Annotated in this window: 406 protein-coding genes, 2 tRNA genes, 2 other RNA genes, 12 pseudogenes and 1 riboswitch (2 of these 423 running past the window's edge); of the genes and pseudogenes, 249 read left to right on the top strand and 173 right to left on the bottom strand. The window is 65.2% G+C overall.

The features are described from left to right. Positions 1–449, top strand: partial view of a hypothetical protein gene (locus ACVMB1_RS23875; RefSeq protein ID WP_076830771.1) — the 3' portion only. 88 nt of this gene lie to the left of the window's left edge; 449 of the gene's 537 nt are visible here — the last part of the coding sequence; its start codon lies beyond the left edge, outside the window; the stop codon is at positions 447–449. Between the two features lie 425 nt (positions 450–874). On the opposite strand, the gene ACVMB1_RS23870 is transcribed toward ACVMB1_RS23875, so the two are convergent. After that, positions 875–1,111 carry a hypothetical protein gene (locus ACVMB1_RS23870; protein WP_244558911.1) on the bottom strand — a complete coding sequence of 79 codons (237 nt, stop codon included), beginning with the start codon at positions 1,109–1,111 and terminating at the stop codon, positions 875–877. Between the two features lie 171 nt (positions 1,112–1,282). On the opposite strand from ACVMB1_RS23870, the gene ACVMB1_RS23865 reads away from it, so the two are divergent. Continuing rightward, positions 1,283–1,423, top strand: coding sequence for a hypothetical protein (locus ACVMB1_RS23865; RefSeq protein ID WP_168858519.1), 141 nt, complete (start codon positions 1,283–1,285; stop codon positions 1,421–1,423). Between the two features lie 70 nt (positions 1,424–1,493). Here ACVMB1_RS23865 and ACVMB1_RS23860 read toward each other — a convergent pair whose 3' ends face one another. Next, positions 1,494–1,865, bottom strand: a complete 372-nt coding sequence (locus tag ACVMB1_RS23860) for a DUF4118 domain-containing protein (RefSeq protein ID WP_057019306.1) — start codon at positions 1,863–1,865, stop codon at positions 1,494–1,496. A gap of 177 nt (positions 1,866–2,042) precedes the next feature. Between ACVMB1_RS23860 and ACVMB1_RS23855 the strand changes: the two genes are divergently transcribed. After that, positions 2,043–2,348, top strand: coding sequence for a hypothetical protein (locus tag ACVMB1_RS23855; protein ID WP_057019307.1), 306 nt, complete (start codon positions 2,043–2,045; stop codon positions 2,346–2,348). Between the two features lie 215 nt (positions 2,349–2,563). On the opposite strand, the gene ACVMB1_RS23850 is transcribed toward ACVMB1_RS23855, so the two are convergent. The 3 genes from ACVMB1_RS23850 to ACVMB1_RS23840 form a co-directional block, all read right to left on the bottom strand. Further along, a tRNA-Val gene (locus ACVMB1_RS23850) sits at positions 2,564–2,638 on the bottom strand. A 113-nt stretch (positions 2,639–2,751) separates the two neighbouring features. After that, positions 2,752–4,035: a hypothetical protein gene (locus tag ACVMB1_RS23845; RefSeq protein WP_456849276.1), complete on the bottom strand. Its 1,284-nt coding sequence runs from the start codon at positions 4,033–4,035 to the stop codon at positions 2,752–2,754. Positions 4,036–4,272: 237 nt separating this feature from the next. Then, the gene (locus ACVMB1_RS23840) at positions 4,273–4,878 is read right to left on the bottom strand and encodes a DUF1134 domain-containing protein (RefSeq protein ID WP_076830782.1); all 606 of its coding nucleotides are present in this window, start codon (positions 4,876–4,878) and stop codon (positions 4,273–4,275) included. A 153-nt stretch (positions 4,879–5,031) separates the two neighbouring features. Here ACVMB1_RS23840 and ACVMB1_RS23835 point away from each other — a divergent pair, with 153 nt between their 5' ends. After that, positions 5,032–5,496: a YHS domain-containing (seleno)protein gene (locus ACVMB1_RS23835; RefSeq protein ID WP_076830784.1), complete on the top strand. Its 465-nt coding sequence runs from the start codon at positions 5,032–5,034 to the stop codon at positions 5,494–5,496. Here ACVMB1_RS23835 and cysQ read toward each other — a convergent pair whose 3' ends face one another. Further along, positions 5,497–6,324: a 3'(2'),5'-bisphosphate nucleotidase CysQ gene (cysQ, locus tag ACVMB1_RS23830; RefSeq protein ID WP_076830787.1), complete on the bottom strand. Its 828-nt coding sequence runs from the start codon at positions 6,322–6,324 to the stop codon at positions 5,497–5,499. A gap of 256 nt (positions 6,325–6,580) precedes the next feature. Here cysQ and chpT point away from each other — a divergent pair, with 256 nt between their 5' ends. The 6 genes and pseudogenes from chpT to ACVMB1_RS23800 all read left to right on the top strand — a co-directional run bounded on the left by chpT (position 6,581) and on the right by ACVMB1_RS23800 (position 13,234). Beyond that, a complete protein-coding gene (gene chpT, locus ACVMB1_RS23825; protein WP_057019328.1) occupies positions 6,581–7,228 on the top strand; it encodes a histidine phosphotransferase ChpT in 648 nt (215 codons plus the stop codon). A 202-nt stretch (positions 7,229–7,430) separates the two neighbouring features. Beyond that, positions 7,431–10,146: pseudogene (locus ACVMB1_RS23820) on the top strand (hybrid sensor histidine kinase/response regulator). Positions 10,147–10,168: 22 nt separating this feature from the next. Continuing rightward, complete coding sequence (locus tag ACVMB1_RS23815; RefSeq protein WP_076824388.1) at positions 10,169–10,639, top strand: chemotaxis protein CheW; 471 nt, start codon at positions 10,169–10,171, stop codon at positions 10,637–10,639. A gap of 63 nt (positions 10,640–10,702) precedes the next feature. Continuing rightward, complete coding sequence (locus ACVMB1_RS23810; RefSeq protein WP_018273268.1) at positions 10,703–11,068, top strand: response regulator; 366 nt, start codon at positions 10,703–10,705, stop codon at positions 11,066–11,068. A gap of 130 nt (positions 11,069–11,198) precedes the next feature. Continuing rightward, positions 11,199–12,365 (top strand): protein-glutamate methylesterase/protein-glutamine glutaminase, encoded by a 1,167-nt coding sequence (locus ACVMB1_RS23805; protein ID WP_057015193.1) that lies wholly within the window; start codon positions 11,199–11,201, stop codon positions 12,363–12,365. Beyond that, on the top strand, positions 12,362–13,234 hold the full coding sequence (locus ACVMB1_RS23800) for a CheR family methyltransferase (protein WP_076824386.1): 873 nt from the start codon (positions 12,362–12,364) through the stop codon (positions 13,232–13,234). The genes ACVMB1_RS23805 and ACVMB1_RS23800 overlap by 4 nt, the downstream gene beginning before the upstream one ends. A gap of 159 nt (positions 13,235–13,393) precedes the next feature. On the opposite strand, the gene ACVMB1_RS23795 is transcribed toward ACVMB1_RS23800, so the two are convergent. The 5 genes from ACVMB1_RS23795 to ctrA all read right to left on the bottom strand — a co-directional run bounded on the left by ACVMB1_RS23795 (position 13,394) and on the right by ctrA (position 16,636). Beyond that, the gene (locus ACVMB1_RS23795) at positions 13,394–14,551 is read right to left on the bottom strand and encodes a glutathionylspermidine synthase family protein (RefSeq protein WP_076824384.1); all 1,158 of its coding nucleotides are present in this window, start codon (positions 14,549–14,551) and stop codon (positions 13,394–13,396) included. A gap of 33 nt (positions 14,552–14,584) precedes the next feature. Further along, positions 14,585–14,839, bottom strand: a complete 255-nt coding sequence (locus tag ACVMB1_RS23790) for a hypothetical protein (protein WP_141342805.1) — start codon at positions 14,837–14,839, stop codon at positions 14,585–14,587. 73 nt (positions 14,840–14,912) lie between these two features. Beyond that, a complete protein-coding gene (locus tag ACVMB1_RS23785; protein ID WP_076824380.1) occupies positions 14,913–15,347 on the bottom strand; it encodes a hypothetical protein in 435 nt (144 codons plus the stop codon). A gap of 16 nt (positions 15,348–15,363) precedes the next feature. Continuing rightward, entirely contained in the window at positions 15,364–15,768 is a 405-nt protein-coding gene (locus tag ACVMB1_RS23780) for a DUF350 domain-containing protein (RefSeq protein WP_057015189.1), read from the bottom strand. A 166-nt stretch (positions 15,769–15,934) separates the two neighbouring features. Continuing rightward, positions 15,935–16,636, bottom strand: coding sequence for a response regulator transcription factor CtrA (gene ctrA, locus ACVMB1_RS23775; RefSeq protein WP_016848562.1), 702 nt, complete (start codon positions 16,634–16,636; stop codon positions 15,935–15,937). A gap of 367 nt (positions 16,637–17,003) precedes the next feature. Here ctrA and fliI point away from each other — a divergent pair, with 367 nt between their 5' ends. The 4 genes from fliI to ACVMB1_RS23755 all read left to right on the top strand — a co-directional run bounded on the left by fliI (position 17,004) and on the right by ACVMB1_RS23755 (position 20,586). Further along, positions 17,004–18,329: a flagellar protein export ATPase FliI gene (gene fliI, locus ACVMB1_RS23770; protein WP_028335735.1), complete on the top strand. Its 1,326-nt coding sequence runs from the start codon at positions 17,004–17,006 to the stop codon at positions 18,327–18,329. A 108-nt stretch (positions 18,330–18,437) separates the two neighbouring features. Further along, positions 18,438–18,857, top strand: coding sequence for a flagellar export protein FliJ (gene fliJ, locus ACVMB1_RS23765; RefSeq protein ID WP_016848565.1), 420 nt, complete (start codon positions 18,438–18,440; stop codon positions 18,855–18,857). 211 nt (positions 18,858–19,068) lie between these two features. Further along, positions 19,069–19,614, top strand: coding sequence for a sigma-70 family RNA polymerase sigma factor (locus ACVMB1_RS23760; protein WP_028335734.1), 546 nt, complete (start codon positions 19,069–19,071; stop codon positions 19,612–19,614). 3 nt (positions 19,615–19,617) lie between these two features. Further along, positions 19,618–20,586, top strand: a complete 969-nt coding sequence (locus tag ACVMB1_RS23755) for an anti-sigma factor (RefSeq protein WP_076824378.1) — start codon at positions 19,618–19,620, stop codon at positions 20,584–20,586. A 280-nt stretch (positions 20,587–20,866) separates the two neighbouring features. On the opposite strand, the gene ACVMB1_RS23750 is transcribed toward ACVMB1_RS23755, so the two are convergent. The 5 genes from ACVMB1_RS23750 to ACVMB1_RS23730 form a co-directional block, all read right to left on the bottom strand. After that, entirely contained in the window at positions 20,867–21,067 is a 201-nt protein-coding gene (locus tag ACVMB1_RS23750; RefSeq protein ID WP_016848568.1) for a hypothetical protein, read from the bottom strand. A gap of 385 nt (positions 21,068–21,452) precedes the next feature. After that, entirely contained in the window at positions 21,453–23,588 is a 2,136-nt protein-coding gene (flhA, locus tag ACVMB1_RS23745) for a flagellar biosynthesis protein FlhA (RefSeq protein ID WP_456849274.1), read from the bottom strand. 402 nt (positions 23,589–23,990) lie between these two features. After that, positions 23,991–24,287, bottom strand: coding sequence for a hypothetical protein (locus ACVMB1_RS23740; RefSeq protein WP_028341258.1), 297 nt, complete (start codon positions 24,285–24,287; stop codon positions 23,991–23,993). Between the two features lie 657 nt (positions 24,288–24,944). After that, positions 24,945–25,718: a DUF2182 domain-containing protein gene (locus ACVMB1_RS23735; RefSeq protein WP_076824374.1), complete on the bottom strand. Its 774-nt coding sequence runs from the start codon at positions 25,716–25,718 to the stop codon at positions 24,945–24,947. Positions 25,719–25,762: 44 nt separating this feature from the next. Further along, entirely contained in the window at positions 25,763–26,392 is a 630-nt protein-coding gene (locus ACVMB1_RS23730) for a DUF1326 domain-containing protein (RefSeq protein WP_057015186.1), read from the bottom strand. A gap of 265 nt (positions 26,393–26,657) precedes the next feature. On the opposite strand from ACVMB1_RS23730, the gene ACVMB1_RS23725 reads away from it, so the two are divergent. After that, positions 26,658–27,125 carry a hypothetical protein gene (locus ACVMB1_RS23725; protein WP_244558650.1) on the top strand — a complete coding sequence of 156 codons (468 nt, stop codon included), beginning with the start codon at positions 26,658–26,660 and terminating at the stop codon, positions 27,123–27,125. A gap of 134 nt (positions 27,126–27,259) precedes the next feature. Beyond that, positions 27,260–28,495, top strand: a complete 1,236-nt coding sequence (locus ACVMB1_RS23720; RefSeq protein WP_076824390.1) for an MFS transporter — start codon at positions 27,260–27,262, stop codon at positions 28,493–28,495. 7 nt (positions 28,496–28,502) lie between these two features. On the opposite strand, the gene ACVMB1_RS23715 is transcribed toward ACVMB1_RS23720, so the two are convergent. Further along, complete coding sequence (locus ACVMB1_RS23715) at positions 28,503–28,907, bottom strand: DUF4864 domain-containing protein (protein ID WP_076824372.1); 405 nt, start codon at positions 28,905–28,907, stop codon at positions 28,503–28,505. Positions 28,908–29,025: 118 nt separating this feature from the next. Then, complete coding sequence (locus ACVMB1_RS23710; RefSeq protein WP_141342804.1) at positions 29,026–29,409, bottom strand: hypothetical protein; 384 nt, start codon at positions 29,407–29,409, stop codon at positions 29,026–29,028. Positions 29,410–29,596: 187 nt separating this feature from the next. On the opposite strand from ACVMB1_RS23710, the gene ACVMB1_RS23705 reads away from it, so the two are divergent. Further along, positions 29,597–30,349 (top strand): Crp/Fnr family transcriptional regulator, encoded by a 753-nt coding sequence (locus ACVMB1_RS23705; RefSeq protein WP_057015183.1) that lies wholly within the window; start codon positions 29,597–29,599, stop codon positions 30,347–30,349. A gap of 301 nt (positions 30,350–30,650) precedes the next feature. Here the strand turns inward: ACVMB1_RS23705 and ACVMB1_RS23700 are convergent, their stop codons facing one another. Further along, entirely contained in the window at positions 30,651–32,183 is a 1,533-nt protein-coding gene (locus ACVMB1_RS23700) for a lysozyme inhibitor LprI family protein (protein ID WP_083714866.1), read from the bottom strand. Between the two features lie 67 nt (positions 32,184–32,250). Then, positions 32,251–32,799: a cupin domain-containing protein gene (locus ACVMB1_RS23695; RefSeq protein WP_018273259.1), complete on the bottom strand. Its 549-nt coding sequence runs from the start codon at positions 32,797–32,799 to the stop codon at positions 32,251–32,253. Positions 32,800–32,959: 160 nt separating this feature from the next. On the opposite strand from ACVMB1_RS23695, the gene ACVMB1_RS23690 reads away from it, so the two are divergent. Both ACVMB1_RS23690 and ACVMB1_RS23685 read left to right on the top strand, forming a co-directional pair. Then, positions 32,960–34,288, top strand: coding sequence for an aspartate aminotransferase family protein (locus ACVMB1_RS23690; protein ID WP_035631725.1), 1,329 nt, complete (start codon positions 32,960–32,962; stop codon positions 34,286–34,288). Between the two features lie 106 nt (positions 34,289–34,394). Next, on the top strand, positions 34,395–35,660 hold the full coding sequence (locus tag ACVMB1_RS23685; protein ID WP_076824368.1) for a D-amino acid dehydrogenase: 1,266 nt from the start codon (positions 34,395–34,397) through the stop codon (positions 35,658–35,660). 107 nt (positions 35,661–35,767) lie between these two features. Here the strand turns inward: ACVMB1_RS23685 and ACVMB1_RS23680 are convergent, their stop codons facing one another. The 3 genes and pseudogenes from ACVMB1_RS23680 to ACVMB1_RS23670 all read right to left on the bottom strand — a co-directional run bounded on the left by ACVMB1_RS23680 (position 35,768) and on the right by ACVMB1_RS23670 (position 40,911). Continuing rightward, on the bottom strand, positions 35,768–36,931 hold the full coding sequence (locus tag ACVMB1_RS23680) for an IS4 family transposase (RefSeq protein ID WP_057015126.1): 1,164 nt from the start codon (positions 36,929–36,931) through the stop codon (positions 35,768–35,770). 281 nt (positions 36,932–37,212) lie between these two features. Next, positions 37,213–40,333: pseudogene (locus tag ACVMB1_RS23675) on the bottom strand (efflux RND transporter permease subunit). A 374-nt stretch (positions 40,334–40,707) separates the two neighbouring features. Continuing rightward, positions 40,708–40,911 (bottom strand): hypothetical protein, encoded by a 204-nt coding sequence (locus ACVMB1_RS23670; RefSeq protein ID WP_016844551.1) that lies wholly within the window; start codon positions 40,909–40,911, stop codon positions 40,708–40,710. A gap of 146 nt (positions 40,912–41,057) precedes the next feature. Here ACVMB1_RS23670 and ACVMB1_RS23665 point away from each other — a divergent pair, with 146 nt between their 5' ends. From ACVMB1_RS23665 to ACVMB1_RS23650, 4 genes are all read left to right on the top strand, one after another. Next, the gene (locus ACVMB1_RS23665; protein WP_076824366.1) at positions 41,058–41,396 is read left to right on the top strand and encodes a hypothetical protein; all 339 of its coding nucleotides are present in this window, start codon (positions 41,058–41,060) and stop codon (positions 41,394–41,396) included. 373 nt (positions 41,397–41,769) lie between these two features. After that, entirely contained in the window at positions 41,770–42,213 is a 444-nt protein-coding gene (locus ACVMB1_RS23660) for a hypothetical protein (RefSeq protein ID WP_076824364.1), read from the top strand. 36 nt (positions 42,214–42,249) lie between these two features. Then, on the top strand, positions 42,250–42,438 hold the full coding sequence (locus ACVMB1_RS23655) for a hypothetical protein (protein WP_057015177.1): 189 nt from the start codon (positions 42,250–42,252) through the stop codon (positions 42,436–42,438). 263 nt (positions 42,439–42,701) lie between these two features. Continuing rightward, positions 42,702–43,091: a hypothetical protein gene (locus tag ACVMB1_RS23650; protein WP_057015176.1), complete on the top strand. Its 390-nt coding sequence runs from the start codon at positions 42,702–42,704 to the stop codon at positions 43,089–43,091. 119 nt (positions 43,092–43,210) lie between these two features. Here the strand turns inward: ACVMB1_RS23650 and ACVMB1_RS23645 are convergent, their stop codons facing one another. Then, positions 43,211–43,843 (bottom strand): TetR/AcrR family transcriptional regulator, encoded by a 633-nt coding sequence (locus ACVMB1_RS23645; protein ID WP_076824361.1) that lies wholly within the window; start codon positions 43,841–43,843, stop codon positions 43,211–43,213. A 152-nt stretch (positions 43,844–43,995) separates the two neighbouring features. Between ACVMB1_RS23645 and ACVMB1_RS23640 the strand changes: the two genes are divergently transcribed. From ACVMB1_RS23640 to ACVMB1_RS23630, 3 genes are read left to right on the top strand one after another with little or no spacing between them, the layout of a single operon-like run. Next, entirely contained in the window at positions 43,996–44,493 is a 498-nt protein-coding gene (locus ACVMB1_RS23640; RefSeq protein WP_076824359.1) for a (2Fe-2S)-binding protein, read from the top strand. Then, positions 44,490–45,551 carry an FAD binding domain-containing protein gene (locus tag ACVMB1_RS23635; RefSeq protein WP_456849272.1) on the top strand — a complete coding sequence of 354 codons (1,062 nt, stop codon included), beginning with the start codon at positions 44,490–44,492 and terminating at the stop codon, positions 45,549–45,551. Before ACVMB1_RS23640 ends, ACVMB1_RS23635 begins: the two co-directional genes overlap by 4 nt. Further along, entirely contained in the window at positions 45,541–47,808 is a 2,268-nt protein-coding gene (locus tag ACVMB1_RS23630) for a xanthine dehydrogenase family protein molybdopterin-binding subunit (protein WP_076824355.1), read from the top strand. Before ACVMB1_RS23635 ends, ACVMB1_RS23630 begins: the two co-directional genes overlap by 11 nt. Positions 47,809–47,862: 54 nt before the next feature. Here ACVMB1_RS23630 and ACVMB1_RS23625 read toward each other — a convergent pair. Both ACVMB1_RS23625 and ACVMB1_RS23620 read right to left on the bottom strand, forming a co-directional pair. Then, positions 47,863–48,847, bottom strand: a pseudogene (locus tag ACVMB1_RS23625) (IS30 family transposase); the annotation flags it as partial. A 212-nt stretch (positions 48,848–49,059) separates the two neighbouring features. After that, positions 49,060–49,719, bottom strand: a complete 660-nt coding sequence (locus tag ACVMB1_RS23620) for a cupin domain-containing protein (RefSeq protein WP_057015194.1) — start codon at positions 49,717–49,719, stop codon at positions 49,060–49,062. Positions 49,720–49,901: 182 nt separating this feature from the next. Between ACVMB1_RS23620 and ACVMB1_RS23615 the strand changes: the two genes are divergently transcribed. From ACVMB1_RS23615 to ACVMB1_RS23580, 8 genes and pseudogenes are all read left to right on the top strand, one after another. Further along, the gene (locus ACVMB1_RS23615) at positions 49,902–50,669 is read left to right on the top strand and encodes an ABC transporter substrate-binding protein (RefSeq protein WP_057015171.1); all 768 of its coding nucleotides are present in this window, start codon (positions 49,902–49,904) and stop codon (positions 50,667–50,669) included. 171 nt (positions 50,670–50,840) lie between these two features. Further along, complete coding sequence (locus ACVMB1_RS23610) at positions 50,841–51,494, top strand: amino acid ABC transporter permease (RefSeq protein ID WP_057015170.1); 654 nt, start codon at positions 50,841–50,843, stop codon at positions 51,492–51,494. Beyond that, entirely contained in the window at positions 51,491–52,222 is a 732-nt protein-coding gene (locus tag ACVMB1_RS23605; RefSeq protein ID WP_076823713.1) for an amino acid ABC transporter ATP-binding protein, read from the top strand. The genes ACVMB1_RS23610 and ACVMB1_RS23605 overlap by 4 nt, the downstream gene beginning before the upstream one ends. Before the next feature lie 14 nt (positions 52,223–52,236). After that, positions 52,237–53,529 carry an NAD(P)/FAD-dependent oxidoreductase gene (locus tag ACVMB1_RS23600; protein ID WP_076823716.1) on the top strand — a complete coding sequence of 431 codons (1,293 nt, stop codon included), beginning with the start codon at positions 52,237–52,239 and terminating at the stop codon, positions 53,527–53,529. An 80-nt stretch (positions 53,530–53,609) separates the two neighbouring features. After that, positions 53,610–54,266, top strand: a pseudogene (locus tag ACVMB1_RS23595) (adenylate/guanylate cyclase domain-containing protein); the annotation flags it as partial. A gap of 187 nt (positions 54,267–54,453) precedes the next feature. Beyond that, a complete protein-coding gene (locus ACVMB1_RS23590) occupies positions 54,454–56,838 on the top strand; it encodes an ATP-binding protein (RefSeq protein WP_456849270.1) in 2,385 nt (794 codons plus the stop codon). A 47-nt stretch (positions 56,839–56,885) separates the two neighbouring features. Further along, positions 56,886–57,380, top strand: a complete 495-nt coding sequence (locus ACVMB1_RS23585; protein WP_057015167.1) for a hypothetical protein — start codon at positions 56,886–56,888, stop codon at positions 57,378–57,380. Positions 57,381–57,387: 7 nt separating this feature from the next. Then, positions 57,388–58,083, top strand: a complete 696-nt coding sequence (locus ACVMB1_RS23580; protein ID WP_083714852.1) for a class I SAM-dependent methyltransferase — start codon at positions 57,388–57,390, stop codon at positions 58,081–58,083. A 12-nt stretch (positions 58,084–58,095) separates the two neighbouring features. On the opposite strand, the gene ACVMB1_RS23575 is transcribed toward ACVMB1_RS23580, so the two are convergent. Together ACVMB1_RS23575 and ACVMB1_RS23570 are read right to left on the bottom strand one after the other, a co-directional pair. Then, a complete protein-coding gene (locus tag ACVMB1_RS23575) occupies positions 58,096–58,497 on the bottom strand; it encodes a PaaI family thioesterase (protein ID WP_244558637.1) in 402 nt (133 codons plus the stop codon). A 308-nt stretch (positions 58,498–58,805) separates the two neighbouring features. Further along, the gene (locus ACVMB1_RS23570; protein ID WP_076823724.1) at positions 58,806–60,395 is read right to left on the bottom strand and encodes a gamma-glutamyltransferase; all 1,590 of its coding nucleotides are present in this window, start codon (positions 60,393–60,395) and stop codon (positions 58,806–58,808) included. 104 nt (positions 60,396–60,499) lie between these two features. Between ACVMB1_RS23570 and ACVMB1_RS23565 the strand changes: the two genes are divergently transcribed. Beyond that, positions 60,500–61,273 (top strand): enoyl-CoA hydratase-related protein, encoded by a 774-nt coding sequence (locus ACVMB1_RS23565; protein WP_026193208.1) that lies wholly within the window; start codon positions 60,500–60,502, stop codon positions 61,271–61,273. Positions 61,274–61,522: 249 nt separating this feature from the next. Here the strand turns inward: ACVMB1_RS23565 and ACVMB1_RS23560 are convergent, their stop codons facing one another. Then, positions 61,523–62,536 (bottom strand): zinc-dependent alcohol dehydrogenase family protein, encoded by a 1,014-nt coding sequence (locus ACVMB1_RS23560; RefSeq protein ID WP_057021064.1) that lies wholly within the window; start codon positions 62,534–62,536, stop codon positions 61,523–61,525. Between the two features lie 204 nt (positions 62,537–62,740). Here ACVMB1_RS23560 and ACVMB1_RS23555 point away from each other — a divergent pair, with 204 nt between their 5' ends. Next, positions 62,741–63,607 (top strand): DUF2066 domain-containing protein, encoded by an 867-nt coding sequence (locus tag ACVMB1_RS23555; RefSeq protein ID WP_076823726.1) that lies wholly within the window; start codon positions 62,741–62,743, stop codon positions 63,605–63,607. Between the two features lie 44 nt (positions 63,608–63,651). On the opposite strand, the pseudogene ACVMB1_RS23550 reads toward ACVMB1_RS23555, so the two are convergent. Then, positions 63,652–64,412: pseudogene (locus ACVMB1_RS23550) on the bottom strand (IS5 family transposase). A gap of 174 nt (positions 64,413–64,586) precedes the next feature. Beyond that, the gene (locus ACVMB1_RS23545) at positions 64,587–65,540 is read right to left on the bottom strand and encodes an AraC family transcriptional regulator (RefSeq protein WP_076823731.1); all 954 of its coding nucleotides are present in this window, start codon (positions 65,538–65,540) and stop codon (positions 64,587–64,589) included. 744 nt (positions 65,541–66,284) lie between these two features. Here ACVMB1_RS23545 and ACVMB1_RS23540 point away from each other — a divergent pair. The 19 genes and pseudogenes from ACVMB1_RS23540 (at position 66,285) to ACVMB1_RS23450 (ending at position 87,631) form a co-directional block, all read left to right on the top strand. Then, positions 66,285–66,539 carry a hypothetical protein gene (locus ACVMB1_RS23540; RefSeq protein ID WP_456822351.1) on the top strand — a complete coding sequence of 85 codons (255 nt, stop codon included), beginning with the start codon at positions 66,285–66,287 and terminating at the stop codon, positions 66,537–66,539. A 21-nt stretch (positions 66,540–66,560) separates the two neighbouring features. Further along, positions 66,561–67,580, top strand: coding sequence for a formylglycine-generating enzyme family protein (locus tag ACVMB1_RS23535; protein ID WP_141339642.1), 1,020 nt, complete (start codon positions 66,561–66,563; stop codon positions 67,578–67,580). Positions 67,581–67,582: 2 nt separating this feature from the next. Then, positions 67,583–69,226 (top strand): arylsulfatase, encoded by a 1,644-nt coding sequence (locus ACVMB1_RS23530; protein ID WP_141339640.1) that lies wholly within the window; start codon positions 67,583–67,585, stop codon positions 69,224–69,226. Between the two features lie 68 nt (positions 69,227–69,294). Beyond that, positions 69,295–71,829, top strand: a complete 2,535-nt coding sequence (locus tag ACVMB1_RS23525) for a fused MFS/spermidine synthase (protein WP_141339638.1) — start codon at positions 69,295–69,297, stop codon at positions 71,827–71,829. 4 nt (positions 71,830–71,833) lie between these two features. Continuing rightward, positions 71,834–72,868, top strand: coding sequence for an AAA family ATPase (locus ACVMB1_RS23520; RefSeq protein ID WP_244558639.1), 1,035 nt, complete (start codon positions 71,834–71,836; stop codon positions 72,866–72,868). Positions 72,869–72,875: 7 nt separating this feature from the next. Beyond that, on the top strand, positions 72,876–73,862 hold the full coding sequence (locus ACVMB1_RS23515; RefSeq protein WP_057021076.1) for a DUF58 domain-containing protein: 987 nt from the start codon (positions 72,876–72,878) through the stop codon (positions 73,860–73,862). Next, positions 73,855–74,346, top strand: coding sequence for a DUF4381 domain-containing protein (locus tag ACVMB1_RS23510; protein WP_076823744.1), 492 nt, complete (start codon positions 73,855–73,857; stop codon positions 74,344–74,346). Before ACVMB1_RS23515 ends, ACVMB1_RS23510 begins: the two co-directional genes overlap by 8 nt. After that, on the top strand, positions 74,339–75,337 hold the full coding sequence (locus ACVMB1_RS23505; protein WP_076823747.1) for a vWA domain-containing protein: 999 nt from the start codon (positions 74,339–74,341) through the stop codon (positions 75,335–75,337). The genes ACVMB1_RS23510 and ACVMB1_RS23505 overlap by 8 nt, the downstream gene beginning before the upstream one ends. Further along, complete coding sequence (locus ACVMB1_RS23500) at positions 75,330–76,850, top strand: VWA domain-containing protein (protein ID WP_076823749.1); 1,521 nt, start codon at positions 75,330–75,332, stop codon at positions 76,848–76,850. The genes ACVMB1_RS23505 and ACVMB1_RS23500 overlap by 8 nt, the downstream gene beginning before the upstream one ends. Beyond that, positions 76,847–78,241 carry a BatD family protein gene (locus ACVMB1_RS23495; RefSeq protein ID WP_076823752.1) on the top strand — a complete coding sequence of 465 codons (1,395 nt, stop codon included), beginning with the start codon at positions 76,847–76,849 and terminating at the stop codon, positions 78,239–78,241. Before ACVMB1_RS23500 ends, ACVMB1_RS23495 begins: the two co-directional genes overlap by 4 nt. Further along, a complete protein-coding gene (locus tag ACVMB1_RS23490; protein ID WP_076823754.1) occupies positions 78,238–79,296 on the top strand; it encodes an HAD family hydrolase in 1,059 nt (352 codons plus the stop codon). Before ACVMB1_RS23495 ends, ACVMB1_RS23490 begins: the two co-directional genes overlap by 4 nt. Further along, the gene (locus ACVMB1_RS23485) at positions 79,293–79,535 is read left to right on the top strand and encodes a DUF3302 domain-containing protein (protein WP_057021056.1); all 243 of its coding nucleotides are present in this window, start codon (positions 79,293–79,295) and stop codon (positions 79,533–79,535) included. Before ACVMB1_RS23490 ends, ACVMB1_RS23485 begins: the two co-directional genes overlap by 4 nt. Beyond that, positions 79,535–80,476 (top strand): HlyD family secretion protein, encoded by a 942-nt coding sequence (locus ACVMB1_RS23480; protein WP_253589457.1) that lies wholly within the window; start codon positions 79,535–79,537, stop codon positions 80,474–80,476. The genes ACVMB1_RS23485 and ACVMB1_RS23480 overlap by 1 nt, the downstream gene beginning before the upstream one ends. A gap of 15 nt (positions 80,477–80,491) precedes the next feature. Then, positions 80,492–81,925, top strand: coding sequence for a DUF1254 domain-containing protein (locus tag ACVMB1_RS23475; RefSeq protein ID WP_076824205.1), 1,434 nt, complete (start codon positions 80,492–80,494; stop codon positions 81,923–81,925). Further along, positions 81,922–82,458 (top strand): annotated as a pseudogene (locus tag ACVMB1_RS23470) (DUF1254 domain-containing protein); the annotation flags it as partial. The gene ACVMB1_RS23475 and the pseudogene ACVMB1_RS23470, both read left to right, overlap by 4 nt. A gap of 52 nt (positions 82,459–82,510) precedes the next feature. Continuing rightward, a complete protein-coding gene (locus ACVMB1_RS23465; protein WP_456849268.1) occupies positions 82,511–83,431 on the top strand; it encodes a DUF1214 domain-containing protein in 921 nt (306 codons plus the stop codon). Next, entirely contained in the window at positions 83,428–84,447 is a 1,020-nt protein-coding gene (locus ACVMB1_RS23460; protein ID WP_143270681.1) for a DUF1254 domain-containing protein, read from the top strand. Before ACVMB1_RS23465 ends, ACVMB1_RS23460 begins: the two co-directional genes overlap by 4 nt. A gap of 49 nt (positions 84,448–84,496) precedes the next feature. After that, positions 84,497–85,522, top strand: a complete 1,026-nt coding sequence (locus ACVMB1_RS23455) for a SphA family protein (protein WP_141339636.1) — start codon at positions 84,497–84,499, stop codon at positions 85,520–85,522. 21 nt (positions 85,523–85,543) lie between these two features. Then, positions 85,544–87,631 carry an adenylate/guanylate cyclase domain-containing protein gene (locus tag ACVMB1_RS23450; protein ID WP_456849266.1) on the top strand — a complete coding sequence of 696 codons (2,088 nt, stop codon included), beginning with the start codon at positions 85,544–85,546 and terminating at the stop codon, positions 87,629–87,631. Between the two features lie 144 nt (positions 87,632–87,775). On the opposite strand, the gene ACVMB1_RS23445 is transcribed toward ACVMB1_RS23450, so the two are convergent. The 8 genes from ACVMB1_RS23445 to ACVMB1_RS23410 all read right to left on the bottom strand — a co-directional run bounded on the left by ACVMB1_RS23445 (position 87,776) and on the right by ACVMB1_RS23410 (position 93,458). Continuing rightward, a complete protein-coding gene (locus tag ACVMB1_RS23445; protein WP_057021052.1) occupies positions 87,776–88,057 on the bottom strand; it encodes a hypothetical protein in 282 nt (93 codons plus the stop codon). A 95-nt stretch (positions 88,058–88,152) separates the two neighbouring features. Further along, positions 88,153–88,665, bottom strand: a complete 513-nt coding sequence (locus tag ACVMB1_RS23440; protein ID WP_076823768.1) for a MarR family winged helix-turn-helix transcriptional regulator — start codon at positions 88,663–88,665, stop codon at positions 88,153–88,155. Positions 88,666–88,742: 77 nt separating this feature from the next. Beyond that, on the bottom strand, positions 88,743–89,732 hold the full coding sequence (locus ACVMB1_RS23435) for an MFS transporter (RefSeq protein ID WP_083714856.1): 990 nt from the start codon (positions 89,730–89,732) through the stop codon (positions 88,743–88,745). Further along, positions 89,726–90,055, bottom strand: a complete 330-nt coding sequence (locus ACVMB1_RS23430) for an MFS transporter (protein ID WP_083714857.1) — start codon at positions 90,053–90,055, stop codon at positions 89,726–89,728. Before ACVMB1_RS23430 ends, ACVMB1_RS23435 begins: the two co-directional genes overlap by 7 nt. A gap of 37 nt (positions 90,056–90,092) precedes the next feature. Next, positions 90,093–90,413: a non-heme iron oxygenase ferredoxin subunit gene (locus tag ACVMB1_RS23425; RefSeq protein WP_456849926.1), complete on the bottom strand. Its 321-nt coding sequence runs from the start codon at positions 90,411–90,413 to the stop codon at positions 90,093–90,095. A gap of 18 nt (positions 90,414–90,431) precedes the next feature. Continuing rightward, on the bottom strand, positions 90,432–90,947 hold the full coding sequence (locus ACVMB1_RS23420; protein WP_076823774.1) for an aromatic-ring-hydroxylating dioxygenase subunit beta: 516 nt from the start codon (positions 90,945–90,947) through the stop codon (positions 90,432–90,434). Then, positions 90,947–92,320 carry an aromatic ring-hydroxylating oxygenase subunit alpha gene (locus tag ACVMB1_RS23415; protein WP_076823778.1) on the bottom strand — a complete coding sequence of 458 codons (1,374 nt, stop codon included), beginning with the start codon at positions 92,318–92,320 and terminating at the stop codon, positions 90,947–90,949. Before ACVMB1_RS23415 ends, ACVMB1_RS23420 begins: the two co-directional genes overlap by 1 nt. Positions 92,321–92,561: 241 nt before the next feature. Continuing rightward, complete coding sequence (locus ACVMB1_RS23410; RefSeq protein ID WP_076823781.1) at positions 92,562–93,458, bottom strand: LysR family transcriptional regulator; 897 nt, start codon at positions 93,456–93,458, stop codon at positions 92,562–92,564. 111 nt (positions 93,459–93,569) lie between these two features. Between ACVMB1_RS23410 and ACVMB1_RS23405 the strand changes: the two genes are divergently transcribed. The 5 genes from ACVMB1_RS23405 to ilvA all read left to right on the top strand — a co-directional run bounded on the left by ACVMB1_RS23405 (position 93,570) and on the right by ilvA (position 100,516). Then, on the top strand, positions 93,570–95,189 hold the full coding sequence (locus tag ACVMB1_RS23405; protein WP_076823783.1) for an FAD-dependent monooxygenase: 1,620 nt from the start codon (positions 93,570–93,572) through the stop codon (positions 95,187–95,189). A gap of 11 nt (positions 95,190–95,200) precedes the next feature. Then, positions 95,201–95,992, top strand: a complete 792-nt coding sequence (locus tag ACVMB1_RS23400) for an alpha/beta fold hydrolase (protein WP_076823786.1) — start codon at positions 95,201–95,203, stop codon at positions 95,990–95,992. 18 nt (positions 95,993–96,010) lie between these two features. Next, positions 96,011–97,429 carry an MFS transporter gene (locus ACVMB1_RS23395; protein WP_076823789.1) on the top strand — a complete coding sequence of 473 codons (1,419 nt, stop codon included), beginning with the start codon at positions 96,011–96,013 and terminating at the stop codon, positions 97,427–97,429. A gap of 18 nt (positions 97,430–97,447) precedes the next feature. Then, positions 97,448–98,638: a M24 family metallopeptidase gene (locus ACVMB1_RS23390; RefSeq protein WP_076823791.1), complete on the top strand. Its 1,191-nt coding sequence runs from the start codon at positions 97,448–97,450 to the stop codon at positions 98,636–98,638. A 330-nt stretch (positions 98,639–98,968) separates the two neighbouring features. Further along, entirely contained in the window at positions 98,969–100,516 is a 1,548-nt protein-coding gene (gene ilvA, locus ACVMB1_RS23385) for a threonine ammonia-lyase, biosynthetic (protein WP_057021042.1), read from the top strand. A gap of 21 nt (positions 100,517–100,537) precedes the next feature. Here the strand turns inward: ilvA and ACVMB1_RS23380 are convergent, their stop codons facing one another. The 3 genes from ACVMB1_RS23380 to ACVMB1_RS23370 are packed head-to-tail and all read right to left on the bottom strand — an operon-like array spanning position 100,538 to position 103,724. Continuing rightward, entirely contained in the window at positions 100,538–101,566 is a 1,029-nt protein-coding gene (locus tag ACVMB1_RS23380) for a class II aldolase/adducin family protein (protein WP_076823795.1), read from the bottom strand. 11 nt (positions 101,567–101,577) lie between these two features. Next, positions 101,578–102,447 (bottom strand): TIGR01459 family HAD-type hydrolase, encoded by an 870-nt coding sequence (locus ACVMB1_RS23375; protein ID WP_076823799.1) that lies wholly within the window; start codon positions 102,445–102,447, stop codon positions 101,578–101,580. Next, a complete protein-coding gene (locus tag ACVMB1_RS23370; RefSeq protein ID WP_057021039.1) occupies positions 102,444–103,724 on the bottom strand; it encodes an FGGY-family carbohydrate kinase in 1,281 nt (426 codons plus the stop codon). The genes ACVMB1_RS23375 and ACVMB1_RS23370 overlap by 4 nt, the downstream gene beginning before the upstream one ends. A gap of 134 nt (positions 103,725–103,858) precedes the next feature. Between ACVMB1_RS23370 and ACVMB1_RS23365 the strand changes: the two genes are divergently transcribed. From ACVMB1_RS23365 to ACVMB1_RS23320, 10 genes are all read left to right on the top strand, one after another. Then, complete coding sequence (locus ACVMB1_RS23365; RefSeq protein ID WP_076823802.1) at positions 103,859–104,875, top strand: sugar-binding transcriptional regulator; 1,017 nt, start codon at positions 103,859–103,861, stop codon at positions 104,873–104,875. Between the two features lie 29 nt (positions 104,876–104,904). Further along, a complete protein-coding gene (locus tag ACVMB1_RS23360; RefSeq protein ID WP_057021038.1) occupies positions 104,905–106,344 on the top strand; it encodes an extracellular solute-binding protein in 1,440 nt (479 codons plus the stop codon). Positions 106,345–106,461: 117 nt separating this feature from the next. Next, entirely contained in the window at positions 106,462–107,391 is a 930-nt protein-coding gene (locus ACVMB1_RS23355; RefSeq protein WP_194295301.1) for a carbohydrate ABC transporter permease, read from the top strand. 14 nt (positions 107,392–107,405) lie between these two features. After that, complete coding sequence (locus tag ACVMB1_RS23350) at positions 107,406–108,263, top strand: carbohydrate ABC transporter permease (protein WP_018273209.1); 858 nt, start codon at positions 107,406–107,408, stop codon at positions 108,261–108,263. 4 nt (positions 108,264–108,267) lie between these two features. Then, positions 108,268–109,371 (top strand): ABC transporter ATP-binding protein, encoded by a 1,104-nt coding sequence (locus tag ACVMB1_RS23345; RefSeq protein ID WP_076823807.1) that lies wholly within the window; start codon positions 108,268–108,270, stop codon positions 109,369–109,371. 12 nt (positions 109,372–109,383) lie between these two features. Further along, a complete protein-coding gene (locus ACVMB1_RS23340) occupies positions 109,384–110,499 on the top strand; it encodes an ABC transporter ATP-binding protein (RefSeq protein WP_371852070.1) in 1,116 nt (371 codons plus the stop codon). Between the two features lie 2 nt (positions 110,500–110,501). Further along, complete coding sequence (locus ACVMB1_RS23335) at positions 110,502–112,082, top strand: FGGY-family carbohydrate kinase (RefSeq protein WP_076823813.1); 1,581 nt, start codon at positions 110,502–110,504, stop codon at positions 112,080–112,082. Next, positions 112,075–113,115 (top strand): 2-hydroxyacid dehydrogenase, encoded by a 1,041-nt coding sequence (locus tag ACVMB1_RS23330; protein WP_456849263.1) that lies wholly within the window; start codon positions 112,075–112,077, stop codon positions 113,113–113,115. The genes ACVMB1_RS23335 and ACVMB1_RS23330 overlap by 8 nt, the downstream gene beginning before the upstream one ends. 17 nt (positions 113,116–113,132) lie before the next feature. After that, positions 113,133–113,861 (top strand): class II aldolase/adducin family protein, encoded by a 729-nt coding sequence (locus ACVMB1_RS23325; protein ID WP_076823820.1) that lies wholly within the window; start codon positions 113,133–113,135, stop codon positions 113,859–113,861. Further along, the gene (locus tag ACVMB1_RS23320) at positions 113,858–115,366 is read left to right on the top strand and encodes a glycerol-3-phosphate dehydrogenase (protein WP_076823824.1); all 1,509 of its coding nucleotides are present in this window, start codon (positions 113,858–113,860) and stop codon (positions 115,364–115,366) included. The genes ACVMB1_RS23325 and ACVMB1_RS23320 overlap by 4 nt, the downstream gene beginning before the upstream one ends. A gap of 23 nt (positions 115,367–115,389) precedes the next feature. Here the strand turns inward: ACVMB1_RS23320 and ACVMB1_RS23315 are convergent, their stop codons facing one another. From ACVMB1_RS23315 to ACVMB1_RS23305, 3 genes are read right to left on the bottom strand one after another with little or no spacing between them, the layout of a single operon-like run. Then, a complete protein-coding gene (locus ACVMB1_RS23315) occupies positions 115,390–116,385 on the bottom strand; it encodes an ABC transporter substrate-binding protein (RefSeq protein WP_057021030.1) in 996 nt (331 codons plus the stop codon). A 21-nt stretch (positions 116,386–116,406) separates the two neighbouring features. Continuing rightward, positions 116,407–117,216 (bottom strand): ABC transporter ATP-binding protein, encoded by an 810-nt coding sequence (locus ACVMB1_RS23310; RefSeq protein ID WP_076823827.1) that lies wholly within the window; start codon positions 117,214–117,216, stop codon positions 116,407–116,409. Continuing rightward, entirely contained in the window at positions 117,213–117,968 is a 756-nt protein-coding gene (locus ACVMB1_RS23305) for an ABC transporter permease (protein WP_225163506.1), read from the bottom strand. The genes ACVMB1_RS23310 and ACVMB1_RS23305 overlap by 4 nt, the downstream gene beginning before the upstream one ends. 120 nt (positions 117,969–118,088) lie before the next feature. Here ACVMB1_RS23305 and ACVMB1_RS23300 point away from each other — a divergent pair, with 120 nt between their 5' ends. The 3 genes from ACVMB1_RS23300 to ACVMB1_RS23290 are packed head-to-tail and all read left to right on the top strand — an operon-like array spanning position 118,089 to position 121,562. Continuing rightward, a complete protein-coding gene (locus tag ACVMB1_RS23300) occupies positions 118,089–119,216 on the top strand; it encodes a mandelate racemase/muconate lactonizing enzyme family protein (protein ID WP_076823831.1) in 1,128 nt (375 codons plus the stop codon). Continuing rightward, positions 119,216–120,811 (top strand): GMC family oxidoreductase, encoded by a 1,596-nt coding sequence (locus ACVMB1_RS23295; RefSeq protein WP_076823838.1) that lies wholly within the window; start codon positions 119,216–119,218, stop codon positions 120,809–120,811. Before ACVMB1_RS23300 ends, ACVMB1_RS23295 begins: the two co-directional genes overlap by 1 nt. A 28-nt stretch (positions 120,812–120,839) precedes the next feature. Further along, entirely contained in the window at positions 120,840–121,562 is a 723-nt protein-coding gene (locus ACVMB1_RS23290) for a GntR family transcriptional regulator (protein ID WP_028335658.1), read from the top strand. A gap of 10 nt (positions 121,563–121,572) precedes the next feature. On the opposite strand, the gene ACVMB1_RS23285 is transcribed toward ACVMB1_RS23290, so the two are convergent. The 4 genes from ACVMB1_RS23285 to ACVMB1_RS23270 are packed head-to-tail and all read right to left on the bottom strand — an operon-like array spanning position 121,573 to position 125,406. Next, positions 121,573–123,363: a chloride channel protein gene (locus tag ACVMB1_RS23285; protein ID WP_076823840.1), complete on the bottom strand. Its 1,791-nt coding sequence runs from the start codon at positions 123,361–123,363 to the stop codon at positions 121,573–121,575. A gap of 1 nt (position 123,364) precedes the next feature. Next, entirely contained in the window at positions 123,365–123,625 is a 261-nt protein-coding gene (locus tag ACVMB1_RS23280; RefSeq protein WP_057021025.1) for an SUMF1/EgtB/PvdO family nonheme iron enzyme, read from the bottom strand. Beyond that, positions 123,622–124,356 carry an SDR family NAD(P)-dependent oxidoreductase gene (locus tag ACVMB1_RS23275; protein ID WP_057021024.1) on the bottom strand — a complete coding sequence of 245 codons (735 nt, stop codon included), beginning with the start codon at positions 124,354–124,356 and terminating at the stop codon, positions 123,622–123,624. Before ACVMB1_RS23275 ends, ACVMB1_RS23280 begins: the two co-directional genes overlap by 4 nt. 15 nt (positions 124,357–124,371) lie before the next feature. Beyond that, the gene (locus ACVMB1_RS23270) at positions 124,372–125,406 is read right to left on the bottom strand and encodes a LacI family DNA-binding transcriptional regulator (protein WP_057021071.1); all 1,035 of its coding nucleotides are present in this window, start codon (positions 125,404–125,406) and stop codon (positions 124,372–124,374) included. A gap of 180 nt (positions 125,407–125,586) precedes the next feature. Here ACVMB1_RS23270 and ACVMB1_RS23265 point away from each other — a divergent pair, with 180 nt between their 5' ends. The 20 genes from ACVMB1_RS23265 to ACVMB1_RS23170 all read left to right on the top strand — a co-directional run bounded on the left by ACVMB1_RS23265 (position 125,587) and on the right by ACVMB1_RS23170 (position 144,070). Further along, the gene (locus tag ACVMB1_RS23265) at positions 125,587–126,888 is read left to right on the top strand and encodes an ABC transporter substrate-binding protein (protein ID WP_076823843.1); all 1,302 of its coding nucleotides are present in this window, start codon (positions 125,587–125,589) and stop codon (positions 126,886–126,888) included. A gap of 58 nt (positions 126,889–126,946) precedes the next feature. Next, positions 126,947–127,834, top strand: a complete 888-nt coding sequence (locus tag ACVMB1_RS23260; RefSeq protein ID WP_076823847.1) for a carbohydrate ABC transporter permease — start codon at positions 126,947–126,949, stop codon at positions 127,832–127,834. A 4-nt stretch (positions 127,835–127,838) separates the two neighbouring features. Further along, positions 127,839–128,666 (top strand): carbohydrate ABC transporter permease, encoded by an 828-nt coding sequence (locus tag ACVMB1_RS23255; RefSeq protein WP_076823849.1) that lies wholly within the window; start codon positions 127,839–127,841, stop codon positions 128,664–128,666. Positions 128,667–128,673: 7 nt separating this feature from the next. Beyond that, a complete protein-coding gene (locus ACVMB1_RS23250; protein WP_076823852.1) occupies positions 128,674–129,678 on the top strand; it encodes a zinc-dependent alcohol dehydrogenase family protein in 1,005 nt (334 codons plus the stop codon). Between the two features lie 6 nt (positions 129,679–129,684). Beyond that, positions 129,685–130,758, top strand: coding sequence for an ABC transporter ATP-binding protein (locus ACVMB1_RS23245; RefSeq protein WP_141339628.1), 1,074 nt, complete (start codon positions 129,685–129,687; stop codon positions 130,756–130,758). A gap of 41 nt (positions 130,759–130,799) precedes the next feature. Continuing rightward, on the top strand, positions 130,800–131,708 hold the full coding sequence (locus tag ACVMB1_RS23240; RefSeq protein WP_456849261.1) for a sugar kinase: 909 nt from the start codon (positions 130,800–130,802) through the stop codon (positions 131,706–131,708). Then, positions 131,705–132,742 (top strand): tagatose 1,6-diphosphate aldolase, encoded by a 1,038-nt coding sequence (locus ACVMB1_RS23235; RefSeq protein ID WP_076823861.1) that lies wholly within the window; start codon positions 131,705–131,707, stop codon positions 132,740–132,742. The genes ACVMB1_RS23240 and ACVMB1_RS23235 overlap by 4 nt, the downstream gene beginning before the upstream one ends. Before the next feature lie 674 nt (positions 132,743–133,416). After that, positions 133,417–134,775 (top strand): ABC transporter substrate-binding protein, encoded by a 1,359-nt coding sequence (locus ACVMB1_RS23230; protein ID WP_028335636.1) that lies wholly within the window; start codon positions 133,417–133,419, stop codon positions 134,773–134,775. A gap of 66 nt (positions 134,776–134,841) precedes the next feature. Then, entirely contained in the window at positions 134,842–135,816 is a 975-nt protein-coding gene (locus ACVMB1_RS23225) for a carbohydrate ABC transporter permease (RefSeq protein WP_141339626.1), read from the top strand. Further along, positions 135,813–136,790: a carbohydrate ABC transporter permease gene (locus ACVMB1_RS23220; protein WP_016843403.1), complete on the top strand. Its 978-nt coding sequence runs from the start codon at positions 135,813–135,815 to the stop codon at positions 136,788–136,790. The genes ACVMB1_RS23225 and ACVMB1_RS23220 overlap by 4 nt, the downstream gene beginning before the upstream one ends. Then, positions 136,787–137,005, top strand: coding sequence for a hypothetical protein (locus tag ACVMB1_RS23215; protein ID WP_057021016.1), 219 nt, complete (start codon positions 136,787–136,789; stop codon positions 137,003–137,005). The genes ACVMB1_RS23220 and ACVMB1_RS23215 overlap by 4 nt, the downstream gene beginning before the upstream one ends. Before the next feature lie 4 nt (positions 137,006–137,009). Continuing rightward, entirely contained in the window at positions 137,010–138,107 is a 1,098-nt protein-coding gene (locus ACVMB1_RS23210) for an ABC transporter ATP-binding protein (protein ID WP_057021015.1), read from the top strand. Further along, positions 138,100–139,125, top strand: coding sequence for an ABC transporter ATP-binding protein (locus ACVMB1_RS23205; protein ID WP_076823867.1), 1,026 nt, complete (start codon positions 138,100–138,102; stop codon positions 139,123–139,125). Before ACVMB1_RS23210 ends, ACVMB1_RS23205 begins: the two co-directional genes overlap by 8 nt. 21 nt (positions 139,126–139,146) lie before the next feature. After that, the gene (gene dhaL, locus ACVMB1_RS23200; RefSeq protein WP_057021013.1) at positions 139,147–139,770 is read left to right on the top strand and encodes a dihydroxyacetone kinase subunit DhaL; all 624 of its coding nucleotides are present in this window, start codon (positions 139,147–139,149) and stop codon (positions 139,768–139,770) included. Beyond that, a complete protein-coding gene (dhaM, locus tag ACVMB1_RS23195; protein WP_028163196.1) occupies positions 139,767–140,159 on the top strand; it encodes a dihydroxyacetone kinase phosphoryl donor subunit DhaM in 393 nt (130 codons plus the stop codon). The genes dhaL and dhaM overlap by 4 nt, the downstream gene beginning before the upstream one ends. Positions 140,160–140,190: 31 nt before the next feature. Then, the gene (locus ACVMB1_RS23190) at positions 140,191–140,493 is read left to right on the top strand and encodes an HPr family phosphocarrier protein (protein WP_233475452.1); all 303 of its coding nucleotides are present in this window, start codon (positions 140,191–140,193) and stop codon (positions 140,491–140,493) included. Position 140,494: 1 nt separating this feature from the next. Next, entirely contained in the window at positions 140,495–142,114 is a 1,620-nt protein-coding gene (gene ptsP / locus ACVMB1_RS23185; RefSeq protein WP_076823870.1) for a phosphoenolpyruvate--protein phosphotransferase, read from the top strand. Then, the gene (locus tag ACVMB1_RS23180) at positions 142,107–142,529 is read left to right on the top strand and encodes a hypothetical protein (RefSeq protein WP_057021010.1); all 423 of its coding nucleotides are present in this window, start codon (positions 142,107–142,109) and stop codon (positions 142,527–142,529) included. The genes ptsP and ACVMB1_RS23180 overlap by 8 nt, the downstream gene beginning before the upstream one ends. 37 nt (positions 142,530–142,566) lie before the next feature. Next, on the top strand, positions 142,567–143,550 hold the full coding sequence (gene dhaK, locus ACVMB1_RS23175; protein ID WP_076823874.1) for a dihydroxyacetone kinase subunit DhaK: 984 nt from the start codon (positions 142,567–142,569) through the stop codon (positions 143,548–143,550). A 334-nt stretch (positions 143,551–143,884) separates the two neighbouring features. Continuing rightward, positions 143,885–144,070 (top strand): hypothetical protein, encoded by a 186-nt coding sequence (locus ACVMB1_RS23170; protein ID WP_158074156.1) that lies wholly within the window; start codon positions 143,885–143,887, stop codon positions 144,068–144,070. A gap of 115 nt (positions 144,071–144,185) precedes the next feature. On the opposite strand, the gene ACVMB1_RS23165 is transcribed toward ACVMB1_RS23170, so the two are convergent. Both ACVMB1_RS23165 and ACVMB1_RS23160 read right to left on the bottom strand, forming a co-directional pair. Then, the gene (locus tag ACVMB1_RS23165) at positions 144,186–144,356 is read right to left on the bottom strand and encodes a hypothetical protein (RefSeq protein WP_244558641.1); all 171 of its coding nucleotides are present in this window, start codon (positions 144,354–144,356) and stop codon (positions 144,186–144,188) included. 246 nt (positions 144,357–144,602) lie between these two features. Then, on the bottom strand, positions 144,603–144,794 hold the full coding sequence (locus ACVMB1_RS23160) for a hypothetical protein (protein ID WP_076823877.1): 192 nt from the start codon (positions 144,792–144,794) through the stop codon (positions 144,603–144,605). 161 nt (positions 144,795–144,955) lie between these two features. On the opposite strand from ACVMB1_RS23160, the gene ACVMB1_RS23155 reads away from it, so the two are divergent. After that, positions 144,956–145,753, top strand: a complete 798-nt coding sequence (locus tag ACVMB1_RS23155) for a helix-turn-helix transcriptional regulator (RefSeq protein WP_057021007.1) — start codon at positions 144,956–144,958, stop codon at positions 145,751–145,753. A gap of 20 nt (positions 145,754–145,773) precedes the next feature. On the opposite strand, the gene ACVMB1_RS23150 is transcribed toward ACVMB1_RS23155, so the two are convergent. Further along, a tRNA-Ile gene (locus ACVMB1_RS23150) sits at positions 145,774–145,849 on the bottom strand. A 191-nt stretch (positions 145,850–146,040) separates the two neighbouring features. Next, positions 146,041–147,009, bottom strand: a complete 969-nt coding sequence (locus ACVMB1_RS23145) for a Bug family tripartite tricarboxylate transporter substrate binding protein (protein ID WP_057015085.1) — start codon at positions 147,007–147,009, stop codon at positions 146,041–146,043. A 119-nt stretch (positions 147,010–147,128) separates the two neighbouring features. Between ACVMB1_RS23145 and ACVMB1_RS23140 the strand changes: the two genes are divergently transcribed. Beyond that, positions 147,129–148,097 (top strand): TAXI family TRAP transporter solute-binding subunit, encoded by a 969-nt coding sequence (locus ACVMB1_RS23140; RefSeq protein WP_057014857.1) that lies wholly within the window; start codon positions 147,129–147,131, stop codon positions 148,095–148,097. 126 nt (positions 148,098–148,223) lie between these two features. Here ACVMB1_RS23140 and ACVMB1_RS23135 read toward each other — a convergent pair whose 3' ends face one another. Then, on the bottom strand, positions 148,224–149,435 hold the full coding sequence (locus tag ACVMB1_RS23135; RefSeq protein WP_076823879.1) for an ABC transporter substrate-binding protein: 1,212 nt from the start codon (positions 149,433–149,435) through the stop codon (positions 148,224–148,226). A gap of 186 nt (positions 149,436–149,621) precedes the next feature. Between ACVMB1_RS23135 and ACVMB1_RS23130 the strand changes: the two genes are divergently transcribed. Both ACVMB1_RS23130 and ACVMB1_RS23125 read left to right on the top strand, forming a co-directional pair. Continuing rightward, a complete protein-coding gene (locus ACVMB1_RS23130; protein ID WP_076823882.1) occupies positions 149,622–150,743 on the top strand; it encodes a molybdopterin-binding protein in 1,122 nt (373 codons plus the stop codon). 9 nt (positions 150,744–150,752) lie between these two features. Next, a complete protein-coding gene (locus ACVMB1_RS23125) occupies positions 150,753–152,702 on the top strand; it encodes a molybdopterin biosynthesis protein (RefSeq protein WP_076823884.1) in 1,950 nt (649 codons plus the stop codon). Between the two features lie 256 nt (positions 152,703–152,958). Here ACVMB1_RS23125 and ACVMB1_RS23120 read toward each other — a convergent pair whose 3' ends face one another. Next, positions 152,959–155,490 (bottom strand): fused MFS/spermidine synthase, encoded by a 2,532-nt coding sequence (locus tag ACVMB1_RS23120; protein WP_076823888.1) that lies wholly within the window; start codon positions 155,488–155,490, stop codon positions 152,959–152,961. A 215-nt stretch (positions 155,491–155,705) separates the two neighbouring features. Then, positions 155,706–155,963: a hypothetical protein gene (locus tag ACVMB1_RS23115; protein WP_311988559.1), complete on the bottom strand. Its 258-nt coding sequence runs from the start codon at positions 155,961–155,963 to the stop codon at positions 155,706–155,708. A 527-nt stretch (positions 155,964–156,490) separates the two neighbouring features. On the opposite strand from ACVMB1_RS23115, the gene ACVMB1_RS23110 reads away from it, so the two are divergent. The 5 genes from ACVMB1_RS23110 (at position 156,491) to ACVMB1_RS23090 (ending at position 160,200) form a co-directional block, all read left to right on the top strand. Next, the gene (locus tag ACVMB1_RS23110) at positions 156,491–156,790 is read left to right on the top strand and encodes a hypothetical protein (RefSeq protein ID WP_210262749.1); all 300 of its coding nucleotides are present in this window, start codon (positions 156,491–156,493) and stop codon (positions 156,788–156,790) included. 159 nt (positions 156,791–156,949) lie between these two features. Beyond that, on the top strand, positions 156,950–157,495 hold the full coding sequence (gene mobB / locus ACVMB1_RS23105) for a molybdopterin-guanine dinucleotide biosynthesis protein B (RefSeq protein ID WP_141339621.1): 546 nt from the start codon (positions 156,950–156,952) through the stop codon (positions 157,493–157,495). Between the two features lie 54 nt (positions 157,496–157,549). Continuing rightward, positions 157,550–157,819: a sulfurtransferase TusA family protein gene (locus ACVMB1_RS23100; protein ID WP_057014863.1), complete on the top strand. Its 270-nt coding sequence runs from the start codon at positions 157,550–157,552 to the stop codon at positions 157,817–157,819. A 325-nt stretch (positions 157,820–158,144) separates the two neighbouring features. Next, on the top strand, positions 158,145–159,800 hold the full coding sequence (locus ACVMB1_RS23095) for an OFA family MFS transporter (protein ID WP_076823893.1): 1,656 nt from the start codon (positions 158,145–158,147) through the stop codon (positions 159,798–159,800). Positions 159,801–159,951: 151 nt separating this feature from the next. Next, positions 159,952–160,200 carry a hypothetical protein gene (locus ACVMB1_RS23090; RefSeq protein ID WP_028342462.1) on the top strand — a complete coding sequence of 83 codons (249 nt, stop codon included), beginning with the start codon at positions 159,952–159,954 and terminating at the stop codon, positions 160,198–160,200. A gap of 81 nt (positions 160,201–160,281) precedes the next feature. Here ACVMB1_RS23090 and lon read toward each other — a convergent pair whose 3' ends face one another. After that, positions 160,282–162,660, bottom strand: coding sequence for an endopeptidase La (lon, locus tag ACVMB1_RS23085; protein ID WP_076823896.1), 2,379 nt, complete (start codon positions 162,658–162,660; stop codon positions 160,282–160,284). 11 nt (positions 162,661–162,671) lie between these two features. Next, positions 162,672–163,079, bottom strand: coding sequence for an Hsp20/alpha crystallin family protein (locus ACVMB1_RS23080; RefSeq protein WP_028332710.1), 408 nt, complete (start codon positions 163,077–163,079; stop codon positions 162,672–162,674). A gap of 263 nt (positions 163,080–163,342) precedes the next feature. Here ACVMB1_RS23080 and ACVMB1_RS23075 point away from each other — a divergent pair, with 263 nt between their 5' ends. Next, entirely contained in the window at positions 163,343–163,618 is a 276-nt protein-coding gene (locus tag ACVMB1_RS23075; protein ID WP_076823899.1) for a hypothetical protein, read from the top strand. A 1-nt stretch (position 163,619) separates the two neighbouring features. Next, a complete protein-coding gene (locus ACVMB1_RS23070) occupies positions 163,620–163,784 on the top strand; it encodes a hypothetical protein (protein WP_158074157.1) in 165 nt (54 codons plus the stop codon). A gap of 218 nt (positions 163,785–164,002) precedes the next feature. Here ACVMB1_RS23070 and ACVMB1_RS23065 read toward each other — a convergent pair whose 3' ends face one another. The 6 genes from ACVMB1_RS23065 to ACVMB1_RS23040 all read right to left on the bottom strand — a co-directional run bounded on the left by ACVMB1_RS23065 (position 164,003) and on the right by ACVMB1_RS23040 (position 168,418). Continuing rightward, positions 164,003–164,764, bottom strand: coding sequence for a slipin family protein (locus tag ACVMB1_RS23065; RefSeq protein WP_028332707.1), 762 nt, complete (start codon positions 164,762–164,764; stop codon positions 164,003–164,005). Continuing rightward, positions 164,761–166,170 (bottom strand): NfeD family protein, encoded by a 1,410-nt coding sequence (locus tag ACVMB1_RS23060; RefSeq protein ID WP_076823902.1) that lies wholly within the window; start codon positions 166,168–166,170, stop codon positions 164,761–164,763. Before ACVMB1_RS23060 ends, ACVMB1_RS23065 begins: the two co-directional genes overlap by 4 nt. Before the next feature lie 114 nt (positions 166,171–166,284). Continuing rightward, the gene (gene dapA / locus ACVMB1_RS23055; protein ID WP_076823904.1) at positions 166,285–167,214 is read right to left on the bottom strand and encodes a 4-hydroxy-tetrahydrodipicolinate synthase; all 930 of its coding nucleotides are present in this window, start codon (positions 167,212–167,214) and stop codon (positions 166,285–166,287) included. A gap of 21 nt (positions 167,215–167,235) precedes the next feature. Continuing rightward, positions 167,236–167,490 carry a hypothetical protein gene (locus ACVMB1_RS23050; RefSeq protein ID WP_057015086.1) on the bottom strand — a complete coding sequence of 85 codons (255 nt, stop codon included), beginning with the start codon at positions 167,488–167,490 and terminating at the stop codon, positions 167,236–167,238. 174 nt (positions 167,491–167,664) lie between these two features. Further along, positions 167,665–167,940 carry a hypothetical protein gene (locus ACVMB1_RS23045; protein WP_028332704.1) on the bottom strand — a complete coding sequence of 92 codons (276 nt, stop codon included), beginning with the start codon at positions 167,938–167,940 and terminating at the stop codon, positions 167,665–167,667. 13 nt (positions 167,941–167,953) lie between these two features. Continuing rightward, positions 167,954–168,418, bottom strand: a complete 465-nt coding sequence (locus ACVMB1_RS23040) for a hypothetical protein (protein ID WP_057014870.1) — start codon at positions 168,416–168,418, stop codon at positions 167,954–167,956. A gap of 492 nt (positions 168,419–168,910) precedes the next feature. Between ACVMB1_RS23040 and ACVMB1_RS23035 the strand changes: the two genes are divergently transcribed. The 7 genes from ACVMB1_RS23035 (at position 168,911) to ACVMB1_RS23005 (ending at position 177,505) form a co-directional block, all read left to right on the top strand. Continuing rightward, a complete protein-coding gene (locus ACVMB1_RS23035) occupies positions 168,911–169,000 on the top strand; it encodes a K(+)-transporting ATPase subunit F (RefSeq protein ID WP_016846764.1) in 90 nt (29 codons plus the stop codon). A gap of 119 nt (positions 169,001–169,119) precedes the next feature. Beyond that, the gene (kdpA, locus tag ACVMB1_RS23030; protein WP_076823907.1) at positions 169,120–170,823 is read left to right on the top strand and encodes a potassium-transporting ATPase subunit KdpA; all 1,704 of its coding nucleotides are present in this window, start codon (positions 169,120–169,122) and stop codon (positions 170,821–170,823) included. Positions 170,824–170,846: 23 nt separating this feature from the next. After that, on the top strand, positions 170,847–172,958 hold the full coding sequence (gene kdpB, locus ACVMB1_RS23025) for a potassium-transporting ATPase subunit KdpB (protein ID WP_076823911.1): 2,112 nt from the start codon (positions 170,847–170,849) through the stop codon (positions 172,956–172,958). Between the two features lie 113 nt (positions 172,959–173,071). After that, positions 173,072–173,677: a K(+)-transporting ATPase subunit C gene (locus ACVMB1_RS23020; protein ID WP_057014873.1), complete on the top strand. Its 606-nt coding sequence runs from the start codon at positions 173,072–173,074 to the stop codon at positions 173,675–173,677. Positions 173,678–173,716: 39 nt separating this feature from the next. After that, positions 173,717–176,428 (top strand): sensor histidine kinase, encoded by a 2,712-nt coding sequence (locus ACVMB1_RS23015; protein ID WP_076823914.1) that lies wholly within the window; start codon positions 173,717–173,719, stop codon positions 176,426–176,428. Continuing rightward, positions 176,425–177,114 carry a response regulator gene (locus ACVMB1_RS23010; protein ID WP_057014875.1) on the top strand — a complete coding sequence of 230 codons (690 nt, stop codon included), beginning with the start codon at positions 176,425–176,427 and terminating at the stop codon, positions 177,112–177,114. The genes ACVMB1_RS23015 and ACVMB1_RS23010 overlap by 4 nt, the downstream gene beginning before the upstream one ends. Positions 177,115–177,262: 148 nt before the next feature. Beyond that, entirely contained in the window at positions 177,263–177,505 is a 243-nt protein-coding gene (locus tag ACVMB1_RS23005) for a DUF6496 domain-containing protein (protein WP_076823917.1), read from the top strand. A 112-nt stretch (positions 177,506–177,617) separates the two neighbouring features. Here the strand turns inward: ACVMB1_RS23005 and ku are convergent, their stop codons facing one another. Next, entirely contained in the window at positions 177,618–178,505 is an 888-nt protein-coding gene (ku, locus tag ACVMB1_RS23000) for a non-homologous end joining protein Ku (protein ID WP_057015087.1), read from the bottom strand. Between the two features lie 116 nt (positions 178,506–178,621). Here ku and ligD point away from each other — a divergent pair, with 116 nt between their 5' ends. Then, entirely contained in the window at positions 178,622–181,264 is a 2,643-nt protein-coding gene (gene ligD, locus ACVMB1_RS22995; RefSeq protein WP_076824211.1) for a DNA ligase D, read from the top strand. A gap of 79 nt (positions 181,265–181,343) precedes the next feature. On the opposite strand, the gene ACVMB1_RS22990 is transcribed toward ligD, so the two are convergent. Next, complete coding sequence (locus ACVMB1_RS22990; RefSeq protein ID WP_076823921.1) at positions 181,344–181,508, bottom strand: DUF3309 family protein; 165 nt, start codon at positions 181,506–181,508, stop codon at positions 181,344–181,346. Positions 181,509–181,676: 168 nt separating this feature from the next. Between ACVMB1_RS22990 and ACVMB1_RS22985 the strand changes: the two genes are divergently transcribed. Next, positions 181,677–181,985 (top strand): polyhydroxyalkanoic acid system family protein, encoded by a 309-nt coding sequence (locus tag ACVMB1_RS22985; RefSeq protein WP_038382949.1) that lies wholly within the window; start codon positions 181,677–181,679, stop codon positions 181,983–181,985. Positions 181,986–181,994: 9 nt separating this feature from the next. Here the strand turns inward: ACVMB1_RS22985 and treY are convergent. From treY to ACVMB1_RS22955, 6 genes and pseudogenes are all read right to left on the bottom strand, one after another. Next, positions 181,995–184,776: pseudogene (gene treY / locus ACVMB1_RS22980) on the bottom strand (malto-oligosyltrehalose synthase). Positions 184,777–184,780: 4 nt separating this feature from the next. After that, entirely contained in the window at positions 184,781–186,532 is a 1,752-nt protein-coding gene (gene treZ / locus ACVMB1_RS22975) for a malto-oligosyltrehalose trehalohydrolase (protein WP_076823927.1), read from the bottom strand. Next, positions 186,529–188,601, bottom strand: coding sequence for a glycogen debranching protein GlgX (gene glgX, locus ACVMB1_RS22970; RefSeq protein ID WP_076823929.1), 2,073 nt, complete (start codon positions 188,599–188,601; stop codon positions 186,529–186,531). Before glgX ends, treZ begins: the two co-directional genes overlap by 4 nt. 3 nt (positions 188,602–188,604) lie before the next feature. Then, positions 188,605–190,752, bottom strand: a complete 2,148-nt coding sequence (gene glgB / locus ACVMB1_RS22965; protein WP_076823932.1) for a 1,4-alpha-glucan branching protein GlgB — start codon at positions 190,750–190,752, stop codon at positions 188,605–188,607. Next, positions 190,749–194,054 (bottom strand): maltose alpha-D-glucosyltransferase, encoded by a 3,306-nt coding sequence (treS, locus tag ACVMB1_RS22960; protein WP_076823934.1) that lies wholly within the window; start codon positions 194,052–194,054, stop codon positions 190,749–190,751. The genes glgB and treS overlap by 4 nt, the downstream gene beginning before the upstream one ends. 10 nt (positions 194,055–194,064) lie before the next feature. Further along, positions 194,065–196,014, bottom strand: coding sequence for an alpha-1,4-glucan--maltose-1-phosphate maltosyltransferase (locus tag ACVMB1_RS22955; protein WP_076823936.1), 1,950 nt, complete (start codon positions 196,012–196,014; stop codon positions 194,065–194,067). A gap of 203 nt (positions 196,015–196,217) precedes the next feature. Here ACVMB1_RS22955 and malQ point away from each other — a divergent pair, with 203 nt between their 5' ends. Both malQ and ACVMB1_RS22945 read left to right on the top strand, forming a co-directional pair. Continuing rightward, entirely contained in the window at positions 196,218–198,167 is a 1,950-nt protein-coding gene (gene malQ / locus ACVMB1_RS22950) for a 4-alpha-glucanotransferase (RefSeq protein ID WP_076823938.1), read from the top strand. 15 nt (positions 198,168–198,182) lie between these two features. Continuing rightward, complete coding sequence (locus ACVMB1_RS22945) at positions 198,183–199,991, top strand: glycoside hydrolase family 15 protein (protein WP_076823940.1); 1,809 nt, start codon at positions 198,183–198,185, stop codon at positions 199,989–199,991. 234 nt (positions 199,992–200,225) lie between these two features. Here the strand turns inward: ACVMB1_RS22945 and ACVMB1_RS22940 are convergent, their stop codons facing one another. The 8 genes and pseudogenes from ACVMB1_RS22940 to ACVMB1_RS22905 form a co-directional block, all read right to left on the bottom strand. After that, the gene (locus tag ACVMB1_RS22940) at positions 200,226–201,029 is read right to left on the bottom strand and encodes a Cof-type HAD-IIB family hydrolase (RefSeq protein ID WP_076823943.1); all 804 of its coding nucleotides are present in this window, start codon (positions 201,027–201,029) and stop codon (positions 200,226–200,228) included. Beyond that, positions 201,026–201,514 carry a gluconokinase gene (locus tag ACVMB1_RS22935; protein ID WP_076823945.1) on the bottom strand — a complete coding sequence of 163 codons (489 nt, stop codon included), beginning with the start codon at positions 201,512–201,514 and terminating at the stop codon, positions 201,026–201,028. The genes ACVMB1_RS22940 and ACVMB1_RS22935 overlap by 4 nt, the downstream gene beginning before the upstream one ends. A 28-nt stretch (positions 201,515–201,542) precedes the next feature. Then, on the bottom strand, positions 201,543–202,295 hold the full coding sequence (pgl, locus tag ACVMB1_RS22930) for a 6-phosphogluconolactonase (RefSeq protein ID WP_076823948.1): 753 nt from the start codon (positions 202,293–202,295) through the stop codon (positions 201,543–201,545). A gap of 1 nt (position 202,296) precedes the next feature. After that, positions 202,297–203,790 carry a glucose-6-phosphate dehydrogenase gene (zwf, locus tag ACVMB1_RS22925; RefSeq protein ID WP_076823950.1) on the bottom strand — a complete coding sequence of 498 codons (1,494 nt, stop codon included), beginning with the start codon at positions 203,788–203,790 and terminating at the stop codon, positions 202,297–202,299. A gap of 20 nt (positions 203,791–203,810) precedes the next feature. Then, the gene (gene gnd / locus ACVMB1_RS22920; protein ID WP_057014889.1) at positions 203,811–204,794 is read right to left on the bottom strand and encodes a phosphogluconate dehydrogenase (NAD(+)-dependent, decarboxylating); all 984 of its coding nucleotides are present in this window, start codon (positions 204,792–204,794) and stop codon (positions 203,811–203,813) included. A gap of 12 nt (positions 204,795–204,806) precedes the next feature. Continuing rightward, a complete protein-coding gene (locus tag ACVMB1_RS22915) occupies positions 204,807–207,653 on the bottom strand; it encodes a bifunctional transaldolase/phosoglucose isomerase (RefSeq protein WP_076823955.1) in 2,847 nt (948 codons plus the stop codon). Between the two features lie 217 nt (positions 207,654–207,870). Beyond that, positions 207,871–208,318 (bottom strand): annotated as a pseudogene (locus tag ACVMB1_RS22910) (DsrE family protein). Between the two features lie 54 nt (positions 208,319–208,372). After that, positions 208,373–208,963 carry a hypothetical protein gene (locus ACVMB1_RS22905; RefSeq protein WP_076824213.1) on the bottom strand — a complete coding sequence of 197 codons (591 nt, stop codon included), beginning with the start codon at positions 208,961–208,963 and terminating at the stop codon, positions 208,373–208,375. Between the two features lie 496 nt (positions 208,964–209,459). On the opposite strand from ACVMB1_RS22905, the gene ACVMB1_RS22900 reads away from it, so the two are divergent. The 4 genes from ACVMB1_RS22900 (at position 209,460) to ACVMB1_RS22885 (ending at position 215,778) form a co-directional block, all read left to right on the top strand. Further along, positions 209,460–211,403, top strand: coding sequence for a PrkA family serine protein kinase (locus ACVMB1_RS22900; protein WP_038382967.1), 1,944 nt, complete (start codon positions 209,460–209,462; stop codon positions 211,401–211,403). Positions 211,404–211,511: 108 nt separating this feature from the next. After that, positions 211,512–212,780, top strand: a complete 1,269-nt coding sequence (locus ACVMB1_RS22895) for a YeaH/YhbH family protein (RefSeq protein WP_456849924.1) — start codon at positions 211,512–211,514, stop codon at positions 212,778–212,780. Between the two features lie 4 nt (positions 212,781–212,784). Next, positions 212,785–214,329 carry a SpoVR family protein gene (locus ACVMB1_RS22890; RefSeq protein WP_057014891.1) on the top strand — a complete coding sequence of 515 codons (1,545 nt, stop codon included), beginning with the start codon at positions 212,785–212,787 and terminating at the stop codon, positions 214,327–214,329. 258 nt (positions 214,330–214,587) lie between these two features. After that, entirely contained in the window at positions 214,588–215,778 is a 1,191-nt protein-coding gene (locus ACVMB1_RS22885) for an ABC transporter substrate-binding protein (protein WP_076824215.1), read from the top strand. A gap of 82 nt (positions 215,779–215,860) precedes the next feature. On the opposite strand, the gene ACVMB1_RS22880 is transcribed toward ACVMB1_RS22885, so the two are convergent. The 4 genes from ACVMB1_RS22880 to ACVMB1_RS22865 form a co-directional block, all read right to left on the bottom strand. Beyond that, positions 215,861–216,916, bottom strand: a complete 1,056-nt coding sequence (locus tag ACVMB1_RS22880; RefSeq protein ID WP_057014892.1) for a 2-oxoacid:ferredoxin oxidoreductase subunit beta — start codon at positions 216,914–216,916, stop codon at positions 215,861–215,863. Beyond that, positions 216,913–218,760 (bottom strand): 2-oxoacid:acceptor oxidoreductase subunit alpha, encoded by a 1,848-nt coding sequence (locus ACVMB1_RS22875; protein ID WP_018273082.1) that lies wholly within the window; start codon positions 218,758–218,760, stop codon positions 216,913–216,915. The genes ACVMB1_RS22880 and ACVMB1_RS22875 overlap by 4 nt, the downstream gene beginning before the upstream one ends. Then, the gene (locus ACVMB1_RS22870) at positions 218,730–220,529 is read right to left on the bottom strand and encodes an FAD-dependent oxidoreductase (RefSeq protein WP_076823960.1); all 1,800 of its coding nucleotides are present in this window, start codon (positions 220,527–220,529) and stop codon (positions 218,730–218,732) included. Before ACVMB1_RS22870 ends, ACVMB1_RS22875 begins: the two co-directional genes overlap by 31 nt. A gap of 289 nt (positions 220,530–220,818) precedes the next feature. Beyond that, entirely contained in the window at positions 220,819–221,490 is a 672-nt protein-coding gene (locus tag ACVMB1_RS22865; protein ID WP_076823962.1) for a DUF4286 family protein, read from the bottom strand. A 184-nt stretch (positions 221,491–221,674) separates the two neighbouring features. Between ACVMB1_RS22865 and ACVMB1_RS22860 the strand changes: the two genes are divergently transcribed. After that, on the top strand, positions 221,675–224,056 hold the full coding sequence (locus tag ACVMB1_RS22860) for a caspase family protein (protein ID WP_253589601.1): 2,382 nt from the start codon (positions 221,675–221,677) through the stop codon (positions 224,054–224,056). A 66-nt stretch (positions 224,057–224,122) separates the two neighbouring features. Here the strand turns inward: ACVMB1_RS22860 and pip are convergent, their stop codons facing one another. The 6 genes from pip to pqqA all read right to left on the bottom strand — a co-directional run bounded on the left by pip (position 224,123) and on the right by pqqA (position 228,644). Beyond that, the gene (gene pip, locus ACVMB1_RS22855; RefSeq protein WP_076823966.1) at positions 224,123–225,094 is read right to left on the bottom strand and encodes a prolyl aminopeptidase; all 972 of its coding nucleotides are present in this window, start codon (positions 225,092–225,094) and stop codon (positions 224,123–224,125) included. Then, positions 225,084–226,328, bottom strand: a complete 1,245-nt coding sequence (gene pqqE / locus ACVMB1_RS22850; RefSeq protein ID WP_076823968.1) for a pyrroloquinoline quinone biosynthesis protein PqqE — start codon at positions 226,326–226,328, stop codon at positions 225,084–225,086. The genes pip and pqqE overlap by 11 nt, the downstream gene beginning before the upstream one ends. Then, entirely contained in the window at positions 226,325–226,633 is a 309-nt protein-coding gene (pqqD, locus tag ACVMB1_RS22845; protein ID WP_057014898.1) for a pyrroloquinoline quinone biosynthesis peptide chaperone PqqD, read from the bottom strand. The genes pqqE and pqqD overlap by 4 nt, the downstream gene beginning before the upstream one ends. A gap of 66 nt (positions 226,634–226,699) precedes the next feature. Next, on the bottom strand, positions 226,700–227,455 hold the full coding sequence (gene pqqC, locus ACVMB1_RS22840; protein WP_076824217.1) for a pyrroloquinoline-quinone synthase PqqC: 756 nt from the start codon (positions 227,453–227,455) through the stop codon (positions 226,700–226,702). Between the two features lie 20 nt (positions 227,456–227,475). After that, positions 227,476–228,405, bottom strand: a complete 930-nt coding sequence (pqqB, locus tag ACVMB1_RS22835; RefSeq protein WP_076823970.1) for a pyrroloquinoline quinone biosynthesis protein PqqB — start codon at positions 228,403–228,405, stop codon at positions 227,476–227,478. A 158-nt stretch (positions 228,406–228,563) separates the two neighbouring features. After that, positions 228,564–228,644 (bottom strand): pyrroloquinoline quinone precursor peptide PqqA, encoded by an 81-nt coding sequence (gene pqqA / locus ACVMB1_RS22830; protein ID WP_035635412.1) that lies wholly within the window; start codon positions 228,642–228,644, stop codon positions 228,564–228,566. Positions 228,645–228,970: 326 nt separating this feature from the next. Between pqqA and ACVMB1_RS22825 the strand changes: the two genes are divergently transcribed. The 9 genes from ACVMB1_RS22825 to ACVMB1_RS22785 all read left to right on the top strand — a co-directional run bounded on the left by ACVMB1_RS22825 (position 228,971) and on the right by ACVMB1_RS22785 (position 238,759). Continuing rightward, positions 228,971–229,228, top strand: coding sequence for a DUF6894 family protein (locus ACVMB1_RS22825; RefSeq protein ID WP_028332662.1), 258 nt, complete (start codon positions 228,971–228,973; stop codon positions 229,226–229,228). 161 nt (positions 229,229–229,389) lie between these two features. Then, positions 229,390–230,661: a PQQ-dependent sugar dehydrogenase gene (locus ACVMB1_RS22820; RefSeq protein WP_141342802.1), complete on the top strand. Its 1,272-nt coding sequence runs from the start codon at positions 229,390–229,392 to the stop codon at positions 230,659–230,661. Between the two features lie 111 nt (positions 230,662–230,772). Then, complete coding sequence (locus ACVMB1_RS22815) at positions 230,773–231,339, top strand: c-type cytochrome (protein WP_076823972.1); 567 nt, start codon at positions 230,773–230,775, stop codon at positions 231,337–231,339. A gap of 71 nt (positions 231,340–231,410) precedes the next feature. Continuing rightward, entirely contained in the window at positions 231,411–232,802 is a 1,392-nt protein-coding gene (locus tag ACVMB1_RS22810) for an amidase family protein (RefSeq protein ID WP_141342801.1), read from the top strand. Position 232,803: 1 nt separating this feature from the next. After that, positions 232,804–233,280, top strand: a complete 477-nt coding sequence (locus ACVMB1_RS22805) for a glutathione peroxidase (protein WP_028332658.1) — start codon at positions 232,804–232,806, stop codon at positions 233,278–233,280. Continuing rightward, positions 233,277–233,543, top strand: a complete 267-nt coding sequence (locus ACVMB1_RS22800; RefSeq protein ID WP_016848389.1) for a DUF3297 family protein — start codon at positions 233,277–233,279, stop codon at positions 233,541–233,543. The genes ACVMB1_RS22805 and ACVMB1_RS22800 overlap by 4 nt, the downstream gene beginning before the upstream one ends. 135 nt (positions 233,544–233,678) lie before the next feature. Next, entirely contained in the window at positions 233,679–234,848 is a 1,170-nt protein-coding gene (locus ACVMB1_RS22795; protein ID WP_076823976.1) for a mandelate racemase/muconate lactonizing enzyme family protein, read from the top strand. Between the two features lie 185 nt (positions 234,849–235,033). Beyond that, the gene (locus ACVMB1_RS22790; protein WP_076823978.1) at positions 235,034–236,095 is read left to right on the top strand and encodes a hypothetical protein; all 1,062 of its coding nucleotides are present in this window, start codon (positions 235,034–235,036) and stop codon (positions 236,093–236,095) included. A 300-nt stretch (positions 236,096–236,395) separates the two neighbouring features. Further along, complete coding sequence (locus ACVMB1_RS22785; protein WP_141342800.1) at positions 236,396–238,759, top strand: TonB-dependent receptor; 2,364 nt, start codon at positions 236,396–236,398, stop codon at positions 238,757–238,759. Between the two features lie 86 nt (positions 238,760–238,845). On the opposite strand, the gene ACVMB1_RS22780 is transcribed toward ACVMB1_RS22785, so the two are convergent. From ACVMB1_RS22780 to ACVMB1_RS22770, 3 genes are all read right to left on the bottom strand, one after another. Beyond that, complete coding sequence (locus ACVMB1_RS22780; protein WP_057015551.1) at positions 238,846–240,021, bottom strand: IS481 family transposase; 1,176 nt, start codon at positions 240,019–240,021, stop codon at positions 238,846–238,848. Between the two features lie 154 nt (positions 240,022–240,175). Then, positions 240,176–241,528 (bottom strand): malonyl-CoA decarboxylase, encoded by a 1,353-nt coding sequence (locus tag ACVMB1_RS22775; protein ID WP_076823983.1) that lies wholly within the window; start codon positions 241,526–241,528, stop codon positions 240,176–240,178. A 158-nt stretch (positions 241,529–241,686) separates the two neighbouring features. Further along, positions 241,687–242,499 (bottom strand): AraC family transcriptional regulator, encoded by an 813-nt coding sequence (locus ACVMB1_RS22770; protein ID WP_076824223.1) that lies wholly within the window; start codon positions 242,497–242,499, stop codon positions 241,687–241,689. 74 nt (positions 242,500–242,573) lie between these two features. On the opposite strand from ACVMB1_RS22770, the gene ACVMB1_RS22765 reads away from it, so the two are divergent. The 6 genes from ACVMB1_RS22765 (at position 242,574) to ACVMB1_RS22740 (ending at position 249,920) form a co-directional block, all read left to right on the top strand. Continuing rightward, entirely contained in the window at positions 242,574–243,764 is a 1,191-nt protein-coding gene (locus ACVMB1_RS22765) for an MFS transporter (RefSeq protein WP_076823985.1), read from the top strand. 199 nt (positions 243,765–243,963) lie between these two features. Continuing rightward, complete coding sequence (locus ACVMB1_RS22760) at positions 243,964–245,508, top strand: SUMF1/EgtB/PvdO family nonheme iron enzyme (RefSeq protein ID WP_076823988.1); 1,545 nt, start codon at positions 243,964–243,966, stop codon at positions 245,506–245,508. Between the two features lie 37 nt (positions 245,509–245,545). After that, positions 245,546–245,971 (top strand): DUF4399 domain-containing protein, encoded by a 426-nt coding sequence (locus tag ACVMB1_RS22755; protein WP_028342408.1) that lies wholly within the window; start codon positions 245,546–245,548, stop codon positions 245,969–245,971. Positions 245,972–246,128: 157 nt separating this feature from the next. Further along, the gene (locus ACVMB1_RS22750) at positions 246,129–246,875 is read left to right on the top strand and encodes a transporter substrate-binding domain-containing protein (RefSeq protein ID WP_083714860.1); all 747 of its coding nucleotides are present in this window, start codon (positions 246,129–246,131) and stop codon (positions 246,873–246,875) included. A gap of 429 nt (positions 246,876–247,304) precedes the next feature. After that, on the top strand, positions 247,305–248,123 hold the full coding sequence (locus tag ACVMB1_RS22745) for a formate/nitrite transporter family protein (protein ID WP_057014910.1): 819 nt from the start codon (positions 247,305–247,307) through the stop codon (positions 248,121–248,123). A gap of 60 nt (positions 248,124–248,183) precedes the next feature. Further along, positions 248,184–249,920 (top strand): bifunctional protein-serine/threonine kinase/phosphatase, encoded by a 1,737-nt coding sequence (locus ACVMB1_RS22740; RefSeq protein ID WP_076823993.1) that lies wholly within the window; start codon positions 248,184–248,186, stop codon positions 249,918–249,920. Positions 249,921–250,086: 166 nt separating this feature from the next. Here ACVMB1_RS22740 and ACVMB1_RS22735 read toward each other — a convergent pair whose 3' ends face one another. Then, on the bottom strand, positions 250,087–250,881 hold the full coding sequence (locus ACVMB1_RS22735) for a substrate-binding domain-containing protein (protein ID WP_057014912.1): 795 nt from the start codon (positions 250,879–250,881) through the stop codon (positions 250,087–250,089). A 295-nt stretch (positions 250,882–251,176) separates the two neighbouring features. On the opposite strand from ACVMB1_RS22735, the gene ACVMB1_RS22730 reads away from it, so the two are divergent. Beyond that, the gene (locus ACVMB1_RS22730) at positions 251,177–252,205 is read left to right on the top strand and encodes an IS110 family RNA-guided transposase (RefSeq protein WP_057016162.1); all 1,029 of its coding nucleotides are present in this window, start codon (positions 251,177–251,179) and stop codon (positions 252,203–252,205) included. 348 nt (positions 252,206–252,553) lie between these two features. Here ACVMB1_RS22730 and ACVMB1_RS22725 read toward each other — a convergent pair whose 3' ends face one another. Beyond that, complete coding sequence (locus tag ACVMB1_RS22725; protein WP_141342657.1) at positions 252,554–253,777, bottom strand: polyhydroxyalkanoate depolymerase; 1,224 nt, start codon at positions 253,775–253,777, stop codon at positions 252,554–252,556. A gap of 173 nt (positions 253,778–253,950) precedes the next feature. Between ACVMB1_RS22725 and ACVMB1_RS22720 the strand changes: the two genes are divergently transcribed. The 3 genes from ACVMB1_RS22720 to ACVMB1_RS22710 all read left to right on the top strand — a co-directional run bounded on the left by ACVMB1_RS22720 (position 253,951) and on the right by ACVMB1_RS22710 (position 255,530). After that, on the top strand, positions 253,951–254,607 hold the full coding sequence (locus ACVMB1_RS22720) for a glutathione S-transferase (RefSeq protein ID WP_057014913.1): 657 nt from the start codon (positions 253,951–253,953) through the stop codon (positions 254,605–254,607). 319 nt (positions 254,608–254,926) lie between these two features. Then, positions 254,927–255,361, top strand: a complete 435-nt coding sequence (locus tag ACVMB1_RS22715) for a cupin domain-containing protein (protein WP_057014914.1) — start codon at positions 254,927–254,929, stop codon at positions 255,359–255,361. Between the two features lie 31 nt (positions 255,362–255,392). Then, positions 255,393–255,530, top strand: coding sequence for a hypothetical protein (locus ACVMB1_RS22710; protein WP_168857487.1), 138 nt, complete (start codon positions 255,393–255,395; stop codon positions 255,528–255,530). 90 nt (positions 255,531–255,620) lie between these two features. Here ACVMB1_RS22710 and ACVMB1_RS22705 read toward each other — a convergent pair whose 3' ends face one another. Continuing rightward, the gene (locus ACVMB1_RS22705) at positions 255,621–255,845 is read right to left on the bottom strand and encodes a hypothetical protein (RefSeq protein WP_057014915.1); all 225 of its coding nucleotides are present in this window, start codon (positions 255,843–255,845) and stop codon (positions 255,621–255,623) included. A 194-nt stretch (positions 255,846–256,039) separates the two neighbouring features. Between ACVMB1_RS22705 and ACVMB1_RS22700 the strand changes: the two genes are divergently transcribed. Beyond that, on the top strand, positions 256,040–256,411 hold the full coding sequence (locus ACVMB1_RS22700) for a hypothetical protein (RefSeq protein ID WP_057014916.1): 372 nt from the start codon (positions 256,040–256,042) through the stop codon (positions 256,409–256,411). Positions 256,412–256,588: 177 nt separating this feature from the next. On the opposite strand, the gene ACVMB1_RS22695 is transcribed toward ACVMB1_RS22700, so the two are convergent. Both ACVMB1_RS22695 and ACVMB1_RS22690 read right to left on the bottom strand, forming a co-directional pair. Further along, complete coding sequence (locus tag ACVMB1_RS22695; protein WP_076823995.1) at positions 256,589–257,692, bottom strand: mandelate racemase/muconate lactonizing enzyme family protein; 1,104 nt, start codon at positions 257,690–257,692, stop codon at positions 256,589–256,591. A gap of 223 nt (positions 257,693–257,915) precedes the next feature. After that, entirely contained in the window at positions 257,916–259,157 is a 1,242-nt protein-coding gene (locus tag ACVMB1_RS22690; protein WP_076823997.1) for an ABC transporter substrate-binding protein, read from the bottom strand. A gap of 238 nt (positions 259,158–259,395) precedes the next feature. On the opposite strand from ACVMB1_RS22690, the gene ACVMB1_RS22685 reads away from it, so the two are divergent. Beyond that, on the top strand, positions 259,396–260,235 hold the full coding sequence (locus ACVMB1_RS22685; RefSeq protein ID WP_057014919.1) for an AraC family transcriptional regulator: 840 nt from the start codon (positions 259,396–259,398) through the stop codon (positions 260,233–260,235). A gap of 177 nt (positions 260,236–260,412) precedes the next feature. Here ACVMB1_RS22685 and ACVMB1_RS22680 read toward each other — a convergent pair whose 3' ends face one another. Further along, positions 260,413–261,423, bottom strand: a complete 1,011-nt coding sequence (locus ACVMB1_RS22680) for a polyprenyl synthetase family protein (RefSeq protein WP_057015096.1) — start codon at positions 261,421–261,423, stop codon at positions 260,413–260,415. A 135-nt stretch (positions 261,424–261,558) separates the two neighbouring features. On the opposite strand from ACVMB1_RS22680, the gene ACVMB1_RS22675 reads away from it, so the two are divergent. The 9 genes from ACVMB1_RS22675 to ACVMB1_RS22635 all read left to right on the top strand — a co-directional run bounded on the left by ACVMB1_RS22675 (position 261,559) and on the right by ACVMB1_RS22635 (position 269,606). Next, positions 261,559–261,786 carry a putative signal transducing protein gene (locus ACVMB1_RS22675; protein ID WP_026193157.1) on the top strand — a complete coding sequence of 76 codons (228 nt, stop codon included), beginning with the start codon at positions 261,559–261,561 and terminating at the stop codon, positions 261,784–261,786. Between the two features lie 16 nt (positions 261,787–261,802). Then, entirely contained in the window at positions 261,803–262,606 is an 804-nt protein-coding gene (locus ACVMB1_RS22670; RefSeq protein WP_076824000.1) for a tRNA1(Val) (adenine(37)-N6)-methyltransferase, read from the top strand. Positions 262,607–262,902: 296 nt separating this feature from the next. Beyond that, on the top strand, positions 262,903–263,814 hold the full coding sequence (locus ACVMB1_RS22665) for a S49 family peptidase (RefSeq protein ID WP_076824002.1): 912 nt from the start codon (positions 262,903–262,905) through the stop codon (positions 263,812–263,814). 116 nt (positions 263,815–263,930) lie between these two features. Then, complete coding sequence (locus ACVMB1_RS22660; protein WP_026193154.1) at positions 263,931–264,122, top strand: hypothetical protein; 192 nt, start codon at positions 263,931–263,933, stop codon at positions 264,120–264,122. A gap of 244 nt (positions 264,123–264,366) precedes the next feature. After that, positions 264,367–265,302 (top strand): glycine--tRNA ligase subunit alpha, encoded by a 936-nt coding sequence (locus ACVMB1_RS22655; RefSeq protein WP_057014922.1) that lies wholly within the window; start codon positions 264,367–264,369, stop codon positions 265,300–265,302. Beyond that, positions 265,302–267,398 carry a glycine--tRNA ligase subunit beta gene (gene glyS / locus ACVMB1_RS22650; protein WP_057014923.1) on the top strand — a complete coding sequence of 699 codons (2,097 nt, stop codon included), beginning with the start codon at positions 265,302–265,304 and terminating at the stop codon, positions 267,396–267,398. Before ACVMB1_RS22655 ends, glyS begins: the two co-directional genes overlap by 1 nt. A 3-nt stretch (positions 267,399–267,401) precedes the next feature. After that, a complete protein-coding gene (locus tag ACVMB1_RS22645) occupies positions 267,402–267,998 on the top strand; it encodes a class I SAM-dependent methyltransferase (protein WP_076824004.1) in 597 nt (198 codons plus the stop codon). Further along, positions 267,995–268,429, top strand: coding sequence for a GFA family protein (locus ACVMB1_RS22640; protein WP_349629120.1), 435 nt, complete (start codon positions 267,995–267,997; stop codon positions 268,427–268,429). Before ACVMB1_RS22645 ends, ACVMB1_RS22640 begins: the two co-directional genes overlap by 4 nt. Before the next feature lie 76 nt (positions 268,430–268,505). Next, entirely contained in the window at positions 268,506–269,606 is a 1,101-nt protein-coding gene (locus tag ACVMB1_RS22635; RefSeq protein WP_076824007.1) for a hypothetical protein, read from the top strand. Between the two features lie 135 nt (positions 269,607–269,741). Here ACVMB1_RS22635 and ACVMB1_RS22630 read toward each other — a convergent pair whose 3' ends face one another. Next, a complete protein-coding gene (locus tag ACVMB1_RS22630) occupies positions 269,742–270,101 on the bottom strand; it encodes a DUF1236 domain-containing protein (protein ID WP_076824009.1) in 360 nt (119 codons plus the stop codon). A 234-nt stretch (positions 270,102–270,335) separates the two neighbouring features. Here ACVMB1_RS22630 and ACVMB1_RS22625 point away from each other — a divergent pair, with 234 nt between their 5' ends. The 8 genes from ACVMB1_RS22625 (at position 270,336) to ACVMB1_RS22590 (ending at position 279,070) form a co-directional block, all read left to right on the top strand. Next, positions 270,336–270,491, top strand: coding sequence for a DUF3096 domain-containing protein (locus ACVMB1_RS22625; RefSeq protein WP_016844375.1), 156 nt, complete (start codon positions 270,336–270,338; stop codon positions 270,489–270,491). 91 nt (positions 270,492–270,582) lie between these two features. After that, positions 270,583–273,504 carry a pyruvate, phosphate dikinase gene (gene ppdK / locus ACVMB1_RS22620; protein ID WP_076824012.1) on the top strand — a complete coding sequence of 974 codons (2,922 nt, stop codon included), beginning with the start codon at positions 270,583–270,585 and terminating at the stop codon, positions 273,502–273,504. Positions 273,505–273,648: 144 nt separating this feature from the next. Beyond that, a complete protein-coding gene (locus tag ACVMB1_RS22615; protein WP_141342656.1) occupies positions 273,649–273,861 on the top strand; it encodes a hypothetical protein in 213 nt (70 codons plus the stop codon). A 123-nt stretch (positions 273,862–273,984) separates the two neighbouring features. Further along, positions 273,985–275,463, top strand: coding sequence for a cell wall hydrolase (locus ACVMB1_RS22610; protein ID WP_057014930.1), 1,479 nt, complete (start codon positions 273,985–273,987; stop codon positions 275,461–275,463). A gap of 190 nt (positions 275,464–275,653) precedes the next feature. Continuing rightward, positions 275,654–276,898 (top strand): MFS transporter, encoded by a 1,245-nt coding sequence (locus ACVMB1_RS22605; protein WP_076824017.1) that lies wholly within the window; start codon positions 275,654–275,656, stop codon positions 276,896–276,898. Positions 276,899–276,945: 47 nt separating this feature from the next. Further along, positions 276,946–277,932, top strand: coding sequence for an acrylyl-CoA reductase (NADPH) (acuI, locus tag ACVMB1_RS22600; RefSeq protein WP_076824227.1), 987 nt, complete (start codon positions 276,946–276,948; stop codon positions 277,930–277,932). A 186-nt stretch (positions 277,933–278,118) separates the two neighbouring features. Then, positions 278,119–278,697 (top strand): hypothetical protein, encoded by a 579-nt coding sequence (locus ACVMB1_RS22595; RefSeq protein ID WP_028332627.1) that lies wholly within the window; start codon positions 278,119–278,121, stop codon positions 278,695–278,697. 139 nt (positions 278,698–278,836) lie between these two features. After that, positions 278,837–279,070 (top strand): DUF6894 family protein, encoded by a 234-nt coding sequence (locus ACVMB1_RS22590; RefSeq protein ID WP_016844381.1) that lies wholly within the window; start codon positions 278,837–278,839, stop codon positions 279,068–279,070. A gap of 24 nt (positions 279,071–279,094) precedes the next feature. On the opposite strand, the gene ACVMB1_RS22585 is transcribed toward ACVMB1_RS22590, so the two are convergent. The 5 genes from ACVMB1_RS22585 to ygfZ form a co-directional block, all read right to left on the bottom strand. Further along, positions 279,095–281,800 carry a DUF2339 domain-containing protein gene (locus tag ACVMB1_RS22585; RefSeq protein WP_076824019.1) on the bottom strand — a complete coding sequence of 902 codons (2,706 nt, stop codon included), beginning with the start codon at positions 281,798–281,800 and terminating at the stop codon, positions 279,095–279,097. A gap of 110 nt (positions 281,801–281,910) precedes the next feature. Next, on the bottom strand, positions 281,911–282,417 hold the full coding sequence (locus tag ACVMB1_RS22580) for a tyrosine phosphatase family protein (RefSeq protein ID WP_028332625.1): 507 nt from the start codon (positions 282,415–282,417) through the stop codon (positions 281,911–281,913). A 119-nt stretch (positions 282,418–282,536) separates the two neighbouring features. Beyond that, positions 282,537–283,148, bottom strand: coding sequence for a YfbR-like 5'-deoxynucleotidase (locus tag ACVMB1_RS22575; protein WP_076824022.1), 612 nt, complete (start codon positions 283,146–283,148; stop codon positions 282,537–282,539). Next, positions 283,145–283,771, bottom strand: a complete 627-nt coding sequence (locus ACVMB1_RS22570; RefSeq protein ID WP_057014934.1) for a DNA-3-methyladenine glycosylase I — start codon at positions 283,769–283,771, stop codon at positions 283,145–283,147. Before ACVMB1_RS22570 ends, ACVMB1_RS22575 begins: the two co-directional genes overlap by 4 nt. Then, positions 283,768–284,751: a CAF17-like 4Fe-4S cluster assembly/insertion protein YgfZ gene (ygfZ, locus tag ACVMB1_RS22565; protein WP_283805953.1), complete on the bottom strand. Its 984-nt coding sequence runs from the start codon at positions 284,749–284,751 to the stop codon at positions 283,768–283,770. The genes ACVMB1_RS22570 and ygfZ overlap by 4 nt, the downstream gene beginning before the upstream one ends. 23 nt (positions 284,752–284,774) lie before the next feature. Between ygfZ and ACVMB1_RS22560 the strand changes: the two genes are divergently transcribed. After that, positions 284,775–286,109 carry a dihydroorotase gene (locus ACVMB1_RS22560; RefSeq protein ID WP_076824027.1) on the top strand — a complete coding sequence of 445 codons (1,335 nt, stop codon included), beginning with the start codon at positions 284,775–284,777 and terminating at the stop codon, positions 286,107–286,109. Between the two features lie 65 nt (positions 286,110–286,174). On the opposite strand, the gene ACVMB1_RS22555 is transcribed toward ACVMB1_RS22560, so the two are convergent. From ACVMB1_RS22555 to ACVMB1_RS22535, 5 genes are all read right to left on the bottom strand, one after another. Beyond that, the gene (locus ACVMB1_RS22555; protein WP_028332620.1) at positions 286,175–286,441 is read right to left on the bottom strand and encodes a hypothetical protein; all 267 of its coding nucleotides are present in this window, start codon (positions 286,439–286,441) and stop codon (positions 286,175–286,177) included. Positions 286,442–286,596: 155 nt separating this feature from the next. Beyond that, positions 286,597–287,253: an HAD family hydrolase gene (locus tag ACVMB1_RS22550; RefSeq protein ID WP_076824029.1), complete on the bottom strand. Its 657-nt coding sequence runs from the start codon at positions 287,251–287,253 to the stop codon at positions 286,597–286,599. Then, complete coding sequence (locus tag ACVMB1_RS22545; protein ID WP_076824032.1) at positions 287,243–287,620, bottom strand: TIGR02301 family protein; 378 nt, start codon at positions 287,618–287,620, stop codon at positions 287,243–287,245. Before ACVMB1_RS22545 ends, ACVMB1_RS22550 begins: the two co-directional genes overlap by 11 nt. 84 nt (positions 287,621–287,704) lie before the next feature. Further along, positions 287,705–288,124, bottom strand: coding sequence for an NUDIX hydrolase (locus ACVMB1_RS22540; RefSeq protein ID WP_057014939.1), 420 nt, complete (start codon positions 288,122–288,124; stop codon positions 287,705–287,707). 42 nt (positions 288,125–288,166) lie between these two features. After that, positions 288,167–288,667, bottom strand: a complete 501-nt coding sequence (locus ACVMB1_RS22535; protein ID WP_057014940.1) for a hypothetical protein — start codon at positions 288,665–288,667, stop codon at positions 288,167–288,169. Between the two features lie 62 nt (positions 288,668–288,729). On the opposite strand from ACVMB1_RS22535, the gene ACVMB1_RS22530 reads away from it, so the two are divergent. Beyond that, positions 288,730–289,491: an SOS response-associated peptidase gene (locus ACVMB1_RS22530; protein WP_076824034.1), complete on the top strand. Its 762-nt coding sequence runs from the start codon at positions 288,730–288,732 to the stop codon at positions 289,489–289,491. A gap of 169 nt (positions 289,492–289,660) precedes the next feature. Here ACVMB1_RS22530 and ACVMB1_RS22525 read toward each other — a convergent pair whose 3' ends face one another. From ACVMB1_RS22525 to ACVMB1_RS22515, 3 genes are all read right to left on the bottom strand, one after another. Further along, positions 289,661–290,056, bottom strand: coding sequence for a RidA family protein (locus ACVMB1_RS22525; RefSeq protein ID WP_076824036.1), 396 nt, complete (start codon positions 290,054–290,056; stop codon positions 289,661–289,663). 4 nt (positions 290,057–290,060) lie between these two features. After that, a complete protein-coding gene (locus ACVMB1_RS22520; RefSeq protein WP_076824039.1) occupies positions 290,061–290,540 on the bottom strand; it encodes a DUF6691 family protein in 480 nt (159 codons plus the stop codon). A gap of 67 nt (positions 290,541–290,607) precedes the next feature. Beyond that, complete coding sequence (locus tag ACVMB1_RS22515) at positions 290,608–291,057, bottom strand: YeeE/YedE family protein (RefSeq protein ID WP_076824041.1); 450 nt, start codon at positions 291,055–291,057, stop codon at positions 290,608–290,610. Positions 291,058–291,264: 207 nt separating this feature from the next. On the opposite strand from ACVMB1_RS22515, the gene ACVMB1_RS22510 reads away from it, so the two are divergent. Next, a complete protein-coding gene (locus ACVMB1_RS22510) occupies positions 291,265–291,699 on the top strand; it encodes a hypothetical protein (protein ID WP_076824043.1) in 435 nt (144 codons plus the stop codon). Positions 291,700–291,842: 143 nt separating this feature from the next. On the opposite strand, the gene ACVMB1_RS22505 is transcribed toward ACVMB1_RS22510, so the two are convergent. Both ACVMB1_RS22505 and ACVMB1_RS22500 read right to left on the bottom strand, forming a co-directional pair. Beyond that, complete coding sequence (locus ACVMB1_RS22505) at positions 291,843–292,358, bottom strand: mismatch-specific DNA-glycosylase (RefSeq protein WP_057014945.1); 516 nt, start codon at positions 292,356–292,358, stop codon at positions 291,843–291,845. Between the two features lie 475 nt (positions 292,359–292,833). Beyond that, positions 292,834–293,229: a hypothetical protein gene (locus ACVMB1_RS22500; protein WP_057014946.1), complete on the bottom strand. Its 396-nt coding sequence runs from the start codon at positions 293,227–293,229 to the stop codon at positions 292,834–292,836. A gap of 153 nt (positions 293,230–293,382) precedes the next feature. Between ACVMB1_RS22500 and ACVMB1_RS22495 the strand changes: the two genes are divergently transcribed. After that, positions 293,383–295,050 carry a flavin-containing monooxygenase gene (locus ACVMB1_RS22495; protein WP_076824045.1) on the top strand — a complete coding sequence of 556 codons (1,668 nt, stop codon included), beginning with the start codon at positions 293,383–293,385 and terminating at the stop codon, positions 295,048–295,050. 112 nt (positions 295,051–295,162) lie between these two features. On the opposite strand, the gene ACVMB1_RS22490 is transcribed toward ACVMB1_RS22495, so the two are convergent. The 7 genes from ACVMB1_RS22490 to ACVMB1_RS22460 form a co-directional block, all read right to left on the bottom strand. Continuing rightward, positions 295,163–295,558 (bottom strand): hypothetical protein, encoded by a 396-nt coding sequence (locus tag ACVMB1_RS22490; RefSeq protein ID WP_057014948.1) that lies wholly within the window; start codon positions 295,556–295,558, stop codon positions 295,163–295,165. Positions 295,559–295,879: 321 nt separating this feature from the next. Beyond that, positions 295,880–297,745: a phosphomethylpyrimidine synthase ThiC gene (gene thiC, locus ACVMB1_RS22485; protein WP_076824048.1), complete on the bottom strand. Its 1,866-nt coding sequence runs from the start codon at positions 297,743–297,745 to the stop codon at positions 295,880–295,882. Between the two features lie 133 nt (positions 297,746–297,878). After that, complete coding sequence (gene thiE, locus ACVMB1_RS22480) at positions 297,879–298,487, bottom strand: thiamine phosphate synthase (RefSeq protein WP_076824050.1); 609 nt, start codon at positions 298,485–298,487, stop codon at positions 297,879–297,881. After that, positions 298,474–299,256 carry a thiazole synthase gene (locus ACVMB1_RS22475; protein WP_076824053.1) on the bottom strand — a complete coding sequence of 261 codons (783 nt, stop codon included), beginning with the start codon at positions 299,254–299,256 and terminating at the stop codon, positions 298,474–298,476. Before ACVMB1_RS22475 ends, thiE begins: the two co-directional genes overlap by 14 nt. Positions 299,257–299,424: 168 nt before the next feature. Next, the gene (gene thiS / locus ACVMB1_RS22470; RefSeq protein ID WP_076824056.1) at positions 299,425–299,622 is read right to left on the bottom strand and encodes a sulfur carrier protein ThiS; all 198 of its coding nucleotides are present in this window, start codon (positions 299,620–299,622) and stop codon (positions 299,425–299,427) included. After that, a complete protein-coding gene (locus ACVMB1_RS22465) occupies positions 299,613–300,626 on the bottom strand; it encodes an FAD-dependent oxidoreductase (RefSeq protein WP_076824058.1) in 1,014 nt (337 codons plus the stop codon). The genes thiS and ACVMB1_RS22465 overlap by 10 nt, the downstream gene beginning before the upstream one ends. Next, positions 300,614–300,755, bottom strand: a riboswitch (TPP riboswitch). (Overlaps the previous gene by 13 nt.) A 109-nt stretch (positions 300,756–300,864) precedes the next feature. Then, on the bottom strand, positions 300,865–301,389 hold the full coding sequence (locus ACVMB1_RS22460) for a lytic transglycosylase domain-containing protein (RefSeq protein ID WP_057014952.1): 525 nt from the start codon (positions 301,387–301,389) through the stop codon (positions 300,865–300,867). Between the two features lie 372 nt (positions 301,390–301,761). Here ACVMB1_RS22460 and ACVMB1_RS22455 point away from each other — a divergent pair, with 372 nt between their 5' ends. After that, positions 301,762–301,959 carry a hypothetical protein gene (locus ACVMB1_RS22455; RefSeq protein ID WP_028332600.1) on the top strand — a complete coding sequence of 66 codons (198 nt, stop codon included), beginning with the start codon at positions 301,762–301,764 and terminating at the stop codon, positions 301,957–301,959. Between the two features lie 7 nt (positions 301,960–301,966). Here ACVMB1_RS22455 and ACVMB1_RS22450 read toward each other — a convergent pair whose 3' ends face one another. Both ACVMB1_RS22450 and ACVMB1_RS22445 read right to left on the bottom strand, forming a co-directional pair. After that, the gene (locus ACVMB1_RS22450) at positions 301,967–303,346 is read right to left on the bottom strand and encodes an ATP-binding protein (protein ID WP_456849258.1); all 1,380 of its coding nucleotides are present in this window, start codon (positions 303,344–303,346) and stop codon (positions 301,967–301,969) included. A gap of 2 nt (positions 303,347–303,348) precedes the next feature. Continuing rightward, positions 303,349–304,086, bottom strand: a complete 738-nt coding sequence (locus ACVMB1_RS22445) for a response regulator (protein ID WP_018273044.1) — start codon at positions 304,084–304,086, stop codon at positions 303,349–303,351. 288 nt (positions 304,087–304,374) lie between these two features. On the opposite strand from ACVMB1_RS22445, the gene ACVMB1_RS22440 reads away from it, so the two are divergent. From ACVMB1_RS22440 to ACVMB1_RS22430, 3 genes are all read left to right on the top strand, one after another. Further along, entirely contained in the window at positions 304,375–304,752 is a 378-nt protein-coding gene (locus ACVMB1_RS22440; RefSeq protein WP_076824062.1) for a PRC-barrel domain-containing protein, read from the top strand. 337 nt (positions 304,753–305,089) lie between these two features. Continuing rightward, complete coding sequence (locus ACVMB1_RS22435; protein WP_057014954.1) at positions 305,090–305,608, top strand: PRC-barrel domain-containing protein; 519 nt, start codon at positions 305,090–305,092, stop codon at positions 305,606–305,608. A 181-nt stretch (positions 305,609–305,789) separates the two neighbouring features. After that, positions 305,790–308,858 carry an alpha-mannosidase gene (locus ACVMB1_RS22430; protein ID WP_076824064.1) on the top strand — a complete coding sequence of 1,023 codons (3,069 nt, stop codon included), beginning with the start codon at positions 305,790–305,792 and terminating at the stop codon, positions 308,856–308,858. 119 nt (positions 308,859–308,977) lie between these two features. On the opposite strand, the gene ACVMB1_RS22425 is transcribed toward ACVMB1_RS22430, so the two are convergent. The 3 genes from ACVMB1_RS22425 to ACVMB1_RS22415 all read right to left on the bottom strand — a co-directional run bounded on the left by ACVMB1_RS22425 (position 308,978) and on the right by ACVMB1_RS22415 (position 312,926). Then, entirely contained in the window at positions 308,978–310,192 is a 1,215-nt protein-coding gene (locus ACVMB1_RS22425) for an ABC transporter substrate-binding protein (protein ID WP_076824067.1), read from the bottom strand. A gap of 284 nt (positions 310,193–310,476) precedes the next feature. Next, entirely contained in the window at positions 310,477–312,045 is a 1,569-nt protein-coding gene (locus ACVMB1_RS22420; protein WP_076824229.1) for a DUF4403 family protein, read from the bottom strand. A gap of 191 nt (positions 312,046–312,236) precedes the next feature. After that, entirely contained in the window at positions 312,237–312,926 is a 690-nt protein-coding gene (locus ACVMB1_RS22415; RefSeq protein WP_076824069.1) for a L,D-transpeptidase, read from the bottom strand. 253 nt (positions 312,927–313,179) lie between these two features. Between ACVMB1_RS22415 and ACVMB1_RS22410 the strand changes: the two genes are divergently transcribed. Continuing rightward, positions 313,180–314,400 carry an acyltransferase family protein gene (locus ACVMB1_RS22410; RefSeq protein WP_456834841.1) on the top strand — a complete coding sequence of 407 codons (1,221 nt, stop codon included), beginning with the start codon at positions 313,180–313,182 and terminating at the stop codon, positions 314,398–314,400. Between the two features lie 25 nt (positions 314,401–314,425). On the opposite strand, the gene ACVMB1_RS22405 is transcribed toward ACVMB1_RS22410, so the two are convergent. Both ACVMB1_RS22405 and ACVMB1_RS22400 read right to left on the bottom strand, forming a co-directional pair. Beyond that, a complete protein-coding gene (locus ACVMB1_RS22405) occupies positions 314,426–315,208 on the bottom strand; it encodes a sulfite exporter TauE/SafE family protein (protein WP_076824231.1) in 783 nt (260 codons plus the stop codon). A 116-nt stretch (positions 315,209–315,324) separates the two neighbouring features. Continuing rightward, positions 315,325–316,707 carry a TAXI family TRAP transporter solute-binding subunit gene (locus ACVMB1_RS22400; protein WP_076824073.1) on the bottom strand — a complete coding sequence of 461 codons (1,383 nt, stop codon included), beginning with the start codon at positions 316,705–316,707 and terminating at the stop codon, positions 315,325–315,327. A 138-nt stretch (positions 316,708–316,845) separates the two neighbouring features. Here ACVMB1_RS22400 and ACVMB1_RS22395 point away from each other — a divergent pair, with 138 nt between their 5' ends. From ACVMB1_RS22395 to ACVMB1_RS22385, 3 genes are all read left to right on the top strand, one after another. Beyond that, the gene (locus ACVMB1_RS22395) at positions 316,846–317,901 is read left to right on the top strand and encodes a glycosyltransferase family 4 protein (protein WP_076824075.1); all 1,056 of its coding nucleotides are present in this window, start codon (positions 316,846–316,848) and stop codon (positions 317,899–317,901) included. A gap of 33 nt (positions 317,902–317,934) precedes the next feature. Beyond that, a complete protein-coding gene (locus ACVMB1_RS22390) occupies positions 317,935–318,624 on the top strand; it encodes a class I SAM-dependent methyltransferase (RefSeq protein ID WP_057014960.1) in 690 nt (229 codons plus the stop codon). Positions 318,625–318,866: 242 nt separating this feature from the next. Continuing rightward, positions 318,867–319,484, top strand: a complete 618-nt coding sequence (locus ACVMB1_RS22385; RefSeq protein WP_076824078.1) for a hypothetical protein — start codon at positions 318,867–318,869, stop codon at positions 319,482–319,484. 399 nt (positions 319,485–319,883) lie between these two features. Here the strand turns inward: ACVMB1_RS22385 and ACVMB1_RS22380 are convergent, their stop codons facing one another. Beyond that, positions 319,884–321,548 carry an aminotransferase class III-fold pyridoxal phosphate-dependent enzyme gene (locus ACVMB1_RS22380; protein WP_076824080.1) on the bottom strand — a complete coding sequence of 555 codons (1,665 nt, stop codon included), beginning with the start codon at positions 321,546–321,548 and terminating at the stop codon, positions 319,884–319,886. 34 nt (positions 321,549–321,582) lie between these two features. Here ACVMB1_RS22380 and asd point away from each other — a divergent pair, with 34 nt between their 5' ends. Then, positions 321,583–322,449: an archaetidylserine decarboxylase gene (gene asd / locus ACVMB1_RS22375; RefSeq protein ID WP_057014963.1), complete on the top strand. Its 867-nt coding sequence runs from the start codon at positions 321,583–321,585 to the stop codon at positions 322,447–322,449. 121 nt (positions 322,450–322,570) lie between these two features. Further along, complete coding sequence (locus tag ACVMB1_RS22370) at positions 322,571–323,371, top strand: NUDIX hydrolase (RefSeq protein ID WP_076824082.1); 801 nt, start codon at positions 322,571–322,573, stop codon at positions 323,369–323,371. Here the strand turns inward: ACVMB1_RS22370 and ACVMB1_RS22365 are convergent, their stop codons facing one another. Beyond that, the gene (locus ACVMB1_RS22365) at positions 323,372–325,177 is read right to left on the bottom strand and encodes a winged helix-turn-helix domain-containing protein (protein ID WP_076824084.1); all 1,806 of its coding nucleotides are present in this window, start codon (positions 325,175–325,177) and stop codon (positions 323,372–323,374) included. A gap of 163 nt (positions 325,178–325,340) precedes the next feature. On the opposite strand from ACVMB1_RS22365, the gene ACVMB1_RS22360 reads away from it, so the two are divergent. The 3 genes from ACVMB1_RS22360 (at position 325,341) to ACVMB1_RS22350 (ending at position 327,079) form a co-directional block, all read left to right on the top strand. Then, positions 325,341–325,646: a nickel-binding protein gene (locus ACVMB1_RS22360; protein WP_057014965.1), complete on the top strand. Its 306-nt coding sequence runs from the start codon at positions 325,341–325,343 to the stop codon at positions 325,644–325,646. Between the two features lie 78 nt (positions 325,647–325,724). After that, a complete protein-coding gene (locus ACVMB1_RS22355) occupies positions 325,725–326,132 on the top strand; it encodes a hypothetical protein (protein ID WP_141341958.1) in 408 nt (135 codons plus the stop codon). A 119-nt stretch (positions 326,133–326,251) separates the two neighbouring features. After that, a complete protein-coding gene (locus tag ACVMB1_RS22350; protein WP_076824088.1) occupies positions 326,252–327,079 on the top strand; it encodes a class I SAM-dependent methyltransferase in 828 nt (275 codons plus the stop codon). Between the two features lie 91 nt (positions 327,080–327,170). On the opposite strand, the gene ACVMB1_RS22345 is transcribed toward ACVMB1_RS22350, so the two are convergent. From ACVMB1_RS22345 to ACVMB1_RS22330, 4 genes are all read right to left on the bottom strand, one after another. Beyond that, complete coding sequence (locus ACVMB1_RS22345) at positions 327,171–328,745, bottom strand: FecR family protein (protein WP_076824090.1); 1,575 nt, start codon at positions 328,743–328,745, stop codon at positions 327,171–327,173. A gap of 154 nt (positions 328,746–328,899) precedes the next feature. Beyond that, a complete protein-coding gene (locus ACVMB1_RS22340) occupies positions 328,900–329,154 on the bottom strand; it encodes a hypothetical protein (RefSeq protein ID WP_456815273.1) in 255 nt (84 codons plus the stop codon). A 212-nt stretch (positions 329,155–329,366) separates the two neighbouring features. Further along, the gene (locus ACVMB1_RS22335) at positions 329,367–329,981 is read right to left on the bottom strand and encodes an inner membrane-spanning protein YciB (protein ID WP_057014969.1); all 615 of its coding nucleotides are present in this window, start codon (positions 329,979–329,981) and stop codon (positions 329,367–329,369) included. Positions 329,982–330,718: 737 nt separating this feature from the next. After that, positions 330,719–331,531 (bottom strand): hypothetical protein, encoded by an 813-nt coding sequence (locus tag ACVMB1_RS22330; protein WP_141341409.1) that lies wholly within the window; start codon positions 331,529–331,531, stop codon positions 330,719–330,721. A 110-nt stretch (positions 331,532–331,641) separates the two neighbouring features. Here ACVMB1_RS22330 and ACVMB1_RS22325 point away from each other — a divergent pair. The 4 genes and pseudogenes from ACVMB1_RS22325 to ACVMB1_RS22310 form a co-directional block, all read left to right on the top strand. Beyond that, positions 331,642–332,079, top strand: a pseudogene (locus tag ACVMB1_RS22325) (autotransporter outer membrane beta-barrel domain-containing protein); the annotation flags it as partial. A 124-nt stretch (positions 332,080–332,203) separates the two neighbouring features. After that, the gene (locus ACVMB1_RS22320; RefSeq protein WP_076824094.1) at positions 332,204–333,439 is read left to right on the top strand and encodes an extensin-like domain-containing protein; all 1,236 of its coding nucleotides are present in this window, start codon (positions 332,204–332,206) and stop codon (positions 333,437–333,439) included. Positions 333,440–333,552: 113 nt separating this feature from the next. Next, a complete protein-coding gene (locus ACVMB1_RS22315) occupies positions 333,553–333,936 on the top strand; it encodes a response regulator (RefSeq protein WP_050425581.1) in 384 nt (127 codons plus the stop codon). Positions 333,937–333,995: 59 nt separating this feature from the next. Next, positions 333,996–334,694 carry an ABC transporter permease gene (locus ACVMB1_RS22310; RefSeq protein ID WP_016845814.1) on the top strand — a complete coding sequence of 233 codons (699 nt, stop codon included), beginning with the start codon at positions 333,996–333,998 and terminating at the stop codon, positions 334,692–334,694. Here ACVMB1_RS22310 and ACVMB1_RS22305 read toward each other — a convergent pair. Continuing rightward, a complete protein-coding gene (locus tag ACVMB1_RS22305; RefSeq protein WP_076824096.1) occupies positions 334,668–335,486 on the bottom strand; it encodes a substrate-binding domain-containing protein in 819 nt (272 codons plus the stop codon). The two genes, ACVMB1_RS22310 and ACVMB1_RS22305, sit on opposite strands and share 27 nt — an antisense overlap. A 140-nt stretch (positions 335,487–335,626) precedes the next feature. Between ACVMB1_RS22305 and ACVMB1_RS22300 the strand changes: the two genes are divergently transcribed. Continuing rightward, entirely contained in the window at positions 335,627–336,331 is a 705-nt protein-coding gene (locus ACVMB1_RS22300) for an SDR family oxidoreductase (protein ID WP_057014974.1), read from the top strand. A gap of 401 nt (positions 336,332–336,732) precedes the next feature. Next, positions 336,733–339,405, top strand: coding sequence for a flavin-containing monooxygenase (locus ACVMB1_RS22295; RefSeq protein WP_076824099.1), 2,673 nt, complete (start codon positions 336,733–336,735; stop codon positions 339,403–339,405). A 182-nt stretch (positions 339,406–339,587) separates the two neighbouring features. Here ACVMB1_RS22295 and ACVMB1_RS22290 read toward each other — a convergent pair whose 3' ends face one another. Then, positions 339,588–340,430 (bottom strand): GNAT family N-acetyltransferase, encoded by an 843-nt coding sequence (locus ACVMB1_RS22290; RefSeq protein ID WP_076824101.1) that lies wholly within the window; start codon positions 340,428–340,430, stop codon positions 339,588–339,590. Between the two features lie 266 nt (positions 340,431–340,696). Continuing rightward, positions 340,697–341,339 (bottom strand): annotated as a pseudogene (locus tag ACVMB1_RS22285) (TetR/AcrR family transcriptional regulator). A gap of 188 nt (positions 341,340–341,527) precedes the next feature. Here ACVMB1_RS22285 and ACVMB1_RS22280 point away from each other — a divergent pair. From ACVMB1_RS22280 to ACVMB1_RS22270, 3 genes are all read left to right on the top strand, one after another. Then, positions 341,528–342,814, top strand: coding sequence for an HlyD family secretion protein (locus tag ACVMB1_RS22280; protein ID WP_076824105.1), 1,287 nt, complete (start codon positions 341,528–341,530; stop codon positions 342,812–342,814). Positions 342,815–342,861: 47 nt separating this feature from the next. After that, a complete protein-coding gene (locus ACVMB1_RS22275) occupies positions 342,862–344,451 on the top strand; it encodes a DHA2 family efflux MFS transporter permease subunit (RefSeq protein WP_076824108.1) in 1,590 nt (529 codons plus the stop codon). Positions 344,452–344,953: 502 nt separating this feature from the next. Then, positions 344,954–346,753 (top strand): ABC transporter ATP-binding protein, encoded by a 1,800-nt coding sequence (locus tag ACVMB1_RS22270; RefSeq protein ID WP_076824110.1) that lies wholly within the window; start codon positions 344,954–344,956, stop codon positions 346,751–346,753. 62 nt (positions 346,754–346,815) lie between these two features. Here ACVMB1_RS22270 and ACVMB1_RS22265 read toward each other — a convergent pair whose 3' ends face one another. After that, positions 346,816–347,559, bottom strand: a complete 744-nt coding sequence (locus tag ACVMB1_RS22265; protein ID WP_057014980.1) for a sulfite exporter TauE/SafE family protein — start codon at positions 347,557–347,559, stop codon at positions 346,816–346,818. 206 nt (positions 347,560–347,765) lie between these two features. Here ACVMB1_RS22265 and ACVMB1_RS22260 point away from each other — a divergent pair, with 206 nt between their 5' ends. Next, positions 347,766–348,494 (top strand): alpha/beta fold hydrolase, encoded by a 729-nt coding sequence (locus ACVMB1_RS22260; protein WP_057014981.1) that lies wholly within the window; start codon positions 347,766–347,768, stop codon positions 348,492–348,494. On the opposite strand, the gene ACVMB1_RS22255 is transcribed toward ACVMB1_RS22260, so the two are convergent. The 3 genes from ACVMB1_RS22255 to ACVMB1_RS22245 form a co-directional block, all read right to left on the bottom strand. Continuing rightward, entirely contained in the window at positions 348,475–348,696 is a 222-nt protein-coding gene (locus ACVMB1_RS22255; protein ID WP_141341411.1) for a DUF2721 domain-containing protein, read from the bottom strand. The two genes, ACVMB1_RS22260 and ACVMB1_RS22255, sit on opposite strands and share 20 nt — an antisense overlap. 323 nt (positions 348,697–349,019) lie before the next feature. Further along, positions 349,020–349,547, bottom strand: coding sequence for a hypothetical protein (locus tag ACVMB1_RS22250; RefSeq protein ID WP_076824112.1), 528 nt, complete (start codon positions 349,545–349,547; stop codon positions 349,020–349,022). Positions 349,548–349,718: 171 nt separating this feature from the next. Further along, positions 349,719–349,898, bottom strand: a complete 180-nt coding sequence (locus ACVMB1_RS22245; RefSeq protein WP_076824115.1) for a hypothetical protein — start codon at positions 349,896–349,898, stop codon at positions 349,719–349,721. A gap of 223 nt (positions 349,899–350,121) precedes the next feature. On the opposite strand from ACVMB1_RS22245, the gene ACVMB1_RS22240 reads away from it, so the two are divergent. Then, positions 350,122–351,141 (top strand): patatin-like phospholipase family protein, encoded by a 1,020-nt coding sequence (locus ACVMB1_RS22240; protein WP_057014984.1) that lies wholly within the window; start codon positions 350,122–350,124, stop codon positions 351,139–351,141. A 4-nt stretch (positions 351,142–351,145) separates the two neighbouring features. Then, a complete protein-coding gene (locus ACVMB1_RS22235; protein WP_057014985.1) occupies positions 351,146–352,597 on the top strand; it encodes a GntP family permease in 1,452 nt (483 codons plus the stop codon). A 169-nt stretch (positions 352,598–352,766) separates the two neighbouring features. On the opposite strand, the gene rnpB is transcribed toward ACVMB1_RS22235, so the two are convergent. Next, positions 352,767–353,181: RNase P RNA component class A (gene rnpB, locus ACVMB1_RS22230), an RNA gene on the bottom strand. A gap of 146 nt (positions 353,182–353,327) precedes the next feature. Between rnpB and ACVMB1_RS22225 the strand changes: the two genes are divergently transcribed. Continuing rightward, a complete protein-coding gene (locus tag ACVMB1_RS22225) occupies positions 353,328–354,227 on the top strand; it encodes a LysR family transcriptional regulator (RefSeq protein WP_076824117.1) in 900 nt (299 codons plus the stop codon). A 105-nt stretch (positions 354,228–354,332) separates the two neighbouring features. Then, the gene (locus ACVMB1_RS22220; RefSeq protein ID WP_057014986.1) at positions 354,333–354,767 is read left to right on the top strand and encodes a PAS domain S-box protein; all 435 of its coding nucleotides are present in this window, start codon (positions 354,333–354,335) and stop codon (positions 354,765–354,767) included. 236 nt (positions 354,768–355,003) lie between these two features. Here ACVMB1_RS22220 and ACVMB1_RS22215 read toward each other — a convergent pair whose 3' ends face one another. Beyond that, positions 355,004–355,204 carry a hypothetical protein gene (locus ACVMB1_RS22215; protein WP_057014987.1) on the bottom strand — a complete coding sequence of 67 codons (201 nt, stop codon included), beginning with the start codon at positions 355,202–355,204 and terminating at the stop codon, positions 355,004–355,006. A gap of 7 nt (positions 355,205–355,211) precedes the next feature. Beyond that, positions 355,212–355,367 carry a hypothetical protein gene (locus tag ACVMB1_RS22210; protein WP_176937094.1) on the bottom strand — a complete coding sequence of 52 codons (156 nt, stop codon included), beginning with the start codon at positions 355,365–355,367 and terminating at the stop codon, positions 355,212–355,214. A 229-nt stretch (positions 355,368–355,596) separates the two neighbouring features. Here ACVMB1_RS22210 and ACVMB1_RS22205 point away from each other — a divergent pair, with 229 nt between their 5' ends. Together ACVMB1_RS22205 and ACVMB1_RS22200 are read left to right on the top strand one after the other, a co-directional pair. Then, positions 355,597–355,950, top strand: coding sequence for a YciI family protein (locus ACVMB1_RS22205; protein WP_057014988.1), 354 nt, complete (start codon positions 355,597–355,599; stop codon positions 355,948–355,950). Between the two features lie 94 nt (positions 355,951–356,044). Beyond that, on the top strand, positions 356,045–357,280 hold the full coding sequence (locus tag ACVMB1_RS22200) for an RNA polymerase sigma factor (protein WP_076824119.1): 1,236 nt from the start codon (positions 356,045–356,047) through the stop codon (positions 357,278–357,280). A gap of 80 nt (positions 357,281–357,360) precedes the next feature. On the opposite strand, the gene ACVMB1_RS22195 is transcribed toward ACVMB1_RS22200, so the two are convergent. Together ACVMB1_RS22195 and ACVMB1_RS22190 are read right to left on the bottom strand one after the other, a co-directional pair. Beyond that, entirely contained in the window at positions 357,361–357,588 is a 228-nt protein-coding gene (locus ACVMB1_RS22195; protein WP_016840052.1) for a hypothetical protein, read from the bottom strand. A gap of 120 nt (positions 357,589–357,708) precedes the next feature. Continuing rightward, positions 357,709–358,575 carry an N-acetylmuramoyl-L-alanine amidase gene (locus ACVMB1_RS22190; protein WP_076824121.1) on the bottom strand — a complete coding sequence of 289 codons (867 nt, stop codon included), beginning with the start codon at positions 358,573–358,575 and terminating at the stop codon, positions 357,709–357,711. A 580-nt stretch (positions 358,576–359,155) separates the two neighbouring features. Between ACVMB1_RS22190 and rsmH the strand changes: the two genes are divergently transcribed. From rsmH to recN, 19 genes and pseudogenes are all read left to right on the top strand, one after another. Beyond that, positions 359,156–360,151 (top strand): 16S rRNA (cytosine(1402)-N(4))-methyltransferase RsmH, encoded by a 996-nt coding sequence (rsmH, locus tag ACVMB1_RS22185; RefSeq protein ID WP_076824123.1) that lies wholly within the window; start codon positions 359,156–359,158, stop codon positions 360,149–360,151. A 2-nt stretch (positions 360,152–360,153) separates the two neighbouring features. Continuing rightward, positions 360,154–360,603 (top strand): cell division protein FtsL, encoded by a 450-nt coding sequence (ftsL, locus tag ACVMB1_RS22180; RefSeq protein WP_057014992.1) that lies wholly within the window; start codon positions 360,154–360,156, stop codon positions 360,601–360,603. Between the two features lie 11 nt (positions 360,604–360,614). Further along, positions 360,615–362,372: a peptidoglycan D,D-transpeptidase FtsI family protein gene (locus tag ACVMB1_RS22175; RefSeq protein ID WP_050385389.1), complete on the top strand. Its 1,758-nt coding sequence runs from the start codon at positions 360,615–360,617 to the stop codon at positions 362,370–362,372. A 49-nt stretch (positions 362,373–362,421) separates the two neighbouring features. Further along, on the top strand, positions 362,422–363,879 hold the full coding sequence (locus ACVMB1_RS22170; RefSeq protein ID WP_076824125.1) for a UDP-N-acetylmuramoyl-L-alanyl-D-glutamate--2,6-diaminopimelate ligase: 1,458 nt from the start codon (positions 362,422–362,424) through the stop codon (positions 363,877–363,879). Next, positions 363,876–365,310 (top strand): annotated as a pseudogene (locus tag ACVMB1_RS22165) (UDP-N-acetylmuramoylalanyl-D-glutamyl-2,6-diaminopimelate--D-alanyl-D-alanine ligase). Before ACVMB1_RS22170 ends, ACVMB1_RS22165 begins: the two are co-directional and overlap by 4 nt. 10 nt (positions 365,311–365,320) lie before the next feature. Next, positions 365,321–366,427 (top strand): phospho-N-acetylmuramoyl-pentapeptide-transferase, encoded by a 1,107-nt coding sequence (gene mraY / locus ACVMB1_RS22160; RefSeq protein ID WP_016846578.1) that lies wholly within the window; start codon positions 365,321–365,323, stop codon positions 366,425–366,427. A 109-nt stretch (positions 366,428–366,536) separates the two neighbouring features. Next, positions 366,537–367,937 (top strand): UDP-N-acetylmuramoyl-L-alanine--D-glutamate ligase, encoded by a 1,401-nt coding sequence (gene murD / locus ACVMB1_RS22155; protein ID WP_076824127.1) that lies wholly within the window; start codon positions 366,537–366,539, stop codon positions 367,935–367,937. Between the two features lie 247 nt (positions 367,938–368,184). After that, positions 368,185–369,336, top strand: coding sequence for a putative lipid II flippase FtsW (ftsW, locus tag ACVMB1_RS22150; protein WP_076824129.1), 1,152 nt, complete (start codon positions 368,185–368,187; stop codon positions 369,334–369,336). Between the two features lie 35 nt (positions 369,337–369,371). Continuing rightward, a complete protein-coding gene (gene murG, locus ACVMB1_RS22145) occupies positions 369,372–370,472 on the top strand; it encodes an undecaprenyldiphospho-muramoylpentapeptide beta-N-acetylglucosaminyltransferase (protein ID WP_076824131.1) in 1,101 nt (366 codons plus the stop codon). Positions 370,473–370,592: 120 nt separating this feature from the next. Further along, positions 370,593–371,996: a UDP-N-acetylmuramate--L-alanine ligase gene (gene murC / locus ACVMB1_RS22140; RefSeq protein ID WP_076824133.1), complete on the top strand. Its 1,404-nt coding sequence runs from the start codon at positions 370,593–370,595 to the stop codon at positions 371,994–371,996. A 2-nt stretch (positions 371,997–371,998) separates the two neighbouring features. Next, positions 371,999–372,919, top strand: coding sequence for a UDP-N-acetylmuramate dehydrogenase (murB, locus tag ACVMB1_RS22135; protein WP_076824233.1), 921 nt, complete (start codon positions 371,999–372,001; stop codon positions 372,917–372,919). 107 nt (positions 372,920–373,026) lie between these two features. Next, complete coding sequence (locus ACVMB1_RS22130; RefSeq protein WP_057015000.1) at positions 373,027–374,013, top strand: D-alanine--D-alanine ligase family protein; 987 nt, start codon at positions 373,027–373,029, stop codon at positions 374,011–374,013. A gap of 98 nt (positions 374,014–374,111) precedes the next feature. Next, a pseudogene (locus tag ACVMB1_RS22125) lies at positions 374,112–374,406 on the top strand (D-alanine--D-alanine ligase); the annotation flags it as partial. Then, the gene (locus ACVMB1_RS22120; RefSeq protein WP_057015001.1) at positions 374,346–375,356 is read left to right on the top strand and encodes a cell division protein FtsQ/DivIB; all 1,011 of its coding nucleotides are present in this window, start codon (positions 374,346–374,348) and stop codon (positions 375,354–375,356) included. The pseudogene ACVMB1_RS22125 and the gene ACVMB1_RS22120, both read left to right, overlap by 61 nt. Next, positions 375,353–376,669, top strand: a complete 1,317-nt coding sequence (gene ftsA, locus ACVMB1_RS22115) for a cell division protein FtsA (RefSeq protein ID WP_028332543.1) — start codon at positions 375,353–375,355, stop codon at positions 376,667–376,669. Before ACVMB1_RS22120 ends, ftsA begins: the two co-directional genes overlap by 4 nt. Before the next feature lie 89 nt (positions 376,670–376,758). Beyond that, a complete protein-coding gene (ftsZ, locus tag ACVMB1_RS22110) occupies positions 376,759–378,549 on the top strand; it encodes a cell division protein FtsZ (RefSeq protein ID WP_057015002.1) in 1,791 nt (596 codons plus the stop codon). A 350-nt stretch (positions 378,550–378,899) separates the two neighbouring features. Beyond that, entirely contained in the window at positions 378,900–379,862 is a 963-nt protein-coding gene (gene lpxC, locus ACVMB1_RS22105) for a UDP-3-O-acyl-N-acetylglucosamine deacetylase (protein ID WP_076824136.1), read from the top strand. Positions 379,863–380,120: 258 nt separating this feature from the next. Further along, positions 380,121–381,029: an outer membrane protein assembly factor BamD gene (locus ACVMB1_RS22100; protein WP_028332540.1), complete on the top strand. Its 909-nt coding sequence runs from the start codon at positions 380,121–380,123 to the stop codon at positions 381,027–381,029. A gap of 13 nt (positions 381,030–381,042) precedes the next feature. Next, positions 381,043–382,716 (top strand): DNA repair protein RecN, encoded by a 1,674-nt coding sequence (gene recN / locus ACVMB1_RS22095; RefSeq protein WP_076824138.1) that lies wholly within the window; start codon positions 381,043–381,045, stop codon positions 382,714–382,716. Between the two features lie 95 nt (positions 382,717–382,811). Here the strand turns inward: recN and ACVMB1_RS22090 are convergent, their stop codons facing one another. Then, positions 382,812–383,099 (bottom strand): GIY-YIG nuclease family protein, encoded by a 288-nt coding sequence (locus ACVMB1_RS22090; protein WP_057015104.1) that lies wholly within the window; start codon positions 383,097–383,099, stop codon positions 382,812–382,814. Positions 383,100–383,223: 124 nt separating this feature from the next. On the opposite strand from ACVMB1_RS22090, the gene ligA reads away from it, so the two are divergent. Continuing rightward, entirely contained in the window at positions 383,224–385,374 is a 2,151-nt protein-coding gene (gene ligA, locus ACVMB1_RS22085; RefSeq protein ID WP_076824140.1) for an NAD-dependent DNA ligase LigA, read from the top strand. A 95-nt stretch (positions 385,375–385,469) separates the two neighbouring features. On the opposite strand, the gene ACVMB1_RS22080 is transcribed toward ligA, so the two are convergent. Continuing rightward, positions 385,470–386,747: a multidrug effflux MFS transporter gene (locus ACVMB1_RS22080; protein ID WP_076824142.1), complete on the bottom strand. Its 1,278-nt coding sequence runs from the start codon at positions 386,745–386,747 to the stop codon at positions 385,470–385,472. A 320-nt stretch (positions 386,748–387,067) separates the two neighbouring features. Further along, entirely contained in the window at positions 387,068–388,897 is a 1,830-nt protein-coding gene (locus ACVMB1_RS22075) for an aminopeptidase P family protein (protein ID WP_076824144.1), read from the bottom strand. A 190-nt stretch (positions 388,898–389,087) separates the two neighbouring features. On the opposite strand from ACVMB1_RS22075, the gene ACVMB1_RS22070 reads away from it, so the two are divergent. Then, complete coding sequence (locus ACVMB1_RS22070; RefSeq protein ID WP_057015008.1) at positions 389,088–389,273, top strand: hypothetical protein; 186 nt, start codon at positions 389,088–389,090, stop codon at positions 389,271–389,273. An 18-nt stretch (positions 389,274–389,291) separates the two neighbouring features. On the opposite strand, the gene ACVMB1_RS22065 is transcribed toward ACVMB1_RS22070, so the two are convergent. Both ACVMB1_RS22065 and ACVMB1_RS22060 read right to left on the bottom strand, forming a co-directional pair. Further along, positions 389,292–389,798, bottom strand: a complete 507-nt coding sequence (locus ACVMB1_RS22065) for a hypothetical protein (protein WP_076824235.1) — start codon at positions 389,796–389,798, stop codon at positions 389,292–389,294. Further along, positions 389,795–390,679, bottom strand: coding sequence for a 50S ribosomal protein L11 methyltransferase (locus ACVMB1_RS22060; protein WP_076824146.1), 885 nt, complete (start codon positions 390,677–390,679; stop codon positions 389,795–389,797). Before ACVMB1_RS22060 ends, ACVMB1_RS22065 begins: the two co-directional genes overlap by 4 nt. 170 nt (positions 390,680–390,849) lie before the next feature. Here ACVMB1_RS22060 and ACVMB1_RS22055 point away from each other — a divergent pair, with 170 nt between their 5' ends. Continuing rightward, positions 390,850–391,014, top strand: coding sequence for a Flp family type IVb pilin (locus ACVMB1_RS22055; RefSeq protein WP_016841571.1), 165 nt, complete (start codon positions 390,850–390,852; stop codon positions 391,012–391,014). Positions 391,015–391,276: 262 nt separating this feature from the next. Here the strand turns inward: ACVMB1_RS22055 and ACVMB1_RS22050 are convergent, their stop codons facing one another. Further along, complete coding sequence (locus ACVMB1_RS22050; RefSeq protein WP_076824148.1) at positions 391,277–392,878, bottom strand: phytoene desaturase family protein; 1,602 nt, start codon at positions 392,876–392,878, stop codon at positions 391,277–391,279. 179 nt (positions 392,879–393,057) lie between these two features. On the opposite strand from ACVMB1_RS22050, the gene ACVMB1_RS22045 reads away from it, so the two are divergent. Beyond that, the gene (locus tag ACVMB1_RS22045) at positions 393,058–395,322 is read left to right on the top strand and encodes a spermidine synthase (RefSeq protein WP_076824150.1); all 2,265 of its coding nucleotides are present in this window, start codon (positions 393,058–393,060) and stop codon (positions 395,320–395,322) included. 46 nt (positions 395,323–395,368) lie between these two features. Here the strand turns inward: ACVMB1_RS22045 and ACVMB1_RS22040 are convergent, their stop codons facing one another. Continuing rightward, positions 395,369–395,956, bottom strand: a complete 588-nt coding sequence (locus ACVMB1_RS22040) for a TetR/AcrR family transcriptional regulator (protein WP_141341106.1) — start codon at positions 395,954–395,956, stop codon at positions 395,369–395,371. A 134-nt stretch (positions 395,957–396,090) separates the two neighbouring features. On the opposite strand from ACVMB1_RS22040, the gene ACVMB1_RS22035 reads away from it, so the two are divergent. Continuing rightward, the gene (locus tag ACVMB1_RS22035; RefSeq protein WP_076824153.1) at positions 396,091–396,648 is read left to right on the top strand and encodes a DUF308 domain-containing protein; all 558 of its coding nucleotides are present in this window, start codon (positions 396,091–396,093) and stop codon (positions 396,646–396,648) included. 92 nt (positions 396,649–396,740) lie between these two features. Here ACVMB1_RS22035 and ACVMB1_RS22030 read toward each other — a convergent pair whose 3' ends face one another. Both ACVMB1_RS22030 and ACVMB1_RS22025 read right to left on the bottom strand, forming a co-directional pair. After that, complete coding sequence (locus ACVMB1_RS22030) at positions 396,741–397,589, bottom strand: alpha/beta hydrolase (protein WP_244558643.1); 849 nt, start codon at positions 397,587–397,589, stop codon at positions 396,741–396,743. Positions 397,590–397,906: 317 nt separating this feature from the next. Continuing rightward, a complete protein-coding gene (locus ACVMB1_RS22025; RefSeq protein ID WP_076824155.1) occupies positions 397,907–398,701 on the bottom strand; it encodes a L,D-transpeptidase in 795 nt (264 codons plus the stop codon). 303 nt (positions 398,702–399,004) lie between these two features. On the opposite strand from ACVMB1_RS22025, the gene ACVMB1_RS22020 reads away from it, so the two are divergent. Next, positions 399,005–399,334, top strand: a complete 330-nt coding sequence (locus ACVMB1_RS22020) for a hypothetical protein (protein WP_076824157.1) — start codon at positions 399,005–399,007, stop codon at positions 399,332–399,334. 282 nt (positions 399,335–399,616) lie between these two features. Here ACVMB1_RS22020 and ACVMB1_RS22015 read toward each other — a convergent pair whose 3' ends face one another. The 5 genes from ACVMB1_RS22015 to ACVMB1_RS21995 all read right to left on the bottom strand — a co-directional run bounded on the left by ACVMB1_RS22015 (position 399,617) and on the right by ACVMB1_RS21995 (position 405,530). Further along, a complete protein-coding gene (locus ACVMB1_RS22015) occupies positions 399,617–400,378 on the bottom strand; it encodes an ABC transporter permease (protein ID WP_076824160.1) in 762 nt (253 codons plus the stop codon). Next, a complete protein-coding gene (locus ACVMB1_RS22010; protein ID WP_076824162.1) occupies positions 400,375–401,298 on the bottom strand; it encodes an ABC transporter ATP-binding protein in 924 nt (307 codons plus the stop codon). The genes ACVMB1_RS22015 and ACVMB1_RS22010 overlap by 4 nt, the downstream gene beginning before the upstream one ends. A 447-nt stretch (positions 401,299–401,745) precedes the next feature. Then, positions 401,746–402,438, bottom strand: a complete 693-nt coding sequence (locus ACVMB1_RS22005; RefSeq protein ID WP_076824165.1) for an OmpA family protein — start codon at positions 402,436–402,438, stop codon at positions 401,746–401,748. Continuing rightward, a complete protein-coding gene (locus tag ACVMB1_RS22000) occupies positions 402,435–402,848 on the bottom strand; it encodes a hypothetical protein (RefSeq protein WP_057015016.1) in 414 nt (137 codons plus the stop codon). The genes ACVMB1_RS22005 and ACVMB1_RS22000 overlap by 4 nt, the downstream gene beginning before the upstream one ends. 90 nt (positions 402,849–402,938) lie before the next feature. After that, positions 402,939–405,530 carry an ATP-dependent helicase gene (locus tag ACVMB1_RS21995; RefSeq protein ID WP_076824168.1) on the bottom strand — a complete coding sequence of 864 codons (2,592 nt, stop codon included), beginning with the start codon at positions 405,528–405,530 and terminating at the stop codon, positions 402,939–402,941. Positions 405,531–405,822: 292 nt separating this feature from the next. Here ACVMB1_RS21995 and ACVMB1_RS21990 point away from each other — a divergent pair, with 292 nt between their 5' ends. Then, positions 405,823–405,996, top strand: a complete 174-nt coding sequence (locus tag ACVMB1_RS21990) for a DUF1328 domain-containing protein (RefSeq protein WP_016846258.1) — start codon at positions 405,823–405,825, stop codon at positions 405,994–405,996. Between the two features lie 42 nt (positions 405,997–406,038). On the opposite strand, the gene ACVMB1_RS21985 is transcribed toward ACVMB1_RS21990, so the two are convergent. After that, positions 406,039–406,527 (bottom strand): thioesterase family protein, encoded by a 489-nt coding sequence (locus ACVMB1_RS21985; protein WP_028332516.1) that lies wholly within the window; start codon positions 406,525–406,527, stop codon positions 406,039–406,041. A 160-nt stretch (positions 406,528–406,687) separates the two neighbouring features. Here ACVMB1_RS21985 and ACVMB1_RS21980 point away from each other — a divergent pair, with 160 nt between their 5' ends. The 3 genes from ACVMB1_RS21980 (at position 406,688) to ACVMB1_RS21970 (ending at position 410,245) form a co-directional block, all read left to right on the top strand. Next, positions 406,688–408,112, top strand: coding sequence for an FAD-binding oxidoreductase (locus tag ACVMB1_RS21980; RefSeq protein ID WP_076824170.1), 1,425 nt, complete (start codon positions 406,688–406,690; stop codon positions 408,110–408,112). A gap of 124 nt (positions 408,113–408,236) precedes the next feature. Then, the gene (locus ACVMB1_RS21975) at positions 408,237–409,616 is read left to right on the top strand and encodes a Spy/CpxP family protein refolding chaperone (protein WP_076824172.1); all 1,380 of its coding nucleotides are present in this window, start codon (positions 408,237–408,239) and stop codon (positions 409,614–409,616) included. A 236-nt stretch (positions 409,617–409,852) separates the two neighbouring features. Then, the gene (locus ACVMB1_RS21970) at positions 409,853–410,245 is read left to right on the top strand and encodes a hypothetical protein (protein WP_057015020.1); all 393 of its coding nucleotides are present in this window, start codon (positions 409,853–409,855) and stop codon (positions 410,243–410,245) included. Positions 410,246–410,540: 295 nt separating this feature from the next. Here the strand turns inward: ACVMB1_RS21970 and ACVMB1_RS21965 are convergent, their stop codons facing one another. The 3 genes from ACVMB1_RS21965 to ACVMB1_RS21955 all read right to left on the bottom strand — a co-directional run bounded on the left by ACVMB1_RS21965 (position 410,541) and on the right by ACVMB1_RS21955 (position 414,238). Next, positions 410,541–412,229, bottom strand: a complete 1,689-nt coding sequence (locus tag ACVMB1_RS21965; protein WP_076824174.1) for a SulP family inorganic anion transporter — start codon at positions 412,227–412,229, stop codon at positions 410,541–410,543. A 91-nt stretch (positions 412,230–412,320) separates the two neighbouring features. Then, the gene (locus tag ACVMB1_RS21960) at positions 412,321–413,052 is read right to left on the bottom strand and encodes a cytochrome c biogenesis CcdA family protein (RefSeq protein WP_016846251.1); all 732 of its coding nucleotides are present in this window, start codon (positions 413,050–413,052) and stop codon (positions 412,321–412,323) included. Between the two features lie 445 nt (positions 413,053–413,497). Next, entirely contained in the window at positions 413,498–414,238 is a 741-nt protein-coding gene (locus tag ACVMB1_RS21955) for a FadR/GntR family transcriptional regulator (RefSeq protein ID WP_076824242.1), read from the bottom strand. A 159-nt stretch (positions 414,239–414,397) separates the two neighbouring features. Here ACVMB1_RS21955 and ACVMB1_RS21950 point away from each other — a divergent pair, with 159 nt between their 5' ends. From ACVMB1_RS21950 to ACVMB1_RS21900, 11 genes are all read left to right on the top strand, one after another. Next, positions 414,398–415,429 carry a TRAP transporter substrate-binding protein gene (locus ACVMB1_RS21950; protein ID WP_456849256.1) on the top strand — a complete coding sequence of 344 codons (1,032 nt, stop codon included), beginning with the start codon at positions 414,398–414,400 and terminating at the stop codon, positions 415,427–415,429. Positions 415,430–415,438: 9 nt separating this feature from the next. Continuing rightward, on the top strand, positions 415,439–417,295 hold the full coding sequence (locus ACVMB1_RS21945) for a TRAP transporter large permease (RefSeq protein ID WP_310885646.1): 1,857 nt from the start codon (positions 415,439–415,441) through the stop codon (positions 417,293–417,295). Positions 417,296–417,307: 12 nt separating this feature from the next. Next, the gene (locus ACVMB1_RS21940; protein WP_141341107.1) at positions 417,308–418,291 is read left to right on the top strand and encodes an NAD(P)-dependent oxidoreductase; all 984 of its coding nucleotides are present in this window, start codon (positions 417,308–417,310) and stop codon (positions 418,289–418,291) included. Positions 418,292–418,452: 161 nt separating this feature from the next. Further along, positions 418,453–419,649: an ABC transporter substrate-binding protein gene (locus tag ACVMB1_RS21935; protein ID WP_244558644.1), complete on the top strand. Its 1,197-nt coding sequence runs from the start codon at positions 418,453–418,455 to the stop codon at positions 419,647–419,649. A 19-nt stretch (positions 419,650–419,668) separates the two neighbouring features. Next, positions 419,669–420,526: a branched-chain amino acid ABC transporter permease gene (locus tag ACVMB1_RS21930; RefSeq protein WP_076824184.1), complete on the top strand. Its 858-nt coding sequence runs from the start codon at positions 419,669–419,671 to the stop codon at positions 420,524–420,526. Then, positions 420,526–422,325 carry a branched-chain amino acid ABC transporter ATP-binding protein/permease gene (locus tag ACVMB1_RS21925; protein WP_076824186.1) on the top strand — a complete coding sequence of 600 codons (1,800 nt, stop codon included), beginning with the start codon at positions 420,526–420,528 and terminating at the stop codon, positions 422,323–422,325. Before ACVMB1_RS21930 ends, ACVMB1_RS21925 begins: the two co-directional genes overlap by 1 nt. Next, positions 422,306–423,052 (top strand): ABC transporter ATP-binding protein, encoded by a 747-nt coding sequence (locus ACVMB1_RS21920; protein ID WP_141341108.1) that lies wholly within the window; start codon positions 422,306–422,308, stop codon positions 423,050–423,052. The genes ACVMB1_RS21925 and ACVMB1_RS21920 overlap by 20 nt, the downstream gene beginning before the upstream one ends. Positions 423,053–423,275: 223 nt before the next feature. Next, complete coding sequence (locus ACVMB1_RS21915; RefSeq protein ID WP_076824188.1) at positions 423,276–426,515, top strand: adenylate/guanylate cyclase domain-containing protein; 3,240 nt, start codon at positions 423,276–423,278, stop codon at positions 426,513–426,515. 40 nt (positions 426,516–426,555) lie between these two features. Beyond that, entirely contained in the window at positions 426,556–427,197 is a 642-nt protein-coding gene (locus ACVMB1_RS21910) for a hypothetical protein (RefSeq protein WP_076824191.1), read from the top strand. After that, positions 427,157–427,795 carry a hypothetical protein gene (locus tag ACVMB1_RS21905; protein WP_076824193.1) on the top strand — a complete coding sequence of 213 codons (639 nt, stop codon included), beginning with the start codon at positions 427,157–427,159 and terminating at the stop codon, positions 427,793–427,795. Before ACVMB1_RS21910 ends, ACVMB1_RS21905 begins: the two co-directional genes overlap by 41 nt. Before the next feature lie 170 nt (positions 427,796–427,965). Then, positions 427,966–429,258, top strand: coding sequence for an MFS transporter (locus ACVMB1_RS21900; RefSeq protein ID WP_141341109.1), 1,293 nt, complete (start codon positions 427,966–427,968; stop codon positions 429,256–429,258). Positions 429,259–429,262: 4 nt separating this feature from the next. Here ACVMB1_RS21900 and ACVMB1_RS21895 read toward each other — a convergent pair whose 3' ends face one another. Further along, positions 429,263–429,874, bottom strand: a complete 612-nt coding sequence (locus tag ACVMB1_RS21895) for a TetR/AcrR family transcriptional regulator (protein WP_057015033.1) — start codon at positions 429,872–429,874, stop codon at positions 429,263–429,265. A 157-nt stretch (positions 429,875–430,031) separates the two neighbouring features. On the opposite strand from ACVMB1_RS21895, the gene ACVMB1_RS21890 reads away from it, so the two are divergent. Further along, positions 430,032–431,264 carry a cytochrome P450 gene (locus ACVMB1_RS21890; RefSeq protein WP_028332498.1) on the top strand — a complete coding sequence of 411 codons (1,233 nt, stop codon included), beginning with the start codon at positions 430,032–430,034 and terminating at the stop codon, positions 431,262–431,264. A 200-nt stretch (positions 431,265–431,464) separates the two neighbouring features. Then, positions 431,465–435,172: an AsmA family protein gene (locus tag ACVMB1_RS21885; RefSeq protein ID WP_253589638.1), complete on the top strand. Its 3,708-nt coding sequence runs from the start codon at positions 431,465–431,467 to the stop codon at positions 435,170–435,172. A 64-nt stretch (positions 435,173–435,236) separates the two neighbouring features. On the opposite strand, the gene ACVMB1_RS21880 is transcribed toward ACVMB1_RS21885, so the two are convergent. From ACVMB1_RS21880 to ssrA, 6 genes are all read right to left on the bottom strand, one after another. After that, positions 435,237–435,590, bottom strand: coding sequence for a VOC family protein (locus tag ACVMB1_RS21880; RefSeq protein WP_076824248.1), 354 nt, complete (start codon positions 435,588–435,590; stop codon positions 435,237–435,239). Positions 435,591–435,646: 56 nt separating this feature from the next. After that, positions 435,647–435,922 carry a ribbon-helix-helix domain-containing protein gene (locus ACVMB1_RS21875; protein WP_024580116.1) on the bottom strand — a complete coding sequence of 92 codons (276 nt, stop codon included), beginning with the start codon at positions 435,920–435,922 and terminating at the stop codon, positions 435,647–435,649. Beyond that, positions 435,919–436,107 (bottom strand): DUF4169 family protein, encoded by a 189-nt coding sequence (locus tag ACVMB1_RS21870; RefSeq protein WP_016841076.1) that lies wholly within the window; start codon positions 436,105–436,107, stop codon positions 435,919–435,921. Before ACVMB1_RS21870 ends, ACVMB1_RS21875 begins: the two co-directional genes overlap by 4 nt. A gap of 274 nt (positions 436,108–436,381) precedes the next feature. Then, entirely contained in the window at positions 436,382–437,800 is a 1,419-nt protein-coding gene (fumC, locus tag ACVMB1_RS21865; protein WP_194295303.1) for a class II fumarate hydratase, read from the bottom strand. A gap of 167 nt (positions 437,801–437,967) precedes the next feature. After that, a complete protein-coding gene (locus ACVMB1_RS21860) occupies positions 437,968–438,489 on the bottom strand; it encodes an SspB family protein (RefSeq protein ID WP_057015035.1) in 522 nt (173 codons plus the stop codon). A gap of 147 nt (positions 438,490–438,636) precedes the next feature. Continuing rightward, positions 438,637–438,992: a transfer-messenger RNA gene (gene ssrA / locus ACVMB1_RS21855) on the bottom strand. Between the two features lie 89 nt (positions 438,993–439,081). Here ssrA and ACVMB1_RS21850 point away from each other — a divergent pair. The 12 genes from ACVMB1_RS21850 (at position 439,082) to ACVMB1_RS21795 (ending at position 449,678) form a co-directional block, all read left to right on the top strand. Continuing rightward, positions 439,082–439,693, top strand: coding sequence for a chromate transporter (locus ACVMB1_RS21850; protein ID WP_076824252.1), 612 nt, complete (start codon positions 439,082–439,084; stop codon positions 439,691–439,693). Beyond that, complete coding sequence (locus ACVMB1_RS21845; protein WP_076824254.1) at positions 439,690–440,223, top strand: chromate transporter; 534 nt, start codon at positions 439,690–439,692, stop codon at positions 440,221–440,223. The genes ACVMB1_RS21850 and ACVMB1_RS21845 overlap by 4 nt, the downstream gene beginning before the upstream one ends. A 93-nt stretch (positions 440,224–440,316) precedes the next feature. After that, positions 440,317–440,817: a tripartite tricarboxylate transporter TctB family protein gene (locus ACVMB1_RS21840; protein WP_057015038.1), complete on the top strand. Its 501-nt coding sequence runs from the start codon at positions 440,317–440,319 to the stop codon at positions 440,815–440,817. A gap of 7 nt (positions 440,818–440,824) precedes the next feature. Further along, positions 440,825–442,339 (top strand): tripartite tricarboxylate transporter permease, encoded by a 1,515-nt coding sequence (locus tag ACVMB1_RS21835; protein ID WP_018272999.1) that lies wholly within the window; start codon positions 440,825–440,827, stop codon positions 442,337–442,339. A gap of 132 nt (positions 442,340–442,471) precedes the next feature. Further along, on the top strand, positions 442,472–443,452 hold the full coding sequence (locus ACVMB1_RS21830) for a tripartite tricarboxylate transporter substrate binding protein BugD (protein ID WP_076824255.1): 981 nt from the start codon (positions 442,472–442,474) through the stop codon (positions 443,450–443,452). A gap of 174 nt (positions 443,453–443,626) precedes the next feature. Beyond that, positions 443,627–444,421 carry a thymidylate synthase gene (locus ACVMB1_RS21825; protein WP_028332488.1) on the top strand — a complete coding sequence of 265 codons (795 nt, stop codon included), beginning with the start codon at positions 443,627–443,629 and terminating at the stop codon, positions 444,419–444,421. Between the two features lie 20 nt (positions 444,422–444,441). After that, complete coding sequence (locus ACVMB1_RS21820) at positions 444,442–444,927, top strand: GNAT family N-acetyltransferase (protein WP_076824256.1); 486 nt, start codon at positions 444,442–444,444, stop codon at positions 444,925–444,927. Next, complete coding sequence (locus ACVMB1_RS21815) at positions 444,927–445,439, top strand: dihydrofolate reductase (RefSeq protein ID WP_076824257.1); 513 nt, start codon at positions 444,927–444,929, stop codon at positions 445,437–445,439. Before ACVMB1_RS21820 ends, ACVMB1_RS21815 begins: the two co-directional genes overlap by 1 nt. Before the next feature lie 144 nt (positions 445,440–445,583). Further along, positions 445,584–446,723, top strand: a complete 1,140-nt coding sequence (gene hflK / locus ACVMB1_RS21810) for an FtsH protease activity modulator HflK (protein WP_028342342.1) — start codon at positions 445,584–445,586, stop codon at positions 446,721–446,723. Beyond that, positions 446,720–447,619 (top strand): protease modulator HflC, encoded by a 900-nt coding sequence (hflC, locus tag ACVMB1_RS21805; protein WP_076824258.1) that lies wholly within the window; start codon positions 446,720–446,722, stop codon positions 447,617–447,619. The genes hflK and hflC overlap by 4 nt, the downstream gene beginning before the upstream one ends. 94 nt (positions 447,620–447,713) lie before the next feature. Next, the gene (locus ACVMB1_RS21800) at positions 447,714–447,914 is read left to right on the top strand and encodes a DUF2065 domain-containing protein (protein ID WP_028332483.1); all 201 of its coding nucleotides are present in this window, start codon (positions 447,714–447,716) and stop codon (positions 447,912–447,914) included. 267 nt (positions 447,915–448,181) lie between these two features. After that, entirely contained in the window at positions 448,182–449,678 is a 1,497-nt protein-coding gene (locus ACVMB1_RS21795; protein WP_076824260.1) for a Do family serine endopeptidase, read from the top strand. A gap of 57 nt (positions 449,679–449,735) precedes the next feature. Here the strand turns inward: ACVMB1_RS21795 and serB are convergent, their stop codons facing one another. Then, the gene (gene serB / locus ACVMB1_RS21790) at positions 449,736–450,641 is read right to left on the bottom strand and encodes a phosphoserine phosphatase SerB (protein ID WP_076824262.1); all 906 of its coding nucleotides are present in this window, start codon (positions 450,639–450,641) and stop codon (positions 449,736–449,738) included. On the opposite strand from serB, the gene miaA reads away from it, so the two are divergent. The 4 genes from miaA to ilvN form a co-directional block, all read left to right on the top strand. Next, a complete protein-coding gene (miaA, locus tag ACVMB1_RS21785) occupies positions 450,640–451,569 on the top strand; it encodes a tRNA (adenosine(37)-N6)-dimethylallyltransferase MiaA (protein WP_076824264.1) in 930 nt (309 codons plus the stop codon). The two genes, serB and miaA, sit on opposite strands and share 2 nt — an antisense overlap. Positions 451,570–452,011: 442 nt before the next feature. After that, positions 452,012–453,787 (top strand): acetolactate synthase 3 large subunit, encoded by a 1,776-nt coding sequence (locus ACVMB1_RS21780; protein ID WP_016841059.1) that lies wholly within the window; start codon positions 452,012–452,014, stop codon positions 453,785–453,787. A 207-nt stretch (positions 453,788–453,994) separates the two neighbouring features. Beyond that, a complete protein-coding gene (locus ACVMB1_RS21775) occupies positions 453,995–454,981 on the top strand; it encodes a threonine dehydratase (RefSeq protein ID WP_076824266.1) in 987 nt (328 codons plus the stop codon). A gap of 21 nt (positions 454,982–455,002) precedes the next feature. Continuing rightward, on the top strand, positions 455,003–455,414 hold the 5' portion of the coding sequence (gene ilvN / locus ACVMB1_RS21770) for an acetolactate synthase small subunit (RefSeq protein WP_016841057.1). Its footprint extends 131 nt past the window's final position; 412 of the gene's 543 nt are visible here — the first part of the coding sequence; it begins with the start codon at positions 455,003–455,005; its stop codon lies off the right edge, out of view.

The following is a 455,414-nucleotide window of genomic DNA, read 5'->3' as shown; positions in this document are numbered from 1 at the left end:
GAACGCTCACTCACCGGCTGGCGGTCTATGTCGAGCGGCAATTTTCCGGCTGGCAGGTCGATTGCAACTACGACCGGCTCGGCGAACGCACGCTGCGGCTGCCGCGCGGCTCAGGGAGCTCGACCGACGACCATCTCGGCAAGTCGATCTATCCCGATATCGTCGTGCATCAGCGCGACATCCCGAACAATCTCCTGGCCATCGAACTGCGCAAGGACAGCAATCACCAGCCGATCGAGCACGATCAGCGCAAGCTGCAGGCGCTGACCGACCCGAATGTCTGGTTTGCCTATGCGATGGGCGTGCTGGTGATCGTCGGACAAGGCGGGGTGAGCTTTACCGAGGTCTATGCCGGCGGAGCCATCGATAGCGCGACATCGCTCTGGTTTGCCGAGCGGCTACGCGAGAGCGGGCTCGCGAACAGGCGCGACAATGGCGCTCCGCATTAAGTCTATCGATGAATCTTTCCTCGCGTTTGCAGTGATAGCCCGTTTGGATCATGCGTCGCCCCTGCACGCGCGGCACAACAGAAGGTGCGGGAGGTGGAGCAATTCCTGGAGCTGGTGGTCAATTTTCAGAACGATCCGATGGCGGTGCGGATTATCAGCTCCGCAACTCTTTCGCTCCCCCTCCCGCACCTGAATTCGCTGGTCCAACGCTCGCTGGTCCAGCCTGCACTGATCCAACTTCCACTGCCCCAACTTTCCACTGCCCGAGGTGGTCGGCGCACTCGATTGCGACGCGACGGGCCGAGGCAACATCCGCACCGAGACAGTAAAAAGGCCGCCTTCGGGCGGCCTTTTCCGTGCTCGACAAGTCCGTGCTCGGCAAGTCCGTGGTCGCCAGTTGGATCACCGAGCGCGATTGTTTCTGTTTATTGCTTGGTGGCATCGCTGCCGGTCGGGGCAGCGCCGGTGGCGGCGGCACCGGTCTTGGCGCTCGATTTCTTGGCGATCTTCTTCGCTTTCTTCGGCGCCTTGGCCGCCTCGCCCTTGGTCGCGGTGTCGCCGCTCTGCGCGGCGGGGGCCGGGCTGCCGCCCGCCTTGTCCTGCGCGAGCGCGGTGGACGAGACGAAGGCAAGGGCGGTGGCGGCGAGGATCAGTGTTCGCATCGGATGTTCTCCCAAGTTGGTTTCCGGCGAGCCTCAACGGGACAGAATGTCGCAGGGTTCCGCGGCACCGATCAGCAATCCGTGAGCTCTGCGTGATCGGCATGGCCGCCGCGGAACCGGGAACCGGGCGCCGCGTTATCTGGCCGGGCAGGAGTTCCGAGGAGAGACGCCATGCGCTGGCGGTCAATGACGGAAACCACCAATACGGTGCTCGACACCGCCCCCGAGGACACCTTCTACGCGGCGGGCTGGACCATCAGCGGCGTGGCAACGCTGGCCACCATCGTCGCGATCTGGATGTTCGGGATCTGAGAGCGAACGATCCACGACAAGGCAACCGGTGCGCTATCGCCGGCGGCCGGGCCACGGCCTGGGTCGTCCGCTACTTCCGCAGAATTGCCAGCGCTTCCCGATAGAGCTGCGAGAAACAGACCAAGAGCGCGCTCGACAGCAGGAACATCGCCAGGCTGTCATAGTCGCCGGCCGTCGGCCAGCCGAACTCGAAATAGGGCGGCATGAACGCCCACCAGACGATCGGTACCGTGATGATGGTCGCAAACGCGCCGGCGGGCGCGCCGCCCATCAGGCCGGCGATCAGGATCGCCGGCACGAAGCCCGCGAAATAGAACTGCATGCCGAAGCTCGAGAACATCTCCTGGGTCGCGGTGGCCAGCACCACCGCAAGCAGGGCGACGACGAATGTCGACAACGACCAAGGCCGCAGCTTCAAAATGTAGTCGTTGCCCTTGCGCATCCAGACTCCGGCCCCCGCGAGTTCCGGGAAGGTAGCCGAGGAGGCCTGCAAACAAAACCCCGTACGATTCCGAGGGGCAGGGTTGTGCTCGATACAGTGAAAAGGAACCGGCCCGGTCAAGCCGCCGCCGCATTGTCGCGCATATTGCATTGCGGCACGGTGATTGGGGGCAACACGATGCTTGAGCTTCTGATTGTCGCTCTCGTCGCCGGGATCGGTTTCATCTCGGGGTACGGCGCACGCGAGCTGATCTCGCGCCGGCGGCGGGGATCCGCCTCGCGCGCTCACGTTCGTGCGCCGCAGGTTCGCGCCGCGAATGACGACAGCTCCGCCTCCGGCTGGTATCGGCGGGCCGGCACGCAGCACGCCGATCACGCCATCCCGCCACCCGACGAACTCGACGGCGCCGTTCGCGACCTGCTCGGCGAGCTCAGCCGGCGCAACGCCAAGCCGTCATCCGCACCGCAGCGCCGCCGGCAGTGAGCCGGAATGCCGGGCCGCATCGCCGAGATCGGCGCCGCTGGCCTGCCGGTGTTTTGCGCGACGAGTTAATCAAAATTCGGAAATGGCGTAACCCGTTGATCCGGCTCGCCTCGGCTACTTTGCATGGGGTTGTTTTCGACATTTTTGTGAGGCGGTCCCGGAGGACAGCAGAATGTCGACAATCGTTCGCACCTGGCAGAGTTCAGGAGGCAGGATGGTGGACGCACAAGGGATCGAACCTTGGACCTCTCCCGTGTGAAGGGAACGCTCTCCCGCTGAGCTATGCGTCCGGGATGTGACGTGCCAAAGGCCGCTGGTCGGCGGCCGGTCGATTAAGGCGCTTCGTCAGAGCGTGCGATTTACGAAGTGCCGGGTAGGGGTGTCAAGCCAAACCCTGCGGGAATCAGGCGCCTTGCTGGCGGGCGCGGGAGGCGTGTGACTGCAGCGCCCGGATGCGCTCGGCGAGCGTGCCGCCGCCCTCGGGTAACCCGCTGCCCGGCGAGACGCCGTTGGCGGGCTTGGCAGCCGCCTTGGCCGGCACCGTCGGCTCCGCCGCCAGCATGGCCTCGATCGCCGAATTCGGGCCCTCGAGTTGGATCGCGAGCTTGGCCACCTCGGCGGCAATGTCGTTGATGCGCTCGCGCAGCAGCGCATTCTCCATCCGCTCGGTCGCCCAGGAGCTCTCAACCTGCTGCTGGATCGCGTTGATGTCGCGCTGCAGCTTGCCGCGCTCGTCGCTGACGGTGCGCAGCTGCTCCTCGACTTGAGCCTTCTCCTGCCGCAGCTTGTCGAGCGCAGAGGATTTGCCGCCGCCCACTGCTGCGATCTCCTCGCGCAGCTCCTGCACGGTCCGCTCGGCGGCGGCGTTGGCCTGCTTCAACTGGCCGTTCTCGAATTCGCGCTCGGCAAGCAGCTTGCCCTGGGTCGCAAGCCGCGTCTCAAGGTCGTTGACCCGGTTGCCGAGCATCTCGGCTTCCTTGACCTGGGCGACGAGCTGGCGGTCGAGATCGGTGACGCGCTGGCTCAGATTTTCGACCCGGCCGCGCGCGTCGGTGAGGTCGCGCGTCGCGGTTTCCGACTGGCTGCGCTCCTGGGCGAGGCGGGCTTCGGTTGCCGCGAATTCCCTGGCGGCATCGCCGACCCGGTTCTTCAGCTCCTCGACCTGGGTCCGCACCGCGACCAGTTCGATCTGGCGGCTGTCGGCGGTCATCGCGCGGTCGTTGAGCTCGGCGTTGATCTTGCCGAGCTCGCCCTGCTTGTCGGTCAGCGCCTGCTCGGCGTTGCGCAACAGCTCGGTCTTGGCCGAGAACTCTTCCTCGGTGGCGCGAAGCTGATCCTTCATCGCCTTTTCGCGCGCTTCCAGCGCGAAGATCGCGGCGTTCTTCTCGCCGAGCTCGATCTTCATGCGGTTGATCGCATCGGTCTTCTTGCCGAGCTCGGCGAGTTGGCTCGTGGTCTTGCTCTTGAGCTGGTCGACGCTCATCTCGAGCCGGCGGGCCGACATCGCGAATTCGGCGCGGAGCTGGTCCTTGTCGGCCTGGATCTCGGCCATCGACAGCGGGGTGGCCGCCTCCATGCGGCGCGTGGTCAGCCGCACCGCCCGGTTGTGCACCAGCGGAACGATCATCAGGCCGCACAGCATCGAGATCAGGAAACCGATCGCCGCGTACATGATCGGCTCGATCATGAAGGGTCACTCCAAGAAAAGAAGGAATTTGTTAATCACAATGCCACGGCGGACCGGCCAAAGGCCAGCCCGATTGCCGCGTTAACCTGAATTGCTAACCGTGCCGGAGCGCCGGCCTCATCGCCCGATCAGGGCTGCGACCTCGCGCTTCGTTCCGATTGAATCGGATCGAGGCTCCAGATTCTGTCCTGACGCGTCTTCTTGATGCGAACCGGCGTCCGCTCGGCTGGAAACGCCCTAGAACGGGTTCCAGGTCGCGCGCGGGGTGAATTTGAGATAGCCGACGCTGGCGCCGAGCCGCAAGCCGATGCCCGAGCGAATCGGGACCAGCACGATGTTGTTGGCGGTCAGCGCCGTCATGCCGAAGCCGCCGACGATATAGGCCGAGCCGTCGATGCCGACGAAGCGCTGATAGATCGCCTGGGTCGAAGGCAGGTTGTAGACCAGCGTCATGGTCCTCGCGCCGTCGCCGCCCCAGTCGAAGCCGACCGAGGGACCCTGCCAGTAGACCCTGAGGTCGCCAGCGTTCTTGGTGTAGAGCGTGCCTTCGCCATAGCGCAGCCCGGCCACGAAGGCGCCAGAGCCTTCCTCGCCGAGCACATAACCATTGGGCAGGCCCCACTGGCTGACGGCGCGCTCGATGACCGAGGCGAGTCCGCGCGAGACATTGCCGAAGAACTTGTGTCCGGCATTGACCAATTCGTCGGGCCCGTAAGTATACGGGGTCGGCTCACGCTGTGGCGGCGGATATTGCAGTGGCGGGCCCTGCTGCGCGGACGCCCCTGCGCTCCAGCACATCAGCGCGGCAAACGCGACCGCGGCAAGGCGTGATGCGAAAGTCATTAAGAACCCCTGCTATCGAAATCCGGGCGCTGCCCTTTAACCTGATGCCAACAGGCACGGCTCTAGGTTGCGCCCGGTGTCCCCTCGACTCGGATGTTATCGGTATCAACTATGACGGCACAACGGCAGGAAAGATATGGATCGTGCCGGGGGATGGCGTTTTTCGGCCTGTTGGCGGGCATTTTGGCGGCCATCTGGCCCTCCTTGCCTGTTCAGGCCACCACAACCGAGCGCGTGGTGACGAACCGCTACTCCGGATTGGCGATCGAGGGATTCGATCCCGTCGCCTATTTCACCGACGCCGCCGCCACCCAGGGGCGGCCGGAATTCGAGGCCGCGGAGAACGGCGTGGTCTGGCGTTTCCGCAACGAGGGCAACCGCGCTTCGTTCGTGGCGCATCCCGAAATCTATGGCCCGCAATTCGGCGGTTACGATCCGACCGATCTGGTGCGGGGCGTCACCTGCGCGGGCAATCCGCGATTCTGGGCCGTCGTCGGGAACAGGCTTTACCTGTTCAACCGGGAACGCAGCCGTGACGCGTTCGCCGCCGATCCCGCGCGCTTTTTGAAGGAAGCCGCGGCGCGTTGGCCGGAGCTGGAAGACAATCTCGCGCAGTGATCACGGCGCCGCGGCCGGGTCGCCCCAGGCGATGAATTCCGGCACCAGGAAGTCTTCGCGGCCGAGCCCGAAATGCAATGGGCTTCCCTTCGAATCGGTGACCTTGCCGCCGGCCGCTACGACGACCGCGTGACCTGCCGCAACATCCCACTCCGATGTCGGCGACAGGCGGGGATAGATATCGACTTCGCCCTCGGCGACACGGCCGAATTTGACCGCCGAGCCCAGCACGGCGCGGACCGCGTTGCCGCGCGCGTCGATGAAGGCTTCGGTGCGCGCATCGCCATGCGAGCGGCTCACTGCCACCGTCCATGGCGCGCCGCGCGGCGGGCAGGGACGGGTCTTGATCGGCACCGCCTGCGAAACCGCGCCGCCCTGCAGCGTCAACCGCTCCGCGCCCTTGCCGACGATGCCGCGCCAGATCAGCCCGAGCGCCGGTGCGCCGACGATGCCGAGCAGCGGCACGCCTTGCGTGACCAGCGCCACATTGACGGTGAATTCATTGCGGCCGGCAACGAACTCCTTGGTGCCGTCGAGCGGATCGATCAGGAAGAAACTGTCTTTATAGGGCGGCGTCGCCAGATGGACGCGCTCCTCGGACAGCAGCGACACCTGCGGCGCGAGCCGCGTCAGCCCTTCGACGATGATGTGGTCGGCGGCGAGATCGGCCTCGGTGACCGGCGACCCATCGTCCTTGCCGGCAACATTCATCGTCGAACGATTGACCGCAAGAATCGCGTCGCCGGCGCGGATCACCAGTTCGGTCAGTGATTCGAGCAGCGTCGCGGCGGCCTCGCAGCCGATCAGGGACGGCTTTGCCTTATTCATGTGCGGGTCTCATGTCAGCGGGTCGCATATCCTGTTTGTGTTCCCTGAGATCATGATGCGATGACGGAGCATCGCATCATGATCTCATCTCCTTGTTTGAGCATGATCTTTTCGGAAAACCGGTTTCCACTTTTTCGGATCATGCTTTATCAGTCCCGCCGCAAGCTGGCAGCATCCGTCTGCGCGGTGTATCAAGCCGACAGGCATGCGTGATTCGCACTCCTCGGTCGGCGTGCGGCTTTCCAGGAAACAATAGATGTCTGGCACTTCGTCTCCCGGTCCCGCTCCCGATGCGCTCGAACTCGCGGCGCTCTTGTGCTCGCGGGTCTGTCACGATCTCATCAGTCCGGTCGGCGCGATCGTCAATGGGCTTGAGGTCCTTGACGACAATCCCAAGCCCGAAGACCGCGACTTCGCGCTCGATCTGATTCGCAAGAGCGCCAAGACCGCTTCGGCGCGGTTGCAGTTCTGCCGGCTGGCGTTCGGCGCGGCCGGTTCCTCCGGCGCGCAGATCGATCTCGGCGATGCCCAGAACATGGCGAAGGGGCATATCGAGGACGGCAAGGTGACGCTGACCTGGAATTTGCCGCGGCTGCTCCTGCCCAAGAACCGGGTCAAGCTGCTCTTGAACATGCTGGTCATCGCGCAGCAGACGATCCCGCGTGGCGGCACGCTCACGATCGATCCGGTCGGCGAAGGCGAGGCGATGAGCTTCCGCATCACGGCTGCGGGCTTCAATGCGCGCGTGCCGCAGAACATCGTCGATCTCCTGAATGCGACCTCGCCGAACACGGTCGATGCGCATGCGGTGCAACCGCACTACACCCGCCTGCTGGCGGAAGCCTGCGGGCTGAAGGTGACGCTCGCGCTCGACGGCGACAAGGTTATCATTGCCGCGTCCTGACCGCGGCCGCGCCGATATCATTAATCAAAGGTTACGACCGGCCGCGCGATTCGATCGCGCGGCCTTATCTCTTTGTTGATCCCGTTCCTTTCCATTTGCTCAACCAAACTTAAACGCTTTGCGGAGAAGCTGACCTGAGTTCCGTCAGGCGCGTCGATGTTGCGCGCCGCTGCGTTTTCGGCGTTTTTCGAAGGTTGGTTTCATGGACGATCTGTTGCGCGAGTTCCTGACGGAGAGCAGCGAGAGCCTGGATACGGTCGACAACCAGCTGGTGCAGTTCGAGCAGGATCCGAACAACGCGAAGATCCTGGATAACATCTTCCGGCTGGTGCACACCATCAAGGGCACCTGCGGCTTCCTCGGGCTGCCGCGGCTCGAGGCGCTGGCGCATGCCGGCGAGACCTTGATGGGCAAATTCCGCGACGGCATGCCGGTGAAGGCGGAAGCCGTGACGCTGATCCTGTCCTCGATCGACCGCATCAAGGAGATCCTTGCAGGGCTCGAGGCGACCGAGGCCGAGCCCGAAGGCAATGACCGCGATCTGATCGATCAGCTGGAGGCGATGGTCGAGCACGGCATGGCGGCGATGGCGGTTGCCGCTGAAGAGGACGTGCCTGTCGTCGAAGCTCCGTCCGTGCAGGCTAACATGACCGAAGGCACGCTGGTGGTGCAGACGCTGGAGCGTCCGCTGCGTCCGGGCGAGGTCTCGCTCGACGAGCTCGAGCGCGCCTTCCGCGAGACCGAGACCGAAGTCGCCGCACCGGCGCCGGCCGCGAAGCCCTGCCGCTGCGGCTCCCGCCACCGAGCCGGCCGAGGCTGTGAAGAAGCCGGCCCGCAAGGCGGCCGCTGAGGACGTCCAGGAAGGCGACAAGATCGCCAACCAGTCGATCCGGGTCAATGTCGACACCCTCGAACACCTCATGACCATGGTCTCCGAGCTGGTGCTGACCCGCAACCAGCTGCTGGAGATCTCTCGCCGCAACGAGGACACCGAGTTCAAGGTGCCCTTGCAGCGGCTCTCCAACGTCACCGCCGAGCTGCAGGAAGGCGTCATGAAGACGCGCATGCAGCCGATCGGCAATGCCTGGCAGAAGCTGCCGCGCATCGTCCGCGATCTCTCCGGCGAGCTCGGCAAGCAGATCGAGCTCGAGATGCACGGTGCCGACACCGAGCTCGACCGCCAGGTGCTCGACCTGATCAAGGATCCGCTGACGCACATGGTGCGCAACTCCGCCGATCACGGGCTCGAGACCACCGCCGAGCGGGTCGCCGCCGGCAAGCCGGAGCAGGGCACCATTCGCCTCTCCGCCTATCACGAGGGCGGCCACATCATCATCTGCATCGCCGACAATGGCCGCGGGCTCAACACCGAGCGGATCAAGGCCAAGGCGCTCCAAAACGGTCTCGTCACCGAGGCCGAGCTCGAGAAGATGACCGAGGCCCAGATCCACAAGTTCATCTTCGCGCCGGGCTTCTCGACCGCGGCCCAAGTCACCTCGGTGTCCGGCCGCGGCGTCGGCATGGACGTGGTGCGCACCAATATCGACCAGATCGGCGGCACCATCGACATCAAGAGCGTGGCCGGCGAGGGCGCCTCGGTCACCATCAAGATCCCGCTGACCTTGGCGATCGTCTCCGCCCTGATCGTGGAAGCCGGCGGCGACCGCTTTGCGATTCCTCAATTGTCCGTGGTCGAGCTGGTGCGGGCCCGCGCCAACTCCGAGCACCGCATCGAGCGCATCAAGGACACCGCAGTGCTGCGCCTGCGCAACAAGCTGCTGCCGCTGATCCACCTCAAGAAGCTCTTGAAGATCGACGACGGCGCGACGACCACCGATGCCGAGAACGGCTTCATCGTGGTCACGCAGGTCGGCAGCCAGACCTTCGGCATCGTGGTCGACGGCGTGTTCCACACCGAGGAGATCGTGGTCAAGCCGATGTCCACAAAACTGCGGCACATCGACATGTTCTCCGGCAACACCATTTTGGGCGATGGCGCCGTCATCATGATCATCGACCCCAACGGGATTGCAAAAGCCCTCGGCGCGTCCGGCTCCTCGGCCCATGACCTCGCCGACGACAATGCGAACGCCCACGCGGCAAGCGGCGAGCAGCTGACCTCGCTGTTGGTGTTCCGCGCCGGCTCCTCGCAGCCCAAGGCGGTGCCGCTCGGCCTCGTCACCCGGCTGGAGGAGATCGCAACCGACAAGATCGAGCTCTCGAACGGCCGCTACATGGTGCAGTACCGCGAGCAGCTGATGCCGCTGGTGCAGATGGCCGGGGTCGAGGTGCAGTCGCAGGGCTCGCAGCCGATCCTGGTGTTCGCCGACGACGGACGCTCGATGGGGCTCGTGGTCGACGAGATCATCGACATCGTCGAGGAGCGGCTCAACATCGAGGTTGCGGGTTCGCAGGACGGCATTTTGGGTTCGGCCGTGATCAAGGGCCAGGCCACCGAGGTGATCGACGTCGGCCACTTCCTGCCGATGGCGTTCGCCGACTGGTTCTCGCGCAAGGAGATGCGGCCGTCGGCCTCGGCGCAGTCGGTGCTGCTGGTCGATGACTCAGCCTTCTTCCGCAACATGCTGGCGCCGGTCTTGAAGGCCGCCGGCTACAAGGTCAGGACCGCGGGCGGCGCGCAGGAAGGGCTCGCCGCGCTGCGTTCGGGACAGAGCTTCGACGTCGTGCTGACCGACATCGAGATGCCCGAGATGAACGGCTTTGAGTTCGCCGAGAACATCCGAAGCGACCACAATCTGATCGGGCTGCCGATCATCGCGCTGTCGGCGATGGTGTCGCCGGCGGCGATCGAGCGCGGCCGGCAGGCCGGCTTCCACGACTATGTCGCCAAGTTTGATCGTCCCGGGCTGATCGCGGCGCTGAAAGAGCAGACCGCCGAACTGCGCCGCGCGGCCTGACACGGGATAAGGACAGGGATCGATGACCAGCAAGACCGAGACCAGCGAAGGCGCGATGGCCGAATACGTCACCGCCGTGATCGGCGGGCAGCTGTTCGGCCTGCCGATCTCGCGGGTGCAGGACGTGTTCATGCCGGAGCGGCTGACGCGGGTGCCGCTGGCCTCCAGCGAGATCGCCGGCGTGCTCAATCTGCGCGGACGTATCGTCACCGTGGTCGACATGCGCGCCCGGCTCGGGCTGCCGAAGGCCGACGACGGTAAGCCTCCGATGGCGGTCGGCGTCGACCAGCGCGGCGAATCCTATGGCCTGCTGATCGACCAGATCGGCGAAGTGCTGCGGCTCTCCGAAAACAGCCGCGAGGACAATCCGGTCAACCTCGATCCCCGCATGGCCAAGCTCGCCGGCGGCGTCCACCGCCTCGACGGCCAGCTCATGGTCGTCCTCGATATCGATCGCGTGCTCGAACTGGTGCCCGACGCCAAAGCGGCGTGAACAGGGCCGCCCGAACTGAAGAACTGAAACATCCCACCGGGGATGAGGAAGTAGAGGTCGCAGATGAGAACCTGTCTTGTTGTCGATGACTCAAGCGTCATTCGCAAGGTCGCCCGCCGCATTCTGGAAGGGCTCGATTTCCAGATCGTCGAGGCCGAGGACGGCGCCAAGGCGCTCGAGGCCTGCAAGCGCGCGATGCCGGAAGCGGTGCTGCTCGACTGGAACATGCCGGTCATGGACGGCTACGAGTTTCTCGGCAATCTCCGCCGCATGCCCGGCGGCGATCAGCCCAAGGTCGTGTTCTGCACCACCGAGAATGACGTCGCGCATATCGCACGCGCGCTGCATGCCGGTGCCAACGAATACATCATGAAGCCGTTCGACCGGGACATCGTCACCGCGAAGTTCCAGGAAGTCGGACTCATTTAGAGCATGATCCGGAAAAATGGGAACCGGTTTTCCGAGAAGATCATGCTGACTTAGATTCTTCGTTCGATCCGGCGGCAGAAGCCTTCGGCTCAACGGTTGTTGTGCGTCGTGTTGCGTCGCTGGTGAAGTCATGAGTGTTGCGTTGACAAGTACTGCGGTCCCGACATCGACCCGTTCCGACAAGGTGCGGGTGATGGTGGTCGACGATTCCGTGGTGATCCGCGGGATGATCTCGCGCTGGATCGGCGCCGAGCCCGACATGGAAGTCGTCGCCTCGCTGCGCACCGGCCTCGACGCCGTCAACCAGCTCGAACGCATCAACCCCGATGTCGCGGTGCTCGATATCGAGATGCCCGACCTCGACGGCATCTCGGCGCTGCCGCAGCTGCTGGCGAAGAAGCGCGATCTCGTCGTCATCATGGCCTCCACGCTGACCCGCCGCAACGCGGAGATCAGCCTGAAGGCTCTCTCGCTCGGTGCGTCCGACTACATTCCGAAACCGGAAAGCACGCGCGAGGCCACCGCCGCGGAAACCTTCCGCCACGACCTGATCCAGAAGATCCGTCATCTCGGCGCCAAGGCGCGGCGCAACCCGCTGCACTCGATGGCAAGCCCGCCGCTTGCGCCCGGTCATGACAGGCCGCGTCCGCTGGCGCCCGCTGCTGCGCACACAGCGCCGGCCCAGGCCACGCGCCGTTCGTTCGGCCTGCTGCCGCCCAAGGTGCTGCTGATCGGCTCGTCGACCGGCGGCCCGCAGGCGCTGATGACGCTGGTCGCCGAGATCGGCCCGGTGATCGATCGCTTCCCGGTGCTGATCACCCAGCACATGCCGCCGACCTTCACGACCATTCTCGCCGAGCATCTGGCGCGCACCAGCAAGCGGCCGGCGCATGAGGGGATCGACGGCGAGAGCATCAAGCCGGGCCAGATCTATCTGGCGCCCGGCGGGCGCCACATGCGCGTCGCCCGCCACGGCGTCGATGCCACGATCGCGCTCGACGACGGGCCGCCGGTCAATTTCTGCAAGCCCGCGGTGGATCCGATGTTCACCTCCGCGATCGATGTCTGGCAGGGCAGCATCATGTCGGTGATCCTGACCGGCATGGGCTCCGACGGCATGCGCGGCGGCAAGGACATCGTCGCCGCCGGCGGCAGCGTGATCGCCCAGGACGAAGCGACCAGCGTGGTGTGGGGCATGCCCGGTGCTGCGGTCAATGCCGGCATCTGCGCCGCGGTGCTGCCGCTCAATCAGATCGCACCGAAGCTTGTTCGGGTATTTGCGGGAGACCGTTCGTGACGCCGCTGGACTACGAGTATCTGCGTAAGCTGCTGAAAGACCGTTCCGGCCTCGATCTCTCCGCCGACAAGCAATATCTCGTCGAGAGCCGCCTGTTGCCCTTGGCGCGCCGGTCGAACCTCGCCGGGATTCCCGAGCTGGTGCAGCGGATGAAGGGTGGCGCGGAGCTGCTGACATCCGAGGTGGTCGAAGCGATGACCACCAACGAGACCTTCTTCTTTCGCGACAAGATCCCGTTCGACCATCTGAAGGAAGCGGTGCTGCCCGCGCTCGCGCAGACGCGCGCGGCGCGCCGCAGCTTGCGCATCTGGTGCGCGGCGTCGTCGACCGGGCAGGAGCCGTATTCGATCGCGATGCTGCTGAAGGAGATGACTGCGCTGTTTGCCGGCTGGCGGATCGAGATCATCGCCACCGACCTGTCGCAGGCGGTGCTCGAAAAGGCGAAGGCCGGCTTGTTCAGCCAGTTCGAGGTGCAGCGCGGCCTGCCGATCCAGCTGCTGGTCAAGTATTTCGTGCAGAAGGGCGAGCTCTGGCAGCTCAACGCCGATATCCGCGGCATGGTGCAGCACCGCCAGCTCAATCTGTTGCAGGACCTGTCGCATCTCGGCACCTTCGACGTGATCTTCTGCCGCAATGTGCTGATCTATTTCGATCAGCAGACCAAGGCCGGTATCTTCGGCAAGGTGTCCCGGATGCTCGAGCCCGACGGCGTGCTGGCGCTTGGCGCGGCGGAATCCGTGGTCGGCATCACCAACCTGTTCAGGCCATATCCCGACCGGCGCGGGCTCTATCAGCCAAACACTGCGCCAGTCGCGCGCGCCGGCGCCGCGCTGCATGTGCTGAAGGCGGTTGCGTCCGCTGCGCGGTGAGACGAGACATCTCGCTTTAACCCCGTCACCCTGAGGAGCCGCGAAGCGGCGTCTCGAAGGGTCGACGGCCACCAGCGGGGCCGTGCATCCTTCGAGGCTCGCAAGCGCTCGCACCTCAGGATGACGGCGACAGAGCCGCGTTCTTTCAACGTTCATGAACTACAAAATCGCGTGCGGCAGGAAGCGCGAGGTGTTGCCGGTGATCGGATTCTCGTCTTCCCGAATCGAGAGTCCGCAGGGCGTGCCGTCCACCAGCCAGCTGCCGAGCACCGGATACTGCCCGGAAAAATTCGGCAGCGGCGCCAGCGCCTGGCGGATGAAACCTTCGGCGCCGTAGGGGCCTTGCTCGGCGACCAGCGTGACGCCGGCGCTGACCAGCTCGACATTGGCGCCCTCGCGTGAATAGATCGGCTTGCGCACGAACGACGTGCCGAGCTGGGCGGCCTGCGGGTCGTCCTCGAAATAGGCCGGCAGCAGATTGGGGTGGTTCGGGAACATCTCCCAGAGCAGCGGCAGGATGCCCTTGTTGGAGAGGATCGCCTTCCATGGCGGCTCGATCCACTGCGTCGGCGCGGTCGCGAGGTTCTTGCCGAACGCGTCGTGGAACATCCACTCCCACGGATAGAGCTTGAACGCGAGCGCGATCGGGCGTTCGTCGAGGTCGACGAACTGACCGTCGTCGCGCAGTCCGATCTCCTCGATGTCGAGCAGCGTGGTCTTCAGCCCGGCCTGCGCCGCGGTGTCCTCGAGATAGGCGAGCGTGCCGGCGTCCTCGGGATTTCCGGTCAGTCCGGTGAGATGCAGCGGGTGGGTCGCGCCGATCCTCTTCCAGGCCTCGATCAGCCGGTCGTGGATCGAGTTGAACTGGTCGGCGCGCTTCGGGATGATGTTGCGTTGGATCGCCTGTTCGAGCCAGGTCCATTGAAACACCGCGGCCTCGAAGATCGAGGTCGGCGTATCGGCATTGTATTCGAGCAGCCTGGCCGGGCCGCGGCCGTCGAAGGTGAGATCGAGCCGGCCGTACAGGCTCGGATTCCTGCGGCGCCAGCTTGCCGCGATCAGATCCCAGTACGCCTCCGGTATCTTCAGCCGGCGCAGATAGCGTTCATCCCTGACCGCGCGTCCGGCGAGCTCGAGACACATCGCGTCGATCTCGCCGGTCGGCGCCTCGATCGCGCGCTCGATCTCGTCCAGCGTGAAGGCGTAATAGGCGCGCTCGTCCCAGTACCGTTCGCCGTCGATGGTGTGGAAGGTGAAGCCGGCGTTCTCGGCAGTCGTCCGCCAATCGTCGCGTTCGGGAAATGCGATGCGTTGCATGAGGGGAAACCGCGTTCGCTCGTCAGCCTGGTGTCAGCTTCCGCCATGCGACGGATCGTCGTCGCCGTAGCGGGCGATGGTGCGCGGCGCGCCGCCGAAGCCGCCGGAGGGCAACCGTTCCGCCGATTTTCCCTTCGTTCCGTGTCCTGCATGGTGGTGGCTGCGGGCATGGCTTGGCGTCAGGCCGATCGACGCCGCGCCGATCGCGATACTTCCCATCAATTTCAGCCATACCCGGCGCGAGCGTTTCATGAACGCCAATCCCTGCCTTGCCGTCTGCGGAGCCATGGCGAGTTTCCATCAGCTGCGTTCGCCGGGCAAGCGAAAGCGCGATGACACGGCGATGACACGGCAACATGCATCAGCTGCCGCTGAAGCCGAAAGCATGCGCGAACGAACCGAAGCCGCCGCGGCTCACCGACGAGCTAGACGACGAGCTCGAGGAAGAGGAGGTGCCGCTCGACGACGGGCTGCCGCTGTAGAAGCTGCTGCGCGACGAGCCGCTGCTGCCGCCCGATCCGGACGATGAGCTGCGCGTTGTGCAGTCGACGCCTGGTTGTGGCGGGACCGGTGTGACGACGCCCGGTGCGGTGACGCCCGGCGGTGTCGGCGGCACCGGCTGGCAATTCGGCCGCGGCATCAGCGCGTAGGCGCTGCCGCCGACCGCGAGCGTTCCCATCAAGAGCAGCGCGACGTGGTTGGTGCGCTTGGATGGCGCATCCGGCCGCGGCGGCGTCGGCACCGCCGGCACGACCGGTCGCCGTTTGCCGAAGTCCGGGTTCGGTTTGCGCGCCATGGTTTGGTTCAACGGCTCAGTAGATCATGCAGGCCGCGTTCAGCGCGCCTGCGGCCAGCGAGGACAGCCCGAGCCAGATCGCCGGCGCCATTTCGCCGGAGGCGATCCGCCCCGACAGGTTCGGCACCGGGATCTTCACGATGTAATAGACGATGATCTGCACGATCAGCGCGATGATGCTCCAGATCAGGCAGTCCACCACATTGGCGGAGTGGGCGATCGCGCTGACCACCGGCAGCACGAAGCCGAGCAGGCTTAAGCCCAGCGCAATCGCCGCCGCCGGATCGTTGTCGCGGATCAGCTGGAATTCGTCATGCGGTGTGACGCGTGTGTAGACGAAGAGGTAGGCGACCACGGCGATCAGCGCCGTGCAGAAATAGACCAGGAACGCCGGCAGGCCGGCGAGGGATTGCAGGATCATGTCGGGGCGGTCCGGGAGTTCGTCGGAATTCGCGCGAGGCAGGATTGCACGTTCCCTTGGTCGGCGCATGCCGAGAGCCGGTTCAATCCAAACAAAAACCCCGCCATTTGCGGCGGGGTTCAGGTCGAAAGGAGCGAACCTTGCGGTTCTCTGCGGGCCCGGAAGGTCAGGCGGGAATGCGCTCGTCGGCCTCGTGCGGCTCGCGCAGCACGTAGCCGCGGCCCCACACGGTCTCGATGAAGTTGCGGCCTTCGGAGGCATTGGCGAGCTTCTTGCGGAGCTTGCAGATGAAGACGTCGATGATCTTCAGCTCCGGCTCGTCCATGCCGCCGTAGAGATGGTTGAGGAACATTTCCTTGGTGAGGGTGGTGCCCTTGCGGAGCGAGAGCAGCTCCAGCATCTGGTATTCCTTGCCGGTCAGGTGCACGCGCTGGCCGCCGACCTCGACCGTCTTGGTGTCGAGATTGACCACGAGATCGCCGGTCTGGATGACCGACTGGGCGTGACCCTTGGAGCGGCGCACGATCGCGTGGATGCGGGCGACCAGCTCGTCCTTGTGGAAGGGCTTGGTCATGTAGTCGTCGGCGCCGACGCCGAGACCCTTGACCTTATCCTCGATGCCGGCGAGGCCGGAGAGGATCAGAATGGGAGTTTTGATCTTCGACACCCGCAGCTGCTTGAGCACGTCGTAGCCGGACATGTCGGGCAGGTTGAGGTCGAGAAGGATGATGTCGTAGTCGTAAAGCTTGCCGAGATCGACGCCCTCTTCGCCGAGGTCCGTCGTGTAGACGTTGAAACTCTCGGACTTGAGCATCAATTCGATCGACTGCGCGACGGCGCTGTCATCTTCAATCAGCAAAACGCGCATGCCAGTCCCCTATAGTCGCCGCTCCGGGCGTCAGGTCGGCCGCACTTGCGGCACTCACAAAACGCCTTTGAACAACTGATTCGGATCCTGACGAGATATGGTTAACAAAAACTGATTCCTCCGCGCAAGCTCTAACCGTGCAATTTTTGTCGAATCGCCCTAAGATATTGCGTAGAAGAAGCTTTTCCTAACCGCGTCCGTTCAGTTTCCACATTAAGAGACGGGCCTAACCGACTCTCGCGACTCGCCCTTCTTCTGATGGGCAAGCGACCTCAGTCACCAAAGACAGTGACGCAATGATTAATGATGCGGGTAAACACGAAGTTAAGCGGCCGGAGCAAAAAAGCGGAAACTTAAGGTTTTCGCAATGAAGGCGCTCGCGGAGCAGATCGGCGACATCGACGGCGTCAATATTTATGGCCGCGTGGTCGGCGTCCGCGGGCTGATGGTCGAGATCGCGGGCCCCATTCACGCGATGTCGGTCGGCGCCCGCATCGTGATCGACGTCGGCGCGGGCCGCTTCATCCCCGCCGAGGTGATCGGCTTCTCCGGCGAGAACGCGGTGGTGATGCCGTTCGGCGGGCTCGATGGCGTGAGGCGCGGTTGCCGCGCGGTGATCGCCAATGCGGCGAGCCAGGTGCGGCCGTCGCCGGCCTGGCTCGGCCGCGTCGTCAACGCGATGGGCGAGCCGATCGACGGCAAGGGCCCGCTGGTGCAGGGCGCCTCGCCGATGTCCTACCGCAACTCGCCGCCGCCGGCGCATTCGCGCAAGCGGGTCGGCCCGCCGCTCGATCTCGGCGTGCGCGGTCTCAATACGTTCCTGACCTGCTGCCGCGGCCAGCGGCTCGGCATCTTCGCCGGCTCCGGCGTCGGCAAGTCGGTGCTGCTGTCGATGCTGGCGCGCAACGTCGATGCCGCGATCTCGGTGATCGGGCTGATCGGCGAACGCGGCCGCGAGGTGCAGGAATTCCTCCAGGAGGATCTCGGCGAGGAGGGGCTGGCGCGCTCGGTCGTGGTGGTCGCGACCTCGGACGAGCCGGCGCTGATGCGGCGCCAGGCGGCGTATCTGACGCTCGCCATCGCGGAATATTTCCGCGACGAGGACCAGGATGTGCTGTGCCTGATGGATTCGGTGACGCGCTTTGCGATGGCGCAGCGCGAGATCGGCCTCTCGGCGGGCGAGCCGCCGACCGCCAAGGGCTACACGCCGACCGTGTTCACCGAATTGCCGAAGCTGCTCGAGCGGGCAGGGCCGGGCACCGGCGACGGCACCATCACCGCGATTTTCACGGTGCTGGTCGACGGCGACGATCACAATGAGCCGATCGCGGACGCGGTGCGCGGCATCCTCGACGGCCATATCGTGATGCAGCGGGCGATCGCCGAGCGCGGCCGCTATCCCGCGGTCAATATCCTCAAGTCGGTGTCGCGCACCATGCCGCGGTCGGCCGACCCCAACTTCCTGCCTTACATCAACAAGGCGCGGCAGGTGATGGCGACCTATGCCGACATGGAGGAATTGATCCGGCTCGGGGCCTACCGGCCGGGTTCCAGCGCGGAGGTCGACGAGGCGATCCGGCTGCATGAGCCACTCGAGGCCTACCTGCGCCAGGCCAAGGACGAGTCCACCAGCCTTCCCGACGGCTACCGGCAACTGGCTCAAATCCTGTCGGGTTTGGAAACGGAACGCTAACTTTGTCAGGCCATCATCGCCGGCACACCATAGCTATGCCGGCGGGGCCCAGCGGGGAGCCGGCTCTGTCCCGCGTTCAGATTTGGGACTTCTGGGGAGTATGAGTCGATGAAGTCACGTGAAACGCTGATCCGTCTGAAGAAATTTCAGGTTGACGAGAAGCGCCGTCGGGTTACCCAGATCGAAGGCATGATCGCCGACTTCCAGCGCATGTCGGTCGAGCTCGAGCGCGAGATCCAGACCGAGCAGGAGCGCGCCGGGATCAACGACCCCACGCACTTCGCCTATCCGACCTATGCCAAGGCCGCGATCCAGCGCCGCGAGAACCTGACCCGTTCGGCCGACGAACTGCGCGCCCAGCTGGACGACGCCAAGGCGCTGCTGTCGGAGGCATTCGAGGAATTGAAGAAGGTCGAGCTGCTCGACGAGCGCGACCAGGCGCGCGAACGCGCGGAGGAGAGCGCTCGCGAACAAGCCGACATGGATTCGATCGGCCTGATGCGGGCCCGTCTCGGCGTCATCGCCTGAACCCTCGCTCCCTCCGCTGACCAGATTGAGAGCCCGGGCCGATCGCCCGGGCTTTTTGCTGGGCGCTGTCCACAAGCCGCCGACTTGCCGGCCACTTGTTAGCCCCTTGGCGGATCGTGGTGTCCCAAAATATGCTACCACCGGTCAGGACGGATGATCGGCAGCACGGTGGCAATGACGCGATGGGGGATCGGGGCTTGGAGGGCGCAAGATGCTGACGCCGGCTGAGCTGGTCTGGCTGATCGCCGCCGTCGCCAAGGGGGATGAGGCCGCCTTCGAGCGGCTGTACGCCGCGACCCGCGCGAAACTCTTCGGCGTCGTGCTCCGTATCTTGCGGCGACAGGACCTCGCCGAGGAGGTCATTCAGGAGGCTTACGTCAAGATCTGGAACAGCGCCGGGCAGTTCAACCCAGCCCTGTCGTCCCCGATCACGTGGATGACGTCGATCGCGCGCAACCGCGCCATCGACGTGGTGCGCAAGCGCGGCGAGGCCTCGCTGGAGGAAGAGCCGGCGGCGATGGAGGTCGCAGCCGACCAGCCCGATCCGCTGGCGCGACGGGAGATGACGGAAGAGTTGAAGCGATTGCTGGAGTGCGTCGGTCGTCTGGAGCCGGATCGTCAGAAGCTCGTGCTGCTCGCCTATTACAACGGCTGGAGCCGCGAGCAACTCGCCGCAAAGTTCGAGACGCCGGTGAACACGGTGAAGACCTGGCTGCGCCGCAGCCTGATGGATATCCGGGAGTGTCTTGGACTCTGATTGATGGCCTATAGCGAAGACCATATCGCGCTCGCCGCGGAATATGCGCTCGGTACGCTCGATGCCGAGGAGCGCGCGCAGGTCGAGACCATGATGGCCGTCGACAGCGAGTTCGCAGCGCTGGTGCAGGCCTGGCAGTTCAGGCTCGGGCCGCTGAATCAGATGGTCGGCCTGGTCGAGCCGCGTCCGGTGGTCTGGGACAACATCAAGGCGGCGATCGGCCCCACGAGCGCGCCGCAGGCGCCGCTGGTGCTGCCCGAGACGCCGGCCACGACGATGACGCCGCCGCCTTCGCCAGTCACAGACGATCCCGAATTCGGCTCGGCGTTCGATCCGGAGCCTGCGCAGTCGCCCGAGCCCCGGAGGCTGCCCGAGGCCCGACCGCCGCGGGTCATCTTCGACGAACGCAACGTGACCGCGCTGACGGGCCGCGTGAAACGCTGGCGCGGCATCGCGTCGGCCGCGACCGCGATCGCGGCCGCGCTGCTGGTGACGCTCGGCCTGCAGATCTACAAGCCCGACGCCTTGCCGAATGCGATCCGGCCGAAGCCGCGCATCCAGACCGTCGAAGTGAAGACGCCGGCGCCGGCGTTGACGCCGTCGGCGCAATATGTCGCGCTGCTGCAGGGGCCGAATGGCGGGCCGGCCTTCATCATGACCATCGACGGCGCCACCAAGAACTTCACCGTCCGCAAGGTCGGCGCCCCGTCGGAGCCCGGCAAGAGCTTTGAGCTCTGGCTGATCTCCGACAAGCTGCCGCAGCCGCGCTCGCTCGGCGTGATCGGCGCCGATGATTTCACCGCGCGCCCGGTGCTGTCGGGCTACGATCCCGACGTGATCAACGGCGCCACCTACGCGGTGACGGTGGAACAGGCCGGCGGTTCGCCGAACGGCCAGCCGACCTCGGCGCCGATCTTCACCGGCAAGCTGATCGAGACCGTGCCGGGCGCGTCGGCTTCGCCGCCGCGATAGGCCGGCCGCCCATCGTCAGAGGTTGCCGATGGTGGCCGTCCGTCATTGCGAGCGCAGCGAAGCAATCCATCCTTCCGCACGAGCGGTGACAGTGGATTGCTTCGCTGCGCTCGCAATGACGTGGATAAGATGTCGCGTCGACCACCCGCAAAAAAGAAAACGCCCGTGGGGAGCGGGCGTTTTCGATAGTCAACTTGGGGGTAGTTGGGGGTCTTAAATATCCACGCAGCGACTTTGGGGGGCTGTAAAGAACACTACGTGAATTCGTGAAACTCTCCTGTTAGCGGACCAGCGAGTTGCTGGAGCTGGTGATCGCGACGGGCTTGCCGGCCTTCATGACCCGCGCCGTCTGCGTGTATCCCTCATCCGACGAATTATGTGCCGCGATGCCGAAACCCGCGACCAGGATACCGGCGAACAACGCCACGACCACAATCTTCAGGTGCGTCATACGATCGGCGCTGTAGATCGAGTGGTTCATGGAAGTCTCCTGCCGCCTTCCTGCTCTCAGTAAATCTGTCGGTTCGGTCTGTTGTCCGGTTCAACGTCTCGTGCCCCGCTAACGTAGGATTTGCCGATTCCGTTCCCTAGAGGCCATCACAAGGCCGTGATGAGACGTGATCGGGCGCGATCAAAAATGACCCTTTGGTAATCCAAAGCGCATTAAAGCTATTTAATATCAGTGTCTTGGGATTGTGCTGGGATGCTGCATCCCAGATAGGGCCGTTCCGGACCTGTCTGCATAAATCAGTTGCCTGTGGCGAGAAAGCACAGACGAAAACCCAAGTGATTTGCGGCCGCTAGCGCGTTTTCGCGCGAGCTGGACGCCCGTCCCGCGTGCAGAAAACGCTCCGGAACAACAGGCTCTAGACGCTGCCGACCGTCTTCAGCCGGGCCCTGGGATGGATCTCGGCTTGCGACAGGACGGTGGTCTGCGAGCGGAACCGTTCCACCAGTGAGCGAACGAACGGCCGGATCGCGGCCGACGTCACCAGGACCGGCGCCTCGCCCTCGCGCGCCGCCTGCTCGAAGGCGTTGCGCACGGCGGTCATGAACTCCGACAGTTTCGAGGGCTGCATCGCCAGGCTGCGGTCGTCGCCGGTGCCTACGATCGACTCCGCAAACGCCTGCTCCCAGCGCGCCGACAGCGCGATCAGCGGCAAATAGCCGTTCGGCGAGGTGTTTTGCGCGCAGATCTGGCGGGCCAGCCGGGCACGGACGTGCTCGACCATGGTGGCCGGATTGCGCGAGAACGCCAGCGCATCGGCGATGCCTTCGAGGATGGTCGAGAGATCGCGGATCGAGATGCGCTCGGCGAGCAGCAATTGCAGCACGCGCTGGATGCCCGACACCGTGACCTGGCCCGGCACGATGTCCTTGATCAGCTCGCCTTGCTCCTTCGGCAGGTCCTTCAAGAGCTTCTGCACCTCGCCGTAGGACAACAGGTCCGCCATGTTGGTCTTGAGCAGCTCGGTCAGATGCGTCGACAGCACCGTGGCGGCGTCGACCACGGTGTAGCCCTTCAGCGCGGCCTCTTCCTTCAGGCCGGCGTCGACCCAGGTCGCCGGCAGGCCGAAGGTCGGCTCGATGGTGTGGATGCCGGGCAGTTGCACCTGGTTGCCGGCCGGGTCCATGACCATGAACTGGCTCGGCCAGATCTTGCCGGTGCCGGCGTCGACTTCCTTGATCTTGATGACGTAGCTGTTGGCTTCGAGCTGGACGTTGTCGAGGATGCGCACCGCCGGCATCACGAAACCCATCTCGATGGCCAGTGAGCGGCGCAGCGCCTTGATCTGCTCGGTCAGGCGGTCGGTGCCGTCGGGGCCGTTGACCAGCGGCAGCAGCGCGTAGCCGAGCTCGATCTTGAGGTCGTCGATCTTGAGCGCGGCGGCGATCGGCTCCTCCGCGGCCGCAGCGGCGGCGGCGGCCGCGGCTGCAGCAGGGGCGGCGGCTGCTGCCGTTTCGGCCGCCTTCGCAGCCCGCTTCTGCTTGCGTGCGTTCCAGGCTAGCACCGCGGCGCCGGAGCCCAGCGCCAGGAACGGCAGCGTCGGAATGCCCGGCAGCAGCGCCAGCACCAGCATCACGCCGGCCGACATGCCGAGCGCCTGCGGATAGCCGGAGAGCTGGCGCATCAGCGCCTTGTCGGCGGCGCCGGTGATGCCGGCCTTGGAGACCAGGAGGCCGGCGGCGGTCGACACGATCAGCGCGGGCACCTGGGTGACGAGGCCGTCGCCGACCGTCAGCACGGTGTAGGTGCGGGCGGCTTCGCTGAAGGAGAGGCCCTGCTGGGCGACGCCGATGATGATGCCGCCGACGATGTTGATGCCGACGATCAAAAGACCGGCGATGGCATCGCCGCGGACGAATTTCGAGGCACCGTCCATGGCGCCGAAGAAACCGCTCTCGTCTTCCAGCGCCTTGCGGCGCTCCTTGGCGGCCTTCTCGTCGATCAGGCCGGCGGAGAGGTCGGCGTCGATCGCCATCTGCTTGCCGGGCATCGAGTCCAGCTGGAAGCGTGCGGCGACTTCGGCGATGCGGCCCGAACCTTTGGTGATGACCACGAAGTTCACGATCACCAGGATCGCGAACACGATGATGCCGATCACGAAGTTGCCGCCCATCACGAAGTTGCCGAACGCCTCGATGACGTGGCCGGCGGCCGCCGTGCCCTCATGGCCGTGGCTCAGGATCAGCCGGGTCGAGGCCATGTTCAGCGACAGCCGCAGCATGGTCGAGATCAGCAGGATGGTCGGAAACGACGAGAATTCCAGCGGCGCCTGGATGAACAGCGAGGTCATCAGGATCAGGATCGAGACCGTGATCGAGACCGCCAGGAAAAGGTCGAGCACGATCGAGGGCAGCGGCAGGATCAGCACCACCAGGATGGTGAGGACGCCGATCGCCAGCGCGATATCGCCGCGCTTCAGGATGTCGCCGATCTCGCCGAGGCTCGGCAATCCGCTCTTGCCTGCCGTGCCCTGACCCGCCGTGACGTCGACCATGGTAGCCGCTCTCCCCCGCGACTGGCGGCTGCGGCCGCCAAGCGTCTGCGCGACGGCCGCAGGGCCGCCGTTCCGAAAGTGAGGCACCGCGCTGGCGTTCACGGGGATCTCCACCCGTTAGACGCGTTCGACGACACTCGACTTCACTCGGCAATTCTTGCCGGGTGTATGGTTAGCAAAGGGTTAATAAGGGCTTTCGCGCGACCGCACGGGTCGTCGCAGGCGCCGGCAGGGGGATTCGCGGCCGGGGTGAGAGGGCCTCGTGGTCAAGATGCGCCGCCCTCACCATGAGGGTCCAGACCAGGATTTTGCCCCGCAACAACGCGTCATCCTGATGAGGAGCCCGCCAAAGGCGGGCGTCTCGAAGGATGGCCACGGATGAGGCCGCAGGCCTTGCGGCCTCTATCTGAGCGCACCGAGCACGACGCCCGATGCGGCGATGATGCCGAGCGTGATGACACTGGCGCGCCACAAGAACTGCTGCCGGGCGGCGCGCCGGTCATGAAAGGCCAGCCAGTCGTGGACAAAGCCCGCGGGGATGTCGAACACCACCGCCGACTTGTTGCGACGGTGCGTTTCATGCTCGCAGTACATCGTCCGGACCGTCGGCACGCCCAGCCGCTCGAGCTCGCAGTGCCACTCCCAGGCATGCTTGCCGTTGGTCCAGCGATTTTCAAAGGGGATCACGTGTGATTCCATGACGAGCCTCCTGGCCCACCCTTGAACCTCACGCGACAAGTCTAGCCGATTTCATGGGCTGGCGCGAGATTGACGCCGCACCGGGGCTCGTGCCCGTGCGGCGCGATGGCGGTAACTCGTCCGGGCGCCATGGAGCGTCCCCGGCGGCCCTGCGCCGGGTCCGCCCGGCGGTGCAGAGGCCCGCTTTAGGCGGGCTCAGTCCAACTGCGCCAATGCGTCGGTTGAACATGGACGTGGTCATTTGAACCAACGACCCAGTCGGCGCCGTCCTTGTGGCAGGGGAACACGAGCGCATGGACCATTCCATCATAGTCCAGGACACAGACTTCGAGATCCCGGTCTGCTGGCGCAGTTGAAACGGGTAGCCATTCTGCGGGCAAGGTATGCATGATGTACCTCCGATGAAATGCATGCGGTTCTCTCGGTGCGACGGCCGGGGGCGTGGGGCATCTGGCTTGACGCCAGCACGCGAGCGTCTGTCGCTCGTCAGTTCCGTCACAAGCAGCGCTGCCGGCCTGCGACGCACAATCCACCGTCCGAACGATCTTGGCACGGATGACGATTGGCAAGTGTGAACCAGCTCGCACTGCTTTCAATCTTCTTCGACAGGATGATCGCCGTCGCGCGATCGATATTCCTACACGTCCGGACACTTTCTCAAGTCGTATGCACGAGCACGATCAGTCCCGCCACAATCAACGCGGCGCCGGCGGCATAGCTGAGGCGGTGGCCGACCGGGAGCAGCTTCTCGCAGGCGACGTAGACGGTGATGCCGACGATCCAGAGCAGGTTCATCACGCCGCCGACGAACAGCAATGCCATCAGGAACCAGCAGCAGCCGAGGCAATAAAGGCCGTGCCGCAGCCCCATGCGCAGCGCACCGGCCGTGCCCGGTCGCCAGTGCCGGCTCAGGAACAGCACCGGGCTCTGGCAGTAGCGCAGGCAGGCGCGCTTGAGCGGCGTGAACTGGTAGAGCCCGGCCAGCAGCAGGACGCCGCTGGCGAGCGTCGCGCTGGTAGCAGCCATCGCCATCGACAAGAGGCCGGCGAGGTCGAGTTGCCATTGCGCCAGCGTCGCGGCGAGGCTAAAGCCGGCCCAGATCGCGAGATAGCCGCACAGGAAGATCCAGGCCTCAGCGAAGGGAGAGGGCGTTGCCGATTGCTTGCGCTTCAGGGCGGCGAACAGCAGCACCATCGGCGCGACGCTCGAGATCATCATGGCGACCATCATCGTCAACCACATGACGAACACCAGCACGGCATAGGAAGGCGTCCATGGCGTCGGATCCATCGGCATATCAGCCATGCTCATGTCGATGCCGGCGCCGGCCAGGAGATAGGCCCAGGCCAGCGCCATCACCGCGGCGATGCCGCCTGCAAAGATCAGGCGGTCATGCCGCAGGACGTTTTCGAGCGCCGATGTCTCGCTCATGTTGGGATCCCAGCAGCCGAACGGCCGAACCGCGCCCGGCTGTGTCAGGCCGCGACGCCGTCCGGCGTCTGCACGACGTTGGCGAGCGAACTGTGCGAGCCCTTGGTCTCGTACTTGATCGCCCCCGTCGAGCGGATGTTGGAGGAGGCCACCTCGGCCCCCCTGTGCTCGAACCCCTCCGGCATCACGACCTGGATGCGATGCGGCGTGCCGGTGACAGGATTCTTGATCGGCTCGACCTCGGTCTCCAGCACGCCCTTGGCGACGAGCTTGGCGACGCGCCCGTTCTTGTCGAAGGAGAACTCGATCGGCACGAACACCGGATCATGGATCTTGGTCACGATCAGGCTGAAGATCTGGAACAGCGTGCCTTCGGCCGAATTCTTGCCGGACAGGATGTTGAACAGCGCTTCGCGCTGTTCCGCCGTGGCGCGCTCGTCGATGATCGGCTGCATCTGCCCGTTGCCCTCGTGAAGCGCGCCGGGAAAGTCGACGGTTGCCGCGAACACCAGGCCGTCGAGCTTGGTGCTGCCGAAATGCCCCTTGGTGATCCGCATGCCGACCATGCCTTTGCAGGAACCATGCGTCGGCAGCGCATTGAAATCGCAGGGGCAGCCAAACGCACAATTGCAGTTCTTGATCCATTCGCCTTCGAGACGCCAGTCAGAAGCCATGGCAAACCTCCATATGACTGTCGGTGATCAATGCAGGCGCTTCAGAATGCCTTCCGCTTCAAAAAAACCGGATCAGTTCAAGTAGGCCGGGATCATAGCAGCAACCGGTCCGGCGGTACAGGAAGCGCTGACGCCCGATCGCCCAAACATCGCCGCGGCGGCGCACGGAGGCGCCGATCGGGGAGGGAGGACGGACCGGGATTGAACGTCCCAGCCTCGACGTCAGACGAAATACCGAGCAAGTCGCTTCGTGTCGGGGGATTCCATGACAAGCCAAGGAGACCGTGCGGCGGCGACGACCGGCAAACCCTGGATTGGTGGTTTCGGGGCTGTCGCGGCTGTCACCCTTTCCGTCGCGACGGGTGCTGCCGCAAAGCCTCCGGGCCAGGACGCCGCCATGATGCGCATGCTGGCGTGCGACGGCGAAGGCGTCAGGATGGAGGTCTATCTACCGCTATCGGTTGCATTGGCAGGCCAAGGCCTGCGCGCCGGCCAGACGGTGATCGGCTACTACGCGCTCGACCTGACCGAGGCCAACAAGGGCAAGCCGCTTGAGCCGGTTCGCGTCACGATGAGCGCGGACAAGAAGATGGTGACCGTCGACCAGTACACAAGGGGACTGCCGCCGACACAGATTCCGGTGGGCGGGGGCACGGTCGATTTCGATCAGCGGTTTGCGAAACGCGCCGAATGCGGCCCGTTCCAGTCGCAGGACCCGAACTTCGGGAATTGATGCGACGCTAGCCGCGCGCGAATCCGCCGCGGAGCGTGCCGTTTCAAGGGGCGGCGTCCCCTTGCTGGCGCATGCCTAATCTCTCGGCAATGTGGCTTGACCCGGAGGCAAATGCCGACGAAGTTCCGCCTGCCGTGGTAATTTCTTCTGAATTTTCCCCTGAAGTCGCTACGTTCATTCCCGACTCGCGCCGGGCGTGGCTGCGCCTTGTCGTGGCCGTGGTGATCGGCTCGCTCGGCAGCGTCGGCATGTGGTCGGTCGTGGTGGCGCTGCCGGCGGTGCAGACCGACTTCGGCGCGACCCGCGGAACGGCCTCGCTCGCCTTCACCATGGTGATGCTCGGCTTCGGCCTCGGCCAGGTCGTGACCGGCAAGATCAGCGACCGCTACGGCATCGTCGCGGCGATCGGCGCCGGGATCGGCATCCTCGGCCTCGGCTATGTCGGCGCCGGCTACGCGCCGTCGATCTGGGCCTTCATCCTACTGCATTTTGCCATCGGTCTGTCGTCGGCGGCGACCTTCGGCCCGTTGATGGCGGAGGCGTCGCACTGGTTCGAGCGCTACCGCGGCCTCGCGGTCGCGATCGCCGCGAGCGGCAATTACGTCGGCGGTACGGTGTGGCCGCCGCTGGTCAATTTCGGCATGCAGAGTGTCGGCTGGCGCACCACCCATATTGCAATCGGCATCTTCACCGCGATCTCGATGCTGCTCGCACTCATGGTGCTGCGCGTGTTGATGGGCGCAGCGACCAGGCGCAGCCATGGCAACGCGGCACCACCGCGGGTCGACCTCAAGCTTTCCACCAACGCGCTGACCGCGATCCTGTCGCTGGCGTCGATTTCCTGCTGCGTGGCGATGTCGATGCCGCAGGTCCATATCGTCGCCTATTGCGGCGATCTCGGCTACGGCGTGGCGCGCGGCGCCGAGATGCTGTCGCTGATGCTCGGCTTCGGCATCATCAGCCGGATCGGCTCCGGCTTCCTCGCCGACCGGATCGGCGGCATCCGCACCCTGCTGATCGGCTCGATCGCGCAAGGCGCGGCGCTGTTGTTCTATCTGTTCTTCGACAGCCTGACCTCGCTCTACATCATCTCGGCGATGTTCGGCCTGTTCCAGGGCGGCATCGTGCCGAGCTACGCGATCATCGTGCGCGAGGCGATGCCGGCGTCGGAGGCCGCGACGCGGATCGGCATCGTGATCTTCGCCTCGGTGTTCGGTATGTCCTTTGGCGGCTGGATTTCGGGCGTGATCTTCGACGCCACCGGCTCCTATGCCGCCGCCTTCGCCAACGGCCTCGCCTGGAACCTGCTCAATGTCAGCATCATTCTGCTGCTCATGATGCGCTCGCGGCAGCGGGTGGCGCTGGCGTAATTCTCGATCACACCGCCTGGCCGGCCCTGAGCAATGAGCAGCCGGTGATCTTCAGGCTGCCGTCGGCCTGCCGCTCCAGCGTGTAGAGCGCCTCCCACGCCTCGCCATTGGCGTCGACGATATGGACGCGCTGTGCGATCCGGCCGCCGTCGCTGCGCGCCTCGCCGAACTCGAAGCTCCTGTGCCGATAGACCGGCGCGTATTGGTTCTGCACCATCGACATGAAGATGTCGGCTTGCGGAAAGATCTGCCGGATCGCCGGCGCGGCATGCGAATAGGCCGCCGCGGCGTCGTCGCGGCCGAACGCCTGCTCCTGCGCGCGGATCACGGCCTGCGCGGCGCCGACGTCGTCGGCCGCTGCGGGAGCGAGCGAGCCGAGCAGAATAGCGACGAACATCAGGATGATGCGCATGCGGTGGCACCGTCGACAGTCGACCTTCCAGCCGCCGCAAGGCTACTCCCGCACGACCACGGCGGCAACGGAGCAGGCGCATTCGGCGGCTGGCTCCGAACGGCCACGCAGCGCGATGTCAGTTGACGCGCCGATGGTGCCGCAGCGCCTCGGCAGTCGGGCATCCGGCGTGCCGCGCATGACGCGTTGCGAATGGCTGCTCGATGGTGACGATCTGGCAACCGTATTGCGCCGAAACCTCGGCGATGACGTTCGACACCGCGTCGTCGATGCGCGAGCCGGGCAGATGCGCGACGATCAGGTCGCCGATGCTGAGCCGCTTGCGGACGCGCAGGTCGTTGTCGATGCGGTAACTGAACAGGGCATGGATCACGCCGCGGCGATCGCGAATCGCGATCAGCCCGGTCTCGGGCGAGCTGCCGCGGCAGCGCCGGCGCACGAACCGCAGCCACTGATCTGTGGTAATACTGGCATCATGCATGAACACCAGCGGATAGGCCACGATCGCATGCTGATGGTCGATCGGAAGTGCCTGGAATTGCTCGTTCATCGCCGGATTCCCCGATGATGGCGAAACTGCTGGGGAAAGCGCGGCGCAGCATTGATCTGCATCAATGCCGCCGGCGGTTGATCCAGATCAAATCGGGGTTGATAGTGCCACGCACCTAACCAAGCGGACACCCGAAGCCATGAGCATTGCCGAGCCACTGCAGGATTCCTGTGCAGGCGCGACGCGTTCCGACTGCAGGCACGGCCGCGCCACGAATGGTTGCGAGGACTGCAAGGTCAGGCTGTTCAGCGTCTGCGCTGCGCTGGAGCCGTCCGAACTCGAGGAGCTCGACCGGATCAGCCAGGCAAAGCAGGTTCCGGCACGAACGACGCTGTTCGAGCAGAGTGCGCTGGCGGGCAGCGTGTTCAATGTCACCGACGGGGTCGTGCGGCTCTACAAATCATTGCCCGACGGCCGCCGCCAGATCGTGGGTTTCGCGCTGCCGGGCGACTTCCTCGGACTTGCGCTTCAGGACCGCTACGGCGTCACCGCGGAGGCGGTCAACGACGTCGCGGTTTGCCGTTTCGTGCGATCGGCGTTCCTCGCCTATGTCGACGGCAAGCCGCATCTGTTGCGCCGCCTGCATGAGTTCGCGGGGCACGAGTTGAGCCTGGCGCAGGACCAGATGTTGCTGCTCGGACGGCGCAGTGCCGAGGAAAAGATCGCTGCATTCTTGCTCCACATGCAGACGCGATACGCCCGGATCGGAAGCGTGTCCGTTACCGTGCCGCTGCCGATGAGCCGGCAGGACATCGCCGACTATCTCGGTCTCACCATCGAGACGGTGAGCCGCACGCTGACCCGCCTTGCGCGCGAGAAGGTGGTGTTGATCGTGCCCGATGGCGTGCGGCTGCTCGACCTCGAACGGCTCAAGCTGAGCGGCGCGAGCTGACGCTGCGGCGTCGGCTTTTGATCCAGCACAAGGCGATGCGCGCGCAGGCGCGCTAGGTCTCTCCATCACATGCAGGAGACGACCCATGCCTCTCGACACCATCCTCGTCATGATCGCGGTCACCGCGATGTTCGCCACCATTGCCGCCGTTATTGCGTGGGGCGACCGGCAGACGCGCGATCTGTGATACTGTCGTGTGATCAGAGCCATTCCGGTCCGATTGAATCGGAACGGGTCTCTGGATCGTTGTCTTGACGCGTTTTCGTCACGCGAACCGGTATCCACTTCGCCTGAAGACGCTCTATCTGATCGAGCCCTTGAAATTATCGATGTCCGGCGAGGGACGGGCGGGAAACAGCCGCGCGGTCGAGGAATTGTCAAGCCGGCGCTTGCACTTCGCTTCGTCGGCGTCCTTGTTCTCGGTGCCATCTTTGTTCGAGTAGCGCTTCTTCGCGAACAGATCGTCCTGCCGGTTGACGATCAGCATGGCGTGGTCGCGCTCGAGCGTGTCCGGGTTCTTGCGCTGCTCGTCGGAGCGGAACGTGCCGCCGACGATCTTGCCCGTCATCTCGTAGTCGCAGCCGGCCTTCCAGTCGCCCTGGTCCCACTTCCATCCCGTCGCCTTCAAGGTACCGTTGCTCTCGGTGGTGATCTTGATGATGGCGTTATGGGCGAGCCAGATGCCCGCAAGTCCGCTGCGCTTGTCGTCAAAGCCTTCGAGCAGCGCCAGGCGTTCGCGCTGCAATTCGTCGACGTGGTCGCGGGCATCGACGGTGAAGTGAACCTGGGAGCTCTGCTTGTTCCAGGCCGGGTGCAGGAATTCGGGATATTGCTGCGCCTGGCTCTTCACCCAGTTGCGCTGGTCGTCGATCAGCGCGCGCCGCGTCGCTTCGTCGAGGTGCGGCTGCAACGCCTTCCAGGCGCGGTTCAGCCGCCGGTCGTTGTCGGCCAGATCAGGGTCGGCGCAGATTTCCTCGTCGGTCGCCGTCTCCGGCCTGGTGCAGTCGAAGGTCGGGACGACGAAGGCGGTGTCCGCCCGGTCGGATGCCGTATCCTTGCCGGCGGCAAAATAGCTGCCGGTGACCTGCCACATCGACGAGCAGTCGACGAAGCCGTCCCACTCCTCGTCGTCGATGCTGCCGACGATCCGCAAGGTCTCGCCCTGGCGGCGGAGTTTGACTGACGGCGGCCTGGCGGGAGCGGCCGCAGCGTCGGCTTTCGGCTTGTCGGCCGCCGTGTCCGTATTGATCGCCACGGTGCCGGCGAGCCAGCCACTCCCCGCAGGCTTCAGGTCGGCGGTGAGCTTGCAGCTTCGCCTGCGGTCGCCGCCATAGTCGCCGCGCAGATCGGCGGCGAGGCGATAGGCGCCGCCGCCGGCAGGCGTCAGCGTGATGTTGCCGAAAGCGTTGACCCAGTTGCCGGCGAAGCCGGGACGGCCGGATGCCATTCCCTCAAGCGCGGCGGCGCGGCGGCGCAGGGCTTGCGCAAAGCTCTCCTTCAATTCGTCCGCGTCGCTATCGGCCAGCACCTCGGCGGCGTCGATGATCATCTCGTTGAACCAGGCCTGGTCGCGCTTCAAGAGCGGCTTGATGTTCGCAGGTATCTTGCCGAGCGCCACGTCGAACGCCCGGTCGATCTGCGTCACCAGCCTTTCGGTGCCGGCCTTCCTGCAGTCCGCGATCTTGATCGTGCCGTCGCCGCCATCGCCGCACAGCCTGATCGCGGTCGGCCCGCTGCTTGATGCCCGCAGATCATCGTCCAACGCAACGGACGGGCCGGATGCAAGGACCGCGATGGCCGCGACGGCGGCCGCAAACCGTGGAGAGCAAGGCATCGACGTCACCCGCACGGCCGCGCCATGCGGCCCCTGCGGCTTGGGTCGCCCGCCGCGCGCGCCGGGTTCAAAATGTCGGCGGCGTGCAGGCCGAAATCACCTCGCATGGCTTGGCGCCGATGCAGCGGAAGCGGTGCGGGCGGCGGCTTTCGAAGTAATAGGCGTCGCCGGCGTTGAGCACCCGCCGCTCGTCGTCGACCGTGACCTCGAGCCGGCCCGAGACCACGATGCCGCCTTCCTCGCCCTCATGCACCAGCGGCACCCGGCCGGTGTCGCTGCCGGGCTCGTAGCGCTCTTTCAGGATTTGCAACGCCCGGCCGAACAGGCTGTCGCCGATTTGCAGATAGGAGATCGGCTTCTTGCCGATCTCGGTCAGCTCGTCGGCGCGATAGAACGCCTTGCGCGGCCGCTCCGGCTCGATCGCGAAGAATTCGGCAAGCCCCATCGGGATCCCGTCGAGGATGCGCTTCAGGGCGCCGACCGACGGGTTCATCTGGTTGGATTCGATCAGCGAAATCGTCGAATTGGTCACGCCGGAGCGCTTGGCGAGTTCGCGCTGCGACAGCTTGTGCCGCGCGCGGATGAATCGAAGCCGACCGCCGATGTCGACGCTCATGGCAGTCCCCTTGGCAAATCTTTGTTGCAGGTGTTGCGGATCGAACAAATCTTGGCAGACCGCCTCAACAAGATCAATGGCTTGCGCTGCGGCAGAAAAGGACTTGTTGAGTGCCTGGAAGAGTGGTCCGACTAGCATCAGTCAGCAATGGAGCGCCGCCGTGACCGTTCATCAGATTCCGAACACCATCAAGACCGACTCGTTTTGGATGCCGTTCACGGCCAACCGGCAGTTCAAGAAGGCGCCGCGGCTGTTCTCCTCCGCCAAGGGCATGTACTACACCTCGGTCGACGGCCGGCAGGTGATCGACGGCTCAGCCGGCCTGTGGTGCGTCAACGCCGGCCACGGCCGCCCGCAGATCGCGGCCGCGGTCGAGCGGCAGTTGTCGACGCTGGATTTCGCGCCCTCGTTCAACATGGGCCACCCGCTGGCGTTCGATTTCGCCGAGCGGCTCGCCGAGATCGCCCCGAAGGGGCTGGATCGCGTCTTCTTCACCAATTCGGGCTCTGAATCGGTCGATACCGCGCTGAAGATCGCGCTGGCCTATCACCGTGCCGCCGGCCAGCCGAGCCGCACCCGCTTGATCGGCCGCGAGCGCGGCTATCACGGCGTCGGCTTTGGCGGCATGTCGGTCGGCGGCATGGTCGCCAACCGCCGCCAGTTCGCGACCCATCTGCCCGGCGTCGACCACATCCGTCATACCCACGATCTCGCCCGCAACGCCTTCGCCAAGGATCAGCCGGAGCACGGCGCCGAGCTCGCCGACGATGTCGAGCGGATGGTGGCGCTGCATGGCGCCGACACCATCGCGGCGGTGATCGTCGAGCCGGTGCCGGGTTCGACCGCGGTGCTGCCGGCGCCGAAGGGCTATCTGCAGCGCCTGCGCGAGCTCTGCACCAAGCACGGCATCCTGCTGATCTTCGACGAGGTCATCACCGGCTTCGGCCGCCTCGGCACCCCGTTCGCCGCCAACTTCTACGGCGTGACGCCCGACATGATGACGACCGCGAAGGGTATCACCAACGGCACCGTGCCGTGCGGCGCGGTGTTCACCAGCCGTCAGATCCACGACGGGCTGATGGTCGGCCCGGACAACGCCATGGAGCTGTTCCACGGCTACACCTATTCGGCGCATCCGGTGGCCTGCGCGGCGGGTCTTGCCACGCTCGACATCTACAAGGACGAAGCTCTGCTGACCCGCGGCGCCTCGCTCGCCGACTACTGGCGCGATGCCCTGCATTCGCTGAAGGGCCTGCCGAACGTGGTCGACATCCGCAACCAGGGCCTGATGGGTGCGGTCGAAGTCGCGCCGCGCGATGGTGTCGTCGGCGCGCGCGGCTACGACATCATGGTCGATTGCTTCAACCGCGGCCTCTACTTCCGCATGAGCGGCGACTCGCTGGCGTTGTCGCCGCCTTTGATCGTTGAGAAGTCGCACATCGACGACATCGTCTCGATCCTCGGCGACTCCATCAAGCGCGTGGCCTGATAATTGCTAGCTAGATATTAGCTGGCTCTACAAATTGCTGTCGCCGTTGCGAAGCAGAGTGGTTTCGCAGCGGCGATTGCGTTTTCGCTGCAGGATGTGAGGAAAAGTGAAGGTCCTTGTTCTCGGCAGTGGCGTGATCGGCGTCACCTCTGCCTATTACCTTGCACGCGCAGGCCACGAGGTGACGGTGATCGACCGTCGGCCGAAGCCCGCGCTGGAAACCTCCTTTGCCAATGCCGGCGAAGTGTCGCCCGGATACTCATCGCCGTGGGCCGGCCCCGGCGTGCCGGTCAAGGCGGTGAAGTGGCTGTTGATGAAGCACGGCCCGCTGGTGATCCGCCCCAAGCTCGATCCCGTGATGTGGCTCTGGCTCTTGAAGATGCTGCGCAACTGCACGACTGCGCGCTACGCGGTGAACAAGAGCCGGATGATCCCGATCGCGGAATACAGCCGCGACTGCCTGCAGGCGCTGCGCAGCGAGATCGGCATCCGCTATGACGAGCGTGCGCGCGGCACGCTGCAGCTGTTTCGCGAGCAGGCCCAGCTCGATCACACCGGCGACGATATCGCGGTGCTGAAGCAGTACGGCGTGCCGTTCGAGGTGCTCGGCCGCGAGGGCTGCATCGCCGCCGAGCCCGCGCTGGCCGGCGTGAAGGAAAAGTTCGCCGGCGGGCTGCGGCTGCCGCATGATGAGACCGGCGACTGCCACATGTTCACGCAGGCCCTGGCGCTGGAAGCCGAGAAGCTCGGCGTTCGCTTCAACTTCAATGTCGGCATCGACGGACTGAATGCGGACGCGACCCGGATCACCGGCGTCGCGACCAGCGCCGGGATGATGACGGCGGACGCCTATGTGCTGGCGCTCGGCAGCTATTCGCCGATCCTGCTGCGGCCGCTCGGCATCTCGCTGCCGGTCTATCCGGTCAAGGGCTACTCGATCACCGTGCCGATCAGGGACGCGTCCGGCGCGCCTGAATCGACCGTGATGGACGAGAGCTACAAGGTCGCGATCACCCGGCTCGGCGATCGCATCCGGGTCGGCGGCACCGCCGAGATCTCGGGCTATTCGACCAAGCTCTACGCCGCGCGGCGCGCGACGCTGGATCATTCGCTGACCGACCTGTTTCCGCGCGGCGGCGACCTTCCCAGGGCCACCTTCTGGTGCGGGCTGCGCCCGATGACGCCGGACGGCCCGCCGGTGATCGGCGCCACGCGCTTTGCCAATCTGCACCTCAACACCGGTCATGGCACGCTCGGCTGGACCATGGCCTGCGGCTCGGGCCGGGTGCTGGCGGACATGCTCTCGGGGAAGAAGCCCGAGATCGGCACCAAGGAGCTGTCGATCAAGCGCTACGATGTCAGGTTCGGGTAGGCCGCATCGCTGTACGCGAGCTGCTGGCGCAAGATGAGTTTATTTTGAGTCGAGCAACGGGCTCCGCTTCACCTCGCCCCGCTTGCGGCAGGGGTGTCCGGGGAAATTCAGGCATAGCGGAGCTCCATCTGGTCAGGTGAGATGGTTGATTTCCGACGGCTGGGGTTGATGGGCGGAGGTTTGTCGATGGCAGCGAGGGATCGACGCGTGAGCAGGAGCTGGCCGACGAGTTCGGCGAACCTGAGCGGGAGCATTTTGATGCAGTTGGTGTGAGCGGCGATGCGCAGCAGCAGGTAGGCAATCATCGCAGCGAGCACCTGAAGGCGGATCGCGTTGTCGTTGGCGCCGAGGAACTTGCGAATATCGAGATGCTGCTTGATCCAGCGGAACAGCAGCTCGATTTGCCATCGGCTCTTGTAGAGGGCGGCGATCTCGACGGCGCTACGGGCAAGGTCGTTGGTCAGGAGTGTGATCTTGCCGCCTTTCTCGCGTCTGATCTTGATGCGGCGGAGCGGGATTGGAAGGCGCGAATCGCCCTTGCTGGTGAGCTTCACCTCGTCATCGGCAAGGATTTCGAAGCCATCCCCGTTACGCTTGCGGATGGCGCGATGCCTGAGCGAGCGAAGACGGATGCTCGTCTTCGCCCGGGTAACGAAGAAAGCCTTGCTATCATTGATCTTCTGCCACCAGTCGAAACGGCAATAGCCCTTGTCAAACACATAGGTGGTGGCGGGCTGGATTGGGGTCTGTCGGCCGATCTCGATGTCATTGACGTTCGCGGCCGTCATCTCGACGCAGGTCGGGACATCGCTCCTTGGGTCGTAGACGACATGCAGCTTCATGCCGCGGATGCGGCCGTTCCACGTCGCCCAACTGCAGACCTTGCCGAGCGGGATCGGACTGGCGTCGATCAGACGCACCATCTCCATGCCTTCACTCCGCAGCTGGCGACGCGCCATCGCCGACAGCGCCGCAAAGGTTTGCGCGAAAATGCCGATCGGACGGCGGGCATTGGCATCGGACAACGTCGAGCGCGACAGCTTGCCGGTTCCCAAGTGATAGTGATGCTGCGAATTGGCGTTGAAGCCAGTCACCACCCCGCGCAGACTGCTGTTGCCGCTAAGCTGGGCATAGATCAGCGCCACCAGATGATCCCAGCTCCTGAACGACTTGTCGTAGGCATCCCCGTCCAGACGATCCACAACCGTCTGAAACTGCCGTCGATTGATCGGTTCAAGCAGCCTTCCAAAAATGCTACCGCGATATCGCATGCTCGGCCCTCTGTGTCTCGACAACCAGAAAAGACCGATTTGCCTCGGTCCTGCCGAGCATGCACCGCGACACAGTGAATCATTCCCCGGACACCCCTGCGCGCGCGGGGAGAGGTCGGAACGCATCGTCAGATGCGTTCCGGGTGAGGGGGAATCTCCGCAAACGCGGCTGTCGCCGAATACGCTGAGAAGGCCCCTCACCCCAACCCTCTCCCCGTAAGAACGGGGAGAGGGAGCGCAGCACCGTCGCGGCTGCGATTTTGCCCCAATCTCGTCACGCACTATTCGGCGGCGTTCTTCACGGGCGGTTCGACATCGTCGTCGCGCTTCGTTGCCGTCCAGCTCGACAGCGCATTCGAGAACCGGTCGAGATAGAGATACACGACCGGCGTCGTGAACAGCGTGAGCGCCTGGCTCACGATCAGGCCGCCGACCATCGCATAGCCGAGCGGTTGGCGGATTTCCGATCCCGTTCCGGTGCCCAGCATCAGCGCGACGCCGCCGAGCAGCGCCGCCATCGTCGTCATCATGATCGGGCGGAAGCGCAGCAGGGCCGCTTTCCGGATCGATTCACGCGGCGACCGATGCTCCTCGCGTTCGGCGGCGATCGCGAAGTCGACCATCATGATGCCGTTCTTCTGCACGATCCCGATCAGGAGGATGATGCCGATCAGCGCGATCAGGCTGAAATCGAACCCGAACGCCATCAGGATCGCCAGCGCGCCGACCCCGGCCGATGGCAGCGTGGACAGGATCGTGAGCGGATGGATGTAGCTCTCATAGAGCACGCCGAGGATCAGGTAGACCACGACCAGCGCGGCCAGGATCAGCAGCGGCACCGAGCTCAGTGACTGCTGGAAGGCCTGCGCGGTGCCCTGGAAACTCGAGCTGAGCGTGGCTGGAGCACCGAGATCGGCGACGGCGTTCTGGATCGCATCGGTGGCCTGGCCGAGCGCCACCCCTTGCGCGAGGTTGAAGCTGATCGTGGTCGCAGGAAACTGTCCCTGGTGCGCGATCGCGAGCGGGCGCACCGGAATAGTGGTCCACTTGCAGAACACGGAGAGCGGCACCTCGTCCCCCGTGGTCGGCGACTTGATGTAGAGCTTGTTGAGCGTGTCGAGCTTGCCCTGCAATTCGGGGAGGATCTCCAGGATGACGTGATAGCTGTTGAGCTGGGTGAAGTATTGGGTCACCTGGCGCTGGCCGAACGCGTCGTACAGCGTGTCGTCGATCAATTGCGGCTGGATACCGAAGCGCGACGCGGTGTCGCGATCGATGGTCAGCGTCAGCGTCGTTCCCTCGGTCTGCTGGTCGGTGGCGACGTCGCGCAGTTCCGGTAGCGTCTTCATCCTGGCCAGAATCTTCGGCGCCCATTCGTTCAGCTCGTCGAGCTTTGCATCCTGCAGCGTGTATTCGAACTGCGTCCGCGTGGCGCGGCCGCCCAGCCGGACGTCCTGGGACGCCTGCATGTAGAGACGTGCTCCCTCGACCGCCTCGAGCTTCGGCCGCAGCCGCGCGATGATCTGCTGCGCATTCGCGTCGCGCTCCTCGCGCGGCTTCAGCGTGATGTACATGCGACCCGAATTCAGCGCGGTGCCGCCGCCGCCGATGAACTCGGCCATGCTCTCCACCGCGGGATCGGCCCGAACGATCCTGCTGAGTTCTTCCTGGTGCCGCTCCATGTCGGCGAAAGAGATATCCTGGGCCATCTCCGCGTTCAGGAAGCCATTGTCCTGTTGCGGGAAGAATCCCTTCGGAATGATCAGGAACAGATAGACCGACAGTGCGACCGTCGCGAAGAAGATGCAGAGCGTGGTCCGGCTCCAGCTCAGCGCCCGATCAAGCCCTCGCTCATAGGCATGCAGCATCCTGTCGAATGCCGCCTCGCTCCATTGGTAGAGCCGGCCGTGCCTCGTCTCGCCATGCGCGCGCAGGAAGCGCGATGCCATCATCGGTGTCAGCGTCAGCGACACCACCAGGGAGACGAAGATCGCCATCGCCAGGGTCACCGCGAATTCGCGGAACAGTCGGCCGATCACGCCACCCATCAGCAGCAGCCCGATCAGCACCGCGATCAACGAGATACTGATGGACAGGATGGTAAACCCGATCTCGCCGGCGCCCTGCAATGCCGCGGCGAGCGGCCGCGCGCCCTGCTCGACGTATCGCGCTTTTCCAGCATCACGATGGCGTCGTCGACCACGAAGCCGACCGCAATCGTCAGGGACATCAGCGAAAGGTTGTCGAGCGTATAGCCGAACACTCACGTCAGCGCGCAGGCGCCGAGCAGCGCGAGCGGTACCGTGACGGCCGGAATCACCGTGGCCCAGAAGCTGCGCAGGAACAGGAAGATTACCATCACGACCAGAACGATGGTGATGAGCAGCGTGATCTGAACGTCCTCGACGGCGGCGCGGATGGTCAATGTCCGGTCGCTGATGATCTTGATCTGATGGCGGGCGGAATCGCGGCGACGAGCCTTGGAAGCTGCTCCGTGATCCTGTCGACCGTTCCGATGACGTTGGCGCCGGGTTGCTTGAAGATGACTAGGAACACGCCGCGTTTGCCGTCCGCCCAGGCGACCCGCTTCATGTCCTCCGACCCGGCGACGGCCTGGCCGATGTCGCGAATCCGCAACGGGCCGCCGTTGCGGTAGGCGATGATCACGTCATTCCAGTCCTTGGCATCCAGCAACTGATCGTTGGCGTAGATCGTGTAGGCACGGCTCGTGCCGTCGATGTTGCCCTTCGGACTGTCGACCGTCGTGATCGCGATCTGGCCGCGGATATCTTCCAGCGAGCGCCCCTTGGCGACCAGCTTGGCGGGATCGATCTGCACGCGGATCGAAGGCTTCTGCTGCCCGCCGATGAACACCTGGGTGACGCCCGAGATCTGACTGATCTGCTGCCCGAGCTGGGCGTCGACCGCGTCGCTCACGGTGATGAGGGGCAGGGTGTCCGAGGTCGCCGACAGCAGCAGGATCGGCGAGTCCGCCGGGTTGACCTTGCGATAGGTCGGCGGCGTCGGCAGGTTCTTGGGCAACTGGCCACCTGCGGCATTGATCGCCGCCTGGATGTCATTGGCGGCGCCGTCGATGCTGCGGTTCAGATCGAACTGAATGGTGACTGCGGTCGACCCGAGCGAACTCGTCGAGGTCATCTGGGCAATGCCCGGAATCTGCGCGAATTGCCGCTCCAGCGGCTGCGCAACCGAGGAGGCCATGGTCTCCGGGCTGGCGCCGGGCAGACTTGCGGAGATCTGGATGGTCGGAAAGTCGACTTGCGGCAGCGGCGCGACCGGCAACAGGGGATAGGCGACCATTCCGACGAACAGAATGCCGGCCATCAGCAGCGAGGTGCCGATCGGGTAGCGGATAAACCGAGATGAGATGCTCTCGTTCATTTCTGCGATCCAAATGAACGGCAGGCGCATCTTTTACCGAAGGTCGGGAGTCGTCCTCGAAAGCTCGAGCGCGAACGCGCGTTTTCCTCGCCATGGCCAATCGGCAGATCGCGGAGCTGTCTACCTGTTTTTGGCCAGCATAATCATTCCGGGGCATGCCGCGAATGGAAACGTCGGATCGCACATTCGACGTTCGTTCAATGGCCGGAATTCGCGTGCCGTTATCGCCGTTTGGGAAGCGTCAAAAATGTCGCTGGCGCAGAATATATCGTGGGACGACATATTATTGCGCGCGCGGTTGGCTCGACGCCACGAGGGGGCGTTATGATTGTTCAGCCGCGGCTTGTCCAATGCAACTTGCTCGTGCAGCGGTCCTAGGCGATGTCGAACTCGTCCTGCATCCTGGTCACGATGTCGCGAAGTTCTTTTTCCTTCGCCTCGTCCAGGGCGGTCTCGCGGGTGCCGCCGAGATCCCAGCTCGGCGTATAGCCCTTGAGCCGGATCAGCTTCAGGCCAGTGACACCGGATCGTCTTTCCAGCTCGGCCGTGATCTCGTGCTGCATTTGAAGCGTCTTCATCGCGCACCTCCGGGAACGCTATTCCGCTCAACAGGACAGCCAGCATCATGTTCCTCGCGAGCCCGCGCCGGATGTGTGTCCCGCCGTGCAGGAACGTGCGCCTTGCGGTCCACGTTGCTTCCGGTCGAACCAGGAAAGGACCTCACATGAAGAAACTGGCAACGATCGGATTGGCTGCGGCCGTGATGCTGTCGACATCGCTCGCCTTCGCGCAGGGTGGCGGCGCCGGTGGCGGATCGGCCGGCGGTGCAAGTGCAGGCGCGGGGACCGGAAGCTCCGGCACAGGAACCGGCACCGGCGGCACCACCGGGATGGGAACCGGCTCGGGAATGAGCAATCCGCCCGGCAGCACGACCGGGAACATGAACAACCCAGGCACCTCGACGCCGAACTACTGGACCGACCCAAACAACAATTCCGCGACCGGGACCGGGACTTCAAACCTTCCCGGCAACAACAGCGGAACGCGGACCAATCCGCGGTGATCGCGAAAGCCTCGCCTCAGCGCGGGGTTTTTCATTACGGTCGCGTTCGGCGACGAAAGAGCCCGGCGCGATGGCCGGGCTGGATCGCGAATATGAACAGATATGTATGTACCAGGCTTGGCAATGCGACGATCTAACCGAATGCCAACCTGATCGTCTGTGCACTTTAGCACACTTGCGCGGCCACCGTGCTCAGCGACCGCAGCCATCGCATCCGGCGCGGGCTTATGCGGCTCATATGCCGTAGAGCCCGCGGCGCTCTCGAATTCATATCCCGCCCTGAAGATATTGAGCCCGACGCAGACGCTCTCGCGTGCAGGCCAGACCGTTGAGGTTCGGCCGCGAGCGCGGCAGCGAACCGAAAGGTGATGTCATGTCTTCGCTTCAGATTGCTATCGGCGACCGGATCATCGAGCCGATGATCGCGCTTGCCGGCTGCACGACGCAACAGCACATCGTCGTGGCCGGCACGAGGAGCATGGAATTGATGTTCGAGCTGCAGCGGCGCGGCTACGCGCGCGCGGCGGCGTCGGGCAATTGCGGCTGCCCCGCCGGTCAGTACGACGTTGCGCTGGTCGATTGGCGGCGGCGCACGCTTCTCTCGCTCGAGCCGGCGCTGGACTGGTTGACGAATGTCCTTAGCGCCCGTGCGGTGCTGGTGGTGTGGGTCGATGCCCAGAAGCCCTCGGCCAACCAAAGCCTGCGGGCGTCGCTGGAGCGGCGCGGCTTCGTCGTCGAGCAGGGCATCGTGCATCAGTACGGCTGCGCGCTGTCGGCACGGAGGTCGCAAGCCCATCCGCTGCAGCTTGCGGCCTGACGCGCTGAACGCGGCTTATCGCGAGGGGAAATCACCATGTCCAAGGTGCGACGCGCCGTGATCCGCGAATGGATGTTGCTGGCGCGCGAGAAACGGCAATCCAGCGAGCAGGCGGCCGCCTTTGCAACGGCGTCGCTGCAGCGGCACGACCTGCCGCGCAGCAGCCGTCGAACACCGCATGAAATCATCATGCGGTGGCTGCGGCCACGCACCGGACGTCCTTGAGCGGTGGCCGCCGCCATCGTGGGGCGGGCGGCAATCAACAGCAGAGCGATCGATGCGTGCCCATGAGTTTGAGCTGCCCCCGCATGCGCCTCGCGGCGCGGAGGATCTTGTTGCCGAAATCGCGAGGTCAACGTCCGACGCTGCGGCCCGCAGCGCCGCGGCGCTCGCGCTGGTGTATTGCGACATCATCGCGGGCGAGGGACCCACGGTGGCCGGCCGGGCGCATTTCTCGCGAACGATCGACGCCGCCGACGCCGCGCTATGTGCGCGCATCCTCTGTGCCGCCGGTCGCGCCGGACATTCGGTCAGTCGCGCCGAAGCCGACGCGGGTTTTTGCGATCGATGCGGTCGGGAGCGAACGGGTCGATGACGGACGTTTCGACGACCTGCTTGCCAAGGCGGTGCTGCATCATCTGATGGGCGCCGCCGGCACAACCATTCCCGGCCGCGAGCAGGCGCTGGCCCGCGACAATCCGCTGGATGACTGGGGGGCGGCGATCGTGCTGGCTGCGGAACCGCGATCCTGGCTCGCCGGTCATCTTGACTGGATGAAGCCGTCATCCCCGGCCGCGCGCACCATCGATGCGGTGCTTCATGTCAATCCGGCAGGACCCCGGCTGCCGCTCGGCATCCTCTTCAACATGGAGGCCTGAACAAGCATAGCCCGTTGAGCCAACGGGTCGCGCGATGGCCCGCCGATGACAGGCTCCGCGACATCCGGGGCAGTCGGTCCCGCATGTCGCTGCGCGCATGCGGGCTACGATGGGTAAGGTCAGCGCGACGGCTTTGGGTTGGCTTTCTTCGCAGGCTTTGCCGTTGTGCCGACCGGCTGCACCCGCAAGCCGTCCACGAATACGTCCAACAGCCGGAGCGCAGTGGTCTGCCAGCCGGGCTGGTCGTGCATGTAGCACATGCCGATCAGCGCCCGCAGCACGTCCTCGGCGCTGATGTCGCCACGGATCGCACCGGCCGCGACCGCGCGCGCGAGCAGGGTGCCGATCGCCTTGGTCAGGCGGTCGAACGAATAGGCGTGCAGCTCGGTCGAGCCGTGAGCGACCAGCGCCAGTGCTGCGACCATGCCCTTCTTGGTGGCGACGAATTCCACGTTAGCGCGCAGCCAGCGCCGCAGCGCCTCGACCGGCTCGGGCGCGCATTGCAGTTGCTCGGCCAGATCGCCGAGCTGCTCGACCTCGCGGCGGTAGACCGCCTCATAGAGCGCTTCGCGCGTCGGGAAGTGGCGATAGAGCGTGCCGATGCCGACGCCGGCATGGCGCGCCACCGCCTCGAGACTCGCCTCGCTGCCGCCGGCCGAGAACACGGCCTTGGCCGCTTCCAGCACGCGCTCGCGATTGCGCACGGCGTCGGCGCGGGGCTTGCGTGCAATTTCTGGTGATCGAGCGGCCATCGCTTTTTCTTTTCACCCTCCCTTGTAAACGGAGGATGCCTCCGTATATGGCGACCAGCACCGGGCCTGACAAGGCGCGCCGATCCTGCATCGGCGGCCACGGGCTTCCGTTGCCTCGATTCAAACCGACCATACACGGATCGGAGCCCTGCATGAATCTCCCACTCAGCCTCACTATCAACGGTGTCCGCCGGGAAATTGCCGTCGACGACCCCCGCGTAACCCTGCTCGACCTGTTGCGCGAGCGGCTCGACCTCACCGGTACCAAGAAGGGATGCGACCGCGGCCAGTGCGGCGCGTGCACCGTCCTGGTCGACGGCCGCCGCATCAATTCCTGCCTCGCGCTTGCCGTCAGCCATGACGGCGCCGAGATCACAACCATCGAAGGCGTCGCGCGCGGCGACCAGCTGCATCCGGTGCAGGCCGCCTTCATCGCCCATGACGGCTTCCAGTGCGGCTTCTGTACGCCGGGCCAGATCATGAGCGGCATCGGCCTGATCCAGGAAGGCCAGGCCGGCGACGATCCGGAGCGCGTGCGCGAATGCATGAGCGGCAATCTGTGCCGCTGCGGGGCCTATCAAGGAATCACCGAGGCCGTGCTCGAGGCGCAGGCCGACATCAACGCGACCAAGCAGAGGCGCTCCGCATGATGAACTTCGATTATGTCAGGCCGGCCAGCGTCGCGGACGCGATCGCGGCGGCATCCGAGAAGGGCGCGAGCTATCTCGCCTCCGGCACCAATCTGCTCGACCTGATGAAGGGCGGCGTCAGCCGGCCGAGCCTTCTCGTCGACGTCACGCGTCTGCCGGGGCTCGACCGCATCGAGCATCTGGCCGACGGCGGCTTGCGGATCGGCGCGCTGGTGCGCAATGCCGATCTCGCGCATGACGCGGAGTTTGCGCGCGACTATCCGGCGGTCGCCGAGGCGTTGCTGTCGGGCGCGTCGGCCCAGCTGCGCAATGCCGCGACCGTCGGCGGCAACCTGATGCAGCGGACACGCTGCGCCTATTTCTACGACGCCGGCAGCGCCTGCAACCGGCGCTGGCCGGGCGCCGGCTGCGACGCGCTGAAGGGCGAGAACCGCCTGCACGCGGTGCTCGGCTGGAGCGAGGGCTGCATCGCAACCCATCCGTCGGATTTCTGCGTGCCGCTGGTCGCGTTCGACGCCGTCGTCGAGATCGAGGGCAAGACCGGCCGGCGCGAGCTGCCGCTCGAGGCGCTGCACCGTCTGCCGGCCGAGACGCCGGAGCGCGAGACCGCGCTGGAGCGCGGCGACCTGATCGTCGCGCTGCGGCTACCGGCCGAAGCGCAAGGCTTCTCCGGGCATGCCCGCTACATCAAGGTGCGCGAGCGCACGTCCTACGCGTTCGCGGTGGTCTCGGCCGCGGCCGGCTTGCGCATCGAGGATGGAAAGATCCGCGAGGCGCGGCTGGCGCTCGGCGGCGTCGCGGCAAAGCCGTGGCGAGCGCGCGAGGCCGAGCAGGTGCTCGCGGGCGCCGCGCCGGATGCGGCGACCTATCGCGAGGCGGCGCGCGCCGCGCTCGCGGGCGCAAAACCGTCCGGCGACAACGCCTTCAAGATCGAGCTCGCGCAGCGCATCGTCGTGCGCGCGCTCACCCTTGCTGCTGCAGGCACCCCGGATCGCATTCCCGCGCTGCCGGGCTCTCCCCTTCTCATCCGTTGCAGGAGCGTAACGCATGACGGCTGAACTCAATCTGACCCGCGACCCCGCCCATCTCAGGCACGGCTCGAATATCGGCCAGCCGCTGACCCGCACCGACGGCACGCTGAAGGTGACCGGCAAGGCCCGCTATGCCGCCGACAATCATCCGCCCGGCATGGTCTATGCCGTGATCGCGACCAGCTGCATCGCGCGCGGCCGCGTCACCGCGCTCGACGTCGCCGCCGCCAAGCGCCACCCCGGCGTCATCGACGTGATGACGCCGGCGCACAAGCCGGAGCTCGCCGAAGACCCCGACGCCAAGGGCAATCCGTTCGCCTTCCGCATGGAGCTCTTGCAGAGCGACGAGGTGCGCTACGCCAACCAGGCGATCGCGGTCGTGATCGCCGAGACGCTGGAGGCCGCCACCGAAGGCGCCGCGCTGCTGTCGCCGCGCTATCAGGTCGAGATCGCGCGTGTCGGTCTCGACGCCGGCGAAGCCTACGCGCCGCCGGTGGTCGGCATCGGTAATCCCGCCGAAGTCCGGCACGGCGATATCGATGCTGGCCTTGCCGCGGCGTCGAAGCGGATCGACGCAACTTACGAGACGCCCGCGCAGTACCACAACGCGATGGAGCCGCACGCGGTCGTCGCGGTGTGGGACGGCGACCGCCTGTTCCTCGACACGCCGAGCCAGGGCATGGCGATGGCGCAGATGCGGATCGGCGGCCTGTTCGGCGTTCCGCCCGGCAACATCCACATCAACAGCCCGTTCCTGGGCGGCGGCTTCGGCTCCAAGGGCCTGGTCTCCGGGCCGCAGGTGCTTGGCATCATGGCGGCGAAGCTTGTCGGGCGTCCGGTTAAGCTGGTGCTGCGGCGGAGCCAGATGTACGGCCCGGTCGGCCATCGTCCGCAGACCCGCCAGCGCATCCGGATCGGCACCGGTGACGACGGCCTGCTGACCGCGCTCGATCACGAGGCGCGCGTCACGACGTCGAGCTTCGACGATTTCTATGAGCCGGCGGCGGACGCCTCGCACACGCTCTATGCCAGCCCGGCGATCCGCACCGCGCATGAGGCGGTGCGCGTCGACACCGGCACGCCGCTGTTCATGCGCGCGCCGGGCGAGGCTACCGGATCGATCGCGCTGGAAAGCGCGATCGACGAGGCGGCGTTCGCCTGCGGCATCGATCCCCTGGAATTCCGGCTGAAGAATTATGCCGAGGTCGAGCCGACCACCGGCAAGCCGTTTTCCTCCAAGGCGCTGCGGCAGTGCTACGCCAAGGCCGCCGAACGTTTCGGCTGGGCGCGGCGTCCGCTGCAGCCGCGGCAGATGCGCGACGAGAACGGCTTTCTGGTCGGCTGGGGCATGGGCACCGCGACCTTCCCGGCGCTGATGTTCCAGGGCAATGCCCGCGCCGTAATCCGCGCCGACGGACGCGGCGTGATGGAGAGCGGCGCGCATGACATGGGGCAGGGCGCCTGGACCGCGCTCACGCAAATCTCGGCCGATGCGCTCGCGCTCGATCTCGGGCAGATCTCGTTCCTGTCGGGCACGTCGGACCTGCCGGATGCCGGCATCGCCGGCGGCTCCGCGCACACCGCAACGGTCGGTGCCGCGATCCACAATGCCGGTGCGGCGGTGATCGCAAAACTCGCCGAGCTTGCGACCTCCGATGAGCGCTCGCCGCTGTTCGGCGCCGGCAATGCCGGCGTGGTGGCGCGGGCCGGGCGGCTCCATCGCCGCGACGATGACGCGCGCAACGAAAGCTACGCCGAGATCTTGGCGCGCGCTGGCGTTGCCGAGGTCGAGGCCTCCGGCACGGGTGCGGCCGATCCGGCGGCGCAATCGCAATATGCGATGCACGCGCATGGCGCTGTCTTTGCTGAGGTGAAGGTCGATCCGGAGCTCGGCCAGATCCGCGCCACGCGGCTGGTCGGCGCGTTCGCCGCAGGGCGCATCATCAATCCGTTGATGGTGCAGAGCCAGCTGCGCGGCGGCATGATCTGGGGCCTCTCGTTCGCGCTGCACGAGGAGGCGGTGATGGACAAGCGGTCCGGCCGCATCCTGAATGCGAACCTTGCCGAGTATCATGTGCCCGTGAATGCCGACGTGCCGCCGATGGAGGTGATCACGGTCGACGAGCACGATCCCCATGTGAACCCGCTCGGCATCAAGGGCGTCGGCGAGATCGGCATCACCGGCAGCGCCGGCGCCGTCGCTAACGCCGTCTTCCACGCCACCGGCATCCGCGTGCGGAATTTCCCGATCAAGATCGAGGAAGTGGTGATGGGGTTGAAGTGATGCGGCTTGACGTGAGGGCTGTAATAACAGGTGTCGTCCCGGCGAAAGCCGGGAGGTGGATTCACATTCGAAGTGCAACACTTGAGCAAAGGACTCGGCAGGCGTGCGGTAGTCAAGGCATTTGCGCGGGGTTGTTGTAGGCGGCGATGAACTGGCGGAATCTGGCGGTCGAGAGGGTTACGAGATCCGTCTTGCGGGGAATAAAGCGGCGCATCCTGCCGATGGCGTTCTCGATGCCACCCTTCTGCCAGGGGGCATGGGGATCGCAGAAGAAGGTCGCGATCGAGAGGCGGTGCAGCGCCAGGTGACCGGCGAACTCGGTGCCGTTGTCGAAGGTAACGCTCTGGCGCAGCTCTTGTGGAAGGGGCGCGAAGAAGCCCACGAGATGGCGGGCGACACCGCGCGCGACCTTGCTGGCAAGGCGGATGCCGAGCAGCAGCCGCGAGGTGCGCTCATGCACGGTCAGCACGGCCTGACCGTATTTCGAGAACATCATCAGGTCGGCCTCCCAGTGTCCGGGCACGCTGCGGTCGGCCGCTTCGAGCGGCCGATTTGCCAGGGATACACGGCCTTCGATGAAGCTTGCGGGGCTGCCGCCCCGCTTGCCGCGGCAGCCGCGCTTGCTCTTGGCGCGCGGCAGATAGCGCCGCCAGTTGAAGTCCGTGGTGCGCCTGAGTTGGCGATAGATGAAGCGGTAGATGGTCTCGTGGGAGATCACCTTGCGCCCGTACTCGCGGGCCAGCCGGCCAGCGACCTGCTCGGGCGACCAGCCGCGGCGAAGGCGTTGCAACACCGCGCGGCGCAGGCCGGGCTCCCGTTCGAGGCGTCCGCCCGTCCAGCGCCGCGCTCGCATCTGGTGCTGGGCATAGCTCGGCTTGTAGCCGACCTGGCTCCCCCGATTGCGCCTCAGTTCCCGAGAGATCGTTGATGGCGAGCGATCCAGAGCTGCCGCGATTTGCCGGACCGAGCTGCCATTGGCCGATAGGCAGGCAATCTCGCATCGGTCGTCCAGAGAGAGCTGCTTGTAAGTCCGCCCCATGGCAACACCTCCTCAAGGAAGTGTTGCACTTCGTTTGTGAACTCAGGGGACCCATAACCACGAATGTGAGTTATGGCAGGACGCTGGGGCCGCTTCCCCTTCGACAATCAAGATTGGTGGTAATGGGTCCCGGCCCCCGTGCGCAATTGCGCACTAGGTCGGGACGACGCTGGATGGTTTTCGCCGGGACGACGGCGGAGAGAGTGGGGCCGTCACCCCGCCGCCGTCACGCAGTTCACCCACAGCACCACGGCCTTCGCATCGCGCGCGGGATTGGAGAACCGGTGCGGCCTCCGGCTCGCGAATCTGAAGCTGTCGCCTTGCTTCAGAGTCCAGGTCTCCGTGTCCACCGTCAGCGTCATCTCGCCCTGGAGCACGAGGCCGGCCTCTTCGCCGTCATGGGTATAGAACTCGTCGCCGGTGTTGCCGCCGGGCTCGAGATGCACCAGGAACAGGTTGAGCCGGCTCTCGCTGCCGGCCGGGCTCAGCAGCTGCTTTGAAATTCCCGTGCGCCACAGCTTCAGCTCGGCGCGCTGCACCTCGCGGGTCACGATGCCGCCGGCGCCGTCATCCCTGGGCGTCGCGCCGAACAGCGCGGCGATGCCGACGCCGAGTACGTCGGCCAATGTCGCCAGCACGCGCAGCGAGGGCGACGACAGGCCGCGCTCGATCTGGCTGATGAAGCCGATCGACAAATCGGTGCGCGCGGCGACCACCTCCAGCGACATTTCCTTGCTGCGGCGCAGGTCGCGGATGCGGCGTCCGACCGCGAGATCCATCGCCGGCTCCGCCGGCTTGCCGGCCGGTTTCCTGGCCGGTTTCTTGGCCGCGCGGCGTGCCGTTGCGGGCTTCGCTGCCGCGCCTTTACGCATTCTCTTGCCGCCGCTCACGTCAGTCCGCTTCCTTCATGTGCATGAAAACCGCTTGCATTGGCCGCGGTTTCGTGACCACAATTTCATATTGGTGAAAATAGGCCGGAACGGCGTCGACCGCAACCAAAAGCCCGAAACGCGCGGGCGATGCGGCGCCAAGGCCAGCTTCGGGAGGTGTTGCGATGTCGTTTCAGCGTCTCGTCCAGGCCGCGGTGGCGGCGCTTGCCCTTGCCTTGATCGCGCCGTCAGGGGCGCAGCAGGTGCTGAAGGTCGGCTCGACCCCGACCGGCATTCCCTTCACCTTCCTCGACACCAAGTCCAACTCGATCCAGGGCATCATGGTCGATCTCGCCACCGAGATCGGCAAGGACGCCGGCTTTACCGTGCAGATCGAGCCGATGCAGTTCTCGGCGCTGATTCCCTCGCTGACCGCGAACAAGATCGACATCATTGCGGCCGCGATGTTCGCCACCGCCGCGCGCAAGGAGGTGATCGACTTCTCCGAGCCGGTCTACACCTACGGTGAAGGTTTGGTGGTGCCGAAGGCCGACACCAAGGCCTATGCCTCGCAGGAGGATCTGAAGGGCACCGTGGTCGGCGCCCAGGTCGGTACTGCCTTTGTCGACGCGCTGAAGAAGACCGGGCTGTTCAGCGAGGTCAAGGTCTACGACACCATTCCCGACATCCTGCGCGACGTGAATGCGGGCCGTCTCAAGGCCGGCTTCGCCGATTATCCGATCCTCGCCTACAATCTGCAGCAGGGCAATTTCGCCGACGTTCGGCTGGTCGACGGCTACAAGCCGGTCACCGTCGGCACCGTCGCGATCGGTGTCCGCAAGAGCGACACGGAGCTGCTCGCGAAGATCAATGCCTCGCTCGCCAAGCTGAAGGCGAACGGCACGATCGCCAAGATCTTAGAAAAGTGGGGCCAGAAGGCCAACGCATCGTGAGTATTCATGTCCCGAAGTGATCCGTCATCCTGAGGTGCGAGCGAAGCGAGCCTCGAAGGGTCGACGGCCACCAGCCGGGCCGTACATCCTTCGAGACGCGGCGAAGACGCCGCTCCTCAGGATGACGGAGGTAACGTTCGAATAGTGTCGGGACTGGATACGTTTGAGCCGATGCAAAAATTCTTTCATGACGCCGTCGAGTTCGTGCCGATCCTGCTGCAGGGTGTCTGGCTGACCATCGTCGTCACCGTCGGCTCGCTCGTCCTTTCGACCGTGCTCGGGCTGGTGTGGGCCTTGATGCGGGTGTCCGGCATCGGCGTCCTGGTCGGGCTCAGCGCCTCGTTGATCAACGTGATCCGCGGCATCCCGATCATCGTGCTGCTGTTCTACATCTACTTCGTGATGCCAGATTTCGGCATCGCGCTGTCGGCGCTGCAGGCCGCGATCATCGGGCTCGGCATCGCCTATTCGGCCTATCAGGCGGAAAATTTCCGCGCCGGCATCGAGGCGATCGACAAGGGGCAGATCGAGGCGGCGCAGACCATCGGGATGGGCTGGTGGCTCACCATGCGCCGCGTGGTGCTGCCGCAGGCGGTCAGGATCATTTTGCCGCCCTACGGCAACATCATGATCATGATGCTGAAGGATTCCTCGCAGGCGTCCACCATCACGGTGGCCGAGCTGGCGCTGCAGGGCAAGCTGATCGCCTCCTCGACCTTCAAGAACACCAGCGTGTTCACACTGGTGGCGCTGATGTACCTCACCATGAGCATTCCGCTCATCCTGCTGGTTCGGCACTTCGAGAACAAGGCGAACCGCAAATGATCGAGCTCCGCGACGTCCACAAGAGTTTTGGCAAGGTCGAGGTGCTGAAGGGCATCACCGCCTCCGTCGCCAGGAGCGAGGTGGTCTGCATCATCGGCCCGTCCGGCTCCGGCAAGTCGACCATCCTGCGCTGCATCAACGGGCTCGAGAGCTACGATCGCGGCGAAATCAGCGTCGAAGGTGCGCGCGTCGACAGCAATGACCGCTCGATCGTGGCGATCCGCACCCAGGTCTCGATGGTATTCCAGCGCTTCAACCTGTTCCCACATCGCACCGCGCTCGAGAACGTCATCGAGGGGCCGCTTTATGTGAAGAAGGAGCCGCGTGAGCAGGCGATCGCCCGCGGCCGCGCGCTGCTCGCGCAGGTCGGGCTCGCCGACAAGGCGGAGGTGCATCCGCCAAAACTCTCCGGCGGTCAGCAGCAGCGCGTCGCGATCGCGCGGGCGCTGGCGATGCAGCCGAAGGCGATCCTGTTCGACGAGCCGACCTCCGCGCTCGATCCGGAACTGGTCGGCGAGGTGCTGTCGGTGATGCGCAAGCTCGCCGACGACGGCATGACCATGGTCGTCGTCACCCATGAAATGGGCTTTGCCCGCGACGTCGCCGACCGCGTGCTGTTCATCGACGGCGGCGTCATCGTCGAGCAGGGCGCCGCCAAATCCGTCCTCAACCAACCCGAGCACCCGCGCACCCAGGATTTCCTGCGCCGCGTGCTGCATCCGCTGTGAGCAGGTCACCTGTAATGAACGCGCCTATTCGCCTGCCGCTGCCACCGAGCCTCTATGCCGACACCGCGGTGCAGGCGACGCCGACGCCTCAGCTCACAGCGGACAAGAGCGTACCGGTCGCGATCATCGGCGGCGGCTTCACCGGCCTGTCGACCGCGCTGCACCTCGCCGAGCAGGGCGTGCTGGCGACCGTGCTGGAAGCGCAGGAGCCGGGCTGGGGCGCCTCCGGCAACAATGGCGGGCAGACCAATCCGGGACTGAAGCACGACCCCGACCAGATCGAGCAGGATTTCGGCACCGATCTCGGCCGCCGCATGATCGAGTTCTCCTACGGCACCACCAACTTCACGCATGACTTGATCCGCCGCTACCAGATCCCCTGCGAGGCCAGGCAGAACGGCACGCTGCGCGCCGCCTACAACGAGGCCAGCGCAGCGGCGATCGCGACCACGGCGAAGCAATGCATCCGGCGCGGCATGCCGGCGAAGCTGCTCGACGCCGCCGAGATGCGCCAGATGACCGGCAGCGACCGTTACCTCTGCGCCATGCTGGATGCGCGCGGCGGCGACCTGCATCCGCTGAGCTATGCGCGGGGTCTTGCGCGCGCCGCGATCGGGGCTGGCGCCGCCGTCCATGGCGAGACCCCGGCGCTGCGGCTGCGCCGCGACGGCGGCCGCTGGCGGATCGAGACGCCGCGCGCGGTCGTGCTCGCCGACAAGGTGCTGCTCGCGACCAACGGCTTTACCGATGATCTCTGGCCGGCGCTTCGCCGCAGCATCGTGCCGGTGTTCTCGTCGATCGCGGCGACGGCACCGCTGTCCGAGGCGATCGCGCGCGCGATCATGCCGACCCGGCCGGTGCTCTACGAAAGCGGCCACATCACGGTCTATTACCGCATCGACCAGCAAAATCGGCTCTTGATGGGCGGCCGCGGCCCGATGCGCTGGATCAGCAAGCCGACCGACGTCGCTTATCTGATCCGTTACGCCGAGCGGCTATGGCCGCAGCTCAAGGGCGTCAGCTGGACCCACGGCTGGAACAGCCGCCTTGCCATCACCGCCGATCACTACCCGCATGTCCATGAGCCCGCGGAGAATTTGCTGATCTCGCTCGGCTGCAACGGCCGCGGCGTCGCGCTCTCGACCGCGATGGGCGCACAGCTGGCGCGCCGGCTGATCGGCGGCCCCAAGGCCGAGATCGACATGCCCGTGACCGGCATCAAGCCGATCCCGATGCACGCCTTCTGGCGGGTCGGCGTCATCACGGCCGTGCTGACCGGCCGGGTGCGGGACCGCCTTGGTGTGTGAGGCATTTAACACAATTACAGAATGTGCTGGGCTAATCTCGCGCGTCGGATATATTCGCAGTCTTTACTGAAAGGCTGTTCATGCAGTGCGAGCGATGCGGCCGCGCAAACCGGGCTGGCAACGATTATTGTGAAGATTGCGGTGCGCCATTAGGCCTCAAATGTGACTCCTGTCAGCATGTGAACGGGCCCTCCAGCCGCTTCTGCGGCCGCTGCGGCACCGCGCTCGCCGCGGGCAGCGTCCGTCCCGACGCGCCCTCGCAGCGGCTGCTGCGTTCGCTGAGCACCAAGGGCGGCGAACGCAAGAACCTCACTCTGCTGTTTGCCGATATCCGCAACTCGACCAATCTGATCGACAGCCTCGGCGATCCCGAACTCGGGATGCGGCGGCTGGAGCCGGTGCTCGACCTGATGAAGGAAGCGGTCCACCGCTACGACGGCATCGTCAACAAGATCCAGGGTGACGGCGTCATGGCGCTGTTCGGCGCGCCGCCGCGCCCGCATGAAGATCATGCGGTCCGCGGCTGTCTCGCCGCGCTCGCCATGCAGGATTCGGTGGCCAGGCTCGCCGATCCCGGCATGCAGATCCGGGTCGGGCTGCACACCGGCGAAGTCGTCGTTCAAACGGTGGAAAACACAATCTATCAGACCTACGACGCCGCCGGCGCCAACGTCCATATCGCCAACCGGATGGAGCAGATGGCCGATGAGGGGGCGATCCTCATCACGCGGGACACCTATCTCGGCGCCAGGCAATTCGTCGAGGTCATGCCGCTCGGCATGCAGACCATTCGCGGCATCTCCATGCCGGTGGAGGTCTTTCGGCTGACCGGGCTGCTCAGCGCGCCCGCCAGCGACGTTTTCCGCAGCGGCCGCCGCCTGACCTCGATGGTCAACCGGACCGAGCAGATGGCGGCGTTGGAGCATGAGCTGTCGCGTGCAGTTGGCGGCGACGGCCGGGTCGTCGGCATGGTCGGCGACGCCGCGCATCGGCAAGAGCCGGCTCTGCTTCGAGTTCGCCGAAAACTGCCGCCGCAAGGGCATTCGCGTCTACGAGGCCCGCGTGCTGGCGCATGGCCGCGCAACACCGTTCCAGCCCGTGCTCGAGCTGTTGCGCGACATCTTCGGCATCCGCGCCAAGGAGCCGATCGAGACATCCCGGCGTCGCGTCATCGACCGCTTCGCCGAGATGGCCGCATCGGAGCAGGAACTGCTGGTGCTGCTCGAATTCCTCGGATTGGCTGATCCGGCGTATCCGGCCCCGAAGCTCGATCCGCGCGCGCTGCGGCTGCAACTGCTCGATCTCGTTCGAACCTTGGTGCATGCGCGCCCCGGCGACACGCCGGCGGTCGTCATGATCGAGGACCTGCACTGGATCGATGCCGCGAGCGAAGAGTTCGTCGAGACGCTGGTCGATGCCATCGTCGGCACCGCGACGTTGCTGGTGGTCAATTTCAGGCCGGGCTTCACGGCACCTTTCATGCAGCGTTCGCACTACCGTCAGATCGCAATACCGCCGCTGCCGTGGTCCGATTCGAACGAGCTGCTCCGCGAGCATTTCGGCAGGCATCCCTCGCTGGCCTCGCTGAGCAGCAACGTCATCGAACGCGCGCAGGGCAATCCGTTCTTCATCGAGGAGCTTGCCAACACCGTCGTGGAGCGCGGCAATGTCGAGGGCGAACGCGGCAACTACCGGCTCAAGCATGGCGTCGATGCGGTGCCGCTGCCCGCAACGGTGCAGGCTGTCGTGGCCGCCCGCATCGATCACCTCGAGGATATCGCCAAGCAGGTGCTGGAGACGGCGGCGGTGATCGGCCGGCTGGTCGCGATGTCGGTGCTGCGTCCGGTCGCGGCGTTGCCGAACGACGATTTGCAGAACGCCATCGCGCAGCTGCGCCAGGCCGAACTGCTGTACGACCTGCCGCCCTACGACAAGGGACTGCTGGCGTTTCGCCATCCATTGATCCAGGAGGTCGCCTACGCAACCCAGTTGCGGTCGCGGCTGACCACGCTGCATGCGACTGTCGCCAAGGCCATCGAGGGCTTCGACTGGGGCAAGCTCGACGAGTTTGCCGGGCTGCTCGCCTATCACTACGAGGCCGCGGGCCAGCCGCTGGAGGCGGTCACCCATTTGCAGCGTGCGGCGCGCTGGATCGGCAAGACCAACTCCGCCGAGGCAATGAAAAGCTGGAAAAAGGTTCGCGCCCTGCTGCAGGACCAGCCCCCGTCCGAATATGTCGATCGGCTGCGAGCGATGTCGAGCGGCCAGATCCTCAACTTCGGCTGGCGTGAGGGCATGTCCGCCGAAGAGGTCAAGCCCTACGCCGAAGAGGCGATCAAATACGCACGCGCGGCGGACCCGGTGCACGAGCCGATCCTGCTCGGCGCCTACGGCAGAATCCTGGCCGCGACCGCGGCGGCCGACGACTATGTCAATCTCGTGCAGGACGCCTTGAAGCTCACCTCCGGCACCGGGGACGTCGGACGGTTTGCGACGGTCAACGCCATGCTGAGCCAGGCGTTCTTCCTGTCGGGTCGTCTTGCCGAGGCGCTCGACGCCGGGCAGGTGGCGGTTGCCGCGATTGCCGAGCAGGGCGGTTTTCACAACAACGTCACACTCGGCCTCAACCCGAACCAGATTCTCGGCTTCGACGTCGAGCACTGGATCAGGTGTCTCGGCACCAGAATTCTGGTGCGGCTCGGCCGGTTCGACGAAGCCGAACGGCGGATCGCCGAGGTGCTGCGGGCCGAGCCGGAGCGCTTCGCCGCCGTCGTGCAGTTCATTCCGCATTTTGCGATGGTGGAGATGGGCTGGAGCCGCGGCCGGCCGGAACTCGCCAAGCCGCATGCGGCGAGGATCGCCGAACTGGCCGAGCAGTCCGGCACGCCCTATCTGCGGGTCGCGGCGCTCGCCAGCGCCGGCCTCGCCAGCGGCGCCGCGGGCGATTTCAAGGTTGCCGCCGCCCAGCTTCAGGAAGCGATCGACTTTGCGCGCTCTGCGCGAGCCGGCCTCGAATTCGAGGCGCGCATGCTGGCGGATCTGGCCGAGGCGCTCTATCGCGCCGCCGACCACCATGCGGCCCTGCAAGCGGTGGACGAGGCGCTGATGGTCGCGCGGCGAAGGACCGATCGCGTCGCCGAGTTGCACGCGACCGTGCTGCGCGGCCTGATCATTTGCGCCTTGGGCAGCACGTCACATGAGGAGCTTGACGAGATTGTCGGCGGCGCTCAGAATCTGCTCGATGTCTCGGGGGCAGTCTATTTCACACCACAACTCGATCAGCTTCGATTGCATCTTGAGCGACGCTAGACGCGACGATTTTTCATTTCTGGAAACAAGGTACTGAGGGGGTTTTAATGGGACGGATGATTCAAGACGATACGACGCGCGATGTCCTTGATCTGCTGAACAAGCGGTTTGGTCCCGGCGGGATCATGGAGATGGTGGAGCTGCAAAAGGAGTTCGACATCTTCTCTCCCAATCATCCCCTCGAACAGTCGTTCCGGCTGATCGGGATCGAGCCGGCCGACCGGGTCGAGCGGAAGCGCTGGTATACTTTCCTCGGCACGCTGAAGGACTATCCTTCCGATCAGCCCAATGTGAGCGGATACAAGCGGGTGGTCCAGGCGTTCCGGCAGGCGCTCACGCAGGGTCCGTATCTGCCGGTGCTCGTTAGCGTTCACGCCATGAAGGAAAATCCGAAGGTGACGTTTGCAGCCGATGGCCATACGCCGCTGATCTACTCGACCCAGTCGTATCGGGTTCTGTCGATCCCGACCAAGCCAAGCCAGGTCGCCCGCAAGGAGCTTGCTGCGATGGCGAAGCAGCGGCGGGCCAAAGCCAAGAAATGAGCAAGACGTGAGCATCGCAGCGGAGACCGCAGGTGTCGGCGCCGAAGGCGACCGGGCGCGGTTCTCCGACCTCTATGCCGATGTCGAATCCTACTACAGCGCGCGGGTCGCCAAATACGGCGCCACCCCGCGCGGAGTGGACTGGTCCTGCCAGGCCACCCAGGACCTGCGCTTCGTCCAGTTGCTGAAGCTCTGCGACTTCTCCGCACCGTTCAGCCTGAACGACATCGGCTGCGGATACGGCGCGCTGTGCGCCTATCTCGCAAGGCGCCATCCGCAAGCGGAGATCGACTATCTCGGGATCGACCTGTCGCTCGCCATGATCAGCCGCGCGCGCCGCCGTTTCTCGGCGCCGGGGCGCCGCTTCAAGGTCGGCAAGGGCGGCCTGCGTCGCGCGACCTATTCGGTCGCGAGCGGCATCATGAATGTCGATGTCGGCGGCTGCCGCCGATCCTGGGAGGCATTTGTCGCCGGGATGCTGGCCGACCTGCGCCGCGCCAGCCTGCGCGGCTTCAGCGTCAACTTCGTTACCGGCGGGACGGAAGGCACGGCGGCCGCCGATGCGTCGCCGGTGCAGCTCTATTGCACCAGCCCCGAGGCGTGGATCGATTATTGCGAACGCGAGCTTGGCTGCACCGTCGAGACCGTCGACGGCTACGGACTGAACGAAGTCACCCTGCTGGCGCGATGTAGGGATTGCTGATCGGGCTGCGGACTATCGCTTGTCCAGAATCCGCAACTCGGCCGTGGCGCTGGCGACCGTTACATCGCTGGCGTCGATCAGATCGGCTTCGACGATCATGTCGCGGTCGGTCTGCGAGATGACCTTCGCCTTGGCCGTGATCGGGCCGACGCGCGCCGGTTTGAGAAACCGCGTGGTGAGGGTCCTCGTCACGACGGTCCGCGTTGCGGGCAGCGCTGCGAGGGCGCCGAGACCGGTGGCTGAATCCAGCATCGCGGCAAGGAAACCGCCCTGGATCGTTCCATGGCGGTTGGTGAACAAGGGTTGCGCCTCGAAACGGACTGTGGCGATTTCACCGTCGAAGCCCAGCCACTCGCGCCCAAGAAGTTGCGCGCCGGGCGGCACGTCTGCGCTTGCTTCACTCAAGCCGGTCACCGCAATTGTTGTCGGTCCAAAAGTATCAGAGCGTCTGGCTCATGCAATGTCCGCGGGCGCGGGTGGCGAAAGGCGGCAAATCACTGAGTGGCGCGACCTTTTGCAGATCGTGTCGCGAGAATGCGAGCGTGTGACTCACAGGTCGTGCAACACATTCACTGTCGTCCCGGCGAAGGCCGGGACCCATAACCACCGATGGTCGTTGTTTCGCGATGCTGGAACGACGAGCGCGATCCACAATTCTCGCTGCGGCGTATGGGTCCCGGCCTGCGCCGGGACGACGGTGGAGAAGGAGTCGTGCGTATAACTCACCCCTCCGCGACCGCGTCGCCCCAGGGCTGGAACGGCTCGGTGACGCCGCTGTTGGTGGCGCCGTCGCGCAGCACGACGCTCGGGCAGGCGAACTTCATCGGCAGGGTCTGGATGCGGGCTTCCTCGAAGTCGAAGCGGCCGCGCAGCGCCTCGCGCACGCTCGCGGGCAGGCGCTTGTCGCCGATCACCACGGCGCCTTCGCTGGCGTCGATCCGGGGCTGGTGGATTGCGGCGTCGAGATCCATGCCGAAATCCATCACGAAGGAGAGCAGTTGCGACACGGCCGGCAGGATGCGGCGGCCGCCCGATGCGCCGGCGGCAAGCGTGCGGCCGTCGGCGGCCTGCGCCACGACCGGCGTGTAGTTGGTCAGGCAGCGCTTGCCGGGCGCGAGCGAGTTCGGATTGCCTTGCGTCGGATCGAACCACATGATGCCGTTGTTCATGGTCAGCCCGGTGTTCGGCGTCACGAATTTGGAGCCGAAGGTCGACAGCAGCGTCTGCGTCACCGCGGCCATGTTGCCGTCGCGGTCGACCGCGGAGAAATGCGTGGTGCAGCTTGGCGCGATTGCTTCGGCGCCGAGCGCGCGGCGGCCGTCGACGTCGCCCATGTCCTTCAGCCGCTCGCGATAGGCGGCTTGCAGCGCCTCGGCATAGGCTGCGTAGGCCGCCGCATCCGGACCGCCCTGCGCGGGCGCCAGCGCCTTTTGCAAAAGGCCGAGCGTGCGCGCCATGGTCGGACCCGCGGTCAGCTCCGGCGTCGCATAGACCGTGCCGCCGCGATAGGGAATTTTCAACGGCTCGCGCAGATGGGCACGGAAGGCGGCGAGGTCGCGCACCGACAGCGTGCCGCCGGCGGCCTGGATGTCGTCGGCGATGCTGCGCGCCAGATCGCCCTCGTAGAAATCGCGCGGGCCGGCCGCGGCGAGCTGCGCCATCGTGGCCTTCAGCCTGTCCTGCGGCATGCGGACCACCGACCTGATGCCCCATTGCGCATTCGGCGGCAGGCCATCCTGCAGATACGCCACCGCGCTGGCGGGATAGCGCCGCAGATCGGCGGCGGAGCTTGCGATCATCGCGGTGGTCCACCAATCGACCAGAAGGCCCTCGCCGGCGAGCTTGACGCTCGGCGCCAGCAGGTCCTTCCACGGCATTTTGGCGTGGCGACGATGCGCTTCCTCCATGCCGGCAACGACTCCGGGCACAGCGATCGAGCCGGGGCCGTGCAGGTTGCGGTCGTCCTTGACCCGCGCCCAGGGGAACAGGTCGGAGGCCGCGCCGCCGGTCAGCGGATAATCCTCGATGCGCAGGCCGTCGGGCGCGCGCATGCCGTAGTCGATCACCTCGACGCGGTTCTCCTTGGCGCGATAGAGCACCATCGCGCCGCCGCCGCCGGCGCCGCTCATCCAGGGCTCAACGACGCCAAGCGCGAAGGTGGTTGCGATCACGGCGTCGACGCAATCGCCGCCCGCAGCCAATACCTCCGCGCCGACCTCGGCCGCCCGGCGCGACTGTGCGGCGACGATGCCGCCCTTGGCGCTGACGGCCGGCTTGCGGATCACTTGCGAGTTGGAGAACTGGTCGGACATGGCGTTGCTTTCGCTGTTCTTGTTGCGGGTGGGACACGTTGGCGTAGCATGCCAAGCATGGCACTGTCAGTGCAACAACAAGAACCAATTTCAGGGAGCGGAAAATGACTGGTGTGAAGCGTGAACGGGACGGCAAGGTCGGCATCCTGACGCTCAACGATCCCGCGAGCCTGAACGCCATGACGCCGGAACTGCTCGGCGATCTCGCGCGCGCCGTCGGCGAGATGAGCCTCGATCCGGACATCCGCGCGCTGGTCCTGACCGGGGAGGGACGCGGCTTCTGCTCCGGGCAGAACCTCAAGGCGTTCCAGTCGCTCGGCGACAACATCTACACCGGCGTGATGAGGCATTATTGGCCGGCGATGCAGGCCTTGCGCGAATGCCGCGTGCCGGTGGTGGTCGCGGTCAACGGCGTCGCGGCCGGCGGTGGCTTCAGCCTCGCGATGTCCGGCGACATCATCCTGGCGGCGCGCTCGGCGAGCTTCATCCAGGTGTTCAGCCGGATCGGCCTGGTGCCGGATCTCGGCTCGACCTGGCTGTTGCCGCGCCTGATCGGCCGCCAGCGCGCGCTCGACCTGATGCTGCTGAACGAGCCGCTGCCGGCCGAGCGGGCCAAGGAGTGGGGGTTGGTGCGCGACGTGGTCGACGATGCCAAACTGCTCGACGAGGCGAAGGCGCTCGCCGGTCGTCTCGCGGACGGACCGACGCGCGCGCTGGTCGCGACGCGGCAGCTCCTCGAGGAGAGCGAGCACGCCAGCTACGCCGATCAGTTTCGGCGTGAGATCGAGCTCCAGCAGGTGATCCGCGAGAGCGCCGACGCGAAGGAAGGCCGCCAGGCCTTCGTCGAGAAACGCAAGGCTCAGTTCACGGGACGCTAGAGCGGGATGAGCTTACCTAAATCGAGCGGCGAGCTCCGCTTCACCTCGCCCCGCGTGCGGGGAGAGGTCGGAACGCATCGTTCGATGCGTTCCGGGTGAGGGGGAGTCTCCGCGAATACAGCTATCACCAGACATATGCGGAGGCAGCCCCTCACCCAACCCTCTCCCCGTAAGAACGGGGCGAGGGAGCGCAGCGCCGTCGCTGTTCGGCGCAATCTCAGGATGCTCCAGGCCTTGATCGTGGGCGTGCTAGCCGATCGCAATCGCGATCTTGCCGAAATGCGCGCCACTCGCCATGTGGGCGAACGCTGCCTTGGCCTGGTCGAACGCGAACACTTTGTCGATGACAGGCTTGACGCCGTGCAGGCTGATGCCGTCGCACAGCGCCTGCAGATCCTCGATTGAGCCGACGGTGACGCCTTGCAGCCGCTGCTGCTGCATCACCATCAGCGGCAGCCGCGTGTCGGACGCGGCGGGACCTGCGAGCACGCCGATGAAGGCGATGGTGCCGCCGATCCTGGTGGCGCGGATCGACTCGTTCAGCGTGCCGACGCCGCCGACCTCGACGACGAGATCGACACCGCGTCCGGTGAGTTCGCGCGCCTTCTTGCCCCAATCGGGCGTGGACTTGTAGTTAAGCGTGACATCGGCGCCGAGCTGCTTCAGCCGCGCGATTTTGGCGTCGCTGGAGGATGTCGCGATGACGCGGGCGCCGCACATCTTGGCGAATTGCAGCGCGAACAGCGAGACGCCGCCGGTGCCCTGGGTCAGCACCGTCTGCCCCGGCTTGAGGTCGCCGAGCTTGACCACCGCGCTCCACGCCGTGAGGCCGGCGCATGGCAGTGCCGCGGCCTCGATATCATTCAGATGATCCGGCGTGCGCACCAGCGCATGCGCGGGGAAGACCCGGTACTCGGTCAGCACACCGTCGACGCTGCCGCCGAGCGCCGCGCGCATCCGCGCCTCGCTCGGCTCGCCGGCGAGCCAGCTTTCGAAGAAGCTGCCGATCACGCGATCGCCGGGTGCGAAGGTCCTGACGCCGGCGCCGACCGCCTCGACCACGCCGGCGCCGTCGGAGACCGGCACCAGCGGAAATTTCTGGCGCGAGCCGTAACCGCCCTTGACCGTGAGCAGGTCGCGATAGTTCAGCGTCGCCGCCTTCAGCCGCACCAGGACCTCGCCCGGGCCGGCTTGCGGAACCGGCTTGTCGACCAGCGCCAGCGCGTCGACGCCGCCGGGGCCTTGCAACTCATAGCATTTCACGGAACGTCTCCTGCTCGGTGCTCTTGTCTTGGGCTGCGCTCGCGGCGCTGCCACGCATGCGCTGAGCATATGTCAGGCCTGCCGCGCGTGGCCATAGCGCGCAGTGGGATTGATGGAATGGCGCCCATGCCCGAACGCGCTGGCGCGCGACCGGGAAATACCGCCAATCTGAGCCGTCAATGAAGTGACCGAGCGGAGGTGACCATGGCTGCCTTGCTTGAGACGAAGCGCGATCTGCTCGCCACGCTCGCACGCGGCGCGGTTCGCGTGCTGCTTGCCGCTGCATGGATCGCTTGCGGTGGTGCGATGGCCGCAGCAGACGACAGCCTCTACCGCGCGCAAACCGTCGTCACCGGCCAGGGCGAGCCGAACCGCATCGTAGGCTTCGGGGCGTGTCTGGAGGACGTCCTGATCAAGGTTTCCGGTCAGCCAATGCTGGCAGGCGACCACCGGCTTGCCGCGTACAAATCGAAGGCCAAGGCGTTCGTCAGCAGTTTCGACTATCACGATCAATATGCCGGCAAGCCGCATCATGACGAGCAGGGCACCCGCGACCGGCCCTACGACCTGACGGTGAATTTCGACGAGAAGAAGATCGACGGCATTCTCGCCAGGCTCGGTCTCAAGCCGTGGCGGTCGCAGCGACCGGTGCTCGGCGTCTTCGCCGAGATGCAGCACGGCCCGAAGGACTACGTCGTCACATCCGACGGGACGCAGTCCGACCTGCAACGCGACGCGCTTGCGGCTGCGGCCGGAAAACGCGGCATGCGCTTCGTGCTGCCCGATACAGCGGCATTGACGAGCGCCAACCTCACCGCCGCCGAACTGTTGAAGACGCCGCCGGCGAAGCTGAGTTCGATCGTCGCGGCGCAAGGCGAGGCCACCCTGCTCGGTCGGCTGGTCTGGGACGACAAGGATCTCGGCTGGGCCACGCAATGGCGGATGGCCTGGCACGGCAAGGATTACAAATGGCAGTTTCGCGGCGTCACCTTCGATGAAGCCTTCCTCCGCGGCATCGGCGGCGCCGCGCAGGTGCTGTCGGGCAATGGCGATCCGGGGCGATCGAAATGAGCTTGCGCGCGCAGCGGCTGGATCGCGCTAGGACCGATCGACATTCATTGCATCCAGATCATTGCGGCAGCGAGATGGATGAAGCCGGTAAAGTTGTCAGATCGCCTGTCATAACGGGTTGCCAAGCGTCGGAAGTGTTTGAGCTGGCCAAAGCAGCGCTCGATGCGGTTGCGCTGTTTGTATGCGTCGGCGTCGTGCGGAATGATGATCCTGCGGGTGCGGTTTGACGGGATCACCGCCGTTGCGCCGATTTCCGCGATGATCGCACGCAGGGCGTTGCTGTCATAGGCCTTGTCGGCGAGCACGGCATCGCCGCTTTGGCCGTGGAGCAGTGCCGGCGCCTGGGTGATGTCATTAACTTGCCCAGCCGTGACGATGAAGCGGAGCGGACGGCCGAGCGCATCAGCCAGCATGTGGATCTTGGTGGTCAGTCCACCTCGGGAACGCCCCAGCGCCTGATCTTTGGCCCCCCTTTTCCGCTCGTCGCCTGCTGGTGGGCGCGAACGATGGTGCTGTCGATCATCAGATACTGGTTGTCGCGATCGGCGGTCAGAGCAGCGAACACGCACTCCCAGACGCCGGCATGGCACCAGCGGCTGAAGCGCTGATGCACCGTTTTCCACTTGCCGTACCGTTCCGGCAGGTCGCTCCAGTGTGCGCCCGATCGCAAAACCCACAAACATCCGTTGACGAACAGTCGATTGTCCGCAGCCGTACGTCCCGGGTCGCCAGCTTTCCCCGGCAGCAGTGGCGCAATCCTCGCCCATTGCGCCTCCGTCAGCTCATATCGTTTCGCCGCCACCATCTGCTCCGTGTCTCGAATCACGGAACTCTATGAATCAGCGATCAAACCGCTTGGGAATCCTGAATGTCGATCGGTCCTAGAGCCCCGTTCCGATTGAATCGGAACGGGGCTCTAGATTCTCATTTTGACGCGTTTTCTTCACGCGAACCGGTATCCACTTCGCTCGAAAACGCTCTACCCGGCGTAGCCAAGCGTCTGCGACGGATACTCCCCGAACATCGCGCGGTAATATTGCGAGAAGCGCCCGAGTTCGATGAAGCCCTGTTCGATCGCAACCTTGGAGACGGTGGTCTGGTCCGGGGTGCTTTCGCGCAGGATCGAACGGATCATGCAGAGCCGCTTGTAGCGCAGGAAAGTCACCGGGCCGACCCCGAACACCTCGTGGAAGGCGCGGTGCAGGCTGCGTCGCGACAGCCGAAGCTCGGTGCAGATTTCCGAGACGTGGACCGGGCGCGTGCCCGCGGCGTGCAGATAGTCCTCGACATGGCGCACCAAGCGCATCGCCGACGGCAGATAGCTCGTTCCGTCGGGCGGCAGCGATGTCACGACCGTTGCGGTCACGCAGTCGACGATCGCGCGCCTCCAGAAGTCGGCCGACGCGTCCGTCAAGGCGTCCGGATAGCGCGCGAGGTGCGCGACGATCCGCGGCAGTTTGTCCGCCGCGCCCATGCCGATCGTGGGGTCGGCGCGAAAGTGGTTCTTCGCCTGCCAGGTTTCGGCGTCGGCGAGCCGCGGCTCGCCGCCGAATATGTCGGGCAGATCGGAGAGGTCGAAGCGGATGGCCGCGTAGGACGAAGCGCTGTGAAAGACCCCGTCATGCTCGACCGACGGCGGAATCACCAGCACATCGGCCGGCTGCATGTCGAACGCCCAATGCGTGACACGGTCGGTCGCGTTCAGCAGCATCCCGATGATCAGCTTGGGATCGGTCGAGATGCGCTGGGTGCGGACCCCGACATTGAATGCGCCGATGCTGAGCGAAAAATCACCGATCCCGACGTGAGACAATGTGCCGCGCAACTTGCCGCGCTCAAGCTGCATGACATCGACATGCGAGCCTTTGACGGCATCGTAAAGACCCTCGAAGCCGTCAAGCTCGCCGGTGCTAACCGTCAGGTGTTGGCCCATATCCACGTTCACAACTGCAGCGCGATTAATCTACTAAAACCAAATGCTTGAAGTCGGTGCAAGTCGGTACAAAAAGTGTGCCCCGCGACAATGTGCCTAAATTGGTTTGATTCGCATGGCGAGATCGTGATGCGGATTTGCAAACGTGCGGATTTTCGCTTGTTTTTCCGAGAAAGCAATAAGGCCGACCGGATCGGATTGATCGAATTGGAGCATCTTTCGTTAAGCCTGCACGCCTCGGGGTTGAGATTGGCACAAAGTGCACATCACTTGTATAGTGCGTTTCGCTATCGTTTGAACTGACAGCAGAATTCGCTCGTGACAACGTCCAGTGGAACGAGGCACGATGGAGAGCACTGTGCATGCAAGTGTGCACATGGATTGGCAACGGAGGAGAAAGGGAAGAAGACCTGACGGATCAACGCTGCCGAAAAGTGCAGCACAGAAAAATGGAAGGGCGCGACAATGCACTCAGGCACGATGCAATCATGCACGACGTTCGGTCACCGAGATCATAAGGCTCCGATCTTCAACAGGATTTTCCGTCTGGCGCTCGTTGGAGCAGCCGCGATTGTCGCGCAAGCAGGCCCGGCGTCGGCGGTCAGCATCGGCTCTTCCGCTTCACTGCCGATCATCACACAGCAGGAAGGCAGCGGTAACGTTGTGCAGGTGCGCGCTGTCGCGCGCCGGGGCGGCGTTGCCGTCGGACCACGCGGCGGTGCGGTAGCTTACCGGAGCCGGATGGTGGTGGGGCCGGGCGTTCGCCCCGGCTGGCACGGCGGCGGCACGCGCTGGGTCGGACCGCGGCCGGGAGGTTGGGCGCGGCCCGGCTGGTACGGCTGGCCGGTCGGGGGCGCGGTCGCGGCCGGCGCAGCGATCGGGTTCGTCAGCGCGGCGAGCGCAGCCGCCTGGGCGGGACCGGCACCGGCAGCGGGCATGTGCTGGTACTACACCGACCCGTCTCGAACACAGGGCTTCTGGGACTACTGCTCGCGGTAATGCCCAAAGAGGTGCATCGCCATGTCCCGGGTAGAGATCGCCTCCGCTGAACGAGAGCGTGACGACCGCGTCCAGACCGACGACATGGTCTGGATTCCCGGCGGCACGTTCCGCATGGGCTCCGACCATCACTATCCCGAGGAGGCGCCGGCGCATCGCGCCTCGGTCGACGGCTTCTGGATCGACCGCACCCCGGTGACCAACGCTCAATTCCGCGAATTCGTGCGGGAGACCGGGCACATCACGGTCGCCGAGCGACCGCCGGATCCTGCGCAATATCCGGGTGCGCTGCCGCATATGCTCTACGCCGGCTCGCTGGTGTTTCAGCCGCCGCGCCGCGTCACCACCCTGCGCGACTGGAGCCAATGGTGGACCTTGATGAAGGGCGCGAACTGGCGCCGCCCCTACGGCCCGCGCAGCAACATCAACGTGCTCGGCAGCCATCCGGTGGTCCACGTCGCCTATGCCGATGCGCTCGCCTACGCCAAATGGGCCAGCAAGGAGCTTCCGACCGAAGCCGAGTGGGAGTTCGCGGCGCGCGGCGGGCTCGAGGCCGAGGAGTTCGCCTGGGGCAACGCCTTGACGCCCGGCGGCAAGCACATGGCCAATACCTGGCAGGGCAATTTCCCGATTCAGAACCTCTGCGAGGACGGCTTCGACCGGACCTCGCCGGTGACCGCGTTTCCGCCCAATGGCTACGGCGTCCACGACATGATCGGCAATGTCTGGGAGTGGACCGCCGACTGGTGGTCCGCCCGTCATGAGGCCGACGCCGCGAAGCCCTGCTGCATCCCGCAGAATCCGCGCGGCGGCCGCGAGGAGGCGAGCTACGACCCCGCCCAGCCCGCGATCAAGATCCCGCGCAAGGTTCTCAAGGGCGGCTCGCATCTGTGCGCACCGAATTACTGTCGCCGGTATCGCCCTGCCGCCCGCCATGCCGAGCCGGTCGACACCTCGACCAGCCATGTCGGCTTTCGCTGCGTGGTGCGCCGACCCGATTCTCAATCGTCACAAAAACCGTTCGACAAGCAAGGAGCGTAAGAATGAGCGATGAGAGCAATATCGTTGCCAGGCAGTCCGGTAGTCGCGGAGGGCTGCTTCGTGGCTTGTTCGCGGCGGCGTTGGTCGCGACAAGCCTGGCGCCATTTGCCGGGTCTCCCGCGTCAGCGCAGCAGCCGAACGCGGCCAAGCCGAATATTCTCGTGATCTTCGGCGACGATGTCGGCCAGTCCAACATCAGCGCCTATACCCGCGGGCTGGTCGGTTACAAAACACCGAACATTGACCGCATTGCCAATGAAGGCATGATCTTCACCGACTATTATGCCGAGAATAGCTGCACCGCCGGCCGCTCCACCTTCATCACCGGACAGGTCTGCCTGCGGACCGGCCTCTGCAAAGTCGGTATTCCGGGAGCACCGGTCGGCTTGCAGAAGGGCGACATAACTATCGCGCAGGCCCTGAAGCCTCTCGGCTACGCCACAGGTCAGTTCGGCAAGAACCATCTCGGCGATCGTGATGAATACCTGCCGACCAATCACGGCTTCGATGAGTTTTTCGGCAATCTTTATCATCTTAACGCCGAAGAAGAGCCCGAGCGGCCATACTGGCCGAAGGACGACGCAGCTTTCGTCAAAGCCTATTCGCCGCGTGGCGTCCTCAAAGCTTCCGCCGACGGCAAGATCGAGGATACCGGCCCGCTTACCAGGAAGCGGATGGAGACAGTCGATGACGAGACTACAGGTGCTGCGATCGATTTCGTCACGCGACAGGCAAAGGCCAACAGGCCGTTCTTTACCTGGATGAACTTCACTCGCATGCACATCTTTACCCACGTTCGTGCCTCGATGCGCGGGCAAAGCGGCATGCCGGGCAATGAATACGCTGACGGCATGGTCGAGATGGACATGAACGTCGGAAAGCTGCTCAAGACGCTCGATGACCTGAAGATCGCAGACAACACGATCGTCGTCTTCAGCACGGACAACGGCCCGAACGCGTTCACCTGGCCGGATGCAGCGACGACGCCCTTCCGGTCGGAGAAGGACACCAATTGGGAAGGCGCGTTCCGTGTGCCGGCGATGATCCGTTGGCCCGGCCACGTCAAGGCAGGCGAGGTTGCCAACGGAATCGTGTCAGGTCTCGACTGGTTCCCGACGCTCCTTGCCGCCGCCGGCGATCCCGGGGTGAAGGATCGCCTGCTCACCGGCTGGCAGCCGCAAGGCGGCTCGACCACCTTCCGCAATCACCTCGACGGGTTCAACCAGCTCGACTACATCACGGGCAAGGCCGACAAGAGCGCACGCAACGAGTTCTACTACTTCAACGACGACGGTGATCTCGTTGCGATGCGAAACGGCGATTGGAAACATACCTTTGAACGGCAGGATCAGCCCGGCCAGTTCGACGTCTGGGCCCACCCGTTCACGCCTTTGCGCGTGCCAAAGATATTCAATCTGCGCATGGATCCGTACGAACACGCGGAGATATCGGGCAGCATGTACGATCAATGGCGGGTAGAGAACGCGTACATGATCGCTCAGGCACAAATCAAGGCGGCAGCGTTCCTGCAGACCCTTGTTGAATATCCGCCAAGCCAGCGGATTGCGAGCTTCAGCATCGACCAGATTCGTCGTGCGGTCGACAAGAAGGTCGATGAATCGTTCAAGAAGCGTGGTCTCGAATAGTCGCGAGGCCCTGCGAGACAGGCCAGTGGTATCGGCCTGTCTCGCACTGTATCCAAGGGGATTAGCGGATGGATGCTCGATCGAGCATAGGGTCTGCATCGACCGCGACCCGAGCACACCGAAAGAATCTGGACGCCGGCGCGAGCCGGAGGCTTGTCGCAGCGGCGCTGGCATTCGTCTCGGGTGCCGCCGGCCTGATCTACCAGGTGATCTGGATCAAGCAGCTCTCGCTCGTGGTCGGCGCTGATGTCTACGCCATCACGACCGCCGTGAGCGCCTTCTTTACCGGCCTGGCGTTGGGCGGCCTGATCTTTGGTGGAAGGGCTGACCGCGCCAGCCAGCCGGCGAAACTCTACATCGCGATCGAGATCGGCATCGGCATAACCGGCGTCGCCACCACCTTGATCCTGGCGAATATCGCGCCGGTCTTCGTGGCGATCGAGAGCGCGAGCGGCTTGCTCGCATGGGCCATGGTGTTCGTTCTGGTCGGCATCGCCCCGCTTCTGATGGGTGGGACGCTGCCGGTCCTTGTGCGTGCGGTGCTGCAGAATTCCGGCGATGCCGGCCGCGTCGGCGGCCGGCTATACGCCGCCAACACGGCCGGCGCGATTCTTGGCGCTCTGCTGCCGATGTTTGTCCTCATTCCGCTGTTCGGGGTGCAAGGGACCTCGATCGCGGCGGCGACCCTCAATGCCCTCGCGGCGGCGGGGGCAACGGTGCTTGGCCGGATTCCCTTGGCGTCGGCGAGGATCAAGCCTGCCGGCCGCGCGGCGGCGCATCAACCGCGCCGGGTCGGCTTGGCCGTTGCCCTCTATGCCGCCGCCGGCGCAATTGCCCTCGGCTATGAGGTTGTCTGGTCCCAGTCCATCGTTCAGTTCATGAGTACGCGCAGTTTCGCGTTTTCCGTGGTGCTTGCGACGTACCTCGCGGGACTTGCGGCGGGTGCCGCGATCGTTGCGCGGGTAATCGACCGGATCCGCGATCCCTGGAGTGTCTTTGGCCTTCTGATCGCCGCCGCCGGTTTCCTGGCTTTGATCGAGATCGCGGCACTTGGCCATTGGCTCGTGGTCGCGCAGACGGCGACCGAGGCGTTCGTGCTCCGCCTTACCGAAAGCCAGTTCGCCGGCATGTGCGCCCGCTTCGCGGTGGCAGCGTTCTGCATCGTATTCCTGCCGACCTTGCTGCTCGGGGCGGCCTTTCCGGTGGCGCTGCGTCTGGTGGTGCGGGATGCGCATATCGGGCAGGACGTTGGTGCCGTCGTGGCGGTCAATACGCTGGGCGGTGTGGGCGGCGCGCTTCTCACCGGCTTCGTGCTTCTGCCCTGGCTCGGGCTGGTCCACACACTTGCATTGCTCGCAATCGGTGCCGGCCTGCTGGGTGTCTTGGCCTGCTGGGGCGGTCGCTCGAGCCGCACCGGTCTTGGACTGGCATTCGCGGTCGGCGCAGCCTGCATCGTCGCTGCGGTCGCCACGCCGTCCGACCGATTGGCCCAATTGCTGCCGGCAGCGCGGTCGGGAAAAATCATGTTCTATGAAGAGAGCCCGGGTGGGACCGTTGCGGTGGTCAACACCGGCCGCTTCCGCCGGCTCTATATCCAGGGCGTATCCAATTCCGGCGACGCCATGCCGTCGCTGCGCTACATGCGGCTGCAAGCGCTCCTGCCTCTCATCATTCACAATGGCGAGCCGAAATCAGCCCTGGTGATCGGCTACGGCACGGGCATCACGGCCGGTGCTCTCTCGCAATTCCCTGCTCTCGACAGGAGGGTGGTGGGTGAGCTGCTCCCGGCGGTCCTTCGTGCGGCTCCGATGTTCGACGGCACCTTCAACGCCGCGTCCGACCCGGGATTGGAGAAGCGCTTGGGCGACGGCCGTCGCCTCCTGCAGCGCGAGAGCCAGACCTACGACCTGATCACGCTGGAGCCACCGCCGCCATCGGCGGTGGGCGTCGTCAATCTCTATTCTCGCGATTTTTATCGTCTGGCTTCGTCGCGACTGAACGACGACGGGATTGTCGCGCAGTGGTTGCCGCTGCCAACGCAGAACGACGAGGACACGCGCGCACTGGTTCGCAGCTTCATCGATGTGTTTCCGTACGCGTCTCTGTGGACATCGGAGCTGCATGAAATGTTGCTTGTCGGGTCGCGTCGTCCGATTCAGTTGGATGCGGAGCGCATCAGCGCGAGATTCAATCAGCCCGAGACGTCTGCGGCGCTTTCCGCGGTCGGCGTCAACTCGGTCGCGGCGCTGATCGCAACCTGGATCACCGACCGCGACGGGCTCGTGCGCTACGCGGCGGACGCGCCGGCGGTGACGGACGACAGGCCGCGGATCGAATACGCGACATGGGTTCGTCCGGACGAGTTCAGCCGGACGATTTCGCACATCTGGCAGTACCGTAGCGAACCGCCGCTCAAGGGAGCGGACGAGCAATTCACCGCCTCGCTGCTGAGCGAAAGGCGAGATCTTGATGCGTTCTATCGTGCCGGCCTCAGCGCCTATGCGGGCAACAGGCAGGCTTACGCGCGCGAGATGGCGAGCCTGAGCCAAGCGGCGAGGCGAAACCCCTATTACCGGTGGTTTACGGGGTCCAAGGAGCCGTAGTGCAATGTCAGACCATGCCGCAACACAGTTAGCGGCCGCCCCGGCGCGGCGAACCGCCAAGGACTCCGCGGCGCGCGACGCCGTGCTCGATCTCAAGGCGCGCATCGGCAAGTCGGTGCTCGGGCAGGATCATCTGGTCGAGAGCATGCTGATCGGGTTGCTGGCCAACGGCAACCTCCTGATCGAAAGCCTGCCGGGGCTTGCCAAGACGCGGGCGGTGAAGACGCTGGCGAAGAATCTTGCCGCGGACCTGTCGCGCGTGCAGTTCACGCCGGACCTGCTGCCGTCGGACGTGACCGGCGCGGAGATCTACCTGCAGACCGAGAAGGGCGGCCAGTTCCAGTTCCAGAAGGGGCCGATCTTCGCCAACCTCGTGCTCGCGGACGAGATCAACCGCGCGCCGGCCAAGGTGCAGTCGGCGCTGCTGGAAGCGATGGAAGAACGTCAGGTCACCGTTGCCGGCAAGACCTACAAGATGCCAGACCTGTTCATGGTGCTCGCGACCGAGAACCCGATCGAGCAGGAGGGCACCTATCCGCTTCCCGAGGCGCAGCTCGACCGCTTCCTGATGCATGTCGTGATCACCTATCCCGACGAGGCGACCGAAGGAGAGATCATCAAGCTCAATCGCGCCGAGAATGCGCGGAAGCCGGAAGCCGGAGCTGCCGAGCCGCCGCCGGTGCCGCAGCAGGCGATCCTCGATGCGCGCGGCGAGCTCGATGGCATTTTCGTCTCCGACCTCGCACAGAAATATATCGTCGACCTGATCTATGCGACGCGGTTTCCCGGCCGCTACGGCGAACCCCTGAGTAAATGGATCCAGATCGGCGCCAGCCCGCGCGGCAGCCTTGCCATCGACCGCAGCGCGCGGGCGCGGGCATGGCTCGACGGGCAGGATTTCGTCACGCCCGACCACATCCGCGCCGTCATCCACGACTGCCTGCGGCACCGGCTGATCCTGAGCTACGAGGCCGTATCGCAGGGCATCAGCCCCGACCAGGTGATCGACAAAATCACCGAGCTTGTCGCTGCAGCGTGAGGCCGTGATGACGGAGACATCAGCCAGAACGCCCGGTGTCTACGTCGGTCTCGACGATCTGATCGCGCTCGAATTCCGGGATCGCAGGGTTTCGTTCCTGCCGCGCCAGCCGGTGCATAGTCTGCTGTCGGGCCGGTTCGCCTCGCGCATGCGCGGCCGCGGGCTGAACTTCGAGGAGATCAGGGACTATCGCCCGGGTGACGATGTCCGCGAGATCGACTGGAAGGTCACGGCGCGGCTGCAGAAGCCGCATGTGCGCGTCTTCAACGAGGAGCGCGACCGTCAGGCTCTGCTCGTGGTCGATCAGCGGCTGTCGATGTTCTTCGGCAGCCGGCGCGCCATGAAGTCGGTCACCGCGGCCGAGACCGCCGCGATCGGCGCCTGGCGTGTGCTCGGCGTCGGCGACCGGATTGGCGCGATCGTGTTCAATGACAGCGATGTCGTCGAGCTGGCGGCGCGGCGCAGTCGCGCGACGGTGTTGCAGATATTGTCCACCATCGTCGCGCAGAACCAGGCGCTCGGCGTCGGCCGAGGCATCGTTCCGGCGTCAGGCATGCTCAACCGGGCGCTCGAACATGCCGAGCGGCGGACGATGCATGACGCAACCGTGATCCTGATCAGCGATTTCGATGGCGCCGATAGCGCGACGCGCCGGATGATCGGGGCGATCGCCCGGCATAACAACGTGGTCGCGGTGCTGGTCCACGATCCCTTGCAAAGCGATTTGCCGGCCTCGAGCCGGATGACCGTCACCGATGGCGAGCTGCAGATTCAGCTCGAAGTTGGTCGCGAGAGCGTCCGCAAGAGTATCGCGCAGGCGTCGCAGGAGCGGCTGCGCGGCGTATTCGCGTGGACGCGCGAGCTTGGCATTCCGGTGCTGCCGCTGAGCACAGCCGAGGAAACGGCGCCGCAAATCCGGCGTCTCCTGGGCGGGCTGCCGGCCCGGCACGGACGCGGTGGCGGTCACGCCCGAGCGGAGGCGGCTCTTGGCTGATCCCCAACCCGTCATTGTGGATCCCGTCGCGGGCCTGATCGATATCCCGCTGCCCCCGTCGGTGAGCCTGCTTCCGGCGACATGGGCGTCGCGGATCGTGATCGTGCTGGTTGCCGCAGGGGTCGCCGTCGCGGCGTGGCGCCTGCTGCGACATTTCCGCGCCAACCGCTATCGGCGCGCGGCGCTCGCGGAGCTTGACCGGCTGCTGCAGACACAAGGCGGCGTCCCGGAGGGAATGGCCGCGAGCCTCGCGCTGCTGGTGCGGCAGACCGCGCTCGATGCCTTTCCGCGCGAAACCATCGCGCCACTTGCCGGCGCGGGCTGGCTTGCGTTCCTCGACCGCAGCTATGGCGGGGACGAATTCTCGCAAGGCGCCGGACGGCTGGTCGCGACCGCGCCGTACGGGCGGACGACGGCGGATGCCGGCGATCTAACGGCGCTGCAGGATCTGGTGCGGCGCTGGATCAGGGGGCACCATGTTTGAGTTCACATGGCCCTGGATGCTCGCGCTCCTGCCGCTGCCGATCCTGGTGTGGTGGCTGTTGCCGCCGTATCGCGCGCGGCAGGCCTCGGTGATGGTGCCGTTCTTCGACCGCCTTGCGGCGGCAACCGGACAGACCCCGCAGCGCGGCGCCGTCGTGCTGCAACGGCGGCGCATCCAGATGGTGACGGCCGTATTGATCTGGGCGCTCGTCGTCGCGGCGCTGGCGCGGCCGCAATGGGTCGGTGATCCCGTCACGCGCGAGGTTTCGGCGCGCGATCTGATGCTCGCGATCGATATCTCCGGCTCGATGGACCAGCGCGACTTCCGCGGCAGCGATGGCGCGACGTTGACGCGGCTCGACGGCGTCAAGCGCGTGGTCGCGGATTTCATCGCGCATCGGCACGGCGACCGCGTCGCGCTGGTGCTGTTCGGCACCAGGCCCTATGTGCAAGTACCGTTCACGCAGGATCTGCAGACCGCGACCGCGCTGTTGGCGCAGACCGAGGTCGGCATGGCCGGACAGCAGACTGCGATCGGCGACACCATCGGGCTTGCGATCAAGACCTTCGAGGCCAGCAAGGCGCGCGAGAAGCTTCTCGTCCTGCTCACGGATGGCAACGACACGGCGAGCCGCGTCCCTCCGGAGCATGCCGCCGACATCGCGCACCAGAACGGCGTCGTGATCGACACGATCGGCGTCGGCGATCCGGCCGCGACCGGCGAGAACCGCGTCGATCTCGGCGTCCTGCGGTCGGTCGCCGCCACGACCGGCGGCCATTTCTACCGTGCCGAGGACGGTGCGCAGTTGCAGGCGATCTACGCGGACATCGACCGTCTCGCGCCGGCCAAGCTCGATACGCTGTCATGGCGGCCGAAGCAGCCGCTGTTCCAGTGGCCGCTCGGCGCCGCCGTGGTGCTGTCGCTGCTGCTGTGGCTCGGCCTGTCGCTGGAAAGCGGGCTGGGACGAAGGGGAGCGATCGGCCATGCATGACGCGGCCGCGATTCCCTTCCATCTGCTGCGGCCGCTGTGGCTGCTCGCGCTGATTCCCGTTGCTGCCGTCTTCGCATGGGTGCGGTGGCGGCAGAGCCCGCAGGCGCAATGGGGCGGGGTGATCGCGCCGCATCTGCTCAACCATCTCATCGTGCAGCCGGGGACGGGGCGTGGCGTCAGCCCGCTTTATCTGGTCGCCGCCGCGCTGTCGCTTGGCATCGTCGCGTTGTCGGGCCCGACCTGGCGGCGTGAGCTGCCGCCCTTCGTCGAGGACAAGGCGCCGCTGATGATCGCGCTGTCGCTCGACGCAACGATGGGGCAGAGCGACGTCGCGCCGACGCGGCTCGAACGCGCCAAGCAGAAGATCAGGGATCTGCTTGCGGCGCGCGCCGGCGCGCGCACGGGGCTGATCGCCTATGCGGGCACCGCGCATCTGGTGATGCCGCTGACCGACGATCGCGCCGTCATCGAACCCTTCCTCGCCGCGCTTGCCCCGGGCCTGATGCCGTCGCCCGGGAAGAACGCGGTCGCGGCGGTGGCGCTCGCCGCGGAGGCGCTCGCGACCGAAACAGTGCCCGGCACGATCCTGCTTGTCGCCGACGACGGCGGTGACGAGGAGGGAGCGGTTCGTCAGGCTGCCGGACGGAACGGCCTGGTCAAGCTGAGCGTCACGCCGAACAAGGGCGAAAGGTTCGGGCTCGGTTCGGACGTCGTCCAGGTCAGCATCGACGACGCCGACATCGCGGCGCTCGAGCGCCGGATCGAAACCCGCTATCAGGCCGCGCAGGGTGACGCGTTCGGTACGCAATGGCGCGATGAGGGCTTTTGGCTGCTGCTGCCGATTGCACTGCTCAGCCTGCTCTGGTTCCGGCGCGGCACGACGGTGGCCTGGGTTGTCGCCTTCGTCTGTCTGTCGCACGTGTCGTCCGCGAGGGCGGAGGAGTCGCGCCGTTTTGCCGACCTGTGGTTGACGCCGGATCAGCAAGGACGCATCGCCTTCGATCGCGGCGACTATACGACCGCGGCCAAGCGCTTCTCCGATCCGATGTGGCGCGGCATCGTCGCCTATCGGGCGTTCGACTTCCTGACGGCTGCGCAGGAATTCGCGCATGTCGAGACGCTCGAGGGACGCTTTGCGCTGGCTAACGCCCAGGCGCAGAACCACGCCTATGAGAAGGCGATCGCCGCCTATGACGAGGTTCTGAAGGTCGCGCCCGGCCATGTCGCCGCGAAGACCAACCGTGCCATCGTGGTGGCGGCGCTGAAGGCGAAAGAGGAGAAGCGGAAGAAGCAGGAGCAGGACGACAGTGCGCCGCCGGACGAGAAGGCCGACGAGATGCGGGTCGACCCGACCCAGAAGGGCGGCAAGCGGATCGAGGTGAAGCCGACGGATCTCACCACGGCCGGCGCCGCCGAAGCCTGGATGCGTCAGGTCCAGACCACGCCGGCTGACTTCCTCAAGCTGAAATTTGCGATCCAGGACGCGACGCGGCCGGCGGGGACGAAGCCATGAGGCACCCGCTCGCCGCCGTAGCCCTGATGATCGGACTGCTGATACCCTGCGCGGCGCTCGCCCAGCAAACCGCGCCGGAGCCGATCCTGCGGGTGACGATCGATCCGCCGCGCGTCGTGGTGGGGCAGGCGGCCACGCTGCGGATCGACGTGCTGGCGCCGAACTACATGACGGCGCCACCCGAGCTGCCCGACTTCCAGGTCCGCAATGCCGTGACCCGTCAGTTGCGGAGCATCAATGAAAACGAGCAGCGGGACGGCCTCACCTATGCCGGCGTCCGGTTCGAATTCGCCATCCATCCGCAGGAGCCGGGCAGCTACGCGATCGCCGGCCAGGCGATTACCATCAAATACGCCGCCGAGCCGCCGGCGACGCGCGAGGCCACACTCGCGCTGCCGCCGATCGCATTTGAGGCCTTCATCCCGGACGCGGCCTCCGCCCTGCAGCCGTTCCTGGCCGCGCGCAATCTGTCGATCGAGCAGACCGTCAACCGTTCGTCGGATCAGCTCAAGACCGGGGACGCCGTGACGCGGACCGTCACCGTCAAGGCCGAAGGCATTCCCGCGATGCTGCTGCCGCCGGTGAAGTTCACCGCGTTCGACGGACTCAAGCTCTATCCTGCGCAGCCGTCGCTCCAGGACAAGACCGACGGGCGCACCGATGTGCTGTCCTCGGCGCGCACCGACAGCGGCGTCTACATGCTCGAGAAGGCCGGCGACTATGTGCTGCCGCCGATCGACCTGCGCTGGTGGAACACCGGCGCGCAAAGCATCGATGTGGCGCATCTCGACCCGGTGACGCTGCACGTGGAGGCGAACCCCGCAGCCGGCGCTGCGTCCTCCGTCGGCACCTCCGGCCCGCGCCGGTCATGGGGCGCGCTGCGCGATGTCGTCGCCGACCACTGGCTGTCGATCGCGCTCGTGCTCCTGGCGCTTGCCGGGCTCGGCTGGCTGATGCCGCGGATGGTGCGGGCGATCGCGGCGCGTCTTCGCCGGCGTCGCGAGGCCTATCTCCGCTCGGAAGCGTTCGCCTTCAGCGAGCTGCGGCGCGCCGCGCGCCGTGGCGATGCCAAGGCGGTCTACTTCGCGCTGCTCGACTGGCTGCAGCGGTTCGAGCCGGTCGCGCCGCAGCATACGGTCGAGGCGTTCAAGGCCGTCGCCCATGATGCCGCGCTCGATGACGAGATCGGCGCGGTCGAGCGCGAGCTGTTCGCGCCGTCTGCCGGCGCGGTGCGCTGGTCACCGCACCGGCTGCTGCGCCACATCGGCGGTGCCCGGCGCAGCATACGACACGAGACGGCGCGCGCCGCAAGGCACAGGGCGCCGGGACAACTCAATCCGGTTGACGATCGTGTGCTGTCGCTCAACCGGCAGAGGAGGCCTGCGAGATGAGCCGCGATGTTGGTGCCTTTGCCGTCTCGAAGAGATTGCTGCTGATCGCGTTGATCGCCCTGCCGCTCAGCGCGCTGGCGCCGGCGCGCGCGCTGAGCCAGGTCGATCCCTTACCGTCCTGGAAAGACGGCGCGGCGAAATCGGCGATCGTCGATTTCGTCGCGCGCGTCACGACACAGGGCGGGCGAGACTTCGTGCCGCCGGCTGAGCGGATCGCGACGTTCGACAATGACGGCACGCTGTGGACCGAGCAGCCGTTCTACTTCCAGCTCGCCTTCGCGTTCGACCGCGTCAAGGCAATGGCGCCGGAGCATCCGGACTGGAAGACGCGGCAACCCTTCAAGGCGCTTATCGAGAAGGACAGCAAGGCGCTGGCCGCGAGCGGCGAGAAGGGCCTCCTGCAGATCGTGATGGCGACGCATGCCGGCATGACCACCGATGCGTTCGCAAGCTCGGTGCGCGACTGGCTCGCGACCGCCAGGCATCCGCGCTTCAACCGGCCGTATGACAGCCTGGTCTACCAGCCGATGCTGGAGCTGCTGGCCTATCTCAGGGCCAACGGCTTCAAGACCTTTGTCGTATCCGGCGGCGGCGTCGAATTCATGCGGCCGTGGATGGAGCGGGTCTACGGCATCCCGCCGGAGCAGGTGGTCGGCTCGTCCGGCGTGGTGAAATTCCAGATCGGCGCCGACGGCAAGCCCGTGCTGATGAAAGAAGCCAAGGTCGAGTTCATCGATGACGGCCCGGGCAAGCCGGTCGGCATCAACCGGTTCATCGGCCGCCGCCCGATCTTTGCGTTCGGCAACTCGGATGGCGACCTGCAAATGCTGCAATGGACCGTGGCGGGGTCGGGCGCGCGCTTCGCCGGCATCGTGCACCACACGGATGCGGTTCGTGAATATGCCTACGACCGGCAATCCAGGATCGGCAAGCTCGACAAGGCGCTGGATGCCGCCAGCGCGGGTGGCTGGACCGTGGTCGACATGAAGCAGGACTGGAAGGAGGTCTTTCCGCCCCTGACCGCGGCCGGCGCCGCGACGGAGGCGAAGCCATGAGCGGCTACGACATCTTCGCCTGGATCGTGCTCGTCATCCTGGTCGCGAGCGCGATCGGCGTGTTCTGCATCGCCGGCTGGCTGCCCGGGCACATCGCGAAATCGCGCAATCACCCCTATGCGCAGGCCGTGATGGTCGCCGGCTGGATCACCTTGATCTGCGGCTTTGCGCTGTGGCCGATCGCGTTCATCTGGGCCTATGTCGATGTGCCGGCGCCGCGCCGGGCGGGAGATGCGTGATGGGTGTCGCGATCTTCAACGTCTATCTGGTGCTGCTGTTCCTCTTGGTGCATTTCAAGATCGTGCGCTTCAACCTGTTCTGGAAGGCGTCTCCCTTCATCGTGCTGGTGTTGCTGCTGTTCGGCCTGCTGGTGCCGATGGGCTGGGGCGCGCCGCAGGGCTCGGCGCTGGTCGTGCGCAACGCAGTGTCGATCGTGCCTGACGTCGCGGGCGAGGTGACCGAGGTGCCCGTCGTCGCCAACGTGCCGCTGAAGGCCGGCGACGTCCTCTTCAAGATCGATCCGACGCCCTATGACGCGCAGGTCAAGGCGATCACGGCGCAGCTCAAGCTGTCGAAGACGCGGCTTGCGCAGATGACGACGCTTTACGAACGCGACGCCGGGCGCGGCTTCGACGTCGAGCAGCGGCAGTCCGAGGTCGATCAGCTCAGTGGCCAGCTCGAGGCCGCGCAGTGGAACAGCGACAAGACGGTGGTCCGCGCGCCGGCCGACGGCTACGTCACCAACCTCGCGCTGCGCAAGGGCGCGCGGGTCGCGAACCTGCCGCTGTCGCCGGTGATGGCGTTCATCGACACCTCGAACACAATCATCGGCGTCGAGATCAATCAGATCGATGCGCGCTACGTTGCGCCCGGGCAGGAGGTCGAGGTCACCTTCAAGTTTGCGCCCGGGCAGATCTACACGGGCAAGGTCGAAAGCGTGCTGCAGGCGGTCGCGACCGGCCAGGCCACGACTTCGGGCACCGCCGTTGCGCCGAAGGCGATCGAGGCGGTGCCGTTCGTCGTGCGCGTCAAGCTCGATGATGCCGCGTTCGCCAACCGTCTGCCGGCCGGCTCGACCGGAACGGCGGCGATCTACACCGACCATCTGAAGCCGACCCACGTCGTGCGCCGCGTGATCCTGCGGCAGCTCGCGATCGTCAATTATGTGAATCCGTTTTGAGTGATGGAGATTGTCATGAAGCCATTGATCGCCGGAGGACTTGCGCTGATGATGGCGACCGTATTGGCATATGCCCAAACGCCGTCCAGCGATGATCTGAATCGCCGCCTGATCGAACGCCGCGCTGTCGAGGCCGTGATCTGGGGCATTCCCGCGGTCAACACCGACCTGATGCGGCAGGAGATGCTGACCAGGACGCCGGGCAAGGTGGGGCAGGTGATCTATTGGGGGCGTCCGCTTGATTGGCACAACCAGACGCTGACGCCGAATCCGGACGCGCTGTACTTCATGACGTTCTTCGACACGCGGAATGGTCCGATCGTGCTCGATCTCCCGCCTAACGATACGAACGGATCGTTCAACGGCAATATCGTCACGGTCTGGCAGATGCCGCTCGAGGATGCCGGCCTGCTCGGCGTCGACAAGGGTGCCGGCGGCAAGTTCCTGATTCTGCCGCCGGGTTACAACGGCCCGAAGCCCGACGGCTACATCGCGCTGCAGTCCGACACGTTCGGCGGCTACATGCTTCTGCGCTCCAACCTCAAGAGCCACGGCGATGCCGACGTCCAGGCCGCGATCGCCTACGGCAAGCGCATGAAGGTCTATTCCCTGGCGCAGGCGGCCAGCCCGCCGGCGACGGTGTTCAGCGACGTGAAGGACACCGATTTCGATTCCACCATTCGCTACGACGCGGCTTTCTTCGAGCACCTGAATCGGATCATACAGGACGAGCCGTGGATCGACCGGGATCGGGTGATGATCGATAGCCTCAAGTCGATCGGCATCGAGAAGGGAAGGCCGTTCGCTCCGTCCGAGGCGATGAAGACGGTGCTTGCTTCGGCGGCGAAGGAGGCGGGTGCCTGGTTGGCGGCGAAATACGACGCCGGCCTGCCGCCGTTCTTCTCCGAGACCAGCCGCTGGACGTTCCCGGCGCCGCCGGACGTCGTCAAGGCCTACTCCGACGGGTTCGCCGATCCGAACGCATACCCGACCGACAGCCGCGCTCTCGCTTACAGCTACGCCTATATCGGCATCAAGCGCCTGGGCGCCGGTCAGTTCTATGCGATCTCGATCCGCGACAAGGCGGGCGATGCCTTCGACGGCAGCAAGACCTATCGCCTCAACGTTCCGGCCAATGTTCCGGTCGCACAATACTGGTCGGTGACCGCCTACGATCGCGCGACCCATGCGTTGATCAAGAACGTCGCTCGGGCCAGCCGGTCCTCGCAAATCCCCGACCTGAAGAAGAACCCGGATGGCTCAGTCGACATCTATATCGGGCCGGCGGCTCCGACCGGACAGGAGACGAACTGGCTGCCGACCGACCCCGCGCGCAAGTTCGAACTGATGGCGCGCTTCTACGCGCCAAAGAAGGAATTTTTCGACAAGGTGTGGAAGCTGCCCGACGTCGAGCGGATCGCCATCACAACAGGCGGTTCAACGAAATGAAGCGCCGGAAATCAGTTATCGGTACAACAGGGAGTTGCGTGATGAAGGTCCGTCTCTTGCGCGCCACCGCCGCCATTGGGCTCGTTTGCGTTATCCCGGCGTCGGCGCAAACCCAAGCGCCTTACGCGTTCGAGCGCGGCTATCCGACGGCGGATACGACCAGGCGCGCACGCGATGACGCCGACTTCCAGCGGGCGATCACCGCCTATCGGTTCTGGTATCCGACCGTGTCGGTCGAAGGCATCTTCAACGGCAACCGTGAGGTCGGCATCAAGGACGGCGAGAAGATCGGCATCGCCGCCGCGGGCCCTCGTCAGGTCGGTTTCACGCTGAACTCTGATACGCCCTATGGCTCCGGCGTGATCGACGTGAGCAAGGGGCCGGTCGTCATCGAGATTCCGCCCGGACCTTATATCGGCCTCGTCAACGACCACAACCAGGGCTGGGTGCTTGATATGGGGTTGCCCGGGCCCGATGCCGGCAAGGGCGGCAAGCATCTTGTGCTGGCGCCGGACTACAAGGGTGCGGTGCCGGCCGGCTATCACGTGGCGCGCTCGAAATCCTACAAGAACCTGCTGGCGATCCGTGCGCTGCCGGTGGGGCGGCGACGTCAACAAGGCGATGGATGCGTTGCGTGCGCTAAAAGTCCATCCGCTCGGCAGCAACCGCAATCTCGCAGTCGTCGATACGACCAAGGAGAAGCTGGACAGCTCCTCGTTGCGCTGGGAAGACAACGGTCAGTTCTGGCAGGTGCTCAAGCGGATTGTCGACGAGGAGCCGATCGTTCCGTCGTTCCTGCCGATGTATGGGCTGCTGTCCGAACTTGGCATCGAGAAGGGCAAGCCGTTCGCGCCCGACGCGCGCATGACCGACATCCTCGCGCGTGCGGCCAAGGCTGGGCGCGACCAGATGCTGGTGTCGGCCTTCGACAGCGCACGGCCCGATCGTATCAACTGGCCGGATCGCAAATGGGAGTGGGTCGGCCTGACGCCGGGCAGCGCGCAATTCGAGACGCCGGCCGGCATGGATCTCGAGGCGCGCGACCGCTGGTTCGCGCAGGCGATCGTCACCTCGCCGGCGATGTTCCGCCGGACCGCCGGCGCTGGCTCGCTCTACTGGATGAGCGTGCGCGACGCTACCGGCGCCTTCCTCGACGGCGGCAAGAACTACACATTGTCGTTGCCGCAGCCGGTGCCCGGCAAACTGTTCTGGTCGGTCACCGTCTATGACACGGCGACGCGATCGCAGGTGCAGACCGATCAGGATCGTGGCGCGCTGCGCTCGATGTTCGAGCTGAAGGACATCAAGGGCAGCGCACCGGCGCAGCTCTATTTCGGCCCTGACGCGCCCACAGGCCACGAGGCGCACTGGATCAAGACACAACCCGGCAAGGGTTGGTTCGCCTATATTCGCATCTATGGGCCGGAAGCAGCGGCCTTCGACAAGAGCTGGAAGCCGGGCGACTTCACCGAGGTGAAGGCTGCCACGGTCGGGAGCATGAAATGATGCTGCGGAATTTCCTCTTTGGTGGTGTCCTTTGCCTCGTGGGCCAAAGTGCATCGCTCGCGCAATCGCCGGTACCTGTCACGGTCGACAATTTTGCCCGCGCCGAGTCCGATCTCTATCTGGGCAATCTCGCCAAGGGGGTCGGCCTCGGAAAGCTCAACCATCGCCGCGAGCCGGCCAGCATCGACAACCAGACCGTCATCCGGCTCAACCGCGATACGCTCTATACATCAGGGGTGTTCGACCTCGACGCCGGGCCGGTGACGATCACGATGCCGGACCCTGGCAAGCGCTATATGGCACTGCAGGTGATCAGCGAGGATCATTATGTGCCCGCGGTCTATTACGGTGCCGGCAAGCGCACGCTGACGCGCGACAACGTCGGCACGCGCTACGCGGTGGTCGGAATTCGGACGCTCGTCAATCCAAACGATCCGAAGGATCTCGAACAGGTCCACGCGCTGCAGGATGCCATCAAGGTTAGCCAGAAAGGCACCGGCAAGCTCGAACTTCCGAACTGGGACCCCGCCAGCCAGAAAGCCATTCGCGAAGCGCTGCTTGCGCTCAATGATTACACCGGAGGCTTTGCGCATGCTTTCGGACCCAAGGGGCACGTCGATCCTGTCAGGCATCTGATCGGCACGGCCGCCGGCTGGGGCGGCAATCCCGACAAGGACGCCACCTATCTGAGCATCACGCCTACGAAGAATGATGGCACGACGGTCTACAAGCTGACCGTCCGCGACGTCCCGGTCGACGGCTTCTGGTCGATCAGCGTCTACAACGCCAAGGGATATTTCGAGAAGAATTCCTACGACGCCTACACGCTGAACAATATCACCGGCGCGAAGGGCCCCGACGGCTCCGTCGCGGTCCAATTCGGCGGCTGCGACGGCAAGATCCCGAACTGCCTGCCGACCATGAAGGGCTGGAATTACACGGTCCGGCTCTACCGGCCGCGGGCGGAAATCCTGAACGGCAAATGGAAGTTCCCGGAGGCGCAGGCGGTCAACTGAAGCGCGCGCGAATCCGCTACGATGGCCTGAACGAAGTGGGGAGATCAGGATGAGGATGGTCAAGAATCACAGGTGCGCCGCACTGGGCATAGCTGGCGCACTCGCACTGTCGGCAGCGCCGCGCGCGGCGTTGGCCGATTCCGGCGGGGTCAGCTTCTGGCTGCCCGGCGCGTTCGCAAGCCTGACCGCCGCACCGGCCATGCCCGGCTGGGCGTATGAGACGATCTACATTCACCTCGACCAAAGCGCCAACGCGGGCAAGAATTTCGTGATCGGCAACCGGGTGCCCGGATCGGTCGTCGCTGGTCTCAACGCGCATGCAGACGTTCTCGTGGAAGGATTTACCTACACCTGGGCTCAGTCCGTGCTCGGGGGCCAGGCCGCCGTAACCTTCCTTGCCGCGCCGGGAAATGTCGGCGTCGGTGTCGACGCGACACTGACGGGGCCGCGGGGCAATACGGTCTCGGGCGTCGCAACCGACAACCGCAACACGGTCTCCGATGTCTTCTACCAGGGCACGCTGAAATGGAATCAGGGTGTCAACAACGAGATGGTCTACATCTTCGGCAACATCCCGAGCGGGACCTATGACAGCAGTCGCCTCGCCAATCTCAGCTTCGGATTCACTGCGATCGATGTCGGCGGCGCCTATACCTATCTCAATCCTGAATCCGGCCAGGAGTTCTCGGTGCTGGCGGGCGTCACCTACAATGGAATGAACAAGGATCTGCAGTACCAGAACGGCATCGACTTCCACGTCGACTGGGGACTTTCGAAGTTCGTCGCCAAGAATGTGCATGTCGGTGTCGCCGGCTACTATTTCCAGCAACTCACCGGCGACAGCGGTGCCGGCGCGAAGCTCGGTGATTTCAAGGGACGCGTCGCGGGCATCGGCCCGCAGGTCGGATTCATCTTTCCGGTGGCCGACGGCTATCAGGGCTATCTGAACCTTCGTGGCTACAAGGATTTCGCCGCAGAGAACCGGCCGGAAGGGTGGACGGCGTGGGTGACGTTCCAGCTCTCGCCGGCCGCGCCGGCTACTACACCGACGAAGCCGATCGTGCGCAAATATTAGCGGAGGCGAACGACGAGCTCGATGAGTGATGCGCGCGAGACCGGCCGGGGGCCGGTTCGTATCGGCTTCCGCACCTCGATCATCACGGTGGTCATCGCCGCGGTGCTGGTGGTCGGACTGACGCTGGTCTATCTCAGTTTCAGGCGGGTCTCGTCGATCACGCAGATGGCCGCGAGCACCTTCATCGACAAGGTGGGGCAAATCGGCGCCGATCGCATCGACGCGCAGTTCAAGAATGTGCGCGACAACCTCGAGATCCTGGCAGGAATTCCGGCCATCCAGGAGGCCGACGTCGCCGACAATGTCAGGCTCTACGCCCTGCTGGCCTCGATGCTGCGCAACAATCCGCAGATCTTCAACCTCTATGTCGGGTACGAAGACGGCTCCTTTCTTGAGATGGACGTCATCGATCGCGCCAAGCCGCAATTCCGCACGGCGCTGAATGTCGCCGCCGACGCCGTCTACCGCGTCGTCGTCATTGCCCGCTCCGGCGCGGCCGCCGCGGCGCCGGTGACGCTGTTCCTGTCCGAAAACCTGACCAAGGTCGCCGAGGTGGCGGGGCCGCATAGCTACGACCCGCGGCGGCGTCCCTGGTATGTCGATGCCTTAAAGGATCGCAAGACGCTGCTCACCGGGCCTTATGTGTTCTACGCGACCGGGGAGCCCGGCTACACGCTGCGCACGCCGCTCAGGGAGGGCCGCCGCGGGGTGGTGGCCGCCGACCTGCTGCTCAATCGCCTCGAGGAGATGCTGAGCCGGCAAAAGCTCGGAAAATCCGGGCTGGCCTTCCTGTTCAACGACGCCGACCGCATCGTCGGCCATCCCGAGATGCGCGAGCTGATGACGGAACGCAGCGACGCACTGCCCCGGATCGACGTCCTCAAGCTTCCCGGCCTGTCCGCGGCGATCCAGTCCTGGCGCAGCGACGGGCTCGCCCAGCAGTTCTTCACCGACGCCGACGGACGGACCCTTGTCGCGGCCTTTCACCGCATCGAGACGGCCGGTGCGGCCAACATCCACCTCGCGGTGGTCGCCCCGCTCGACGAGTTTTTCGCCAAGATCATCTCGGAGCGGCGCGCGCTGTTCGCCATCGCGCTCGGCTTTGTGATCGCGATGCTCCCTTTCGCGTTCTGGCTCGGCTCGCTGCTCGCCCGGTCGCTGCGTGAGCTGGCGCGGCAGACCGACGAGATCCAGCGCTTTCAGCTCGCCGACCGGCCGCGGATGCAATCGGCCATCGACGAGATCGATGAACTGGGCCGCTCGGTGTTTACGATGCGCACCGTCGTACGCAACTTCTCAAGCTTCATTCCTCAGCCGATCGTCCGTCAGCTGATGCAGTCCGGAGCCTCGCTGCAGCTCGGCGGTATCAGGCGCGAGGTCACGGTTCTCTTCACTGACGTCGCCGACTTCACCGCGAAGACCGAGAAGGCGGACCCCTCGCAAGTCATGATCTTCACCTCGCGTTATTTCGCCGCGATGTCGGAGGCGATCATGAAACACCATGGCACCATCGACAAGTTCATCGGCGACGCCGTCATGGCACTGTGGAACGCGCCGGACGAGGATCCCGATCACGTCGTTCATGCCTGCGAGGCCGTGCTGGACTGCGTTCACCGCAATGCCGAGCTCAACCGGGCTTTCCGCAGCGAAGGCTGGCCGGCCTATGGCACGCGGTTCGGCCTGCATCTCGGCGATGCCGTGGTCGGCAATGTCGGCTCCGCCGCCCGCATGAGCTACACCGCGCTCGGCGCCACCATCAATCTGGCCTCGCGTCTCGAAGGCCTCAACAAGAACTACGGCACGCAGGTCCTGGTGAGTGCAGCCGTGAAGGCGCGTGCCGAACACAGATTCGCGTTCCGCAGCGTCGACCAGATCCGGCCGAAGGGCTTTGCCGACGCGATCACGGTCTACGAGCTGTGCGGCGAACGCGGCGATTCGGAGCTGACGTTCTGCGCGCGCTGGGAAGCCGTCTACAGTTCGATCCGGTACGCGGAGCCCGCCGCGGGCGGCGCTGCGCATTGCCGATTTCCTGGTCGAGTACCCCTGGGATTGTGTCGCGCAGTACCATGCCGAACGGCTGCGCAACGCGGTTCAGCAACCGTTGTTTGATCTACCGGTGCCCTGAGATGCAGGGAGAGGAATTAGATCCGACCCTCGATCTTCCAGGGCCGCTTCGGTCGTCGATCGAGATTGCGCGATCGCCGATGCGATCGTTTCGGCCGCCCCCGCAACAGGGGCGCGTAACGCCGGTGGCTAGGCGGCCATCAGTTGCTGAAGCGCAACAGCCTGCTCACGGGTCTGGAATGCGATGGCGGTGTGGGTAAAGCCCGACGATGCCTGGGTCTGCGCGATGTGATTGAGGACCTCGTTGCCCTTGACCACGTGAAGATCCATTCCCTGGCCGGCCGGGAAAATCCCCAGAACGACGTCGTAGGCCTCGATGATGGCCTTCAAGGCGCCACCCTTGTCTTCCGACGCGTCGATAAAGATACGAACATCCGCGGCGATACTACGAAGTTCGTCAAAGTCGATCACTGGAAGTCTCCCATACGCAACTCACTGATCGATCCTAGCTACAACTTGCTTACTGAAACATAAATTACGCGGGGTTCCTCACCGGACAAGTGTCGCTAGGCGCCGGTCGGCGGCCTCCGTTTCGCAATGCGTTTGACCGGCGCATGGGCCGGCACGGCGTTCGAGGTCTGGTCGGCCATGTGGGGGATGCGGTGCTCGATATGCGCCACGACCCGGAAGAAGCTCTCCAGCGCCTTGGCGTCGAGACCGGCCGTGAGGTTGCTGTGCCGGCGCAGGATTTCATCCAGACTGCGGTCGAGCAGCGCCACGCCCTGCGATGTCAGCCGGATCTCGGTCCGGTTCCGGGCGCTGCCTCGCACCGGCGTCAGCTCGATCAGGCCCTTTTTCTTCAGCGAGGCCGTCTCGCGGCTGACGACGGCCTTGTCCAGTTGCGCATTGGTCCAGATGTCGTAGGCGCTTGCCGGTTCATGCTCCCTGAGAAAGGACAGCACCCGCCATTCCGCGAGCGATACGCCGTAGGCTTGCGGGAAGAAGGCATTGGCATTGGCGCGCAACTTCGCGACCAGGCTGGACAGCACCGTGGGCACGTAACGTTCGAAATCGATCACCAGCTCCGAGCCCGTGTTCCCTTGCGCGGCGCGGCGCGGGTCAGGGGCTCTGTTGCGGTTTGCGCCAGTCCGGCTCTTCATTCTTTCACGAGTTGAGTGCGCGCGATCAGGACCAACGCCGCCGCGACCAGGAGAACGCCTGTTACCACGAGGAATCCGGTGGTGAAACTGCCCGAGGCGTCCTTGGCGCGTCCGATCACGATCGGGATGGTGGCGCCTCCGATGCTGCCGATGGTGCTGACCAGGCCGATCGCGCCCGGCGCGCTCTGCCGCGACATGTAGGACTGGGGAATAGTCCAGAACACGGCCTGCGTACCATAGACACCGACATTGGCAACCATGAATCCGATGATGATCCAGACCGGCGATGTTGAAAAGGCCGCCATCGCGAAGCCGGCCGCTGCGATCACGAAGGTCATGGCCGCATAATAGAAGCGCTCACCGACATGGTCGGAGTGCCGCGACAACGCGATCATGCCGATCAGGCCGGCGACGGGCGGGATCGCGGTCACGAAACCGACCTGTGAATTCGGCAGCCCGAACGACTTGATGATTTGCGGCAGCCAGGGAAACAGCGAAGCCAGGCCGCAGAACAGGCCGAAATTGCACAGGCCGAACAGCAGCACCATCGGCTTGGTGATGGTCCTGAGCACGCCTTCGGCATGCACCACCCCGGTCGCCTTGGCGTCGCGCTCCAGCGCGCTGGTCAGCCAGTTGCGCTGCGCCGTCGACAGCCAGCTCGCCTGCTGCGGGCGGTCGGTCAGATAGAAGATGCCGACGATCCCGAGAATGACGGGCGGCAGGCCTTCGAGGATGAACAGCCATTTCCAACCCGAGATGCCGAACACCCCGTTCAGCTCGAGGATCGCGCCGGAGATCAGCGAGGCGAAGATATAGGAGATCGGCACCGCATAGTTGAACATCGCGTTGTAGCGGGCGCGGTAGCTGAATGGAAACCAGAGGCTCAGCAGCAGCATCACCCCGGGAAACAGGCCGGACTCGGCAAATCCGAGGAAGCCGCGGAATGCATAGAGGCTGAGCGGGCCCTGCGTGAATGCCATCAGCATCGGGCGATGCCCCACAGGATCGCGATCCGCGTCAGCGTGACGCGCGCGCCGTATTTGCTGAGGATGAGATTGCTCGGGATCTCGAAGATGGAATAGGTGAAGTACATGATGCCGACCGCGATGCCGAACTTCTCGGCATTGAGCCCGAGCTCCTTGTTCATCTGCAGCGCGGCAAAGGAGATGTTTCCGCGGTCGAGAATGGCGAGGAAATACATCGCCATGACGAACCACATCAGGCGCAGCGCGACCTTGCGGATTGTGGTGCGTTCGATCTGCGGATCGGCGGTCGTCATCGCCGCCTTGTCCATCACGACTTCGGTCATCCCTGTTTCCCCCGATTCTTGATTTTTGATGGTCGTCTTATGCGGGCAGGCAGACTTCGAGCCTGTCGCCCGCCACGCGGACCGGATAGGTCCGGATGTCGATCTCGACCGGGCTGGTCAGCGCCTCGCCGGTCCTGATGTCGAAGCGGCCCATATGCAGCGGGCATTCGATCTCGCAGCCGTCCAGAATGCCGTCGGACAGCAGCGCCTCCGCATGCGTGCAGATGTTGCTCGTGGCGTAGTACTCATTGCCGACGCGATAGAGCGCGATGTGGTGGCGGCCGATTTCGATGCCGTACGGCTCGCCTTCGTTCAGCGCGCTGAGTGCGGCCGCTTCGTGCCAGGTTGGTTCCCTGATCGTCCGTCATGTGCCCTCTCAAATGCTGTAGAAATCGAGCACGGTCGGGACGCGGTCGTTGACCAGCGTGATGACCTTGCGCGCGATCTTCCAGGTCTCGCCGTCACGCCGCAGCGTGTGCTCGTAGCGCCCGTGCCGCAGATGTTCCTTGGCCATGCGCGGGTCGTAGACGTGGACCGAGAACACCGAATGGCAGGTGATCTGATCGGCGCCGGTTTCCCACGCTTCCAGGTTCGAGATCTGGTGCACGGTGCGCGGCAGCGGCAGCGCGGTGATCGATTTGCGCGACTCGATGCGCGCGATCCGCTCTTCCAGTCCGCGCCGCGCATCGTGGTAGAGCAACGAGACCTGCGTGTCGGGATCATTGGTGGTGGTGTACTCGTCGAGCCAGGCCGGCACCCAATAGACGGCATCCTCGCTGTACATCGCGACCCAGTCGGCCCATTCGCCGGTGTCGAGCAGGCGGGCCTCGCGAAAGATGACCGCGGCTGCGACCGCGCGGGCATCGGTTTGCTTGATTGCGTCGGCCGCCATCACGCCGTCTCCCCGGCAGCGTGCTGCAGCAGCCTGCGCCACTCGCGATACCCGGGATGGAAATTCGTCTCGCCGCCGAAGCTGGTGGGGCCGAACGACCATTCGGAAGGGGTGATGCCGAGCTCGCGCGTGTGCGCGCTCTCGCCGTGGCCGACCTCCGCGATGCCGCGCAGATAACCTTGCGTGGGCGCGGCGGTCGTCGCGTCATAGCCGGTCTGGCAGAATTCGTACATGACGTTGTCGTCCGAGCTTGCCAGCCCGGAGGCATTGAAGAAGTCTTCGTAGTTGCGAATGCGAAGCGTGCGCGCCGCGGCACTTTCGCCGACCGGAGCAAGGCAATGCGACACCATCTCGGTCTTGTCGGGTGCCAGCGGCCGCCAGGTTCGCACCTGCGCCGACAGGATGTCGATGACCTGCAGGTTCGGAAAAATCGTGAGGTTGCGCTGGCGCAGCATCCATTTGGCGCGGGTGCTGCCGACGCGCTGCCGCACCGCGTCGAGACGCGCCGGATCCATGCCGAGCGGCCGGCCATAGAGCTGCGTGCGCTTGATCGACCAGTTGACGGCGTGACCGTAATCGAAGCTGAAGCTGCCTTGCCCTTCCTGCTCGCCTTCCGGCTCCGCGGTGAATCCGGCATCCGGTCCGGCGCTTGCATTGCGCTTCTTCAGGATATCGACGTAGGAGCTGTGTGTGGTCGCGAAGTGATAGTAGTCGAGACCGTTCTCGAACTGCAGCTTCCAGTTTCCATCGAACGTGTAGGTGCTGGCGCCCGGCACGAATTCGACCTCACCGCTGTCGCTCTGATCGATGATGAGGTCGAGGAACGCGCGGGTGTCGCCGAGAAATTCCTCCAGCGGCGGAACGTCGGCGGAGAGGCTCGCGAACAGGAATCCGCGATACGAGCCCAGCCGCGCGACCGGAAGAAGGTCGTGATTGCTGTTCGAGAAGGACGGCGGATACTGCCCGCTCGCTTCCTCCGTCACGGAGATGTTGCGTCCGCCCGAGTCGTAGGCCCAGCCGTGATAGCGGCAGACATGGAATTTCTGCCGGCCCTGCTTGAACGGGCAGACGATCGTTCCGCGATGCCGGCAGGTGTTGAGGAAGGCGCCGACTTTGCCCTCAGTGCTCCGCATCACCAGAATGGGATGCCGGCCGATATGGGTGGTGACGAAATCGTTGGGACGAGCGACCTGGGATTCCAGGCCGATGAAATTCCACGTGGCTTCGAAGATATATCGCAGCTCGGCGTCGAACACGTCCGGATCGGTGAAGATCCGGCGATCGACTTCAAAGATGCGTTCGCCGGGGCGGTCGTCGATGAGCCGGGAAATCTCGCTCAGCCTTGCCGCATGGGTCTGCGAAGCAGCGTTCATAACGTCCTCCCTTCGACTAACCGCCGGCCGCGAAAAGTCGCCCGCAGAGCCGCTCACGGCTCGCGTCTTTTCACGGCGGGAACAGCCGGCTTGATCGCCAATCTTGGAATGACTCTATAGTTGTCATGACAACCATGGTCAAGACGGATTGGTCGATCGGAAGCTGCAGCCGGACGCAACGGATACGGCCCGTGCGTCGGGCAGCGATGAATGAGCAGACCGCTTGCGTGGAGCGGCGGGTTTAGCTCTTGCGCGCCGGCGCGGTCAGGATAATTCCCGCGTCGATCAGGGCGCGGCAGATTTTCTTCAGCGCCGCAATCGCTTCACGCGTGGCCCGGCTCACGGGTCGTCCGCGCGGCAGCGCCAGCACGCGTTCGGCGCGCATCCACGGCAACAGCGCCGCCGACAGCACGCCGGCAACCACCTCCTGGTGAATGCCGGAGAAGGGCAGCAGCGCGTAGCCGAGGCCAGATGCCACCATGCGTTTCATCGGTGTGCTGTTATCGACCCGCACCGCGCAGAGCATGGTCGACGGGAATGGGTTGCGGCTGAGCGGGGCCACCGCGGACGGCAAGGCGTCGAATTCCTTGCGGGTCAGCCGGCCGCGCTTCAGCAGCGGATCGCGAGACGGTCCGATCAGGAACACCTGCTCGACGACCAGCGTTTCATAGTCGAGATGGTCGTTGGGCGACGGCGTCGTCACGATCGCCAGATCGAGCTCACCGCGCAGCAGGCGTTCGGACGCGTTTTCGGTCAGGCCCTCGCTCAGTTCGAGTCGCACGCGTGGAAACTGCGTCACGAAGGCCTGGGCCAGCGGCGGGTAGAGGATATCGCCGAGGCTCGGCGGCGCGCCGATCCGCACCGTACCGCTGGGCTCGCGGTTTTCCGTGCGCACCTCGGCCTTGATGTCGTCGATTGTGCCGAGCAGCCAGCGCCCCCGCGCGAGCAGCACCTTGCCGGATTCCGTGACCGAGACACCGCGCGCGCCGCGTTCGAGCAAGGCGCCGCCCAATTCGTCCTCGAGTTCCTTGACGTGGCGGCTGAGTGCCGACTGGGCGACGTTCAGCGTGCTCGCTGCGGCGGCAAAGCCGCCACGCTCGGCGACGGCGACGAAATAGCGGATCTGCCGCAGGTCCATGACTGGCACTCCATCTCAAATCGAGATGGATACCATATCAAACATATTCTTGTGAGATACCAAAAAAATGGAGCAGTCTTCTCGCAACGATCAAACGGAGGAGAGACGAGGATGGGCATCGCCACCGATGAGGCACGCCAGACGTCTGTATTCATTGCCGGCGGCGGGCCGGTCGGCCTTGCGATGTCGCTGCTGCTCGATCGCTTCGGCATCGACTGCGTGGTGGTCGAGAAGAGCCCGACGACGACGGATCATCCCAAGTCGCGCGGCTGCTGGGTCCGCACCATGGAGATCTTCCGGCAATGGGGAATCGAGCAGGCGATCCGCGACCGCGGCCTGCAGGACAATTCCGACATGTTCGTGTTCCTCGACAGCATCGCGGGACACGAGTTCGGCCGCACCCGGCCCGAACCGAATGTCGGCCATACGCCCGCCTGGAAGAGCCTGGTCGCCCAGGACGCCGTCGAGGAGGAAATCCTGCGGGTGGTCGAAAAGTCCAAACACGCCACGGTGCTGTTCAACACGTCCTGTGAATCGTTCGAGGAGACCAACAGCGGCGTCAACGTCACGACACGTTGCGAAAAGACCGGCGAGGTGACGCGATGGATGGCGACTTACCTGATCGCCGCCGATGGCGCGGGCAGCCAGACGCGGCGCAGCGCCGGGATCGAGATGGTCGGGCCCTCGACGCTTGCGGTGATGTCGAACGAGTATTGGCGTGCCGATCTGTCGCGGCTGCCGATCGCGCGCGAGGCCGCCGGCTTCATCATCGTCCCGGACAAGCCCGACCTGCCGCGCGCCGGCATCCTGAACACCAATGGCCGGGATCGCTGGCTGACCGTGACGCAAATCGGCCTGACCAAGGACGATCGCGAGCGGCCTTGGACCGACCAGGAGTTCATCGAGATCGCGCGCGGCCATGTCGGCATTCCCGATCTCGATGTCACGCTTTTGAACTGCTCGATCTGGCGGGTCAGCATGCAGGTGGCCGAGACCTTTCGAAAGGGCCGGGTGTTTCTGGTCGGCGACTGCGCACACCGCTTTCCGCCGACCGGCGGTTTCGGCCTGAACTCCGGCGTTCAGGACGCGCATAACCTCGCGTGGAAACTGGCCTTCGTGCTGAAGGGCTTTGCGAACGAAAAGCTGCTCGACAGCTATTCCAGCGAGCGACGTCCGATCGCGCAATCCAATGCCAATTTCAGCTACGGCAATCGGCTGAGATTCGGGCTGACCGACGACGCCGTGCGATCGCGCGATCCGGACCGGATCAGGTTCTGGATCAACGACATGGACAATCACCTGCACAGCATCGGGCAGAACCTCGGCCACAATTACGAGGAGGGCGCGGTGATCCCCGATGGCACCGTCGCGAAGGCCTTGAACTCCCGCTACTACACGCCGACGGATCGTCCCGGCGCGCGATTTCCGCATATGTGGCTCGAACCTTCGCGCAAGAAATCGACGCTCGACTGGTTCGACAAGCAGTTCACCGTCGTCACGGGGCCGCTCGGCGGCGAGTGGCTGGAGGCGGGGAAGCAGGTGTCGGAGAAGACCGCCTTGCCGCTGTCGCTGAAACAGTTGCCGTCGGCCGATCCGGCGGACGGATTCCAACTGGGCATGCGCGGCGCCGTGCTGGTGCGCCCCGATGGCCACGTGGCCTGGCGAATGCCGTGGCTGCCGTCGGATCCGGCGAAGGAATTGGCCGGCGCGCTTTCAACGCTGCTGCATTAGCGGGGACCCCGATGCAATCGTTCGAGTCCAACGGCATCGTCACGGCGTTTGAGAAAACCGGGCGCGGCGAGCCGATCGTGCTGCTGCATGGCGGCGAGGCCGATCATGCAATGTTCGACGGCCTTGCGCCTGTCCTTGCGGCGAACTTCACGGTGATCGCCTATGACCAGCGCGACTCCGGTGCCACCCGAAACCCTCCGTCGTCCTATTCGCTGGCCGATTTGGCCGACGACGCCGCGGCCTTGGTCGGAGGGCTCGGTTACGATCGTGCCCATGTCTTCGGAACCTCGCTGGGTGGGCAGATCGCGCAGGTGCTGGCGGCCCGTCATCCCGATCGCATCGACCGCCTGATCCTGAGCAGCACCTGGAAGGTCAACAGAAGTCCACTCGACGTCAATGCGGATGTGTTCCGCAAGCTCGCTTCCTGGCGCGCGGATACCATCGCCAATGCGTCGAAGATTTCCGAATTCTTCTTTCCGCCGGCATACCTGCGCACGAGGCCCGAGCTGATCGAGATCTTCCGCGGCTCGAGCCGCGACGAGGGACAGAAGGCGCGCCGCGCCGCCTTGCTTGCGCAGCCTGTCGCCGCCGATCTGACCGGCTTCGATCGCCCGACGCTCTTGCTGGCGGGCGGTGATGACCGGCTGATCCCGAATGTCGAAACATTTGCGCTCGCCCGCGATCTTGCGCGCGTCGAGACGAGGACCATCGCAGGCGTCGGCCATGTCGCGTCGATCCAGGCCCCCGAGCGGGTGGCGGAGGCGGTGACGGCATTTCTGAATTCAAACAAGAAGGCGGCTTGACAACAACAGGGGGAGACCATGGCGGAGCAAACGAGCGCAGTGCCGTTCGACGAAGCGCCGGTAACGACGCGCTATTGGCTATCGATCATCATCTTCGCCGTCACCGGCGTGGTCGATTTCTTCGATTTCTTTGTGGTCGGATTTCTGGTCTCGGTGCTGGCGCCGAAATGGCACCTGACGTTCGGGCAGACCTCGATCATGCTGATGAGCGCCGGCATGGGGGCGATGCTGGGGGCGTTCGTCGCGGGCGTCCTCGCGGATCGTTTCGGGCGCAAGCCGCTGGCGATATCCGGCGTTCTGCTCTGCGGCCTGACCTCGGGTGCGATCGCGTTCATTCCGGAAGACGGCTGGGTTGCGTTTGCGATCCTGCGCTTCTTCGTCGGCTTCGGCCTTGCCGCCGGCGCGGCGGCGGCGGTTCCTGCCATCGTCGAATTCGCACCGACCCGCCATCGCACGCTGGTCACGAGTCTCGTGGTCGTCCCGGTCGCCTTTGGCGTGCTGTCGGCATCGGTGACGGCGAGCTTCCTGCTGCCGCTGGTCGGCTGGCGCGGATTGGCGGCGGTCGGCTTCCTGCCGATCCTCCTCGGAATTCTGACCATGATCATCATGCCGGAATCGCCGCGCTGGCTCATCAGCAAGGGCCGCGTGCGCGAGGCGCAGGCGAGCATCCGGAAACTCTACCGGGTCGGTGGCGAGTCCTTCGTGCTGCCTGCGCTGCCGCCGGCGAGCCCGGCGACATTTGCCGATCTCTTTGCCGAGCAGCGGCGCTTCTGGCTGACGGTCCTGATCTGGTTCGGCGCCAGCACGGCGAATTACGGTGTGTTCCTGTGGGGGCCGACGATCGTGGCGCTTCTGCTCGGCGTCGCGCCCCAGGATGCGGCAAAGATGTTCATCTATGTCAGCCTCGCCGGCGTGCTCGGCCGAACCGGCTTCGCCTTCCTCGCCCATCGGATCGGCCGCAAGCCCTGTGGTCAGTTGATGGGCTACGGCACCGCGGCGTCGCTGGCGCTCGCCGCCTATTTTCACAACGACTTTGCCGGCTCGGTACCGTTGTTCCTGGTCTTCCTGATCGTCGGCGCCGTGTTCTTCGATGGCGGATTTTCGAACATCGGACCCTATCCGGCGGAAATCTTCCCGGTTCAGCTCTCGGGACGCGCAGTCGGCCTTGCCCAGCTCTCGAATGGGATCGGCAAGATCGTAGGTCCCCTGTGTCTCGCCTTGATCGCCGGCGCGGATAATCTCGTGCATCCAAGTGCGACCGCCGCGGCGGTGACGCCGGCGTTCTGCTTTCTTGCCGGCGCGGGCCTCCTGATCGGCCTTGCCTTTACGTTCCTCGGCGTCGAGCCGCACGGGCGCCCGGTGGTTCTGTTTGGCGAAAACGCGAGCGCGAGCGCCGCACCGAAATCGCTGGCCGCAAAACCGGCCGCGGGACAGTGAAAGACGAAAGGTCATACCATGGACAACGCTTTCGACACGATCGCAACGGCGGCGCCGTTCGATACTGCAAAGCTCGATCGGCTGATGGATGAAGCGGGGCTCGACGTCCTGATCGTCACCTCGCGTCACAATGTGCAGTATCTGCTCGGTGGATATCGCTTCTTCTTCTTCGACGTCATGGAGGCAATCGGCACCAGCCGCTATCTGCCGGTGTTCGTCTATCAGAAAGGACACCCGGAAAATTCCGCCTACATCGGCAACCGCATGGAAAAGTTCGAGCACGCGCTCGGACGGATATGGACGCCGATTGTCAAGGCGGAGGCGTGGGGAACGATCGATGCGATCGGCCTCGTCATCGATCATGTGAGGAAGCTCGCTGGCTCCGCCAGGCGCATCGGCATCGAGGCAGGCTTCCTGCCGGCCGATGCCAGGGATCATCTGCATGCCGGCCTTGGCGACGTCGAGTTCCGCGAGGTCCATTTCACGCTGGAACGTCTGCGTGCCGTAAAGTCTCCCGCCGAACTGGACCTCATCAGAGAGGCTTCCGAACGGGTCGTCGACGCGATGATGGCCACGTTCAGTGGCTGCGCACCGGGCATGACCAAGCACGACGTCGTCGCCCATCTGCGCCGCGAGGAGCAGGAGCGCGATCTGGTCTTCGAATATTGCCTGATTGCCGCGGGCAAGAGCCATAACCGCGCGCCTTCCAGCCAGCGTCTCGTGCAAGGCGACGTGATCTCGATCGATTCCGGCGGAAACTACCGGGGCTACATCGGTGACCTCAGCCGCATGGGCATCCTGGGTGAACCTGACAGCGAGCTGCGCGAGTTGCTACAGGAAATCGAGGACGTCCAGCAGTTGGCCCGGCGCGCGATCCGGCCGGGCGCCATGGGTGGCGACATCATCGCGGCGGGCGAGGCGGCCGTCAAAGCCTCGCCGCATCGCGCCGTGCTCGACTTCACCGCACACGGCATTGGGCTCGTCAGTCACGAAGCGCCGCGCCTGACCGCGAACGGCCCGGTTCCTTACGCGCCGTACGACGCCGACCGGCCGCTCGAACGCGGAATGGTGATCTCGATCGAGACCGCACTGCTGCATCCAACGCGCGGCTACATCAAGCTCGAGGACACGCTGATCGTCTCCGAATCGGGCTGGGAAGCGCCCGGTGACCATGGCAGGGGGTGGAATTCGGCCCGTCCCATGGCCTGAAGCGGTCAGTGCAGGGCGGTATTTTGGCTAAGCCACGGATTCAGCCGCAGCGCTGGAGGCGTTTGGCAATATTCGGAATACTAGAAATGTACCCCTGAGTTGCCCGACGTGTCAAGTGGCTCGGTCGAGTCTGGCCGCCGCCGGCTACTGTGCATGGGGTTGTTTTCGATATTTTGGCAGCGGCGGTCTTTGCTTCACGCCAGCCTCCCCTCATGCGATGCTTCGAACTGGATGCAGCGGCGGCTCCGTGCCGTCCGCTCGCCGGGTCGGCGCCGACGATGGTAAGGTGCAACCGATATCGATTGCCTCCCCATCGACAGAAGCGACCCGATGACCGCTGCCGCCGACGCACTTCGTGACTACGCCCAAAGCATCCTGACCGCCCGTGTCTACGACGTGGCGGTCGAGACGCCGCTCGATCCCATGCCGCGGCTTTCGGAGCGATTGTCGCGTAACGTGTTGCTGAAGCGGGAAGACTTCCAGCCGATCTTCTCGTTCAAGCTTCGCGGCGCCTACAACAAGATCGTCAGGTTGCCGGACGCGCAGCGAAGACAGGGCGTGATCTGCGCGTCGGCCGGCAATCATGCGCAGGGCGTGGCGCTGTCGGCGCGCAAGCTCGGCATTCCGGCGACGATCGTGATGCCGAGGACGACGCCCGCTATCAAGGTCGAGGCCGTCCGGCGCTTGGGCGGTGACGTTGTCCTGCATGGCGATACGTTCGACGACGCGCAAACCAAGGCCAGGGAGATCGAGGCTGCGCGTGGCTTGACCTTTGTGCATCCGTTCGACGATCCCGATGTGATCGCCGGCCAGGGAACGGTCGGGATGGAGATCCTGCGCCAGCATCCCGATCCGATCGAGGCGATCTTCGTGCCGATCGGCGGAGGCGGACTGGCGGCCGGCGTGGCCGCCTTCGTGAAATTCCTCAACCCCTCGATCAAGGTCGTCGGCGTCGAGCCGGCGGACGCTGCGTCGATGGCGGCCGCGCTCGCCAAGGGCAACGTCGTCGCGCTGGATCAGGTCGGACTATTCGCCGACGGCGTCGCCGTCCGCAAGGTGGGAACCGAGACCTTCCGGCTCTGCCGCGACCTGCTCGACGAGGTCGTCACGGTGGACACCGATGCCATGTGCGCCGCCATCAAGGATATCTTCGACGACGTGCGATCGGTTGCCGAACCGTCCGGCGCATTGGCGCTCGCCGGCCTCAAGGCCTACGCCGAGCGCGGCGCACTCAGCGACGGAAGCCTGATTGCCGTCAACAGCGGGGCCAATCTGAATTTCGACCGGCTGCGCACCATTGCCGACCGCGCCGAGGTCGGCGAACATCGCGAGGCGCTGCTTGCCGTGACCGTGCCGGAGAAGCCGGGCAGCTATCGGCACTTCATCCGCATCCTCGGCTCGCGCGCGATCACGGAATTCAACTACCGCTTTGCCGAGACCACCGCGCCGGCGCAACTGTTTGTCGGCATCGCGCTGAGCCGCGGCGAGGCCGAGAAGCGGGAGGTCATGGAGCTGCTTCGGCGCGAAGGCTATCCGATCCTCGATTTGAGCGAGAACGAGATGGCCAAGGACCATGTGCGCTACATGGTGGGCGGTCGCGCTCCGCTGCTCAAGGACGAGGTCATCTACCGCTTCGAGTTTCCGGAGCGTCCGGGCGCGCTGCTGAAATTCCTCGAGAGCCTGGCGCCCGACTGGAATATTTCGCTGTTCCACTATCGCAATCACGGCGCCGACTATGGGCGCATCCTGGCGGGGATCGAGGTCAAGCCTCACGAGCGCGCTCGGTTCGTTCAGGCGCTGGATGCGCTCGGCTATCCCTACTGGAACGAGAGCGAAAATCCGGCCTATCGCCTGTTTCTTTCCGCCGAGAAGGGATGAAGCGACGAACGTCTCTGTCGATCAGCGATCGGCCGTCAGTTGCTGGCGATAGCGCTCGGCGTCCCAATTCAGCAGCGCATGCTCGTTCTCTGCGGTCAGATAATTGACCCGTGCGGTCAGGGGCAGGCGGCAGGTGACCAATGCGAGACAGCTCAGCATGGCTTCCGCGCCGTCGCTCGCATCCTCGCGAATAAGGCTGCCGAGGTCGGGGACGAGAAGCGCAACCGGCGGCGGCAGTCCGTTCGCGGTGGTCTGCGCGATCATGGCGCTCAGCTTCTCGCGATGCTCCAGGACCGGCAGGCCCGGGCCGAGGAAGACGACGTGATCAGGATACAACGAGCCGCTGGTCGCGATCGCGCGGCTGTAGCGGTCGGTGGCAATGTCGTGGCCGCGAGGATCCCGCGGCAGGCGATAATTGGTGCCGGCGCAGATCGTGCGGATCGCGTCATGATCTGCCGCCGGCGCGCTGCGCTGCTCGAGGGTGAGACGTTGCTCGACGTCGGCGACCAATGCCTCCGCCGCGTCGCAGCTGGCTGCACCGACCACCAGGCCGTGATTGCCGAGGATCAGGACGTCCACCGTATCATCGGCGATCGCGTCGCTGACGGCGCGTGCGAGCGGCAGCCCCGGGTGGCGATAGTCGAGGTAACGCCAGGCCAGTCCGTCCAGGCGCCGGGCAAATTCGTCGCGGGCGTCGGTGCGCACCGCCCATGCGATGGTGTTGACGGAATGGACGTGCAGCACGATCCGCTGCGGCATCAGCGCATGCAGCGAAGTCTCGATTGAGGCGCGCAGCGTCGTCCCGGCGCTCGGCGCCAGCGGCACGCGTTCGTCGCCATGCAGCAGCGCCGCGCGCGCGGCCGACAAGGCGACCGGCACGAAAATCTCCTTGTCCTCGGCATCGGCGAGCCAGGTACCCGACGCCTTCACCCACAGCACGTCGCCATCCTTGACCGACGAATTGCCGCCGGCGCCTTGCACCAGCAGGATATTCCTGCCGACGCGTGCCGACATGCGGCGCAGTTCATCCAGCATTTGAGGCGGTCGCATCGGGGCTGCTCTCACCAGGTCAGATAGTCCATCGTCCAGTGCGGCATCCGCGCCGCTGTGCCGGCCACGGTCTGGATCGCTCGCGGCAGATCGCTCGCCTGCGCAAGCGTCGCGCGGTGGGCGCCGGAGCCGATCAGCAGGGTCAGCATGCCGGCGGTGCGTCCACCGGCGATATCGTGATCGAGGGAGTCGCCGATGACGAGGATCCGGTCCGGCGGCGGCCGTCCCAATTGATCGCGCGCGGCGGCAAACATCGGCGGATGCGGCTTGCCGACGAACAGCACGGTGCCGCCGAGCGAATGGTAGAATGCGGCGAGCGCGCCCGGCGCGGGGATCAGGCCCGCGACGCCGAACATCACGAGATCGGGATTGGCGCACAGCATCGGCAGTTGGCGTGCGGCAGCGGTTGCCAGCGGCTCACGCCATCGCTCGGGCTCGGCCGCATCATCGTCGAGACCGCCGAGCAGGATGAAATCGGCCTCGCGCATGTTCGAGACCACCACAAGGTCGGTGCCGTCGACGATCGAGCGGTCACCGTCGCGCGAGATCAGGAAGCAGGCCCGTCCGAGCTCGGCAAAGGGAGCCTGCTCGCGCGCATGCAGGCCGCGCCAGGTGACCTCGCCCGAGGACAACACGCCGTCATAGGCATCGGGCGGCAGGCCGAGCGTCGCGAGCCGCCGCTGGTTGCTGCCGGCGCGCTTGCCGGAATTGGACAGGATCAGGATCCGTTTGCCGGCTTCGCGCAGCCGCGCCACGCACTCCAGCGCCGCGGGGAACACCGCCAGCCCCTCATGCAGCGTGCCCCACTGGTCGAGCAGCACATGATCGAAGCGGTCGGCGATGGCGTGAAGGCCGGCGATCGCGGTCGCGTCGGCCTTCATGACGGGCCTCCGTTCAGCGCGAGCAGCGCGGCGCCGTAGCTTGCTTCGGTCTGCTCGGCGACCGAGACGGGAACGCCGAGAACGCGGTGCCGGATGCTGGTCCAGGCGTCGTTCTTCGCGCCGCCGCCGATGGCGATGACGCGGCGCAGGCGCGGCGCACCGAGCCGCGCCAACTGGCGGTAGGCGAGGGCTTCCACCGACGCGATGCCCTCGAGCAGACCCTGGAAGAAGCGGCAATCTTCCGCAGGACGCGGCGTGACCCGCGCGGCCAACGCTGGATCGGCGATCGGAAAGCGTTCGCCGGGCTTTGGCAGCGGATAGTAGTCGAGCCCGGTCGGCTGGTCCGGCGTCAGCTGCGGTGTCAGCCGCTCCATCTCGGCGGCGGTGAAATGCACCAGCAACGCCGCGCCGCCGGAGTTCGAGGCACCGCCGGCAAGCCAGCGCTCGCCGAGCCGGTGCGAATAGACGCCTTGGTCGGCCGCGAAGATCGGCTGGGTCGCAAGCTGCTTCACCACCAGCGTCGTGCCGAGCGAGGTGACGGCATCGCCCGGCTGGTCGGCGCGCGTCGCGATGAAGGCCGCAACGCCATCGGTGGTGCCGGCGGAGACCTGCGCCGTGAGCGGCAGTCCTAGCGACCGCGCGATCTGCGGATCCATCTCGGAAAATGGCGTGCCCGGCACCAGCACTTCGGGGAGCAGATCGTCGCGCACGCCGAGCTGTTCGAGCCAGGATGGCCAGGCGCGCGCGACCGGGTCGTAGCCGAGCTTCAGCGCGTTGTTCTCGTCGCTGATGCCGTGATGGTTCGCGAGCCGGCCGGCGATCCAGTCCGCCTGGTGAACGGCGTGGCGCGCATCGCCGACATAGCCGTCATTCTGCAGATAGAGCAGCTTGGCGAGCGCGCTGCTCGCGCCATGCGCGCCGCTCTCGCGCGGGGCGACCGCCGCGACGCGCGTCGCCTCACGCGTGGCGCGGGCATCATTGTACATCAGCCCCGGCGAGCAGGGGCGGCCGGTGGCGTCGACCAGCAACAGCGTGCCCGACGTGCCGTCGACGACGATGCGCGTGACGTCGCCGAGAGCGACGGTCTCGCCGAGCTTGCGGATGGCCGCCGTCGCGGCCTGCCACCACAGCTCTGGTGTCTGGTCGATGGCGTTGCCGTCGACGCGCGGTGCAGCCAGCGCGACGGACGCAAAGCCGCGGATGGCGGCCTGCGCATCGATTGCACAAGCGCGCACGCCGCCGGTTCCGACGTCGATGCCGAGATACAGACCTCCCATGCGACCTCATCGCTCTCTGGTGCGCGCGCGACGACGTTGGTTGCGCTGCAGCACGTTTGGGGGATTGACGCCCCGTTCGGCCTCTGCAATTTTTTGCAGTACGTGAAGAAATTTGCAAGCGGACTTTTCCTGATATGGCACCCCCGCCCGACAGGCTGCCGGTGATCGACGGCGAGGCGTCGCTCGCGACGCGCGCAGCGTGGCTGTATTTCGCGGCGGGGCTCACCCAGTCCGAGGTCGCCGACCGCCTCAACATCCAGAGCACCAAGGCGCATCGCCTGATCGCACGCGCCAGCCGCGAGGGCATGATCCGCGTGTTCGTCGAGGGGCCGGTCGCCGAATGCGTCGCGCTCGAGAACGATCTCGCGCAGCGCTTCGGCCTCTCGTTCTGCCGCGTCGCGCCTGATCTCGGCGAGGGCGATCTGCCGCTGAAGGCGCTGGCGCTGGAAGGCGCGAGCTTCCTGCGCCAGATCCTGGAGCGCGGCCAGGACAAGGTGATCGGCTTCGGCCATGGCCGCACGCTCGCGGCGGTCGTGGAGCAGATGCCGCAGACGCCGGCGCGCGACGCGCAATTCGTGTCGCTGCTCGGCGGACTGACGCGGAAATTTGCCGCCAATCCGTTCGATGTGATTCACAAGCTCGCCGAGCGCACCGGCGCGGAAGCCTATCTGCTGCCGGTGCCGGTGTTCGCCAATTCGGTCGCCGACCGCGCCGTGCTGATGCAGCAATTCGGCATCGCCGACGTTTTCGCGCTGGCGCGCAAGGCCTCGCTGCTGTTCGTCGGCATCGGCCAGGTCAGCCGTGACGGCTTCCTGGTGTCGAGCGGCATGATCAAGCCCGACGAGGTCGTCGAGCTGAAGCGTGTCGGCGCCTGCGCGGACCTGCTCGGGCATTTCTTCAGCGCCGACGGAACGGTGCTGGACACCGATCTGTCGGCCCGCGCTACCTCCATGAGCATGCCCGACCTCAGGAAGCACCGGATCGTCGCCATCGCCGGCGGGCCGGCCAAGGTGACCGCGCTGCGCGGCGTGCTGCGCAGCGGCGTTCTGCACGGCCTCATCATCGACGAAGCGACCGCAAAGGCGCTCGCCACCGACAAGCCGGAGACCACATCCGGCAAGACAAGAAGCAAGACCCGGAAGGACACATAAAACAAAGCGTCAACAAGGAGAGGAAATACATGTTCGATCGCGAGAAGAATCTGTTCGACTCCTACGCTGCCAAACGCATCAGCCGCCGCGATCTCCTGGACGGCGCCGCCAAGCTCGGCATCGCGGGGATCGCCGCCAACGCCGCTTTCGCCTCCTCCATGTCGAAGGCGATGGCCGCCGACTTCAACTGGAAGGCCCAGAGCGGCAAGAGCGTCAAGCTGCTGCTCAACAAGCACCCCTATGTCGACGCGATGATCGGCGACATCGAGGCGTTCAAGACGCTCACCGGCATGAACGTCACCTACGACATCTTCCCGGAGGACGTCTATTTCGACAAGGTGACGGCGGCGCTGTCGTCGAAGTCGGACCAGTACGATGCCTTCATGACCGGCGCCTACATGACCTGGACCTATGGTCCGGCGGGCTGGATCGAAGACCTCAACACCTACATCAAGGACCCCGCCAAGACCAATCCGGCCTTCGCCTGGGACGACGTGCTTCCGGGCCTGCGCGCCTCGACCGCGTGGGACGGCGTCGCCGGCTCCGAGCTCGGCACGGGCAAGGCCAAGCAGTGGTGCATCCCCTGGGGCTATGAGCTCAACAACATCACCTACAACCGCAACGTCTTCGACAAGGTCGGCGTCAAGCCGCCGAAGAACCTCGACGAGATGCTGGAGGTCGCGGCCAAGATCACCAAGGACGCCGGCGGTCCCTACGGCGTCGGCGTGCGCGGCTCGCGCTCCTGGGCGACCATCCATCCCGGTTTCCTGTCTGCCTATTCGAACTTCGGCCAGAAGGATTTCGTGATGGAGGGCGGCAAGCTGAAGGCCGCGATGAACACCAAGGCCTCGAAGGATTTCCACGACAAATGGGTCAAGATGATCCAGACCTCGGGCCCGAAAAACTGGTCGACCTACACTTGGTACCAGGTCGGCACCGATCTCGGCGCCGGCGCCTCGGGCATGATCTTCGACGCCGACATCCTCGGCTACTTCATGAACGGCGGCGACAACAAGGAGAAGGGGCATCTTGGCTATGCGCCGTTCGCGGCCAATCCGGCCGCCAAGGCGCCGACCCCGAACGTCTGGATCTGGTCGCTCGCGATGTCGAGCTTCTCCAAGCAGAAGGAGGCGGCCTGGCTGTTCATGCAGTGGGCGGCATCCGTCGAGCACGATCTGTTCGGCGCGCGCAAGATGGACTTCGTCAATCCGGTGCGTGCATCGGTGTGGAAGGACAGCGAATTCCGCGACCGCATCGCGAAATCCTATCCCGGCTATCTCGAGCAGCACGACATGTCGTCGCCCGGCGCCAAGATCTACTTCACGGCGCAGCCGCTGTTCTTCGACCTGACGACGGAATGGGCCGCTTCGCTGCAGAAGATGGTGGCCAAGGAGGTCAGCGTCGACGAAGGGCTCGACAAGCTCGCCGACAGCATCAACCGCCAGCTCAAGCAGGCCGGTCTCGGCTGACGGATCAACTGTGCGGTGCCTGATCCCCCGCACCGCACCCATCCGCCGGCTCGGACCCTTGTCCCATCCGAGCCGGCGGCGTTTGCCAGCCGAACGCGATCTCTTATCATCATGAGCATGGTCCAACTCCTCCAGACGAACGCGCAGGCAGCGCCGGCCAAACCAAGGCCGCGCGTGCGCCTCTTGCCCTATCTGCTCAGCCTGCCGGCGCTGCTCGTCTGCGTGGCGATCCTGGTTCCGTTCGTGACCGCGGCGGTCTACTCGCTGCAGCGCTACCGGCTGAACCTGCCTCATCTGCGCGGCTTCATCGGCGTCGGAAACTACATCGACTTCCTGTCCGACCCGGCGTTCTGGAATACGTTCCGCGTCTCGATCACCTATACTGTGGTCACGGTCGTGCTCGAGCTGCTGCTCGGTCTTGGCATCGCGCTGCTGCTGCGCCGGCCGACCCGCTTCCACAACGCAGTGTCGATCATGCTGCTGCTGCCGCTGATGACGGCGCCGGCGATCGCCGCGCTGATGTGGAAGCTGATGACCAATCCGAGCTTCGGCATCCTGTCCTATCTGGTCGGCCTGTTCGGCGTCACCGATTTCAAATGGGCCTCCGATCCATCGAGTGCGCTGTTCACGGTCGTGCTGGTCGATGTCTGGGTCTACACGCCCTTCATCATGATCCTGCTGCTGGCGGGGCTGCGCTCGCTGCCGCGGCAGCCGTTCGAAGCCGCTGCACTCGACGGCGTGCCGGCGAGCTTCGTGTTCTTCCGCATCACGCTGCCGATGCTGGCGCCCTACATCATCACGGCGTCGCTGTTCCGGCTGCTCGATTCGATCCAGCAGTTCGACATCATCTATGCGATGACGCAGGGCGGGCCGGGTGACCGGCTGATGGTATTCCAGGTGCAGGCCTATCTGGAATTCTTCCAGTACACCAATGTCGGCAGATCGGCGGCGCTGTTGATGATCCTCTGGCTGATCACCAACATCCTGTCGAATATCTTCATCAAGAACTGGTTGCGGTTGCGCGAGCGTGCGCACGGCCACGCGTGACGGGGAGGGGCGCGATGGAACATTCCAGCCTTGCCGGTCGCATCTTCCGCGGCGTGGCGCTCACGCTGATCCTGATTTTCTTCATGTTTCCGATCGTCTGGATCTTCCTGATGTCGTTCCAGACCAACGAGCAGATCCTGCGGATCCCGCCGCGGATCCTGTTCGAGCCGACGCTTGCCAATTACGAGGCGCTGATCTCCGGCCAGCTGCGCACCGCGGCCGGCAATCTGCAGATCTCCTTCATGCGCAACCTCTTCAACAGCGTCGTGCTGTCGAGCGCGGCGGTGCTGCTGGCGCTGCTGCTCGGCGTGCCGGCGGCCTACGCCTTTGCGCGCTTCAAATTCCGCCTCGGCGAGAGCATCGCCTTCACGCTGCTGTCGTTCCGCTTTGCGCCGCCGCTGCTCGTGCTGCTGCCGCTGTCGCTGTACTACCAGGAGCTCGGACTGAACGACACCTATTTCGGGATCGTCTGGGTCTATCAGTTGATCGCGCTGCCGCTGATCCTGTGGATCGTGCGCGGCTATTTCGAGGATATCAGCCCTGATATCGAGCATGCCTACCGACTGGCCGGGCATTCCTGGCGCGAGGCCTTCACCAGGATCGCGGTGCCGCTGGCGGGGCCGGGGATCGCCGCGGCGGGGCTGCTGTCGTTCATCTTCTGCTGGAACAATTTCGTCTTCGCGCTGATCCTGGCCTCCGCCGACAAGCAGCCGGTGACGGTCGGCGCGCTCGCCTTCGTCACCGCGTCAGGTATTCAGTACGGCCAGATCGCGGCGGCGATCGTGCTGTCGGTGACGCCGACCCTGTTGCTCGCGCTCTATGCACAGCGCTACCTGGTCGAGGGTCTCTCGCTCGGCGCGGTGAAAGGCTGATCCAATGGCGCGTCTCGAGATCAACTCGGTGAGCAAAGCATTCGGTGCGGCACGGCCCGCCGACGGATTGTCGCTGGCGGTCGAGCCAGGCGAGATCGTGGCGGTGTTCGGACCGTCCGGCAGCGGCAAGACCGTGCTGCTGCGCATGATCGCGGGCATGTTCGAGCCCGACGACGGCGACATCCTGGTCGGCGGCCGCTCGGTCGTCGGTGCTCCGCCCGAGCGGCGCGGGATCGGCATGGCATTCCAGAACTTTGCCTTGTTCCCGCACATGACCGCCCGCGACAATATCGCAAGCGGCCTGCGCGCCAGGGCCGGCGGCGGCGATGTCGCCGTCCGCGTTGCCGCGATCAGCAGGCTGCTCAAGATCGAGCACGTGCTCGGTCACGCGCCGCGCGAATTGTCGAACGGACAGAAGCAGCGCACGGCGCTGGCGCGGGCGCTGATCGGCAATCCGGATGTGCTGCTGCTGGATGATCCGCTGCGCAATGTCGACGCCAAGCTGCGCTACGAGATGCGGCTCGAGCTCCCGAACCTGCTGCGGCGTGGCACCGCCGCCGTGCTCTACGTCACCCAGGACTATCGCGAGGCGATGGCGATCGCCGACCGCATCGCGGTCTTGATCGACGGCCGGCTCGCGCAGGTCGCGACGCCTGCCGATATCTATGCCCAACCCGCATCGGTCGCGGTCGCGCGCCTGTTCGGCGATCCGACCGTCAACCTCGCGGAAGTCTCGCCAGTAGCGGAGCACGGCATGCTGTCGGCTGACATCGCCGGCGCCAGGATCCGGCTCGGCGCGGCCGATGGCGCAGCACCTGCCGGTGCATGTTGGCTGGGCGTCCGGCCTGAGGATCTCGTGGTCTCGTCTGCATCCACCGACGACGCCATCCCGGCGCGCATTCTCGCGATCACGCCGATGCACGAGAAGGCGGTGCTGCTGCTCCGTCTTGCCGACGGCACGGAGTGGCTGGCGGCGCTACCGCCGGATGCGCCGCAAGGCGCGGCTGACGATGCTATTTTCGTTCGCTTTGCGCCCGACGCCGCGATGCTGTTCGATCGCGCCACCGGGCTGCGGATCGGGGCGTCGCACCGGCTCAAGGCGGCATAGGAGCGAATGGTCATGGACATGCTCGAGCTTCGGGGCATCGACAAGGTCTATCGCAGCCGCGGCAAGGAGCCGGTGCACGCGGTGCGCGCGCTCGACATGGCGGTCGAAAAAGGCGAGATCGTCGCACTGCTGGGATCGTCGGGCTGCGGCAAGACCTCGACATTGCGCATGATCGCAGGCTTCGAGGACGTCTCCGCCGGATCGATCGCGCTCGGCGGGCGGCGGATCCACGAGCTGCCGCCGGCGCGGCGCAAGGTCGCGATGGCGTTCGAGGGCTACTCGCTCTATCCGCCGCTCACGGTCCGCGAGAACATCGCGTTCGCGCTGAAATCTGCCCAGTTGCCGCGAGCCGAGGTGACGCGTCGCGTCGGCGAGATCGCCCGTCTGGTCGAGATCGAGGACATCCTCGACAGCTATCCGCGCGCGATCTCAGGCGGCCAGCAGCAGCGCGTGTCGCTGGCGCGGGCGCTGGTGCGCGACGCCGATCTCTATCTGCTCGATGAGCCAATGGGGCAGCTCGAACCGCAGCTGCGCGCGGTGCTGCGCGGCCGGATCAAGAGCCTGCTTGCCGAGCGCGGCATGACCGCGATCTTCGTCACCCACGACCAGACCGAAGCGAGTGCGCTGGCCGACCGCATCGCTGTCATGGAAGGCGGCCTGCTGCAGCAGTTCGCCAGCGAGAAGGAGCTGAAGGGCCGACCGGCCAATCTGTTCGTTGCAAGCTTCATCGGCGAGCCGCCGATGAACCTGCTCGACGCCGAGGTGACGCGGTCCGATGGTGGCTTCCGTCTGTCGGTCGGAACCGACATGGGTTTCGATATCGCCGGCGCCGGACTCGACGTTGAGGCGGCGAAGACGCTCGCGGCCACGCCGCAGGTGCGGATCGGCATTCGTCCGCAGAAGATCGTGGTCGGGACCGGTGACGTCAGGGTCAAGGTCGTCTCCAACCAGTGGCTCGGCGATCAATCGCATGTCGCCGGCGATTGCGGTGGCCGCATGCTGATCGCGGTCATACCGGGCCGTGTCGCCGCGCGGCCGGGAGAGATCATCTCGTTTGCGCTGGAGCCGCGTCACCTGCACATCTTTGGCAGCGACGGAACCTACATTCGCCATGCGGAGGGAGCGTGACGATGACCGCTTCGGCCAGCCGCGACGTTATCATCGGCATTGACGCCGGCACCTCCCTGATCAAGGCGGTGGCGTTCACGCTGACCGGCGAGCAACTCGCAGATGTCTCGCGGCCGAATGCGTACAGCAGCCTGGCCGGCGGCCATGTCGAGCAGGACATGGCGCAGACCTGGAGCGATACGGTCGCGGTCATTCGTGCGCTGGCGAAGTCCGTGCCTGACCTGTCGGCGCGGATCGCGGCCGTCGCGGTGACCGGGCAGGGCGACGGCACCTGGCTGATCGATGACGACGGCCGGCCGGTCGCGCCGGCGCTGCTGTGGCTCGACTCGCGCGCCGGGCGGCTGGTCGAGGCGATTCGCGGCGGCGAGCACAACGCGATCCTTTACCGTCGAACCGGCTCCGGGCTCAATGCCTGCCAGCAAGGGCCGCAACTGGCGTGGCTGCAGGCCCACATGCCCGACACGATCGCCGGCGCGACCACGGCCTTCCACTGCAAGGACTGGCTTTATTTCCTGCTCACCGGTGAACGCGCAACCGATCCGTCGGAAGCCACGTTCTCCTGCGGCGATTTCCGCAAGCGAGCATTCGACGCAGAGACCGCGCGGTTGATCGGTATCGCCGACCTGACGCGCCTGTTCCCGCCGGTCGTTGACGGCGCGGTCATGACGCATCCGCTGACCGCGGCCGCCGCCATCGAGATCGGCCTGCCGGAAGGTGTGCCGGTCTGCCTCGGCTATGTGGACGTGATCTGCAATGCGCTCGGCGCCGGGCTCTACGATCCGTCACCCGATGTCGGCTGCACCATCATCGGGTCGACCGGCATGCATATGCGGCTGGTACCGAGCGCCGACGCGGTGACACTGAATCGGGAGGCAACCGGCTATACCATGCCGTTCCCCGTGCCCGGTCATTATGCCCAAATGCAGTCCAACATGGCGGCGACGCTGAACATTGACTGGATGCTCGATCTCGCCTGCGACATGCTGGCGGCGGAAGGCGTGACGCGCACGCGCGCCGAACTGATCCGCCGGCTCGACGATCAGGTGCTGCGGGCGAGGCCCGGCGAGGTGCTGTTCCACCCGTTCATCTCCGATGCCGGCGAGCGTGGTCCGTTCGTCGCGCATGAGGCCAGCGCGCAATTCTTCGGCTTGCGGTCGCGCCACCGCTATGGCGACCTGATGCGCGGCGTGATGGAGGGCCTGGCCTTCGCCGCACGGGATTGTTACACGGCGATGGGGTCGCTGCCGCGCGATGTCAGGATCACAGGCGGCGCGGCGAAGAGCCGTGCGCTTGGCGCCATCCTCGGGGCCGCGCTGGATTGCGACGTCCGGATCTGCAGCCGCGCCGAGGCCGGCGCCGCGGGCGCTGCGATGATCGCGGCGGTCGCGATCGATGCCTATCCCGACATGCGCGCCTGCGCCGAGCAGTGGGTCGCGCCGCATCTAAGTGCGCCGCAATCGCCGGACGCTGCGCTGGCGAAGCGCTATGCCAGCATCTTCCCGACCTATCTCGAGGCAAGGCTGGCGTCGCGGCCGGTCTGGAAGCAACTCGCTGCGCTGCGCGCCGGAGGCGATCATGTCTAGGTCCATCGCCATTGTCGGCGACCGCTTCATGCTGCCCTCGGTGTTCGCCGAGCACATCCGGTCAGCCTGCGGCGATGGCCTCGACATTCGCACCCTGGAGCAGCCCTGGCCGGACGAGCCGATGGAACACGGTTACGCCGGCTCGAAGCTCGATGGCTTGAAGGAATTCATGGGGCAGCCCGACGAGATCATCGGCTTCATCGGCGATGCCGAACTGCTCGTCACCCATCTGGCGCCGATCTCGCGGTCGATGCTGGAGCGGCTGCCGAAGCTGAAGTTCATCGCGGTGTCGCGGGGCGGCCCGGTCAACATCGACATGCAGGCGGCGCGCGACCACAACGTGCTGGTGGTCAATACGCCCGGCCGCAATGCGGGTGCGGTCGCGGAGTTCACGATCGGCGCCATTCTGGCCGAGACACGCCTGATCCGCAGTGGTCACGAGGCGCTGCGAGGCGGGGAATGGCGCGGCGATCTCTATCGCGCCGATCGCACCGGGCGCGAGCTCGGCGAGATGACGGTCGGCATTGTCGGCTACGGCGCGATCGGCAGCCGCGTGGTCAAGCTGCTGAAGGCATTCGGCTGCAAGATCCTGGTCGCCGACCCCTATGTCCAGCTCAGCGCGCAGGACCGCAATGACGGCGTCGAGCATGTCGCGCTCGGCGAATTGCTCGGCCGCGCCGACGTCGTCACGCTGCACGCCCGGGTGACGCCGGAGACCACCCGTTTCATCGGGCGCGAGGCGCTGGCACGGATCAAGCCGGGCGCGTTCCTGATCAACACCGCGCGCGGTCCGCTGGTCGACTACGAAGCGCTGCATGATGCGCTGGCATCGGGGCATCTCGGCGGCGCCATGCTCGACACCTTCGCGGTCGAGCCGGTTCCGGCGGACTGGCCGCTGCTGCGACTTCCCAACGTCACGCTGACGCCGCACATCGCCGGCGCCTCCGTGCGTACCGTCACCGTGGCCGCCGGACAGGCGGCCGAAGAGGTTCGTCGCTTCCTGGCCGGCGAGCCGCCACGCAATCCGTGCTGAAGAGAAAGGCAGTTCGTATGACCCGTGAGGAACGACAGTTGCGCGAGGCGATCATCGCCAAGTGCCGGTGGATGAATGCGTCGGGTCTCAACCAGGGGACATCGGGCAACATCTCCGCCCGCTACAAGGACCGGATGCTGATCACGCCGTCGGCGACGCCCTACGATTCGATGAAGCCGGAGATGATCGCCTCGATGCTGCTCGAGGGCGACTATGGTGCGTGGGAGGGGCCGCTGCAGCCGTCCACCGAATGGCGCTTCCATCTCGACATCACGCGCGCCCGGCCCGATGTCGGCGCCATCGTCCATACCCACTCGACCTACGCGACCGTGCTCGCGATCGCGCGCAAGCCGATCCCGGCCTGCCATTACATGATGGCGGCGTTCGGCGGCACCGAAATCCGCTGCGCCGGCTATGCGCGCTACGGCACCAAGGAATTGTCCGATCATGCGATTGCGGCGCTCGAAGGCCGCAATGGCTGCCTGCTCGCCAATCACGGCATGATCGCGCTCGGCGCCAATCTCGACAAGGCGATGTGGCTCGCGGTCGAGCTCGAGACCATCGCGCGTCAGTACTACCTCTCGCTGGCGCTCGATTCGCGCGTCATCCTGACCGACGAGGAGATTGCCGACACCGCGAAGGGGTTCTCCACTTACGGTCTGCAGGCGCCGAAGCCGAACAAGGCCCGCGCGACCGCAAAGGCGGCGCCGCGCCGCGCCGAGAAAAGGCGCAGCAGCAAGCGATGACGGGCACTGCGCCGGTCGCAGGTACGGATCACGGGCTGGTCGATATCGCCATCATCGGTGGCGGCATCAACGGTGCCGGCATCGCCCGCGACGCCGCCGGCCGCGGACTGAAAGTGCTGCTCTGCGAGAAGGATGATTTCGCCGAGGGCACCTCGTCGCGCTCGGGCAAGCTGATCCATGGCGGACTGCGCTATCTCGAATATTACGAGTTCCGCCTGGTGCGCGAGGCGCTGATCGAGCGCGAGGTGCTGCTCGCGTCGGCGCCGCATATCATCTGGCCGATGCGCTTCGTGCTGCCGCATTCGCCGGAGCAGCGGCCGGCGTGGCTGGTCCGCACCGGGCTGTTGCTCTACGACCATCTCGGTGGCCGCAAGCAGTTGCCGGCGAGCCGCAGCCTGGATCTGTCCCACGCTCCGGAGGGCGCGCCGCTGCGTCAGGAGTTCCGGCGAGGCTTCGAATATTCGGACTGCTGGGTCGATGACAGCAGGCTGGTGATCCTCAATTTGATCGATGCCGCACAGAACGGCGCCTGCATCCTGCCGCGCACGCGGGCGGTGCGCGCGCGCCGCGACGGCGAGACCTGGCTGCTCGAAATGCACGGCGACGACGGCACAACGCAGGTCGTGCGGTCGCGCGCGCTGGTCAACGCCGCCGGGCCGTGGGTTCAGGATGTCATCCAGGGCGTGGCGGGCCTGAACTCGGCCCAGAGCGTACGGCTGGTCAAGGGCAGCCATATCGTGGTGCCGAAATTCTGGAGCGGGCCGCAGGCCTATCTGCTGCAGAACAGCGATCGCCGGGTGATCTTCGTCAATCCCTATGAGGACGATCTCGCCTTGATCGGCACCACAGACATTCCCTATCACGGCCGCGCCGAGGACGTCGCGATCGGAGAGGACGAGACCGATTACCTGTTGCAGGTCTTGCGCCGCTATTTCCGAACGCCGCCGCAAGCGGGCGAGATCGTGCACGCGTTCTCCGGGGTCCGCCCGCTCTACGACGACAACGCCGACAATCCGTCGGCCGTGACGCGCGACTATGTGTTCGAGGTTCACGGCGCGCAGGATGTGCCGCCGCTGCTGTCGATCTTCGGCGGCAAGATCACGACCTACCGCCGGCTGGCGGAGCAGGCGCTGCAGCGCCTCGCGCCGTGGTTTCCGAAGCTGTCGTCGGCCTGGACCGCGGATCGGCCGCTGCCGGGTGGCGACATCGGCGGCAGTTTCGATGAATTCGCGAATCGGCTGGCACGCGACTATCCCGATTTGCCGCGAACGCTCATCCATCACTATGCCCGTCTTTATGGGACGCGCGCGCGCCAGCTGCTGGGTCCGGTCCGCAGCGCCGCAGACCTGGGCCGTCATTTCGGCGGCGAGTTCTATGAATGCGAAGCGGCGTATCTCCGCGAGAATGAGTGGGCAAGGCAGCCTGCCGACTTCCTGGACCGGCGCACCAAGCACGGCCTGCACTTGACGCCCGCGCAGCGGGTCGCGTTCGAGAGCTACCTCTAGGACGCGATTTGCGTCCAGGTGCGTCACGCAATCGTTTTCAAATACAGGCTCGGATCGAAATATTTGCTTGCCGGGGTAAAGTCCTTGATGCCGGCATTGGCCATGAAGAAGTCGGTCGATTGCTGCAGCCAGTTGGTGACCGTGCCGTCGGAATACATCCGCTTCCAGTCCCGCGACGAGAACATCTTCTGCGCCTTGAACGATTCGTCGATGTCGGCCATCGGCGTCTGGCTGTAATGGCCCTTCTGCAGCTTTTCCATCGCTTCGGTGCTGTTCGCGATGATGTAGTCATTGGCATCGGCCCAGCCACGGATCAGCTTCGCCAGCGTTTCCTTGTTGGGCTCGTAATAGTCATTGGCCGCGGCCCAGCCGCCGATGATCGCGGCCTTTGGATAATAGGCTGAGGCGTCGGCGAGCTTGACCGCGCCCGGCACCTTGTCGCGAACCGTCACGTTGAAAGGCACCCAGAGCGCGACGGCGGGCACCGCGCCTGAAATGAAGGCGGTTACGGCGGCCGGCATGGTCTGGTTGACGAGTTCGACCGCTTTGGGATCGACCTTGTTCGCGCGCAGCGCGGTGTCCAGGAACACATGCGCGGTGGTGCCGGTCGCGGTTGCGATCCGCTTGCCCTTCAGGTCCTCGAATGACTTGATGCCCTGATCGCCGCGCACCCAGAGCTGTGCGGTCGCGACCTCGATGTCGTTGATGAGGAAGACCTTGCCCTGGCCCCGGGCGGGGAAGTTCGAGAGCACAGCGCCCGTCGCCAGCACGTCGAGGCTGCCGCCGATCAGCGCCTGGAAGATTTCGAGGCCGGTATTGAACTGCCGCAGCTCGAGATCCAGTCCCTGCTTTTCGAAGGAACCGCGGTCCATGCCGGTCCAGATCTGGCCGTCGACGGCAACGGTGTGCAGATAGCCGACACGAACTTTTGTTTTTGCCTGAGCAATCGCAGGGGCTGCGGCGGTGAAGGACCCCAGGGCAAGCCCGGCCGTCGTGGTCAGAAATTGTCGCCGATCCATAGGTCGTCCTCCGCTGTGTTGTTATTCCGAGAATGAGACCGGACGCATCTGCGCCTGCTGGGCGCGATACTCGTCCATCACCAGATGCTTGATATAGCTTCGCAGCTCGCCGAATTCGGGCCGTTCCTGGATCGATTCATCGCGTGGATAGGCGAACGGCACGTCGATGATCTGCCTGATCCGCGCCGGCCGCGCGGTCACGACCACGATGCGGGACGCGAGATAGATCGCCTCCTCCACGGAGTGGGTGATCAGCATGACCGTCTTGCCTTCGGTCTGGAGCACCTTGAGCAGCAGGTTCTGCATGTTGGAACGGGTCTGGGCGTCGAGCGCACCGAACGGCTCGTCCATCAGCAGGAACTGCGGCTTGACCGCGTAAGCCCGCGCGATCGCGAGCCGCTGACGCATGCCGCCGGACAAATGCTTCGGATAGGAGTTGGCGAAGTCGGACAGCCCCATCAGGCCGAGATAGTGATCGCAGATCGAATCGCGCTCACCGGCCGCGACGTGATTGGCTCGGAGCGTCAGGCCGAAAGCGATGTTCTGTTTCACCGTCAGCCACGGGAAGACGCCATATTCCTGGAAGATGACGCCGCGCTCGGGACCGGGACCCGTGACGGGCTGCCCGTCGAACAGCACGCTTCCGGTCGTCGGCTTCTGGAAGCCCGCGAGCATGCTCATCATCGTGGTCTTGCCGCAGCCTGAAGGGCCGATCACCGCGATGAAATCGCCATCGTTGATATCGTAGCTGACATTCTCGACGACGTTGAGGCGTCCCTTCGGGGTCTCGAAGGCAAGCGAAACCTTGTCGAACTGTGCACGCGTGGTCATGCGATGGCCCGATCCTGCCAGACCAGCAACCGGGCGGTGATCTTGCGCAGGATCATGTCCATGATCAGCGCGATCAGGCCGATGCAGATGATGCCGACATAGATGACGTCGAGCAGGAAGTAGGTCGATGCATTCTGGATCATGGCGCCAAGCCCACGCTGGGCCGCGATCAGTTCGGATGCCACCAGCGTCGCCCAGGCCACGCCAAGCGCGACCCGCAGCGCGGTGAGGATGTGCGGAACGGTGAGGGGAATGATCACCTTGCGAAAGATTTCCGCCTGATTGGCGCCGAGCGTCTGCGCCACGCGGATATAGAGCGGGGTGATCTGCGAGACCCCCTCATACATGACGATCACGCCGGAGAAGAACGAGGCGTAGAACAGGATGACGAGCTTTGCGAGCTCGTCGACGCCGAAATAGACGATGACGAGCGGGATCAGCGCGATCGGCGGCAGCGCGCGGAAGAAGTTGATCATAGGGTCGGCGAAGGTGCGGGCCGGGCGATACCATCCGAGCAGAAAGCCGACCGGCACCGCGACCAGAATTCCAAGCGAGACGCCGAAAAAGACGCGCCTGGTCGAGGCGAAGATGTCGATCAGGAGGCCTTCCTTGGTGAGAAGCTCGACGAACTTCGCGGCGACCTGGTGCGGGGCGGGGATCAGCGATGCGTTGACGAAGCCGCTCCAGCGCACGGCATACCAGAGCAGGATCGCACCGACCCACGGTATCAACCCGAGACCAAAGCGTCTCACGCCAGCTCCGTCCATTCGACGCGTCCACCCAGATTGCAGTTGATGTTTGCCCAAGTCATATTATAAATAGGATGACCATACAAGCGCCGCTTTGGTCATAGGCGCCGCAGGTTTCCGCGCATGACACCGCCGCCTTTCACCATCCGGAGCGTCCAGGCCTTTGGCTTTCGCTATCCTCTGACGACACCGGTCATCACCTCGTTCGGGCGGATGGGGGACCGGCCTGCCGTGTTCGTTCGGGTCGAGGACACGGACGGTTACGTGGGCTGGGGCGAGGTCTGGTGCAACTTTCCCGCGCCGGGCGCCGAGCATCGTGTTCGGCTGGTCAATGAGGTCCTGGCACCGGCGCTTGTCGGATTCAGGGCAAGCGAACCTGGTGCCGCATTCGAGCGGCTGACGCAGGGAACTTCGGTGCTCGCGTTGCAATCCGGCGAAGCGGGCCCATTCGCGCAGTCGATCGCCGGCATCGATCTCGCCGTCTGGGATCTCCATGCGCGCCGCCGGAACGTAGCGTTGTGGAAACTGCTCGGCGGATCGCGGAAGCGGATAAAAGTCTACGCCAGCGGCATCAATCCGGTCGGATCGGAGCGAGCGGCGGAAGCAGCGCTCGGCCGCGGCTATCGCGCCTTGAAGCTGAAGATCGGCTTCGATCCGGCAGGCGACCAGGCCAATCTCGCCGCGCTGCGCCGCGTCGTCGGCGATGGCATGCTTGCGGCCGACGTCAACCAGGGTTGGACCATCGCGCAGGCGCTCGAGCACGCGCCGCAGCTGGAGCCGTTCGGCCTTGCCTGGCTCGAGGAGCCGATCCGCGCGGACCGTCCGCGGCAGGAATGGAAGCAGCTGCACGAGACGATCCGTTTTCCGCTCGCGGCCGGTGAGAACATCGCGAGCTACGCCGGCTTTGCCGAGGTGCTGAGCGAGCCGGTTCTCGGTGTCGTCCAGCCTGACATCGCCAAGTGGGGCGGGCTTTCGGCTTGCGCCGGCATCGCCCGCGACATCCTGACGTCAGGCAAGATGTTCTGTCCGCACTATCTCGGCGCCGGCATCGGCCTGTTGGCGTCGGCGCATCTGCTGGCGGGCGTCGGCGGCGAGGGATTGCTGGAGGTCGACAGCAACGAGAACCCGCTGCGGGATCAATTCTGCGGCCCCGTGCTTCACGTCAGCGATGGAATGATCGAGCTCGGCGACGAGGCGGGTCTCGGCATTGCGCCCGATCTTGCCTCGATCGAACAATACCGGACCGCGTGATGTCGGGGCTTGGCTACGATTACATCATCGTCGGTGCGGGGGCGGCCGGCTGTGTGGTCGCAAACAGACTGTCGGCCGATCCTGCCTGCCGCGTGTTGTTGCTCGAAGCCGGCGGATCGGACCGGAATTTCTGGCTCAAGCTGCCGGTCGGGTATTACCGGACCATCTACGACGAGCGCTTCTCGCGCCTGTTCAAGACCGAGCCGTCGGAAGGAAGCGGCGGCCGCGCCATCGTCTGGCCGCGTGGCCGCGTGCTCGGCGGATCGTCGTCGATCAACGGCCTGATCTTCATCCGCGGCCAGCACGAGGATTTTGACGACTGGGAACGTCTCGGCGCCGACGGCTGGAACTATCGCGACGTCCTGCCCTATTTCCGGCGCTACGAGCGCTATCGCGGCGGCGAGAGCCAGTATCACGGCGGCCTCGGTGAGTTCGAGGTCTCCGACCTCCGGAACGACAATCCGGCGTCGAGGGCCTGGGTGGAGGCGGGCGTGCAGTTCGGGCTGCCGCGCAATCCCGACTTCAACGGCGCGACGACGCTCGGAGTCGGTTCCTATCAGCTTGGCATCGGGCGGCATTGGCGGACCAGCTCGGCATCCGCCTTTCTTCGACCGATTACCGACCGGCGCAACCTCACCATCATGACGCATGCGCAGGTGAGCAAATTCACTTTCAACGGCCGCGTCGCGACCGGCGTCGAGTGGATCAGCAAAGGGCAGGTTCATCGCGCGACAGCCGATCGCGAGGTGATCCTGTCGGGCGGCGCGCTGCAATCGCCGCAGATCCTCCAGCTTTCCGGGATCGGTCCGGCCGACCTGCTTCGCAAGCACGGCATTGCCGTCGTCACCGACTCGCCCGAAGTCGGCTCCAATCTGCAGGACCACTACCAGGCGCGGCTGATCGTGCGCCTGAAGGAGCGGATCTCGCTCAATGACCAGGTCCGCCATCCTGTCGAACTCGCGAAGATGGGGTTGCAATGGATGCTGGCCGGGCGAGGGCCGTTGACGGTGGGGGCGGGACAGGTGGGCGGAGCGGCCTGTACCGAATATGCGGTCGGCGGCCGTCCCGACGTGCAGTTCAACGTGATGCCGCTCTCCGTCGACAAGCCCGGCGAACCCCTCCACAGCTATTCCGGCTTCACGGCCTCGGTCTGGCAATGCCACGGCCGGTCGCGCGGACAGCTCGCGATCCGCTCGGCCGATCCGTTCGAGCAGCCGCTGATCGCGCCCAATTATTTCGCCGAGGAGATCGACCGCAAGACCATTGTTGCCGGCCTGAAGATCTTGCGCGAGATCTATCAGCAAAAGGCGTTCCGCCCGCTCTGGGACGTCGAAATGGTGCCGGGCGAGGCCGCAAGTAACGATGCCGGGCTGTGGGAGTTTGCGCGCAACACCGGCGGCACGGTGTTTCACTGCGTGGGCACCTGCCGCATGGGCAGCGACGAGCGGGCAGTACTCGATCCGCAGCTGCGGGTGCGCGGCGTCGAGCGGCTGCGCGTGATCGACGCCTCGGTGATGCCGCAGATCACCTCGGCCAACACCAATGCGACCAGCCTGATGATCGGGGAACGCGGTGCAGCCCTTGTCATGCCGTGATTGGGCCGCTTGATTTCCGGAGGGCGAGATGGAATTGAGTTCCGACAGTCACGTCCCCAAATACGCGCAGATTGCCGATATCTTTCGCCAGCGGATTGCGCGCGGTGTCTGGAGTCAAGGTTTTCGCCTGCCGGCCAACGAGGATCTGGCGGCCGAGTTCGGCGTCTCGCGCGTTACCATCAGGCAGGCCGTCGAACTGCTCGCCCGCGACGGTGTCATCGAGGCGCAGCAGGGCCGCGGCACCTTCGTCACCGGGACTGTGCGACAGGACCGCTGGCTCAAGGTCGAGACCACACTGTCCGATCTCGCGGACATGTACCGCGACACCTCGCCGGAGATCATCAACATCTCGGAAAGCCGGAGCGACGCGCCGTTGCTTCCCGAAGACGGCAAGCCGGCCGAGAAATATGTCTTCATGCGCCGTCTGCACTCGCGCCAGAAGCAGCCTTATTGCGTCATTTCCATCTATCTCGATGAGAAGATCTTTCGCAGGTCTCCCAAGCGCTTTCGCAACGAGACGGTGATCCCGATCCTCAACGATCTCAGGGATCCGGCGATCGCCAGCGCCCGCCAGACATTGACCATCGGAACCGCGGACATCGAGGCGGCGCGGCTGCTGCGCGTGCCTTTGAATTCGCCGGTCGCCGAAGTCCGCCGTGTCTTCACGGCGAGCGATCGCACCGTGATCTATCTCGGTGAAGTCACCTATCGCGGCGATTTTGTGCGGATCGATATGGATCTAAGGCCATAGCGCGCAAGCATCACCGCGAAAACAGCTCCTGGTTCCGGCGTTCGAGCTCTTCCCCATAGGTGCGCAGCACATGGGATTCGCTTAAGGTGCCAATCGTGACGCGATGGTCGGCACGGTCGATGACCGCGAGGACGTCGGCTTCGCTCCGTTCAAAGGCCTTCAGGATCTCGCGAACCGACGTGCTCGGAAGCAGGTATTCATCCTGCTGCTGGGCCAGCGACCCGAGCGGATCGTCGTCCCGATTGGTGACGGAATGCAGCGTCGCCGCCGCGACGATGCCGGCATAGCTGCCGTTCGGATCGCGCAGCACGACCTGTCGGACCTGCGCCGGCGAGAACAGCTTCTGCGCCTCGCCGATCGGCATGGTCGTCAGCGCATTCTCGAAGTCGGCGCGCATCAGGGAGGCCGCGCTCATCTGACGGACCCAGCCGATGTCCTGCGGACCGCGGATCACCTCGCCGCGCAGGTGGAAGCGCCATGTCGCAAAACTGTAGCCGAACAACTCGCGGACGATGAGCGCGCAGACCGATGATGCGACCACCGCCCCGACGGTCACGGAGAAATCGCCAGTGATTTCGAGCGCGAGACAAACCATGCTGAACGGTGCGCCCAGTACGCCGGTTCCGAGTGCGGCGAGAGCCGCGATGGCGGCGGTGCCGGGCTGAAGCGCGAGCGTGGGGAAGGGGCCGGTCAGCACGACGCTGTAGAGCTGCCCGATCAGCGCGCCGAGCAGCAGCGAGGCGAAGAACAGTCCGCCGCGAAAGCCGGAGCCGAGCGAGACGGCCGATGCCAGGATCTTGAGCACGATGGTCGTCGTGAGCAGGAGCCAGCTCGGATTGCTGACCAGCAGGATTTGCATTGCGCCGTGGCCGGCGCCGAGCACGGTCGGCGTCAGCAGGGCGAGGCCGCCGAGCAGCAGGCCGCCGAGGATCGGGCGCACGAAGCCGCTGAAAAGCGTGACCCGCTGAAAGCAACGTTCGGAAAATGCGACCGCGAGCATGACGAGGATGCTGACGAATGCGCAAATGATGCCGATCAGCACGGTCTGTCCGATCATCTCGACGGACACGGGCGATGGGAAGCCCGGCACCATCAGAAAGGACTGATGCGTCAACCCCCGCGCCACCAGCCAGGCCGTGACGGCGCTGGCGATGACGGGCACGAGGGCGGCCGAGGTGTAGGCTCCCAGCACGACCTCGAAGGCATAGAAGGCGCCGGCCAGTGGAGCCGAAAAGGCTGCGCTGATCGCCCCCGCCGCGCCGCAGGCCACCAACAGCCGCATGTCGTTGCGGCGGGCGGCGAGGCGCTGGCCGACATGGGAGCCAAACATCGAGCAGATCTGCGTGTATCCCGCTTCCAGTCCGACCGATCCGCCGAACCCGTTGGACAGCAGAGTCTGGATCGAGATCAGCAGGCTGCCGCGGAACGACACCCGGCCGCCATAGAGCGCGTTGGCTTCGATCGCGTCAGCGAGCTGCTGTCCCTTGACGCGCCGCGCGAAGTACAGCCCGATCAGCGCCAGGACCAGGCCGCCAACTGCCGGGATCAGCAGCGTGCGCTGCCAGGAAATCACGCCGGTGGCGCTCAGATGTGCGTCGAGGGGAATGTCGAACAGCAGCGCGTGCGAAGCCTGGCTGAGGCCCGAGATCGCGGCAACGAGGACGCCGCTCAGCAACCCGACGACAATGCCGACCAGCACGAGGCCGGTCTCGCGATTGCGCACGAAATTGCGCAAGAACTGCGGCAACAGACGGGTGCCGGGAGCAGGGGCCGGCTTCGCGGCATTTGTCGCCAGCGTCATCCTATGCCGAATCCCGCAGCTGCCCGGTGCGCACGACACGGAAGCCGGTCGTGCCCGACGAGCCGACCGGCGCGTTCGGGTTTCGCGCTGCGAAGCGGTGGCGGCTGCCGTGGGACTCGAGGCAGGATTCACCGCGCGTCGAGCGGTTCGGTGCAGGCTCGCGATTCAAGGGGACTCCCGACGGTGCGAGGCGGTCCTCGTACCATTCCCAAACATTTCCGGCGACATTATGCAGGCCGTATCCGTTGGTTTCCTGGCTCATCCGGCAAGAAACCCGCCATCCACCGCGACGACGGTGCCGGTCGCATATTGTGATGCCGGCATGCAGAGGAATGCGACGGCTCCCGCAATGTCCTCCGGCTGACCCCAGCGCTTGAACGCGGTGCGGTCGGCGATGCGCTGATAGTGCGCGCGATCGGTGCGGCCGGCCGCATTGATCGCCGTTTCGATATAGCCGGGCGCAACCGCATTGACCCGGATGCCTTGCTCGGCCCATGCCAACGCGAGCGCCTTGGTCAGCATCACGACACCGCCCTTGCTGGCGCAATAAGCCGGGATTCGCGGCAGCGCCAAGGTCGCGTTCATCGAGGCAAGATTGACGATCGAGCCCTTGCTCTCGGTGAGAAGCGGGCGGAACGCCATGCAGGTTCGAAAAGTGCCCGTGAGATTGACGTCGAGCACCTTCATGAAGGTCTCGATCTCGTATTCCTTGTCGCGGGCGAGGATTCCCGCGCAGTTGACCAGCGCATCGACGCGCTTTTGCTGTCGGGCAAAAGAAGCGACAGCGTCGTCGTTCGTGACGTCGAGCGTCGCGAGTGTGAGGCCGGCGCGCGATTTCAGCAAAGTGCGCGCCAGATCGGTCTCGTTGGCCGCCGTTGCGGTCACTGTCGCGCCGAGGTCGCAAAACTGATTGCTGATTGCGGCGCCAATGTCGCCGGCGCCGCCGATCACCACGGCATGGAAGTCGGACGCAAGAGAGAAGTTTGAGCGCATTGGAGGGGTCTCGCTTCAGGATTTGAGAGGGGGAGCCGTCGATTCACGGACCACCAGGGAGAAGTCGATCTCGCGATGCATGATGGTCTGCTCGCCGGCGAGGCTGCGCACCAGATATTCCCCGGCGCGCTGCCAGGTTTCTCCGGTCGGTACGTGGATCGTGGTCAGGCTCGGCCGCAAGTGGCGGCTCCAGTCGAGATCGTCGAAGCCGACCACCGACAGGTCACGCGGCACCGAAAATCCATCGCGCTCCGCCTCGAGCAACACGCCGTAGGCGATCACATCGTTGCCGCAGACGACGGCGGTCGGACGATCCTTCAGGTTGAGGAGATAGCGGGCCGCTTCGCGCGCGTCATCCAGCGTGTAGGGCACCTCGACATGCCATTGCGGCGGAAGCTCCAGGCCGTTCTCGGTGAGCGCGCGGCGAAAGCCGGCGACGCGAGCGCTGGCGCGGTCGTTGTTGCGCTGGAGCGCCGAGACGATCCCGATGCGGCGGTGGCCAAGCTCGATGACATGCGCAGCGGCGCGATGGGCGGCCGCTTCGTTGTTGGTTCCGACGCACGGGTGGGGTCGATCAGGCTGGTAGATGCCGACATTGATGAAGGGAACCGCGTTGTCCGCAAGCAACTTGCGCAGTCCCTCGTGATGGCAATCACCGCGCAGCACAAGTCCATCGACGCCGCGGCTGATCAAATTGCGCGCTTGCTGCAATTCGACGTCGAGATCGTAGCCGCTCGTGGTGAGAAACAGCATGTATCCGACCGAGGAGAGATACTGCTGCAGCGAGGCGATGCCGCGCGCGAACATCGTGTTGTCGATGGTCGGAACGATCGCGCCAAGCGTGCGCGAGCGCCGTGACGACAGGATGCGCGCCGGCGCATGCGGAATGTAGCCGAGCGCGTCGATGGCCTGTTCGATGCGCGCCCGCAGGGAAGGGCTCACCGCATCGGGATTGTTGAGCGCGCGCGACACCGAGGCCGTTGAGACGCCGGCACGGGCTGCGACGGCGCGGATGCCCTGTTTCACGGATTTGGCGTTGGTCAATCGTATCAATGTAACGTTACATTCGATGAGGCAAACCGCGTGGTAGCGGTAATCTCGTAAATTTGCCGCAGAATATCCGGTTTGTCCATTGCTTGACACAACCGATGTGAGGTCTAGATTGTAACCGTTTTCAAGCCTCGTTCAAAATGGCCCCAGCTTAAGGCGGCCAGCCGGGAGGAGAGTTCGATGAAGGTCAGGATGCTCGCGACGCACGTCGCGTTGCCCGTTCTCGCGCTTGTCGCCGTCAGCGCGCAGGCTGATGCGGCCGATTTCGACTGGATGAAGTTCAAGGGCAGGACCGTCACCTTTCTCGCCAATAACAATCCGGTCGCGCAGGCACTGCTGACCTACAAGGCCGATTTCGAGAAGCTGACCGGCATGACCCTGAAGGTCGACGGCTATCAGGAACAACAGATGCGCCAGCGTCTGGTCACCGTCATGAATGCGAACAGCGACGAGGTCGACGTGTTCATGACGCTGCCTTCGCGCGAGGGCGAGCAGTTCGCCGCGGCCGGCTGGTACGGCGATCTCACTGCGATGGCCAAGAACGAGGTGGCCAAGGAATACGACCCGGCCGGGTTGAGCCAGGCCCTGCTCAAGGCCGCGACCTTCGGCGGCAAGCTGACCAGCATGCCGATGAACATCGAAGGTCCGATCTTCTATTACCGCACCGACATCTTCAAGAAGTGCGGCATTGAGGCGCCGAAGACCATCAAGGATGTCGAGGCGGCGGCCGAGAAGATCAAGACCTGCGACAGCGCTGTCACGCCCTTTGTCTCGCGTGGCCTCAAGCCCGCGGTCGCCTACACCTTCAGCAACATGCTGCACAACGTCGGAGGCAGCTACATCGCAGGCGGCAAGTCGAACCTCTGCTCGGCCAAGGGCAAGGAAGCACTCGACACCTATAGCCGGCTGCTGCGCGACTTCGGTCCGCCGGGTGTGGTCAACTACAGCTTCCAGCAGATTTCGGCGCTCTACCGCAGCGGCCGCGCCGCGATGGCATTCGAATCCTCGAATGAGTTGCGCACGGTGATGGAGGGCGGCGCGCGCCTGAAGGACACCGGCCTGTTGCCGTTCCCGGCAGGCGAGGCCGGCCAGGTGCCGACCACGATCGGCTGGGGCATGGCGGTGTCTTCGCACAGCAAGCAGCCGGACGCGGCCTGGTACTTCGTGCAGTGGGCAACCAGCCCCGAGGTGCAGAAGAAAATGGCGCTCCAGGGCATTGCCCCGCCGCGGCCGTCGGTTGCCAAGGATCCTGAGTACCGCAAATGGATCGACGAAGAACCCGTCCGCAAGGAATGGCAGGCTGCGCTCGATGTGCTGGCCACGAAGGGCTCCTCCGAGGTCGGCTATCCCATCATCGCCAATCCGGAATCGCGCGAGTTCATCGGCCAGGCCGTGCAGGACCTGATCTTGAAGCAGAAGCCGATCGACCAGGCCTGTGCCGATGCCGACAAGGCGCTCGATGCGCTGATCGCCCAGAAGTAACCGCTTGATGCCGGCAGGCTTATGCCTGCCGGCGCCTCACTCTCAAGGAAACGGACGCATGTCGGACGCGGCTGCGACACTCACGCAGGACCGGCAGAAGCTGGAAATGACGGCGCTCTCGGCGCCGGCCGTGATCTTTACGGTCGCGATGATCGCGTTTCCGGTCGTCTATACGATCTGGCTCGGCTTCCAGACATTCTCCTCGACCGGCAAGCAGTCCTTTGCGGGCCTCGCCAATTATTCAAAGCTGATCTCCGACTACGAGTTTTGGCACGGACTCTGGATCACCATAGCGCTCTATGTGCTATCGTTGGTGCTCCAACTCGTCTTCGGCGTGTGGCTGGCTCTGGTGTTGTTTCACGCCAGGCGCCTGCCGGGAATCGTGCGCTCGCTGTTCATCTCCCCGTTCATGATGCCGCCAGTGGTGGCGGGCATGATGTGGCTGGTGATCCTCGATCCTTCGCTGGGCGCGGCCAATTACATCCTCCAGTCGTTCGGCCTGCCGCCGTCGGACTGGCTGGCGTCGCCGACCTGGGTTATCCCGACCGTCGCTCTGATCGACAGCTGGCAGTGGACGCCTTACGTCGCCTTGATCGTGTTGGGCGGCCTGCAATCCCTGCCGCCGAGCGTCTACGAGGCCGCGCAGATCGACGGGGCATCGCCGTTCAAGACCTTCCAGCGCATCACTTTGCCGCTGCTCTTGCCGACCATCGTCACCGCGGCCATCCTGCGCAGCGTCGATCTCCTGCGTTTCTTCGACATCATCTACATCACGACCCAGGGCGGCCCCGGCAACGCCTCGAACACGCTCAACATCTACGGCTTCCGGGTCGGCTTCGAATTCTTCAACATCGGTTACGCCAGCGCCCTGATGCTGACGCTCACGGCGATCGTGTTCGGCGCCGTGCTCGCCTTCAACCGCCTGCGCGGCGCCGTGGCGTGGTGATGTCATGACGGATGCCGCCAACACCGACCGCTGGATCCGCTGGCTCAACACCGTGCAGCTCGTGCTCGCCGGCGTGCTCATCATGGCGCCGACGGTCTGGATGGTGTTGTCCTCGTTCAAGCCGTCGTTCGAGGTCACCGCCTATCCACCGACGCTGATCTTCACGCCGACGCTCGACAATTATTTCGAGCTGACCAAGACCACGCCGTTCCTCAGCTATGCGCTCAACAGCCTCATCGTCACCGTCGGCTCGACGGCGCTCGGCTTACTGTTCGGCATCCCCGCCGCTTTCGCCGTCTCCTGGACACGGATCTCATGGCCCGCGATTTTGACGCTCGCGGCGCGCATGGCGCCGGGCACGCTGTTCCTGCTGCCGTGGTACGTCATGTTCCGGCAGGTCGGGATGATCGGCTCCTACACGGCGCTGATCCTGAGCCACGCGGTCATCACACTGCCGATCGTGATCTGGGTGCTGCTGCCATCCTTCGACGGCATCCCGCGCAGCGTCTTCGAGGCGGCGCAGGTCGACGGATGCAGCGTCACGCGCATCCTCTGGCGCATCGCGCTGCCGCTGGTGGCGTCCGGCGTCGCCGTCTCGGCGATCCTCGCCTTCGTCTTCTCATGGAACTACTTCCTGTTTGCGCTGGTGCTGTCCAACGGCGACACCAAGACGCTGATCGCGGCGGCCTTCAACTTCATCGGCGAAGGCTCGACGCAATGGGGCGCTCTCATGGCCGCGGCGACGCTGATCGCACTGCCGCCGCTGGTGCTGGCTGCCCTGGTTCAGCGCTGGCTGGTGTCCGGACTGACGCTCGGTGCGGTGAAAGGCTAGGTATCTGATGAACGTGTCACCCCGTCCGAATTCGATCATGCAGGCCGCGGTCTTCCACGGCGGCGACCGCATCACCATCGAGCGCGTGGCAATGCCTGACGCCGGCACAGGTGAAGTGCTCGTGCGCGTTTCGCGCACCGCGCTGTGCGGTTCTGACTTCAAGCTCTGGCACAAGGGCGCAGAGTTCACCGCCGGCCATGAGATTTTCGGCGTGGTCGAGCAGCCGGGTCACCGGCTACATGGTCGCCGCTGTGCCGTCTATATTCCACTCCACTGCGACCATTGCGCGGCCTGCAAGCGCGGCGATACCCAGATGTGCCTGGAGGTCTCCAGCCTGATCGGCTGGAACCGGCCGGGCGGCTACGCCGAATACGTGCCGGTGCCGGAAAATTGCCTGCTGCCGGTGCCCGATGACATCGAGGACAGCCTTGCGCCGCTCTTGCTCGACACCATCGGCACGTCGGGCCACGCCGTGCGTTTCGTCAGCCGCGTGGTGACGCCCGGTGAGGCCGGACCTGTTCTTGTCATGGGCGCCGGGCCGGTCGGCCTCGGCGTCGTGCTGGCGCTCCGTGCGTTCGGCTACAACGACATCTACGTTGCCGACCCCAATGCGACGCGGTTGAAGATCGCGCAATCCTTCGGCGCGAAGGCGTATCCCGTGGGCGACACCTCGAAGCGCTTTGCTCTCATCATGGAATGCTCCGGCGCGCATGCGGCGCGCAATCTCGGCATCGAGCTTGTCCTGCCGCGCGGCGCGCTGGTGCTGGTCGGCGAGAACGCCGCGCCCTGGACCATCGAGGAGGGCAAGGTGTTCCGCCGCAAGGACTTCTACATGATCCGGACCTTCTACTTTCCGGTCTCGGATTTCGAGCCGAACATCGAGCTGCTGCGCAAGTTCAAGGACGAATACCGCGTCCTCGTCGACGGCGAGTTCGGCCTGTCGGCCCTGCCTGAGAATTTCGCCCGCTTTGCCAGGGGCGAGCTGATCAAGCCGGTACTGGCGCTGGATTAAGCGATCATGGCCTCGATCTCGATCCGCAACCTCGTCAAGCGCTACGGCAGTTTCACTGTGATCCCCGATCTCAATCTGGAGATCGCGGACCATGAATTCGTCGTCTTCGTGGGGCCGTCCGGCTGTGGCAAGTCGACCCTGCTGCGAATCATTGCGGGTCTCGAGCCGATCACGTCGGGTGACCTCTACATCGGCGACAAGCGCGTCAACGGCGTGCAAGCTGCACAGCGCGACATCGCGATGGTGTTCCAGGACTACGCGCTCTATCCGCACATGCGCGTCTACGACAATATGTCGTTCGCATTGGAGTTGCGGGGAACGCCGAAGGCGGAGATCGATGCGCGCGTGAAGCGTGCCGCCGCGCTCCTGCACATCGAGCCCTATCTCGACCGCAAGCCGAAGGAGCTCTCCGGCGGACAGCGCCAGCGCGTCGCCATGGGCCGTGCGATTGTGCGCAATCCCAAGGCGTTCCTGTTCGACGAGCCGTTGTCCAACCTCGACGCAAAACTGCGCGGACAGGTGCGGGCCGAGATCAAGGCGCTATCGCAGGAGCTCAAGACCACCATGGTTTTCGTGACCCATGACCAGATCGAGGCCATGACGATGGCTGACCGGATCGTGGTGCTCCAGAACGGGACGATCCAGCAATACGACACGCCGGAGACGGTCTACGAGCGGCCGGCCAACCAGTTCGTCGCCGGCTTCATCGGCTCGCCCGCCATGAACTTCTTCCCGGTCGAATGGCGTGAGGAGCGCGCGATCCTTTCGCAAGGCGCAACGGCGGTGCCGCTGGACGGTGAGGCCGCAAGCCGTCTGCAGCAGGCGGGAAATGCCGTGCTCGGCATCCGTCCTGAACATTTTGCCGTCACGACCGATGCGGCAGACGGCATCGCCATCAACGTCAAGCTGGTCGAGCCGCTCGGCTCGGATACCCTGATCCATTTCGATCTCGCCGGCGTCTCCGCGATCGCAAGGGTCGATCCAGCGCTGCGACCAAAGCTCGGCGATCGCCTCAGTTTGCGGCCGCAGCCGGGCAAGACGCATTTGTTCGATGCAGCGAACGGGCAGGTTTTGCGGTGAGCGCGTCGGCGAACATAGCAGCTCTTTCGGCGCTCGCAGACGTGGCGTCCGAGGCCAGGCCTGTCCAGGTGATCTGCCTTGGGCTATCCGCGCTCGATCAGGTCTGGCGCGTCGATCGGCTCTTTGCGGGCAACAGCGAGAAGATAAAGTCCATCGACTACGGTACCCTTGGCGGCGGAATGGCCGCCAATGCCGCGGTCGCACGGCTCGGTGCCTCCGTCGCGTTCTGGGGGCGGGCAGGGGACGATGCCGCCGGGCACGAGATGCGGTCGGCTTTTGCGGCCGAAGGCGTCGACGTCGAGAATTTCCGGCTGTTCCCTGATGGCCGCTCATCGGTCTCGGGGATCATCGTCGACAGTTCGGGCGAGCGGCAGATCGTGAACTTCCGTGGTCTCTTTCCGGAAGCGGCCGATTGGCTTCCGCTTGAAGCCGTCGCTCGCGCATCCTCGGTGCTGGCGGATCCGCGCTGGGTGGAGGGTGCTGCGACGCTGTTTCGCGAGGCGCGTGCGCGCGGCATTCCGACGGTGCTCGACGGCGATATGGCTGATGCCGAGGTATTCGAGCGACTGCTGCCCCTGACCGACCACGCGATCTTTTCCGAGCCTGCGCTCGCTTCTTTCGCCGGATCTGCCAAAGACGAATCTCTCGCAGCACTGGCGCGGCTGGGCTGCAGTGTCATCGCCGTCACGCGCGGCGAGGGTGGCGTCAGTTGGTACGAGAATGGCCAGCTGCACCGGCGCGCCGCCTATGCCGTCGATGTCGTCGATACCACCGGCGCCGGCGACGTCTTCCATGGCGCCTATGCCCTTGCGATCGGCGTCGGCCTCGATGTGCGCAACGCCATGGCGTTTTCTGCAGCCACGGCCGCGATGAAATGTCGCCACGCCGGTGGCCGCAACGGAATCCCCACCATCAACGACTGTCTTGCATTCATGAGGACGAAGCCATGAGAACGATTGGAAAGAACCGCGGGCTGGGCCGCCTTGCTGACGCGGAAGGCCACTTTCGCATGGTCGCGCTGGATCAGCGGCCGCCGCTGTTCGATGCCATTGCGAAGGCGAAGGGAATCACGCGGGATCAGGTCGAATATTCCGACGTCACGGCGGCCAAGCGGCTCCTCGTGGAGAACCTCGCACCGCATTGCAGCTCGATGTTGTTCGACCCGAATTTTGCCGTGCCCGCAGCGATCGATCTGTTGCCGCCGCGCTGCGGCCTGATCATGACGCTGGAGGAGCATCGCGTCGAGGAGACCGCGGGCGGTCGCAAGTCGCGCGCGATCGCCAACTGGAGTGTGGAGAAAATTCGCGCCATGGGCGGCGACGCCGTCAAGGTGCTGGCCTGGTATCGGCCGGATGCGGACGCCGCGGTCAACGAGCATCAGAAGCGCTTCGTGCGCGAGATTGGCGAGGAGTGCGCCCGCCACGACGTTCCCTATGTTCTTGAACTGCTGGTCTATCCGTTCCTTGGCAGCGCCAATCACACCGCCGATTATGTGGAATCGCCCGGCAAGCTGCCGAGCCTCGTCATCGATAGCGTGCGCGAGTTTGCCAAGCCCGAATACGGCGTCGATCTCCTGAAGCTTGAGAGTCCCCTCGCGGCCAACAGCCTGCCGGCCCGTGACGGCAGCGCCGAAGCCAAGGCCGCGCAGAAGGAATTCGATGCAATCGGCGATATCTGCCGCGAGCGGAGCATTCCCTGGGTCCTGCTGTCGGGCGGCGCCGCGCCGGAAAAATTCGAACGCGTCCTCGACTTCGCCTATGCCGCGGGCGCGGGCGGTTTCCTGGCCGGTCGCACCATCTGGCTCGATGCCGTCCTGAAGAATTTCCCGGACCTTGGGGCGGTTTCGGCGAGCCTGCGCAAGGACGGCCTCGGCGTGCTTGAGCGGCTCAACAAGCTGACGACGGCCAAGGGCACGCCGTGGAAGGCGCGCTTTCCGGTATTCACTGACATCAAGCAGGAGGGTGACTTCGCGCGCGCCTATTGAAACGGTGACGGCTCCACGTGTCTTGGTGGGCCCGGCAGGACTCGAACCTGCAACCAGACCGTTGTGAGCGGCGGAGCAAGATCAGCTTCGTTGATCAAGCTGCACCATGCTTGAGTTCGATGGCGTTCGTCGCGCTTTGGTGAGGTCGTTTTCTGGCGCGAAACCGGTGCGGTTCGCGGCAATGGCGGATTTCGGCCGAAGCTGAGGCTGCTCGCGCGCCCAATCGCTTTGTTGAACGTTCAGTAAAGTCGCATACTAAACATGCTGGCTGCGGCTGACCTTCCGGCTTCCCTGTTATCGGGACGGACCGAATTGCGTCCTCCGGACCAGATCGGCAATCGTTGTTCGCCGCATTCGCTGCAATTATGGGGAAATTTGCTGCATTGCAAACGTCGACGCTTGCGCGTGCGAGCGTCGGGAATATTTTCGCCAAGGTCGCGAGAACCGGCTTGACGGGCCAAAAAATTTAGTACTACGTTTAGTAATACAAAAACTAAACATCGCGCATCGAGCGCCGATGTGCAGGAGGAGCCCAAGCCATGCCGGAGCCGTCTCCGGCAGCGGTCCGTCTCGTCCTTCACTCATCGCTCCTCAAACTCGGTTTCAGGGTCTTGGCGTCGCTCCGGCAGGGCGCGCTGAGCGGGTTGGACGCTTCAACGAGAGAGGAAACGGATATGCGGACATTCAATTGGCTGAGAAGCTCAGCGGCCACCACGGTTCTCGGGGCGGCGCTGCTGGGGATATTTGGCGGAGGCGAAGCTGCGGCCCAGGGTAAGCAGCTCACGCTGTGCTGGGCGGCATGGGATCCGGCCAACGCGCTGGTCGAACTCGGCAAGGATTTCACCAAGCAATCCGGCATCGAGATGAAGTACGAGTTTGTCCCCTGGACGAGCTACGCGGATCGCTTCCTCAACGAGCTCAACTCCCACGGCAAGCTCTGCGACCTGATCATCGGCGACAGCCAGTGGATCGGCGGCGCCGCCGAGAACAAGTGGTACGTCAAGCTCAACGATTTCTTCGACAAAGAGCACATCTCGATGGACGACTTCGTCCCGGCGACCGTTGTCGGTTATTCGCAGTGGCCGAAGAATTCGGCGAACTACTGGGCGCTGCCGGCGATGGCCGACGCCGTGGGCTGGACCTATCGCAAGGACTGGTTCTCGCGGCCCGACATTCAGTCGGCTTTCAAGGCCAAGTACGGTCGTGATCTGGCGCCGCCGAAAACCTATGACGAGTTGAAGCAGATCGCGGAGTTCTTCCAGGGCCGCGAGATCGACGGCAAGAAGGTCTACGGCGCCTACATCTTCACCGAGCGCGGCTCCGAAGGCATCACGATGGGCGTGACCAACGTCCTCTACAATTACGGCTTCAGCTACGACAATCCGAAGAAGCCGTACCAGATGCAGGGCATCGTCAATTCCGCCGAGGCGGCCAAGGGGCTCGAATTCTACAAGGAGCTCTACAAGTGCTGCACCGCGCCGGGCATGACCAACGCCTACATGCAGGAAGGGCTCGATGCCTTCAAGTCGGGCCAGGTGGCGATGCAGATGAACTGGTTCGCCTTCTTCCCCGGCCTCTACAAGGATCCGAATGTGGGCGGCGACAAGATCGGCTTCTTCGTCAATCCGGCTGGCCCGAACGGGCACTTCACCCAGCTCGGCGGACAAGGCATCTCGGTGGTTGCGACCTCCGACCGCAAGGACGACGCGCTCGCCTATATCAAGTGGTTCGCGCAGCCCGCCGTGCAGCAGAAATGGTGGCAGATCGGCGGCTACTCGGCGCTCAAGGCGGTGGTCGACGCGCCGGACTTCCCGAAGAGCGCGGCGTTCGCGCCGCAATTCCTGGAGTCGATGGGTATCGTCAAGGACTTCTGGGCCGAGCCGTCCTACGCCCAGCTGCTGCTTGATATGCAGAAGCGGGTGCACGACTACGTCGTCGCCGACAAGGGCACGGCGCAGCAGGCGCTCGATCTCCTGGTCAAGGACTGGACCAAGGTGTTCAAGGAACAGGGCAAGCAAGTCGCCTCGCAATAGCCCGAACGCCGCGTCCCAACTGAACTGGCTTCCCCGAGGTCAGCCTCGGGGAAGACGAACCAGCCGATGGACAAGATGACGACGATCCTGCAACCCGACCATGCTACGATCCCGGGCGTGAGCGAGCCCGCCAAATCCCGCGCCGTGCGCCGCGGCCATGGTCTGTCCGACCGGACCATCGCGTGGCTGTTCGTCGCGCCGACGATTGCGCTGCTGCTCGCGATCAACATCTTTCCGCTGGTCTGGATGATCCGGCTGTCCTTCACCAGCCTCAACCTCAGCATGTCCTATCTGCCGCTGCGGTTTGTCGGGCTCGACAATTTCAGCGACATACTCAACGACGAGGACGTCTGGTTCCGGCTCCAGACCACCGCGCAATTCGTGATCTGCTCGGTCGCCTTGCAGGTCGTGGTCGGCTTTGGGCTCGCGCTTCTGATCAACCGTCAGTTCCGCGGCCACAGCTTTTGGACCACGATCATCCTGCTGCCGATGATGCTGTCGCCGGCGGTTGTCGGTAATTTCTGGACGCTGCTGCTGCAGCCGCAGATCGGCCCGTTCAACTATCTGATCAGCTTGTTCACCGGTGTGCCGCCGAGCTCTTTCAGCATGACAGGGCAAGTCGCGCTCGCGCCATGGACCATCGTGCTCGTCGACACCTGGATGTGGGCGCCGTACGTGATGCTGATCTGTCTCGCCGGGCTGCGCTCGATCCCGGATTATATCTATGAGGCGGCCGAAGTCGATCGTGCCTCGGCCTGGCGGCAGTTCTGGTCGATCACGCTGCCGATGACGGTGCCGTTCCTGATGCTGGCGGTGCTGTTTCGCGCGATCGAGAACTTCAAGATGTTCGACATGGTCAACCTGCTGACCTCGGGAGGGCCGGGGTCGACCACCGAGCTCGTATCGATCACGCTGAAGCGTGCGGCATTCGAGAAGTGGCGCACCGGCTATTCGTCCGCGCTCGCCATCATCCTGTTCGTGACAGTGTTCGGGGCCGCCAACATCTACGTCAAAGCGCTCAACAAGGTGAAGCAACGATGACCGCTGCCGTAGCCAAATCGGTCCTGGCCAGATCCAGCGCACACTCGATCGTCGAGGCCTCGCCGCGCACCAAGGCATTCGCTGGTGCTCTCGTCATCCTCTATGCGTTGATCACGATCCTGCCGCTGGTCTGGATCGTCGCCACCGCCTTCAAGTCGCAAAGCGATGCCATCGCCTATCCGCCCAAGGTGATCTTCGAGCCGACGCTCGAAGGTTATGTCAACCTGTTCACGGTGCGCACCCGCCAGACACCTGATTTCATCGCCAAGTTGCCGCCCCCGGAGACCTGGTATGACAAGCTGGTCCGCAAGCATGACATGGTCATTGCCGGACCGTCCAAAGTCGTCCCGCGCTTCGTCAACTCGCTCATCATCGGGTTCGGTTCGACCTTCCTCGCCGTCTTCCTCGGTACGCTCGCGGCCTACGCCTTCTCGCGCTTCCGCATTCCGCTGGCGGACGATCTCCTGTTCTTCATTTTGTCGACGCGGATGATGCCGCCGGTCGCGGTCGCGATCCCGATCTATCTGATGTACCGGCAGCTCAACCTGACCGACACCAGGCTCGGAATGATCCTGCTCTATACCGCCGTGAACGTCTCGCTCGCGGTCTGGCTGCTCAAGGGGTTCATCGACGAGATCCCACGCGAGTACGAGGAGGCGGCCCTCGTCGACGGCTACACGCGACTGCAGGCGCTGCGCAAGGTGGTGCTGCCGCAGGCCGTCACCGGAATTGCGGCGACCGCGATCTTCTGCCTGATCTTCTCCTGGAATGAATACGCCTTCGCGGTTCTGCTGACCAGCGGCGAGGCGCAGACCATGCCGCCCTTCATCCCTTTCATCATCGGTGAGGGCGGGCAGGACTGGCCGGCGGTTGCCGCCGCGACCACGCTGTTCGTCGTCCCGATCGTCATGTTCACCGTGCTGCTCCGCAAGCATCTGTTGCGCGGCATCACCTTCGGAGCGGTGCGCAAATGAGCGGTTCAGCTGTTGTTAAGGAGGCCAAGGGAACCAAGGGGACATTGCACCGCTTCTTCAGCCGCGGGCGCTGGGAGGCCGTTGCGATGACCCTGATCGGGGGCGGCATCTTCATGCTGGTGCAGCCCTTCTCGATCGATCTCTACAGCTATTCATTCGTGACGATTCTGGCCGGCACGGTAGGCTTCGTCGTCGTCAGCCACTTTCCGGAATAGGGACATGGCTCAGATCCGCATCGAAAATCTTCGCAAGTCGTTCGATCAGTTCACCGCGGTGGAAGGGTCGACCTTCACCATCGACGACGGCACTTTCTTCGCGTTGCTCGGCCCTTCCGGCTGCGGCAAGACCACCACCTTACGCATGATTGCTGGCCTCGAGCTGCCGACCGAGGGCAAGATCCTGCTCGACGGGGAGGACGTCACGTTCCACCGCGCCGCCGCCCGCGATATTGCGTTCGTGTTCCAGCTGTTCGCGCTCTATCCGCATATGAATGTCGGGCAGAATATCGGCTTCCCGCTGAAGTGCCAGGGCATGGCGCGGCACGAGATTCGCGAGCGGGTGCAGGAGACCGCGCGGATGCTGCGGATCGAGCATCTGCTGTCGAGCAAGACATCAAAGCTCTCGGGCGGCGACCGCCAGCGTGTCGCGCTCGGGCGAGCCATGGTGCGGCGCCCGAAGGCCTTCCTGATGGACGAGCCGCTGGGCGCGCTCGACGCCGAGTTTCGTCATCTGATGTGCGGCGAGCTGCGCGATTTGCACGATCGCATCAAGGCGACCACGGTCTATGTCACCCACGACCAGCTCGAAGCGATGTCGATGGCCGACCAGATTGCGATCATGAACAAGGGGCGCGTGGAACAGATCGGCACGCCGCAGGAGGTCTACGACCGGCCCGCCAGCATGTTCGTGGCCGACTTCATCGGCTCGCCTCCGATGAACTTCCTGCGCTTCGAGGGCGGCCTGCGATCTGGTGACCGGGCGATCAATTTTCACGACACCAGGCTCGTGGTGCCCGAGATCCGCGAGGACCGCCCCAGCGCTGCGCTGGCCCTCGGGATTCGTCCAGAACATATTCGATTCACCGACGCCGGATCCGTTCGCGGCGAGGTGTTCGGCGCGGAATATCTCGGCACGACGCAGATCGTCACGATCGACACGGCCTATGGACGGGTCGCGGCGCGGCTGCCGTCGAGCGCCTCGGTGCAGATCGGAGAGACCGTCGGCCTCGAATTCAACTCCGGTCGGCTCTCATTGTTCGATGCCGGCAGCGGCCTTGCAATCAGGACCGCCGGCGAGGAGGGGGGGCGCCATGGTTGACGTCAGCTTACGCAACATCAGCAAGCGCTTCGGCGCGGTGGAGGCAGTGCGCGACCTCTCGCTGACCGTGAACGACGGTGAGTTCCTCGTCCTGCTCGGGCCGAGCGGTGCCGGCAAGACCACGACGCTGCGGCTGATCACCGGGCTCGAGAGCCCCGACGCCGGTTCGGTCATGATCGGCGGGCGCGATGTGACGCATGATCCGCCGGGTTCACGGGACATCGCATTCGTGTTCCAGCAATATTCGCTGTATCCGCATCTGTCGGTCTATGACAACCTCGCATTCCCGCTGCGCTCTCCGGCACGGCGCGTGCCGGAGCCGCTGATCCGGAAGCGTGTCGAGCAGACCGCGGAGCTCCTGCACATCGCCAGCAAGCTGAATAATCGTGCCACCCGCCTGTCGGGAGGTGAGATGCAGCGGGTCGCGATCGGCCGTGCGCTGGTGCGCGATCCCTCGATCTATCTGATGGACGAGCCGCTGTCGTCGCTGGATGCAAAGCTCCGCGCCGAGCTTCGCCTCGAGCTGAAGCGGATCCAGCTCGAGCTCGGCGCGACCATCCTTTATGTGACCCACGACCAGGTCGAAGCCATGACGATGGCGTCAAGGATCGGCGTGATCAAGGACGGCCGGCTGCTTCAGCTCGGCACGCCGAGGGAGGTCTACGAAAATCCATCCAGCAGCTACGTCGCGTCGCGGCTCGGGACGCCCCAGATCAATTTCCTGCCCGCACGGCTGCTGTCCGATGTGGCGATACCGCCGGAAACGGAGACGGTCGGCATCCGCACCGAGCACCTTCAGATCGCCGCGCGCAACGGCGGGCAGATGGTCGGTCGGGTGCATCGCGTCGAGCATCTCGGCGAGCAGAATCACGTTCACCTCGACTATAAGGGCGAAACGCTGGTGACGCTGGCGGATCCGCACCAACCGCTGCGGGCCGGCCAGGAGGTTGAATTGCAACTGGTGCGTCCGCTGTGTTTCGACCGGGCGGGGCAACGCATCGGCGCGATGGTCCAATAGGGGAGCGAGAGGTTCAGATAGATGTCTGTGCAACCGGAGACATTCAAGTCGCTGCTCAAGGCGGCCGCCGAGCAGGTCATCGCCAGCGCGCCGGAGCTCACGAGCCTGGACCAGGCGATCGGCGACGGCGACCACGGGACCAACATGAAGCGCGGCTTCGAAGCCGTGCTCGGCAAGCTCGATGCCATCTCGGCGCAGCCGCTCAACGAGGCATTCAAGGCGATTGGCAAGACCCTTGTCATGACGGTCGGCGGCGCCTCCGGCCCGCTTTATGGCAGTTTCTTTCTCGCCGCGGGCGAGGCGCTGTCGCAAGACAAACACCTGCCCGACGATCTCGCCGACGTGTTCGGTAGCGGAGTGGACGCGGTGAGCGCGCGCGGCCGCTCGCAGGCCGGCGAGAAGACGATGCTCGATGTGCTCGTTCCGGTGCTGGAGACACTGAAAGCGGGCGCCGGCCAGCCCGATCTGATCGAGCGGGTGCGCATCACCGCGGCTGAAGCGGTTGAGCGCACAGTGCCGATGCAAGCCACCAAGGGCCGGGCGTCGTTCCTCGGTGCGCGCAGCGTCGGTCATGTCGATCCGGGGGCACGATCGAGCTGCGTTCTGCTGCACGCTGTGTGCGCTGGCCTGGAGGCGCGGCAATGACCGATACCGTAGGGATCGTGATCGTCTCGCATTCCCGGGATATCGCCAAGGGAACCGCGGACATGGTGCGGCAGATGGTCGGCAGCGAGGTCAAGGTCGCCTTCTGCGGCGGCAATCCCGATGGTGGTCTCGGCACCAGCGTGCCGCTGATCATCGACGCCATCAACGATGCCTGGTCATCAAAAGGCGTTGCTGTGCTTGTCGACCTCGGCGGCGCCGAGACGAACAGCGAAATGGCGGTCGAAATGCTGGAGCCGGCGCGGCGTGATCTCGTTGTCGTCTGCAACGCCCCGATCGTCGAGGGCGCCGTCATGGCGGCGACCGAAGCTGCGGGCGGCAGCTCGCTGGCCCAGGTCAGGGCCGTGGCCGAGGAACTCTCTGCCGACTGAGCCGGCGGGGAAGCGATGATGGATGATGAGCATGCTTGATAAAGCGGACGAACAGATCTTCACCGGCAGTGTGCGGTTGGTGCATGCGGTTGGCATGCACGCGCGCCCCGCGGTCAAGCTGACCAAGCTCGCCAAGAAGTTCCAGGCTCAGATCTCGGTGCGGGTCGCGGGCGCGCCTGAATGGATCAATGCCAAGAGCGTGGCCAAGATCATGGCAATGCGCGCGGCACATGGCAGCACGATCGAGATCAAGGCCTCCGGTAGCGATGCCGAGGCTGCGGTCGCGACGCTGGTCGATCTGATCGCAAGCGATTTTCCGGATGGAGCACCATAGCATGCAGGGCGGCGCTGCAGGTCTGGCCTACCGCGGCAGGACCGCCTCGATCGGCTTTGCCCATGGCCCGTTTGTCCGTGTCGATGCGGGCGCGGCCGGCGAGCGCGTGGCCGGCACACTGGTCGAGGAGGCGCTGGCCTTGCGCAATGCGATCGACGTCGCGAGTGGCCAGATCGCGGATCTTGCCGCCAGCGCCGGCGGCGAAGCTGCGCAGATTCTCGAATTCCAGGTTGCGCTGCTGGAGGATGAGGATTTGATCGAGGCGATCTTCGCGTCGATCGGCGAGGGACGTCCGGCCGATGTCGCATGGCGTTCGACGCTCGACGCGCACATCGCCGACTACAATTCCGCACCGGACGACTATCTGAAAGCGCGTTCCTCCGATCTTGCGGATTTGCGCGACCGCGTGGTCCACATTCTGCGCGGCGACCAGGGGCAGCCGCTGAAGATCCCGAGCGGGGGCGTGGTCTGCGCCGACGATCTGCCGCCATCGCGATTCCTCGAGATTGACTGGTCCGGCGGCGGCGGCCTGGCGCTGTTGCGCGGCAGCCCGACCAGCCATGTCGCGATGCTGGCGCGCGCGCGCGGCATCCCGATGGTGGTGCAGCTCGGTTCAATTCCAGACATCGGCACCATGGCGTTGCTCGACGGCGAAGGCGCGATGCTGGAACTCGATCCCAATGCCGAACAGGTCCGTACTTTCGAGAAGCGGCGCGACAGCCATCTCAAGAGCAGGGCATCCGCGCGCGCAATCCTGCGGCGGCCGACAGCCTCCTGGCGCGGCGAGCGGATCAAGCTCTTCATCAATATCCAGCGCGTCGAGGATCTCGAGCATGCCGACGCGCAATATGCCGACGGCATCGGCCTGATGCGCACCGAGTTCCTGCTGACGGAGCGCGGTGGCCTGCCCGACGAAGAGACACAGTTTCAGGCTTACGATGCGGTGTTGCGTTGGGCAGACCGGCGACCGGTCACCATTCGCACGTTTGACGCGGGCGGCGACAAGCCGGTGCCGGGCTTCACGGTGGACGGCGAAGCCAATCCGTTCCTCGGGGTGCGCGGCCTGCGCCTGTGCCTCGCCCGGCCCGAGATCTTTGCGGTTCAGCTCCGCGCGCTGGCGCGGGCCGCGGTGCGCGGCAATCTCAAGGTCATGTTCCCGATGGTCACCTCGGCGGACGAGCTCGAGGCGGGACGGAAGCTGTTCGCCGATGCCGTGCAGCGCTTGCAGGCGGACGGCATTGCCGCAATGCTTCCCGATCTGGGAATCATGGTTGAAGTCCCGGCGGCGGCCCTTGCGGTATCTAGCTTCAAGGCCGCCTTCTTCTCGATCGGCTCGAACGATCTCGCGCAATATGTCCTGGCCTGCGATCGTTCCAACGGAGCTCTCGCCCCCTTGATGGACCCTCTGCATCCCGCAGTGCTCGAACTGATCGCGCGGACCGCGGAGCACGGCCGCCGCGCCGGCATCAGTGTCAGCCTCTGCGGCGACATGGCCGGTGATCAGCGCTGCCTGCCCGCCTTGCTGAATTGCGGACTGCGCGAATTGTCCGTGAACGCCTCGGCGCTGGCGCAGATCAAGCACACCATTGACCGGCTGAGCAGCGGAGGCAGCGTTGGCTGACACGGCGGCCGATGAAGCGCCCGAAGCGGGCGCGGTTGCGGTCTACAAGCGCATCTTCAAGGAAGTCCTTGAGAGCCGCCCGTCCGGCATGCGGCTTCGACTGGCCCATGCCATGGGCAAGAACCGCAGCTTCGTCAGCCAGATCAGCAATCCCGCATATCCGGTGCCGATCCCGGTGCAGCATCTCAACACGATCTTCGATGTCTGCCACTTCCCGCCACAGGCGAAGGCAGCCTTCCTTCGCGCCTATGCGCGCGCACATCCGCGCCGCGTCGGCCGGTTGAGCGAAGGCTCGCACGAGCGGACGCTGACGCTGCATCTGCCGGACCTCGGCAGCACCAAGCGCAACGCCGAGCTTGACACGCTGCTCCAGGAGTTCACGCGGCGACTGATTGACATCATGCGGGAAAAATAGGCGAGAAACGCCAAACGGACCAAGCGGGGAGGACACCATGAAGAAGTTCATCAATTCGGTCGACAACGTGCTCGGCGAAAGCCTCGACGGTTTCGCGGCCGCGCACGCCGATCTGGTTGTGCTGGGCGCCGAGCGCAAATTCGTCCGCCGCCGCGAGCTGAACTCGAAGAAAGTTGCGCTGGTCTCGGGCGGCGGCAGCGGGCACGAGCCGCTGCATGCGGGCTTCGTCGGTTACGGCATGCTGGATGCCGCCTGTCCCGGCCAGGTGTTCACTTCGCCGACGCCGGACCAGATCGTCGAGGCCGCACAGGCGGTCGCGGGCGATGCCGGCGTCCTGTTCATCGTCAAGAACTATGCCGGCGACCGCATGAACTTCGAGATGGCAGCCGAGATCGCCGAGGGTCGCATCGCCACCATCGTGACCGATGACGATGTCGCGGTCGAGAAGTCGACCTACAGCGCCGGGCGGCGCGGCGTCGCCGGCACCCTGATCGTCGAGAAGATCGTCGGCGCCGCGGCCGAGAAGGGCGCCGATCTTAAGACCTGCGTGGCGCTCGGCGAGCGCATCAACGCACAGACGCGCTCGATGGGCGTTGCGCTGACCAGCTGCACCGTCCCGGCTGCGGGCACGCCGACCTTTGCACTTGCCGAAGACGAGATGGAGATGGGAGTCGGCATTCACGGCGAGCCTGGCCGCCGCCGCGTCAAGCTCGCAGAGGCCGATGCGATCGCATCGGAGATGACGGCAGCGATCGCCGGCGATCTCGCGGCGCCCGCGGGCTCCGAGGCCCTGCTGCTCGTCAACGGCTTCGGCGGCACGCCGACGATCGAGCTCTATCTGATGTACAACGCGACGCGCCGGATGCTCGAGGAGCGGGGCCTGCGCATCGCCCGTTCGCTGGTTGGCAGCTATGTCACATCGCTGGACATGGCGGGTTGCTCGCTCACCGTAAGCCTGCTCGACAGCGAGACCACCGGGCTCTGGGATCATCCCGTGCGTACGGCCGCATTGAAATGGTGACTGCTGTGGTGGGCGGCCGCTGATTTTCAGATTGCGCCCCGATCGACGATGGGCCGGGGTCTCAGGCATGCACCGGAAGTCTGCCGGTTCACCCTCCCTGAAACTTGCCGTGTCCTTCGGGCGCGGCATCTTTTTTGCGTGGAGGAGACAAGGGCTTCGGCGATCGTGAGTGCCAAGCCATTGATTTATTGCTGGGCCCGGCAGGACTCGAACCTGCAACCATGAACGGGCATAGCGGTTCGGTTGTGAATTCGCTCCTGGATGCTTGCTCCACAATTCGCCTGATGCGGAGCATTTGGACTGTTCGGACAGCGTTAAGAGGCAGCAGAACCGAGTGAAGGATGAGGATTGGATACAAGCCGTCGAAGAACGCATATGCGATGAACGCGACATTGCTCAAGATGGCCGTGATCCTGAGCTGGAGCATCGTCTTCATGCAAAACGTGGCGAAGACGAGAAGAGATGCGAGATAGCCGGCGGCTTCAACCCAGGATTTCGAGCCGCAGAGCAAAACGTCTGAGCAGCGCATTTCCGCGTCCTTCTATGAACTTGACCCTGAAGAGCGCGACGAGCCCTGCACATGTGGCTCAACGGGCTTGGATACCGAAGCAAGCGCAAAATCAGATGCTGATCGGCTAGAAGAATCCGGCACTAAGATCCAGCCCATAAGTCATCGACAGCAGCCACACCAAGAGGGCGGCTCCACAGAACAACGCGGTCTCCTTGAGGACGTTTGCCTGCAATGACGATGCGGGGAATACCCGGACAAAAGCGTTAGCAATCGCAGCAGCTGCAGCGGCGCGCATGATGATCTCCAGGAGTTGGTTAATGACTGGGCGTCAGCGAGCATCGTGCTTCACGCACGAGCCCGCGATTCGGCTCTCGGCGACGGGGGCTTCTTCGATCTCCCAGAATGCCCAGACAAAGCAGGGCCAAAGGCAAACCGAAATCAGCATGAGCAAAGATGCCCGATCGTGAACGGTCTGGATCCACAATTTCCAATGCAAATGAAATCTCGGCTCCAGGCAAATGGTGCGCCAACAGCGCCTCGATCAGGGAATGTTGATCGCCGGCAGCGGGCCAGTGGGGCGGATCAACGCTTTAGCAGGTTGCTCCTGCGTGAAGGCCGCGAGTGCAATCAAAACGGCGCATAATAGGGCGATGAAAAAGCCGAGACGCCACCGCCGCTGCGTCCGGTCGTCGTCGGGCGTGTCAAGCCGGCGCGCGCCCGTTGCTGTGCGCATCGTTAATCTCCGAATATCGTGACGGTGAGAAGGCCAGTCTTCCCAACACCCGCACTGAATATCTCGCCAGTTGATGCGTCTGGGAACTACCTAGAAAGGTGGTCCGGTGTCTCCTATGCTCGAAGGTCGGTGATCTGCGCACTCGTTTCGGGGGGGGGGACATGTATCTATCCACGGATTCCACCAATCCGCAGAATCAAGATGTCTATGCACTCTGGGATCGGCTGGCCGAGTTTTCCGTCGGCGACGGCGACGCCGCACTGACACATCTGCTAGCCGCACTGCGTACCATGTTGTCGGCACGCAATGTGCTATGGGGTGTGGTCGTGCGATTGCCGTCGCCGAAGCGGGCCGATCCCTTGCTCGGTTGGCGTCCGCGCCTCGTCCGGGTGCTGGACCCGATACCGGCGGTGGCAGCATCCGTGCAGAAGCAGTTCGATACGCTCTGGTCCCGCGACGTCGACCTGTCTCAGATCCTTTCCATGTCGGGAGATGAGCCGTTCCGGGTCCGCCTGCTGTTCGAAGCGCTGCCGCCGGAATGGTTCGAGGGCGAGCACTATCGGCGGCACTATCTGGACGTCGGATTCGCCGACAGCATCTCCGTGCGCATTGCGCTCAACGACGACGTGAGGATTCGCCTGTTCGTATTTCGCGATGCGGAGGCCCCTCGCTTCTCGGCACAGGACGGCCAGCGTCTGGGCTTCGTGATGCGCGGGTTGAGATGGTTTCACCGTCAGCAACTGCTCAGCCACGGCCTGCTCATCGCCAATGCACCCCTGACACCTGCTGAACGCAGGGTGTTGCTCGCACTGCTCGACGGGCACACGGAAAAGCAGATCGCGCAGAGGCTTGACCAAAGTCCGAACACCACGCATTTCCACGTCAAGTCGATCTACGCCAAGTTCGGCGTGCGTAATCGCTCGGCGCTCACCGCGCTGTGGCTCGGCAAGCTGCGATAACGAACTTACAGTTGATTTGCTGGTGGGCCCGGCAGGACTCGAACCTGCAACCAGACCGTTATGAGCGGCCGGCTCTAACCATTGAGCTACAGGCCCCGCCGCCTTGCGGGCCGTGGGGCGCGGCCGGCAACGGTGCGGGCTCCGTTTACAGGCTGGCTGCGGTTTCGGCAATGCCGCCCCCGCGTCCCTGCCATCGCCGCCGGGCAGCCACGTCTCGCGGCTGGCATGCTGGAACAGCGGCCGGCAGCCATCCTGCCTGGCCCTCCGTCTTTCTGGCGACCGGCGCCCTAATCCACTGAGACGCCTGCAAACTCGACGACTTTGCGCCATTTCTCGGTCTCGTCGGCCACCAGCTTGCCGAATTCGGCCGGGGCCATCGGCTTCGGGATGCCGCCGACCTCGGCGAGGCGCGCCACGAGCTTGGGGTCCTTCAGCGCTTCGCCGACCGCCTTGTTGAGCGCATCGACGATCTCGGGCGGGGTGCCCTTCGGCGCCGAGATGCCGTAGAAGCCGACCGCCTCGAATCCCGGCACGGTCTCGGCGATCGCCGGCACGTCGGGCACGCTCGCCCAGCGTTTCGGCGAGGTGACGCCGAGCGCGCGGACGTTGCCGCCGCGGGCCTGCTCCAGCGCCGACGGCAGATTGTCGAAGATCAGCTGCACCTTGTTGGAGATGATGTCGGGGAAGGCGATCGCGGATCCCCGATACGGCACATGCAGCATGTCGCACTTGGTCATCGCCTTGAACAACTCGGCCGACATGTGCACCGAGGTGCCGTTGCCCGAAGAGGCATAGGAGATCTTGCCCGGATTGGCCTTGCAGTAGTCGATGAACTCCTGGACGGTCTTCACCGGCATCGCGTTCGAGACCACCAGCATGTTGGTGAGCTGCATGATGCTCGCGACCGGGGTGGTATCGCGCAGGAAGTCGAACGGCAGCTTCTTGTAGAGCGAGGTCGAGATCGCATTGTTGGGCGCGACGAACAACAGCGTATAGCCGTCAGCCGGCGAGTTGATAGCGGCCGCGGCGGCGATGTTGCCGCCCGATCCGGTGCGATTCTCGACGATGAATTGCTGGCCGAAATGATCCGACAGCCACTGGCTCATGATGCGGGCGACGATGTCGACCGGACCGCCGGCGGCAAACCCGATCACCCAGCGCACCGGGCGGTTCGGATAGTCGGATGCGGATGAGGGGGCAATCGAGGCGAGGCAGCAAATCAAACCAAGCAAGGCGACACGCGCGAACTGGATCATCGTCTCTCCCGTCATTTTCTTGTGACTGTTGCCGGCATGGTTTCACAAAACGCTGGCTTTGCCTACGACGTCGCCCGTGCGACGATAGTCGGGTTCGTGTGGAATGCTTGAGGCTCGGGATGAAATTCGCTGTTATGATGTGCGCCGGCGCGCTGCTGCTCGCGGACGGGGCGGCGGCGCAAGAGGGGAGCAAGACCATTTCCAAGACCACGATCAGTTTCGCCACGGCGACGCCGGGTGGCGGCTTTCCGCTCTATGGCAATGCCTTCGCCGAGGTGATGAATGCGGCCGACCCGACGCTGTCGATCGAGCCGCGCAACACCAAGGGCTCCAATGAGAACATCCCGCTGCTCGAGGCCGGCAACGTCGATATCGCGACCGTGGCGGGCGAGCCGTCCTATGAAGCCTTCATGGGCATCGGCCGGCCGAAGGCCACGAAGCTGAAGATCCTCACCGCGATGTATTCGAGCCCGGGCATGTTCGTGGTGCGCGCGGACAGTCCCTACAAGACTATCCAGGACCTGGTCGGCCAGCCCGTCGCGTTCGGCGCCAAGGGCTCCGGCCTGCCGATCCTGTCGCGCTACATCCTCGACGGCATCGGGCTGAAGCAGGACGAGGACTTCAAGTCGATCTATCTCGATCGCGCCGGCGACGGGCCCGCGATGGTTGAGGATGGCCGCGCCGCCGCACTGTGGGGCGCCGGCATCGGCTGGCCCGGCTTCACCAAGATGGCCGAGAGCGCCACCGGCGCGCGCTTCATCGCGCCGACCGCGGACGAGATCGCCCGCATCCGCGCCAAGCACACGTTCCTCAAGCCGCTGACGATCCCCGCCGGCAGCTATCCGAAGCAGACCGCGGCAATCTCTTCGGTCGGCTCCTGGAGCTACATCCTGGTGCGCGAGACCTTGCCCGACGACGTCGCCTACCGGCTGGCGAAAACGCTGCACGGCATCGAAGCGACCTTCTGCACGAAGCTCGCCCAGGCGTGCGAGACCACGGCGGCGAACACGCTCGCCGCCGCGCCTGATATCAACCTGATCCACCCCGGCGTGCTCAGATATTTCCGCGAGATCGGGGCGGCGAAATGACTTCTGCATGGACGCGCTATCGCGTCTATGCAGAGGTCATTCCGGGGCGCGCGAAGCGCGAACCCGGAATCTCGAGATTCCGGGTTCGATGCTGACGCATCGCCCCGGAATGACGACCTTCGGTCGTCATTTCTTCGCCATCGCGCAGGCCGGGTCCGGCGGGCCGAACGCGTCCTCGCCCGAGATCTTGGCCAGGATCTTGTAATAGTCCCACGGATATTTCGACTCGGCCGGGGTCTTGACCTGCACCAGCCAGAGGTCGTGCACCATCAGATTGTCCTCGCGCAGCTTGCCGTTGCGGGCGAAGAAGTCCTCGACCGGCTTCTCGCGCATCTTGGCCGCGACCTTGAGCGGATCGTCGGTGCCGGCATCCTTGATCGCGTTCAGATAGGCGGTCACGGAGGAGTAGACGCCGGCCTGCCACATCGTCGGCATCCGGTTCATCTTGGCGAAATAGCGCTTCGACCACTCGCGGGTCTTGTCGTCCATGTCCCAGTAGAACGAGGTGGTCAGCAGCAGGCCCTGCGCGGCCGACAGCCCGATCGAGTGGATGTCGGTGATCAGCGCCAGCAGCGCCGCCATCTGCTGCCCGCCGGCGAAGACGCCGAACTCGGCGGCGGTCTTGATCTCGTTGGTGTTGTTGGGCGGTCCGCCGGCAATGCCGATGATCTTGGCCTTCGAGGCCTGCGCCTGCAGGATGAAGGACGACAGATCGGGCGTCGCAAACGGCGGCCGCACCGCGCCGAGCACCTTGCCGCCGTTCTTGGTCACGATCGCGGAGGCGTCCTTCTCCAGCGAGTGACCGAACGCATAATCGTCGGTGATGAAGAACCAGCTGTCGCCGCCGCGCTTCACCACCTCCTGCGCGGTGCCGACCGCGAGCGCCCTGGTGTCGAATACCCACTGTATCGCGTAGGGCGAGCAGAACTTGCCGTGGAAATCGGTCGCGCCGGTCGAATGCGTGATGAAAAGCTTCTTCTTCTCGTTGGCCATGTTCTGCACCGCGAGCCCGACCGCCGAGACCGGCACGTCGACGATGAGGTCGACCTGATCGACGTCATACCAGCGTCGCGCGATGGTCGCGCCGATATCCGGCTTCAGCTGGTGATCGCCGACGATCACCGAGATTGGCTTGCCGAGCACCTTGCCGCCGAAATCGTCGACGGCCATCTGCGCGGCGGTGACCGAGCCCTGGCCGGTCGGCGTCGAGGCGGGGCCGTTCATGTCGGTCAGCACGCCGATCTTGACGATGTCGTCGGATACCTGCGCCGATACGCTCGGGGAGGCCAGCAGCGTGGCTGCGAGCGTCCCGAACATGGCTAATCTGGTGGCCTTCATTCTGTCTCCCTCCTGAATTGGCGCATTGGCCATTATTGGTTGTGCCGGGCCTTCGGCGACCCGGTCATATTGGTTTCTTTTGCAACTATATTGAGGGACCGCGTCAACGCGCCATCGGTCTAATGACGCAGCCCCGGTGCGGCGAGAGACAGTTTCTTTCGGGGCCGATTCAGTTCATAGCGGGCCATGGTCACCGCCCAGCGCCTTCCGCCTTCGCTCACCCCGCTCGTTGCGGCACTGGCTGCCGTGCTGCGCGACGTCGGGCCGGTCCAGCCGATCGCGTTGCCGCCGGCCGACGCCTTGCGCTGCATTGCGGCCGAGATGCCGGCCTTGCGCGCCTATCCGCCGCGCGATGTCGCGGTCAGCGACGGGTGGGCGATGCGCGCCAATGACCTGGTCGGCGCGTCGTCCTATGCGCCGTTGCCGCTGGCCGAACCTCCGGTCTGGGTGGCGGCAGGCGCTGCGATGCCTGATGGCACCGACTGCGTGGTCGATGCCGATGCCGTCGATACCTCCGGTCCGCTTGCGCAGGTGCTCGCCGAAGCAATCCCGGGGCAGGGCGTCAGGCGTGTCGGCAGCGACATCGCCGTTGGGCGCACCGTGATCGCAGCAGGGGAGCCGCTGCTGCCGCGCGGCCTGCTGCTCGCGCGCGCGGCCGGACTGCAGATGTTGCGCGTGCGACGGCCGCGGCTTCGCATCGTCAACGTCGCCAATGGTGAGCTGACCGCACAACTGATCGCTGACACCGCGCGCCTCGCGGGCGCTGAGGTCGTCGGCATCGAGGCGGCACCCGATGTGGCGGCGATTGCAAACGCACTCGAACCAGACGGCTGCGATCTGATGGTCACGATCGGCGGCACCGGCGTTGGTCACACCGATGCCGCGGTGAATGCGCTGGCAACGCGTGGCGCACTGATCGCGCACGGCATTGCCCTGCAACCGGGGCGCACCGCAGCGGTCGGCCGTATCCACACAACGCCGGTCGTCGCCTTGCCGGGCGCGCCGGATCAGGCTTTCGCGGCCTGGTGGGCGATTGCGCTTCCCCTGCTCGACCGCCTGTCGGGCCGGCGCGCGCGCAAAACACTGGCGCTGCCGCTGGAACGCAAGATCGCCTCCGGCGTCGGCGTTGCCGAGGTCGTGCTGCTGATACGTGCGCAAGGTACTCAACAGGATTCCTGGGCGGCACTTGCCATCGGCGACCTGTCGCTCGATGCCGTCGCGCGCGCCGAAGCCCTGCTGATCGTGCCTGGCGATGCCGAGGGCTTTGGTGCGGGCACGGTGGTCGATGCCTATATGTTGCGGGAGTGAGTTCCCGAGATGAGCAACACGTTCACGCCGAAACCCAACCCTTCCGTCGAGCAGGACCAGTTCCTGACCATCCTGTCGCGCGAGGAGGCGCTCGCGCGCTTCGAGGCGGCGCTGTTCCCGCGCCAATTGCCGTCCGAGAAACGGCTGCTCGCCGATGCGCTCGGCCGTGCGCTGGCGGAGGACGTGGTGGCGCCGATCGACGTGCCGCCATTCGATCGCTCCAATGTCGACGGCTTTGCGGTGCGCTCGGCCGATCTGGCGCGCGCCGGCGAGGCCGCGCCGGTGCAGCTCGCGCTGAACGACGAGACGATTTCGTGCGGGACCGCGCCCACCATGCCGGTGCTCCCGGGTACTGCAACCGCGATTGCGACCGGCGGTCCGGTACCGCGCGGCGCTGATGCCATCGTGATGGTCGAGCACACCCAGCCTGCCGGCCACGGCACCATCGAGGTCCGGCGTGCGGCGTCGCCCGGCCAGTTCGTGTCCTATGCCGGCTCCGACATCGCGCGCGGCGAGGCCCTGCTGCGCGCGGGAACGATGATCGGGTCGCGCGAGATCGGCATGCTCGCGGCCTGTGGCATCGCCGAGGTTGCGGTGACGCGCCGTCCGCGCGTCGCGATCCTCTCGACCGGCGACGAACTGGTGCAGCCGGGTGAGAAGCTTCGGCCGGCCGCGATCTACGACACCAATGGTGCGATCGTCACCGCGGCGATTGCCGAGAACGGCGGTGACGCGTCGTTCCTTGGCGCGATCGCCGACAATGAGGCGACGCTCGAGGCCGCGATGCGCAAGGCGCTGGCGGACAGCGACATGCTGGTGCTGTCGGGCGGCACCTCTAAGGGCGCGGGTGACGTCTCGCACCGGATCATCGCTCGCCTCGGCAAGCCCGGCATCATCGCGCATGGCGTGGCGCTGAAGCCCGGCAAGCCGCTGTGCCTTGCGGTGTGCGACGGCAAGCCGGTGGTCATCCTGCCGGGCTTTCCGACCTCGGCGATGTTCACCTTCCACGACATGATCGTGCCGGTGCTGCGGCGGATGGCCGGGCTGCCGCCGCGATCGGATGCCAAGGTGGCGGCGAAGGTGCCGGTGCGCATCGCCTCCGAGCTCGGGCGTACCGAGTTCGTGATGGTGTCGCTGGTCGAGGGCGCCGACGGCCTGATCGCCTATCCCGGCGGCAAGGGCTCGGGCGCGATCACCTCGTTCGCGCAGGCCGACGGCTTCCTGAAGATCGAGGCGCTGGCCGACCAGTTGCCGGCCGGCAGCGAGGCCGAGGTGACGCTGTTCACGCCGCATGTGCGGGTGCCCGATCTCGTCATCGTCGGCAGCCATTGCACCGGGCTCGATCTCGTCACCGCGCCGCTGGCGCATGCCGGTCTCGTGGTGCGCTCGATCGCGGTCGGCAGCCTCGGCGGGCTCGCTGCCGCCAAGCGCGGCGAATGCGATCTCGCCCCGATCCATTTGTTCGACGACAAGACCGAGACCTACAACACGCCGTATCTGGCCGACGGGCTCGAACTGGTGCCGGGCTGGCGGCGCATGCAGGGCATCGTGTTTCGCAAGGACGACACGCGCTTTGCCGGCTTGAGTGCAGAACAGGCGGTGCGCGCCGCGCTCGCCGATCCCGCCTGCATCATGGTCAACCGCAACCAGGGCGCCGGCACCCGCATCCTGATCGATCGCTTGCTGGCGGGCAGCCGGCCCGACGGTTACTGGAATCAGCCGCGCTCGCACAATGCGGTTGCGGCCGCGGTGGCGCAGCACCGCGCCGACTGGGGCATGACCATCGCGCCGGTCGCCGATGCGTCCGGACTCGGCTTCATACCGCTCGCCGAAGAGCATTATGACTTCGCATTGGTGACGGCGCGCAAGCAGCGGCCCGCAGTGCAGGCCTTTCTCGACGCACTGGCGTCGGATGAAGGGCGGGCTGCATTGACGAAGGCGGGGTTCAGGCCGGCGTAGCCGGTGTGCCGCTCTGCCGCACCATCACAGCTGTCGTCCCTGCGAAAGCAGGAACCCATACGCCGCGGCGGGCGTTACAGGCGGGCCTCGCCGTTCCAGCATCGCGTAACAATTTGCGTTTGTGGTTATGGGTCCCTGCTTTCGCACTGCTTTCGCAGGGACGACACTGAGCTTGTTGCGCTAGCTGTGAGTCAAAACATCCGCATTCTCGCGACATTCGGGGACTTCCTGATGCGGTGTGCCGAAGGCACCCTGATCACTCGCTCAGCTTGCGGTCCAGGAAGTCGACGTAGGAATTGTCCGGGTCCAGTTTGACGGCCAGGCGAAGCGCGGCCCGGGCGGCGGACTTGTCGCCGTCGGCCGTGGCCTTGTGCTCGTCCAGGATCGCATTGGCCACCGTGCGCGCGGTGTCGAGACGGGCCTCGTCGATGGAACGGTCGGCAAGATAGGCTTCCACCGGCTCGCGGAGGCGCTTCAGTTCGTCCACGCTGACCGAACCCAGCGGATACCAGTTGTAATATTCGAGACGCGGCCGATCATCCGTGAGGGTCGGCACATCCCCGACAAAGGCCGCGAGTTTTTCATCGGCGGCGATGAATGTCGCCAGGAAATCCTCGGGCGAGCCGAGGCCGTTCGCCGTCAGGTCTTCAGCCACCGCGGGCTTCGACATGCGCATGGCGAGCTCGTGCGGATCGATGTTCAACGGTTCATCGGAGGCGATCGCCACGCCTTCCATTCTGGACGGCAGCCACAGCGAGACATGCTTGAACTGGCCCATCATGGCCTTGAGTATCATCTTCGGAAGGATGCCGCGGTTGAAATCCAGCGGCACCCATTGCGCGAGAACGCCGCCGGGACGCATCCTCTGCTTTGCCAGCGCATAGAATTCCTCCGTGTAGAGGTTGATGACGCCGGCATCATGGGGCGGTGGCGGCTCGAGCGTGATGACGTCAAATGTCTCCTTGGTCCCCAGCAGGAAGTGGCGCCCGTCCGCGACGATCTGATGGACCTTGGGATTTTGATAGAATTGCTTGTTGATCGGCACGAAGCGGGGCGCGAATTCGAACACCGTTGATGCCAGATCGACCGCGTCGATGGATTGCAATTCTTCATGGGTGCTCACCGCTCCCACCGTGGTTCCGGTCCCGATGCAAATGACGACAGCCGTTTCAACCGGGCCCTGGTGCAGCAGAACGGGATAATGCCCCATCGCGGCCATGTAGCGTCTGCCCTCGGGACGGTTGTTGGCGTAGCTCTTCGAATTCACCACCAACTGCTGATAGGTGCCAGCCGCCTTCTCGCGATACTCGACCACCGCAAAGGTCGCTTGCCGGGTTTCCCGCAACTCGAGCACATTGGCGCCTTCGATCGCGGTCAGGACCCGCTCCAGATAGTGCGGAGTGAAGAGCAGCAGTGCTACGGCTATGACGCTCGCGGCGATCGTCCCCTGCCGCCACAGGCTCCTTTCTCTCAGAAGATCCGGCTGCGACACGGTGGTCGCGACGAACAGCAGGACGTTCACGACAATCAGCGCGGTGAGCGCGCCCTGGCTGCCCAGATACGGGATCAGCAGAAAGCCCGCCGCCAGCGAGCCCACGACGCCGCCAATCGTGTTCAAGGCGTAGAGCGTGCCGATCCTGCGGCCGAGCGCGCTCATCTGCATCACGGTCAGCTCGCTGGCCAGGGGAAAGCTGATGCCGATCAGCGTCGTCGGCAGCAACAGCGCAACAGCGCAGACCAGGAAGAATGAAACGTCACCCCCCAACAGCTCCTGCACCGGGACTGGAAGCAGGCCCGATACGATGGGAGACAGCGCTACTCCCATGGTCCGCGCCTTGCCGAGCATTCCGACGGTCAGCGTGGCTGCAACCGCGATCAGCAGCTGCGTCACGGCGAAGTATCGCAGCAATTGATCCTTGCGGGGGGCGAGTAGCCTGGCGCAGATCAGGGCGCCGATCACGAGCCCCAGCAGGTAAACGCCGAGCATGCCCGAGAACGCGTAGACGCTCGAGGTGCTGACATTGGTCAGGAATCGGAACCAGACGACCTCATAGGCGATCGATACAAAACCGGAGCACGCGAAAATCCAGATCAGGATCGACGTCCTGCCACGCGCGGTCGCGGCGGTTTGCACCGGCGCCTGTGCCGCGACCGGCAAGAGCGGGCTTGCGCCGCGCGCAACGAACAGGGCAACGACGCCGACGCAGACATACAGCGCTGCCGCAACCAGGCTTGATCCCGCGATGCCCCAGAGGCCCATCAGCACAAAGCCGACCGCCAGGGTGCCGATGGCGGCGCCGAGGGTATTGAACCCGTAGAGCAGACCGATGCGATTGGCGAGGTCGGTTTGTGTGCGGGTCAGGAATCTCACCAGGAAGGGCAGGGTCGCGCCCATCAACATCGTCGGTAGCGACAGGATGGCGAGCGACACGGCGACCATGAGAGGCAGCCGGAATGGCGACTCCAGATCCAGCATCGGTGACAGCCAGCCCACCCATGTCGGCCAATGCGACAGAAACGCGGTGACCGCGAGAGAAACGAGGGCGAGGGCGAGTTCGAGCAGCCCGTAAATTTTCAGCGGGCGGCTGACGGTGTCGGCGATCCGGCCTCCCAGGGCGCTGCCCAGCGAGAGACCGAAAAAGAAGCTTGCCACCGTGACGCTGACGGAGACGGTCGCGCTTCCCAGCACGAATTGCAGTTGCTTGAACCAGAGAACCTGCAGGATCAGCGATGCCGCGCCCGATGCCAGAAAGATCGCCGTGACCAGAACCCGGTTTTTCAGGCTCACGGCGTCTCGAACGTCACCACGATTGCGCACTGGACCGCTCTCCCGTTGAACGGAGAACAGGTAAGGCGAATGCTCTTAATATTGCCTTATGGCGGAGCGGCGCTGCGCGGCCGCCGGATCCCGTTGAAATTGCTCGTAAAATTGCCGTTTGGCGGATGCTTGCAGGGGGCCGAACGATCGCGCTGTGAGAGGGCCTTTTGCGTTGCGGATCCAGCTCAATGCCGCATCGCCGTCTCCACGAACTCCAGCACGGAGCGCGGGACCTCTTCGTATTCGACGAAACGGCGCCGAAGCTCGTCGGCAATGTCGGTCGTGACGTCGCGCGACCATCCTTCGTTGGTATTGAAGGCCACGATGCGGACCGGACGGCTGTACTGGTCATCCAGCAGGCGGCGGATCAGCGTTTTCCGGTCAGTGCCTTCTTCGTCGGTTTCGCTCCAGGCACGGCCCAGTCGGCCAAAATCGTTCAGCACCAGATAGGTGTCGTGATCGATTGAATGCGGCACAATCGAAGGCGAGCGAGGCATACATAGTCCTCCATGCTGCACATTATCGTGTTCCGATCGCCCTGCGTATCGGAAATTTCGAGGTAAATCCGCTGGATAGCGGGATCGCGCGTGACGTGAGCGGGGGCTGCAACATGCATTGGAGCAAACCGTCCCGTCGCTGGTTATCTCTTGTCACCGACATGGGCCCTGTTGTGGATGTCGGTGGTTGAGCGACCGATGGGGCTCCCACCCGCTCGAGGAGCGGAGCGATGTTAAGAAGGCTTCGTTTTAGGAATACAACGCTGGAAGAAGTGCTGGCAGTCGATACGCAGCGGCCGCGGAAGAGGCTACGGATGCGTGACCAGCCCCCGAGAGAGAGCCGATCGGCAAGGCTGGCCAAGCCGGGGCGGCCTGTCAGTCAACGAAACGACTGACCCTGCGGGATAGCGCGCCGAGCCCAACTTGCGCGGCGGCCCGTGAACGGGTTCGCCGATTGCGGCGACCAATCCATCATGGCATTCGACACCGCCAACTTCCGTAAGATTGCCGCGCTCGTCGCGGCGGCCGGCACCTTGTTCTGGCTCTACACCTTCTACGCCATCGCCCATGTGCCGCCTGGCGACGGTACCGGCTTCCAGTGGCTGGCGGTCTTTCCGCTCGGCATGGTGTTCGGCCTGTTCTTCCTGCCGGCCTGGCTGCTCGTCGCCATCGGCCGATTGCCGAGATTCACCGCGGCGTTTGGGTGTGGCCTGATCGCGTTCGCGGTGCTGTGGGCGCAGCTGCTGCAGGAGTTTCCGAGGGCGGTCCTCTAGCGCGCCAGCCCATCCTCATCCGCCGGCGAGCCTGGCATGACATTGCTCCAAGGCTGATATAAGCAGCGTTGGGCGCAAGTCGCGGCTTTCCGCCGTCACGGCTGGTCCCGGCCATCCATGTCGGGCGGAACCGCGGGCGTGGATACCCTAACGATTGGCATGTCTTCGGAGACGCGTATGAAAGTGATTGGCCTCGCGGGCTGGAGCGGTGCCGGCAAGACCACCCTGCTGTCGCGGGTGATCCCCTGCCTGCTGGGCCGCGGCCTGCGCGTCTCCGTAATCAAGCACGCCCACCATGAATTCGATGTCGACGTGCCCGGCAAGGACTCCTGGGTGCACCGGCAGTCCGGTGCGACCGAGGTGCTGGTGTCCTCGACGCGGCGCTGGGCGCTGATGCACGAGCTGCGCGGCGCCGATGAGCCGCGGCTGCCGGAGCTGCTCGCCAAGATGGCGCAGGTCGATCTGGTCGTGGTCGAAGGCTTCAAGCGCGAGCCGGTCAACAAGATCGAGGTGTACCGCGCCGCCAACGGCAAGCCGCTGCTGTTTCCCGACGACCCGCGCGTGGTCGGGATTGCCAGCGATGTCGCCGTTGCAACCACGCTGCCGGTCGCGCATCTCGACGACATCGAGGACGTTGCCGAATTGATGCTGCGCGCCGCGATTCCCGTCGACGACGTGCTCGCGTCGGCTCCGGCCGAAGGCTGACGTGGACGGGGAGGCGGCGTTGACGATGCAGGACGGCTTCGCCATGGTCGAACCATGACAACGACGAAGCTCGATCTCACCGGCCTGAAATGCCCGCTGCCGGCGCTGAAGACGCGCAAGGCCCTCCGGAGCGTGACGGCGGGAGATTTCCTCGAGGTGCACTGCACCGATCCGCTTTCGGTGATCGATATCCCGGCCCTCATCCAGGAGACCGGCGACAAGGTCGAGATCACCGAACGAAGCGACGCCCGGATCGTTTTCTTGATCGAGAAGATCAATGGAGCGATAGGCAATTCGAATGCTGCGTTGCCGCGTACGCGCTAGATGCAGCTTGATATCTACCTTTTGCCTATCGACACCTATTTTCCATTCTGCGCGAATTGATAATGTCCGCCGGCTTGTGGTGATGGCGTTGTGCTCGAGTGTGGGCGCATCGACGGACAACGACTGGGCCCGTGCCCAGATCACGGGCTGCACGGCCGGGCATATCCGGCCGTATTGGGGGTTAGCATTTCCGGAATGTGCGTGGTTGGTCCCGACGCATTGAGGAAATGTGCGGAGCTGCCGGCTGACGCTGGCCGCAATGGGTTGAGACGGGATCGAAGACGCAGATGCGCCTGTCGTAATGGCGACTGCAGGGGAGGTGTCAATGACCACAGTGAGCAGTGCCGGACGCGTATCCGCGACAAGCGCAGGTTTCCTCGACAAGGAACATACAATCGCGACCGCCGGCTTCAACCGCTGGCTGGTGCCGCCGGCCGCGCTCTGCATCCATCTGTGCATCGGCATGGCTTACGGCTTCTCGGTGTTCTGGCTGCCGCTGTCGCGCGCGATCGGCCTGACCGCGCCGAAGGCGTGCCCCGACATCTCGCTGGTGCAGGAGCTGTTCACCACCACCTGCGACTGGAAGGTCGCGAGCCTCGGGTGGATGTACACGCTGTTCTTTGTGCTGCTCGGCGTCTCCGCCGCGATCTGGGGCGGCTGGCTCGAGAAGGTCGGTCCGCGCAAGGCCGGCTTCGTCGCGGCGCTGTGCTGGGCCGGCGGTCTCGTGATCGGCGCGCTCGGCGTCTACACGCACCAGCTCTGGCTGATGTGGCTCGGCTCCGGCGTGATCGGCGGCGTCGGCCTCGGCCTCGGCTACATCTCGCCGGTGTCGACGCTGGTGAAATGGTTCCCCGACCGGCGCGGCATGGCGACCGGCATGGCGATCATGGGCTTCGGCGGCGGCGCGATGATCGGCGCCCCGCTCGCCGACAGGCTGATGAACTACTTCAAGACCCCGACCTCGGTCGGCGTCTGGGAGACCTTCCTCGCCATGGGCGCGATCTACTTCGTGTTCATGATGATCGGCGCGTTCCGCTATCGCATCCCGCCGGCCGGCTGGCAGCCCGAAGGCTGGACGCCGCCGACGAAGGCCAACGCGATGATCTCGAGCAAGCACGTCCATCTCGACAACGCGCACAAGACGCCGCAATTCTGGCTGATCTGGTGGGTGCTCTGCCTGAACGTGTCGGCGGGCATCGGCGTGATCGGCATGGCCTCGCCGATGCTGCAGGAGATCTTCGCGGGCAAGCTGATCGGCCTGCCCAATGTCGGCTTCAACCAGCTCGATGCCGGACAGAAGGCGCAGATCGCGGCGATCGCGGCCGGCTTTGCCGGATTGCTGTCGCTGTTCAACATCGGCGGCCGCTTCTTCTGGGCGTCGCTGTCGGACAAGATCGGCCGCAAGAACACCTACTACACGTTCTTCATCCTCGGCATCGCGCTCTACGCGCTGGCGCCGACCTTCGCCGCGATGGGATCGAAGCTGTTGTTCGTGCTCGGCTTCGGCATCATCCTGTCGATGTATGGCGGCGGCTTCGCCACCGTGCCGGCCTATCTCGCCGACATGTTCGGCACCCAGTTCGTCGGCGCCATCCACGGCCGTCTGCTGACGGCATGGTCGACCGCCGGCATCATCGGTCCTGTCGTGGTGAACTACATCCGTGAGTTCCAGCTGGCCGCAGGCGTGCCGCGCGACCAGCTCTACAACACCACGATGTACATCCTGTGCGCCATGTTGATCGCGGGCCTGATCTGCAACTACCTGATCAAGCCGGTCGATGCGAAATGGCATATGAGCGACGCCGAGGTTGCCAAACTGCAGGATGCGAGCGCCAGCGCCGCGGCGGCCGGACCGCATGGTTCCTACGGGATCGGGTTCGGCGGGCTTGACGCCAAGGCGGCGCTGTTCTGGCTGTTCGTCGGCATTCCGCTGGCGTGGGGCGTCTACATGACGCTGCTCAGCGCGGTCAAAATCCTCTGATCGCAGTTCAGGCCGCGCGCGGGCCATCTGGTATCCCGCGCGGCCTGAAGCGTTTTCGAGCGAAGTGGATGCCGGTTCGCGTGAAGAAGACGCGTCAAACAAGAAGCTCTACGCCGTTCAAATCAACAGATAATCAAGGGACATTTCAGTCATGTTTCGTACCGCAAGCTGTCTTGTGGCCGCCCTGCTTCTCGCCGGCTCGCTGCACACCGCGTCAGCCCAGACCACCGAGGCCAAGCCGTCGAAGGTCAAGCTGACCATGCAGAAGCTGAAGGACATGAAGGCGAAGTGGAAGGCCAACAAGCCAAAGCTGAAGGCTTGCCGCGCCGAGGTGAAGTCGAAGGGCCTGACCGGCGACGACCGCTGGTTCTACATCGAAGAATGCATGGGCAAGAGCTGAGCGGCACCGCTCCGCTATCTGCAACGCAAGAGGGCGTGACGGCGATCGCTGTCACGCCCTCTTGTTGCGTTCGAGACGCGGTCACTCCGCGGCGGCGGGCGTCGTCTTGGCGGCCTCCAGCGCGGCTGCGATCGCCTCGTCGACCCGTTCGAGCCAGATGAACTCCAGCTTGGCGCGGGCGCCGGCGGGGATGTCGTCGAAGTCGCGCTTGTTGCGCGCCGGCAGCATCACCCGGGTCAGGCCGGCGGCCGCGGCCGCGACCACCTTCTCCTTGATGCCGCCGACCGGCAGCACCAGGCCGCGCAGCGAGATCTCGCCGGTCATCGCGGTATCGCTGCGCACCGTGCGATCGGTCAGGAGCGAGGTGAGGGCGGTGAACATCGCAACGCCCGCGCTCGGACCGTCCTTCGGCGTCGCGCCGGCCGGAACGTGGACGTGGATGTCGCTCTTCTCGAACACGCCGGGGTCGATGCCGAGCTGCGAGGCCCGGCTCTTCACCAGGGTTAGCGCGGCCTGCACGCTCTCGCGCATCACCTCGCCGAGCTGGCCGGTGAGGATCAACGCGCCGCGGCCCGGCGTGCGCGACGCCTCGATGAACAGGATGTCGCCGCCGACCGGGGTCCAGGCCAGCCCGGTGGCAACGCCCGGGATGCTGGTGCGCATCGCGATCTCGTTCTCGAACCTCGGCTGGCCGAGCAGCGAGACGATGTCCTTCGGCGCGATGGTGACGTGGCTGGTGCTGCCCTCGGCGATCTGCACCGCGACGTTGCGCAGCACCTTGCCGATCTCGCGCTCCAGGTTGCGCACGCCGGCCTCGCGGGTGTAGCTGCGGATGATCAGCCGCAGCGCATCCGGATCGATCTCGACCTGCTCGGCCTTGATGCCGTTGGCCTCGAGCTGGCGGCGGACCAGATAGCGCTTGGCGATCTCGAGCTTCTCGTCCTCGGTGTAGCCGGCGAGACTGATCAGCTCCATGCGGTCGAGCAGCGGGCCGGGGACGCCGTCGAGCATGTTGGCGGTGGCGATGAAGACGACGCGCGAGAGGTCGAACGGCACGCCGAGATAATTGTCGCGGAAGGTGCTGTTCTGCTCGGGGTCGAGCACTTCCAGCATCGCGGCCGACGGATCGCCCTGGATGCCACGGCCCATCTTGTCGATCTCATCCAGCATCATCACGCAATTGCGTGCGCCGGCTTTCTTGATCGCCTGGATGATGTTGCCAGGCAGCGCCCCGATGTAGGTGCGGCGATGGCCGCGGATCTCGGCCTCGTCATGCACGCCGCCGAGCGAGACGCGGACGAACGGCCGCGCCATCGCGCGCGCGATCGATTGGCCGAGCGAGGTCTTGCCGACCCCGGGCGGCCCGAGGAAGCACAGGATCGGCGCCTTGCCGCCGGGCGCGAGCTTGCGCACCGCGAGATATTCGATGATGCGGCTCTTGATCTTCTCGAGGCCATAATGGTCCTGGTCGAGGATCTTGCGCGCCTCCGCGATGTCGATCGGCTTCTCCTCCGGAATGCTCCAGGGCAGATCGATCAGCCAGTCGAGATAGCTGCGCACCATGCCGGATTCGGCCGCTGCCTCCGGCATCCGCTCGTAGCGGCGCAGTTCCTTCTGCGCCTGGCTTTCGGCCTCCGGCGGCATCTTGGCCTCGACGATCGCCTTGGTCAGCTCGGCGACTTCCGCGGCCTTGCCGTCACCTTCGCCGAGCTGGCGCTGGATCGTCGCCATCTGCTCGCGCAGGATCGCCTCGCGCTGCCGCTCGTCGAACACGGCCTTGGTCTTCTGCCCGATCTCCTGGCTCAGCCGCAGCACCTCGATACGTTCGGCGAGGTGACGCGACACCTTGTCCATCCGTGCCACGAGATCGATGGTTTCCAGGATGTCCTGTTTCTCCGACGGCTTGATGTCCATGTAGGACGTCGCAAGGTCGGCAAGGGTTGCCGGCGAGGTGGTGCCCTGCAGCGCGGCGATCAGCTCCTGCGGCACTTGCGGCAGCAATTGCGCGGCCTCCAGAGCCTGGCGCTGCAGATTGAGGAAGCGCGCCTCGATCTCGGGCGAGGTGGTGGTCGGCTCCGGGATTTGCAGCACGCGGGCCGCGAGGAACGGCGTGCCCGGCAGATAGTCGAGCACGCGCATGCGCTGCACGCCCTGGCAGACCAGATGGTGGCTGTCGTCCGCACCGGTGATGTAGCGCACGATGTTGGCTGTGGTGCCGACGCGGTAAAGCCCGTCGGGGCCGGGATCGTTGGTCTCGGGATCGCGCTGCAGCAGGATGCCGATCGGCCGCTGCTCGCGCACCGCCTGCTGGGCCGCGGCAATCGAGGTCGCCCGGGCGATCGTGATCGGAATGATGACATCCGGAAACAGCACGGTGTTGCGCACCGGGACGATGATCAGCGCGTCGCTCGGGATCGGCGTCGAAGTTGAAGCTGGGCTTGAAACGTCTGAGGCAGCCATGTCGAAATCCTTTAGCTCGACTTTCCGAGCCGCAGGCCGACGCAACCATGCGCGGCAAAGCGGCTGATCGTGTAGCGGCCGGTCGGCAGCGCGATGCGGCGCTCGAACCGGCCCTGCGGCAGTTCGAGGCGCAGGATACGGGCGTTGCGGAGCTCAGGGGGCAGGGTGCGGCGGCCGGAGATCACCAGCGTGCCGCCGTCGAGCGCGGCCTCGACCTCGTCGGGATCGACCCCCGGCAACGCGACCAGGATCAGGATTTCATCCTCGGTCTCGATCACGTCGGTCGGCGGTTCCCAGCTCGGCTCGGTGCTTCCCGCGCGCGGGTGCAAATTGAGGAAGCTCTGGTGCAGCCGTTCGGCGCGGGCGAGCGCCTCGATCGCATCCGACAGCATCCAGTTGATCTGATCCTTGGGCCGCATGGGCACTCTCCACGTCGCATTGGGAGGCAAGGTTACCGGTCTTGCCGCCGACCGTAAACCTGCCCCTCGCGCCGCTGATCGAGGGTAAAATTGTCCGAAATGTCGCGATTCGCGGCATGACGGCGGTGCACGGACCGCAGCCGGACGCTTATGCCGCGGCTATGTGACAGGACCGCGGCTGCTCTCGAATTCCTACGGCCTTCCCCGCATCTTTTGCCGTGATGCGGTGCGCTCGCGCGCGCCGCCAAACGGGAAGGTGGCACATGACCCTGCTCCATTACCACGATGCCCGGCCGCACGGTTCGGCCGGCGCCATGCCCTTGATGCTGCGGCGGACGTTCCGGCGGATCGGCCTCGTCTTCAGGACTGTTCACCGTGCGATCGCCGCCGCCAAGATTCATCGGCTCCGCAATGAGCTGCTGCTGCATCGCGGCCACGAGGATTGGGCGCGGACCAACCTCAACGTCGGCATGCTCGGCGGCGACGCCGAGAGATATCCACGGGCGCCGGTCGTGCTCGGCGAGAAGTGGGACTACTGAGATGCGCACAGTTTTGTTCATCGCTGCCCTGCCGCGCCGCGCCGCAGAAGGGCTGCTCGCATTCCTCGCCTGGATCGGCGAGGAGCCGATCGGCGGCTACCGGCCCGAGGCGCATTACATGCGCGGTCCGGGACCTGCGTGGCGGGCCAAGCATCGCGGGCGTTAAGCCCCCGAACCCATCCGCGTCATTGCGAGGAGCATGGCGACGAAGCAATCCATATCTCCGCATGTGGCGCGATGGATTGCTTCGCGGAGCCTGTCATCGGGCGCACGTTCGCGCGGCCCGTTGGCTCGCAGTGACGTGCAGAGGCCGCGGCGCCTACGAGACCCACGATCCCGAGCGCGCCGACCTTGAGCGACCGTCGTTTCTACTCCCAAACCAGTTCACGTCGCTTCACGTCGCGGCGCCAGGTGATCGAGAAGGTTCATCGGCAGCGGGAAGACCACGGTCGAGGAGCGCTCGCCGGCAATGTCGTGCAGCGCCGCGAAGTAGCGCAGCTGCATCGCTTGCGGCTCCTGGGCGAGGATCCGGCCGGCCTCGACCAGCTTCTCGGCGGCCTGCTGCTCGCCCATCGCGTTGATCACCTTGGCGCGCCGCAGCCGTTCCGCCTCGGCCTGCTTGGCGATCGCCCGCACCATCGTCTCATTGAGATCGATATCCTTGATCTCGACCCCGGTGACCTTGATGCCCCAGACGTCGGTCTGCCTGTCGAGGGTCTCCTGGATATCGGCGTTCAGCTTGTCGCGTTCCGCCAGCATCTCGTCGAGCTCGTGCTTGCCGAGCACCGAACGCAGCGTGGTCTGCGCAAGCTGGCTGGTCGCAGCCATGTAGTCGCTGACCTTGATGATGGCGCGCTCGGGATCGACGATGCGGAAGTAGAGCACGGCGTTGACCTTGACCGAGACGTTGTCGCGCGAAATCACGTCCTGCGGCGGCACCACCTGCACCACCACCCTGAGATCGACCTTCACCAGCTGCTGCACCACCGGAATCAGGATGATGAGCCCCGGGCCCTTCACCCCGGTGAAACGGCCGAGCGTGAAGATGACGCCGCGCTCGTATTCGCGCAGCACGCGCACGGCCTGGGTCAGGAATACGATGATCAGCAGCGCGATCGCCGCATAGGTGAAATAATCAAGCATCATGCCTTACCTCCCTCGCCGGGAGAGGCCGGCGTGCGCCGTACCACCAGCGTCAAATCGATGATGTTGGCGACCTCGACCGTGTCTCCCGCCGTGAATGTCTCGGTGCTGCGCGCTTGCCAGCGTTCGCCGTTGGTGAAGACGTGACCCGTGGTCTCGGACCAGTCGAGCACCTCGGCCGATAGCCCGCGCATGGCTTGCGCACCGATCCGCACCGGGCCCTTGCGCGCCCGGCGGAGCGCGCCGAGCACGACGAGAATGAGCCCGGTGAACATCGCGGCGATGATGCCGATGACCGGCCATGACAGCCGGTAACCGGGCGCCTCGATCCGAAACAGCATGGCTGCTCCAAGCACGAAGGCGACTATTCCTCCGAGGCCGATCATGACGGTCGGGTTGAAGGCTTCGATTGCGAGCAGCGCGATCCCGACCAGCATCAGGGCGAAGCCCGCGTAGTTGATCGGCAGCATGTTGAGTGCGTACAGACCGAGCAGCAGGCAGATCGTCCCGACAACCCCGGGCGCCACGGCACCGGGCGACATGAACTCGAAGATCAGGCCGTAGATGCCGACCATCAGGAGAATGAATGCGATGTTGGGGTCGGTGATGACCGCAAGCGCGCGCGCGATCCAGGTGGGATCGATGGCCTCGATCGCGGTGTCCGTGGTCGCCAGGCGTTGCGTCTTGCCGCCGGGAAGCTCGATGGTCCGGCCATCGACCTGCCTGAGCAGGTCGGCCGGATCGCGCGCGGTGAGATCGATGACGTTGGCCTGCAGCGCTGCGTTGGCGGAGAGGGTGGCGGCATCGCGCACCGCCTTCTCGGCCCAGTCGGCATTGCGGCCGCGCAATTCGGCCAGGCTGCGGATGAAGGCAACGGCATCATTCGTCACCTTCGCCGTCATGGCATCCTTGGTTTCGGACGGATGGCCGCCGTCCTTCTGGTCCTTGTCGCCCTTGTCCGGGGTGCTGCCCGGCAGCCCCGGTATCGGGCCGCCGATCTGCACCGGCGTCGCGGCGCCGATATTGGTGCCGGGCGCCATGGCCGCGAGATGGGTCGCATAGAGGATATAGGTCCCGGCGCTCGCGGCATGGGCGCCGGATGGCGCAACGTAGCCGACCACGGGAACGGGCGAGGCCAGCACGTCGGCGATGATCTCACGCATGCTGGTGCTGAGGCCGCCCGGCGTATTCAAACGCAGGATAACAATTTCGGCGTGGCGCTCGGCGGCCTTGGCCAGGCCGTCCTTGACGTAGCTGGCCGCTGCCGGCCCAATTGCCCCGTCGATTGAAATGGTCAGGCCAAGATGGCTGTTGTCCGCGGCCGGACCGGGACGGATGGAGACAACCAGAGCGACCAGGACGGTCGCAACAACGAGGGCCGCCTTGAAGGTGGTGTGCACGGCAAGCACTCCCTTGCCGTGGATATGGGGCGCCGTTTCGGAACCTCAAGTTGGCGCCGCGTCACGGGCACCGTGTGCTCATCGCATTGTGCATTGCGATGGCTTCCGTCGGGTCGGCAAACCTCAATGCGCGGCTGCGAGGTACTCGTCGGCAAGCTCAGCCATCGCCTGCGAGACCTCGGCCTTTGCCGACCCGTTCAATTGCACGATCGGCAGCCGCGTCGTCGGCGGCATGAATCCCAGAAGCGACAGCGCGAACTTCAATGCGGCGGGATGCTCGCGCTCCAGCAAGGTCGCAAGCGGCACCAGCCGCTGGTGCAACTCCCGCGCCTGATACAACCGTCCCTCGCGGAAATGCCTGTGAACGGCCACGTACAGATCGGGCGCGACGTTTGTCACGACCGAGATGCAGCCATCGCCACCGGCGGCGAGCCAGGCCAACGAGGAGGCGTCGTCGCCGGTCAGCATTCGGAATGTCGCCGGCAGGCGTGAGCGCAGGCGCGCCAGCCGGGCAACGTCACCGCTGCCATCGCGCAATCCCACGAAGCGTGGCGATGCGGCGAGCTCGAGCAGCGTCTCGTTGGCAAGGCCCTTGACCGTGCGCGACGGAATGTCGTGCAGGATGACGGGCAGCGTGGTGGCCGCGGCGACCGCGTGGAAATGCGCCGCCGTGCCCCGTGGCATAGGCTTGTTGTAATAGGGTACGACCGACATGACGGCGTCGGCGCCGGCCGCTTCCGCGGCCCGGGTGAATGTGACGGCGCGATCGGTCGCGTTCGATCCGGCGCCGGCGATGATGCGAACCCGCTTGCGCGCGACGCCGGCCGCGATCCGGACCAGCTGCGCACGTTCCGCGGGCTCCAGCGTCGCGCTTTCACCTGCGGTCTCGCCGACCACCAGCGCGGTGGCGCCGGCCGCGATCTGGCGCTCGCACAGCCGGCCGAACGCGTCCACGTCGATCTCGCCCCGATGGTTGAAGGGGGTCGGAAGATCGGGGATGAAGCCCGACAGCCATCCGGCCGTGTCGGCTTTCGCAGCCGTTTGCCAGGTCATGTTTGTCAAGTCATGGGTGGCTCACGCCACGCGGATCGCGGGAAAGCTCGCGGTCTCGCCGCGCATATCGAGCTCGATCTCACGCGAAAGCTCGACGATCATTTCAGGATGCTGGCCGTTTTCGAACAGCGCGTATTTGACGGCCTGGGCGCGGTTGACGAACAGGCCGCCATAGAGGCCGTTCTGTTGCTGGGCGACCCACTGGCCGCGATGGTTGCGGCCGATGAAGACGACGGTGGACGCGGCGCTACACGAGGGAGGTTCGACGAGTTTCACGGTGGTGGTCCTTCTTTTTGTTTCTGACGCGTTTTCCTCGCGCGAACCGGTATCCGGCTCGCTCGAAAACGCTTCAGTCACGGTCACGCGATCAATGTCTGATTTGCGGGATATGAAATCGAGCGCGTGCGAGCAGCGACTTCATAGGAGCGGCATAGGATTTGTGAGGATGGTCTAGAGGCGCTGGACGATGCCGGTGCCGAGCGCGCACAGCGCGACATAGGCGGTCATCTCGTCCCAGTGATTGAGGTTTGCGGCAAACGGCATTTCGCGCTTGGCGATCCCGGCGAAGGCGCAGATCACGGCCGACATCCACAACAGCGTGACGAGGCCCTTGCCGAAGCCGGCGCCGGCGAACACGGCAAAGCCGATCATGATGGCAAGCCGGAAGCCGAAGCGGACCATGACCTGGACCGACTGCAGCTGCCGCGGCAGTTGTTTGGTGTCCACGGCCGCGCCGCCGTCAGCCGATATTGTCGACGAACAGCGGCTCGTACAGCGCGCGCGTGTCGCGACGGACGGTCGGCACGCTGGTTCGGCTATCGGGCGTCGAGATGCGCTGCGCCTCCACGAAGGCGCTGAGGATCGCGAGTGCAAGATCGGTGTGGTGGGTCTCGATCGACTGGTCGAGCCAGTCCGGCAGCTCGCGTTCGCGTGACAATGCGCAGTGCCACTCGCCCTCGTCATAGACCAGGCGGCGGATCTGCCATTGCGGCAGTTCCAGATCGAGCAGCGCGATCGCGGCGTCGGTCCAGGCGCCCGACTGGATCAGCCGCTCGACCTGGCGGGTCTTGCCGCTCTGTCCGACCGAGGGAAAGCGCCGGCAGGTCTGGCTGATGATGTCGGCCATGAATTCGGCTGTCACCGCATAGGCGTCGCGCAGCCGGTCGCCGAGATCGATGGAGGTGTTCTGGGAAAGTACGGACATGGCGTCATCTCGTCTTGCGCGGCCCAAGAAATCCAAGCTCAAGGCATTGGCCGCACGCTCAAAATGGCCGGAGTGCCATTTGAAAACGAGATGAGGCGGGGGACGGAGATATAGGCATTCCATAAAGACACGTCGTCCCGGCGAAGGCCGGGACCCATAACCACCGATTTCAGTTTTCGTGTCGCGCTGGGCCCAGCCATCACAAAACTCGGCCCTGTGGTTATGGGTCCCGGCCTTCGCCGGGACGACGGCTGCGCAGCTCGTGGCACTTATAGGATTCCTATAACGTCCTTACTCGCCACCTCTCGAAAACCTATGTCCCGGATGGCACCTCACGGCCATCCGGCGCGGGACGCCTATGCAATGGCCCGCGCCCTGTGACGCATAGGAGTCTCACATGATGGACATTCTCATGGCGGCGCTTGCGATCGGCTTCTTCGCGGCCGGCATCGGCTACGCCTACGCCTGCGAACGGCTGTAACGGAGGCGGCGATGATCTTCGATTACTCGCTCGCCGGCCTCGTCTCGCTCGGCCTGCTGTTCTACCTCACTTACGCATTGCTGCGGCCCGAACGCTTCTAGGCGGCCCGCGATGTCAGCGCTTTGCACAATTCTGTTAGCCGACGCGATGCTGACCGGGCTGTTGCTCGGCTTGTTCGCGTCGATGCTGCGCTTCGCTCCCATTCGAAAGGTTTGACGCAATGACCGTCATCGGCTGGATTCAAATTATTCTGTTCTGCGCGATCGTTGCCGCGCTGGTCAAACCGCTCGGCTGGTACATGACCCGCGTGTTCAACGGCGAGCGCACCTTCCTGGCGCCCGTGCTGCGCCCGGTCGAGCGCGGCATCTACTGGGTCGGCGGCGTCGACGAGCGGCGCGAGCAGCACTGGCTGACCTATACGGTCGCCATGCTGCTGTTCCATGTCGGCGGCTTCGCCATCATCTACGGCCTGATGCGGCTGCAGGCGGTGCTGCCGTTCAACCCGGCCGGACAGTCGGCGGTCGCCGAGGACCTTTCCTTCAACACCGCGATCTCCTTCATCACCAACACCAACTGGCAGAACTACGGCGGCGAGAGCACGCTGTCCTATCTGGTCCAGATGGTCGGCCTCACCCACCAGAATTTCCTGTCGGCGGCGACCGGCATCGCGCTGGCGATGGCGCTGATCCGCGGCTTCACCCGCTCGTCGATGCGCACCGTCGGCAATTTCTGGGTTGATGTCACGCGCTGCACGCTCTACGTGCTGCTGCCGATCTGCGTCGTCTACGCGCTGTTCCTGGTCTGGCAGGGCATGCCGCAGACGCTCGGCGCTTATGTCGACGCCACCACGCTGGAGGGCGGCAAGCAGACCATCGCGCTCGGGCCCGTGGCCTCGCAGGTCGCGATCAAGATGCTCGGCACCAATGGCGGCGGCTTCTTCAACGCCAACGCCGCGCATCCGTTCGAGAATCCGACCGCGCTGTCGAACCTCGTGCAGATGGTCTCGATCTTCGCACTCGGCGCCGCCATGACCAACGTGTTCGGCCGCATGGTCGGCAACGAGCGCCAGGGCTGGGCGATCTTCGCCGTGATGGGCATCCTGTTCGTCGCCGGCGTCACCGTCACCTACTGGGCGGAAGCCAACGGCACCTCGGCGCTGCACGCGCTCGGTCTCACCGGCGGCAACATGGAGGGCAAGGAGGTCCGCTTCGGCATCGTCGCGTCCTCGCTGTTCGCCGTCGTCACGACTGCCGCCTCCTGCGGCGCGGTCAATGCCATGCATGACAGCTTCACCGCGCTCGGCGGCATGATCCCGCTGATCAACATGCAGCTCGGCGAGGTCATCATCGGCGGCGTCGGCGCCGGCTTCTACGGCATGCTGCTGTTCGTCGTGCTGGCGATCTTCGTCGCCGGCCTGATGGTCGGCCGCACTCCGGAATATGTCGGCAAGAAGATCGAGGCGCGCGAGGTCAAGATGGCGATGCTCGCGATCCTGGTGCTGCCGCTGATGTATCTCGGCTGGACCGCGGTCGGCGTGGTACTGCCGTCGGCGGTGGCCTCGATGGCGAACTCCGGCCCGCACGGCTTCACCGAGGTGCTGTACGCGTTCACCTCGGCGACCGGCAACAACGGCTCGGCCTTCGCGGGCCTCACCGGCAACACCCTGTTCTACAATCTGACGCTCGCCTCCGCGATGTTCGTCGGCCGCTTCTTCATGATCGTGCCGGCGATGGCCATTGCAGGTTCGCTGGTCGAGAAGAAGTCGATCCCGGCCTCGGCGGGCACCTTCCCGACCACCGGCGGGCTGTTCGTCGGCCTCGTCATCGGCGTGATCCTGATCATCGGCGGTCTCACCTTCTTCCCGGCGCTGGCGCTCGGGCCGATCGTCGAGCACCTCGCCATGAACGCCAACACCCTGTTCTGATCGAATTGTCCGGAGTGACAACCATGGAAACCACAAGACTGCAAAAGCAGGTGACGGCGTCGACCATGTTCGACCCGAAGATCCTGGTGCCGGCGATCCGCTCGGCCTTCGTCAAGCTCGATCCTAGGCTGATGGCGAAGAACCCCGTGATGTTCGTGGTCGAGGTCGTGGCCGCGTTGACCACGGTGATCTTCGTCCGCGACCTCGTCACCGGCAGCGCCAATCTCGGCTTCACCTTCCAGATTATCCTCTGGCTCTGGTTCACGGTGCTGTTCGCCAACTTCGCCGAGGCCGTTGCCGAAGGCCGCGGCAAGGCGCAGGCGGAATCGCTGAAAAAGACCCGCACCGAGAGCCAGGCCAAGCTGCTCACCGGCACCGACCGGACCTATCGCATGGTGCCCGGCACCTCGCTGAAGGTCGGCGACGTCGTGCTGGTCGAGGCCGGCGACAACATCCCGTCCGACGGCGAGGTGATCGAAGGCGTGGCCTCGGTCAATGAAGCCGCGATCACGGGTGAATCCGCGCCCGTGATCCGCGAGTCCGGCGGCGACCGTTCCGCGGTCACCGGCGGCACCCAGGTGCTGTCGGACTGGATCCGTGTCCGCATCACCGCAGCCCAGGGCTCGACCTTCATCGACCGCATGATCAGGCTGGTGGAGGGCGCCGAGCGGCAGAAGACGCCGAACGAGATCGCGCTCAACATCCTGCTGGCCGGCCTCACCATCATCTTCGTGTTCGCGACGGTGACGATCCCGAGCTATGCGGCCTATGCCGGCGGCTCGATTTCGGTCGTGGTGTTGGTGGCGCTGTTCGTGACGCTGATCCCGACCACGATCGGCGCGCTTCTGTCGGCGATCGGCATCGCCGGCATGGACCGCCTGGTGCGCTTCAACGTGCTGGCGATGTCTGGCCGCGCGGTGGAGGCTGCCGGCGACGTCGATACGCTGCTGCTGGACAAGACCGGCACCATCACGCTCGGCAACCGCCAGGCGACCGCATTCCGTCCGATCCGCGGCGTCGCCGAGCAGGACCTCGCCGACGCAGCGCAGCTTGCCTCGCTGGCCGACGAGACGCCGGAAGGCCGCTCGATCGTGGTGCTCGCCAAGGAGAAATACGGCATCCGCGGACGCGACATGCATGAGCTTGCCGCGACCTTCGTGCCGTTCACCGCGCAGACCCGCATGAGCGGCATCGATGCCGGCACGTCGTCGGTCCGCAAGGGCGCGGTGGACGCGATCCTTGCCTATATCGACGGCGGCTCGCCCCGCACCGTCGCCTCGGGCAACACCGTCCGCGCGCTCGCGGCGACGATGAGCGCCGAAGCGCGCGAGATCCAGTCGATCGCCGACGAGATCGCAAAGGCCGGCGGCACGCCGCTGGCCGTCGCCAAGGACGGCAAGCTGCTCGGCGTCGTGCACCTGAAGGACATCGTCAAGGGCGGTATCCGCGAGCGCTTTGCCGAACTGCGCCGCATGGGCATCCGCACCGTGATGATCACCGGCGACAACCCGATGACCGCGGCCGCGATCGCGGCCGAGGCCGGCGTCGACGACTTCCTGGCGCAGGCAACCCCCGAGGACAAGCTCAAGCTGATCCGCGACGAGCAGTCCAAGGGCAAGCTGGTCGCGATGTGCGGCGACGGCACCAACGACGCGCCGGCGCTGGCGCAGGCCGATGTCGGCGTCGCCATGAACACCGGCACGCAGGCCGCCCGCGAGGCCGGCAACATGGTCGACCTCGATTCCAACCCGACCAAGCTGATCGAGGTGGTCGAGATCGGCAAGCAGCTGCTGATGACCCGCGGCGCGCTGACCACGTTCTCGATCGCCAACGACGTCGCGAAGTACTTTGCGATCATCCCGGCGATGTTCCTCGCGTTCTATCCGCAGCTTCAGGTGCTGAACGTGATGCACCTGGCGAGTCCGCAAAGCGCGATCCTGTCGGCGATCATCTTCAATGCGCTGATCATCATCGCGCTGATTCCCTTGGCGCTGAAGGGCGTCAAGTATCGCGCGGTGGGTGCCGGCGCGCTGCTCGGCCGTAACCTGATGATCTACGGTCTCGGCGGCATCGTCATCCCGTTCATCGGCATCAAGGCGATCGACCTCGTCGTCGCCGCTTTGGGCCTGGCTTAACCACAACGTCATTGCGAGGAGCGAAGCGACGAAGCAATCCATCCATCCGTTATGCCGATCCATGGATTGCTTCGCTTCGCTCGCAATGACGAAAGAGATTTAGGAGACCAGTCATGCTGAAAGAAATCCGCCCCGCCATCCTCGTGCTGGTCCTGCTGACCGCGATCACGGGCCTTGCCTATCCGCTCGCCATCACCGGCATCGCCGGCGTCATCTTCCCGCGCCAGGCGCAAGGCAGCCTGATCGAGCAGGACGGCAAGGTGATCGGCTCCGCCCTGATCGGGCAGGAGTTCAAGGAAGATAAATACTTCCATGGCCGGCCGTCGGCGACGGTCGCGCCCGATCCGAACGACTCCACGAAGACAGTGCCGGCGCCCTACAACGCGGCCAATTCCGGCGGCTCCAACCTCGGCCCGACCAGCAAGGCGCTGAACGACCGGGTCAAGGAGGATGTCGAGAAGCTGAAGGCGGAGAACCCGTCCGCCAGCGTGCCGGTCGATCTTGTGACCACGTCGGGCAGCGGGCTCGATCCGGATATCTCGCCGGACGCCGCGCTGTTCCAGGTGCCGCGGGTCGCCAAAGCGCGCAGCATGTCCGAGGACGCAGTGCGTGAGCTGGTGACGCAGAACACGCAGGGCCGCTTCGCCGGCGTGATCGGCGAGCCCCGTGTTAACGTTCTTGCGCTCAACCTGGCGCTCGACGCGGCAAAGCCAAAATAGGAGAGTAGGCTGCCCCTCGCAGGATGACTATATTGCGGTATGGCCAATCAGCGCGACCCTGACAAACGACCCTCGCCGGATGCGCTGCTGGAGGCGGCGCGCCGGGAGACCGATCGATCGGGACGGCTGAAGATCTTCATCGGCGCCGCCCCCGGCGTCGGCAAGACCTACGAGATGCTCTCGAGCGCCCACGCCCGCCTGAAGGCGGGCGTCGACGTCGTGGTCGGCGTCGTCGAAACCCACGGTCGGGTCGAGACCGAGACGCTGCTCAGGGGTCTCGAGGTGCTGCCGCGGAAGCGGCTGACCTATCGCGACCAGACGCTAGAGGAGATGGACCTCGATGCATTGATCGCGCGGCGGCCGCAGCTCGCGCTGGTCGACGAGCTCGCCCATACCAACGCGCCGGGCAGCCGGCATCCCAAGCGCTATCTCGACGTCGAGGAGCTGCTGTCGCACGGCATCGACGTCTATACCGCGATCAACATCCAGCACATCGAGAGCCTCAACGACGTCGTCGCGCAGATCACCCATGTACGGGTGCGCGAGACGGTGCCCGACTCGGTGGTCGATCGCGCCGATGCCATCGAGCTGATCGACCTGACGCCCGACGACCTGATCCAGCGGCTGAAGGAGGGCAAGGTCTATGTGCCCAAGCAGGCCGAGCGGGCGCTGGAACACTATTTCTCGCCCGGCAATCTCACCGCGCTGCGCGAGCTGGCGCTGCGCCGCACGGCCGAGCGGGTCGACGAGCAGCTGCTCAACCACATGCAGGCCAATGCGATTGCCGGACCCTGGGCCGCCGGCGAGCGCATCCTGGTCTGCCTGAGCGAGGATCCGCGCGCGGCCGGCCTCGTGCGCTACACCAAGCGCCTCGCCGACCGGCTGCATGCGCAATGGACCGCGGTCAGCATCGAGACGCGGCGCAGCCTGCAACTTTCCGACGAGCAGCGCGACCGGCTGGCCGACACCATGCGGCTCGCGGAATCGCTCGGCGGCGAGGCGCTGACGCTGCCCGGCGTCGGCCGCCGTATCGCCGACGACGTCATCAATTTCGCCCAGGCCAACAACGTCACCCAGATCATCATCGGCAAGTCGACGCGCTCGCGCTGGTTCGAGCTGACGCATGGGTCCGTGGTGCACGATCTGGTGCGTCGCGCCGGCAATATCAGCGTCAACGTGATCGCCGGCGACGAGCTGCCGGTCGGCAAGGCGGCGGTGCAGACCGCGCAGCGGCAGGAGCCGTTCAATCCGCGGCCCTATCTGATGGCGCTGCTGCTGGCGGCGCTCGGGCTCGGCGCGGCCAAGCTGATCCAGCCGTTCTTCGGCATCGAGAATGTCGACCTCGTGTTCCTCACCGCCGTGGTCGGCGCCGCGGCGCGCTACGGCCTCGGGCCGTCGCTGCTGGCGAGCGTCGCGGCCTCGCTGTGCTACAATTTCTTCTTCCTGCCGCCGGTCTATACCTTCACCATCACCGACCCGACCAATGTCGCGGCGTTCTTCTTCTTCATGCTGATCGCGCTGCTGGTCTCCAACGTCGCGGCGCGGGTGCGCACCCAGGCCGACACCGCGATCAGCCGGGTCCGCACCACCGAATCGCTCTACGCCTTCAGCCGCAAGCTCGCCGGCACCGCGACACTGGACGACGTGCTGTGGGCGACCGCCTACCAGATTGCGCTGATGCTCAAGGTGCGCGTGGTGCTGCTGCTGCCGGAGGACGGCATGCTGACCGTCAAGAGCGGCTATCCGCCGGAGGATCAGCTCGACCAGGCCGATCTTGCCGCCGCCAACTGGGCCTGGGGCAACGACCGTCCGGCCGGCCGCGGCTCCGACACGCTGCCGGGGGGAAAACGGCTGTTCCTGCCGATGCGCACCGGCCGCGGCCCGATCGGGGTGATCGGCATCGACGACGACCGCACCGGGCCCTTGCTGACGCCGGACCAGCGCCGGCTGCTCGATGCGCTGGTCGATCAGGGCGCGCTGGCGATCGAGCGCGTGCTGCTGGTCGAGGACATGGACCGCGTCAAGCGCACGGTGGAATCCGACCGGCTGCGCGGCGCGCTCCTGACCTCGATTTCGCACGATCTCAAGACGCCGCTGGCCTCGGTGCTCGGCTCGGCCTCGGCGCTGCGCGACCTCGGCGCCAACCTGAGCGATGCGCAGAAGCACGATCTGCTCGCCACCGTGATCGACGAGTCCGAGCGGCTGAATCGGTTCATCGCCAATCTGCTCGACATGACCAAGCTGGAATCCGGCGCGATCGTGCCGAACACGGCGCGCCATGATGTCGGCGAGATCGTCGGCAGCGCGCTGCGGCGGGCGAGCAAGATCCTGGTGCATCACCGGGTGTCGCTGGAGCTCGCGGCCGATCTGCCGATGCTGGAGCTCGACGCCGTGCTGTTCGAGCAGGTGCTGTTCAACCTGCTCGACAACGCTGCCAAATACGCCCCGTCGGACACCACGATCTCGATCCGCGGCGCCCGCGATCGCGACACCATCGCGCTGCAGATCCTCGATGAAGGCAACGGGATTCCCGCGGCCGAGCTCGAAAGCGTGTTCGACAAATTCTATCGCGCCGAGAAGGGCGACCATGTCCGTCCCGGTACCGGCCTCGGGCTTGCGATTTCGCGCGGCTTCGTCGAGGCGATGCGCGGCACGATCGCGGCGGCCAACCGCGCCGACCGCAGCGGCGCCGTCATCACCATCCGCCTGCCGATCCCTGCCGACACCAACGCGCTGGACACTGCTGCATGAACGCGACGCCGATCAAGGTCCTGGTCATCGACGACGAGCCGCCGATCCGCAAGTTGCTGCGGATGGGGCTGAGCACGCAGGGCTATGACATCCTCGAGGCATCCAACGGCAAGCTGGCGCTGGAGATGCTGGGTGAGGGACCGGCGCTGATCATCCTCGACCTCGGATTGCCCGACATTCAGGGCCATGACCTCTTGCGCATGATCCGCGGCCGCAACGAGAGCGTGCCGATCGTGGTGCTGTCGAGCCGCGGCGACGAGGCCGGCAAGGTGCAGGCGCTCGATCTCGGCGCCGACGACTACCTGACCAAGCCGTTCGGCATGGACGAATTGCTGGCGCGGCTGCGCGCGGCGCTGCGGCACCAGTTGCAGGTGCAGGGCGAGCGGCCGGTGTTTCGCTCCGGCGATCTTTCGGTCGATCTGGTGCGCCGGATCGTCAAGGTCGGCGACAAAGAGATCAAGCTGTCGCCGAAGGAATATGACCTGTTGCGCGTGCTGGTTCAGCATGCCGGCAAGGTGCTGACCCACCGCTTCCTCTTGAAGGAATTGTGGGACGAACTGACCGACGCGCAATATCTGCGCGTCTATGTGCGCCAGCTCCGCCAGAAGATCGAGGCCGACCCGGAGCGTCCGCAATTCGTGCTGACCGAGACCGGCATCGGCTATCGGCTGCGCGCGGCGGACTAACAGGTAGCCCGGATGAGCGAAGCGATATCCGGGGCATCTCCCGCATGTCGCTGCGCTCATGCGGGCTACGTTGGTGCCGGCGTCCGACGACACCAAACGGAACTTTCGCTGCCATCGAGGCTTGTTTTCCCTCACCGGGAGAAAACCCATGGCAAGGAAATATTCGCGGAAGGCATCGCGCGATGTCGAGGGCGCGATGAAGAAACGCAAGGCAGGCACGCTGCGCAGCGGCCGCTCCAAGAAGAAGGTGAAGAGCCGCAAGCAGGCGATCGCGATCGGCTTGTCCGAGGCACGCGCCAAGGGCAGGAAAGTGCCGAAGAAGTCGTCAAAGAAGAAGACGGCGAAGAAGCGCAAGACTGCCAAGAAGCGGAAGAGCTCGAAGAAGAAGTAGCGGACGAGTTGCATCCATCCGTCATTGCGAGGAGCGTAGCGACGAAGCAATCCATCCCTCCGCGTATGTGGAGAGATGGATTGCTTCGCTGCGCTCGCAAGGACGAGAGATCTCATCCCGCCTTGCGTCGCCGCGCGCTTGACCGGTGCGCCTTCTTGGCGGCGCGGCGATGCGGGGTCGGGCGGCGCGCGGTGGAGCGCGAGCGCCTTGCGCCGCTCTTGCCGCCTTTCAGGCTCTGCTGCAGCGCGTCCATCAGGCTCACGACGTTGCTTGGCTTCTCCTCGCGCTCGGCGGCCTTGATCGGCTTGCCGGCCGCCTTGCGGCGGACCAGGGCCTTCAGCGCGGTCTCGTACTCGTCCTTGAATTTCGACGGATCGAAATGCGCGGCCTTGCTGTCGAGGATATGGCCGGCGAGCTCGATCATGTCCTTCGTGACCTTCGGGCTCCTGATGTCGTCGAAATAATCGTCGGCGTCGCGCAGCTCGTAGGGGTAACGCAAGGTGGTGCCGAGCATGCCCTTGTCGAGCGGCTCGATCGCGATCACATGCTCGCGGTTGGTCAGCACGATCCGCGCCAGCGCGACGCGGTCCTGATCCTTCATGGCGTCGCGGATCACCGCGAACGCGTCGACGCCGGCCTTGCCGTCGGGCCTGATGTAGTAGGGGTGGTCGAGATAGCGCTTGTCGATCTCGCCCTCGGGCACGAAGCTGTCGATGTCGATGGTATGGTTGCTCTCGATCTGCACCGCTTCGAGCTCGTCCTTCTCGATCTCGACATATTTGCCCTTGCTGACCTCGTAGCCGCGGCCCTTCTGATCGCCCTCGACAACGTCGCCGGTCTCGGTATCGACCATCTGCTGCTTCAGCCGGTTGCCGGTCTCCCGGTTGATCATGTGGAAGCGGGTCTTCTCGACCGCGGTCGAGGCCGGGTAGAGCGCCACCGGGCATGACACCAGCGAGAGCTTGAGCGTGCCTTTCCAGTAGGCGCGGGGAGCGGCCATGATCGCCTCCAAACAGCTTGAGTTTGGAACTTGAACGGATACCGTGGGTTTTGGTTCCTGATGGCCGCACGGAGGCGGCGGCCGTCGTTTGCGCCGAGGGTTTGCCGAGGTTTGTTGTGTCGCTGAGAAACCTGTCCACCTATCGCAAGAAGCGCGACTTCGAGAAGACCAACGAGCCGTCGGGCGACGTCAAGGTCGCACCGAGCAAGCAGCGGCGCTTCGTCATCCAGAAGCACGACGCGACGCGGTTGCATTACGATCTGCGGCTCGAATTCGACGGCGTCTTCAAGTCCTGGGCGGTGACGCGCGGGCCCTCGCTCGATCCGCATGACAAGCGGCTGGCGGTGGAGGTCGAGGATCATCCGCTCGACTATGGCGATTTCGAAGGCACCATTCCCGAAGGCCAGTACGGCGGCGGCACGGTGCAGCTGTGGGATCGCGGCACTTGGGAATCGGACGATCCCGAGCGCGGCTTCAAGAAGGGCGACCTGAAGTTCACGCTTGAGGGCGACAAGCTGCACGGCAGCTGGGTGCTGGTGCGGATGAAGGGCGACCGCTTTGGCGGCAAGCGCACCAACTGGCTCCTGATCAAGCACCGCGACGAATATGCCGTTGACGGCAACGGCGAGGAGATCCTCGACGAGGACCGTTCGGTCGCCTCCGGACGCTCGATGGCGCAGATCGCGGCCGGCAAGGGCCGGGCGCCGAAGCCGTTCATGCTGGCCAAGGGCAACGGCAAGGCCAAGGCGGACGCGGTCTGGCAGTCCAACCACGGCATGGCTGCGGACGCGCGCGCCAGGACCAAGGCGCCGGCGCCCAAGGAGCGGCTGAAAGTGACGCGGCAGGCGAAACCGAAGCAGGTATCGGAGATGCCCGATTTCGTCGCGCCGCAGCTCTGCGCCGCGGTGGAGTCTCCACCCAATGGCACGGGCTGGTGCCACGAGATCAAGTTCGACGGTTACCGCGTGCAGCTCCGCGTCGAAGACGGCGAGGCCGTGCTGAAGACGCGCAAGGGGCTCGACTGGACCGCCAAGTTCGGCGCGATCGTGAAGGAGGCGGAGAAGCTGCCCGACGCGCTGATCGATGGCGAGATCGTCGCGCTCGACAAGAACGGCACGCCGCATTTTTCGACGCTGCAGGCCGCGCTCTCCGACGGCAAGACGGATCGGCTGATCTTCTACGCGTTCGACCTGCTGTTCGCCGGCACCGAGGACCTGCGCCCGCTGCCGCTCGCCGAGCGCAAGACGCGGCTGAAGCAATTGCTCGCGGCGCGCAAGGGCAAGAACCCTCTGATCCGCTATGTCGAACATTTCGAGCAGCGCGGCGAGGCGGTGCTGGAATCCGCGCGCAAGCTCGGCCTCGAAGGCATCGTCTCCAAACGGCTCGACGGCGCCTACCGTTCCAGTCGCTCCGACGACTGGACCAAGGCAAAAATCCGCGCCGGCCATGAGGTGGTGCTCGGCGGCTGGAAGACCACCAATGGCAAATTTCGCTCGCTGATGGCGGGCGTCTATCGCGGCGATCATCTGGCGTTTGTCGGCATCGTCGGCACCGGCTTCGGCCAGGACACGGTCCGCCGCATCATGCCGGCACTGAAGGCGGCGGAGGCGGACAAGAACCCGTTCGGCGGCAAGGACGCGCCGAAGAAGACCCGCGACGTGCACTGGCTCAAGCCGGAGCTGGTCGCCGAGATCGAGTTCGCCGGCTGGACCGACGCCGGCAATATCCGCCAGGCCGCCTTCAAGGGCCTGCGCCAGGACAAGCCGGCGCACGAGGTCGAGGCCGAGCGGCCGGTTGTAACCAAAGTGGTGAAGCCGATGGCCAAGGGCGCGGCGAAGAAGGGTACCGGGAAGGCGTCCAGCGAGGTGATGGGCGTCGTCATCTCGCACCCGGACAAGGCGCTGTGGCCCGATGCGGGCGATGGCGAGCCGGTGACCAAGCTCGACCTCGCGAACTATTTCGAGGCGGTCGGCGAATGGATGATCTCCTATCTCAAGGGCCGGCCGTGCTCGATCGTGCGTGCGCCCGACGGCATCAAGGGCGAGACCTTCTTCCAGCGTCATGCGATGGCCGGCACATCAAAACTGCTCAAGCTTGCGAAGGTCTCGGGCGACCGTAAACCCTATTTGCAGATCGACCAGATCGAGGGCCTGGCAGCAGTCGCGCAGCTCGGCGGTCTCGAGCTGCATCCCTGGAATTGCGCGCCCGATGCCTATGACACGCCGGGCCGGCTGGTGTTCGATCTCGATCCCGCGCCCGATGTTGCATTCACCGACGTGATCGACGCCGCCAAGGACATGCGGCAACGGCTGACCGCGGTCGGCCTCGAAAGCTTCTGCAAGACCACCGGCGGCAAGGGGCTGCACGTCGTCACACCGCTGCTCGCAGGCAGCAGGGACAAGGTGACGTGGAAGGAAGCCAAGGCGTTCGCACAGGCGGTCTGCCAGTGGATGGCGCAGGACGATCCCGAGCGCTATCTGATCAACATGTCCAAGGCCAAGCGCACGGGAAAGATCTTCCTCGACTATTTGCGCAACGACAGGATGTCGACGGCGGTCGCGGTGTTGTCGCCGCGGGCGCGTCCGGGGGCGACAGTGTCGATGCCGCTGACCTGGCCGCAGCTGCGCGGTGATCTCGATCCGAAGAAATTCACGCTGCGCACCGTGCCGGCCTTGCTCGCGAAGACGAAGGCCTGGGATGGCTACGAGGACGCAGCGTCGTCGATCAAGTCGGCGATGAAGAAGCTCGCGGCCAAGTAAGCGCCGTCCAACGAAGCACCACCCGCTTTCGCGGGTGATGCTGGTCGTCGATATCGGCAGGACGCAACGCTACCAAGGGCTACAGTCGTCCCATCAGGAGCAGGATCAGCAGAATCACGACGACCAGGCCGAGCCCGCCGCCGCCGTAATAGCCGGTACCGTAAAACGGTCCGCCGCCGATGCCGCTGAAGCCGCCAAGCAGCGCAATGACCAGGATGATGAGAATGATCGTTCCAATTGACATCTAGCGTCTCCTCAGCCCCGCGGGCCCGTCTCGTTTCTGCCCTTCGGGAAGGAAAACAACCCGTAACTGTGAAGGTTCCGGAGTTGGCGCTGTGATAAACCTGTGTGGTTCTTCCGTTTGCCTTGGAACAGAACTACATCAACCAAACCCACGGAGGAGTGCATCGCAATGTCGGCGCCGCTGATCGTTTCGATACCCCATAGCCTCGGCCGCGACGAGGCGATGCGCCGCTTGAAAACGGGCCTGTCGCGCGCGACGGCGAACCTGCCGGTCATAAGCGTCGACGAGGAGCGCTGGGACGACAACCGGATGAGCTTTCGTGTCCGGGCGCTGGGGCAGGTCGCGGCCGGGCATGTCGATGTCGAGGATGCCCATGTGCGCGTCGAGGTGACGCTGCCGTGGCTGCTGCAACGGTTCGCCGAGGTCGCGCAGGTGGCGATCCAGAAGCGCGGGAAATTGCTGCTGACCAAGCGCTGACGCAGGACGTCAGGCGTGCGAGCGGGCCGGCCTTGCGGTGCGTTTCGTCCCCGCGACCTTTGTCTTGAGCACGGCAACCGGCAGATTGCCGAACAGTTCCGGGAGCTGAATCCGGGTTGCGCCATCCCTGAGCGCATATCCAGCCGCGTCGATTTCACCTTCAAAAGCCTCGGGGCGCGGCCAGCTGCGGCCGCCCTGCGTGAACGGGGCGAATGACCTTGCCACCGCAACGATGGCCGCCTCGCGGCCATGGCGCCGCGCGAAGGCAATGACGTGATCGCGGTGCGGGCCGCTGACCGCGAGCGGCACGTAGTCGCCGCTGGTGAACACATCGGCCATCTCGTTGCGGAGCCGGAGCAGATGCCGCGTCCATGCGAATTTGAGGCGGCCGTCGCGCCAGTCTTGCGCCAGCGCATCCCAATCCGGCGTCTCCAGTGCTGCGAGCATTCCCGCCCGTTCGGCAAAGTCGACCGGGCGGCGGTTGTCCGGGTCGACCAGCGAAAGATCCCAGCTTTCGGTGCCCTGGTAGAAATCCGGCACGCCCCGGCATGGTTGCCTTCAGCGTGATCTGGCTGAGCGAATTCAGCGCGCCGATCAACGCGGTCCGTTGCGCCAGCGTCCCCAGCGCATCGAGGAATTCCGGCGAGGTCTTGCGATCGAGGATCCGCTCGATGAAGGCTTTCACGCCGGCCTCGTAAGGCTGGTGCGGATTGAGCCAGCTGGTTTCCTGCTTGCCCTCGCGCGCCGCCTTCAGCGCGTAGGCCTGGATGCGGGCGGCGAGCGACGCATCATCGGGATCCCAGGCGCCGAGCAGGGCCTGATACAGCATGTATTCGAACGTCGCCGATGGCGCGCGCATCTCGCCGTCGAGCACCAGATGCGGCGCATTCAGCACCTTCCAGCGCGCCACCGCGCTGGTCCATTCGCCGGGGATTTCCGCAAGCGCCATGATGCGGGCGCGGGCGTCCTCGCCGCGCTTGGTGTCGTGGGTCGCGGTCGCCGTCATGCCGTGCGGCCATTCGCGGGCGCGGGCCTGCATCATGGCGTGAAAGGCCTCCGCTGCGATCGCACCCGCCGCCGGATCGCCGCCAACCTCGTTGAGCGCCAGCAGCCGGTGATAGCGATAGAAGGCGGTATCCTCCAGCGACTTCGCCATCATCGGCCCGGTGAATTGCTGCACCTTCAGCGCGAAGCGTCGCACCCGCGGCGCGCCATGCGGCGGCCGGCCGGGCTGCAAAAGGTCCATGGTCAAGGCATCGCGCAGGAAATCGAAGATACCCTCGTCGGCGGCGAACCAGTCGGCGCGAGCGCGCTCGATGGTCTCGCTGATCAGCGTGCGGTCATGCGCGGCGGGGCCGGAAGCGGTCAGATAGGTGCGATAGACCGGAAAGTGCAGCACATAGAGCTCGAGCGCCTGCCGCAGACTGTCGCCGGAGAAGTCGCGGGTCGAGTAGTGTCCGCTGGCAATGCGCGCGAGCAGCCGCGCCAGCACGGTGAATTCGCTGGTGAGCAGTGTCTCCAGCACGCGTTGCTTGGCCTCGCGCAACACTGGCGTCAGGTTCGGCGACTGGTTGCTGATCTGGCGCCAGATCTCGTTCAGCGGATCGAGGCCGCGACCGTCGACCAGTGCCTGGCTGATCGTGTTCATCCATTCATAGCCGGTGGTGCCGTGAACGCCGCTGAATTTCGGCAGCTTCTCGTCCTCGCCGAGGATCTTCTCGATCACCATGTAGAACGGCCTGGCCTTCGCGCCCTGCGCGGAGCGGATCAGGCGGCGCAGCCGCTGGAAGTACTGCGCGGGATCGCGCAGGCCGTCGATATGGTCGAGCCGCAGGCCCTGCAGCCGGTCTTCGGCGATCAGCCGCTTCACGAGGTTGTGGCTCGCCTCGAAGGTCGCGGCGTCCTCGACCCTGAGGCCGGCCAGCGTGTTGACGTCGAAGAAGCGGCGATAGTTGATGTCGCTGGACGCCAGCCGCCAGTGGCCGAGCTTGTAGTGCTGGCGTTCCAGCAAATGATGCAGGGCCAGCGTCTGGGTCGGGCGGTCCTCGCCGGCGCGATAGGCATCGAGGCCGCGTGCGATGATGTCGGCGCCGCCCTCGATCGCCTTGATCGCCGCCTTCAGCGCCGGCGCTTCGACGCGGTTGGGGCGACGCAGCGCCCGGTATTGCGCGGCGAGCTCGAGCATCGCGCGTCCGGTCGGGCTGTCTTCGGCCGCGGCCTCGCGGACGATGGTGCGCAGCACCTCGCCATAGCGCTCCGGCGCGATCGGCAGGCGGTGCTCGAAATACCAGGCCGAGAAGCTGCCCTCGTTCGCGTCATAGCGCAGCTCGATGTCGCCGCGCTCCAGCGCCTGGCCATAGGACGAGCCGAGGATCGGCAACAGCACGCCGCCGCGCGCGCGATAGGGCAGCTGGTCCCAGTCGATGTCGAAGGAGACCGCGTGCGGCGACGCCGGTCCCCATTCCAGCACATCGAGCCACCACGGATTGTCGGCGAAGTGAACGCCGACATGGTTCGGCACGAAATCCAGGATCAGGCCGAGATCATGGCGCTTCAATGCGTCGCTCAGCCGCGCAAAGCCCTCCTCGCCGCCGAGCTCCGGATTGAATTTGGTGTGGTCGACGACGTCATAGCCGTGGGTCGAGCCCTTGCGCGCCTTCATGAAGGGCGACGCATAGACATGGCTGATGCCGAGCGCCTTGAGATACGGCGCCACGCCGGCGGCGGCATCGAAGTCAAAATCGGCAGTGAGTTGCAGACGGTAGGTCGCGATCGGGATCGCCGGAGGCATTGTGCTATCCGATGTGCCAGCGCACCGCCCAGCCGGGGAGGTCGCTCGACAACGCGCCGCCCCAGATCGCAGTTCCCTTCGGCTCCGGTCCATCGGGGATGTCGCGAGCGGACAAATTGGCTGTCAGCCGCAGCGTGCTGCCGTCGCCCATCTGCCAATGCGCCGTCAACAGGTCGCCAGCCACGATGGCATCGCCGAAACGGCACCCTTTGAGCCGGGGCATGATCTCCTGCCGGCGAACGGCGAGCAGGTCGCGCACCAGCGCAAGCCGCGCGCGCGCCGGATCATGGCCGAGCGCCGCCCAGTCGAGCACGGCCGACCGCACCGTTTCGTCGGCGAGCGGGTCGGGAATGTCGTCGCCATATTTGGCATAGGCCCAGGCGAACTCCTTGCGTCGTCCGGCGCGGACGGCATTGGCGAGCTCGCCCTCGAAATCGCAGAAGAACGGGAAGGGCGTCGTCGCGCCCCATTCCTCGCCCATGAACAGCATCGGCGTGGTCGGCGCGATCAGCGTCACCGCCAGCGCCGCCGCGACCGACCCCGGCCGGGCAATGCTGACGAGACGATCGCCGAGCGGCCGGTTGCCGATCTGGTCGTGGTTCTGCAGGAAGTTGATGAAGCAGGTCGGCGACAGCATGCCGCTCGGCTCGCCGCGCGCCTTGCCGCCCCAGAACTCCGAGACTTCGCCCTGGTAGATGTAGCCGGACGACAGCGCGCGTGCGAGGTCCTGCTTCGGCGCCCGGTAGTCGCCATAATAGCCCTGGTTCTCGCCGGTCAGCAGCACGTGCCAGGCGTGATGATAGTCGTCGTTCCATTGGCCGCGGAATTTGCCGTGCGGCGGATCCTCGGCGGCATCGAGCAGGCTTGCAATGTTGTCGCCGTTTTCGAGCACGAGGTTGATATAGCGGCCGGTCTCGGTGGCGAGCTTGCCGGCGGCATTGCTGAAGTCATGGAGCACGGAGACTTCGCCGGCTTCGACGATGGTGTTAACCGCATCGAACCGCAGCCCGTCGAAGCGATAGTCGCGCAGCCAGCTCACCACGCTGCCGATCGCAAACGCGCGCACCTCGGGCACGCGATAGTCGATCGCGCTGCCCCACGGCGTGTGCGCGTCACTGAAGAAGGACGGCGCATAGCGGCCGAGATAATTCCCCTCGGGGCCGAAATGGTTATAGACCACGTCGAGCATCACCATCAGCCCGCGCAGATGCGCTTCGTCGATCAGGGTCTTCAGGTCCTCGGGCCGGCCGTAGGCGCTGTCGGGCGCGTACCACAGCACGCCGTCATAGCCCCAGTTGCGCTTCCCGGCGAAATCCGCCAGCGGCATCAGCTCGAGCGCGGTGATGCCGGTCGCCACGAGATGATCGAGCTTGTCGATCATGGCGCGATAGGTGCCCTCTCGGGTGAAGGTGCCGACATGGGCCTCGAGGACGACGGCCTCATGCCAGGGGCGTCCGCGCCAGTCCGTCGCGCGCCACTTGAAGGCGGCGTGGTCGACCACATCGCTCGGGCCGAACACGTCGTCCGGCTGGAATGCGGAGGCGGGATCCGGCACATCGACCTCGTCATCGATGCGGAATTTGTAACGCGTGCCGGCGCGCGCGCCCGGGACCTCGGCGACGTACCAGCCGGCGGCATCGCGCGTGAGCGGATGCGGGTTGTCGAGCAGGAGGTCGACGCGCTTGGCCGCCGGCGCCCAGAGCCGGAAGCGCGTGCCGTCAGGTGTCAGCTCGGCGCCGAAATGTTGTCTGTTCATGTGGAGCCTGCAAATGCCAGCACCGAGCGCGGCGGTGCCCTGGTATCGGCGCCGGATGCGAATTGCTCACCCGTTTGCTCCGCCTTGGTCGTGTTCAGGACCTGCCGCCAGCTCCTGTATTCCGTCATCCTCGGCATCCTGAACACGATCTCCTGCGGTGCGGCATTGAGCACGATAAAGATCGGCGCCTGTCCTGGTTCCATCGGTCCCAGCACATAGGCGAGGAATCGGCTCTCGGGGAATTTCCAGTCGGATTCCTTCATCTCCTCCGCTGCCGGCGTCAGCCAGAGCACGCCGTAGCTGCCGTCGGTGCGGCGGCCGTCGAGCCAGCGCTGGCAGCGGATCTGGCCGAAGCGCTGGCGCAGCGCAGTGAGGTGGCCGATGAAATCGATGGCGTCGTCGTCCGTGCCGAGGTTCTCCCAGCCGATCCAGCCGGTCTCGTTGTCCTGGCAATAAGCATTGTTGTTGCCACCTTGCGTGTTCGCGACCTCGTCGCCGGCGAGAATCAAAGGCGTGCCCTGTGCCAGCAGCAGGCAGGCCAGCGCATTCTTCCGCAGCTGCCGGCGCAGTGCGATGATGGCGGGATCGTCGGTCGGGCCCTCATGGCCGCAATTGTTGCTGTGATTGTCGTTGGAGCCGTCGCGATTGTCCTCGCCATTGGCCTCGTTGTGCTTCTCGTTGTAGCTGAAGAGATCGGCGAGCGTGAAACCGTCATGCACCGTGATGTGATTGACGCTGGCGCGGGTCGCGCGGTTGTCGTGGTGAAACAAATCCGAGGATGCGGTCATGCGGCCCGAGATGTCGCCGATCAGGCTGCCTTCGCCGCTCCAGTAGCGCCGCATCGCGCTGCGATAGCGGTCATTCCATTCCGACCATTGCGATGGAAACGCGCCGACCTGGTAGCCGCCGAGACCGAGGTCCCAGGGCTCAGCGACCATCTTGGCGGTCGCCAGCACCGGGTCCTGGCGGATCGCGGTGAGGAAGGGGTGGTTGCGATCGAACCCGTTCGGCCCGCGCGCCAGGGTGGTGGCGAGATCGAAGCGGAAGCCGTCGACATGGCAGACCTCGACCCAGTAGCGCAGCGAATCCATCACCATCTGCAGCACGCGCGGATGGGTGAGGTTGACCGAGCTGCCGCAGCCGGTGAAGTCGTCGTAGAAGCGCGGGTTCTCGCGGTTCAGCCAGTAATAGGAGGCATTGTCGATGCCGCGGAAGCACAGCGTCGGGCCCATATGGTTGCCCTCGGCGGTGTGGTTGTAGACCACGTCGAGCAGCACCTCGATGCCGGCATCGTGCAGCCGCGCCACCGTGGTGCGGAAGGAATCGAGCGCATTGTCCTGGGCGTAGCGTGCCTCCGGCGCGAAGAAGGCGATGGTGTTGTAGCCCCAGTAGTTCGCCAGCTTCTTCTCGACCAGGATACGGTCGTCGATCAGGCCGTGGATCGGCAGCAGCTCGATGGTGGTGACGCCGAGCCGCTTGAGGTGGTCGATCATCGCCGGTGACGACAGGCCGCCATAGGTGCCGCGCAGGTTCGGCGGCACGTCCTCGCGCTTCTGCGTCAGGCCCTTGACGTGGGCCTCGTAGATGATGGTGTCTTCCCAGGGGATATGCGGCCGGATCTCGCGGCGGCCCCAGTTGAAGGTCTCGTCGACCACGACCGCCTTCGGCATGCCGCGGGCATTGTCGCGCCGGTCGAACGAAAGGTCCTCGCGCGCGCTGCCGGTGCGGTAGGCGAAATGCGCATCGCTCCATACCAGCCGGCCGGCGAGCCGCTTGGCGTAGGGGTCGAGCAGCAGCTTGTTGGCGTTGAAGCGATGGCCGCGCTCCGGCGCGTAGGGCCCGTAGACGCGATAGCCGTAGAGCTGACCCGGCGAGACGTCGTTGAGATAGCAGTGCCAGACGTCCTCGGTGCGCTCCGGCATCTCGATCCGCTCGAGCTCGCGGCGGCCCTGGCCGTCGAACAGGCACAGCTCCACCTTCTCCGCGTTCGCCGAGAACAGCGCAAAATTGGTGCCTCTGCCGTCCCAGCTTGCACCGAGCCGTGCGGACGTACCCCCGGTCAGTCGCATCAATCAGCTTTCCGGTACGAGGAAGATCGCAGCCAGCGGCGGAATGGTCAGGCTCAGCTCGGGCGTGGCGTCCTCCGATGCGCGCACCTCGCCGACATTGCCGACATTGGTGCCGCCGTAATGCGCGGAATCCGAGTTGAACACCTCGTGCCACTTGCCCGCGAACGGCACCGGGACGCGATAGTTGCGGTAGACGTTGGGTGAGAAGTTCGCGACCACGAGGCAGCGTGCGCGCTCAGCATTGCCCTTGCGGATCCAGGCGAACACATTGTTGTTGGCATCGTCGGTGATGACCCATTCGAAGCCGGCCTGGTCGCAGTCGAGCTCGTGCAGCGCCGGCAGCGCGCGATAGAGCCGGTTGAGGTCGCGGACCAGGTTCTGGATGCCGCTGTGCCTCGGCTGTTGCAGCAGATGCCAATCGATCGAGTAGTCGTGATTCCACTCGCGTTCCTGGCCGAACTCGCAGCCCATGAACATCAGCTTCTTGCCAGGGTGGCCGAACATGAAGCTGTAATAGGCGCGCAGATTGGCAAAGCGCTGCCAGTCGTCGCCGGGCATGCGGCCGAGGATCGAGCGCTTGCCGTGTACCACCTCGTCGTGGGACAGCGGCAGGATGAAATTCTCCGAGAAGGCGTAGTGCAGGCCGAACAGGATGTCGCCGTGATGGTATTTGCGGTGAATCGGATCCTTGCCGATATATTTCAGCGTGTCGTGCATCCAGCCCATGTTCCACTTGTAGCCGAAGCCGAGCCCGCCATACTCGACGGGACGCGACACCTGCGGCCATGCGGTGGATTCTTCCGCCGCCGTCGTCGCCTGCGGAAAATGCGCGAACAATTCGGTGTTGAAGCGGCGCAGGAAGTCGATCGCCTCGATGTTCTCCCGGCCGCCATATTTGTTCGGAATCCAGCCACCGGCGGGACGGCTGTAGTCGAGATAGAGCATGGAGGCGACGGCATCGACGCGCAGCCCGTCGATGCCGTAGCGATCAAGCCAGAACAGCGCGTTCGACACCAGGAAGTTGGTGATCTCGGTGCGCCCGTAATTGTAGATCAGCGTACCCCAATCGAGGTGACGGCCCTGCAGCGGATTGGCGTGCTCGTAGAGCGCGGTGCCGTCGAAATTGCCGAGCCCGTGCGGATCGTCGGGGAAATGCCCGGGCACCCAGTCGAGCAGCACGGCGAGCCCTGCGCCGTGGCAGGCGTCGATCAGCGCGGCGAAATCGTCCGGCGAGCCGAAGCGGCTGGTCGGTGCGAACATGCCGGTCGGCTGGTAGCCCCAGGAGCCGTCGAACGGATGCTCTGATATCGGCAGGAATTCGACATGGGTAAAGCCCATGTCGCTGGCATAGGCCGGCAGCTGCTCCGCCATCTCGCGATAGGTCAGCCACTCGTTGCGGCCCTTGCGCCGCCACGACCCGAGATGGACCTCGTAGATCGACATCGGCGAGTTCAGCGCGTTGACGCGATCCGGCGCCGGGCGCGGATGCGGGATCTTGCGTTCGTCGATCACGATCGAGGCGGTCTTCGGGCGCACCTCGGCGGCGAACGCCAGGGGATCGGACTTCAGCGGCAAATGCTGGCCGTTGCGCCCGATGATCTCGAACTTGTAGTGGTCGCCGATCCTTGCACGCGGGATGAACAGTTCCCAGTAGCCTGGGCCGCGCACGCGCATCGGATGCCGCCGTCCGTCCCAGAAATTGAAGTCGCCGACCACGCTGACCCGCCGCGCATTCGGCGCCAGCACCACGAAGCCGATGCCGTCGACGCCGTCGAGCGTCATCGGATGCGCGCCGAGCGTATCGTAGACGCGCTGATGGGTGCCTTCGCCGAGCAGATAGAGATCGAAATCGCTCAGGATCGGCGGAAAGCGGTAGGCATCCTCCAGCTCGACGACGTTGTCGCCGAAACGGGCGCGGAGCTGGTAGCGCGTCGAGCCGTTCGGCAGGGGGCCTGCGAACAGGCCGGCGTCATGGATTCGCGCCAGCTGTGCGGTCTCGCCATGCTCGCCGATCGCCTCGACATTGCTGGCATCGGGCAGGAAGGCGCGCACGACGTTGCGGTCCCCCTCTGGGTGAAGCCCGAGATAGTGGAAGGGGTCGGAGTGGCGGCCCTCGATGATGGCATAGGCCTCGGCGGGCAGTTTGCTCATGCAACCTCATGCGGCTGTTGCGCCAGGATCCTCAGCAGGCCGGTGAGCGGCACCCGCAGCCAATCCGGCCGGTTGGCCAGCTCATACTCGATCTCATAGAAGGCTTTCTCAAGCAGGAAAAAACTGAGCAGGCGGTCGGCCGTCTTGGCGTCGGCGGGCCACAGCCGCTGGCCGGCCACCGTCTCGCGATAGGCCGCCAGCAGGGTATCCGCGGCCTGGTCGCGCCATTCGGCCAAGGCGAGGCTCAGCCGGCCGCTCTCGTCGGGGGAGACCTTGAGCGTGCGTTCCAGCGCGGCGGTCGCCGCATAGTCGATCGAACGGATCAGGCCGGCGACGTCGCGCGCCGGCGGTGCCTTGCGCCGCCGCTCGGCGATGGTGCGGCCCGGTCCGCCGTCGAAATCGATGATGAAGACGTCGTCCTTGACCACCAGCAACTGACCGAGATGCAGGTCGCCGTGATGGCGGATATTGAACCCGTCGGTTTCGCGCGGCAGCAGCGCCTTGAGCCGCTCCGGCAGCGTGTCGTGCTGGGCCTGCAACTGATCGGCCAGCAGCCGGTCGGCCTCTCTCAGCGAGCCGCGCCGCTGCTTCAGCGTATCGAACACGCGCTCGGCCCGCGCCATGATCTCGTCGGCCCAGCGCTGCAGGTCGTCGGGCTTGGTCGGCTCGGGCGCGAAGTCCGGCAGGTCGCGGTTGCTGGCGAGCGCCAGATGCAGCTCGGCCAGCCGCTTTCCGCTATGCGACATGTGGCGCAGAAAGGTCGCCTGGTCGCCGTTCTCCACGGGGTGCTCGCTCACCGTCAGCAGGCGCTGCCGTTCGACCAGGCGGTCGAGGTGTGCGCCTGCGATGGTCCAGAGGTCGCCCTGGTTGACGACCATCGCATGCAGGACGGCGATGGCGCTGCGCTTGTCGCCCTCGATCAGCTCGGCGGTGCCGAGCAAGGCAGGGGTGTTCGGAAAGTTGACCACCTCGGTGAGGAAGCGGCCCATCTCGATCTCCGGATTGATGCCGACCTCGAGCTTGCGATAGATCTTGGTGACATATTCGTTGTCGACCAGCGCGGTCGAATGCGGCTGGTCGTTCTCGAACACCCGGATACGCTCGGGCTGCCGCACCGGCCGGTCGGAGAAGCGGCTGGTCGGCCGGAATTCGAGCTTGAGGCCTTGCTCGCCTTCGTCGACCGTGAGGTTTTCCCGCAGGTTGCGCAGGAACAAGCCGGTGAAGATCTGGTCGGTGGCAACGTCGAGCAGCGTGCCCTCGCGCGCGCCCTGGCGTATCGCGGCGAAGGCGCGCGGGTTGTAGCGCTCGCGGTCGAAGCGCACCCACTCGATCTGCATCGGCAGCACGTAGCGGCTGGTGGTGCCGCGCTGCGTGGTCTCGAAGAAGGCGAGCCACGGCCGGTTGTCGCCGATGTCGCAGAACGGGATCGCGGAGACCAGCACCGGCTGGATCGCGCTCGCCGATCGTTCCGGATACCAGCGCGTGCGGGCGAGATGACCGGGCAGCACGTCGTGCTCGAACACGCCGCGGGTGCGCGCCAGTGACATCCAGGTCGAATTCAGCGGCACCACCAGCGTCTCGAATTCCGGCACCGCGCGCGGCGTCACCGGCTCGGACTTGTCGCGCTCCTGCAGCTGGAACCAGTAGAAGCCGTACGGCGCGAGCGTGATCATGTAGGGCAGCTCGCCGATAGCCGGGAAGCGCGTGCGGCCGAGCATCTCGAGCGGAATGCGGTCCTTGAAGGCGGAGAGGTCGAGCTCGGTGGCCTGCGCCGACCGCGACAGATTGGCGATGCACAGGATCGCCTCACCCTGGTACTGGCGCACATAGGCCAGCACCGAGCGGTTCTCCGGGCGGATGAAGGTCATGGTGCCGCGCCCGAAGGCAAGCGTCGACTTGCGTACCGCGATCAGCCGCTTGGTCGCCGACAGCAGCGACGACAGGCTGCGTGACTGCGCCTCGACATTGACGGATTCATAGCCGTAGACCGGGTCCATGATCATCGGCGCGTAGAGCCGCGCCGGGTCGGCGCGCGAGAAGCCGCCGTTGCGGTCCGGCGACCACTGCATTGGCGTCCGCACGCCGTTGCGGTCGCCGAGATAGATGTTGTCGCCCATGCCGATCTCGTCGCCGTAATAGATGATCGGCGTGCCCGGGAACGACAGCAGCAGTGAGTTCATCAGCTCGATCTTGCGCCGGTCGTTGTCCATCAGCGGCGCAAGGCGGCGGCGGATGCCGACATTGATGCGGGCGCGCGGATCGTTGGCGTACGTCGACCACAGATAGTCGCGCTCGACGTCGGTGACCATTTCCAGCGTCAGCTCGTCGTGATTGCGCAGGAACAGCGCCCACTGCGCAGCGGCGGGAATGTCGGGCGTCTGCCGCAGGATGTCGGTGATCGGAAAGCGGTCTTCCTGGGCGATCGCCATGTAGATGCGCGGCATCAGCGGGAAGTGATAGGCCATGTGGCATTCGTCGCCATGGCCGAAATATTCCTGCACGTCCTCCGGCCATTGATTGGCTTCGGCCAGCAGGATCTTGCCCTTGGCATAGGCGTCGAGCTCCTGGCGCAGCCGCTTGATGATGGCATGCGTCTCCGGCAGGTTCTCGTTGTTGGTGCCGTCGCGCTCGCACAGATAGGGAATGGCGTCGAGCCGGAAACCGTCGACGCCGGTGTCGAGCCAGCGCTTCATCACCTGCACGATGGCGCGCACCACGCGCGGATTGTCGAAATTCAGGTCCGGCTGGTGCGAGAAGAAGCGGTGCCAGTAGAACTGGCCGGCCTCCGGATCCCAGGTCCAGTTCGACTTCTCCGTATCGGTAAAGATGATCCTTGTATCGAGGTATTTCTGGTCGGTGTCGCTCCAGACGTACCAGCTGCGCGCGCTCGAATTCGGCGGGCTGCGGCGCGCGCGCTTGAACCACGCATGCTGGTCCGAGGTGTGGTTGACGACGAGCTCGGTGATGACGCGCAGGCCGCGCTTCTTGGCCTCCTGGATGAAGCGCTTGAAGTCCTTCATCGTCCCGAAATCGGGATTGATGTCGCCGTAGTCGCCGATGTCGTAGCCGTCGTCGCGGCCGGGCGAGGGATAGAACGGCAACAGCCACAGCGCGGTGACGCCGAGCTCCTGCAGATAGCCGAGTTTCTCCGTCAGCCCCGCGAAGTCGCCGATGCCGTCATTGTTGCTGTCGGCAAATGCCTTGACATGCAGCTGGTAAATGATCGCGTCCTTGTACCACAGCTGGTCCGCAGTCTCGGTTGCGACCTTCTCCTGGGTATTGACGGAGGAGAATACGTTCATGAGGGCTCCTTCAGGCGACACAGCGCAGCAGCAACGCGGGATCGCGCGCAGGATCTATACGTAGACGGATGCCTCCCCATTCGAGCGCGTGGCGCTCTCCGGTGACAAGGTCTTCCACTGCCGAGACGGGGCGGCGGGCATCGCCACGGCCGACCATGACGTCGCCGAGCGGCAGCCAGACCTCACGCAACTCGGCTGATAATGCAATCACGGCCGCGATCACATTGCCCTGATCGACGGCCTCCTTGATGAAGCCGATCACGCCACCGTCATCGACACTGATAAAGCGCAAATTTGCGAATTGTTGCAGGGCCGGATTGCCGCGTCTGATCCGGTTGAGAGCTGCGATATAGGGCTTGATGTTCCCCGGCTGCTCCCAGTTGCGAACCCTGATCTCGTACTTCTCGGAGTTGAGATATTCCTCGCGGCCGGGGACCGGCGTGTGCTCGAGCAATTCGAAGCCGCTGTAGATGCCATAGCTGCTTGAAAGCGTCGCGGCCAGCGCGAGACGCGACTTGAACATCCAGGATTCGCCGCTTTGCAGGTGGAAGGGCAGGATGTCCGGTGTGTTGACGAAGAAATTCGGCCGAAAGAAGTCACGCTCGGGATAGGAGGTCAACTCGCCGAGATATTGTTCGAGCTCGAAGCGCTGCGTCCGCCAGGTGAAATAGCTGTAGGACTGTGTGAAGCCGAGCTTGGCGAGGCCCTTCATCAGTTTCGGGCGCGCGAAGGCTTCCGCAAGGAACAGCACGTCCGCGTCGCGGTCCCGCACCTCGCGGATCAGCCACTCCCAGAACGCCAGCGGCTTGGTGTGCGGATTGTCGACCCGGAAGATCCTGACGCCCTGTTCGACCCAGAACAGCACGACGTCGCGCAGCGCGCGCCACAGCGCAGCGGCATTCTCGGACCCGAAATCCGGGTTGACGACATCGTCCCAGCGCTGCGGGGGATGCTCTGCCGTGCGCATCGATCCGTCCGGGCGCCGCTTGAACCACTCTGGATGTTTGTTCAGCCAGGGATGATCGGGGGAGCACTGCACGGCGAAATCGAGCGCGACCTCGAGGCCATGCGCCTGGCTTGCCGCCACGAAGGCGCGGAAGCCGTCGAGCGTGCCGAGTTCCGGATGCACGGCGTCGTGGCCGCCCTCGGCTGCGCCGATCGCATAGGGGCTGCCGGGATCGCCCGCCTGTGCGATCGCGGCATTGTTGCGGCCCTTGCGGTGCTGCCGGCCGATCGGGTGGATCGGCGCGAGCAGGACGACGTCAAAGCCCATCGCGGCGATGTCGGGAAGCCGCGCGATGCAGTCGTTGAAGGTTGCATGCATGCCCGGTGTCTTGCCCTGGCTGCGCGGAAACATCTGGTACCATGCGCCGCTGCGCGCCCGCGGGCGGTCCGCGGTCAGCGGGTAGAGCTGCGATCGCATCAGATCGCGGCGAAATTGGCTGCCGGCCATCGCCTCCCGCAATTCGGGCGCGAGCAGCGCACCTGGTTCGCCGGTCTGCAGAAAGATTTCGCACTGCCTGATGATGACGGCGGCCGCCGCCGGGCTGCCGGCCTGCGCCTGGGTCAGCATGCCCGCGCCCTCGAGCGCGTCCAGCGTATGATCGCTGCCGTTGCGCGGCTTCTGCTCGAAACGATGCCGCCAGCTGGCGAATTCATCGGTCCAGGCCTCGATCGCGAAGGCGTAGCGGCCGGGCCGGTCGGGCACGAAAGCGCCGCCCCAGCGGTCATCGCCGTGCGCCGTCATCGGCGCGACCTGCCATTCGCTGTCGCCCTCGCGCCGCCACACCAATGCCGCCGATATCACGTCATGTCCGGCACGGTAGATGTCGGCCCACACTTCGACAGGTTCGCCCACAATGCGCTTGACCGGAAAGCGGCCGCCATCAACCGACGGATAGACATCGGTGATATGAAAAGTGCCATGGGCACTCTCGACAGGCCGGAGGGTTTTGTTCACGGTGATGCCGCCATTAAAAATGCAAATGACGTCCCGGCGCCGGGAAGGAGGCGCGCCAGACCCATATAGAAAGCCGCTCGCCGGGCAATGGTTCCCGGTGGGAACGCCGGATAGGGTAGAGCGTTGAACATCAACTATCCCTTTCCCGTATCTGTACAATTTAGCAACGATCCACCTACCGTTGCGAGCAGGCAGCGTGCCGAATGGACCTTTACGCCAAAGCCCAGACCCTGGGAATCCAGACCGAGTATATCGATGGCAGCGGTCACCGCCGTGTGACAACCCCCGAGGCGCTCACGGCGATCCTCGACGCGCTGCCGCCGCAGGCGCCCCGTCGGATCATCGCCGATCCCGTGGTGGTCAGAGGCGGCCAGGCTGCGCAAACGCAGCTCTCGGAAGCTGCCCGGCTTCCGGTGCAATGGAAGCTTGCGAATGGCACCGGGGTGCTCGCGCAGGGCGAGGCGCGTGAGCGCAGTGTGACGTGGCCGTCAGGTCTGCCCGAAGGCGTGCACCGGTTGCAGCTATCGGACGCATCTGGCAGCGAGGAGCTGCCGCTGCTGGTGGCGCCGCACGGCGCCTTCGGCGGCGAGTTCGACCGCTGCTGGGTGATCGCGGTGCAACTCTACGGCGTGCGGTCCGCGCGCAACTGGGGCATCGGTGACTTCACCGACCTGCAGCACCTGCTCGAATTCGCCCACCGGCTCGGCGCCGACGGCGTCGGGCTCAATCCGCTGCATGCGCTGTTCGACGATCGGCCCGGCGATTGCAGCCCGTACTCGCCGAACAGCCGGCTGTTCCTCAATGCGCTTTACATCGACGTCGAGCAGATTCCCGAATTCCGCGTCGATGCCGAGACCAAGGCCGCGCTGGCACCGCTCCGCAGCCACGACATGGTCGACTATGTCGGCGTCGCGGCGCAGAAATGGCCGGCGCTGCGCGCGGCATTCGCAGCCTTCAAGGCCAACCCGGGCCTCGGCCGCTGGCAGGATTTCGAGGCCTATCGCAACGAGCAGGGCACGCTGCTGTCGCGCTTCGCCTGCTTCGAGGTGATGCGGCACAAATTCAACACGCCGTGGTGGGAATGGCCGGACGAATGGCGGCAGCCGAGCGATGCAGCTTGTGCAAAATTGCGCCGCTCGCGCGACTCTGCCGCCGAGGTCGAGTTCGTCGAATTCGTGCAATGGACCGCGGACCGTCAACTCGGCGCCTGCCAGGCGCTGGCGCACAAGCGCGGCATGCGGGTCGGGCTTTATCTCGACGTCGCCGTCGGCGTGCAGTCGGACGGGTTCGACGCCTGGAATGAGCAGATCGCGATCTCGCGCCATCTCGGCGTCGGCGCGCCGCCGGACCCGCTCAACACGGCGGGCCAGGACTGGGGGCTTGCCGGCTTCAACGCCGCGGGCCTTGAACAGCGCTCGTTCGAGCCGTTCAGGCAGATGCTGCGCGCCTCGATGCACCACGCCGGCGCAATCAGGCTCGACCACGCGTTCGGGCTGAAGCGGCTCTATCTGGTACCGCGCGGCTTCGGCCCGGCCAATGGCGCCTATGTGCTGATGCCGTTCGAGGCGCTGCTGGCGGCGACCGCGCAGGAGAGCGTGGCGAGCCGCTGCGTCGTGATCGGCGAGGACCTCGGCACCGTACCTCCCGGGTTCCGCGAGCAGATGAACGGTTGGGGCATCTGGTCCTATCTCGTGATGATGTTCGAGACCGACGACCAGGGCGTCTTCCGCAACGCCGACTACTATTTGCCGAATGCGCTGGTGACCTTCAACACCCACGACCTCTCGACCTATGCGGGCTGGCGCTCGTTCAGCGACCTCAGGACCAAGCGTGCGCTCGGGATCGATCCCGGCGAGACCGACGAGGGGCGCTGGCACGCGCTCGGCCAGCTCGACGACGTGCTGCGCCGGCACGACATCCACGCGAACGATTTCTATTCGGTGGCGAGCTTCCTGGCACGGACGCGGTCGCGGATGATGGCGGTGTCGATGGAGGACCTGCTCGGCATTGTCGAGCAGCCGAACATCCCCGGCACCGTCTACGAGCATCCGAACTGGAAGCGGCGGCTCCCGGTCTCGATCGAGCATCTCGCGTCGGCGATCGACGTCGACGCCCTCAAGCGCGCGACCCGCGAGCGCTCGCACACCGGGTAACGCGGAGCGCAGCGCGTGGCCTCTCGTATCGAAGACTATGGACTGATCGGAGATTGCGAGACCGCCGCGCTGGTCGGCCGCGACGGCTCGATCGACTGGCTGTGTTGGCCGGCGTTCGATTCCGACCCCTGCTTCGCGGCGCTGCTTGGCACGTCGAGGAACGGTCGCTGGCTGCTGGCGCCCACAGGCGAGATCAAGCAGACCTCGCGGCGCTACTGGGACGATACGCTGATCCTGGAGACCCGGTTCGAGGTGGAAGGCGGCGCGGTCGCGCTGATCGACTTCATGCCGCCGCGCGGCAACGCCTCCGATGTGGTCCGCCTCGTTCGCGGCATCAGCGGCCGCGTCAAGATGCGCATGGAGCTGGTGATCCGCTTCGGCTTCGGCGTCGATGTCCCCTGGGTGCGGAAGAATCCGGATGGTGACGGGCTTCTGGCGATCAGCGGGCAGGACATGACCGTGCTGCGCACACCGGTCGAAACCCGCGGCAAGGATCTGACCACGATCGCCGATTTCGAGGTCGGCGAGGGCGATACCGTGCCGTTCGTCCTGACCTATGGACCGTCCTATCACCCGGTGCCGGAGGCGATCGACCCTGAGGCTGCGCTGAAGGACACCGAGGAATACTGGCGGGAATGGTGCAGCCGTTCGACCTATGACGGCAGCTATCAACGCGCCCTCGTGATGCGCTCGCTGATCACGCTGAAGGCGCTGACCTTCAGGCCGACCGGCGGCATCGTCGCGGCACCCACCACGTCGTTGCCGGAAAAGCTCGGCGGCGCGCGCAATTGGGACTACCGGTTCTGCTGGCTGCGCGACGCCACCTTTACGCTGCTGGCCCTGATGAATTCGGGCTACACCGAGGAAGCGGCGGCCTGGCACAACTGGCTGCTGCGGGCCGCAGCCGGCGCGCCGGCCAACATGCAGATCATGTACGGCATCCTGGGCCAGCGACGCCTCTTGGAATGGGAGGCAGGGTGGCTGTCCGGCTATGAAGGGGCGCAGCCGGTACGCGCCGGCAACGCCGCGCATGCGCAACTTCAGCTCGACGTCTATGGCGAGCTGATCGACGCCTTCCATCAGTCCCGCATGGCCAAGCTGAAGCTCGACGAAGAGAACTGGTCGCTCGAATGCACCGTCGTCACCCATCTCGCCGATGTCTGGGATCAGCCGGATCACGGCATCTGGGAACGCCGTGGCACCCCCAGACACTACGTGTTCTCCAAGGTGATGTGCTGGGTCGCCTTCGACCGCGCCATCAAGAGCGCGGAGCGGTTCGGCTTCAAGGGGCCACTCGTCAAATGGCGGGTGCTGCGCGAGGCCATTCATCGCGACGTCTGCCAACGCGGCTTCGATCCCGGCCTCAACAGTTTCGTCGAGAGCTATGGCTCAAAGTTGCTCGACGCCAGCCTGCTGCTGCTGCCGTCGGTCGGCTTCCTGCCGTCGGGCGATCCGCGCATCCGCGGCACGATCGACGCGGTCGAACGGCACATGATGCGCGACGGCTTCGTGCTGCGGCACGATCCGCGCGAGGTGTCCGATGAGGTCCAGCCGATCGAGGGCGCGTTCCTGGCCTGCAGCCTGTGGCTTGCCGACGCTCATGTGCTGGCGGGAGATGTCGACAAGGCGCAGACCATGTTCGACCGCGTCGTCGCGGTCGCCAACGATCTCGGATTGCTGGCGGAGGAGTTCGATTCCGGCGCCGGCCGGCAGACCGGCAATTTCCCGCAGGCGCTGACCCATATCGCGTTGATCAACACCGCGCACAATCTCAGCGCCGCCAGGGCCGACGCCGAGAAGCCTGCGGTGCAGCGTTCGACTTAAACCACCGCGGCGATGCCGCCCTCCATCTTCCGCTTGCGGGACCGCCGCAGGTCCGCGCTGCCAAAATATCGAAAACAACCCCATGCAAAGGAGCCGGCAGCTGCGGCACTCGACCAGGCAACTTGACACGTCGGGCAAATCAGGAATATATTTCCAATATTCCGAAATAGTGCGAGTGTGATTGGCCGCCTCAAGGAACCGCGGATTGGTCGGGTGACAGATCTCGCCGTGGCTTCAGCGAAGCTGCAACACCGTGTCCATCGCGCGTGCGAAACCGTCCTGCTCGTTGGTCTCGGTGACATGGGTGGCGCGCGCCTTCACGTCATCGCTGGCATTGCCCATCGCGAAGGAGACGCCGCTTCGCGCGAACATCGGCAGATCGTTCTGCATGTCGCCGATCGTGGCGACGTTCTCCAGCGGCACGCCAAGGCGCTTCGCGATGCCCTCGACGAAGGTGCCCTTGTCGTGACCGGGCGGGGTGACGTCGAGATAGTAGGTCTGCGAGCGGACCGCGGTGGCATCACGGCCGACCATTTGCTGCATCTCCGTCTCGCAGCGTTGCAGCAGGGCTGCATCCGAGCTCGCGCCGACGATCTTGCAGGCCTGATCGAGATAGAGCGTGAAATCGCCGACGATGGTCGGATCATGCTTGATCGTGTGCTGCTCGTGGGCGGTGTACTCGCCGTCAGGGTTGCGCGTCAGCCAGCGGTCGTTAGTGAACAGCCAGATGTCGACGTCGCGCTCGCGCAGCATGTCGATGCAGCGTTTTGCGACCGCGGCCGGGATCAAATGCTGCTCAAGGGGCTTGAGCTGCGGATCGACGATCGAAGAGCCGTTGAAGGCGCCGATCGGCTGTGTGATCGCAAGCGGCGCAACCAGAAAGCCCATCCCGATCGTCGGCCGGCTGGAGACGATGGTGAAGCCGATGCCGGCCTCGTGCAGCCTGCGCACCGCCGCCCTGGCGCCGTCGGTCAAGGTCTTGTCCTTGGTGAGCAGCGTGCCGTCGACATCGGATACGACAAGGGCGATGCGGGTCATGTGCGGTCCAACTTCAGTTGATTGACGATGTCTTCGACGATGGTTTCGACCGGACGGTCGATCGCAACCGTGATCGGGCGTTCCTCCGGGGTCGGCGGCTCCAGCGTCTTGAACTGGCTGGCGAGCAGCCCCGGCGGCATGAAATGGCCCTTGCGCGCGCCGAGCCGCGTGGCGATCAGCTCCTGCGAGCCGTCGAGGAAGACGATGCGGATATCGTCGCGGCCATGCACCAGGATGTCGCGATAGGCGCGCTTCAGCGCGGAGCAGGCGATGACGGCGCGTTCGCGGACGCCGCAGGTGCGGTCGATCTCGTCGGCGATCGCGCGCAGCCAGGGCCAGCGATCCTCGTCGGTGAGCGGCTGGCCGGAATGCATTTTGGCGACATTGCTTGGCGGATGAAAACTGTCGCCGTCCTCGAAGCGCCAGCCGATCCTGATCGCCAGGCGGTCGGCGATGGTGCTCTTGCCCGAACCCGACACGCCCATCACGACCAATGCGCAGGGGTTTTGTCCGTCACCCACGAAAGTCCTCCGGCAGCGCGGCCTGATCGATCAGCCAGACGGTCTCGCCCAGCGATCGCGCGCGGTTTGCCGGCAGGTTCTCGCCTGCGAAGAGGCGCGTCAAGATCGCGCGCTTGTTCTCGCCCGCCACCTCGAACAGCATCTCGCGACAGGAGGCGAGGGCGGGCAGGGTCAGCGACACGCGCGGCACGAACGGCTCGACATTGGCCTTCGGCACGCCGACCACCCAGCGCTGGGTTTCCTCGACCGCGGGATAACCCGGAAACAGCGAGGCGGTATGGCCGTCGGGGCCGATGCCCATCAGCACCAGGTCGAACAGTGGCCGCTTCGGATCGAGCTGTTCGGCGCCGTAGAACGCCATCAGCTCGTTCTCGTACAGCGCCGCGCTGACGTCGGGATCCCTGAGATCGGCGGTATCGGTCGCGATCGGATGGACATTTGCAGCCGGTGCACAGCGGTCGAGGAAGGCCTGGCGCGCCATGCTCATGTTGTGCAGCTTGTCCTTGCGCGGCACCAGGCGCTCGTCGCCGATGAACCAGTCGATGCGGTCCCATGGAATCCTTTGGCGATAGTCCGGCGTCGCCAGCAGCTGATAGAGCGCCTTCGGGCTGGAGCCGCCGGTGAGGCACACCGCGATCCGGCCGCTGTTCTGGTCGATCCTGGCGATCACCCGCTCGGCGGCCGCCTGCGCCAGTGCCGCCGGATCGGCGACCGTGATGATCTGGCGCTCGCCGGTCGCGGTCATGTCAGCCCAGCTTCCGCCAGCTACGGCCGTCACGCGTCAGCAGCGCATTGGCGGCCTCCGGGCCTTCGCTGCCGGCCTTGTAGGGTTGCAGGCCACGGCCGCCGGCGCTCTTCCAGGCGTCGATGAAGGGCTGCACCGCCTGCCATCCGGCCTCGACGCTGTCGGCGCGCTGGAACAGCAGATTGTCGCCGATCATGCAGTCATAGATGAGTGTCTCGTAGCCGGTCGACGGCTCGGCCTTGAAGTAGTCCTTGTAGCGGAACTTCATCTCGACGCCGTCGATGTTGATGGTCGGGCCGGGTACCTTGGTGTTGAACTGCAGCTCGATGCCTTCGGTCGGCTCGGTGGAGATGACGAGGTAGTTCTGCGACAGGCGATCGACCGACGTGTCGCGGAACATCGCAAACGGCGCCTGCTTGAACTTGATCGCGATCTCGGTGCGCTTGGTGGTCAGCGCCTTGCCGGTGCGCAGGTAGAACGGCACGCCGGCCCAGCGCCAATTGTCGATGGTCAGCTTCAGCGCGGCATAGGTCTCGGTCGAGCTGTCGGGCCTGACGTCGGGCGTCTTGAGAAAGTCCTCGATCTCGGTGTCGCCGATCCGGCCGGCGCGATACTGGCCGCGCACCGAATTGTGCAGCGCCTCCTGTTCGCTCTGGGTCTGGATCGCGCTCAGCACCTCGGCCTTTTCGGAGCGCACCGCGTGGGCGTCGAACCGCGCCGGCGGCTCCATCGTCACCAGCGACAGCAGCTGGAACAGATGGTTCGGCACCATGTCGCGCAGCGCGCCGGTGGCGTCGTAGAAGCTGCCGCGATGACCGACACCGAGCTTCTCGTCGACGGTGATCTGGATGTGGTCGATGTGGTTGCGATTCCAGATCGGCTCGAACATGCCGTTGGCGAAGCGCAGCACCAGGATGTTCTGGACGGTTTCCTTGCCGAGATAGTGATCGATCCGGTAGATCTGGTGCTCGTCCATCAGCTTCAGCAGCGCGGCATTCAGTGCCTTGGCCGACGCCAGATCGGTGCCGAACGGCTTTTCGATGATCAGCCGCCGCCAGGCGCCGTTCTCCTCCAGCATGCCGGTGCGCCCGAGCTGCTGGCTGATCGGCAGGAACGCTCGCGGCGGGGTCGCGAGGTAGAACAGCCGGTTGCCACCGGTGCCGCGCGCCTGTTCGAGCTTCTCGAGCCGCTCGTTCATGGCATCGAAGGAGGGCGGATCGCTCGGGTCGGCCTCGATCGCGGTGACGCATTCAAACAGGCGTGTGACGATGGCCTCATCCAGCGGGCGCGTGGCGAACTTGCGTAGCCCTTGCATCAGGCTGTCCTTCATCTGGTCGCTCGACATGCCCTTGCGGGCGATGCCGACGACGCAGAATTTCTCCGGCAGCAGATTGCCGGCGGCAAGATTGTAGAGCGCCGGGATGACAAGCCGATGTGTCAGATCACCGGTGGCGCCGAAGATGATGAAGGAGCAAGGGTCTGGTTTCTTCTGCACGTGACCTTCCGCGGTTCGCTTTAAGTTTTCTTCGGCGGCTCCTTGTGGCCGCCAAAGCCTGCGCGCATCGCCGAGAGGATCTTCTCCGCGAAGGTGTGATCCTTGCGCGAGCGGAAGCGCGTATAGAGCGCCGCCGTCAGCACCTCGGCCGGCACGGCCTCGTCGACCGCGGCATTGACTGTCCAGCGGCCTTCGCCGGAATCCTCGACAAAGCCGGAATAATTGTCGAGCGTGTGGTTCTGCGCCAGCGCCGATGCCGTGAGGTCGAGCAGCCAGGACGGGATCACGCTGCCGCGCCGCCAGACTTCGGCGATGTCGGCGATGTCGAGGTCGAAGCGATGCTCGGCCGGCAGCGCCTCGATATTGGCGTTCTTCAGGATGTCGAAGCCTTCGGCATAGGCCTGCATCAGGCCGTATTCGATGCCGTTGTGGATCATCTTGACGAAATGCCCGGCGCCGATCGGGCCGGCGTGAATGTAGCCCTGTTCGATGCGCGGATCGCGGCCCTCGCGGCCGGAGGTGCGAGGAATGTCGCCGATCCCGGGCGCCAGCGTCTTGAAGATCGGGTCGAGCCGGTCGACCACTTTCTTGTCGCCGCCGATCATCATGCAGTAGCCGCGCTCGATGCCCCAGATGCCGCCGCTGGTGCCGACATCGACGTAATGCAGCCCGCGCTCCCTGAGCGCCTTGCCGCGGCGGACGTCATCCTGCCAGAAGGTGTTGCCGCCATCGATGATGACGTCGCCTGGCTGCATCAGCTTCGACAGCGCCTCGATGGTGGCTTCGGTGATCTTGCCGGCCGGCAGCATCACCCAGGCGGTGCGCGGCGCCTCCAGCTTGAGGACGAAATCCTCCAGCGATGAGGACCCGATCGCATTGTCGGCGACGAGCGCCGCGACGGCCTTCGGATCCTTGTCGTAGACCACGGTGGTGTGGCCCTGGGTCATCAGGCGGCGGACGATGTTGCCGCCCATCCGCCCGAGGCCGATCATGCCGAGTTGCATCCCTCGCCTCCGTCAGTTCAGTGCAGCCGAGATCGCGGCATCGAGCGCCGCGAGCCCGGAGCTGAGATCGCCCTTGAGATGCACGCGCAGCGCCCGCCGGCCGCGCTCGGTGAGCACGTCGAAATCGCCGCGCGCCTGTGCCGCCTTGATCACGCCGAAGCTCGCCTTCTGGCCGGGCACCGGCAGGTCCGCCGTATCGTCGGTCGTGACCTGCAGGAACACACCGCTGTCGGGCCCGCCCTTGTAGGCCTGCCCGGTCGAATGCAGGAAGCGGGGACCGAACTCGGCGCAGGTCGCAAGGTGCCTTGCGTCGCGCACCTTCAGCCGCATCGCCTGCATGGCGTCGATGGTGTCGCCATCGCGCTCGATATAGGCGAGCAGGGCGACATAGTCGCCGCGGCCGGAGCGCGCGAGGTGCGCCTTGATCCAGGAGTCGAGATCGCCGTTCGCACCGGCCTTGCGCAGCTCCTCGGCGTTCTGCGCGTCGGTGTAGAGATCGACCCCGTCCGCCGACACCACCGGCTGTTCGGCCGGCAGCGACCCGGTCTTCTCGAACGCTGCCGTCAGTTCGCGGGTCTTGACCTTGGCGGCTTCGACGTCGGGCTGGTTGAACGGGTTGATGCCGAGGATCGATCCGGCGACCGCGGTCGCGATCTCGAAGCGGAAGAACTCCTGACCGATATGGTCGATCGACTTCATCACGATCCGAACCACGGGATGGCCGGCGGCCTCGAGCGCCGCGAGCTTGGCCTCATGCGCTGCATCGTTCTCGCCATCGGTGCGCAGATCGATGAAGAACCGGTCGTTGCCGTAGACCGCGGCGTCGCCAATCGTCTCGCCCTCGATCGGGATCAGGCCCTTGCCGTCCTTGCCGGTCGATTCCGCGATCAGCTGCTCGGCCCAGGCGCCGAAATCGGCAACGTCCGGCGAGGCGAAGATCGTCACCTTGTCGCGGCCTTCGAGCCCCGCGATGCCCATCGCGAGCCCGAGCTGCACGCCCGGGTTCTCCTGCGGCGGCACGTCGGCACCGCAAGAGCGCACCATCGCGAGCGTATGGCCGAGCAGGCTGCGGACGTCGATGCCGGCAGCGGCCGCCGGCACCAGACCGAACGGCGACAGCACGGAATAGCGGCCGCCGATCGCGGGGTCGCCGTAAAAGATGCGGGCAAAGCCCTGCTTGATCGCGACCTTCTGCAGCGATGAGCCCGGATCGGTCACCGCGATGAAGCGGTGGCCGGCCTTGTCCTTGCCGATCGCCTTCGCCACCCGATCGAAGAAATAGTCCTTCATCACGTTCGGCTCGGTGGTGCCGCCGGATTTGGAGGAGACGATGAACAGCGTCCTTGCGATGTCGACATACTCCTCCATCGCGCGCACCTGCGCCGGATCGGTGGAATCGAGCACGTGCAGCCGCGGGAAACCGGACCGGTGCGGGAAGGTCTGGGCCAGGACCTCCGGCCCGAGGCTCGACCCGCCCATGCCGAGCACGACGGCATCGGTGAAGTTCTGCCCCTTCACGCGCTGGGCAAAGTCCTCATAGTCGGCGACATCAGCGGTGGCCGCGCTGGTGAGCCAGCCCAGCCATTTGTCCTCGTCGTCGCCGGTCCAGACCGATTTGTCCTTGTGCCAGAGCCTTCGGATCCGGGCGGAGGCGCGCCATTCCTCGGTGCTCTTCTCGACCGCCTTCTCGATGGTGGCGCCGAGCGCGAGCTTCTGGCGGTCGATGCCGCCGCCGAGCGAGGTGGCGCGCTTGTGGGCGACCGCGCCGTACAGCTTGTCGGCCGCGTCGGCGAACAGCTTGACGCCGTCCTTGACCAGTTCCTCGGTGATCGCATCGAGCGAGATGCCGGACTTCTCCAGCTCTTCCAGCACGTGGCGGGCGTCCTCGACATTTTCCTCGAGGCTGTCGCGGACCTTGCCGTGGTCGCGGAAGGCATCGAGCGTTGCCGGCGGCACGGTGTTGACGGTGTCGGGGCCGATCAGCTCCTCGACATAGAGCACGTCGCTATAGTCCTTGTTCTTGGTGCCGGTCGACGCCCACAACAGCCGCTGCGGCTTGGCGCCCTTGGCCGCCAGCTTGTCCCAGCGGCTGCCTGCGAACAGGTGCTTGTAGTCCTGGTAGGCGAGCTTGGCATTGGCGATCGCGACCTTGCCCTTCAAGGCCGCGAGCCGCTCCTTTTCGTGCGGATCGTTGGCCTTGGCGATCTTCTCGTCGAGCTGCTTGTCGACGGCGGTGTCGATGCGGCTGACGAAGAAGCTCGCGACGCTCGCGACATGGGAGGGATCGCCGCCCTTGCCGACGTATTTCTCCAGGCCCTTGAGATAGGCCTCGGCGACCTGGCGATAGACCTTCTGCGAGAACAGCAGCGTGATGTTGATGCTGATGCCTTCGCCGATCAGGTACTCGATCGCCGGCAGGCCCTCGGGCGTCGCCGGTACCTTGACCATCAGGTTCTTGCGGTGGACGTCCTTCCAGAGCCGTTCGGCTTCCGCGATCGTGCCCTTGGTGTCCATCGCGAGATAGGGCGACACCTCGAGGCTGACGAAGCCGTCGCCGCCGTGGCTCTGGTCGTAGACCGGGCGCAGCACGTCGGCGGCGTGCTGGATGTCCTCGACCGCGAGGTGCTCGAACAGGTCGGCGACCGAGCGGTCGCCGTTCTTGAGGGCCTTGCCGATCGCCCCGTCATATTCGTCCGAGCTGCCGATCGCCTTCTCGAAGATCGAGGGGTTGGACGTCACGCCTTTGACGCCGTCGGTCTCGATCAGCCGCTTCAGGTCGCCGTCGGCGACGAAGCCGCGGGCGAGGAAGTCCAGCCAGACGGCCTGACGGTGATTTTCGAGTGCTTTGACGGGGTTCATGGGTGCCTGTTCTCGTTCGATCGAGGGTCGATTTTTGGGTTCCCGGGCAGCTTTCGGGGGCGGAGGGGGATTGTCAACATGGCGGGAGCCCCGGGCGGAATATCAGCATTTCCAAGGGATAACGCCATTCACAACAGTTCGATCCGCTCGGACGCAGGTGCGAGCAGACCCCCATCTCAGCACATTTTTATGACGCGTTGCGGCGCAGGACCGCGCGTCAGGGGCGCAGGTAGAGGTAACCTTGGGATTGCAGCTCGGCGAGGCGGACCCACCCCGCCGCGCTCGGCGGCAACGAAGCCGGGGAGCAAGTCGGCGAGGCCGATGTTCTGCGATTTCATGGTGTTGCCGCAGGCGGCGAACTCGATCCCATCCTTGGTGAACCGCGCGACATGTTTTGACAGCTCGGGATTGGCGGCTGCTGAATGAAACGCCTTCAGCGCCCGGCCGTGCACCACCAGCGCAATCGTCACATTGCCGGGGCCGCCGACGCCGTCGAGATGGTTCTGGATGTTGCCGATCACGAAATTGACCTTGTCGAGGTCATCGAGGTGATAGACCACCTTCAGCTTTTGCGGCGGTGCTTCGGTGGCGGCGCCGGCCTGGGACGCTGCCAAGACGGCGCCGATCGCTGAAAGCGTGCCCCAGAGGATGCTGCGTCGGCGCATGGCGTCTCTCGCGCAATTATTGTTGATCCAGTGTTGTCCCTTTGGGCAAACCTATCATTTGTGGCGGAGCGCAGCGAGTTCCTTGCGGTCGGTCACAAGTTCGGCGCATTCGCCCAAGTCCGCGCGATCGACGCGAAAGATCTTGTCGTCGGCGCCGGCGAACAGCGCTTCGCCCGCATCGTCGTCGGGTTTGTTGCGATTCCACACCATGATGCGGCCAAGGGGCGCAATCGCGGATTTATTGTCCTTGGACAACGCCACGGTGATACCGCCGCCCTCGCAATCCACGCCGCATTCGAAGCGTATTTCGTGGCAGTAGCCGCTGGAGTCGAAATTGCCAGGGCGGTGGCGGTACGCGACGCCGAGCCGGAATGAATAGTTGGTGGCCTTGTCCTCCGGAGCGTCTTCCGCTGACACCAGCAGCTTCATCGCGCTGACCTTCTGCTTCGGATGCTGCGCCAGATGATTTGCATCGTAGCGCCGCACGAAGCAGGCATAGGCTTTCGCGCCGGGCGGGCCCGCGAACATCCTGTTGTGGAAGGCGGCCGCCGCGGCCTTGTCGACGCCTTCCTGCGCCTGAACGGCTAACGGCGCGCCGGTCCAGGCGGCGGCTGCGAGTGCGACAACAAGGAGCGCCTGCTTCATGACCGGCTCGGGAATAGCCAGCGCCTCCAAGGTGTCATCTTTAAAGCGCGGCAATGGTGCCGCGCGGAACTGCGCGGGCTCGTTGCCTTAGTCGCGGCGACAAGGAGGCACGTTCAACCGCGGCTGAACGTTTGTTCATGAGAGTCCATGACGCGTGCATCTTGACGCCACGGCTGAACGGTCACACTTTTTCAGGGAAGCCCAACGTCCATCGCCGGACGGGAAGTTGCCCGCTCGGATGTCCGCTTCGGAGGCCTGGCCCCGGTAAACCACGGATGTGGCGAGGGGGTTACAGCCACCAAAAACAAGGGGATATTGATGAACCATTAAGCTTCCTGCCTGTTGATAAGGCAGAGGCTGCACGCGCCGTGCATTGCCGAACTGAGTCGGTCGAGTGTCCAATGGACCCAGCGTGCCGACGCTGATTCGATCCTAGGACGCTCTTGTTACGACTCGTGTCAGTCGTGCGGCGATACATATCGTGGAGAGAGGGATCATGTACAACGATTCTTTGTTCAACGCCTTCGCAAGGTCGTTTGAAGCGCGAAGCCAGACCGACATGTCGATGGCCGAGTATTTGGAGTCGTGTCGAAGTGATCCGATGCGATATGCAAATGCGGCCGAGCGGTTATTGGCGGCAATCGGTGAGCCCCAGATGATCGACACGGCCAAGGACCCACGCCTTGGCCGTATCTTTTTGAACCGTACGATCAGGTCGTATCCGGCCTTCGCCGGCTTCTACGGCATGGAGGATACGATCGAGCGCCTCGTCGGCTTCTTCCGTCACGCCGCGCAGGGCCTCGAAGAGCGCAAGCAGATCCTCTATCTGCTCGGGCCGGTCGGCGGCGGCAAGTCATCGCTCGCCGAGCGCATCAAGGCGCTGATGGAGATTCATCCGATCTACGTGCTGAAGGCGGGCGACGAGCTGTCGCCGGTGTTCGAGAGCCCGCTTGGGCTGTTTGATCCCGAGACGCTTGGCCCGATGATCGAGGAGAAGTACGGCATTCCGCGCCGCCGGCTGAGCGGGCTGATGTCGCCCTGGGCCTACAAGCGGCTCGAAGCCTTCGGTGGCGACATCTCGCAATTCCGCGTCGCGCGCATCCAGCCTTCAAGGCTGCGCCAGATCGCGGTTGCCAAGACCGAGCCCGGTGACGAGAACAACCAGGACATCTCCTCGCTGGTCGGCAAGGTCGACATCCGCAAGCTCGAGACCTACGCCCAGAACGATCCCGACGCCTACAGCTATTCCGGCGGCCTCAACCGCGCCAACCAGGGCGTGCTCGAGTTCGTCGAAATGTTCAAGGCACCGATCAAGATGCTGCACCCGCTGCTGACCGCGACGCAGGAGGGTAACTACATCGGCACCGAGAACATCGGCGCGATTCCGTTCACCGGCATCATCCTCGCGCACTCCAACGAGGCGGAGTGGCAGAGCTTCAAGACCAACAAGAACAACGAGGCCTTCATCGACCGCATCTGCGTCATCAAGGTCCCGTACGTCCTGCGGGTCACCGAGGAGCAGAAGATCTACGAGAAGCTGATCCAGGGCTCCGAGCTTGCCGCAGCACCTTGCGCTCCGGCGACGCTGGAGACGATGGCGCGCTTCTCGGTGATGTCGCGGCTGCGCAAGCACGAGAACTCGACGCTGTTTGGCAAGATGCGGGTCTATGACGGCGAGAGCCTCAAGGAATCCGATCCGAAGGCGCGCAGCGTTCAGGAGTACAAGGACGCGGCCGGCGTCGACGAGGGCATGGACGGCGTCTCCACCCGCTTTGCCTTCAAGGTGCTCGCCTCGACCTTCAACCATGACACCACCGAAGTCGGCGCCGATGCGGTGCACCTGATGTATGTGCTGGAGCAGGCGATCCGCCGCGAGCAGCTGCCTGACGAGACCGAGAAGCGCTATCTCGAATTCATCAAGGCCGACCTCGCGCCGCGTTATGCCGAGTTCATCGGCAACGAGATCCAGAAGGCCTATCTGGAATCCTACGCCGACTACGGTCAGAACCTGTTCGACCGCTATGTCGACTACGCCGACGCCTGGATCGAGGATCAGGACTTCAAGGATCCCGACACCGGCCAGCTGATGAACCGCGAGCTCCTGAACCAGGAGCTGACCAAGATCGAGAAGCCGGCCGGCATCGCCAACCCGAAGGACTTCCGCAACGAGGTCGTCAAGTTCTCGCTGCGCTCGCGGGCGCACAACGGCGGCAAGAACCCGAGCTGGACCTCCTACGAAAAGGTTCGCGACGTGATCGAGAAGCGGATATTCTCACAGGTCGAGGATCTGCTTCCGGTCATCTCGTTCGGCTCCAAGAAGGACGGCGAGACCGAGAAGAAGCACGGCGAGTTCGTCGAGCGGATGGTGGAGCGCGGCTATACCGAGCGCCAGGTCCGCCGGCTCGTCGAGTGGTACATGCGGGTGAAGCAGGCCGGCTAATACGCGATCCGGAAAGCCGGCACCGGCTTTCCGTTTCGTCTCGTCCTGTCCAATAAAATGCGATGCGACTGTCATGATCGCATCCGGTGAGGCAGATGCAACGTGGTCATGCATATCGTCGATCGGCGGTTGAATCCGGGTAGCAAGAGCCTGGAGAACCGCCAGCGCTTCCTGCGGCGCGCCAAGGCGCTGGTGCAGGGGGCCGTCAAGAAGTCGTCACAGGACCGGGACATCAAGGATGTCCTGGAAGGTGGCGAAGTGACAATCCCGCTGGACGGCATGGATGAGCCGCGGTTCCGGCGCGAGGGCGGCACACGTGACATGGTGCTGCCCGGCAACAAGAAGTTCGTCGAGGGCGACTGGCTGCAGCGCCCGAACCAAAGCGGCGCCAAGGGCTCCGGCGCAGGCGAGGGTGACAGCGAGGACGCCTTCCGCTTCGTGCTCAGCCGCGACGAATTCGTCGATCTCTTCCTCGACGACCTCGAACTGCCCGATCTTGCCAAACGCAAACTTGCGGAAACCGAAAGCGAAGGCATCCAGCGCGCCGGCTATGCGACGTCGGGCTCGCCCGCCAACATCTCGATCAGCCGCACGGTGAGCCGGGCGCTGGCGCGGCGCGTGGCACTGCGCCGGCCGCGCAAGGACGACATCGAGGCGCTCGAGGCGGAGCTTGCCGAATGCGATGACGATGCGCGGCGCCGCGAGCTGCTGGCGCTGCTCGAAGCGTTGAAGGCCAAGGCCAAACGGATCCCGTTCATCGATCCGATCGACATCCGCTACCGCCGCTTCGAGACGGTGCCGAAGCCGGTGGCGCAGGCCGTGATGTTCTGCCTGATGGACGTATCGGGCTCGATGTCCGAGCACATGAAGGATCTGGCGAAGCGGTTCTATATGCTGCTCTACGTGTTCCTGAAGCGGCGCTACATGCACGTCGAGATCGTGTTCATCCGCCACACCGACCGCGCCGAGGAGGTCGACGAGGACACCTTCTTCCATGGCCCGGCTTCCGGCGGCACGCTGGTGTCGAGCGCGCTGGTCGCGATGAACGATATCGTCCGCACCCGCTTCCGTCCGGCCGACTGGAACATCTATGCCGCCCAGGCCTCGGACGGTGACAACATGACCTCGGACAGCGCGCTGACCGGTCACCTCCTGACCGACAAGATCCTGCCGGTCTGCCAGTTCTTCGCCTATCTCGAGGTCGGCGAAGCCGCCAACTACACTTTCGACATGCCGGACTCCTCGCTCTGGACGCTCTATGAGCGTCTGCGCAACGAGGGCGCGCCGCTGTCGATGCGCAAGGTGAGCGAGCGCGGCGAGATCTTCCCGGTGTTCCAGGACCTGTTCAAGCGCCGCAGCAAGCAGGAAAGGGTGTAGCGTGATGGGTTCTTCCGGGGAACGGCTGTTCGAGGGCGCCGATTGGGATTTCCAGACCTTGCAGCGGGTCCACGACGCCTGCGAGAAAATCGCGCGCACCGAGCTCGGGCTCGACGTCTATCCCAACCAGATCGAGGTGATCACCGCCGAGCAGATGCTCGACGCCTATTCCTCGGTCGGCATGCCGCTGTTCTACAAGCACTGGTCATTCGGCAAGCAATTCGCGTTCCAGGAAGCGTCCTATCGCAAGGGCCTGATGGGCCTCGCCTATGAGATCGTGATCAATTCCTCGCCGTGCATCTCCTATCTGATGGAGGAGAACACGGCGACGATGCAGACGCTGGTGATCGCGCACGCGGCGTTCGGGCACAATCACTTCTTCAAGAACAACTATCTGTTCAAGCAGTGGACCGACGCCGACGGCATTCTCGACTATCTGGAATTCGCCAAGGGCTACATCGCGGTCTGCGAGGACCGCCATGGCCGCGAGACGGTGGAGCGGACGCTCGATGCCGCGCATGCGCTGATGTCGCATGGCGTCGACCGCTATCCCGGAAAGAAGACGCTCGATTTGCGTGCCGAGGAGAAGCGGGCCGGCGAGCGCCGGCAGCACGAGGAAAGCGTGTTCAACGATTTGTGGCGGACGGTGCCGAACACCAAGGCCAAGAGCAAGGCTACGCTCACGGCCGAGCGCCGCCGCGCGCTGCTCGGCTTGCCGCAGGAGAACATCCTCTATTTCCTCGAGAAGACCGCGCCGCGCCTTGCACCCTGGCAGCGCGAGCTGATCCGCATCGTCCGCCACATCGCGCAGTATTTCTACCCGCAGGGCCAGACCAAGGTGATGAACGAGGGCACCGCGACCTACGTCCATTACCGCATCATGAGCCGGCTGCATCAGCAGGGCCGGCTCACCGACGGCAATTTCCTCGAATTCCTGCAGTCGCACACCAATGTGGTGTTCCAGCCCGAATTCGACGACCGCCGCTATTCCGGCTTCAATCCCTACGCGCTCGGCTTCGCCATGATGCAGGACATCGAGCGGATCGTGAAAAATCCGGAGGACGAGGACCGCGAGTGGTTTCCCGATATCGCCGGCAAGGGCGACGTCGAGGGCGTGCTGCGCGAGATCTGGAGCAACTACCGCGACGAGAGCTTCATCAACCAGTTCCTCAGCCCGGCGCTGATCCGGCGCTTCCGCATGTTCCATTTGCACGACGACCCCGCGGAAAGCCAGGGGATCAAGGTCGACGCGATCCACGACGAGCGCGGCTACCGCCGGGTCCGCCGCGAGCTGGCGCGGCAATACGACGTCGGCTTCGTCGACGCCAATATCGAGGTCGTGGATGTCGATCTCGACGGCGATCGCCGCCTGATGCTGCGTCACACCACCGTGAAGGGCGCGCAGCTCAACGAGACCGACGCGCGGCGCGTGCTGCAACACCTCGCCGATCTGTGGTCCTACGACGTCGCGCTGACCGAAATCGACGGCACCGACAAGGTGTTGAAGGAATACGTCGTCAGCCCGCGCGCGGCCGCGGTCGCGGCGTGAGGATCACGCTCTCGCTGACATGAGCGCGGCGCACACCGCCGCGCGGAATGCGAGTCTTGCTCGGTGAACCTTCATGTCTATCGAAGGCTCACATCATGAACATGCCGGCAACATTCCGACTTTGAAAGCGCATGGCGTTCTATGCGCGAGCGCGATTGCCGGCATGCGGAAATCTCGCGAGACGTTCTTGGTGATTGCCTGCGCGGACGCGATGGATAATGTGCGCCGCGTCAAGAAAACCAAGAAAAGGATATGCTCTTGTCAACTCGCTCCCGCCTGGCGGGCTTTCTCGCCTTCACCGCGCTCACGGCCTCGTTGATCTCGCCGTCCGTGGCAGCCGATACCGCGATCAAAATAGGAAACACCGCGCCCTATAGCGGCCCGGCGTCGGCCTACGGCACGATCGCGCGTGCCGAAGCCGCATATTTCCAGATGCTCAACGATCAGGGCGGCATCAACGGCCGCAAGATCGACTTCGAGAGTCTCGACGACGCCTATTCACCGTCGAAGACCGTCGAGCAGACCCGCAAGCTCGTCGAGCAGGACGAGGTGCTCGCGATCTTCAGCGCGGTCGGCACCGCGCCGAACATCTCGGTGCAGAAGTACCTCAACATCAAGCGCGTGCCGCAGCTGTTCGTGTCCTCCGGCGCGACGCGCTGGAACGATCCAAAACAGTTCCCGTGGACGGTCGGTTTCAATCCGACCTACGAGCTCGAAGGCCGGCTCTACGCAAAATACATCCTGAAGACCAAGCCGGATGCGAAGATCGCCGTCATCACGCCCAACGAGGACGCCGGCAAGGACTATCTGAGGGGTTTCAAGGACGGGCTCGGCGAGCATGTCGGCCAGATCGTCGCCGAGACCACGTATCTCACGACCGATCCCACCATCGATTCCCAGATGGTGACGATGCGCGAGTCCGGCGCGGACGTCTTCTTCGCGGAGGCGACGCCGAAATTCGCGGCCCAGGCGCTGCGCAAGGCGGCGAGCATGGGCTGGAAGCCGCTGACCATCCTTCCGACCGTCTCGAACTCGGTCTCCGCGGTGCTTGAACCGGCCGGTCTCGAGAACGTCATCGGCGTCGTGACCGGGCTCTATCTGAAGGATCCGACCGATCCGCGCTGGGCCGACGATCCCGCGCAGAAGGAGTTTGCGGACTGGATGAAGAAGTACCAGCCGAATGCGAGCCCGGGCGACCTCTTCAACGTGCAGGGCTACACGGTGGCGCAGGTCATGACGGCGGTGCTGAAGAACTGCAACGGCGATTACAGCCGCGCCAACATCATCAAGCAGGCGACCAATCTGAAGGCGCTCGAGCTGCCGATGCTGTTGCCCGGCATCAAGGTGCAGACCGAGCCCGACAATGTGACGCCGATCCGGCAAATCCAGATGGCGCGGTTCGACGGCAAGTCCTGGGCGCTGTTCGGCGACGTCTTGAGCGACAAGTAGCCGTCACCAACTCCGCTGTCGTCCCTGCCTGGTGCGCAATTGCGCACGGGAGCAGGGACGACACGGAGTGTGCTGCCACTGCTCAGCGCAGGCTGGCGTTGATCTTGTCCAGCACGGCTGAACCCGGGCACAGCGCTTGTTCGTCGAGCGTGTTGAGCGGCGTCTCGACGGTGTCGAGATGGGTGTGCAGATCCTCGGCATCCGGATCGACATAGAGCAGGCCAGTGACGATCTGGCCCTTGGCCGCGTGCTTCTGCAGGAAGGTCATCGCGCCCAGACGATCATGCGGATCGTAGTCGGCGTCGAGCTTGCGCAGCGCCAGTCTGGAGCCGTCATGCTGCTCGACCACCTGAACGGTGCCGGGCGCATAGTCGACGCTGATCGGATCGCGGCCGACCAGCACGTCGAGGCGATTCACCGCGTCATTGTGCTCGCGGACATAGTCAAAACTCTTGGTCGAGCCGGCGTGGTTGTTGAAGGCGATGCAGGGGCTGATCACGTCGATGAAGGACGCGCCCTGGTGGCGGATCGCAGCCGCGATCAGCGGCACCAGCTGGGTCTTGTCGCCGGAGAAAGAGCGCGCCACGAACGTGGCCCCGAGCTGCAGCGCGATCGCGACCAGGTCGATCGCGTTGTCGGTATTGACGACACCCTTCTTGGACTTCGAGCCGCGGTCGGCGGTGGCCGAGAACTGGCCCTTGGTCAGGCCGTACACGCCGTTGTTCTCGACGATGTAGGTCATGTTGACGGCGCGCCGGATCGAATGCGCGAACTGACCGAAGCCGATCGAGGCGGAATCGCCGTCGCCGGAGACGCCGAGATAGATCAGGTCGCGGTTGGCCAGGTTGGCGCCGGTCAGCACCGACGGCATGCGGCCGTGCACCGAGTTGAAGCCGTGCGAATTGCCGAGGAAATAGTCCGGCGTCTTCGACGAGCAGCCGATGCCGGAAATCTTCGCCACCCGGTGCGGCTCGATCGAGAGCTCGTAGCAGGCCTCGATGATCGAGGCGGTGATCGAATCGTGGCCGCAGCCGGCGCACAGCGTCGAGATCTTCCCCTCATAGTCGCGGTGGGTATAGCCCAGCTCGTTCTTCTTCAGGCCGGGATGATGAAACTTCGGCTTTGCAATGTAGGTCATGTCACGGCCTTGCGGAGAGGGGTCACCTTGAGATGATCCTGGTGGTCGCCGATCGCGCCCGCGATGAAGCGCGCGGTGATCGGCGTGCCGTCATAGTGCAGGATCGGCACCAGCCTGACGGGGTCGATGCCGTTCTCGTTGACGATCAGCTGGCGAAGCTGGGCGTCGCGGTTCTGCTCGACCACGTAGACGAAGTCGTGGTCGGCGATGAAGCTCGCGACGCTGGAGTGGAACGGGAAGGCGCGGATGCGCATGCGGTCGAGCTGGTGGCCGCGCGCCTCCAGGATCCCGATCGCCTCGTCCATCGCGGGCGAGGTCGAGCCGAAATAGATCACGCCGTATTTGGTCGGCTTCGCCGCATTGGCCTGCAGCGGCCGCGGCACCATGTCCTGCGCGGTCTCGAACTTGCGCACCAGGCGTTGCATGTTGTCGGCGTAGACCGCGCCTTCCTCGGAATAGCGCGCGTAGCGGTCGCGCGAGGTGCCGCGGGTGAAGTAGGAACCCTTGGTCGGATGCGTGCCGGGATAGGTGCGATAGGGGATGCCGTCGCCGTCGACGTCGAGATAGCGGCCGAAGTCGCGGCCTTCCTCGAGCATCTCCGCCGTCATCACCTTGCCGCGGTCGTATTGCTTGGCGTCGTCCCACTTCAGCGGGCGGCACAGCCGGTGGTTCATGCCGATGTCGAGATCGAGCATCAGGAAGATCGTGGTCTGCAGCCGCTCGGCGAGGTCGAAGGCGGCCGCGGCGAACTCGAACGCCTCCGCCGGATCTTCCGGGAACAGCAGCACGTGCTTGGTATCGCCGTGCGAGGCATAGGCGCAGGCGATCACGTCGCATTGCTGGGTGCGGGTCGGCATGCCCGTCGAGGGGCCGGCGCGCTGGATGTTCATGATCACGGCCGGGATCTCGGCGAAATAGGACAGGCCGATGAACTCGGTCATCAGCGAGATGCCGGGACCCGAGGTCGCGGTGAAGGCCCGTGCGCCGTTCCAGGAGGCGCCGATCACGATGCCGATCGAGGCGAGTTCGTCCTCGCCCTGCACGATGGCGTATTTCGCCTTGCCGGTTTCGGGATCGTGGCGGTACTTCTTGCAGTGGCTGGTGAAGGCCTCCGCCACCGATGATGACGGCGTGATCGGATACCACGCGCACACGGTGGCGCCGCCATAGACGGCGCCGAGCGCGGCCGCGCTGTTGCCTTCGACGAAGATGCGGTCGCCGACCTTGTCGGACTTCTTCACCCGCAGCCCGAGCGGACATTTCAGGTTCTGCAGCGCCCAGTCGCGGCCGAGATGCAGCGCATGGACGTTGGAGGACAGCAGCTTCTCCTTGCCCTTGTACTGCTCGCCGATCAGCTGCTCGACCAGCTTGGGATCGAGGTCGAGCAGGGCGCAGAGCGCGCCGAGATAGATGATGTTCTTGAACAGCTGGCGCTGCCTGGGATCGGTGTAGGTCGAGTTGGTGATCGCGGTCAGCGGCACGCCGATGACGGTGATGTCCTCGCGGAATTTCGACGACGGCATCGGCTTGGTCGAATCGTAGAACAGATAGCCGCCGGGCTCGATCGAGGCGACGTCCTTGTCCCAGGTCTGCGGGTTCATCGCCACCATCAGGTCGACGCCGCCGCGGGCGCCGAGATGACCGTCCTCGGTGACGCGCACCTCATACCAGGTCGGCAGGCCCTGGATGTTGGACGGGAAGATGTTGCGTGGCGAGACCGGCACGCCGTGGCGCAGGATCGAGCGCGCGAACAGCTCGTTGGCGGAAGCCGAGCCCGAACCGTTGACGTTGGCGAAGCGGACGACGAAGTCGTTTACGCTGCTGATCGGGCTTTGGACTGACATGTTGATCCCGCTTGAACCATATCGATGAGGTACTTCTGCATGTCCCAGGCGCCGGTCGGGCAGCGCTCGGCACACAGCCCGCAATGCAGGCAGACGTCTTCGTCCTTCACCATGACGCGGCCGGTCTTGAGGTCGCCGGAGACGTAGAGCGCCTGGTCGTGATGCGGCGAGGGCGCTTTCAGCCGCTGCCGCAAATCATCCTCCTCACCGTTCTCGGTGAAGCTGATGCAGTCCATCGGACAGATGTCGACGCAGGCGTCGCATTCGATGCAGAGCGGCGCGGAAAACACCGTCTGCACGTCGCAATTCAGGCAGCGCTGCGCCTCGCCGAGCGCGAGCTTGAGGTCGTAGCCGAGCTCGACCTCGGCGCGGATGTCCTTCAGCGCGACCACCTTGTCGCGATGCGGCACCTTGAAGCGCTTGTCGGCGGAGATGTCGTTGTCGTAGCTCCACTCGTGGATGCCCATCTTCTGCGAGGAGACGTGCACCTCGGGCAGCGGGCGCTCGTTGATGTCCTCGCCGGACAGCATGCGGTGGATGGAGAGCGCGGCGTCGTGGCCATGCGCCACCGCCCAGATGATGTTCTTCGGCCCGAACGCCGCATCGCCGCCGAAGAACACCTTCGGATTGGTCGAGACGAACGTCTTGGGATCGACCTTCGGCATGTGCCACTTGTCGAATTCGATGCCGCAATCGGCTTCGATCCAGGGGAACGCGTTCTCCTGGCCGACCGCAACGAGCACATCGTCGCAGGGCACGGTCTCGTCCGGCTCGCCCGAGGGCACCAGATTGCGGCGGCCCTTGGCGTCGTACTCCGCCTTCACCTTCTGGAAGGTGACGCCGATCAGCTTGCCGGCCACATGCTTGAACGCCACCGGCACCATGTAGTTCAGGATCGGGATGTCCTCGTGAAGCGCGTCTTCCTTCTCCCACGGCGAAGCCTTCATTTCCTCGAAGCCGGAGCGGACAATCACCTTGACGCTTTCGCCGCCGAGGCGGCGCGCGGTGCGGCAGCAATCCATCGCCGTGTTGCCGCCGCCGAGCACGATGACGCGGCGGCCGATCTTGTCGACGTGGCCGAACGACACGTTGGCCAGCCACTCGATGCCGATATGGATGTTGGCGGCGCCCTCCTTGCGGCCGGGGATGTCGAGCTCGCGGCCGCGCGGTGCGCCAGAGCCGACAAAGATCGCGTCATAGTTCTCGGCGAGCAGCTGCTTCAGGCTGTCGACGCGCTGACCACCCCTGAACTCGACACCGAGGTTCAGGATGTAGTCGGTCTCCTCGTCGATCACGCTGTCGGGCAGGCGGAATTTCGGAATCTGGCTGCGCATCATGCCGCCGGCCTTGGGATCGCCGTCGAACACGGTGCAGTGATAGCCGAGCGGCGCGAGATCGCGCGCCACGGCGAGCGAGGCAGGGCCGCCGCCGACCAGCGCGATGCGCTTGCCGTTCTTCGGCCCGGGCTTCGGCAGCCGATGCTTGATGTCGTCCTTGAAGTCGGCTGCGACGCGCTTCAGGCGGCAGATCGCGACCGGGTTGTCCTCGACCCGGCCGCGGCGGCATGCTGGCTCGCATGGACGGTCGCAGGTGCGCCCGAGAATGCCGGGGAACACGTTGGACTTCCAATTGATCATGTAGGCGTCGCTGTAACGCCCCTCAGCAATCAACCGGATGTACTCGGGAACGGGGGTGTGTGCGGGACAGGCCCATTGGCAATCGACTACTTTGTGGAAGTAGTCAGGCGCCGAGATATCAGTCGGTTTCATTCCTACCTTTGACCCGCGCGAAAATGCCAGACCCGCGCGGCCTTATCGTTGACGACGAACGCTCACGTGGCGTTGTTCTGGTTTTTGAATTGGATCATAGGCTTATCTTATTAGAGCCGTTCCAGAGAAGGCAAAGGCTAAATTGTCCGATCATCAGCTTTCGCGCGGCTGATGCGCGTGTAGCGTTAATCTCGATTGCGTTATGTGGCGGTGCAGCATGATCTGCACCGCCACGTTTGCTTGAGAAGATGTTTTTCGGGAAAGCGCTTCGCACGCTTTCGGATCAGGCTTACTCGCGCGGAAGGTCGCTCTTCGCGATATCCCACAACAGCCTGTAGACGCCGCTGGTGACCACGAGCGGCTTCAAGGCTGCATTGCCGGTGATGCCTGCGGCCGCTGCGGGGATCGCGCCGACGTCGGTGGCGTCGATCAGCACGAACCAGTCGCCGGCCCCGGGATCGGGTTTCGCCGCATCCGGCGTGAGCGGTTTCGACAGATCAGGGTCGTTCTCCAGAAGGTGCATCGAGATGGTGCCGTCGCGCGAAGCTGGATCGAGTTGCTCCCGCAATGCAGCGCGAAGTTTGTCCGCGCCTTCGGCGGGCGGGCGCAGGCGGATGATGCCGAGGGCTGCGCCCCTGCCGACGCCGCGGCTGATCGTGATGCGCGCGACCCCGCGGATCATGTTCTGAAAGCGCGCGATATTGGCCTTCGACCAGTCGGTCTGGTTGGCGAGCGCCTTGCGATAGGCCAGGCTCTCGAGCACATCGAAGGTCGCGGTCGAGTAGAGGCTGAGATATTTCGGCTTGCCGTCATGGGCGACGTAGCGGCGGGCTTCCAGAAAGCCGTCGATGGCGACCCGTTCCTCGAGATGCTCGCGGTCGTACCAGCGATTGAATTCAGCTTCGTGCAAGCTGTCGATATCCATCGAAGTCAGCAGCATGCCTTGTCCGGCGATTGGCATCGAGTGCTCCTTTTTTGCCTGTTTTATCCGCGCAATATCGCCTGATCGCGCAAACCAGGGAAGCCGGTTCCCGTCACCACAGACCAAGGATTGCCACAATTGCTGCAATGCTGTTCAGCACCGGTTCACAGAGGTAGCATTTCATTCGTTACGCCAACTCTCGAGAAGAAAAGGGACGACCACCATGGCACGCATTCTGTGGGCATTGATCGTCGGTCTGGTGTCGCTCGCCTCGCTTCCCGTGCATGCGCAGGATCAGGAAAAGCGTCTCGCACTTGTCGTCGGCAACGGCGCCTATGAGGCCGGCGCGTTGCAGACCGCCGCGAACGACGCCGGTCTGATCGCGCAGACCTTGCAGGCCGCCGGCTTCGACGTGATCGGCGCACGCGATCTCGACGGCGAGACGCTGCGCAAATCGTTCCGCGATTTCATCCAGAAGGTGCAGGAGGCGGGGCCCAATGCCGTCGCCTTCGTCTATCTCGCCGGTTACGGCGTGCAGCTCACCGGCGAGAACTATTTCGTGCCGGTCGATGCCAAGATTGCCCGCGACACCGACGTGCCGGTCGAGGCGATCCGCATCTCCGACTACAGCCACCAACTCTCGGCGCTGCCGATCAAGGCTGGCGTGATCGTGCTCGATGCGGCGCGCAGCAATCCCTTCGCCAAGGAAGGCCAGCCGCTGGCCGGCGGTCTTGCGCTGGTCGATCCCGATCCGAAGATGCTGATCGCCTTCAACTCGGCGCCCGGCACCGTTGCTCCTGACGGTGCGCCGCCCTACGGGCCTTACGCGCAAGCACTGGCGGAAATGATCCGCACCGGCGGCCTGACTCTGCCCGAGGTGTTCGACCGCGTCCGCCTGCGGGTCAACGAGATGACCAAGGGCGCCGAGATCCCGTGGGATGCGCACAAGGTCGACGCGCCCTTCATGTTCTTCGAGCGCAAGCCGGACGCGCCGCCGCAGCAGGTCGATGCCGGGCTGCGCACCAAGCCGATCCGCGATTTCTCGGCGCAGGATGCCTACGCCGCGGCGCTGGAGCGCGACACGCTGCAGGGCTACGAGGATTACCTGCAGGCCTATCCGAACGATCCGCTGGCCAAGCGCGTGCGCGCGATCGTGGCGGCGCGGCGCGAGGCGATCACCTGGCGGCGCACCTACAACGCCGACTCGACTGATGCGTATTGGTCGTATCTGCGGCGCTATCCGCGCGGGCCGCATGCCTACGACTGCCGGCGCCGGCTCGCCTATCTGTCGGCCGCGCTGGAGCCGCCGGCGCAGTTCACGGTGCTCGACTACGACGTGCCGCCACCGCCGCCCGACGAGATCGACTATGTCGACCGCCCGGTGCTGTATTACAGCGATCCGGTGTTCGCCTTCGCGCCGCCACCGCCGCCGCCGGTGTTCTTCCTGCCGCCGCCGCCGCCGGACTTCGTCGTGCTGCCGCCACCGCCGCCGCCGATCGGCCTGTACTTGCTGCCGACGCCGATGTTCGTGGCGATGCCGGCCTATGTCGCCGCACCGGCCTATGTCGTGCCGCCGCAGAACAACATCGTGTTCAACAACATCCACAACACCACGGTCATCAACACGGTCATCAACAATCCCAACCCGACGCCGGCGCAGCTCCATGCGGCCGGGGTGACGGCGGCGATGGGCGGCGCGCCGGTGACGGCGGCACCGCGACTGCCGGCCGCGGCGATGCAGCGCGCCAATCTGCCGGGCGCTCCGCAAGGCGCGACGCCCGCGCAGGGCGCGGCGATGGGAGCTCCGCGCGCCGCACCGAACGCTGCCGCGGCGCCGAACGCTGCTGCCACTCCGAATGCTGCCGCCGCTCCGAATGCGATGGGCGCGCAGGGCACGCCGGGTGCGCATACCCTGCCGGGCGCGAAAAATGGACCGCCGCTGCCGCAGTCGGCGACCGCACCGGCCAATGCCATGCAGCATGGCGCTGTGCCGCCGGGAGCCGCACAACCCGGCGCCGCGCAACCTGGCGCAAAGCCGAATGCGGTGGTGCCGGGCAAGCCGGCGACTGCCATGGCGCCTGCCAATGCGCAGCCTGCTCCTCCGGCCAAGCCCGGTGCCGCGCCGGCGACAAACGCGCCCGCCTCACCCGCGGCCGCCGGCAAGCCAGGTGCGCAACCGCTTCCGCATGCGGCGACCGCGCCGACCGCAAACGTGAAGCCCTCGGCGGCGCCGTCGCCGGCGAACAGCGCGATGTCGACACGGCCGACGCCGGCGGCGCACCCGGCACCCGCGCGCGCCGCAGTGTCGCCGGCGCCGGTCTCCCGGCCCGCGCCGGCGCATGCGGCAGCTCCGCCGGTCCATGCCGCAGTTCCGCCCGTGCGGGCTGCGGCTCCCCCGCCGCGGCCGGTTGCCCCGCCACCTCGTGCTGCGGCTTTGCCGCCGCGTCCGGCGCCGGCACCGGCTCCGCGCGCCGCGCCGCCGCCTCGGCCGGCGATGCAGGTGCAACATGCAGCGCCGCCACCGCGGATGGCGGCGCCGCCAAGGCCCGCGGCCGCGGCGCCACGGGCAGCGCCGGCATGTCCTCCCGGCAAGTGCAAACATTGAGGGAAGCAAGGGAGCCGGTCGAGTTCTTCACCGGCTCCTTGACGTCGGGTGCGTTCCGGCGGCGGTCTAGCGCTTGGCCGCGAGGTCGGCGATCGCCTTCATCACGGCGTTGCGGATGCCGGGATCGTAGAGGATGTGGCCGGCGCCATCGATGATGCGGACCTCGCTGCCCGGCCAGCGCGCGGCGAGCGCGTGCGATGTTGCGGGCGGGCACAACAGATCGTAACGGCCCTGGACCAGGATGCCGGGAATGCCGGCGAGCTTGCCGGCCTCGTCCATCAATTGACGCGGCCGCATGAAGCAATCGTTGGCGAAGTAGTGCGCCTCCATGAACGGCGTCGAGGGCAGGGCGCCTGAGGCCTTGAGATCGAGCCGCGTCTGCTTCGGCGTGTGCTCCGACAACGCGCGTTCGGTGTCGTGCCAGGCGCGCGCGGTCGGCGCATGCACGGCGGCGTCGGGATCGAGGATGCGGCGATAATAGGCCGCAAGCGGTGCTGCGCGCTCGCTCTCGGGCAGGAAGTTGAGGAAGTCCTCGTGGAGGGCGGGATAGAAGCGCGGCAGGGCGCGCAGGAAAACGTCGTCCAGCTCCTCGGCTGTGCCGAGAAACGTCGCGCGCAGTGCGAGCCCGCTGACCCGCTCGGGATGGGCCTGCGCATAGGCCAGCGCCAGCGTCGCGCCCCAGGAGCCGCCGACCACCATCCAGCGCGCGAAGCCGAACCGCTCGCGGATCTTCTCCATGTCCGCGATCAGGTGCTGCGTCGTGTTGTTGTCGCGGCTGCCCTTCGGCCGGCTGCGGCCGCAGCCGCGCTGGTCGAACAGCACGGCGTGAAAGCGCTCGGGATCGAACAGCCGGCGATGATCGGGCTGGCAGCCGCTACCGGGGCCGCCATGCAGATAGACCGCGGGAATGCCACCCTCGCGCCCGACGCTCTCGACATGGAGATCGTGGCCATCGCCGACGTCGAGCCATTCCGACGTCAGCGGCGCAAAGGGATCGGCACGCCTCGCGGCCTTGCCGACGTCGGCGTCAGGCGCCATTGCGCTTGTCCTGGGATTCGTTTCGGGGGGCGTCCGTCTCCAACGTGCCGCCGGCGAAGTTACGATACAGGAAGCGGTTCTGCGTGCCGGCGGATTCCTGCTCGGCCTGCTTGAAGATCTCCTCGTGTCGCGGCGACAGCGCGCAGGCCGGGTCGGTGTTGCCGGCATCGCCGGTCAGCGCAAAGGCCTGGCAGCGGCAGCCGCCGTAATCGATCTCGCGGAATTCGCAACCCTTGCACGGCTCCGGCATCCAGCCGGTGCCGCGATAGCGGTTGAAGGCCTCCGAGTTCTGCCAGATCCAGGCGATCGAATGATTCGAGCGCACCGATTCGAATTCAAGCCCGGTGATGCTTTCGGCGGCGTGGCACGGCAGCACCTTGCCGGCCGGCGAGATGTTGAAGAACTGGCGGCCCCAGCCGCCCATGCATTTCTTCGGCCGCAGCGCGTAGTAATCCGGCACCACATAGTCGATCGCAAGCGTGCCCTTCAGGCGCATTTGGGCTTCCTCGACGATGCGGCTGGTCTCCTCGATCTGCTCGATCGTCGGCATCAGCGCGGCACGGTTCTTCAGCGCCCAGCCGTAATACTGCACGTTGGCGACCTCGAGCCGGTCGGCGTCGAGGTCGACCGCCATCTGGATGATGTCGGTCAGCTGATGCAGGTTCTGCCGGTGCATCACCGCATTCACCGTGAGCGGCAATTCGAGCTCGCGCGTCCATTTGGCGACCTCGAGCTTCTTCTTGTGCGCGTCCTTCAGCCCGGCCACGCGGTCGGCGACGTTGGGCTCGTTGCCCTGAAAACTGATCTGCACATGGCTGAGGCCGGCGTCGGCCAGCGCCGAAAGCTTGTCCCTGGTCAACAGCACGGCCGAGGTGATCAGGTTGGAATAGAGCCCGACATCGGTCGCGTGCTGCACCAGCTCGACGATGTCCTTGCGCGCGGTCGGCTCGCCGCCGGAGAAATGGATCTGCAGCACGCCGAGCTCGGCAAGCTCGCTCAGCACCTTCTTCCATTCGTCCGTGGTGAGCTCGGTCGAGCCGCGGTCGAGCTCGACCGGGTTCGAGCAGTAGGGGCATTGCAGCGGGCAGCGGTGGGTGATCTCGAGCAGCACCGCAAGGGGAATGCCGTAGGTCTCGGCCGCCGAGCGGCGGCTCTCCAGCACGGCGAGCCCATCGCTTGGGGCTGCGCTCGGGCCCGGCGCTGTCGTCTTGGTGTCGGCGAGCGTGTCGCTCATGCTGTGCTCTCGCGCGCTTCGGTGAGAAAACCCTTGTCGGCCAGATCCTGCAGCATCGCGATCACGTCGGTCGCGATCGCCTCGCGTGGGGCGGCGTATTTTTCGGCGAGCTGGTCCACCATCTCGGCGACACTGCGCATGCCGTCACACAGCTGCAGCACCTCGACCGCGATCTCATCCGGCGCCAGCACGCGCTCCGGCGCCAGGATCACCCAGACCTGCCGCGTCTCGTCGAATTTCAGCTTGGTATGGCGCGGCAGTTTCGGCCGGCTGGTCTCGCTGACGCTGATGTTGCGGCTGGCCATGATCTAAGTCTCTTTGTCTGAGCATGATCTTTCGGAAAACCGGCTCCCACTTTTCCGGATCATGCTCTAACCTGTCTTCGGCACGAACGCGCCGGGCGGAATCTGGCCGTCGACATACGCATGATACAGCGCGTCGAGCTGCACCCACAGCACGTTGGTCTTGAAGATCAGCGCGTTGCAGACCGCTTCGCGCTCCGCCGGCGTCTTGGCGTGCTGCTTGACATAATCAAGCGCGAAGCCGGCGTCGCGCGGCGCCTGGGTGAGGCGGCGGCTGAAATAGCTCATGATGTCGGGGTTGACGAAGTCGTAGTGCTTCAGCATCCCCGAGATGCGCTCCTCGTGCAGGTTCGGCGCGAACAGTTCGGTGAGCGAGGAGGCGATCGCCTCCAGCGGCGTGCGATCGCGGCAGAAATGCACATAAGCTTCGACGGCGAAGCGCGTCGCCGGCAGAATGCCTTCGGTTGACTCCACATAGGCCGTGTCGAGCCCGAGGCCTTCTGTCAACTTCAGCCAGCGCTCGATGCCGCCTTCATTGCCGACATCGCCGTCGTGATCCTCGATGCGGTGGCGCCATTCGATCCTTGTGTTGCGGTCGCGGAAGCGCGAGATCACCATCGCGTCCTTCAGCGGGATTGTGCTCTGGTAGTAATAGCGGTTCAGCGCCCAGGCCTGGACCTGGCCCTTGTTGAGCTTGCCGCCGTGCAGCAGGCGGTGGAACGGGTGCAGGCTGTGATACCGCGTGGCACCGATCGTGCGCAGCGTCGCCTCCATCTCCTCGGCAGTGTCGAGCGTGATGCCCTTGCCGATCGAGAGCGCGGTCATTCCTGAGGTCAGCACGACATTCACAGCACGATCTCCGTTCCGTCGGAGGGAATCTGCCAGCCCGCCTGTTCGGCCGCCTTGCGTTCGGCCGAGGTCCCAAGCAGCGCCGGGTTGGAGTTGTTGATATGCAAAAACACTTTTCGTCCGATGTCGAGCCCGGCGAGGCTTTCGATCGCACCCTGATCGCCCGACATCGCGATATGGCCCATGCCCTGGCCGGTCTTGTTGCCAAGGCCCGCCGCGATCAGTTCGTCGTCGCGCCACACCGTGCCGTCGAAAAACACCAGCGGGGCGCCCTTGAGCCGTGATTTCAGATCGTCAGTCACCCGTGCGCAGGCGGCCAGGAAATAGAAATATTTGCCGCTGCGCCGGTCAGCAATACGCAGGCCGAGCGTATCGCCGACGCCGTCGGCGCCCGCCGGATGCGCCTTGCCCTCAAGATACCACGCGCCCTTGCCGGGAACCTCAAACGGCAGCACCTCGAGCCCGGACGGCGATCCGTCGGGCAGGGCCGGTTCGAAGGCCTGGTCGACCGCGATCGGCCGGCGGTCGACGTTCTTGTCGCTGAGCACGTTGAAGATGCTGTTCGCGCGCAGGATCGCGAGCACCCGCTCATGCGCGTAGATCGTGAACGGCGAACCCTCGCGCATCGACAGCAGCCCGGCGACCGCGTCGATCTCGCCATTGGTGAGGATGACGCCCGCGATCGGGCTGTGGCGCAGTGCGCCGTGCTTCGGATGCAGCTGCGGCGTGGCAATCAACTGCTGGCGCAGATCCGGGGACGCATTGACCAGGAACCAGTGCACACCATCGCCGCTGACGGCGATCGAGGCTTGCGTGCTCTGCAGTTCGGGGTGGTCGCTTCGCGCCGTCCTGCAGACGGCACAGCCGCAGTTCCACTGCGGAACGCCGCCACCCGCCGCGGCACCCAGGACGACGACACGAAGCATGATCCGTCCCCTGAGAAGCTTGGCCTGGAGAAGTTTGTTGGACCCAGAAACGTTACGAGGTGGACTCCGGATTTGAAACACACTCCCTTGGTCGGGAGCGCGTTACGCCCGGATGTCCACCTGCGCTAAAACGCTAAACGTGTAGAGGGCGCTGCCGCTTACTTGCGGGTTGCGCACATATACATGTTGATTTCCATGCCGACCGACACTTCAACGATCTTCGGTGCTTTCCAGGCCATTTGGCTCTCCTTGTTGCAACCGGACGAACTTTCCGCCCTGCAGGCTAAACTACTGTGGTTGGAAAAGTTCGCCAGTTAAATTTTCTGTAAGGTGCCGCCTCGAAGGGCATGCTGCACTGCGGCAAGCAAATCTTACCCACTCACAAATTTGTGCGCGCGTTTCCCGTCAAAAGCCCGTGGCATCAGACCTTTTTCCTGTTGTTAGCCACACGGTGAATGGTGATGTTGGAATAAGTAAACAGCAGCCCCGCGGTCCTCCGAAGGTCCCGGTGACGATCCTGTGCTTCCCCGCGACGGGAGGCGACTAACCGAGCCGAGTTCAGCCGATGCCACGCTATTTCTTCAACACCCGTATCGGCGACGAGCTGATCTCCGATCCCGACGGCGAAATCCTGCGGGACCCGGATCGTGCGTGGGAAATGGCGCGCGCGATGATTCGCGAACTGCTCAAGACCGAGGGCGCCGACGGCGCGCTGCTCAGCGCCGTGATCGAGGTGACCGACGACGAGGGCGAGGTCGTGCTGGAGTTTCCATTCACGGAGGCGATCCTCGATCGCCCGGACCGCTCGATGACAAGGCACTGACGCTGGCCCCGCGCGGCCACAACCATGCGTTGGCCGATGTCCGGCATGCTTCCGATTGCAATTGTCCGGACAAATTCGCAAGACTATGAACGGAAAGCCGAACGGCGCCGGGCGATGTCAATGGCGCAATCAACAACGGCTTCCACCCAGGGGAGATCTTCATGAAAAAACACTCGTTCGCACCGCGCAGCTTGCTGCTCGCGGGGGCCATGCTCGGGGCGTTCACGCTCTCTGCTGCGGCGCAACAGCCGGCCGCGCCGGCGGCAGGTGCCGCCCCTGCCGCCCAGCCGCTGCCGCCTGGCTCGCCCTTGATCGGGCGTCCCGACAATGAAGCCGCCGCCAAGCTCGCGCCGGTGGCGCCGCCGCCGCTGCCGTCCGCGCCCGACAAGCTGCCGCTCGCCAAGCTCAAGGCGCCGGCCGGCTTCAATGTCGAGGTCTATGCGGCTGGCATGGCCAATGCGCGCTCGCTGGCGCTCGGCGACAAGGGCACGGTGTTCGTCGGCAGCCGCCTCGTCGACAAGGTCTATGCGATCGTGAACAAGGACGGCAAGCGCTCGGTCAAGGTGATCGCCTCCGGTCTCTATCGTCCGAACGGCGTCGCCTTCAAGGACGGCACGCTCTACATCGCCGAACTCTCGAAGGTCTCCAAGATCGACAAGATCGAGGACAATCTGGATAACCCCCCGAAGCCCACCGTCATCTACGACAAGCTGCCGAAGGACGAGGCGCATGGCTGGAAGTTCATCGCCGTCGGTCCCGACAACAAGCTTTATGTTCCGGTCGGACAGCCCGGCAACAACGTGCTGCATGATGCCGACCACGGCCAGATCCGCCGCATGAATCTCGATGGCTCCGGCGCCGAGGTCTACGCGCTCGGCGTGCGCAACACGGTCGGCTTCGACTGGAATCCCGAGAACAAGCAGATGTACTTCACCGACAACGGCCGCGACTGGCTGTCGGAGACGGTGCCGGAAGACGAGCTCAACCGCATCACCAAGGCGGGCGAGGATTTCGGCGCGCCGTACTGCTACCAGGGCAACATCATCGACCAGGAGCTCGGCTGGGGCAAGACCTGCAAGGACTACACCGCGCCGGTCGGCCTGATGGGCCCGCATACCGCGTCGCTCGGCATGCGCTTCTACACCGGCAGCATGTTCCCGAAGACCTACAAGAACGTGATCTTCGTCGCGCGTCACGGCTCCTGGAACAAGTCGCAGAAGCAGGGTGGTGACGTGGTCGCCGTCAGGCTGAACAAGGACGGCACCGTGAAGTCGATAGAGCCGTTCCTGACCGGCTTCCTCGAAGACAACAAGTATGTCGGCCGCCCGGTCGACGTGATGCTGCTGAAGGACGGCTCGCTGCTGGTCTCCGACGACTGGAACGGCGCGGTCTATCGCGTCAGCTACGGCAAGCCGAAGGTCGCCAATCAGTAACAACCACCAACGTCATTCCGGGCTGGTGCGACAGCACCAGACCCGGAATCTCGAGATTCCGGGTTCGCCCTTCGGGCGCCCCGGAATGACACTGAAAGTCAGGAGCAGCCGATGCGTAAGTTCATGATCCCTGTGCTCCTGGTTGCATCCGCTCTTTCCGCAAATGCCGAGACCATCCAGGAGCGCGCCGCGGCGTGCTTTGCCTGCCATGGCGAGCATGGCACGTCGGAGACCGAGAACACGCCGTCGCTTGGCGGCCAGACGGCGCCCTATGCGCTGATCCAGCTCTTCATGTTCCGCGAGAAGCTGCGGGTGTTCGACCCGATGAACGAGATGGCGAAGCCGCTGACCGACGATGATTTGCGCAGCTTCTCGGACTTCATCGCGACCTTGCCGAAGCCCACGCCGCCCGCTGACGCCGGCGATCCGGCGCGGATGGCGCGGGGCCAGGCGCTGGCGCAGCAGAACCGCTGCAACAGCTGCCACAACACCGATTTCTCCGGCAAGGAGAATGTCCCGCGCATCGCCAACCAGCGCGAGGACTACCTCGCCAAGACGCTGGCCGAATACAAGGACAACAGCCGCCATGGCTATGACGCCACCATGGCCGACGTGATGCAAACGGTCACAAAGGAGCAGATCGGCGACCTTGCCTATTACATCGCGCATGTCCGCTGAAACATCAGGCGGCGGACCGCTGGCCATGTTCTCCGCGCGGCGCTAAAACGCAGCGTCACACGGAGTTGCACATGCAGGATATTTGGCGTCTGTCGGCGGCCGAGCTCGCCAGCCTCATCAGATCGAAGAAGGTGTCGGCGAAGGAGGCGGCGGAGGCGGGGCTCGCCCGGCTCGACGCGGTCAACCCGAAGCTCAACGCGGTGGTCGATCACCGGCCGGACGACGTGCTGGCGCAGGCGGCCAAGATCGATGCGGCCATTGCGCGCGGCGAGGCGGTCGGGCCGCTCGCCGGCGTGCCGGTCACCATCAAGGTCAATGTCGACCAGGAGGGCTACGCCACCACCAATGGGCTGAAGGCACAGCGCGACGTCATCGCCAGGGTCGACAATCCGGTGGTCGCCAATCTGCGCAAGGCCGGCGCGGTGCTGCTCGGCCGCACCAATTGTCCGGCGGTCTCCTATCGCTGGTTCACCACCAACCTCATTCACGGCGACACCAAGAACCCGCGCGATCCCGGCATCACCCCGGGCGGCTCGTCCGGCGGCGCGGGTTCGGCGGTCGCGGCCGGCATCGGCCACATCGCTCACGGCACCGATATCGCCGGCTCGGTGCGCTATCCGGCCTATGCCTGCGGCGTGCACGGCCTGCGGCCAAGCATGGGCCGTATCCCGGCCTTCAATTCGGCTTTGCCGGAGCGGCCGATCGGCCCGCAGATCAGCGCGGTGTCGGGCCCGCTGGCGCGCACCATCAACGATCTGCGCATCTCGCTCGCGGCGATGTCGGCGCCGGACTATCGCGACCCCTGGTATGCGCCGGTGCCGCTCGAAGGCCCGCCGCGCGAGAAGCGCGTTGCGATGTGCCTCAATCCCGACGGTCTTAATCCGGTGCCGGAAGTGGTCGCCGCGGTGGCCGATGCCGGCAAGCGCTTGCAGAAGGCCGGCTGGATCGTCGAGGAAATTGCAAACACGCCGTCCTTGCGCGAGGCGGCCGAGATCCAGACCCGGCTCTGGCTCGGCGACGGCTATGAGGCCCAGCTCGCATTCGCCGAGCGCGAGGGCGATCCCGGCGCACTGGCCTGCCTGCGCGGCGTCCGCGCCCGGGTGCATCCGTTCGACCTGTCGCAGGCACTGACCCGCCGCGCGACCCTGACGCGCGAATGGTTCGCCTTCTTCGAGAAATATCCGGTGCTGCTGATGCCGGTGTCCGGCGAGCTGCCGTTCCCCGACCATCTCGACCGCAAGGACGAGGCGTCGTTCGCGCGGGTGTGGCACGCGCAGCTGCCGCAGATTGCGATCCCGTTCATGGGGCTTCCCGGGCTCGTGGTCTCCACCGGTCTCGTCGGACGGATCCCGGTCGGCGTGCAACTGGTGGCCGGACGCTACCGCGAGGATCTCTGCCTTGCCGCTGGTGAGGCGGTCGAGGCCGGCGGCACGCCGTCGTCGCCGATCGATCCGGTCAGCTGAGATGGCGACCGTTTACGATTTCACCGCCAAGTCGCTCGCCGGCGACGACGTGCCGCTGCAGCGGTTCGAGGGCCAGGTGCTGCTGATCGTGAACACGGCGAGCGCCTGCGGGTTCACGCCGCAATACAAGGGCCTGCAGGAGCTGCACGCCGGCCTGTCGCCGCGCGGCTTCGCCGTGCTCGGCTTCCCCTGCAACCAGTTCGGCGCGCAGGAGCCGGGCGATGCGAAGCAGATCGCCGCGTTCTGCGAGACCAACTACGCCGTCACGTTTCCGATGTTCGCCAAGATCGACGTCAATGGCTCAGGTGCGCATCCATTGTACGAACACCTGAAACGTGAGAAGTCGGGCCTGCTCGGGCCCGCGATCAAATGGAACTTCACCAAGTTCCTGGTCGATCGCGCCGGCAAGGTCGTGGCGCGGCATGCGCCGACCGCCCGGCCCGAAGGATTGAGGAAGGACATCGAGGCGCTGCTATGAGCGACGACAACGACACCAACGACCAATTCCCCGACCGCCTCTCGGTCGATCCGAACAGCCCGTACTACAATGCGGATATTCTCGCCCGCGATGTCGGCATCCGCTTCAAAGGCGCCGAGAAGACCAATGTCGAGGAGTACTGCATCAGCGAAGGCTGGGTCCGCGTCACCGCCGGCAATGCCAAGGACCGTTACGGCAATCCGCTGACCATCAAGGTGCACGGGCCGGTCGAGCCGTATTTCCGGGATAAGGCGAAGTCCTGAAGCCGCTTCCTCTGCCGTCATTGCGAGCGAAGCGAAGCAATCCACGTCTCCGCTCGTTGAGAAATGGATTGCTTCGTCGCTTCGCTCCTCGCAATGACGAGGAGAGGACGGCAAACCCAACTTAGAAAGCCCCCCATGTCCGTCCGTATCGTCGACGTCCGCGAGGTGACCAAGCCGATCTCCTCGCCGATCCGCAACGCCTATATCGACTTCACCAAGATGACCTCGAGCCTGGTGGCCGTGGTCACCGACGTGGTGCGCGACGGCAAGCGGGTGGTCGGTTACGGCTTCAATTCCAACGGCCGTTACGGGCAGGGCGGTCTGATCCGCGAGCGCTTTGCGCCGCGCCTCAAGGAAGCCGATCCGAAATTGCTGCTCGATGCCGATGGCGGCAATCTCGATCCGGACAAGGTCTGGTCGACGCTGATGTCGAACGAGAAGCCGGGCGGCCATGGCGAGCGCTCGGTCGCGGTCGGCACCATCGACATGGCGGTGTGGGACGCGGTGGCGAAGATCGCGGGCAAGCCGCTGTTCCGGCTGCTCGCCGAGCGCCACGGCCTCACCGCCAATCCGCGCGTCTTCGTCTACGCAGCCGGCGGCTACTACTATCCTGGCAAGGACCTCGGCGCGCTGCGCAAGGAGATGCGTGGCTATCTCGACCGCGGCTACAACGTCGTGAAGATGAAGATCGGCGGTGCGCCGCTTGCCGAGGACCGCGAGCGCATCGAGGCGGTGCTGAAGGAGATCGGCAGCGCGGCGCAGCTTGCGGTCGACGCCAACGGCCGCTTCGATCTGGAGACCGCGATCGCCTACGCCAAGATGCTGCGCGAGTATCCGCTGTTCTGGTACGAGGAGGCCGGCGACCCGCTCGACTACGCGCTGCAGGCCGCGCTGGCCGAGTTCTATCCGGGGGCGATGGCGACCGGCGAGAACCTGTTCAGCCACCAGGATGCGCGGAACCTGATCCGCTACGGCGGCATGCGGCCGGACCGCGACTGGCTGCAATTCGATTGCGCGCTGTCCTACGGGCTCTGCGAGTATCAGCGCACGCTCGAGGTGCTGAAGACCCACGGCTGGTCGCCGAGCCGCTGCATCCCGCATGGCGGCCACCAGATGTCGCTCAACATCGCGGCCGGCCTCGGCCTCGGCGGCAACGAGAGCTACCCCGACCTGTTCCAGCCCTATGGCGGGTTCCCGGACGGCGTGCGCGTCGAGGGTGGCCACATCGTGATGCCCGACCTTCCCGGCATCGGCTTCGAGGGCAAATCCGATCTCTACAAGGAGATGAAGGCGCTGGCGGACTAAGTCCGGCCAGCGATTGCCAATCCGCCGGGGGCGCGGGGTGGGCCCGAGCTTGCTCGCCAAATTTCGTGAGCGACGCTCAGGAAATTATTGAACATTGCTCATTTCCGGATATACTCATGAGAACAGGGCGTCTTTGTCCCGGATGATCGGGAGCAGGCGCAAAAACCGGCCGTGAGGATAGCCGCATGCCATATTCAGCCAAGGATCTCCGGGACGCCGCAAATGCCGGGGTGATCAGCCCGGCCGATCTGGAACGGTTGCTCGCTTTCCTAGCGAGCAGCGCCGGGCAGGGTTCGGCGGGCGATGCAAGTCCCGCCGCCAAATTCGATGCCGCGCATGTGCTCTGGTACGCCGGCGCGCTCATTGTGATCGGTGCCATGGGCCTGTTCTCGACCCTGGCCTTCACCCAGATGGGCGGCCGCGCGCTCACGGCCTGCGCGATCGCCTATGCGGTCGGGTTCAGCGTGGCGGGTCACCACCTCTGGCACGCCAAGAATCTGCGGGTTCCCGGCGGCCTGCTGATCGCGATCGCGGTCTCGATGGCGCCGCTCGCGGTCTACGGCATCCAGGACGAGCTTGGCTGGTGGGGCAAGTTCGGCAAGCCGGGAACCGTGCAGGACTTCTACGTCTGGGTGAAGGGCAGCTGGATCTTCATGGAGATCGCGACCGTCGCCGCCGGCATCGTCGCGCTGCGCTACTACCGCTTCGCTTTCATCGTCGCGATCATCTCGGTCGCGCTGTGGTTCATGTCGATGGACCTGGCGCCGTGGTTCAGCGGCATGGCTCACGCCGATTTCGAGATGCGCCGCAGGGTGTCGATCTGGTTCGGGCTTGCCGTGCTCGCGGTCGCCTGGATCGTGGACTATCGCAGCCGCAACGGCGACTTTGCGTTCTGGCTGCATCTGTTCGGCCTGATGGCGTTCTGGGGCGGAATTAGCGCGACCGAAGGCTCAACCGAATTGAGCAAGGCGGTGTATTGCCTGCTCAGTGTCGGCCTGATCGTGATTGCCGTGATTTTGATGCGGCGCGCCTATGCGGTGTTCGGCGCGTTCGGCATCTGCCTCTATCTCGGCCATCTCGCCGACGTCGTCTTCAAGGACTCGCTGTGGTTTCCGTTCTCGCTGTCGCTGATCGGCATTGCCGTGATCGCCGCAGGCCTGCTCTACCATCGCAACGAGCGTGCGATCACTGGCTGGATCGATGCGCATCTGCCGGCGGGGTTGCGGCCGCGGTCCGCAACCGCATGACCGCGACGTCCTGATCGTTTTAGAACCGCTACAATCTGGAATTGCTACAAGAAGTGCGGCGCGCAAGCGCCGCTCTTCGTTTCCGGGCGCAAATCCGGAAGCCGACAGAAACCATTCGCATCCTTGACTTTTCCAACCCTGCGCTCGCCGCGAGGTGTATCCGCGTCCATTCGTCGCGATTTTATTCCGTAGTCACGCAAAAATTTTCTCGCGCCCGTCGTCTGGACGCACAGCGCCTCACCTCTCTAGAGGACGGCGCATCGCCTTCAACGAAGGCGAGAGTTGCTTGGGGACGACGTCATGACATCAAGAACACAAGCCCATCGTCGCACTGTCTTGCTTGCGCTGCTCACGGCGAGCTATCTCGCGCTGAGCGTTCCGCTCGCAACGTCTGCCGCACAGGCGCAATCGGCGCCGTCGCAGGCCGGCGCCTCGTCGCTGCCGCCGGTGACCGTCACCGCGCCGGCCACGCAACGTCGCCGCAACGCACCATCGACATCGCGTAACACCGCCGCAGCACGAGGCCGCCGCACCCAGACGGCACGGCGGATCGCGCCCGCGGCGGCGGCAAAACCGTTCGCGGAATCGCAGGACGCCCGCACCGGCACATCGGGCTATTTCGCCAACAGCACGTCGGTTGCGACCAGGACCAACACCGCCATCGTCAACATCCCGCAATCGCTCAACGTGATCACGCGGGAGCAGATCCGCGACCAGAACTATCAGGGCCTCACCGACGTCACCCGCTATGTCCCCGGCGTTGCCGTGCATCAGGGCGAGGGCAATCGCGACGAACTCGTGATCCGCGGCGTCGATTCCAGCGCCAACTTCTTCGTCAACGGCTTTCGTGACGACGTGCAGTATTTCCGCGACATGTACAACGCCCAGAGCATCGAGGTGCTGAAGGGGCCGAGCGCGCTGACCTTCGGCCGCGGCGCCGGCGGCGGCCTGCTCAACCGCACCCTCAAGGAAGCCGACGGCAACCGCGTCTACGAGGCGACGGCGCAGACCGGCTCGTGGGGCGATCGCCGCGTCAGCCTCGATGCCGGACAGGCGATCAACGACAACGTCGCAGCAAGGCTCAACGTGTTCTACGAGGGTGCCGACGCCTTCCGCGATTTCAATCATCTGGAGCGCTACGGCATCAATCCGACGGTGACGCTGAAGCCCGACGACAACACCAAAATCAAACTGAGCTACGAGTACTTTCACGACGAGCGCACCGCCGATCGCGGCAATCCCTCGCAGGGTCTGCCGGGCGGCGCGACCCGCTTCAACCCGACCACGCCGTTCGCGCCGAACGGCGACTTCTCGACCTTCTTCGGCAGCCCAAGCCTGAACACTGCGCAGGCGACGGTGCAGACCGGCATGGCCATCATCGAGCACGATTTCGAGAACGGGCTGACGGTGCGCAACGGCACCATCGCCGCCGACTACCAGAAATTCTATCAGAACGTCTATCCAACGGGCGGTCCGCTCGCCGGCGCGGTCAATCCTGCCGACACCGCGGTCAATCTCGGCGCCTATCAGCACACGACGAACCGCGACAATGTCTTCAACCAGACCGATTTCACCTACAAGGCCTGGACCGGGCCGCTGTTCCACACCGTCGGCTTCGGCACCGAGTTCGGCCGGCAGACCGGCGTCGATATCCGCAACACCGGCGTGTTCCCGAACGGCACCAACACCATCGTGCAGAACCCGTTCGCGCCGACCTATTTCGGCCCGGTGACGTTTCTTCACCACTTCACCGGCACCAACAGCGACGGAGTCACCACGCCCGATTCGAACAGCCGCTATGCGCTGAACATTCAGTCCGGCTATCTCAGGGACACCATCGAGATTTCGCGCGCCGTGCAGATCATCGCCGGCGCCCGGTTCGATCGCTACGACATGTCGGCCACCGACATGAACACCAACATCAATCGCAATCGCGTCGATAATCTGGTGTCGCCGCAGGGCGCCCTGATCATCAAGCCGATCGATTCGATGTCGGTCTATACCGCCTACAGCGTCTCCTTCCTGCCGGCCTCGGGCGACCAGTTCAGCGCGCTGAACGACGGCACCCTGATCCTGCAGCCGCAGCGCTTCGAGAATGTCGAGCTCGGCATGAAGTGGAACATCAATCCGAAGCTGCTGTTCTCGACCGCGGTCTACAATCTGAACCGCACCAACCAGCCGATCGCCGACGGCAACAATCCCGGCTTCTTCTTCCCCTCCGGCAGCACGCTCACGCGAGGCGTCGAGGCGAGCCTGACCGGCTATGTCACCGCGCAATGGCAGTCGTCGCTGGCCTATGCCTACACTGACGCGAAGATCACCGGCGCCACCTCGGCGACCGTCGTGCCCGGCAACCGCGTCCAGCTGGTGCCGTACAATCAGTTTGCCTGGTGGAACAAGTATCAGTTCACGCCGATGTGGGCGGCTGCGCTCGGCGTGATCTATTTCGGCGATTCCTTCGCCTCGTCCGACGATACGGTGCGGCTGCCGGGCTTCGTGCGCTTCGATGCGGCGATCTACGCCAAGATCGACGAGACCTGGAGCGCCCAGCTCAACGTCGAGAACATTTTTGACAAGGGCTATTGGGCGTCGGCTGACGGCAACAACAATATCTCGCCGGGACAGGGCCGCACGGTAAGGCTGATGGCGCGGGCGAGGTTTTAGCTTTCACCGTCATGCCCGGGCTTGTCCCGGGCATCCACGTCTTTGCCGCGGTCTACAAGAAAGACGTGGATGGCCGGGACAAGTGTTTAGTCCGGGGACATGGCTGACACCTGTTCGGACACATCACTGACAGGTTGGCGGTTGGTCAAGTCGATTGATGCGACCTGCCAGCTGGCGAAGAAGACGCCGTAATGGCCGTCGCGATCCAGCGGCCTGATGGCAAGCCGTTCGCGCGCGAAGGCCTGTGGAACCTTCCAGAAGCGTCCCTTGAAGGAGATGTAGGGCCTCGTCGATGAGACCCTGCGCACGGTCTCGCCGCTGTCGTACTCGATTTTCGGGACGCGGGCCGGCATAGCGCGGGCACTGGGTCGGAAGCGATCGGCGGGAACGTGCATATCAAGGCCTTGGTGAGGGCGCTGCAGATTGTAGATCGGCCGCCAGGCATCCAAGGCACGCTGGACTTCCGGTAGGGTGCGGAAGCGGCGCATCGCAAAGACCTCGGCCTTCAGGGTGCGATGGAAGCGTTCGTTCTTGCCGCGGGCCTGCGGGTGGCAAGGCCTGGCATGCACCACCCTGACGCCAAGCTTGAGCAGCCAGACCTTCAATCCGGTCCAGCGAATGCCGGACGTATCGCCCCATGGTGAGCCGTTGTCGGTGTAGAAGGCCTCCGGCAAACCATAGCAGCGGAACGTCGTCGTCAAGTGATCCTGCACGGTGAAACGCTGCTCGTCGGCGCAGGCCTTCAGGCACAGGACATAGCGCGAGTGATCGTCGACGATCGTTAGCGGATGACACCGCGTTCCGTCGGCGAGCGGCAGGTGGCCCTTGAAGTCCATCTGCCACAGTAGATTGGGAGCTTCCTTCTCGAAGCGGTGCCCTGGATTTGGCGGCGCGTTCTCGCTCGGCTTGACGCGGCCGTTCCGGCACAGGATCCGGTGCACCGTCGAGGGCACAGGCACCGTCTTGCCGTCACGCTTCAGGCAGTGGGCGATCTTGCGCGCGCCCCAGACCGGATGCTTGTCGCGCACCGCAAGCACCTGCTCCTCGATGGCAGCCTCACTGCGCTTGGGCATCGCATGCGGACGCCGGGAGCGGTCAGCCAGTTCCCGATCACCAGCCTGCCAGCGCCGCAGCCATTTGTAGCCAACGTCAGGGCTGATGTTGAACCGTTGACACAGCTCGCGCCGGTTGGCGCCTTCCTGCAATGCCAGCCGCACGAACTCGTGGCGCTGATCCATTACTGACACCTCACTCCACGGCATGGACGGCCTCCCGAATCGGACCAATCCAGCCAATGTTGATGTGTCAGCTATGTCTCCGAACACCCGTCAGTGATCTGTCCGGGCTAAACAACAAGCCCGGCCATGACAACGGTAGAGAGGTGTGCTCGCAATGACGTGGAGAGGGGTTGGCCTGTCACCCCAACCGCATGTCCAGCAGCCGCCGGCCTTCGCCCTTCAACAGCTTCTTCACCGCGCTCGAAGCGATCACCTCGCCATTGTTGGCGTAGGCTTCGTGGTTCTTCTCGATGTCGTCGAGGCGGTAGAGGTAGTTGACCATGATGCCGGCGGATTCGCGCAGGCCCTTGGGCGAGAGATCGCCGAGCCAGTTGATCCGCTCCAAGCGTGCGCCGTTGCCGAGATGGAAGCGCGCGACCGAATCGATCAGTCGTCCCTTCGGCGTGCGCGCCTTCAGGAAATAGTAGGCGGCAAGCGGCTCCAGCACGGCGCGCAGCTGGGTCGCGAGCTCGGCGTTCTCGAACCAGTCGGGCTTGCCGAGGCTTTCCAGCAGCCGGCGGTCCTCCTCGGTGAGCGGCACGTCGTCGGCCTGCTTGACCCACTGCATGAAGCCCGGCACCGGCGATAGCGTCACGAAGTTGTCGAGCTTCGGCAATTCGCGGCGCAGCTCCTCGACCACCTGCTTGATCAGGAAGCTGCCGAAGGAGATGCCGCCAAGGCCGCGCTGGGTGTTGGAGATCGAATAGAACACCGCGGTGCGGGCGCGCTCGACCGGCACCGGCTCGCGCTCTTCGGCCAGCAGCGGCGCGATTGCGCCCGGGATGGCTTCGGTGAGCGCGACCTCGACGAAGATCAGCGGCTCGTCGGCCAGCGCCGGATGGAAGAAGGCGTAACAGCGGCGATCGATCGGATCGATGCGGCGGCGCAGATCGTCCCAATCGCGGATCTCGTGTACGGCCTCATAACGGATGATCTTCTCCAGAATATTGGCCGGAGACGACCAGTCTATCCTGCGCAGCACGAGGAATCCCCTGTTGAACCAGGACGAGAGCAGATGCACCACGTCGCGATCGAGCGCGGCAAGGTCCTTGTTGCCCTTCATCAATGAAAGCAGATCCGAGCGGATCGACACCAGTTCGCCGGTGCCGCCCGGCGCGCGATTGAGCCGGCGGATCAATTCCTGGCGGCGCGGCTCGGACGCGAAATGCAGGTCGCTGGCATCGTCGCCATTGGCTTTGGCGCGCCAGCTTTCGATCGCCTGCGCCAGTTTGGCGTGATCGGGGCCGAAATCGCGGGCCAGCGTCTGGAAGAACGACAGCCGCCCGGCGGCATCGAGGTGGTGGTAGCGGTCGAGCACTTCGCGCGCCATCGCGGTGCCGGAGGCTTCGCCGCGGCCGGATAACAGCGCCTCGCACAATTCCAGCAGTTCGGAAGCATCCTGCTTGTCGTCGGCCGGGCTGGCGCGGCCGAGCAGGACGCGGCCGCGTTCGGAAATCGTCGAGAGCAGATCGGAGAAGAAGGCATTGGCCATGAGCAGGTCGTATCCAGCAGGTCGTATCCAATGAAGCCGGACCTTACACGGGATTTAAGGTCGGGAGCACAGCAATCAAGCGCATGGATCGTACGGAAATATGTCGCAGCGCGACAGCGGTATAATTCGTCGTCGCTGCGCCCGGTGACAAACCCGGTTCACGTTTTCTCGCACGTTTTCTCCGCGAACGCGGTCGGTGTCTTGCCGGTAACCTGCCGGAACGCGTGGGAAAATGCCGGCACGCTGGCATAGCCGAGGTCGGAGGCGACCTGCTTGACCGAAACATTCGCGCTGCTCGACAGGCGCTCGATCGCGGCCGCGATGCGGGCGCGCTGGCACCAGCTCTTGAACGAGAGCTGCGTCTCAGCCGAGAACAGCCGCGACAGCGTCCGCGCCGAGGTGCCGACCGTGCGCGCCAGCGCGTCGATGTCGTGGTCCTGCGTCGGATCGGCCAGCACGAGGTCGGCGGCGCGGCGGCAGCGCGGCTCCTGCGGCAGCGGGATGAAGGTCGCGGAATCCTCGGCCTGGTGCAACTCCAGCATCACGAGGCGAATCAACAGATCGGTGCGCTCGCGTCCGCATGAGGCGTCGAACAGCGCGAGGATCGCCTGGTGCACCAGCGGCGACACCCGCACCACGAATTCGTGGTCGAGGCTGTCACTGCGCTTTTCGCGCGCGAGCCAGGCCTGGTCGAAATACAGCGTGCGCATCTCGATGTCGCCAAGCACGTCGATCGCGTGCGGGAGCAGGGCAGGGACCCACACCGCGCGGTCCGGCGGCACCAGCCAGCGCCCCTTCGGCGTCGTCACCTGCATGGTGCCGCTGGCGGCATAGACCAGCTGTGCCTCGCGGTGCAGGTGCGGGTCGAGCCGGACGCCCTTGCGGTAGCTGCGCGCCACCAGATGCACGCCGTCCCCGGTGACGCGCCGGTCCTGGTGGAGGGCTCTTATTGGCGGCTCAGCGATAGTCATTGGCGACATCCCGTCAGGACAAGCACCTATAACCTATTTTCGAGCAATTGAAGAATCGCGTGAGAGACGTGCCGATGAACAGTCCAAGCAACAGTCCCAGCCGGGTGATCACCTTCGTCAACGCCGCCCATTTCATCGATCACTACGCGATGCTGATTTTCGCCGCCGCCGTCATCATCATGGGTCCGGCGCTCGGCATGGCCTATTCGGAACTCCTGCCTTATGCGACCCCGGGCTTCATCGCCTTCGGCGCCGGCTCGCTGGTCACGGGCTGGCTCGGCGACCGCTGGAGCCGCCGCCACATGATGGTGATCTTCTTCGTCGGCATCGGCCTGTCGATGATCTCGGTCGGCTTCGTGCAGACACCGCTGCAGCTCGGCGCCGCACTGCTGGCGATCGGCGTCTTCGCCTCGATCTATCATCCGGTCGGCACCGCGATGATCGTGTCCTATGCCGAGAAGCTCGGCGCCCAGATGGGGATCAACGGCGTCTGGGGCAATCTCGGCGTCGCCTCGTCGGCGCTGGTGACCGGCGTGATCGGCCAGTATCTCGGCTGGCGCTGGGCCTTCATCGTGCCCGGCACGGTCACCGTGCTGATCGGCATCGCCTTTGCGATGACGGTGGTGCATGAGGACCGCAAGGGCTCCAGGCAGGCGGCAGCGCAGGTGCGGGTCGCCAAGGAGGACATGTGGCGGGTGGTGCTGTCGCTGCTGATCGTGGTGATCGCGATCTCCACCACCTTCAACGCGGTGACGGTGGCGCTGCCGAAGCTGTTCGCCGAACGGCTCGCCGACCTGACCAAGAGCCCGGCGCTGCTCGGCGTGATCGCGGCCGGGGTCTATGTGTTCGGCGCGATGACGCAGTACACCATCGGCAAGCTGCTCGACAGATATTCGCTGAAGACGGTGGCGCTGCCGCTGTCGTTCCTGCTGGCGCCGTTCCTTTATCTGGCGGCGAGCCTAAACAACCTGCCGCTGATCGTGGTCTCGATCGGCATCGTGATGGGCGCGTTCGGCCAGGTCACGGTGAACGATGCCATGGTCGGCAAGTACACCACCGAGGAATGGCGCTCGCGCGCCTATGCGGTGCGCTATTTCGTCGGCTTCACCGCGGCCGGCGCGTCCGTCGGCCTGGTGGCATGGTTGTACGACCAGGGCGGCTTCTCGATGATGCTGCGCGCGTTCGCGGCACTCTGCCTGCTGGCGATCGCCGCCGCGATCATCCTGCCGCGTGAGATCCGCACCCCGGCCGCGCAGGCGGGCTGACGCAGGCGTTTTGCCGCCCGTTTAACGTTGCGACGAGGCGTGCCCGACCGGCGGGCCTCGACCGACGGCGGATAACCGTGACATGGTCACGCTTCGCGAACTTTGTTCCGACCCGCAGGTGTGGTAGGTTCAAGCGGGCCTCGGGGACGAAGGCGCCGGTTGCGCCTTGAACACGTCTTTGCGGAGCAGCCGGAGCGCTATGGGAGAAATTCGCGACTTCAAGTCAGGCCGGTCACAGCCCGACAATACACAGCCTCCCGGCGATTCAATGCCGCGGCGCCTCGCCGCGATCGTAGCGGGCGATATCGCCGGCTACAGCCGGTTGATGCAGCTCGATGAAGAAGGCACGCATACGCGCGTCAAGCGGACCCTGCGCGACCTGATCGAGCCCACAATTGCCGAGCACCACGGCAAGCTGGTCAAGACCACCGGCGACGGCTTTATCGCGATGTTCGACAGTCCGGTCGAGGCCGTCCGCTGCAGCATCGTGATCCAGCAGAACATGATCGGCCGCAACGCGGCGATCGCGAGAGATCACTGGATCGAGTACCGGATCGGCGTCAACCTCGGCGACGTCATCATCGAGCCCGACGATATTTATGGCGACGGCGTCAACGTGGCCTCGCGTCTGGAAGGGATCGCGGCGCCGGGTGACGTCTTCATCTCCGGCGGCATCTACGAGCAGATCAAGCACAAGATGGTCTGCGGATACGAATCGCTCGGCGACCGCAAGGTCAAGAACATCACCGATCCGGTCCGGGTTTATCGCGTCCTGCCGGATGCAGCCGCGTACCAACGGACGCGCAGGCGCCGCGAGTCCGTCCTGCTCACGCTGCTCGGACTGGCGGTCGCGATCATCGCCGGCGGCGTGCTGTGGTATCTGCTCGCCCAACCGCGCGGCAAGCCGGCCGATGTGGCGCAGGCGCCTCCGGCACCGACGGCATCGCCTGCCGTTCAGCCGCCGGCACCAAGCCCGGCTCCGACCCAAACCGCAAGTCCGACCCCGGCGGCGCCGACGCAGCAAGCGTCGCCTCAACCCGCGCCCTCCGCGAGCCCCACCCCAGACCTGCCGGAACCCGAACTGGTCTCGCTTCAAGCCGGCAGTTTCTCGATGGGAAGCAATGACGATCCGTCGGAGCGGCCGATCCGCCGGGTGATGGTCAAGCCCTTTGCCATGGGCAAGTATCCGGTCACGGTCCGCGAATGGAACGCCTGCGCGGCGGCCAAGGCCTGTGGCTTCACGGCCAGCGGCAAGGACGACGTTCCGGTCACCAATGTGAGCTGGAGCGATGCGAAGCAATATGTGACGTGGCTCGCCGAGCGCACCAAGAAGGCCTACCGGCTTCCGAGCGAGGCCGAGTGGGAATATGCGGCGCGCGGCGGAACGCAATCGAAGTACTGGTGGGGCGACCAGGTGCAATCGGGCCACGCCGGATGCAAGGATTGCGGCGGCGACAGTTCGGCCGAGCAGCCGGTCAAGGTCGGCAGCTACAAGCCGAATCCGTTCGGCCTCTACGACATGGGCGGCGGGGTCGATCAATGGGTCGAGGATTGCTGGCACAGGAATTACCAGGGCGCGCCGACCGACGGTGCGGTCTGGTCCGGCGGCGACTGCGCCTCCCATGTCATCCGCTCCGGCTCGTGGAAGAATGACGCACGCTATGTGCGTCCGGCCAATCGCGATAATTACGACACCAATGTCCGTTATCCGACCCACGGTTTCCGGGTCGCGCTGTCTCCCTGAGCGATCATCCCTGATCGCCAGGCTTCATGGAGGGGCTATGAAAAGTGCAGGCTTGATCATGCTCGCCGCGGCACTGACGCTGTTCGCGGCTCCGGCCGACGCGCAGAACAAGCCGGCCGGCAAGGACACCAAGCTGTATTTCATCTGGCCGCGCGACGGCGCCAAGCTCAAAAGCCCGTTCTGGTGCCGCTTTGGGCTGCGCAACATGGGTGTCACCCATGCCGGCGACGACTACCCGAACAGCGGCCATCACCATCTTCTGATCGACGTGAATGAGCCGTTGAACCCGAATGAGCCGATCCCGTCGGACAAGTCTCATCTGCATTTCGGTGCCGGCCAGACCGAGACGCAGCTCGACCTGGCGCCCGGCAAGCACACCTTGCAGTTGGTGCTGGGCGACGCCAAGCACTATCCATTCAGCCCGCCGGTCGTCTCCGAAAAAATCACCATCCGGGTCAGATAGGCCGATACGGATAGCTCCCTTGCGGGAACCGGCGCTTGCACAAGGCCGCGCCGTGCGGTTTGTTGCGCGCCTGCCGGATAGCAAGATTCGGCGTGGAGGAAGTCTGATGTCGTCTCGACTGCTGCGTCTGGCCGGCCTCGTTTTGGGAGTGATTGTCATGGCCACATCAGCGGATGCCGACGCCTTGAAGGATCAGATCGCGCCGACCGGAAAGCTCCGGGTCGCGATCGCGATCAGCCCGGCCGGCGGCGCGTTCTGGTCGACCAAAACCGAGAACGGCTATGCGGGCGTTCCCGTCGATCTCGGCCGCGAGATGGCGGCGCAACTCGGCATCCCCGTCGAATATGTCGTGCACCAGAATTCCGGCCAGATCACCGAGGCGGCGGCCAAGAGCACCTGGGACATCACCTTCCTGCCCAGGGATTCCGAGCGCGAGACCAAGATGACGTTCGGGCCGATCTATGAGGTTGCCGACGCTACCTATATCGTCAAGCCCGGCTCGACGATCACGAATTTCGCCACGCTCGACCAGGACGGCGTCAAGGTCGCCGCCGTCAATGCCACCACCACGATGCGCGGCGCGATCGCCCATCTCAAACACGCCACGGTCACGGGCTATCAGACCTATGACGAGATCTTCAATCTGCTGAAGAGTGGCGAGATCGACGCCTTCGCATTGTCGCGCGATCAACTCAATGCGATGGCGAAGAAGATTCCGGGCACGCGCGTGCTGGACGAGACCTTCAAGCAGACCGTCACCGCGGTCGCGGTGCCGCTCAACCATCCGCTCGCCGCGGCCTTCGCCACCAGGTTCATGACGGAGGCGATCGCCAACGGCACGCTGCGCAAGGCCTACGACAACAACGGGCTGAAGGGCGCGCCGGTCCGCACCGAGGCGAAGTGAAGTAGCGCGCGTATCGACTCTTTCCCCGTTACCCCGCGCAAAGGCGAAGCCTTTGCGCGGGGATGACGGTGATGGAGGGGCGCGCATCCTCTGGGCGACATCTGGGCATGCTGCATAATTCCGCGCCATCGCGCCGTGCGGTTCCTGCGCCACCAGCCTAACTCGTTGTATTGACGGGGATTTAATGCCAACCGCCAGCGTCGCCGCTTGGCACATCCATTGCTTTTGATTGCACCAGTCAATGACGACTGCCGTCCTCCGGATTGCCAAGGCCAATGCTGGCCGAGGCGAGGGGATCAAGGTGCCCGGCCCGGGCGTCTCGAGCAATCGTCGCAGCCCCATCTCCCCGGACGGACGAGCATTTCAACCAACCCGCGTCGCTTCCGGCAGGCAACCGGCGCGGCCGAATTGCGCAAGGGGATTTTACGAATGGCCTATCTCGCTCCGTCCGAATTCGTCACCAAGATGGTGGATGCCGGCGAATCCAAGATCTTCATGTCGACCCGCGACACCGTGATCCGCGCCTATATGGCCGGCGCGATCCTCGCGCTGGCAGCCTGGTTCGCCGTGACGATCAACGTCAATACGGGTCAGCCGCTTGTCGGAGCATTGCTGTTTCCGGTCGGCTTCGTCATGCTCTATCTGCTGGGCTTCGATCTGTTGACCGGCGTGTTCGTGCTCTCGCCGCTGGCGCTGCTCGACAAGCGCCCCGGCGTTACGCTCGGCGGCGTGCTGCGCAACTGGGCTCTCGTGTTCATCGGCAATTTCGGAGGCGCGCTCACGGTGGCGTTCATGATGGCGTTCGTGACGACGTTCGGCTTCACGCAGGAGCCGGACAAGGTCGGCATGACCATCGGCAACGTCGGCGAGGCGCGAACGCTGGGCTACGCGGCGCATGGTGCGGCCGGCATGGCCACGCTGTTCATCCGCGGCATGCTCTGCAACTGGATGGTCTCGACCGGCGTCGTCGGGGCGATGATCTCCACCACGGTGCCCGGGAAGGTGATCGCGATGTGGATGCCGATCCTGGTGTTCTTCTACATGGTGTTCGAGCATTCGGTGGTGAACATGTTCCTGTTCCCGTCGGGACTGATGCTGCATGCGAAGTTCTCGATCATGGACTACCTGATCTGGAACGAGATCCCGACCGTGCTCGGCAATCTCGCCGGCGGCCTCGCCTTCACCGGGCTCACGCTCTACACCACGCATGTGAAGACGGCGCCGAAGCGCCAGCGCCTCGCGGCTTGATCCTCGACGACTTATGGGGCTCTCCTGTCGCGGAGGTCCCCATTGGCTTTGGGACGGTCGATGCCGCGCGCGCTGAAAATATCGGTCGGGCAATTCTCTGATCAGGGCCGCAAGGACGCCAATCAGGACTTCCACGGCGCCTTGATCCCCGGCGAGCCGCTGCTCGGCCTGAAGGGCATCACGGTGGTGCTTGCCGACGGCATCTCCTCGAGCAGCGTCGGCCGCATCGCCGCCGAATCCGCGGTCAAGAGCTTCCTGACCGACTACTACTGCACCTCGGAATCCTGGTCGGTGAAGAGCTCGGCGCAGCGCGTGCTGGAGGCGACCAATTCCTGGTTGCACGCGCAGACAAGGCGCAGCCAGAATCCCTACGACAAGGACAAGGGTTACGTCTGCACGCTGAGCGCCCTGGTCATCCGGTCGACCACGGCGCACCTGTTCCACGTCGGCGACTCCAGGATCTACCGCGTCGCCGGCAACAGCCTCGAGCAACTGACCAACGACCACCGCGTCGTGATCTCCTCGCAGCAGAGCTATCTTGGCCGCGCGCTCGGCGTGAACCCGCAGCTCGAGATCGACTACCAGGCGCTCCCGCTGGAGCGCGGCGACATCTTCCTGCTGGTGACCGACGGGATCTACGAGCATGTCCCGGCGCGGCAGCTGGCGAAGACGATCAAGGACGGTGCCGCGTCTCTCGATGCTGCGGCGAAATCGATCGTCGAGCAGGCCTATGAGAACGGCAGCCCGGACAATCTCACCGTGCAGATCGTCCGGATCGACGAATTGCCCGACGGCGATGCCGGCGAGGTGTTCGGCCAGCCGACCGAACTGCCGCTGCCGCCGCTGCTCGACGCACGGATGCTGTTCGACGGCTATCGCATCGTGCGCGAGCTCCACGCATCGCACCGCAGCCACATCTATCTCGCGGTCGACGAGGACAGCGCCACCACGGTCACGATCAAGATCCCCTCGATCGACCTGCGCGACGATCCGGCCTATCTGAAGCGTTTCATGATGGAAGAATGGGTCGCCCGGCGGATCGACAGCCCGCATGTGCTGAAGCCGTTTTTGCCGCAGCGCAAGCGCAATTTCCTTTACGTCACGATGGAATATATCGACGGTCAGACCCTGACGCAGTGGATCACGGACAATCCAGCGCCGTCGCTGGAGACGGTACGCGGCATCACCGAGCAAATTGCAAAAGGGCTGCGCGCCTTCCACCGCAAGGAGATGCTGCACCAGGACGTCAGGCCCGACAACATCATGATCGACAGGACTGGCACGGTGAAGATAATCGATTTCGGCTCGACGCGGATCGCGGGCGTCGGCGAGGCGGCGCCGGCGGGCGTCGAGGACATCCTGGGCACCCAGCAATACACCGCGCCGGAATATTTCCTCGGTGAGGGCGGCACCGCGCGCTCCGACCTGTTCTCGCTCGGCGTCGTCACTTACCAGATGCTGACGGGACGCTTGCCCTATGGCGCGCAGATCGCGCGGGCCCGGACACGATCCGACTTCAACCGGCTGGTCTACCGTCCGGCCGCGCATCGCGGGCGCGAGATACCGGGCTGGGTCGACGGCGCGCTGGAGCGCGCCGTGCATGCCAACCCGCTCAAGCGCTATGAGAGCTTTTCGGAGTTCCTGTTCGACCTGCGCAATCCCAACGCAAAATATCTGACGACGTCATCGACCCCGCTGATCGAGCGCAACCCGGTGCTGTTCTGGAAGTCGACCACGCTGTTGCTGGCGCTGGTCGTGGTGCTGCTGCTCGCCTACGGCGCGCATCATTGGCGGTAGTGTATCTACTCGCCATCTAGTCCCGTCACCCTGAGGAGCGCGCACTTGCGCGCGTCTCGAAGGGTCGACGGCCACCAGCCGGGCCGTGCATCCTTCGAGACGCCCGCAAGTGCGGGCTCCTCAGAATGACGGGGAGGGAGTAGAACGGGGAGAGAGTCGGACGCCGCTAATGCGTCCCACCCGCCGTAATCGGATCGAGGCCGCTCTTCACCAGCGCGTCGCGCGCGTCCGGCGAGGCGAGGAAGCTGATCAGCGCCTTGCCGGCCTCACGCTCCTTTGCAGCCGTCGCGATCCCGGCGGAAAATACCGTGATCTTCTGCAACGGCTCCGGCAATGGGCCGACGATGTCGATGCCGGCGACCGGCTTCAGCTCGGAGATCTGCTGCAGGCCGATCTCGGCCTCGCCTTTGGCCACGATCTCGCCGACCGGCGTCGCCGGGATCATCCGCGCCTTGTCCTTCATCTGATCGGCGATGCCGAGCTTTGCGAACATCTCGGTCGAGACATAGACGCCGCTGGCGCTGTCGGAATAGGCGACAGACTTCGCCGCCAGCAGCGCCTGCTTGACGGTGTCGGCCGAGCCGATGTCCGGTTTTGGTGCGCCGGCCTTCACCGCGATGCCGATCGGCGACTTCACGAGGTCGACGCGGCTGTCGGCCAGCACTTTGCCCTGCTTGATGAGATCGCCGAGCGCATAGCCGACCATGATCAGCACGTCGGCCGGCTCGCCGCGCTCCAGCCGCACCGGAATGGCGTTCGTCGTGGTACCCATCGACGGCCCGAAGGCGGTCACCACCTTGTGCCCGGTCTTGCGTTCGAACTCCGGCACCAGCGCCTTGTAGGCCGCCGTCAGTCCGCCCGAGATCATGACATGGACTTCGGCGGCGGATACGGCTGAGGTGAAGGCGAGGGCGCCGATCAGGGCGAGCGTGAGGGCACGGAAGGCAGTGGGCGCGCGCATGGAGTTTCTCCCTGGACGATTCTTCGGAAGCGGGTCGTCGTGGCGGGGGAGACTACTGCCTGATGGGATGCATGGCTAGCCGCAGCGTCTTTGCGAAGCGCGCAACGATGCAGATGGAGCATTGTCAGGAGGCGAGATTTCGTAGATGGGGTAACGGGCCGGCCGCCCGCTCGCTACGGCGCAATTTGGAAGCGCGCTCGCGAGCGGCCTGTTGGTTGGAAGGCGGTCGTCCCTCAAACTGATGGTGTTCAACGGAGTCGGGCAAGCCCGCTCCAAGCATCATTAAGGGACGACCATGTACCACTATGCAGGAATTGACGTGTCTTTGGAATGCTCGAGCGTTTGCCTTGTCGATGGGACAGGCAAGATTTTGCGCGAGACGAAGGTTGCGAGCGAGCCGGCGGCGCTGATCGCCTGGTTCCGGTCGCTGGGTCTGGTACTGGAACGGATCGGGCTGGAGGCAGGCCCCTTGTCGCAATGGCTGTATGCGGGTCTGCGAGACGCAGGGCTTGCGGTCGAGCTGCTGGAAACGCGGCACGTTCGCGAAGCCTTCAAGTCGATGCCGGTGAAGACGGACCGCAACGATGCCCGCCGGATCGCGCAGTTGATGCGGCTCGGCTGGTTCCGGCCGGTGCACTGCAAGTCGGTCGCGGCGCAGGAGACCCGCGCCATCCTGACGGCGCGCAAGCTGCTGCAATCCAAGCTTCGCGATGTCGAGAACAGCCTGCGCGGCATACTTCGCGGTTTTGGCCTGAAGGTCGGTGCGACCACCGAGCGCACGTTCGCCGGACGCATCCGCGAGCTCGTGACCGGCCATCCCGGACTGGAGTTGGTCGCGGCGGCGCTGCTCCAAGCCCATGCGGTGCTGCTGCGGGAGTTCAAGAGCCTGGACAAGCACACCCAGAAGCTCGCCAGGACGCATCCATCCGCCAAGCTCCTGATGACAACGCCGTCCGTTGGTCCGATCGTGGCGCTCACCTATGCCGCGGCGATCGACGACCCGAAGCGCTTCCGCTCCTCGAAGGCCACGGGAGCCCACTTTGGGCTCACCCCGAAGAAGTACCAGTCCGGTGAGACCGACTACACCGGCCGCATCAGCAAGATCGGGGATGCCTCCGTGCGCGAGGCACTCTACCAGGCAGCTCACGTCATGCTGACCAAGCCGGTCAAGAATTGCTCGGCATTGAAGAGCTGGGCGATGCGGATCGCCCGGCGCGCAGGCATGCGCAAGGCCAAGGTAGCGCTGGCTCGCAAGCTCGCCGTGATCCTGCATCGCATGCTCGCCGACACCAAACCGTTCAACCCGATGACCAAGGCCATCTAGCCAGGAGCAGCAATCGGTTCCGGGCGGGCCACGACACCAGGCTCTCCCCGAGCGAAGTCCCTCCGCTGGGACGATGGATCCGGTCAGGCCGCCATCCGGGAAGTGGCTCACGACCACGCAATCCGTAGATTGGCCGGCCGGCTCCTCAATGCACCCCATCAGGCGACGGCCTTCGCGCCGATCCCGTACAGAAGCAAGTGCCCGGCGAGTGGATGACGCGAAAAGGGATTGACTAACCAAGGCCCGTTACAGAAGCCCGGATGAAGCGGAGCGAAATCCAAGGCCGGCATTTCCGCGGAAGCACTTTCCCGGATTGCGCTTCGCTTCATCCGGGCTACGGGGAATCTGTCACGAATTCACATGCACGAAATCGCGCAGCAAGGGATAGATCTCGTTGTTCCAGCGCTTGCCGGAAAACACGCCGTAATGGCCGACGCCGGCCTGCATGTGATGCACCTTGCGATAGGTGCGGACTCCGGTGCAGAGGTCTTGCGCGGCGAGCGTCTGGCCGATCGAGCAGATGTCGTCCTTCTCGCCTTCCACCGTCATCAACCCCATGCGCCGGATCGCCGCCGGATTCACCGGGCGGCCGCGATGCATCAGCATGCCCTGCGGCAACAGATGCTCCTGAAACACATCGCGCACCGTCTCGATGTAAAACTCCGCCGGCAGGTCCATGACCGCGAAATATTCGTCGTAGAAGGTCTTGATCACCGCGGCCTTGGCGGTCTCGCCCTTGGCGAGATGATCGGCCAGATCGATGTGCTGCTTGATGTGACGCTCCAGATTCATCGACACGAACGCCGTGAGCTGCACGAAGCCGGGATAGACCTGGCGCAACGCGCCCTTGCACTGCATGGGCACGTAGTTGATCAGATTATCCTCGAACCATTTGATCGGCTTGCTCTTGGCGAATTCGTTCACCTTGGTCGGCTGGATCCGCGTGTCGATCGGCCCGGCCATCAGGGTGAGCGAGGCCGGCCGCGCCGGATGATTGTCCTCCGACATGATCGCGGCGGCGGCGAGCGCCGACACCGAGGGCTGGCAGATCGCCACCATATGCGCGCGCGGGCCGAGCCGGCCGAGGAAGTCGATCAAATGGTCGGTGTAGTCCTCGAGCCCGAAGCGGCCCTTGCTGCGCGGGATGTCGCGCGGATTGTGCCAGTCGGTGATGTAGACGTCATGGTCCTGCAGCAGCGTTTTTACGGTGCCTCGCAGCAGCGTGGCAAAATGCCCGGACATCGGCGCCACCAAGAGCAGCCGCGGCTGCTCCGGGCCGTCCACCTTCCTGAAATGCAGCAGCGAGCCGAACGGCGTCGCATAGGCAACCTCCTCGGTCACCTGCAATTCCCTGTTGCCGACGGTCACGCTGCCGATGCCATAAGGGGGCCGCGCGTAGGTCAGGCTGGAGCGCGAGATCAGCTCGAGCGCGGCCGCGAGCCGGCCATACATCCGGTCAGCGGCGCCCTGCGGCACCAGATTGAGGTATTTCAGCGCCGCTGCAGCCCCGGTCCGCCATGGCGCCGTGAGGTCCATGTGGTTCTGATAGGCTTGGTACATCATTGACATCATACGCATCCACCCGTGGCCTGGCTTGCCATGCAATATCGACGCCAGAGGCGGGCCGGTCGCCCAGCAAATTGGCACGTGGCTTGCTGCAAAAGCTGATGGCTCCGGATGCGCGGCGGCTGAACCGGCGCGCGATATCGGGGAGCTGAGGACGCGTTCAGGCGTGAGGGACCGATATGGCGAAAGCGACACTGACCATCAGCAGCAAGAATTACTCCTCCTGGTCGTTGCGCGGCTGGCTGCTGACGACATTCGCCGGGCTGGAGTTCGAGGAGGTGGTCACCGCGCCCGACGACCCGTCGGCCCGCGCCGAGCTGCTGCTGCTGTCGTCCTCGATCCTGGTGCCCTGCCTGCGCCACGACGGTGCGACGGTCTGGGATACGCTCGCGATCGGCGAGTATCTCAACGAGATCATGCCGCATGCCGGGCTGTTGCCGGAAGACCGGATTCAGCGCGCGCATTGCCGCTCGATCTCGGGCGAAATCCATTCCGGCTTCACCACGCTGCGCTCGTCGCTGCCGGTCAATCTCAAGGGCCATTTCCCCGGCTTCAAGATCTGGTCGCGGGCGCAGGCCGACATCGATCGCGTCTGCACCATCTGGCGCGACTGCCTCGGCGCATCGGGCGGGCCGTTCCTGTTCGGCGAACGCCGCACCATGGCGGACGCGATGTATGCGCCGGTCGTGACCCGCTTCATGACCTATGACGTCAAGCTCGAGCCTGCGCTTGCGGTGTATGCCAGCACCATCATGACGATGCCCGAGATGCAGGAATGGATCGAGGCCGCGAAGGCGGAGCCGGCCGACGTCGAGGAGCTCGAGGTCGAATATTAGGCAGCGCCCGGCCCGGCCTGCCTGCATCGGCGGCTCAAGCACGAGGCAAGCCTTGCTCAATAGACGTGCCGCCGGCGTCGGGCACCGGCATGCGCGCCGGACCCGCGCGACAGCCACTGAGGCGCAAATTCGTGCCTCGCTCCAAATGCTTCTGCGGCGATATCAGCGCATGGCGAGACGGTTCGCCGCAGCCTAACCCGGCTGGCAAGGATTTCGCATGGCATGACCGAGCTGTGACCGCGACGATGCGACGCTGCCGAAAATTTGGACGCTGAGCCGCGCCGCGATCTCGCGAACACGAGAACCGTGGAGGCTTGAAATGAACCAGCACGCCGTCGTCAGCAAATTCTCCCACGTCAAACCCGGTGACACCGAGTTCAAGGGCGGAGGTCTGCGCGACTTCTTCCTGTATCGCGATCTCGGCATCGCCGATGCCACCAGCGGGCAGGTGATCTGCCACCTGGTCAAGGCCAATCCCGATATGCCGCCGGAGCAGGGCACCGGCTGGCACAAGCATCTGTGCGATTTTCAGATCGTCATCATGACCAAGGGCTGGGCGCGCTTCATGTACGAGGACAAGGAGACGCTGGTCGAGGCCGGCGACGTCATCCATCAGCGTCCCGGCATCACCCACTATTTGTTCGATTACTCGAAGGACATGGAATACCTCGAGATCGTCAGCCCAGCCGATTTCAAGACTGTGGATGTGCCGCCGGCGACCGAAGCGGTGCCGCCGATCACGCCGTGGAAATGATCGCCCGGGCGGACAGAGAGGAGGGATCGCGATGTCGTCTGCGGAAGAGTTAACCTTTGTTATCGGCCGCTGGCTGCGGCCGATCGTCATGCTTCTGTATGTGGTGCGCAGCCTCGGGCTGATGGCCACATCTAGCCGTGAACAACGCAGTACGTTGCTCGATCAGTGATTCGGACGCGGTTCGTTCCACCCGCGTTCCAAATCTTAAGACACGGTGCGCGCGCGTCGCGTTTTGAAACAGCGCGCACCGATGCCGGCCTCAGGCCACGCCTGCCTGCTTCTCGCGCGGCATCCGCCATGCGATGACGTTGGCTTCCAGCGCGCCGCCGGTGTTGTCATTGCGCCACTGGCCGTTGACGAAGCGGCAGGCGAACGGCAGCTGATACGTTCCGCTATGATCCTCACAAAGTACTTCCACGCGCTGTTCCGGCGCCGGTTCGCCATTGCCATCGAATTGCGCCATCCGTTTTTCGCGCGTTGCCATGCGATCTGTCTCCACTGCCCAAGGTCGAGCCAAAAGGGATCGAACCAAACAAGTTCCGAAGGCCCCCGTCCCCACGAGTAGTCCCGTAATGGGTGAAGCACACCGCCTGAATGCGGTTTCAGTGTGGTATGTCTGCCTCGCTTTCAGCGTCGCGAGCACAAAACTGTGAATGACGCATTTGCCTGGAGACGCCGATGACCGCTCGTTTTGTTCTCGCCTTGCTGGCACCGCTCGCACTCGGCGTCGCCGGAACCGCGCATGCGCAGGACGTTCCCGGCATCGAGATCTGCACCGTCGAGAAAACCATGGAGCGGCGCACGAGCTGTTTGCAGAGCAATGTCGATTTCCTGCAGAAGACGATCAACAAGCTCACATCGGATCATCAACAGAAGCTCGATGCCGCCAACCGGCAGATCGTGAGCTTGCAGAGTTCGGTCGCGAACTTGCAGAAGCTCGTCACCGATCTGCAAACAGCGCAGGTCAAGCTGACCGAGGACCTGAAGAAGAAGGCCGACGCGCCGCCGGCGAAGGACGCCGCGCCCGCCGCGAAGGACGGGACGAAGTAGGAAATCGTCATTGCGCGCCACCCGGTCGGCGCGAAGCGCCGCCGGATGACAGGCTCCGCGAAGCAATCCATCCCACCGCGCGTGCGGAACGATGGATTGATTCGTCGCTTCAGCGCAAAATTGCTTTGCAATTTTGTCGCGAGCTCCTCGCAATGACGATGGAACGAGCCGGGCTCCTCACGCCACCCGATGCTGCTCCATCACGTCGCGATCCGGCTCGTAGCCGAGGCCGGGGCCCTGCGGCACGGCGACATGGCCGTTGGCGTCGACGTCGATGCGATCGCCCCACAGGCAGGCCGGACGCTTCATGAAGAACACCTCGATCAGCCCCGCGTCGCGGATCGCCATCAGATGCAGCGTGGCGAGGAAGCCCGGCCCGAAATAGGGCGAGTGCGGAATCACCTGGACGCCGAACTCGTCGGCGAGGACGGCCACCCTCAGGAATTCGGTGATGCCGCCGACCTTGATCACGGAGGGCTGCGCGTGACTGACCGCGCCCGCGGTCATCATCTGGCGGAATTGATGCACGGTGCAGGCGTTCTCGCCGGCCGCGATATCGAGCCGGCCTTCTCTGCGCACCTCGGCGAGCGTCGCAAAATCCTCCGGCGGCCAGACCGGCTCCTCCAGGAACAGCGGCGCGGCCTGCTTGCAGTCGCGCGCGAACTGGATCGCCGCGGGTCCGTCCAGCGGGCAGTTCATGTCGACCATCAGCGGCACGTCAGGGCCGATCGCCTCGCGCGCGGCGGCGACCGCGGGCACGGTGGTCTCGTGCAGCTTGATCGCGGAATAGCCCAGCTTGATCGCCTTCTTGCATTCGGCGGCGATGTGCGCCGGATTGCCGATTCGCATCAGGCTCGCATAGGCCGGGATCGTGCTCCGCTTCGCGCCGCCGATCAGTTGATGCAGCGGCACGCCCTTCACCTTGCCGGCGAGATCCCACAGCGCGATGTCGAGCGCCGAGATCGCAAACATCGTGATGCCGTAGCGGCCGAACAGATGGAGGTTGCGCTGGATCTGCTCCATCGCGGCGGGGATACTGGCGGCGTCGGGCACCTCGAGGCCGCGGGCCTGCGGCGCGATCATCTCGGCCACCGCCGTGCAGCTCGTCTTCGGGCAGACATAGGCGAAGGCATCGCCCCAGCCGGTGAGGCCGGCATCGGTCGAAACCTCGACCAGCACCATGTCGAGCGCCGAGATCGCGGAAGCTCCCTGGCGGAAGCTCGCGGGCCCGGCGTCGTAGGGAATGCGGATATGGTGGGCGCGGACGTCGGTGATTTTCATTGTTGTTGTCCTTCCGATCGCAGGATGTGCCTGGAATTCGTGGTGGCCGGACACTTGAGCCTGAAGAACGGCGTCGCTTCGGCTGGTCTGGGTTCCGGCCATCGCAAATCTTGCTCGTAACGAGTCTTGCTTGCGACAAGTCTTGCTCGTGAATCATGTCGAAGACGTGGATGCCCGGCGCACGGCCGGGCATCACGAACCGCAAAGTTGTGGAGGAAAGCCCTCAACTGCTCTTCTCGCCGCTCATGATGGGGCCGAACCGCTCCCAGCTCTCGCCCTTGAAGCGCATCATCTGCAGCTGCTCGATCGGCGCATAGTCGTCCGGCCCGGTCTTGATCTTGGTGCCGGGCAGATAGATGCCGATCTCGAAGTTGAGGCTGGCCGCCTGCTTCATCAGGTTCTCGCGGGTGAGATTGTCGCCGCATTGCCGCAGCACCTGCTCGAGCCCCTTGGCGACACCATAGCCGAATACGGTGGCGGCGTCGTCGAGGTCGCCTTCGGGATACCACTTGGTCATGAAGGCGCGCCACTCGGTCATCGCCGGATCGTTCTTCCACTCGGTATCCTTGGGGTCCTTGAGATACGCCGTGGACAGCACGCCCTGGCTCGCTTCATAGCCGGCCGGCTTCATCACGCCGCCGATCGAGCCGGAGACGTTGGTCAGGAACTGCACCGGATGCCAGTCGAGCTCGGCGGCTTTCTTGATCGCCTGCGCCGCGAATTTCGGCGTTGCAATGTTGACGAAGATGTCAGGGTTGGCGCCCTTGATCTGCACGATCTGCGAATCCACCGTCGGTGACGAAGTCTCGTAGGAGGATTCGACGACGATCAGCTTCTTGGCCTGGTCGCCGAGCCCGTCGTGCAGGCCGATCAGATAGTCCTTGCCGAAATCGTCGTTCTGATAGAGCACGCCGATGGTCTTGCCCGGATAGTTCTGCAGAATGTACTTGGCATAGATGCGCGCTTCGACCTGGTAGCTCGGCTGCCAGCCCATGGTCCACGGGAAGTTCTTCGGATCATTCCACTTGGCCGCGCCGGTGGACACGAACAACTGCGGCACCTTCTTGGCGTTCATGTATTTCTGGATCGCGGTATTGCCCGGCGTGCCCAGCGGATTGAAGATCAGGAGCACCTCGTCGCTCTCGACCAGCTTGCGGGCCTGCTCGACCATCTTCGGCGGCGAGTAGGCGTCATCGTAGGAGATGAAGTTGACCTTGCGGCCGTTGATGCCGCCTTCGCTGTTGAGCTTGCTGAAATAGGCGGCTTCGGTCTTGCCGATCGTGGCGTAGGCCGACGCCGGACCGGAATAGGGCATGATGTTGCCGACCTTGATCTCGGTGTCGGTTGCGCCCGGATCGTATTTCTTCTGCGCGTTGGCGGCGCTGGCGACGGCGATCGTCAAAAGCCCCGCAAGCGCCGCTGATTTGACGCAGTTGGCATAGCTCAAGCGTTGGTGGTGCATCATTGTCCTCCCTGACATGCTGGCCGCGGCTCTTGCAGTCTTGATTATCGGGCAGCTTGATGAGCCGTCGGATCGATGCGTTGGCGAGTATGCACGATTGCAACATTGTTGCCAGCGACGGCTTTGCGGGTAAATTTCCGTGGAGCGGAACCGCGGTTTCGCCGTCGGGCAGCAAGGACTGTCAAATGCCGCGCGCGGCCGCCGTGCATGATGCCCGAGCTTTGCAGGAAAGCCGTCATCCATGAATCCAGCCCAGAAGGCGCTCTGGTATATCGAAAGCCATCTCGGCGCGCCGCTGACGCTCGACGAGATTGCCGCCGTAGCCGGCGTCTCGCGCTTCCATCTGGTACGGGCGTTCGCGGAGGCGACCGGGTTCTCGGTGATGCGTTATGTGCGGGCCCGGCGGCTCAGCGAAGCCGCGCGCCAACTTGCGGCCGGTGCGCCCGATATTCTCAGCCTCGCGCTGGATGCGGATTACGGCTCCCACGAAGCATTCACCCGCGCGTTTCGCGACCATTTCGGCGTCACGCCCGAGACGGTGCGCGCGACAACGTGTCTGACGACACTCAATCTCCAGGAGCCGATCACCATGATCTCGACAGCTCTCGACCACATCGATCCGCCGCGCATCGCCACCGGGAAGGCGTTCCTCGTCGCCGGCATCGGCGAGCGTTACAACCACGGCAATGGCAGCGATGCCGGCATTCCGAACCAGTGGCAGGGCTTCCACCAGCAATGCGCGCATATCCCCCGCCAAGTCGGCAACGTCGCCTATGGCGTCTGCTGCAACGGCGACGATGCCGGCAATTTCGATTACATCGCCGGCGTCGAGGTCGCCGATTTCTCCGACCTGCCGCGCGAGTTCGCGCGCGTCCGCATTCCCGAGCAGAAATACGTCGTGTTCACCCACGCCGACCACATCTCGACCATCCGCCGCACCGTCAACACGATCTGGAATCGCTGGCTGCCGCAATCCGGCATGAAGGTCGCGGACGCGCCGAACTTCGAGCGCTACGACGAGAAGTTCGATGCGAGTACCGGCAATGGCGGGCTGGAGATCTGGGTGCCGGTGAAGGAGTAGCGGGCGCCGGTGCAGCAAACCCTGGTGTCGCCCCCGCGAAAGCTGGGACCCATGACCACCGATGCTTGTTATTTGCGTGACGCTGGAATGACGAGACCCGCCTACAACTCTCGCCGCGGAGTATGGGTCCCTGCTTTCGCAGGGATGACACCGTCTTGTTGTTCGCGAGCGCCTAGATCAATGAGAGCGCGCCAGGCAGAACGCGACGACCTCTTCCAGCGCGGTCTTCATCGGCGAGGGCGGGAACAGCGCCAGCGCGTCGACCGCCATCGCGCCGTAGTGCTGGGCGCGGCTGATGGTGTCTTCGAGGGCGCGGTGCTTGGTCATCAGTCCGATCGCGTGGTCGAGGTCGGCCGATCCGATCTCGCCGCGCTCCAGCGCGCGGATCCAGAACTTGCGTTCGGTATCATTGCCGCGGCGGAAGGCGAGCACCACCGGGAGCGTGATCTTGCCCTCGCGGAAATCGTCGCCGACATTCTTGCCGAGTTTTGCGGATTTGCCGCCATAGTCGAGCACGTCGTCGACGAGCTGGAAGGCGATGCCGAGATTCATGCCGACCGAACGGCAGGCGGTCTGCTCGGCCTTCGGACGGTTGGCGATCACGGGGCCGACCTCGCAGGCGGCGGCGAACAGCTCCGCGGTCTTGCCGCGGATCACGGCGAGATATTCGTCCTCGGTGGTCGCGGTGTTCTTGGCGGCGGCAAGCTGCATCACCTCGCCCTCGGCGATGGTGGCGGCGGCGGCGGAGAGGATGTCGAGTGCGCGGAGCGAGCCGACCTCGACCATCATCCGGAACGCCTGGCCGAGCAGGAAGTCGCCGACCAGCACGCTGGCCTCGTTGCCCCACAGCATCCGCGCGGACAATTTGCCGCGGCGCAGCTCGCTCTCGTCGACCACGTCGTCATGCAGCAGGGTCGCGGTGTGCATGAACTCGACCGCGGCGGCGAGCTTGATATGGCCGTCGCCGGAATAGTCCGCGAGCTGGGCCATTGCCAGCGTCAGCATCGGGCGCAACCGCTTGCCCCCGGAGGAGATCAGGTGATTGGCGACCTCGGGGATCATGGTGACCTCGGAGCCGGTCCGCGAAAGGATCGTCGCGTTGACGCGCTCCATGTCGGCGGCGAGAAGTCCCACCAGCCCGTCGATCGAAGCATTGGACGGGCTTTCGAAGGGTACAATAACCGCCACGCTGGTCTCCAATTTTGCCGAATACGCACTATGCTCAGCTATAACAATAGAAACTGAGCGGTGCAGCGGCAAGGCCATCAAGTTATTGACATGTGGCGCAAGTGCCGCACTGCCGGGGCGACAGGAGAGCGTATTTTGCGGGAATTGGTACGGACCAATGACATGGTGCTGGTCTCCGCCATCGGCGCGCTGCTCGACAGCGCTAACATCCATCATCTGGTGCTGGACCAGAACATGAGCATCATCGAGGGCTCGCTCGGCGTCTTGCCACGCCGGATCCTGGTGCATGAGGACGACAACCACGAGGCCCGCCAGCTCCTGACCGATGCCGGCCTCGGCCACGAATTGCGGGCCGATGACTAGAGCGTTTTCGAGCGAAATGGGCCCCGGTTCGCGTGAAGAAAACGCGTCAAAAAGCGAGTCTGCGGCCGCCGGGATCACCGAAGACCGATTTCTCGGTGGCCAATTGCGCCTGCGGCAACCCCGCAGCGGCCACCGCGCCGGCCATGACGCGATCCTGCTCGCCGCAGCGACGCCGGCTCGACCAGGCGACCGCGTCGTCGATCTCGGCTCCGGCGTCGGCGCGGCCGGACTGGCCGTGGCGCGGCGGGTAAGGGGGATCGATCTCGTTCTGGTCGAAATCGACCCGGCCCTGGCCGAGCTTGCGCGGAATAATGCCGGCACCAACGCGATCCTGGCGAACGTGATCGTGCTTGATGTCGAAGCCGGTGCCGCGGCCTTCGACGATGCCGGCCTCGGGCCGGATAGCGCCGACGTCGTGCTGATGAACCCGCCGTTCAATGATCCGTCGCGGCACCGCGCCTCGCCGGACGGTGTGCGCGAGCGCGCCCACGTCGCGACCGCGACCACGCTGGCCGGCTGGGTTCACGCGGCGCGGCGAATTCTCAGGTCGAACGGGCAGCTTGCGCTGATCTGGCGGGCCGACGGCATTGCCGAGGTGCTGGCCGCGCTGGACCGCGGTTTTGGCAGCCTCGAGATCCTGCCGGTTCACGGTGACGGGACGTCGCCGGCGATCCGAATCCTGGTGCAGGCGACCAAGGGCGGCCGGGCGCCGACGCGGCTCCATGCCCCACTGCTGCTCAATGAAGAGTCAGGCGTGCCCAATAAATGGGTGCAGGAGGTGTTGGCTGGGAAGGGGGAATTGCCGCTGGCGCGGCGCTAAAACGATCATGCTCGAACAAGAAGCCAAGGCGCGATGGCATTGCGCTTTAGCGGGCAGGCATGCTGCCCACGTCGTCAGAGGCACTAAATCACTGCGAAGCCGTTTCCGACTGGCGGTCCGGCGTGGACGTGAAGTGGATCGCCGCCAGGAGTGTACCGATCAGCAAAATCAGCAGATAGATTTTCATGAGTCCCTCTCCGCCCGCGCATTGCAGCCCCAATGACAAAATGCAAAACGCGTTCCACGGATTCCAATGACAGTGGCGTGATAAAAAGTGGTTAATTCGAGGTAACGGCATGAGTGAACAAATAAGTGATCACGCTGGACGTTCGGGACTGCTCGAACGCGTGCAGGCAGTGTTGCCGGCGCGCTTCAGGCGCGGCGCGGCCGTCGTGCCGGTGGTGCGGCTGGCAGGCGTGATCGGCGCGGTGACGCCGCTGCGGCCCGGCATGACACTCTCCGGCGTCGCCAAGATGCTGGAGCGCGCCTTTGGCACGCGGAATGCCAAGGCGGTGGCGCTGGTGATCAATTCGCCGGGCGGCTCGCCGGTGCAGTCGCGGCAGATCTATCTGCGCATCCGGCAACTCGCCGCCGAGAAGAAGCTGCCGGTGCTGGTGTTCGTCGAGGACGTCGCGGCCTCCGGCGGCTACATGATCGCCTGCGCGGGCGACGAGATCTATTGCGACCCGTCCTCGATCCTCGGCTCGATCGGCGTGGTCGGCGGCAGCTTTGGCCTGGAGGGGCTGATCAAGAAGATCGGGGTCGAGCGCCGGCTGTATACGGCGGGCAGCCACAAGGCGATGCTCGATCCGTTCCTTCCCGAGAACCCCGACGACGTCGCCCGGCTGAAGGCGATCCAGCGCGAGATCCATGCGATCTTCATCACGCTGGTGAAGCAGAGCCGCGGCAGCCGCCTCAAGGGCGCCGACGACATGCTGTTCACCGGTGAATACTGGGCCGGCGATACCGCGATCGGTCTCGGGCTCGCCGACGGCATCGGCGACATCCGCTCCACGCTACGGGCCCGCTATGGCGACAAGGTGCTGACCCCGGTGATTGCGCCGGCCAGCGGCTTGCTGTCCGGCCTGCTCGGCCGGCGGGCGCCGGGGGCAGGGTCGCTGGCGGCGCTGGACGGGCTGGCCGCGCTGCCGGACGAGGTGATCTCGGCGCTGGAAACCCGGGCGATTTGGGCCAGATTCGGGCTGTGAACACAGGGATGTGAGCGCGCCATTTAGCCCCAAAACCGCGATTGCGGCGCAGGCCGCCTTGCGCGAGAATGCCCGTCATTGGGGGCCTGACAGACGTGAACGACAAGGATCGACCGATGCCGCCGCTGATTGCATTCGCAGGCGTCTTGGGAAGCTTGGCCGTGGTCCGCTGGGCGTACAAGACGGCCGTCCGGATCAACCAGGAACTCGAAGAGGCGCGATTGTCCCGCGTGGCCGAGGCCACCCGCGCGGGCGAAATCAAGACCCTGCGCCGCGACCCCGTGACCGGGGCCTATCGCCCGGGCTAGGGCTTGGATCTCCCTCGCCCCGCGCTTGCGGGAAGAGGGCCGGGGTGAGGGGCTGTTTCCGCAGATTCGAAAGACCTAAGTTCGCGGAGAGTCCCCTCACCCGAAATGCGCGCTGCGCGCGAATTTCGACCTCTCCCCGCAAGCGGGGCGAGGTGCAGAAACATCCCCCATCGCCTTGATTCCATTGGCTGCCGCCGATACGGTCCCGCGCGCCTCACACCCCCTCGCGAGATCGATTCCAACGATGGACGCCCTGCCTGACCACATGCGCCCGGAACGTTCGTTCCAGGGCTTCATCCTGGCCCTCCAGCGGTTCTGGGCCGAGCAGGGTTGCGTCATCCTGCAGCCCTACGACATGGAAATGGGCGCCGGCACCTTCCATCCCGCGACCACGCTGCGTGCGCTGGGGCCAAAACCCTGGAACGCGGCCTATGTGCAGCCCTCGCGGCGGCCCAAGGACGGCCGCTACGGCGAAAACCCCAACCGCCTCCAGCACTACTACCAGTTCCAGGTGATCATGAAGCCGTCGCCGCCGAACCTTCAGGACCTGTACCTGAAGTCGCTAGCCGCGATCGGGATCGACGCCGCCGTCCACGACATCCGCTTCGTCGAGGACGACTGGGAAAGCCCGACCCTCGGCGCCTGGGGCCTCGGCTGGGAGTGCTGGTGCGACGGCATGGAAGTGTCGCAGTTCACCTACTTCCAGCAGGTCGCCGGCGTCGAATGCGCGCCAGTCGCGGGCGAGCTTACCTACGGACTCGAGCGGCTCGCGATGTATGTGCAGGGCGTCGACCGCGTCTACGACCTCAACTTCAACGGCCGCGAGGGCGCCGAGAAGGTGACCTATGGCGACGTCTTCCTGCAGGCCGAGCAGGAATACTCACGACACAATTTCGAGCACGCCGACACCGCGATGCTGTTCGAGCAGTTCAGGATGGCCGAGGAGGCCTGCCGCAAATATCTCGCCGCCGGCTGGCGTGAGGGTGGGAATCAAAAGGAACATCTGATGGCCTTGCCGGCCTACGACCAGTGCATCAAGGCGAGCCACGTGTTCAACCTGCTCGACGCCCGCGGGGTCATCTCGGTGACGGAGCGGCAGAGCTACATCGCCCGCGTGCGCGACCTGGCGAAGGCCTGCGGCGAGGCATGGATCCACACTGAAACGGGCAGGGCGGTCTGATGCCCGATCTTCTCCTCGAACTGTTCTCCGAAGAAATTCCCGCGCGCATGCAGGCGAAAGCGGCCGACGATCTGCGCCGCATGGTGACCGACAAGCTGGTCGCTGAAGGCCTGGTGTATGAGGGCGCCAAGGCATTCGCGACCCCGCGCCGTCTTGCGCTCACCGTGCACGGCATTCCCGCGCGCCAGCCCGATTTGAAGACCGAACGTCGCGGCCCGAAGATCGGCGCCCCTGATGCGGCGGTGCAGGGCTTTCTGAAAGCGACCGGTCTCACGTCGCTGGATGAAGCAAAGGTCCAGAAAGATGCGAAGGGCGACTTCTACATTGCGCTCATCGAAAAGCCCGGCCGTGCCGCGATCGACGTGATCGCGGAAATGCTGCCGGTGATTATCCGGACCTTCCCCTGGCCGAAATCGATGCGCTGGGGCGCGCGCTCGGCGAAATCAGGCTCGCTCACCTGGGTGCGCCCGCTGCACGCCATCACCGCGACCTTCGGTCTGGAGACCGAGGAGCCCGACATCGTCAAGTTCTCCGTCGACGGCATCGAGGCCGGGCAGACCACCTATGGCCATCGCTTCATGGCGCCGGGTGCGATCTCCGTGCGCCGCTTCGAGGATTACGAGGCCAAGCTGAAGGCCGCGAAGGTGATCCTCGATCCGCAGGCGCGCAAGGACATCATCCTCGAGGACGCCAAGGAGCTGGCGTTCGCGCAGGGCCTCGAACTGGTCGAGGATCAGGTACTGGTCGACGAGGTTTCGGGCCTCGTCGAATGGCCGGTCGTGATGATGGGATCGTTCGAGGAGCAATACCTGTCGATCCCCGACGAAGTGATCCGCGCCACCATCCGCAACAACCAGAAGTGCTTCGTGGTCAGGGATCCCAAGACGGGCAAGCTGACCAACAAGTTCGTGCTGACCGCCAATATCGAGGCGCCCGACGGCGGCAAGACCATCGTCGCCGGCAATGAGCGCGTGATCCGTCCGCGGCTGTCCGACGCAAAATTCTTCTACGAGACCGATCTGAAGACCAAGCTGGAAGACCGGCTGCCGAAGTTCGAGCAGATCGTGTTCCACGAGAAGCTCGGCACCCAGGCGGAGCGTATCAAGCGGATCGAGCGGCTCGCCGCCGAGATCGCGCCGCTGGTCGGCGCCGACGTCGCGAAGACCAGGCGCGCCGCGCGCCTCGCGAAGGCCGATTTGCTGACCGAAGTGGTCGGCGAATTCCCGGAGTTGCAGGGCCTGATGGGCAAGTACTACGCGCTGGCGCAGGGCGAGGATGCGTCCGTCGCCGCCGCGAGCGAGGACCACTGGAAGCCGCAGGGGCCGACCGATCGCGTGCCGACCGATCCGGTCAGCGTCGCGGTCGCGCTGGCGGACAAGCTGGACACGCTCGCCGGATTCTGGGCGATCGATGAGAAGCCGACGGGTTCGAAGGACCCGTTCGCGCTGCGCCGGGCAGCGCTCGGCGCGATCAGGCTGATCGTCGAGAATACGCTGCGCCTGCCGATCCTGAAGACGGCCAAATCCGCGTTGCTCGGATTGTCGCTCAAGGCCGATGCCGAAACGCTGCCGAACGATCTGCTAGCCTTCTTTGCCGACCGCCTGAAGGTCCAGCTGCGCGATCAGGGCGCGCGCCACGATCTCGTCGATGCCGTGTTCTCGCTTGGTGGCCAGGACGATCTGCTGCTCGTCGTCCGGCGCGTCGAGGCGCTCGGCAAATTCCTCGACAGCGACGACGGCAAAAACCTGCTCGCTGGCACGAAACGCGCCAGCAACATTCTCGCGATCGAGGAGAAGAGGGACAAGCGGACCTTCGACGGCGCGCCTGACGCCGCGCTCTACACGCTCGACGAAGAGAAGACGCTGGCCAAGGCGATCGACCAGGTGAAGGCCGAGGCCTCCGCCGCCGTCGCCAAGGAAGACTTCGCCGGCGCGATGAGCGCGATGGCCAAGCTGCGTCCGGCGGTCGATGCGTTCTTCGACAAGGTCAAGGTCAACGACGACGATCCGAAGGTGCGCGAAAACCGCCTCAAGCTGCTCAACGAGATCCGCGCTGCGACGCGCGCGGTTGCGGACTTCTCCAGGATCGAGGGCTGATCGATGGACCGCGCAACGCTCGCCGCTTACGACAAGGATGCGGCGGCGTTTGCGCAGGACTGGCACGAACAGCCGGCCCCGGTCGATCTGCACGACATCGTCACGCGGTTCTTCATCCGGGGCGGCGCGACCGCCGATATCGGCTGCGGCAGCGGCCGCGAGGTGGCTTGGCTCAATGCCAACGGCTTTCCGGCCGAAGGCTTCGACGCCTCCGGGGGCCTGCTCGCGGAAGCCTGCGCCCGCTATCCGGCGCTGCGCTTTGCCCGCGCCGAGCTGCCGGACCTGTCCGGCACCGCCTCCGGCAGCTTCGACAATGTGCTCTGCGAGACCGTGATCATGCATCTCGATCACGCGCTGATCGCGCCGTCGGTCCGTCGCATGTTCGATATCGTGAAGCCCGGCGGCATCTTCTATCTGAGCTGGCGCGTGACCAGAGGTGACGATGCGCGCGATGCGCATGGCCGGCTTTACGCGGCGTTCGATACCGCGCTGGTGCGGGCCGAGCTGGCGGCGGCCGAGTTGCTGCTCGACGCGGAGGTCGTCAGCGCATCGTCCGGCAAGGTCATTCACCGGCTGGTCGCCAGCAAGGGCGGGCGATGATGGCGCGGCTCGCGACATGCGCCTGCGGACAGCTCCGCGTCACCTGCCAGGGCGAGCCCACCACAGTAGCGCTGTGTCATTGCCTGGAGTGTCAGAAGCGAACCGGCAGCACCTATGGCGTCGCGGCGTTCTTTCCGCGCGCTGACGTCGAGCCGCAGGGCGAGGCGCGCGAATACAGCCGCATCGGCGGCAGTGGATCTGCCGTGGTGTTTCATTTCTGCCCGAATTGCGGATCGTCGGTCTATTGGGAGCCCGGTCGCGCCGGACCTGATCGGCGTTGCGGTCGGCGCCTTCGCGGACCCCGATTTTCCCGCACCGTCGCAATCGGTCTTCACGCAGCGCCGCCACGCCTGGGTCGTCGACAAATAGACCACCGCCGCAGCGATTTGCGTCGCGCTGGAAATATTTCGACACAATTTGCAATTTGTTAACCATGCCCTGCGAAGGTCCTGACAAAGCAACGATTTCTTAAGACATCGCCCCTCGCGCCAATGCAGGGACCGCCCGATGACCTCGATCGGCACCACGCCCAATCCCTACGCCCAATATGGTTCGGCCTATGCGCGGGCAGCAGCGACGCCGTCACTGGCGGCGACCTTGTCGGGCGACGGCACCGCCGGCGATCTGTCGGCGTCCTCGACGGCCAACGCGGCAACCAACCTCACGCTGTCGGACGCCGCCCGCGCGCAGCTCGCCAAGGCGCCGCTGCCGGATTTTGCCACCGTCACCAGCGATGCGCGGATCACGCTCGACCGGCTCTACACGGTCGCCGGCGTCAAGACGCCGATCGTCGACGGCAAGACCACCATCGATCTCTCGACGCTGGACCGTCGCTCGCTGTTTGCGATCTCGACCAACAATGGCGGCAAGTTCACCCCGGACGAGCAGGCGGTTGCGGCCACCGAGCTGAAGCAGCGCTTCGACAAGGCGATGGAGCCGTCGCTGGCGACCACGCGCCTGACCGGCGACTACAGCATCAGCTACAAGACCGCGCTCGATTATCTCGATGGTGCGAGCGATGAGGAGAAGGCCACCGCAACCTGGGCCAGCCAGCGCGCCGCGGTGCTGAAGGGCTATCAGGCGACGCAGCAGGATCCGAACACGGCACCATCGGGAATTTCCGGCGATCCGATCGCGGCCTCGCTGGCGGGGACGGCGCCTCCCACAAAGAGCACCACGCGCGACTTCAGCAGCATTGCCAGCGACGTGCGCGCCTTCCTCGATCGGCAGAAGAGCGAGGCGGCGAAAAGCGGCAAGGAGCTGGTCTACGATCCCCGCCGCAAGACCGGACAGCTCGCCGACCTTTCCTCGCTCGACAACCGCTCGCTCTCGGCGATCTCGCTGAACCAGGACAAGAAGTTTTCCACCGAGGAGATCTTCGCGGCCAAGCAGGAACTCAATACGCGGACGCGTCTCGCCGTGCTCGACGCGCTGAAGCAGAGCCAGACCGCCGGCGATCCGCGCCAGTTCAGCCTCGGCATCCTCAAGCAATATTCCTCGATGAGCGCGGAGGAGCGCCAGGCTGCCAACTGGACGCAGGATTTCCAGGACGCCGCGATCAAGAGCTACAAGTCGACCTCGACGCTACTCTCGATCCTCAAGTCGTAACCCGGCACGGCATCAGAACGGAAGAGCCCCGCCCGGAGGGGAGGCCGGACGGGGCTTTCTGGTCCGGTCGATCCTCGCGCACATCCGCTTGCGCGGCGCCCGGACTGTCGTTCAGGCGATCGTGCTGACGTTGATCTAGTCGACCACCTGAACGATCCGTCGCGAACGCGGCTCGACCAGAACGGTCTCGCCGTTCACGACGGTGTAACGATAGGGCGTCGCGCCGAACCGCTGCGGCACGTCGTAATAGGTCACGCCGGCGTCAGGCAGCACGGTGCCGACCACGACGCGATCCGGAACCGTGTAGTTCGGTACACGCTCGCGCACGATGTATTCGCGGAATGCCGGACGCTGTTCGACCGCGATGCCTCCGTCATCATCGACGGCGACAGCCGGACCACCGCGGACGATGCCAACCGTCTGGGCCTGTGCGGCAACAGCCGGCACCGTGATCGCGGCAGCAACCGCTGCAACGGCAAGTAATCTGTTTCGCATGGCTCGCTCCATTCTTTTTCGGTGCGCGCCAGCCTTCGCCGATGCGCACGGCGAGCCAATGCATCGGCTGCGGTGATGTTCCGGAAAGCCGCCGCCATATACGCGGCAATTTGGAGCAATTTTCGTGAGTTGCGGGAACTCGTCGGCGGGACGGGCGTCTTGATGTGGGAACTTCCCTCAGCGGATAAACTGCCGCTCGATTCGCTCCTCCAAAAACCCCCGGAGAAAACTTCAATGACCATCACCGCTGGGCATCTGCCTGCTATCGTGGCTCTGATCGCAGGCGTCCTAATCCTGATCATGCCGCGGCTCCTCAACTACATCGTCGCGATCTATCTGATCTTCGTCGGGCTCGTGGGGATGGGTCTGCTGCGCTGGTTGCACCTCTAGCGGGAAAGCGGGGTTTCGCGGCTTGCGCGGAACCCCTCAAAATGGTGTAAGGCGCGCATCTTCGACCCCTCCTTCCGGATTGTTGTCTGACATGGCCAAAGCCGTCGCGAAGTCCAAGAAAACTGCTGCGAAAACTGCCGAGAAAACAGCAGCGAAATCAAAGCCCTCCGCCGCAGCCCGCAAGGCCGCCCCGGCGCGCAAGGTGCTGAAGAAGAGCGCCCCGAAGGCGGCGCCGAAAGCCGCTCCCAAATCGGCTGCAAAGCCGGCCGCAAAGCCCGCTGGCAAGGCGCCGGCGAAGGCCGTTGCGAAGAAGGCGGCCCCGGCTGCGATCAAGGCCGGCAAGTGGGTCTATACGTTCGGCGACGGCAAGGCCGAGGGCCAGGCGACCTTGCGCAATCTGCTCGGCGGCAAGGGCGCCAACCTCGCGGAAATGGCCAATCTCGGCCTGCCGGTGCCTCCCGGCTTCACCATTCCGACCTCGGTCTGCACCTATTTCTACGAGCACGACAAGACGTATCCGAAGGAATTGAAAGCACAGGTTGAGAAGGCGCTCGACTATGTCGGCAAGCTGACCGGCAAGACGTTCGGCGACGCCAAGAACCCGCTGCTGGTCTCGGTCCGCTCGGGCGCGCGCGCCTCGATGCCGGGCATGATGGACACCGTGCTCAATCTCGGCCTCAACGACCGCACCGTCGAGGCGCTGGCCGAACTCTCCGGCGACCGCCGCTTCGCCTATGACAGCTATCGCCGCTTCATCACGATGTATTCGGACGTGGTGCTCGGCTTCGAGCATCATCACTTCGAGGACATCCTCGACACCTTCAAGGACGGCCAGGGCTATTCGCTCGACACCGACCTCACCGGCGACGACTGGGTCGAGCTGGTCGGCAAGTACAAGGAGGCGGTCGCCAAGGAGACCGGCCACGACTTCCCGCAGGATCCGCACGATCAGCTGTGGGGCGCGATCGGCGCGGTGTTCTCATCCTGGATGAACGCGCGCGCGGTGACCTATCGCAAGCTGCACGACATTCCGGAATCCTGGGGCACCGCCGTCAACGTGCAGGCGATGGTGTTCGGCAACATGGGCGAGACCTCGGCCACCGGCGTCGCGTTTACCCGCAATCCCTCGACCGGCGAGAGCAAGCTCTACGGCGAGTTCCTGATCAACGCGCAGGGCGAGGACGTCGTCGCCGGCATCCGCACGCCACAGGACATCACCGAGGAGGCGCGCCAGGAATCCGGCTCCGACAAGCTGTCGATGGAAGCGGCGATGCCGGCCGCGTTCAAGGAGCTGACGCGGATCTACACGCTGCTCGAGAAGCACTACCGCGACATGCAGGACATGGAGTTCACGGTCGAGCAGGGCAAGCTGTGGATGCTGCAGACCCGCGGCGGCAAGCGCACCGCGAAGGCGGCGCTGCGCATCGCGGTCGAGCTCGCCAATGAAGGCCTGATCTCGCGCAAGGACGCGGTGACGCGGATCGATCCGGCCTCGCTCGACCAGCTGCTGCACCCGACCATCGATCCGGCCGCCAAGCGCGACGTGATCGCGACCGGCCTGCCGGCGTCGCCTGGCGCTGCCTCGGGCGAGATCGTGTTCTCGTCGGACGAAGCGGCCAAGCTGCAGGCCGACGGACGCAAGGTCATCCTGGTCCGTATCGAGACCAGCCCGGAAGACATCCACGGCATGCACGCCGCGGAAGGCATCCTCACCACCCGCGGCGGCATGACCTCGCACGCGGCGGTGGTTGCGCGCGGCATGGGCAAGCCCTGCGTCTCCGGCTGCGGCACCATCCGCGTCGATTACGGCCGCGGCACCATGAGCGTGGGCTCGCGCACCTTCAAGACCGGCGACGTCATCACCATCGATGGCTCGGTCGGCCAGGTGCTGGCCGGCCGCATGCCGATGATCGAGCCGGAACTGTCTGGCGAGTTCGGCACGCTGATGGGCTGGGCCGACGAGGTCCGCAAGCTCGGCGTTCGCGTCAACGGCGACACGCCCGATGACGCGCGCACCGCGGTGAAGTTCGGCGCCGAAGGCATCGGCCTCTGCCGCACCGAGCACATGTTCTTCGAGGAGACCCGCATCCGCACCGTGCGCGAGATGATCCTCTCCGAGGACGAGCAGTCGCGCCGCGCCGCGCTGTCGAAGCTGTTGCCGATGCAGCGCGCCGACTTCGTCGAGCTGTTCGAGATCATGCAGGGCCTGCCCGTCACGATCCGCTTGCTCGATCCGCCGCTGCACGAGTTCCTGCCGCACACCCAGGCCGAGATCGAGGAAGTGGCGCGCGCCATGAACACCGATCCGCGCAAGCTCGCCGACCGCGCCCGCGAACTCTCCGAGTTCAACCCGATGCTCGGTTTCCGCGGCTGCCGTCTTGCGATCGCCTACCCGGAGATCGCCGAGATGCAGGCGCGTGCGATCTTCGAGGCTGCCGTCGAAGCCGGCAAGCGCACCGGCAAGCCGGTCGGTCTCGAGGTGATGGTGCCGCTGATCGCGACCAAGGCCGAGTTCGATCTGGTCAAGGCGCGGATCGATGCGACAGCCAACGCGGTGATGAAGGAAACCGGCGTCAAGCTGAGCTACCAGGTCGGCACCATGATCGAGCTGCCGCGCGCCTGCCTGATGGCGGGCGAGGTGGCCGAGACCGCGGAGTTCTTCTCCTTCGGCACCAACGACCTGACGCAGACCACCTACGGCATCAGCCGCGACGACGCCGCGAGCTTCCTCGGCACCTATGTCGCCAAGGGCATCCTCGAGATCGATCCGTTCATCTCGGTCGATCGCGACGGCGTCGGCGAGCTCGTCAGGATCGGCGTCACCCGCGGCCGCAAGACGCGTCCGAACCTCAAGGTCGGCATCTGCGGCGAGCACGGCGGCGATCCCGCGTCGGTCGCGTTCTGCCACGAGGTCGGGCTCGATTACGTCTCGTGCTCGCCCTATCGCGTGCCGATCGCGCGTCTCGCCGCGGCGCAGGCCGCGCTCGGCAAGGAGATCGCCAGCCAGGCGTGAGCGATCTTACAGTTCAGAGAGTGCGATGGCCGGGACCAAGTCCCGGCCATTTTTGTTTGTTGAGGCAGCCTGAAAATATAGCGTCATTGCGAGCCGACGGGTCGCGCGAACGCGCGCCCGATGACAGGCTCCGCGAAGCAATCCATGTTTCCACTTGCCGAGCCATGGATTGCTTCAGCCTTCGCCAAGGCTTCGGCGGACAAGTTGTCGCTGTCGCTCCTCGCAATGACGGCGGGTGGCTGCCGTGCCTGCAACACTTTGTTCACCATCTCCGTTGACTTGTTGTTTACGACTTTCATGCGCCGCGCGTTTACCAAGGCGCGCAATGCAACGTGCGAAACATGCGCGATCGCTTGAGTGTAGCGCGCGAGCAACGCCGATTAACTCCGCGGCAACCTAAACGGTTTAGCAACGAGAAAGGTCGAATTGCGCGGATGTACCGCGTTCGATTGCACTCAGTAAGCGTTGCGTGAGCGTACGATGTTTGTGTCGCGTAACCAGCCGAGGGGCGCACGTCTTGCGCTCTTCGGTCTCGGTCTTGGCATCTTCGCACTGATGCCGACCGAGATCGGATATCAGGATATCGCCTCGCTCCTGGCCCGGCAGCCCGGCGTCGCCGAGCGCTGGCAGAAGCGCGTCTTCGCCTCCGCCGTCGGCTCCATCCAGGTCGCGACCTACAGCTTCGGCCGTCCGATCGGCACGTCCGCGCCGCAAGCGCCGCAAATCCTGCTCGCAAGACTGGACAGTTCGAACCTCGACATCACCGGAACGGTGACGCGCAATCCGATCACGGCCCCGCCGCCGCGCTATCAGGCATCCGATTTTCCCAAGGTCGATCGCACCATGAAGGGCGATCGCCTCGTCGTCCGGCGGCCCGATCAGGTCGAACCGGCGGAGCCTGCAAATACGGCGCCGGCGAACGAGGATCCGGCGACATCGAATTCGTCGGTCAAGGGCATGAAGACCGCGACCGCACCGGCCGACAGCGCGCCGCTCGATCCTGAATTGCAGGAGGCGCTGCGCGCGCCGCCCTTGCCGCAATATGCCAAGCCGTCGCCGCAGCAGAACGACGTGTCGCTCTCGCTCGAGGCCAGCCCGCTCGACGATCTGAAGCCCGCGCCCGCAAAGCCCGCTGCTGCGCCCGCCGATGCGGCGCGCGAGCGCGACCCGTTCGCATTTCAGACCGCCAGTCTGTTCTTCGGCTCGTCGCTCGGCACGCCGGAGAACCTCGAGCGCTGGCAGCCCGGCGAGGCGCCGGTTGTCGTACCGCCGGCAGCAACGCCCGATCCCGACATGAAGGTGATGGCGTCACTGCCCGTCGATGCCGACGGTCCGGTCAAGGCCGGCGAGATGGGCGAGAGCATCGCGCCGAAGGGCGAGGTCAATGCGGACGACCAGCACACCAAGACGCCGGCGGAGCGGCTCGGCCTGTTCGACGAGAAGTCGCGCGCCAAGTCGGAGAAGTGCCTCGCCGAGGCGGTCTATTTCGAAGCCCGCGGTGAAGCGGTGCGTGGCCAGATCGCGGTCGCCCAGGTGGTGCTGAATCGCGCCTTCTCCGGCAAATATCCGGAGACGGTGTGCGGCGTGGTCTACCAGAACAAGAATCGCCATTACGCCTGTCAGTTCACCTTCGCCTGCGACAACGTCGCTGACGTCGTCCGCGAGCCCGACATGTGGGACCGCGCCAGGAAGATCGCGAGGGCGATGCTCGACGGCGAATTGTGGCTGCCGGAAGTCGACCGCTCGACCCACTACCACGCCTATTGGGTGCGACCGTCTTGGGTCAGCGAGATGAAGAAGATGTACAAGTTCGGCGTCCACACCTTCTATCGCCCGCGCGCCTGGGGCGACGGCAGCGACGCGCCGAGCTGGGGCAACCCGGCCGAGACCGCCAAGATCTCGGCGCAGCTCGCCGAGGCCGCCCAGAGCTCGGCCGAGCAGGCCAGCGCCCGGCGATAGGGCCTTCTCCCTCTCGTTCCGCGGCCGGCGTGCCCCGGAATGACGGTCATCATCCTCTCCGATTCTGCAGAGCAGCCCTGCAGGCGAATATTTTTCTCCGGCCCCTCTTGGGGTTTTCATGCACCTGCATTAACTCCCCGTAACGTTCGGCGGGGTGGCTCCCCGCGCAGCAGTTGCGGGGGAAGACAAGATGGCCGTTACCACCGGGGATCTTCGACCGACGTCGGGCACGTGGCGCACGCCACTTGTCATCATCGTCTGTGGCTGCGCGATTGCGCTGCTGAGCTTCGGGCCGCGCTCCAGCCTCGGCTTCTTCGTGCAGCCGATGAGCCATGAATTCACCTGGGGCCGCGACGTGTTCGGCCTCGCGCTGGCGCTGCAGAACCTGTTGTGGGGGCTCGGCCAGCCGATCGCCGGCGCGATTGCCGACCGCTTCGGGCTGCTGCGTGTGATGGTCGTCGGCGCACTGCTTTACGCCGCGGGCCTGCTCCTGATGCGTTACTCGGCGACGCCGCTCTCGCTCAACCTTGGCGCCGGCGTCTTGATCGGCTTCGGCCTGTCGGGCTCATCGTTCAACCTGGTGCTGTCGGCGTTCAGCAAGCTGCTGCCGCCCGCGCAGCGCGGCATCGCGCTCGGCGCCGGCACCGCCGCGGGCTCGTTCGGCCAATTCCTGTTCGCGCCGTTCGGCGTCGCGATGATCGACAATTTCGGCTGGCAGACCGCGCTCCTCGTATTCGGCGCGCTGATGCTGCTGATCCTGCCGCTGTCGCTGGCACTCTCGACACCGCCGGCGGAGACGAATGACGCCGCGCCGGCCGATCAGCAGTCGTTCAAGACCGCGCTGGCGGAGGCGTTCGGCCATCGCTCCTACGTGCTGCTGGTGCTCGGCTTCTTCACCTGCGGCTTCCAGCTCGCCTTCATCACCGTGCATCTGCCGGCCTATCTCGCTGACCGCGGCATTCCGGCATCGACCGGCGGCTGGGTGATCGCGGCGATCGGCCTGTTCAACATCGTGGGCTCGCTCAGCGTCGGCTGGCTGCAGAACGTCTTCCCGAAGCGCTACATCCTGTCGGTGATCTACTTCACCCGCGCGCTGTCGATCGTCGCCTTCATCTCGTTCCCGATCACGACCTTCTCGGCGATCGCGTTCGGGGCGATCTCCGGCCTGACCTGGCTCTCCACAGTGCCGCCGACTTCGGCGCTGGTGGCGCTGATGTTCGGCACGCGCTGGTTTGCGACGCTGTACGGCTTCGCCTTCGTCAGCCATCAGGTCGGTGGCTTCCTCGGAGTCTGGCTCGGCGGCATCGTGTTCGAGCAGTACGGTTCCTACACCCCGATCTGGTGGCTGTCGGTGCTGTTTGGCGTGCTGTCCGCGCTGATCAACCTGCCGATCGTCGAAAAGCCCGTCGTCCGCCCGGTTGCGCAGCCTGCCTGATGGGGTAAATCATTTCCCCGAAACCAAGATTACGGGGAGTGCACATCGTGGCAACGTTCAAGGCAATCAGGATCGACAAGGCGGACAAGGGTACCACCGCCGCACTCACCCAATTCGACGAAGCCGAGCTGATGGACGGCGACGTCACCGTCCGCGTCGAGTGGTCGACACTGAACTACAAGGACGGCCTCGCACTGACTGGCAAGGCACCGGTGGTGCGCCGGTTCCCGATGATCGCCGGCATCGATTTCGCCGGCACGGTCGAGCAATCCAGCCATCCGGACTGGAAGGCGGGCGACAAGGTCGTCTGCAACGGCTGGGGCATGGGCGAGACCCATCTCGGCGCCTACGCTGAAAAGGCCCGCGTCAAGGGCGACTGGCTGGTGCGGCTGCCCGACGGCATCTCGGCCCGCGATGCGATGGCGGTCGGTACCGCCGGCTATACCGCGATGCTCTCGGTGCTGGCGCTGGAGAAGCATGGTCTCACTCCGAAGAGCGGCCCTGTGGTGGTCACGGGTGCCGCCGGCGGCGTCGGCTCGGTGGCGATCGCCGTGCTCTCGAAGCTTGGCTACCACGTCATCGCGTCGACCGGGCGGATGTCGGAGACCGACTATCTCAAGGGTCTCGGCGCCACCGAGGTGATCGACCGCGCAGAACTGTCAGGTGCGCCCAAGGCGCTGGCGAAGGAGCGCTGGGCCGGCGGCGTCGACAGCGTCGGGTCGACCACGCTCGCCAACCTGCTGTCGATGACGAAGTATGGCGGAGCCATCGCGGCCTGCGGTCTGGCGGCCGGTATGGATCTGCCGTCGTCGGTCGCGCCCTTCATTTTGCGGGGCGTGTGCCTGCTCGGTATCGATTCAGTGATGTGTCCGATCGAGCTGCGGAGGACCGCCTGGCGCCGCCTTGCCAGCGATCTGGATAAGGCAAAACTGGCTGATATTACTCACGAAATCGCCCTGGACGAAGTCATGGGCTTTGGCGCGAAAATCCTCGGTGGCCATGTCCGCGGCCGCATCGTGGTAAAAATAGTCTGAGGACGTTCAGACTTTACCAACCAAGCTGCTCCAATGTTGCCACTGTTGGTATGGTAAGCAGCGGGTAAAGAGACTTGCAGCATGATCCCGGGGGGCCGGGTTTCCTCGCGCAGACGTCGAAAAGCGTTGGTGCGGGGGTCATGCGCAACAAGGAGCGAGTGCCCGCGCTCGTAAGTGGAGTAGCTCATGCTTGCGCGTTTGGTGTTGGGGGCCGTCACGGCCGGAGCAATGGTCGTGCCGGCATTCGCGGGCATGATGAACGCCGATGAGGCCCGCAGATTCGTCGCCGGTAAGGTGTTCGCCTTCACCTGTTTCGATGGCACCCGCGGTGCCGGTCGCATCCTCGACGATCTGGGCGCGGCAGGCTCGGTCCAGTTCTCCGGCTCGGGGCCGATCCGTCACCTGCGCCTGCCCGGCAACACGCTGCAGATCCGCGGTCAGAGCGTTTGCGCGTCGCTGAAGGGCATTCCGTTCGAACCGTGCTTTAATCTCGACAAGCAGGACGACCGCTCGTTCCGCGGCTCGGTCTCCGGCATGGGCTTTGCCTATTGCGATTTCCATCACCAGGGCGGCCAGCAGATGCTGATGGCGCGCGCGGCGGCGCGTCCGCGCTCGCTGCATCCGCGAACCCGATCCGCGGATGCCTCGCAGACCGAAGTGTCGCGCGTTGAGACGCCGCAGGTCGGAAGCGCGAAGCTCGAGCCGGTCAAGGCCGAGCCCGCCAAGGTCGAGAGCGCGCCGGAATTGCGCCGCTCCACCGACTAACCTTTCATCTGCGCGCTAGCGGGAATAGCGCCGCCAAGCCGTAGTCATACGGATGGCGGTCGCCACGCCTTGCTCGCTACTCAATACCTGGCGTTCGCCGTGAGGCGGGACATTGGGGACTCTGATTTTGAGTAGTCATATGGCGCAATATTTTTTTCGAATTAGTGATGGCGATTACGCTGGTGCATCCGACCACGCGACGGAGTTTGAAAGCCGCGACGTGGCCTGGGCCGAGATGACCAAGGTCTGCGGAAATTTCCTCGGCAGCATTTCGCGCAATCTGAAGCAGAACAGCGAATGGCACATGGAGCTGCTCGACGAGGGCAGAAAACCCGTGTTCAGGATTCGACTGGTCGCCGAGTCCGTCGACTGAAGCTGTCTTTCAGGACGGCAAGTCCTAACCCTCAGCCTGCGCGAGCGGCTGAGCGGTTCGCCTGCGAAACAGGATCCGCTGATACAGCCAGCCGATCGCGACCAGCACGATGCCAAGGCACATGAACGACAGCGCCCGGTAGACACCCGTGAGCGTCGACATGTCGATCAGGAACGCCTTCAGGATCGTCAGCCCGATCACCGCAGCAGACGCGAGCCGCGCCCGCTGCGAGTTGACGACGATGCCGATGCCGAGCAGCGCGACGCCGAACATCAGCCAGGCGATCGAATAGGTGTATTGCTCCGCGCCCGTGGTCTCGCCGCGCGTCAGCACGGGTCCGTGGTAGAGCCTGCGGATCTCGAACGTGACGTAAGCGAGCGCAAGGACCAGCGCGCTGGCGGCGATCGTGTTGGCATAGCCGGCAGGACGATGGCCCGCCACCGCATAGGACAGCAGCAGCGCCAGCACCGCCGGCAGCGCGTAGCCGAGCAGCAGCAGGTTGATGAAGCTGCCGCCGACGTCCTGCCACCACAGCATCGGGTTCTCCAGCGCCAGCAGTCCGAACAGGCTGGCAAGCCCGGCGAATGCGGTCAGCAGGATCGCGCCGACATTGTGCACGATGCTGCCGCTGCGCAGGCGCAGCCGCTCCAGTCCGATCGCCATCGCAAGCGTCGCGCCGACCTGCAGCGCGACCTCGGTCAGCCCGGCGCTGGCATAATAGACATCGCCGCTGTTGACCGCGTGGCGGATCTCCATGAAGGCAAGCAGCACCGTGAACAGGATCGCGGCGGATTCGACGATGCGCAGCGGGACGTCGTCGCCGTTGCGACGCAGGAAATGGCTTGCCGCCCAGAATGACAGCGCCGGCACGCCATAGCCCCACAGCAGCCAGTTGAAGATCGGCGTGGTGCCGACGGCGTCGCCCGCGATCCGCGGCTCATAGCCGATGCGCAGCACGACGATGCCGGCCAGGATCGCGGCAAGCCAGCGCAGGAACGGAATCGGCCGCTGCACCGACAGCCACGCCGTGCCCATCGACACCAGCGCGAGCGCGATGGTGAGCCAGCCCTTGTCGAGCGCGAAGGTCAGCGCCAGCGCCAGCGAGGCGAGGGCGCCGGTGGCGGACAACGCAATCGAAGGCGACAGCTCCGGCCGCTCGTCGCGCCGGGTCAGCGCCTCGGTCGCGGCTGCGTAGGCCGCCGCCAGCAGCACGGCGAGGACCGCGAACGGGATCGAGCGGTCGAGATGCGCGATGCGTGCATAGAGTGCGACCAGCAGCGCGACCGGCGTGAACACCGCCGCCGCGGCCCAGGTCACCGTGACCTTCGTGGTGGTAAAACGGAATTGCGCGAGGAAGCCGGCGATGCCGAAGGCGGCCGCGAACAGCGCGGCGGTGACGAGATGCAGCGAGACCGAGCCATCGGTCACGGACCGGCCGATGCCGGGGATCGCGCCGCCCGGCAGCACCAGCATGTCGACGTTGCGGCGGACGGCCCATTCGCCGAACACAATGAACACGAAGATCGACGCGGCGCCGATCGCACGGGTAGCAGCAGGCGCGCGCCAGGCGACAAGCAGGCTCGCGGCTGTCAGCAGCGCAAAGCCGATCATCGCGGTGTCGGCGTGGGCGCTGTTGAGCACGATCAGCATCGCGCCAAACAGATAGGCGGCGAGCGAGCTAGATGAAATCGGCTCGATCTCCTCGCCGTCGCCGTCGGGACCGAACATGAAGCCGCAGACCACGAGCAGCGCCGCCAGCACGAAGCCCGCGATGACATGGAAGACGTGCGGCGCGATCATCTCGGGCCCGCATTGCAGGCAAGGGAAGGTCCACAGCAGCGCGAAGGCGATCGTCGTGACCGCGAGCCAGCGCCACAGCCGGATCCGGGCGAGGCCGAACGCCGCCGCCGTGACGATGGCGAGGTAGACGTAGAGCGACCAGAAGTCGGGCTTGTCTGACGACACCAGGAGCGGCGTGACGAAGGCGCCGACGATGCCGAGCCCGGCCAGCGCGGGTCCGTGCAGCAGCGCGGCCGCCAGCGTGCCGAGCGCGACCATACCGAGCAGGATGAAGGCGCTCGCCGGGGCGAGGAAGTCATACAGCGCGTAGGCGGCGTAGACGGTAGCGAATGCCACCGCGGTGCCGGCGGCGGTGAGGATCGCCGGGATGTTGGCGATCGGCAGCGCCGCGATGTTGGAGATGCTTTCCTGGCGCCTGGTCCATTCACCGGCGCCGAGCAGCGCCAGCGCAAACAATCCGCCGAGCATCGTGCGGACGCCGGGGCCGAGCAAGCCGGCCTCGATCGAATAGCGCACCATGAAGAAGCCGCCGAGCGCGAGCGTCAGGCCGCCGATCCACACCACCCAGCGCGTGCCGAGAGTCTCCTCGAAGCCGGGTGCAGGCTGCGGCGGGGCTGTCGGCTCCGGCAGGGGCGGCGGTACGGCACCTGGCGCGTCCGCGGCTGGCTCGATCTGCGCGGCCGGTTCGCCGGGAGCCGCCTCCGGGAGCGGTGGCGGCGCGACGGAAGACGCCGTCGGCGGCGTCTGCTCGAACTCCTGCAGCGGGGCCAGCGGCGGCGGCACGGCTGTCTGCATGGCGGCGCCACCCGCGGCCTCGATCGCATCCAGGCGGCGCTGCAGCAGGTCGATCCGGCCCAGCGCCTTGCGCGCGAAAATGATCGCGACGATGGCGAGGACGAGCGTCAGGAAGTCGAACGGCGAATCGAACATCGGGCCTCCGGCAGGACGCGCCGGACTTGGCCAGCCCGGCGGCCCGTCGCAACCTAGTAGTGCAGTGAGGAGGACCGGAAGTTCAAGCGATCGGGCGTGACCGGCCGCGCTTAGTCCAGATCGATGCGGAAGGGCCGGCCTTCGACGCTCATGCTGCCGGGACCCATCGCGTCGAGTGCACGCAGCATCCGGCCCTCGCGTCCCAGCGCCTTGTCGGCGAGGCTGACGATCAGCCGGTTGGGAGCCGCGATCGGCGAGGCCTCGCGGATCATCCGGGCGATGGACATTTCGTCGCGGTGCGGGTTGAGGGCGCAGACCGTGGCGAATGCGCTCGCGGTCGAGCGGCTGATGCCGGCGTAGCAATGCACCACCATCGGTGCTTGGCGATCCCAGCCGCGCACGAAGCTCAGCACCTTCTCGATATGCGACTCGTTGGGCGCAACGAAGCCGTCCATCTGTTCGATGATGTCGTCCATCGACACTTTCAGGTGGTTGGCCGGCAGCACGGAAGGCGGCCGCTGCACCTGGTCGACATTGGCCATCACAGTCAGCACATGGCTGGCGCCGGTGGCGCGAACCGTGTCGGAGAGTGCGGCAAGCGAGCAGACGTGAAGCATGATAGTCCCTCTATCGGGGGTGCCGGATTATAACGGCTGCTCCCGAACGGGCAAAGGCGGGGGTGCCATGCCGATTCATCGTTTTGCGGCGCAACCGGCGGCACGTTTTCGCTGCCGCCCTACGAGGCGTGCAATGCCTCGAAGCGCTCGAGGAACTGCTTTTCGGCCCGCGCGGCGGTCCATGGCGTCAGATAGTCGCGCTCGGTCGCTTCGGGCAGTTCCGGATCGCGGCCGAACAGCCGCTTGGCCTCGGCTCGCGAAAATCCCGCCAGATGCGTCGCCTCGAGATAGGCGGCGCCGCGATCGGCGGCCTTGATCTGCTGGGTGATCTCGTCCGCCAGCACGGCGGGCAGGCCGAAGCGGATATGGATCGCGCCGAGCAGCCGCTTCTCCACCGCCTTGTATTCGCCTGACAGCACCGCCTTGAACGGTGAGATCATGTCGCCGATGACATATTCCGGTGCGTCGTGCAGCAGCGCCGCGAGACGATGGCGGATGTCGACGCGCGGCATCTGCTGGCGCATCACGGCTTCGACCAGCAGCGTGTGCTGAGCCACCGAGAAGATGTGCGCCCCGCTGGTCTGGCCGTTCCAGCGCGCGACCCGCGCCAGTCCATGCGCGATGTCGACGATTTCGATATCGAGCGGCGACGGGTCGAGCAGGTCCAGCCGGCGTCCCGACAACATCCGCTGCCAGGCGCGGGTTGTCTCCGTCGATTTGCGCGCCGTCATTTCTTCTTGAGTCGCGGTGTGCGGAGCTTGCCGCTGCAGCTCTCGTGGCAGAAGCAGGTCACGAGGTGATCGTTGACCATGCCGGTCGCCTGCATGAAGGCGTAGACGATGGTGGGACCGACGAACTTGAAGCCGCGCGCGCCGAGCTCCTTGGAGACCTTGATCGAGACCGGCGTCGAGGCCGGCACGCTCGCGGTGGTCTTGAATTGATTGACCTTCGGCTTGCCGTCGACGAAGTCCCACAGGAAATTCGAGAAGCCGGGGCCTTTCTCCATGATTTCCAGATAGCCCTTCGCACTCGCCACCGCGCCTTCGATCTTGGCGCGATTGCGCACGATGCCGGCGTCGTTCATCAGCGCGTGCACCTTCTTGGCGTTGTAGCGCGCGATCTTCTCGGGCTGGAAATCGTCGAAGGCTTTGCGGAAGTTCTCGCGCTTGCGCAGGATCGTGATCCAGGACAGACCGGCCTGGAAGCCGTCGAGGATCAGCTTTTCGTAGAGCGCGCGGTCGTCATATTCCGGCACGCCCCATTCATTGTCGTGATAGGCGACGTAGAACGCATCCTCGCCCGGCCAGGGGCAACGCGTCTTGCCGTCAGGGTGCAGTTGCGCGGTACGGCTCATGCGGTCTGCTTGGGTGTGATGCGGACGGCGTCGGGTTCGGCGAGGTGAAGCGACAGCCCGCCCGCGGTCAGCGCCAGGCCGGCGTCGAGCGCATCGGCGACGCGGTCGATGCGGACCAGCGCGAGACCCTTCTCGCCGGCGGTCGAGCCGATGGTGCCGACCTGCTTGTCGCCGGCCAGGATGGTAGCGCCGGCTTCGGGGGCGGGGCCGTCGAGGACAATCTTCACCGTACGGGTGCGCGCCGTGCCGCGGTGCTGCATGCGCGACACCACCTCCTGGCCGACATAGCAGCCCTTGTCGAAATCGACGCCGTTGAGGCGATCCATATTGGTCTCGTGCGGGAAGGCGTCGCCATACATGAAGTCGAGCCCGCCGCGCGGCACGCCGGTGGCGATCCGATGCGCCTCGTAGGCGCTGGAGTCGACGAGATCGGCACCGATCAGCTCAGCGAGCTTCTGCTTCAAATCTTCCGGAATCAGGATGCGCCAGCCGAGCGCTGGGTTGCGCGGATCGGCGAACGCGAGATCCGGCGTCGCCGCCGGCTCGCCATCCCAAGCTGCCAGCACACCGAGGCTATCGGACAGGTTCTCGACCACGACCTTGGCGCGCAGCTTGTAGAAGCCGAGCTTGTCGGCAAGACCCTTGGCGAGCGCGCGCGGCGCGTCGATCAGGAAGCCGCCGCCATGACCTGAGGGTATCTCGGTGATCAGGAAATCGACGATGATCTTGCCTTGCGGCGTCAGCAGCGCGCCAAACCGGGCCTGTCCCGCGCGCAACTCGGCGATGTCGGCGGTGATGAGGCCGTTGAGGAAGTTGCGGGCGTCCTCGCCAGAGACCTTGACCACGCCCCGATCCGGAAGAAACGCTGCTTTCATTCGCAAAATTGGCTCTTTTTCCAAGTTCCTTGGGAAACGCGCAGGCCGCGATATCCCCTGCCAAGCTAAGGCGCTAGAGTGCGCCGAACAAGGCCCGCGCGACAGCCGAAAGCGGGCGTCGAGGACCGATGAATCAGCATTTTGACACCATTCTAAAATCCGGCACCGTGGTCAATCAGGACGGCGAGGGCGTGCGCGATATCGGTATCGCGGGCGGCCGTATCGCCGCGATCGGCTCGCTCAATCAGGCCTCGGCCGGCGAGGTGATCGACTGCAAGGGCCTGCACATCCTGCCCGGCGTGATGGACACCCAGGTGCATTTCCGCGAGCCCGGGTTGACCCAGAAGGAAGACCTCGAGACCGGCTCGCGCAGCGCGGTGATGGGCGGGGTCACCGCCGTGTTCGAGATGCCGAACACCAATCCGCTGACGGTCACCGAAGCGGCCTTCACCGACAAGATCAAGCGCGGCCGCCATCGCATGCATTGCGATTTCGCGTTCTTCATCGGCGGCACCCGCGAGAACGTGCAGGATCTGCCGGAGTTCGAGCGCGCCCCGGGCTGCGCCGGCGTCAAGGTGTTCATCGGCTCCTCCACCGGCGCGCTGCTGGTCGAGGACGACGAGAGCCTGCGGCGGATCTTCCAGGTGATCCGGCGCCGCGCCGCGTTCCACGCCGAGGACGAGTATCGCCTCAACGAGCGCAAGCCGCTGCGGATCGAGGGCGATGCTCGCTCGCATCCGGTGTGGCGCGACGAGACCGCCGCGCTGATGGCGACCGAGCGCCTGGTCAATCTCGCGCGCGAGACCGGCAAGCGCATCCACGTGCTGCACATCTCGACCAAGGACGAGATTCTGTACCTGCGTGACCACAAGGATGTCGCCTCCTGCGAGGCGACGCCGCACCACCTCACCATGGCCGCGCCGGAGTGCTACGAGCGGCTCGGCACACTGGCCCAGATGAACCCGCCGGTGCGCTCGGCCGATCACCGCGCCGGCATCTGGTACGGTATCGAGCAGGGCATCATCGACGTGCTCGGCTCAGATCACGCGCCGCATACGCTGGAGGAGAAGGCCAAGACCTATCCGGCCTCGCCGTCGGGCATGACCGGCGTGCAGACGCTGGTGCCGCTGATGCTCGATCACGTCAATGCCGGGCGGCTGTCGCTGGCTCGCTTCGTCGATCTCACCAGCGCGGGGCCTGCGCGCCTGTTCAACATCGCCTGCAAGGGCCGCATCGCGGCCGGTTACGATGCCGACTTCACAATCGTCGACCTGAAGCGCAGCGAGACCATCACCAACAAATGGATCGCCTCGCGCGCCGCCTGGACGCCTTATGACGGCGTGCGGGTGCAGGGCTGGCCGGTCGGCACCTTCGTGCGCGGCCGGCGGGTGATGTGGCAGGGCGAAGTCACGACGCCATCGACCGGCGAGCCGGTTCGGTTCCTCGAGACGCTGAAGCCGTAGGTTCGCGTTTGACGCGTTTTCTTGACGCGAACCGGCGGCCCACTTCGCTCGAAAACGCTATCGTTTTACTGTCGGGCCAATGCCAGCGAGAACTCGCCGTTGCGCACGCGCGCGGCGAGGCCCTCGGCGAATTTCGCCACCGCGTCCTCGCCATAGGTGCCGACCAATTCGGCCAGCGCCGCGAACAGGCTCGCCTGCGCGAGGCAGTCGCCATCGACGCCGTCGTGACGCGCTTCAGCCCAGGCCTCGTTCAGGTAGCCCAGCGCGGCCTGCTTCTGCTCGTGGTCGGGTCGCGGGTCTTGGTGATGGGGGAAGGACGCTGGATGGCGCATGAAACTCTGCAAATTGACAGCGCGCGGTCCGAGGAGCGAACCACTGCGACGTGCGAGATGTATCACGCATGCAGGTACCGCCTAGCCCACATCTTTCGAAAAGGTTAACGGCGGCCTCGGCATTTAAAGGGCAATTCCGGATATCCGGGCCGCGATCAGCCGAATGAGCTGTGGATATGGTCCAGCACCGCGCGCGGCGTGGCGCACAGATGGCTGGCGCCGGCCTCGGTCAGCTCCTCGGGCGTGCCGTAGCCATAGGTGACGCCGACCGCCCGGATGCCGTTTCGATTCGCCCCGATCACGTCGTGGCTGCGATCGCCGATCATCAGGGATTTGGCCGGATCGGCCCCGGTCTGCGCCAGCGCATAGGTGAGCAGGTCGACCTTGTTGACCCGGGTTCCGTCGAACTCCGAGCCGAACACGTGGTCGAAATAGCCGCCGAGGCCGAAATGCGCGATGATCCGCGTCGCGAACACATGCGGCTTCGAGGTCGCGACGAACATCCGGCCCGGTGCCCGGCGCAGCTCGGCCAGAACCTCCGCGATGTCGGGATAGACCGCATTCTCGAACAGCCCGACATCTCCGAATCTCTCGCGGTAGAGCGCGACCGCGCGGTCCGCGAGCTCCTCGCCGCCGAGCAGCATCGCAAAGCTCGCCCTGAGCGGCGGCCCGATGCACCAGGTCAGTTCATCCTGCGAGGGAACCGGCCGGCCGAGCTTTTCCAGCGCGTACCGGATCGAGCCGGTGATGCCGGGCTTCGGGTCGGTCAGGGTGCCGTCGAGGTCGAAGAAGATCGCCCGTTCAGTTGGCATAGCGGGCCGTCAGGTCGCGGGAGATTTTCGAGCCCTCCTCGATGTAGCGGCGGATCGCTACCGTGGCCGCGGGCGTGCAGGTCCGGTAGGTCTGCTGGAAGCCGTTATAGCCGCGGTTGAAGCCCGCGATCATGCGGGCGCGGCGGTCGCCGGAGGGGGTCTCGGCATCGATCAGCGCCTGCATCTCGTTGCGCCATTTGGCGCCCTCGTTGGAGCCGCAGATGCCGCGCAGATAGTGCAGGGCGCCGAGGATCTCGGCCAGCCGCTGCAAATCGCCGTCGAACGGCGCAGCCGCGTCCTGCGCCCGGGCGGGCGTCGCAAGGCATGCCGACAACAGGATCACAACGGCGAGAAAGGCTTTGATCATCGGGGTTCCGGAATAGCCGTGGTATGCCCCCTCAATGCGCCCGAGGCAAGGCGGCCGAGCCCCCCAAAGCCGCTAAAACGGGCCTCAAACCAGCCGCCGGGCGGCCGCAATCACCTCATGCAGGCCGCCGGTGACCTTGAGGTCGCCGATCTCCTCCGGCGCCAGCCATTTGAAATCGTCGTGCTCGTCGTTCAGGTGAGGCTCGCGGGACGCCCAGCGCGCCGCGAAGGTCATGATCAGATAGTGTCCGGTGCCAGGGCCGGTCGGCAGCACCTCGCGCCAGCCGGCGAGGCCGACGATCTCGACCTTGAGGCCGGTCTCCTCGTCGATCTCCCGGTGCAGGGCGGTATGCAGCGATTCGCCGAACTCGACCCGGCCGCCGGGCAGCGAATAGAAGCCCTTGCCGGGCGAGCGGGCGCGGCGCACCAGCAGCACCTTGTCGTCGCGGAAAATCACGCCTGACACGGCGAGCTGCGGGCGGATCGGAGGTTCGGGAGAGGTCAAGGTGATTGGCAGCCGGTTGTGAAGACCATCATGCCCGATATCTCAGGCGCCCGCCATGATGCTGTCGACATCGGCCTCTGCGGCGCCGTTGATGATGCCGGCGGTCTGCATCACCAGCGGCTTGACCCAGACGATCGCCTGCTCGGCGAGCGCGACCCGGCTCTTGTCCTGCTGCAATTGCCGCATCGCCGCCCCGACCTCGGTCAGGATCTTCGTCATGCTGTCGGTGAGCTGGTCGAATTCGGCCCGGATTGCGGCGTCCGCGGTCTCATAGGCCTCGATCGCGAGATCGCGTGCCCGGAAATTCGACGCGGTGAAATGCTCGGCATAGGACAGCGGCTGCCATTCGAGGAAATCGCTGGCGCATTCCGGCAGGTCCGGGACCATCTCCAGCAGCATGATGGCTTCGTTGAAGTGATTGAGGTAGTCGGTGGCAAGCCCGGTGCGGGGATTGATGTTGGCGGCGCGCAACAGCGCCGCCCGCGCCTCATCGGGGTACGTCGGTCGCGGGGAAGAGTCCGCTATGGCGGCCGTTGAGGTCATTGATCGCAGTCTTTAACGGTCCAAGTTAAGGCAGAATAAACGGATACCACTCTGGACGGCAAATGTGCGGACGCTTTGTCATAACCTCGCCGCCGGCGGCCTTGCGCGAGATGTTCGGCTATATCGAGCAGCCGAATTTTCCGCCACGGTATAATGTTGCGCCGACCCAGCCGATCCCGGTGGTGCTGCTGCAGAATGGCGGCCGGCATTTTCAATTGATGCGCTGGGGCCTGATCCCGTCGTGGGTCAAGGACCCCAGGACCTTCTCGCTCCTGATCAACGCGCGCTCCGAGACGGTGCGTGAGAAGCCGGCCTTCAAGAACGCGATCAAGCGGCGCCGGGCGCTGATCCCCGCCGACGGCTATTACGAATGGCAGGATGCCGGCGGCCGCAAGCGGCCGTTCTTCATCCATCGCCGCGACGGCCATCCGCTCGCCTTCGCCGCGCTTGCCGAGACCTGGATGGGGCCGAACGGCGAGGAGCAGGATACGGTCGCGATCGTCACTGCGCCGGCCAGTCCCGACCTCGCGCAATTGCATCACCGCGTGCCGGTCACGATCAGGCCCGCGCAATTCGCGCGCTGGCTCGACTGCCTGCCGAACGATGTCGACGACGTGATGCCGATGCTGAAGGGCCCCGAGGTCGGCGAGTTCGCCTGGCACCAGGTCACGATGCGCGTCAACGCGGTCGCCAATGACGATGCGCAATTGCTGCTGCCGATGACCGCGGATGAAATCGCCGCGGAGGACGCGCCGCAGCCGAAGAAGGCCGCGCCGAGAAAGGCGGCGGTGCGGGAGGACGACGGGCAGGGGTCGTTGTTTTGAGGGCTCACTGAACCGGCGTGATGCAGCGCGGATTTGCGTCAGCTCTCCACATCGTCGTCCTGGCCTTCGCCAGGACGACGATGAAGATGGACCTCGATTCAACCGGTGCGCAATTGCGCACCTGAGGGCTCGCGCCAAGTGGCGCGCTCCGGCATGACAGAGCCAGAGATCACCCCTTTACGTGTGCCACGCCCTCGATCTCGATCAGCATCTTTGGATTGGGCAGCGCCACCACCACGCAGGTGGTGCGCGCGGGGTAGGGGGCGGGGCCGAACGCGCCGGCATACAGCGCGTTCATCGTCGCGACGTCGCTCGCGCGCGTCAGCAACACGTTGACCTTGACGAGATCGCGCATCGTCGCGCCCGCCTCGCTCAGCACGCGCTTGATATTGGTCACGACATTGGCGAACTGCGCCTCGAAGCCGTCGGGCAGCTCGCGATTGGCGTCAAAGCCGGGAATGCCGGAGATGAACAACAAATCGCCGACGCGGGCGCCGAACGAGAGTGGCGGCGCCTGGACGCCGGGCGGAGGAGGGAAGTGCTTGATTGTGGTCTTTTCAGTCATTGGGTCACCCGTCTGCGTGAGATGGAAGGGGAGAAGTTTCGATGGCGCGCGGTGCCGCTGCACGCCGGCGCCAAAGATTCCTGCCGAAGAGATTCTGGCCGATCATGCCTGCGAGCATCGCGAGAACGAAGACCACGATCGGTAGCGAGAGGCCGGCGATATTGACCAGTGCCGGCCCGGGGCAGATGCCGACGAGGCCCCAGCCGATGCCGAACAGCACCGCGCCGGCAACCAGCGGCGCATCGATGTCGGTGCGGTCGGGCCAGAGGAAGCGCGCCGAGAAGGCGGGGGCCGTGCGCCGCCGGGCGATCGCGAAGCCGGTTGCTGCGACCGCAACCGCGCCCGCCATCACGAAGGCGAGCGTCGCGTCCCACGCGCCGAACAGATCGAGGAAGCCGAGCACCTTCTGCGGATCGGTCATGCCGGAGATCAGAAGCCCCGCGCCGAAGATCAGGCCGCAGGCAAAACTGGCAAGCACCGGCATCGCTAAACCGCTCCTTGTTTGAGCATGATCCTTTCGGAAAACCGCTTCGCACTTTTCCGGATCATGCTTAGCCTCCGATCCCGTGCCTGACGATTGCGACCGTTGCGATCGCCGTCAGCATGAAGATGCATGTTGCCACGATCGAACGGCCGGACAGCCGCGCGAAGCCGCAGACGCCGTGGCCCGAGGTGCAGCCATTGCCCATCCTTGTACCGAATCCGACCAGCAGTCCCGCGATCGCGACCACCACAAGGCTCGCATTCATCGCCGGCCGCGGCAGCGGCGCGCCGAACAGCGCCGCAATCAGGGGCGCTCCGATCAGTCCCGCGATGAACGCGATGCGCCAGGAACGATCGGCGCTACGGTCGGCGCTGCGGTCGGCGGTATCGGCCTGCAGCGCGCCGCCGACGATGCCGGTGACCCCGGCGATTCGCCCGGTCAGCAGCATCAAGAGCGCGGCGGCAAGCCCGATCAGCGCGCCGCCGGCTAGGCCGGAAAGTGGGGTGAAATCGTGCATCGATGCAGATCCCTGTTGCGCAAACTCCTCAGCGATCCGGCAAAGCGGTGGGCGCGCATGCGCCAGTGGTCGCGCGGCTGCAGAGGCGATGATAGACTCCGCACCATCAGGAACAAGCGCAATCCCGCATGTTTCGCGGCATTTCAGCGATGCCGCCGGTCGGCTGGATTGCCGCGATTCGCTCTCACTTCGTCCGGAGAATCCCCCATGAAGTTGCCATCCGTCGCCCGCGCCGCGCTGCTCGCGCTGGCGATGCTCACCGGAACGTCCGCTGTCCTGGCTGACGAGGGCGCGGTGACGCTCGTGATCTTCAAGGGCGGCTGGGTGTTCGGCGGCTCCGCCGGCAAGGGCGTCATGACCTTCCACGGCCAGACCTATGGGCTCACGGCCGGCGGGCTGGACTATGGGCTCGTGTTCGGCGGCTCGCAGACCACGTTGCAGGGGCGGGTGCGCAATATCCGCCGTCCGCAGGATATCAACGGCGTCTATGCCGCGGCGGGCATGGGCGTTGCGCTCGGCGCCGGCGTGCGCGGCATCCTCTTGACCAACCAGAACGGCGCGGTGCTCGAACTGAGCGGCAAGCAGGTCGGGCTGATGGCCAATGTCGACCTCAGCGGGCTTGCGATCACGTTGAAGGAATAAGCGTTCGGTCTCGTAGCGATTTCGTAGGATGAGTAGAGCGAAGCGAAACCCATCGACTTCGGTGCGCCGGGAGAGATGATGGGTTTCGCGGAGTCATCGGGCCGCGCTTTGCGCGGACCCGTTGGCTCTACGATCCTACGATCCTACGATTCCGTGATCCACTCGGCGAGTTCGCGCCACGGCTGTAAGGTCCAATGACCCGAGGCCGCGCCGGATGGCGACGGCAGCACGAACACTTCGGGAAAGCCATTCACCGATGGCTGCCGACCGAGCACGAGCGCGTTGGTCGGCCTGTTGTAGAACAGGCTCGCCGCCTTCCTGCTGGTGAAGGCGACGGTGTTCGGCCGATAGGTCTCGATCTTCGTCCGGAAGCCCACCACGTCGAACGACTGCCTGTTGATTTCGTGATCCATCCCGGCGCCGGTCTTGGAGAGATCGGTGAAGCCGATGCCGAGCGCGAGCAGCGCCGCGAACTCGTCCGGCCGATAGCGCCGCGGCGTGATGCCGGCCTCATGCAGCGCACGCCAGAACCGGTTGCCGGGATGCGCGTAATAATGCCCGACGGCGGCCGAGCGCGTGCTCGCTGCGGTGCCGACGAACACCAGGCGCAGATTGGCGCGGAGCTGGTCGGGGAGGCGGTGGGAATTGTTCGCGGGCATCTGGGGGCTGAATAAAGTAATCACGCGTTGGCACATGACTTCACCTGGAATCGAGCGGCGAACTGCGCCTCACCTCTCCCGATTGCGGGCAGGGCAATCCGGTGTTTCCGCGCCGTCATGGCCGGCACAAGGCCGGGCATGACGAGTTTGTGGCGCTATCGAGCCCATATGCGATTGCCAGCACTCGCAGGGGAGGCGCGTTCCCAAAATATCGAAAACAACCCCATGCAAAGTACAAAGTAGCCGGCGGTGGCCGGCGTTCGACCAGGCTACTTGACACGTCGGGCAACTCACGGATATTTTCCAATATTCCGAAATCACGCAGGCGCACGCTCGCCTCCCGGGGCATATGGCATTCGTGCGCTTCTGTAAGCGACGTTTCCATGTCGTCGTGGCCGCCAGCCATATGCATAGCCCTGCGGCTTGCGGGGGGCAGTGCCGTCGCTGTCGTCATTCAAGCTAGTCCCGTCACGCGCTAGCGCACCGGCTCCTTGACCTCTTCTTCCGTCGTGACCGCTTGCGACGGTCCGGTTGCGCGCACCATCAGGAACGTCCCCGAGAACCTTGTGCCGCGGATGCTCCAGCGGCCGTCGATCTCGGTCGCGTCGGCATTGACCGCGCCTTCATAGTGCACGGTGTTGTAGCCGTAGCCAGGCGGCTCGTAACGTTTGACGAACGTAACAGCGCTGCCGGAGCGCTGGCCCGCAAGCGATGCATTGTGCGTGCTGATCGGACAGCCCGGCATCACGCAGGGTTCGGTCACGCTGCCGCCGAGCGCGCCGCCGGCGTCGATCAGCGTCGCCAGGAACGTGACCATGCCGCTCGGCTGAACATAGCTGCCGTCCCAGACGCCGGTGAGATTGTCGGTCATGTCGCTTGCCCGGATTGCGCTTGGCGAAATTGCAGTGATCGATGTGGTGCACGCAGCGCCTCAACGCAAGTCGTGCCCGATCGCGCGGTTGCTTGCAGGTGCAAAAGGGTCTGTAATCCGCTCAAACAGATCAAGAAGAATTCGGGAGCGGACATGACAGGAGAGGCGAAAACCCACTTTGAGGTGATCGTGGTCGGCGCCGGCGTCGCGGGCATCTACCAGATCAAGCGGCTGGCCGATCTCGGCATCGACGCCACCGTGCTCGAAGCCGCGCCCGATCTCGGCGGCACCTGGTACTGGAACCGCTATCCGGGCTGCCGCTTCGATTCCGAGAGCTACACCTATGGCTTCTCATTCTCGCGCGAGCTGCTCGACGAGTGGCACTGGAAGGAGCGCTTCTCCGGCCAGCCCGAGAATCTGCGTTACCTCAACTACGTCGCCGACAAGTTCGACCTGCGCAAGTACATGCAGTTCAATTGCAAGGTCGATATCATGCAGTTCGACGAGACGCGCGACCTCTGGCAATTGAGGATCAGTGACGGCCGCGAACTGACCTGCCGCTTCGTGGTGCTCGCGATCGGGCTGTTGTCGGCGCCGACCATGCCGCGCGTGCCTGGCATCGATGACTTCAAGGGCCGCTCGTTCCACACCTATTACTGGCCGCACGAGCCGGTCGATCTTGCCGGCAAGAAAGTTGCGGTGATCGGCACCGGCGCCACCGGCATCCAGCTGATCGGCGAGATCGCAGACAAGGTCGGCGAGCTCACGGTGTTTCAGCGCCGGCCGAACTGGAGCGCGCCGCTCAACAACTCAGCGATCTCCGACGAGGAGATGGCCGACATCCGCGCCCGCTATGACGAGATCTTCGCTGCCTGCGCGCTGACGCCGGGCAGTTTTGTCCATGGCCCCGACAAGCGCGGCTTCTACGAGGTGAGCCGCGAGGAGCGGCTCAAGCTGTGGGACAGGCTCTACGACGAGCCCGGCTTCGGCATCTGGCTCGCGAACTTCCGCGAGATCTTCATGGACGAAGCCGCCAATGCGGAGCTCTCGGAATATATCGCGGGCCGCATCCGCCAGCGCGTGAACGATCCTGATGTCGCCGAGAAGCTGATCCCGCGGGATCACGGCTTCGGCGTGCAGCGCCTGCCGCTGGAGACCCGATATTTCGAGGCGTACAATCGCGACAATGTGCAGCTCGTCGATCTCTCCGAAACGCCGCTGGTGCGCGTCACCAAGAGGGGCCTGCGCACCACGGCGCGCGACTACGATTTCGACATCATCGTCTACGCCACCGGCTTCGACGCCATCACCGGCGCCTACGACCTGATCGATATCAGGGGCATCGGCGGCGAGAGCCTTGCCGACAAGTGGAAGCACGCGCCGTCGACCTTCCTCGGCATGCTCGTGCACGGCTTCCCGAACCTGTTGATGCCGACCGGTCCGCAAAGCGCCTCCGCGTCGACCAACTTCCCGCGCGGCATCGAGAACGGCGTCAACTGGTGCACCAACCTGCTGCAATACATGTGGGACCGCGGTCTGACCCACGCCGACGCCACGCTCGAAGCGCAGCAGCGCTGGACCGCGCATGTCGTCAAGATGTACGAGATCATGCTGATGCGCAAAGCCAAGTCGTGGTTCACCGGCTACAACTCCAACGTCGCCGGCCACGAGGAGGGGACGGTCCGCTACTTCGTCTACAACGGCGGCACGCCGAAGTTCTTGGGGATCATCAACGGGGTTGCGGAGAAAGGGTATCAGGAGATTGCGTTTGGTGCGGGGGCGCGGGGCGGTGTGCAAGCAGCTGTCGGGGCGACGGCGTAGGATTCAGGAATAGTCCGGTAGCCCGCATGAGCGCAGCGATATGCGGGACAGGTAAACCCCGGATATCGCTTCGCTCATCCGGGCTACTTGCTCAAGCCGTCGCCGCCGAATGTCACATCGAGCAGCGAACATACGGCGTCTCGATGGGCACCGGTGCCTTGGAGCTGAGTATGATCTTGTTCTCTCCGGAGAGTGTTATGTCGAATGACACGTCCGAAACCGCGACGCCGTCCGAGCACGCCGCAATCACGCGAACATTCTGCCCGTCATCATGCAGCGATTTGACGGTGCATTTTTGAAACGTGCCGGTGATTTGCTTGCCCTGGACGATCAAGCCTCCCGCGTTGAGATCGGCATCTTTCTTGAACGCGAGCTTGTTGTTCTCCTTGGTGAAGACCTGGTTGCAAGCCGAGGCGTCGATCGTCCAGGCTCCGCTCAAATCCGCAGCCTGTGTCGAGGCCGCTTGCGCAACGAGAAGTACGAATAGCACAGCGTTGAAGGTTCTCATGAAACTCTCCAATCAAATGGTCACAGGGGTAATATCCCTGACCCGACCTTCATCGCTTTCGAGCGTCATAGCAAGCGATGAGATAGCGGATTTTTCGTTGATCCAAGTCAAGGGTTCTGCGGAGCGCCTGGTGTGGACCTGGGCCGGTTGCTGTCGTGACCGGCCTCCACAAGCCGAACACACGCACTAAATCATAAGTGAATGATCCAGACGCAAAAAGGCCGGGCTTTCACCCGGCCTTTCGTTTTTGGATGGATGCCCGGGGCGTCCCGCGCGAAGACGCGCTCCGCGCTGTTGCCCGGGCATGACGAGCGGTGAGGGTCAGAACACCCTGTTGCTCTCCTTCACCTTCTCCGCGTCCAGATACACGTCGCTTCCCATCTCCTTGAACTTGGCGCTCATCTGCGCCATGCCCTGCTCCTTGTCGTTGAGCGTCGCGGCGTAGTCGCGGACGTCCTGGGTGATCTTCATCGAGCAGAATTTCGGGCCGCACATCGAGCAGAAATGCGCGACCTTGTGGGCTTCCTTCGGCAGGGTCTCGTCGTGGAAGTTCTTCGCGGTGTCGGGATCGAGGCCGAGGTTGAACTGGTCCTCCCAGCGGAAGTCGAACCGGGCACGGCTGAGCGCATCGTCGCGGAGCTGCGCGGCCGGATGGCCCTTGGCCAGATCAGCGGCGTGGGCCGCGATCTTGTAGGTGATGACGCCGGTCTTGACGTCGTTGCGATCCGGGAGACCCAGATGCTCCTTCGGCGTGACGTAGCACAGCATCGCGCAGCCGAACCAGCCGATCATCGCAGCGCCAATGCCCGAGGTGATGTGGTCGTAGCCCGGCGCGATGTCGGTCGTCAGCGGCCCGAGGGTGTAGAACGGCGCCTCGCCGCACTCCTTGAGCTGCTTGTCCATGTTGATCTTGATCTTGTGCATCGGCACGTGGCCGGGGCCCTCGATCATGACCTGGCAGCCCTTGTCCCACGCGATCTTCGTCAGTTCGCCGAGCGTCTCGAGCTCGGCAAACTGCGCGCGGTCGTTGGCGTCCGCAATCGAGCCGGGGCGCAGACCGTCGCCGAGCGAGAACGAGACGTCATACTTGCGCATGAGGTCGCAGATCTCGTCGAAATGGGTGTAGAGGAAGCTCTCCTTGTGATGCGCAAGGCACCACTTCGCCATGATCGAGCCGCCGCGCGACACGATGCCGGTGACGCGGTTGGCGGTGAGATGGATGTAGGGCAGCCGCACGCCGGCGTGGATCGTGAAATAGTCGACGCCCTGTTCGCACTGTTCGATCAGGGTGTCCTTGTAGAGTTCCCAGGTCAGCTTGACCGGATCACCGTCGCACTTCTCCAGCGCCTGGTAGATCGGCACGGTGCCGATCGGCACCGGCGAGTTGCGCAAAATCCATTCGCGGGTGGTGTGGATGTTGCGCCCCGTCGAGAGGTCCATCACGGTGTCGGCGCCCCAGCGGATCGCCCACACCATCTTGTCGACCTCTTCCTCGACCGACGAGGTCACCGCCGAGTTGCCGATATTGGCGTTGATCTTGGTCAGGAAGTTGCGGCCGATGATCATCGGCTCGAGCTCGGCATGGTTGATGTTGGAGGGAATGATGGCGCGGCCGCGCGCGATCTCGTCGCGGACGAATTCCGGGGTGATGAAGGCCGGCACGGAGGCGCCAAAGCTCTCGCCGTCGGCAAGCGCGGCCTCGGCGCGCTCGAGCTGTTGCTTGCGGCCGAGATTCTCGCGCTCGGCGACGTAGATCATCTCCTTGGTGATGATGCCGGCGCGGGCGAATTCGAGCTGCGTGATCTTGTGGCCGTCGAGGCCGCGCAGCGGCGTGTGGTGCGCGGTGAACGCCTTGGCGGCGTGGGCGGCGCCGACATTGCCGTTGTCCTCCGGCTTGATGGTGCGACCCTCATATTCCTCGACGCCGCCGCGCTCCTTGACCCAGGCGAGCCGATTGCGCGGCAGGCCGGCGTTGACGTCGATCGTCACGTTCGGGTCGGTGTAAGGGCCCGAGGTGTCGTAGACCGGCAGGTTCGGCTCGCCGGCGCCCTCCGACAGCATGATCTCGCGCAGCGGCACGCGCAGATCGGACGCGGCCTCCGGCGTCGCAAAGATCTTGCGTGAGGCGGGCAGCGCGCCGGTGGTGACGGCGGGACGGGTGGTGTCGGGATTGGAGCGGATGTTCATGAGGGATCCTCCTTAATCTTGTCGTCATTCCGGACGGTCCGTTAGGACCGATCCGGAATCTCGAGATGGTGGCGCGAGATTCCGGGTTCACGCTTCGCGTGCCCCGGAATGACGCTGGTGAGAGTTACGTGCATCACGCGGCCTCCGCGCTGAGGCCGAGCCATTGTCTGACCCGCGCGTCGGGGTCGGGGTTCTGGGTGACGTCACTGACGACGGCGATCGAATCGGCGCCGGCGGCGAAGATCTCGGCGGCGTGCTCGAACTTGATGCCGCCGATCGCGACAAGGGGGATCGAGCCGATCCGCTTCTTCCACTCGGTGATCTTCGGAATGCCCTGCGGCTCGAACCGCATCGATTTGAGCGTGGTGAAGAAGATCGGGCCGAGCGCGACATAGTCGGGCTTGGCGGCGAGCGCGGTGGCGAGCTCGGCGTCGTCATGGGTGGAGATGCCGAGCGTCAGCTTCGCTTTGCGGATCTCGCCGAGGTCGGCCTCGGCGAGGTCTTCCTGCCCGAGATGCAGATGCTCGGCGCCGGCGACGATCGCCGCGCGCCAATAGTCGTTGACCACGAGCTTGGTCGGCGTGCCCTTGGTCACTGCGAGCGCATCGCTGACGATCTGCAGCGCCCCGGCATCGTCGAGCTCCTTGGCGCGCAGCTGGATGGTGCCGACGCCGAGTTTTGTCAGTCGCTCGACCCATTTGATGCTGTCGACGACGGGATAGAAGGGATCAGGATACGGCATGCCAGAACGGGGTCCCAACGACAGGGGTGGAGGGGGAGGCGAAGTCGCGGGCTTCCATCAGTCCGGCTTCGTAAGCGGTGCGGCCGGCCTCGACGCCGAGGCGGAAGGCATTGGCCATCGCAACGGGATCGGCGGCTTTGGCGACCGCCGTGTTGAGCAGCACGGCGTCATAGCCGAGCTCGAGCGCCTCGGCGGCATGCGAAGGCGCCCCTAAGCCGGCGTCGACCACCAGCGTGATGCCGGGCAGGCGGTCGCGCAACAGCTTCAGCGCGTCGCGGTTGGTGATGCCCTTGGCGCTGCCGATCGGTGCTGCCCACGGCATCACCACCTTGCAGCCGGCGTCGACCAGCCGCGAGGCGACCGAGAAATCCTCGGTGCAATAGGGGAAGACTTCAAAACCGTCCTTGATCAGGATGCCGGCCGCCTCGACCAGGCCGACCACATCGGGCTGCAGCGTGTCGTTGTCGGCGATCACCTCGAGCTTGATCCACGGCGTGCCGAACAATTCGCGCGCGAGCTTTGCGGTGGTCACCGCTTCCTTGACGCTGCGGCAGCCCGCGGTGTTCGGCAGCACGGTGACGCCGAGCTCGCGGATCAGCGACCAGAACGCATCGCCGGTCTTGCCACCCGCCGCCTCGCGCCGCAGCGACACCGTGACGATGCTGGCGCCCGAGGCGCGGATCGCATTCTGCATGATCGCAGGCGAGGGATACAGCGCCGTGCCGATCAGCAGGCGGGACGGGAAGGATTTGCCGTAGAAGGTGACCATGTGTCTCCTCAAACTATGCCGTCGTCCCGGCGAAGGCCGGGACCCATAACCACGACCGGAAGTTGTCGGATGGGACGTCTCCCCGCGTGCTTCACTGAAGGGCCGCGGCGTATGGGTCCCGGCCTTCGCCGGGACGACGTGGGGAGGGAGCTTGCGAATAAGCTCACATCACCCTCCCTGCCGCGGCGTGATGATCTCGATCTCGTCGCCGGCTTTCAACGCGGTGTCGGCCCAGCGGCTCTTCGGCACCACGTCGTAGTTCAGCGCGATCGCGAAATGCGTGCCCTCGTAGTCGAGCTCGGCCAGCAGCGCATCGACACTGGAGGCCACGATCTCCCGCTGCTCGCCGTTGACGATCACGCGCATTGCATCACCTCATTGTCGATTTCGCCGCGCGCGAGATAGGCGAGCGTCAGCTCCGCCAGCGCCGGCGCGAGCAGGAAGCCATGACGGTAGAGTCCGTTCACCGTGATGCGTTCCTGCTCGATCCTGATTTTCGGCAGATTGTCGGGAAATGCAGGGCGCAGGCCGGCGCCGAATTCGACGATGCGCGCCTCGGCGAATGCCGGATGCACGACATAGGCGGCCCCTAACAGCTCCAGCGCCGAGCGCACGCTGACGCCGTTGTCCTCGGCCTCGATCGAGGTCGCGCCCAGCATGAAGCGGCCGTCGCCGCGCGGGATCACGTAAAGCGGCCAGCGCGGATGGATCAGCCGCACCGGGCGCGCCAGTTCGACCTCGGAGGTCTCGATGATGATCATCTCGCCCTTGACGCCGCGCAAGCTCGCCTCGCGGTCGCGCGCGGCAAGGCCGCGGCAGTCGATCACGACGCCGTCGAGATCGGCTGCCTCGGCGTCGCTGCCGAACTTGATGGCGCCGCCGGCCTTGCCGATCGCGGCATGCAGCCGCGGCAGCACGCGGCGCGGCTCGACATGGCCCTCGTCGGGATAGAACAGGGCGTCACGGAAACGGCCCTCGAGCGACGGCTCGAGCGCGCGAACGCCCTCGGCGTCGATCCGGCGATGGCCGGTGGTGAGGCGGGCAAAGCGCTCGAAATCGGCGCGGTCGCGCGGATGTGCCACCACCAGCGAGCCGTTGAACGGGGTTTCCGGAACATGCTGCCGCCACAGCGCGAGCGAGCGGATGCCGAGCCGGGAGATCACCGGCTCGGAGGCCTCCGCCTCGCACCAGGGCGCCAGCATCCCGCCGGCCCAGTGGCTTGTGGATTCCGTCATCGCGGCGTCACTGCGCTCATGCAGGGTGACGGCATGTCCGGCCTCTGCGAGCAAGAGCGCATGCCAGGCGCCAGCTATGCCTGCGCCGATGATGGAGACGGGGGAATCCCCCCGCGGTCTTGACGTCTGATACATCCCTGTCCCTTCGCCGGCATGACCCGGATCAGGTTCAAAGGGTCACCGCGGTCCCGGACTATTCGCCTACTGGCTAGTCCAAGCTTGCGGTATCTCAGCTCCTCCTTCGGAGCACCCCTCGGAACGCCCCTAATGTAGGCGGATGGGCTCGTGTGTCAACTTGTATGCCAGACACGTTTGACAGGCGGTGTCGAGGATGGCCGGCACGCGTCGCGGGGCTGCGCGGACGCGATCGGTGCTATTTTTCGGCTTGTTCCGGCTTCGGCTCGGCGGTATCGGCCGTCATTTGCTCCGACTTGGCGAATTCCTTCGGCGGTGCACCCGCGCCGCCATGCTTCGCTTCCTTCAGGTGGTCCCCGCGCTGGCGCTTTGCGACGTAGTAATACCCGCCCGCGAAATAACGCACGGCTCGATCGTGATTGCCATCGGCGGCGCGATAGGCGCCGGCGAGGTACTTGATGCCGTATTTGAGGTTGGTCTGGGGATCGCGCAGACCCTCGGCGGTACCGGTGTAGCCGAGGCCGCGTGCAGTGCCGAGCTTGATTTGCATCAGCCCGATGGTGCCGCCGCGTCCGATCAGCTGCGGATGGTACTTGCTCTCGCGCACGATGACGCGATGCACCAGCTCTTCCGGTACGAGGTTGGCCTGGGCCTCGGCCGCCACCATCGCCTCATATTGCGCGCGCGATTGCGCCTGCGCGCTCGCGCAGGACGCCAGCACCGCGATTGCGGCAAGGCAGCCAAGGGCTTGTACGGTCTTCATCTCAATCGCTCGGGCTTTCAGATGCGCGTCGGTTCTGCGGTCTCATTGGTACGGCGAGCGGGCAGGAATGTGGCAAAACCTTCGCATCAGCGAACGTTAATGCCTCCGTGATTGTCCGGTCATGGGGTGAAGGGACGACGCGATTGCAATACGGATGCTTCAAATTGTTTGCTTCAATCGTCTCAGCCAAAAATTGTCTTGGCCTGCAATTTCCTTCTAATTTTTCTGACTAATTTTGCCGCACGCTATCCACAGCAGTTTGTCGTGCAAACGAATCAATGAAGGTCTAGACTTCATCCACGACAGAGTGCGCGATCGTTCAGTCAGCAGCTCTGTCCAAGCACGCAAGAAACAACATTCGGGAGATGCGCCATGGTCCGTCAGGACACCGGCTATATGCCTCGCGAAAATCCCTGCGCGCAATGCGGCAAGCCGATCGCCCGCCCTGATTGGGTGGAGCACAGCGAAGGCCGCTCCTCGTTCCTGTGGAATTGCCGCGCCTGCAATTACCGCTTCGAGGCCATCGCGATCTACGAGGAAGCGGAGCTCATTACGCCGCTCGCCGCCTGACGTCTCCTCATCGCATCAGCTTCGCCTGATCAGGCCGCGGATTTCTGCCGCTGCAATTGCTGTTGCCGCGCGCCGGCAATTCGATCCGGACCACGAGCCCGTGCGGCTTGCGATCGTGCAGCGACAGCGTGCCGGCATGCGCGAGCACGATGGCATTGGCGATCGACAGACCAAGGCCGAAGCCTTCGGCCTCATCCATGTTGCGCGCCTGGTCGCCGCGCACGAACGGCTCCAGCACGCTCGCCTTGTGCGCATCCGAGATGCCGGGCCCGTCATCTTCGATATCGACGACGAGGCGGTCGGGCTTGACGTCGAGGCGGACGGCAACTTCGCCGCCGAACCGCACGGCATTCTCCACCAGATTGGTGATGCAGCGATGCAGGTCGGCCGGCCGCGCGGTCGCCATCGCGTGCTGCGGGCCCGTGTAACTGACCTTGTGTCCCATGTCGGCGAACTGATCGGTGACGAGGTGCAGCGTGCTCGCGATGTCGACCAGCGTCATCTCCTCGAGCTTGCGGTCGTTGCGCAGGAACGACAGCACCGATTCCAGCATCGAGCGCATCTGGTCGAGGTCGCGCAGCATGCGGTGGCGGTGGGTCTCGTCCTCGATGAATTCGGCGCGCAGCCGCATCCGCGTGATCGGCGTGCGCAGGTCATGGCTGATCGCGGCCAGCATCTTGGTGCGATCGTCGATCAATGCGGTGATGCGCTCGCGCATCCGGTTCAGCGCCCGGGCCAGCGAACGGATCTCCTCCGGACCGCGCTCGGGCAGCGGCGCGGCGGCGCCGTTCAGGCTGAAGGTCTCGGCGGCCTTGACGAAGGACGACAGCGGCGCGGTCAGCGCCCATGCCGCCCACAGGCCGAGCAGGGTGACGCTGATGACGGCGAACAGCACCGTCATCATCCACGGCCCACCCCAGAACGGCCGCATGTGCTGATCCGGCGTCAGGTTGGCGGCGAACATGGCGCCGTCGGGCAGGCGGATCGCGACGCGGCGAATTTCGCCGTCATGCGGCGTGCCGCCAGCCTCGCGCGGGAGCAGGAAGATGCGATAGCCGGCGCCGAGCCGGCGCAACGCGTGCAGGCTCGGCGTGTCGGTTTCGGTAAGCGCGCCGGCATCGGAAGGCAGGTCGCCGATCGCAAGTTGCGGGAAGGCACGGGCGACGTCGGCCAGGAGCCGCGGCCGCTCCGACGCCGGGGCATGCCCGAGCAGCTGCGCGGCGGCGGCGAGCTGGGTGTGCCAGCGGTCCGACGGCTCCACCCGATCAGGGCGATGGATCAGGAAGGTGGCGGTGATGATCAAGTGCAGCGCGACGATCGAAACGACGACCAGCGCCGCCATCTGGGCGCCGATCCCCCGCAGACTCAGCACGCGCAGCAGCTTCATGGTCAATTGTTCGTGGCGGCAACCGCCTCCACCCTCGGCGTGAACACATAGCCGCCGGAACGCACTGTCTTGATCATGGTGGCTTCCTGCGGATCGGGCTCGATCTTGCGGCGGATGCGGCTGACCAGCACGTCGATCGAACGTTCGAACGAGCCGGCACTGCGGCCCTGGGTCAGGTCGAGCAGGCTGTCGCGCGACAGCACGCGGCCGGGCCGCTCGCAGAAGGTGCGTAGCAGGTCGAACTCGGCGCTGGTCATGGCGACGCGCGCGCCTTCGGGGTTGCGCAGCTCGCGCAGTCGGATGTCGATACGCCAGCCGAGGAAGGTCAGCGTAGTCGCGCCCTCGATCGCGCTGGCGTTGCGCGCGGCGGCCTGCCGGCGCAGCACCGCGTTGATCCGCGCCAGCAGCTCGCGCGGGTTGAACGGCTTTGCCAGGTAATCGTCGGCGCCCATCTCGAGGCCGAGGATGCGGTCGACGTCCTCGCCGCGCGCGGTCAGCATGATGATCGGCGTCTGCGATTCCGCCCGCACCTTGCGGCACAGGCTGAGGCCGTCCTCGCCGGGCAGCATGACGTCGAGCACCAGGAGATCCACCCGATGATCGGTCATCGCCTTGGCCATCTCGCGGCCGTCGGAGGCGGTCGTGACATGACAAGAATTGGTACGGAGATATTTTGCGATAAGCGACCGCGTCTCGCGGTCGTCCTCGACGACAAGGATATTGGGCGCAGCCTGGGTCATACCGATCTTTTGTCCGTGATTCGGGGAAAGCGGCTCAGGAATTTTGTTTCAGTATGTGTCTGAAATCTTGCCCGGCTATCCGGGTTAACAGGTCGGCCGCAGGCAGAAAAGTTATCGTTCTGTCATCAATCCTGATGCCCTGAAATGCGGGCAGAACCCTCTCGGGATAGCGAATCGGCCCCTGGTCGTTATGGCGGCCGGAGAAGGGGAAGGGCGGCTGTCATATCCGGGGGCGGAACCCGTTACCCCGGCGACGCGTTATTTCTCTTTCGGGTCAAGGAGGGTGAGATGGCTGTCGAGGTCGAGTCCAGGCCGCATCAGCTCATTGCAAGCGACCGGGTCGAGGGGACGGCGGTGCGCCGGGCCAATGGCGACATGATCGGCCATATCGAGCGGCTGATGATCGACAAGATCTCCGGCAAGGTATCGTACGCGGTGTTGAGCTTCGGCGGCTTCCTGGGCATTGGAACCAATTTGATCCCGCTGCCCTGGGGCCGGCTGCACTACAACCCGAAGTTCGAGGCCTATGAGCTCGACATCGAGGACGAGGAGCTGAAGCGCGCGCCGTCGTTCCGTGCCGACAAGGATTTCGATTGGGGCGATCGCTCGCAGGAAGTCGAGCTGCATCGCTTCTACGGCGTGCCGCCCTATTGGGGCGGCTTCTGATCGCGCGGCAACATGCGCGCATGACGACGCTCGTCGATCGATGATGCGGTCGCCGGGCCGAGCGCGCGGTTTGTGCAGCGCGGTTCGCCGGGACGACTTAGTGAGCCAAACATCGTCACATCATGGACTGCGCGTCCGGCGCAGTCGTGAGGCTCAACCGCAAGCTCACTCGAGAGATCACGATACCTTTCGTCAAGCGGCGCAGCGTTTCCGTGCGCTGAAAGGTCCTCACCCCCGTTCCTCGGCATTTAAGCGGCTTTTGAGCGCAGGTCCGTTAGGAACGGTTGCGAAGATGACGGGTTTTCCCAGCATCGATTTTGCGAGAGGAGAGCCATCAATGTTGGTCAAATCCATCATCGCCGGCCTCGCCGGCACTGCGCTGCTTGCAACCGTCGCCGTTGCGCAGACGCCAACCGATAAGGGCGACAAGATGTCTCCTGCGGCGTCGACGTCAGCCACGTCGCCGGATTCGTTCAAGGGCAACTGGCGCGCGTCGAAGGTCGTCGGCCTTAGCGTGTACAACGACGCCAATGAAAGCGTCGGCTCGATCAATGATCTGCTGATGGAGAAGGGCGGTACAATCAAGGCGGTCGTGATCGGCGTCGGCGGCTTCCTTGGCGTCGGCGAGCACTTGGTCGCGGTCCCGATCGACAAGGTGAAGTTCGTGAACGAGCCGATCGCCTATACCGGCGCCTCGAACACCGGCGCCGGCAGCACCAGCAAGACGACCACCACGGGCGCGGCCCCTGCGGCGGCGACGTCGAAGCCGAATCCCTGGTATCCGGATCACGCCGTGTTCAATGCGAGCAAGGATGAGCTGAAGGCGATGCCGGAATTCAAGTATTCGACCGACTAACGCATCGCGTCACCTGCAAGAGAAGAGCGCGTCCGGTTGCTGCCGGGCGCGCTTTTTTGCTGGCCGGATGGATAAAATTTGGGAAGAGTGTAGGGAGTAGGTCAGGCGATCCAATTCGGACAGCGCGTTGCAATCATCATCAACCCTCACGTGATCATTCGTCAAATGGCTGAAGAACCTGATGAATGACAGGGACCGCGATAGCGGCGATCCAGCGGTAACCCGGATTCGCGGCCGCTACCCGCAATACACGCGGCGCCGGTTGCAAGGCTTTGCGGAGCGGCTGCAACAGAAGATTCATGCCGACCGCGTGCCGGTCACTTCGCTCGCGCTTGCCGGTCCCACCGAGCGGATCAGCCTCGAGGACGCGCTCAAGCTCGATTATCGGCCGGTCCCGTTGGGCGAGGCGCTGGGACCGCTATGGGCGACCTATTGGGTGCAGGTCGTGGCCGAGGTGCCGCAGGCCTGGGCCGGCTCGCGCGTGGATTTGTATTGGGACAGCCGCTCGGAAGCGCTGCTTTGGCTCAACGGACGTTCCTCGCAGGGTCTCAATCCCGGCCGCCACATCGCGCCGCTCGTTCAGTCGGCGAGCGGCGGGGAGACGATCAGCTTCCATGTGGAGGTGGCCTGCAACGGCCTGTTCGGTGCGTTCTGGAGCGATCCGCAGGCCTACGCGCTGGTCGCCTGCGAGCTGCGCTGCTTCGATTCCGAGGCCACGGCATTCTATTTCGACTACGAGGTGCTGCGCCAGCTCGAGGCTGACCGCGATCCCACGACAAAGTCGAGGTCATACGGCGCTGTCGGCGAGACGGCGCAGCCGGCGCTGGATCGGACCTGGGCGGGGCGCCTGCTGCACGATCTCAACCGCATCTGCAACATCACCGATCCCGACGATCGCGCGACATGGCCGTCGGCGCGGGCGATCCTCGACGGCCTGCTCGCGGCACGAAACGGCAGCATCGCCCACGAGATGTCGGCGATCGGCCACGCCCATCTCGACACGGCATGGCTGTGGCCGCTGGCGGAAACCCGGCGCAAGGCGCAACGCAGCTTCTCCACGGCGGTGGCGCTGATGGAGCGCTATCCCGATTTCAAGTTCGCCTGCTCGCAGGCCTATCAGTACGCCGTCATCGAGCAGAATGACCCTGACCTGTTCGCCCGAATTCGCGCCAAGGCCGCCGCCGGCCAATGGATTCCGGTCGGCGGCAGCTGGATCGAGCCGGACTGCAATCTGCCGTGGGGCGAATCGATCTGCCGTCAGTTCCTCTATGGTCAGCGCTATTTCGAGCAGACGTTCGGTGCGCGCTCCAGCGTGTTCTGGAATCCCGACGTGTTCGGTTACGACGCGCAGCTGCCGCAGCTGATGCAGTCGGCGGGGATGTCGCGCTTCCTGACCCAGAAGCTGTCGTGGAACAAGTTCACCTCACCGCCGCATCACAGCTTCCATTGGCGCGGACTGGATGGCAGCACGGTGCTGGCGCATTTCCCCCCGGCGGACACCTACAACGGATCGGCGCAGGTCGCGGAGCTCCGCTATCACTCCGCCAATTACAAGGACGCCGACCGTTCGTCCGACGCACTCTATCTGTTCGGCTATGGCGACGGCGGCGGCGGTGCCGACGAGACCATGCTCGAGACGTTGCAGCGCGCAAGGGACTTGCAGGGGCTGCCGCGAATCCAGATTCGCTCCGTCGACGAGTTCTTCGACCGCCTGGCGATATCAGCGCCGGATCTGGCAACGATCGAAGGCGAGCTCTATCTCGAATATCATCGTGGCACCTACACCACGCAGGCCGAGACCAAGCGCCTCAACCGCGCTTGCGAGGCCGGCCTTCAGGCCCTCGAATTCGTGACCACTGTCGCGGCTGCCTGCCGGCAACCGGCACCGTCAGCACAGGAGATCGAAGCGCTGTGGCGCACGCTGCTGGTCAACCAGTTCCACGACATCATTCCCGGCAGCAGCATCCGCGAGGTCTATGAACGTGCGGAAGTCGAACTCGCTGGCGTGGCGGAGGAGGCCGGGCGTCGCACGCAAGCCGTGCTGGCGACACTGTGCGATCCCGAAGACGGCAATTGGACACCCGTCAACACGCTGGGCTGCGCGCGCGCCGAGGTCGCGTCCGACCCCGACGGCGAGCTTCGTCACATCGCCGCCGCGCCGTTTGCGGCGGGTGAAACGACGACGACCGACGATCGCGTTGTGGTCGCCGCCGATCTGGACGGCTTCGTGCTGTCGAACGCGCGGCTCGAAGTGCGCATTGATCGCAGCGGGCTCGTTCGGTCGCTGCTGCATGTTGCGACCGGCCGCGAGACCTTCGCATCGCCGGCAGCCCGGCTGCTGCTGCTCGATGACCGGCCGCTCGATTTCGAGGCATGGGATATCGATCCGTTCGCGCTGGAGACCGCGCGCGAGGTGACAGGAGATGTGAGCTGCGCCGTGCTGTCGGATGGCGGGCTGCGCGGCGAGATTCGTTTCGAGCGCGGGCTCGGACGCGCAAGCCGGCTCGTGCAGGTAATCCGCCTCGATGCCGGCGCCGATCATCTCGAATTCGAAACCACGGTCGATTGGCAGGAGCGCAAGACGGCGCTGAAGGTCATGTTCCCCGTCGCCTGCCGTGCATCGAACGCAACCTATGAAACCATGTTCGGCGCAACCGAGCGGCCGACCCATGCCAACGCGGATGCCGATGCGGCCAAGTACGAGGTGCCCGGGCATCGCTGGGCCGATCTCGCCGAGCCGGATTTCGGCGTGTCGCTGTTCAGCGACTGCCGTCACGGCTATTCGGCGTTCGGCAACCAGCTCGCGCTGACGCTGCTGCGCGGCTCCGAATTGCCTGATCCGCAGGCCGATATCGGGCGGCACCGGATGCGCTATGCGATCTATCCCCACCACGGCGACTGGCGCAGCGCGGACACGGTCGGGCGCGCCTTGCGGTTCGAGCGTCCGGTGCTGTGGACCAAAGGGCGCGCTCGCGCGCTGTTGCGACGATCGTTCCTGACCGCATCTCCGGCCAACGTGATCGTCGATACGATCAAGCCCGCCGAGGATGGAGACGGCTGGGTGGTGCGGCTTTACGAGAGCGCCGGCATTCGCACCGCCGCGGCGCTCGATTTCGGCGTCGACATCGCGTCGGTGTGGATCAGCAACACCCTGGAAGACCGCATCGAGGCCTTGCCGACCGAGGATCGGGGATGCCGCCTGGCGCTGCGTCCATTCCAGATCGCAACGCTGCGGGTCTTCCAGGCGTAATGCCTGCAGTGACTTTCGCTCCGGCTTGCGGGGTACGGCATGGCAGCCGCGGAATTCCGTCTGCGATGCGCGGAGAGACCGGATCGCATCGCTGGATGCGATCCGGTGTGGCCTGGCCGTCAGTTCGACTTCACCAGCGGACAGCCGCCCTTGTCGAGCGGGCGGAACGCCTCGTCGCCGGGCACGGTGGCGATCAGCTTGTAGAGGTCCCACTCGCCCTTGGATTCCTCGGGCTTCTTGACCTCGAACAGATACATGTCGTGCACCATGCGGCCGTCGATCCGGATATGGCCGTTCTTGGCGAAGAAGTCGTTGACCGGCGTGGCGCGCATCTGGGCCATCACCTTCGGCGCCTCGTCGGTGCCGATGGCCTCGATCGCCTTCAGGTAATGCATGGTCGCCGAATAGAGGCCGGCCTGGATCATGGTCGGCATATGGCCGACCTTCTCGTTGAAGCGCTTCGAGAAGGCGCGGGTCTCGTCGTTCATGTCCCAGTAGAAGGCGTCGGTGACGATCAGGCCCTGGGTCGCCTTGATGCCGAGCGAATGCGTGTCGGTGATCTCCTGCAGCAGCGCGATCATCTTCTGGCCGCCCTGGGTCAGGCCGAACTCGGAAGCCTGCTTCAGCGCGTTGGTGGTGTCGCCGCCGGCATTCGCCAGCGCCACGACCTTGGCCTTGGAGGCCTGCGCCTGCAGCAGGAAGGAGGAGAAGTCCGACGAGTTGAGCGGATGACGCACGTCGCCCAGCACCTTGCCGCCGCTCTCCTTGACGACATTGGCGGCATCGCGTTCCAGCGCCATGCCGAAGGCGTAGTCGGCGGTGACGAAGAACCAGGTGTCCTCGCCGCGCTTGACCATCGCCTTGCCGGCGACGTTCGATAGCGCATAGGTGTCGTAGGTCCAGTGCACCGTGTTGGGCGAGCAGGCGGTGCCGGTGATATCGGAGGAGCCGCCGCCGGAATTGATGTGGATCTTGTTCTTCTCGCGCGTCAGCGCCGAGATCGGCAATGCGACCGACGAGGTCGGCACGTCGAGGATCGCGTCGACTTTGTCGTTGTCGTACCAGTTGCGTGCGATGTTGACGCCGACGTCGGGCTTGTTCTGGTGATCGGCTGCGATCACCTGCACCGGCTTGCCTTTCACCTTGCCGCCGTAATCGGCGACCGCCATCTCGACGGCGGCGACCGAGCCCTTGCCGGTGGCGTCCGCATAGAGGCTCGACATGTCGGTGAGCACGCCGATCTTGACGACATCGTCGGAGATCTGGGCGTTCGCCGCGGTCCCTGAGACCGCGAGCGCGAGGCCGGCCGCCGCTGCGGCCAAGAGTGTTTTCATCGTGTTTTTCTCCCTGACTTTTTCGTTGAGGGTTGCTTCCACCGGGGCGTTCTAGCCGCTGCGACAAGCTGTCGCAAAGACGACTTTTTGAGCATGCGCGCGGCAAGTGTTCCCCCTCTCCCCCGCTCTTCGCGGGGAGAGGGTTGGGGTGAGGGGCCTTATCCACGGGTGGCGATTGTCGTGAGACCTGTACCCCCTCACCCGGATTGCTTCGCAATCCGACCTCTCCCCGCAAGCGACCGCAAGCGGGGCGAGGTAAGAGAGCAATCCGCTCGGGCAGTGTCCTACAGCGCCGGTAACGCGGTGACGGCGGCCTTGATGGTGCCGTCGGTTTCCACGATCACCCGCAACGTCTTGGAATCGAAGTCGATCCCGGCCAGCCGGATGCTGTTGACCTCGGCGTCGACGCGGATGCCCTCCTCGTTCTTCTGCAGGTCGGCGATGGCGGCGGCGACCTTGCGCTGCGCGTTGGTCGCGAATGGCTTCAGGTCGACCACCAGCCGGTCGTTGAGGGTCTGCTGCATGTGCGGGATCGCCGCGCGTGCGGCGGCGCCGAGCAGGCCGAACGCGGCCTCGGATTCCACCGCCAGCTCGACGTCGGTCAGCCGCAGCGTCTGCGACGGCTGGTCGAGCCGCGGCCGGCCCCAGATGTGCACGGTCGCCTCGGCGCCCAGCCCGAACCAGCTGGCCTTCTCCTTGGCGTGCACCAGGAGCGAGATCAGAAGCCGGTCGCCGGAGGCGGCGATGCTCGCGCTCTTGACCGTCACGTCGACCGGACCGGAGCCGTCCTCGGGGAAGGTCTTGCCCTTGAGCTGCGCCTCGACCAGCTGGCTCAGCGTGGTGAAGGACAGGTCGACCGGCAGGCCGATCGCGACCTGGCTCGGCATCGGCGGCACGATCGAGAGTTTTTCGGGGAACGGGCAGTTCGGGGTGGTCTGCGCCTCCGTGATCCGCGTTTCGGCCTCGATCCCCATCGTCAGGATCAGCGAGGACGCATCGACCTTCGGCTGCGCGGCGATCGCGCGGATCGGTCGCAGTTCGAGCCACATCGGCGGCATCGAGGTGGTGCCGCCGGTGCCTTGCAGCGGGATCGAGCGGCAGGCCTTGGCCCATTGCGTGCGGGCGTTGTTCTGGAACACCGGGTCGTTGTGCAATCGGGCCTCGACCACAGAAATCTGGTCGGCGACCGCCTTGTCGATGAAAGGCTTGACCTGGGCCGGCACGCTGATGCGGACGCCGGCCGTCGACAGGCTGGTGTCGCCGAGATTGACCTGTGCCTGCAGGTTCGGCTCGATCCGCCAGGACGCGCCGAGCTTCGGCCGCGCGGTGAGGGTGACGTTGCCCTTGATCTCGGCGTTGGCGTTGATGTTCTTGATGTTCACGGCGCCGATCTGCTTGGCGACATTGCCGCCGAGCAGGCTGCCGAGCGCGTCGTTGACCGCGCCGGTTGCCTTGGCGGACAACGCGCCGGTGACCTTGAGCGTGCCGTTGATCGGGGTGGTCAGCGTCAGCACGTCCTGCGCGCCGGTGGCGGCGATCGGCCCGCGCGATGCGGTCCAGCCGATGTCGGCATTTTGCAGGATTTGCTGGACCGGGTTGTCGGCCTTGCCGCCGAACGTCTTCGGCGCGCCGCGTTCGGCCGCGTCGCGGATCGCCGACAGCGCGACCGAGACCTGCGCCACGATCGTCGAGGAACGCGGCGCCTGCGGCAGCGGCGGCAGCTCTGCGAGCTTCGGCTTCTGCACGGTGACGCTCGGCGCGAGCCAGTCCATTGCCTTGAGGCTGATCACGAACGAGACCAGCACCACCGCGGTCCCGAGCGCTATCGTCCTTGGATGCATCGGTAGACGCATCATTCCCCCGGATGAAAATCAACTTGACGGCTTGTACAGGCCCCCCGACGAGGGCGCCAGTGTGGCGGGATCAAGCTGCTTCAGGGGCGGAAGGCGTTAAGGTTGATGAACGCGACAACGGCCCCGGCATGAGAATGCCGGAGCCGTGGTCGAGGACGCCTTTATTTAGGGACGCCTTGGAGGGGAGGGGCTTAGCGGACGGCCGAGCCGAGATCGGCGCGGCGGTCGGTCATCGGCAGCACGATCACCTTGGTGCCGACGCTGACCCGCGAATAGAGGTCGGAGACATCTGCATTGGTCAGGCGCAGGCAACCGGAGGACACGCGGGTGCCGATCGTCTCCGGCGCGTTGGTGCCGTGGATGCGGTAGATGGTGCCGCCGAGATACATGGCGCGGGCGCCGAGCGGGTTGCCGGGGCCGCCGGCCATGTGGCGCGGCAGATAGGGTTGGCGGGCGATCATTTCCGGCGGGGGCGTCCAATCCGGCCACTCCGCCTTCTTGGTGATGGTCTGGGTGCCCGACCAGGTGAAGCCGTCGCGGCCGATACCGATGCCGTAGCGCATGGCCTGGCCGTTGCCGAGCACGAGATAGAGATAGGTGTGCGGGGTGTCGATGATGATGGTGCCGGGCGCCTCGCGCGTCGGATAGGCGACGACCTGGCGGCGCAGGCGGGCGGGCAACTCAACCGAACGGTCTTCCTCCTGCGTCTGCGGCATCGACTGCACCGGCGGCTGCACGGCCTCGGTCGGCGGCGTCAGGATGAAGGGGAACATCGGCAGCGGAGCGGCCGCGGCGGAATTCGAAAAAGCGACGGTGCCAATCGCCAGCGCACCGAAGGCGGCGGCAGCGAGACGTGAGTTCAGCTTGATGGAATTGAACATTGTCGACCCCTGTTGTTTGCGCCCTGCGCGCCAGTTCCGGCGCGTCGTTGGGTCAAAGCAGTACAGGTGAGGCGTTTCAGGACGTTTGCACGAAATCGCCAAAATGGTTTCGTGCCGTTAGGGAATTGTTTCGTGCGTGTTTCGTCGCACGGTTAAGGCCGGGTTGCCGGGAAGGGGGTGTCCCGCCGCAAGACAGTCTTCCTGGCACGGCGCTTGCTGTCCCAGCGCATTGTTTCGGAATGGAGTGGAAATGATGCTGGGGCACACGATCGGCAGCATGCTGGATCGGCAGAAGGGCTTCGGCCCCGGGTTCGATTTTCTCCGTATCGCACTGGCGATTTCCGTCGTCGCCGCCCACGCGCCCTATGTCGCGGGCGGCAGTGGCGACGGCGAGCAGGCGTGGATCGCCTGGTTTCCGCACTACGCCATTCTCGTGATGTTCTTTGCGCTGAGCGGGTTTCTGATCGCGGCCAGCGGGCTGCGGCTCTCGCTGAGGGAGTTTCTCACCAATCGCGGCATGCGGATCATTCCGGCGCTTGCGGTCGAGATCGTGCTGTCGGCGCTGATCCTCGGACCGATCTTCACCGCGCTGCCGCTGTCGGACTATTTCACCAATTTCGGCACCTACAAATACTTCACCAACATCATCGGCCTCGTGAACTACGTCCTGCCCGGCGTGTTCAGCGGCAATCCCGCGCCGGAGGTCAACAGCTCGCTGTGGACGGTGCCGTTCGAATATGGCTGCTACGCGCTGATGACGGTGTTCATCCTGTTCGGCCTGTTGCGCAAGCCGCCGCTCATCGTGCTCGGTGCGCTCGTGCTGGTCGGCATCGGCCTTGCGCTCGTACTCGCCGGGCATGGCGCGCAACCCTCGCAACTGCCCGCCGGGGTCGCCGGCACGCTGCATGACAGGATCTTCAGCACGGCGCCGTTCCTCGGACGCGGCGCGAAGCTGCCGGTCGCGTTCATGCTCGGCATCGCGATCTATCTCTATCGTGACCGCATTCCCTACAACGGATGGCTTCTCGCCGCGTGCTGCGCGCTCTGCGCGGGCGCCGCGCTGCTCGGTCCGGCGGACTGGATGAGCCAGCCGGTGCTCAATCTGCTGATCGCCCCGGCGCTGGTCTATATCACCGCCTATCTCGGCGTTTCGAAGCTGCCGCGGCTGCCGCTGATTTCGCGCGGCGACTATTCCTACGGCATCTATCTCTACGGCTTTCCGGTGCAGCAGGTGGTGCGGGTATGGCTGCCGCACGCGCCCGTGATCATTCAGTTCGCGATTGCGCTGCTGCTGATCACGCTGTTCGCCGCGTTCTCCTGGCACTGGATTGAGAAGCCGATCCTGAAGCTGCGCAGCCGCTTCTCCTTCGTGGCGCGCGAGCGCCTTGCGCCGGACGACGCGGCCGCGCCGCGCCAGGACATTGCGCCTCTTGCCGTTGCCGCGAGCGCCGTCCGCAGCAGGCACTCCTCCTGACGAGGAGCCAGCACACCTTCGCCGTTCAGGAGCTGAGATATCCGGCCGATCCGTCCCACAGCAGCTTGGCCGCGGTGATGACCAGAATGGCGTAGCAGGCGCGGTACAGCGCGCGCTGGTCGAGACGTTCGTGCAGCCGCCATCCGGCCCAGACGCCGACCGGCACCGCCGGCACGCAAAGCGCCATCAGCATCCACAGGCTGCGCGACGGCGTGGCGAGCACGAGCCACGGGCCGGCCTTCAAGAGGTTGCCGACCGTGAAGAACAGGCTGGTGGTGCCGGCGTAGAGCGCCTTCGGCATGCCGAGCGGCAGCAGATAGATCGCAAGCGGCGGCCCGCCCGAATGGGCCACCATCGTGGTGACGCCGGAGGACAGGCCGGCGAACGTCGCCTTGAACGTCGAACGCGGACGCGGCTTGATCTCGCCGCCGCCGAGAAGCCACAGCGCGGCGAACACCAGCGTCACCACGCCCATCACGATCTCGACGGCATGCCGGTCGAGATCGCGCAGCACGAAATAGCCGAGGCCGATGCCGACGACGAGCGCCGGCAGCAGCATCGCGAGGTCGATGCGCGACCACGTGCTCGGGCGCCAGAACCGCAGCGCGGTGACGTCCATGACGACGAACAATGGTGCCAGCAGCGCGCCCGCCGCGATCGGGTCCATCGCCAGCGACAGCAGCGGGATGCCGACGATGGCAAAACCGCCGCCGAACGCGCCCTTCATGAAGGCGATCAGGAAGACGCCGGCGAAGGCAACCGCGAGCACGAAAGGTCCGGGCAGGTCAGCGACGATGGACGTGATCATGGTGTCGTGCGAAGCGTTGTGGTCAGTACTCAACATGGCCACGCGCGCCTGCATGCGCAATCCAAACATTGCTCTCGGTGCACATTGCTCTCGGTGCAATTCGGCGTGCACGCGGCCTAGCCGGCGCGCATCCGCGGCAGGCCCGGCTTGTCGCCGTTGATCACGGCGCGGCGGTCGGAGACGGCGTGATGGAATTGCTCGAGCGTCAGCCCGATCACCGAGAGATCGCCTTCCTCGATCGCGCCGTCGTCGTAGCAGTCGAGCGCCTCGCGCAACAGGGCATCCGCGTCGCCCTGCATGGCGGCGAGCTGTTCCGGCGTCTCGGCGCCGCGCACCTGCGAGATCAGGGTCAGCAGATTGTCGCGATGGGTGATGTAGTGCTCGCGCTCGTCGCGCTTCACGTAGTGGCGCAGCCAGGCGCCGGCCGAGCCGAGGCCGGAGAGCAGCAGGATGCCGCCCCAGATGTAGTCGGAGTATTTTTCGAGGAAGGTGCGCTCGGTGCCGTCGATATAGGCGGCCGCGCCCTGATGCGCCGGCAGCGCGGCGTCCTTGTCGGTGTCGGGCTTCTCGATCTTTGCCGCCGCCGGCAGATCGCGCGCGACCTGGAGGCGCAGCGTGAACAGCTGCCGGTCGAGCGCGCCGACGGTCGCCTCGCTCAGCGCATGCTGCGCGATGATGAGGTGATTGACGCTGACGGTCTCAACCTTGTCCTCGGGCCGCGCCGGCGACGAGGAGAAGATGCTGCCGGCGATCTCCTCGGACTCATAGCGCGGATGCTTCTGCGCGATTGCCTCCGAGACATCGACCGGGAGGAAGACCGGCTCGCCGCGCGCGGCCGCCGTCGCTGTAATCGCTTCCGCCGTCACCTTGCTGTCGAGCGGGCCGACGGTCATGTAGGCATCGAGCGAGGGATCGCGCGCGAGGTCGGCGATCTTGTTGACGGCGAACTGGCTGACCGCGACCTTGTCGGGGTTGACGCCGGATTCGGTCAGGATCACGCGCAGCAGCGTGACATTGGCCTGGGTGCTGCCGACCACGCCGACCTTGTGGCCGGCGAGATCGTCGATACTCTTGATCTTCGCGGACCGCCGCTTGCCTTTGGCGCCCGAGGGCGCCCACAGCACGACGACATTCTTGCGCAGGATCGCAACCGACTCGGCGCTCGCGGGCAGATCGAGGTCGCCGCGCACCACCGCGAGGTCGACCTTGTTCGCCGTGAACAGTGCGATGCTCTCGGCGGAGCCCTGCGTCGTGACCGGCTTCAGCCGCACCGAGCTGCCGTCGTGCGTAAAGACCTGGGCGAAGCCCTGGATCAGCTTGACGTCCTCGCTGCCGGTCGGGCCGACCGCGATCGCGAGCGTCACCGGACGCAGCGCGTAATACAGCGCGCCGGCGGCGAGGCCGAACACAAGCATGCCGGCCGCAAGGATCAGCAGCGACGAGTTTCGCCGCCTGAGCCTGCGGCGCTTCGCGCCGGGATTTTCACTCTGCTCTGACATCTGGCTGTCACGTTACACGAAAAGCCGGCCGTTTGCCGTGAAAAACAACCTAACATTTCGATGACGTCATACGTTTGAAACATCCATGTCAGAACGTCGTGCGAGCAGAATCAAGATTAACGATTTGGATCTCCTGCAATGCGCATACTCGTTGCGACCGATGCCTGGCATCCGCAAGTCAACGGCGTGGTCCGGACGCTGACGTCGCTTGCGCGCAGCGCAGCCGGGCTCGGCGCCGAGATCGAGTTCCTCACTCCCGACGGTTTCCGCTCGGTCGGCGTGCCGACCTATCCTGGCCTGCGCGTGGCGCTGCCGAACCGCCGCGAGATCGCGCGCCGGATCGAGGAGGCCGCGCCCGAGGCGATCCACATCGCGACCGAAGGGCCGATCGGCTGGGCGGTGCGCGGCTATTGCCAGCGCAACAAGCTCGCCTTCACCACATCCTATACAACGCGCTTCCCGGAATATGTTTCGGTTCGCACCGGAATTCCCGACAGCGTCGGCTACGCGGTGCTGCGCCACTTCCACGCCGCCGGGTCGATGACGATGGTCGCGACCGACTCGCTGCGCAGCGAGCTCGCCGAGCGCGGCTTCCGCAAGCTCGGCTTCTGGACCCGCGGCGTCGACACCAGGATCTTCAATCCGGACCAGCCGGCTGTGCTCGATCTGCCGCGGCCGATCTTCATGACCATGGGCCGCGTCGCGGTGGAGAAGAATCTCGACGCCTTCCTGTCGCTGGACCTGCCGGGCTCCAAGGTCGTGGTCGGCGACGGCCCGCAAAGGGCGGCATTGGAACAGAAATATCCCGACGCGATTTTCCTCGGCGAGAAGAAGGGGCAGGATTTGACCTCGCACCTCGCCGCCGCCGACGTCTTCGTGTTCCCGAGCCTGACCGACACCTTCGGCGTCGTGCAGCTCGAGGCGCTGGCCTGCGGCACGCCGGTTGCGGCATTCCCGGTCACCGGCCCGAAGGACGTCATCGCCAACCATCCGATCGGCGCGATCGACAACGACCTGCGCAGCGCCTGCCTGCGCGCGCTGACGATGTCGCGCGCCGACTGCCGCAATTTTGCGTTGGAGCGTTCCTGGGAAAACAGTGCGCGTCAGTTCATCGGCAATCTGGCCACGCTGCAGCCGAGCCGCGCGCCGCGGCCCGCCCGCCGCGTTGCCGGCCGCAGCGCGGTTCCGAATTAACACCTCAATCGAACGAGAGACGAGAGACGATCTATGGCTGAAATCATCAAGCTGGGTGCCGACCGTTCCATGGACTTCGACCGCGAGACGGTCGAGCAGGCCTATGACCGCTGGGCGCCGATCTACGACCTCGTGTTTGGCGGTGTGTTCAGCAAGGGCCGGCAGGCCGCGATCCAGGCCACCAACAAGATCGGCGGCCGGGTGCTCGAGGTCGGCGTCGGCACCGGCATCTCGCTGCCGCTCTATAGCCCGAACGTCCGCATCTTCGGCACCGACATCTCGGAAGCGATGCTGGAGAAGGCCAAGAAGCGGGTCGCGGAGCGGGGCCTGAAGAATGTCGAGGGCCTCGCGGTGATGGACGCCGAAAAGCTCGAATTCCCCGACAATTCGTTCGACGTGGTGATGGCGCAGTACGTGCTGTCGGCGGTGCCGAACCCGGAAGCCGCGCTCGACGAGTTCGCCCGCGTGGTTCGTCCGGGCGGCGAACTGATCATCCTGACCCGCGTCAGCGCCGATGCCGGCGTGCGCCGCTTCATCGAGCAGAAGCTGCAGCCGGTGGTGCGCCCGCTCGGGTTCCGGACCGCCGAATTCGCCTGGTCGCGCTACACCAAATGGCTCGCCGGCGCGCGCGGCATGGAGCTCGCGGAGCGGCGCCTGATTCCGCCGCTCGGCCACTTCTCGCTGGTCCGCTTCCGCAAGGCGGATGTCGCCAAAGCCGCCTGAGGCGGCCCGGCCAGGCGGCCCAGCCCGCCGCTCCTCCCGGGTGAGGTAGCGCACAGCGCACCCCAGGCCGGGAGGCTACGATCTCCTTCGCCTGATCTCCGCAGATTTTGTCGGGATGAGGCGAGACCCTGCTCCGGTTGCGTCAAGGCGTCGCTCCGCATTGTCATATGTCATTATGATGATGTCACACGCGATACATCGAATCCCTGTAAATCCTGTTCCGAAAGATGTTGGGGGAACCAATGATCAAGAATTTCCTGCAAGAGCTGCGTACCCAGCGTTGGGATGACCATCGCTTCTACCATCACAGCCGGATCAACCAGAGCCTGCACTTCGTCAGCGCGCTGAGCTTCCTGTTCGCCTATGTGATGCTGTTCTTCGATCCGGTCGTGTCGGCGCTGGTCGGCTGGCTGGTCTCGATGACCTCGCGCCAGGCCGGTCACTTCTTCTTCGAGCCGAAGGGCTACGACCACGTCAACCAGGCGACCCACGAGCACAAGGAAGACATCAAGGTCGGCTACAATCTGCAGCGCAAGGTCGTGCTGATGGCGATCTGGGCGCTGTCGCCGATGGTGCTGTACTTCGATCCGACGCTGTTCGGCCTGTTCAAGCCCTGGGTCACGATGGGCGACCTCACCCGCCAGGTGGCCAAGATCTGGCTCGTGGTCGGCATCGGCGGCCTCTTGTTCCGCACCATCCATTTGTTCTTCATCCGCGACGTCGAAACCGGCCTCGTCTGGATGACCAAGATCGTCACCGACCCGTTCAACGACCTGAAGCTCTATCACAAGGCGCCGCTGTTCCTGATGAAGGGCGAACTGATCGATCCGGGTCTCGAGAAGCACGTCAAGCACGCCTGATCGGTTGCCCTCAGAGTCTTCAAGCTACGTCATGCCCGGGCTTGTCCCGGGCATCTACGTCTTAGGATTACGGCGGATCATCACTTGAGCGCCTTCGACCGCGCGTACACGTCACCTCGCCCCGCTTGCGGGGAGAGGTCGGATCGCGCCAGCGATCCGGGTGAGGGGGGCTCACCACGAGTCCGTCCATTTCCGATTTTATGGATGCAGCCCCTCACCCCAACCCTCTCCGCGCAAGGGCGGGGCGAGGGAGCAGGGGGGCCGCGCGTTGCCTCAGCGCCTGAACTTCACGGTGACGACCCAAACGCCGTCATTCCGGGGCGATCGCGCCAGCGAGCGAACCCGGAATCTCGAGATTCCGGGTTCGATGCTGTGCATCGCCCCGGAATGACGGTGTGCTCAGCGGCCGAACCTCACGGCGACCATCTCCTTCAGGATCTGCCGCTTGATGTTCTTGTTGGTGAGGCCGGCCTTGTGCCACCACCAGCCGTCGCGCTTCATCTTCTCGGCTGCCGCAACGAAGCGGTCGCTGACCTCGGCGAAGTCGGCCTCGGTGTAGTTCAGGGTGAAGATCAGACGGCCGGTGCCGACCCAGCTCAGCGCCAGTCCCTCGGCCCGCAGATAGTATTGCAGCATCCAGTTGTAGCGCGACGGCTCGGTGTAATAGATGGTCCAGATCGACGAGATGTTGCCGACGCGAACCGGCAAGCCTTGCGCGGCGAGGCGGTCGTTGAGCGCCTTGGCACGGCCGTTCCAGGTCTCGTCCAGCCCGTTGTAGATCGAGCGGAAGTTCGGGCTGGCGAGCCGGCTCAGGAACTCGTCCATCGCCGTCATCACATAGGGATGCGAGTTGAAGGTACCGCGGGCGAAGCAGATGTCGGCCGGGCGGTCGTCGCGGAAGCGCCGCATCAAATCCTTGCGGCCGCACACCACGCCGACCGGAAGCCCGCCAGCCAGGCTCTTGCCGTAGGTCGCCATGTCGGCCTTGACGCCGAAATATTCCTGGGCGCCGCCGGCGGCGAGGCGGAAGCCGACGAACACCTCGTCGAAGATCAGGACGATGCCGCGTTCGGTGCACACCTCGCGCAGCTTCTTCAGCCATTCGGTGTAGGCGGCGCGGTCGTATTTGGAGGAACGCGAGGAGTCGACCAGCGCGGAATCGCCGGGCGCGTTGGAATTGGGATGCAGCGCCTGCAGCGGGTTGACCAGCACACAGGCGATGTCGCTGCGCGTCCGCAGCACGTGCAGTGTCTTCTCCGACATGTCGGCGAGCGTGAAGGTCTCGTGCGGCGACACCGGGTTGCCGACGCCGGGCTGCACGTCGCCCCACCAGCCGTGATAGGCGCCGGCGAAGCGCACGAGGCGCTTCCGCTTGGTGTGGTAGCGCGCGAGCCGCACCGCCTGCATCACGGCCTCGGTGCCGGACATATGGAACGAGACCTCGTCGAGGCCGGACAGCTCGCAGAGCCGCTTGACGTTGTCGGCAATGACCGGGTGATAGGGGCCCAGCACGGGGCCGAGCGCGTGGGCGCGCTTCTCACCCTCGGCGATGCACTCCTTGTAGAAGTCGTTGCCGAAGATGTTGACGCCGTAGGAGCCGGTCAGGTCGTAGAAGACATTGCCGTCGACGTCGGTGACGGTGACGCCGCTGGAGGCCTCGACGAAGGCCGAGGTGCCGAGATGCTCGCGCACCAGGCGGCTGTACTGGAACGGCACGCGGTAGGTTTCGGTGAACTGCAGGTCGGAGATGCGCTCCGTGACCTCGGCGGTCAGCGCGCGGCCCTTGGGGTAGCGATCCCCGTAGAGGCCGGCGAGGCGGAAGAAGCCGTCCTGGCGCTGCATCGCGACGTCCTTCGGCGCGCCGTCGGAGCGGAAGAAGTCGTCGATGTCGAATTCGTAGTGCGGGACCATGCGCGCGACCATCTTGGACATCTTGGAATGTCCGGTCAGCGAGCGGTGTTTGGCGCGCGACAGCGCGATGCGGGCCTGAATTTTGGGGAAAGCTGCGGCGGCGCCGGCAAGCGCGGCGGCGGACAGCGAGAGAATCGGAAGGGATGTTTCCATGACAGAAGCGCTAGCCTCAGCACCTAACAGATTCATGACAGTCAAGGGCCTGATCTCGGCATTCACCCAGCAGGAAGACCTCAATTTCCTGCTCACCAACCGGATTCCGCGGGCCGCGCTGACCCGCTTCATGGGCTGGTTCTCCAAGGTCGAGAACCCCCTGGTGCGCGACGCCTCGATCGCCTGCTGGAAGCTGTTCTCCGACCTCGATCTGTCGGAGGCCAAGAAGACCGAGTTCAGGAGCCTGCACGATTGCTTCACCCGCGAGCTCAAGCCCGGCCTGCGTCCGGCCGCTGCCGATCCTGCCATCATCGCGAGCCCGTCGGATGCGATCATCGGCGCGCATGGGCGGATCGAGGACGGGCAATTGTTCCAGGTCAAGGGCGCGCCCTATTCGCTGCTCGATCTGGTCGGCGATCCGGCGCTCGTGGAGCAGCACCGGAACGGCCGCTTCGTCACGCTGCGGCTGACCTCGAGCATGTACCACCGTTTCCACGCGCCCTATGATCTTGCCATCGACAAGGTGACGTTCATTCATGGCGACGTCTGGAACGTCAATCCGATCGCGCTGAAGCGGATCGAGCGGCTGTTCTGCAAGAACGAGCGCGCGGTGCTGCGCGCCAAGCTGCCAACCGGCGAGGCACTGACGCTGGTTCCGGTCGCGGCGATCCTTGTCGCCAGCCTCCGCCTGCATTTCCTCGATATCACGCTGAACGCGCAGTCGCGGGGCCTAGTGGATTTTTCCTGTAACGCGCATGTGAAGAAGGGCGATGAACTCGGCTGGTTCGAACACGGCTCGACGATCATCGTGCTGGCGCCCGGCAATTTCGAATTCCCTGACAACGTCGCGGAGGGAACGCGGATCAAATGCGGCGAGCCGCTGCTGCGGAAGCCTTTATAGCCTTGTTTCCATCGCGCTCATCGTTTGAGCGGGAAAACCGGCTTCCACTTTTCGCGATCATGCGTAGAATAGTCGGGATCGTCGTGCGACGATCCTAAATCGCAAACCTTTGGGACACGAGATGGCGCGGACGCCTGTTCTGGCGGCGGGAGGCATTGTGCTGCGGCGGGACGCACCGCAGCGCTTCGCCGTAGTGCGGCTGCGCAAGCGCAATGAATGGGTGTTGCCGAAAGGCAAGCTCGACGACGGCGAGACGCCGCGCGCCGCTGCCGAGCGCGAGGTGCTCGAGGAAACCGGCCACGACGTCGACGTGCACGAATTCCTCGGCACGCTGGTCTATGATTCAGGCGGCCGATCCAAGGTGGTGCATTACTGGCGCATGGATGCCGGCGGCAAGCCGGTGCGGGCGTTGATGAGCGACGTCCGCGAGGTGGACTGGCTGCCGCTCGATGCGGCACTCGAGCGTCTGTCGCGCGGCTACGAGCGCGCGTTCCTGGAAAATGTCGGACCGATCGCGTTGCAGGCCGCGGCGCTCACCGAGCGCGAGCGGCGCGCGCGGGGGAGAGCCGTGGCCGCAGAGCGCCGGCGGATTCGCGAAGCCGCAGTGCCACAGGTCATCGACGAGCAGGAGGTCACCGACGCGCCTGATGTTGCCGATGCGGCTGCGCCGGCGGAGACGCCGGCCATCGATCAGCCGCCACTCGCGCAAAGCGAGCCCGATCCGCCGGCCATGGCGCCGCAAGACGTTCCGGTGGCCGCACCCGATGCAACTGCCGAGACCGAGCGGGGCGCCGAGACGGTCGTCCCTGACCAAGCGCCGCCATTCGTGCACGAGGTCGTGCCGGCCGGCGCGGCACCTCAGGCCACGCCGCGCAAGAATCTGATCGAACGCGTGCGCGACTGGCTGCGCCGCGCGGCGTGATCACCCGCACATCTGACGTCGCGCCGTTGGCTGCCAGGCCTCAATGTCACGCTGCAAGGCAAGACACTCGGCAAGACGCTTGGGCGAGCCCAGGTCACGGGCCAGAAGCTGTGCCGCATGAACTTCGGCCATGGCGCCGCGAACATCTCCATGCTCCAGCTGGAGGCTGGAGATCTGAAGCCGCAGCCGCACGATCTGGACCCGCCCCTCGATGCTGGACCACAGCTGGCGGGCGAGATGGAGATGCCGCATGGCTGTTTCATGGTCCTGCCGGGAAAGCGCGAGGATCGCCTGTGCTTCGTTGGTGAGTGCGCGGATCGAGGGCATCGGCCAGCGATCCGGACTTCCCGACAGTTCGCAGATCAATGCCTTCGCTCGAACGGTCCGATGCGTGTGCGCGGCAACCAGCGCCAGATGCGCGAGCAGGATTCCGCGCCGCTGCAGCGTCCACCAGGTCTTGCCGATCAGGCTCCGCTCGAGGCTTGCATAGGCGGCTTCCGCTTCCCCTCTTGCGAGCAGCAGCATGGCGCGGCCCGGCTCCGGGCACCAGCCCAGCGTGTAAGCCCTGTCATAGGCTTCGAGCGCTGCGTCGTCATTGCCGATCGCCGCCTGAATATCGCCCAGCACCCGGTTGGCATCGCCAAGAGACCAGGGCGCATCGCTGGTCAGGCGTCCGAGCGCGTCCTGAATGCGCGACAGCGCTTCGTCGAGCGAGCCTCTGATGCCGAGCACCTCGGAGCGGTGCAGCTGGCACGAGCCCGTCAATTCCATGCCGCTGCCCGAGCAAAAGTTCTGGTAGCTCCGCGTCCACTGGTCGGCGCGTGCCCAATCTCCGAACATCCGGGCCGCCCAGAGGATGTTGCAATAGAGGTTGCCGCCAATGATCGGGTCCAGATTGTTGCTGGACAGGGCAACTGCGGCGGCATGGTCCTGATCGGACAGTCCTCCGTGTGTGTCGCCGAGGCACAGCCGATAGAAGCCGCGATAGGCCAGGCTCAGCGCTTCGATATTGATCGCATCCTTGTATCTGACGGCGGTGTAGGCAGCGTCGGCCAACGCGAGTGCCTGTTCCGGCTCGCCATCGAAAGCAGCCAGTTTCGACTTCATCCATAACACCAGTGCCGTCGTCGGAGGATCGTCGAGCGTTGAAGCCCAATCTTCCGCCCGCGCGAGCCAGCCCTTTCCGATCGCGGCCTGGCCGCTTTCGAAATGCAAGGCCGAGAGCGCTATTGCGTCGACCGTGGCGCCAGCAGCGTCACCGGCCTGGCTGCGTGCGGCGACCGCGCGAACCAGAATCGGAATCGCTGCCGTGGCCCTGCCGAGGCACTGCAGGGCAAGCGCCCAATCGTGCAGATCTTCAGCGTTGAGCTGGCCGCTTTCATCCGCGCTCGCGAACAGGGTCGCTGCCTGCAACCACAATTGTCCGGCCGCTGCGCGTCGGGCGAGACCGATTGCACCGACGGTGCCATCGACTTGCTTGGGGTCGATGCGTTCCGGCTGCCGGATCCCGGACTCGAGGAAGAAGCGATAGCCTTTGCCCGGCAGATTTCGGATCGCGCCGTCCATGCCGCCGTTGCGCAGCGCGGCGCGCAACGCACTCACCGCCCGCTGCAGCGAGTTGTCTGTGACCGTCACATCCGGCCAGACGGCTTCGAGGAGTTCTTCCTTGGGGATGACCCGGTCCCGGTGTCGAACCAGATAAATCAGCAGATCGAACACACGCGGCTGCAATGGGACCTCTTGGCGCGCGCACAGCAACACGCGTCCAGCTTCATCAAGCTCGAACAGTCCAAATGAGAATGCCATGTGTATGAGTGCGGGCTCGGCGGAAAAGGTTCAGCCAAGGATCAGACAAAGATCAGGCAATGATCAGTCCGCGGTAAGGACAGTCGGCATCGACAGCGCCTATAGCTGATCATGGCTCGCTATGAGCGCCTGCCGTTCAATAATTGCAACCGAGGAGATTTCGATGGAACTCTATGTCATTCGCCGTCCGAGCGCCTGGGCGAACATGAGCGAGCTGGAACTCGCCGGCGCAACATCCGCAAGGGTCGGCGACGAGCAGATGCCGGACCGTGTCCGCTGGATCCGCAGCTATGTGGTGCACGAGGCGGATGGTCGCATCGGCACATTCTGCATATACGAGGCGCGTGACGGTGACTCGATCCGGGAGCATGCGCGCTGCGTCGGCATGCCGGGCGAGGAATTCTACAAGGTCGCGGCAACCGTGGTGGTGCGTGGTGATCCGGTCCAACCACCCATTGCAGCCGAATGACGCCTGCGCGGCGTCGCATGGCGTATCCCGACCAAACCTGATCCGGAGCGCCATCACACTTCGATCAAGGAAACAATTATGTCGATTTCATTCATGGAATCCATTTCAAGTCCGGTACGAAGGCATTTTTCCTTCCTGCTTTTGCGGATCCGCCGGATCGTCAATCAATCGGTCGCAGGCATGCTCGCCCATCGCGAGCGGCAGGCCAGTCGCCTGATGCCGCGCGACGCCGGCGGCCAGTCGAAGGGCGCCGGGAACCGCTGCTCACGGCCGATCGGGCGAAGCGCGCTGCTCGGGCTGGTGATCGCGGGTTTGTCCTCGCCCGTGTTCACCCGAGCGGAGGAACCTGTCGTTCTGGAGCATCGTGCAGCTCCGGCGCAGCAGGCCGCCTTGACGCAGCGTAGCAGCCACGGCTGCAGGCATCGCTCGGACTGGAGCATAGTTGCCGCATCGACCATCCCGGTCCTGCTCGACCGCCGCACATAGCGCGCAGCACATTTGAAGTCATTGCACTGCTCGACGCCGTTTTTTGACGCAACCCGCGGACTTTCGGCGAAGCCGGCGGCCTCGCCGCGAGCCGCACCACATTTTCAAAGGAGATGCACATGAACGTTCAGACCGAAATGCCGACCATCGATCTTGCCGCCGTCAAGGCGCGCCAGCAAGCCACCTGGAGTGCGGGCGACTATGCGATCGTCGGCACCACGCTCCAGATCGTCGGCGAGATGCTCTGCGAGGCAGTCGACCTGCGCAGCAATCAGATGGTGCTCGACGTCGCCGCCGGCAACGGCAATGCGACGCTGGCTGCGGCGCGGCGCTTTGCCGACGTGGTCTCGACCGACTACGTCGCGGCGTTGCTCGAGCGCGGCCGCGAGCGGGCGGCGGCGGAGCGTCTGCCCATCACGTTCCAGGAAGCGGACGCGGAGAAGCTGCCGTTTGCCGATGCCAGCTTCGATGTCGTGCTGTCGACCTTCGGGGTCATGTTCACCGCCGACCAGCAGCAGGCGGCGAATGAACTGCGCCGCGTCTGCCGCATCGGCGGCAAGATCGGCCTCGCAAGCTGGACGCCGGAAGGTTTCATCGGCCAGCTGTTCAAGACCATCGGGAAGTATGTGCCGCCGGCGCCGGGCGTGAAGTCTCCCGCGCTGTGGGGCACCGAGGCGCATCTCGGCGCCTTGTTCGGCCCGCAGGCGACGCTCGATGCCAGGCGCAGGCACTTCAATTTCCGTTACAGGTCGCGCGAGCATTTCCTCGAGATCTTCCGCACCTATTACGGGCCCGTGCTGAAGGCGTTCGGGGCGATCGATCCGGTCAAGCAGCAATTGCTCGCCGCCGACATGTTCAGCCTGATGGACCAGTTCAATATCGCCAGGGACGGCACGCTGGTGATCCCGAGCGAATATCTGGAGGCCGTGATCACCAGGCGCGGCTGACCTGCCGCTCGGCATTGGTCGATCTGTGCATGGCGCCGGCGTAACTCGCCGGCGCCATTCGCTCGTTTGATCGACATTGCTGTGATCTCAGTTACTGGCGCTTGTCCCTGGGTGGAGGCTTCGCGCCGCGCGGCGGAGGCGGCGCGCGCCGTTGCTGGAAGCCTGGCCGCGCCTGCACCGCGGGCCGTTGTATGCCCGGTGCGGCTTGCTGGATGCCGGGTCGGATCTGGCCGGGCGCCTGCGGCACGGGCTGCGCGGTGCCTTGTCGCGGCGCGCCCGGTTGACCCGGCTGGGCCGCTGGTGGTCCTGGCTGGCGCACGCCGCCCGGCGCCTGGGTGCGGCCGGGCTGCAGACCGCCTTGACGTGCCGGCGATTGTTGTCCGCCGGGTTGCGTCGTGCCGCCTTGGCGTGCGGGCTCTTGCGTGGGGGCTTGGCGCGTTGGCTGTTGTCCCGCCGGCTGTTGTCCGGCTGGCGTCTGGACGCCGGGCGCGTGCGGCAGCGTCGCGCCGCCGGGTTGGCCGGGTAGCGCATGCTGTGCGCCGCCTTGCTGCTGCGTGCCGGGCCGCTGCTGCGAACCTTGCCGGCCAGGCGTGCCCGGTTGCTGGCCGGGACGGTTCGGCTGACCGGGCTGCTGCATCTGGCCCGGACGTTTTTGCTGACCCGGCTGCTGCGGCGTGTTGCGGTTCTGGCCCGGCAGGCCGTTCTGCCGCTGCGGGTTCGGCTGCACGGGCTGGCCGCGGTTCGGATAGGGCGCGGCCGGATTGGCCCTGCGGAAATCGGGATTGGCGCGGCGGAAGTCGCGCTGCTCGGTCACGACCTGGCGGCCCAGCGTCTGCGCGCTATGGACCTGGCGCACAAAGCCCTGGTCGCGCGTGATCTGTTGCGGCGAGATCGTCAGCGGCACCGCGGCGAAGCGGGCACCGCCGGTGCCCGGACGAATCGCAAAGCCGCTGGCGCCGCGCGTCAGCACGCCGAGCGAGGCACCGCTGCGGTCGTTGACCTCGATGCGGCCGACATGTCCGTCGGCGTCGGGATAGAGCTTGATGCCGACATTCCTGCTGGTCGCGGTGGCGCCTTCGGGCACCTCGACGAGACCGGTGGTGCCGCGGATGCCGAGCGTCGCGGTCGGGGTCGAGATCTTCATGTCGCCGGTTTTGGCGACCGCGGCGGCGACGAAGGCCGCCGTTCCCTTGGTGACGTTGAACAGCGCGCTGTTCTGCTGGCCGCCGTCCTCATAGACGTAATTGTCGATCGTGATCCTGGCATTGGCGCGCAGGTTGAAGGTGGTGCCGTCGTTGAAGGTGATGCCGAGCGAGGAGGTCCCTGATGTCGCGACCTCGTCATTGGCAAAGATGTCGTCGCGGATCTGCAGCGGCGTCGCGGTGCTGTTGCGCGTGACGGTCGCGGTTCCTGTCAGTGTCGCCACGTTGCCGATCGGCTCGGGCGCTGCGGGCTGCGCGCTCGCGGCCGGCGCCGGCGTTGCAGGCGCGGGTGTTGCGGGAGCGGGCGTAGGCGGCGTCGCACTCGGCGCCGGGGCGGGCGCCTGTGCAGGTTGCGCCTGTGCAAGCCGCGTCAAGTCCGGCGCGGCATTGGCCGCTGATTGCCAACCGATCGTGACGCCGGCGCCAAGCAGAAGCGCAAAGAGAAGGCTGCGGCGCATCGCCATCGATTCCCGGGGGAGGCAGTGGGGACGGCAATTGAGCCGCGTCAGGCTGAATGCCGGATGAACGGTCGTGCCTTGTTGTCATGGCGGACCGAAACGATCAAGCACCGCGCTCCGTTGCCGGAAGCGCGGTGCCTGGTCGCTGTTGGGGTTTTGCTTAGCCGCGCTTGTGAGGAGTGATATTGAGCGGTTTCGCCGGCTTGGCCGCGGGCGCATAATTCGCGGGTTGCGCAGCCGCCGGCGGCACGTAGTGGAACACCGCCTTGCAGCCGTCGCTGAGCAGCGCGCGCTGACGGATCATGCAGGCGGTGACGCGATCGACGTCGGGGATTTCCGCGCTGCACAGCCGCATGGCGTCGCTGGTGCACATCTGCTGCTGCTCGTCGGTGTAGGCATAGGACGCCGAGGTCAGCAGACCGAGCGTGAACGCGGTTGCCGCAGCAGTTTGCCGTGACGAAGCGCGGAAGCGGTGAAAGCCATCATGTCCCCCTTGTGATCGCGCCGAAGCAGCGCGTTGTCGAACCGATCACTAGGCAGGCTTGGTTTCAGCAATTCTTCGTTGTCACGGCAAAATGGTTTCGTCGCGCGGGCCGTTTGTTTCGTCGACCACACCCCGGTCGGGGGCTACGGCGCAGCTGGCGCCGGTGCCCCTTCGAGCGCGAGCACGGCCTCGCGCTGCGTCTCCGGCATGGCGCGGATGCGGCGCCTTGCGGTGAGGCGGAGCGCGGCAAAGCCGCCGAGGAACACCACGATCTTGCTCACGATGCCGAAGATCGGCATCACGACGGCCCATGTCGTGATCTCGCAGGTCAGCGCGACGATGGCGTTCACCGCGGCGGAGATGAACATCAGGGCGGCCCAGGCATAGCCGACCTTGACGGCGACATCGGGCACGACTTTCTGTGCGATCTCGGGCAGGTAGCGGTTGAGCCAGCCGGGTTTGAGCATCACGACGCCGACGATGGCGTAGATCACGCTCGGCTTGAACAGCACGAAGCGCGGGTCGTGGGTCAGCAGCGTGGCGGAGCCGGCGGCGACGACCAGGAACAGGCTCAGCCATTCCATGGTGTCGATCCGTTTGCCGCGCACCATCTGGACGCCGATCTGCACGACGCCGAATGCGATGCCGAGGCTGACCGCGAGCGCGGTGTTGTGCGTCAGCAGGAACAGAACAAGAAAGACAAGCGTCGAGGCGAGATCGAGGGCCAACAGCCTGGCCGCGGTGAGGAAATGCTTCATTGGTCGCCGGTCGCCCGCAGGTTCAATTCATTTTCGACAATGCGGCTCTTATAGCGGGTCCGGCGACGCACATGAAGCGACCGCCGGGCAGATATAAGCCCGTTACCTGAAGGGCGACCGCAAGACTCGCCCCGCCGTTGCACGGCGCAGCGCTGCACGCGCATCGCATTCGAGCCCCTCATCGCGATCATCGAGCTGTAGTTGTGGCGGAGTGAACGTAAAACAGCAAAGCGCCGGCGGGGGCGGCCGCCGGGCGCTGAACTCATGCCTGTCGAATGTCCTAGAACACACCGAGAATAATGGCGCCGACGAAGGCTAACGCGATGTACGCGGCCACAATGCTCAGCTTGCTCAGCAGAGGACTCGCGAAATCCATTGGGGAAACTCCCTCGGTTCACACAACGCTGCCCGCATTAACGTCAAAGCTAGCAAGGGGTTCCAGGCCGAAAAAGGCAGTCTTGTTGTCAGGCTTGCTATTCGCGGCAATGCCGCATTGCGATGCGCGGCTCAAATAGCCGCCGAATCAAGGCGTTGACGCGTCGCAAATATATTCGGCGGCGGCGCCGGTTCCAGGCGCCGATAGCAGTCCCCGCTTGGATGTCCGTCGGTTGCTCTCGCCCCTGTGTCGTTGCGCCGCAAGGCAGCATCGTCATTTGTTGTGCGCCTGTCACAAACCATACCCAGATTGCCGCCCGCAATGACCGGGGCTCTACCCCGGTAATAAGTACTTGGGGGCGTTACGTGAAATCTGAGTTTCTGAGCCGCGCAAGCCGGCTTGCGCTGGCTATTTCTGCGACTTCGTTGGGGTTCTCCTGTCCGGCACTGGCCGCAAGCTTCAGCACTCCTCCCAACAGCACGACGGCGCAGACCGTCTCCAACAATGATACCGGCTCGGTCGCCGCCGGCAGCAGCCTGTCGGTGACGGGCACCGCGATCACCTGGATTACCGGCCTGTCGTCGCCCGGCGTCGTCATCACCAACAACGGCACCATCTCGGCGACCTCGCGCGGCATCGACACCTCGAGCAGCGCCATCAGCGGCAATCTCACGCTGATCAACAATTCCGGCGCGCTCTTCACCGCGTCCAATGATGCATTCCGGATCAATGGCGGCCTGAGCAGCGGGTCGGTCACCGTCGACAATGCGGGCACCATCCAGTCGACGGGCAACGGCCGCGTCTTCGACTTCGTCAACGCGACGTCGAACACCACCGTGTTCTCGATCACCAACCAGAGCGGCGGCATCATCAAGTCATCAAGCAGCGACGTGATGCGGATCGGCGGCGGAACCACCACGATCACCAATTCCGGCCTGATCGACGCGACCAATACGGCAGGTTCTCGCGCGATCCGTGCCACCACCAATCTCAACAACGTGATCTCGCTGTCGGTCGTCAACAATGCGGGCGCGACGATCCAGTCGGCGGACGACTCCATCCAGATCAACGGCGCGTCGGGCAGCAACAGCACGACCGCGGCCAGGTTCTCGGTCGACAATGCCGGCACCATCAAATCGGCGACCGGGCAGGCGATCGACTTCGACAATCTCATCTCGACCGCCGCGAGCGTTCACATCACAAACCGCGCGACCGGCCTGATCACTGCGGCCAATGCGGACGCGATCCGTCCCGGCGAAAACTTCACGATCGACAACGCCGTGGTCGCTGGCGCTGACGCCCTATGCCGCCGGACAGTTCACGACCTACGATCTGCCGTCCTATGCCGAGCAGGTGCTGTAGGGATCGAGCGCGTTCGCGGTGGCCTATGGCGCCAAGACCGTCACCGCCACGCGCAGCGAACTCGGCCTCCGCAGCGATCGCTCGATCGCGTTGCAGGATGGCATTCTCAGCCTGCGCGGCCGCCTTGCCTGGGCGCACGACTACAACACCGATCGCAGCGTTGCCGCGACATTCCAGACGCTGCCGGGCGCGTCCTTCGTGGTCAACGGTGCGGCGCCGGCGAGCGATGCGGTGCTCACCACCGCGAGCGCGGCGATGAACTGGACCAGCGGCTGGTCGGCGGCGCTTACCTTCGAAGGCGAGTTCTCCGACGTCACGTCGTCCTATGGCGGCAAGGGTGTCGTTCGCTACACGTGGTGATGACATCATCTCGGCAGGGCGCGTGTTGCCCTGCCGGGTTCCGCTGCATGGTTAAGGACAGCTGAAAACAACGCATCGAAATGCGTTGAAGAGTCTTTAATCAAATTCGCAGAACCTCCGCGCCATGACGCGTGGAGTTCGTTTGTATCTCGTCGGCTCCCTTGTCCTTGTGTCGCTTGCTGGTTGCGGTCGCGGTCTGTTTCAGACCGCCGAGCGCGAACCGTGGCGGGCCGAGGCCGAGGCCGCATGCCTGAAGTCGGGCGCGGTCAAGGAGAGCGCCGACCTCGTCCGCATTGATCCGATCTCCGGTCCCGGCGTCTGCGGCGCCGAGTTCCCGCTCAAGGTCGCCGCGCTCGGTGAAGCCAGTTCGGCTTACGGATTTGCCGACGACAGCCTGCGCCCGCCGGCATCGGTCGGCAACCAGCCGCGCTGGCCGATCAACCGCCAGCCGCCTCCGCCGCCCGCGCAGGCGCCGTATTCCAATCAGGCCGTCGGCCAGCCGAGCTATGGCAACGAGCCGGGCTATGGCAGCCGTCAGAATGGGCCGGTCTCGCTGTCGGCGCCCGGCGTTCCGCCGCAGCAGGACGAGATCGATTTGCCGCCGGAAGGCTCGCCCGATGCCAGGGGCGAGCGACCTTATTATCCGGGCCTGCCATCCAATCCGCAGCGCGACAGCGCGGCCGCGCCCTATTCACCGGCACCGTATTCCCAGCAGCCGCCCGGCGCGCCACCGCCGCCGCGGCTCGGTCCCTCGAGCGGCAATCCGGTGGTGACGGTCGGCCCGGTCGCAGTGAAGCCGGCGGCAACGCTGGCGTGCCCGATCGTCTCGGTGCTCGAGCGCTGGCTCGCCGATTCCGTACAGCCGGCGGCGCAGCGCTGGTTCGGCGCGCGTGTCGTCGAGATCAAGCAGATCTCGGCCTATTCCTGCCGCGGCATGAACGGCAATTCGCACGCGCATATTTCCGAGCACGCCTTCGGCAATGCGCTCGACATCGCAGCCTTCACGCTGGCTGACGGTCGCCGCATAACCGTGAAGGATGGCTGGAAAGGCCTGCCGGAGGAGCAGGGCTTTCTGCGCGATGTCCAGGCCGCCGCCTGCCAGCAATTCACCACGGTGCTGGCGCCGGGGTCCAACGTCTATCACTACGACCACATCCATGTGGATCTGATGCGCCGGGCCAGCCGGCGTCTGATCTGCCAGCCCGCCGCCGTCTCGGGCGAGGAGGTCGCGGCGCGTGCCGGCGGCCGTAACCCCTATGCAACGCGCGAACCTTATGTCACAGGATCGCTCGGCGGCAGAAAGCCGGCCCCGCGGGGTAAGGCGGGGATCAACGAAGAAGACGAATTCGCCGACGAATAGGGACGCGTCTGATACCCGTATTTTTACTGGGTGACACCGTGCAAACGGTAGCCACTTTTATGCTGCATATGCTTCGGAGCCGGGCGCACCCGGCTGATTTCTAGGGGATAGCTTTGCAAGACGCGCCGATCATTCTCGTCATCGAAGACGATCGTGATCTTCAGATGATGGTAGAGGACGCCCTGAGGGACGGCGGCTATGAGCCGGCGATCGCGGGCTCGGGCGAGGAAGCGTTGACGCTGCTGAAGGCGTTCCGCACCAAATACTCAGCACTGGTCACCGACATCCGCCTGCTCGGCCGGCTCGACGGCTGGCGCGTGGCGCGCGGCGCCCGCGAGATCGACCCGTCATTCCCGGTGCTCTACATCACCGGCGGCGGCGGCGACGAGTGGCCGACCCGGGGCGTGCCGGACAGCGTGCTGCTGAACAAGCCGTTCTCGCCTGACGAACTGGTCGCGGCCGTGGCCAAGCTGCTCAAGAACGGCGCGCCGGCCTGAGCGACTGATCGTTCCTGCGATTTGACGATGCGCACGTTGTGCGGGCAAAACGTGCCGGCATGAATGATTTCGCACAGTCGATCACGGCGGCGGCATCGCTGATAGCCGGTCGCGATCCGGTCCTGCTTGGGATCGTCGCATTGTCGTTGCGCGTCAGCCTGCTGGCGAGCCTGCTCGCGCTTCTGATCGGCGCGCCGATCGGCGGCTGGCTTGCGATATCGAGGTTTCGCGGACGGCAGGTGGTGATCGTGCTCGCCAATGCCTGTCTCGGCCTGCCGCCGGTCGTGGTCGGCCTCGGGCTTTATCTGCTGCTGTCGCGATCCGGACCGCTGGGCTTCGCCGGGCTGCTGTTCACGCCGACGGCGATGGTGGTGGCGCAGGTCATCCTGGCGACGCCGATCGTGGTTGCGCTGGTGCATCGTCCGGTCGCGCTGCTGTGGGCGGAATATGCCGATTTGATCCGCACCGACGGCCTGTCCCGCCTGCGCAGCCTTGCGCTGGTGTTCTCGCTCGGCCGCGCCTCGCTGCTCACCGCGTTCCTCGCCGCCTTCGGCCGCGCCATCGCGGAGGTCGGCGCCATCATCATCGTGGGCGGCAATATCAGCGGCTATACGCGAACGATGACGACCGCGATCGCGCTCGAGACCAGCAAGGGCGAGCTGGCGCTCGGCCTCGGGCTCGGCGTCATCCTGCTTGCGCTGAGCGTCAGCGTCAGCACGATCGCGTTTCTGCTAGTGCGCGGCGTTGGGGAAAAATAGCTGCTCGCCACCGACCTTGTAGCCGGCGATGGCCGACTGCCCGGCCTGCGAGACCAGCCAGTCGATGAAGGCCTCGCCGTCCGCGGCCTTCACCGTCGGATGTTTCGCCGGATTGACCAGCATCACGCCGTACTGGTTGAACAGCCGCCGGTCGCCTTCGGTCAGCACGGCGAGCTCGCCGCGGTTCTTGAACGACAGCCAGGTGCCGCGGTCGGACAGCACATAGGCATTCGACGCGGATGCCATGTTGAGCGCCGGACCCATGCCCTGGCCGATCTCGCGATACCACTGGCCCTTCGCTGAGCCGAGATCGACGCCGGCCGCCTTCCAGAGCCGCAGCTCGGCCTCGTGCGTGCCGGAGTGGTCGCCGCGCGAGATGAAGGCCGAACTGGTCGCAGCGATCTTGCGCAGGGCATCCGCGACATCCTTGTCGCCGGCGATATGCGCCGGATCGGCCTTCGGGCCGACGATGACGAAATCGTTGTACATCACGTCATATCGCCTGGTCGCAAAGCCCTCGGCCAGGAATTTCTCTTCGGCCACGCGATCGTGCACGAACACGACATCGGCATCGCCGCGCCGTCCGATGTCGAGCGCCTGTCCGGTGCCGACCGCGACCACCTTCACGGCAATGCCCGAGGTCTCCGAGAACCGCGGCAGCAGATAGCCGAACAGGCCGGACTGTTCGGTCGATGTCGTCGAGGCGACGGTGATGGACCGGGTCTGCGCGAGCGCGGGACCGGCGAACAGCATCACGGCGGCGATGACAAGGTGTCGAAGGAGGGATGTCATGTGAATACTGCGTACCGGAGAACGATGTCGGTCACCATGCCGCATTTCGTCCGGTGACGCAAAGCAGGCGCGATGTCGCGCGTTGCGATCGGCAGTGCTAGGGTCGCCTCGAACGAAGCAATAAGAAGGGATATCAGGTCATGGCTTTGGAGAAGGTCGCGCTCGTTACCGCAGGCGGCAGCGGCATGGGAGCGGCGGCGGCGCGGCGCCTCGCGGCCGATGGTTTCCGCGTTGCGATCCTGTCGTCGTCGGGCAAGGGCGAGGCGCTGGCAAAGGAGCTCGGTGGCCTCGGCTTCACCGGCTCGAACCGTTCCAACGATGATCTGAAACGCGCCGTCGACGGCGTGGTGGAGCGTTGGGGCCGCATCGATGCGCTGGTCAACAGCGCCGGCCACGGCCCGCGCGCGGGTGTGCTCGAACTGACCGACGAGCAGTGGCACACCGGTCTCGACGTCTACCTGATGAACGTGATCCGCCCGACGCGTCTCGTCGCGCCTCACATGCAGGCGCAGAAGTCGGGCGCGATCGTCAACATCTCCACCGCCTGGGCGTTCGAGCCGAGCGCGATGTTTCCGACCTCGGCGGTGTTCCGCGCCGGGCTCGCTGCGTTCACCAAACTGTTCACCGACAGCTACGCCGCCAGCAATGTGCGCATGAACAACGTGCTGCCAGGCTGGATCGACAGCCTCCCGGCAACCGACGAGCGCCGCGACAGCGTGCCGATGAAGCGCTACGGCAAGGCGGAGGAGATCGCCGCAACCATCAGCTTCCTCGTCTCCGACGGCGCGGGCTACATCACCGGCCAAAACATCCGCGTCGACGGCGGATTGATGCGGTCGATTTGAGGCAACTGCTAAACCCGTCATCCCCAGGGCCTGACTCATAGACGGACTCTGAGGAGCAAGTGAGCTTGTGATTCACAAGCGGCACCAAATATTCGGTGTCGTCCCGGCGAAAGCCGGGACCCATAACCACCGATGGTCATCGTTGCGCGTCGATGGAACGACGAGTCCCGTCCACAACATCCGCCGCGGAGTATGGGTCCCGGCTTTCGCCGGGACGACATCAAAGTGTGCGGCGCCGTTCGTACCGCGTTGCGTCGTCACCAGTTGCGTCTACGCGCTGCGCGGCGCGCTCCAGGCCGCGGGCGTCACAATTGCGGCGACCTCTGATTGCGTTTGTCGTGATGACAAACTGAAGGCGCAGGGCTAGCCTTCCGTCAAATCAAAACATACGGAGGAATGGCATGCCAGACGCAGCAGTTGCAGCACGCGCTTCAGACTCCACGCAGAGCGGAACCACGCAGCAGGTCGACGTTGCGGTGGTCGGCGCCGGCTTCGCCGGACTTTACCTGTTGCATCGGTTGCGCAAGGCGGGCTTCTCGGCGGTCGCGCTCGAGGAGGGCGCCGATGTCGGCGGCACCTGGTACTGGAATCGTTATCCCGGCGCGCGCTGCGACATCCAGACCATCGACTACAGCTACACTTTCGATCCCGAGCTCGATCAGGCCTGGACCTGGTCGGAGAAATACGCGACCCAGCCGGAAATCCTGCGCTATCTCGGCTTCGTCGCCGACCGTTACGATCTGCGTCGCGACATCAGGTTCGGCACCAAGGTCACGCAGGCGACCTGGAATGATGCGACCTCGCGCTGGCAGATCTCGACCAACAACGGCGCCGACGTCTCGTGCCGCTACTACATCATGGCGACCGGCTGCCTGTCGTCGCCGAAGCCGCCGGAGATCGACGGCGTCAAGGACTTCAAGGGCGAGATCTATTTCACCGGCCGCTGGCCGCATCAGGGCGTCGATCTCAAGGGCAAGCGCGTCGCCGTGATCGGCACCGGATCGTCGGGCATTCAGTCCATACCGATCATCGCCGAGCAGGCCGCGCAGCTCACCGTGTTCCAGCGCACCCCGAACTTCGCGCTACCCGCGGGCAACGGCCCAGCGCCCGAGGATCGCAAGACCTATTTCGAGAGCGACCGTGCTGCCTATCGCGACCAGGCGCGCTGGTCGATGGCCGGCGTGCCCTATCCGCAGCAGACCGTGGTGAGCTGGCAATTGAGCGACGCCGAGCGCCGCGAGCGGTTCGAGAAGGCGTGGGCGGCGGGCGACCTCGTCCACATCCTGACCCAGCTCTGGGCCGACCAGGCGGTCGATGTCGACGGCAACAGACTGGTCGCCGACCTGATCCGCGAGAAGATCGGCGCCGTGGTCAAGGATCCGGAGACGGCGGCGGCGCTGGCCCCGCACGATCATCCGTTCGGTGCCAAACGTCCCTGCCTCGATACCAATTACTACGCGACCTACAACCGTCCCAACGTGACGCTGGTGAATCTGCGGCAGGAGCCGATTAAGGGGATCACCGCCAGCGGCATCTTCACCAACGGACGCAAGTTCGACGTCGACGTCATCGTGTTCGCCACCGGCTTCGACGCGATGACCGGGGCGATCATGGCGGTGCATCCGATCTCCGGCCGTGGCGGCAAGTCGCTGTCGGATGTCTGGGCGCACGGACCGCAGACCTATCTCGGCGTCACCGTCGCGGGCTTCCCCAATCTGTTCATGATCACCGGCCCCGGCAGCCCGTCGGTACTGTCGAACATGGCTGTCTCGATCGAGCAGCATGTCGATTGGGTGGTGGAACGGATCGCCGCGCTGCGCGACGCCGGCTTCACCACGATGGAAGCGACCGAGACCGCGCAGGCCGGCTGGGAACGGCACATGGCCGACTGCACGACGCTGACGCTGCACCGGCTCGCCAACACCTGGTACACGGGCGCCAACGTGCCCGGCAAGCCGCAAGGCGTGATGCCTTATACGGGCGGCGTCGGCCCGTATCGCAGCATCTGTAATGAGGTGGTCGGCCGCGGCATGCTCGGCTTCAAGCTCTCGGGTCCCGGCGTTGCCGAGCAGTGCAATGACGGCGAGATCGTGCGCCTGCAGCCGGATGTGCGGCTGGTGCTGAACCTGCTCGGTGAGATGAACCTGCCGCCGCTCGAGACGATGGGGGCGCAGGGCGCGCGCGACTTCCTCACCGAATTCAACAAGGGCCGCCCCTTTGGCCGCCCGGTCGGCGAGGTCGGCAGCGGCATGCTGCAGGGCGCGGACGGTCCGTTGCCGTACAAGCTCTACCGGCCGACGACGCCGGGGCCGCATCCGATCGTGGTGTATTTCCACGGCGGCGGCTGGGTGCTCGGCGACGAGATGTCGGACGATCCGTTCTGCCGCGACCTGTGCCGGCGCACCGGCATGATCATCGTCAGTGTCGGCTATCGCCATGCGCCCGAGCATCGCTTCCCGGCCGCGGCCGAGGACGGTTTTGCGGCGACGCGCTGGATCGCGGCCCATAGCGCCGAGCTCGGCGGCAGGGCAGGGCCGCTGCTGGTCGCGGGCTGGAGCGCCGGCGGCAACATCGCGGCCGTCACGTGCCAGCTCGCGCGCGATCGCGGCGGGCCCGAGATCGCGGGCCAGCTCCTGATCTGTCCGGTCACCGATTCCACATTCGACCGGCCGTCCTATGTCGACAACGCGACCGGCTATTTCCTGACCCGCGGGCTGATGTACTGGTTCTGGGATCTGTACTGCTCGCCGGCCGACCGCACCGACCCGCGCGTCGCGCCGCTGCGCGGCAAGCTCGAAGGCCTGCCGCCGACGTTCATCGCGACCAGCGAGTTCGATCCGTTGCGCGACGAGGGCATCGCCTATGGCGACGCGCTCGCCAAGGCCGGCGTCAAGGTCGAGCAGCTCAAGGCGCAGGGCCACTTCCACTCGTCGTTCGTGATGGTCGACGTCATCATCACCGGCGTTGCCGGCCGCGTGAAGATGGCGAAGGCGCTGCGGCGCTTCGCCGGCCTGCCCGAGGAGGTCGAGCAGGACAACGTCGCTACGCCGGAGGTCAACGCGGCGGCGAACTAGCTCGGGTTTGAATTGCAGCCGCGCTCCCTCTCCCGCTTGCGGGCACTTGCGGGGGAGGCGCGTTGCGAAAATATCGAAAACAACCCCATGCAAAGGAGCCGGCGGTGGCAGGCGTTCGACCTAGCCACTTGACACGTCGGGCAACCCACGGATATATTTCTAATATTCCGAAATCTCTCGCTCTAACCGAGCTCGAACGTCGTGACGCCGAACACGCGATCGATCCGGAGTGGCGGGATCGCGCCGGTATACATCCGCGCGGTCTCGAACACCGGCGACAGCCCGAGGCCTTGCGCCAGCGCGACGGCGTCGCGGTTGACCGCGGGGACATCGAGGAAGACCTCGCCGCTGCCCGCGCTCGCGAGCAATGCCGCGACAACGGCCTCGGCGCCGGCACGGTCATCGGCAACCAGCGGACCGATCTTGCGGCCGGTCCGGCACGGGCGGATCACGCCCCAGCCGGCCAGCCTGCCGTCGCGCATCAGCGCGCGCCCGACATGTCCTGACGTGTTGATCCAGGCGCGCAGGAATGCCGGCCGCGGTGCGGGAAACACAGTGGCGTCATCGGCTTCGATCAGCGCCATCGGCAGATCGGTCAGCGCGACGGTGCCGTCGCTCGGCGCGGATGGTGCAGCGACAGTGCCGCCGTAGCGCACATTGGCATAGGCGAGCGCGAAGCCGGACCTCTGGTAGTTCGCCTGCTGCGCCACCACGCCATCGAGCCCGATCACGCGCGGGCGCGCATGCGCGATGGCCGCATTCCAGATCTTCAGGCCATGGCCGCGGCCGCGCAGATCCGGACGCACGATGTAGAAGCCGAGGAAGGCAAATTGCGCGCCGTAATTGACGCAGGAGATCACCGCGGCCGGCTCGCCATCGAGCTCGCCGATGAAGAAGCCCTGCGGGTCCTCGGCGGCAAAGCAGGGCGCATCTGCGAGACCAGGATTCCATCCCTCCGCCGCGGCCCAGTCCACCGCGAGCGCGATCTCGTCCGGCTGCATCTGTCGGATGGTGAGGTCGTTCATGGTCGATCGCCTCGTCGTGCTGGAGTTATTGATCGTGCACATCGACGGCTGGAGAACAATACCCCCGTGACGATCTAAAGAATCTACGTCCGTCATGTTGATGAGGCTGCCAACGAGTCCGCGCAAAGCGCGGCCCGATGATAAACTCCGCAGCCGTCTCAAGCACGACGGCCACCAGCCGGGCCGCGCATGCTTCGAGGCTCGCTACGCGAGCACCTCAGCATGACGGGACGAAGAGCGCGCTGGTCCGCGATAAGACGTCGATCTCACCCGGCCTTCGGCCGGTACGCCGCGAAGAACACGCGCGTCGCGCTGTCGACGACGGTTGCGATCCGCTCCGGCGAGGGCGACGGCTTGGCCTGGAAGATGAACGCCTGGAACAGCGTCGCCTGGCACATCTGCATGAATTGCCAGGCCGCGAGCTGGTAGTCGTCGATCACGAGCTCGCCGAGCGCGGCGCGCGCCTCGAGATAGGCGGCGAAGCGGTCGACGGTGTGGGCGATGACGTGGGTGTAGAACCGGCTGCCGAGCTCGGGCATCCGCTCGGCGATCGCCATCACGGTGCGGATCGCCGAGCCGCCGCCGGGCCGGCACAACACCCGCGACATAGGCGCGGCCGAATTCGGGGAGGGTGGTGTCGACGTCGCGCGCCGGATCGAAATTGAAGGCGACCTTGCCCTGCTCGAGCTTTTCCTCCTCGACGATCGCCGCGAACAGCCCGGCCTTGTCGGGGAAATAGACGTAGAGCGTGCCCTTGGAGACGCCGGCAGCGCGCGCGATCTCGCCCATGCTCGCGCCGTCAAAGCCGAGCTCCAGGAATATCTTACGGGCGCCGTCCAGGATCTGGCGGCGTTTCGACGATTCCTCCTCGCCGACGGACTGGAGGGAGGTTCGGGGCGCTGCAACCATTGATTTAGCTTCTCGGGAGAGAACTCAACCCAAAGTAGGAAAGGGAAGAATCGAAGCTTTATAATCTAGCGGGCGGGAATGTATATTGACCGAACCGTTCGGTCAATGGTATCTTGGGAGTGACGATGCGCCGCACGGCCCTTATTCCGCCATCGCGCGCGTCAAGATTTTTGTGGGGAGCCTCGGCCATGGCCGCAGCACGGGATCAGGCTGCACGCATTGTTCGTTCCGAGCCTGAGATGGCCGAGGACGCGATCGCGCGCGATGCATCCGCCGATCTCGGCGAGCAGGGCCGGGCTGATGAAGCCAAGCGTCCCGCGGAGGCGCCGCCCGCGTCTGCGCCCGAGCAGCCGGCGGCTTCGCCCGCTGCGGCGCCGGCGCCGAAATCCGGCAGGCGCAAATTCGTGATGATGGGCGTGGTCGGCCTGCTCGCGCTCGCTGCCGCGGGCTATGCCGCCTATTACCTGATGGTCGGGCGCTTCTACGTCTCGACCGACGATGCCTATGTCCGCGCCAACAACTCCATGCTCGGCGCGCGCGTCGCGGGCCATATCACGGCGATCCTGCCCGGCGACAACGCGCTGGTGCGCGCAGGCGACGTAATCTTCCGGATCGATGATGGCGACTACCGTATCGCGGCCGACGCCGCGCGCACCAGGATCGCGACCCAGCAGGCGACGATCGAGCGCATCGGCCGCCAGGTTGCGGCGGCGGCGAGTTCGGTCGAGCAGGCGCAGGCCCAGCTCGTGTCCGCTCAGGCCGGCCTGAAGCGCGCCGATCTCGATTTCGATCGGCAGCAGGCGCTCAGCACCAAAGGTTTTGCCTCGCGTGCCACCTTCGAAGTCTCGGAGGCCGGCCGTGATCAGGGCGCGGCCAGCGTGCGGTCCGCGCAGGCGGCCTATGATGCGGCCAAGGACAATGTCGAGGTGACCAAGGCGCAGCAGGCCGAGGCCCGCGCCCAGCTCGCCGAATTGCAGACCCAGCTCGCCAAGGCCGAGCGCGATCTCGAATTCACCAATGTCCGTGCGCCGGTCGACGGCACCTTCTCCAACCGCCTGGTCAACACCGGCGACTATATCAATGTGGGCCAGCGGCTCGGCAACGTGGTGCCGCTCGACGGCGTCTACATCGACGCCAACTATAAAGAGACCCAGCTCAAGCGCATCCGCACCGGGCAGCGGGTGACGATCAAGGTCGACGCCTACGGCTTCCGCAAGTTCACCGGCCTCGTCGACAGCATTTCGCCGGCGGCGGGCTCGGTGTTCACGCTGCTGCCGCCCGACAACGCCACCGGTAACTTCACCAAGATCGTGCAGCGCCTGCCGGTCCGCATCCGCGTGCCTGCCAGCGTCGCCAAGCAGGGCCTCTTGCGCGCCGGCATGTCGGTCTACACCACCGTCGACACCCGCGAAGGCGCGGCCGATGCCGACGCCGAAACTGATCTCGACGCGCCGATGATGATCCATCCGCAGTGATGTCTTGAAGCTTCGGACAGAGTCCGAGGCTCGGAGCCGATGAGCCCATGGCTGATACGACCACTGCTTCGCCCTCGATGATGACCGGCGCCCCGGAGTCCGAGCGCATCCAGCCGAAGCGGCTGGTTGCCTTCATCATCATGGTGTTCGGCATGTTCATGTCGATCCTGGACATCCAGATCGTCTCGGCCTCGCTGTCCGAGATCCAGGCCGGCCTGTCGGCATCCTCGACCGAAGTGTCGTGGGTGCAGACCGCCTATCTGATCGCCGAAGTGATCGCGATTCCGTTGTCCGGATTCCTGTCGCGCGCGCTTGGCACGCGGCTGTTGTTCGCGATCTCCGCGTTCGGCTTCACCGCCTCGAGCCTGCTGTGCGGCTTCGCCTCCTCGATCGAGCAGATGATCCTGTGGCGCGCGCTGCAGGGTTTTCTCGGCGCCGGCATGATCCCGACGGTGTTCGCCTCGGCCTACACGATCTTCCCGCGCACCAAATTCCACATCGTGGCGCCGATCATCGGCCTCGTCGCGACGCTGGCGCCGACCGTTGGCCCAACCGTCGGCGGCTACATCACGGATCTGATGTCGTGGCACTGGCTGTTCTTCATCAACATCGTGCCCGGCGTCATCATCACGGCAGGCGTGCTGGCGCTGGTCGATTTCGACCAGCCGAACTTCGCGCTGCTCGAGCGCTTCGACTGGTGGGGCCTGATCTTCATGGGCGGCTTCCTCGGCTCGCTTGAATATGTGCTGGAGGAGGGGCCGCAATATGAGTGGCTGCAGGACACTTCGGTCGCTGTCTGCGCCGCGATTGGCTTCGTCTCGGCGGTCGCGTTCTTCTGGCGCGTCTTGACCGCGGAGGAGCCGATCGTCGATCTCTACGCCTTCAGTAACCGCAACTTCGCGGTCGGCTGCGTGCTGCAGTTCTGCATCGGCATCGGGCTCTATGGCCTGACTTATGTCTATCCGCGCTATCTCGCGGAGGTTCGCGGCTACAGCGCGCTGATGATCGGCGAGACCATGTTCGTCTCCGGCGTCACCATGTTCTTGATGGCGCCGGTGGTCGGGCGGCTGATGCAGAAGGTCGATTTGCGCTACATCATCGCCTTCGGCCTCGTGACCTTCGCGCTCGGCTCCTGGCAGATGACCTGGATCACCCGCGACTATGATTTCTACGAGCTGCTGCTGCCGCAGATCCTGCGCGGCATCGGCATGATGTGCGCCATGGTGCCGACCAACAACATCGCGCTCGCGACGTTGCCGCAGGATCGCGTCAAGAACGCCTCCGGCCTGTTCAACCTGATGCGCAACCTCGGCGGCGCGGTAGGTCTCGCCGTCATCAACGAGGTGCTCAACGACCGCACCGATCTGCACATCTCGCGGCTGCATGACCGCGTGACCTGGGGCAACACCACCGCGGTCGAGACCCTCAACATGTTCACCCAGCGCATGCAGGGCATGGGCGATTCCGCCGTCATGGCGATGAAGCAGCTCTCGCAGATCGTGCACCGTCAGGCAGCGGTGATGGGCTATGGCGATGCCTTCTTCATGCTGTCGCTGTTCTATGTCGCGCTCAGCCTTCTGGTGCTGTTCGTCAACAAGCCACCGTCGATGACCGCGAGCGGCGGCGACGCGCATTAGGTGTCATCGGTTTTCGTATCCCGCATGAGCGAAGCGACATGCGGGACCGATCTCGGCAGTTCATCACTGAGCGTGACGCGGCCCCGGATATCGCTTCGCTCATCCGGGCTACGAAAGTGTGCCGTTGTCGCCGGGCTGAGTGCATCGCATCGGCGCGCGGGCTGCGCCCGGTCCCGTGAATAGCTGATATCGCCGACACATTGACGCACTCACGCCGATGTTACCTTGCCAATCGCGCGTGATGCATTTATAAGCAGCGCTTCCTTACTCGAACCGGGGAGATGCGCATGAAGTCGTTTATTTCGCAGATCGCGCGCCCGCGTTCGACGGTGCTGGACGCGTTTAGGCGTTAGCTCCCGGCGCTGACCGGGCCTGATCCCCGATCAGCAAAACTTCCCAACACGCTATCGACAATTTCCAGCGGCGCTCGCGGTCGGATTCTGCCCGCACGTCGCCTCAGATGGAGCCGGCACGCGCTGCAAAAGCGTGGCCGGAATGTGCCATGACCTCTCTGACGACCAAGCGGCCGGCCGCAATCCGGATCGTGCTTCCCTTTGTCTTCCGCCATTGGCTGGAACAGCCGCTGCGTGCCTCCGCGGTGACGGCCGGATTCCTCGGCGCAACCGCGGCCGACCTGTTCATGCCGGTGTTTTCCGGCCATCTGGTCGACGCGCTGACCGCGGGCGCCACCAATGCGGCCGCGCGCCATGCGGCGATGCTGGCGTTCGGCGCCATCGTCGGCCTCGGCGCGCTGTCGCTGGTGCTGCGGCTGGTCGGCATCCAGACCATCGTGCCGTTCACGCTGAAGACGATGTCCGATGTCGGGCAGCAGGCCTTCATGCGGGTGCAGCGCTTCTCGACCGACTGGCACGCCAATTCGTTCGCCGGCTCCACCGTGCGCAAGATCACGCGCGGCATGTGGGCGCTCGATTTGCTGAACGACACCATCCTGATGGCGCTGCTGCCGTCGGTCGTGGTGCTGGTCGGTTCGATGATCCTGCTCGGCGTGCATTGGCCGCAGCTCGGCGCGGTGATCGCGGTCGGCTCGGTGATCTATGTCGCGATGACCATGGTGTTCCAGGTGCGCTACGTCGCGCCTGCCGCGCGCGTTTCCAATGCGTGGGACACCAAGGTCGGCGGCACGCTGGCCGACGCCCTGACCTGCAACGCGGTGGTGAAGTCGTTCGGCGCGGAGACGCGCGAGGACGTGCGGCTCGACGGCGTCATCAGCCGCTGGCGCCGACGGGTGCGGCGCACCTGGTTCCGCTACAACCACACCTCGACGGCGCAGCTCGTGGTGCTGCTGTGCTTCCGCGCCTCGGTGATCGGTGGTGCGATCCTGCTGTGGGCGCAGGGCCGCGCCACGCCGGGCGACGTCACCTATGTGCTGACCAGCTACTACATCATCCACGCCTATCTGCGCGATGTCGGCATGCACATCAACAACCTGCAGCGTTCGGTGAACGACATGGAGGAGCTGGTGCAGATCCATGGCGAGCCGCTTGGCATCGTCGACGCGGATGATGCTGGAACGATCGACATCCAGGGCGGCCGCATCGTGTTCGACGACGTCACGTTTCACTATGGCGGCCATCGCCGGCCGCTCTATGACGCCCTGTCGGTCGACATCGATGCCGGCGAGCGGGTCGGCCTGGTCGGGCGCTCCGGCTCCGGCAAGACGACCTTCGTCAAGCTGGTGCAGCGGCTCTACGACGTCTCCGCTGGCCGGATCCTCATCGACGGTCAGGACATCGCCAAGGCGACGCAGCAATCGCTGCGCAGCCAGATCGCGATCGTGCAGCAGGAGCCGATCCTGTTCCACCGCACCCTGGCGGAGAACATCGCCTATGGCCGGCCGGGCGCCGGCATGGAGGCGATCGAGCAGGCGGCGCGGCTTGCCAATGCGCACGACTTCATCATGCGGCTGCCGAAGGGTTACGGCACGCTGGTGGGCGAGCGCGGCGTCAAGCTGTCGGGCGGCGAGCGGCAGCGCGTGGCGCTGGCACGCGCCTTCCTGGCCGATGCGGCGATCCTGATCCTGGACGAGGCGACCTCGAGCCTCGATTCGGAATCCGAGGCGCTGATCCAGCAGGCGATGGAACGGTTGATGAAGGGCCGCACCTCGATCGTGATCGCGCACCGGCTGTCGACCGTGCGCAGCATGGATCGCATCCTGGTGTTCGACCGCGGCGAGATCGTCGAGCAGGGCACCCATGAGGTGCTGGCCGCGCGTCAAGGCGGCATCTATCGCGGCCTGTTCGAGCGTCAGGCGACCGAGTTCGGTCAGGCCGCGGCGGAGTGAGATGGCGCATGGCTGGAGCGTCGGTTCTGATTGGATCAGAACCGACGCTCACGCAGCGCCCGCTATTTCGGCGCCAGTCCGTTCCACACCAGCGCGACGCCGGACAGGAACAGCAGCAGCAGCACGACGTCGGAGAAATTGCGGTCGCTGAGCGCGTGATAGAGCCGCGCGCCGAGCCAGGCGCCGAGCAGTGTCCCCGGAAACGCGCACGCCACCAGCCAGATCAGCTCGGGCTTCGCCAGGCCGCTTGCGATCTGCACGCAAAGCGCGGCCGCCAGGATCGTGAAGTTGAAGATCTGGAACACGCCGCGGCGCTGCTGTTTGCCCCAGCCGCGCACGCTGGCCCACAGGATCGGCAGCGGGCCGGACAGTCCGGCGAGGCCGCCGAGGATGCCGCCGGCAAATCCGATCGCGCCATCGGCCCATTTGCCGCCGAAGGCGATCGACATCGGCTTGCGCTGCAGGAACAACGCGGTCGGAAACACCAGCAGGAAGACGCCGATCGTCAGCTTGAAGACCTCGGGGTCGGCCCGCGCGATCAGCAGGATGCCGATCGGCACGCCCGCGAGGCCTGCGATGACGAACGGCCAGACCAGGCGGAAATCGATGCTCTTCCAGATCGACGGCAAGGTCGAGAGCTGCGCGATGACCGAGCAGACCAGCACGAGCGGCACCGCGAGTGTCGGCGGCAGCACATAGAGCCAGATGCCGAGCGCCATCAGCGCGGTGCCGAAGCCGGCAAGGCCGGAGACGAAACCGCCGGCAAGCGCGCCGAAGAACAGGATCGCATAGCTTGCCGGGGTCATTTTTTCTCCTTCGTCATTCCGGGATGGTCCGAAGGACCAGACCGCAGGCGCGCAATCGCGCACCGGGGAATCTCGAGATTCCGGCTTCGATGCTGGCGCATCGCCCCGGAACGACGGTGGTGTTTGGCGCCACGTTTACACAACGCGTCTCGCAGGTACTATTCAAAATCGCGGCTCATCAACGATAATCGGAACGGAAGCATCCCATGACTTCAGGCTCGCCCGCGAATTCGCAAAAAACCTTTCTGGTCTGTCACGGCGCCTGGTCGGCAGGCTGGGCATGGAAGAAGATGCATCCCCTGATGCAGGCCGCCGGCCATCGGCTGGTCACGCCGAGCTACACCGGGCTTGGCGAGCGCGCGCACCTTGCGCATCAAGGACTCGACCTCGAGGCGCATATCCAGGATGTGCTTAGCGTCATCAGTTACGAGGACCTGCACGACATCGTGCTGATCGGGCACTCCTATGGCGGCATGGTCGCGACCGGCGTCGCCGACCGGGTGCGCGAGCGCATCGCGCAGATGATCTATATCGACGCTTTCGTGCCGCGCGACGGCCAGTCGCTGTTCGATCTCAACGAATCGGCGATCGAGACCATGCGTGAGTTCGCGAGCGACGGCGACGGCTGGCGTATTCCGCCGATGCCGGTGCCGCCGGACACGTCGCCCGCCGACGTCGCATGGCTGAGCGCGCGGCGCGTCGACATGCCGATCAAATGCTTCGAGCAGAAATTGCGGTTGAAGCACGGCGAGACCAGCCTGCCGCGCAGCTACATCTACGCCACCCGCGCCACGCAGGCCGACACGTTCGGCCAGTTCGCCCGGCGCATCAGGAACGAAGCCGGCTGGCGCTATTTCGAGATCGACGCCAGCCACTCGCCGAACGTCACCGCACCGGAGGCGCTGATGGCGATGCTCATGGAGATTGTTTCCTGAGGCGATTTCTAGCGATCCAGATCGTATTCGTGCACGGCAATCCTCGTTCACGGACGAGATCTATCAGCGCTGCGGTGAAAGATCCGAGCGCTACGATAAAAAGTATGGCGACACCATATTCGTGCCGCAGCTGGAAATAGGTACTGACGAATGCCACGATCACCAGCAGGCACGTCGGGATGGCGCTTATTGTGGAGAACATGATAGGCGATTGAGGAACTCGGCGCGGCGCCTCAGCCGGGGCATGTCTCTCTTACGCCCTGTTTTGGCATCATCGCCGTCCGGGACCGCATCAAGAGCTTGTATCCGGTCGGTCACGCGGTTCATGCGGGAGATCAGCGTCCGGATTGGGTTTGAGGTTCTGGCGGGCACTGATTGACTGGCGGTTGCATTGACCAATGCCGCTGAAACGCCGCGCCCTGTCCGCTTCAGCATGCGGCAGGCCGCGCGCAACCGCGACGGCTGGCGTATGCTGCGGGATGCCGATGCCGCGCCGGAATCAATCAGCCGCTTGTTTGCCCGGGATCATGCACCGCGCGCGTCGCGGACGGCTTGAGCGACCTTTGTCGCCTGCGATACGCGTCCGATCTTTGCGCCTGCAATGATCTTTCGTCGGCGTTCGCTTGGCTTCGACGCCATGCCTTCGTCCGCGGTGCCTCCTGCCGGGGGACGCGTCGTGAAGTTCGCGGCCCGGTGCAGCGCGAGGGCCTTTCGCGCTGCTTCGACATGTGCGGTCCGGGCTGCCAGATTGTGCTGACGCCTCAGCTCCGTGTTGACCCGTTTCAGCGCTGCCGCGAAGACCTGTTTTCGCTCTGACGCATGCTTGGCGGTTCCTGGAAAGCTCGTGCCGCGAGCCTCGGCCTTTCCGCGGCTCTCTCGCTGCTTCTGTCGGCCGACCGTTCGCTCCTTATCGCGCATCTTGCGCAAGCGGGGTCGCATGGCCTCGAGCTCGCTCACCTCAACGCCGTAGATGGCGGGATGATGCGTCAGGCGGATTTCCTCATATTCTTCGTGGCTGAGGATGCTGCGTTCGAACTTGCAGGCGACCGACATTCCTATTCCTCCTCTTGATCTTCTTGAATCTCGGGGCAGAAGGACACGTCCAGCTCTGGCGGATCATAGCTGCAATGCCGCGGGATGGCCAATCTGCCACTATCCAAACTCGGCCAGCGCTTCGATCGCAGTGATCGATTGTCTTGCTATAGCGTCAAAGCACAGTGGCTCCTACTTTTCTGCGTCGTTGTCCTTGAGACGAATCCCCTCAGTGCGCAGAGCCGCAAAGAGAGCCGCGATATCTTCGGGCTCCATATTGTTGGGGCACATCCCGTTCAGTTGCTCGGTCGTGATCGTGCCGGTGCTGCTGGCGATGTCTCTTGCCTTCGCCATGATCTTCTGAAGGTCCATCTGCGATCCTCCGCGAGAGGCACACTCTACGCCCGCCACCCCATGCATGTCGCCTTTTAAGAAAGGTGGGCTGTGGCGGCACTGAAGCGATCGGTTCGCTTCGAGTTGAGATAATATCGTTCGAAGTTCGCCATCGGAACTAGGCAGCGACCGCAACTTTGTCTCGCATGTTCGGTTGAACTGCGACATAATGAGCGCCTCGCGTGCTGGTGAGCATGGATTCATGAACCGCAGCCCCGTGCTCGTAGACCTGGCGCTTCAAGGTGGGGGATCGCACGGTGCGTTCACGTGGGGTGTCCTGGATCGGCTTCTCGAAGAACCTTGGTTTCAGATTGCGGGCATATCCGGGACATCGGCCGGAGCGATGAACGCAGCCGTGCTGGCGGATGGTTGGACCGCGGGCGGCGCTGCCGGCGCACGCGAAGCGCTTGAAAAATATTGGCGAAGCGTCTCGCGCGCCGCCGCATTCAGTCCGTTGCAACGGTCGCCGCTCGACCGCCTGATGGGACGCTGGTCGCTTGACAGCTCCCCGGCCTATCTCTTTACCGATTTGATGTCGCGGATGCTTTCACCCTACGACCTCAATCCGCTTGGCTTCAATCCGCTACGCGACATATTGAACGACAGTATCGATTTCGAGCGTCTTGCACGCGCGCCGATCAAGCTCTTCATCACCGCCACGCGCGTGCGTACGGGCCGCGGACGGATTTTTCGCAACGCGGAGATTACCGCGGAAGTCCTGCTCGCGTCGGCTTGCTTACCAACGATGTTTCGCGCGATCGAGATCGATGGCGAGCCCTATTGGGACGGCGGCTACGCGGGCAATCCCACGATTACACCGCTCGTCCGCGAGACCGACGCGCGCGACACCGTCGTCGTCCAGATCAACCCGACCGAGCGTCCGGAGCAGCCGCGCACGGCCGCTGACATTCTCAACCGGCTTAACGAGATCTCGTTCAACTCGCCGCTGGCAAAGGAGCTGCGGATGATCGCGTTGCTTCGCCAGGTCGCCGATCCCGGTACAGGGGAAGGCGCCCGCTGGGCGCAGATGAAGACGCACCGGATCAAGAGCGACATGCTCGCGACGTTCGGTTCGTCATCCAAGCTCAATGCCGAATGGGCGTTCGTGGCCAAGCTGCACGAGGAAGGGCGGCGAGCCGCCGGCGAATTCCTCGACGCCCATGGCGCCGATCTCGGTGAGCGTTCGACGGCGGATCTCGATATTCTGCTGGCGGAGTGCTGAGACGATGGGTCTTCTCGGCATTCTCGTCGGGCTTGGACTGCTGGTCTGTCTTGCTTTCCGCGGTTGGAGCGTGCTGCTGCTCGCGCCGCTCTGTGCGCTGGTGGCCGCAGCCTTCGGCGGCGAGCCGCTGCTTGCCAACTGGACGCAGACCTTCATGGGTAGTGCGTCGGAGTTTCTCGCGCAGTTCTTCCCTATTTTTCTGCTTGGCGCCGTGTTCGGAAAGCTCATGGATGACAGCGGCGCAGTCGCGGCGGTCGCGGGCTTCATCTCCCGGTGCCTGGGCGAACGCCGGATCATCCTTGCGGTCGTGCTCGCAGGCGCACTGGTCACCTATGGCGGCGTCAGCCTGTTCGTCGCCTTCTTTGTCATCGTTCCGATGGCGCAGTCGCTGTTTCGCACGGCGGGGATTCCACGTCGTCTGGTACCGGCGGCGGTCATTCTCGGGACTTCGACCTTCACCATGTCGGCGCTGCCGGGCACGCCGTCGATACAGAATGCGATACCGATGCCTTTCTTCGGCACGACCCCCTTTGCCGCACCGGGCCTCGGCGTTGTCGCCTCGATCATCATGCTGAGCGTCGGGCTGTGGTGGCTGCTTCGCGCGGAGAAGGCAGCGCATCGCGCAAAAGAGGGGTATGGCGACGAGCCGCCGGTTCCGGCGGATGCAGCCGACGATGAGCTGTTGCGCGAGCGGGCTACGACGGCGCGAGAATTCGACCCGGCGGAGCTCCGCCACGGATATCACAGCGATGCCGCCGTCCCGATTTTCAACGCCATCCTTCCCCTGATCGTCGTCGTCGCCGTCAATCTGGTGATGTCGCTGGTTGTGCTGCCTCGGCTTGATTTCTCGTTCCTGGCCGAACAGCGGTGGGGAAATACATCACTGGCTGCCGTGGCCGGTGTCTGGTCAGTTGTCGTGGCGTTGGCGGGAGCGATCGTGACGGTCATCCTCTGCAACTGGACGCGGCTGCCCGCACTGCGACGAACGATGGATGCCGGTGCCAACGCGTCGGTCCTGCCGGCGCTGAGCGTCGCAAGCCTTGTCGGATTCGGCGCCGTTATCGCCTCGCTTCCCGCCTTCGGCGTGGTGCGGGACTGGGTGTTGCGAATTGAAGGCGGTCCATTGGTGTCGCTCGCGGTCGCGACGAACATCCTTGCGGCGCTGACGGGGTCGGCTTCCGGCGGCTTGACGATCGCGCTCGATGCGCTGGGACGGACCTATATGGACCTTGCCGCGGAGGCGGGTATTGACCCCGGCCTGTTGCATCGCGTCGCGGTGATCGGTTCGGGAACGCTGGACATTCTACCTCACAACGGCGCTGTCGTTAGCCTGCTTGCGATCTGTGGGCTCAAGCATCGCGATAGCTATCTCGACATTGTCATGGTCGGCATTGTGAGTTCTGTCATTGCACTCGCAGCGGTGATTGCGATCGGCACCGCATTCGGGTCGTTCTGACGCAAGACGATGGGTTGGCTCTACTTCCCGCCGGCGCGCGTAGCTGGAACGATGCTGATCTGAAAATGGCGAGGGGCCCGGCGTGTCGCGCCGAGCCCCTCATGGTCCATCTTCAAGACGCGTTTTCTTCACGCGAACCGGAAATCCACTTCGCTCGAAAACGCTTTAGAATATCAGCCGGCCTGTAAGCCGGGTTCTGTAGGGCACCATTCTCGCGAATGGTACGCGACGGCCATTCCTCTGGGACAAGGTTTGCACCTTGCCTCGGGCAACCTACCCGGACAGCGGGCCTGACATCGCCCTGCGGTGTTATCGCGCGTGCGCGAACTAACCGCGTTGCCGTCCCTATTCGGTTTTGCTCCCGGTGTGGTTTGCCATGCCATCTCCGTTGCCGGAAACGCGGTGCGCTCTTACCGCACCTTTTCACCCTTACTTCCTCCGAGGAGGGAGCGGTTCGTTCTCTGTGGCACTTTCCCTGGGGTCGCCCCCGCCGGATGTTATCCGGCACCGCATGTCGATGGAGCCCGGACTTTCCTCCCCCGCGGCCTTTCGGCGCTTGCGGGAGCGGCCGTCCGGCCGACTGACGGGTTACGCATGCGGGCTTTGGCCGCCCGCGTCAAGCGATTGCGATGGTTAACCCCTGGCCCGGCGCCCGGCGGGTCCTCGATTTTGACATTCGCAGAGGAGGGGCCTTTGATATCGATTTGATCGATCCAAAGGTCGAGGCGCCATGGATACCGAACTGGCCCGGACGTTCCTGACGGTGGTGAGCGCCGGCAACTTCATCACCGCGGCGGAGCGGCTGCATGTCAGCCAGTCGACCGTCAGCACCCGCATCCACACGCTCGAGCAGCAGCTCGGCTGCGTGCTGTTCGTGCGCAACAAGGCCGGCACCAAGTTGACGCCGGCCGGCCGGCAGTTTCAGCGCCACGCCTCGGTGCTGGTCCGCACCGTCGAGCAGGCGCGCCATGATGTAGGAATCCCCAAGGGATTTTCCGCGACGCTGGTGGTCGGCGGCCGCATCGGACTTTGGGAAGAGTATCTGCTGCGCTGGCTGCCGCTGATGACGCGGGCGCATCCCGACATCTCGATCCGCGCCGAGAGCGCGCTCGAGCCCGAGCTGATGCAGGGGCTGGTCGAGGGACGCATCGACATCGGCGTGATGTACACGCCGCAGAGTCGCCCTGGCCTCAAGGTCGAGCAGCTGTTCGAGGAGCAGCTCATCCTGGTGTCGACCGATCCGAAAAGCGCACCGGAGCCGGGACCGCGCTATGTCTATGTCGATTGGGGCCCCGAATTCTACGCGCGTCACGCCACGCTGTTTCCGAATTTCGCCGGCCCCGCGCTGACGGTGAATATCGGCTGGCTCGGATTGCAGCATCTTTTGGAGAATGGCGGCTCTGGCTTCTTCGCGCGTCGTATCGTGGAGCCGCTCCTGAAGGCGCGGCGGCTGCACGCCGTCGCCGGCGCACCTGGCTTTGCGATGCCCGCCTATGTCGCCTATCCGGCTGACAGCCAGGACGATCATCTGGCGCGCGCGGTCGAGACCATGCATCGGCTTGCCGCGTCGCAGGTTAATGCGAGCGCGGACCTGCCGCGGTCCAGGCCTGCCGCGCGGCGGCGGCGCTGACCGCGATTTCTATCGGCATCTCCGATCGATTCCATCGGCTTTCTTCGCTTGTCAGCGCAAACGTCCGCGTTCACAGCAGGATCGGGATCAGCAGGAGGTCAAACGATGGATATTGCGGCAGAAGTGGGAGACGCGTTGCTCAAGGGAGCCTCCGACGCGATCGTTGCGACCGATGTCGAAGGCCGTATCAGCTTGTGGAATCCCGGCGCGGTCAGGATGTTCGGCTTCAGCGCCGAGGAGGCGATCGGACAATCGCTCGATTTGATCATTCCGGAGAATCTGCGCGCGCGTCACTGGGCCGGCTTCCGGCACACGATGGCGACCGGGACGAGCCGTTACGGTCAGGGCGATCTGCTGTCGGTGCCGGCGCTGACCAGGCACGGGACGCGCATCTCCGTCGAATTCACCATCGAGATGCTGCACGATGCGGCGCACAAGGTCGCCGGCACCGTCGCGGTGATGCGCGACGTGACCAAGCGTTTCGAGGAGCTCAAGGAGTTGCGGCGCCGCGCCGCGCAGCAGGCCGCGACATCGTCGTAAAGGCTGGGAAGCCATGCCGTCATTGCGAGGAGCTCGCGACAAAATTGCGAAGCAATTTTGCGCTGAAGCGACGAAGCAATCCATCGCTCCGCACATGCGACAGATGGATAGCTTCGCGGAGCCTGTCATCGGGCGCGCGTTCGCGCGACCCGGTGGCTCGCAGTGACGCGGATAAGGCTACAAGCAAATGCCAGGTTCTCGGTCATCCCCTCCGGAGCCGATCACGGCCGCTGGAGCTACTTTCCCGATCGCAGGCGGGTCTCCGCCAGCGCGGTCACAAGGCCGATGACCAGCATCGAGGCCACGATGTCGGCTTCCGCACCGAAACCAAATGCGATCACCGTCGCTGCGGCTACCGCCGCAAGGATCGCGATGGTCAGCCCTTCGTCGGCGATCAGCTGACGCAACGCCTTCAGGCGCGTGATGCCCCGTTGCATTGCCTGCTCACACGCCGAGCGGATTGCCGCCCGCGGCGATGTTCGAGGCGACCTGACTGGCGTGGTGGCGCGGTTTCGCCACGATCCGGCTGCGCAGGATTCGGTACAGCATCGACAGCAGGAGCCGGGAAAGGCGTGTGGCTGTCTGCGGCAGTGGTGTCATGGCGAAAGTCCTCCGGGCATCCGAAGGCTACGCGCTGCCATGAATTTAACAAACGAATAATATTGGGGATTACTATCGGATTATCCGATATAAGCTGGCTCTGCGGCCCGCCGGGCCGGTGAGACATTCACGCCGGGCGGCCAAAATAATTTATCCTGACGATGTCGTCCTGCGTGTCGCCCGTTCGACTGGGTGTCGGCGATCCAGCCGATCAAGAGGAGTTCTCAAGATGCAATATCTGTTGCTGATCTACCGGAGCGACGCGGAATATGGCCGCATGAATGCCGACGACCGCAAGGCCCTGTCGGCGGAATATGGCGTCTACACCCAGTCCATCATCCAGAGCGGACACTTCAAGGCGGGTGACGGGCTGCAGCCGGTGTCGACCGCGACCACCGTTCGGGTGCGCGACGGCAAGACGCTGACAACCGACGGGCCGTTTGCGGAAACCCGCGAACAACTCGGCGGCTATTATCTGGTCGATGCCAAGGATCTCGACACGGCGCTCGGCCTCGCGGCGCGGATTCCCGGCGCCAAGACCGGCTCGATCGAAGTCAGGCCGGTGATGATCTACGACAAGTGATGGTTTCGTCGTTCCGGGGCGTGCGAAGCGCGAACCCGGAACCTCGAGATTCCGGGTTCGATGCTTCGCATCGCCCCGGAATGACGGTGAGACCATGACCCCCAGCCAGATCGAAAAAGTGTTTCGCGACGAGGCGGGCCGGGCGCTCGCAACGCTGATCCGTCTCGTCGGCGATTTCGACCTGGCCGAAGATGCGCTTCAGGATGCTTTTGCCGTGGCGCTGCAGCGCTGGCCGATCGGCGAATTCCCCTCCAATCCGCGTGCCTGGCTGGTCAATGTCGGCCGCAACAAGGCGATCGACCGCGTTCGCCGCGCGGCGACGTTTCGCGGCAAGCAGCAGGAACTGACGCATCAGATCCTGCTCGATGCAGAGTCCTCGCCCGAGCCGGCCGATGCAACGCTTGACGACGACATGCTGCGGCTGATCTTCACCTGCTGCCATCCGTCGTTTGCGGCGGAGGTCCAGGTCGCGCTGACCTTGCGCACGGTGTGCGGGCTGACGACGGTCGAGGTCGCGCGCGCCTTCCTGGTGAGCGAGGACGCCATGGCGCAGCGCCTCTTGCGCGCCAAGCAAAAGATAAAACTCGCCGGCATTCCCTATGAGGTGCCGGAGCGTGAGGCGCTGGAGCCGCGCCTCACCGGCGTGCTCGCGGTGATCTACCTCGTCTTCACCGAAGGTTATGCGGCGACCGCCGGCGAGGATCTGATGCGGCCCGATCTTGCCCGCGAGGCGATCCGGCTGGCGCGGCTGATCGATGCGCTGATACCGGCGCGCGGCGAGATCAAGGGGCTGTTGGCGCTGATGCTGCTGCATGATGCGCGCCGCGCCGGCCGCCAGACCGCCGGCGGCGATATCGTGCTGCTCGAGGAGCAGGACCGTTCGCTGTGGGATTTCCAGCAGATCGCCGAAGGCCTCGAACTGGTCGAGGAGGCGCTGCGGATGCCGGGCCGGCCGCAGTCCTACGCCGTGCAGGCGGCGATCGCCGCGCTGCACGCGCGGGCGCCGAGTTACAAGGACACCGACTGGCCGCAGATCGCCGGTCTTTACGAGGTGCTGCTGCGCATCAGCCCGTCGCCGGTGATCGAGCTCAATCACGCCGCCGCGGTGTCGATGGTCGATGGTCCGGCGCGCGCGCTCGACCTGATCGACGCGCTGGACGCGCGCGGCACTTTGAAGGGATATGACCAGCTGCCCGCGGTGCGCGCCGACCTGCTGCGCCGCCTCGGCCGCAAGGATGAAGCGCGGCAGGCCTATCTCGCCGCAACGGCAGCCACGCAACTCGAACCGCTGCGCCGGCTCTATGCGCGGCGCATCGCCGAGATGGGGTGACGCACCCCATCTCTTGCGTGGCCAGTGACGGCGCGCCATTCATCCACGATGGTCAGCGCGCCGTGAGGCGTTGAGCGTGCTCAGTACCCTGTCTTTGCCTTGGCGCCGGTGCTCGATTGCCCGGTCGTCGTCCCCTTCGACATGCCGGTCGTGGTGCCGGGTGCCATCTTCTTCTGCGCGTGATGGACCTTCTGGGTCTTGTGATGGGTCGACGACATGGTCTTGCTTTGGGTCGACATAGCGCCAGCGGCTGCCGGAGCGACAATGAGGCCGACGGCGGCGGCTCCTGCGATCAGTGCTTTGAACATGGACGAATCTCCACTCGGACCGCCCCACCTACAAAGACCGCTCATGCCGAAAAGTTCCAACGTGCACGCACACTTGGCCGGTAAATGCACCGCTCCTCGCGACGACGGACGGAGGCGAGCCTAGCTCGACGCGACCACCGTCGCCGCATCCGGCGGCAGGCTCTCGAGCAGCGCGTGCAGTGTGGCCATGGTGGAACGGTCGGCGATCCCGTCGATGCGCTCCGGGCGGAAGTGGCGCTGGAAGGCGGTGACGACCTCCATGGTCGGGCCGTCGAACTTGCCGTTGGTCGGGATGTTGTAGCCGTAGCGCCGGAACGCGGCCTGCATGTTGGAGACGCTGTCGCTGATCGCACCGAGCTGCAGCGCGTCGCCGCGCACGATCGGCGCCGGCTGCACCCAGTGCCCGACGCCGGAATTGGCCAGCGAGTGCCACGGGAATTTCTCGCCGGGATCCTTCTTGCGCGCCGGTGCCACGTCGGAATGGCCGAGCACGCGATGCGGGACCACCTTGCGGCGAAGCATGATGCCGCGGCACAGCGCGATGACAGCCGCGATCTGGCGCAGCGGAAAATCCGGATAGCCCCAATCGTGGCCGCGATTGACGATCTCGACGCCGATCGAGCAGGAGTTGATGTCGTCATCGCCAGCCCACGCGGACACGCCGGCGTGCCAGGCGCGCTTGCTCTCCGGCACGCACTGCACGATGCGGCCGTCCTCGAGCACGATGTAGTGCGCCGAGACCTCGGTGCCGGCCGTGCACAGCTGGGTGATCGCACCCTCGACGTCGGGCATGCCGGTGTAGTGCAGCACGATCATGTCGGGTTGCCGGCCATTGGCGCGATCGCCGAAGTTCGCCGACGGGATCACGTCGGAGGCGATCGAGGAATCCGGCGTGAACGTCTTCGCGTCCGCCACCCCCTTTGGAACAGGGAGGGCGCGCTGACGCTTCGAATCAGCGTTGCCGGACGAAGACGAACTTGAAGCCATACGAATCACTCAAACCCGAACCAGGAGAAAGCATTTTGACATATGGATAAACAAATAGGCGTTTACTATTCCTTTACCGTGCGGGCCGCGCAATCGACCCCTGCCGGTTCCACGATCCGCATGATGCGCTGCGCCATTGTGCCCGGAGCGGGTCGCCAGCGTATCACTCGAATGCGGATCAAAGCCGCGCGATTCCGCTAACCGATCATCAACGTTTTCTTAACGTTAAGTGCCGTTACTGAGAGGTGAAGTGCCGAACCGGTTTCGGGGGACGGCCAAAGGACGCTGAGCCCCGCTGTTTGCGCGAAATCCCATGGAAACCCTCCCAATTCCGGTCGGATATCAGGATTTGCGGCCGAGAACGGGAGTTGGCGCTGGCGTCACGCAGCGGCTTTTTCACGCGTTTTCGAGCGAAGTGGATACCGGTTCGCGTGAAGAAAACGCGTCAAGACAGGAATCCAGAGCCCCGTTCCGATCCAATCGGAACGAAGAAGGCTCTGGGCGCGAGGATTCGAGGCGCAATGAGTCGGCGCGCACCCAGCTTGCATGCCAGTTACGCGGCCCCGCCCGGGAGCGGCGCATGAGCGAGCGTGCGCCGCGTCACATTTCGGTGCTGGGCCGCGAGGCGGTCGCGCATCTCGCTCCGCGCGCCGGCGGCATTTATGTCGACGCCACCTTCGGTGCCGGCGGCTACAGCCGGGCGATCCTCGATGTCGCCGAGACCCGCGTGATCGGCATCGACCGCGACCGCACCGCGATAACCGGCGGCTTCGATCTGGTCGACGGCGCGGGCGGTCGGCTGACGCTGGTCGAGGACCGCTTCTCCAACCTCGCCGAGGTCTGCGCGTCGCACGGGGTGGATAAGGTCGACGGCGTCGTGATGGATGTCGGCGTCTCCTCGATGCAGCTCGACCAGGCCGAACGCGGCTTCTCATTCCGGCTCGGCGGTCCGCTCGACATGCGGATGGCCCAGAGCGGCCCGACCGCGGCCGACGTGGTCGCGTCGGCTTCCGAGAAACAGCTCGCCGACATCATCTATATCTTCGGCGAGGAGCGGCATTCGCGCGGCGTCGCCCGCGCCATCGTCGCCGCGCGCAAGGACGCGCCGATCACGACGACCGACGCGCTTGCCGATATCGTCGCGAAGGTCGTGCGCGCCAAGCCGAACGAGATCCATCCGGCGACGCGGACCTTTCAGGCGCTGCGCATCTTCGTCAATGAGGAGCTCGATGAACTGCACGAGGCGCTCGCAGCGGCCGAGCGCGTGCTGAAGCCGGGCGGCCGGCTCGTCGTGGTTTCGTTCCATTCGCTGGAAGACCGCATCGTCAAGAATTTCCTCAGCCTGCGCGGCAAGGTCTCCGCCGGCTCGCGGCATTTGCCCGAAATGGCGCAAGCGGCGCCGAGCTTTCAGATCCTGACCAAGCGTCCGGTGACGCCCGGTGAGGCCGAGCTTGCCGCCAATCCGCGCGCGCGATCGGCCAAGCTGCGTGCCGCCGAGCGCACCGCGGCGCCGGTGCACGCCGACGACGACCTGCCGTCATGGCCCCGCCTGTCCGACCTGAAGCGGGGAGGGTGACGATGCGCCTTCTCCATCTCCTCGTCATCGGCATGCTGATCTTCGCGGCGTCGTATGTCTATCGCATCAAGATGGAATCGACCGCGCGCGTCGAACGCGTGCTGCAGCTCAATGCCGAGATCCGCGAGCAGCGCAATGCGATCGCCGCGTTGCGCGCCGAATGGGCCAAGCTCGATGCGCCGCTCCGGCTGCAGGGCCTCGCCGAGCGCCATCTGCCGCTGAAGCCGGTCAACGCCAACCAGTACGATTCCCTGAAGAACCTGCCGGAGCGGCCGCCGAGCTTCACGCGGCCCGGTTCGCGCGATCCGATCGGCGCGATGATCGACACCATCGAGGCCGCCGCGGCGCCCGACAGCACCACCGGATCGATCGACAAGGCGGCGACCGACCAGCCGGCCGCCGACCAGCCCGCGCTCGACGACTCCGGGCAGGGCGGGGGAGACCAGCAATGACGGGACCAGCCATGACCGATCCGGCACCCGCCAACACACCGGCCGTGAAACCCGCCGAGCCCTGGAACCAGCGGCTGATCCGCACGCTGCTGTATGGCAGCAATGTCGACCGCGCCGCCAAGGCGCGCGCGCGCGTTGGTCTTGCCATCCTCGCTTTCGCCGCGGTGTATTGCGTGCTGGCCGGACGTCTCGTGTTGTTCGCCGTCGGCGCCGACAGCCATGGCGCGCGCCGCACCGCCTCGCAGGACGCCATCGCGACCGCGAGGCCCGACATCACCGACCGCAACGGCGAAATCCTCGCCACCGACGTCAAGGCGCCGAGCCTGTTCGCCGAGCCGCGCCGCCTGATCGACAAGGACGAGGCGATCGAGCTCTTGACCGGAGCCTTGCCCGATCTCGACACCAGCGAGGTGCGTGACCGCCTGTCGTCGCGCAAGGGCTTCGTCTGGCTGAAGCGCGAGATCACGCCGAAGCAGCAGAGCGACATCCATCGCCTCGGCCTTCCCGGCGTCGGCTTCCTGCGCGAGAACAAGCGAGTCTATCCGACCGGCAACGAGGTCGCCCATCTGATCGGCCTCGTCAACATCGACAACCAGGGCATCGCCGGCATGGAGAAGTGGCTGGACAGCAACGGTCTGGCCGATCTGCATCGCGCGGGCTTCGCCACCGACCGGCTGCAGAAGCCGGTGGAGCTATCGGTCGACCTGCGCGTCGAGCACGCGCTGCGCGACGAACTGCTCAAGGCGAAGGAGAAGTTCAAGGCCAAGGCCGCCTCCGGCCTCGTCTCCAACGTGCGCACCGGCGAGATCGTGGCGATGGTGTCGCTGCCGGATTTCGATCCGAACAATCCGAAGGAGGCGCACGATCCCGATCGCATCAACCGCCTGACCACCGGCGTCTACGAGATGGGCTCGACCTTCAAGGCGTTCACGCTGGCGATGGCGCTGGATAGCGGCCGGTTCGACCTCAACTCGATGTGGGATGCGCGTGGCCCGCTGCACTACGGCAAGTTCGCGATCCATGACGATCACAACATGGGCCGCATGATCAACATGAAGGAGGTGTTCTACTATTCCTCCAACATCGGCGCCGGGCGCATTGCGCTGGCGATGGGCGTCGACGCGCACAAGGCGTTCCTGCGCAAGATGGGCCAGCTCGAGCGGCTGCGCACCGAATTGCCGGAGAGCGCCTCGCCGATCGTGCCGAAGAAATGGGGCGAACTGAACACCGTCACCATCTCGTTCGGTCACGGCATCGCGGTGGCGCCGCTGCAGGCGGTGATGGGCATCGACGCGCTGGTCAATGGCGGCTACCTGATCCCGCCGACCTTCCTGAAGCGCACCGAGCAGGAGGCGATGGCGCTCGCCAAGCGCGTCATCAAGCCCGAGACCTCGGACAAGATGCGCTATCTGATGCGGCTCAATGCCGAGATCGGCACCGCGAAGAAGGCCGACGTCAAGGGCTACTATATCGGCGGCAAGACCGGCACCGCGGAGAAGGTGATCAACGGCCGCTACGCCAAGAAGCGCGTGCTCAACGCATTCACCGCGATCCTGCCCGCCGACAATCCGAAATACCAGCTGCTTATCATGCTCGACGAGCCGCAGCCCCTGAAGGAAACCTACGGGTTCATCACCTCGGGCTGGAATGCGGTGCCGACCGGCGGCAATGTGATCGCCCGAATTGCGCCGCTTTTGGGCGTTGAACCGCGATTCGACCTGCCGCCGTCCGACCGCCTTATTCTTGCGGCATCCAGAACAACCCAGTAAGGCGTATACTCACGCGGCGCCAGAACGGCGCCGGCCAGACTGGAAGATCATGAGACTTCGCGACCTCTTCAGCGATGATGCCACGATCGATCCGAGTGCCTCCTCGCTCATTGTCGGAGGGCTTGCGGTCGACAGCCGCGCGGTGAAGCCGGGCGACCTGTTCTTCGCGCTGGCCGGCAGCAGGACCGACGGTGCGCGCTTCGTCGATGCGGCGATTGCCGCCGGCGCGGTCGCGGTCGCCAGCGACCATCTGCCGCAAGGTCACGCGCGCGCCCCCTTCGTCATCACGCCGAATCCGCGCCGCGCGCTGGCGCTCGCCGCGGCCAAATTCTTTTCCCGCCAGCCGGCGACGATCGCGGCGGTGACCGGCACCAGCGGCAAGACCTCGGTCGCAGCGTTCACGCGCCAGATCTGGCAGCGGCTCGGTCATTCCTCCGCCAGCATCGGCACTATCGGCCTCGTCTCGGACAAGCGCACGGTCTACGGCTCGCTGACCACGCCGGATCCGATCGCGCTGCATCGCCAGCTCGACGAGATCGCGAGCGACGGCGTCACGCATCTGGCGTTCGAGGCGTCCTCGCACGGCCTCGATCAGTATCGTCTCGACGGCGTGCGCATCGCAGCCGGCGGCTTCACCAATCTGTCGCGCGACCACATGGATTATCATCCCGACGTCGCGCATTACCTCAATGCAAAACTCCGGCTGTTCCGCGATCTGGTCGCGCCAGGCGGCGTCGCGGTGGTCTCGGCCGATCATGATTGCTCAGGGCAGGTGATCGATGCGGCGCGCGCGCGCGGCCTGCGCATCATCGCGGTCGGGCGCAACGCCGATGCAGGCGATGGCATCAGGCTCACCGATGCTGTCATCGAAGGCTTTGCACAGAAGCTCGCGATCGAGCACCGCGGGCGCAAATATGCGATCCGGCTGCCGCTGGTCGGCGAATTCCAGATCGAGAACGCGCTGGTCGCGGCCGGGCTCGCGATCGGCACCGGCAGCGCCGCCGATGACGTGTTCGGCTGCCTCGAACATCTCGAAGGCGCCAAGGGTCGGCTGGAATTCGTCGGCGAGCACAATGGCGCGCCGATCTTCGTCGATTACGCCCACAAGCCCGACGCACTCGCCAAGGCGCTGCAGGCGCTGCGGCCCTATGCCAGGCGCAAGCTGGTCGTGATCTTCGGCGCCGGCGGCGACCGCGACGCCGGCAAGCGTCCGATCATGGGCGCGATCGCGGCCGAGAATGCCGATCAGGTCATCGTCACCGACGACAATCCGCGCAGCGAGAAGCCGGAGGCGATCCGCGCCGCGATCATGGCGACGGCGAAGGGCGCGCGCGAGATCGGCGACCGCGCCGCGGCGATCCGCGCCGGCATTGCCGGCCTCGCGCCGGGCGATGCGCTGGTCGTTGCCGGCAAGGGCCACGAGGTCGGGCAGATCGTCGGCAACACGACGCTGCCGTTCAGCGATCATGAGGCGGTCGCCAGTGCACTGGCTGCGGAGGGCGCATGAGCACGATGTTGTGGACCTCGGATGCGATGGCGACGGCGATGCGCGCCGCCACGCAAGGCGCGCTGCCGGACGGCGTCAGCGGTCTCTCGATCGACAGCCGCACCATCGCGCCCGGCGAGGCGTATTTCGCGATCAAGGGCGACGTCCATGACGGCCATGCCTTCGTCGAGGCGGCGCTGAAGGCCGGCGCCGGGCTCGCGGTGGTCGAGACCGCGCAACGGGCAAAGTTTCCCGCTGATGCGCCGCTGCTGGTGGTCGACGACGTGCTCGCCGGTCTTGTCGAGCTCGCGCATGCCTCGCGCGCGCGGCTCAACGCGCAGATCGTCGCGGTAACCGGCTCGGTCGGCAAGACCTCGACCAAAGAGGCGCTGCGCCGCGTGCTGTCGGCGCAGGGCGAGACCCATGCGTCGGTGGCGTCGTTCAACAATCACTGGGGCGTGCCGCTGTCGCTGGCGCGCTGCCCGGCCAGCACGCGCTTTGCGGTGTTCGAGATCGGCATGAACCATGCCGGCGAGATCACGCCGCTGGTGAAGATGGTGCGCCCGCACGTCGCAATCATCACCACGATCGAGCCGGTGCATCTGGAATTCTTCGCCGGCATCGAGGCGATCGCCGACGCCAAGGCGGAGATCTTCGCAGGGCTCGAGCCCGATGGCGCGGTCGTGCTCAACCGCGACAACGGGCAATTCGCGCGGCTGCAAAAGCAGGCCAAGCAGGCCGGCATCTCGCGCATCGTCTCGTTCGGCGCCGACAAGCGTGCCGAGGCGCGGCTGCTCGACCTGTCGCTGCACGCGACCTGCTCGGCGGTGCATGCGGATATTCTGGATCACGACATCACCTACAAGATCGGCATGCCCGGCCGGCACATGGCGATGAACTCGCTCGCGGTGCTTGCCGGCGCCTCGCTACTCGGCGCCGATATCGCGCGCGCGGCGCTGTCGCTGTCGCAGCTCGAGGCGCCGACCGGCCGCGGCCTCCGCCGCACCCTCGAGGTCGGCCATGGCGAGGCGATGCTGATCGACGAGAGCTACAACGCCAACCCGGCTTCGATGGGCGCCGCGCTCAACGTGCTCGGTCAGGCCCAGACCGGGCCGCATGGCCGGCGCATCGCCGTGCTCGGCGACATGCTCGAGCTCGGGCCGACCGGGCCCGAAACTGCACCGCGGCCTCAACGAGGCCGTGACCGCCAACCGCATCGACCTCGTATATTGTTGTGGTCCGTTGATGCGGAATCTGTGGGATGCCCTTTCCACCGGCAAGCGGGGAGGCTATGCCGAGAGCTCGGCGGCGCTCGAAGCGCAGGCGGTCGCCGCGGTCCGTGCCGGTGACGTGATCATGGTGAAGGGCTCGCTGGGATCGAAGATGAAGCTGATTGTCAGCGCGCTGGAAAAACGCTTCCCCGACAAGGCCGCGCACGAAGAAGCGGTATAGGACTCCTCGAATGTTCTACTGGTTGATCGAACTGTCCAACACCGTTCCGGGGTTTGGGGCGTTCCGCAGCGCTTTGAACGTGTTCCGCTACATCACCTTCCGCACCGGCGGCGCGATGGTGACCGGCGCATTGTTCGTGTTCCTGTTCGGGCCCTGGATCATCGATCATCTGCGGCTGCGGCAGGGCAAGGGCCAGCCGATCCGCACCGATGGTCCGCAGTCGCATCTGATCTCCAAGAAGGGCACGCCCACCATGGGCGGGTTGATGATCCTGTCCGGGCTCGTGGTGTCGACGCTGCTCTGGGCCAACCCGCTCAATCCCTATGTCTGGATCGTGCTGGCGGTGACGCTCGGCTTCGGCTTCGTCGGCTTCTATGACGATTATTTGAAGGTCACAAAGCAGTCGCACAGCGGCTTCGCCGGCAAGCTGCGGCTGCTGATCGAGGCCGCGATCGGGCTTGCCGCCACCTACGCGCTGGTCCGGCTCGGGCGCGACGTGTCGTCGACCTCGCTCGTGATTCCGTTCTTCAAGGACCTCGTGATCAATTTCGGCTGGTTCTTCGTGATCTTCGGCGCCTTCGTGATGGTCGGCGCCGGCAATGCGGTGAATCTCACCGACGGTCTCGACGGTCTTGCCATCGTGCCCGTGATGATTGCCGCCGCAAGCTTCGGCATGATCTCGTACCTGACCGGCAACGCGGTGTTCTCGGATTACCTGCAGATCAATTACGTCGCCGGCACCGGCGAACTGGCGGTGCTGTGCGGCGCGGTGCTCGGCGCAGGCCTCGGCTTCCTCTGGTTCAACGCGCCGCCGGCCTCGATCTTCATGGGCGACACCGGTTCGCTGGCGCTCGGCGGCATGCTCGGCGCGACGGCGGTTGCGGTGAAGCACGAGATCGTGCTCGCCGTGATCGGCGGCCTGTTCGTGCTGGAGGCGGTCTCGGTCATCGTCCAGGTCACCTCGTTCAAGCTCACCGGCAAGCGCGTGTTCCGGATGGCGCCGCTGCACCATCATTTCGAGCAGAAGGGCTGGACCGAGCCGCAGATCGTGATCCGATTCTGGATCATCTCGGTGATGCTGGCGCTCGCCGGCCTGTCGACGCTGAAGCTGCGCTGATGGCTTCGCATCCCATTGACTGTCATTCCGGGGCTCGCGCAGCGAGAACCCGGAATCTCGAGATTCCGGATAACCGCTGCGCGGTTTCCGGAATGACAGGGAGATAGACATGATCCCGGTCACCTCCTTCTCCGGCAAGACGGTCGCGGTGTTCGGGCTCGGCGGCTCCGGGCTCGCGAGCTGCCAGGCGCTGAAGGCCGGCGGCGCCGAGGTGATCGCCGCCGACGACAATGCCGACAACGTCGCCAAGGCGGCGCAGGCCGGCTTCACCACCGCCGATCTGCGCAGCGTGTCATGGGCGAATTTCGCCGCGCTGATCCTGACCCCCGGCGCGCCGCTGACCCATCCGGCGCCGCACTGGAGCGTGCTGAAGGCGCGCGAGGCGGGGTGCGAGGTGATCGGCGATGTCGAACTGTTCTGCCGCGAGCGGCGCCGCCACGCGCCGAACGCGCCGTTCGTCGCCATCACAGGCACCAACGGCAAATCGACCACCACGGCGCTGATCGCGCATCTGATTGATGTCGCCGGCTACGACACCCAGATGGGCGGCAATATCGGCACCGCGATCCTGTCGCTGGAGCCGCCGCGCATGGGTCGTGTCCATGTGATCGAGATGTCGTCCTACCAGATCGACCTCGCACCGTCGCTCGATCCGTCGGTCGGCATCCTGATCAACATCAGCGAGGATCACATCGACCGCCACGGCACGCTCGAGCATTACGCCGCGGTCAAGGAGCGGCTGGTCGCCGGCGTGCAGGCCGGCGGCACCGCGATAACAGGCGTCGACGACATCTGGTGCCGCAACATCGCCGACCGGCTCGATCGCGCCGGCAAGCGCGTGGTGCGCATCTCGGTAAAGAACCCGCTGCCCGACGGCCTCTATGTCGAGCACGAGACCATCGTGCGTGCCTCGGGCGCGGCGCGCAGCGAGATCGCGCGGTTAGGCGGCATCGGCTCGCTGCGCGGCCTGCACAATGCGCAGAACGCCGCCTGCGCCTCGGCCTGCGCGCTGGCGATGGGGATCGCGACCGACGTGTTGCAGAACGGCCTGCGCAGCTTCCCGGGTCTCGCGCATCGCATGGAGCAGGTCGGCCGCCGCGGCAACGTGCTGTTCGTCAACGACTCCAAGGGCACCAATGCGGATGCGGCCGCGCATGCGCTGTCGTCGTTTGCCGACATCTACTGGATCGCCGGCGGCAAGCCGAAGGCCGGCGGCATCACCACCCTGACCGAATATTTCCCGCGCATCCGCAAGGCCTATCTGATCGGCGAGGCGGCGGCCGAATTCTCCGGCACGCTCGGCGAGCGCGTCCCGCACGACATGTCCGGCACGCTCGACGTCGCGATCGCCAGCGCCGCGCGCGATGCCGAGGCGTCGGGGCTCGCGGAAGCCGTCGTGCTGCTGTCGCCGGCCTGCGCCTCGTTCGACCAGTACCGCAATTTCGAAATCCGCGGTGCCGCCTTCCGCGACATCGTGCAGGCGCTGCCCGGCGTTGAGCCGGTGGTGTGACGATCACGTAGGGCGGATTGGCACAGCGTAATCCGCCGTTCGGTGCCGGGCGATGACACCGAGATGAAGTACGCAGTGACGGTGCGTCGTATCGCGCGAGAACCATCTCATCGTCGTCCTGGCTTTCGCCAGGATGACGTCTGGATGAGGGCTCAACCACCTCCCTCAAAAGTTACCCGACCCGTTAACCCCTTGGAAACCATCCTGCGCCACGAATGGACGTTATCTCTGCCATCTGGGGACGCCCATGCTCGCCCGTGACCAACGCACCCCGTTCTCGGACTGGTGGTGGACCGTCGACAAGCTGCTGCTTGTGGCGATCGCCGCGTTGATGCTGGCCGGCGTCATCCTGTCGCTGGCGGCGAGCCCGCCGGTGGCGACCCGGATCGGGCTCGATCCGTTCCACTTCTTCAACCGCCACGTCATGTTCCTGGTGCCGTCGCTGATGGTGCTGATCGGCGTCTCGTTCATGACGCCGCGGCAGATCCGGCGCACCGCGCTGATCGTGTTCGCGGTCTCGATCGCGCTGATCGTGCTGACGCTGCTGCTCGGCCCCGAGGTCAAGGGCTCGCGGCGCTGGATCACGCTGCTCGGCGTCAACATCCAGGCCTCCGAAGCCGCAAAACCCTCTTTCGTCATCGTCGCGGCCTGGCTGTTTGCGGAATCGACCAAGCGGCCGGAGATGCCGGCGACCTCGATGGCGCTGGTGCTGTTGCTGACGCTGGTCACGCTGCTGGTGATGGAGCCCGACTTCGGTCAGACCATGCTGATCCTCACCGTGTGGGGCGCGCTGTTCTTCATCGCGGGCATGCGGATGATCTGGGTGTTCGGGCTCGCCGGCGCGGCGGGCGCGGGCCTGTTCGGCGCCTATCTCCTGGTGCCGCACGTCGCCGGCCGCATCAAGCGCTTCATGAATCCCGCCTCCGGCGACACCTTCCAGGTCGACACCGCGATGGAGGCGTTCTGGAATGGCGGCTGGTTCGGCCTGGGGCCGGGCGAGGGCATCGCCAAGCGCAGCCTGCCGGACAGCCACACCGACTTCGTGTTCGCGGTCGCGGCGGAGGAGTTCGGCATCATCCTCTGCTTGATGCTGGTCGCGCTGTTCGGTTTCATCGTGATCCGCACGCTGACCCGCGCCTATGCCACCGAGGACATGTTCTCGCGCTTCGCAGCCTCGGGGCTTGCGATCCTGTTCGGCGTGCAGGCGACCATCAACATGGCGGTCAATCTGCAATTGATTCCGGCCAAGGGCATGACGCTGCCGTTCATCTCCTATGGCGGCTCCTCGTTCGTGTCGCTTGCCTATGGCGTCGGCATGATGCTGGCGCTGACGCGGCTGCGGCCGCGCACCGAGATCGAATCGATGGAAGGCGCCAGCGCTCAGCGCGCCTACGCGTAGGTGACTGTGACGGTCGTGTCGGTTATCTGGAAACCATGGACAATGCGCCCCTGATTCTGCTGGCGGCCGGTGGCACCGGCGGCCATTTGTTCCCGGCCGAAGCGCTCGCCGTGGAATTGATCAGGCGTGGCCTGCGGGTCCGGCTCGCCACCGACGGCCGCGCGCTGCGCTATTCCGGCCTGTTCGGCCGGGAGAGCATCGACCTCGTGCCGAGCGCGACCGTGCGCAGTCGCAACCCGATCTCGCTGGCGCGGACCGCGCTGATGCTCGGCTATGGCACGCTGGTCGCCGCCAGTCTGGTGCGGCGGCTGAAGCCCGCGGCCGTGGTCGGCTTCGGCGGCTACCCGACCTTGCCGCCGCTGATGGCGGCGCGGCTGCTCGGCGTTCCCGGCATCATCCATGACGCCAATGCGGTGCTCGGCCGCGCCAACCGTTTCCTGTCCGGCCGCGTCAACGCGATCGCGACCTCGCTGCCCGGCGTGCTCGATCGCGATCCCGCGCTGGCCGGCAAGGCCACCACGGTCGGCACACCGATGCGGCCGGCGATCCTTGCGGCCGCTGCGGTGAAATACACGCCGCCCGAGGCGAACGGGCCGCTGCGCCTGCTCGTCGTCGGCGGCAGCCAGGGCGCGCGGGTGATGAGCGATATCGTGCCGCCGGCGATCGAGCAGCTCGCGCCCGCGCTGTGGAGCCGCCTGATCATCACCCAGCAGGTGCGCGAAGAAGACATGGATCGGGTGCGCGCCGTCTACGACCGGCTCAAGATCAACGCCGAGCTCGCGCCGTTCTTCGCCGACCTGCCGGCGCGCCTCGCCTCGAGCCAGCTCGTGATCTCGCGCTCCGGCGCCGGCACGGTGGCCGAACTCGCCGCGATCGGCCGGCCCTCGATCCTGGTGCCGCTGCCCGGCGCGATCGATCAGGACCAGTTTGCCAATGCCGGCGTGCTGTCGCAGGCGAGCGGCGCGCTGCGCATCGCGCAGAGCGACTTCACGTCCGAGCGGCTGGCCGCTGACATTTCGGCCTTCGCCGCCGAGCCCGCGAAACTGACCGCGATGGCGGAAGCCGCGCGCGGCGTCGGCCGGCTCGATGCCGCCGAGCGGCTGGCCGATCTGGTTGCGAAAGTGGCCGGAATTTAGGCCGCTTTCGAGGAATTTCGGCCGTGGGACGCCATGGCCGGGCTTGTCCCGGCCATATCAGTCTTTCATAAGTCGGAGAATTGCCGGGGTGAGTCCGGAGACGATGAAGGTGTTAGCATCATGAGACTGCCGCGCGAGATCGGACCCATTCACTTCGTCGGGATCGGCGGCATCGGCATGAGCGGCATCGCCGAAGTGCTGATCAATCTCGGCTACACCGTGCAGGGTTCCGATGCTTCGGACAATTACAACCTCGACCGCTTGCGCAAGAAGGGCGCCAAGGTCTCGGTCGGCCACGCCGCCGAGAATGTCGATGGCGCCGATGTCGTCGTGGTCTCGACCGCGATCAAGCGCGACAATCCTGAACTGATGGCGGCGCGCGCGCGACGCATTCCGGTGGTGCGGCGCGCCGAGATGCTGGCGGAGCTGATGCGGCTGAAGAGCTGCGTCGCGATCGCCGGCACCCATGGCAAGACCACCACGACGACGATGGTGGCGACCCTGCTCGATGCCGGTGGGCTCGATCCGACCGTGATCAATGGCGGCATCATCAACGCCTATGGCTCCAACGCGCGGCTCGGTGCCGGCGACTGGATGGTGGTCGAAGCCGACGAGAGCGACGGCACCTTCCTGAAGCTGCCGTCCGATGTCGTCATCGTCACCAATATCGACCCCGAGCATCTCGATCACTTCAAGACCTTCGAGGCGATCCAGGACGCGTTCCGCAATTTCGTCGAGAACGTCCCGTTCTACGGCTTTGCCGTGATGTGCACCGATCACCCCGTGGTGCAAACTCTTGTCGGCAAGATCGAAGACCGCCGCATCATCACCTACGGCCAGAACCCGCAGGCCGATGCGCAGCTCAAGGATCTGACGCCGATGGGGGGCGGCTCGAAATTCTCGGTCGCGATCCGCGATCGCAAATCCGGCGCGATCCATGAGATCGCCGATATCATGCTGCCGATGCCGGGGCGCCACAACGCATCGAATGCGACGGCGGCGATCGCGGTCGCGCACGAGCTTGGCGTGTCCGACGACGTCATCCGCCAGGCCATGGCCGGCTTCGGCGGCGTCAAGCGGCGCTTCACCAAGACCGGCGAGACCAACGGCATCACCGTGATCGACGATTACGGTCATCATCCCGTCGAGATCGCAGCCGTGCTGAAGGCGGCGCGGGAATCCGTCAACGGCAAGATCGTCGCCGTGGTACAGCCGCATCGCTACACCCGCCTGCAATCGCTGTTCGAGGAATTCTGCACCTGCTTCAACGACGCCGATGCGGTCGTGGTCGCCGAGGTCTATCCGGCCGGCGAGGCGCCGATCGCCGGCGTCGACCGTGATCATTTCGCCGCCGGCCTGCGCGCCCACGGCCATCGCAATGTGGTGCCGCTGCCGAACGCGGGCGAGCTCGCGAAGATCGTGCACGGCCTTGCCAAGCCCGGCGACCTCGTCGTCTGCCTCGGCGCCGGCAACATCACGCAATGGGCCTACGCGCTGCCCGGCGAATTGAAGGCGTTGGGGTGATCGTGACCTTCCCCGACATCACGCCCGACCTGAAAGCCGCGATGCCGGAGCTGCGCGGGCGGCTGCTGGCGAACCAGTCGCTGGCCGAGTTGACCTGGTTTCGCGTCGGCGGCCCGGCACAGGTGTTGTTCACGCCGGCAGATGAAGATGACCTCGCATATTTCCTGAAGCGCCTGCCGCAGGAATTGCCGGTCTATGTCGTCGGCGTCGGCTCCAATCTGATCGTGCGCGATGGCGGCATGCCCGGCGTCGTGATCCGGCTCGCGCCGCGCGCGTTCGGCGAGACCAGCGCGGCCGGCGATGTCGTCATCGCCGGCGCTGCGGCGCTCGACAAGCGCGTCGCCGAGACGGCTGCGGCGGCTGACATCGGCGGCATGGAATTCTTCTTCGGCATTCCCGGCACCGTCGGCGGCGCGCTGCGCATGAATGCCGGCGCCAATGGCGGCGAGACCAAGGACGTGCTGATCGAGGCCACCGGCATCGGCCGCGACGGAACGAAGCATACGTTCGGCAATGCCGACATGAAGTTCGTCTATCGCAACAGCGGCGCCGATCCGTCGATCGTGTTCACCTCGGCGCGCTTCCGCGGCACGATCACCGATGCTGAGGCGATCCGCGCCCGCATGAACGAGGTGCAGAGCCATCGCGAGACCGCGCAGCCGATCCGCGAGAAGACCGGCGGCTCGACCTTCAAGAATCCGCCCGGCAACAGCGCCTGGAAGCTGATCGATGCCGCCGGCTGTCGCGGCCTCAAAATAGGCGGCGCGCAGGTGTCAGAGATGCACTGCAATTTCCTGATCAACACCGGCAACGCTACCGGGCACGACATCGAGACGCTCGGCGAGACGGTGCGTGAACGGGTCAAGCAAAGCAGCGGAATTGAGCTACACTGGGAAATCAAGCGGATCGGGAATTCATCGTAGTCGTCATTCCGGGGCGATGCGCAGCATCGAACCCGGAATCTCGAGAGTGCGGTCTGGTGCTTCGGACCATCCCGGAATGACGGAAGCAGCGAAGACAGGCAAAGAAGATGCAGGTGACCATTCTGTTCGGCGGCACCAACAAGGAGCGTCTGGTCTCGGTGGCGAGCACGCAGGCGCTGCACCGCGCGCTGCCCGACGCGGATCTCTGGTTCTGGGATGTTGACGACACCGTGCACGCGGTGACGTCGGAAAAACTGCTCGGCCACACGCGTCCGTTCGAGGTCGACTTCAAACCCGACGGTCGCGGCATCGCACTCGACCAGGCGCTCGACAAGGCGAGCGCCGAGCAGCGTGTGCTGGTGTTCGGTTTGCACGGCGGCCGCGCCGAGAATGGCGAGTTGCAGGCGATGTGCGAGATGCGCGGCGTCGCGTTCACCGGCTCCGGCTCGGCATCGTCGCATCTGGCGTTCGACAAGCCGTCGGCCAAGCGCTTCGCCGCGATCGCGGGCCTCAACGCGCCGCAGGGCATCAATGTCGAACAGATCGATGACGCCTTTGCGAAACACGGCAAGCTGATCGCAAAACCGGCCAAGGACGGATCGAGCTACGGGCTGATCTTCGTCAACGCGAAGCAGGATCTCGTCGCGGTCCGCAATGCCGCGAAGCATGAAGAGTATCTGATCGAGCCGTTCGTATCGGGCGTGGAGGCGACCTGCGGCGTGCTCGAGCAGTCCGACGGCTCCGTGTTCGCGCTGCCGCCGATCGAGATCGTGCCGGGGGAGGGAACCTTCGACTACACAGCCAAATACCTTTTGAAGTCGACCCAGGAGATTTGTCCTGGCCGCTTCGCGCCCGAGGTCAGCGCCGCGATCATGGACCATGCGCTGCGGGCGCACCGCGCGCTGTCCTGCACCGGCTACTCGCGCAGCGATTTCATCGTCTCGGCCAATGGCCCGGTCTATCTCGAGACCAACACTCTGCCGGGGCTCACCGCGGCATCACTGTACCCTAAGGCCTTGAAAGCACAGGGTATCGCCTTTTCCGACTTCCTCACCGACCAGATCGAGCTGGCCCGCCGCCGCGTCCGAAGTTAATGCCCGGCCGGGGGGAACCCGCCCTGGTCGGCCGGACGGAACCCGGGCGCTGTTGCTAAAATGCTAACGAGTTCGCGGCAAAGTACTCACAGCGTTGATCAAAACACGCTCCAGGCCGAAGTCATTTACCCTTTGTTTACCAGGAAGCCCGAAGGTTAACGCTGGCGGCGCATGTAGCGCTTGGCTGCCGGGGCGTGAGCTGTCGCGGATTACCGCTTCGAGGATCGCAACCAGGGAACAGGGGGCCACTCTAATCCCACCGGTCTAGCCGAGACGTGATTTGTGCCGGGACCCGCGGGGTTTGCGGGCGCAACATGTGACGAGCTCGTGCAATGGATGGTGCAGGACGCCTCACCCGATCGCTGCGATCGCTGGGGCCTCAAGCTGACCTGAGAGCAGCCGCTATTGGAGCGGCGGTGCTGCTGCGCGAGTATGTCGGCGCCCATCTCGCACGCCGCAGGCGGCGTCCCGCCAAGCGGCCGCAAGTCATCATCGATCGCGAGCCGCCGAACCGCTACATCTTGATGGTCGAACGCTATCTGCCGCGCCGCATCGGGCTGGTCGCGACGCTCGCGATCCTGTTCGGCAGCCTGGGCCTTGGCATCGTCAAGGGTGGTCATGTCGAGGAATTCACCACCGCGCTCAGCGATGCCCGCAACGCGCTTGCCAATACCGCCGGCTTCCGCATCACCACCGTCGGCATCAACGGCCGCAAGCAGCTAAGCCAGGACGAGGTGCTCGCGATCGGCGGCGTCAACGGCCGCTCCTCGCTGCTGTTCCTCGACGCCGACACCGTGCGCGCCAAGCTGAAGGCCAATCCCTGGATCGCGGATGCCACGATCCTGAAGCTCTATCCGGGGCGGCTGCAGATCGACATCGTCGAGCGCACCGCCTTCGCGCTGTGGCAGCAGAACGGCCGCCTGTCGGTGATCGCCTCCGACGGCGCGGTGCTCGAGCCCTACGTCTCGCGCCGCTTCCTCAATCTGCCGCTGGTGGTCGGCAAGGGCGCCGACGTCAGGGCCCACGACTTCCTGGCGCTGCTCGACCGTTATCCGCAGGTCCGTTCGGTGACCAAGGCGGCGATCTTCGTCGGCGAGCGGCGCTGGAACCTGCGCCTCAAGGACGGTCTCGACGTCCGCCTGCCAGAGAACGACGTCGGCAACGCGCTCGCTGCGCTCTCCAGGCTCGACAAGGACGAGAAGCTGTTCTCGCGCGACATTGTCGCCGTCGACATGCGGCTGCCCGATCGGCTGATCGTGCAATTGTCGGAGGACGCCGGCAAGGCGCGCGACGAACTGTTCAAGGACAAGAAGTCCAAGAAGAAGGCCGGTGACTCCGCATGACCGGCCTCGATCGCAACCTGACCCCGAAGACCCGCCCGATGCAGAAGCGCACCGCGATGGTGGCTTCGCTCGATGTCGGCTCCAGCAAGATCGCCTGCATGATCGCGCGGCTGAGGCCATCGCCGCCGAACGAGGCGCTGCGCGGACGCACCCATGCGGTCGAATTGATCGGCTACAGCCAGATCCAGTCGCGCGGCGTCAAGGCCGGCTCCGTGGTCGATCTCGCCGAATGCGAGAAGGCGGTGCGCCACGCGGTGGCGTTGGCCGAGCGCATGGCCAAGGTCCGTGTCGAATCCGTCCTGCTGTCGGTCTCCGGCGGCCGGCAGCACGGCCAGCTGGTCGAGGCCGCGGCCGATATCCGCGGCGGCTCGGTGACCTCGGACGATATCAGCCGCGTCACGTCCGCCGGCATGCGCCACGCCGCCGGCGCGGGCCGCACCGTGCTGCACGCGCTGCCGGTCGGCTACGCACTCGACGGCGTCAAGGGCATCCGCGATCCCCGAGGCATGGTGGCGCGCCAGTTCGGCGTCGACATGAACGTGGTGACGTCGGACGCGACGGTTGCCAAGAACCTGATGTTGGTGGTCGAGCGCTGCCATCTCAACGTCGAAGCCATGGCGTCGAGCCCCTATGTCGCGGGCCTCTCGGTGCTGACCGATGACGAGGCCGATCTCGGCGCTGCCGTTGTCGAGATGGGTGCGGGATCGACCACGATCGCGACATACTCCGGCGGACGTCTCGTGCACGCATCCGGATTTGCGCTGGGCGGACAACACATCACGATGGACCTTGCGCGCGGCATCGGCGCGTGCATTGCGGATGCCGAGCGAATCAAGACTTTATACGGCACGGTGCTGACCGGCGGTTCGGACTCGCGCGAGCTGATGTCCGTTCCCACTGCAGGCGATGATCGGGAGACACCGCAAATCGTGTCCCGCGCCACGATTGCGAACATTGTCCGGCATCGCGCCGAGGAGATTTTCGAAATGGTCCGTGACCGGCTCGCGGATTCCCCCTTTGCGGCAGAGCCGAGGGCGCGCGTCGTGTTGAGCGGCGGCGCCTCGCAGCTCACCGGCACCGTCGAGCTTGCCACCCGCATCCTGAACCGTCAGGTCCGCATCGGCCGTCCGCTCGGCTTCGGCCGGCTGCCGAACGAGGCGAAGGGCGCCTCATTCTCGGTGCCGACGGGCCTCCTGGTCTATCCGCAATACGCACATCTTGAACATGTCGAACCGCGGCGCACGCGGCAGCTCAGGACAGGGACAGACGGTTACTTCGGAAAGGTCGGACGATGGCTTCGCGAGGGCTTCTGATGACCGCACCCCGGCTCACTGCATTTTCACCAGCTCCGGCGGCCAGCGGCCGGGACGAACCAACGCGCGCATAATCGAGAGAGGCAACCATGGCACTCAATCTGACACCCCCTGACATCAGCGAGCTGAAACCGCGGATCACCGTCTTCGGCGTCGGCGGCGCGGGTGGTAATGCCGTCAACAACATGATCACCGCCGGGTTGCAGGGCGTCGACTTCGTCGTCGCCAACACCGACGCGCAGGCGCTGACCATGTCGAAGGCGCAGCGCATCGTGCAGATGGGCACCCAGGTCACCCAGGGCCTCGGCGCCGGTTCGCAGCCCGACGTCGGCGCTGCGGCCGCGCAGGAGGTCATGGACGAGCTGCGCGATCACCTCACCGGCGCCAACATGGTGTTCGTCACCGCCGGCATGGGCGGCGGCACCGGCACCGGTGCTGCACCCGTGATCGCGAAGGCCGCGCGCGAGATGGGAATCCTCACCGTCGGCGTGGTGACCAAGCCGTTCCACTTCGAAGGTCAGCGCCGCATGCGCACCGCCGAGCACGGCATCGCCGAGCTGCACAAGGTGGTCGACACGCTGCTGATCATTCCGAACCAGAACCTGTTCCGGGTCGCCAACGAGAAGACCACCTTCGCCGACGCCTTCGCGATGGCCGACCAGGTGCTGTACTCGGGCGTCGCCTGCATCACCGACCTGATGGTCAAGGAAGGTCTGATCAACCTAGACTTCGCCGACGTCCGCGCCGTGATGCGCGAAATGGGCAAGGCGATGATGGGCACCGGCGAAGCCACCGGCGAGAAGCGCGCACTGACCGCCGCGGAAGCCGCGATCGCCAACCCGCTGATCGACGACAGCTCGATGAAGGGCGCCCGCGGCCTCTTGATCTCGATCACGGGCGGCAAGGACCTGACCCTGTTCGAGGTCGACGAAGCTGCCACCCGCATCCGCGAAGAAGTCGACGCCGACGCCAACATCATCGTCGGCGCCACCTTCGACGAATCGCTCGACGGCGTCATTCGCGTCTCGGTGGTCGCAACTGGTATCGAGCAGGCCGCGATCGCCTCCCGAGCCCAGGCTCCCGCCGCGCAGCAGTCGGGCGGTTCGCCGGAGAGCCGGCTGGCCGATCTGACCGCCCGCCTGCGTGCCGACAATCAGCGCATGGCCGAGCGTGCCCAGAAGCTGGAACCGCCGACCGGCGTGACGGTCGCCCCGATTGCGGCTCCGGCCGGCCAGCAGCAGCGTCCGGCCGTCGAGCGCGCCGCGCTCGCGGCGATCGCCGCCGCGGTTGCTCCCGACAGCGCGCCGGCCGCCCAGGCGCCGATGCAGCCGGCCTCCTACGGTGACGTCACCGTGCGGCCGATTGCCCAGAAGCCCTCGCTGTTCCCGGACCACGAGGCCGCCCGGGCCGAGCAGCATGAGCCGATGCCGCCCGAGACCTTCATCCCGCAGGCGGCGGAACGGTCGCCGGTCCGTGCTCCGCGGATGCCGAAGTTCGAGGATCTGCCGATGCCGGCGCAGGCCGAAATCCGCCAGGCCAGCGGTGACGGCGAACCGGAACACCCGCAGAAGACCCGCCTGTCGCTGCTGCAGCGACTGGCCAATGTCGGCCTCGGCCGCCGCGACGAAGAGACCGAGCCGCCGATCGCGGCCCGTAGCTCCGGTCCGGCCATGCCGACGATGCCGCCACTGCCCGAGCGCAAGCCGGCCCGCAGCGTCGCCCAGCAGATTTCGGCGAACGAATCGCCGGTATCCGAATATGCAAAGCGCCCTGCGCCGCAGGGTCTGGACGCTCATGGCCGCCAGGCACCTGTTGCCCCAGCGCCACAGGGCGACGACCATCTTGATATCCCGGCCTTCCTGCGCCGGCAGGCAAACTGAAGTTTGTTACAATCTTGGCCACGAAGAAGGCCTCGGCGGGGAACCGCCGGGGCCTTTTCCTTGGCGCGGGCAGGCGATCGCGCCGGATGAACAAGCAACTGATTTTAAATGATTAATTATTCTTTCGGTGGTCAGATGGCGCGTTGCCGAAGACCGCTTTCGCTGCCGTAGTTTGGTTTACCTTGGGCGTGAATGCGGCGGAGATGGGGTAACAATCGGTAAAGAAGCGTGAGTTGGCGCGGTTTAGGGCCGTGACTATGGTCTGCCGTGACTTGGGGAGCTCAAGCGAGTCGGCCTTGGGGAAATTTGGCCACTTGAATTGAGTGAAGTCGGGTAGTGGGCATTATCGAATGAAGTTCAGCCGTCAAACAACGCTTCGGTCGCAAGCCACCGTGACTGGCGTAGGCGTTCATTCCGGTCTTCCTGTCAGTCTCACCCTGGGACCTGCACCTGTTGATGCGGGTTTTATTTTTGTCCGCACCGGTCTCGACGGTTCCGACCGTGAAGTCGTGGCCACCGCCGATGCGGTGATCGCGACCGAGTTCGCGACGGTGCTGGGTGACCGCGAAGGGCCGCTGGTTTCCACCGCCGAGCACGTGCTCGCGGCGCTGCGCGGCATGGGCGTCGACAACGCCACCATCGAAGTCGACGGCGCCGAAGTTCCGATCATGGACGGCAGCGCTGCGGCGTTCGTCGCGGCGATCGATCAGGCCGGCATTGTGACCCAGCCCGGCGTCCGCCGCTTCATCCAGGTTTTGAAGCCGGTGCAGGTCAAGATCGGCGAATCGGTTGGCGAACTGCGTCCGTTCGCCGGCGGGTTCCGCACCGAAGTCGAGATCGATTTCACCAACCAGGTGATTGGTCGCCAGACCTTCACCTTCGATCTGTCGCCGGAAGGTTTCCGCCGCGAGGTCGCGCGGGCCCGCACGTTCGGCTGCATGAGCGACGTGGCGCGGCTGTGGGGTGCAGGCTTCGCGCTCGGCGCGTCCTTCGACAATACCGTGGTGTTCGACGAGGCCCGTCTGCTCAACGCCGAGGGCCTGCGCTACGCCGACGAATGCGCCCGCCACAAGGTGCTCGACGTGATCGGCGATCTGGCGCTGGCCGGCCTGCCGCTGCTCGGCAGCTACCGTTCGGTACGGGGCGGCCACAAGCTCAACAACGCGGTGCTGAAGGCGCTGCTCGCCGACCGCAGCGCCTGGCGGGTGGTCGAATCGGAGACGGCTCGGCGGCCGGCCCGTGGCCATGTCGAAGCCGGTGCAGGCACCGTGGGCGGCCTCGTCGCCCCGGCCTATGGCCCGGACGTGTCCTGATCGCCCAAGTCCTGATCGCCTGGCCGGTCGGGCCCAATTTCCGTAATAACCACAGCAGGCTGTGAGCTTCGCCGGGTCGCCTTATTCCCGGCGGAATGGCTCCGTATTCGGTTGGTCCACGGTCATTTTTCGGCTAAGCAGGCCTGCGGTTGCGAGTAACGGCAGTCAAGGCACTGGAAATATTGCATCCATGACCGCGGTTCATGGGTGGAGTGGGGTCGCCGTTAACCGCATCAAAGGCGTCAGGTTTTACAATTCATGTCGGCAATGCGTATGGCGCTCGAATCACGCAATTCTTCTGACGTCTCCGGCCTGACCAAGGCCGCGCGCACGCTGCGTTTTGCGGCGGGGCTGATCGTGCTGGCCATGCCGCTCAGCGGCTGCGGCACCGGCGCGCTGTGGGACAAGTTCATGGCCAAGGACGACACGTTCGTCGATGAGCCCGCGGACAAGCTCTACAATGAGGGCTTGTACATGATGAACGAGAAGAAGGACCTGAAGGCCGCCTCGAAGAAGTTCGAGGAAGTCGACCGTCAGCATCCCTATTCCGACTGGGCGCGCAAGTCGCTCTTGATGTCGGCCTATTCGTTCTACCAGGCGGGCGACTACGACAGCTGCATCGGCTCTGCCACCCGCTACGTCACGCTGCATCCCGGCAGCCCGGACGCGTCCTACGCCCAGTACCTGATCGCGGCATCGCATTTCGACCAGATCCCGGACATCTCGCGCGACCAGAGCCGCACCGAGAAGGCGATCGCGGCGCTCGAAGAGGTGGTCCGCAAATATCCGACCTCGGAATACGCCACCCAGGCCAAGTCCAAGATCCAGGCTGCGCGAGACCAGCTCGCCGGCAAGGAAATGGCGGTCGGGCGCTATTACATGGGCAAGCGCGACTTCACCGCCGCGATCAACCGCTTCAAGACCGTGGTCACGCAGTACCAGACCACGCGCCACGTCGAGGAGGCGCTGTACCGCCTCACCGAGGCCTACATGGCGATCGGCATCGCCGGCGAGGCGCAGACCGCGGCCGCGGTGCTGGGCCACAATTTTCCAGACAGCCGCTGGTACAAGGACGCATATAATCTAGTAAAGTCCGGCGGTCTCGAGCCGAGCGAGAATCAGGGATCCTGGATCAGCAGGACCTTCAAGAAGATAGGTCTCGGCTAGGAATTGTCCTCGCATGCTGGCGCGTCTGTCGATCCGTGACATCGTCCTGATCGAACGGCTCGATATCGAATTTTCCCGTGGCCTCGCGGTGCTGACCGGCGAAACCGGCGCAGGCAAATCCATCCTGCTCGATGCTTTTGCGCTGGCGCTCGGCGGCCGCGGCGATGCCGGACTGGTGCGCCACGGCGCCGAACAGGGGCAGGTCACCGCCATGTTCGACGTCCCGAAGGGGCATCCGGCGGCCGGGATCCTGGCCGAGAACGGCCTCGACGACACCGGTGAGATGATCCTGCGCCGCGTGCAGCTCGCCGATGGCCGCACCCGCGCCTTCATCAACGATCAGGCGATCAGTGTGCAGACCCTGAAGGCGGTCGGTGCCGCGCTGGTCGAGATCCACGGTCAGCATGACGAGCGCGCGCTGGTCGACGCCTCCACCCATCGCCAGCTGCTCGACGCCTTCGCCGGACACGAGAAGGACGTCGCGGCGCTGGAAGCGCTGTGGGATATCAGGCGGACCGCCAATGCCGATCTCGACGAGCATCGCGCCGGCATGGAGCGCGCCGCGCGCGAGGCGGACTATCTGCGCCATGCCTCGCAGGAATTGAAGACGCTGGCGCCGAAGGAAGGCGAGGAGACCGAGCTCGCGGGTCGCCGCACCACCATGATGCAGGGCGAGAAGATCGCAACCGATCTGCGCGAGGCGCAGGAGGCGATCGGCGGCTCGCATTCGCCGGTGGCGTCGCTGTCGGCGGCGGTACGGCGGCTGGAACGGCGCGCCGCCAATGCGCCCGCGCTGATCGAGCCCGCGGTCAAGGCGATCGATATTGCGATCAACGCGCTGGAAGAAGCCGACCAGCACCTCAACGCCGCGCTGGCGGCGACCGATTTCGATCCGGCCGAGCTGGAGCGCATCGAGGAGCGGCTGTTCGCGCTGCGCGCGGCCTCGCGTAAATATTCGACGCCGGTCGATCTGCTGGCCGCGCTGGCGGCGCAATATGCCGGCGACGTCGCGCTGATCGATGCCGGCGCCGACCAGCTGAAGAAGCTGGAAGCGGCCGCCGGTGAAGCCGACAAGCGCTATGCGGCAGCTGCCGCCAAACTGTCGGCGGCGCGCACCAAGGCCGCCGAGAAGCTCAACAAGGCCGTCAACGCCGAGCTTGCGCCACTCAAGCTCGAGCGCGCGAAGTTCATGACCCAGGTCGACAGCAACGCGGCCGCGCCGGGGCCGCAGGGCATCGACCGTGTCGAGTTCTGGGTGCAGACCAATCCGGGCACCAAGCCGGGGCCGATGATGAAGGTCGCCTCCGGCGGCGAACTGTCGCGCTTCCTGCTGGCGCTGAAGGTCGTGCTGGCCGATCGCGGCTCGGCGCCGACCTTGGTGTTCGACGAAATCGACACCGGCGTCGGCGGCGCGGTGGCCGATGCAATCGGCTCGCGGCTGGCGCGCCTTGCCGGCAAGGTGCAGGTGATGGCGGTGACGCACGCGCCGCAGGTTGCGGCCCGCGCCAGCCAGCATCTCCTGATCTCCAAGGACGCGCTCGACAAGGGCAAGCGGGTCGCCACCCGCGTCAACGCGCTCGCCGCCGACCACCGCCGCGAGGAGATCGCGCGCATGCTGGCCGGCGCCGAGATCACCGCGGAGGCGAGGGCGGCCGCGGAACGGCTGCTCCGGGCGGCGACAGCGTAATCTCTCCCCTCGTCATTCCGGGGCGATGCGAAGCATCGAACCCGGAATCTCGAGATTCCGGGTTCATCGCTGCGCGATGCCCCGGAATGACCACCTCAGGTACAGATCGACTCGTACAAGTCATTCCACTGCGGATTGCTCGCTTCGATCAATTGCGTCTTCCAGGCTCGCTTCCACTTCTTGAGCTCCTTCTCGCGTGATATCGCGGAGATCGGGTCGTCGTAGATTTCGAACCAAACCAGCTGCGTGATGTTGTATTTGGACGTGAAGCCTGGGACGGCCTTCATTCGATGTTCGTAGACCCGCCGCACGAGATCGTTGGTGATCCCAACATAGATTGCTCCGTCTCGTCGACTTGCTAGAATGTACACGTAGTACGACATGAGCCCCATTTCCCACACAGTCATTCCGGGGCGATGCGAAGCATCGAACCCGGAATCTCGAGATTCCGGGTTCGGTCCTGACGGACCGCCCCGGAATGACGAAAAACTATAGCGCGCCCGTCGCATGGCTAAAGCAGCAAAAAAGAAAGAACTCTCCGACGTCGACAAGCTCACCAAGGCCCAGGCCAAGGTCGAGTTGATGCGCCTTGCGCTCGAGCTCGAAGGTCACGACAAGCGCTACTATCAGGACGACGCGCCGAGCGTCAGCGACGCCGAATACGACGCGCTGCGGCAGCGCCACAATGCGATCGAGAAGCGCTTCCCTGAATTCGTCACCGCGGAATCGCCGTCGCAGAAGGTCGGCGCCGCGCCGTCGGGGCGCTTCAGGAAGGTTCGTCATTCGCTGCCGATGCTGTCGCTCGACAACGCGTTCGCGGAAGCCGACGTGGTCGATTTCGTCGGGCGCATCACGCGCTTCCTCAAGCTGCCGGATGACAAGATCGATTTCTCGGCCGAGCCGAAGATCGACGGGCTCTCGATGTCGCTGCGCTACGAGGGCGGCGAACTCGTCACCGCGGCAACCCGCGGCGACGGCGCCGAGGGCGAGGACGTCACCGCCAACATCCGCACGCTCGAGGACGTGCCGCAGAAGCTGAAGGGCCGCAACGTGCCCGACATTTGCGAGGTGCGCGGCGAGGTCTATATGACCAAGAAGGCGTTCCTCGCGCTCAACGAGCGGCAGAAGGCGGCCGGCGACACCATCTTCGCCAATCCGCGCAATTCGGCGGCCGGCTCGCTGCGGCAGAAGGATCCCACAATCACTGCCTCGCGGCCGCTCGGCTTCTTCGCCTATGCCTGGGGCGAGATGAGCGCGCTGCCGGAGGATACCCAGACCGGCATGATCCACTGGTTCGAGCGGTGCGGCTTCAAGACCAATCCGCTGACCAAGCTGTGCCACTCGGTCGAGGAGCTGATCGCCTTCCATCGCAAGATCGAGGAGCAGCGCGCCGAGCTCGACTACGACATCGACGGCGTCGTCTACAAGGTCGATCGCATCGACTGGCAGGAGCGGCTCGGCTTCGTGTCGCGCACGCCGCGCTGGGCGATCGCGCACAAATTCCCGGCCGAGCGCGCCATGACGGTTTTGCGCGACATCGAGATCCAGGTCGGGCGCACCGGCTCATTCACGCCGGTCGGCAAGCTCGAGCCGGTCGGTGTCGGCGGCGTGATCGTGCAGAACGTCACGCTGCACAATGAGGACTACATCAAGGGCATCGGCAACAAGGGCGAGGTGCTGCGCGAGGGACGCGACATCAGGATCGGCGACACCGTGGTGATCCAGCGCGCCGGCGACGTGATCCCGCAGGTCGTCGACGTCGTGATCGACAAGCGGCCGAAGAGCGCGAAGGAATTCCACTTCCCAAAGAAGTGCCCGTGCCCGCTGCACACCGACGTGGTGCGCGAGGAGACTGCGGCCGGCGAGGAGGGCTCGCGCGCCCGCTGCACCGGCGAGTTCGCCTGTCCGTTCCAGAAGGTCGAACACCTCATTCTGTTCGTGTCGCGCCGCGCCTTCGACATCGACGGTCTCGGCGTGAAGCAGTTGCAATATTTCTTCGACGAGGGATGGGTCAAGGAGCCGGCTGATATCTTCACGCTGCAAAAGCGCAACGCGAAGCTGAAGCTCGAGGACATCGAAGGCTACGGCGAGACCTCGGTGCGCAATCTGTTCGCCGCGATCGACAGCCGGCGCAGGATTGGCCTGGAACGCTTCATCTACGCGCTCGGCATGCGCCATGTCGGCGAGACCACCGCGCTGGCACTGGCGCGCGGCTATGGCTCCTGGGACGCGTTCCACGATGCCTGCCTCAAGGTCGCCAAGGGCGACGAGGAAGCGATGGCGGAGATGGATGCGCTCGACCAGATCGGCGACACCGTGATCAAGAGCATCGCCGACTATTTCGGCGAGAGCCACAATCGCGGCATCGTCGAGCGGCTGACCGGAGAGCTCGACGAGATCATCGACGCCGAGAAGCCGAAGAGCAATTCGGCGGTCGCCGGCAAGACCGTGGTGTTCACCGGATCGCTCGAAATGATGACGCGCGACGAGGCCAAGGCGACCGCCGAACGGCTGGGCGCCAAGGCGGCCGGTTCGGTGTCGAAGAAGACCGACTACGTCGTCGCGGGGCCGGGCGCCGGCTCGAAGCTTGCCGAAGCGCAGAAGCACGGCGTCCAGGTGCTGACCGAGGACGAGTGGCTGAAGCTGATCGGGGAGTAGGGTTGTCCGTCATTCCGGGGCGCCTCGAAGAGGCGAACCCGGAATCTCGAGATTCCGGGTTCGATGCTGCGCATCGCCCCGGAATGACGAACTGCTCACATCATCCCCTGCTCATCCTCCTCGGCCTGCGCGATCAGCTCCTCGCTCACCACCACCTTCCGCCGCGGCACGACGAAGATCATGGTGCAGGCGCAGGCGATCGAGATCGCGAAGATCGCCGCGGTCAGCGGCAGCGTCGTGGTGGAGTGGCCGCCGAGATAGGCGCCGAATTGCGAGATCAGCGAGCCGATGCCCTGCTGCAGGAACCCCATGGCGCCCGAGGCGGTGCCGGCGGCCTCGGGCCGGATGCTGATGGCGCCGGCGGCGGAATTGGCCATCACGAAGGCGTTGGCGATCATCACGATCATCTGGGTGCCGAACAGCCAGAGCGGGGCCTGGTTTACTCCGGTAAAACTCCAGACCAGGTTCAACAGGCTGCCGCCGACCTGCAGCGCGAGGCCGAACCAGATCAATTTCTCCAGCGAGTGCCGCGGCGCGAAGCGCACGCACAAGAGATTGCCGACGAAGTAGCCGAACCCCGTCATCGCGAACCACGCGCCATACTCGGCGCTGGTCCGGCCCATCTGGGTCACCACGATGTAAGGGCCGCCGCCGGCGAAGGCGAAGATGATCTGCGACGCCAATACCTGGCACAATAGATAGCCGACGAAGGCGCGGCTCGTCATCAGCTTGCCGAGGTCGCCGCGAAAGCTGCTGCTCTCGGCGCGGTCGCGGCGGGTTTCCGGCAGCGCCAACGCGATGAAGATCGTGGTGATCAGCGACGCCGCGGTGATGAGATAGAGGATCGCGCGCCAGCCGAATGCGGTCTCCAGCAGGCCGCCGGTCAGAGGGCTCACCATCTGCGCGATCATCAATGCGGCGACGACAAGGCTGATCATGGCGCCGACCCGCTCGCGCGGATAGAGATCGCGGATGATGGCACGGCTGATCACCATGCCGCTGGCGCCGCCGAGCGCCTGGAAGAAGCGCGCCGCGATCAGTTGCGGCAGGGTCTCGGCGAACACCGAGCCGACGCCGGCCACGACCATCAGGCCGAGGCCCGCGAGCAGCACCGGCCGACGGCCGAACCTGTCGGACAGCGGCCCCATGATCAGCTGTGAAAGCGCGATGCCGACCATGTAGAGCGACACGGTCATCTGCGCGATAGAGATGTCGCGGCCGAAGGTGGTCGCCAGCACCGGCAGCGCCGGCACCAGCATGTAGAGCGAGATCGGCGCCACGCCCGTCATCACGACGAGCATCAGCAGCATGACCTTCGATGTCGCGATGTTGTCTTTGGCCGCGCCGGGCGGCTTGCCCATCACGCCGTGCATTCAGGTCCGATCCAGCATTGTGGAAAGACTGTAGCGTGCCCGTCCGCGCGGAATACGGGTGTTTCGGCATACGCCCATGCGATTTCAGGAGACGCGGTGACGATGTTTCGTCTCGCGCAATAAACGCTCCGTCGTCAGCTGCGAATTCCGCTGTCGTCCTCCGCGAAAGCGGGGGACCCGGTATTCCAGAGGCAGGCGTATTTGAATTGAGAGGCCGCGGCTTTGAATTGAGAGGCCGCAGCGTACTGAATCCCCCGCTTTCGCGGGGGATGACACCGAGTGGGGGACGACGTCGAGTGTGCGGATGGCTGGGCGCGCCGCTACTTCAGCGCCGCCGTTGCCTCGTCCAGCCACAGCTTGGTGGCGTTGTCGTCGAGATGCGGCCGCACCACATGCGCGACGCGGGCGTGGTAGTCGTTGAGCCAGCTTGACTCGTCCGGGCTCAGCATGCCGACCTCGATCAGACGGCGATCGATCGGCGCCAGCGTCAGCGTCTCGAATGCATTGATCGGCTTCTCGGCGCCGGCAATGTCGGTGCCGATCACGAGCTCGAGGTTCTCGATCCTTATGCCGTAGGCGTCGGTCTTGTAGTAGCCAGGCTCGTTGGACAGGATCATGCCGCGCTTCAGCGGCGTGGTGCCGAGCTTGGAAATCCGCGCCGGCCCTTCATGGACGCTGAGATAGCTGCCGACGCCGTGGCCGGTGCCGTGCTCGAAATCGATCCCGGCCTGCCAGAGATATTGCCGCGCCAGCGTGTCGAGCTGTGCGCCGGTGGTGCCGTCGGGGAAGATCGCGCGGGCGATGGCGATATGGCCGCGCAGCACGCGGGTGAAGCGGTCGCGCATCTCGTCGGTCGGCTTGCCGACCGCGATGGTGCGGGTGACGTCGGTGGTGCCGTCCTCATATTGTGCGCCGGAATCGATCAGCAGGAGATCGCCGGGCTCGATCCGGCGGTTGCTTTTGCGCGTCACGCGGTAGTGCACGATGGCGCCGTTCGGCCCGGTGCCGGCGATGGTCGGGAAGGAGACGTCCTTCAGCGCGCCGGTCTGGCGGCGGAACGTCTCCAGCGCCTCGACGGTATCGATCTCGGTGAGGCTGCCGGAGGGCGCCTCGCGATCGATCCAGGCGAGGAAACGCACCAGCGCCACCGCGTCGCGCTGATGCGCCGTGCGCGTGCCCTCGATCTCGGTGACGTTCTTGACCGCCTTCAAGAGGCTGACCGGATCGCTGCCGCGCACCGGCTTGCCGCCGGCACCCGCGATCAGGCGGCTCAGGGCGTCGGCTGCGGTCGCGCTGTCGAGCGCGATCGAGGCGCCGCGCTTGGCGAGCTCGGTGAGTTTTGCCGCCAGCGCCGCGGGCTGCTCGACATCGGCCGATTGCTCGAGATGGTCGCGTGTCGAGTTGGACAGCTTGCGCTGATCGATGAACACCAGCGGCCGGCCTTCCTTCGGTACCAGCGCATAGGACAGCGGCAGCGGCGTATGCGAGACGTCGGCGCCGCGGATGTTGAAGGTCCAGGCGACCGCGTGGCTGTCGGACAGCACCAGCGCGTCGACGCCGAGCTTGTTGATCTCGAGGCGGATGCGCTTGAGCTTCTCGGCTTCGATCTCCCCGGAAAACTGCGCGCCGTGGATCGTGACCGGACCGAGCGGCGGTGCCGGCCGCTCGTGCCAGATCGCATCGAGCGGATTGCTGTCGACGGCGACCAGTTCCGCGCCGGCCTTGGCGCAGGCCGCTGCCAGTCGTTCGGCTGCCGCAGAAGTGTGCAGCCAGGGGTCAAATCCTAGGCGGTCGCCGGCCGCCAGATGCCGGGTCAGCCAGTGCTCCGGCGGCGGATCGACCAGCGGCTCGACCTGCCAGGCCTTGCGGTCGACCTGCTTGCCGGCCTGCAGCGTGTAGCGGCCGTCGACAAACAGGGCGGCCTCCTTGCTCAGCACGATCGCGAGCCCGGCCGATCCAGTGAAGCCGGTCAGCCAGGCGAGCCGCTCCTCGGAGGCTGCGACATATTCATTCTGCTGCTGGTCTGCGCGCGGAACCACGAATCCGGTCAGCTTGCGCCGCGCCAGCTCCTCGCGCAGCGCGCTCAAGCGGGCAGTCAGCGCCACGCCGCCTTCAGGCTCTTCGAACGTCTGGAAATGGGCTTCGAACATCGCCGTCGCACTCTCTTCGGATGAAGCATGACCTTCGCGCGAGCGCGGTCAAGCATGACCATATTTTTGGCATAACTTATGCTTGAATATGGCATAGTGGAATTGGCCGGACGATGTCCACTGCACGTCAACGGTCAAGCGTACGGGGAGTGTCCAGGAGTGTCTCAACTCAACGGTGAGGAGATGCACGATGCCTGCATTCACGTTTGAGAAGATCTCGCCGCCGGTCCGCCGCGGCCCGATCGCGCCGGTCGAACAGAAGCAGCGCGGCGTCATCGTCCAGATGCTGGACCGCCTTGTCGAGGCGCGCGCCAAGCGTGCGGCCGGTCAGGGCAAGGTCGAGACCAACCGTAGCGATTCGCCAGCGCCCGAATAAACAACCCGCGGATCGCGGCTACCGTTCCAGGTCGGACGCCTTCGCCAAGGTCACATTGACGACCTTGCCGTCCTCGAGTTCGCGCACGATCCGCTCATCGGGGCCGACGATGCCGAGATCGAATTCGCGCTCGGGCGTCACGAGCGTCATGCGCTGGCCGGCGATCACGACGACGGTCATGTCGAGCGTCTCGCCGGAGATCGCCCATTCCCTGAGCTCGTTGCAAAACGGCACTTTGCGCCAGGCGTCGGGGAAGCCCGGATCGCATCTGACCTCAAGACCATCTTCCGACGTGGTCAGGACGAGCTTCGACCTGGAAGGCTTCCAGTGCTCCTCCAGCAGCTCGTTCGCTAGCCAGACGCAGCTGAACGAGCGGCATTCCATAGGCCGCCCCGGATAGATCCGGCAGCCGCGCCCCGGTTTGCAATGCGGGCACCACGTGTTGGCGGGCTTGGCCAGTTCCTCGATCGCCATCACCTTGCAGCAGAGCGTGCAGTCGCCGCACTGTCTGCCGGTCGCGGTCACTTCACGGAGCGCAGCAGCAGGCTGCTCCAACCCTCGATCTTCAGATGCCGCAGCGGCACCAGCCCGCGGGCGCGGTAGGCGGCGATGACCGCCGGCGCCTGATGCGTCAGCAGGCCGGAGAGAATGACCTGCGCCGACGAGGCGAGGTGGCGCGCCATCGGGCCGGCCAGCTGCCGCAGCGGATTGGCGAGGATGTTCGCGAGCACCAGGTCGAACGGACCGTCCTCGGCAAAGCGCGGCGACGCAAAGCCGGTGGCGCGGATCACGTCCACCAGATCGCCTGCGCCGTTCAGCCGGGCATTCTCCTCGGCGACCCCGACCGACGGCGGGTCGATGTCGCTCGCCAGCACCTTGCCGTGCAGCGCCTTGGCGGCGGCGATCGCCAGCACGCCGGTCCCGGTGCCGAGATCCAGCACACGGCGGGGCTGATACGCTTTCAGCACGTGGTCGAGCAGCAGCAGGCAGCCGCGGGTGGTGCCGTGATGGCCGGTGCCGAAGGCCAGCGCCGCCTCGATCTCGATCCCAAGCTTGTTGGGGGGTATCCGGTGCCGGTCATGCTGGCCGTGGACGATAAAGCGGCCGGCGGCGACCGGGACAAGATCCTCGAGGCTGGCCTTGACCCAGTCCTTGGCCTCCACGGTATCAAAGACTAAAGTAGATGCGACATCCTGCCGCACAGCTTGGCCGACCAGCTCGCGCAGTAAATTTTGGTCCGGCGGCTCGGCAAAATGGACGGTGACGTCCCAGCGGCCATCCGGTCGCTCGAAGGCCGCAAACGCCGCCTGATCCTCGAAAAACAGCTCGGAAAGCGCGTCTACCACGCGCTTTGCGGTCGATTCATCAGGAAGGGTGACGCTGGCGCGGTGTGTGGACGGGGTCATCGGAGGCCGGTAGCGCGGTTTTTGTTAAAATTTCAAGCCGGATTCAATCGAATATCGCGAGAATTGAGAGGTTCCCGGTTCAGACAACCTTAGATGTTGCCGTACTACTACGGCGGCGGAACTGGGAACACCCTTCGTTCCAAGGCATCACAACCAAGGGCAGGGCTGCAATGAAGGCTTTTATCGTTAAGTTTTTGCGGAATGAATCCGGCGCGACCGCCATCGAATACGGACTGATCGCGACCGGTATCGCCATCGCGATCATCGCTGCGGTGAATGGCGTCGGCACGGCACTGAGCGGGACCTTCAACTCGATCAGCGGCTCGCTGAAGTAATTTCTCGAACGGCGTTCTCAGGGAAGCACCGGGCGACTTGTCGCCCGGTGTTTTCTTTTTGGCCGGTTGTCCACAGAGCCACGCGCAGCTTCTCGACAAGACGTCAACAACGTTGTCCCGGGATTGTCAGCGTCTGTCGCACAGCCGCTCCACAGCGGCGTCCACCGGTTATCCCGTCTTGAGACAAGGCCGCTGCCCACCGCAGACCCACAGCTTCTCAACACGCCTGTCCACAGCTTGTCCCGCGGGCGCGGTGTGTCGTCTACGAGAACAGCGCGCGATGGTCGGCCAAAATCGCCCGCGCGGCATTGTGGCCGGGGGCGCCGGTGACGCCGCCGCCGGGATGAGCGCCGGAACCGCAATGGTAGAGACCCTTCAGCGGTCCGCGATAGTCGGCATGGCCGAGCATCGGCCGCGCCGAGAACAACTGGTTCAGTGTCAGCGCACCGTGAAAGATGTCGCCGCCGAGCAGGCCGAATTGCCGCTCGAGGTCGAGAGGCGACAGGACCTGGCGGCCGATCACGCTGCCTGCGAAGCCGGGGGCGTAGCGATCGACGGTTGCGATCATCAGATCGGCGACCTCTTCGCGATGATCGTCCCACGATCTGCCGTCGGGCAGTTGCGGCGCGACGTGCTGGCAGAACAGGCTCGCGACATGCTGGCCCGGCGGGCTCAGGCTGTCGTCGAGCGTCGAGGGGATCAGCACCTCGACGACCGGCGCGCGGCTCCAGCCGAATTCGCGCGCATCGTGCCAGGCGCGATCCATGTAGCCGAGGTTCGGAGCGATGATGATCCCCGCCGTGAGGTGATCCCCCGGGTCGGGCAGCGCGCTGAACGAGGGCAGGGCATTTAGCGCCACGTTCATCCTGAACGTGCCGGACCCGTTCCGCCATCGTGAGATGCGCGCGCGGAACTCGGGCGCCAATGCGCCTTCCGGCACCAGGCGTGTGTACAGCAGCTTCGGATTGACGTTCGAGACGACGTATTTGGCGCGCACGGCCTCGTCATTGTCGAGGACGACGCCGACGGCGCGCTCCTTCTCGACGATCACCTCGCGGACGGCCACATCGGTTTCGACCTCGACGCCATGGCTGCGCGCGGCACGCGCCATCGCCTGGGTGATCGCACCCATGCCGCCGATCGCGTGGCCCCAGACGCCTTTCTTGCCGTTCACCTCGCCGAACGCATGATGCAGCATCACATAGGCCGAGCCCGCCGCGTAGGGGCTGGCATAATTGCCGACGATGGCATCGAAGCCGAATAGCGCCTTGACGAGGTCGTTCTCGAAACGCTCATCGAGCATCTCGCCGGCCGATCGCGTGAACAGGTCGAGCAGATTGCGCTGCTGATCCATCGACAGCCGGCGCAGGATGTTGGCGGTGCCGAGCGCGTTGAAGGCCTCGCTGATCGCGCTGATGCCAAAGCCCTCGACGAGGTTCGGCGGTGCGCGCAGCACGAATTGCCGCAGCACGTCGGCGATGGCTTCGAGTTCCCCTGAGAACACGCCGATTGCGGCGGCGTCCTTGCGGCTGAGCTTTGCGACCGACTCCCGGGTTCGGCCTTCGCCCGTCAGCAAATAGCTGCCGTCGGGCGCGGGGAGGAAGTTCTGCGCGCGCCGCTCGACGATCCTGAGGCCGTGATCGGCAAGTTTCAGGTCAGACACGATCTGCGGATTGAGCAGGCTCACCGTGTAGGCGGCGACCGAATTGCGGAAGCCCGGGCAAAATTCTTCGGTGACCGCAGCGCCGCCGACCACCTTGCGGCGTTCCACGACCTTCACGCGCAGCCCGGCCATCGCGAGATAGGCCGCGCAGGTGAGGCCGTTGTGCCCCGCACCGATGATGACGACGTCTGTTTCGTTCATGTCCGCTTCAAGAAGCAGTGATTAGAGCATGTGCTGTGGCGCCGCAGCGCCGCGTCGTCAAGTCCGCGTGACCGCCGTTTCTTGTCCGTGATAGTGCCGTATGCTCAACTGAAATCCTCCGGTGGGGTGCCACCGGACTGTCCGCCTCCGGCGCCCGCCGGGTCCATGCCGGAGCTTTCATGACGTCTGAGCCGACCGCCTCGCGCAACCGGCTGGTGCTGGTTGTCTACACCGCCGCGATCTTCGTCAGTGCCCTGTTGCTGTTCTCGGTGCAGCCGCTGTTCACCAAGATGGTGCTGCCGCGGCTCGGCGGCTCGCCGGCGGTGTGGTCGGTGGCGATGGTGTTCTTCCAGTCGCTGCTGCTCGGCGGCTACGCCTATGCGCATCTCCTGATGAAGCTGAACGGCCGTATTGCGCCGGTCGTGGTGCATCTGGTGCTGCTCGTCGTCGCGTTGCTGACCTTGCCGCTGGCGATCAGGAGCGGCTGGGGCGAGCCGCCGACGTCCGGCTATGCGATCTGGCTGCTCGGCCTGTTCGCGGTTTCGATCGGCCTGCCGTTCTTCGCGCTCGCCGCCAACAATCCGCTGCTGCAGGCCTGGTTCGTGCGCACCGGACATCCCAATGGTCCCGATCCGTATTTCCTCTACGCATCCTCGAACATCGGCAGCTTCCTCGCGCTATTGTCCTATCCGGTGCTGCTCGAGCCGATGTTCACGTTGCGCATCCAGAATCTGATCTGGACCGGTGGTTATGGTCTGCTGATTATTCTGATCGCAAGTTGCGGCGTGCTGCTGTTGCGGTCGCCGGCCAATGCCGCCGCGCTTGACATGCAGGTCGATGACGCCAATGCGCCGGCGCCGTCCTGGCCGCTGCGGGCGCGCTGGATCTTCCTCGCCGCGGTGCCGTCCGGCCTCTTGATCGCGGTGACGGCGCATATCTCGACCGACGTCGCCGCCGCGCCCCTTCTGTGGGTGCTGCCGCTGTCGCTGTATCTCTTGACCTGGGTGCTGGTGTTCCAGTCGCGGCCGCTATTGCCGCACAAATGGATGCTGCGGGCGCAGCCGCTGGCGATTGCCGGCGTCGTGATCCTGCTTGCGGTCGGCGGCGAGCAGAACCTGCTGCTCACGCTCGGCGGCCATCAGCTCTGCTTCTTCATCGTCGCGATGGCCTGTCATGGCGAGCTCGCGCGCACCCGCCCGGCGGCGAAATATCTCACCGGCTTCTACGTCGCGCTGTCGTTCGGCGGCATGGTCGGCGGCCTGTTCGCGGGGCTTGTAGCGCCTTTTACTTTCTCGTGGGTCGCCGAATATCCGATCCTGCTGGCGCTCGCGGCGCTATGCCGTCCGCCCGGCGGCGCGGAGCGGCTGCCGCGCTGGAGCGCCTGGTACTGGCCGTTCCTTGCGGTGCTGGCGGTGGCGCTGATCGCGCCGAGCTATTCGGCCGGCGACATCTTCAACTGGTTCGATGTGCACCGGGTCTGGGTGATCGGCGCGGTCGGCGTGCTCTCGGCGCTGCTTGCGCTCGCGCTGAACGCCAATCGCTGGAAGATCTTCGCCACCGTCGTGGTCGCGTTGGTGGTGCTGCGCGCCTATCCATCCGACGACGGCCGCGTCGAAACCGTGCGCAGCTTCTTCGGCGTGCACAAGATCGTGGTGACGCCGAACGGGCAGTATCACGTGCTGATGCACGGCACCACGATCCATGGCGCCGAGAAGTTCAAGAACGATGACGGCACGCCGGTCGCCGGAAAGCCCGAACCGATCAGCTACTATTACAAGGATGGCGGCATCGGGCGGGCGATCACTGCAATCCGCGAGCGCAAGGGCGCGCCGCTGAAAGTGGCGGTGATCGGGCTCGGTTCGGGGACGCTGACCTGCGCGTCGGCCCCCGGCGAGGACTGGCGCTTCTTCGAGATCGACCAGTCGATGGTCGATACCGCGCGCGATCCGAAATACTTCACCTACATCCAGAACTGCGAGCCGAACCTCAAGCCCGTCATCGGCGACGCGCGGCTGACCTTCGCCAAGGAGCCGGACGGCCTCTACGATCTGATCATCGTCGACGCCTATTCGTCGGACGCGATCCCGATCCATCTCGCGACCGAGGAGGCGATGGCGATCTACAAGGAGAAGCTGGCGCCGCAGGGCGCGGTCGTGATGCACGTCTCCAACCGTCACCTCGAGCTTGCCAGCGTCGTGGTCGGCATCGCCGACGCCAACGACATGAAGAGCTGGGTCTATAGCGAGGATTCCGGCCGCGACAACGAGTACATCTTCTCGACCTCGGTCGTGGTCTCCGCGCGCGAGGAGGAAGACGTCGGCAAGCTCGCATCGTCTGATGTCTGGACCGAGACCGAAGCCGACGAGAAGCAACGGGTCTGGACCGACGACTATTCGAACGTGCTGGGTGCAGTGTACCGCCGACTGCGCGACGGCGAGCAGTAGGACCTGCAAGCCGAGCCAATCGCGGCGGCTTCCGCGCGATAATTCTCTAGCGATCGGCTACCAGCAGTCTGGCGAACTGGGGCTTGACGATCGCGGCAAACATTCCGGGATCGTCGAAAGCCCTCGCCGAGAGCATTGCCCCATGAACCGATGCCATCAGCATCTGGGCCTCCTCGTGCGGCCGCTGGTCCAGCCGGAACAGATGCTGTTCCGCGCCGGCCTGCAGCACCGAGGTGAGCCATCCCGCAAGATGATGGAAATGGGCGCGGACGCGCGATGCGACCTCGTCCGGCAGCATCGGCATCTCGCCGGCAAGCATCGCGCAGACGCAGAACGGCAGCGAGGCATCGCCGATGCACGCCTGCCAGAAGTTCACGTAAGCCTGCAGTTGGTCAGCCGGGCTTGCGAATTGCTCCCGAAGCGACTTCAGGCCCAGCTCGGTCTGCTGCCGGTAGCGATCCACCAGCGCCGAGACCAGCTCGGCCTTGGTCGGGAAGTGATGGTGGATGCTCGCCTTCCGGATGCCGATGGCATCCGAGATGTCGGCATAGCTGAAGCCGTTATAGCCCCCCGCGACGATGAGGGGCTGCGCGACGTCGAGAATTTTTTCAGAAGTCGAAGTCATCACGTTCACGTCATGCCTACCTTCCAGTAGGTAAATTACAAAGGTAAATCAAGGCCTTCCTCTCCGCACAGGGCGTCCGAGCGCCAGATTGACTGGAATCCATCAACTACCTACTAGTAGGAAGACAACAAGGAGCCCTGTCAATGCAAAGCCACCTTTCGACCCAATCCACCTGGCTGCGATCCTATTATCTCGGGCGCGCCATCTTCTCGGTCGCCTGGGTCGCCGCCGCCGTTCTGTTCAGCGGTCAAGCCGGCCCTGCCGCGGTTCTGCTCGTGATCTACCCGGCGTGGGACGGCATCGCCAATCTGGCTGATGCCCGGGTCAATGGCGGCCTGAAGGCCAACCCATCCCAGGCCCTGAATGTCGTGGTCAGCGCGATCACGACGCTCGCCGTGATCGTGGCGCTCCGCCACAGCAGCTATGCCGTCCTCGCCGTGTTCGGGGTTTGGGCGATCCTCGCGGGCGTGCTGCAATTGTACACCGGCGTCAGGCGCTGGCGTCATTATGGCGCGCAATGGGCGATGATCCTGAGTGGCGCACAGTCGGCACTCGCCGGCGGCTACATGATCAGCCAGTCCATCGGCACCGTTGCGCCGACCATTCTCGACGTCGCTCCCTATGCGGGCTTCGGCGCGTTCTATTTCCTGCTTTCCGCAATCTGGCTCGTTGCCACCGGCTATCGCCACGCGCGCGCCTAGAGTCAAAGCAAGAAGCTGGAGCTCCGTTCCGATTCAATCGGAACGGAGAGCTGTCCGACGGAGAGCGCCAGCTCGCCTTCAGCGCGACGCGACTATTTGTTCTCTGGCGGCGCTGTACTCGCGGAGGCGGGCGTCGAGGCAGCGAGCAGCGGCATCGTCGGCGTGCTCTCGCCGGCATCCTCGTCGAGGAATTGCTCCACGCCGGCCTGGATCGACGATTTCGCGCTGTCCGGGCCGCGGTCGCTGAGATCGTTGTGCTGGAATTCGGTTCTGACCACCTTGATGCCGAGTCTCGCACAGGTCTCGTCGTCGGGCACGACGCCCGGATCGGCCTTGAACACCGGATCCCTGGAGCGGAACGAGAGGATCTTTATCCTGCCGTCGGCGATGAAGGGGACGCGCAGATTGTCCAGCGTGACGACCTTCTTCACCAGGTCGGGATGCTGCTTGGCGAAGAACATCGAGATGTCGCCGCCGTTGGAATGGCCGATCAACGTCAGCTGGCGATAGTTTGCGTTCGGGTAGAGCTTCTTGAGCTCGTCGATCGCATACATGATGTTGAAGACGCCGCGATTGTACTGCATGCGGCGGCCGACATATTCCTCGCCGACCTTGGTGACCATCGGCGCGTCGGTGTCGAGATCATGCTGAATGCTGACCACGAGGTAGCCGCGCGACGCGAACAAATTGGTGAGGAACGAGTACTCGGTGTTCTTGACGGTGTTGCCGTGGCTCAGGATCGCGACCGGCAGCTCGATCATCTCGGCCATCGCCTGCATTTGCCGGTCGCGGCGCACCGCGACCTCGACCGTGACGTCGCGGTCGTCGCGCAGAACGTCGTGGAACGTCAGCGTCGTGTGACGGATGGCCCATCTGTCCGTCGTGAAATAAGCGGCCATCGCCACGATGCACAGGCAAAGGACAATGATGCCCCGTTTCATGTCGACCTCTGATCTAGTCTGCGTGACCCGCGCTTCTCGCCCTGATTTCATCGGGCATGCCGCGTGAATCGGCCTCCAGGGGCCAGGCGGGCGCTTGTGCCGCCGAATATCGGGCTAGTTTTACAATCAGATGACGACGCGACGACGGGCCACGGCGCACGATGACGGGCGCCCTTTGCGACGGTCACAAGCGGGTGAGGGGAGCGTGAACTGACGGCGCCCTGCCTGCGGCGCCGTCACGGATCAAGAGCGTGCGGCAGATTTCTTTTGACGCGTTTTCTTCACGCGAACCGGCGCCTACTTCGCTCGAAAACGCTCTAATCCTGATAGGTGTTGCCGTAGAAGCCGCGCGGCTGATAGGCGGGGCGCGGCTGGTAGTAGCCCTGCGGCGCCGGTGCGTAGCCCTGATTGCCGTAGTACTGCTGCTGCTGGCCATAGGCCTGCGCATCGTAGACGCGGCGGCTTGACGGCGGTGCAGGATAGCGGCGATCGGTCGAGCTGCCGTCGGCCGGATAGATGTAGCCGTCATCGGTGCGGGCCTGCGCCGGATAGTCTCGCGGCTGCGGCGTCAGCACGACCGGATCGCCGGCGGCGGCGGTGCCGTACTGCTCGTCATATTGCTGCGGCGCGCGGCGGGCGACGGCGGTGCCATTGCGCCCACGCGGATTGCGCGCCAGCGCGACCTGCGACGAGCCGGTCAGCGTCACGGTGGTGTTGAGCACGCCTTCCTTCTGGACCAGGGAGTAAAGCGTGGTTGCGTTGTCGCGCGACAGCCGCACGCAGCCATGCGAGGCCGGCGAGCCGAGGCGGCTCACCGAGTCGGTGCCGTGAATCGCGTGCCCGATCTTGGTGAAGAAGATCGAGTGCGGCATCGGCGCGTCGTCGAATTCCTTGGAGTAGTGATCCTCTTCCATGCGGAAGGCGCGGAAGCTGCCGTTCGGCGTTTCGCGCGACGGGATGCCGGTCGAGACCGGCCAGTGATAGCGCGCGACGCCGTCGACCGCGACGGTCATCTGCTGGTTGTCCTTGTCGATGGTGATATCGACCTTGGCCTGTGCGGCGCCGGCGGTGAAGAGCATCACGGACGTGAACGCAATGAGGAACGAACGCATTTTACCTTTGGCCTCCAGGCCTGCTCGCGAAGCCGCGGCTCTCCGTCCCCGGCAATCAATATGCACGGAATCCGAACTTGGTTCCAGTGGCGGGCCAAGGCCGTGATCAATCGCCATGGTTAATCCCGCGCGCGGCGCAAACAAGGCCGGAGCCGGGCTTGCCTGTCACGGCGAGCTGACTTTTTCGCGAGCAGGCCGCGACCACGGCCCCAGTTGGCCTCCGACGCGCAACCATTTGGCCGCATGGGCGTTTAACAAATCCCCGCCCGGCGGCGCGTTCGCGCCGCGCATCAAGGAATCCAGATGAACAACACCAAGGTGAAGACCGCGGCCGTCGTCCCAGCCGGCCTCTCCGCGCCGCTCCTGCTTGCGGCCGCAGCCCTCGCTTTGACGCTGGTCGCAGTCCCCCACGCCGGCCATGCCCAAGGCATCGTCCGCGGCGCTCATGAGGGCGCCTATGAGGGCAACCGGGTCGCCGGCCCGGTGGGCGGCGTGGTTGGCGGCGCCGTCGGCGCCGGTGTCGGTGGCGCCATGGGCGCGGTCAAGGGCGTGTTCGGCATCCCGGATCGCGGTTACCGCCGTGGCCACCGCTGCCGCGGCTATTACCGCCACGGTCATTTCCACTGCTATTGATTGGGATTGTCATTCCGGGGCATGCGAAGCATGAACCCGGAATCTTGCGCCGCAGTTCGACAGACGCGTAGCCCGGATGGAGCGAAGCGAAATCCGGGTTCTGCAGGCTTGGCGATAGGGTCCCGATTGCGCTTCGCTCTATCCGGGCTACGGGCGAGCGTCATTCCGGGGCATGCGAAGCATGAACCCGGAATCTCGAAGTGACGGCGTGAGATTCCCCGATGCGCAATTGCGCATCTGAGGTTCGCGCTAAGGCGCGCCCCGGAATGACTCGCTTGCAAGTCAGTTCTTCAGCCGGTAGCCGGTCCTGAAGATCCACGCCACGATGGCGATGCAGGCCACGAGGAATCCCACGGTCATGCCGAGGCTCAGCGGCACGCTGACATCGGCGATCTCGTAGAAGCTCCAGCGGAAGCCGGAGATCAAATAGACCACGGGATTGAGCAGCGTAATGGTGCGCCAGCCCGACGGCAGCATGTTCACCGAATAGAAGCTGCCGCCGAGGAAGGTCAGCGGTGTCACCACCAGCATCGGGATCATCTGCAGCTTCTCGAAGCCATCGGCCCAGATGCCGATGATGAAGCCGAACAGGCTGAAGGTGACCGCCGTCAGCACCAGGAAGGTCAGCATCCACACCGGATGCTGGATATGCAAGGGTACGAAAAGCCCGGCCGTCGCCAGGATGATCAGGCCGAGGATGATCGACTTGGTGGCGGCGGCGCCGACATAGCCGATGACGATCTCGAAATAGGAGATCGGCGCCGACAGGATCTCGTAGATCGTGCCGACGAATTTCGGGAAGTAGATGCCGAACGAGGCGTTGGAGATGCTCTGAGTCAGCACCGACAGCATCACGAGCCCCGGCACGATGAAGGTGCCGTAGCTGACGCCCTCGACCTCGGTGATGCGCGAGCCGATCGCGGCGCCGAACACCACAAAGTACAGCGAGGTCGACACCACCGGCGAGACGATGCTCTGCAGCAGCGTGCGCCAGGTGCGCGCCATTTCGAACAGGTAGATGGCCCGGATTGCGCGGTAGTTCATGGCGCCCTCACGAGGCTGACGAAGATGTCTTCGAGGGAGCTTTGTTTGGTATCGAGGTCCGAGATGCGGATGCCGGCATTGCGGAGATCGTTGAGCAGGCTGGTGATGCCGGTGCGGTCGCCTTTGGTATCGTAGTCGTAGGTCACGGTGCGGCCGTCGTCGGACAATTCGAGATTGTAGGCAGACAGAACATCGGGAATGGCCTCGAGCTTGTTCTGCAACTGCAGGGTCAGCTCCTTCTTGCCGAGCTTCTGCATCAAGGTCGCCTTGTCCTCGATCAGGATGATCTCGCCCTTGTTGATGATGCCGATGCGGTCGGCCATCTCCTCGGCTTCCTCGATGTAGTGCGTGGTCAGGATAATGGTGACGCCGGAAGCCTGCAGCGTGCGGACCACCTCCCACATGCCCTTGCGCAATTCGACGTCGACGCCGGCGGTCGGCTCGTCGAGGAACAGGATCTGCGGCTCGTGCGACAGCGCCTTGGCGATCATCACGCGGCGCTTCATGCCGCCGGACAGCGTGATGATCTTGTCGTCCTTCTTGTCCCATAGCGACAGGTCGCGCAGCACCTTCTCGATATGGGCGGGGTTCTTCGGCTTGCCGAACAGGCCGCGGCTGAAGCTGACGGTCGCCCACACCGACTCGAACGCGTCGGTGTGCAGTTCCTGCGGAACCAGCCCAATCATCGACCGCGCCGCGCGATAGTCGGCGATGATGTCGTGCCCGCCGATCGTGATGCGGCCCTCGCTCGGATTGGCGATGCCGCAGATGATGCTGATCAGCGTGGTCTTGCCGGCGCCGTTCGGCCCGAGCAGCGCGAAGATCTCGCCTTTGACGATATCGAGATTGATGCCCTTCAGCGCCTTGAAGCCGGAGCCATAGGTTTTCGAAAGATTGGATACGGAGATGATCGGCGACATGGAGAGTCGGTGAGCGTGAGGGAGGGGGCGCGCGCGGATTGGGGCCCGGGCAGGCGCGTGATGCGGGTTCAGCCCAGATAGGAACGCACGGTCCGTTCTGCAATCGGTCGGCGAGGGAGAAATTTATTCTGCAGCGTGCACCGCTCCCGCTTGCGGGCAGGGCCATTGCATACGGCGCTTGCGGCCTCTGCAACTCACGTGTCCACGTATCGAGGCCGGGCTCGAACGAGGCTGATAGCCTGCCGCCTCAGGGGCGCACTACCAAAATATCGAAAACAACCCCATGCAAAGGAGCCGGCGGCCGGCGGCGCATATTGCAACTTGACCCGTCGGGCAAATCAGCGGTAATCTTCTATTATTCCGAAATCGTGGAGGCGCCGCTCGCCCCGGGGACATCGTATACGGGCGGGAGGGGACGCAGTTCCGACGCCCCGATATTCAATCCAATCAGTGCTTCTTGGCTGATTTCGCCGGCTTCTTGGCGGCGGCCGTCGGGGCAGGGTGCGCGGGCGGCGCGCTGTCGGCGACCTTCGCGACCAGCATGATCTGCACCTGGTTGTTGACCGGCGCGTTGGGTTTGGTCGGGTCGAGCAACTGCTCCTCGCCGAGCCCGACCGACTGCAAGCGCTTCGCGGTGATCTTGAAGGTGTTGACCAGGATGTCGCGGATCGCGTCGGCGCGCCGCTGGCTCAGCAGCACATTGTTCTCGCGTCGTCCGGTCGATTCGATGTGGCCGACGATCAGGAAGGTGTAGGGCAGCAGCGAGGAGTGCGTCAGCGCATCGGCGATCCGCCCGACCGTCTGATACGACTCCGGCAGCACGATCGGCGTGTCGACGTCGAACGCGATGTCGACGTTAAACGTCGGCAGCTTGGTCAGGTCGGGAGCGATCGGCGGCCGCTTCGAGGGCGGTGGCTCGTTCTTCGATCGCGACTTCGATCGTTCGGCCACCTGCTGGCGCAGCGCAGGGACATCGACCTCGGCATCTGTCTCAAAATGATTGAGCTTGGCGATGACGTCGTCGCGTGTGATGGCGGTCTGCGCCGGCGCTGGCGCAATCGACATCGCCAGCAAAGCCAGCGTGCCCAGCAGGGCCAAAAGGCCAGGATCGCGCAAGCCTCGCCTCGACAGCCGCATCATTGATACCCCGCGTCATTGATCGCCTGGGTGCAATTGCGGCTGAGGCCCTTGGCGCTGACGAGGCAGGGCACCGACTTGCTGGTCTCCTTGGTCGAGCCGCCGCAGACCTTGACGATCTCGCGGGTGCAGGCATTCGCAACGGTGACGCGCGCCGCGATCCGCTTCTGGATCGCATCGAGGGTGGAGAAGTAGCTCTCCTTGCACTGCGGCGAGATCACGTCGCGGTTGCGCGACAGGCATTCCTTGAGGCGGTTGGAGTCGAGATTGACGCCGCGGCAGTTCGCGGTGATGTCTGCGCCGCAGGCCTTGGCGAGCTGGGCTGCCGAATCGCCAAAGCTCATCGTCTCCGCGACCGCCAGCGACGGCGCGGTGAGCGCGATGACAAAAAGGAAAAACCTCCCCCGGACCATGGATCCATCTCAACCCATGAAATCAACTGGGGTCAAGGGCTACCAACAGAGAAGACCGCCAAAGAAGGTCGCCAAAGAAAGGTCGCTATGTCACACCCGTTGCACAAAGCTGTCGACCACCTTCTTCTCGCCGGCCTTTTCGAAGGCGATGGTCAGCTTGTTGCCGTCGATCTTCACCACATGGCCGTAGCCGAATTTCTGGTGAAATACCCGGTCGTCCAGCGAAAAATCCGACGTTGTGCCGGTGGACTTCGCCACCAGCTCGCCCTCGATCACGACAGGGCCGCGCTTGGTGCGATTGAAGCTTTCGGAGGAAAAGGAGGATTGCCGCTCCTCGAAGCCGCTGCCGCTACGGCCCCCGCCGCCGCGGTTGCGGTTGGCCTGGGCGCGCTGCCAGCCCGGGGTCGAATAGCTCGAGCCGAATGATTCGAGGTTGTCGAAGCGCGAGGCGCCATAGCCGCCGCTGCCGCCCCAGCCCGATCCGCCCTTGGATTCGGTGATTTCGACATTGTGCGCCGGCAGCTCGTCGAGGAAGCGCGAGGGGATCGTGGTCGACCAGGTGCCATGGATGCGGCGGTTGGTGGCGAAATAGATCTTGGCGCGGCGGCGCGCCCGGGTCAGCCCGACATGGGCGAGGCGGCGCTCCTCCTCGAGCCCGGCGCGGCCCTGTTCGTCCAGCGTGCGCTGGCTCGGAAACAGGCCTTCCTCCCAGCCCGGCAGGAACACGTTGTCGAATTCCAAGCCCTTGGCCGAATGCAGCGTCATCAGCGACACCGCCTCGTCGCCGGCCTCGCCGTCGCGGTCCATCACCAGCGAGATATGTTCGAGAAACCCTTGCAGGTTCTCGAATTCCTCCATCGAACGCACCAGCTCCTTGAGGTTCTCCAGCCGGCCCGCGGCATCAGCCGAGCGGTCCTTCTGCCACATCTCGGTGTAGCCGCTCTCGTCGAGCACGATCTCGGCGAGCTCGGTATGCGAGGTGACCTCGCGCTGGGCGCGCCAGCGGTCGAACTGCATGACGAGATCGCGCAAGGAGCCGCGCGCCTTCGGCTTCAGCTCGTCGGTCTCGACCACGGCGCGCGCCGCCTCGAACAGCGGAATGCGGCGCTTGCGGGCATGGTCATGCAGCAGCTGCACGGTGGCGTCGCCGAGCCCCCGTTTGGGCACGTTGACGATGCGCTCGAAGGCGAGATCGTCGGCGGGTGAATTGATGGTGCGCAAGTAGGCCAGCGCATCGCGGATTTCGGCGCGCTCATAGAAGCGCGGCCCGCCGATCACGCGGTAGGGCAGGCCGAGCGTGACGAAGCGGTCCTCGAACTCGCGCATCTGGAACGAGGCGCGCACCAGGATGGCGACGTCGTTGAGGTTTTCGCCCGCGCGCTGCAGTTCCTCGAGCTCCTCGCCGATCGCGCGCGCTTCCTCTTCCGAATCCCAGGAGCCGGTGACGGTGACCTTCTCGCCGTCGACATCCTCGGTGCGCAGCGTCTTGCCGAGGCGGCCTTCATTATGCGCGATCAGATGCGAGGCCGCGGCCAGGATGTGGCCGGTGGAGCGGTAGTTGCGCTCGAGGCGGATGACCTTGGCGCCGGGGAAATCGTGCTCGAAGCGCAGGATGTTGTCGACTTCGGCGCCGCGCCAGCCATAGATCGACTGGTCGTCGTCGCCGACGCAGCAGATGTTCTTGAGAACGGTCTGCTCCCTCTCCCCGTCCTTCACGGGGAGAGGGTCGGGGTGAGGGGCTCTATCCTCGAGCTCAGTCCGCGGAGAGTCCCCCTCACCCGGCGCGCCTTGCGCGCCGACCTCTCCCCGCAAGCGGGGCGAGGTGAGCTCGCCCGGGATCACCGCCGAGAGCGGCTGGCCCGGCCGCGACGGCGCCTGCGACAGCAGGCGCAGCCACAGATACTGCGCGACGTTGGTGTCCTGATATTCGTCGACCAGGATGAACTTGAAGCGGCTCTGGTACTGCCGCAGCACGTCCGGATTTTCGCGGAACAGCCGGATGTTCTCGAGCAGCAGGTCGCCGAAATCGGCCGCGTTGAGGATCTTCAGCCGCTCCTGATAGGTCGCGTAGATCTTGCCGCCCTTGCCGTTGCCGAACGAGGCCGCTTCGCCCGCCGGCACCTGCGACGGCGACAGGCCGCGGTTCTTCCAGCCGTCGATCAGGCCGGCCAGCATCCGCGCTGGCCAGCGCTTGTCGTCGATGTTCTCGGCCTGCAGCAATTGCTTCAGCAGCCGCACCTGGTCGTCGACGTCGAGCACCGTGAAGTTGGACTTGAGCTGCACCAGCTCGGCATGGATGCGCAGGATGCGGCCGCCGATCGAGTGGAAGGTGCCGAGCCACGGCATGCCCTCGACCGCCTGGCCGAGCATCTGGCCGAGCCGCAGCTTCATCTCGCGCGCCGCCTTGTTGGTGAAGGTCACCGACAGGATCTCATGCGGCCGCGCGCGGCCCTGGCTCAGGATATGCGCGATGCGCGTGGTCAGGACGCGTGTCTTGCCGGTGCCGGCGCCGGCAAGCACCAGCACCGGACCGTCGAGCGTCTCGACCGCCTCGCGCTGCTCCGGATTGAGGCCGTTCAGATATTGCGGACCGGCCGCCGCCCGCGCACGCGCGGCGATGCCGCCAGCCGCCGGCTGGTGCTCGGGAACGCCGTGATGGGGCAATTTGCTCGGCTCGGTCATTGGCGAATCGTCTCGGCCCCACGATGGCACCGCAGGATGGTGAAGGGGAGCCTTCTTAACAGGGATTGAAGGCCATATAGGGCCTGATCGGCCGTTTTGACAGGTTTTATCGCGATCGACAGGAACGCTTTGGCAGCAGCCCGCAGTCAATCGCGGTTCCGGAAATCGGCGAAAATTTCGCGGTTTCATGCTCAGGAACCAGCATTTCCCCGCCGGATTGTTTCAACAGGTGCGGCGCCGGGCAGAGGTTCGCGCCGAGCAACAACAGGGAAAACGAAGCGGAGTTTTGATCATGCTGAGCTGGGTCGTCACGTTCCTGGTCATCGCCCTGATCGCGGGCATTTTGGGCTTTGGCGGCATCGCCGGCGCCTCCGTCGAAATCGCCAAGGCGATCTTCTTCATCGCCGTCATCCTGTTTCTGGTGTCGGCGGTGGTCGGATTGGTACGCGGCCGCACAAGGGTCTAGCGAGGCCGCGAACCGGCGGCCGCTTCGCTTGAAAACGGCAAGTTATTTCGCCGAGGGCATCGCCACGTTGCGGCCGATGCCCTCGGGACGCGATACGCCCACATAGCTGTCCACGATCGCTTGCGCGCGGGCGCGGATATCGGGCGGAAACGGCGCTACCTTGCGCGCCTCCATGTCGATGTGCAGCGTGAGATTTTCCGAGGTCGCGGAGAGCCAGCCTTCGGTGGCATGGCGCAGCTCCTCGAACGTGTGCAGCCGCTTCTCGTCAGCGCCGAGCAGGTAGACCTGGACCTGCACGGGATCGCCGAGATGAATCTCGCGGAGATAGCGGACGTGGCACTCGGCGGTGAAGGTCGAGCAGTGCCGCGCCTTCATGTAGTCCGGCCCGATGCCGAGCTGCAGCCACATCTCGTCGATGGCGCGGTCGAACATCACGTTGTAGTAGGCCATGTTGAGATGGCCGTTGTAGTCGATCCATTGCGGCTCGATCTGCATCACCGAGGATCTGAACGGGGCCGATGGAAGCGGCATCTCGCTGGTGGCAGTCGCTGAAGTCATGATCCGTCCCCGGTTCGTTGGCGTTCGAGCATGAGCTTTTCTGTGACTCCGGCGTCCACTTTTTCAAGTCAGGCTCTCTTGACCCCTTATACAAGCTTTGCCACGGTCGGCTAAGGGTGGGAGGAAATTTGACGTGGCGACAACGATTTCGGGCTATGTGACGCGACCTGATCCGCAGGCCCTGAAGCGCGCGATCGACGCGCTGGCGGCGCGGTTCGGCAACCGGCTCGTCACGTCGCAGGCGGTGCGCGAGCAGCACGCCCATACCACCACATGGCTGCCGACCCAGCCGCCGGACGCCGTCGTGATGGCGCAGGAAACCGCTGACATCCAGGACGTGGTGCGGATTTGCGCCGCCAATCGCGTGCCGGTCATCGCCTTCGGCACCGGAACCTCGCTCGAGGGGCAGGTCAACGCGCCCGCGGGCGGCATCTGCATCGATCTGCGCGACATGAACAAGGTGCTCGAGGTCCATGCCGAGGACCTCGACTGCGTAATCCAGCCCGGCGTGACGCGGAAGGCGCTCAACGAGCATCTGCGCGACCAGGGCCTGTTCTTTCCGATCGATCCCGGCGCCGATGCCTCGCTCGGCGGCATGACCTCGACCCGTGCCTCTGGCACCAACGCGGTGCGCTACGGCACCATGCGCGAGAACGTGCTGGCGCTGAAGGTGGTGCGCGGCGACGGCGAGATCATCACGACAGGCACGCGCGCCAAGAAGTCGTCGGCCGGTTACGACCTGACGCATCTGTTCGTCGGCGCCGAGGGCACGCTCGGGATCATCTCCGAACTGACCATCCGCCTGCGCGGCATTCCCGACACCATCGCGGCGGCGGCCTGTTCGTTCGACACGGTGCGTGGCGCCTGCCAGGCCACGATCCTTGCGATCCAGACCGGCATTCCGGTCGCCCGGATCGAGCTGCTCAATGCCGCGCAGGTGAAAGCCTGCAACAGCTACTCAAAGCTGTCGCTGCCGGAGACGCCGCTGCTGCTGCTGGAATTCCACGGCAGCGAGGTCGAGGTTGCCGAGCAGTCGAAGAATTTCCGCGACATCGCCGCCGAATGCGGCGGCGGCGACTTCACCTGGACCACCAAGCCGGAAGACCGCACCAAGCTGTGGCAGGCCCGGCACGATGCTTACTGGTCCGTCAAGGCGCTGCGCCCCGGCGACAGCATCGGCGTTGTCGCCACCGACGTCTGCGTGCCGATCTCGCGGCTTGCCGACTGCGTCACCGAGACCGAGGAGGATCTGCAGCGGCTCAACCTGCTGTCGCCGATCGTCGGCCATGTCGGCGACGGCAACTTCCACTGCTCGCTGCTCTGCGACGTCAACGACAACGGCGAGATGGCGCGCGGCGAGGAGTTCATGCACCGCCTGGTCGAGCGCGCCCAGGCCATGGACGGCACCTGCACCGGCGAGCACGGCATCGGGCAGGGCAAGCAGAAGTACTTGCAGGCCGAACTCGGGCCGGAGGCGCTCGACGCGATGCGGGCGCTGAAGCAGGCCCTCGACCCGCAAAACATCTTCAATCCCGGAAAGATCGTCCCGGCCGCTTGAGGCGTCGTCACGCCGCGCAGCGTTCGCGAGCCCGCGCGCGGCGCGTGTCACGCGCGGAACTTTTCTGCCCGCCCGGCGTCTCTCTTGTGTTGCCGCGATATGTGCGGTGCGCGGAGGGAACGCCGTGATCGGACGGGCAATCGGAATTGCGGTCGTGGTGCTTGCGATGGCGCTGTCGGGCGATGCGATCGCTCGAGGCGGCGGCGGACACGGCGGCGGCCATGGCGGAGGACATGGTGGCGGCCATGGGCATGGTGGTGGCCATGGCCACGGTGGTGGCCATGGACGCGGCGGGCATGGCTTCGGCCACATGCATTTCGGCGGCGGCCATCATGGCGGGTTCGGCCGCTCGCACGCGATCTCGCGATCAGGCTTCGCCGGCCATGGCGCCTTCGCATCGCGCGGGGGTGGCAATTTCGGCCGGATGCGCAATGCCGCAATCGCACCAGGCCATATGCGCAATGCGTTCAGCTCGCTGTCGCGCAACGGCGCATTGCGCAACGGCCGGCTGTTGAGCAACCCGGCGGCGCGTGCGCAGATCGCCGCGGCCGCGGCGCTCGCCGGCTGGCACGGCGGGGCGGTGGCCAACGGCTGGTGGCAGCATCCCGGCGGCGGCTATGGCTGGGTCGGCCCGCTGTTCTGGCCGTTCGCGTACAACGACATCTACGACTACGCGATCTGGGGCGACGACATCGGATTCTGGGGCTACGGCTATCCGGACATCTATGCCGGCATCTTCGGGCCCTATGGGTATGACGATCTCAGGGCCTATCTGCCGGAGCGCCGGACGGGCCGCCGTTACCGCGGCGGTGGGCGCATCGAGCAGATGTGCGGCAATGACAGCCGTTCGGTCGCCGGCCTGCCGGTGGATCAGATCGCGGATACGGTGCAGCCGACCGAAGCGCAATCGGTGGCGCTCGGCGAGCTCGGCAACGCGTCGCTCGCGGCGGCCCAGGTGATTCGCGCGGCATGTCCCGCGCAGGTGGTGTTGACGGCCCCGAACCGCCTCGCCGCCATGCAGCAGCGGATCGAAGCGATGGTCACCGCGGTCGGAATCGTGAAGCCTCCGCTGGACAAATTCTACGGCCTGCTCGATGACGAGCAGAAAGCGCGGCTCAACGCGCTTGCCGAGAACCAGCGCAAGGAAGCCGCGGCGCGCGATCCGAACGCGACGGTCGCCCAGAGCTGCGGCGCCGCACAGCCGGCGATGCAGGAATGGCCGACCGGCGAGATCGAGGCGCGGCTGCAGCTCAGCGACGCCCAGCGCGGTGCGCTCCAGGCGCTGCAGGATGCCAGCGCCGACGCCGCGCGGAAGCTGAAGGCCGCGTGCCAGACCAATGAGGCGATGACCCCGCCCGCACGTCTTGCCTTCGTTGCCAGGCGGCTCGACGTCATGCTGCAGGCGGTCAAGGATGTCCGCGCCGCGCTCGAAAATTTCTACGCCACGCTCAGCGATGAGCAAAAGGCGCAGTTCGAGGCGATCGGGCCGAAACGATCGGCTTAGAGCCTCGGCGGTTCGCGTGAAAACGCGGCGAGCGAAATCCCCGCAGCCTCGGCCCTGACGCAATCAGAACCGAAACGGGCATTATTCCATGAGTTCGACATCAATTCGCGCGCGGATCGGCCGCGGGTGTGGCCGCCGGGCCATAGTGTGCACCTCTTGCTCGGCACCGAGTCGACTCTGCGGTTCACAGGTTGCGCCAAGGCCAGCTATGTTTGCCGTGCTTTCAAGGTGCGGCGATGTGGTGGTTCAGCAAGGACGAGCACAAGGATATCTGGGACGATCCCGTCGCGCACCCGCTCGGCGACATCGAAGCTGCGCAGCGGATCCGTGCGATCTGCCGCGATGCCGCCGGCTGTGCCGAGGCGGTCGGCTCGCCCGACAAGCGCTCAGCGAAGAAGCAGCAGATCGAGCGTGATCGCTACGAGCGTGCCGCCAAGGTCGCGATGGAGACCGCGATGAGGATCTCCGACGAGCTGGTGCGAGATTCCGCGGTGCGCGAGATCGTCGGTCTCTGCATGAGGGCCAACAACATCAAGACGGGGCGGGCGTTGCTGCGCGCCATCCACGCGGGCTCGATCAAGGCGGAGGTCCTGAGGGAGCATCCGACGCTCGAGGGTGAGCAGGCCTGAAGTCGTCCGGTAGCCCGGATGGAGCGTAAGCGAAATCCGGGACGGTTCATCAATGCGCGAGAAATCCCGGATCGCGCTTCGCTTCATCCGGGCTACTCAGCAATTTGTAGCTCCGTCATTGCGAGGAGCGATAGCGACGAGGCAATCCATGCTTCCGCATATGCCACACGATGGATTGCTTCGCTTTGCGCGCAATGACGGAGGATCGTGCGTAGCCCGCATGAGCGAAGCGATATGCGGGAACGGATTTCCCGGGTATCGCTTCGCTCATGCGGGCTACTGATCTCACCAACCTCTACGCCTGTCCGCCGAGCGTGCGGATCGCTTCGTCGACACTGTGGAAGACATGGTCCCGCGGCAACACCTCGTAGAGACCGAAGCGCTCGAACGCATCCTGCGCGCGCTCGGATTCGAGCCGCGCCACCGCCACCGTCACGCCGTCATCGCGGCATTCGCGAAACAGGTCGCGCAGCGCCTGCGCCGCCGTGAAATCGATCTCGATCATGCCGCTGGCCTCGATCACCAGCAGCCGCGGCTTGGGCGTCGCCCCGCCGATGGTCTTGAGCACGCCGCTGTGGAAGCTTTCCGCGTTGAGGAACGACAGCGGCGCCTGCAGGCCGACGACGGCAATGCCGGGCGTGCGCTCGCCTGTGACGTGCGGGCCCGTCGGCCACCAGATCGTGGTGCCGGGCACATGGACGAATTCGGCCAGCTGGCCGCGCGTCGTGGTCCAGATGCCGTGCAGCAGCGACAAGGCGATGCCGACGGCGACGCCTTGCTCGATCGGCAGCACGATGATCGCGGCTGCCGTCGCCACCACCAGCAGGAATTCATGGAACGACTGGCGGAAGATCGCGACGATCTGCGTGACGCGGATGATGCGCAGCGCCACGAACAGCAGCACGCCCCCGAGTGCCGCGTCGGGCACGTGCCGCAGCAGCGTCGCGCCGAACGCGAGCAGCGCGAGCACGATGGCCGCGGCAAACAGCCCCGAGAGCTGCGTGCGTCCGCCGGTCTCCGACACGATGCCGGTCCGCGGCGGGCTGGCGTTGACCGGAAAGGCGCCGAACAGCCCGGACAGCAGGCTGCCGGCACCGGCGCCGAGGAAGTCGCGATCGACGTCGGCCGGCTTGTCCGGATCGGACAGGAACGAGCGCGTCGTCGCCGCGGTCTGCACCATGACGACAACCGCGATCAGGATCGCCAGCGACAACAGCTTGATCCATCGCTCCGGCGCGATGTCCGGAAACGATGGCGTCGGCAGCGTCCCGGGCACGGTGCCGACCACCTTGACGCCCTTGCTTTCGAGATGGCCAGCGATCACGGCGACGGTGGCCACGACGAGGCCGATCAGCGCGCCCGGAATGCGTGCGCTGATCTTCTCCGATCCGGCGACCAGCGCCAGCACGCCGAGGCCGATCGCCAGCGTGTAGAAATTGGTTTGACCGATCTCCTCGGTGAGCACCCCGAGCTTGTAGAGCGTCGGCCCGTCCGGCGTGGTCAGGCCGAGCACGCCGGGTAATTGCGAGACCAGGATGTGGACCGAGATGCCGGCGAGGAAGCCGACCGTCACCGGGGTCGACAGTAAATTGGCGATCCAGCCGAGCTTGAACAGGCTGCCGGCGATCATGATCGCGCCGACCATCAGCGCCAGCGCCATCGCCAGTGCTTGATAGTCCGGCGAGCCGGCGGTCGCCATCAGCGCAAGGCCGCCGGCGAAGATCGGCGTGATCGTGGAGTCGGCGCCGCAGGACAGGAAGCGGTTGGCGCCGAACATCGCAAAGCCGAGCGAGCCGGCCATGAAGGCGAAGAAGCCGATCTGCGGCGAGAAGCCGCCGAGCCGCGCGGTCGCCATCTGCTCCGGGATCGCAATCGCGGCGAGCGTCAGCCCGGCGATCAGGTCACCCGGCAGGTCGCTTGGCCGGAACGACGTGAGCGAACGGAAGACCGGCCAGCTGGCGCGTGTCTGACGATCCTGGCCCATCGGTGCCCCGTGAGGATTGCGGCGATTCCCCGATAGTCCGACATCGCGCGGCCAAAAGCCAGCCGACGGCACCCTGCGTCGGCGTGAAGGCCTAGCCGATATTTTGCAGCGCCGGGAAGGTTTCCAGCAGCCAGACGCTGACGCTCGAGACTGCGCCGGTCAGGAAGCCGATGCCGGTGACCACCATCAGCACGCCCATCACCCGCTCGACGGTGTCGAGATGGCGCTTCATCCGCGCGAACAGCGAGGAGAACTGCTTGACCATGAAGGCCGCAAGCAGGAACGGGATGCCGAGCCCGGCGGAATAGACCGCGAGCAGGCCGGCGCCCTTCGTCACCGTGGCCTCCGCGGCCGCGATCGAGAGGATCGCGGCGAGGATCGGCCCGATGCATGGCGTCCAGCCGAAGGCGAAGGCCAGGCCCATGACGTAGGCGCCCCACAGCCCGACCGGCTTCGGCGCGGTCAGCCGCCCCTCGCGCATCAGCAGGCCGATCCGGGTCACGCCGAGGAAGTGCAGGCCCATGATGATGATGACGATGCCCGCCAGGATCGAGAGCTCGGCCGACCAGGCGCGCACCAGCCCGCCGACAAAGGAGGCGCTGGCGCCGAGCGCGACGAACACGGTGGAGAAGCCGAGCACGAACATCAGCGCCGCCGTCATCACCGCGCGCTTGGAAGCCGCGGTGGCGCCGTCCTGGTTGACCTGCTCGATGGTCGCGCCGGTCAAATAGATCAGATAGGGCGGCACCAGCGGCAGCACGCAGGGCGAGAGGAAGCTGACCAGACCGGCGATCAGGGCCGCCGGGATCGAGACGTCGTGCATCAATGAAACCTTCGCAGAATAGCGTTCCTGTCTTGGCGTCTATGCGGCCAACAATCCAGAAGTTTCGTCGTCGCAGCCTTCAACTATGGTCACAGGCCCGTGTGCGGGTCGACTCTCGTGGCAGGCGCGGAATGACGGTGAGGCGAGCACGCCGCGCGGCTCCCGCTCTCGCAAGGGGGAGGGAACCCTTCCGGCGGTGCCTCGTTCACGCGCCAATCACTGATGCGGATTTTTGACCTGCAAGCGGCACCACACATTCGCTGTCGTCCCGGCCTAATGCGCAATTGCACACGGGGGTCGGGACCCATAACCACCGCTGAGCTAGGTTGCGCGACGCTGGAACGACGAGTCCCACCGACAACATCGGCCGCGGCGTATGGGTTCCTGCTTTCGCCAGGACGACCATGTGGAAGCAGTGAGCGCATCACGACCGCAGTCACCAACATCATCGGCGCTTGGCTGGACGTGGCGTCTCGAACTCCCGGCCACGGATTCGCACCAGGTCGTCGGCGGAATTCGTCAGCAGCACGACCGTGGCTGTGCGCGCCGTCTCCGCATCTCCGGCGGCGATCGCGTCCAGCACCGCGCGGTGCTCGCGCAGCGCCCGCGGACGGTGCGAGCCCGGCGCTGCGATCGTAAAACTCTGGCGCAGCGTGATCTCGAACATCTGCGCGATCGGCCAGAAGAATTCGTTGCGGGTGGCGAAATAGATCGCCTGGTGGAACGTAATGTCGGCGGCGACGAACTCTTCGTTGCTCTCTGCAGCGTCCATGCCGTCGCATCCGGCGCGGATGCGGGCGACGTCGACCTCCTCGGCATGGGTCGCCGCGAGCGCTGCCGCGGCCGGCTCGACCGCGGCGCGCAGCTGGAACAGCTTGGCGAGGTAACGGTCGATCTCCGCGGTCTCGAGGTGCCAGCGCAGCACGTCGGGATCGAGCTGATTCCACTGCTCGGGCGGCCGAACCCGCGTGCCGCTCTTGGGCCGCGACTCGATCAGGCCCTTGCCGGTCAAGGTGCGGATCGCCTCGCGCACCACGGTGCGGCTGACGTCCATCATCTCGCAGATCCGGATTTCCGGCGGCAGCGTTTCGCCGACGCCGATCTCGCCGCGCACGATGCTGCTGCCGACGCGGTCGGTGACCTGACTATGCACGCTCCGACGCAACGCGTTGGATGTCTGGAACATCGAGGGCCTCGCTGCGGTTGCAGCCTGCGCCGCCGCCGAGCCGCGCCCTTGCACAACCGTATCCGTTTTGTCATACATTATGACAAATCGGCTGCCAAGCTCACGCCGTCAGGCGGGTGGCCAACACAATAAAGATCCGTCCCCGGGAGGAGCACCATCATGACGTCGAACCGCGTGAGCCGCCGCATTGTGCTGCAGTCGTCGGTCGCAGCGACCGCGTGGCTTGCCGCCGCGCCCGCCATCATCGGCCGCGCCGAGGCTGCGGTGATGAAAATGCGATGCTCGTCGTCGCTTCCGAACGATCCCAAATACGCCAATGGCCGCGTCTACTACGACAATCTGGTCAAGAGTCTGAAGGCGAACGGACTCGGCGAGCAGATCGAGGTCACCTTCTTCCCCGACAACCAGCTCGGTCAGGAGATCGACGTCATCAATTCGGTGAAGCTAGGGGTGATCGACCTGATGGTGTCGGGCTCGTCGATCTCGGCGAATCTCGTGCCGCTGGTCGGCACCTTCGACCTCGGTTACCTCTTCACCAGCTTTCAGCAGCAGACCAAGGCGTTCGACGCCGGCGCGGCGAAGCCGATCGAGGCTGCGCTGCTCAAGGGCGCCAGCATTCATATCATCGGCTGGGCCTATAATTTCGGCGCGCGCAGCGTGCTGGCGAAGAAGCCGGTGAAGACGCCGGAGGATCTCGCCGGCCTGAAAATCCGCACCTTGCCCAATCCGATCATCACCGAGTGCCTGCGGCTGATGGGCGCCGCCGCAACGCCGCTGGCGTTCGGCGAGATCTATACGGCGCTGCAGGCCGGCGTGCTCGACGGCCTTGAACACGATCCGCCGACCATCCTGGCGAGCAAGTTCTACGAGACCGCGAAGCACTATGCGCTGACCCAGCACATCTTCTCGCCGCTCGCGGTCTATTTCAGCGACACCAGCTTCAACCGCATGGCTTCCAAGCTGCGCGAAGGCTTTCTCGACGCGGCGAACAAGGCCGCGGTCGACACCCGCGCGCACGGCCTTGCGGTGGAAAAGGAGGCGCTGGCGGCGTTGGTGGAGAAGGGCGTCACCTTCGTCGAATGCGACAAGGAGGCATTCCGCAAGCGCGTGCTGCCGCAGACCGACAATTTCATCAAGACGCGGCCCGAGGCCAAGGCCGTCGTCGACCTGATCCGCGCCACCCAGACCTGAGGTCGGCGCATGTCAGTCGCCGCAGTCGAGGCGAGAAGCAGCGCCGATCGGATCACGGCACCGCTGCTCGCCGTCAGCGACGCGATCGCCGCGCTCCTGCTTGCCGCCGATCTCGTGGTGGTCTGCGTCGCGGTGCTGGCCCGCTTCCTGTTCAACGCGCCGGTCGAATGGTCCGACGACGGCGCCCGCGGCCTGATGGTCGGGTCGAGCTTTTTCGGCGCGGCAAGCGCGCTCGCCCGCGCCGAAAATCTCGGCGTCGCCTTCTTCGTCAACATGCTGCCGCCGGGCGTGCGGCGGGTGGTCGACGCGGTCGGTGCGCTGCTTGTCACCATCATTGCCGGCTATGTCGCGTTCAACGCCGTCAAGATGGGCTGGCTGACCACCGGTCAGACCTCCGGCTCCGGCCTGCCGCTGGAATGGACGTTCTATCCGATGGGCGTCGGCGCGGCGTTCATGACGATCTTCGCGTTCGAGACGTTCTGTGGCCGGCCGTTGCGCGACATGACGGTGGCCATCGTCGCGACTGCCGTCATCGTGGGTCTCTATCTCGCCTGGGATGCATTCGCACCATCGTCCGTACCGTCATCGCAAACGTTGATGCTGATCGGCTTCTTCCTCACGCTGTTCGGCGGACTGCCGATCGGCTTTGCGCTGGCGCTGGCGGCGCTGATCTTCATCTGGGCCGAGGGCACGCTGCCCGGCGTGATCTTCGCCCAGCAGATGGCGCGCGGCATCGACAATTTCGTGCTGCTCGCGATCCCGTTCTTCATCCTGGTCGGCTACCTGATGGAAGCCAACGGCATGTCGGTCCGGCTGATCGAGCTGCTGCAGCGCGCGGTCGGACGGATGCGCGGCGGGCTCAACGTCGTCATGGTGATGTCGATGGTGCTGTTCTCCGGCATCTCGGGCTCCAAGATGGCCGACGTTGCCGCGGTCGGCTCGGTGTTGATCCCGGCGGCGCGCCGCTCGCGGCAGAACCCGGGCGGGGCGGTGGCGCTGCTCGCCGCCTCCGCGGTCATGGCGGAGACCATTCCGCCTTGCATCAACCTCATCATCCTCGGCTTCGTCGCCAACCTGTCGATCGGCGGACTGTTCGTGGCCGGCATGTTGCCGGCCGCGCTGATGGCGCTGGCGCTGATCGCGGTGTCGATCATCTTCGGCAAGCGTCCTGCCACGAACGTGGAAGCCGAGCCGCGCGCCGCGGTATCCGGGCTCTGGACCGGTGCGATCGCCTCGTTCGGGCTGATCTTCATGATCTTCTTCGGCTTCAAGAGCGGCTTTGCCACCGCGACCGAGATTTCCGCCTTCGCCGCGGTCTACGCCATCGCCGTCGGCAGCCTGCTGTTCCGCGAGCTCGGTGCGAGGAGTCTGGCGCATTGCTTCGTGCATGCGGCTGTTCGTTCGGGGCTGGTGCTGTTCATCGTCGCCGCGGCGCAGTCGCTGGCCTTCATCCTGACGCTGCAGCAGGTGCCGCATGCCGTCGGCGACCTCATGCTGGCGATCTCGGGCAGCCACGGCGTCTGGCTGTTCATGCTGCTGTCGATCCTGGTGCTGGTGGTGATGGGCTCGGTGCTCGAAGGCGCCGCGGCGCTGATCATTTTCGGCCCGCTGCTGCTGCCGGTTGCCGTCAAGCTCGGCATCGATCCGCTGCATTTCGGCGTCGTGCTTGTGATCGCGATGGGGCTCGGGCTCTTTGCTCCGCCACTCGGCCTTGGGCTCTACGGCGCCTGCCTGATCGGCAACGTGCCGATCGAGCAGACCATCAAGCCGATCGCGGGTTATCTCGGCCTGCTGTTGCTGTGCCTGCTGGTGATCGCCTTCGTGCCCGCCATCAGCACGGCCTTGCCGCATGCGCTCGGCTACTAGGGGGGTGGGATCGTGAAGGTGCTGCTTGCCCATACCCCGCAGATGCGCCGCGACTATTATGGCGAGCGCAGCCTGAACGGCCTGCGCGCGGTCGCCGACGTCAAGCTGCACGAGGGCGAGGACGCGCTCGATGCGGCGGCGCTGGTCGAGGCCGCGGCCGATGTCGACATCATCGTCGCCGACCGCATGACGCAGGGGCCGGGAGCGATTTTTCCGCAGCTGCCGAAGCTGCGCGCGTTCGTGCGCTGCGCGGTCGATATCCGCAACATCGACGTGGCTGCGGCCTCCGCCGCCGGCGTGCTGGTGACGCAGGCGAGCGCCGGCTTCGTCCAGTCGGTCGCCGAGCTCGCGCTCGGCTTCATGGTCGATCTGTCGCGCGGCGTCTCGCGCGCCACCGCGGATTATCACGCGGGCAGGGCGCCCGAGGTCGTGATGGGCCGCCAGCTTGCGGGAAGTACGATCGGCATCATCGGCTATGGCAGCATCGGGCGCTATCTTGCCGGGATCGCAAAAGTGCTCGGCATGAATGTGCTGGTCGCCGATCCCTTCGTGACGCCGGACGATGCGGCGATCGCGCATCTGCCGCTCGACGATCTGCTGGCGCGCGCCGACTACGTTGTCTGTCTCGCGATCGCCAACGCGCAGACCGAGAACCTGATCGGGCAGGCCGCGCTGGCGCGGATGCCGAAGCACGCATTTTTCATCAACCTTTCGCGCGGAAACCTCGTCGACGAGGCGGCGCTGTCGGCCGCGCTGCGCGATGGCCGCATTGCGGGTGCCGCGATGGATGTCGGCCGCGCGCCGGACCAGATGCCGACGCCCGAGCTTGCGAAGCTGCACAATGTGATCGCAACGCCGCATGTCGGCGGCCTGACGCCGCAGGCGATCGAGCATCAGTCGTCGGAGACGGTACGCCAGGTTGCGAAGATCGTTGCCGGCGAGATACCCGTCGGCGCGGTCAATGCCGGCTACTGGACGCGGCGGCCTCGGCCATGAAAGTTTGGCGAAGCCCAATGTCGTTCGCGGGGCTGGACAAGAGCTTCGCATCCGGCCCAGACTTGGCCCGCATAACCGCGGCCCCTGAGCGCGCGGACAATCAATGAACGGACGTCCCGCAACAAACGACGGGCGCCGAGAGGGAAACAGGGAGGCATCACTTGGCTATTTCACGCCGTGACGTTTTGTTGGGCAGCGCCGGTGCATTTAGCGCCGCATCATTTTCCTTCCCGGCGCCAGCCATCGCACAATCGGAACCGATCAAGATCGGCTGTCTCGCGGCGATCACCGGCCCGAGCTCGGCGCCGACCGTCGGCTTCAATCGCGGCGTCAACTTCGCGGTCGACGCCATCAACGGCGCCGGCGGGGTGAAGGGCCGCAAGATCGAGCTTGTGATGCGCGATACCCAGGGCGATCCGACCAAGGCGGTGAACGCCACGCAGGAGCTGATCAGCCAGGCCAAGGTGCACGCGATCTGGGGTCCGCTGAACTCGGGCGAGGCGCTGGCGACGACGCCGATCATGGCGCGCGCCAAGATGCCGGACCTGCATCCCTGCGTCGTCGAGACCCTGATCGACCCGGTCAAGTTCCCCAATGCGTTCCGCATCGCGCCGTCGAACAACCAATGGGACGATGCCGTGCGCAATTACTGTCTCAAGATCCTCAAGGTGAAGAAGGTCGCGGTGATCGGCGACACCACCGGCTATGGCGTCACCGCGGTCGGCGCCTCCGTCGCGGCGTTCAAGAAGGACGGCGCCGAGGTGGCCTATCAGGCCAATATCGACGCCACGCAGCCCGACATGACGCCGGACATGCTGCGCGCCAAGAATGCCGGCGCGGAAGCGATCGTGGTGTGGAGCGTCTCGACCGGCATGGAGGCGCGCATGTTCAACACCCGCGCCGCGATGAACTGGGACGTGCCCTTTGTCGGGCATCCCTCGATGGCGTCGGGCGAGCTTGCGAGCCTGGTCGCCAAGCCGGAGAACTGGAAGAAGGTCTACGCGATCGGCTACAAGAGCTGCAGCTATGACGGCGCCGGCAAGCTGCCGCCGAAGAGCGCGGACCTGGTCGCGCGCCTGACCAAGGCCAACATCGCGCTGAACGACACGCTGTTGTGGTGGGTCGCGGGCGGCATCGATTGCATCGAGCTGATCGCCAAGGCGGTCGCCGAAAGCGGCTCGACCGACAGCGCCGGCATCATCAAGTACTGGAACACGCTGTCGACCTATCCCGGCTATTTCGGCAATTACCGCTTCTCGCCGACCGAGCACAACGGCTATTTGACCGAAGAGATCGTGATGTCGGAAGCCTCTACCGCCAAAGACGGCACCTTCGCGCTGGCGCCGGGGTATACATAGAAGGGCGAGGGCGCAGCCGATGCTGGCCTCGATCCTTGCATCCGGTCTCGCGGCGGGCGCAATCTACGCGCTCGTCGGCGTCACCTACAACACGATGTTCTCGACCTCGCGGGTGATGAGCTTCACCGCCGGCCAGCTGGCGATGCTGGGCGGCGTGTTCGGCTCGATGTTCACGCTGAGACTCGGCCTGCCCATTGCCGTCGGCTTCGTGCTGACGCTGCTCTGCTGCGCGGTGATCGGAATCATCACCGAATTCGTCGCGGTGCGGCCGGTGCTCAAGAGCCTCGACCAGCATCTCTACGTGCTCTCGACCCTCGCGGTCGCGCTGATGATCCAGCAAATCACCGCGATCAAATGGGGCACCGAGCCGCAACCGTTCCCGCGCATCGCAGGATTCGGCGAGGGCATCCTCGACGAGAAATTCTGGCTGCCGGTCCTCGCCTGCGCCGTCACCATTATCGGCCTTGAATATCTCTACCGCCGCACCCTGGTCGGCCGCGCGTTCCTGGCCATCGCCGAGGATAATTTTGCGGCGCGGGCGCTCGGCCTGCCGGAGCGCAATCTGCGGGTCGCGAGCTACGCGCTTGCCGGCGTGGTCGGCGGCATCGCCGGATTTTCCGGCGGGCAGTTGCTGCTCGCCTTCTTCGCCAACGGAGCGCTGCTCAATTTCTACGGCTTCGTGCCGGTGGCGCTGGGCGGGCTCGGCAATAACAGAGGCGCGATCATCGGCGGGCTGGCGCTCGGCCTGTTCCAGCAGGCCGCGAACTTCCTGGTCGGCGGCATCTTCTCCTCGGTCGCGGTGTTCACGCTGTTCATCGTGGTGCTGCTCGCCGCGCCGCAAGGGCTGTTCGGCGCCTCGACCGCGCGGAGAGTGTGATGACGTCGGTCGTGGCCACGCCGTCCCGAACCGACAGCGGCGTGTGGCGCGCCGCGCTGCCGCACGTCCTGCCGTTCCTCGGCATTCTGGTGGCGGCGGTGCTGCTGCCGTTCGTCAGCAACGATTACTGGGTGCTGATCGGTACCCGCATGGCGATCTACTGGGTGCTGGTGTCGGGCCTCAATCTGGTGGTCGGCTTCGCCGGTCATCTTGCGATCGGCTATGTCGCGCTGCTGACGCTCGGCGCCTACACGACGAGCGTGCTGGTTGCCGGCAACGTGATGCCGGCGCTTCCGGTATTCGTCGCCTTGCCGATCGCCGGCCTGATCGGCGCGATCTTCGGCGTGGTCGTCGGCCTGCCGGCCCTGCGCCTGCGCACCTTCTACTTCGCCATGTCGACGCTCGGCTTTGCCACCATCGTGACCCAGATCGCGCTGGCCTGGCAGAGCGTGACCGGCGGCGGCATTGGCATTGCAGGTCCGGAATTCCCGCCGCCGTTCAATACGCCGTGGGGCTTCTACGCCCTATGCATCGCCGTCGCCGCGCTGACCACCTGGATGAGCGCCAATGTCGCGCGCAGCCGGTTCGGCCGCGCGCTGATCGCGGTGCGCGACGCCGAGGTCGCCGCTGAGGCCAGCGGCATCTCCAAGCCGAAAATGCTGATCGCGATCTTCCTGTTCGCCGGCGCGCTGGCGGCGATCGCCGGCGGATTGTTCGCGACCCTGCAGACCTACATCACGCCCGATGCGTTCACTTTCGATCTCTCGGTGCTGTTCTTCATCGCGATCCTGATCGGCGGCCGCGGCTCGATCCTCGGGCCCATGCTCGGCACCATCATCCTGACCATCCTGCCCGAGATCGCGGCACCGCTCGCGGCGTGGTCGACCTTCCTCTACGCGGTGCTGCTGCTCGTGATCGTGCTGGTGATGCCCGGCGGCATCGCGGCGCTGCTCGATTTCCGCAACCGCCGGCCGCTCGCCAGCAACCGCGCCATCGTTCCGCGTCCCGCTGCACTCACCGACATCGTGCGCCGCAGGGACGGCGGCAAGACGCTGCAGCTGCGCGGCATCGCGCTGAACTTCGGAAATGTGAAGGCGATCGACGGCCTCGATCTCGATATCGCGCCCGGCGCGATCCACGGACTGATCGGACCGAACGGCAGCGGCAAGACCACGACGCTCAACGTGATCTCGGGCTATTACGCCGCCAAGGCCGGCACCATGATGCTTGGCGGCGAAGTCCTGGCCGCGGGCCAGCCGGTCAAGCGCGCCGCGTGCGGCATCGCGCGCACCTTCCAGACGCCGCGCGTGATCGGCGAAGCCTCGGTGCTGGAGAACGTCATGATCGGCGGCTCGATCGAGGGCCGGGCCAATTTCGTCGAGGCGATGCTCGCACTGCCGCGCAACGGCGCCGACGAGCGTCTGTTCGCCGCCAAGGCGCACGCGCTGCTCGGCGTCGTCGGCCTCGAGGCGCTCGCCGACATCCGCGCCGATCGCCTGCAGCACAGCGAATTGCGCTTCATCGAGATCGCGCGGGCGCTGATGCTCGATCCGGACTTCCTGCTGCTCGACGAGCCCGCCGCGGGTCTCTCCAATGACGAGATCGAGCGACTCTCCAGCCTGATCAAGGCGGTCTGCGGCCGCGGTACCGGTGTGCTGCTGGTCGAGCACCATGCCGATCTGATCTTCGATATCTGCCACCAGGTCACCGTGCTCAATCTGGGCCGGACGCTGGCGGCGGGAACCCCGGCGGAAATCCGCGTCCACAAGGAGGTCGTCAGTGCCTATCTCGGCGGCTGAACCGTTGCTCTCGGTCAATCGGCTGGAGTCCGGCTATGGCAAGATCCGTGTGCTGCACGGCATCGACATCACGATTGCCGCCGGCGAGGTCGTGGCGCTGCTCGGGCCCAACGGGGCCGGCAAGACCACGCTGCTGCGCGCGATGTCCGGACTGTTGCCCGTCACTGCCGGACAAATCCGGTTCGGCGACCGCGACATGACCAACGCCACGCCACGCGATGCCGCGCGGGCCGGGCTCGTGCATGTGATCGAGGGACATCGCGTGTTCACGCAGATATCGGTGACCGACAATTTGCTGCTCGCCGGCTATGACCTGCCGCGCGCCGAGCGTGCCGTGCGCATCGAGGAGGCGTTGGCGTTCTTTCCCGAGATCGCCGAGAAGCGGCATGAACGCGGCGGCGCGCTGTCGGGCGGGCAGCAGCAGATGCTGACGGTGGCGCAGGGCCTGGTCCGCCGGCCGCGGCTGTTGATGCTCGACGAGCCGTCCGCGGGACTGTCGCCGGTGCTGGTCGATCGCGTCCTCAACGTCATCGGCCGGCTGCGCGAGCAGGGCACCTCCGTGCTGCTGGTCGAGCAGCTCTTGGAGAAGGCGCTCGCCTGCGCCGATCGCGTCTACGCGCTGGTGCAGGGTGCGATCGCGCTGGAGGCGCCGACCGGAGAGAGCGGCCTCGCGCATCGGCTCGAGCGCGCCTATTTCGGCCATGAGAGCCACGCGTTGCAGACCTAGCCAATACAACCTGTGTGCTCGACGCCAACGGCCACGCAACTTGTGATCGGATGCGGCGTCGACTGCCGTTTTGGCGCAATCTGCACGTGCGCCATAAAATGGCACGACAGGTGCAGGCGGCTTTGCTAAGCTTCACAGCGATACCCGATTGTGATCATTGTCGCGTTGTTTTTAAGACTTGTTGCGGTTGCCTGCGTCTGCAGCTCTCTTTAAGAGGCCTACGATGCAATGTTTGCGTTGCGGTTGTCAGAACAGGGCGACCAATGAGTATTGCGAAGGGTGCGGGGCCTCTCTCGGAATTACGTGTGAAGCTTGCGGCCACCTGAACGGATCAAGCAGCCGCTTTTGCGGAAAGTGCGGCGCTGCGTTGACGACGGCGATTGACGCGACCCGGGTTCAGCCGTCGCACGAGCATGCGCTGAGGAGCCTGCATGCCAAGGGTGGGGAGCGGAAGCGCCTCACGATCCTTTTCGCCGATATCAGCAACTCGACGGGCATCATCGATAGCCTCGGAGATCCCGAACTGGGCATGCGGCGCTTGCAGCCGGTGCTCGACCTGATGAACGAGGCCGTTCACCGCTACGGCGGCGTCGTCAACAAGGCCCAAGGCGACGGCGTCATGGCGATGTTCGGCGCCCCGCAGCCTCATGAGGATCACGCCGTTCGGGGCTGTCTCGCGGCGCTGGCGATGCAGGATGACGTCAAGCGGCTGCATGACGTCGATATGCAAATCCGCGTCGGCGTCCATACCGGTGAGGTCGTCTTCCAGGCCATCGAGCACGGCATCTATCAAACCTATGACGCCGCGGGCGCGAACGTGCACCTCGCCAGTCGACTGGAGCACCTTGCCGAGCCCGGCACCATTCTGGTCTCGAGGGAAACCTACGCTGTCGCAAAGCAGTTCGTGGAGGTGGAGTCGCTTGGCGAGCAGGCCATTCGGGGGCTCGCGGCTCCCGTCGAGGTGCTCAGGCTGAGGGGCCTTCAGCATGCGCCGTCGAGCGGTGTATTCCGGACCGGACGACGGTTGAGTCCCTTGACCGGCCGCGCCGACGAGTTTGCGGCGCTGACGGCTGAACTCGAGAACACCCGCAAGGGAGATGGCCGGGCGGTCGGTGTCGTCGGCGAAGCCGGCATTGGAAAGAGTCGCCTTTGCTTCGAATTTGCCGAGAGTTGTCGTAGCAAGGGCATCCGCGTCTTCGAGGCGCGTGTGCTCGCGCACGGCCGCGCAACGCCGTTTCAGCCGGTGCTGGCGCTGCTTCGGGATATTTTCGGGCTTCGCATCAAGGAGGAAGCGCCGGACGTTTCGCGCCGCCGTATCTTCGACCGGCTGGCGGCAATGCCGGTCTCCGATCATCTGGCACCCGTGCTGCTGGAATTCCTCGGTCTGGCGGACCCGCACCAGCCCGCGCCGAAACTGGATCCCAAGGCCCGCAAGGCCCAATTGCTCGATTTCGTCGGCGAACTGGTACGCGCCGCACCTCGTGACAATGTGACGGTCGTCCTGATCGACGATCTGCACTGGATCGATCCGGCGAGCGAGGAGTTCGTCGAGGCCCTTGCCGACGCCGTGGTCGGAACCACGACGATGCTGCTGGTCAATTTCAGGGCCGGATTGAGCGCGCCGCTGATGCAGCGGTCGCATTATCGGCAGATCAACATGGCTCCGCTTGGGCCCGCGGAGGCGCAATCGATCTTGCGCGATCATTTTGGTACCGACCCGTCGCTGGCGCTGTTGAGCCGGAACATCGTCGAGCGCGCGCACGGCAATCCGTTCTTCCTGGAAGAGCTCATGAGCGCCCTCGTCGAGCGCGGCGATTTCGAGGGCGAGAAGGGCGCGTACCGGCTGAAGGGCGGCATCGACACAATTCCGCTTCCGACGACCGTGCAGGCCGTGGTCGCGGCGCGCATCGATCGCCTCGACGAACACGCCAAAAGAGCCCTCGAGGTCGCTTCGGTTGCCGGGCGCGAGATTTCGTTGTCGGTTCTCGATGCCGTTGCCGGTCTGGCGAAGGCCGAGCTGCTGGAAGCCGTGGGACATTTGCGACGCGCCGAATTGCTCTACGACGTGCCTCCCTTCGAGCAGCGGCTGATCGCGTTTCGTCATCCGCTGATCCAGGAAGTCGCTTATCTGTCGCTGTTGCACGAACGGCGCCGCGAGCTTCACGCGGCCGTCGCGCAGGCGATCGAGAAGCTGTTCAAGGATCGCGCCGAGGAACGGGCGTCGCTTCTCGCCTACCACTGGGAGCATGCCGGCGAACATTTGAAGGCGGCGCAGCAGCACATGCGTGCGGCGGTTTGGGTCGGCGCGAACGATCCCAGTCAGGCCTTGCGGAGCTGGAAGAAGGTGCGTGAACTGCTGACGCACCAGCCCCCGTCGCAAATGACCGACTATCTGAAGATGATGGCCTGTGGCCAGATCGTGAATTTCGGCTGGCGCGAGGGAATTTCCGCCGCCGATGCGCAGGTCTATTTCGAGGAAGCCCGCGGCCTCGCGCTCGCGATGGGGGACCTGCGCGCCAACACGCTGATTCACGCTGCCTACGGCCGGATTTTGGCGAATGGCGGCTCGGCCGACGAATATGTCGAGCGGGTGCTGGAAGCCAAGGCGCTTGCCGACACCGGCACCGACACCAGTGTCCAGGTCACGCTGAAGGCCATTCTCTGCCACGCGCTCCGGCTCTCGGGGCGGATGTCGGAGGCGCTGCAGATGAACATGGAGGCGGCCGCGCGCGCCTCGGAGATCGTGAAGTCGGACCGGGAGACGCTTGGATTCGACGTCGAGGTCTGGTTGACCGCCATGCGCGGGCAGACGCTCGTGATGCTGGGGCGCGGGTCCGAGGCCCGGCCGCTGCTCGATCGCGTGCTGCAACTGGATGGCAGCCAGGTCGATGCCATTCACTATGTCATTCCGAGCCTCGCCTATATCGACCTCGCCTGGTCCGAAGGCGACGTCGGACTGGCCCAGCACCACGCCGATCGCGCCTTCTCGCTCGCGGTCAAGAGCGGCAATCCGTATTTGCGCGTCTACGCTCAGGCCAGCCGCGGCCTGTCCCATATGGTGGCAGGTCGGATCACATCATCGATCGAGGACCTGACGGCCGCGCTCGACTTCGCGCGAACCCGCAAGGCCGGCCTTGAAAACGAAGCACGGATTCTCGCCGATCTGGCGAACGCGTATCGGCAGAAAGGAGATGCGGCGGCAGCGTTGTCCGCCGTCGACGAGGCGATTGCGGTTGCGGTCAAGCGGCACGCGCGCATTCCGGAATGTCTTGCCCGATCGGTTCGCGCCGATCTGCTGTTGCGCTCCGGGCGGAGCGATGAGGCCGAGGAGGGCACGAAGGAGCTGGACCGCGCGACCGCGCTGCTTCACGAGACCGGCGCGATGATCTTCGCGCCCTTTGTCGGTGGCGCGGGAAAGACGGTCAAAGCGAGTCGAAGTTCGAACGAAGCCAATAATAATTGAGTTGCGAGTGAAATTGTTCTGATCCCATTCGGATGATCTCATGTTGTTCGCGAATGTGACGAGCGAACCGGTCGGCAAAGGAAGCGCCCGCGCGTGCAGGGACGCGCTCCTTTGCGACATCCTGGCCGATTTCAGGCGTGCGTTTCCCGATCTGCTTTTCGAGCTCGACGAAGGCAGCGCAACCGTCAATGCTCAGGCCTTCATTCGTGGCAACGACCGCGTCGTGCGGATCTATGGCGGACTGGCTTACCACGCGGCGATGAACGCCGATGGCCTGGTCTTCGCCCTGCTTCACGAAGTCGGACACCATCTGTCGAAAGGCGGCCGGCTCGCCGCCAATTCCGAGCTCGGTTGCGAGTGCGCGGCGGACCGCTGGATTCTCGCCAAGGGCGCAGCCCGGCTACGCAAGCAGACCGGGCGCACGCTCTCGATTGAGCGCGCGGTATCGAGCATCGAGCAGTTGACTGCGCTTGCCGCTTGCGGCCTGAGAGCTCGCAAGCGCGGTCCAAGCGTGTGCTGGGCCGATCATTGGCCGAGGCGCAAACATGTACTGGTTCGACCGGAAGCCGCGCCGGCAATTCCGCGGTGCTATCTGTCCAGTTTTTTACGACTGAATCAAATTGCACAAAGGGAGACGACAAATGGGTGCGCTACTTCCCGTCGGCAGCGGTCCCGACGCTGAAATCGTGGATAGGCTGAATGAGCTCTTCAGCGGCAAGGATCTGGCTACTCTTCGCAAGCACAACAAGAAGGAAAAGCTGTTTGATCCGAGCCACAGGTTACGGCGCGTGGCGTTCCGCATCGGTGCCTATCCGAGCAAGGATTACGGGAAGGATGATGCCAAGCGGAAATGGTTCTTCTTTCTCCATCATGTGCTGCCTCAGGAGACGCAAGAGGCGATCAAGAAGATCCTGGGCGACGCGATGACCCGAACCGCGATCAAGGCGGTGAAGTTCTCGGTCGAGGAAAACAGCGTGGTGACTCATCCGCATCTGTTTCCGAGCAACAACGAGCCACTCGCGAACTACCTGAATGGGGCCGGTACCGCCTATCTTGTCCATCTGGTCGTGCAAGGGCCGATGGATGACAGCGCCGAAGATCCGCCAGGCGACAACGACCCGGACAGCGGTGAACAGCCGATCGCCTGGCCCGAGCTTTCGCTCCGCAGGCCAACGTTCAGGCGCGCCAAATCAGGCGGCGGGAAGGGCGCCGGCAAGAAGAAAGCCGTCAGCAAGAAGAAGGCAGCCAAAAAGGCGGCCAAGCGTCCGCGCAAGCGTTGACGACGCGATCATAGCGGTTGATTGTGGCGGCAAGGGTCGACGGATGCGTCGGCCCTTCTGTCTCCAGGTCGTCCTGAAATCTGGCTGGTGGCAGCGCCTGCTGCCGGCTGCCCAAAGTCCGCTACGGCGCCGGTCCAGCCTGTTCCGTTGCGGATGGAATGCTGCGTCCGATGCGACTTCCCTTTTTCTACGGCTGGATCATCGTCGCGGTGACCTTCGTCACCATGGCGATCGGCGTCAACGCGCGTACGGCGTTCTCGCTGTTCTATCCGCCGATCATCTCGGAATTCGGCTGGGAGCGCGGCATCACGGCGGGCGCCTTCTCGTTCGGCTTTGTCGCCTCGGCGATCGCAAGTCCGCTGATCGGCCGGTTGATGGACCGCGGCGGTCCGCGCGCGGTGATGGAGCTTGGCGTGCTCTTGATGGGCTCGGGCCTGCTGCTGGCGCCGCTGACGACGCAGCCCTGGCACCTCTATCTCACGATCGGCGTGCTGGTCGGCGCTGGCAGCGTCTGCCTCGGCTATTCCGGACAATCGTTGTTCGTGCCGAACTGGTTCCTCCGCCGCCGTGGACTTGCGATCGGGCTCGCCTTCGCCGGCGTCGGCATCGGCTCGGTGACGCTGCTGCCGTGGGTGCAGCACATGATCGAGCACACCGGCTGGCGCACCGCCTGCACCGCAATGGGGATCGTGGTGCTGGTCGTGCTGGCGCCGATCAATCTCTTGCTGCACAAGCGGCCGGAGGACATCGGCCTGCAGCCCGACGGCGATGCTGCGCCGACGGCGACGTCAGCCAGGCCGGCATCGAATATCGTCGACCCCGTGTGGGCCGGCACCGATTGGACGCTGTCGCGTGCGCTGCGCACCGCGCGGTTCTGGTGGATCGCGATCGGTTATTTCTGCGGCCTGTACATCTGGTACGCGGTGCAGGTGCATCAGACCAAATTCCTGCTCGACATCGGCTTCAGCTCCAGCGTCAGCGTCTGGGCGCTTGGCGTCGTCAGCCTGCTCGGCATTCCCGGCCAGATCTGGCTCGGGCATCTCTCCGATCGGATCGGCCGCGAATGGGTGTGGGCGATCTCCTGCTTCGGCTTCGTGATCTGCTTCGCCGCGCTCGCCGCCTTGAAATACTGGCCGAACATGGCGTTGATCTATCTCATGGTCTTCACCCAGGGCGCGCTCGGTTATGGCCTGACATCCGTGATGGGACCGGTCGTGCTGGAGATCTTCCAGGGCAAGCATTACGGCAGCATCTTCGGCACCGTGATGCTGGCTGCGCTCGCCGGCGGCGCTGCGGGCCCCTGGATCACCGGCCAGCTCTATGATCTCTCGGGCAGCTATACCAGCGCCTTCCTGCTCGGGATCGCCGTCAGCCTGCTGTCGGCATTTGCGATCTGGCAGGCCTCGCCCCGCAAGGTCCGCGCCGTCGCCGGACAGGTGCACAAGGTCGCAAGCGCGGCCTGACGCGTCAGGCCGACGAAACGCCGATGGCGCGCTGCAGGTCGGTGATCGCGCGCAGGCAGCTGTCGGCGGGGGTGGTTTCCGGATCGATCAGGCGGTGCAGGCGGAAACCATCTTCCAGCGCCAGCACGATCGCTCCGGTCCAATCCGGATCGAGTCTGCCGTTCCGGCCGCTGTTCTTCTGCGCAGTCGTGACAATGTCGGCGATCAGCTTGCGCCGCGCGCGCAGACGTTTGGCGAGCTCGGGCCGGCGCTTCTCGGCGCGCGCCACGAACAGGATCATCTCCATGTGCAGGAGAGGGGAGCGGCCGAGCGGATCCTGCCGGCTGCGATCCATGGTGCGCAGCGCTTCGAGGAAGTCGGCCAGGTTGCTGTGCCGGGCGAGCAAGTCGAGATTGCGCCGGATCGATTGCTCGACGTGATCCTCGAGCATCGCGAAGATCAGCTCGTCCTTGCTCTTGAAGTTCGAATAGAAGGCGCCGCGGGAGAAGCCCGCCGCGGCCGCGATCGCCTCGATGCTGGCGCCGCCGATGCCCTGTTCCTCGAACACCCGCGCCGCAGCCTCGAACAGCTTCTCGCAGGTGTCGTCCCGTGTCGGTCTGGTTCGAACCCTTGACATCGGCGCATTTTAGGGCAGAATGCAACTCGATACAAGAGTGTATCGAGTTGCATTCGACAGAACCAGAACAGCCGCATCCGTGATGATGCGGTCTTGAGGATGACACCAGGGCACGCCAGGCTTTAAGGCCCAGGCGTAGCGTGCGAACGAGGTCACCATGAACGAGCAAGTTCAGCCGGCGAGCGGCGAGCCGCTTTTCAATCCACTGGCGCCTGAATTCATTCGCAATCCCTATCCGTATTACGAGCGGCTGCGCCGCCTCGATCCGATGCATGTCAATGTGCACGGCGCTTTCGTCGCCAGCCGGCACGCCGAGGCGAGCCTCGTGCTGCGCGACAAGCGGTTCGGCAAGGATTTTGCGGAGCGCTCGATCCGCCGCTACGGTCCGAAGATCATGGAGGAGCCGGTCTTCCGCAGCATGAGCCACTGGATGCTGCAGCAAGATCCGCCCGACCACACCCGTCTGCGCGGCCTTGTCGTCAAGGCCTTCACCGCGCGGCGAGTCGAGGACATGCGGCCGCGCATCCAGCACGTCGTCGACGAGACGCTGGATCGCATCATTCCGCAAGGCAAGATGGACCTGATCGAGGATTTCGCGTTCCGCCTGCCGGTCACCATCATCTGCGACATGCTCGGCATCCCCGAGGAACACCGCGAGGCCTTCTACAACGGTTCGCGCGATGGCGGCCGCATCCTCGAGCCGGTGCCGCTGACCCCCGAGGAAATCAAGCAGGGCAACGCCGCCAATGCGATGGCGGCGATGTATTTCCATCAGCTGTTCGAGCTGCGCCGCAAGCAACCCGGCGACGACCTCACCACCCAGCTGGTGCAGGCCGAAGAGGACGGCCAGAAGCTCACCAACGAGGAACTGACCGGCAACATCATCCTGCTGTTCGGCGCCGGCCACGAGACGACCGTGAACCTGATCGGCAACGGCCTGCTGGCGCTGTTCCGCAACCCGGACCAACTCGCGCTGCTGAAGGCCAATCCCGGCCTGATCACCAATGCGATCGAGGAGTTCCTGCGTTACGATTCCTCGGTGCAGCTGACCGGCCGTGTCGCGCTGGAAGACATCGACGACCTCGGTGGCAAGCGCATCCCGAAGGGCGAGAGCGTGCTGTGCCTCCTGGGCTCGGCCAATCACGACGAGGCTGTCTACCCCGACCACCCCGAAAGGCTCGACATCCGGCGGCCGAACGTCAAGCCGCTGTCGTTCGGCGGCGGCATCCATTTCTGCCTCGGCGCCCAGCTGGCGCGGATCGAGGCCGAGATCGCGATCTCGACACTGCTCCGCCGGATTCCCGACCTGCGGCTCGATGACGCGGAAAATCCGGAGTGGCGGCCGACCTTCGTGCTGCGCGGGCTGAAGCGGCTGCCGGCGAGCTGGTGACGTTCCCGCAGGTCAGCGATCCGCGGCGGCGCCGGCACACGCACGCTTGAACGGGAAATCAACCATCTGTCCAGAGTCCCAGCAGTAAACCGGCTGTGACTTCGCCGTACTTGTCTCTATATTTGGGTTGCTCCGGCCAGAGGTTGGCAAAGGGTTCAGCATGAGGAGGCTGCCCCGGAGCTGGCTCAAAGGGAGACACCGTGCAGACGACGCTGCTCGGCCTGGCAATTGCCTTCATTCTTGCACTGGTCGCGGCGCTGGTCGGTCCATATTTCGTTGACTGGAACCAGTTCCGGCCGCAGTTCGAGGCGGAGGCGTCCAAGATCATCGGCGTGCCGATTCGCGTCGCCGGCAATCTCGACGCGCGGCTGCTGCCGGCACCCTCGCTGCGGTTGAAGACGGTCACCGTCGGCGGCGCCAACGACCTCCGCAAGATTCGGGCTGCCAATCTCGACGTGGAGTTCAGCCTGAGCTCGCTGATGCGCGGCGAGTGGCGCGCGAACGAGCTCACCATCAACGGCGTGTCGCTCGATCTCGGGCTGGACCCGAAAGGGCGGATCGACTGGTCGCCGTCGAGCGGGAGCTTCAACCTCGCTTCGCTGGCGATCGACCGGCTCAACCTGACCGGCCGCATCGCGCTGCATGATGCAGCGAGCCGCAGCACGCTCGAGCTCAACGACATTGCCTTCAGTGGCGACGTCCGCTCGCTTGCCGGCGCGATCCGGGGTGACGGCAATTTCATGTTCGACGGCAACCGCTACCCGTTTCGGGTCTCCTCGGGGCAGAGCGCCGATGGCAGCGGCACTCGCCTGCACTTCAGCATCGATCCCGGGCAGCGGCCGGTGTCGGCCGATCTCGACGGCATCCTGACATTCGAGGCCCGCGCGCCGCGGTTCGAGGGCACGCTGACGCTGGCGGGTGCGCCCGGTCAGCGCGGCGGCGATGCGCCGCCATGGCGGATCGCGGCCAAGGTGAAATCGGATTATTCGGCGGCGCGGCTCGACCAGATCGACGTGAGCTATGGCGCCGAGGATCGTGCGCTGAAGCTCGCCGGCAATGGCGATCTGCGTTTCGGTGCGTCGCCGCTGCTGCGCGCCTCGCTTACGGCGCGGCAGCTCGACGGCGACAAGTTCGCCGCCAAGGATAGCAGCAATGGCAATGTCGAGCCGGTCCGCGTGCTGCCGGCGATGCGCGCGCTGTTGTCGGGTCTTCCGCAAAGCCCGATACCGGCGCAGGTGGAGCTGGCATCCGAGCAGATCATGCTCGGCGGCCGTCCATTGCAGGACATCTCGGCGGAGCTGCGATCGGATGCGAAATCATGGACGGTGCGCCGGCTGGAATTTCGCGCGCCGGGATCCACGCGGGTCTCGATGAGCGGTGCCAGCGCGCAAGCTGGAGCGGCGAACAGCTTCAAGACCGCGCTCAACATCGAATCGTCCGATCCCGACGCGCTGATGACCTGGCTGCAGGGGCGCGGCGACGCCACCTATCGCAGCCAGAGGCCGCTGCGTTTGCGCGGCGACGTCATGGTGTCACCATCGGGCTTTTCGATCGATGCGATGAAGGCGGAGATCGAAAGCGGCACGCTCGAGGGCCGCGTCGCGGTTACGTACCGCGAGGCAACCAGCGGCTCGAAGGTCGAGGCGCAGTTGAAGGCGGATCGGCTCGATCTCGACGCGACCGCGGCATTGATCCGCTCACTGGCCGGTCCGCAAGGCGAATGGCCCGACGAGGCGCAGCTGTCGCTCGACGTCGGGCGCGCGGTCTCTTCCGGGCAGGAATTGCGGCCGCTGCTGGCGAAGATCGCCTATAGCCCGAAGAATATCGTGCTCGAGCGCGTCAAGATCGGCCAGCCCGACAATGTCACGCTGGACGGCAGCGGCAATTTCGACCGCGCCAATTCGACCGGCAAGCTCGCGGTCGACGCGACCGCCGCGTCGCTTGGCCGGCTGACCGCTGTGGTTCAGCCGTTCGCGCCGGCGCTGGCGGCGCGGCTTGGCGTGCTCCGCGCGGATGCCGGCCCGGTTCGCGCCAGGCTCGCGCTCGACCTCGGCAAGGGCAAGGCTGCCGACCGCGTCAGCGCGCGCGCGACGCTCGATCTCGACACGCCGCAGCTCAAGGGCAATACGGTGATTTCGGTGACGCCACAGGTGGCCGCGATCCGTGCGCTGGATTTCGATGCACTTCGCCGCAACGAGGTTGCAGCGGAGACGAAATTCTCGGCAGGCGATGGCAACGCTTTGCTGGCGCTGCTTGGGCTTGACCATGCGGTCGCAGCCGGTGCCGGTTCGACGCAATTCGAGGGCACGGCGATCGGCGCGTGGGGCACGCCGTTGCGGCTGAAGGCAAGGCTCTGGGGCGCAGGGCTCGATGCGGATGCCGAAGGGACCGCGGAGCCTTGGACCAAGGACGGGGCCAACGCGGGCAAATCGAGCATCAGCCTCCGCGTCCGCAGCGCCGACATCAGTCCGCTGCTCAGTCTGAAGCCAGCCGATCCGGTTGCAAACATCCGCCTGTCGTCGAAGCTCACGCTCGCGGGCGACAGGCTGACCTTCGACGATCTGGACAGCATCATCGCCGGTTCACGGCTGCGCGGTCATCTGGCGCTGACGCTCGCCGATCAGAAAAGCGTCGACGGCGAAGTCGGTCTCGATCAGATCACGCTGGCGCCGATTTTCGCGGCCGCGATCGGCGCGGCCGGTCACGATGCGACGGAGCCGCTCGGCCAGGGCCTCACAAGCGCCTGGCGCGGCAAGGTCACGTTCGAAGCGCTGCACGGTCTGCTGCCGGGGGGCGCCGAGCTGCAGCCGGTCAGCGGCACCATCAGGTCGGACGGGCAATCGCTGACCTTCGACGGCATCAAGGGCAAGATCGGCGGTGGCGAGGCGACCGCCACCATCGATGCGCGACAGGGCGCCAACGGACTTGCGCTCAGCGCCAATGTGCAGCTGTCCGGCATCGACAGTTCAGCCTTGCACTACCGCAGTCTCGCGATGCCCAAGGGACGCGCCTCGATGCAGATGACGCTGTTGACGCAGGGCCGCAGTGCCTCGGCGTTGACCGGCGCGCTGTCCGGCAGCGGCACCGTGACGCTGGAGGGGCTGAGCCTTCCGGGCCTCGATCCGCGCGCCTTCGAGGTTGCGATCCGCGCCAGCGATTCCGGGCAGGCGACCGACGACACGCGGCTGCGGCAGATCGTCGAACCGGTGCTCGCGAGCGGCGCGCTGTCGATTGCTTCGGCGCAAATCCCCTTCAACATCCGCGACGGCCGCCTCCGGGTCGGCGCCACCACGCTCGCGGCGAACGGTGCCAATGCGACCGTATCCGGCGGCTACGACATTCCGGCCGACCAGGCCGACATCCGCGCCGCCCTGGCATCGACGCAGGTCGGCACGGCCAACAGCCGACCGGAAATCCAGTTGCTTGCCGTGGGCACGCCCGACGGATTGTCGCGTAGCATCGACATTGCGGCGCTGTCGTCGTGGCTTGCGGTGCGCGCGATCGACCGGGAGACCAAGCGGCTCGACGCCATCGAGCGCGGCGAACCGGCGCCGCCGCCGACCCAAACGGCGCTTCCGCATCCGGCCGAGCCGGCGCCGGATGCATCCAACCCGAATTCGGCAGGCATGCCTTCCGCCAACTTGCCGGGGCCTGGTCCTGATCCGCGCCGCGTGCCGGCGAAGCCGAAGATCGTTGCGCCGCGGCCGCCGACTGTCCCGCCGGCCGCCACCGCGCCCGCCATTGCGCCGCCCGCATCGCTTGCGAGCCAGCCGCAACTGGCGCCGCTGCCGCCGCCGATCGAGGTCAAGCCGGCGCCCGGCGCGGCCAGGCCAAAGCCGCTGCGGCCCCCGCTGTCGCTGACGCCGCAGGTCGCCAATCCACCGCAGCGGCCGGCGATGCAGAACTAAACGCGCTTTCAAGCGAAGTGGGCACCGGTTCGCGTCAAGACAGCGCGTCAAACGAAGCGCTGGCTCATGATCGGTGCTGGAGAATATTGATCAGCTTGCCGAAGGGATCGCGGACGAAGAAGCGCCGCACGCCCCACGGCTCGTCCGCCGGTCCGTATTCGATCGCGATGCAGGCTGCCTTCATTCGGCGCAGGGCCTCGTCGAGATCGTCAACCTCAATGGAGAGATCAGGCACCGGCGTGCCGGAGCCACCTTCGGAAGCGAAGCTGATTTGAGCCTGCATTGTTTCGGATGAGCCATAAGTCGCAACCCAACCGAAATCCATCAGTGGCTCGAGGCCAAGCACGTCGCGATAAAACGACTTCGCTGCCGCTGTGTCCGGTGCAGCAACGTTCGCGACGATCCGATTGACCTTCATGCTGAGCCCGCGCAGCGGAACGACCGTCTACTGGTGGCGAGGGTCGGAGAGGGCCGTCAGGCCTGCTGACGCGTGTCAACCTGTTGCGGCCTGACATCCGTGGGCACCGCCGGCGTGGCGCGCGAGCGGAAGTAGTCGAGCACGAACAGCCGGATCGCGGAGGACAAATTGCCCTGCTGACGGTTGTTGTCGATCTCGCCGACCAACTCCGACAGCGTCATGTTCCGCAGACCGGAAATCTCCTTCATGCCATTCCAGAAGGCTTCTTCGAGGCTGACGCTGGTCTTGTGTCCGGCGACGACAATCGAGCGCTTGACGACGGGAGACTTCATGATGCGTCTCCATTTTCGATGCGGTGCTGATCGAGCACACGCGCGTTGCGCTCGCCGAGGAATTCGTCACGCGCTCGTTCGGATTTGGTGCGACCGAATAGCGCACGATTGGCTTCGGCCTGCTTCGCTGCTTGTTCGCGCTCACCGCGCTTCTTGAATCGTTTCAAGTTGACCACGTCGCCCATGCTCGTCGTCCTCATCGTCCCCAGAGCGGAATTGGTGATGCATCGTGACGAAAGCAAGAGCAATTGCGCTACGCGCCCGGCTCGATATCCATCCCGAATCCCCGTTTGATGCTCTGATAGCATCAAAGAATCCGTTTCGCTCTGCGAAAACTAGACGTCTGTACCATGCGCCAGCGCAGAGCTCATAGGTAACGCGCCTTAGTCTTTAGGCGTTATGATCCATAATTATATCACGCGCGCTGACCGTAATTATCCGGACAATGCGCGCCTCGCTTTAGCCCGGGTGTGTCATTTTGTCCGGCTGCACGAGGCGATCAAATTCATCCGCGGAAACAAATCCGAGCCGCAAAGCCTCTTCCTTCAGCGTCGTTCCGCGCGCATGCGCCGACTTGGCGACCTTGGCTGCGTTGTCGTAACCGATCTTCGGTGCGAGTGCGGTGACCAGCATCAGCGAGCGCTGCATCAGTTCGTTGATGCGCTTTTCGTCGGCGCGTATTCCGACAACGCAATGCTCGGTAAATGAGCGGACAACGTCAGACAGCAACTGAATGGAATTTATCATACAGTATGCCAACACAGGCTTGTACACGTTCAACTCGAAATGGCCCTGGCTGCCGGCGACGGTGATCGTGGTCTGATTGCCGAACACCTGGCAGCAGACCATGGTCATGGCTTCGCACTGGGTCGGATTGACCTTGCCCGGCATGATCGACGAGCCCGGCTCGTTCTCGGGCAGGATCAACTCGCCGAGGCCCGAGCGCGGGCCCGAGCCGAGCAAGCGGATATCGTTGGCGATCTTGAACAGGCCGGTCGCCACCGAGTTGATCGCGCCGTGCACCAGCACATAGGCGTCGTTGGAAGCCAGCGCCTCGAACTTGTTGGCCGCGCTGGTGAACGGCAGCTTGGTGATCTTGGCGACGTGGCGCGCGAAGGTTTTCGCAAATCGCGGCTTCGAGTTGAGGCCGGTGCCGACGGCGGTGCCGCCCTGCGCGAGCGGAAACAGATCCTTCACCGCGACGCGCAGCCGCGCGATGCCGCTCTCGACCTGCGCGGCGTAGCCGGAGAATTCCTGGCCGAGCGTCAGCGGCGTCGCATCCTGGGTGTGGGTGCGCCCGATCTTGACGATCTTGGCAAACGCCTTCTCCTTCTTGCGCAACGCGCGAAGCAGTTCGGTGAGTGCTGGAATCAGATCGGCGACGATGCGACTCGCTGCGGCGATATGCATCGCGGTCGGAAACGAGTCGTTCGACGACTGACTCATGTTGACGTGATCGTTCGGATGAATCGGCTTCTTGGTACCAAGCTCGCCGCCGAGCATCTGGTTGGCGCGGTTGGCGATCACCTCGTTCACGTTCATGTTGCTCTGCGTGCCCGAGCCGGTCTGCCAGACCACCAGCGGGAAATTGTCGTCGAGCTTGCCTTCGATTACTTCCTTGGCTGCGCGGATGATGGCGCCGGCGCGGCGCGCATCGAGCTGGCCGAGCTCGCGATTGGTCTCCGCGGCCGCAAGCTTCACGATGCCGAGTGCATGGACGATCGCGATCGGCATGCGGTCGTGGCCGATCTTGAAATTCTGTCGCGAGCGTTCGGTCTGCGCGCCCCAGTAGCGGTCGGCGGGAACGTCGATCGGACCGAAGCTGTCGGTCTCGCTGCGGGTCTTTGCCTTGGAGGGGATCGTCGATCGAGCCATCATGCTTTCCGTGGATGCTTGCCGTTGCGTCATCAAAACGTGGCCCGGCGCGGCAACGCGACAGCGTCCGCGTGAAGGGCACGTTCATGCAGAAGGTAGGCCGCGATGACGATTTGTCATCCCGATCCCGGCAAGCATCCTACAAGGTCGAGGCGTGATCTGCGCTTAGATTATTTCTTGCGGAAGCGGTCCAGCCGCACGACCTCGGCGCCTTCGCTGGGCTTCGCGGGCTCCTGCTCGGTCTCGGCGCTCTCGGTCTCGGCCGCTGCGTGGGCCGCAGGGGCGGGCAGGGGAGAGGCCGGTGCGGTGGCGGGAGGGGCTTCTTCGGACAGTGCGTCCGAGACATCGAAGCGCAAATCGAACGGCGCGGACGGATCGAGGAAACGCGTCACCGCGGCGAACGGCACGGTCAGCCGCTCGGGAATCCCGCCGAACGACAGGCCGACCTCGAAGCGATCCTCAGTCACCACCAGATCCCAGAACTGGTGCTGCAGGATGATGGTCATCTCCTCCGGATACTGCGCGAGCAGCCGGGGCGACAGCTTCACGCCGTCGCCGTGCGACAGGAAGGTGATGTAGAAATGGTGCTCACCTGGCAGGCCATGTTCGGCGGCGTCGGACAACACCCGGCGCAGCACCCCGCGCAGCGCATCGCGCGCCAGCACGTCATATCGGATGTGATCGGTCGCCATGGTGATCCTGTCGCTTCGAAAATGCCCGCCGGGGCGGCGCCGGACCGTCCGACTCGCCTTTTGCCATGCTACCCCGCCGGGAGCCGGAAATCAGCAGGGCTGGCCGCTGAAATGCGCGCGGACGCCCGATTGGGAAACAAGGGATAAAGTGGAGGCTTCTGTTGCCAGGTGCCTCCGAACCCCGCCTAGCGGAGCTTAACCCGCTAGGACTTTAAGATGGTCTTTCAAACTGCGTTACGCAGCCTGAGCAACCGGAGCAAAGTTGTCGTTGGCAACTATTGCATTGGCCCGATGTCGGCGGAACCATACCGAGAAAAAACACGCCCTTTACGCCCTCGTCGATCCTATTTCGCCCCCGCCGAAAGCCACCGCGACGGATGGATTTTGGTGGAGGCGCCGGGTACCGCCCCCGGGTCCGAATGGTTTATTGCGACGGTCATTTATTTCCATAGCCGGCGAACCGGCACCCCCAATATAGCGGCAAAGTCTTAGAAAAACAGAGCCGATTCAGGCCCTTTCGGCTGTAAAAACCCGCCGATTTGGGGTTGGCCAGGGTCTTGGCGCTGTCCCGGCGCCGTTCTAGGTTTTGTCCATGCCCCCGGATTCTCCGCCGGTTGCCGCCCCGGCACCGGATGCCTCCGCACCATCGCCGCCCCACCAGCCCGGCCTGCTCGAGCTGTTCCTGGCCTTTGCCAAGATGTCGCTGGCCGGCTTTGGCGGGGTTCTGGTCTGGGCCCGGCGCGCGATCGTCGAGCAGCACCGCTGGATGACCGCGGAGGAGTTCAACGAGACCTTCGCGCTGTGCCATTTCCTGCCAGGTCCGAACATCGTCAACCTGTCGGTCGTATTCGGCTCGCGCTTTCGCGGCATAGCCGGCGGGCTCGCGGCCTTCGCCGGGCTGGTCGGGCCGCCGATGGTGATCGCGACCATCCTTGCCGCGCTCTATGCCCGCTACGGCGACATCGACGTGCTGCGCCGGACGCTCGCCGGCGTCGCCTGCGCCGCGGTCGGGCTGCTGTTCGCCGTCGTCTTCAAGATGATGATGCCGCTCCTGAAGCGGCGCGATGTCACGGGCCTCGTCATTCTGGCTGCTGTTTTCGTCGCGATCGGACTGATCCGCTGGCCGCTCCAGATCGTGCTGCTGGTGGCGATCCCGCTCAGCATTGCGACGACGGTCCTGACGCGCCGCATGGTGCGGGCATGAGCTCGGAGTCCAACCCGATCGCGGCGCTGGTCTGGACCTTCGGCCTGATGTCGCTGTTTGCGGTCGGCGGCGCCAATTCGGCGATTCCCGAAATGCACCGTGCCGCCGTCGACGTGCATCACTGGCTGACCGACAAGCAGTTCGCCGACGTATTCGCGATCTCGCAGCTCTCGCCGGGGCCGAACGTGCTGATCGTGACCTTGATAGGCTATTCTGTCGCAGGCGTCGCCGGGGCGTTGGCCGCGACGGTGGCGATGTGCGGACCGACCGCGCTGCTTGCCTATTATGTGAGCCGTTTCCTCGATCGCTCGCGCGAGGCGCGCTGGCCGGCGATGATCCAGGCGGCACTGGTTCCGCTGTCGATCGGTCTGATGGCGGCCTCCGGCCTGATCGTGGCGCAGACCTCAGACCAAAGTTGGATCGCGGTCCTGATCACCATTGTCGCGGCCGCGCTTGCTTTTGCGACGCGGATCAACCCTTTGTGGATGTTGCTGGCCGGAGGCCTCTTGGGTTTCGCTGGCGTTATCTGACGAAAATCGCTAGCAAGGCTTTCGGTCAACGCACCACAAACCAAGCCATTCAATCAAAACGGGCGGGACAGCCCTGACGGGGGAAGCGAAGTCATGAGCGATACGCCGAGCGAGGCGCCGGTCAAATCGATCTTGCCGAAATGGGTGCGCGGTCCGCAGGATTTTGTCGGCGGGCTCGCCATGATGGCGGTTGCGCTGTTTGCCTTGTGGGCCTCGAGCGATTTGCAGGGCATGCACGGATTTTCGTTCGGCGCCGGAACCGCGCCGCGCATGTTCGCCGTGCTGCTGCTGTTGCTCGGCGGTGGTGTCGCGCTGATGGGAGTTCTGCAGAATGGCCCGCATATCGCGGCCTATTCCTGGCGCGGCCCGTTGTTCGTATCCGCCGCAATCGTGTTCTTCGCATTGGCGATCCGGCCACTCGGGCTTGTGGTCTCCGCCTTTGCCGCCTTCATGATCGCGGCGATGGGCTCGCAGGAGACGAAGTTGGTCGAGGCCATCATTGTCGGCGCCTGTCTGACCCTCGGCTGCGCGCTGCTTTTCCCCTATGTGCTGGGACTTCCGATGCCGATGTTCCCGCGTTTCCTGATCCAGTGAGGGCGTGATGGAACTGTTTGCCAATCTCGCCCACGGTTTCGCGGTCGCATTCTCGCCGATCAACCTTCTGATGTGCCTGATCGGCGCACTGGTCGGCACGCTGGTCGGCGTGCTGCCGGGCATCGGCACCATCGCCACCGTCGCCATGCTGCTGCCGATCACCTTCGGCCTGCCGCCGGTCGGTGCGCTGATCATGCTCGCCGGCATCTATTACGGCGCGCAATATGGCGGCTCGACCACCTCGATCCTGGTCAATATTCCGGGCGAGGCGACCTCCGTCGTCACCGCGCTCGACGGCCACCAGATGGCCAAGCAGGGCCGCGCCGGTCCGGCTCTGGCGATCGCCGCGATCGGCTCGTTCTTCGCCGGCTGCGTCGCGACCGTACTGATCGCCGTGCTCGGCGCGCCGCTGACCAAGCTCGCGCTGGCGTTCGGTCCGGCTGAATATTTCTCGCTGATGGTGCTCGGCCTGATCTTCGCGGTGGTGCTCGCCAAGGGCTCGGTGCTGAAGGCGATCGCGATGATCGTGTTCGGCCTGTTGCTGTCGATGGTCGGCTCCGACATCGAGACCGGCGCCTCGCGCATGGCCTTCAACATCCCCGAACTCGCCGACGGTCTCGGCTTTGCCACCGTGGCGATGGGTGTGTTCGGCTTCGCGGAGATCATCCGCAACCTCGACCACGGCGCCGAGATGAACCGCAACCTGGTGCAGCAGAAGATCACCGGCCTGATGCCGACCAGGAAGGACATCGCGGATTCAACGCCGGCGATCCTGCGCGGCACCGTGCTTGGCTCGATCCTCGGCATCCTGCCGGGCGGCGGCGCCGTGATCGCCTCGTTCGCGGCCTATACGCTGGAGAAGAAGCTGGCGAAGGATCCGAAGCGGTTCGGCCGCGGCGCGATCGAGGGCGTGGCGGCGCCGGAAAGCGCCAACAACGCCGCGGCGCAGACCTCGTTCATCCCGCTGCTCACGCTCGGCATCCCGCCGAACGCGGTGATGGCGCTGATGGTCGGTGCGATGACCATTCATGGTATCGTGCCGGGCCCGCAGGTGATGCAGAAGCAGCCCGATCTGGTCTGGGGCATGATCGCCTCGATGTGGATCGGCAATCTGATGCTGATCATCATCAACCTGCCGCTGGTGGGCATCTGGGTCCGTCTGCTGCGCGTGCCGTACCGGCTGATGTTCCCTTCGATCGTGGTGTTCTGCGCGATCGGCATCTATTCGGTGAACAACGCGCCGGTCGACGTCGTGCTCGCCGGCGTGTTTGGCCTCGTCGGCTATTGGCTGATCAAGCACGATTTCGAGCCGGCGCCGCTGCTGCTCGGCATGGTGCTGGGCCCGCTGATGGAGGAGAACCTGCGTCGCGCGCTGTTGATCTCGCGCGGCGACTGGAGCGTGTTCGTCTCGCGGCCGCTGTCGGCGGTGCTGCTGGCGATCGCGGCGGGTCTCCTGGTGCTTGCCGTGCTGCCGACGTTGCGTGCCAAGCGCGACGAAGTGTTCGTGGAGTCCGAGGGCTGAGCGAGCCGCCGGCCCTGCGTCGGCGCGCCGCAGGCGGAAGTCGAATCGACACTCGATGTCGTCCCGTGAAATGAAAATGCCGGCCGATTTGGCCGGCATTTTTATTGGTCAAACGTTCCGGGAGGAATTGAGATGATGTCCATTCGCTCGCTTGCGGGCGCATGCCTTTCGGCATTTGTAGCGCTCGGCGCTTTCACCGTGCCGGCGTCCGCGCAAAACTATCCGACCCGCACCATCACCATGATCGTGCCGTTCGCAGCCGGCGGCCCGACCGATGTCATCTCGCGCATCGTGACCGCGCACATGGCGCAGACGCTGGGACAAAGCATCGTGATCGAGAACGTGGTCGGCGCCGGCGGCACCACCGCGACGACGCGCGCCGCACGCGCCGCCAATGACGGCTATACGTTGATTACAGGGCATATGGGCACGCACGCCGCCTCCGTGCCGCTCTATCCGAAGCTTGCCTATCACCCGGAAAAGGATTTCGAGCCCGTCGCGCTGCTCGCCGGCACGCCGATCCTGATCCTTGCCCGCAAGGACTTCCCGCCGAAGGATCTCAAGGAATTCGTCGCCTACGTGAAGGCCAATGCCGAGAAGGTCAACGCCGCGCATGCCGGCATCGGCTCGGTCTCGCACGCCTCCTGCGAGCTCCTGAACTCGATCCTCGGCGTCAAACCGGTCGGCGTGCCCTTCAACGGCACCGGCCCGGCCATGAATGCGCTGGTCGCCGGCCAGGTCGATTACATGTGCGACCAGATCGTCAACGCGGTGCCGCAGATCAACGCCGGCACCATCAAGGCCTATGCGGTCGCCACCCCCGAGCGCAACCCGTCGCTGCCCAATGTGCCGACCACGACGGAAGCCGGCTTGCCGGCGTTCCAGGCCCAGGCCTGGAATGCGATTTTCGCGCCGAAGGGAACTTCGCCCGCCATCATCGCCACGTTGAATGCCGCGGCCATCAAGGCGCTTGACGATGAGAACGTCCGCAAGCGCCTGCTCGACCTCGGCAGCGTGATCCCGGCGCCCGCCAACCGTACGCCGGAGGCGCTCGCGACGCTCGTCAAGAACGAGATCGCGAAGTGGACGCCGGTGCTCAAGCCGGCAACTTAATCCAGTACAATCAGGCAGATAGGGCAGGGGCGGGACACGAGTTCCGCCCCTTGTCGTTTGGCGCGGAGTGCTCACTTTTCAGGGTATAATCGGTACGTTCAGCCGAATCAGCGTGCCGACCGGCGGCCTTGGCCGCTACATTGGTCGTTCTCTCGAAAGCCCGAAACAGACGCCATGAACCAGTATCACGACCTGCTCGAACGCATCCTCGCCGACGGTGCCGAGAAGCACGACCGCACCGGCACCGGGACGCTGTCGATCTTCGGTCATCAGATGCGTTTCAACCTCGCGGCCGGCTTCCCGATGCTGACCACCAAGCGGCTGCCGCTGAAGGCGATCGTGCACGAGCTGCTCTGGTTCCTCGCCGGCGACACCAACATCAAATATCTCAACGACAACGGCGTCACGATCTGGGACGAATGGGCCGACGCCAACGGCGACCTCGGTCCGGTGTACGGCTCGCAATGGCGGTCGTGGCCCGCGCCGGATGGCCGTAGCATCGACCAGATCGCTGGCGTGGTCGAGATGATCAAGCGCAATCCGGATTCGCGACGGCTGATCGTCAGCGCCTGGAATCCGGCCGAGGTCGACAAGATGGCGCTGCCGCCGTGCCATTGCCTGTTCCAGTTCTATGTCGCGAACGGCAAATTGTCCTGTCAGCTCTATCAGCGCTCGGGCGACGTCTTCCTCGGCGTACCTTTCAATATCGCCTCCTATGCGCTGCTCACCATGATGGTCGCGCAGGTGACCGGGCTGAAGCCCGGCGATTTCGTGCACTCGCTCGGCGACGCGCACCTCTACTCCAACCATCTCGAGCAGGCGCGCCTGCAGTTGACGCGGCCGACGCGGCCGTTGCCGACGATGGCGATCAATCCGGACGTGAAGGATATCTTCGCGTTCCGCTACGAGGACTTCAAACTCGAAGGTTACGACCCGCATCCGCACATCAAGGCCGAGGTGGCGGTATGAGTTGCGGTCCGAGGGATTGAATGTCGCTGACGATCCGCCGCGCGCGGCCCGATGAGGCCGGACTGGTGTTCTCGCTGGTCCGCGAACTCGCCGAATACGAAAAGCTTCTGCATGAGGTTCACGCCAGCGAGGCCGATATCGCCGAGGCGCTGTTCGGCGCCAACCCACGGCTCTATTGCGACATCGCGGAATGGAACGGCGAGCCTGCCGGCTTCGCGGTCTGGTTCGTCAACTTCTCGACCTTCGCCGGCCGTCACGGCATCTATCTCGAAGACCTCTTCGTGCGTCCGGCGCTGCGCGGCAAGGGCATCGGCAAGGCGCTGCTCGTGCATCTGGCGAAGCAATGCCTCGCCAATGGCTGGTCGCGCCTGCAATGGGCGGTGCTCGACTGGAACGCGCCGTCGATTGCATTCTACAAGTCGCTCGGCGCCGAGATGATGGACGAATGGACGATTTGCCGCGTCTCCGGCGAGGCGCTGTCGACGCTCGCGGAAGGGACGCTCTGATGGAGATCGTGCTCGTCGTAGCGGTCGCCGAGAACGGCGTGATCGGGAGCGACAACGCCATTCCGTGGCGGCTGAAATCCGACCAGCAGCGTTTCAAGGCGATTACGTTGAACAAGCCCGTCGTGATGGGGCGCAAGACCTTTGAGTCCCTGCGCAGGCCGCTGCCGGGCCGCACCAACATCGTGGTAACGCGCGATCCCAACTACCGCGCGCGCGGCGCCATCGTCACGACGTCGTTTGACAACGCCCGCGCCATTGCGCTTGGCGACGCGCTGCGGCGTTTCGCCACTGAGATTGCAATCATCGGTGGCGCGGAAATCTACGCGCAATGGATGGGCACCGCCGATCGCCTTGAGATCACCGAGGTCCATGCCCGGCCGGACGGCGACACGCGGTTCGACAAAATCGATGCGCAGCTGTGGGACGAGGTGGCGCGCGTGCGAAATCCGGCAGGCCCGGACGACAGTGCCGACTTCTCCTATGTGACATATCGTCGGCGCGGCCCGGGTTAACCAATGTTTGCATTGACAATTATGCCCCGGCGCATAGCTCGTCCGGCCAGGAAGCTTGCGTTGTAAGGGCCCTAGCGGTCCCCTATAACCGGGCCGGACATTCGAGGCCGGGCGTCCCGTCCGGACTTGCCGAGGAGATGTTTGATGCCGTGGAAAAATCAAGGCGGGGGGCCCTGGGGCTCGGGTCCGAAAGGGCCATGGGGCACCGGTCCGCAGTCAGCCGGGCCAAGGCCGCCGGATCTTGAGGATCTGCTGCGGCGCGGCCAGGACCGCCTGCAGCAGTGGCTGCCCGGCGGACATTTCAGCGGCATGGGCGTCGCGCTGGTGCTGGTCGCCGCGCTGGCGATCTGGTTCGCGACCGGCATCTTCCGCGTGCAGTCCGAAGAGCTCGGCGTCGTGCTGCGCTTCGGCAAGTATGTCCGCGATGCGCAGCCGGGCCTGCGCTACCACCTGCCATATCCGATTGAGACAGTGCTGCTGCCGAAAGCGCTGCGCGTCAACACGATCTCGATCGGCATGACGCTGATCGACGATCCCGCTCGCCGCGGCCGCACCATGCGCGACGTGCCGGAAGAGAGCCTGATGCTGACCGGCGACGAGAACATCGTCGACGTCGACTTCACGGTGCTGTGGCGCATCAAGCCGGGTGGAGCCGGCGCCTATCTGTTCAACATCCAGAATCCCGAAGGCACCGTGAAGGCGGTTGCCGAAAGCGCGATGCGTGAGGTGATCGGCCGCTCGCAGATCCAGCCGATCCTGACCGGGGCGCGCAACGTCACCGAGCAGAGCGTCCAGGAGCTGATGCAGAGGACGCTCGATACCTACAACGCGGGCATCCAGATCACGCAGGTGCAGATGCAGAAGGTCGATCCGCCGGCGCAGGTGATCGACGCATTCCGCGACGTGCAGGCGGCGCGCGCCGACCTCGAGCGCAAGCAGAACGAGGCACAGACCTACGCCAACCGGATCGTACCGGAAGCGCGCGGTCGTTCCGCGCAGATCCTCCAAGCCGCCGAAGGCTACAAGGAGCAGGCGGTCGCCGACGCCAAGGGCCAGAGCGCACGCTTCCTGAAAGTCTATGAAGAGTACAAGAAGGCACCCGACGTGACGCGCGAGCGCATCTATCTGGAGACCATGGAAAAAGTGCTCGGCGGCTCCGAGAAGCTGGTTTACGACGGCGGCCCGGGCCAGAACATCGTGCCCTACCTTCCGCTCGGCGAACTGACGCCGCGGCGTCCGGCGGCACCGGCCACGACCGGCCAGCAGCAGGGAGCCACCCGATGAGGTCTCCCGTCACCGGCATTGTGTCCCTGATCATCCTCTTCATTGTGCTCGCCGTCGGCTACAGCTCGGTGTTCGCCGTGCAGCAGACCGAGCAGACCATCGTCCTGCGGTTCGGCGAGCCGGTCGACATCGTCACCGAGCCCGGCCTGCACTTCAAGGCGCCGTGGAATTCGGTGATCAACGTCGACAAGCGCATCCTCGATCTGGAAAACCCGTCGCAGGAGGTGATCGCCTCCGACCAGAAGCGGCTCGTGGTGGACGCCTTCGCGCGCTATCGCATCAAGAATGCATTGCGCTACTACACCAGCGTCGGCTCGATCCAGGCCGCCAATCTGCAGCTGACCACGCTGCTGAACGCAGCGCTGCGCCGCGTGCTCGGCGAGGTCAACTTCATCACCGTGGTGCGTGACGATCGCGAGAAGCTGATGCAGCGGATCCGCGAGCAGCTCGATAGGGAAGCGGACGGATACGGCATCGAGGTTGTCGACGTCCGCATCCGTCGTGCCGACCTGCCGGAGCAGAACAGCCAGGCCGTCTACAACCGGATGAAGACCGAACGTGAGCGCGAGGCGGCCGAGTTCCGTGCCCAGGGCGACCAGAAGGCGCAGGAAATCCGCTCGAAGGCCGACCGCGAAGCGACCGTGATCGTCGCCGAGGCGAACTCGGCCGCGGACCAGACCCGCGGTGCGGGTGACGCCGAGCGCAACCGCCTGTTCGCCGAAGCCTATGGCAAGGACAAGGACTTCTTCGCGTTCTATCGCTCGATGACGGCCTATGAGAACGGCCTGCGTTCCAGCGACACGCGTTTCCTGTTGCGGCCGGACTCGGAATTCTTCAGATACTTCGGCGGTGCAGGCGGCAAGTTGCCTGAGGCGGCCGCCGCGCCGAAGCAGTAACGTCACGACTTGAACATCAGGACTTGGCGGCGATGCGGATGACGCTTCGCCGCCGACCAAAAACAACAAGCATCGAGCGGGAGGCTGCCATCCGATGAAGTCCATAGCGTTCGGCGACTTCCTCATCGGGTTGGGAATCCTGTTCGTGCTCGAAGGCATTCTGTTCGCGGCAAGCCCCGCCTGGATGCGCCGGGCGATGAAGAGCGCGCTGGCGACACCCGACAACATCCTGCGCATCGTCGGTATCGGCTCGGCGGTCGCCGGGCTTGTCCTGATCTGGGTGGTGCGAAGATAGTCGCCGCTCCGGAGCATGCGAAGCATGACCGCCAATGCGCGATTGCGCATCGGGGAACCTCGAGATTCCCAAAGGTGCGCAATTGTGCCCCCGGGGGTTCAGCCTTGTCGGGCTGCCCCGGAATGACAGGCAAGACTGAACATATCGTGAGCCTCTCGCAGCCGGTTTTTCGCCGAAATGCCCGGGTGAGATGCTTGCGCCGTATGCCTGTTCGGGCGCACTCTGTAACTAGCTCATTTGAACCCGTTTGCCTGGAGAAACTCCGACATGACCGCTGCCAGACCAGCCCTGAGCCGTCGCTTCCGCATGATGGGAGCCGCGATCTCGATCGGTGCTGCGAGCATGCTGAGCTCCGTGCCGGCGTTCGCACGCGGTCCTGAAGGCATCGCCGACATCGCCGAGAAGGTAATCGACGCCGTCGTCAACATCTCGACGTCGCAGACCGTCGAGGCCAAGGACCGGACGATGCCGCAGCTGCCGCCGGGCTCGCCGTTCGAGGAGTTCTTCGACGACTTCTTCAAGAACCGCCGCGGGCCGCCTGGCAAGGGCGGCGACAAGAGCGGTGAGTTCCAGCCGCGCAAGACCAACTCGCTCGGCTCGGGCTTCATCGTCGACACCGCGGGCATCGTCGTCACCAACAACCACGTCATCGCCGACGCCGACGAGATCAACGTCATCCTCAACGACGGCACCAAGATCAAGGCCGAGCTGGTCGGCGTCGACAAGAAGACCGACCTCGCGGTCCTGAAATTCAGGCCGCCGAAGCCGCTCACCGCGGTCAAGTTCGGCGACAGCGACAAGATCCGGCTCGGCGACTGGGTGGTCGCGATCGGCAACCCGTTCAGCCTCGGCGGCACGGTGACCGCGGGCATCGTCTCGGCCAAGAACCGTGACATCAGCCAGGGCCCGTATGACAGCTACATCCAGACCGACGCCGCCATCAACCGCGGCAATTCCGGCGGTCCGCTGTTCAACCTCGATGGTGAGGTGATCGGCGTCAACACGCTGATCATCTCGCCGACCGGCGGTTCGATCGGCCTCGGCTTCGCCGTGCCGTCGAAGACCGTGGCCGGCGTCGTCGACCAGCTGCAGAAATTCGGCGAGCTGCGCCGCGGCTGGCTCGGCGTGCGCATCCAGCAGGTTACCGACGAGATCGCCGACAGCCTCAACATCAAGCCGGCGCGCGGCGCGCTGGTTGCCGGCGTCGACGACAAGGGGCCGGCCAAGCCGGCCGGCATCGAGCCCGGTGACGTCGTCGTCAAGTTCGATGGCAAGGACGTCAAGGACCCCAAGGATCTGTCGCGCATCGTTGCCGATACGGCGGTCGGCAAGGAAGTCGACGTCGTCGTCATCCGCAAGGGCAATGAGGAGACCCGCAAGGTCACGCTCGGCCGGCTCGAGGACAACGAGAAGGTTCAACAGGTCAACGCCAAGTCGAAGGACGACACCGCCGAGAAGCCGGTGACCCAGAAGGCGCTCGGTCTCGACCTCGCGGCGCTGAGCAAGGACCTGCGCACCAAGTACAAGATCAAGGACAGCGTGAAGGGCGTCGTCGTCACCGGCGTCGACGGCAATTCCGATGCCGCCGAGAAGCGGCTGTCGGCGGGCGATGTCATCGTCGAGGTGGCGCAGGAGGCGGTGTCGAGCGCCGCTGACATCAAGAAGCGCGTCGATCAACTCAAGAAGGACGGCAAGAAGTCGGTGCTGTTGCTGGTCTCGAACGGCGACGGCGAACTGCGCTTCGTCGCGCTCGGCGTGCAGTAACATTCACATACGTCATTCCGGGGCGGTCCGCAGGACCGAACCCGGAATGACGGTTTGCTACCCCGCCACGAACTCATCCCGCCGGTAGCCCTGCGCGTACAGCAGCGCGGTGAGATCGCCGTGGTCGATCCGGACCGCGGCCGCGGCCGCGACCGCCGGCTTGGCGTGATAGGCTACGCCGAGGCCCGCAGCCTGGATCATGCCGAGATCGTTGGCGCCGTCGCCCACCACAAGGGTGTCGATCTCGTCGAGATCGAAGGACTCGGTGAGCTCGATCAAGGTGGCGAGCTTGGTGGCGCGGCCGAGGATCGGCTCGACCACCTCACCGGTCAGCTTGCCGTCCACGACCTGCAACTGGTTGGCGCGGTTTTCCTGAAAGCCGACCTTCGCCGCGACCACCTTGGTGAACAAGGTGAAGCCGCCCGAGATCAGGCAGGTATAGGCACCGTGCGCGCGCATGGTCATGACCAGTTCGCGGCCGCCCGGCGTCAGCGTGATGCGCTTGTCGAGCACCTCGTCGACCACGCTGACCGGCAGTCCCTTGAGCAGCGCCACCCTCTCGCGCAGCGCGGACTCGAACTCGATCTCGCCGCGCATGGCACGCTCGGTGATCGCAGCGACATGGGCCTTGAGCCCGGCGAAGTCAGCGAGCTCGTCGATGCACTCCTGGCCGATCATGGTGGAATCCATGTCGGCCAGAAAAAGCTTCTTGCGCCGGGCGATCCGAGGCTGCACGACGATGTCGATCGGCAGGTCGCCGCGGGCCTGGCGAACGCGTTCCTCGATCGCCTTGATACCGTCCCTGCTGCTGTCCTCGCTCTCGAACGGAATGTCGGCGGCGACTTCGTTGAACAGCCACTGCGCCGGGCCGGGTGAGGGCAGCACGGCCCGCGCACCGTCGACGATGGTGGAGTCGAGCGCGGGGCTTGCAGGATTGCAGATCAGCGTGGCAACGAGGGACATGCAGGCGCATTCGGGATTGTTGAACAAGGCAGTGCTTATCGCAGGGCCGACCGCCAGCGGCAAGTCGGCGCTGGCGCTCGAACTCGCGCAGCGGACCGGCGGGGTCGTGATCAACACCGACTCCATGCAGGTCTATCGTGACCTCCGGATCATCACCGCGCGGCCGACTGCAGGCGAAGAGGCGCTGGTTCCGCACCGGCTCTATGGCCATGTCGACGCCGGCGTGAATTTCTCCGCTGGCGCCTGGGTGGCCGATGCGGCGAAGGTGCTCGGCGAGGCGCGTGAGCAGGGACGGCTGCCGATCTTCATCGGCGGCTCGGGCCTCTATTTCAAGGCGCTGACGCGCGGCTTGTCGGCGGTGCCGCCGATCCCGGCTGATGTGCGCGACGGCGTGCGCGCACGGCTCGAGCAGCACGGCGTCGAGGCGCTGCATGCCGAGCTTGCAGCGCGCGATCCGGTGTCGGCCGAGCGGCTGAAGCCGCGCGACCGCACCCGCATCGCGCGCGCGCTCGAGGTGGTCGAGGCCACCGGCCGCCCGCTGCCGGACTGGCATCGCGAGGGCCTGCCGCCACTGCTGCCGCCGGGCGATTTTCATGCGCTGTTTCTCGCGCCGGAGCGCGAGAGGCTCTATGCACGGATCGACGCCCGGTTCGGTGTCATGCTCGATGCCGGCGCGCTCGACGAGGTCGCGGCGCTGGCGGCGCGTGGGCTCGATCCGTTGCTGCCGGCGATGAAGGCCCATGGGGTGCCGGCGCTGATCCGGCACCTGAGGGGAGAGATCAGCCGCGAGGAGGCCGCCGAGATCGGCCGGGCCGACACCCGCCATTATGCGAAGCGCCAGTTCACCTGGTTTCGCCATCAGCTCCCGGAATTCGAATGGGTCGAGCCGGATACGGCGGGCAAATGGCTGCGAGAGCAAGTCCCGTAGCCCGGATGGAGCGCAGCGCAATCCGGGGACCGGCCCCTCCGCGCGGAGGCTATCCCAGATTGCGCTGCGCTCCCATACGGGCTACCGGGCCGGCGGTCCCGCACGCCCGTCAGCCATGCGCGTTCGCCCGCGCAAAAACACTCGCCGAACGAGCGGAACCCCGGTAGAGTACGGAAATCGCGAAAGTGCTTGCCTTGCCTTGACATTCAGGCTTTGGCCGCTATGTTCGCGCAACCTTTGGGAAGACTGGGTCGTCTCGTGCGCAACATTATTACCAAACTGCTTATCGCCGTCGTACCCAGGCACACCGCCGGGGATGGCTAGCGGCCATCCAAATTCGGGCGGTGTGCATGGGGCCTCTGGGGCCCCTTTTTATTGCCCGAAGCCGAACTGACGAGAACTGACAAAAGCCGCGCAAAAACAAGCGCATCCGGAGCGAACCATGACCGACAAGAGCCACGATCCCAATCAGATGACCGGCGCCGCGATGATCGTGCGCGCGCTCATCGATCACGGCGTGCAGCATGTCTTCGGCTATCCCGGCGGTGCGGTGCTTCCGATCTACGACGAGATCTTCCAGCAGAGCGAGGTCGAGCACATCCTGGTCCGTCACGAGCAGGGCGCCGGCCATGCCGCCGAAGGCTATGCCCGCTCGACCGGCAAGCCCGGCGTGGTGCTGGTGACGTCGGGCCCCGGCGCCACCAACATGGTGACGCCGCTGACCGACGCGCTGATGGATTCGATCCCGCTGGTCTGCATCACCGGCCAGGTGCCGACCCACCTGATCGGCAACGACGCCTTCCAGGAGTGCGACACGGTCGGCATCACGCGGCCCGCCACCAAGCACAATTGGCTGGTCCGCGACGTCAACGACCTCGCCAGGGTGCTGCACGAGGCCTTCTATGTCGCCACTACCGGCCGGCCCGGCCCGGTCGTGGTCGACGTGCCGAAGGACGTGCAGTTCGCGACCGGCACCTATCATCCGCCGCGCAAGTCGGACGTGCACATCTCCTACACGCCGCGCGTCAAGGGCGACGCGACCCAGATCCGCAAGGCGGTGGCGCTGCTCGCCAATGCCAAACGTCCCGTGATCTATTCCGGCGGCGGCGTGATCAATTCGGGCCCCGAGGCCTCGAAACTGCTGCGCCAGCTGGTGGAGGCGACCGGCTTCCCGATCACCTCGACCCTGATGGGGCTGGGCGCCTATCCCGCTTCGGGCCCGAACTGGCTCGGCATGCTGGGCATGCACGGCACCTACGAAGCCAACATGACGATGCATGATTGCGACGTCATGCTGTGCGTCGGCGCGCGCTTCGACGACCGCATCACCGGCCGTACCGACGCCTTCTCGCCGGGTTCGAAGAAGATCCACATCGACATCGATCCGTCCTCGATCAACAAGAACATCCGCGTCGACGTGCCGATCATCGGCGACGCCGGCAACGTGCTCGGCGATTTGCTGCAGGTGTTCAAGGCAGAAGCCAAGAAGCCGGACATCAAGTCGTGGTGGCAGCAGATCGCGCAATGGCGCGCGCGCAACTCGCTGTCCTACCGCAAGAACAACGATATCATCCTGCCGCAATACGCGATCCAGCGCCTGTTCGAGCTGACCCGCGGCAAGGACACCTACATCACGACCGAGGTCGGTCAGCACCAGATGTGGGCCGCGCAGTTCTTCGGCTTCGAGGAGCCGCACCGCTGGATGACCTCGGGCGGTCTCGGCACCATGGGCTACGGCCTGCCGGCCGCGGTCGGCGTGCAGGTGGCGCATCCGGACAGCCTGGTGATCGACATCGCCGGCGACGCCTCGGTGCAGATGACGATCCAGGAGATGTCGACGGCGGTCCAGTTCGAGCTGCCGATCAAGATATTCATCCTGAACAACCAGTACATGGGCATGGTGCGGCAATGGCAGCAGCTGCTGCACGGCAACCGCCTGTCGCATTCCTACTCCGAGGCTCTGCCGGACTTCGTCAAGCTCGCCGACGCCTATGGCTGCGTCGGGCTGCAGGCGACCAAGCCGTCCGATCTCGACGGCGCGATCAAGGAGATGATCTCGATCAAGCGCCCGGTGCTGTTCGATTGCCGCGTCGCCGCGCTGGAGAATTGCTTCCCGATGATCCCGTCCGGCAAGGCGCATAACGAGATGCTGCTGCCGGAAGAGGCGACCGATGAGGCCACCGCGAAGGCCTTCTCCGGTGGCAAGGCGCTGGTGTGATGATGGATCGACGTGGAGCACTCTCTTTTCACCTCGCCCCGCTTGCGGGGAGAGGTCAGATTGCGCGCAAGCGCAATCCGGGTGAGGGGGAGTCTCCGCGAGTCCGTCTCTCACCATTACTCTGGAAACAGCCCCTCACCCCAACCCTCTCCCCGCAAAGAGCGGGGCGAGGGAACTTATCGCGCGCTCGGATGGAGGGCGGCTCCCATGTTTGACCTCAACGAGCTCGAGCGTGCACACCGGATCGTCGGCACCGCAGTGCCGGCGACGCCGGCGCACGCCTGGCCGCTGCTGGCCGAGCGGCTCGGCACCGAGGTCGTGGTCAAGCATGAGAACCACACGCCGACCGGCGCCTTCAAGGTGCGCGGCGGCCTGGTCTATCTCGAACGGCTGAAGCGCGAGCGGCCCGACGTTCCCGGCATCATCTCGGCGACGCGCGGCAATCATGGCCAGAGCCTGGCGTTCGCGGCAGGACGTCAGGGCGTGTCGGCGACGATCTACGTGCCGCGCGGCAACTCGGTCGAGAAGAACCGCGCCATGCACGCGTTCGGGGCCGAGCTTGTCGAGCACGGCGACGACTTCCAGGCCGCGCGGGAAGAGGCCGAGCGCCGCGCCCAATTCGCCGGCCTGCACATGGTGCCGTCGTTCCACCCGGACCTCGTGCTGGGTGTCGCGACCTACGCGCTCGAACTGTTCCGTACCGCGCCCGATCTCGACATTCTCTATGTGCCGATCGGGCAGGGCTCCGGCATCTGCGGCTGCATCATGGCGCGCGACCTGCTTGGGCTGAAGACCGAGATCGTCGGCGTGCAGTCGACCGAGGCGCCGTCCTATGCGCTGTCGTTTGCGGCCGGAAAGATCGTCACCACCGAGTCCAGCAACACCCTTGCCGACGGCATGGCGACGCGGATTCCGGACGCGGATGCGTTCGCGCTGATCCGCAAGGGTGCCTCCCGCATCGTGCAGGTCAGCGACGACGAGGTCGGGCAGGCGATCCGCGCCTACTGGACCGACACCCACAATCTCGCCGAGGGCGCGGGCGCTGCGGCGCTCGCGGCCGCGCTGCAGGAAAAGAGCAGGCTCGCCGGCAAGCGGGTCGGCCTGATCCTGAGCGGCGGCAATATCGATTTCGATCTGTTCCGGACCTGGATCGGAACGGATGCTGCGCCGGCCGCCGAGCGGGCGGTGGCGTGAACAGAATGTAAGGGGACGACCATGAACCAGCCCGCATCCGCCTATTTCCTCGAAGAGCGTCACGATCCCAACGAGACGCATACTTTGTCCGTGCTCGTGCAGAACGAGCCCGGCGTGCTCGCGCGCGTGATCGGCCTGTTCTCCGGCCGCGGCTACAACATCGAGAGTCTCACCGTCTCGGAGACGGAGAGCCAGAAACATCTCTCGCGGATCACGATCGTCACCACCGGCACGCCGATGGTGATCCAGCAGATCAAGCATCAGCTCGACCGCATGATCCCGGTCTACCGCGTCGTCGACATGACGCTGACCGGCAGCTCGATCGAGCGCGAGCTTGCGATGGTCAAGGTGCGGGGCGGTGGCGATCACCGCGTCGAGGCGCTGCGGCTGGCGGACGCGTTCCGCGCCCGGGTGATCGACGCCACGACCGAGA

The sequence above is a fragment of the Bradyrhizobium sp. USDA 4504 genome, assembly GCF_054063995.1.
The sequence above is the reverse complement of the archived record's forward strand: the minus strand, read 5'-3'. Positions and strand labels throughout refer to the sequence as shown.

Excerpts from the sequence above, each read along its gene's own strand:
- ACVMB1_RS23870 (WP_244558911.1), bottom strand. The coding sequence starts at position 1,111 with ATGCGAACACTGATCCTCGCCGCCACCGCCCTTGCCTTCGTCTCGTCC.
- ACVMB1_RS23865 (WP_168858519.1), top strand. The coding sequence starts at position 1,283 with ATGCGCTGGCGGTCAATGACGGAAACCACCAATACGGTGCTCGACACC.
- ACVMB1_RS23860 (WP_057019306.1), bottom strand. The coding sequence starts at position 1,865 with ATGCGCAAGGGCAACGACTACATTTTGAAGCTGCGGCCTTGGTCGTTG.
- ACVMB1_RS23855 (WP_057019307.1), top strand. The coding sequence starts at position 2,043 with ATGCTTGAGCTTCTGATTGTCGCTCTCGTCGCCGGGATCGGTTTCATC.
- ACVMB1_RS23845 (WP_456849276.1), bottom strand. The coding sequence starts at position 4,035 with ATGATCGAGCCGATCATGTACGCGGCGATCGGTTTCCTGATCTCGATG.
- ACVMB1_RS23840 (WP_076830782.1), bottom strand. The coding sequence starts at position 4,878 with ATGACTTTCGCATCACGCCTTGCCGCGGTCGCGTTTGCCGCGCTGATG.
- ACVMB1_RS23835 (WP_076830784.1), top strand. The coding sequence starts at position 5,032 with ATGGCGTTTTTCGGCCTGTTGGCGGGCATTTTGGCGGCCATCTGGCCC.
- cysQ (WP_076830787.1), bottom strand. The coding sequence starts at position 6,324 with ATGAATAAGGCAAAGCCGTCCCTGATCGGCTGCGAGGCCGCCGCGACG.
- chpT (WP_057019328.1), top strand. The coding sequence starts at position 6,581 with ATGTCTGGCACTTCGTCTCCCGGTCCCGCTCCCGATGCGCTCGAACTC.
- ACVMB1_RS23815 (WP_076824388.1), top strand. The coding sequence starts at position 10,169 with ATGACCAGCAAGACCGAGACCAGCGAAGGCGCGATGGCCGAATACGTC.
- ACVMB1_RS23810 (WP_018273268.1), top strand. The coding sequence starts at position 10,703 with ATGAGAACCTGTCTTGTTGTCGATGACTCAAGCGTCATTCGCAAGGTC.
- ACVMB1_RS23805 (WP_057015193.1), top strand. The coding sequence starts at position 11,199 with ATGAGTGTTGCGTTGACAAGTACTGCGGTCCCGACATCGACCCGTTCC.
- ACVMB1_RS23795 (WP_076824384.1), bottom strand. The coding sequence starts at position 14,551 with ATGCAACGCATCGCATTTCCCGAACGCGACGATTGGCGGACGACTGCC.
- ACVMB1_RS23790 (WP_141342805.1), bottom strand. The coding sequence starts at position 14,839 with ATGGCTCCGCAGACGGCAAGGCAGGGATTGGCGTTCATGAAACGCTCG.
- ACVMB1_RS23785 (WP_076824380.1), bottom strand. The coding sequence starts at position 15,347 with ATGGCGCGCAAACCGAACCCGGACTTCGGCAAACGGCGACCGGTCGTG.
- ACVMB1_RS23780 (WP_057015189.1), bottom strand. The coding sequence starts at position 15,768 with ATGATCCTGCAATCCCTCGCCGGCCTGCCGGCGTTCCTGGTCTATTTC.
- ctrA (WP_016848562.1), bottom strand. The coding sequence starts at position 16,636 with ATGCGCGTTTTGCTGATTGAAGATGACAGCGCCGTCGCGCAGTCGATC.
- fliI (WP_028335735.1), top strand. The coding sequence starts at position 17,004 with ATGAAGGCGCTCGCGGAGCAGATCGGCGACATCGACGGCGTCAATATT.
- fliJ (WP_016848565.1), top strand. The coding sequence starts at position 18,438 with ATGAAGTCACGTGAAACGCTGATCCGTCTGAAGAAATTTCAGGTTGAC.
- ACVMB1_RS23760 (WP_028335734.1), top strand. The coding sequence starts at position 19,069 with ATGCTGACGCCGGCTGAGCTGGTCTGGCTGATCGCCGCCGTCGCCAAG.
- ACVMB1_RS23755 (WP_076824378.1), top strand. The coding sequence starts at position 19,618 with ATGGCCTATAGCGAAGACCATATCGCGCTCGCCGCGGAATATGCGCTC.
- ACVMB1_RS23750 (WP_016848568.1), bottom strand. The coding sequence starts at position 21,067 with ATGAACCACTCGATCTACAGCGCCGATCGTATGACGCACCTGAAGATT.
- flhA (WP_456849274.1), bottom strand. The coding sequence starts at position 23,588 with ATGGTCGACGTCACGGCGGGTCAGGGCACGGCAGGCAAGAGCGGATTG.
- ACVMB1_RS23740 (WP_028341258.1), bottom strand. The coding sequence starts at position 24,287 with ATGGAATCACACGTGATCCCCTTTGAAAATCGCTGGACCAACGGCAAG.
- ACVMB1_RS23735 (WP_076824374.1), bottom strand. The coding sequence starts at position 25,718 with ATGAGCGAGACATCGGCGCTCGAAAACGTCCTGCGGCATGACCGCCTG.
- ACVMB1_RS23730 (WP_057015186.1), bottom strand. The coding sequence starts at position 26,392 with ATGGCTTCTGACTGGCGTCTCGAAGGCGAATGGATCAAGAACTGCAAT.
- ACVMB1_RS23725 (WP_244558650.1), top strand. The coding sequence starts at position 26,658 with ATGACAAGCCAAGGAGACCGTGCGGCGGCGACGACCGGCAAACCCTGG.
- ACVMB1_RS23715 (WP_076824372.1), bottom strand. The coding sequence starts at position 28,907 with ATGCGCATCATCCTGATGTTCGTCGCTATTCTGCTCGGCTCGCTCGCT.
- ACVMB1_RS23705 (WP_057015183.1), top strand. The coding sequence starts at position 29,597 with ATGAGCATTGCCGAGCCACTGCAGGATTCCTGTGCAGGCGCGACGCGT.
- ACVMB1_RS23700 (WP_083714866.1), bottom strand. The coding sequence starts at position 32,183 with ATGCCTTGCTCTCCACGGTTTGCGGCCGCCGTCGCGGCCATCGCGGTC.
- ACVMB1_RS23695 (WP_018273259.1), bottom strand. The coding sequence starts at position 32,799 with ATGAGCGTCGACATCGGCGGTCGGCTTCGATTCATCCGCGCGCGGCAC.
- ACVMB1_RS23680 (WP_057015126.1), bottom strand. The coding sequence starts at position 36,931 with ATGCGATATCGCGGTAGCATTTTTGGAAGGCTGCTTGAACCGATCAAT.
- ACVMB1_RS23670 (WP_016844551.1), bottom strand. The coding sequence starts at position 40,911 with ATGAAGACGCTTCAAATGCAGCACGAGATCACGGCCGAGCTGGAAAGA.
- ACVMB1_RS23665 (WP_076824366.1), top strand. The coding sequence starts at position 41,058 with ATGAAGAAACTGGCAACGATCGGATTGGCTGCGGCCGTGATGCTGTCG.
- ACVMB1_RS23660 (WP_076824364.1), top strand. The coding sequence starts at position 41,770 with ATGTCTTCGCTTCAGATTGCTATCGGCGACCGGATCATCGAGCCGATG.
- ACVMB1_RS23655 (WP_057015177.1), top strand. The coding sequence starts at position 42,250 with ATGTCCAAGGTGCGACGCGCCGTGATCCGCGAATGGATGTTGCTGGCG.
- ACVMB1_RS23645 (WP_076824361.1), bottom strand. The coding sequence starts at position 43,843 with ATGGCCGCTCGATCACCAGAAATTGCACGCAAGCCCCGCGCCGACGCC.
- ACVMB1_RS23640 (WP_076824359.1), top strand. The coding sequence starts at position 43,996 with ATGAATCTCCCACTCAGCCTCACTATCAACGGTGTCCGCCGGGAAATT.
- ACVMB1_RS23635 (WP_456849272.1), top strand. The coding sequence starts at position 44,490 with ATGATGAACTTCGATTATGTCAGGCCGGCCAGCGTCGCGGACGCGATC.
- ACVMB1_RS23630 (WP_076824355.1), top strand. The coding sequence starts at position 45,541 with ATGACGGCTGAACTCAATCTGACCCGCGACCCCGCCCATCTCAGGCAC.
- ACVMB1_RS23620 (WP_057015194.1), bottom strand. The coding sequence starts at position 49,719 with ATGCGTAAAGGCGCGGCAGCGAAGCCCGCAACGGCACGCCGCGCGGCC.
- ACVMB1_RS23615 (WP_057015171.1), top strand. The coding sequence starts at position 49,902 with ATGTCGTTTCAGCGTCTCGTCCAGGCCGCGGTGGCGGCGCTTGCCCTT.
- ACVMB1_RS23610 (WP_057015170.1), top strand. The coding sequence starts at position 50,841 with ATGCAAAAATTCTTTCATGACGCCGTCGAGTTCGTGCCGATCCTGCTG.
- ACVMB1_RS23605 (WP_076823713.1), top strand. The coding sequence starts at position 51,491 with ATGATCGAGCTCCGCGACGTCCACAAGAGTTTTGGCAAGGTCGAGGTG.
- ACVMB1_RS23600 (WP_076823716.1), top strand. The coding sequence starts at position 52,237 with ATGAACGCGCCTATTCGCCTGCCGCTGCCACCGAGCCTCTATGCCGAC.
- ACVMB1_RS23590 (WP_456849270.1), top strand. The coding sequence starts at position 54,454 with ATGAGCTGTCGCGTGCAGTTGGCGGCGACGGCCGGGTCGTCGGCATGG.
- ACVMB1_RS23585 (WP_057015167.1), top strand. The coding sequence starts at position 56,886 with ATGGGACGGATGATTCAAGACGATACGACGCGCGATGTCCTTGATCTG.
- ACVMB1_RS23570 (WP_076823724.1), bottom strand. The coding sequence starts at position 60,395 with ATGTCCGACCAGTTCTCCAACTCGCAAGTGATCCGCAAGCCGGCCGTC.
- ACVMB1_RS23565 (WP_026193208.1), top strand. The coding sequence starts at position 60,500 with ATGACTGGTGTGAAGCGTGAACGGGACGGCAAGGTCGGCATCCTGACG.
- ACVMB1_RS23555 (WP_076823726.1), top strand. The coding sequence starts at position 62,741 with ATGGCTGCCTTGCTTGAGACGAAGCGCGATCTGCTCGCCACGCTCGCA.
- ACVMB1_RS23545 (WP_076823731.1), bottom strand. The coding sequence starts at position 65,540 with ATGGGCCAACACCTGACGGTTAGCACCGGCGAGCTTGACGGCTTCGAG.
- ACVMB1_RS23535 (WP_141339642.1), top strand. The coding sequence starts at position 66,561 with ATGTCCCGGGTAGAGATCGCCTCCGCTGAACGAGAGCGTGACGACCGC.
- ACVMB1_RS23530 (WP_141339640.1), top strand. The coding sequence starts at position 67,583 with ATGAGCGATGAGAGCAATATCGTTGCCAGGCAGTCCGGTAGTCGCGGA.
- ACVMB1_RS23525 (WP_141339638.1), top strand. The coding sequence starts at position 69,295 with ATGGATGCTCGATCGAGCATAGGGTCTGCATCGACCGCGACCCGAGCA.
- ACVMB1_RS23520 (WP_244558639.1), top strand. The coding sequence starts at position 71,834 with ATGTCAGACCATGCCGCAACACAGTTAGCGGCCGCCCCGGCGCGGCGA.
- ACVMB1_RS23515 (WP_057021076.1), top strand. The coding sequence starts at position 72,876 with ATGACGGAGACATCAGCCAGAACGCCCGGTGTCTACGTCGGTCTCGAC.
- ACVMB1_RS23505 (WP_076823747.1), top strand. The coding sequence starts at position 74,339 with ATGTTTGAGTTCACATGGCCCTGGATGCTCGCGCTCCTGCCGCTGCCG.
- ACVMB1_RS23500 (WP_076823749.1), top strand. The coding sequence starts at position 75,330 with ATGCATGACGCGGCCGCGATTCCCTTCCATCTGCTGCGGCCGCTGTGG.
- ACVMB1_RS23495 (WP_076823752.1), top strand. The coding sequence starts at position 76,847 with ATGAGGCACCCGCTCGCCGCCGTAGCCCTGATGATCGGACTGCTGATA.
- ACVMB1_RS23490 (WP_076823754.1), top strand. The coding sequence starts at position 78,238 with ATGAGCCGCGATGTTGGTGCCTTTGCCGTCTCGAAGAGATTGCTGCTG.
- ACVMB1_RS23485 (WP_057021056.1), top strand. The coding sequence starts at position 79,293 with ATGAGCGGCTACGACATCTTCGCCTGGATCGTGCTCGTCATCCTGGTC.
- ACVMB1_RS23480 (WP_253589457.1), top strand. The coding sequence starts at position 79,535 with ATGGGTGTCGCGATCTTCAACGTCTATCTGGTGCTGCTGTTCCTCTTG.
- ACVMB1_RS23475 (WP_076824205.1), top strand. The coding sequence starts at position 80,492 with ATGAAGCCATTGATCGCCGGAGGACTTGCGCTGATGATGGCGACCGTA.
- ACVMB1_RS23460 (WP_143270681.1), top strand. The coding sequence starts at position 83,428 with ATGATGCTGCGGAATTTCCTCTTTGGTGGTGTCCTTTGCCTCGTGGGC.
- ACVMB1_RS23455 (WP_141339636.1), top strand. The coding sequence starts at position 84,497 with ATGAGGATGGTCAAGAATCACAGGTGCGCCGCACTGGGCATAGCTGGC.
- ACVMB1_RS23450 (WP_456849266.1), top strand. The coding sequence starts at position 85,544 with ATGAGTGATGCGCGCGAGACCGGCCGGGGGCCGGTTCGTATCGGCTTC.
- ACVMB1_RS23435 (WP_083714856.1), bottom strand. The coding sequence starts at position 89,732 with ATGCTGATGGCATTCACGCAGGGCCCGCTCAGCCTCTATGCATTCCGC.
- ACVMB1_RS23430 (WP_083714857.1), bottom strand. The coding sequence starts at position 90,055 with ATGACCGAAGTCGTGATGGACAAGGCGGCGATGACGACCGCCGATCCG.
- ACVMB1_RS23420 (WP_076823774.1), bottom strand. The coding sequence starts at position 90,947 with ATGGCGGCCGACGCAATCAAGCAAACCGATGCCCGCGCGGTCGCAGCC.
- ACVMB1_RS23415 (WP_076823778.1), bottom strand. The coding sequence starts at position 92,320 with ATGAACGCTGCTTCGCAGACCCATGCGGCAAGGCTGAGCGAGATTTCC.
- ACVMB1_RS23410 (WP_076823781.1), bottom strand. The coding sequence starts at position 93,458 with ATGGACCTGCGGCAGATCCGCTATTTCGTCGCCGTCGCCGAGCGTGGC.
- ACVMB1_RS23405 (WP_076823783.1), top strand. The coding sequence starts at position 93,570 with ATGGGCATCGCCACCGATGAGGCACGCCAGACGTCTGTATTCATTGCC.
- ACVMB1_RS23400 (WP_076823786.1), top strand. The coding sequence starts at position 95,201 with ATGCAATCGTTCGAGTCCAACGGCATCGTCACGGCGTTTGAGAAAACC.
- ACVMB1_RS23395 (WP_076823789.1), top strand. The coding sequence starts at position 96,011 with ATGGCGGAGCAAACGAGCGCAGTGCCGTTCGACGAAGCGCCGGTAACG.
- ACVMB1_RS23390 (WP_076823791.1), top strand. The coding sequence starts at position 97,448 with ATGGACAACGCTTTCGACACGATCGCAACGGCGGCGCCGTTCGATACT.
- ilvA (WP_057021042.1), top strand. The coding sequence starts at position 98,969 with ATGACCGCTGCCGCCGACGCACTTCGTGACTACGCCCAAAGCATCCTG.
- ACVMB1_RS23380 (WP_076823795.1), bottom strand. The coding sequence starts at position 101,566 with ATGCGACCGCCTCAAATGCTGGATGAACTGCGCCGCATGTCGGCACGC.
- ACVMB1_RS23375 (WP_076823799.1), bottom strand. The coding sequence starts at position 102,447 with ATGAAGGCCGACGCGACCGCGATCGCCGGCCTTCACGCCATCGCCGAC.
- ACVMB1_RS23370 (WP_057021039.1), bottom strand. The coding sequence starts at position 103,724 with ATGGGAGGTCTGTATCTCGGCATCGACGTCGGAACCGGCGGCGTGCGC.
- ACVMB1_RS23365 (WP_076823802.1), top strand. The coding sequence starts at position 103,859 with ATGGCACCCCCGCCCGACAGGCTGCCGGTGATCGACGGCGAGGCGTCG.
- ACVMB1_RS23360 (WP_057021038.1), top strand. The coding sequence starts at position 104,905 with ATGTTCGATCGCGAGAAGAATCTGTTCGACTCCTACGCTGCCAAACGC.
- ACVMB1_RS23355 (WP_194295301.1), top strand. The coding sequence starts at position 106,462 with ATGGTCCAACTCCTCCAGACGAACGCGCAGGCAGCGCCGGCCAAACCA.
- ACVMB1_RS23350 (WP_018273209.1), top strand. The coding sequence starts at position 107,406 with ATGGAACATTCCAGCCTTGCCGGTCGCATCTTCCGCGGCGTGGCGCTC.
- ACVMB1_RS23345 (WP_076823807.1), top strand. The coding sequence starts at position 108,268 with ATGGCGCGTCTCGAGATCAACTCGGTGAGCAAAGCATTCGGTGCGGCA.
- ACVMB1_RS23340 (WP_371852070.1), top strand. The coding sequence starts at position 109,384 with ATGGACATGCTCGAGCTTCGGGGCATCGACAAGGTCTATCGCAGCCGC.
- ACVMB1_RS23335 (WP_076823813.1), top strand. The coding sequence starts at position 110,502 with ATGACCGCTTCGGCCAGCCGCGACGTTATCATCGGCATTGACGCCGGC.
- ACVMB1_RS23330 (WP_456849263.1), top strand. The coding sequence starts at position 112,075 with ATGTCTAGGTCCATCGCCATTGTCGGCGACCGCTTCATGCTGCCCTCG.
- ACVMB1_RS23325 (WP_076823820.1), top strand. The coding sequence starts at position 113,133 with ATGACCCGTGAGGAACGACAGTTGCGCGAGGCGATCATCGCCAAGTGC.
- ACVMB1_RS23320 (WP_076823824.1), top strand. The coding sequence starts at position 113,858 with ATGACGGGCACTGCGCCGGTCGCAGGTACGGATCACGGGCTGGTCGAT.
- ACVMB1_RS23315 (WP_057021030.1), bottom strand. The coding sequence starts at position 116,385 with ATGGATCGGCGACAATTTCTGACCACGACGGCCGGGCTTGCCCTGGGG.
- ACVMB1_RS23310 (WP_076823827.1), bottom strand. The coding sequence starts at position 117,216 with ATGACCACGCGTGCACAGTTCGACAAGGTTTCGCTTGCCTTCGAGACC.
- ACVMB1_RS23300 (WP_076823831.1), top strand. The coding sequence starts at position 118,089 with ATGACACCGCCGCCTTTCACCATCCGGAGCGTCCAGGCCTTTGGCTTT.
- ACVMB1_RS23295 (WP_076823838.1), top strand. The coding sequence starts at position 119,216 with ATGTCGGGGCTTGGCTACGATTACATCATCGTCGGTGCGGGGGCGGCC.
- ACVMB1_RS23290 (WP_028335658.1), top strand. The coding sequence starts at position 120,840 with ATGGAATTGAGTTCCGACAGTCACGTCCCCAAATACGCGCAGATTGCC.
- ACVMB1_RS23285 (WP_076823840.1), bottom strand. The coding sequence starts at position 123,363 with ATGACGCTGGCGACAAATGCCGCGAAGCCGGCCCCTGCTCCCGGCACC.
- ACVMB1_RS23280 (WP_057021025.1), bottom strand. The coding sequence starts at position 123,625 with ATGAGCCAGGAAACCAACGGATACGGCCTGCATAATGTCGCCGGAAAT.
- ACVMB1_RS23275 (WP_057021024.1), bottom strand. The coding sequence starts at position 124,356 with ATGCGCTCAAACTTCTCTCTTGCGTCCGACTTCCATGCCGTGGTGATC.
- ACVMB1_RS23265 (WP_076823843.1), top strand. The coding sequence starts at position 125,587 with ATGAAGGTCAGGATGCTCGCGACGCACGTCGCGTTGCCCGTTCTCGCG.
- ACVMB1_RS23260 (WP_076823847.1), top strand. The coding sequence starts at position 126,947 with ATGTCGGACGCGGCTGCGACACTCACGCAGGACCGGCAGAAGCTGGAA.
- ACVMB1_RS23255 (WP_076823849.1), top strand. The coding sequence starts at position 127,839 with ATGACGGATGCCGCCAACACCGACCGCTGGATCCGCTGGCTCAACACC.
- ACVMB1_RS23250 (WP_076823852.1), top strand. The coding sequence starts at position 128,674 with ATGAACGTGTCACCCCGTCCGAATTCGATCATGCAGGCCGCGGTCTTC.
- ACVMB1_RS23245 (WP_141339628.1), top strand. The coding sequence starts at position 129,685 with ATGGCCTCGATCTCGATCCGCAACCTCGTCAAGCGCTACGGCAGTTTC.
- ACVMB1_RS23235 (WP_076823861.1), top strand. The coding sequence starts at position 131,705 with ATGAGAACGATTGGAAAGAACCGCGGGCTGGGCCGCCTTGCTGACGCG.
- ACVMB1_RS23230 (WP_028335636.1), top strand. The coding sequence starts at position 133,417 with ATGCGGACATTCAATTGGCTGAGAAGCTCAGCGGCCACCACGGTTCTC.
- ACVMB1_RS23225 (WP_141339626.1), top strand. The coding sequence starts at position 134,842 with ATGGACAAGATGACGACGATCCTGCAACCCGACCATGCTACGATCCCG.
- ACVMB1_RS23220 (WP_016843403.1), top strand. The coding sequence starts at position 135,813 with ATGACCGCTGCCGTAGCCAAATCGGTCCTGGCCAGATCCAGCGCACAC.
- ACVMB1_RS23215 (WP_057021016.1), top strand. The coding sequence starts at position 136,787 with ATGAGCGGTTCAGCTGTTGTTAAGGAGGCCAAGGGAACCAAGGGGACA.
- ACVMB1_RS23210 (WP_057021015.1), top strand. The coding sequence starts at position 137,010 with ATGGCTCAGATCCGCATCGAAAATCTTCGCAAGTCGTTCGATCAGTTC.
- ACVMB1_RS23205 (WP_076823867.1), top strand. The coding sequence starts at position 138,100 with ATGGTTGACGTCAGCTTACGCAACATCAGCAAGCGCTTCGGCGCGGTG.
- dhaL (WP_057021013.1), top strand. The coding sequence starts at position 139,147 with ATGTCTGTGCAACCGGAGACATTCAAGTCGCTGCTCAAGGCGGCCGCC.
- dhaM (WP_028163196.1), top strand. The coding sequence starts at position 139,767 with ATGACCGATACCGTAGGGATCGTGATCGTCTCGCATTCCCGGGATATC.
- ACVMB1_RS23190 (WP_233475452.1), top strand. The coding sequence starts at position 140,191 with ATGCTTGATAAAGCGGACGAACAGATCTTCACCGGCAGTGTGCGGTTG.
- ptsP (WP_076823870.1), top strand. The coding sequence starts at position 140,495 with ATGCAGGGCGGCGCTGCAGGTCTGGCCTACCGCGGCAGGACCGCCTCG.
- dhaK (WP_076823874.1), top strand. The coding sequence starts at position 142,567 with ATGAAGAAGTTCATCAATTCGGTCGACAACGTGCTCGGCGAAAGCCTC.
- ACVMB1_RS23165 (WP_244558641.1), bottom strand. The coding sequence starts at position 144,356 with ATGCGCGCCGCTGCAGCTGCTGCGATTGCTAACGCTTTTGTCCGGGTA.
- ACVMB1_RS23160 (WP_076823877.1), bottom strand. The coding sequence starts at position 144,794 with ATGCGCACAGCAACGGGCGCGCGCCGGCTTGACACGCCCGACGACGAC.
- ACVMB1_RS23155 (WP_057021007.1), top strand. The coding sequence starts at position 144,956 with ATGTATCTATCCACGGATTCCACCAATCCGCAGAATCAAGATGTCTAT.
- ACVMB1_RS23145 (WP_057015085.1), bottom strand. The coding sequence starts at position 147,009 with ATGATCCAGTTCGCGCGTGTCGCCTTGCTTGGTTTGATTTGCTGCCTC.
- ACVMB1_RS23140 (WP_057014857.1), top strand. The coding sequence starts at position 147,129 with ATGAAATTCGCTGTTATGATGTGCGCCGGCGCGCTGCTGCTCGCGGAC.
- ACVMB1_RS23135 (WP_076823879.1), bottom strand. The coding sequence starts at position 149,435 with ATGAAGGCCACCAGATTAGCCATGTTCGGGACGCTCGCAGCCACGCTG.
- ACVMB1_RS23130 (WP_076823882.1), top strand. The coding sequence starts at position 149,622 with ATGGTCACCGCCCAGCGCCTTCCGCCTTCGCTCACCCCGCTCGTTGCG.
- ACVMB1_RS23125 (WP_076823884.1), top strand. The coding sequence starts at position 150,753 with ATGAGCAACACGTTCACGCCGAAACCCAACCCTTCCGTCGAGCAGGAC.
- ACVMB1_RS23110 (WP_210262749.1), top strand. The coding sequence starts at position 156,491 with ATGGCATTCGACACCGCCAACTTCCGTAAGATTGCCGCGCTCGTCGCG.
- mobB (WP_141339621.1), top strand. The coding sequence starts at position 156,950 with ATGTCTTCGGAGACGCGTATGAAAGTGATTGGCCTCGCGGGCTGGAGC.
- ACVMB1_RS23100 (WP_057014863.1), top strand. The coding sequence starts at position 157,550 with ATGACAACGACGAAGCTCGATCTCACCGGCCTGAAATGCCCGCTGCCG.
- ACVMB1_RS23095 (WP_076823893.1), top strand. The coding sequence starts at position 158,145 with ATGACCACAGTGAGCAGTGCCGGACGCGTATCCGCGACAAGCGCAGGT.
- ACVMB1_RS23090 (WP_028342462.1), top strand. The coding sequence starts at position 159,952 with ATGTTTCGTACCGCAAGCTGTCTTGTGGCCGCCCTGCTTCTCGCCGGC.
- lon (WP_076823896.1), bottom strand. The coding sequence starts at position 162,660 with ATGGCTGCCTCAGACGTTTCAAGCCCAGCTTCAACTTCGACGCCGATC.
- ACVMB1_RS23080 (WP_028332710.1), bottom strand. The coding sequence starts at position 163,079 with ATGCGGCCCAAGGATCAGATCAACTGGATGCTGTCGGATGCGATCGAG.
- ACVMB1_RS23075 (WP_076823899.1), top strand. The coding sequence starts at position 163,343 with ATGACCCTGCTCCATTACCACGATGCCCGGCCGCACGGTTCGGCCGGC.
- ACVMB1_RS23070 (WP_158074157.1), top strand. The coding sequence starts at position 163,620 with ATGCGCACAGTTTTGTTCATCGCTGCCCTGCCGCGCCGCGCCGCAGAA.
- ACVMB1_RS23065 (WP_028332707.1), bottom strand. The coding sequence starts at position 164,764 with ATGATGCTTGATTATTTCACCTATGCGGCGATCGCGCTGCTGATCATC.
- dapA (WP_076823904.1), bottom strand. The coding sequence starts at position 167,214 with ATGACCTGGCAAACGGCTGCGAAAGCCGACACGGCCGGATGGCTGTCG.
- ACVMB1_RS23040 (WP_057014870.1), bottom strand. The coding sequence starts at position 168,418 with ATGTCCGTACTTTCCCAGAACACCTCCATCGATCTCGGCGACCGGCTG.
- ACVMB1_RS23035 (WP_016846764.1), top strand. The coding sequence starts at position 168,911 with ATGATCTTCGATTACTCGCTCGCCGGCCTCGTCTCGCTCGGCCTGCTG.
- kdpA (WP_076823907.1), top strand. The coding sequence starts at position 169,120 with ATGACCGTCATCGGCTGGATTCAAATTATTCTGTTCTGCGCGATCGTT.
- kdpB (WP_076823911.1), top strand. The coding sequence starts at position 170,847 with ATGGAAACCACAAGACTGCAAAAGCAGGTGACGGCGTCGACCATGTTC.
- ACVMB1_RS23020 (WP_057014873.1), top strand. The coding sequence starts at position 173,072 with ATGCTGAAAGAAATCCGCCCCGCCATCCTCGTGCTGGTCCTGCTGACC.
- ACVMB1_RS23015 (WP_076823914.1), top strand. The coding sequence starts at position 173,717 with ATGGCCAATCAGCGCGACCCTGACAAACGACCCTCGCCGGATGCGCTG.
- ACVMB1_RS23010 (WP_057014875.1), top strand. The coding sequence starts at position 176,425 with ATGAACGCGACGCCGATCAAGGTCCTGGTCATCGACGACGAGCCGCCG.
- ACVMB1_RS23005 (WP_076823917.1), top strand. The coding sequence starts at position 177,263 with ATGGCAAGGAAATATTCGCGGAAGGCATCGCGCGATGTCGAGGGCGCG.
- ku (WP_057015087.1), bottom strand. The coding sequence starts at position 178,505 with ATGGCCGCTCCCCGCGCCTACTGGAAAGGCACGCTCAAGCTCTCGCTG.
- ACVMB1_RS22990 (WP_076823921.1), bottom strand. The coding sequence starts at position 181,508 with ATGTCAATTGGAACGATCATTCTCATCATCCTGGTCATTGCGCTGCTT.
- ACVMB1_RS22985 (WP_038382949.1), top strand. The coding sequence starts at position 181,677 with ATGTCGGCGCCGCTGATCGTTTCGATACCCCATAGCCTCGGCCGCGAC.
- treZ (WP_076823927.1), bottom strand. The coding sequence starts at position 186,532 with ATGAACAGACAACATTTCGGCGCCGAGCTGACACCTGACGGCACGCGC.
- glgX (WP_076823929.1), bottom strand. The coding sequence starts at position 188,601 with ATGCGACTGACCGGGGGTACGTCCGCACGGCTCGGTGCAAGCTGGGAC.
- glgB (WP_076823932.1), bottom strand. The coding sequence starts at position 190,752 with ATGAGCAAACTGCCCGCCGAGGCCTATGCCATCATCGAGGGCCGCCAC.
- treS (WP_076823934.1), bottom strand. The coding sequence starts at position 194,054 with ATGAACGTATTCTCCTCCGTCAATACCCAGGAGAAGGTCGCAACCGAG.
- malQ (WP_076823938.1), top strand. The coding sequence starts at position 196,218 with ATGGACCTTTACGCCAAAGCCCAGACCCTGGGAATCCAGACCGAGTAT.
- ACVMB1_RS22940 (WP_076823943.1), bottom strand. The coding sequence starts at position 201,029 with ATGACCCGCATCGCCCTTGTCGTATCCGATGTCGACGGCACGCTGCTC.
- ACVMB1_RS22935 (WP_076823945.1), bottom strand. The coding sequence starts at position 201,514 with ATGGGCGTGTCGGGTTCGGGCAAGAGCACCATCGCCGACCGCCTGGCG.
- pgl (WP_076823948.1), bottom strand. The coding sequence starts at position 202,295 with ATGACCGCGACCGGCGAGCGCCAGATCATCACGGTCGCCGATCCGGCG.
- gnd (WP_057014889.1), bottom strand. The coding sequence starts at position 204,794 with ATGCAACTCGGCATGATCGGCCTCGGGCGGATGGGCGGCAACATCGTC.
- ACVMB1_RS22915 (WP_076823955.1), bottom strand. The coding sequence starts at position 207,653 with ATGAACCCCGTCAAAGCACTCGAAAATCACCGTCAGGCCGTCTGGCTG.
- ACVMB1_RS22905 (WP_076824213.1), bottom strand. The coding sequence starts at position 208,963 with ATGAAGCAGGCGCTCCTTGTTGTCGCACTCGCAGCCGCCGCCTGGACC.
- ACVMB1_RS22900 (WP_038382967.1), top strand. The coding sequence starts at position 209,460 with ATGTACAACGATTCTTTGTTCAACGCCTTCGCAAGGTCGTTTGAAGCG.
- ACVMB1_RS22895 (WP_456849924.1), top strand. The coding sequence starts at position 211,512 with ATGCATATCGTCGATCGGCGGTTGAATCCGGGTAGCAAGAGCCTGGAG.
- ACVMB1_RS22890 (WP_057014891.1), top strand. The coding sequence starts at position 212,785 with ATGGGTTCTTCCGGGGAACGGCTGTTCGAGGGCGCCGATTGGGATTTC.
- ACVMB1_RS22880 (WP_057014892.1), bottom strand. The coding sequence starts at position 216,916 with ATGACCTACATTGCAAAGCCGAAGTTTCATCATCCCGGCCTGAAGAAG.
- ACVMB1_RS22875 (WP_018273082.1), bottom strand. The coding sequence starts at position 218,760 with ATGTCAGTCCAAAGCCCGATCAGCAGCGTAAACGACTTCGTCGTCCGC.
- ACVMB1_RS22870 (WP_076823960.1), bottom strand. The coding sequence starts at position 220,529 with ATGAAACCGACTGATATCTCGGCGCCTGACTACTTCCACAAAGTAGTC.
- ACVMB1_RS22865 (WP_076823962.1), bottom strand. The coding sequence starts at position 221,490 with ATGCCAATCGCCGGACAAGGCATGCTGCTGACTTCGATGGATATCGAC.
- ACVMB1_RS22860 (WP_253589601.1), top strand. The coding sequence starts at position 221,675 with ATGGCACGCATTCTGTGGGCATTGATCGTCGGTCTGGTGTCGCTCGCC.
- pip (WP_076823966.1), bottom strand. The coding sequence starts at position 225,094 with ATGGCGCCTGACGCCGACGTCGGCAAGGCCGCGAGGCGTGCCGATCCC.
- pqqE (WP_076823968.1), bottom strand. The coding sequence starts at position 226,328 with ATGAGCGACACGCTCGCCGACACCAAGACGACAGCGCCGGGCCCGAGC.
- pqqD (WP_057014898.1), bottom strand. The coding sequence starts at position 226,633 with ATGGCCAGCCGCAACATCAGCGTCAGCGAGACCAGCCGGCCGAAACTG.
- pqqC (WP_076824217.1), bottom strand. The coding sequence starts at position 227,455 with ATGACCGCGCTCTCGATCGGCAAGGGCATCACGCTCGACACTGCCGAG.
- pqqB (WP_076823970.1), bottom strand. The coding sequence starts at position 228,405 with ATGCTTCGTGTCGTCGTCCTGGGTGCCGCGGCGGGTGGCGGCGTTCCG.
- pqqA (WP_035635412.1), bottom strand. The coding sequence starts at position 228,644 with ATGGCCTGGAAAGCACCGAAGATCGTTGAAGTGTCGGTCGGCATGGAA.
- ACVMB1_RS22825 (WP_028332662.1), top strand. The coding sequence starts at position 228,971 with ATGCCACGCTATTTCTTCAACACCCGTATCGGCGACGAGCTGATCTCC.
- ACVMB1_RS22820 (WP_141342802.1), top strand. The coding sequence starts at position 229,390 with ATGAAAAAACACTCGTTCGCACCGCGCAGCTTGCTGCTCGCGGGGGCC.
- ACVMB1_RS22815 (WP_076823972.1), top strand. The coding sequence starts at position 230,773 with ATGCGTAAGTTCATGATCCCTGTGCTCCTGGTTGCATCCGCTCTTTCC.
- ACVMB1_RS22810 (WP_141342801.1), top strand. The coding sequence starts at position 231,411 with ATGCAGGATATTTGGCGTCTGTCGGCGGCCGAGCTCGCCAGCCTCATC.
- ACVMB1_RS22805 (WP_028332658.1), top strand. The coding sequence starts at position 232,804 with ATGGCGACCGTTTACGATTTCACCGCCAAGTCGCTCGCCGGCGACGAC.
- ACVMB1_RS22800 (WP_016848389.1), top strand. The coding sequence starts at position 233,277 with ATGAGCGACGACAACGACACCAACGACCAATTCCCCGACCGCCTCTCG.
- ACVMB1_RS22795 (WP_076823976.1), top strand. The coding sequence starts at position 233,679 with ATGTCCGTCCGTATCGTCGACGTCCGCGAGGTGACCAAGCCGATCTCC.
- ACVMB1_RS22790 (WP_076823978.1), top strand. The coding sequence starts at position 235,034 with ATGCCATATTCAGCCAAGGATCTCCGGGACGCCGCAAATGCCGGGGTG.
- ACVMB1_RS22785 (WP_141342800.1), top strand. The coding sequence starts at position 236,396 with ATGACATCAAGAACACAAGCCCATCGTCGCACTGTCTTGCTTGCGCTG.
- ACVMB1_RS22780 (WP_057015551.1), bottom strand. The coding sequence starts at position 240,021 with ATGCCGTGGAGTGAGGTGTCAGTAATGGATCAGCGCCACGAGTTCGTG.
- ACVMB1_RS22775 (WP_076823983.1), bottom strand. The coding sequence starts at position 241,528 with ATGGCCAATGCCTTCTTCTCCGATCTGCTCTCGACGATTTCCGAACGC.
- ACVMB1_RS22770 (WP_076824223.1), bottom strand. The coding sequence starts at position 242,499 with ATGACTATCGCTGAGCCGCCAATAAGAGCCCTCCACCAGGACCGGCGC.
- ACVMB1_RS22765 (WP_076823985.1), top strand. The coding sequence starts at position 242,574 with ATGAACAGTCCAAGCAACAGTCCCAGCCGGGTGATCACCTTCGTCAAC.
- ACVMB1_RS22760 (WP_076823988.1), top strand. The coding sequence starts at position 243,964 with ATGGGAGAAATTCGCGACTTCAAGTCAGGCCGGTCACAGCCCGACAAT.
- ACVMB1_RS22755 (WP_028342408.1), top strand. The coding sequence starts at position 245,546 with ATGAAAAGTGCAGGCTTGATCATGCTCGCCGCGGCACTGACGCTGTTC.
- ACVMB1_RS22750 (WP_083714860.1), top strand. The coding sequence starts at position 246,129 with ATGGCCACATCAGCGGATGCCGACGCCTTGAAGGATCAGATCGCGCCG.
- ACVMB1_RS22745 (WP_057014910.1), top strand. The coding sequence starts at position 247,305 with ATGGCCTATCTCGCTCCGTCCGAATTCGTCACCAAGATGGTGGATGCC.
- ACVMB1_RS22740 (WP_076823993.1), top strand. The coding sequence starts at position 248,184 with ATGCCGCGCGCGCTGAAAATATCGGTCGGGCAATTCTCTGATCAGGGC.
- ACVMB1_RS22735 (WP_057014912.1), bottom strand. The coding sequence starts at position 250,881 with ATGCGCGCGCCCACTGCCTTCCGTGCCCTCACGCTCGCCCTGATCGGC.
- ACVMB1_RS22730 (WP_057016162.1), top strand. The coding sequence starts at position 251,177 with ATGTACCACTATGCAGGAATTGACGTGTCTTTGGAATGCTCGAGCGTT.
- ACVMB1_RS22725 (WP_141342657.1), bottom strand. The coding sequence starts at position 253,777 with ATGATGTCAATGATGTACCAAGCCTATCAGAACCACATGGACCTCACG.
- ACVMB1_RS22720 (WP_057014913.1), top strand. The coding sequence starts at position 253,951 with ATGGCGAAAGCGACACTGACCATCAGCAGCAAGAATTACTCCTCCTGG.
- ACVMB1_RS22715 (WP_057014914.1), top strand. The coding sequence starts at position 254,927 with ATGAACCAGCACGCCGTCGTCAGCAAATTCTCCCACGTCAAACCCGGT.
- ACVMB1_RS22710 (WP_168857487.1), top strand. The coding sequence starts at position 255,393 with ATGTCGTCTGCGGAAGAGTTAACCTTTGTTATCGGCCGCTGGCTGCGG.
- ACVMB1_RS22705 (WP_057014915.1), bottom strand. The coding sequence starts at position 255,845 with ATGGCAACGCGCGAAAAACGGATGGCGCAATTCGATGGCAATGGCGAA.
- ACVMB1_RS22700 (WP_057014916.1), top strand. The coding sequence starts at position 256,040 with ATGACCGCTCGTTTTGTTCTCGCCTTGCTGGCACCGCTCGCACTCGGC.
- ACVMB1_RS22695 (WP_076823995.1), bottom strand. The coding sequence starts at position 257,692 with ATGAAAATCACCGACGTCCGCGCCCACCATATCCGCATTCCCTACGAC.
- ACVMB1_RS22690 (WP_076823997.1), bottom strand. The coding sequence starts at position 259,157 with ATGATGCACCACCAACGCTTGAGCTATGCCAACTGCGTCAAATCAGCG.
- ACVMB1_RS22685 (WP_057014919.1), top strand. The coding sequence starts at position 259,396 with ATGAATCCAGCCCAGAAGGCGCTCTGGTATATCGAAAGCCATCTCGGC.
- ACVMB1_RS22670 (WP_076824000.1), top strand. The coding sequence starts at position 261,803 with ATGGGCCCCGGTTCGCGTGAAGAAAACGCGTCAAAAAGCGAGTCTGCG.
- ACVMB1_RS22665 (WP_076824002.1), top strand. The coding sequence starts at position 262,903 with ATGAGTGAACAAATAAGTGATCACGCTGGACGTTCGGGACTGCTCGAA.
- ACVMB1_RS22660 (WP_026193154.1), top strand. The coding sequence starts at position 263,931 with ATGCCGCCGCTGATTGCATTCGCAGGCGTCTTGGGAAGCTTGGCCGTG.
- ACVMB1_RS22655 (WP_057014922.1), top strand. The coding sequence starts at position 264,367 with ATGGACGCCCTGCCTGACCACATGCGCCCGGAACGTTCGTTCCAGGGC.
- glyS (WP_057014923.1), top strand. The coding sequence starts at position 265,302 with ATGCCCGATCTTCTCCTCGAACTGTTCTCCGAAGAAATTCCCGCGCGC.
- ACVMB1_RS22645 (WP_076824004.1), top strand. The coding sequence starts at position 267,402 with ATGGACCGCGCAACGCTCGCCGCTTACGACAAGGATGCGGCGGCGTTT.
- ACVMB1_RS22640 (WP_349629120.1), top strand. The coding sequence starts at position 267,995 with ATGATGGCGCGGCTCGCGACATGCGCCTGCGGACAGCTCCGCGTCACC.
- ACVMB1_RS22635 (WP_076824007.1), top strand. The coding sequence starts at position 268,506 with ATGACCTCGATCGGCACCACGCCCAATCCCTACGCCCAATATGGTTCG.
- ACVMB1_RS22630 (WP_076824009.1), bottom strand. The coding sequence starts at position 270,101 with ATGCGAAACAGATTACTTGCCGTTGCAGCGGTTGCTGCCGCGATCACG.
- ACVMB1_RS22625 (WP_016844375.1), top strand. The coding sequence starts at position 270,336 with ATGACCATCACCGCTGGGCATCTGCCTGCTATCGTGGCTCTGATCGCA.
- ppdK (WP_076824012.1), top strand. The coding sequence starts at position 270,583 with ATGGCCAAAGCCGTCGCGAAGTCCAAGAAAACTGCTGCGAAAACTGCC.
- ACVMB1_RS22615 (WP_141342656.1), top strand. The coding sequence starts at position 273,649 with ATGTTTCCACTTGCCGAGCCATGGATTGCTTCAGCCTTCGCCAAGGCT.
- ACVMB1_RS22610 (WP_057014930.1), top strand. The coding sequence starts at position 273,985 with ATGTTTGTGTCGCGTAACCAGCCGAGGGGCGCACGTCTTGCGCTCTTC.
- ACVMB1_RS22605 (WP_076824017.1), top strand. The coding sequence starts at position 275,654 with ATGGCCGTTACCACCGGGGATCTTCGACCGACGTCGGGCACGTGGCGC.
- ACVMB1_RS22595 (WP_028332627.1), top strand. The coding sequence starts at position 278,119 with ATGCTTGCGCGTTTGGTGTTGGGGGCCGTCACGGCCGGAGCAATGGTC.
- ACVMB1_RS22590 (WP_016844381.1), top strand. The coding sequence starts at position 278,837 with ATGGCGCAATATTTTTTTCGAATTAGTGATGGCGATTACGCTGGTGCA.
- ACVMB1_RS22585 (WP_076824019.1), bottom strand. The coding sequence starts at position 281,800 with ATGTTCGATTCGCCGTTCGACTTCCTGACGCTCGTCCTCGCCATCGTC.
- ACVMB1_RS22580 (WP_028332625.1), bottom strand. The coding sequence starts at position 282,417 with ATGCTTCACGTCTGCTCGCTTGCCGCACTCTCCGACACGGTTCGCGCC.
- ACVMB1_RS22575 (WP_076824022.1), bottom strand. The coding sequence starts at position 283,148 with ATGACGGCGCGCAAATCGACGGAGACAACCCGCGCCTGGCAGCGGATG.
- ACVMB1_RS22570 (WP_057014934.1), bottom strand. The coding sequence starts at position 283,771 with ATGAGCCGTACCGCGCAACTGCACCCTGACGGCAAGACGCGTTGCCCC.
- ACVMB1_RS22560 (WP_076824027.1), top strand. The coding sequence starts at position 284,775 with ATGAATCAGCATTTTGACACCATTCTAAAATCCGGCACCGTGGTCAAT.
- ACVMB1_RS22555 (WP_028332620.1), bottom strand. The coding sequence starts at position 286,441 with ATGCGCCATCCAGCGTCCTTCCCCCATCACCAAGACCCGCGACCCGAC.
- ACVMB1_RS22550 (WP_076824029.1), bottom strand. The coding sequence starts at position 287,253 with ATGCCAACTGAACGGGCGATCTTCTTCGACCTCGACGGCACCCTGACC.
- ACVMB1_RS22545 (WP_076824032.1), bottom strand. The coding sequence starts at position 287,620 with ATGATCAAAGCCTTTCTCGCCGTTGTGATCCTGTTGTCGGCATGCCTT.
- ACVMB1_RS22535 (WP_057014940.1), bottom strand. The coding sequence starts at position 288,667 with ATGACCTCAACGGCCGCCATAGCGGACTCTTCCCCGCGACCGACGTAC.
- ACVMB1_RS22530 (WP_076824034.1), top strand. The coding sequence starts at position 288,730 with ATGTGCGGACGCTTTGTCATAACCTCGCCGCCGGCGGCCTTGCGCGAG.
- ACVMB1_RS22525 (WP_076824036.1), bottom strand. The coding sequence starts at position 290,056 with ATGACTGAAAAGACCACAATCAAGCACTTCCCTCCTCCGCCCGGCGTC.
- ACVMB1_RS22520 (WP_076824039.1), bottom strand. The coding sequence starts at position 290,540 with ATGCCGGTGCTTGCCAGTTTTGCCTGCGGCCTGATCTTCGGCGCGGGG.
- ACVMB1_RS22515 (WP_076824041.1), bottom strand. The coding sequence starts at position 291,057 with ATGCACGATTTCACCCCACTTTCCGGCCTAGCCGGCGGCGCGCTGATC.
- ACVMB1_RS22510 (WP_076824043.1), top strand. The coding sequence starts at position 291,265 with ATGAAGTTGCCATCCGTCGCCCGCGCCGCGCTGCTCGCGCTGGCGATG.
- ACVMB1_RS22505 (WP_057014945.1), bottom strand. The coding sequence starts at position 292,358 with ATGCCCGCGAACAATTCCCACCGCCTCCCCGACCAGCTCCGCGCCAAT.
- ACVMB1_RS22500 (WP_057014946.1), bottom strand. The coding sequence starts at position 293,229 with ATGACCGACAATCTCACCGGCGTCTGGGACGGCAGCTATGTTCAGCCG.
- ACVMB1_RS22495 (WP_076824045.1), top strand. The coding sequence starts at position 293,383 with ATGACAGGAGAGGCGAAAACCCACTTTGAGGTGATCGTGGTCGGCGCC.
- ACVMB1_RS22490 (WP_057014948.1), bottom strand. The coding sequence starts at position 295,558 with ATGAGAACCTTCAACGCTGTGCTATTCGTACTTCTCGTTGCGCAAGCG.
- thiC (WP_076824048.1), bottom strand. The coding sequence starts at position 297,745 with ATGAACATCCGCTCCAATCCCGACACCACCCGTCCCGCCGTCACCACC.
- thiE (WP_076824050.1), bottom strand. The coding sequence starts at position 298,487 with ATGCCGTATCCTGATCCCTTCTATCCCGTCGTCGACAGCATCAAATGG.
- ACVMB1_RS22475 (WP_076824053.1), bottom strand. The coding sequence starts at position 299,256 with ATGGTCACCTTCTACGGCAAATCCTTCCCGTCCCGCCTGCTGATCGGC.
- thiS (WP_076824056.1), bottom strand. The coding sequence starts at position 299,622 with ATGCGCGTGATCGTCAACGGCGAGCAGCGGGAGATCGTGGCCTCCAGT.
- ACVMB1_RS22465 (WP_076824058.1), bottom strand. The coding sequence starts at position 300,626 with ATGTATCAGACGTCAAGACCGCGGGGGGATTCCCCCGTCTCCATCATC.
- ACVMB1_RS22460 (WP_057014952.1), bottom strand. The coding sequence starts at position 301,389 with ATGAAGACCGTACAAGCCCTTGGCTGCCTTGCCGCAATCGCGGTGCTG.
- ACVMB1_RS22455 (WP_028332600.1), top strand. The coding sequence starts at position 301,762 with ATGGTCCGTCAGGACACCGGCTATATGCCTCGCGAAAATCCCTGCGCG.
- ACVMB1_RS22450 (WP_456849258.1), bottom strand. The coding sequence starts at position 303,346 with ATGAAGCTGCTGCGCGTGCTGAGTCTGCGGGGGATCGGCGCCCAGATG.
- ACVMB1_RS22445 (WP_018273044.1), bottom strand. The coding sequence starts at position 304,086 with ATGACCCAGGCTGCGCCCAATATCCTTGTCGTCGAGGACGACCGCGAG.
- ACVMB1_RS22440 (WP_076824062.1), top strand. The coding sequence starts at position 304,375 with ATGGCTGTCGAGGTCGAGTCCAGGCCGCATCAGCTCATTGCAAGCGAC.
- ACVMB1_RS22435 (WP_057014954.1), top strand. The coding sequence starts at position 305,090 with ATGTTGGTCAAATCCATCATCGCCGGCCTCGCCGGCACTGCGCTGCTT.
- ACVMB1_RS22430 (WP_076824064.1), top strand. The coding sequence starts at position 305,790 with ATGAATGACAGGGACCGCGATAGCGGCGATCCAGCGGTAACCCGGATT.
- ACVMB1_RS22425 (WP_076824067.1), bottom strand. The coding sequence starts at position 310,192 with ATGAAAACACTCTTGGCCGCAGCGGCGGCCGGCCTCGCGCTCGCGGTC.
- ACVMB1_RS22420 (WP_076824229.1), bottom strand. The coding sequence starts at position 312,045 with ATGCGTCTACCGATGCATCCAAGGACGATAGCGCTCGGGACCGCGGTG.
- ACVMB1_RS22415 (WP_076824069.1), bottom strand. The coding sequence starts at position 312,926 with ATGTTCAATTCCATCAAGCTGAACTCACGTCTCGCTGCCGCCGCCTTC.
- ACVMB1_RS22410 (WP_456834841.1), top strand. The coding sequence starts at position 313,180 with ATGCTGGGGCACACGATCGGCAGCATGCTGGATCGGCAGAAGGGCTTC.
- ACVMB1_RS22405 (WP_076824231.1), bottom strand. The coding sequence starts at position 315,208 with ATGATCACGTCCATCGTCGCTGACCTGCCCGGACCTTTCGTGCTCGCG.
- ACVMB1_RS22400 (WP_076824073.1), bottom strand. The coding sequence starts at position 316,707 with ATGTCAGAGCAGAGTGAAAATCCCGGCGCGAAGCGCCGCAGGCTCAGG.
- ACVMB1_RS22395 (WP_076824075.1), top strand. The coding sequence starts at position 316,846 with ATGCGCATACTCGTTGCGACCGATGCCTGGCATCCGCAAGTCAACGGC.
- ACVMB1_RS22390 (WP_057014960.1), top strand. The coding sequence starts at position 317,935 with ATGGCTGAAATCATCAAGCTGGGTGCCGACCGTTCCATGGACTTCGAC.
- ACVMB1_RS22385 (WP_076824078.1), top strand. The coding sequence starts at position 318,867 with ATGATCAAGAATTTCCTGCAAGAGCTGCGTACCCAGCGTTGGGATGAC.
- ACVMB1_RS22380 (WP_076824080.1), bottom strand. The coding sequence starts at position 321,548 with ATGGAAACATCCCTTCCGATTCTCTCGCTGTCCGCCGCCGCGCTTGCC.
- asd (WP_057014963.1), top strand. The coding sequence starts at position 321,583 with ATGACAGTCAAGGGCCTGATCTCGGCATTCACCCAGCAGGAAGACCTC.
- ACVMB1_RS22370 (WP_076824082.1), top strand. The coding sequence starts at position 322,571 with ATGGCGCGGACGCCTGTTCTGGCGGCGGGAGGCATTGTGCTGCGGCGG.
- ACVMB1_RS22365 (WP_076824084.1), bottom strand. The coding sequence starts at position 325,177 with ATGGCATTCTCATTTGGACTGTTCGAGCTTGATGAAGCTGGACGCGTG.
- ACVMB1_RS22360 (WP_057014965.1), top strand. The coding sequence starts at position 325,341 with ATGGAACTCTATGTCATTCGCCGTCCGAGCGCCTGGGCGAACATGAGC.
- ACVMB1_RS22355 (WP_141341958.1), top strand. The coding sequence starts at position 325,725 with ATGTCGATTTCATTCATGGAATCCATTTCAAGTCCGGTACGAAGGCAT.
- ACVMB1_RS22350 (WP_076824088.1), top strand. The coding sequence starts at position 326,252 with ATGAACGTTCAGACCGAAATGCCGACCATCGATCTTGCCGCCGTCAAG.
- ACVMB1_RS22345 (WP_076824090.1), bottom strand. The coding sequence starts at position 328,745 with ATGGCGATGCGCCGCAGCCTTCTCTTTGCGCTTCTGCTTGGCGCCGGC.
- ACVMB1_RS22335 (WP_057014969.1), bottom strand. The coding sequence starts at position 329,981 with ATGAAGCATTTCCTCACCGCGGCCAGGCTGTTGGCCCTCGATCTCGCC.
- ACVMB1_RS22330 (WP_141341409.1), bottom strand. The coding sequence starts at position 331,531 with ATGAGATTGTCGAAGTCGATCGCCTGCCCGGTCGCCGATTTGATGGTG.
- ACVMB1_RS22320 (WP_076824094.1), top strand. The coding sequence starts at position 332,204 with ATGACGCGTGGAGTTCGTTTGTATCTCGTCGGCTCCCTTGTCCTTGTG.
- ACVMB1_RS22310 (WP_016845814.1), top strand. The coding sequence starts at position 333,996 with ATGAATGATTTCGCACAGTCGATCACGGCGGCGGCATCGCTGATAGCC.
- ACVMB1_RS22305 (WP_076824096.1), bottom strand. The coding sequence starts at position 335,486 with ATGACATCCCTCCTTCGACACCTTGTCATCGCCGCCGTGATGCTGTTC.
- ACVMB1_RS22300 (WP_057014974.1), top strand. The coding sequence starts at position 335,627 with ATGGCTTTGGAGAAGGTCGCGCTCGTTACCGCAGGCGGCAGCGGCATG.
- ACVMB1_RS22295 (WP_076824099.1), top strand. The coding sequence starts at position 336,733 with ATGCCAGACGCAGCAGTTGCAGCACGCGCTTCAGACTCCACGCAGAGC.
- ACVMB1_RS22290 (WP_076824101.1), bottom strand. The coding sequence starts at position 340,430 with ATGAACGACCTCACCATCCGACAGATGCAGCCGGACGAGATCGCGCTC.
- ACVMB1_RS22280 (WP_076824105.1), top strand. The coding sequence starts at position 341,528 with ATGGCCGCAGCACGGGATCAGGCTGCACGCATTGTTCGTTCCGAGCCT.
- ACVMB1_RS22275 (WP_076824108.1), top strand. The coding sequence starts at position 342,862 with ATGGCTGATACGACCACTGCTTCGCCCTCGATGATGACCGGCGCCCCG.
- ACVMB1_RS22270 (WP_076824110.1), top strand. The coding sequence starts at position 344,954 with ATGACCTCTCTGACGACCAAGCGGCCGGCCGCAATCCGGATCGTGCTT.
- ACVMB1_RS22265 (WP_057014980.1), bottom strand. The coding sequence starts at position 347,559 with ATGACCCCGGCAAGCTATGCGATCCTGTTCTTCGGCGCGCTTGCCGGC.
- ACVMB1_RS22260 (WP_057014981.1), top strand. The coding sequence starts at position 347,766 with ATGACTTCAGGCTCGCCCGCGAATTCGCAAAAAACCTTTCTGGTCTGT.
- ACVMB1_RS22255 (WP_141341411.1), bottom strand. The coding sequence starts at position 348,696 with ATGTTCTCCACAATAAGCGCCATCCCGACGTGCCTGCTGGTGATCGTG.
- ACVMB1_RS22250 (WP_076824112.1), bottom strand. The coding sequence starts at position 349,547 with ATGTCGGTCGCCTGCAAGTTCGAACGCAGCATCCTCAGCCACGAAGAA.
- ACVMB1_RS22245 (WP_076824115.1), bottom strand. The coding sequence starts at position 349,898 with ATGGACCTTCAGAAGATCATGGCGAAGGCAAGAGACATCGCCAGCAGC.
- ACVMB1_RS22240 (WP_057014984.1), top strand. The coding sequence starts at position 350,122 with ATGAACCGCAGCCCCGTGCTCGTAGACCTGGCGCTTCAAGGTGGGGGA.
- ACVMB1_RS22235 (WP_057014985.1), top strand. The coding sequence starts at position 351,146 with ATGGGTCTTCTCGGCATTCTCGTCGGGCTTGGACTGCTGGTCTGTCTT.
- ACVMB1_RS22225 (WP_076824117.1), top strand. The coding sequence starts at position 353,328 with ATGGATACCGAACTGGCCCGGACGTTCCTGACGGTGGTGAGCGCCGGC.
- ACVMB1_RS22220 (WP_057014986.1), top strand. The coding sequence starts at position 354,333 with ATGGATATTGCGGCAGAAGTGGGAGACGCGTTGCTCAAGGGAGCCTCC.
- ACVMB1_RS22215 (WP_057014987.1), bottom strand. The coding sequence starts at position 355,204 with ATGCAACGGGGCATCACGCGCCTGAAGGCGTTGCGTCAGCTGATCGCC.
- ACVMB1_RS22210 (WP_176937094.1), bottom strand. The coding sequence starts at position 355,367 with ATGACACCACTGCCGCAGACAGCCACACGCCTTTCCCGGCTCCTGCTG.
- ACVMB1_RS22205 (WP_057014988.1), top strand. The coding sequence starts at position 355,597 with ATGCAATATCTGTTGCTGATCTACCGGAGCGACGCGGAATATGGCCGC.
- ACVMB1_RS22200 (WP_076824119.1), top strand. The coding sequence starts at position 356,045 with ATGACCCCCAGCCAGATCGAAAAAGTGTTTCGCGACGAGGCGGGCCGG.
- ACVMB1_RS22195 (WP_016840052.1), bottom strand. The coding sequence starts at position 357,588 with ATGTTCAAAGCACTGATCGCAGGAGCCGCCGCCGTCGGCCTCATTGTC.
- ACVMB1_RS22190 (WP_076824121.1), bottom strand. The coding sequence starts at position 358,575 with ATGGCTTCAAGTTCGTCTTCGTCCGGCAACGCTGATTCGAAGCGTCAG.
- rsmH (WP_076824123.1), top strand. The coding sequence starts at position 359,156 with ATGAGCGAGCGTGCGCCGCGTCACATTTCGGTGCTGGGCCGCGAGGCG.
- ftsL (WP_057014992.1), top strand. The coding sequence starts at position 360,154 with ATGCGCCTTCTCCATCTCCTCGTCATCGGCATGCTGATCTTCGCGGCG.
- ACVMB1_RS22175 (WP_050385389.1), top strand. The coding sequence starts at position 360,615 with ATGACCGATCCGGCACCCGCCAACACACCGGCCGTGAAACCCGCCGAG.
- ACVMB1_RS22170 (WP_076824125.1), top strand. The coding sequence starts at position 362,422 with ATGAGACTTCGCGACCTCTTCAGCGATGATGCCACGATCGATCCGAGT.
- mraY (WP_016846578.1), top strand. The coding sequence starts at position 365,321 with ATGTTCTACTGGTTGATCGAACTGTCCAACACCGTTCCGGGGTTTGGG.
- murD (WP_076824127.1), top strand. The coding sequence starts at position 366,537 with ATGATCCCGGTCACCTCCTTCTCCGGCAAGACGGTCGCGGTGTTCGGG.
- ftsW (WP_076824129.1), top strand. The coding sequence starts at position 368,185 with ATGCTCGCCCGTGACCAACGCACCCCGTTCTCGGACTGGTGGTGGACC.
- murG (WP_076824131.1), top strand. The coding sequence starts at position 369,372 with ATGGACAATGCGCCCCTGATTCTGCTGGCGGCCGGTGGCACCGGCGGC.
- murC (WP_076824133.1), top strand. The coding sequence starts at position 370,593 with ATGAGACTGCCGCGCGAGATCGGACCCATTCACTTCGTCGGGATCGGC.
- ACVMB1_RS22130 (WP_057015000.1), top strand. The coding sequence starts at position 373,027 with ATGCAGGTGACCATTCTGTTCGGCGGCACCAACAAGGAGCGTCTGGTC.
- ACVMB1_RS22120 (WP_057015001.1), top strand. The coding sequence starts at position 374,346 with ATGGATGGTGCAGGACGCCTCACCCGATCGCTGCGATCGCTGGGGCCT.
- ftsA (WP_028332543.1), top strand. The coding sequence starts at position 375,353 with ATGACCGGCCTCGATCGCAACCTGACCCCGAAGACCCGCCCGATGCAG.
- ftsZ (WP_057015002.1), top strand. The coding sequence starts at position 376,759 with ATGGCACTCAATCTGACACCCCCTGACATCAGCGAGCTGAAACCGCGG.
- lpxC (WP_076824136.1), top strand. The coding sequence starts at position 378,900 with ATGAAGTTCAGCCGTCAAACAACGCTTCGGTCGCAAGCCACCGTGACT.
- ACVMB1_RS22100 (WP_028332540.1), top strand. The coding sequence starts at position 380,121 with ATGTCGGCAATGCGTATGGCGCTCGAATCACGCAATTCTTCTGACGTC.
- recN (WP_076824138.1), top strand. The coding sequence starts at position 381,043 with ATGCTGGCGCGTCTGTCGATCCGTGACATCGTCCTGATCGAACGGCTC.
- ACVMB1_RS22090 (WP_057015104.1), bottom strand. The coding sequence starts at position 383,099 with ATGTCGTACTACGTGTACATTCTAGCAAGTCGACGAGACGGAGCAATC.
- ligA (WP_076824140.1), top strand. The coding sequence starts at position 383,224 with ATGGCTAAAGCAGCAAAAAAGAAAGAACTCTCCGACGTCGACAAGCTC.
- ACVMB1_RS22080 (WP_076824142.1), bottom strand. The coding sequence starts at position 386,747 with ATGCACGGCGTGATGGGCAAGCCGCCCGGCGCGGCCAAAGACAACATC.
- ACVMB1_RS22075 (WP_076824144.1), bottom strand. The coding sequence starts at position 388,897 with ATGTTCGAAGCCCATTTCCAGACGTTCGAAGAGCCTGAAGGCGGCGTG.
- ACVMB1_RS22070 (WP_057015008.1), top strand. The coding sequence starts at position 389,088 with ATGCCTGCATTCACGTTTGAGAAGATCTCGCCGCCGGTCCGCCGCGGC.
- ACVMB1_RS22060 (WP_076824146.1), bottom strand. The coding sequence starts at position 390,679 with ATGACCCCGTCCACACACCGCGCCAGCGTCACCCTTCCTGATGAATCG.
- ACVMB1_RS22055 (WP_016841571.1), top strand. The coding sequence starts at position 390,850 with ATGAAGGCTTTTATCGTTAAGTTTTTGCGGAATGAATCCGGCGCGACC.
- ACVMB1_RS22050 (WP_076824148.1), bottom strand. The coding sequence starts at position 392,878 with ATGAACGAAACAGACGTCGTCATCATCGGTGCGGGGCACAACGGCCTC.
- ACVMB1_RS22045 (WP_076824150.1), top strand. The coding sequence starts at position 393,058 with ATGACGTCTGAGCCGACCGCCTCGCGCAACCGGCTGGTGCTGGTTGTC.
- ACVMB1_RS22035 (WP_076824153.1), top strand. The coding sequence starts at position 396,091 with ATGCAAAGCCACCTTTCGACCCAATCCACCTGGCTGCGATCCTATTAT.
- ACVMB1_RS22030 (WP_244558643.1), bottom strand. The coding sequence starts at position 397,589 with ATGAAACGGGGCATCATTGTCCTTTGCCTGTGCATCGTGGCGATGGCC.
- ACVMB1_RS22025 (WP_076824155.1), bottom strand. The coding sequence starts at position 398,701 with ATGCGTTCGTTCCTCATTGCGTTCACGTCCGTGATGCTCTTCACCGCC.
- ACVMB1_RS22020 (WP_076824157.1), top strand. The coding sequence starts at position 399,005 with ATGAACAACACCAAGGTGAAGACCGCGGCCGTCGTCCCAGCCGGCCTC.
- ACVMB1_RS22015 (WP_076824160.1), bottom strand. The coding sequence starts at position 400,378 with ATGAACTACCGCGCAATCCGGGCCATCTACCTGTTCGAAATGGCGCGC.
- ACVMB1_RS22010 (WP_076824162.1), bottom strand. The coding sequence starts at position 401,298 with ATGTCGCCGATCATCTCCGTATCCAATCTTTCGAAAACCTATGGCTCC.
- ACVMB1_RS22005 (WP_076824165.1), bottom strand. The coding sequence starts at position 402,438 with ATGATGCGGCTGTCGAGGCGAGGCTTGCGCGATCCTGGCCTTTTGGCC.
- ACVMB1_RS22000 (WP_057015016.1), bottom strand. The coding sequence starts at position 402,848 with ATGGTCCGGGGGAGGTTTTTCCTTTTTGTCATCGCGCTCACCGCGCCG.
- ACVMB1_RS21995 (WP_076824168.1), bottom strand. The coding sequence starts at position 405,530 with ATGACCGAGCCGAGCAAATTGCCCCATCACGGCGTTCCCGAGCACCAG.
- ACVMB1_RS21990 (WP_016846258.1), top strand. The coding sequence starts at position 405,823 with ATGCTGAGCTGGGTCGTCACGTTCCTGGTCATCGCCCTGATCGCGGGC.
- ACVMB1_RS21985 (WP_028332516.1), bottom strand. The coding sequence starts at position 406,527 with ATGCCGCTTCCATCGGCCCCGTTCAGATCCTCGGTGATGCAGATCGAG.
- ACVMB1_RS21970 (WP_057015020.1), top strand. The coding sequence starts at position 409,853 with ATGTGGTGGTTCAGCAAGGACGAGCACAAGGATATCTGGGACGATCCC.
- ACVMB1_RS21965 (WP_076824174.1), bottom strand. The coding sequence starts at position 412,229 with ATGGGCCAGGATCGTCAGACACGCGCCAGCTGGCCGGTCTTCCGTTCG.
- ACVMB1_RS21960 (WP_016846251.1), bottom strand. The coding sequence starts at position 413,052 with ATGCACGACGTCTCGATCCCGGCGGCCCTGATCGCCGGTCTGGTCAGC.
- ACVMB1_RS21955 (WP_076824242.1), bottom strand. The coding sequence starts at position 414,238 with ATGTTCCAGACATCCAACGCGTTGCGTCGGAGCGTGCATAGTCAGGTC.
- ACVMB1_RS21950 (WP_456849256.1), top strand. The coding sequence starts at position 414,398 with ATGACGTCGAACCGCGTGAGCCGCCGCATTGTGCTGCAGTCGTCGGTC.
- ACVMB1_RS21945 (WP_310885646.1), top strand. The coding sequence starts at position 415,439 with ATGTCAGTCGCCGCAGTCGAGGCGAGAAGCAGCGCCGATCGGATCACG.
- ACVMB1_RS21930 (WP_076824184.1), top strand. The coding sequence starts at position 419,669 with ATGCTGGCCTCGATCCTTGCATCCGGTCTCGCGGCGGGCGCAATCTAC.
- ACVMB1_RS21925 (WP_076824186.1), top strand. The coding sequence starts at position 420,526 with ATGACGTCGGTCGTGGCCACGCCGTCCCGAACCGACAGCGGCGTGTGG.
- ACVMB1_RS21915 (WP_076824188.1), top strand. The coding sequence starts at position 423,276 with ATGCAATGTTTGCGTTGCGGTTGTCAGAACAGGGCGACCAATGAGTAT.
- ACVMB1_RS21910 (WP_076824191.1), top strand. The coding sequence starts at position 426,556 with ATGTTGTTCGCGAATGTGACGAGCGAACCGGTCGGCAAAGGAAGCGCC.
- ACVMB1_RS21905 (WP_076824193.1), top strand. The coding sequence starts at position 427,157 with ATGGGTGCGCTACTTCCCGTCGGCAGCGGTCCCGACGCTGAAATCGTG.
- ACVMB1_RS21900 (WP_141341109.1), top strand. The coding sequence starts at position 427,966 with ATGCGACTTCCCTTTTTCTACGGCTGGATCATCGTCGCGGTGACCTTC.
- ACVMB1_RS21895 (WP_057015033.1), bottom strand. The coding sequence starts at position 429,874 with ATGTCAAGGGTTCGAACCAGACCGACACGGGACGACACCTGCGAGAAG.
- ACVMB1_RS21890 (WP_028332498.1), top strand. The coding sequence starts at position 430,032 with ATGAACGAGCAAGTTCAGCCGGCGAGCGGCGAGCCGCTTTTCAATCCA.
- ACVMB1_RS21880 (WP_076824248.1), bottom strand. The coding sequence starts at position 435,590 with ATGAAGGTCAATCGGATCGTCGCGAACGTTGCTGCACCGGACACAGCG.
- ACVMB1_RS21875 (WP_024580116.1), bottom strand. The coding sequence starts at position 435,922 with ATGAAGTCTCCCGTCGTCAAGCGCTCGATTGTCGTCGCCGGACACAAG.
- ACVMB1_RS21870 (WP_016841076.1), bottom strand. The coding sequence starts at position 436,107 with ATGGGCGACGTGGTCAACTTGAAACGATTCAAGAAGCGCGGTGAGCGC.
- fumC (WP_194295303.1), bottom strand. The coding sequence starts at position 437,800 with ATGATGGCTCGATCGACGATCCCCTCCAAGGCAAAGACCCGCAGCGAG.
- ACVMB1_RS21860 (WP_057015035.1), bottom strand. The coding sequence starts at position 438,489 with ATGGCGACCGATCACATCCGATATGACGTGCTGGCGCGCGATGCGCTG.
- ACVMB1_RS21850 (WP_076824252.1), top strand. The coding sequence starts at position 439,082 with ATGCCCCCGGATTCTCCGCCGGTTGCCGCCCCGGCACCGGATGCCTCC.
- ACVMB1_RS21845 (WP_076824254.1), top strand. The coding sequence starts at position 439,690 with ATGAGCTCGGAGTCCAACCCGATCGCGGCGCTGGTCTGGACCTTCGGC.
- ACVMB1_RS21840 (WP_057015038.1), top strand. The coding sequence starts at position 440,317 with ATGAGCGATACGCCGAGCGAGGCGCCGGTCAAATCGATCTTGCCGAAA.
- ACVMB1_RS21835 (WP_018272999.1), top strand. The coding sequence starts at position 440,825 with ATGGAACTGTTTGCCAATCTCGCCCACGGTTTCGCGGTCGCATTCTCG.
- ACVMB1_RS21830 (WP_076824255.1), top strand. The coding sequence starts at position 442,472 with ATGATGTCCATTCGCTCGCTTGCGGGCGCATGCCTTTCGGCATTTGTA.
- ACVMB1_RS21825 (WP_028332488.1), top strand. The coding sequence starts at position 443,627 with ATGAACCAGTATCACGACCTGCTCGAACGCATCCTCGCCGACGGTGCC.
- ACVMB1_RS21820 (WP_076824256.1), top strand. The coding sequence starts at position 444,442 with ATGTCGCTGACGATCCGCCGCGCGCGGCCCGATGAGGCCGGACTGGTG.
- ACVMB1_RS21815 (WP_076824257.1), top strand. The coding sequence starts at position 444,927 with ATGGAGATCGTGCTCGTCGTAGCGGTCGCCGAGAACGGCGTGATCGGG.
- hflK (WP_028342342.1), top strand. The coding sequence starts at position 445,584 with ATGCCGTGGAAAAATCAAGGCGGGGGGCCCTGGGGCTCGGGTCCGAAA.
- hflC (WP_076824258.1), top strand. The coding sequence starts at position 446,720 with ATGAGGTCTCCCGTCACCGGCATTGTGTCCCTGATCATCCTCTTCATT.
- ACVMB1_RS21800 (WP_028332483.1), top strand. The coding sequence starts at position 447,714 with ATGAAGTCCATAGCGTTCGGCGACTTCCTCATCGGGTTGGGAATCCTG.
- ACVMB1_RS21795 (WP_076824260.1), top strand. The coding sequence starts at position 448,182 with ATGACCGCTGCCAGACCAGCCCTGAGCCGTCGCTTCCGCATGATGGGA.
- miaA (WP_076824264.1), top strand. The coding sequence starts at position 450,640 with ATGCAGGCGCATTCGGGATTGTTGAACAAGGCAGTGCTTATCGCAGGG.
- serB (WP_076824262.1), bottom strand. The coding sequence starts at position 450,641 with ATGTCCCTCGTTGCCACGCTGATCTGCAATCCTGCAAGCCCCGCGCTC.
- ACVMB1_RS21780 (WP_016841059.1), top strand. The coding sequence starts at position 452,012 with ATGACCGACAAGAGCCACGATCCCAATCAGATGACCGGCGCCGCGATG.
- ACVMB1_RS21775 (WP_076824266.1), top strand. The coding sequence starts at position 453,995 with ATGTTTGACCTCAACGAGCTCGAGCGTGCACACCGGATCGTCGGCACC.